Source organism: Psychrobacter sp. I-STPA6b, assembly GCF_020662265.1.
Classification (GTDB): Bacteria; Pseudomonadota; Gammaproteobacteria; order Pseudomonadales; family Moraxellaceae; genus Psychrobacter.
In genome coordinates, this window is the sequence record NZ_VEWM01000063.1 from 57,672 (window position 1) to 448,752 (window position 391,081).

326 protein-coding genes, 9 tRNA genes, 3 rRNA genes and 1 pseudogene (1 of these 339 running past the window's edge) are annotated in these 391,081 nt (G+C 39.3%); 132 read left to right on the plus strand and 207 right to left on the minus strand.

Annotated features, from left to right (window positions below; translation table 11 throughout):
* The 5 genes from betT to FHK88_RS05590 all read right to left on the minus strand — a co-directional run.
* Positions 1-1,516: the 5' portion of a choline BCCT transporter BetT gene (betT, locus tag FHK88_RS05570; protein ID WP_227429758.1), read on the minus strand. It extends 506 nt beyond the left edge of the window; the window shows 1,516 of its 2,022 coding nt (coding positions 1-1,516); it begins with the start codon at positions 1,514-1,516; its stop codon lies off the left edge, out of view.
* 282 nt (positions 1,517-1,798) lie between these two features.
* A complete protein-coding gene (gene betA / locus FHK88_RS05575; protein WP_227429759.1) occupies positions 1,799-3,499 on the minus strand; it encodes a choline dehydrogenase in 1,701 nt (566 codons plus the stop codon).
* A gap of 103 nt (positions 3,500-3,602) precedes the next feature.
* Positions 3,603-5,099 carry a betaine-aldehyde dehydrogenase gene (gene betB, locus FHK88_RS05580; protein ID WP_227429760.1) on the minus strand — a complete coding sequence of 499 codons (1,497 nt, stop codon included), beginning with the start codon at positions 5,097-5,099 and terminating at the stop codon, positions 3,603-3,605.
* 916 nt (positions 5,100-6,015) lie between these two features.
* On the minus strand, positions 6,016-6,975 hold the full coding sequence (locus tag FHK88_RS05585) for a helix-turn-helix transcriptional regulator (protein WP_227429761.1): 960 nt from the start codon (positions 6,973-6,975) through the stop codon (positions 6,016-6,018).
* 35 nt (positions 6,976-7,010) lie between these two features.
* On the minus strand, positions 7,011-7,157 hold the full coding sequence (locus FHK88_RS05590; protein ID WP_227429762.1) for a hypothetical protein: 147 nt from the start codon (positions 7,155-7,157) through the stop codon (positions 7,011-7,013).
* A gap of 123 nt (positions 7,158-7,280) precedes the next feature.
* Between FHK88_RS05590 and FHK88_RS05595 the strand changes: the two genes are divergently transcribed.
* From FHK88_RS05595 to FHK88_RS05620, 6 genes are all read left to right on the plus strand, one after another.
* Positions 7,281-9,392, plus strand: a complete 2,112-nt coding sequence (locus FHK88_RS05595; RefSeq protein WP_227429763.1) for a TonB-dependent receptor domain-containing protein — start codon at positions 7,281-7,283, stop codon at positions 9,390-9,392.
* A 235-nt stretch (positions 9,393-9,627) separates the two neighbouring features.
* A complete protein-coding gene (locus FHK88_RS05600; protein ID WP_227429764.1) occupies positions 9,628-10,692 on the plus strand; it encodes a siderophore ABC transporter substrate-binding protein in 1,065 nt (354 codons plus the stop codon).
* 2 nt (positions 10,693-10,694) lie between these two features.
* Positions 10,695-11,759 carry an ABC transporter permease gene (locus FHK88_RS05605; RefSeq protein ID WP_227429765.1) on the plus strand — a complete coding sequence of 355 codons (1,065 nt, stop codon included), beginning with the start codon at positions 10,695-10,697 and terminating at the stop codon, positions 11,757-11,759.
* 103 nt (positions 11,760-11,862) lie between these two features.
* A complete protein-coding gene (locus FHK88_RS05610) occupies positions 11,863-12,807 on the plus strand; it encodes an iron chelate uptake ABC transporter family permease subunit (RefSeq protein WP_413680459.1) in 945 nt (314 codons plus the stop codon).
* A 35-nt stretch (positions 12,808-12,842) separates the two neighbouring features.
* On the plus strand, positions 12,843-13,610 hold the full coding sequence (locus FHK88_RS05615) for an ABC transporter ATP-binding protein (protein WP_227429766.1): 768 nt from the start codon (positions 12,843-12,845) through the stop codon (positions 13,608-13,610).
* A gap of 39 nt (positions 13,611-13,649) precedes the next feature.
* On the plus strand, positions 13,650-14,252 hold the full coding sequence (locus FHK88_RS05620; protein WP_227429767.1) for a hypothetical protein: 603 nt from the start codon (positions 13,650-13,652) through the stop codon (positions 14,250-14,252).
* 144 nt (positions 14,253-14,396) lie between these two features.
* On the opposite strand, the gene FHK88_RS05625 is transcribed toward FHK88_RS05620, so the two are convergent.
* The 13 genes from FHK88_RS05625 to FHK88_RS05685 all read right to left on the minus strand — a co-directional run bounded on the left by FHK88_RS05625 (position 14,397) and on the right by FHK88_RS05685 (position 36,093).
* Positions 14,397-15,467, minus strand: coding sequence for an ornithine cyclodeaminase family protein (locus FHK88_RS05625; protein ID WP_227429768.1), 1,071 nt, complete (start codon positions 15,465-15,467; stop codon positions 14,397-14,399).
* An 8-nt stretch (positions 15,468-15,475) separates the two neighbouring features.
* Positions 15,476-16,939 carry an NAD-dependent succinate-semialdehyde dehydrogenase gene (locus tag FHK88_RS05630; protein ID WP_227429769.1) on the minus strand — a complete coding sequence of 488 codons (1,464 nt, stop codon included), beginning with the start codon at positions 16,937-16,939 and terminating at the stop codon, positions 15,476-15,478.
* Positions 16,940-17,266: 327 nt separating this feature from the next.
* Positions 17,267-18,496 (minus strand): VWA domain-containing protein, encoded by a 1,230-nt coding sequence (locus tag FHK88_RS05635; protein WP_264480622.1) that lies wholly within the window; start codon positions 18,494-18,496, stop codon positions 17,267-17,269.
* Entirely contained in the window at positions 18,496-21,099 is a 2,604-nt protein-coding gene (locus FHK88_RS05640; protein ID WP_227429770.1) for a DUF5682 family protein, read from the minus strand. The genes FHK88_RS05635 and FHK88_RS05640 overlap by 1 nt, the downstream gene beginning before the upstream one ends.
* A 55-nt stretch (positions 21,100-21,154) precedes the next feature.
* A complete protein-coding gene (locus FHK88_RS05645; protein ID WP_227429771.1) occupies positions 21,155-22,234 on the minus strand; it encodes an AAA family ATPase in 1,080 nt (359 codons plus the stop codon).
* Between the two features lie 53 nt (positions 22,235-22,287).
* Positions 22,288-23,865 (minus strand): DUF5691 domain-containing protein, encoded by a 1,578-nt coding sequence (locus tag FHK88_RS05650; protein WP_227429772.1) that lies wholly within the window; start codon positions 23,863-23,865, stop codon positions 22,288-22,290.
* The gene (locus tag FHK88_RS05655) at positions 23,859-25,655 is read right to left on the minus strand and encodes an SWIM zinc finger family protein (RefSeq protein WP_227429773.1); all 1,797 of its coding nucleotides are present in this window, start codon (positions 25,653-25,655) and stop codon (positions 23,859-23,861) included. The genes FHK88_RS05650 and FHK88_RS05655 overlap by 7 nt, the downstream gene beginning before the upstream one ends.
* A 302-nt stretch (positions 25,656-25,957) precedes the next feature.
* A complete protein-coding gene (locus FHK88_RS05660; protein WP_227429774.1) occupies positions 25,958-27,139 on the minus strand; it encodes an acyl-CoA dehydrogenase in 1,182 nt (393 codons plus the stop codon).
* A 55-nt stretch (positions 27,140-27,194) separates the two neighbouring features.
* A complete protein-coding gene (locus FHK88_RS05665) occupies positions 27,195-28,124 on the minus strand; it encodes an XdhC family protein (protein ID WP_227429775.1) in 930 nt (309 codons plus the stop codon).
* Entirely contained in the window at positions 28,124-30,712 is a 2,589-nt protein-coding gene (xdhB, locus tag FHK88_RS05670) for a xanthine dehydrogenase molybdopterin binding subunit (protein ID WP_227429776.1), read from the minus strand. Before xdhB ends, FHK88_RS05665 begins: the two co-directional genes overlap by 1 nt.
* Complete coding sequence (locus FHK88_RS05675) at positions 30,709-32,400, minus strand: xanthine dehydrogenase small subunit (protein WP_227429777.1); 1,692 nt, start codon at positions 32,398-32,400, stop codon at positions 30,709-30,711. The genes xdhB and FHK88_RS05675 overlap by 4 nt, the downstream gene beginning before the upstream one ends.
* Positions 32,401-32,785: 385 nt before the next feature.
* Complete coding sequence (locus FHK88_RS05680; protein ID WP_227429778.1) at positions 32,786-34,153, minus strand: uracil-xanthine permease family protein; 1,368 nt, start codon at positions 34,151-34,153, stop codon at positions 32,786-32,788.
* A gap of 812 nt (positions 34,154-34,965) precedes the next feature.
* Positions 34,966-36,093 carry a YeiH family protein gene (locus tag FHK88_RS05685; protein WP_227429779.1) on the minus strand — a complete coding sequence of 376 codons (1,128 nt, stop codon included), beginning with the start codon at positions 36,091-36,093 and terminating at the stop codon, positions 34,966-34,968.
* A gap of 180 nt (positions 36,094-36,273) precedes the next feature.
* Here FHK88_RS05685 and FHK88_RS05690 point away from each other — a divergent pair, with 180 nt between their 5' ends.
* From FHK88_RS05690 to FHK88_RS05730, 9 genes are all read left to right on the plus strand, one after another.
* Positions 36,274-37,260, plus strand: coding sequence for a LysR substrate-binding domain-containing protein (locus FHK88_RS05690; protein WP_227429780.1), 987 nt, complete (start codon positions 36,274-36,276; stop codon positions 37,258-37,260).
* A 46-nt stretch (positions 37,261-37,306) separates the two neighbouring features.
* Positions 37,307-37,383: transfer RNA gene (locus FHK88_RS05695), tRNA-Val, on the plus strand.
* An 878-nt stretch (positions 37,384-38,261) separates the two neighbouring features.
* Positions 38,262-39,182: a Hint domain-containing protein gene (locus FHK88_RS05700; RefSeq protein ID WP_227430071.1), complete on the plus strand. Its 921-nt coding sequence runs from the start codon at positions 38,262-38,264 to the stop codon at positions 39,180-39,182.
* Between the two features lie 6 nt (positions 39,183-39,188).
* Positions 39,189-39,614, plus strand: a complete 426-nt coding sequence (locus FHK88_RS05705; RefSeq protein WP_227429781.1) for an Imm6 family immunity protein — start codon at positions 39,189-39,191, stop codon at positions 39,612-39,614.
* A complete protein-coding gene (locus tag FHK88_RS05710; protein ID WP_227429782.1) occupies positions 39,611-40,009 on the plus strand; it encodes a hypothetical protein in 399 nt (132 codons plus the stop codon). Before FHK88_RS05705 ends, FHK88_RS05710 begins: the two co-directional genes overlap by 4 nt.
* Before the next feature lie 18 nt (positions 40,010-40,027).
* Positions 40,028-40,699, plus strand: coding sequence for a hypothetical protein (locus tag FHK88_RS05715; protein WP_227429783.1), 672 nt, complete (start codon positions 40,028-40,030; stop codon positions 40,697-40,699).
* 52 nt (positions 40,700-40,751) lie between these two features.
* Positions 40,752-41,387 (plus strand): hypothetical protein, encoded by a 636-nt coding sequence (locus tag FHK88_RS05720; protein ID WP_227429784.1) that lies wholly within the window; start codon positions 40,752-40,754, stop codon positions 41,385-41,387.
* 55 nt (positions 41,388-41,442) lie between these two features.
* The gene (locus tag FHK88_RS05725; RefSeq protein WP_227429785.1) at positions 41,443-42,096 is read left to right on the plus strand and encodes a hypothetical protein; all 654 of its coding nucleotides are present in this window, start codon (positions 41,443-41,445) and stop codon (positions 42,094-42,096) included.
* Between the two features lie 38 nt (positions 42,097-42,134).
* The gene (locus tag FHK88_RS05730; protein WP_227429786.1) at positions 42,135-43,133 is read left to right on the plus strand and encodes an SMI1/KNR4 family protein; all 999 of its coding nucleotides are present in this window, start codon (positions 42,135-42,137) and stop codon (positions 43,131-43,133) included.
* Positions 43,134-43,188: 55 nt separating this feature from the next.
* Here FHK88_RS05730 and FHK88_RS05735 read toward each other — a convergent pair whose 3' ends face one another.
* The 3 genes from FHK88_RS05735 to FHK88_RS05745 form a co-directional block, all read right to left on the minus strand.
* Positions 43,189-43,542 carry a helix-turn-helix transcriptional regulator gene (locus FHK88_RS05735; RefSeq protein WP_264480623.1) on the minus strand — a complete coding sequence of 118 codons (354 nt, stop codon included), beginning with the start codon at positions 43,540-43,542 and terminating at the stop codon, positions 43,189-43,191.
* Positions 43,543-43,657: 115 nt separating this feature from the next.
* Positions 43,658-45,034, minus strand: coding sequence for a type II toxin-antitoxin system HipA family toxin (locus tag FHK88_RS05740; protein WP_227429787.1), 1,377 nt, complete (start codon positions 45,032-45,034; stop codon positions 43,658-43,660).
* A 142-nt stretch (positions 45,035-45,176) separates the two neighbouring features.
* Positions 45,177-46,298: a Fic family protein gene (locus tag FHK88_RS05745; protein WP_227429788.1), complete on the minus strand. Its 1,122-nt coding sequence runs from the start codon at positions 46,296-46,298 to the stop codon at positions 45,177-45,179.
* 739 nt (positions 46,299-47,037) lie between these two features.
* Between FHK88_RS05745 and FHK88_RS05750 the strand changes: the two genes are divergently transcribed.
* The 3 genes from FHK88_RS05750 to FHK88_RS05760 all read left to right on the plus strand — a co-directional run bounded on the left by FHK88_RS05750 (position 47,038) and on the right by FHK88_RS05760 (position 56,381).
* Complete coding sequence (locus tag FHK88_RS05750) at positions 47,038-47,745, plus strand: hypothetical protein (RefSeq protein WP_227429789.1); 708 nt, start codon at positions 47,038-47,040, stop codon at positions 47,743-47,745.
* Between the two features lie 217 nt (positions 47,746-47,962).
* The gene (locus FHK88_RS05755; protein WP_227429790.1) at positions 47,963-49,999 is read left to right on the plus strand and encodes a hypothetical protein; all 2,037 of its coding nucleotides are present in this window, start codon (positions 47,963-47,965) and stop codon (positions 49,997-49,999) included.
* A 163-nt stretch (positions 50,000-50,162) separates the two neighbouring features.
* The gene (locus tag FHK88_RS05760; RefSeq protein WP_227429791.1) at positions 50,163-56,381 is read left to right on the plus strand and encodes a DNA repair ATPase; all 6,219 of its coding nucleotides are present in this window, start codon (positions 50,163-50,165) and stop codon (positions 56,379-56,381) included.
* A gap of 125 nt (positions 56,382-56,506) precedes the next feature.
* On the opposite strand, the gene FHK88_RS05765 is transcribed toward FHK88_RS05760, so the two are convergent.
* A complete protein-coding gene (locus FHK88_RS05765) occupies positions 56,507-57,034 on the minus strand; it encodes a PepSY domain-containing protein (RefSeq protein WP_227429792.1) in 528 nt (175 codons plus the stop codon).
* Positions 57,035-57,482: 448 nt separating this feature from the next.
* Between FHK88_RS05765 and FHK88_RS05770 the strand changes: the two genes are divergently transcribed.
* From FHK88_RS05770 to FHK88_RS05795, 6 genes are all read left to right on the plus strand, one after another.
* Positions 57,483-58,598 carry a ChuX/HutX family heme-like substrate-binding protein gene (locus FHK88_RS05770; protein ID WP_227429793.1) on the plus strand — a complete coding sequence of 372 codons (1,116 nt, stop codon included), beginning with the start codon at positions 57,483-57,485 and terminating at the stop codon, positions 58,596-58,598.
* 15 nt (positions 58,599-58,613) lie between these two features.
* Entirely contained in the window at positions 58,614-59,420 is an 807-nt protein-coding gene (locus FHK88_RS05775) for a heme/hemin ABC transporter substrate-binding protein (protein WP_227429794.1), read from the plus strand.
* Positions 59,421-59,606: 186 nt separating this feature from the next.
* A complete protein-coding gene (locus tag FHK88_RS05780; RefSeq protein ID WP_227429795.1) occupies positions 59,607-60,599 on the plus strand; it encodes a FecCD family ABC transporter permease in 993 nt (330 codons plus the stop codon).
* 298 nt (positions 60,600-60,897) lie between these two features.
* On the plus strand, positions 60,898-61,701 hold the full coding sequence (locus FHK88_RS05785) for an ABC transporter ATP-binding protein (protein WP_227429796.1): 804 nt from the start codon (positions 60,898-60,900) through the stop codon (positions 61,699-61,701).
* A 395-nt stretch (positions 61,702-62,096) separates the two neighbouring features.
* The gene (locus FHK88_RS05790) at positions 62,097-62,603 is read left to right on the plus strand and encodes an HdeD family acid-resistance protein (protein ID WP_227429797.1); all 507 of its coding nucleotides are present in this window, start codon (positions 62,097-62,099) and stop codon (positions 62,601-62,603) included.
* A 970-nt stretch (positions 62,604-63,573) separates the two neighbouring features.
* Positions 63,574-65,223, plus strand: a complete 1,650-nt coding sequence (locus FHK88_RS05795; RefSeq protein WP_227429798.1) for an NAD+ synthase — start codon at positions 63,574-63,576, stop codon at positions 65,221-65,223.
* A gap of 125 nt (positions 65,224-65,348) precedes the next feature.
* On the opposite strand, the gene FHK88_RS05800 is transcribed toward FHK88_RS05795, so the two are convergent.
* Positions 65,349-66,074, minus strand: a complete 726-nt coding sequence (locus FHK88_RS05800) for a YggS family pyridoxal phosphate-dependent enzyme (RefSeq protein WP_227429799.1) — start codon at positions 66,072-66,074, stop codon at positions 65,349-65,351.
* A 338-nt stretch (positions 66,075-66,412) separates the two neighbouring features.
* On the opposite strand from FHK88_RS05800, the gene FHK88_RS05805 reads away from it, so the two are divergent.
* Entirely contained in the window at positions 66,413-67,468 is a 1,056-nt protein-coding gene (locus FHK88_RS05805) for a type IV pilus twitching motility protein PilT (protein WP_227429800.1), read from the plus strand.
* A gap of 101 nt (positions 67,469-67,569) precedes the next feature.
* Positions 67,570-68,721, plus strand: coding sequence for a PilT/PilU family type 4a pilus ATPase (locus FHK88_RS05810; protein ID WP_227429801.1), 1,152 nt, complete (start codon positions 67,570-67,572; stop codon positions 68,719-68,721).
* A 174-nt stretch (positions 68,722-68,895) separates the two neighbouring features.
* Here FHK88_RS05810 and fur read toward each other — a convergent pair whose 3' ends face one another.
* On the minus strand, positions 68,896-69,327 hold the full coding sequence (gene fur / locus FHK88_RS05815) for a ferric iron uptake transcriptional regulator (protein WP_227429802.1): 432 nt from the start codon (positions 69,325-69,327) through the stop codon (positions 68,896-68,898).
* Positions 69,328-69,494: 167 nt separating this feature from the next.
* Between fur and FHK88_RS05820 the strand changes: the two genes are divergently transcribed.
* Positions 69,495-69,881, plus strand: a complete 387-nt coding sequence (locus tag FHK88_RS05820) for an outer membrane protein assembly factor BamE (RefSeq protein WP_413680461.1) — start codon at positions 69,495-69,497, stop codon at positions 69,879-69,881.
* A 54-nt stretch (positions 69,882-69,935) separates the two neighbouring features.
* On the opposite strand, the gene FHK88_RS05825 is transcribed toward FHK88_RS05820, so the two are convergent.
* The 4 genes from FHK88_RS05825 to FHK88_RS05840 all read right to left on the minus strand — a co-directional run bounded on the left by FHK88_RS05825 (position 69,936) and on the right by FHK88_RS05840 (position 73,227).
* Positions 69,936-70,259: an RnfH family protein gene (locus FHK88_RS05825; RefSeq protein WP_227429803.1), complete on the minus strand. Its 324-nt coding sequence runs from the start codon at positions 70,257-70,259 to the stop codon at positions 69,936-69,938.
* Positions 70,260-70,329: 70 nt separating this feature from the next.
* Complete coding sequence (locus FHK88_RS05830) at positions 70,330-71,433, minus strand: hypothetical protein (RefSeq protein ID WP_227429804.1); 1,104 nt, start codon at positions 71,431-71,433, stop codon at positions 70,330-70,332.
* Between the two features lie 369 nt (positions 71,434-71,802).
* Positions 71,803-72,468 carry a c-type cytochrome gene (locus FHK88_RS05835; RefSeq protein ID WP_227429805.1) on the minus strand — a complete coding sequence of 222 codons (666 nt, stop codon included), beginning with the start codon at positions 72,466-72,468 and terminating at the stop codon, positions 71,803-71,805.
* A 360-nt stretch (positions 72,469-72,828) separates the two neighbouring features.
* Positions 72,829-73,227, minus strand: coding sequence for a c-type cytochrome (locus tag FHK88_RS05840; RefSeq protein ID WP_264480624.1), 399 nt, complete (start codon positions 73,225-73,227; stop codon positions 72,829-72,831).
* A 399-nt stretch (positions 73,228-73,626) separates the two neighbouring features.
* On the opposite strand from FHK88_RS05840, the gene yihA reads away from it, so the two are divergent.
* Positions 73,627-74,265 (plus strand): ribosome biogenesis GTP-binding protein YihA/YsxC, encoded by a 639-nt coding sequence (gene yihA, locus FHK88_RS05845; protein WP_227429806.1) that lies wholly within the window; start codon positions 73,627-73,629, stop codon positions 74,263-74,265.
* A 46-nt stretch (positions 74,266-74,311) separates the two neighbouring features.
* Here yihA and FHK88_RS05850 read toward each other — a convergent pair whose 3' ends face one another.
* Entirely contained in the window at positions 74,312-75,001 is a 690-nt protein-coding gene (locus FHK88_RS05850) for an HAD family hydrolase (protein ID WP_227429807.1), read from the minus strand.
* A gap of 55 nt (positions 75,002-75,056) precedes the next feature.
* Positions 75,057-76,049 carry an RluA family pseudouridine synthase gene (locus tag FHK88_RS05855; protein ID WP_227429808.1) on the minus strand — a complete coding sequence of 331 codons (993 nt, stop codon included), beginning with the start codon at positions 76,047-76,049 and terminating at the stop codon, positions 75,057-75,059.
* Positions 76,050-77,238: 1,189 nt separating this feature from the next.
* Between FHK88_RS05855 and FHK88_RS05860 the strand changes: the two genes are divergently transcribed.
* Positions 77,239-81,123, plus strand: coding sequence for an Rne/Rng family ribonuclease (locus FHK88_RS05860; RefSeq protein WP_227429809.1), 3,885 nt, complete (start codon positions 77,239-77,241; stop codon positions 81,121-81,123).
* 181 nt (positions 81,124-81,304) lie between these two features.
* Here FHK88_RS05860 and FHK88_RS05865 read toward each other — a convergent pair whose 3' ends face one another.
* Entirely contained in the window at positions 81,305-82,207 is a 903-nt protein-coding gene (locus FHK88_RS05865) for a DUF808 domain-containing protein (RefSeq protein WP_227429810.1), read from the minus strand.
* A gap of 478 nt (positions 82,208-82,685) precedes the next feature.
* On the opposite strand from FHK88_RS05865, the gene FHK88_RS05870 reads away from it, so the two are divergent.
* The 5 genes from FHK88_RS05870 to FHK88_RS05890 all read left to right on the plus strand — a co-directional run bounded on the left by FHK88_RS05870 (position 82,686) and on the right by FHK88_RS05890 (position 88,698).
* Positions 82,686-83,516 carry a DsbC family protein gene (locus FHK88_RS05870; RefSeq protein WP_227429811.1) on the plus strand — a complete coding sequence of 277 codons (831 nt, stop codon included), beginning with the start codon at positions 82,686-82,688 and terminating at the stop codon, positions 83,514-83,516.
* Between the two features lie 367 nt (positions 83,517-83,883).
* Positions 83,884-85,215, plus strand: a complete 1,332-nt coding sequence (locus tag FHK88_RS05875; RefSeq protein WP_227429812.1) for a homoserine dehydrogenase — start codon at positions 83,884-83,886, stop codon at positions 85,213-85,215.
* 134 nt (positions 85,216-85,349) lie between these two features.
* Entirely contained in the window at positions 85,350-86,531 is a 1,182-nt protein-coding gene (locus FHK88_RS05880; protein WP_227429813.1) for a thiolase family protein, read from the plus strand.
* 511 nt (positions 86,532-87,042) lie between these two features.
* Positions 87,043-87,885, plus strand: coding sequence for a DUF2382 domain-containing protein (locus FHK88_RS05885; protein WP_227429814.1), 843 nt, complete (start codon positions 87,043-87,045; stop codon positions 87,883-87,885).
* A 252-nt stretch (positions 87,886-88,137) separates the two neighbouring features.
* Positions 88,138-88,698: a YsnF/AvaK domain-containing protein gene (locus FHK88_RS05890; RefSeq protein ID WP_227429815.1), complete on the plus strand. Its 561-nt coding sequence runs from the start codon at positions 88,138-88,140 to the stop codon at positions 88,696-88,698.
* Between the two features lie 235 nt (positions 88,699-88,933).
* Here FHK88_RS05890 and FHK88_RS05895 read toward each other — a convergent pair whose 3' ends face one another.
* On the minus strand, positions 88,934-89,470 hold the full coding sequence (locus FHK88_RS05895) for a hypothetical protein (RefSeq protein ID WP_227429816.1): 537 nt from the start codon (positions 89,468-89,470) through the stop codon (positions 88,934-88,936).
* Between the two features lie 260 nt (positions 89,471-89,730).
* Positions 89,731-92,577 carry a preprotein translocase subunit SecA gene (secA, locus tag FHK88_RS05900; protein ID WP_227429817.1) on the minus strand — a complete coding sequence of 949 codons (2,847 nt, stop codon included), beginning with the start codon at positions 92,575-92,577 and terminating at the stop codon, positions 89,731-89,733.
* 225 nt (positions 92,578-92,802) lie between these two features.
* Between secA and mutS the strand changes: the two genes are divergently transcribed.
* Entirely contained in the window at positions 92,803-95,682 is a 2,880-nt protein-coding gene (gene mutS / locus FHK88_RS05905; protein WP_227429818.1) for a DNA mismatch repair protein MutS, read from the plus strand.
* 76 nt (positions 95,683-95,758) lie between these two features.
* Positions 95,759-96,082 carry a ferredoxin FdxA gene (gene fdxA / locus FHK88_RS05910; RefSeq protein WP_227429819.1) on the plus strand — a complete coding sequence of 108 codons (324 nt, stop codon included), beginning with the start codon at positions 95,759-95,761 and terminating at the stop codon, positions 96,080-96,082.
* An 11-nt stretch (positions 96,083-96,093) separates the two neighbouring features.
* On the opposite strand, the gene FHK88_RS05915 is transcribed toward fdxA, so the two are convergent.
* From FHK88_RS05915 to FHK88_RS06080, 33 genes are all read right to left on the minus strand, one after another.
* Positions 96,094-97,296, minus strand: a complete 1,203-nt coding sequence (locus FHK88_RS05915; RefSeq protein ID WP_227429820.1) for a glycosyltransferase family 4 protein — start codon at positions 97,294-97,296, stop codon at positions 96,094-96,096.
* A gap of 112 nt (positions 97,297-97,408) precedes the next feature.
* A complete protein-coding gene (locus FHK88_RS05920) occupies positions 97,409-99,241 on the minus strand; it encodes a glucosamine 6-phosphate synthetase (protein WP_227429821.1) in 1,833 nt (610 codons plus the stop codon).
* An 8-nt stretch (positions 99,242-99,249) separates the two neighbouring features.
* Complete coding sequence (locus tag FHK88_RS05925) at positions 99,250-100,398, minus strand: glycosyltransferase (protein ID WP_227429822.1); 1,149 nt, start codon at positions 100,396-100,398, stop codon at positions 99,250-99,252.
* A gap of 98 nt (positions 100,399-100,496) precedes the next feature.
* Entirely contained in the window at positions 100,497-101,726 is a 1,230-nt protein-coding gene (locus FHK88_RS05930; RefSeq protein WP_227429823.1) for a glycosyltransferase, read from the minus strand.
* On the minus strand, positions 101,726-102,838 hold the full coding sequence (locus tag FHK88_RS05935) for a hypothetical protein (protein WP_227429824.1): 1,113 nt from the start codon (positions 102,836-102,838) through the stop codon (positions 101,726-101,728). Before FHK88_RS05935 ends, FHK88_RS05930 begins: the two co-directional genes overlap by 1 nt.
* Complete coding sequence (locus FHK88_RS05940) at positions 102,831-104,111, minus strand: oligosaccharide flippase family protein (RefSeq protein WP_227429825.1); 1,281 nt, start codon at positions 104,109-104,111, stop codon at positions 102,831-102,833. Before FHK88_RS05940 ends, FHK88_RS05935 begins: the two co-directional genes overlap by 8 nt.
* 14 nt (positions 104,112-104,125) lie before the next feature.
* Entirely contained in the window at positions 104,126-105,208 is a 1,083-nt protein-coding gene (locus tag FHK88_RS05945; protein ID WP_227429826.1) for a DegT/DnrJ/EryC1/StrS family aminotransferase, read from the minus strand.
* A complete protein-coding gene (locus FHK88_RS05950) occupies positions 105,205-105,798 on the minus strand; it encodes an acyltransferase (RefSeq protein WP_227429827.1) in 594 nt (197 codons plus the stop codon). The genes FHK88_RS05945 and FHK88_RS05950 overlap by 4 nt, the downstream gene beginning before the upstream one ends.
* Complete coding sequence (locus FHK88_RS05955; RefSeq protein ID WP_227429828.1) at positions 105,795-106,745, minus strand: Gfo/Idh/MocA family oxidoreductase; 951 nt, start codon at positions 106,743-106,745, stop codon at positions 105,795-105,797. Before FHK88_RS05955 ends, FHK88_RS05950 begins: the two co-directional genes overlap by 4 nt.
* Before the next feature lie 3 nt (positions 106,746-106,748).
* Positions 106,749-108,071 carry a nucleotide sugar dehydrogenase gene (locus FHK88_RS05960; protein ID WP_227429829.1) on the minus strand — a complete coding sequence of 441 codons (1,323 nt, stop codon included), beginning with the start codon at positions 108,069-108,071 and terminating at the stop codon, positions 106,749-106,751.
* Between the two features lies 1 nt (position 108,072).
* Positions 108,073-109,341 (minus strand): sugar transferase, encoded by a 1,269-nt coding sequence (locus tag FHK88_RS05965; protein ID WP_227429830.1) that lies wholly within the window; start codon positions 109,339-109,341, stop codon positions 108,073-108,075.
* Positions 109,342-109,421: 80 nt separating this feature from the next.
* Positions 109,422-111,158 carry an O-antigen ligase family protein gene (locus FHK88_RS05970; RefSeq protein WP_227429831.1) on the minus strand — a complete coding sequence of 579 codons (1,737 nt, stop codon included), beginning with the start codon at positions 111,156-111,158 and terminating at the stop codon, positions 109,422-109,424.
* A 98-nt stretch (positions 111,159-111,256) separates the two neighbouring features.
* The gene (locus FHK88_RS05975; RefSeq protein WP_227429832.1) at positions 111,257-111,685 is read right to left on the minus strand and encodes a pilin; all 429 of its coding nucleotides are present in this window, start codon (positions 111,683-111,685) and stop codon (positions 111,257-111,259) included.
* Between the two features lie 597 nt (positions 111,686-112,282).
* Positions 112,283-112,750 (minus strand): type IV pilin protein, encoded by a 468-nt coding sequence (locus tag FHK88_RS05980; protein ID WP_319800155.1) that lies wholly within the window; start codon positions 112,748-112,750, stop codon positions 112,283-112,285.
* Entirely contained in the window at positions 112,750-113,382 is a 633-nt protein-coding gene (locus tag FHK88_RS14345; RefSeq protein ID WP_319800156.1) for a prepilin-type N-terminal cleavage/methylation domain-containing protein, read from the minus strand. The genes FHK88_RS05980 and FHK88_RS14345 overlap by 1 nt, the downstream gene beginning before the upstream one ends.
* A gap of 14 nt (positions 113,383-113,396) precedes the next feature.
* A complete protein-coding gene (locus FHK88_RS05995) occupies positions 113,397-117,905 on the minus strand; it encodes a hypothetical protein (protein ID WP_227429833.1) in 4,509 nt (1,502 codons plus the stop codon).
* A gap of 236 nt (positions 117,906-118,141) precedes the next feature.
* On the minus strand, positions 118,142-118,996 hold the full coding sequence (locus FHK88_RS06000; protein WP_227429834.1) for a hypothetical protein: 855 nt from the start codon (positions 118,994-118,996) through the stop codon (positions 118,142-118,144).
* Positions 118,997-119,186: 190 nt separating this feature from the next.
* A complete protein-coding gene (locus FHK88_RS06005) occupies positions 119,187-120,068 on the minus strand; it encodes a prepilin-type N-terminal cleavage/methylation domain-containing protein (RefSeq protein WP_227429835.1) in 882 nt (293 codons plus the stop codon).
* The gene (pilV, locus tag FHK88_RS06010; RefSeq protein ID WP_227429836.1) at positions 120,068-120,574 is read right to left on the minus strand and encodes a type IV pilus modification protein PilV; all 507 of its coding nucleotides are present in this window, start codon (positions 120,572-120,574) and stop codon (positions 120,068-120,070) included. The genes FHK88_RS06005 and pilV overlap by 1 nt, the downstream gene beginning before the upstream one ends.
* Positions 120,574-121,083 carry a Tfp pilus assembly protein FimT/FimU gene (locus FHK88_RS06015; RefSeq protein WP_227429837.1) on the minus strand — a complete coding sequence of 170 codons (510 nt, stop codon included), beginning with the start codon at positions 121,081-121,083 and terminating at the stop codon, positions 120,574-120,576. Before FHK88_RS06015 ends, pilV begins: the two co-directional genes overlap by 1 nt.
* A 258-nt stretch (positions 121,084-121,341) precedes the next feature.
* Complete coding sequence (locus FHK88_RS06020) at positions 121,342-122,070, minus strand: ComF family protein (protein WP_227429838.1); 729 nt, start codon at positions 122,068-122,070, stop codon at positions 121,342-121,344.
* 53 nt (positions 122,071-122,123) lie between these two features.
* Complete coding sequence (locus tag FHK88_RS06025) at positions 122,124-123,608, minus strand: phospholipase A (RefSeq protein WP_227429839.1); 1,485 nt, start codon at positions 123,606-123,608, stop codon at positions 122,124-122,126.
* A gap of 156 nt (positions 123,609-123,764) precedes the next feature.
* Positions 123,765-124,340 (minus strand): DUF3465 domain-containing protein, encoded by a 576-nt coding sequence (locus FHK88_RS06030; RefSeq protein WP_227429840.1) that lies wholly within the window; start codon positions 124,338-124,340, stop codon positions 123,765-123,767.
* An 85-nt stretch (positions 124,341-124,425) separates the two neighbouring features.
* The gene (locus tag FHK88_RS06035; RefSeq protein ID WP_227429841.1) at positions 124,426-126,738 is read right to left on the minus strand and encodes a protein-disulfide reductase DsbD domain-containing protein; all 2,313 of its coding nucleotides are present in this window, start codon (positions 126,736-126,738) and stop codon (positions 124,426-124,428) included.
* 585 nt (positions 126,739-127,323) lie between these two features.
* The gene (gene gspG / locus FHK88_RS06040) at positions 127,324-127,788 is read right to left on the minus strand and encodes a type II secretion system major pseudopilin GspG (protein WP_319800157.1); all 465 of its coding nucleotides are present in this window, start codon (positions 127,786-127,788) and stop codon (positions 127,324-127,326) included.
* Positions 127,789-128,066: 278 nt separating this feature from the next.
* Positions 128,067-129,281 (minus strand): type II secretion system inner membrane protein GspF, encoded by a 1,215-nt coding sequence (gene gspF, locus FHK88_RS06045; RefSeq protein WP_227429842.1) that lies wholly within the window; start codon positions 129,279-129,281, stop codon positions 128,067-128,069.
* 193 nt (positions 129,282-129,474) lie between these two features.
* Positions 129,475-130,422 carry a hypothetical protein gene (locus FHK88_RS06050; protein WP_227429843.1) on the minus strand — a complete coding sequence of 316 codons (948 nt, stop codon included), beginning with the start codon at positions 130,420-130,422 and terminating at the stop codon, positions 129,475-129,477.
* A 300-nt stretch (positions 130,423-130,722) separates the two neighbouring features.
* Positions 130,723-131,700, minus strand: a complete 978-nt coding sequence (locus FHK88_RS06055) for an AraC family transcriptional regulator (RefSeq protein WP_227429844.1) — start codon at positions 131,698-131,700, stop codon at positions 130,723-130,725.
* A 1,032-nt stretch (positions 131,701-132,732) separates the two neighbouring features.
* A tRNA-His gene (locus tag FHK88_RS06060) sits at positions 132,733-132,808 on the minus strand.
* A 42-nt stretch (positions 132,809-132,850) separates the two neighbouring features.
* A tRNA-Arg gene (locus FHK88_RS06065) sits at positions 132,851-132,927 on the minus strand.
* An 84-nt stretch (positions 132,928-133,011) separates the two neighbouring features.
* Positions 133,012-133,088: transfer RNA gene (locus FHK88_RS06070), tRNA-Pro, on the minus strand.
* 179 nt (positions 133,089-133,267) lie between these two features.
* Complete coding sequence (locus tag FHK88_RS06075) at positions 133,268-134,674, minus strand: McrC family protein (RefSeq protein WP_227429845.1); 1,407 nt, start codon at positions 134,672-134,674, stop codon at positions 133,268-133,270.
* 22 nt (positions 134,675-134,696) lie between these two features.
* Positions 134,697-136,235 carry an McrB family protein gene (locus FHK88_RS06080; protein WP_227429846.1) on the minus strand — a complete coding sequence of 513 codons (1,539 nt, stop codon included), beginning with the start codon at positions 136,233-136,235 and terminating at the stop codon, positions 134,697-134,699.
* Positions 136,236-136,626: 391 nt separating this feature from the next.
* Here FHK88_RS06080 and FHK88_RS06085 point away from each other — a divergent pair, with 391 nt between their 5' ends.
* Positions 136,627-137,433, plus strand: coding sequence for a DUF4442 domain-containing protein (locus FHK88_RS06085; RefSeq protein WP_227429847.1), 807 nt, complete (start codon positions 136,627-136,629; stop codon positions 137,431-137,433).
* Positions 137,434-137,542: 109 nt separating this feature from the next.
* Here the strand turns inward: FHK88_RS06085 and FHK88_RS06090 are convergent, their stop codons facing one another.
* Together FHK88_RS06090 and dxs are read right to left on the minus strand one after the other, a co-directional pair.
* Positions 137,543-138,376: an inositol monophosphatase family protein gene (locus FHK88_RS06090; protein ID WP_227429848.1), complete on the minus strand. Its 834-nt coding sequence runs from the start codon at positions 138,374-138,376 to the stop codon at positions 137,543-137,545.
* Between the two features lie 182 nt (positions 138,377-138,558).
* Positions 138,559-140,706, minus strand: coding sequence for a 1-deoxy-D-xylulose-5-phosphate synthase (gene dxs, locus FHK88_RS06095; RefSeq protein ID WP_227429849.1), 2,148 nt, complete (start codon positions 140,704-140,706; stop codon positions 138,559-138,561).
* A 500-nt stretch (positions 140,707-141,206) separates the two neighbouring features.
* Between dxs and ribA the strand changes: the two genes are divergently transcribed.
* The 3 genes from ribA to FHK88_RS06110 all read left to right on the plus strand — a co-directional run bounded on the left by ribA (position 141,207) and on the right by FHK88_RS06110 (position 143,725).
* Complete coding sequence (gene ribA, locus FHK88_RS06100; RefSeq protein ID WP_227429850.1) at positions 141,207-141,875, plus strand: GTP cyclohydrolase II; 669 nt, start codon at positions 141,207-141,209, stop codon at positions 141,873-141,875.
* A 138-nt stretch (positions 141,876-142,013) separates the two neighbouring features.
* The gene (gene hemF / locus FHK88_RS06105) at positions 142,014-142,991 is read left to right on the plus strand and encodes an oxygen-dependent coproporphyrinogen oxidase (RefSeq protein WP_227429851.1); all 978 of its coding nucleotides are present in this window, start codon (positions 142,014-142,016) and stop codon (positions 142,989-142,991) included.
* Between the two features lie 275 nt (positions 142,992-143,266).
* Positions 143,267-143,725 (plus strand): c-type cytochrome, encoded by a 459-nt coding sequence (locus tag FHK88_RS06110; RefSeq protein WP_227429852.1) that lies wholly within the window; start codon positions 143,267-143,269, stop codon positions 143,723-143,725.
* A 115-nt stretch (positions 143,726-143,840) separates the two neighbouring features.
* Here the strand turns inward: FHK88_RS06110 and FHK88_RS06115 are convergent, their stop codons facing one another.
* The gene (locus FHK88_RS06115) at positions 143,841-144,818 is read right to left on the minus strand and encodes a mechanosensitive ion channel family protein (protein WP_227429853.1); all 978 of its coding nucleotides are present in this window, start codon (positions 144,816-144,818) and stop codon (positions 143,841-143,843) included.
* 126 nt (positions 144,819-144,944) lie between these two features.
* Entirely contained in the window at positions 144,945-145,505 is a 561-nt protein-coding gene (gene gloA, locus FHK88_RS06120; protein WP_227429854.1) for a lactoylglutathione lyase, read from the minus strand.
* Between the two features lie 468 nt (positions 145,506-145,973).
* On the opposite strand from gloA, the gene FHK88_RS06125 reads away from it, so the two are divergent.
* Together FHK88_RS06125 and ykgO are read left to right on the plus strand one after the other, a co-directional pair.
* Positions 145,974-146,477 (plus strand): hypothetical protein, encoded by a 504-nt coding sequence (locus FHK88_RS06125; RefSeq protein WP_227429855.1) that lies wholly within the window; start codon positions 145,974-145,976, stop codon positions 146,475-146,477.
* A gap of 678 nt (positions 146,478-147,155) precedes the next feature.
* Positions 147,156-147,296 (plus strand): type B 50S ribosomal protein L36, encoded by a 141-nt coding sequence (ykgO, locus tag FHK88_RS06130; protein WP_227429856.1) that lies wholly within the window; start codon positions 147,156-147,158, stop codon positions 147,294-147,296.
* A gap of 30 nt (positions 147,297-147,326) precedes the next feature.
* Here the strand turns inward: ykgO and FHK88_RS06135 are convergent, their stop codons facing one another.
* Entirely contained in the window at positions 147,327-147,998 is a 672-nt protein-coding gene (locus tag FHK88_RS06135) for a carbonic anhydrase (RefSeq protein WP_227429857.1), read from the minus strand.
* 216 nt (positions 147,999-148,214) lie between these two features.
* Positions 148,215-149,729: a type II secretion system ATPase GspE gene (gene gspE / locus FHK88_RS06140; RefSeq protein WP_227429858.1), complete on the minus strand. Its 1,515-nt coding sequence runs from the start codon at positions 149,727-149,729 to the stop codon at positions 148,215-148,217.
* 621 nt (positions 149,730-150,350) lie between these two features.
* On the opposite strand from gspE, the gene FHK88_RS06145 reads away from it, so the two are divergent.
* Together FHK88_RS06145 and FHK88_RS06150 are read left to right on the plus strand one after the other, a co-directional pair.
* Positions 150,351-151,181 carry a thiazole synthase gene (locus FHK88_RS06145; RefSeq protein ID WP_227429859.1) on the plus strand — a complete coding sequence of 277 codons (831 nt, stop codon included), beginning with the start codon at positions 150,351-150,353 and terminating at the stop codon, positions 151,179-151,181.
* Between the two features lie 229 nt (positions 151,182-151,410).
* Positions 151,411-152,796: a WS/DGAT/MGAT family O-acyltransferase gene (locus FHK88_RS06150; RefSeq protein ID WP_227429860.1), complete on the plus strand. Its 1,386-nt coding sequence runs from the start codon at positions 151,411-151,413 to the stop codon at positions 152,794-152,796.
* A 673-nt stretch (positions 152,797-153,469) separates the two neighbouring features.
* Here FHK88_RS06150 and FHK88_RS06155 read toward each other — a convergent pair.
* Positions 153,470-153,742, minus strand: coding sequence for a type B 50S ribosomal protein L31 (locus FHK88_RS06155; RefSeq protein ID WP_227429861.1), 273 nt, complete (start codon positions 153,740-153,742; stop codon positions 153,470-153,472).
* Between the two features lie 316 nt (positions 153,743-154,058).
* Between FHK88_RS06155 and FHK88_RS06160 the strand changes: the two genes are divergently transcribed.
* Entirely contained in the window at positions 154,059-155,612 is a 1,554-nt protein-coding gene (locus tag FHK88_RS06160; protein WP_227429862.1) for an FAD-dependent oxidoreductase, read from the plus strand.
* A 167-nt stretch (positions 155,613-155,779) separates the two neighbouring features.
* Here the strand turns inward: FHK88_RS06160 and FHK88_RS06165 are convergent, their stop codons facing one another.
* From FHK88_RS06165 to FHK88_RS06190, 6 genes are all read right to left on the minus strand, one after another.
* A complete protein-coding gene (locus FHK88_RS06165) occupies positions 155,780-156,460 on the minus strand; it encodes a TIGR00730 family Rossman fold protein (protein WP_227429863.1) in 681 nt (226 codons plus the stop codon).
* A 456-nt stretch (positions 156,461-156,916) separates the two neighbouring features.
* The gene (locus FHK88_RS06170; RefSeq protein WP_227429864.1) at positions 156,917-158,821 is read right to left on the minus strand and encodes a GAF domain-containing hybrid sensor histidine kinase/response regulator; all 1,905 of its coding nucleotides are present in this window, start codon (positions 158,819-158,821) and stop codon (positions 156,917-156,919) included.
* A gap of 620 nt (positions 158,822-159,441) precedes the next feature.
* Positions 159,442-160,266: a ThiF family adenylyltransferase gene (locus FHK88_RS06175; RefSeq protein WP_227430077.1), complete on the minus strand. Its 825-nt coding sequence runs from the start codon at positions 160,264-160,266 to the stop codon at positions 159,442-159,444.
* A 255-nt stretch (positions 160,267-160,521) separates the two neighbouring features.
* Positions 160,522-161,463, minus strand: a complete 942-nt coding sequence (locus tag FHK88_RS06180; RefSeq protein ID WP_227429865.1) for a TatD family hydrolase — start codon at positions 161,461-161,463, stop codon at positions 160,522-160,524.
* Positions 161,463-161,843, minus strand: coding sequence for a Spx/MgsR family RNA polymerase-binding regulatory protein (locus tag FHK88_RS06185; protein ID WP_227429866.1), 381 nt, complete (start codon positions 161,841-161,843; stop codon positions 161,463-161,465). Before FHK88_RS06185 ends, FHK88_RS06180 begins: the two co-directional genes overlap by 1 nt.
* 60 nt (positions 161,844-161,903) lie before the next feature.
* The gene (locus tag FHK88_RS06190) at positions 161,904-162,437 is read right to left on the minus strand and encodes a gamma carbonic anhydrase family protein (RefSeq protein WP_227429867.1); all 534 of its coding nucleotides are present in this window, start codon (positions 162,435-162,437) and stop codon (positions 161,904-161,906) included.
* Positions 162,438-162,789: 352 nt separating this feature from the next.
* Here FHK88_RS06190 and carA point away from each other — a divergent pair, with 352 nt between their 5' ends.
* The 5 genes from carA to FHK88_RS06215 all read left to right on the plus strand — a co-directional run bounded on the left by carA (position 162,790) and on the right by FHK88_RS06215 (position 170,290).
* A complete protein-coding gene (gene carA / locus FHK88_RS06195) occupies positions 162,790-164,013 on the plus strand; it encodes a glutamine-hydrolyzing carbamoyl-phosphate synthase small subunit (protein WP_227430078.1) in 1,224 nt (407 codons plus the stop codon).
* Between the two features lie 3 nt (positions 164,014-164,016).
* A complete protein-coding gene (locus FHK88_RS06200; RefSeq protein ID WP_227429868.1) occupies positions 164,017-164,745 on the plus strand; it encodes a hypothetical protein in 729 nt (242 codons plus the stop codon).
* Positions 164,746-164,840: 95 nt separating this feature from the next.
* Positions 164,841-168,107, plus strand: a complete 3,267-nt coding sequence (gene carB, locus FHK88_RS06205; RefSeq protein ID WP_227429869.1) for a carbamoyl-phosphate synthase large subunit — start codon at positions 164,841-164,843, stop codon at positions 168,105-168,107.
* A gap of 263 nt (positions 168,108-168,370) precedes the next feature.
* Positions 168,371-168,847 carry a transcription elongation factor GreA gene (gene greA, locus FHK88_RS06210; protein WP_227429870.1) on the plus strand — a complete coding sequence of 159 codons (477 nt, stop codon included), beginning with the start codon at positions 168,371-168,373 and terminating at the stop codon, positions 168,845-168,847.
* 294 nt (positions 168,848-169,141) lie between these two features.
* Positions 169,142-170,290: a glycosyltransferase gene (locus FHK88_RS06215; protein WP_227429871.1), complete on the plus strand. Its 1,149-nt coding sequence runs from the start codon at positions 169,142-169,144 to the stop codon at positions 170,288-170,290.
* A gap of 4 nt (positions 170,291-170,294) precedes the next feature.
* Here the strand turns inward: FHK88_RS06215 and FHK88_RS06220 are convergent, their stop codons facing one another.
* Both FHK88_RS06220 and tkt read right to left on the minus strand, forming a co-directional pair.
* Positions 170,295-171,107, minus strand: coding sequence for an MOSC domain-containing protein (locus FHK88_RS06220; RefSeq protein ID WP_227429872.1), 813 nt, complete (start codon positions 171,105-171,107; stop codon positions 170,295-170,297).
* A gap of 282 nt (positions 171,108-171,389) precedes the next feature.
* Complete coding sequence (tkt, locus tag FHK88_RS06225; protein WP_227429873.1) at positions 171,390-173,387, minus strand: transketolase; 1,998 nt, start codon at positions 173,385-173,387, stop codon at positions 171,390-171,392.
* Between the two features lie 319 nt (positions 173,388-173,706).
* Between tkt and FHK88_RS06230 the strand changes: the two genes are divergently transcribed.
* Positions 173,707-174,504 carry a TrmH family RNA methyltransferase gene (locus FHK88_RS06230; RefSeq protein WP_227429874.1) on the plus strand — a complete coding sequence of 266 codons (798 nt, stop codon included), beginning with the start codon at positions 173,707-173,709 and terminating at the stop codon, positions 174,502-174,504.
* A gap of 108 nt (positions 174,505-174,612) precedes the next feature.
* Here the strand turns inward: FHK88_RS06230 and FHK88_RS06235 are convergent, their stop codons facing one another.
* The 7 genes from FHK88_RS06235 to FHK88_RS06265 form a co-directional block, all read right to left on the minus strand.
* The gene (locus FHK88_RS06235) at positions 174,613-175,545 is read right to left on the minus strand and encodes an electron transfer flavoprotein subunit alpha/FixB family protein (RefSeq protein ID WP_227429875.1); all 933 of its coding nucleotides are present in this window, start codon (positions 175,543-175,545) and stop codon (positions 174,613-174,615) included.
* Between the two features lie 243 nt (positions 175,546-175,788).
* Complete coding sequence (locus tag FHK88_RS06240; RefSeq protein ID WP_227429876.1) at positions 175,789-176,538, minus strand: electron transfer flavoprotein subunit beta/FixA family protein; 750 nt, start codon at positions 176,536-176,538, stop codon at positions 175,789-175,791.
* A 788-nt stretch (positions 176,539-177,326) separates the two neighbouring features.
* Positions 177,327-177,539, minus strand: coding sequence for a cold-shock protein (locus FHK88_RS06245; RefSeq protein WP_227429877.1), 213 nt, complete (start codon positions 177,537-177,539; stop codon positions 177,327-177,329).
* A gap of 411 nt (positions 177,540-177,950) precedes the next feature.
* Entirely contained in the window at positions 177,951-178,379 is a 429-nt protein-coding gene (locus FHK88_RS06250; RefSeq protein ID WP_227429878.1) for a hypothetical protein, read from the minus strand.
* 199 nt (positions 178,380-178,578) lie between these two features.
* Complete coding sequence (gene ilvC / locus FHK88_RS06255; protein WP_227429879.1) at positions 178,579-179,595, minus strand: ketol-acid reductoisomerase; 1,017 nt, start codon at positions 179,593-179,595, stop codon at positions 178,579-178,581.
* A gap of 82 nt (positions 179,596-179,677) precedes the next feature.
* Positions 179,678-180,172 carry an acetolactate synthase small subunit gene (gene ilvN / locus FHK88_RS06260; RefSeq protein WP_227429880.1) on the minus strand — a complete coding sequence of 165 codons (495 nt, stop codon included), beginning with the start codon at positions 180,170-180,172 and terminating at the stop codon, positions 179,678-179,680.
* A complete protein-coding gene (locus tag FHK88_RS06265; RefSeq protein WP_264480634.1) occupies positions 180,172-181,881 on the minus strand; it encodes an acetolactate synthase 3 large subunit in 1,710 nt (569 codons plus the stop codon). Before FHK88_RS06265 ends, ilvN begins: the two co-directional genes overlap by 1 nt.
* 1,042 nt (positions 181,882-182,923) lie before the next feature.
* Here FHK88_RS06265 and FHK88_RS06270 point away from each other — a divergent pair.
* Complete coding sequence (locus tag FHK88_RS06270) at positions 182,924-183,427, plus strand: DUF4124 domain-containing protein (RefSeq protein WP_227429882.1); 504 nt, start codon at positions 182,924-182,926, stop codon at positions 183,425-183,427.
* A 220-nt stretch (positions 183,428-183,647) separates the two neighbouring features.
* Here the strand turns inward: FHK88_RS06270 and FHK88_RS06275 are convergent, their stop codons facing one another.
* Positions 183,648-185,462: an NAD(P)H-hydrate dehydratase gene (locus tag FHK88_RS06275; protein WP_227429883.1), complete on the minus strand. Its 1,815-nt coding sequence runs from the start codon at positions 185,460-185,462 to the stop codon at positions 183,648-183,650.
* A 138-nt stretch (positions 185,463-185,600) separates the two neighbouring features.
* Between FHK88_RS06275 and queG the strand changes: the two genes are divergently transcribed.
* Positions 185,601-186,752: a tRNA epoxyqueuosine(34) reductase QueG gene (gene queG / locus FHK88_RS06280; RefSeq protein WP_227429884.1), complete on the plus strand. Its 1,152-nt coding sequence runs from the start codon at positions 185,601-185,603 to the stop codon at positions 186,750-186,752.
* Between the two features lie 150 nt (positions 186,753-186,902).
* Here the strand turns inward: queG and lysM are convergent, their stop codons facing one another.
* The 6 genes from lysM to FHK88_RS06310 all read right to left on the minus strand — a co-directional run bounded on the left by lysM (position 186,903) and on the right by FHK88_RS06310 (position 191,260).
* Positions 186,903-187,412: a peptidoglycan-binding protein LysM gene (lysM, locus tag FHK88_RS06285; RefSeq protein ID WP_227429885.1), complete on the minus strand. Its 510-nt coding sequence runs from the start codon at positions 187,410-187,412 to the stop codon at positions 186,903-186,905.
* A 387-nt stretch (positions 187,413-187,799) separates the two neighbouring features.
* Positions 187,800-188,036: an acyl carrier protein gene (gene acpP, locus FHK88_RS06290; RefSeq protein WP_227429886.1), complete on the minus strand. Its 237-nt coding sequence runs from the start codon at positions 188,034-188,036 to the stop codon at positions 187,800-187,802.
* 361 nt (positions 188,037-188,397) lie between these two features.
* Positions 188,398-189,126, minus strand: coding sequence for a 3-oxoacyl-ACP reductase FabG (fabG, locus tag FHK88_RS06295; protein WP_227429887.1), 729 nt, complete (start codon positions 189,124-189,126; stop codon positions 188,398-188,400).
* Complete coding sequence (gene fabD, locus FHK88_RS06300; protein WP_227429888.1) at positions 189,123-190,100, minus strand: ACP S-malonyltransferase; 978 nt, start codon at positions 190,098-190,100, stop codon at positions 189,123-189,125. The genes fabG and fabD overlap by 4 nt, the downstream gene beginning before the upstream one ends.
* A gap of 187 nt (positions 190,101-190,287) precedes the next feature.
* On the minus strand, positions 190,288-190,470 hold the full coding sequence (gene rpmF, locus FHK88_RS06305) for a 50S ribosomal protein L32 (RefSeq protein ID WP_227429889.1): 183 nt from the start codon (positions 190,468-190,470) through the stop codon (positions 190,288-190,290).
* Between the two features lie 232 nt (positions 190,471-190,702).
* Complete coding sequence (locus tag FHK88_RS06310) at positions 190,703-191,260, minus strand: YceD family protein (protein WP_227429890.1); 558 nt, start codon at positions 191,258-191,260, stop codon at positions 190,703-190,705.
* A 214-nt stretch (positions 191,261-191,474) separates the two neighbouring features.
* Here FHK88_RS06310 and FHK88_RS06315 point away from each other — a divergent pair, with 214 nt between their 5' ends.
* Together FHK88_RS06315 and FHK88_RS06320 are read left to right on the plus strand one after the other, a co-directional pair.
* Positions 191,475-192,161, plus strand: coding sequence for an elongation factor P hydroxylase (locus tag FHK88_RS06315; protein WP_264480627.1), 687 nt, complete (start codon positions 191,475-191,477; stop codon positions 192,159-192,161).
* Between the two features lie 35 nt (positions 192,162-192,196).
* Positions 192,197-192,820, plus strand: a complete 624-nt coding sequence (locus FHK88_RS06320) for an L-threonylcarbamoyladenylate synthase (RefSeq protein WP_227429891.1) — start codon at positions 192,197-192,199, stop codon at positions 192,818-192,820.
* A gap of 148 nt (positions 192,821-192,968) precedes the next feature.
* Here the strand turns inward: FHK88_RS06320 and rplQ are convergent, their stop codons facing one another.
* The 34 genes from rplQ to FHK88_RS06490 form a co-directional block, all read right to left on the minus strand.
* A complete protein-coding gene (gene rplQ / locus FHK88_RS06325) occupies positions 192,969-193,328 on the minus strand; it encodes a 50S ribosomal protein L17 (protein WP_227429892.1) in 360 nt (119 codons plus the stop codon).
* Positions 193,329-193,347: 19 nt separating this feature from the next.
* A complete protein-coding gene (locus FHK88_RS06330; protein ID WP_227429893.1) occupies positions 193,348-194,355 on the minus strand; it encodes a DNA-directed RNA polymerase subunit alpha in 1,008 nt (335 codons plus the stop codon).
* 41 nt (positions 194,356-194,396) lie between these two features.
* Positions 194,397-195,038 (minus strand): 30S ribosomal protein S4, encoded by a 642-nt coding sequence (rpsD, locus tag FHK88_RS06335; protein WP_227429894.1) that lies wholly within the window; start codon positions 195,036-195,038, stop codon positions 194,397-194,399.
* A 43-nt stretch (positions 195,039-195,081) separates the two neighbouring features.
* A complete protein-coding gene (rpsK, locus tag FHK88_RS06340) occupies positions 195,082-195,471 on the minus strand; it encodes a 30S ribosomal protein S11 (protein WP_227429895.1) in 390 nt (129 codons plus the stop codon).
* Positions 195,472-195,491: 20 nt separating this feature from the next.
* Positions 195,492-195,848 carry a 30S ribosomal protein S13 gene (gene rpsM / locus FHK88_RS06345; RefSeq protein WP_227429896.1) on the minus strand — a complete coding sequence of 119 codons (357 nt, stop codon included), beginning with the start codon at positions 195,846-195,848 and terminating at the stop codon, positions 195,492-195,494.
* 190 nt (positions 195,849-196,038) lie between these two features.
* Positions 196,039-196,155 (minus strand): 50S ribosomal protein L36, encoded by a 117-nt coding sequence (gene rpmJ, locus FHK88_RS06350; RefSeq protein WP_227429897.1) that lies wholly within the window; start codon positions 196,153-196,155, stop codon positions 196,039-196,041.
* A 37-nt stretch (positions 196,156-196,192) separates the two neighbouring features.
* On the minus strand, positions 196,193-197,521 hold the full coding sequence (gene secY / locus FHK88_RS06355; RefSeq protein ID WP_413680462.1) for a preprotein translocase subunit SecY: 1,329 nt from the start codon (positions 197,519-197,521) through the stop codon (positions 196,193-196,195).
* A 20-nt stretch (positions 197,522-197,541) separates the two neighbouring features.
* The gene (gene rplO, locus FHK88_RS06360; RefSeq protein ID WP_227429899.1) at positions 197,542-197,991 is read right to left on the minus strand and encodes a 50S ribosomal protein L15; all 450 of its coding nucleotides are present in this window, start codon (positions 197,989-197,991) and stop codon (positions 197,542-197,544) included.
* Positions 197,991-198,170: a 50S ribosomal protein L30 gene (gene rpmD, locus FHK88_RS06365; protein WP_227429900.1), complete on the minus strand. Its 180-nt coding sequence runs from the start codon at positions 198,168-198,170 to the stop codon at positions 197,991-197,993. The genes rplO and rpmD overlap by 1 nt, the downstream gene beginning before the upstream one ends.
* Positions 198,171-198,188: 18 nt before the next feature.
* Entirely contained in the window at positions 198,189-198,686 is a 498-nt protein-coding gene (rpsE, locus tag FHK88_RS06370; RefSeq protein WP_227429901.1) for a 30S ribosomal protein S5, read from the minus strand.
* A 2-nt stretch (positions 198,687-198,688) separates the two neighbouring features.
* Positions 198,689-199,039, minus strand: coding sequence for a 50S ribosomal protein L18 (gene rplR, locus FHK88_RS06375; RefSeq protein ID WP_227429902.1), 351 nt, complete (start codon positions 199,037-199,039; stop codon positions 198,689-198,691).
* An 11-nt stretch (positions 199,040-199,050) separates the two neighbouring features.
* A complete protein-coding gene (rplF, locus tag FHK88_RS06380) occupies positions 199,051-199,584 on the minus strand; it encodes a 50S ribosomal protein L6 (protein ID WP_227429903.1) in 534 nt (177 codons plus the stop codon).
* A gap of 147 nt (positions 199,585-199,731) precedes the next feature.
* Positions 199,732-200,130 carry a 30S ribosomal protein S8 gene (gene rpsH, locus FHK88_RS06385; protein ID WP_227429904.1) on the minus strand — a complete coding sequence of 133 codons (399 nt, stop codon included), beginning with the start codon at positions 200,128-200,130 and terminating at the stop codon, positions 199,732-199,734.
* A 12-nt stretch (positions 200,131-200,142) separates the two neighbouring features.
* Entirely contained in the window at positions 200,143-200,448 is a 306-nt protein-coding gene (gene rpsN, locus FHK88_RS06390) for a 30S ribosomal protein S14 (protein WP_227429905.1), read from the minus strand.
* 20 nt (positions 200,449-200,468) lie between these two features.
* Positions 200,469-201,005: a 50S ribosomal protein L5 gene (rplE, locus tag FHK88_RS06395; RefSeq protein ID WP_227429906.1), complete on the minus strand. Its 537-nt coding sequence runs from the start codon at positions 201,003-201,005 to the stop codon at positions 200,469-200,471.
* Positions 201,006-201,026: 21 nt separating this feature from the next.
* Positions 201,027-201,344 carry a 50S ribosomal protein L24 gene (rplX, locus tag FHK88_RS06400; RefSeq protein ID WP_227429907.1) on the minus strand — a complete coding sequence of 106 codons (318 nt, stop codon included), beginning with the start codon at positions 201,342-201,344 and terminating at the stop codon, positions 201,027-201,029.
* 9 nt (positions 201,345-201,353) lie between these two features.
* Positions 201,354-201,722, minus strand: coding sequence for a 50S ribosomal protein L14 (gene rplN / locus FHK88_RS06405; RefSeq protein ID WP_227429908.1), 369 nt, complete (start codon positions 201,720-201,722; stop codon positions 201,354-201,356).
* A gap of 104 nt (positions 201,723-201,826) precedes the next feature.
* Positions 201,827-202,102 (minus strand): 30S ribosomal protein S17, encoded by a 276-nt coding sequence (gene rpsQ / locus FHK88_RS06410; RefSeq protein ID WP_227429909.1) that lies wholly within the window; start codon positions 202,100-202,102, stop codon positions 201,827-201,829.
* Positions 202,099-202,296 (minus strand): 50S ribosomal protein L29, encoded by a 198-nt coding sequence (rpmC, locus tag FHK88_RS06415; protein ID WP_227429910.1) that lies wholly within the window; start codon positions 202,294-202,296, stop codon positions 202,099-202,101. Before rpmC ends, rpsQ begins: the two co-directional genes overlap by 4 nt.
* Positions 202,296-202,709: a 50S ribosomal protein L16 gene (gene rplP, locus FHK88_RS06420; RefSeq protein ID WP_227429911.1), complete on the minus strand. Its 414-nt coding sequence runs from the start codon at positions 202,707-202,709 to the stop codon at positions 202,296-202,298. Before rplP ends, rpmC begins: the two co-directional genes overlap by 1 nt.
* A 3-nt stretch (positions 202,710-202,712) precedes the next feature.
* Entirely contained in the window at positions 202,713-203,450 is a 738-nt protein-coding gene (rpsC, locus tag FHK88_RS06425; RefSeq protein ID WP_227429912.1) for a 30S ribosomal protein S3, read from the minus strand.
* 3 nt (positions 203,451-203,453) lie between these two features.
* A complete protein-coding gene (rplV, locus tag FHK88_RS06430) occupies positions 203,454-203,783 on the minus strand; it encodes a 50S ribosomal protein L22 (protein ID WP_227429913.1) in 330 nt (109 codons plus the stop codon).
* Positions 203,784-203,793: 10 nt separating this feature from the next.
* The gene (rpsS, locus tag FHK88_RS06435; RefSeq protein WP_227429914.1) at positions 203,794-204,069 is read right to left on the minus strand and encodes a 30S ribosomal protein S19; all 276 of its coding nucleotides are present in this window, start codon (positions 204,067-204,069) and stop codon (positions 203,794-203,796) included.
* Between the two features lie 12 nt (positions 204,070-204,081).
* On the minus strand, positions 204,082-204,912 hold the full coding sequence (gene rplB, locus FHK88_RS06440) for a 50S ribosomal protein L2 (RefSeq protein ID WP_227429915.1): 831 nt from the start codon (positions 204,910-204,912) through the stop codon (positions 204,082-204,084).
* A gap of 11 nt (positions 204,913-204,923) precedes the next feature.
* A complete protein-coding gene (gene rplW / locus FHK88_RS06445) occupies positions 204,924-205,274 on the minus strand; it encodes a 50S ribosomal protein L23 (protein WP_227429916.1) in 351 nt (116 codons plus the stop codon).
* Positions 205,271-205,873: a 50S ribosomal protein L4 gene (gene rplD / locus FHK88_RS06450; protein ID WP_227429917.1), complete on the minus strand. Its 603-nt coding sequence runs from the start codon at positions 205,871-205,873 to the stop codon at positions 205,271-205,273. Before rplD ends, rplW begins: the two co-directional genes overlap by 4 nt.
* A 14-nt stretch (positions 205,874-205,887) precedes the next feature.
* Entirely contained in the window at positions 205,888-206,526 is a 639-nt protein-coding gene (rplC, locus tag FHK88_RS06455; protein WP_227429918.1) for a 50S ribosomal protein L3, read from the minus strand.
* Positions 206,527-206,581: 55 nt separating this feature from the next.
* Positions 206,582-206,893, minus strand: coding sequence for a 30S ribosomal protein S10 (gene rpsJ, locus FHK88_RS06460; RefSeq protein ID WP_003656991.1), 312 nt, complete (start codon positions 206,891-206,893; stop codon positions 206,582-206,584).
* 329 nt (positions 206,894-207,222) lie between these two features.
* Positions 207,223-207,729, minus strand: a complete 507-nt coding sequence (locus FHK88_RS06465) for a DUF4825 domain-containing protein (protein ID WP_227429919.1) — start codon at positions 207,727-207,729, stop codon at positions 207,223-207,225.
* 179 nt (positions 207,730-207,908) lie between these two features.
* The gene (locus FHK88_RS06470; protein ID WP_227429920.1) at positions 207,909-209,633 is read right to left on the minus strand and encodes an Rne/Rng family ribonuclease; all 1,725 of its coding nucleotides are present in this window, start codon (positions 209,631-209,633) and stop codon (positions 207,909-207,911) included.
* A gap of 543 nt (positions 209,634-210,176) precedes the next feature.
* Positions 210,177-210,893: a Maf family protein gene (locus FHK88_RS06475; RefSeq protein WP_227429921.1), complete on the minus strand. Its 717-nt coding sequence runs from the start codon at positions 210,891-210,893 to the stop codon at positions 210,177-210,179.
* A gap of 71 nt (positions 210,894-210,964) precedes the next feature.
* Positions 210,965-211,450, minus strand: coding sequence for a rod shape-determining protein MreD (gene mreD, locus FHK88_RS06480; RefSeq protein WP_227429922.1), 486 nt, complete (start codon positions 211,448-211,450; stop codon positions 210,965-210,967).
* A 57-nt stretch (positions 211,451-211,507) separates the two neighbouring features.
* On the minus strand, positions 211,508-212,422 hold the full coding sequence (gene mreC / locus FHK88_RS06485) for a rod shape-determining protein MreC (protein ID WP_227429923.1): 915 nt from the start codon (positions 212,420-212,422) through the stop codon (positions 211,508-211,510).
* Positions 212,423-212,515: 93 nt separating this feature from the next.
* Complete coding sequence (locus FHK88_RS06490) at positions 212,516-213,544, minus strand: rod shape-determining protein (RefSeq protein WP_227429924.1); 1,029 nt, start codon at positions 213,542-213,544, stop codon at positions 212,516-212,518.
* A gap of 860 nt (positions 213,545-214,404) precedes the next feature.
* Between FHK88_RS06490 and gatC the strand changes: the two genes are divergently transcribed.
* From gatC to FHK88_RS06535, 9 genes are all read left to right on the plus strand, one after another.
* Positions 214,405-214,722: an Asp-tRNA(Asn)/Glu-tRNA(Gln) amidotransferase subunit GatC gene (gatC, locus tag FHK88_RS06495; RefSeq protein WP_227429925.1), complete on the plus strand. Its 318-nt coding sequence runs from the start codon at positions 214,405-214,407 to the stop codon at positions 214,720-214,722.
* Between the two features lie 69 nt (positions 214,723-214,791).
* Positions 214,792-216,294: an Asp-tRNA(Asn)/Glu-tRNA(Gln) amidotransferase subunit GatA gene (gatA, locus tag FHK88_RS06500; RefSeq protein ID WP_227429926.1), complete on the plus strand. Its 1,503-nt coding sequence runs from the start codon at positions 214,792-214,794 to the stop codon at positions 216,292-216,294.
* A 215-nt stretch (positions 216,295-216,509) separates the two neighbouring features.
* Positions 216,510-216,779, plus strand: a complete 270-nt coding sequence (locus tag FHK88_RS06505) for an addiction module protein (protein WP_227429927.1) — start codon at positions 216,510-216,512, stop codon at positions 216,777-216,779.
* On the plus strand, positions 216,769-217,071 hold the full coding sequence (locus FHK88_RS06510; RefSeq protein WP_227429928.1) for a type II toxin-antitoxin system RelE/ParE family toxin: 303 nt from the start codon (positions 216,769-216,771) through the stop codon (positions 217,069-217,071). Before FHK88_RS06505 ends, FHK88_RS06510 begins: the two co-directional genes overlap by 11 nt.
* An 89-nt stretch (positions 217,072-217,160) precedes the next feature.
* Positions 217,161-217,430, plus strand: a complete 270-nt coding sequence (locus tag FHK88_RS06515; RefSeq protein WP_227429929.1) for a hypothetical protein — start codon at positions 217,161-217,163, stop codon at positions 217,428-217,430.
* A 108-nt stretch (positions 217,431-217,538) separates the two neighbouring features.
* Entirely contained in the window at positions 217,539-218,021 is a 483-nt protein-coding gene (locus FHK88_RS06520) for a hypothetical protein (RefSeq protein WP_227429930.1), read from the plus strand.
* Positions 218,021-218,818 (plus strand): hypothetical protein, encoded by a 798-nt coding sequence (locus FHK88_RS06525; RefSeq protein WP_227429931.1) that lies wholly within the window; start codon positions 218,021-218,023, stop codon positions 218,816-218,818. The genes FHK88_RS06520 and FHK88_RS06525 overlap by 1 nt, the downstream gene beginning before the upstream one ends.
* Positions 218,819-219,103: 285 nt before the next feature.
* Positions 219,104-220,609 (plus strand): Asp-tRNA(Asn)/Glu-tRNA(Gln) amidotransferase subunit GatB, encoded by a 1,506-nt coding sequence (gatB, locus tag FHK88_RS06530; protein WP_227429932.1) that lies wholly within the window; start codon positions 219,104-219,106, stop codon positions 220,607-220,609.
* 100 nt (positions 220,610-220,709) lie between these two features.
* Positions 220,710-220,786: transfer RNA gene (locus tag FHK88_RS06535), tRNA-Pro, on the plus strand.
* 76 nt (positions 220,787-220,862) lie between these two features.
* Here FHK88_RS06535 and FHK88_RS06540 read toward each other — a convergent pair.
* Both FHK88_RS06540 and FHK88_RS06545 read right to left on the minus strand, forming a co-directional pair.
* Positions 220,863-221,597 (minus strand): DUF6796 family protein, encoded by a 735-nt coding sequence (locus tag FHK88_RS06540; RefSeq protein ID WP_227429933.1) that lies wholly within the window; start codon positions 221,595-221,597, stop codon positions 220,863-220,865.
* 151 nt (positions 221,598-221,748) lie between these two features.
* The gene (locus FHK88_RS06545) at positions 221,749-222,927 is read right to left on the minus strand and encodes an AI-2E family transporter (RefSeq protein ID WP_227429934.1); all 1,179 of its coding nucleotides are present in this window, start codon (positions 222,925-222,927) and stop codon (positions 221,749-221,751) included.
* Between the two features lie 291 nt (positions 222,928-223,218).
* Between FHK88_RS06545 and FHK88_RS06550 the strand changes: the two genes are divergently transcribed.
* On the plus strand, positions 223,219-224,124 hold the full coding sequence (locus FHK88_RS06550; protein ID WP_227429935.1) for a DUF1853 family protein: 906 nt from the start codon (positions 223,219-223,221) through the stop codon (positions 224,122-224,124).
* Positions 224,125-224,174: 50 nt separating this feature from the next.
* On the opposite strand, the gene FHK88_RS06555 is transcribed toward FHK88_RS06550, so the two are convergent.
* The 15 genes from FHK88_RS06555 to FHK88_RS06625 form a co-directional block, all read right to left on the minus strand.
* Entirely contained in the window at positions 224,175-225,347 is a 1,173-nt protein-coding gene (locus FHK88_RS06555) for an outer membrane protein transport protein (RefSeq protein WP_227429936.1), read from the minus strand.
* Positions 225,348-225,478: 131 nt separating this feature from the next.
* Complete coding sequence (locus FHK88_RS06560) at positions 225,479-226,939, minus strand: hypothetical protein (RefSeq protein WP_227429937.1); 1,461 nt, start codon at positions 226,937-226,939, stop codon at positions 225,479-225,481.
* A 212-nt stretch (positions 226,940-227,151) separates the two neighbouring features.
* Positions 227,152-227,682, minus strand: a complete 531-nt coding sequence (locus tag FHK88_RS06565; RefSeq protein ID WP_227429938.1) for a DUF2726 domain-containing protein — start codon at positions 227,680-227,682, stop codon at positions 227,152-227,154.
* Between the two features lie 133 nt (positions 227,683-227,815).
* Positions 227,816-229,210, minus strand: coding sequence for an SPOR and LysM peptidoglycan-binding domain-containing protein (locus FHK88_RS06570; protein WP_227429939.1), 1,395 nt, complete (start codon positions 229,208-229,210; stop codon positions 227,816-227,818).
* Between the two features lie 750 nt (positions 229,211-229,960).
* The gene (locus tag FHK88_RS06575; protein ID WP_227429940.1) at positions 229,961-231,331 is read right to left on the minus strand and encodes a bifunctional folylpolyglutamate synthase/dihydrofolate synthase; all 1,371 of its coding nucleotides are present in this window, start codon (positions 231,329-231,331) and stop codon (positions 229,961-229,963) included.
* 47 nt (positions 231,332-231,378) lie between these two features.
* Positions 231,379-232,323, minus strand: a complete 945-nt coding sequence (gene accD / locus FHK88_RS06580; protein ID WP_227429941.1) for an acetyl-CoA carboxylase, carboxyltransferase subunit beta — start codon at positions 232,321-232,323, stop codon at positions 231,379-231,381.
* Positions 232,324-232,482: 159 nt separating this feature from the next.
* The gene (gene trpA, locus FHK88_RS06585) at positions 232,483-233,304 is read right to left on the minus strand and encodes a tryptophan synthase subunit alpha (RefSeq protein WP_227429942.1); all 822 of its coding nucleotides are present in this window, start codon (positions 233,302-233,304) and stop codon (positions 232,483-232,485) included.
* A 224-nt stretch (positions 233,305-233,528) separates the two neighbouring features.
* Entirely contained in the window at positions 233,529-234,077 is a 549-nt protein-coding gene (locus FHK88_RS06590) for an NADAR family protein (protein WP_227429943.1), read from the minus strand.
* A gap of 16 nt (positions 234,078-234,093) precedes the next feature.
* Positions 234,094-235,338 (minus strand): tryptophan synthase subunit beta, encoded by a 1,245-nt coding sequence (gene trpB, locus FHK88_RS06595; RefSeq protein ID WP_227429944.1) that lies wholly within the window; start codon positions 235,336-235,338, stop codon positions 234,094-234,096.
* Between the two features lie 48 nt (positions 235,339-235,386).
* The gene (locus tag FHK88_RS06600) at positions 235,387-236,136 is read right to left on the minus strand and encodes an SDR family oxidoreductase (protein WP_264480628.1); all 750 of its coding nucleotides are present in this window, start codon (positions 236,134-236,136) and stop codon (positions 235,387-235,389) included.
* A 147-nt stretch (positions 236,137-236,283) separates the two neighbouring features.
* Positions 236,284-236,937, minus strand: a complete 654-nt coding sequence (locus tag FHK88_RS06605) for a phosphoribosylanthranilate isomerase (protein ID WP_227429946.1) — start codon at positions 236,935-236,937, stop codon at positions 236,284-236,286.
* A 287-nt stretch (positions 236,938-237,224) separates the two neighbouring features.
* Positions 237,225-237,677, minus strand: a complete 453-nt coding sequence (locus FHK88_RS06610; protein WP_227429947.1) for a roadblock/LC7 domain-containing protein — start codon at positions 237,675-237,677, stop codon at positions 237,225-237,227.
* 198 nt (positions 237,678-237,875) lie between these two features.
* On the minus strand, positions 237,876-238,400 hold the full coding sequence (locus FHK88_RS06615) for a GTP-binding protein (RefSeq protein ID WP_227429948.1): 525 nt from the start codon (positions 238,398-238,400) through the stop codon (positions 237,876-237,878).
* Positions 238,401-238,492: 92 nt separating this feature from the next.
* A complete protein-coding gene (locus tag FHK88_RS06620) occupies positions 238,493-239,794 on the minus strand; it encodes a hypothetical protein (protein WP_227429949.1) in 1,302 nt (433 codons plus the stop codon).
* 440 nt (positions 239,795-240,234) lie between these two features.
* On the minus strand, positions 240,235-240,768 hold the full coding sequence (locus FHK88_RS06625) for a DUF4230 domain-containing protein (protein WP_319800158.1): 534 nt from the start codon (positions 240,766-240,768) through the stop codon (positions 240,235-240,237).
* A gap of 490 nt (positions 240,769-241,258) precedes the next feature.
* Here FHK88_RS06625 and FHK88_RS06630 point away from each other — a divergent pair, with 490 nt between their 5' ends.
* On the plus strand, positions 241,259-242,974 hold the full coding sequence (locus tag FHK88_RS06630; RefSeq protein ID WP_227429951.1) for a proline--tRNA ligase: 1,716 nt from the start codon (positions 241,259-241,261) through the stop codon (positions 242,972-242,974).
* 96 nt (positions 242,975-243,070) lie between these two features.
* On the opposite strand, the gene queF is transcribed toward FHK88_RS06630, so the two are convergent.
* The 5 genes from queF to FHK88_RS06655 form a co-directional block, all read right to left on the minus strand.
* Positions 243,071-243,922: an NADPH-dependent 7-cyano-7-deazaguanine reductase QueF gene (gene queF, locus FHK88_RS06635; RefSeq protein WP_227429952.1), complete on the minus strand. Its 852-nt coding sequence runs from the start codon at positions 243,920-243,922 to the stop codon at positions 243,071-243,073.
* A 62-nt stretch (positions 243,923-243,984) separates the two neighbouring features.
* On the minus strand, positions 243,985-244,758 hold the full coding sequence (locus FHK88_RS06640; RefSeq protein ID WP_227430080.1) for an ABC transporter permease: 774 nt from the start codon (positions 244,756-244,758) through the stop codon (positions 243,985-243,987).
* A gap of 11 nt (positions 244,759-244,769) precedes the next feature.
* On the minus strand, positions 244,770-245,735 hold the full coding sequence (locus FHK88_RS06645) for an ABC transporter ATP-binding protein (RefSeq protein WP_227429953.1): 966 nt from the start codon (positions 245,733-245,735) through the stop codon (positions 244,770-244,772).
* Between the two features lie 225 nt (positions 245,736-245,960).
* On the minus strand, positions 245,961-247,445 hold the full coding sequence (locus tag FHK88_RS06650) for an alanine/glycine:cation symporter family protein (protein ID WP_227429954.1): 1,485 nt from the start codon (positions 247,443-247,445) through the stop codon (positions 245,961-245,963).
* Positions 247,446-247,693: 248 nt separating this feature from the next.
* Complete coding sequence (locus FHK88_RS06655; protein WP_227429955.1) at positions 247,694-248,326, minus strand: c-type cytochrome; 633 nt, start codon at positions 248,324-248,326, stop codon at positions 247,694-247,696.
* 373 nt (positions 248,327-248,699) lie between these two features.
* Here FHK88_RS06655 and FHK88_RS06660 point away from each other — a divergent pair.
* Positions 248,700-248,776, plus strand: a tRNA-Arg gene (locus tag FHK88_RS06660).
* 240 nt (positions 248,777-249,016) lie between these two features.
* On the opposite strand, the gene FHK88_RS06665 is transcribed toward FHK88_RS06660, so the two are convergent.
* Positions 249,017-249,394, minus strand: a complete 378-nt coding sequence (locus tag FHK88_RS06665; protein ID WP_227429956.1) for a hypothetical protein — start codon at positions 249,392-249,394, stop codon at positions 249,017-249,019.
* Between the two features lie 70 nt (positions 249,395-249,464).
* Between FHK88_RS06665 and FHK88_RS06670 the strand changes: the two genes are divergently transcribed.
* Positions 249,465-250,226 carry an NAD-dependent deacylase gene (locus FHK88_RS06670; protein WP_227429957.1) on the plus strand — a complete coding sequence of 254 codons (762 nt, stop codon included), beginning with the start codon at positions 249,465-249,467 and terminating at the stop codon, positions 250,224-250,226.
* Positions 250,227-250,298: 72 nt separating this feature from the next.
* On the opposite strand, the gene FHK88_RS06675 is transcribed toward FHK88_RS06670, so the two are convergent.
* The 3 genes from FHK88_RS06675 to FHK88_RS06685 form a co-directional block, all read right to left on the minus strand.
* Complete coding sequence (locus FHK88_RS06675) at positions 250,299-250,823, minus strand: TPM domain-containing protein (RefSeq protein WP_227429958.1); 525 nt, start codon at positions 250,821-250,823, stop codon at positions 250,299-250,301.
* Between the two features lie 82 nt (positions 250,824-250,905).
* Positions 250,906-252,048, minus strand: a complete 1,143-nt coding sequence (locus FHK88_RS06680; protein ID WP_227429959.1) for a TPM domain-containing protein — start codon at positions 252,046-252,048, stop codon at positions 250,906-250,908.
* Positions 252,049-252,112: 64 nt separating this feature from the next.
* Positions 252,113-252,673 carry a LemA family protein gene (locus tag FHK88_RS06685; protein WP_227430081.1) on the minus strand — a complete coding sequence of 187 codons (561 nt, stop codon included), beginning with the start codon at positions 252,671-252,673 and terminating at the stop codon, positions 252,113-252,115.
* A gap of 802 nt (positions 252,674-253,475) precedes the next feature.
* On the opposite strand from FHK88_RS06685, the gene FHK88_RS06690 reads away from it, so the two are divergent.
* From FHK88_RS06690 to FHK88_RS06705, 4 genes are all read left to right on the plus strand, one after another.
* Positions 253,476-255,005, plus strand: a complete 1,530-nt coding sequence (locus tag FHK88_RS06690) for an alanine/glycine:cation symporter family protein (RefSeq protein WP_227429960.1) — start codon at positions 253,476-253,478, stop codon at positions 255,003-255,005.
* A 216-nt stretch (positions 255,006-255,221) separates the two neighbouring features.
* Positions 255,222-259,082, plus strand: coding sequence for a methionine synthase (gene metH / locus FHK88_RS06695; RefSeq protein WP_227429961.1), 3,861 nt, complete (start codon positions 255,222-255,224; stop codon positions 259,080-259,082).
* 107 nt (positions 259,083-259,189) lie between these two features.
* Positions 259,190-260,431 (plus strand): hypothetical protein, encoded by a 1,242-nt coding sequence (locus tag FHK88_RS06700; protein WP_227429962.1) that lies wholly within the window; start codon positions 259,190-259,192, stop codon positions 260,429-260,431.
* Between the two features lie 80 nt (positions 260,432-260,511).
* Positions 260,512-261,351 (plus strand): TIGR02452 family protein, encoded by an 840-nt coding sequence (locus tag FHK88_RS06705; RefSeq protein ID WP_227429963.1) that lies wholly within the window; start codon positions 260,512-260,514, stop codon positions 261,349-261,351.
* Between the two features lie 39 nt (positions 261,352-261,390).
* Here the strand turns inward: FHK88_RS06705 and FHK88_RS06710 are convergent, their stop codons facing one another.
* Positions 261,391-262,473, minus strand: coding sequence for a lipase secretion chaperone (locus FHK88_RS06710; RefSeq protein WP_227429964.1), 1,083 nt, complete (start codon positions 262,471-262,473; stop codon positions 261,391-261,393).
* Positions 262,474-262,589: 116 nt separating this feature from the next.
* Entirely contained in the window at positions 262,590-264,137 is a 1,548-nt protein-coding gene (ffh, locus tag FHK88_RS06715) for a signal recognition particle protein (protein ID WP_227429965.1), read from the minus strand.
* A gap of 426 nt (positions 264,138-264,563) precedes the next feature.
* Here ffh and FHK88_RS06720 point away from each other — a divergent pair, with 426 nt between their 5' ends.
* Positions 264,564-265,355, plus strand: coding sequence for an inner membrane protein YpjD (locus FHK88_RS06720; RefSeq protein WP_227429966.1), 792 nt, complete (start codon positions 264,564-264,566; stop codon positions 265,353-265,355).
* Between the two features lie 81 nt (positions 265,356-265,436).
* On the opposite strand, the gene FHK88_RS06725 is transcribed toward FHK88_RS06720, so the two are convergent.
* The 12 genes from FHK88_RS06725 to FHK88_RS06780 form a co-directional block, all read right to left on the minus strand.
* A complete protein-coding gene (locus tag FHK88_RS06725; protein WP_227429967.1) occupies positions 265,437-266,660 on the minus strand; it encodes an NAD(P)/FAD-dependent oxidoreductase in 1,224 nt (407 codons plus the stop codon).
* Positions 266,661-266,733: 73 nt separating this feature from the next.
* Entirely contained in the window at positions 266,734-267,537 is an 804-nt protein-coding gene (locus FHK88_RS06730; RefSeq protein ID WP_227429968.1) for an acetyl-CoA carboxylase carboxyltransferase subunit alpha, read from the minus strand.
* 130 nt (positions 267,538-267,667) lie between these two features.
* A complete protein-coding gene (gene ppx, locus FHK88_RS06735) occupies positions 267,668-269,188 on the minus strand; it encodes an exopolyphosphatase (protein WP_227429969.1) in 1,521 nt (506 codons plus the stop codon).
* A gap of 139 nt (positions 269,189-269,327) precedes the next feature.
* A complete protein-coding gene (gene hisC, locus FHK88_RS06740; RefSeq protein WP_227429970.1) occupies positions 269,328-270,446 on the minus strand; it encodes a histidinol-phosphate transaminase in 1,119 nt (372 codons plus the stop codon).
* A gap of 227 nt (positions 270,447-270,673) precedes the next feature.
* The gene (gene hisD / locus FHK88_RS06745) at positions 270,674-271,969 is read right to left on the minus strand and encodes a histidinol dehydrogenase (protein ID WP_227429971.1); all 1,296 of its coding nucleotides are present in this window, start codon (positions 271,967-271,969) and stop codon (positions 270,674-270,676) included.
* A gap of 217 nt (positions 271,970-272,186) precedes the next feature.
* The gene (locus FHK88_RS06750) at positions 272,187-272,633 is read right to left on the minus strand and encodes an NADAR family protein (RefSeq protein WP_227429972.1); all 447 of its coding nucleotides are present in this window, start codon (positions 272,631-272,633) and stop codon (positions 272,187-272,189) included.
* A gap of 47 nt (positions 272,634-272,680) precedes the next feature.
* On the minus strand, positions 272,681-274,381 hold the full coding sequence (locus FHK88_RS06755; protein WP_227429973.1) for a hypothetical protein: 1,701 nt from the start codon (positions 274,379-274,381) through the stop codon (positions 272,681-272,683).
* A 58-nt stretch (positions 274,382-274,439) separates the two neighbouring features.
* Complete coding sequence (gene hisG / locus FHK88_RS06760; RefSeq protein ID WP_227429974.1) at positions 274,440-275,108, minus strand: ATP phosphoribosyltransferase; 669 nt, start codon at positions 275,106-275,108, stop codon at positions 274,440-274,442.
* Between the two features lie 238 nt (positions 275,109-275,346).
* The gene (murA, locus tag FHK88_RS06765) at positions 275,347-276,612 is read right to left on the minus strand and encodes a UDP-N-acetylglucosamine 1-carboxyvinyltransferase (protein ID WP_227429975.1); all 1,266 of its coding nucleotides are present in this window, start codon (positions 276,610-276,612) and stop codon (positions 275,347-275,349) included.
* A gap of 89 nt (positions 276,613-276,701) precedes the next feature.
* Positions 276,702-276,953 carry a BolA family protein gene (locus tag FHK88_RS06770; protein WP_319800159.1) on the minus strand — a complete coding sequence of 84 codons (252 nt, stop codon included), beginning with the start codon at positions 276,951-276,953 and terminating at the stop codon, positions 276,702-276,704.
* A gap of 108 nt (positions 276,954-277,061) precedes the next feature.
* Positions 277,062-277,943, minus strand: coding sequence for a BON domain-containing protein (locus tag FHK88_RS06775; protein WP_227429976.1), 882 nt, complete (start codon positions 277,941-277,943; stop codon positions 277,062-277,064).
* 88 nt (positions 277,944-278,031) lie between these two features.
* A complete protein-coding gene (locus tag FHK88_RS06780) occupies positions 278,032-278,448 on the minus strand; it encodes a YraN family protein (RefSeq protein ID WP_227429977.1) in 417 nt (138 codons plus the stop codon).
* A 143-nt stretch (positions 278,449-278,591) separates the two neighbouring features.
* On the opposite strand from FHK88_RS06780, the gene rsmI reads away from it, so the two are divergent.
* Complete coding sequence (gene rsmI / locus FHK88_RS06785; protein WP_227429978.1) at positions 278,592-279,458, plus strand: 16S rRNA (cytidine(1402)-2'-O)-methyltransferase; 867 nt, start codon at positions 278,592-278,594, stop codon at positions 279,456-279,458.
* A gap of 17 nt (positions 279,459-279,475) precedes the next feature.
* Complete coding sequence (locus FHK88_RS06790; protein ID WP_227429979.1) at positions 279,476-280,384, plus strand: histone deacetylase; 909 nt, start codon at positions 279,476-279,478, stop codon at positions 280,382-280,384.
* A gap of 24 nt (positions 280,385-280,408) precedes the next feature.
* Here the strand turns inward: FHK88_RS06790 and FHK88_RS06795 are convergent, their stop codons facing one another.
* On the minus strand, positions 280,409-281,053 hold the full coding sequence (locus FHK88_RS06795) for a DNA-3-methyladenine glycosylase family protein (protein WP_227429980.1): 645 nt from the start codon (positions 281,051-281,053) through the stop codon (positions 280,409-280,411).
* 49 nt (positions 281,054-281,102) lie between these two features.
* Between FHK88_RS06795 and FHK88_RS06800 the strand changes: the two genes are divergently transcribed.
* Together FHK88_RS06800 and FHK88_RS06805 are read left to right on the plus strand one after the other, a co-directional pair.
* Positions 281,103-282,086 (plus strand): endonuclease/exonuclease/phosphatase family protein, encoded by a 984-nt coding sequence (locus FHK88_RS06800; RefSeq protein WP_227429981.1) that lies wholly within the window; start codon positions 281,103-281,105, stop codon positions 282,084-282,086.
* Between the two features lie 110 nt (positions 282,087-282,196).
* The gene (locus tag FHK88_RS06805; RefSeq protein ID WP_227429982.1) at positions 282,197-284,407 is read left to right on the plus strand and encodes a PhoX family protein; all 2,211 of its coding nucleotides are present in this window, start codon (positions 282,197-282,199) and stop codon (positions 284,405-284,407) included.
* Positions 284,408-284,582: 175 nt separating this feature from the next.
* Here FHK88_RS06805 and FHK88_RS06810 read toward each other — a convergent pair whose 3' ends face one another.
* Positions 284,583-286,760: a TonB-dependent receptor family protein gene (locus tag FHK88_RS06810; protein ID WP_227429983.1), complete on the minus strand. Its 2,178-nt coding sequence runs from the start codon at positions 286,758-286,760 to the stop codon at positions 284,583-284,585.
* A gap of 474 nt (positions 286,761-287,234) precedes the next feature.
* A complete protein-coding gene (gene coaBC, locus FHK88_RS06815; RefSeq protein ID WP_227429984.1) occupies positions 287,235-288,500 on the minus strand; it encodes a bifunctional phosphopantothenoylcysteine decarboxylase/phosphopantothenate--cysteine ligase CoaBC in 1,266 nt (421 codons plus the stop codon).
* Between the two features lie 140 nt (positions 288,501-288,640).
* Between coaBC and radC the strand changes: the two genes are divergently transcribed.
* The 11 genes from radC (at position 288,641) to FHK88_RS06870 (ending at position 300,823) form a co-directional block, all read left to right on the plus strand.
* Complete coding sequence (gene radC, locus FHK88_RS06820) at positions 288,641-289,324, plus strand: RadC family protein (RefSeq protein ID WP_227429985.1); 684 nt, start codon at positions 288,641-288,643, stop codon at positions 289,322-289,324.
* 314 nt (positions 289,325-289,638) lie between these two features.
* Positions 289,639-292,413, plus strand: a complete 2,775-nt coding sequence (locus FHK88_RS06825) for an acyl-CoA dehydrogenase (protein WP_227429986.1) — start codon at positions 289,639-289,641, stop codon at positions 292,411-292,413.
* A 207-nt stretch (positions 292,414-292,620) separates the two neighbouring features.
* Complete coding sequence (locus tag FHK88_RS06830) at positions 292,621-294,261, plus strand: carbon-nitrogen hydrolase family protein (RefSeq protein ID WP_227429987.1); 1,641 nt, start codon at positions 292,621-292,623, stop codon at positions 294,259-294,261.
* Positions 294,262-294,364: 103 nt separating this feature from the next.
* A complete protein-coding gene (locus tag FHK88_RS06835) occupies positions 294,365-294,895 on the plus strand; it encodes a protein disulfide oxidoreductase (RefSeq protein WP_227429988.1) in 531 nt (176 codons plus the stop codon).
* A gap of 70 nt (positions 294,896-294,965) precedes the next feature.
* Positions 294,966-295,097: a hypothetical protein gene (locus tag FHK88_RS14160; protein WP_264480629.1), complete on the plus strand. Its 132-nt coding sequence runs from the start codon at positions 294,966-294,968 to the stop codon at positions 295,095-295,097.
* A gap of 51 nt (positions 295,098-295,148) precedes the next feature.
* On the plus strand, positions 295,149-296,201 hold the full coding sequence (locus FHK88_RS14350) for an SEL1-like repeat protein (protein WP_319800160.1): 1,053 nt from the start codon (positions 295,149-295,151) through the stop codon (positions 296,199-296,201).
* Positions 296,202-296,237: 36 nt separating this feature from the next.
* Complete coding sequence (locus FHK88_RS06850) at positions 296,238-296,708, plus strand: chorismate--pyruvate lyase family protein (protein WP_227429989.1); 471 nt, start codon at positions 296,238-296,240, stop codon at positions 296,706-296,708.
* Between the two features lie 100 nt (positions 296,709-296,808).
* Complete coding sequence (locus FHK88_RS06855; protein WP_227429990.1) at positions 296,809-297,270, plus strand: SH3 domain-containing protein; 462 nt, start codon at positions 296,809-296,811, stop codon at positions 297,268-297,270.
* Between the two features lie 195 nt (positions 297,271-297,465).
* Positions 297,466-298,722 carry a serine hydroxymethyltransferase gene (gene glyA, locus FHK88_RS06860; RefSeq protein ID WP_227430084.1) on the plus strand — a complete coding sequence of 419 codons (1,257 nt, stop codon included), beginning with the start codon at positions 297,466-297,468 and terminating at the stop codon, positions 298,720-298,722.
* A 133-nt stretch (positions 298,723-298,855) separates the two neighbouring features.
* Positions 298,856-300,025 carry a hypothetical protein gene (locus FHK88_RS06865; protein ID WP_227429991.1) on the plus strand — a complete coding sequence of 390 codons (1,170 nt, stop codon included), beginning with the start codon at positions 298,856-298,858 and terminating at the stop codon, positions 300,023-300,025.
* Between the two features lie 15 nt (positions 300,026-300,040).
* Positions 300,041-300,823 carry a type 1 glutamine amidotransferase gene (locus FHK88_RS06870; protein WP_227429992.1) on the plus strand — a complete coding sequence of 261 codons (783 nt, stop codon included), beginning with the start codon at positions 300,041-300,043 and terminating at the stop codon, positions 300,821-300,823.
* A 120-nt stretch (positions 300,824-300,943) separates the two neighbouring features.
* On the opposite strand, the gene FHK88_RS06875 is transcribed toward FHK88_RS06870, so the two are convergent.
* Positions 300,944-301,744 (minus strand): hypothetical protein, encoded by an 801-nt coding sequence (locus FHK88_RS06875; RefSeq protein ID WP_227429993.1) that lies wholly within the window; start codon positions 301,742-301,744, stop codon positions 300,944-300,946.
* A gap of 497 nt (positions 301,745-302,241) precedes the next feature.
* On the opposite strand from FHK88_RS06875, the gene FHK88_RS06880 reads away from it, so the two are divergent.
* Positions 302,242-303,336: a PTS transporter subunit IIC gene (locus FHK88_RS06880; protein WP_227429994.1), complete on the plus strand. Its 1,095-nt coding sequence runs from the start codon at positions 302,242-302,244 to the stop codon at positions 303,334-303,336.
* Positions 303,337-303,487: 151 nt separating this feature from the next.
* Here FHK88_RS06880 and FHK88_RS06885 read toward each other — a convergent pair whose 3' ends face one another.
* The 7 genes from FHK88_RS06885 to rpsB form a co-directional block, all read right to left on the minus strand.
* On the minus strand, positions 303,488-304,255 hold the full coding sequence (locus FHK88_RS06885) for a sulfite exporter TauE/SafE family protein (RefSeq protein ID WP_227429995.1): 768 nt from the start codon (positions 304,253-304,255) through the stop codon (positions 303,488-303,490).
* A gap of 172 nt (positions 304,256-304,427) precedes the next feature.
* Positions 304,428-305,051, minus strand: coding sequence for a methylated-DNA--[protein]-cysteine S-methyltransferase (locus FHK88_RS06890; RefSeq protein ID WP_227429996.1), 624 nt, complete (start codon positions 305,049-305,051; stop codon positions 304,428-304,430).
* Between the two features lie 121 nt (positions 305,052-305,172).
* On the minus strand, positions 305,173-305,631 hold the full coding sequence (locus FHK88_RS06895) for a DMT family transporter (RefSeq protein ID WP_227429997.1): 459 nt from the start codon (positions 305,629-305,631) through the stop codon (positions 305,173-305,175).
* A gap of 214 nt (positions 305,632-305,845) precedes the next feature.
* Positions 305,846-306,466, minus strand: coding sequence for a pseudouridine synthase (locus tag FHK88_RS06900; RefSeq protein ID WP_227429998.1), 621 nt, complete (start codon positions 306,464-306,466; stop codon positions 305,846-305,848).
* 111 nt (positions 306,467-306,577) lie between these two features.
* Positions 306,578-308,797, minus strand: coding sequence for an NADP-dependent isocitrate dehydrogenase (locus tag FHK88_RS06905; RefSeq protein WP_227429999.1), 2,220 nt, complete (start codon positions 308,795-308,797; stop codon positions 306,578-306,580).
* 621 nt (positions 308,798-309,418) lie between these two features.
* Positions 309,419-310,297, minus strand: coding sequence for a translation elongation factor Ts (gene tsf / locus FHK88_RS06910; protein WP_227430000.1), 879 nt, complete (start codon positions 310,295-310,297; stop codon positions 309,419-309,421).
* Between the two features lie 299 nt (positions 310,298-310,596).
* A complete protein-coding gene (gene rpsB, locus FHK88_RS06915; protein ID WP_227430001.1) occupies positions 310,597-311,376 on the minus strand; it encodes a 30S ribosomal protein S2 in 780 nt (259 codons plus the stop codon).
* A gap of 809 nt (positions 311,377-312,185) precedes the next feature.
* Between rpsB and FHK88_RS06920 the strand changes: the two genes are divergently transcribed.
* The 9 genes from FHK88_RS06920 to FHK88_RS06960 all read left to right on the plus strand — a co-directional run bounded on the left by FHK88_RS06920 (position 312,186) and on the right by FHK88_RS06960 (position 320,175).
* Positions 312,186-313,376 carry a 5-(carboxyamino)imidazole ribonucleotide synthase gene (locus FHK88_RS06920; protein ID WP_227430002.1) on the plus strand — a complete coding sequence of 397 codons (1,191 nt, stop codon included), beginning with the start codon at positions 312,186-312,188 and terminating at the stop codon, positions 313,374-313,376.
* Positions 313,377-313,393: 17 nt separating this feature from the next.
* Positions 313,394-313,843, plus strand: a complete 450-nt coding sequence (locus tag FHK88_RS06925; protein WP_227430003.1) for a YaiI/YqxD family protein — start codon at positions 313,394-313,396, stop codon at positions 313,841-313,843.
* Positions 313,844-315,412 (plus strand): phosphoethanolamine transferase, encoded by a 1,569-nt coding sequence (locus FHK88_RS06930; RefSeq protein ID WP_227430004.1) that lies wholly within the window; start codon positions 313,844-313,846, stop codon positions 315,410-315,412. It abuts the gene before it with no gap.
* Positions 315,413-315,853: 441 nt separating this feature from the next.
* On the plus strand, positions 315,854-316,147 hold the full coding sequence (locus FHK88_RS06935; protein ID WP_227430005.1) for a hypothetical protein: 294 nt from the start codon (positions 315,854-315,856) through the stop codon (positions 316,145-316,147).
* A gap of 264 nt (positions 316,148-316,411) precedes the next feature.
* The gene (locus FHK88_RS06940) at positions 316,412-316,654 is read left to right on the plus strand and encodes a hypothetical protein (protein WP_227430006.1); all 243 of its coding nucleotides are present in this window, start codon (positions 316,412-316,414) and stop codon (positions 316,652-316,654) included.
* Between the two features lie 180 nt (positions 316,655-316,834).
* Positions 316,835-317,797, plus strand: coding sequence for a DUF692 domain-containing protein (locus tag FHK88_RS06945; protein ID WP_227430007.1), 963 nt, complete (start codon positions 316,835-316,837; stop codon positions 317,795-317,797).
* A complete protein-coding gene (locus FHK88_RS06950; protein ID WP_227430008.1) occupies positions 317,784-318,677 on the plus strand; it encodes a DUF2063 domain-containing protein in 894 nt (297 codons plus the stop codon). Before FHK88_RS06945 ends, FHK88_RS06950 begins: the two co-directional genes overlap by 14 nt.
* Before the next feature lie 141 nt (positions 318,678-318,818).
* Positions 318,819-319,481: a DoxX family protein gene (locus FHK88_RS06955; RefSeq protein ID WP_227430009.1), complete on the plus strand. Its 663-nt coding sequence runs from the start codon at positions 318,819-318,821 to the stop codon at positions 319,479-319,481.
* 64 nt (positions 319,482-319,545) lie between these two features.
* Positions 319,546-320,175: a sigma-70 family RNA polymerase sigma factor gene (locus FHK88_RS06960; RefSeq protein WP_227430010.1), complete on the plus strand. Its 630-nt coding sequence runs from the start codon at positions 319,546-319,548 to the stop codon at positions 320,173-320,175.
* Positions 320,176-320,370: 195 nt separating this feature from the next.
* On the opposite strand, the gene FHK88_RS06965 is transcribed toward FHK88_RS06960, so the two are convergent.
* Both FHK88_RS06965 and FHK88_RS06970 read right to left on the minus strand, forming a co-directional pair.
* Positions 320,371-321,069 (minus strand): HAD family hydrolase, encoded by a 699-nt coding sequence (locus tag FHK88_RS06965; protein ID WP_227430011.1) that lies wholly within the window; start codon positions 321,067-321,069, stop codon positions 320,371-320,373.
* A 428-nt stretch (positions 321,070-321,497) separates the two neighbouring features.
* Positions 321,498-322,601, minus strand: a complete 1,104-nt coding sequence (locus tag FHK88_RS06970; protein WP_227430012.1) for an endonuclease/exonuclease/phosphatase family protein — start codon at positions 322,599-322,601, stop codon at positions 321,498-321,500.
* Between the two features lie 572 nt (positions 322,602-323,173).
* Between FHK88_RS06970 and FHK88_RS06975 the strand changes: the two genes are divergently transcribed.
* From FHK88_RS06975 to infA, 7 genes are all read left to right on the plus strand, one after another.
* Positions 323,174-323,992: an MBL fold metallo-hydrolase gene (locus FHK88_RS06975; protein ID WP_227430013.1), complete on the plus strand. Its 819-nt coding sequence runs from the start codon at positions 323,174-323,176 to the stop codon at positions 323,990-323,992.
* A 104-nt stretch (positions 323,993-324,096) separates the two neighbouring features.
* Positions 324,097-325,278 (plus strand): aspartate-semialdehyde dehydrogenase, encoded by a 1,182-nt coding sequence (asd, locus tag FHK88_RS06980; protein ID WP_227430014.1) that lies wholly within the window; start codon positions 324,097-324,099, stop codon positions 325,276-325,278.
* 783 nt (positions 325,279-326,061) lie between these two features.
* Positions 326,062-327,624 (plus strand): hypothetical protein, encoded by a 1,563-nt coding sequence (locus FHK88_RS06985; protein WP_227430015.1) that lies wholly within the window; start codon positions 326,062-326,064, stop codon positions 327,622-327,624.
* Between the two features lie 72 nt (positions 327,625-327,696).
* Entirely contained in the window at positions 327,697-329,742 is a 2,046-nt protein-coding gene (locus FHK88_RS06990; protein ID WP_227430016.1) for a FimV/HubP family polar landmark protein, read from the plus strand.
* Between the two features lie 160 nt (positions 329,743-329,902).
* Positions 329,903-330,982, plus strand: a complete 1,080-nt coding sequence (locus tag FHK88_RS06995) for an asparaginase (RefSeq protein WP_227430017.1) — start codon at positions 329,903-329,905, stop codon at positions 330,980-330,982.
* 30 nt (positions 330,983-331,012) lie between these two features.
* Positions 331,013-331,852 (plus strand): tRNA pseudouridine(38-40) synthase TruA, encoded by an 840-nt coding sequence (truA, locus tag FHK88_RS07000; protein WP_227430018.1) that lies wholly within the window; start codon positions 331,013-331,015, stop codon positions 331,850-331,852.
* A 188-nt stretch (positions 331,853-332,040) separates the two neighbouring features.
* Positions 332,041-332,265, plus strand: coding sequence for a translation initiation factor IF-1 (gene infA / locus FHK88_RS07005; protein ID WP_011961149.1), 225 nt, complete (start codon positions 332,041-332,043; stop codon positions 332,263-332,265).
* Between the two features lie 108 nt (positions 332,266-332,373).
* Here infA and FHK88_RS07010 read toward each other — a convergent pair whose 3' ends face one another.
* The 5 genes from FHK88_RS07010 to leuC all read right to left on the minus strand — a co-directional run bounded on the left by FHK88_RS07010 (position 332,374) and on the right by leuC (position 337,285).
* On the minus strand, positions 332,374-333,447 hold the full coding sequence (locus FHK88_RS07010; RefSeq protein ID WP_227430019.1) for a L,D-transpeptidase family protein: 1,074 nt from the start codon (positions 333,445-333,447) through the stop codon (positions 332,374-332,376).
* A gap of 119 nt (positions 333,448-333,566) precedes the next feature.
* The gene (gene leuB, locus FHK88_RS07015; RefSeq protein ID WP_227430020.1) at positions 333,567-334,673 is read right to left on the minus strand and encodes a 3-isopropylmalate dehydrogenase; all 1,107 of its coding nucleotides are present in this window, start codon (positions 334,671-334,673) and stop codon (positions 333,567-333,569) included.
* A 169-nt stretch (positions 334,674-334,842) separates the two neighbouring features.
* Entirely contained in the window at positions 334,843-335,490 is a 648-nt protein-coding gene (gene leuD / locus FHK88_RS07020) for a 3-isopropylmalate dehydratase small subunit (protein WP_227430021.1), read from the minus strand.
* A 59-nt stretch (positions 335,491-335,549) separates the two neighbouring features.
* Positions 335,550-335,813: a hypothetical protein gene (locus tag FHK88_RS07025; RefSeq protein ID WP_227430022.1), complete on the minus strand. Its 264-nt coding sequence runs from the start codon at positions 335,811-335,813 to the stop codon at positions 335,550-335,552.
* A 53-nt stretch (positions 335,814-335,866) separates the two neighbouring features.
* Positions 335,867-337,285, minus strand: a complete 1,419-nt coding sequence (gene leuC / locus FHK88_RS07030; RefSeq protein WP_227430023.1) for a 3-isopropylmalate dehydratase large subunit — start codon at positions 337,283-337,285, stop codon at positions 335,867-335,869.
* Between the two features lie 471 nt (positions 337,286-337,756).
* Between leuC and FHK88_RS07035 the strand changes: the two genes are divergently transcribed.
* Together FHK88_RS07035 and putP are read left to right on the plus strand one after the other, a co-directional pair.
* Complete coding sequence (locus FHK88_RS07035; RefSeq protein ID WP_227430024.1) at positions 337,757-338,629, plus strand: LysR family transcriptional regulator; 873 nt, start codon at positions 337,757-337,759, stop codon at positions 338,627-338,629.
* A gap of 533 nt (positions 338,630-339,162) precedes the next feature.
* The gene (gene putP, locus FHK88_RS07040; protein ID WP_227430025.1) at positions 339,163-340,665 is read left to right on the plus strand and encodes a sodium/proline symporter PutP; all 1,503 of its coding nucleotides are present in this window, start codon (positions 339,163-339,165) and stop codon (positions 340,663-340,665) included.
* A gap of 268 nt (positions 340,666-340,933) precedes the next feature.
* On the opposite strand, the pseudogene FHK88_RS07045 reads toward putP, so the two are convergent.
* The 8 genes and pseudogenes from FHK88_RS07045 to FHK88_RS07080 form a co-directional block, all read right to left on the minus strand.
* Positions 340,934-341,978, minus strand: a pseudogene (locus tag FHK88_RS07045) (IS3 family transposase).
* A complete protein-coding gene (locus tag FHK88_RS14355; protein WP_227430026.1) occupies positions 341,979-342,212 on the minus strand; it encodes a hypothetical protein in 234 nt (77 codons plus the stop codon). It abuts the pseudogene before it with no gap.
* A gap of 474 nt (positions 342,213-342,686) precedes the next feature.
* On the minus strand, positions 342,687-344,591 hold the full coding sequence (locus FHK88_RS07055; protein WP_227430027.1) for a polysialyltransferase family glycosyltransferase: 1,905 nt from the start codon (positions 344,589-344,591) through the stop codon (positions 342,687-342,689).
* Between the two features lie 244 nt (positions 344,592-344,835).
* Positions 344,836-346,557, minus strand: coding sequence for an RNA repair transcriptional activator RtcR (rtcR, locus tag FHK88_RS07060; protein WP_227430028.1), 1,722 nt, complete (start codon positions 346,555-346,557; stop codon positions 344,836-344,838).
* 57 nt (positions 346,558-346,614) lie between these two features.
* The gene (locus tag FHK88_RS07065; protein WP_227430029.1) at positions 346,615-348,165 is read right to left on the minus strand and encodes a WG repeat-containing protein; all 1,551 of its coding nucleotides are present in this window, start codon (positions 348,163-348,165) and stop codon (positions 346,615-346,617) included.
* A 15-nt stretch (positions 348,166-348,180) separates the two neighbouring features.
* On the minus strand, positions 348,181-348,648 hold the full coding sequence (locus tag FHK88_RS07070; RefSeq protein WP_227430030.1) for a hypothetical protein: 468 nt from the start codon (positions 348,646-348,648) through the stop codon (positions 348,181-348,183).
* A gap of 21 nt (positions 348,649-348,669) precedes the next feature.
* Positions 348,670-349,506 (minus strand): hypothetical protein, encoded by an 837-nt coding sequence (locus FHK88_RS07075; RefSeq protein ID WP_227430031.1) that lies wholly within the window; start codon positions 349,504-349,506, stop codon positions 348,670-348,672.
* Entirely contained in the window at positions 349,496-350,350 is an 855-nt protein-coding gene (locus FHK88_RS07080; protein WP_227430032.1) for a hypothetical protein, read from the minus strand. Before FHK88_RS07080 ends, FHK88_RS07075 begins: the two co-directional genes overlap by 11 nt.
* 413 nt (positions 350,351-350,763) lie before the next feature.
* Here FHK88_RS07080 and FHK88_RS07085 point away from each other — a divergent pair, with 413 nt between their 5' ends.
* The 11 genes from FHK88_RS07085 (at position 350,764) to queC (ending at position 362,900) form a co-directional block, all read left to right on the plus strand.
* Positions 350,764-352,476, plus strand: coding sequence for a TROVE domain-containing protein (locus tag FHK88_RS07085; RefSeq protein WP_227430033.1), 1,713 nt, complete (start codon positions 350,764-350,766; stop codon positions 352,474-352,476).
* A gap of 1,342 nt (positions 352,477-353,818) precedes the next feature.
* On the plus strand, positions 353,819-354,850 hold the full coding sequence (locus tag FHK88_RS07090) for a hypothetical protein (RefSeq protein ID WP_227430034.1): 1,032 nt from the start codon (positions 353,819-353,821) through the stop codon (positions 354,848-354,850).
* A 543-nt stretch (positions 354,851-355,393) separates the two neighbouring features.
* Positions 355,394-356,626 (plus strand): RtcB family protein, encoded by a 1,233-nt coding sequence (locus FHK88_RS07095; RefSeq protein ID WP_227430035.1) that lies wholly within the window; start codon positions 355,394-355,396, stop codon positions 356,624-356,626.
* A gap of 257 nt (positions 356,627-356,883) precedes the next feature.
* Entirely contained in the window at positions 356,884-357,093 is a 210-nt protein-coding gene (locus tag FHK88_RS07100) for a hypothetical protein (RefSeq protein ID WP_227430036.1), read from the plus strand.
* A 305-nt stretch (positions 357,094-357,398) separates the two neighbouring features.
* Positions 357,399-357,761 carry a hypothetical protein gene (locus tag FHK88_RS07105; RefSeq protein ID WP_227430037.1) on the plus strand — a complete coding sequence of 121 codons (363 nt, stop codon included), beginning with the start codon at positions 357,399-357,401 and terminating at the stop codon, positions 357,759-357,761.
* A complete protein-coding gene (locus FHK88_RS07110) occupies positions 357,739-358,530 on the plus strand; it encodes a hypothetical protein (RefSeq protein WP_227430038.1) in 792 nt (263 codons plus the stop codon). The genes FHK88_RS07105 and FHK88_RS07110 overlap by 23 nt, the downstream gene beginning before the upstream one ends.
* A gap of 46 nt (positions 358,531-358,576) precedes the next feature.
* Positions 358,577-359,023 (plus strand): hypothetical protein, encoded by a 447-nt coding sequence (locus FHK88_RS07115; RefSeq protein WP_227430039.1) that lies wholly within the window; start codon positions 358,577-358,579, stop codon positions 359,021-359,023.
* Between the two features lie 61 nt (positions 359,024-359,084).
* The gene (locus tag FHK88_RS07120; RefSeq protein ID WP_227430040.1) at positions 359,085-359,543 is read left to right on the plus strand and encodes a DIP1984 family protein; all 459 of its coding nucleotides are present in this window, start codon (positions 359,085-359,087) and stop codon (positions 359,541-359,543) included.
* Positions 359,544-359,899: 356 nt separating this feature from the next.
* Positions 359,900-361,045, plus strand: a complete 1,146-nt coding sequence (locus FHK88_RS07125; protein WP_227430041.1) for an AAA family ATPase — start codon at positions 359,900-359,902, stop codon at positions 361,043-361,045.
* Positions 361,032-362,084 (plus strand): RNA 3'-terminal phosphate cyclase, encoded by a 1,053-nt coding sequence (gene rtcA / locus FHK88_RS07130; RefSeq protein WP_227430042.1) that lies wholly within the window; start codon positions 361,032-361,034, stop codon positions 362,082-362,084. Before FHK88_RS07125 ends, rtcA begins: the two co-directional genes overlap by 14 nt.
* A 75-nt stretch (positions 362,085-362,159) precedes the next feature.
* The gene (gene queC / locus FHK88_RS07135; RefSeq protein ID WP_227430043.1) at positions 362,160-362,900 is read left to right on the plus strand and encodes a 7-cyano-7-deazaguanine synthase QueC; all 741 of its coding nucleotides are present in this window, start codon (positions 362,160-362,162) and stop codon (positions 362,898-362,900) included.
* Positions 362,901-362,992: 92 nt separating this feature from the next.
* Here the strand turns inward: queC and ureC are convergent, their stop codons facing one another.
* From ureC to FHK88_RS07155, 4 genes are all read right to left on the minus strand, one after another.
* On the minus strand, positions 362,993-365,197 hold the full coding sequence (gene ureC, locus FHK88_RS07140; RefSeq protein WP_227430085.1) for an urease subunit alpha: 2,205 nt from the start codon (positions 365,195-365,197) through the stop codon (positions 362,993-362,995).
* Between the two features lie 155 nt (positions 365,198-365,352).
* A complete protein-coding gene (locus FHK88_RS07145) occupies positions 365,353-365,754 on the minus strand; it encodes a DUF6559 family protein (RefSeq protein ID WP_227430044.1) in 402 nt (133 codons plus the stop codon).
* Positions 365,755-365,796: 42 nt separating this feature from the next.
* Positions 365,797-366,099 carry an urease subunit gamma gene (gene ureA / locus FHK88_RS07150; protein ID WP_227430045.1) on the minus strand — a complete coding sequence of 101 codons (303 nt, stop codon included), beginning with the start codon at positions 366,097-366,099 and terminating at the stop codon, positions 365,797-365,799.
* 233 nt (positions 366,100-366,332) lie between these two features.
* Positions 366,333-367,289 carry an urease accessory protein UreD gene (locus FHK88_RS07155; RefSeq protein WP_227430046.1) on the minus strand — a complete coding sequence of 319 codons (957 nt, stop codon included), beginning with the start codon at positions 367,287-367,289 and terminating at the stop codon, positions 366,333-366,335.
* Between the two features lie 254 nt (positions 367,290-367,543).
* On the opposite strand from FHK88_RS07155, the gene ureE reads away from it, so the two are divergent.
* The 13 genes from ureE to FHK88_RS07220 all read left to right on the plus strand — a co-directional run bounded on the left by ureE (position 367,544) and on the right by FHK88_RS07220 (position 382,502).
* A complete protein-coding gene (gene ureE, locus FHK88_RS07160) occupies positions 367,544-368,092 on the plus strand; it encodes an urease accessory protein UreE (RefSeq protein WP_227430047.1) in 549 nt (182 codons plus the stop codon).
* A gap of 14 nt (positions 368,093-368,106) precedes the next feature.
* Complete coding sequence (locus FHK88_RS07165) at positions 368,107-368,928, plus strand: urease accessory protein UreF (protein WP_227430048.1); 822 nt, start codon at positions 368,107-368,109, stop codon at positions 368,926-368,928.
* Between the two features lie 67 nt (positions 368,929-368,995).
* A complete protein-coding gene (ureG, locus tag FHK88_RS07170; RefSeq protein WP_227430049.1) occupies positions 368,996-369,658 on the plus strand; it encodes an urease accessory protein UreG in 663 nt (220 codons plus the stop codon).
* Positions 369,659-369,922: 264 nt separating this feature from the next.
* Positions 369,923-370,264: a hypothetical protein gene (locus FHK88_RS07175; protein WP_227430050.1), complete on the plus strand. Its 342-nt coding sequence runs from the start codon at positions 369,923-369,925 to the stop codon at positions 370,262-370,264.
* A gap of 106 nt (positions 370,265-370,370) precedes the next feature.
* Positions 370,371-370,871 (plus strand): peroxiredoxin, encoded by a 501-nt coding sequence (locus tag FHK88_RS07180; protein WP_227430051.1) that lies wholly within the window; start codon positions 370,371-370,373, stop codon positions 370,869-370,871.
* A 111-nt stretch (positions 370,872-370,982) separates the two neighbouring features.
* Positions 370,983-372,464: a dihydrolipoyl dehydrogenase gene (locus FHK88_RS07185; RefSeq protein WP_227430052.1), complete on the plus strand. Its 1,482-nt coding sequence runs from the start codon at positions 370,983-370,985 to the stop codon at positions 372,462-372,464.
* Positions 372,465-372,520: 56 nt separating this feature from the next.
* Positions 372,521-373,690, plus strand: coding sequence for a mechanosensitive ion channel family protein (locus FHK88_RS07190; protein ID WP_227430053.1), 1,170 nt, complete (start codon positions 372,521-372,523; stop codon positions 373,688-373,690).
* A gap of 166 nt (positions 373,691-373,856) precedes the next feature.
* Positions 373,857-376,742 (plus strand): leucine--tRNA ligase, encoded by a 2,886-nt coding sequence (gene leuS / locus FHK88_RS07195; protein ID WP_227430054.1) that lies wholly within the window; start codon positions 373,857-373,859, stop codon positions 376,740-376,742.
* A 3-nt stretch (positions 376,743-376,745) separates the two neighbouring features.
* Complete coding sequence (locus FHK88_RS07200) at positions 376,746-377,399, plus strand: hypothetical protein (RefSeq protein ID WP_227430055.1); 654 nt, start codon at positions 376,746-376,748, stop codon at positions 377,397-377,399.
* A 1-nt stretch (position 377,400) separates the two neighbouring features.
* Positions 377,401-378,459, plus strand: coding sequence for a DNA polymerase III subunit delta (gene holA, locus FHK88_RS07205; protein WP_227430056.1), 1,059 nt, complete (start codon positions 377,401-377,403; stop codon positions 378,457-378,459).
* A gap of 356 nt (positions 378,460-378,815) precedes the next feature.
* The gene (locus FHK88_RS07210) at positions 378,816-380,090 is read left to right on the plus strand and encodes an efflux RND transporter periplasmic adaptor subunit (RefSeq protein ID WP_227430057.1); all 1,275 of its coding nucleotides are present in this window, start codon (positions 378,816-378,818) and stop codon (positions 380,088-380,090) included.
* A 192-nt stretch (positions 380,091-380,282) separates the two neighbouring features.
* Positions 380,283-382,238 carry a MacB family efflux pump subunit gene (locus FHK88_RS07215; RefSeq protein WP_264480635.1) on the plus strand — a complete coding sequence of 652 codons (1,956 nt, stop codon included), beginning with the start codon at positions 380,283-380,285 and terminating at the stop codon, positions 382,236-382,238.
* Positions 382,239-382,426: 188 nt separating this feature from the next.
* A tRNA-Lys gene (locus FHK88_RS07220) sits at positions 382,427-382,502 on the plus strand.
* A 285-nt stretch (positions 382,503-382,787) separates the two neighbouring features.
* Here FHK88_RS07220 and FHK88_RS07225 read toward each other — a convergent pair.
* Positions 382,788-383,216, minus strand: a complete 429-nt coding sequence (locus FHK88_RS07225) for a hypothetical protein (RefSeq protein ID WP_227430059.1) — start codon at positions 383,214-383,216, stop codon at positions 382,788-382,790.
* Positions 383,217-383,594: 378 nt separating this feature from the next.
* Between FHK88_RS07225 and FHK88_RS07230 the strand changes: the two genes are divergently transcribed.
* On the plus strand, positions 383,595-384,287 hold the full coding sequence (locus tag FHK88_RS07230; RefSeq protein ID WP_227430060.1) for an NBR1-Ig-like domain-containing protein: 693 nt from the start codon (positions 383,595-383,597) through the stop codon (positions 384,285-384,287).
* A 23-nt stretch (positions 384,288-384,310) separates the two neighbouring features.
* Here the strand turns inward: FHK88_RS07230 and FHK88_RS07235 are convergent, their stop codons facing one another.
* The 7 genes from FHK88_RS07235 to FHK88_RS07265 all read right to left on the minus strand — a co-directional run bounded on the left by FHK88_RS07235 (position 384,311) and on the right by FHK88_RS07265 (position 390,563).
* Positions 384,311-384,784, minus strand: a complete 474-nt coding sequence (locus FHK88_RS07235; RefSeq protein WP_227430061.1) for a flavodoxin family protein — start codon at positions 384,782-384,784, stop codon at positions 384,311-384,313.
* A complete protein-coding gene (locus tag FHK88_RS07240) occupies positions 384,774-385,181 on the minus strand; it encodes an OsmC family protein (RefSeq protein WP_227430062.1) in 408 nt (135 codons plus the stop codon). The genes FHK88_RS07235 and FHK88_RS07240 overlap by 11 nt, the downstream gene beginning before the upstream one ends.
* A 240-nt stretch (positions 385,182-385,421) precedes the next feature.
* Positions 385,422-385,535: ribosomal RNA gene (rrf, locus tag FHK88_RS07245) — 5S ribosomal RNA — on the minus strand.
* A gap of 119 nt (positions 385,536-385,654) precedes the next feature.
* Positions 385,655-388,508, minus strand: a 23S ribosomal RNA gene (locus tag FHK88_RS07250).
* 298 nt (positions 388,509-388,806) lie between these two features.
* Positions 388,807-388,882: transfer RNA gene (locus FHK88_RS07255), tRNA-Ala, on the minus strand.
* Positions 388,883-388,891: 9 nt separating this feature from the next.
* Positions 388,892-388,968 (minus strand) — tRNA-Ile (locus FHK88_RS07260).
* A 61-nt stretch (positions 388,969-389,029) separates the two neighbouring features.
* Positions 389,030-390,563 (minus strand): 16S ribosomal RNA (locus tag FHK88_RS07265).
* Together the 16S, 23S and 5S rRNA genes with 2 tRNA genes alongside form the textbook arrangement of a ribosomal RNA operon.
* Positions 390,564-391,081: the final 518 nt, after the last annotated feature.

Here is a 391,081-nt window from a genome sequence, read left to right on the forward strand (position 1 = left end):
GTGACTTCCACATGGATATCATATATAGCACAAGTACAAGTGAAAATGGCAACCCTGCAATCACAGAGACAGACTGTAATGAGCTAAAACCACCAGCAAATAATAGACCTAAGGTAATAAGCCCTGTAGCAGCAGCCCAAAATAGACGTAACCAAACTGGTGCATCTGCATCATTGGTTAAGCCACGGCTACTGAGGTTGGCAAGTACCAATGCACCAGAGTCAGCAGAGGTAACAAAAAATATCAAACCAATGACCACCCCTGCAAAGGATAGAACACCACTGTAAGGATAATATTCAAACAGCGCAAACATACCCATAGCAGCATTATTAATCGCTGTTTCACCCAAATCAGTTGCACCATTTGCCACCAGTTCTATTGCTGAGTTCCCAAAAATAGAGAACCATGCAAAGATAAAGCCAAGTGGAATAAACATCACCCCAAATACAAACTCACGTAAGGTACGTCCACGGCTAATACGGGCAATAAATAAACCCACAAATGGTGCCCATGCTACCCACCACGCCCAGAAAAATACTGTCCACCAAGACTTCCACTCAGCACCTGTTTCACCATCAAAAGCATACACTTCAAAGCTTTTGTATACTATGTTTTCAAAATAGTAGCCAATATTTTCGGTAAATGCGTTCAGCAAATAGATGGTATTACCCATCAATAAAATAGCAATCAGCAGTAAGGTCGCTGTTAGCATGTTAAATTCAGACAGGCGACGTACCCCTTTTTCCACCCCAGTCATCGCTGAGATGGCAGCAGCAATCACGACGGTGACAATAATGATGGTCTGCACCATTTTGCTTGACTCAATACCAAACACATGCGTTAAGCCTGCATTGGCTTGTAAAACACCAATACCTAGACTGGTGGCAATACCCATCAGTGTACACACAACACCAAAGGTATCCACACTATCACCCAGCCAGCCTTTGACCAGCTTTTCACCAAAAATAGGAGTTAGCGCAGAGCGTAGAGCCAAAGGCATGTTTTTACGATAGGCAAAATATGCCAATGCCATACCAATCAGCGCATAAATCCCCCAACCATGAATACCCCAATGTAAAAAGGCTTGGGGTACAGCATCACGCATTGCAGCAGCACTGGCAGGGTCAATACCCGGATGTGGGGTTAAATAGTGCATTAAGGGTTCAGATGCACCAAAGAATAATAGATCAATACCAATCCCTGCCGAAAATAACATGGCCGCCCATGCTAAAAAGGGAAATTGGGCTTTTTCATGGTCTTGTCCTAGCTTGATATTGCCATAACGAGAAAATCCAACAAATAAGGCAAAGATACTGTAAGCGGCAACAACCAGCATATAGTACCAACCAAAGTTATTAGATACCCAAGTCATGGCTGACCCGAGTAATCCTTCACTATAGGTAGGGAATATAATTGTCCAAATAATTAATAAGATAGAGATGATGGCGGCGCCTAAAAACACTGTCTTATTAAGCGTCAGTGTTTTAGTCGCCCCACCAGAGCTTGGGCTATGCATAATATTATCCTCAAACAATAGAGAAGATGCACCATGGCACCTGTTACATACGCCACTCGCAACTTTCCTAATGCCCATTCATATACAATAAATATCTATATCAAGCCCTAGACACCTTTTTGTAAAAGAGCAGACAAGTACTTAAGGTGTATTTAATTATTAAAACACCCTAAATGAACTAAATATCTTTACCACATAAAAAGTTGAGAGTGAGGTATTATGAAAATGGCATACAGCATCCATTTGGACACTGTATGTAACGCTTGATTGACTATGTACTGCTTAACTCGGCTGATATTCACGCATCGGCTTACCACGTAGTGGCGCACCATTGGCAACATAATAGTCAGCATTTGACTCAGGCAGTTGTATACCCTTCATTTTATCGGCGATTTTCTCTGCCATCATAATGGTGGTTGCATTTAAGTTCCCACTGATGATATTTGGCATGATAGAAGCATCGACTACACGTAGTCCATCAATACCATGTACCAGACCTTCACCATTGACCACCGCTTGGCTATGTTCACCCATCGCACAGGTACATGAGGGGTGATAGGCAGTCTCGCCATGCTCACGCACATAGTCGTCTAACTGCTGATCTGTTACTAGGTCTTCAGTCGGTGAGATGGCACGTCCACGATAGGGGTCAAGTGCTGGCTGATGAATGATCTCACGGGTGATGCGCATCGCCGCCCGAAACTCCCGCCAGTCCTGCTCATGCGACATATAGTTAAATAAAATACTTGGATGGGCTTTGGGGTCACGAGACTTGAGCTTAACCCGTCCACGACTTGGTGAGCGCAATGAGCCAACATGTGCCTGAAAACTGTGCGCATCACTGGCATTGCGCCCATCGTAGCGTACTGCCAATGGCAAAAAGTGATACTGCACATTAGGATGAGTAAACTCTTCATGTGTACGAATAAAGCCACCACCCTCAAAGTGATTGGTCGCACCCAGCCCTGTTCCCTTAAACAACCATTCAATACCAATGGGTGGCTTGTTCCACCATTTATTGGCGGGAGCAATGGATACAGGCTGTGTACACTCATACTGCATATACAGCTCAAGATGGTCTTGCAAGTTATTGCCAACGCCTTGTAAGTCTAAGACTTCAGGCACACCCAGCTCTTTTAACCACTGCCCCGGTCCAATGCCAGAGCGTTGCAGTAGCTGTGGTGATGCAATTGCCCCTGAAGAAACGATGACCTCACGGGCAGCATAAAACTGCTTTGTTTGACCGCCATGCTCAACTTTGACTCCAACAGCACGTTTACCATCAAACAAAATCACATCAGTCAATGCACCTGTTAAAATAGTCAAATTGTTACGAGGTTTAGCACGGTCAAGGTAGCCTCGTGCTGTCGATGCACGGCGACCATGAGGTGTAACAAAACGATCCATAGGACCAAAGCCTTCTTGTTGATAGCCATTTAAGTCCTCTGTACGAGGATAGCCTGCCTGTACCCCTGCCTCTATCATTGCCTCAAACAATGGATTGACATTTGGTTTTGCTGTTGTCATCTCAACAGGTCCACCCACACCATGATAGTCATTTTCACCTGCATCACGGTTTTCTGCTTTTTTAAAATAGGGCAAACAACGCAAATAGTTCCAATCTTCTAAACCTTCAATTTTTGCCCAATCATCAAAGTCCAGCGCATTACCACGAATGTAGCACATCCCATTAATCAGTGATGAACCACCTAGTCCTTTACCACGTCCACAGTCCATCACACGGTTGTTCATAAATGGCTCAGGGTCAGTTTTATAGCCCCAGTTATAAGTCGTACCTTGCAATGGCATAGCAAGTGCTGCTGGCATCTGCGTCCGAAAGTCTAAGCGATAGTCTGGACGACCTGCTTCTAACAATAAAACTTTAACACTGCTGTCTTCTGTCAAACGAGTTGCCAATACATTACCTGCTGAGCCTGCACCGACGATGATATAGTCATATTCTGGGATAGAAGTAGTAGACATCGGATTTCTCCTAATATTAAAACGATTAAATTAGTCTTTAAATCACTAAGTACTGGATGCTTGGTGCCTGCACACAAGCCCTAAGCATTTTTCTCAATACCATCTAAAACACTGACTCAAATGCACCCAGCTCAACTTGTATTGACTTAGTCTGTGTATAATGTTTTAAAGTTTGAATACCATTTTCACGACCCACACCTGAATGTTTATAACCACCAACAGGCATTGGTGCTGCTGACTCACCCCATGTATTTAACCAGCAAATCCCCGCTTCTATCTGCGCAATCACTCGATGCGCCCGTTGTAAATCATGGCTCACTACCCCTGCTGCCAGTCCATACTCTGTATCATTAGCACGAGCAATCACTTCTTCTTCTGTCTCATAAGTCAGAATTGACATGACAGGACCAAAAATCTCTTCACGAACAATACGCATCTCATCATGACAATCTGTAAATACGGTCGGTTGAACATACGCACCATCTGCCAATTTACCTTCATCAGCTACTGAGCCTCCACATAACACCCGTGCGCCTTCTTTTTTTCCTTGCTCAATATATTCCAGCACCTTTTGACGATGCTCAAAGCTGACTAAAGGCCCCATATTGACTGCCTCATCCATCGGGTCACCGAGCTTGATACGTGCCACACGCTCACTAATGGCTTGCTCAAACTTCTCCTGCCATGACTTCGGAATAAATACCCGTGTCCCATTGGTACAGACTTGTCCAGTGCTATAGAAGTTTGCCATCATGGCAATATCAGCAGCAGTACCCATATCGGCATCATCAAAAATAATCAATGGTGACTTACCACCCAGCTCCATGGTCACATCTTTTAGAGATGAACTGGCGGCTGTTGCCATCACTTTTTTACCCGTTGCAACGCCTCCTGTAAAAGATACTTTAGCAATCTCAGGATGTTCAGTCAGCGCACTGCCAACTTCATGATTACCCTGTACCACATTAAATACACCATCAGGAAAGCCTGCTTCTGTAAATATCTCAGCCAATTTTAATGCTGATAAAGGCGTCACTTCTGAAGGCTTGAATATCATCGCATTACCAGCAGCCAATGCAGGTGCAGCTTTCCACATTGCGATTTGGATTGGATAGTTCCATGCACCAATTCCCGCAACCACACCCAGTGGCTCTTCACGTGTATACACAAAACTTGACTCACGCAGTGGAATTTGTCGCCCTTCAATGGCAGGGGCAAGTCCTGCATAATACTCAATCACATCTGCACCCGTGACAATATCCACGTACTTAGTTTCAGATAACCCTTTTCCTGTATCTTGTGTTTCCAATACTGCCAGCTCATCATTACGCGCACGCAATATGTCGACTGCTTTGAGCAAGATACGACTACGCTCCACTGGAGTCATTGCCGCCCAGACTTTTTGACCTTGTTGTGCTGTGCGCACCGCTTCATCAATTTGCTCAGCGCTGGTCTGCTGAATGGTCGCCAACACCTCCCCTGTTGCAGGATTGATGCTTTTAAAGGTCGGCAATGTGTCATCTACTGGCAAATAAGCGCCATTAATATACGCTGTTTGGGTTTGAGAAAAATCAAAAGTCGTATTTTGTGTCTCTGACATAACAATTCCTTAATAAAAAAAATATTAAAACTTAATGGATAACAAAACGTTCTGTGAATAAGCGCAAGAATCACAACCACCCTATCTGCCCGTAATAACTTATTTTTTTAGGGCATAGGTAAAGCATTACCACTATCTATACATAGATAATCGTCATCCTTGGCTTAACATACAGTTGCTGTATTAACTACAGTTGTTAGCAATAAAAATACAATAAAATTTCAATCGCCTAGAGCTGGCTTTATCGTCGATTCAAGGTAATGATTTATGAGACATTACCTCAACAAAACCAAGAGAAAAAACAAGAGAAACTATGACCATTCTATAAAATTAGGATTTATAAAAGACAAGCCATATCAAGTATCCATCATAGTATCAATAAAGTTGTGTCAGTCGTTGTTATATATTTATGCTATATATTTATGTTGGATATTCAGCTAACCAACTGAATACATGCAACAACAGAACAACAATAGGCTGACTATCAACTAAATGCAATGACAATGAAGTCTTACTTATTCTGGGTACGTTATCTTATTTGTTATCTTGATTCGACCATATACACATATTTGAGTGGATATGTGCTTAATACTAAGAGCATAAACTGGCAATATCACCCCACCAACATGTTGATTTGTCGATGGATTCATCTCGCTGGTCTATTAAACAGGAAGGATAAAAAGCAGAATATAACATAATCTACATTTATATGAGTTTGGTTGGTTAGTTTTATTAAACAAATCAAAATCAGGCAGGGATTATAACAAATATATATTTAGATAGGAAATACCAGCGAAAACTGATGAGGCAATAACCACTTTATAGCGCTTTATTTGTTGTCTTTAACACAGCATCTGTTTTTACCAAGATAAAAGCGCCATTGGTTATTAACTGCTTCTTAATTGGCTCTTACTTTTTAACACGTTATCTTTAAATCTTGGCGATATTCTTTGGGTGATACGCCATACTTTTTATAAAATAACTGACTAAAATGGCTGGGGTGATAACCACACATCCCTGCAACATCTTTGATATTCATATCCTGATGGTTTCTAAGTAACTGACATGCTTGCGTCAGTCGATACTGAGTCAAATACTCATGAATACTCATGTCCATCACTTGCTTAAAATATTGCTTAAGATAGCACTCATTTGTTCCCACTCGTCCTGCCAACTCTGCAATGGTCAAGGATTGATTAAACTCACTATGAATGATGTCACAAGCCCCATGCACATATTTTTTAGCAACATTTTTTTGACGGCTTGGTGTGTCAGCAATGACAAGGGTTGGCTGTTCTGCCATTTCAAGAATCATTGCTAACCAGTCGATGGCTTTGGACTCCACCCTAAGCGCATCACTAAAACGACTGATTTTTGGTAAACAGCAAATCTGCCATGCCAACTGACGCAGTGCAGGGGGTACTGCAATACGGTCAATCAACTGCTTATCATGATTTTCAACAATCTGACTAAGCCAGCTTGGTAGGCGCTGTTGCTGTTGTAACTGGCTAATATAGCTATGGCTAAACTGCAAGCTGGCATAATACAATGTTCTATCTAGTACTTTTAGCGTATTACCAGCAAATTCATAGCCATTCGTAATATTCATATCTGTATGATGCAAGTGCGCAAATGCCAGATTTTTTGGGTCAATATCTTTGTCACTAAAAGTAAAACAAACTCCAATATAATCCAAGTCATCAAATGCAGGATAACGGATAGGTGTCTGAGTTTGTAGTTGTCGTCGCACCAAACGAAACCCTGAGTGAAACTCATGAGTTTCCCGATAAGCACAGACTTCGTCATTAGCACTGGTAATCTTAACATGACCCAGCTCATGACTTTGCCAAGACATTTTATCGTAGTCTATCATCATTACCTCCACATAATTATTCTTTGCAATTACGCTTCCTAGCTTGCTTGGATTAGGGCAGTTAAAAATTCAGCCAGATACGCATTGATAACAGCGACCACATAATATTGGCTGTATTTAAATAACATAAGGAATGCAAACTTTAATTCACTATTGTTTTGATAACGCTCATAATTTTTTCCCATTTTCTATATATCTTTTTCCTCATTATTACACATAACTTTTCTTATTTGTAGATAATAACCATTCTCAAATCTACAATAATTTAGTTTTTCAATTATGCTTTATAGCTACCCATAGGAAGAATCATGCGTCAAAATTATCTTTCTTTAAGCTTACAATTATTACTATCCACCATGGCACTTGGTGCTACACATGTAGCATTGGCTGAGGTGACAACTTCCACAGCACCAATAACCAATTCCGCTTCAACAAACCAATATAACAGCCAATACAACAACCAAAATGCAACAAATGTTACTCTTGATGCACAAGGACAGCCCACAACGGTTTTAGACCCTATTGTGATTACAACCAGTTCAGGTGGTATCACCCCCACTGTCAATCAACAAACCATCGAAAAGAGCAATATTATCGATATGAAAGATGTGCTAAAAGATCAGCCCAGCTTGTCGGTAAGCGGTGGTAATGGCTTAGCACAACAGCTTTATATTCGTAATTTTGGTGAAAATGAGCTGACCTTTAGTGTCGATAACACAGCGCCAAACTCTCAGTTATTTCACCATCAATCACGCTTTATGTTTGACCCAGCTTTGCTTAAATCAATGAATATTGAGAAAGGCACAGGGCAAGCAAACTCTGGTATCGGGGTGACCGCAGGGGCTATCCGTATGACCACAGTGGATGCCAATGATATGTTACGAGATGGGCAGAATGTTGGTGCAATGGTGGGTGCAGGGTACAACTCTAATAAGGGCTACCGTGGCGTAGGCGCAGTATATGGACGCAGTGACGATCATCGCTTTGATGGTATTGTCATGGGTAACTACGTCAAACATGAAGATTATAAAGATGGTAATGGTGATGTGGTCACAGGTTCAACCTTAAACCAAGAAGCCTATATGGCAAAATTGGGCTGGAACGTCGATACAAACAACCGCCTTGAGTTAAGTCATCGCCGTGAGCAACAAAGTGGCGACTTACCATTGCGAGCCAATGTCATTGTCAAAAACCAACCCATTATGGACTCCACCACAACCCAAGATACCACCAATCTTGCTTATGAAGGCTACAACTTAGCAGGACGTGAAGGTGTCGATGTAACAGCAAACGCTTACTATAGCCAACTTGCCGAAAAACGTAAGCAAATCAGAAATATCAGTACCAATCGTGTGCCTGTTAATTTAGATATTGACGCCACTACCAAAGGTGCTAATGCCTCTGTCACCTTCCCTATCATCAACAATCATCGTCTTGAAACAGGGCTGAATTATCGTGACAGTCAGACTCATGCCAATAATCAATTCGTTGGTACGGGTCATGAAACTAAAACTGAAACAGGGGCATATGCCCAGATGAATTGGGACTTTAATCCTGTGACCCTTAGCACTGGTGTGCGTTATGACCATTATGATATTACTACTAACCAAAATAAAAACATCAAAGATGGCATGACCAGCCCCAGTGTGTCGGCAAGATGGCAAGTCAATGATAACTTTGCGGTTAATGGTAGCTGGTCACAGGCGATACAAGCGCCACGTGTTTATGAATCTTTGATACTGGGTTTATCCAACGGGTTACAACATGACTTTGCGGATGGTTTAAAACCTGGTAAAGCCCAAACTACTGAAGTAGGCATTGAGTGGCAAGGTAACAATGGCTTTATGGCAGATGCCAGCATCTTTGACCAACGCATCAAAGACTATATCAAAGTTGAGCGCATTAAAGATATTTCTACCCAAGTTAATGGTGGTGAGCTAAAAAATACAGGCTATGAAGTCAATGTAGGCTACCGTAAAGATGCTATTAAAGCTTTCTTAGGAATGTCGCACACTGATTCAGACCTTAATGGCGACTATCTTGGCTATGCCTTAGATATCATGCCAACAGGAACAAAATATAATGCCAGTGTCTCTTATCGCTTTGACCAACCACGTTTAGAAATTGGTGTTAAAAACCATTATGTCAGCGACTACAGCTACCAAACAGAAGTAGAAGATAGAAAAACCAAACAGGTATCGACCGTCCATCAAGATGTACCAAGCTACTTTGTGACTGATGTTTTTGCAAATTGGCAACCATTAGCAACGGATAGACTCTCTATCAATGCTGGTATTAATAATATTGCTAATAAGCAATACTATAACCAAAGTAATAACCGCCGTACACCGATTAACTACGACAGTATCAAACCTGAAAAAGGTCGTGAGTTCCGTGTGGGGGTGAACTATAAATTTTAATAGCTCAGTTGTCGTTGTATAACATTAATTTACTCTACTCTCTCTCCTCTGGCTACTTTACGATTCATGGCGCAAAGTAGCCATTTTTTATGATAAATTTTTATATGGTCGATTCAAGATAATTTTGTTATAAGACAATCAAGTGAAAGTAACTTGACAGTTAATGCAACAAAGATGATAAAAAAGATGACAAAGTAACTATTTTTTTATTGAGTCAACTAAATAGGATATTAAGATGAAATTATCAACATACTTTCGTAATTTTAATCAATTTATACCAAGCCAAGCTGTATCTGTCGCATTATTAACTGTATGTAGTGCCAGTCTGGTTGCCTGTTCATCGCCAGATTCAAACACAGACTCACCATCGCAGACAGAGCAAACCAGCCAAACGCAAGCTGATACAAATACGCTCACCAATGATGGCGATTTACCCACCGCTACCGTTAATGATGGTCAAGTGACTTTAGATACTGTGCGTGGTGAGATGACAGTGCCACTAAATCCACACCCTGTCGCTGTTTATAGTATGACCTTAATGCAAGATTTGGCAGCGATGGACGTACCTGTAGAGGGTCTGCCAGAAGGTTTACTCTTAGATAATTTCAAAGCCAAAGACAGCCCAGAATCAGCGCCAATCGGTACAATCTTTGAGCCAAATTTAGAGGCATTAAATGCCCTACAACCCAAAGCCATCTTAATTAGTAATCGTACCGCCAAAAAATACGATGAGCTAAACAGCGTTGCTCCAACTTTGGATTTAAGCCTATCGTTTGACGACTTGTATGCCACCAGTAAGCAACGCTTGGCACAGCTTGGTGTTTTGTTTGATAAGCAAGCCAAAGCCCAAGAGTTACAGCAAAATATTGATAAAGCCATTGCCGATACTCAAGCAGTTACTAAAGGTCGGGGTAATGGTTTGGTAATTTCTGTACAAGGCAATAAGTTATCAGCGTTTGGGGAAGATTCACGTTTTGGTTATATTCATAAGCAGTTTGGTATTCCTATTGCTGACCCTAATATCGGTGATGCCAAACATGGTGAACCTATTTCCTTTGAATATATCCAAAAAATCAACCCAGATTGGCTGTTGGTACTAGACCACGATTCCGCCACAGGTGAAACGGGTAAAAATGCCCAAGCGGTACTGGATAATTCGCTTATTCATCAAACCCAAGCATGGCAAAAGCAACAAGTGGTATATCTTAGCCCAGATTCTTATCTAGCATTTGGAGGTTATTATCACTGGTTAAATGATGCCAAACTTATCCAAGATGCCTATAACAAAACGGCTCAATAAACATGGGCAATGTGTCTAAAGTTGTGTCTAAAGTTGTTCCTGATTTTGTGCAAGGTCATATTAAGCTGACCAATGCCATTGGTATTGTGGCATTGTTGATACTCTCTGCCATTAGTTTGTCAGTGGGGGTGGCAGATTTTAGCTGGCAAGGAGTCTGGCAAAGTCTGCTACACTTTGGCTTACAAGTTGGCTCGCAGGATAACGGTTCGGGTTCATCACAAGATGCCATGCTACTGCTGATTAGCCGTCTGCCTCGCACCTTAGCGATTATCTTAACGGGTATGACCTTGTCGGTGTCTGGGCTGATATTGCAAGTGGTGTTAAAAAACCGCTTTGTCGAGCCGTCGATGGTAGGTGCGACCCAAAGTGCCACATTAGGACTGTTATTGGTCAGCTTGTTTGCCCCGCAGTGGTCACCGATTGCCAAGATGAGCATTTCCTCATTAACCGCATTGCTGGGTATGGGGCTATTTGTGCTGTTAATCCGCCGTTTGCCCAGTCGAGATTATTTGCTTATTCCGTTGGTGGGTATTGTCTATGGGGGAATTATCACAGGGATTGCCACCTTTATTGGTTATCAAACGGAGATGTTACAAACCCTCGCGGTGTGGTTTTATGGGGATTTTTCGGCGGTGCTGGCAGGTCGCTATGAGCTGTTATGGCTGACGGGTGGTTTGACAGTGCTGGCGTATTTATTGGCGGACAAACTTAATATTGTCGGGCTTGGCGATACCATTGCCATGAATTTGGGGGTTAATCAACGCACACTGATTTGGCTAAGTATGACGATGGTGGCGATGATGAGTGCGATGGTGGTGGTTACGGTCGGGGCAATTCCATTTGTGGGTTTGGTAGTGCCAAATGTGGTCAGCCGTTTATATGGTGACCATATGCGTCAAAGCCTGCCAACGGTGGCATTACTCGGGGCTTGTGCGGTGCTATTTTGCGACATTCTTGGACGTATTATGCGTTATCCATTTGAAATCCCTGTGGCGACTATTTTTGGGGTATTAGGGGCGGTGGTGTTTTTGTGGTTGATGCTTAAGCCTGTACGGCAAACGGCATAGAAAATAGGACTGACTAGTTATGCAACATATGCAACAACAATCCACTTTTACCACACCAAACACACTTTTTATCACCATAAAAAACTGGCTAAGCCGTCATGTCATGGCAGTCACCTTGTTGCTGTTTATCATCAGTTGTGTGCTATTTATGACGATGGGGGCAAATGGGCATTGGGATTTTGTATTGCCATTTCGGGGCAAAAAATTATTAACCTTAATGCTGGTCGGTTATGCCATTGGGGTGGCAACACTACTACTTCAGACCCTTACCCATAATCCTATTTTAACCCCTGCACTGCTGGGTTATGATGCGGTGTATGTGCTTATCCAAAGCCTATTGGTATTTATATTGGGCGGTTTGGGTTATGCCAATCTGCCTTTATTGCCTAAATATGCCATTGAAGTGCTGATTATGGTGGCATTTTCGATTGTGCTGTTTCGTTTACTGTTTAATAAAGTGCGTCAAGATTTAACACAAATGATATTGGTCGGGGTGATTTTTGGTATCTTATGTCGCAGTTTGGCAACCTTAATTGCCCGTTTGATTAATCCCAGTGATTTTGCAGTGATACAGACGGTCAGCTATGCTCAGTTTAATAGCGTGAATGTGCCATTGATGAGTATCAGTGCGGTGATAGTTTTGCTATCTATGGGGCTAGTGTGGCGGTGGCGTCATCGCTGTGATGTGCTGATGTTGGGGCGTGCCTCAGCGATAAATTTGGGCATTGATTATCATCGTTTTGGTTTTAAATTATTGGCGATGATTGCTGTATTGGTGGCAGTTTCCACTGCATTGGTCGGTCCTGTATCGTTTTTTGGTTTGCTGGTGTGTGCCTTAACCAACCGTATCAGCCCCAATATGTATCATGGCACACGTCTTGTGATGGTTAGCCTATTAGCGATGATTTGCTTGGTATTGGGGCAAACGATTTTTGAGCAAGTCTTGGGTATGGCAGGGGTACTGGCAGTGGTGATTGAAGTTGGCGGTGGGGTGGTGTTTTTATTATTGATTGCCAGTCATTATCGCATTGGCAAATCGGTTAAATAGCCAGCAAAATAAGATAATCAAGGATAACAAGACATATGATAAAAATTGAAAACCTACACTATCATATCGGCAATACCCCCATTTTAAAGGATATTAATCTTGAGCTAGCCGATAACCAGCTTATCGCCTTAATTGGGGCAAATGGGGCAGGTAAATCGACCTTGTTTGCCATGATGGCTCGGCTACTGCCTTTTGAGCAAGGGGAGATTCATATTGGCGGGCATGACATTCGCCATGAGCGGGGCAAAACCCTTGCGAAAGTGGTCTCTATGCTTAGCCAAGACAACCATTTACAAGGACGACTAAGGGTCAAAGAGCTACTCACCTTTGGGCGTTATCCATACCATCAAGGGCGACCGAGTAATGAGGACATGGCGATTATTGATAAGGTGATGGCAGACTTTGAGCTGACCGACTTGGCTCAGCGATTTTTATCGACTTTATCAGGGGGGCAACGGCAACGGGCATTAATTGCGATGGTGGTCTGCCAAGACACCCCTTATATCTTGCTGGACGAACCGCTAAATAATCTGGATATGTACCACACCTCGCAGATGATGAGGCAGTTTCGCCGATTGGTCGATGACCAAGGAAAAACCTTAGTGGTGGTACTACATGACATCAATCATGCCACCCAATATGCCGATAATATTGTGATGATGAAATCAGGGCAGGTCTATGCCACTGGCACTCCCAGTGAGCTAATTACCGTAGAGCATATCAAGCAGTTGTATGGTGTTGATGTTGCTATTTTGCACCATGCAGGTAGACCGATTATTGTTGATGATGTATCGGCTGGGTAAAATACCCACTTAAGGGCTACTGTATAGAGAAATATTGCCATGAAAGTAAATATAGAAATCATTCAATTAAAAACAGATTATGAGATTGAGCCATTTGATTGGGTTCAGCCAGAAAACATTGATGGTTATCATCCTGCTATGGTTAGAAGTTATAATATAGACTCTTTTGGTGATGGCAATATAACAAAATGTAATAAAGAGGAACAAGCAGATCAGATTATTGCAGATTATTACCTAGAATGCTTTTATCATGATGGCGATTATCATTTGTTGATAGAATATGGATTGTGGTTGATAAAATCCTTATATTGTAGTTACGTTGCTTATATTTATCCTTGCTCTATAAAAGAAAAACTACCAAAAAATGAAACTAAGATAAATCAACTATTTGACATTCTTTATAATGAGTTTGAAGGTGCTTGTCAGATTAAAGAGTATCATTGTGCCAAACTTATCAGAGTTTTTATGTTTGAATTATTACAATATGGTGCAGAATGGGGTATGTTTTTGCATAAAAATAATAATATAAATGAGGCTAAGGAATTTGATTATTTATATGCTTATTTATCTGAGGGTAACCTTGCTAAATTAGTAGATATTGAAAAGTTTAATAAAGGCAATATTCCTAATTATAAATACTAAGAACTTGTATATATAGAATTTTTATTTATAAAAGAATATACAAGATGTATTGCCAAGCAATCATGATTTTTTATTATCTTATTTTTATTTGCTTGGCAAATAGCCATCGTCAGCAACTTGGTAAATAATGAATTTTAATGAGTCTTAAAATTCAATGTTTTGCCCAATGTTTTGCTGTTGTGCCAGTTGAGCCACTTTAATAGCCACCACTGCGTCAAATCGTCCTGCCCCTACTGATTTAAATAGAGTAATGCCTTTGTTTGTATCATTATCTTGATTGTTGGGCTTGTGTTGGTTACCCAAAACCAACGCTGATAAATCCCCTGTTAAATTATCCCAATGCCATGAGCAATCCTTATCATCATGAGCTTGGATTAAGTCGCCTGCCTCATGCGGACAGCCGTCCAAATCATCAACAAATATCTGCGAGCAAGCCTCAATCACTTCATTACTAACCTCTTTCATGGTTGGTAAATAAGCCCCCACCGCATTGATATGTACATGTGGCAAAATGGCGTCACACCTAAACAAGCCCTGTTCAGAGCGGGTTGCCAAATTGATGATATCGGCATTGGCGATGGCTTTATTTTTACCTGTTTCACTACTGTCAAAGACCTGTATGTCGATTTTTCGCTCTGAGTAGTGGGGGTTAAGATAGTTTTGTATAAACTGTTGTTTAAAGGTTTCAGCCCCTTTTGCGGTTCTATTCCATAGGTTGATTTGCTTAATATTTGGGCAGACGGTGAGTACCGCATTAAGCTGTTCGTATGCCATACCGCCACACCCCAGCACCGCCACCACTTGACTGTCAGGGTGAGCCAGATATTTTGTGGCAATGCCTGATAGCCCTGCGGTACGCACTTGCGTGATATAGACACCGTCCATAAATGCCAAAATCTCTCCAGTGTCATTATCGGATACGGTAACAACAGCAGTGGTGGTCGGCAGTCCACGACTGGGGTTATCAGGGCAGATGGTGACCAGTTTGACTGCTGTATATTCTTTGTCGCCATCATACAGCACCGCAGGCATGGATAAATGCGAGCCACTGGATTTATTATCAACCCCTGCAAAGGTAGGAATCACCAAGCGTTCAGGACAGTTAACCCAGTCGGGGTGCTGTGATTGACGCTGTAATAACTGCTCAATGGCATCAATGGTCATTGTCATGGTTAGGTGTTGTTGCACCAGTGCTTTATTTAGTAGTTGCATCATATCTCTCCTTAACCTATTTGCTGACACCAGTATTTGGTAACTACATATTCTTCGATACCATATTTAGAGCCTTCTCGACCAAAGCCTGATTGCTTCACACCACCAAATGGTGCAACCTCAGTAGATATTAGCCCTGTATTCTGCCCAACCATGCCATACTCTAAACCTTCACAAACTCGCCACGAGCGCGCCAAATCTTCAGAATAGAAATAGGCAGCCAAACCATAGATGGTGTCGTTGGCTTTTTGAATCACCTCTTCTTCTTCGGTGAAGGTAAATACAGAAGTAATTGGACCAAATATCTCTTCACTGGCAATATCCATATCCTCAGTAATATCAGCAATCACTGTTGGATTAAATGTCAGTTTGGATGCTTTATTTTCATCACCACCCAGTAGCAATGACGCACCTTTATCTAATGCATCTTGCAACAGACCTTTGACCTTTTTAAGTGCATCTTCATTAATAAGAGGTCCAATATCTGTTCCTTCTTGCATGCCATTACCAACCTTGAGCGATTTGACCTTATTAATATAAATCTTTAAAAATTCATCTTTGACGCTTTCTTGTACATAGATGCGGTTGGCACAGATACAAGTCTGCCCTGCATTGCGATATTTTGCAGCAATCAAGCCATCAGCCGCCTTTTCAAGATTGGCATCATCAAAGACAATAAATGGCGCATTACCACCCAGCTCCAGCGATAACTTTTTGATGGTATCGGCACATTGCCCCATCAAAATTCGACCCACTTCGGTTGAGCCAGTAAATGACAGTTTATGGATACGCCCATCTTGGGTTAGCACCTCACCCACCACGGACGATTTACCTGTCACGATTTGCAACACGCCTTTGGGAATACCTGCCTGCAACGCCAACTCACCTAATGCCAGTGCAGACAATGGTGTTTCTGAGGCAGGTCTGACAATCATGGTACAACCTGCTGCTAAAGCTGGTGCAACTTTGCGAGTAATCATCGCTGAGGGGAAATTCCAAGGGGTAATGGCAGCACACACACCCACAGGCTGTTTTAAAACCACGATACGCTGAGATGCTTTGGTGGCGGGGATTACATCGCCATATATGCGCTTGCCCTCTTCGGCAAACCAGCGAATAAAACTATTGCCATAACCAATCTCACCCCGAGATTCTGTTAATGGCTTGCCTTGTTCAGCGGTCATCAAAATCGCTAAGTCTTCTTTGTTTTCATCAATTAAATCTGCCCATTTAATTAATAGCTCACTACGCTCAGTGGCGGTTTTTGCTGCCCATTCTGGCTGTACTTTGTGGGCGGTGGCAACGGCTTGCTGTACTTGCTGTTTTGATAAACTAGGCACACTACCAATGACCTCACCATTAAAAGGATTGGTCACCTCAATACTTTGCTCATCATCAGCACTGACCCAACCATTACCATTTTCACCAACCAAACACTGAGATTTTAGTAAAGTAGAATTTTTTAGTGTAATCATCTTTATTTTCCTTATCAGTCATCTTGTTTGTGATTTAGACTTTATTCAATGCCATGCTAAACACTTAACCAAGCACCCAAGTAAAATCAACCAATCAAATAAATTATTTAAAATTATTTATAACCACATGAATTTACTTATTATTTATAGAGCAATTTGCACAAATTACAATTAACAATCTGTAGTCTTTATATATCTAGCCTGCATCACAAATATTTTTTATTCAATAAATGACTAGACTATATCCCTCTGCTGGCTTCTTAGATATTTTTTTATTTTTAAGTATAAGATTTTGTACATATAGTCACTAAATTAATATGGTTGTTCTTAATCACCGCGCACCGTTTTAATGTCTTGATTGGCTGCCCATGCCAATACGTCCTCACGTTTGAGTGCCGTTGCCATTAAGTCAGGAAACTGGTCGGGGGTACAAGCAAACACAGGTGAACCAATATTGGCAAATTTTTGTGCCATATTATCATCATAGCTGGGTCTGCCATCATCACTTAATGCCAATAGACTAATGACATTCACCCCTTGACGTATCAGCTGACTGACACGAGCAACAAGCTGTTTTTCATCACCGCCTTCATATAAGTCTGAGATTAAAATCAGATGGGTTTTGCTGGGTTGTTCGATTTTCTTTTCACAATAAGCAATGGCTTGGTTAATGTCTGTACCACCGCCAAGCTGTACGCCAAATAGCACCTGCACAGGGTCAGCAAGCTCATCGGTCAAATCAATGATGGCGGTATCAAAACAAACCAACTTGGTTTTGATGCTGGGAATACTTGCCATCACTGCCGCAAAGATAGAGCTATACACCACCGAGCTTGCCATTGAGCCTGACTGGTCAACACACAAAATCACTTCATCAAGGTCGGTAAGCCTACGTTGTTGGCGCAGATAGCCAACCAGCTTTTCAGGGACAATGGTGTTAAAATCAGCTTGGTAATGGCGCAAATTGGCATGAATGGTTTTATGCCAGTCAATATCATTGAAACGGGGGCGATGGGTGCGTTTGCCTTTGTTAATTGAGCCACGTATCGCCTCTTGGGTGCGTTTTTCTAATCGCCGCATCAACTCATCGACCACTTTTTGTACCACTTGCCGAGCGGTGCTGATGGTTTTTTCGGGCATCACTGAGCGTAGGCTAATCAAATCTGCCACCAGATGCACGTCTGCTTGCATGGCGTTTAAAAACTCAGGCTCCATTAGCATTTGCTTAAGTCCCAACCGCTCAAAGGCATCTTTTTGTATCACTTGCACCACCGAGCTTGGGAAAAACTGGCGAATGTCACCCAGCCATTTACTCACTTTTGGGGCTGAGCGTCCCAGTCCTGCCTGCCGACCTTCACCACTTGTACCACAGTCATATAAGGCGTTTAGGGCATCGGCAAGACGTTGGTCTTGTCTGGATAAGGCAATGGCATCGTCCGAGTCATCTTTGCCCAATATCAGTTGCCAACGGCGTGATTTTTCTTGTGGGTCAATGGGATTATTCTCTATATCCATACCACTTAGCGTATTTCTTGTTGGTGTTGTGGTAGCTGTCATTATTTTAGTTCCTCTACTGCGTCTTGCTCCATCAGCTCAGATTCTGGCTCTACGATTGCTTGCCCCATAAGTAGGCTAGCCAATGCTTGTTGTTGCTGTTGCCATAACGGCAGTAGGTCAACATGGCTATGATATAAAATACTGGCTTGATATTGCTTACCCAAGATTTTTTGTAATAAATACTGACGCTCAGTGCGGTCAAGGTCGGCAAACACCCGTTTAAATAATGGCAAATACTGCACAAATGCGTCATCAGCCAATGACATTAACCATTGTTCAAGGGTGGTCAGTAAGTCAGTATCATATTGTAGCTGTTGCACCGCTTCGCTAAAAAAGCCATCGAAATACGCCGCTGCATCACTACTGGCAATGGCAGGCGATAAAGTTCGTTTTAGACGGCGTTGCAATTCATCACGCTCAAGCTGTTCGGCTTGATACAGCAGGCGGGTAGACAGTCCTGATAATAAGGGGCTGGTTTCTGTGCTGTGGCTGATTTGCTCTAAGGCTTGCCACCACATCTCCATTAAATCCTCAGATAACTGTGCCAATAATATACTGCTGTGGGTGGCTTTGAGTCGCTCCCGAAAATGATTGGCTTCGTTCTCATTTAGATTGCGACAAGCATAAGGCAAGGCAAGGGCAGCTTGGGTGACAAGCTGAGTGATAAGTTGCCCAACTTGTGCAAAGTCGATATGACGTGCCGTACCATAACGGCTGATTTGCACCAATGGCACAATCGCCCCAAGTAGACTTAAGGCATCGCTATTATGTGCCGCTTGCTGGTTTAGGCGTTTGAGTCCCATCTGCACAGCATCATCAAGCTGAGCAGTTAAGCTAAGTTGTACTTGGGTGGCAAGTTTATCAAGTGGTAAGTCACCACCCATCACTTCAATCAGCTTGTTATTACTGGCTTGCTCAATGCTGTTGCCATAAACTAAATTTTCGACCAGTTGCACTGCATATTCAGGTTGCCATTGCAGTTGCCAGTTTTCCCGAAACGTTCCTCGAGAACTGCCCGAGCTAAGCAATGTACCCCACGACACGTTTAAAATCTGCAAACGGTGCAGTAACACCGAGCGTTTATTACCTGACTCACTACGCAAATCAAGGCTTAAGGTATCACCTAAGGCTTCAGGCTTAAGCTTGGTGAGTTTTTGTTGCCGCTGTAAATCCTCTAACAATGGTGCAAGCGGCATGTTATCAGGAATCTGCCCTACCCGATTGCCTTGCAATACTGTGGTGGCAATTTGTTGCCAAGTCAGTGGCTCACCAAAGCACAAACACGAAACCGTGGCATCAATGATTTCCTCAAAGCCCACCGCAGGTCGCCCACGCACACTCGCTAGGCTATGGCTTAAACGCACTGTTTCTATCACCGAAGCGGTAGAGATGATTTGCCCCTGCTCTCTTAGGCTGTGGGCAATGTGGCGTATCCAATAGGTAAGCTGGTCAGGGTGGTGACGATAATCCCATAAATGTTGATACCACATGGGGGAAGCCACCCCTGCTCCATAGCCTGAGGCTTTGCTAAGACGGGCAGATGTCCACGGTATCCAAGTGGTTTTTACTTTACTGGCGGTCAGCTTTTTGGGTAAGTCTTTTAGCATCTGCTTATCTGCTTTTTGGGTGCTGTCTGCTTGCAATGCAGGCACATGCCATGCACCGCAAACTACCGCAATCACAGGGGGTTTTGTATTTTTATTATTAGTATTGTCAGAACTGTTCGTCTGCTTGATAAGTTGTTTGCTATAGTCGGCAACTTGCAAACGCATATAGGCTTCACGTATGTCATCTCGTGATTCTATATCAACAGCCTCCCCATCAGCATCTACCCCTTCAACAATCAGCTTATCATTTTGACTACTGGCTCGTAGTACCGCCATCACTTCAGCAATACTGGCAAATAATGCTTGGCTGTCCTCTGATTCATGATGATTTTGTTCTATAAAGTCGTTCCACCACGATTCCCCATCTTGATAGCCTGCCAGTTTTGCTAATACACCAATGGGGTCATTACTGATGCGTTTGCCACTAATATTAATTGCTTCCGTGCTGTCTACATTGTCTAAACTGTCTGTATTATCTGCACCATTGCTGTGGTCTGTTTCATCGGTTAAATCGCTATCATCTGCCGATTGCTCTACTGGATCTTCTTCTAGTTGTGCATCTTCTAGTAGTAACTCTGCATTTACCGTTTTACTGTCCTCACTTTGCCCATCTGCTTCAAGCTTTGCCATTGCTTCTTCAAGTTGCTGTTGCCGTTGCAAACGGGCAGCCAATTGAATGTTAATCGGTAAGTCAATAAATGCTAAGGTGGCTTGCTGTTTCACTGCCCATAAACAGGCTTGATATTCAGGCGAATACTCAGTAAATGGATAATATAAATGCTGCTCTGGGCTATCAGCGGCATACGCTAACAATGCCACCGGCGGACGCATTTGTTTGTCTGCCAATAATGGCAACAATTCACTACAATCACTAGGACCTTCGATAAGTACACAATCAGGCTGTAGCTCATTTAAGGCTTTAAGCAGGCGACTGGTAGAACCCGGTCCATGATGACGGATACCCAAATAATGAATGTCTGGTGTTTGTATTGCCATAACTGACTCTTATAAATGCGTGATTTTTATTGTTGTTAATATGCTTGTTAACGTCTTAAAGCTGTTCATTTAAACCATGATAGTACTGCTGATAGCCTTTGCGTTTTTTTAGTACCGTTTCCAGATATTCTTCTAGCACCAATTTATCCTGCACAGGGTCTTTAACAATGGCACCAATTAAGTTGCTGCTGACATCTTCGACACTGAGTTTGCCTTGATTAAACCAGTTGGCTTGGCTTAAACTACCCACCATTACCGCAATGGCTTCGGCAGTAGACAGATTACCTGTGGGGGCTTTAAGGGCAGTTTGTCCGTCTAAGGTTTCCCCGCCACGCAGCTCGCGAAAAATGGTAATCACTTTTTGGATTTCCTCAAGGGTGTTTTTAGGTACAGGTAAGCCCAATTTATCACCCATCTCACTGACTCGGCGACTGACGATTTGCACTTCCTCGTCCATGTCATCAGGCAGAGGCAACACCACCACATTAAAACGGCGTTTTAATGCTGAGGACAGCTCATTGACCCCTTTGTCTTTATTATTAGCAGTAGCAATGACATTAAAGCCTGCTTTGGCATAGACGGCATCGTTTAGCTCAGCAATGGGCATCATTTTTTCAGACAATACTGTAATCAGGGTATCCTGCACATCTGAGCCCATACGAGTTAATTCCTCAAGACGACACAATGTACCGTCTTGCATCGCTCGAAACAATGGTGTTGGCACGATGGCATCAGTGCTTGGACCATGTGCTAGTAACTGCGCATAGTTCCAACCGTAGCGAATTTGGTTTTCGTCTGTACCTGCGGTACATTGGATAATGCGGGTGCTGTCACCACTGATGGCAGCGGTTAGATGCTCAGATACCCAAGATTTTGCCGTCCCTGGTACACCAAGTAACAGTAAAGCTCGGTCAGTTGCCAGTGTTGCCACTGCCGTTTCTATCAAGCGCCGATTGCCGATATATTTACTGCTAATCTCTACACCATCACGGGTTTTTCCACCCATTAAATAGGTGACGACTGCTTGGGGGGACAGTTGCCATTGCACAGGCTTGGCTTTGTCATCACAAGCTTTTAGGGCGGCTAGTTCATCTTGATAGGTGACTTCAACGGGTTGTCTTAATAAATTACTCATGGTGGTATTATTTCCATTTTGGTGTGTTGGTAATGATTGTTTTATTTAATTGATTAAGTCGTTTGTGCCAACTTTGCCAATTCGATATTTAATAAAAAACTGCTAAATATAGGGTCAATGCGCATACGCTCTGTACGCTCAGCTAAATCATCTAAAGCAGGCTGTGCCACACAGGCAGGTAATACCAAGCCCAACAGCAAGCAGTGATGCTCAAAACAATTACTGTCTTCTTTCATTTGCTCTTGCCAAAAATGACTGCGTTTTAATTGCGCCCAGCTTAGTAGCTCTTTGGGTAAAGGGGCTTGGACATAGTTTAAAATTGACAGCGGATAATGATTGGATAATGTCTTAATGGCAGTTACCAAATATTGTTGCTGTTGCTCGATAGACAAACGCTGCCATAACTGCTCGTTTAGCCATAACATTTGCTCATCAACGTCAAGGTTATCTATAAACTGACAAATCGCTGGTGTATAGTTATCTGGCAGATTGGCAAGATGCTTGGCAAACACTATCCCATGTTCATAACTTTTAGCATCAAAGCCTTCTATCACCTGCTCAATGGTTAATGATAAGGCGTTGGCAAGATTAATAATGTCAAACTGCTCTAATAACTTGATATAGCGTTCACGCTGGGTACTATTTTTAAAAGTTTTGGGGGCAATGTGATACTCAGGTAGGTGTTTTTTGCCTATGGCTTTGGTAAGGGTGTCTTTAATTGTCGATTTTGGCGTGACCTTCAGCATGGCGACCAATTCTCGCAATTCCTCATCAGCCATGTCTGTTTGACCATAACCCAAACGCTGTAACAGTCGATTTGCCAATTGCACCACTTTTTTGGAGCGGTCTTGCTTAAGGCTTTGCAAAAATTCAACATCATTGTCAGACAAGTTGATTTGTAGTATTTCAATGATTTTTAGGCGTTTATCAGCAGATTCTTGCTCGATACATTCGGCGATTAACTCGCGACAGCCATCAGCATCACTGTGACGCAAATCCTCTAGTAACAACAGTCGCTGAGCAGGGGCAAAATCTACCCATGTTTTGGCAGTGAGTGCATCTGCTACATCAGCATCAACTTGACCCAAATTTGCCTGCGCTAAGTGCTGTTTACGTTGTTCATTCCAGTATTGCCACTTACCATAAACGCTGCGATAAAAATCAGGCGTTTGCTGTCTTGCTTGTGTGCTAGCTGCCTGATATTGCAACCACAACTCAGGGGGTAAACTGTAACCATATTGTGCTAATAATGCAGTTAACAGATAAAAACAATGTACTTGCTCGGCTAAAATATATCGCACATGTTTTTGCAGGCGTTCAGGCAAAATTGGATAATCCAGCGTGGGCATATCAGGTAATATTGCCAATGGCTGGGCGACTTGGGCAGGTTGCATCAAGGCTTGATATTGGCTTAGCATCGCCAGTGCTGCTAATGATAGCGACTGTGTATCTTGCTGTGTCTGCTGGGCTAGCGTGTCCTGCCACAAACTTGGGCAGTCTTGCAAGCTAAAAGGGGCATCATTACCCAAAGTCCAACGGGTTAATAACTGCTCAATCTCGTTATCTATTTGCTGCATATCGTTTGCATTGATATTAGCTATATTGCTGCTGGCAGTAACTGTATTTACCATGAGAGTTGTCCCCAGTGTTGATGATAACCACTACCAAAGGTGGCATAAACCCCGTCCCATAAAATAAAGCTATGTGTCAGCGGACAGGCTAAAACATAATCCAAACTGCGCTGATTTTGGGATTGATTGGGTCGCAGGGGCAGTTGCCATTGTGGTGATTGTAGTGATTGCTGTTGGGCTGGCTTGCTATTTTCATGGGGATTGATGACGTTATTTTGTAAACCATCATCGGCTTGCCACCACAACCTATTCTGCTGATTTTTTTGTCCTTTGCTGGTTGACTGATTTATCACAGAGCTAAGCATTGGGCGAATATGTCCACAAGGCAATAAACACGGCATTGCTTCAAGCCACGGCATCACCGCTAGGGCTTGCTGATAACCTCGATAAAACTCAAATACTGATTGTGGCAGATGGCTATCTTGCTGATAAGGATAAAATTTAAAAGGGTTTTGCCCATTATTAATATTTATGCCAGTGTCTGTTAATGTGCTTATGACCGAGGCTAACTGTTCATCAACATGTTGCTGTGATGCAATCACCGCACGCAATGGATAACGACTTGGATAATAGCGAATATCAGCAATTAAATAACCGCCCAAACTGGCACTGGTGCTACGCCGTCCAGTGGACGCAGGATAATAGTCTTGCAACAAAGCAAAAGGAATAACAGGAACAATAGGCATGGGCTGGCTTTGGGCGTTTGCAGCTTGAGTAAGCTGGCTATGCTCTTGAGAAAGTGATTGCAATGCCTCTGCTGATAGCGTATCTAGACTAGCTAAATTGTCCAAATCACCCAAACAACCCACACTACCTAAGTAGCGTAACCATGTCGCATGACTGATTAAACCATCACGGCGGTTTTCTACCTGCTCGGCAACCACTTGCCAAATGCCTTGCTGACTGATGCTATCCGTATTTTCTAGGACACTGTCACGGCTTTCGGCACTGCTAATGGCGCGGCGTACATCTTTGTCATCACAGTTTGCTTGCCATGCTTTTACTAGACAGACAATTTTTCCTAGCTCATTGGTCGCCACTCGCAATTGATTTTCTTTGGGAATTTGCATGAGTTTGGCAGGTAACTCGTCCAAACGTGCGGCTAAATTGGTGGCTTTGGCATCAACCAAGCGCGCGCTAATGTTTCGGCAACGCTCGGTGGCATGGTCTAAAAAATTGATGAGTCCTGTACGCAATTGGTCAGCCAACCACTGTTCAAACTCTTTTAGCCCTGCACTGATGGCTTTATCGGTAGCTGCTTTGAGTTTTGCTGCTCTTTTAGCAGTTGCGGTTTGTTTTTTAGCCTCCGCTTCTGGGTCTTGTTTTGCAACAGCAGATGCTTGATTGTCCATACCAGTTTTAGCAATACTGGCGGTTATCTTGTTAGTAATGGTATCTTTATCTGTATTATCCGTATTGCTTGCATCTTCTGTTGTTATCCCCACACTGGTAGATTTATTTCGCCGCCGTCCCAGCCAGTCTGTCACCCACTGCGGCACATCTGCCACTGCAAAACTGCTGTCATCATCAGCGTATTGCCACATCAACGCCAATACGTGTTTGCAAGGAAACTTGCGCGAAGGGCAAGTGCATTTATAGCCATGATTGCTGGTATCTATCACAGTGTAATAGGGATTTGCCCCTGAGCCTTGACAATGCCCCCATGCCAGCTCTTTGCTATCAATTTGCTGTTTGACAGGCCATTTGGCAGGCTTGAGTAGTTTTTTGGCAGCATTCAGTGATGCTTGGTCAGGGGCAAGGTTTTGAACAATTTCTAAAGTGATGGTCATAGTTGGCAATCCATAGCCACATTAAATATGTGGGTGTTTTATTTTTTATAAATGGTTAAGTGATTGACAAGTTTGATTATAGGGAGCAGTTATCTATCACACAAGCGATGAATACAGTAAAAACGAATTAATGCGTCATTTAGTGTCGTGCAATACAAATACAATGCGTTACATATCTTTTATCTAATAAATTTCTAGCTAATTTAGGTTCAAATTTAGGTTCAAGCTTGGATTCAAATAAAAAATGCAGATAATCTTATGATTACCTGCATTTTTACTCGTTGGGTTTATCTAGTAGTGAGTCACATAAAGGCTTGTATCCCCGTCTGTGCCCGTCCTAATATTAGTGCATGGATATCGTGTGTTCCTTCATAAGTGTTGACCGCCTCTAAATTCATCATATGGCGAATCACATGATATTCATCACTGACTCCATTGCCCCCGTGCATGTCCCGAGCAACTCGAGCAATATGCAGTGCCTTACCGCTGTTATTACGCTTAATCAATGAAATCATCTCTGGTGTTGCCATGCCTTTATCCAACAAACGTCCCACTCGTAATGCAGCTTGTAAACCTAAGCTTACTTCAGTTTGCATATCTGCTAGCTTGAGTTGTACAAGCTGTGTCGCCGCCAGTGGTTTGTTAAACTGCTTACGCTCTAAGGTATATTGTCGGGCAGCTTGCCAACAAAACTCAGCTGCACCCATTGCGCCCCAAGCAATCCCATAACGTGCCTGATTGAGACAGCCGAACGGGCCTTTTAAGCCTTTGATATCAGCAAATACATTATCACTTGGCACAAATACATCTTCCATCACAATCTCACCGGTAATGGAAGCCCGTAGTGAAAATTTACCCTCAATCTTAGGTGCAGATAGCCCTTTCATGCCTTTGTCCAATACAAAACCACGAATATCACCCGCCTCATCTTTTGCCCAAATGATAAACACATCGGCAATGGGACTATTGGTAATCCATGTTTTTTTACCAGTTAATAGATAACCACCATCGACTGACTTTGCTTTAGACTGCATGGCATTGGGGTCTGAGCCAGCTTCTGGCTCTGTCAATCCAAAACAACCAATATACTCACCTGTGACAAGCTTTGGCAGATATTTTTGTTTTTGCGCCTCTGTACCATATGCCCAGATAGGATACATCACCAAGCTTGACTGCACACTCATCGCTGAGCGGTAACCCGAATCTACCGCTTCAACCTCACGCGCAACTAACCCATACGCCACATGCGACATACCCGCACAGCCATAACCCTCTAAAGTTACCCCCAAAAGTCCCTGCTCTCCCAATCCTAACATCACATCACGGTCAAACACTTCGTTACGATTGGCTGTAATAATATGAGGCATCAATTCAGTTTGACAAAATTTATGGGCTTTTGCCTGTATTGCTTGCTCAGCATCACTGAGCTGCTCTTGTAATAAAAACGGGTCATTCCAGATAAATTGTGGTTTTTTAGATGACATAACAGCTTCCTTTCTATTTTAATAACAGTTGAATTGATATGAGTATACTCTATAACTACTTATTATAACCCGCCAAAACCTGCGCCATGATAGAGACTGCCACCGCCATTGGCTGTTTACCGCCAATATCAAGCCCTATTGGCATAATCAAGCGATTAATAGTTTGCTCATCATAGCCACGCTGACGCAAACGCGCTTGAAAGCGAGCCGCTTTGGTTTTTGAGCCAATACAGCCAATATAAGGTATGGCGAATTTTTTAGCATCAGTATCAACATCAGTATCAACATCAGTATTAACATCATTATTACCAAAATCTAAGGCATGGCGTACCAACTCAAAGTCCAACGCATGATCATGGGTCATGATAATCACATAACGTCCCTGTGCGTGTGTGGCAATAAACTCAGTAGGGTCATCACTGACATGGCTACGAATATGTGCAGGCAGTTGTAAGCCATCAAAAACATCAGGGCGACCATCCACCCAGTCAACCTGACACGATAACTGCGCACATATCGTCATCATCGCCTGCGCCACATGCCCTGCGCCAAATACCAATAAAGACAATACAGGTGTTTGATAAAAACACTCAAACATCACTGTCACACTACCACCACAGCACTGCCCCAGCTTTGCCCCCAATGGATAATGCTTGGTCAGCACCGCACTACGTCGCCCTACTTTGGGTTTGCCTGACTTTCCAGACTTGGCTATCTGGGCGTCAGTTGTCTTATCATCCTCTGGCTCTGCACTTGGAAACTCCCCATTGATAAGCTGACGCGCATGGGCAATCACATCAAACTCTAGCCCGCCCCCACCGAGCGTATCACTACACGCATCTTCAGTTATCACCATTTTCGCTTGTAGCTCTCTGGGGGCAGAACCATTCACCGCCACGATGGTTGCCAACACATGCGCCCGCCCTTGCTGCTGACACAAGGTTAACGCTTCATACCATCTTGACGGCAACTCTTTATTTAACATTATTTCACATCATCACTGCTAGAGTTTTCACTATGGGCAGGCGCACGAGTACCATCGACTTTTGGCTGCGTGATATGCTCTACTTCATCATCATGCTTCTTACCCTCACACATTGGTGTATCCACCTGTTTGGCATGGCGTACTTGCTCTGGCATGGTTAAGGTGTCCCCCTCTTCTTTATGTTGCACCTGCATACGCTGCACCTGCTTCTGATTTGGGGTATCTGCGCTCTCCCATGCTTTGTCTTGAATACCCATCACCGCTTTAAGCACCGCTTCGGGTGTTGCAGGCATGGTCAGTTCAGGATTTTTGCGATAGTCTGCAAGGCTGGCAATGGCATTATTAATGGCACACCACACACTGGCGGCAAGCATAAACGGTGGCTCACCCACTGCTTTAGAATTATAAATGGTCTGCTCACTATTTTTACGGTCAAACAACTCAACATGCCACTGTTCAGGCAAATCATGGGCGGTTGGAATTTTATAATTGGCAGGGCTGTTCGATGCCAATTGCCCTTTGTCATTCCATATCAACTCCTCGGTGGTGAGCCAGCCCATACCTTGCACAAATCCCCCTTCAATTTGTCCAATATCAATGGCAGGGTTAATTGATTGCCCCACATCATGCAAAATATCACAGCGTACGACTTTATATTCCCCTGTTAAGGTATCAATCTCAACCTCACTGCATGCCGCCCCGAGAGCAAAATAGAAAAATGGTCGTCCCCACGCTTGATTGCGGTCATAAAATATTTTTGGTGTACGGTAATAACCTGTTGAAGATAAACTAATACGGTTTTGATAAGCTAACTGCACAAACTGAGCAAAACTCAGCACCTCTTTATCAGCAATATGCACATGATTACGCTCAAATACAATCTCTTCTGAGCTAACTTGGAAATGCTCACTGGCAAAGTCTAATAGACGTTTTTTGATTTTAATACACGCATCTTGTGCCGCTTTCCCATTAATATCTGTACCCGATGAGGCTGCAGTCGGTGAAGTATTGGGCACTTTATCGGTACGTGTAGCAGAGACTTGCACCGTTTCTACATCCACGTCAAACTCATTGGCAACAATTTGGGCAATCTTAATAAACAACCCCTGCCCCATCTCCGTACCGCCATGATTGAGATGAATACTGCCATCAGTATAAATATGCACCAAAGCACCAGCTTGGTTTAGCGTCTGTACGGTAAATGAAATACCAAAACGTACTGGGGTTAGCGCAATACCTCTACGTTTATAATCTCCGTCTTGTTGGGCTTGCTGATTGTCCTTGATAATGGCTTGGCGACGCTGGTTATAATCACAATCATCACGTAACTTGGTTATTAATTCTGCCAAATCAAAATGCTCAATCGGCTGACCATAATGGGTACATTGTCCATTTTGATACAGATTATCAAGGCGTACTTGCAGTGGGTCACGCCCGAGCGTATAGGCAATGTGGTCCATCATATATTCAGCGGTCATCAACCCTTGCGGTCCACCAAAGCCACGATAAGCAGTATTAGATACCGTATGTGTTTTACAGCGGTGTCCCACCACATGTGCATTAGGATAATAGTAGCCATTGTCACAATGAAACATCGCTCTATCGACAATCGCATCAGACAAATCAGGGGCATAACCACACAATCCTGCCAGTTGCATATCTACGCCCAACACCCTTCCTGTCTCATCAATACCAACCTCATACTGATTGGCAAACTCATGGCGTTTACCCGTCACCACCATGTCATCTTGGCGGTCAAGACGCATACTCACTGGCACATTATGACGCTTGGCAACGATGGCACACAGACACGCCCATGCTGCCGCCTGTGTCTCTTTACCACCAAAACCGCCACCCATACGCCGTACTTCAGTCATCACTGCATGAAAAGGTAAATCGGTGACTTCAGCGACCAGTTGCTGCACCTCACTGGGGTGCTGCGACGAGGTGTAAACTTGCAAGCCCCCATCATCACAAGGCACCACATAGGACACCTGACCCTCAAGGTAGAAATGCTCTTGACCCCGCATATGGATATGCCCTTGCAAACGCAGTGGCGCATCTTGTAATGCCTTGGCTGCATCGCCTCGCTGCATATGATGGCTGGGACGCACAAAATATTGCTGTTTTAACGCCGCATCAATACTCAGCACCGCAGGCAATGGCTCATATTCTACAATGGCTTTTAACGTCGCTTGTTTAGCAGCACGGTGACTGGTTGCCACCACCACAAATAGAGTCTGTCCCACATACTCGGTTAAGCCATCTACCATCAATGGCTCACCCTCAAATACTGCACCAATGTCTGTTTGTGCTGGTAAATCAGCAAAGGTCAAAACATCCACTACCCCTGCCGATGCCTTTACCGCACTCAAGTCCATATTTAAAATACGTGCATGTGCATGCTGACTTTTGCCCACCGCCAAATGTAATGTCTGATTGGGTTTACTAATATCATCAACATAAACAGCCGTCCCCATCACATGACTGATGGCACTGTCATGCTTTGCCGAGCCGCCTATCTTTTGCTTCGGTGGACGTGTACGACGAATTTGATAATTATCAAATAAAGATGTTTCATGGCTCATCGTACCACCTCCTGACTATTCATCATTTGTTGCAACTGCAAACCACATTTTAGCAATAAGCCTTTGACCACATGCAGGCGATAATGACGGCTGGCACGTACATCGGTCATTGGGGTTACATCCTCTCCAATCAGTGATGCCGCCTGAATAAAGCTATCTTGGTGTATTGGTGTATCAATAAGTGCCTGCTGACACTGTCTTGCCAATGTTGGAATGGCAGCCATACCCCCCAAGCCAATACGAGCATCCACAATACGATGACCCTCTTTATCAATATCAATACGCATCGCCAGCAAACAGGCAGAAATATCATCTTCATAACGTTTACTGATTTTATGGATAAACAAATACTGATGTTCTGTGGGAATGGGAATATGAATGGCAACAATATAACTGCCCGCGCGCAATCTGGTCTTTTTATACTCTAAAAAGAACTGAGATAACGCAATGATTTCATCTTCAACCTCTGTGGTTATCGCACCCTCTTCTGTAGCACAATGGCGCAAATGAATCTTGGCATCTAATGCCAATAGCACTGGTGGCATATCACCAATGGGTGAGGCATTGGCAATATTACCGCCAATCGTTCCCATATTGCGAATCTGTGGTGAGGCAATGCGTGGCAATAATTTGGCAAACTCAGGAATATATTGCTGTAACACAGGTAATAATTGCTGATAAGTCATTCCCGCACCGACCACCAGCATCTGCTGAGTGTCCGCATCTTCTTTATCTATCTGTGTTAACGAATACTGCTTTAATTCAGCCAATTTTGATAATTGAATAATCACCTGATGCTCAATCAAATGCTGAGTGATACTCAAGCCCAAATCCGTACCCCCAGCCCATAATGTCGCCTCAGGATAACGCTGTAATAACCACTCAAGCTCTGCCAAAGACTGTGGCATAAATAAATGATGCCCTGATTGACTCAATACTGGACAAATATCGCCCCTATCATTATCACCATCTTGATAAGACTGTGCTTGTAAAGAAGCTTGCTTAGACATATCTGCCATTTGCACTGACTGCACTGCATTGGCTAATCGCTGTTGCAAAGATGGTGCTGTGTTTTGCGAGTTATCCTGACCAATCTGCTGCATACGCAAACCTGCCTCAATAATCGGGCGATACCCCGTACAACGACACAGATTACCCGAAATGGACGTTACCACCTCATCCCGAGATAGTTGATTTTTATCGTCATGATTTTTATTGATATTGTTTTTACAGGCATGGTTTTCATAAACACTGGCAAGCGACATCACAAAGCCGGGGGTACAAAAGCCACACTGTGAGCCATGACACTCGACCATTGCCTGTTGGGCTGGGTGTAACTGTGCTTTTTTAGGATGATTAAAAGGATTATCTGCCAGATAGGATGCCGTCATTAAATGATGACCATCTAATAACGATAACAAGGTAATACAAGCATTAACTGTAAAAAATGGACGCTCTATATCTGCCTCTTGTTGCTCATTTTGTCGCTCATTTTGAGTAGCATCATTTTTGATATGAATATTTGGTAGAGCTTGAGCCATCACTGTACAAGCCCCACAGTCACCACTGGCACAGCCTTCTTTAGTATCGGTCATGCCTTGGTGTAACCGCAAAAAATCTAATACTGTGGTATTGGGGTTTAAATCAGTGACTTGATGGTACTGACCATTTAAAAAAAAGGTAATCATGGCAAAACTCAGCTATTTTAGATGTGGATAACAGAACAGTCAGTCATTATCCAAAAGAGAACAAAACTTAGAAATTTGAAAGCATCACAGATAATATGACACAAAATCACTTTAAAGACAGCAAACAAAGAAAATAATAGTGCTTCCAATATCACCACACACTATTAAATGTTAAACACTCATTCCTTGAGCCTAGGGTTTGTTGAACTTTCACCCCATTAGGCTAATATCTATGCGGAATGAGGAATACAGCAACTTTTTACTTTCATATAAAAATTGGCTAAATTTGCTTGTATAGTCGATTCAATACACACTGGTATAAAATCGACTATAGCAATAAATATTGGCTTTATAAACAGTTTACTACATAAGTATAAAATACATCTTACTCGACTTCTACAGTTGCACTATGGTCTTCTGGCAAAAACAGACTTAATAATATGGCAGTAATCGCACCAATAGCAACAGGTGAAATAAAGATATTACGCATGAGTTCAGGCAACTGTGACAAGATATCAGGCACCATAGAAACACCGATACCCATACCAATAGAAATGGAAATAATCATCATATCACGGCGGTCTAGCTTAGCACTGGCAAGCACTCGAATACCCGCAACTGCAACTGTACCAAACATCACTAATGTCGCTCCACCCAATACAGGCTTTGGCATGGTTTGAAGCACTGCTCCAAAAATAGGGAAAAGCCCCATTAGCACCAAAATCGCAGCAATATACATCCCCACATAACGGCTAGCAACACCAGTTAATGCAATCACACCATTATTTTGGCTGAAGGTAGTTGATGGCATACTATTAAGAGTAGCAGCAAGGATAGAATTCACACCATCAGCCAATACCCCTCCACGAATACGATTCAAATATACAGGACCTGTTACTGGCTCTTTCGAGATAGTCGAATTTGCAGTCAAATCCCCTGTGGTCTCTAATGCAGAAACGCAAAATAAAATAACCAGTGGAATAAATGCCGCCATATCAAAGTTAAACCCATACTTAAATGGTATCGGTACACTGATAATGCCAACATGAGACAAAGAAGAAAAGTCTAAACGCCCCATAAAAAAAGCGGCCAACATACCCAAAGTCAATGCAATAACAATGGATGACAAACGCAGTACTGGATTTTTTGAGCGATTAAGAATAATCACGGATACCAATACAATCCCACCAAGCAATAGATTTTGTAGACTACCAAAATTCTCAGCACCAAATCCGCCGCCAATATCCGTCACTGCTACCTTAATCAACGGAATACCAATTAGCACAATAATTGTACCCGTTACTACGGGGGTAAAAATACGTTGTAATTTATGCACAAAACGGCTTAAAAACACCTCCACAAAGGCTGCACAAAAACTCACCCCAAAAATAGTCGATAAAATCTCTTCAGGAGAACCGCCACGCGCTTTGACAATCATACCAGCCGACAAAATCGCTGTTAAAAACGCAAAACTTGTGCCTTGTAAACACAACATGCCTGCCCCTATAGGACCTATTTTTTTACTTTGAATAAATGTTCCTATCCCCGAAGCAATTAAAGCACAGCTAATCAAATAGGGAATGTACTCACCCAGCCCTAGCGTCCCTGCAACAATCAAAGTTGGGGTCACTACACCAACAATACTTGCCAACACATGTTGCAATGCCGCAAACGATGCTGGCCAAAAACTAGGCTTATCATCCAAATGATAAATCAGCTCAGCGTTGACATGCTTATCTGGTATATCGCTCATAAATTATCTTCCTTATATATAAATACCATCATTTATTTCTACCAGAAATATATAAGTAAAACTCATCATCAGGAGCTAAAACCTAAAAAGGTGATTGCAATAAAATCTTCTCCAAACATACATAAGTCTTACCCATCCTTGTCAAAATCCTTGTCGAACCAACTCTGCTCACTTATTTATCAATATTGACAACACAATATGTATAGTCAAATTATAAAGACAAAACACAAAGAGACGATATTCATAAAACTCTCATGCCACTAAGGTCTTATCTAAACGTAGTTAATACAACTAATGACAAAGTTTTAACAAATGTTCAACATGCCTTAACTATGCCAGTAAGGTTTAGCCTCTGTCAATTGTATACTGATATAAATTTTTTCATTTTCTCTGCTAAATATAGATACATACTTGACTTAACATAGTATTTACACTATTACACTTTTATATAATATTACTTATTTAATTAATAATAATATTAAAACAATACTCATAAAAAAAAGAATAGGTATCTATAGACGCCTATTCTATTAAATCCTGTATTAACAATATGTTACTAACATAGTATTTCAATATAACGCCAGTATATTGATACTAAAACGCCCTTTCTCCCATCACCAAAATCAACTAAAGCAATATCCAAGATATTGAAAAAACATACAAAAAACTAGCAAATTTTCTTCTTGATTATCACTAAATAATAGACGCATAAGTTTTCATAAAATCTATCTGACTTCGTAGTAACATTCATTGTAAATAATTCATTTAATATCGTTTTAGTACAAAATAGCATAGTACAGACTAGCTGTTATTCACCCAACTACTAACTGAATGAATCCACCGCCAACGACTAACCACATCATCACAATTGCTCCCAAAATCATCGGTTTGATGCCTGCCCGCTTGATAGCACTGATATGTGTGGTTAAGCCTAACGCCACCATTGCCATGGTCAATAGCCATTGGTCAAGTGTTAATAGCCCTTGTACGACAGTTTGTGGAATGATATTTAGTGAATTAACCGCCACCATTACGATAAAGAGAATAGCAAACCATGGAATGGTGATTTTATTGGCAAGTTTTTTTGTATTTTCTGAATGCTCTAAACTGTTTGTTGCATCTGTTGTATTGATAGCATTTGTATTATTGGTAACTTCAGCCATTTGCTGTTTGGTGGCTTGACGGCTGACAAAAATAGAAACCAATATCAAAAATGGTGCTAACATCATCACTCGTATCATTTTTGCTGTAACTGCAATATTTTCTACTTCATCATTGATTGCATGACCTGCCGCATAGACCTGTGCTACTTCATGCACACTTGAGCCGATATAAATGCCCCACTGTTTATCGACAAAATCCCACAGCCCCCAATGATACATGGCAGGATATAAAAATATTGCCAACGTACCAAAAATCACCACCACCGCAATGGCTACCGCTACTTTATCTGAGTCTGCTTTTAGTACTGGTTCAGTCGCAAGCACTGCTGCTGCCCCACAAATACTACAGCCCGCCCCCATTAAAATAGCGGTGTGTTGGTCAATGGCAAATACCTTGCAAGCCAATATATATGTTAACGCAAAAGTTGAGGTCAAAATCAAAGCATCAGCGACAATACTGGCAACTCCAACTTGACCAATTTGGCTTAATGTTAAATGAAATCCATATAAAATGATGCCTAGCTTTAATAGCTTTCCCTTACTAAATAGCACACCTGCATGACATTTATTTTCCCAGCGGGGATACAAGGTATTACCAACCAACATTCCTAATGCAATTGCTAAGGTTAAGGTGCTAAAACCCAAACTACTTAACCATGACACCTTACCTAATAGCATACACAACAAACTAATCGCCAAAACCAATATCAAGCCAATAATAAAGCTTTGACGATTATTTGGGTGATTTTGCTCTTTATTTATATTAATCGCAGTCATGGCATATCCTTTTTATATGAATTCGTTTATATGGATTTGTTATTAACGTTAGATTTAATCGAACAAATTGGAATAACATCATCATAACCTATTTTTTTATGACGAAAAAATAGATAATAGAAGTAATATCTATCGGTAAAAGTGATATACAATGAGTGAAGAACTCCGAGGAAGAATAATATGAGCTTACGCCTTACCTTGCGCCAATTAGAGATTTTTTGTGCCATTGTGCAAGCAGGCAGTACCAGTGGGGCAGGCAAAATGTTGGCATTATCACAATCTGCGGTCAGTAGTGGACTAAAAGACCTTGAAAATCAGCTTGGTATTTTGCTATTTGAACGGGTGGGAAAACGCTTGGTAAGTAATGAGCAAGGGCGATTGTTATATATCAAAGCAGTTGCCATGCTAGAGCAAGCCCAAGAAATACAAGGGCTGTTTGCAGGGGATGCAGGAGAGATTCACGTTAGTGCCAGTACGACCATTGGCAATTATTTACTGCCCCCTATTTTGGCGACACTGCGTCAACAATATCCCAAACTAACAGTACGGCTAACCGTTGCAAATAGTAATGATGTCATTGAGCAAGTGGCTCAGCTTGAGTGCGATATTGGCTTGATTGAAGGGCAATGTCAGCACCCAGATATTGCTACCCAGATTTGGCAATATGATGAGTTGGTGTGGTTTTGTGCCAGTGAATCGCAGTGGCTAGATGGTGACTTTCAATATCTACCCAGTCAATATTTACCTCAACATTCATCTAATCAGAACTCCCAGATTTCAGCTAACTCAGCAATTAGCTTGGCTGAATTGTTACAACTACCATTAATCATGCGTGAGGCAGGGTCAGGCACTCGTGGTTTGATGGAAATGAGCTTGGCGCAATATGGTTTGCATTTAACCACCAATCACCCAAAAAATTTAATGGAGCTGGGCAATTCAGAGGCGATTAAGCATTCGGTGATGTATGATTTGGGCATTGGCTGTCTGTCACAACATGTGCTACAAGATGTCTGGCAAACGGGGAAGCTACATGCCATTTGTACCCAAGAGCCAACGATAAAACGTCCACTCTTGTTGCTACAGCATCGGCAAAAGCATGACAGTTATGTACTAAGCTTGTTTAAACAGCAATTATTCACCTACTCTGATGCAAATATTTTTGCGTAAAATACTTGCTTTCACTAAAAAACCTGCTAGAATATGCAACCTCTACAGGCGTATAGCTCAGTTGGTTAGAGCGCCACCTTGACATGGTGGAGGTCGCTAGTTCGAATCTAGTTACGCCTACCAAGATTTTAAAAGCCCCAATCTTTTGATTGGGGCTTTTTTTGTATAAATTTCAAGGAATTAGGGGGATTATTTTTCTACTACATTTAATCACTTTTTATCTCTCATAAACTCTCAGGATATCCTTGGGGAGAATAGCAATGAAATTTTATAAAAAAGGAAATGAATATATCATATTGAATATGACTGGACATAAAAACAACTATCTTTCTACTGTATTCTCTGATGAAGAAAAGGAACATGATTTTATAGATATAGAAAGTAATAATAAATAAATATAAATAATAAAGAAATTAAGGTTTGGATAGAAAAATCCATTCAGAAAATAAATTTGAAGTTTGGTAAGATTTTTTTGTAAAAACTATCAATTATATATCATCTACTATCAAATAGTACATAAGCTAATTAAGAAAATCATAAATAATGGAGATATTGAAAGTTTATAAAGTTTCGCTTCCTTATTTCACCTAATAAAACAAGTATAGGCTAAGCATTTTGTCTAGCTAAATTGCAAATGTAATGTCATCACCAACCTATTACAAGGGCTATGGCTTAGCGACCCCATACCCATAGAAAACTACAGCCAGCAAGAAAAACAACTACAAGCACTAATCAACGACCAAACCGCCACCGCAGTCGCTACTTACTCGCCCCCCAACCAAACACAACAATGGGCAAGTATCGACCATTATCAAATCACCCCCTATACATGGAAAATACTTGACCTAGAGCTGACCGAAGCCAATGGCAAAACCTTTGATATCAGTATACTACGCCCCAACTGGTGGATACAGCAAGTTGGTGCACAAGCCATAGGTAACAAGTTTTATCTAGACATACCAGAAGTAGAACAAGGCTGGGCAATTGTCAAAGACATACGAATCAATCAGCTAGATACCAGAGTATGGGACGAACAGCGTACAGGCGACTTTGTCTATAGACCAGTGACCGCCACCTTTGAGCATGACAGTGACCAAGTCCTGCAACTATATTTTAATAACAATGAGCAACCATTAGAGGTGACACCAGAGCATCCGATATGGTCGGTTGATAAAAATGATTATGTGCCTGCTGGCAACCTAACGGTAGGCGAAACGGTAAAAACCCGTCAAGGCGTTACCACCCTACAGGGACGTCATAGACTTGCAGGTACGCATCGTGTTTATAACATTGAGGTGTATCGTGACCATAATTATATGGTGTCGCTGGATAGTATTCTGGTGCATAATAGTAAGATTCAAAGTGATACTACAACTAACTCTAATTTATCAATTGATAATGAATTATTACCAAGTAATTTAAGTGATATTAACATTGAGAATTTAAGGAGAAGATTAAATCTTTCTGATAAAGATACAGTTGCTGTAGCTAATACAGATATTGATGGATTGAGTACATTAGATGTATATGGTATTTCACCATCTGTTAGAAAAGAGGCTAACCTGCCTTCTTTAGATGAGCTATATGGTACAGAGAGACCTATAAAATCTCCCCGAACAAATGCTTTATTTACAAGACATGCTGAAGAAGATATCCTAAACTCTCTAGCAAATAGAATAGATAGCTTAAATCTTCCAGAACAAGATTTAGAAGGTAAAACCATAAATATACATATATCAAATCAAACAGGCATATGTACTGCTTGTTATCAAGGTTTAACGAATTCTAATGTTCCTGCAGGAGTTATTAAGCAGTTTAGTGAGCGTTATCCTACTCTTACAATAAATATTAGTGCAGAAGGTGGGAATGCACGTCCTAATCGTAATATTCTTTCAATTCGTAATGGCAAAATACTGGAATAATTTACTATGCTGTATAATGATTTTATTTTATTAAATGATATAAATAAAGCAGAAGCACTTTTATATATATCTAATATAGCTTGTAAGGAGTTAGAAAACAATACCCCCATTTACTCTCAAGCAAAAACTGCATTATTTTTATCAGAGAAATTTATCAAAGAAAATTTTCAAAATGTAGATGCTATTGAACTTTCAAGTTATTTAAATAATCCTGATGAAAAAAAAGATTTAGGTATGTTGATTTGTAGTGCAAAAAATAAAAAAGAACAATTAGCTCTTGATGTAATAATTTATACAGTTGGATTTATTTCTAAAATAGCACATGAAAAAACAAAAACTACAGAAAAGATGCCTGAACCTGTAGTAGAGGCAAGTGCTGACGTGGTTTATAACGCATTTAAATCATATTCTGAGATGAAGAGGATAGTGTGAAATATAAAAGAATAATGCTTTATAAAGAAAAAATATATGAAAATCGTGACGAAACGAAACCAAGTATAGAGGATAACCTAAATGCTCTTAGTAAAGAACAGGCTGAAAAAGTAGCAATATATTTAGAATCAGGACATATATTATTAAGTTTTGTCAGTCCAACAATTGATCCCTTTGATCAGAAAACCCGCCTACCTGTCGTTATATATACAGATGGTGTATACATATGGGATTCTATTATTATTCATTGGGTTAAGAGCTATAGAGTAAAACTACCTGAAGAATTTCTTGCTCATGTATCAAAACATCAAACAGTTCCAAATATTGACCTAAAGGCATTAGGTGGAATAACAGTGATGGGAAAAAATTTAGAGTATTTATGGCTTGAAAGTTGATATTAATAGTAGTTACAAATGAATATATACCCTTATACTAAAATGAATCCAAATAAATCATCATTAATCAAAAAGATGAACGAGCTTATATTGGCATATGCTGATGATATTGTACCAGTAAATCGAAATATCATTGTTAATTTTTTTAAAGAGAGGAACATACCCTGTCGAAAAGATTATATCGACTTTTTAGCAAGATTTGGTGGTAATTACTCTTATTTTCTTAAAAAATATAATTTTGATTGTACATTTCAAGAGATAAGTGAAATATATATAGAAGAGCCAGCAGAAGAAATGCCAAGCAATGACTATGCACTAATATCCAACCATACTTTTGCTGATTTTTATTTTATTGAATATAGCACAGGTCATATTTATAGACCATCTATTGATATAGAAGGAAACTATATATTTAAATATTACGCGTATAAAGACATTGATTCGTTTTTATGGTGTCAACTGTATTACACCTATTATAAGGAGTTTACAACCCAAGTCATACATCACCTAACGGATGCAGAATTAAATAAATTTTTTATTGACTATCATGATTATTTATTAGTGGGCTTTCCTGATAGCACTGCTGGAAGCTATTTTAAAGATAACAAAATATATGCTCACACATCTAATACCAATATTATTGAAGAGCATATCTTATCTGATGATTTTGTCCGTAAGCTTTATAAATAAAGACTTTTAAGGCTGTTTGCTAAGTTTTATTTTTTATCAGATAGTAAAAGCTATGAATCCAAATAAATCATCATTAATCAAAAAGATGAATCAGCTTATGCTTGAATATGCTGATGATATCGTCCCTGTTGAGCGTAATAGGGTTGTTAATTTTTTTAAAGAGAGGAACATACCCTGTCGAAAAGATTATATCGACTTTTTAGCAAGATTTGGTGGTAATTACTCTTATTTTCTTAAAAAATATAATTTTGATTGTACATTTCAAGAGATAAAGGAGATTTATCTTGAAAATGCAGTATATGACCCTGTGCCACCAGATGGTTATTGTATTATAGGTAACCAATTAATAGTAGATTGGTTTGTTATAGAAAATAGTACTGGAAGAATATTTAACGACTATCCTACCAAGGATGACCCTATTATAGGTAAAGCAGACTTTGAAAATATTGATATTTTTCTTTGGTGGTTTTTATATGGTACTTATTCTGATAATTTTATTGCCAACTTTTCCCTACATGAAAATATAGTAAATTTAGATAAGTATTTGACCTCGAATAGAATAGAGCTAATATTTTATGGTACAAAATACTTTATTGATGAAGGTAAGGTATATATCTATTATGAAAATAGTCATAAACTTTATATACATATCCTTACTGATGACTTTGTAAAACGGCTTTATGAGTAACTGTTTTAAACAGCTTTCTATCTATGAGATAACACTTAACTATAAAAGATGAATCATGCACCCAAATAAATCATTATTACTCAAAAAGATGAATGAGCTTATATTGGCATATGCTGATGACGTTGTACCAGTGGATCGCAATATCATTGTTAATTTTTTTAAAGAGAGGAACATACCCTGTCGAAAAGATTATATCGACTTTTTAGCAAGATTTGGTGGTAATTACTCTTATTTTTTTAGATCAGAAGGCAGTGGTTATGACTGTACTTTTCAAGAGATAAGTGAAATATATCTTGAAGAGCCACCAGAAGAAATGCCAAGCAATGACTATGCACTAATATCCAACCATACTTTTGCTGATTTTTATTTTATTGAATATAGTACAGGTCATATTTGCCAACCCTATTCTGATAACGAAGGAAATTGGACATATGAATATTATTCATATAAAGATATTGATTCGTTTTTATGGTGTCAACTGTATTACACCTATTATAAAAACTTTACTACTGAAATCATTCATCATCTCACTGATGCAGAATTAAATAAATTTTTTATTGACTATCATGATTATTTATTAGTGGGCTTTCCTGATTGCACTGCTGGAAACTATTTTAAAGATAACAGGATATATGGACATAGTTCAAATACTAATATAATTAGGGAATATATTCTATCGGATGAGTTTCTTCGTAAGCTTTATAAGTGATTAAAAATCTATTAATCAAATAGAGAATAAATAAAACAATGAGTTATATAGAAGAAGTTGCCCAAGGTAGATGGTATCAACCTGAGTTGGTAAAAGGCTATAGTGAAGATGAAATCAAACAAATAGAAGCACTTTATAGTATTTGTATTCAAGGGGAGTTTAAACAGTTTATGCGCTGTATGGGACGTTCTTCGGGAGGGCTATTAGCAGAAAGAACTATGATGCTATATAACTTACAGCCCAGATCACATATGATACGCTATAAGGCTTATAATGATGAGCTTTTACATTATAGTGGTTATGACTTTTCCTATAAAAACTCTTTTTTCTTTGCTTGTATTTGGGAAACTAATCTATATTTTTTAAAAACAACTTCTAATAATCCAGATAGAGTCTATCATTATTCAGAAGGTTCAGAAGATATATCAGATACAGGTCAAAATTTTACTGAATTTTTAAAAGGTGTGGTACTTGATTTTGGTTATGATACCCCACAAGACTTGCAATACCGTTATACTGGAGAGTTATTACCACAATCAACCCATATTGGTGCAGAATATGTGGACGATTATCTAAATAAACAACAGGCTTATATTAATGAATTAATCAAAATTCATCCTAACCGCCACTATGATATCACCCAAATCAAAGGTTATAGCTTAAGTGAAATATCAGCATTTGAACATGTTTATGAAATTCAGATTACTGGACAGCTTAAAGACTTTATGCACTATATGGGGCGGTCATCTGGTGGGTTACTAAGTGATGATTTTATTTTTTATAATAAAATGAGTTTAATAGAAAAAGTATATTATATTGACAGCGTTTTAGAAAATAAATGGAGAGACCCAGATAATTATAGCCAAGACGATAGATGTTTTATATTTATGACTTATAAACGAGATAATCATTTCTTTTTAGTGACCAATCGTAAAGATGCAGATATGGTGCATCATTATAATAGCTATGACCAAATTTTAGCCAAAACAGGTAAAACCTTTTTAGAGTTTATCAAAGAAGTGATTAAATATAGCTAAATGATAGGACTGGCTTATAAAGAGGTATTAAAAAAGGCGGATAGCTCAAACTATTTTATAGATACACCAAACCAAGCTTAAGTCGAAATGGGCGAAATATTTGGTTTAGTGTATCAACGCTATAATTGCCCTTGTCATTTTCTACATCAGATAATGTTTTGCGTGATACCTTAACCAACTTAGCAAACCTATCTTGCTTAACCCCCAATACTTGTATTCTTAAGACTTTTAACGCTTCTCCTTGTGTTATTTCTCCTGCGTGCAGACGTTCAATAACTTTATCTATCGCTTGGGTACGCGCTTGAATATCTATAGTAGGCATGCCATCAGAGGCACGTTGCCTACTGCCATCTATCAAGTTATCTAAATCATCGCCATTAGTTTGCGTGTTGTGTTGATTGGGTTGCATAAATCTCTCTAAATTAGCTGTGCTAAATAACTGCTTGTTCTAAATAATTACTTGTACCAAATAACTGTTTGTTTCAATTTAGTTACTTCTAGCTATTCCTAGTTATTAAAAGCCATCAGAGTAATCGCCATTTTTTTAATTTATCTGGCAGTGCCTCAAAGCCGAGACTAGGAAAGTCTAAAATACGCTTGGCAACACCGCGAGCTTGCAAACGCTGTTTTAAATCCACCAGTTGCTCTGCGGTTGTTTTTAACTCTGCTAATAATTTATCTGGGTCAATAAGATCAGCTAACGTTTGTGCAATTAAATCAAAGCGATATTCACCACCAGATTCTAACTGCTTGGGGGTCATATTCTGGGCAGTAAATGTGTGGTTGTCATGTTGCCATTTTATGGTTCGTACAATACCTTCAGGGTCTGCCTTCATAGGGGCAAAGTCATATATCGGTGCAAGCCAAATGGCATGTTCATCACGCATAAACGCTGTATTTCGACCATGATTATCAGAGTTGCCAAAAGCAATATTTAGCAGGTCACGGCGTACCCATTCCATCACAAATGCTTGTCTATCAAAAATAAAACCATCTTTAACCAGTTGTGAGTCTTCAATTATCTTAATTAACTGACGAATTACTTGCTCATGGTTTAAATATGACCCAGTGCCTTTTTTTAGCATGCTATAGACAGACTCCATTGCAACCCTTTGGGTATTACCTGCGTCATCAATCTTAATATCAAATCTTGGCAACCATAATGAGGGGTATCGTTCTCCTTCAATCAATCGCATATCTTGAGTGGCAATCGTATTTATCCCCATTGCCGTTAATTCATGATAAAAATGATATTCTGCTCTTAAAATATCACAATCTATCGCCTGACGAATACCACGCGGATATTTAACTAAATAATACTTATCGACACTATCTGCCAACTGGTGATTATCAATCCAAATCGCCTCATCACTTTGCCAACGCAATAATAATTTGGGGGCTTCACCACCTGCACCAGTTGCGCCTCCTGCCATTGCTCCATGTTCACTGGCATATTGCAAAAAATTAACATCTCTATTTTTTATATCAGTTAGGTGAAATTTTTTTGGCTCATGGTTATCAATATCTGTGATGGACTCTTTAATACGTAAATGTCCAACAGGTGCAATGGTGGCTCTTTTTAACAGCTCATAATCTTGTTCTGCCTTAGACAAACGAGATAAATCAAGGCGTTGCATCCAATAACGTCTGCTTGCCCCTGCTGGAATAATATCATCTAAAAAAGGTAACCAATGCCCCTCATACACAACAGGATAGGCAACCAGTTCAACAGGATAATTAATAGAGGTGGCAAAATGATTATCCGCTAAGAAATGTTCAAATGAATATTCTTGCAGATAAACAAAGGACTGAATTTGTTTACCATCATCAAATTCAATAATAGCAATATCTTGCCAATGTTGATTAATAAAGGCTTGTAGAGTGAGAGGTTGTGTTGCCATAATGACACCAAATTTAAGCGTATTATATTACTCATTATAGAGCATAAGTTATATATTATGATAGTTATATCACGCATAAACCTCATTAAACTTAAATAGTGAGTGATTTATTACTCATAAAATAAATTAATAACCGCTCACCTTAATAACAAACCTCATAACTGGTACTACGCCCAGATGCCTCAGATTTTTTTAGCATACCTTTTTCTATCAAATCATTGATATCACGTAAAGCCGTATCAGGAGAACACTTCATCATGGTTGCCCATTTTTTGGTGGTTAATTTGCCATAAAAATGGGTTAATAAAATATTAAGCATTTTCACTTGACGTTCATTAAGCGCATGGTGGCGATGAGTCTGCCAAAACTGTGCTTTAGCAATGATTTTATCTGTTGTTTGATGTGCTTCAATTAGTGCAAGCTCTAAAGTCTTAACAAACCAAACCAGCCAATTTGTAATGTCCATATCCCCTTTTTGCGTCCGCTCTAATATCTGATAATAGTCATTGCGTTGGTTTAAAATCTGGGCTGACATACTATAAAATCTCTGTGTACTATTATCGCTTTGGGCTAAGATACGCTCAGTAATTGCCCGAGTCAGACGACCATTGCCATCATCAAATGGATGTATGGTAACAAACCATAAGTGAGCAATCCCAGCTTTAAGCACCAAATCCAAATTGCCCTGAGAGTGACTATCTGTATTTAACCAAAGTAAAAATTTATCAACCTCATCAGCTAATCTATCGGCACTGGGGGCGACGAAATGTACTTTTTCTCGACCATAACCACCAGACACGACCTGCATCATCCCCTTACTATCATCACGAAATCGAGCAACATTAATCTGATAAAGACCACTTCTACCATCAGGAAATAATGCATAATGCCAAGTATATAACTGCTCTAAGGTTAACGGTTGATTAAAATCACTGGTAGCTTGTAGCATCATTTCTACTATGGCATCAATTTTACGAGTGGGTGCTGGCAGACCCGTCATATCGACACCCAAATGATGTGCGACTGAGAATCTGACTTGCTCAGAGTTTAACATCTCGCCCTCAATCTCTGAGGTTTTAACCACCTCTAATGTCACCGCATCTAATTGTGCTTCAGCATTTAAATCAAAGCCTAACGTAGATAGTTTTCCCAATAAACTACCTTGTAATAGCCGTACTCGACTAACTAGTGGCAATAATGTCGAATCTGACCATTGCCATTGTGTCCAATCCTCCCGTTGATGAAGATAAGTGATATGTCTCATTGATACCTACTATATGGCTACTTAATTATGCATAGATTAATTAATATAATCACCGCATATTATGCAGAGATAAATCAAAGTATTCAACGCATTTTATTATTAGACAAGATAGGATTGAGAGAAAAAATTCTAAACTAGGCAAGATTAGCAAATAATCTTAGCTAGAAAATGGGGATTACCAGCGGATAAAATTAGGTTTTTATAAGCCAAAAAGTTATTGTTAGCACGAACAGAAAAGAGGGAAGTGGTGGTCAAAACTATTGTTAAGGACGGTCAATTGACAGTACCTAAATACGAGTTAAATTTTATTACATATTAAACTATGAATGAGATATACTCAGATTTGTTCAGCTATAAACCTTAAAATACAAGGGCTGTAGTATAATATCATTTTAAGTGGTTTGCTGGATTGACCTTGACATGGTGGAGGCGTTAATAGTCAACATCCATTATAGTCAACTTTTGCTTAACCTCTTGCCAAGACTGGTAACTAAAACTATTATATTACCAATATATTATTTATATTTTATAATAATTTATAAAAACTAAACAATAATAGCTTTCATAAATGATTTTGCTTTAAAAAAGTAAATAATTTTAGTTTACATGATAGCGACTGTGTTAATCTTAGAATACAGTCGTATTTTATCAGTCTATGTTATATAACATATAGAATGACTAAATCGTTATCATGGTCTAATAACATCATATTTGGGTGGTAACAAGGAGAAAATGTACGATGTCAGAAGCTTTTACAATATTCATTACAAGAATAAGCTCGTACCCCACCATTGTTTTTACAGGGCTAGTGATGTTTGTCACGCTATATTGGCTTGTTTCGTTGATTGGCTTAGCAGATATGGATACTGTAGATATTGGTGACTTTAATGCAGATTTAGGTGCAGACGTTGGTGGTGATGTTTCTAATGTCGGCCACCAAACTTCAGTAGGTGGCTTTACAGGGATATTACTCAAATTTGGGCTATATGGTGTGCCCTTAATCGTTATTTTATCTTCAATCAGCTTGATTGGCTGGCTACTTAGCTATTTATATACCAGCTTTCTGCATCAATGGATGAGCTCTGGTATTTTATACTATGCATTTGGCACGGGTGCGCTAATATTGGTATTGGTCATTTCTATGTGGCTAACTGGCATTATTATTTCCCCTATCCGTAAAAATATTGCTAAAATTCCTAAGCGTAATGCTTCCAGTAATATTGGAAAAGTTGCAACTGTACGTACGTTAACGGTTACTGACAAGCATGGCGAGGCTGAGTTAAATGATGGCGGTGCAGGGTTGATTCTAAAAATTCGTCAGCTTGATGAGCTTCAGCACCCATTAAAACAAGGTGATAAAGTTGTATTGGTCGAATATATTCAAGAGCTTAATGCTTATCGAGTTATACCAAACCAAGATTCACAGGATAATAAACCTTCGATATAAGTTAAATAACTTAGGACGTTGATAACCAGTACACACGATATAATCAATAAATTAATATTAATAAAACACACTTAAACTGATTAAATTGAACAAAAAACGGTCAGAAATGACCAAAGAAACAATGTATCCACCATATAAATAGTCACTGACTCCTTTATAAACCACATTGTTTTGCCTTCTTATGTTCGATTTTAAGGTTTTAGCCAAAGGAGTAACAATGCATACACTTTTCATCGTTGGCGCAATAGTTGTGCTGATATTTATTATCATGATGGTCATGCTATTAATGCTTAAAGCCTTTTATTTTAAGGTTGAGCAAGGTACAGCACTGATTATTAATGGTGTTAATAAAATAGCAGTACGCTTTGATGGGGGCTTTGTTTGGCCAGTTATCAATAAAAAGGAATTGATGAGAATCTCGCTAATCACCCTAGAGGTTGATAGACGAGGAAAAGAGGGCTTAATTTGTGCTGATAATATGCGTGCTGATATTACAGTCGCCTTTTATTTACGGGTTAATGAAACGGAAGAAGACGTTTTAAAAGTTGCAAAATCGGTTGGGGTCGATAGAGCCTCAGATAAAGTAGCTGTTAATGAGCTATTTAATGCCAAGTTTTCTGAAGCCTTAAAAACTGTTGGTAAGCAAATTGATTTTGTCAAACTGTTTGAAAACCGCAGTGAGTTCCGTGACAAAATCGTCCAAGAAATTGGTAATGACCTAAACGGTTATGTACTTGAAGATGTTGCCATTGACTATTTAGAGCAAACGCCAAAATCATCTCTCGACTCTAGCAATATCTTAGATGCTGAGGGTATCAAAAAAATCACCCAGCTAACTGCTTCTCAAAACGTCATCACCAATGAGCTAGAGCGTGATGAAGAGCTGGCAGTGAAAAAGAAAAATGTTGAAACGGCTGAAGCCATGCTTGAGCTAGAGCGTCAGCAAGCTGATGCCGAAGCCAAACAAAAGCGTGAAATTGCCTCAGTCATTGCCCGTGAGACAGCAGAAACTCGCAAAATCGAAGAAGAAGAGCGCAAAAGATCTGAAACAGCCGTTATTATGGTTGAGCAAGATTTGGCAGTGCAACGTGAAAACCAACAGCGTGAAATTGAAGTTGCAGAGCAAAACCGCCTACGTGCTGTTGTCATTGAGCAAGAAAAAGTTACCCGCGCCCGTGATTTAGAAATTGTTTCTCGTGAGCGTGAAGTCGACTTACAGCGCATCGAAGCAGAAAGAGCCATTGAGCTTGAGAAAAAAGAGATTGCCAATGCCATTCGTGAGCGCATTGCGGTTGATAAAACCGTTGCTCAGGAAGAAGAGCGCATCAAAGAAGTGCGCGAAGTCAGTGAAGCTGACCGTGCCAAACAGACTCGAGTACTTGCTGCCGAAGCGGAAGCTGAAGAAGCCAAAGTTAGACAGGTCAAAAAGGCGGAAGCTGAAGAGTTGGCTTCAAAACATAAAGCATTGGAAATCACTACTCTGGCAACAGCAAACTTAGAAGCGGCTGCTAAAGAGGCTGAAGCGAAAATTAAGCTGGCAGAAGGTATCAAAGCAGAAGAGTCTGCACATGGATTTGCCGAAGCGGCCATTCAAGAAGCCAAAGCTGGCTCACTGGAAAAAGAAGGTCTGGCTAAAGCTAATGTCATTAAAGCCACTGGTCAAGCGCAAGCGCAATCAGAGCGTGAAATTGGCTTGGCAGATGCTGAAGTTATCGCTGCTCGTGGAGAATCAAAAGCCAGAGCTGAGCGTGAAATTGGTCTGGCAGATGCTGAAATCATCGCTGCTCGTGGTGCATCGACAGCACAAGCAGAGCGTGAAGTTGGTCTTGCCAAAGCAGAAGTCACTCGTGAGCACTTCAAAGCTGAAGCTGATGGTCTGGTCGAGAAGTTCAATGCGATGGGTAGCATGAGTAAAGATGCCCGTGAGCATGAAGAGTTCCGTATGGGCTTAGAGACTGCCCTACAAGAAGCGATGGCTTCTATTGAGGCAGGTAAAGAAATTGCTAAAGAAAATGCTGAAGTATTGGCAACTGCCCTATCTAAAGCGAAAATTGATATTGTCGGTGGTGAAGAGCATTTCTTTGATAACTTTGCTAAGTCGTTATCTATTGGTAAAGCCATTGATGGTCTGGCAGGCAAGTCAGATACTCTAGGTGGTATCATCAATAGTGTGATGGCAAACCAAGTGGCAAATCGACTAAAAGCCAATGAGAAAGTCGATGATAAAGCGACTAACAATAATGACCAGCAATAATCCATAATCTGTCATTTGTATGACGGATTATTATGAGTCAATATATTAATAAATCAATAAATAGGGCGTGTTTAGCACGCCCTAAGCCGATTAAAACCTAACAACCCACATTGATTTTCCCATAGCCAATTCTCTTATTAATGCCAACAATGGACGAATAACAATGGCAGATACGCAAAACTCAAATAACATAGAAAACTCAGAAAACCTAAACCCAGAAGACAGCGCCAGTCAAGCCGTTGCTTCAGGTAATGCTTATGAGCTGATAAAAAGACGTCTGATTGAGCAAGGTAGCCGTTTAGAGACACTGACTGCAAAGCTAAATAATGCCCGTTTATCTGAGTTTGGCAGTACCCAGATGCAGGTCATCGCTCGTACTCGTATTCGCACTGAGCATAACTGTGTGGCACAAGATATGGTACAAGTCGGCGATTATTTGTTGTTTGGCTACAATGTATTTATGGGGCTAAAGCGTGTCACCAACATCAAAGATGTACTGTCATTATATCGACTGGTTGAGCCTGCCAATAGCAACGATGCCGATGCAGAATATCAGTTAGAAGAAGTTGACCAGTCAGAGACTTTTTTAAACCAGCCTGCCTTTGTGCAAGACTTTAATGAGCTGTATCGCTATTATAAACAGACCCGTCTAATTCAGCTCACAGTCAAAGACAGCAAGTTATTGCTAGCCTTTCAGATTGGTGAGCGTATCAGTGATATTCGAGTTTTTCGCTTTGCCTTAGACTTTAGTGACAGTGTCTCTAAATCAGAACAAATTTCGTATATTGATAATCGAGGTGAACGTGATATTGAGCTTCCACCTGCCTATGATTTTGACTGGGTAGAGACCACTCGAGACCAGATGGTCAATGGTAAGCACCCACATATGAATATCCTTGATACGCTGTTTGTGGAAACGCTTGGTGGCGATTTGACCATTAAGATTGAGGATAATACAGAGTCAGGGCTAGGCATCTATAGTGAGCCTGTCAATGACCGTACTCAATCTCTAACAGATGCTGAGATTGCTTATGCCAAAGTTGGCAGTCTGATTTTACTAAAAATCTTACCCTATCGTGAAGAAAAGCATCGTTATTTTGTTTATAACACTTTAACCGAGACAGTATTACGCTTAGACGCCATTGGTCAGTCGTGCGTACAATTACCAGAAGACCACGGCATTATATTCCCCGGTGGCTACTATCTACAAACTGGGGAATACAAACTATTTGATAAACAACAAAATACAGATGCTAAAAACTTAAAATTCAAACGGAAAATCATCTCACCCAATGGTGAAGATGTACTGTTTTTATTCTATGATGTGGCGATGGGTGTGACAGGATTATTTGCTTATAACCTCATCAAAAAGCAACTGACAAACCCCATCTATTGTAATGGTATGGCACTGGCAGATAATGGGCGCTTAGTACTGTTTAATGCCCAAAGTGAGCCAACTCGTATCCATCCAATGCAAATCTGGCATACTCCCTATGCCTCACCCGAATATGTGAGCGAACTGCCTGAAAGCACCAGCTTTTATGGCAAGATTGGTAACAAAGAGCTGGTGCGAGGTATTTCAGACCTCTACAGCATTACTCGTTTGATTGATAATCAAAGTGTATCTCAAAAGCTATATGAAGAGCTTGCTGATAATACCAGCAAACTTTTTGATAGTTATTATTGGCTATCAGAGCCTGAGCTAACTGAGATTGCAGATAGCATTCGTGAAGTCACAGCAACCGCAGAGCTGGTTATTGATGAATTTGCCAAAGTGCAAAGCATTCAAAAGCAAACACAAACTGCATTAGCCAAAGCCGAAGCTGAGCAAAATGAGATTCTTAGACAAATTCGAGTCACTACTTTTGAGTCAGCAAGTGACTATGTTGACCAGTTGTCGGCATTAAGACGACAAAAAGGTCACTTAATTAGCTTAGAAAACTTACGCTATTTAGATAAAGAAAAGCTAGAAACACTACAAGCACAGATTGAAGACAGCGAAAGTGAGCTGGCAGAAAAAACCGTGACTTATTTAAGCGGTGATGATGCCCTATCTAGTTATGATGCCATTTTAAAAGATGTCAATGAGCGTCTTAACACTGCTGAAACCAATGCTGAGCTGACACCAGTGCTGGAGCTTATTGACGAAACGGCGCAGGGACTAGACTTGCTGACCGAGCTTTTAGGCACACTAGATGTTGCTGATGCCACTGTACGCACACAAATTATTGATGATATTTCTAGCATTTATTCTCAGCTTAACCAAAACAAAGCCAAACTTAATCATAAACGCAAAAACTTAGGCTCAGCCGAGGCAGTGGCACAGTTTGGCGCACAATTTAAACTGTTTAGCCAGTCAATTGCCAATGCCTTATCCATTGCCAATACTCCTGAAAAATCAGATGAGCAAATGGCAAAACTGCTGGTGCAATTAGAAGAGCTAGAAAGTCAGTTTGTTGACCCTGAAACCAATATGGGTGAGCAGTTTTTAGCCGATATCATCAGCAAACGTGAAGAAATTTACGAAACCTTTGAAAACCATAAGCAACAATTGCTTGATGCCCGTAACCGCAAAGCGCAAAACCTAGGTGATGGTGCGCTTAGAATGTTAGAGAGTATCAAAAAACGTACTCAAAGCACTGGTGTCACTGGCTTTAAAGATGAAGACAGCCTAAACACCTATTTTGCCTCAGATGGCTTAGTACAAAAAGTACGAAACATCGCCAAAGAGCTACAGCAAATGGGCTTTAGCGTCAAAGCGGATGATATTGATGCACGCCTAAAAGCCATTCAAATTGAAAGCTATAAAAGCCTTAAGGATAAATCCGATTTATTTGAGGACGGCGGACAAGTTATCAAACTGGGTAAACACCGTTTTTCGGTCAATACTCAACCATTGGACTTAACGCTATTAAGCCGTCAACAGTCTGATGGCAAGCAGGTACTCAACCTACATCTTACTGGAACAGATTACTACGAAACACTGGATAATCCTGCTCTAAATGCCCTACGCCCTTACTGGAATATGAATATCGCTTCTGAATCTGATACGGTTTATCGTGCAGAATACTTGGCTTATAGCATCATTGAAAGTGCTAAAAATGGTCAAGATGGTTTGAATGAAGCCCGTCTCTATCAAGCCTATGATGAAAGCCTTATCAGTATGGATAGCACTGGCAAAATTGATGAAGATAGCCCTTTATCTAAGTTGGTTAAAAACTATGCCACCCCCCGTTATCAGCTTGGTTATGAAAAAGGCATTCATGACCATGATGCCACCTTGTTACTAATGCAAATCTTACCCACTTTGCGAGAAGCAGGATTGCTGATTTATACGCCACAAGTTCGGGCTTTAGCACAGGTATTTTATTGGCAACTGCACCTAGTACAAACCTTAATAACGCAAGGGCTATCTTTCAGTGACTTACAGCAGTTTGGCTACGACTCATGGCTCAATGATGCTGTATTGACCCGTATTAATAACTGGTCTGACCGTGCCATCACTGCTGAACAGCTACGCAGTACATTGGGTAGCGATACAGCCAAAGCCTTACTGGTCGATGATATCAGCAAAGTCATGATAGATTTTGTGAATGCTTATCGTGATAACAATCATCACAGCGACAACCGTGACAATAGCAGTAATAGCGATAATAGCAATAATCTATCAACTAACGAATCAGATACCCACTCAGACTCAAAGCATAATCAAGCGCATGCCCTGATGGAAAGCAGTATTTTTAACACCCATCACGTTCAGCTTGCCAGCGAATACTTAGTCAGTGTGATGGGACAAGCTGATGCACCAAACGCCCCCTTGCACTGGCAAACCAGTCAAAAAGCTCAGCAACTCTATGAACAGCTACAACAAATCTTAAATAACTCTTTGACGACCTCAGTACAAAGTGGACGCAAAGCCAGTATTGACCAGCTACAGGCATCCATTGCCAAGCTAAGCTTTCAACCCAAATCTGCCTATGAGCTACTGGCAACATGGTTTTATGCCCTACTGGATAAAACCTATGCAGATAACAACCCTTTAAATACTCAGACTGACAATACAGACACAGATACAATAGACACTGAGGCACTGAGTGCAGAGCAACTGGCAGAGCAACAGGAAAAACTTGCCCTACAACAGCAACAGCGAGAAATTGGTCGCCATTATGTTCCTGAAGCGATTGCTATTTTACTGACACAGTTAAATGAGCAACAACGAGAAGAACTGGCACAACGTCTTATCAGCTCTGGTGTACGCTTTAATAAACGTACCACTGGCTCACAGTCAACCCTAGCGCCTTCTTCTTTAACCAGTATCAACAATCCACTAAATCAACTACATAGCTTTGAGCGTAGTACAGGAAAAATTTCCCTAGAAATCGAAGTAGATAATCTATTGGGTGAACATCAGAACATTCATCAGCAACGGCTGACTTTTGCAGTTGATGACTTTTTAAACCGTCTGCATCAGCATCATACCCAAGTTATTCCTGCATATAAGCACTACCTTGCTTTACGCTCTGAAATTTTGCGAACTGCCAAAGAGACTCTTAGACTGGCAGAATTTATGCCTCGCCCGTTATCCTCATTTGTGCGTAACCGCTTGATTAATGAAAGCTATTTACCACTTATTGGTGATAATCTTGCCAAACAGATGGGGACGGTTGGTGATGATAAGCGCAGTGACCTCATGGGCATCTTGATGATGATATCACCACCGGGTTATGGTAAAACCACACTGATGGAATATGTGGCAAACCGTCTGGGGCTGATTTTTATGAAGATTAATTGCCCTTCATTAGGGCATGAGGTCACCTCACTAGACCCAGAAAAAGCACCCAATGCCACAGCACAAGAAGAGTTAAAGAAAATCAACCTTGCCTTTGAAATGGGCAATAATGTCATGCTCTATCTAGATGACATACAGCATACCCATGCTGAATTTTTGCAAAAATTTATCTCACTAGGTGATGGTACACGCCGTATTGATGGCGTATGGCAAGGCAAAACCAAAACCTACGACATGCGAGGTAAAAAGTTTTGCGTGGTCATGGCAGGAAACCCCTATACCGAAAGTGGCGAAGCATTCAAAGTCCCAGACATGCTTGCCAACCGTGCCGATATCTACAACTTAGGCGACATCATGAGTGGTATGGAAGAAGTATTTGCCCTAAGTTATATTGAAAATGCCTTAACCTCTAATGCGATACTCGCTCCCCTTGCCAACCGTGATATGGCAGATGTTTACCACCTTATCAGAATGGCAAAATCTGATAATGCCAATAACATACAAGCTCAAAGCAGTGAGCTGTCCTATCCTTACAGCACCTCAGAGATTAATGAAATTCTTGCCATCTTACGGCATATGTTTGCTATCCAAGAAGTCATTCTTGATGTCAACCAAGCCTATATCGCCTCTGCCTCGCAAGATGATAAATATCGGGTCGAACCAATATTTAAACTGCAAGGCAGTTACCGCAATATGAACAAGATGACTGAAAAACTCTCAGCCGTAATGAATAAGGACGAGCTTAACCAGCTTATTGATGACCACTATTTAGGTGAATCACAACTACTCACCTCTGGCGCTGAAAGCAACCTGCTAAAACTGAGTGAAATGCGCGGTGTCATGACCGAAAGTGACGCCCAACGCTGGGCGCAGATAAAAGCAGACTTCTTGCGCAATAAAGCCATGGGTGGTGATGATGCAGACGTCGGAGGGCGCATTGTTGCTCAGCTTGTGGATATGGCAAATGGATTTAGTGCCATCAATACCCAGTTTGATAAATATCTTAGCCAAAATGACCCTGAGCAAATGGCTGAACAACAACAAACCCGCCAGCAGACCCAATTTGAAGCCCAAAAACAACTGCTAGAGGGATTTGCAAATCACCTAACAACGCAACTAAGCAGTAATGCCCAAACTGTGAGTGGTGACATTGCCAGCAGTATTGATAATGGCTTTGAAAAAAGTATGAATCAACTATTACAAATCTATCAGCATGACCATAAAACCGAAAGTGACTACCTAAAACAAACGCAACAAGCACAAAGACAACTGATGATAAAGCTGGTCACGGCTGTTGAGCAGTTGGCGCAAAAGATGGCAGAAAGCCTATCAACCACACTGCTTGAAAACAGTACCAATAGTACCAATACAGCAGAAAACTCAGCAGACATGGCATCTACGCATCAAATCAGTGAATCAGACATCAATCAGCAAAGCACCATTATGGCAAACGCATTTCAACAGGCCTTACAGCCCCTTATCAACCGACTGGATGAAAAGCTACTGATTGATAACAGCACTGACCAATCAGGAAAACTTATTGTCAACTGCTTAACTCGGCTTAATCAGATTATTGATGAATATGAAGAGTAGAGCCTAGAGCCTAAGCGCTATAGTCAGCGGAGTTATACCAAGTAAACCATAAACAATAAAAAACCCACAGCACAATGATAATAGATACTGTGGGTTTAGTCAGTGTGGTTAATCAATAACTCTGATTAGTTGCGAATAAACTGTCCTGTCATGGTATTGATAACAACTTTACGTTTTTGTTGCCCTTGCAGAACCTCAATCTCATAAACTGCCTGACCATTTTCGATATCAAACTCTGCTTCAATAACATGCCCTCTTTGCTTAGCACGCTTTATGGCATCAGATAAGCTAATAGTAGATTGTTTTAGACGGTCATATTTTACTTTATCATCTCTATCTAATCTCTCTTGCTTATGCTCTAATACATTACCTGTATTTGCATCAACTTTTAACTCCATTTTAGTTGTCGTAGAGACAAGCTTAATCTCATACACACCTTTACGGGTTGTATCATCATAATCAAACTCAATACTTGACAGCTCACCATTAAAATTTTGCTGAGCAACTGCAATCGCTTGCTCTATTGTCACCGTACTTTGTACCACTGCTGTCACTTTATTAGCATCAGCACTCTTAGCAGAAGCAACTGTGCCAACACCTGACAAGCCAAATGCAAGGATAACTGAAGTAACCAAAGTTGATAACTTTTTCATAAAAACTTTCCTTATGCTGATAAAAAAGTATATTACTGACCCCTGACAATTAGGGAAATCCCTTTAAAGCATCAAGGAAGCACATCATACAACATTAACAGCAAAAAAAACCAATCAACTTTTTAATTTTTACAACTTAAATAAAATTATCACAGTTAAATAATGAATGGAGACAAAAAATATGGCAAATATACAAATAAATTGTTGACTGTCTATGACAACACAATCTAGCTTTACTTAAAAAATCAAAGAACAGTCTTTAACAAATATGACTACATAATACAGCTAAACAATACAAGTAAATATACATAAAAAGTGATAACTATTATCATTTGCTTTTGGTGTACGCCTAAGTATAATGACAACATCAATTTCATTCCAAACTTAATATTCAACCAAACACAACCAACTAAACTCAACAACGTGATTTTCAATAAGGTCATTTATCATGAGTCAAAAAATATCTCTACAAGAAAAAAATACCCCTCTTTGGCAAAACTACCAAGACAAAAAAGGCAATGACCGTATGTTATTCCCCACAGAAGGTGCAAATCTTCTGGGTGTGAGTGAACTTGAACTGCTACTTGCCTCTCCCAATAGCCAATATATGGGAACAGACTGTAAAGCAGTGCTCTTGCAATTAGAAGAATTTGGTGTGGTTGAAAGCATCGTCAGAAATGCACTGGCAGTCCATGAAAAATCTGGACTGTACCACAATCTAAAGCTGGGAGAGAAAATGGGACTGGCACTCAATGTTGGCGGGCTAGACTTACGATTTTTTATGTGGCAATGGAAACATATGATAGCCATGACAGATACCAGCAATGCTGAACGTCCTTCCTATAGTGTGCAGTTTTTTGACGGCAGTGGTCATGCAATTGATAAAGTCTTTTTGCGGGAACTTAGTGCAGAAAATATCAATAAATGGCAACAAATGATTGCTGAACAATGTCAAGAAGTGCAGAGCCTAGACAGTATCGAGCTAGAGCCTAAGACCAAACCAACAGCATGGCAATATAAAGCCCTAGAAGATGAAAAGCGCCAAGAACTGCAAAGCCAATGGCAACAAATGACCGATGTGCATCAGTTCCATTTTTTACTCAAAAAACTAGAGATTGACCGTGCCAGTAGCTACTATCAAGCACCAGAAGGCATGGCAACACCCCTAAAAAAAGAAGCCTTTGCCTCGCTATTTGAGCAGGCACGTGATGCGCAGTGCTCTATCATGATTTTTGTTGGTAATACAGGCATGGTACAAATACAAACAGGGCAAGTGCATCAATTAAAACGCATCGGTGACTGGTATAACATCTTAGATAAAAAAGACACTCAGTTTACCCTACATCTAAAAGACCAAGACCTAGCACAAGTCTGGTGTGTTAAACGCCCCACTAAAGATGGTATTGTCACCTGTATCGAAGGTTTTGACCAATATGGCACCAGTATTTTAACCGTCTTTGGAGAGCGTATTGAAGGTGAACCTGAGCAAGCCATCTGGCAAGAAATCACTCAATCGTTAGTCTCACAATTTCAACTATCAGACAACAGCCAAAATGTGCAATAAAAATAGGATACAAACATGGTTATAAACAAGCTTATCAATACCAAAACCGTAAAATCCAGCCTTTTAGCCATCACACTAGGACTCTCTAGCATGGTTGCCAATGCCTACGACCGTATAGTCGCCATGAGTCCTGATGTTGCTGATATCTTAGTTGCTCTTGGTAGTACCAATAAAATTGTAGGTAAAGATACCACCAATACAAACCCAGCACTGCGCAATGTTCCATCGGTTGGTATACACCGCCACATCACCGCTGAATCAGTCATTGCTGTCCGACCCGACCTTGTATTGGGTAGCTATATGGTACAACCACAAAGTATCTATCAACGCCTAAATGGTCTAAATGTAAAAGCGGTTAATGTCTCCCCAAGAGAAGATGTCAGTAGCTTTGCCAATAGTATTAAGCAAGTCGGACAACTGGTTGGTAAAGCACCACAAGCCAACCGTCTTTCAGCAAAGTGGGTACAAGATATGACTGCCCTACCCCGCACTGGTAAACGCTATATCCTCAGTTATGATGGACGCATTGTTGCTGGTCGCGGTACAGTTGGAGATGAGCTAATTCGTCGAGCAGGCGGCGTCAATGCTGCTGCCAATGTCTCTGGACTCAAACCTCTGACGCGTGAAGGCTGGTTGGCAGCAAAACCAGATATTATTATTATTGCCTCTCACCACCGTCAAGACATTAACAATCGCCCTGAAGTTCTTGCTACCCCTGCTGGTCGCAACAACAATATTAAATACTGGTCAGCCAATGACTTTCTCCGTTTTGGGCTAGATTCTCCACAAACCGTCAGAAGATTGCATAACCTAGCAAGGTAACCTAAAGCACTGATAGCTAACCTCAACCATCAATAGCTATCAGGCAATGGCAATTTACTCGCTTTCACCTTGTATCGCACCAGTCTCTAACATAACAGACACCATAGTGTGACAAGATTGGACGATACAAGGTCATGATAACGTGCATTATTTCTTTTTAACTGACCATTTATAGACCCATTGTCCATGACTCAATCCACACCACAACGCACCAAAGCATCTTCACCAACATCACTAAGCAAAAAAGTGATGCTTTATATCATTGCTACTATACTATCAGTGTTAACAATATGGATTAGTCTAGGGATTGGCTTTGGCGAATGGAACAATCCATTACACCTAGAAGATATTATCTGGGAGTTGCGCTATCCTCGAGTCGTCACTGCATTACTGGTTGGCATGGCGCTATCTGTCAGTGGTGCTGCTCTACAAGCACTTTTTGAAAACCCTTTAGCCGACCCCAGTTTGATAGGAACATCTGGAGGCGCTGCTCTTGGCGTAGTGATTGTGCTGTCTCTTAATATCACAGGAATCGGCGTTCCCCTTGCTGCCTTTATTGGTAGCGTTAGCGTATGTTTATTTATCCTAGCCTGTCATCGTCTGCTTGGAGGTGGGCAGATGGGACTACTAATTTTAGGTTTTGTCATCAGTGCTTTTTGTGCTGCGGTGGTCAGCCTGATGTTATTTTTATCTGATGATATTGTTTTACGCAGTGCGACCAACTGGCTATCGGGTAGCATGGCAGAGGCTGGTTTAGTGCCTTTACGTTATGCCATTGCTTCTATTGTACTAGGGCTACTAATTATCTTGCCACTAGGTCGGCAACTAGACGGATTGATGTTAGGCGAAACCAGCGCACGCTCATTGGGTATCAAGGTTGGTGTTGTGCGGACTTTTGTGGTCATTGCCTCTGCCCTGCTGACTGGTGCGGCGGTATCCTTAGCAGGGGTGATTGGCTTTATTGGTATGATGGTACCAAACTTACTGGCACTATTATTTGGTGGTGGACGAATGCGCCTAATGATATGGTCAGGGTGGCTAGGGGCTATTTTGCTATTAATTGTCGATAGTGCTGCCCGTCATGTTGCCTATCCTGTTGATATTCCTGTTGGTATTGTTTTAGCGATGCTTGGTGGTCCATTCTTTATTTGGTTATTTATCCAAAGTACCCGCCGATAGCAGCAGCTAATATAAACACCTTAGATTGAGATAATATAAAAATTAGGGTCTGTTGAACATTCATCTTTGTAGAAAAAATTGAGGGAAATTTGCCTTAGTCAAGGCAATGAACGCAGGTAATATCGGGATATTAACCAGTTCATTAACGCAGAATAAGGCAAATTTAGCCAATTTTTACACAAAAGTAAAAAAACAACTGTATCCCTTGAAAATACTAGATTAACGGGGTGAATGTTCAACAGACCCTAATAGACCTGAGATTTTCATAACCTTACTAAATCATAGTAGAGGATGCCTAATGGAACAAATAACCCACCCAAACAGCACACAAACTCAAAATGACACTTGGCTAGTGCTAAAAAATATCCATATTGCCCATCGGGATAAAGTTCTATTAGACATTGAGCATCTGCAACTGCCAAAAAATAAATTGATTGCCTTTATCGGTCCTAACGGTGCGGGTAAAAGTACCTTACTACACAGCATCCTAGACCAACATACAGGCAGTTTAACCACTCAAGGTAACATCAGTGCAAATGGCGAACCAATACAAACACTGGTCAAACAAGGAAAAATTGGCTGGGTTGGGCAACATGAGCGTTTTGAACTACCACTGACTGTCTTAGACTATGCCCTACTTGGCACATCTCCCATGCTAGCATGGTATCAACGTCCAAAAGCCAATCATGTGCAGCAAGCACAGCAACTTTTACATGACTTTGAATTGACACACCTGACAACTTCCCGTATTCAAACACTATCAGGTGGTGAAAAACAACGTCTTGCCGTTGTACGAGCATTAATGCAAAACACAAATATATTAATGTTTGATGAGCCTTGTAACCACTTAGATATTCGACATCAACGTTTTCTATTAAACTACCTACACCAACTCGTACATCAGCAAAACAAAAGCATCATTGTTGTCTTACATGACTTAACTCAAGCTCATCGTTATACAGATGAAGTGGTGTTACTCAATCAAGGCAAAGTAGTCGCACAAGGAGCACCCGAAACCATCATGACCAGCTCACAGCTTAGTACCGTCTATCATGTTGACATTAAAGTCCACCAGACAGAGGATGGTGTCGTATTTGTCTAGTAACTACACATATCAGACCTATCATCTGTCTAGATAAACACTTAACCTAATCCTAAAACTAATACATATACGATAAATGTCTAAAAATATCACTGTATTTCTATAAATAAATATTGTAATCTATTAACATATAATCATTATATTAACTAAAAAACAAAACTAAGAGCATATAAGCTCATAAACAATAATCCACAAACTTTGTCTCACTAAACATCTGTATTAATAGTCTATAGTGATGATTTTTTATTAGAATAAATACACATACTACTGCATTAAATTTTGGTTCAAATAGAATAACTATTTTTCCCTAAGTTTGCCTTGTATTACACTATTTTGACTTAAAATCCCTGAATTATAGATAACAAATACAGATTCACATAAAACAAGGAATAACTATGAATCGTACATTATGGGTAATTATTGGTATTATTAGTATCCTTGGTGGTACATTTGCACTCTTTAACCCTCTCAGTGCCTCATTAGCAGCCGAGCAAATTGCTGGCTGGATTTTTCTATTTGTCGGTATTTTACAACTTTTCACAATTTTTCAAGTCAGTAGCACCAGTGCACGCATCTTTACTGGACTTGGTGGTGCTGTCAGTACATTGATTGGATTGGAGCTATTACAAGAACCATTAAAAGGCATCTTAGCTCTCACGTTAGTTATTGCTTTCTTATTTATCCTAACAGGTAGTATCAAGAGCTTTGTGGCATTTAGCTTGCGTAACACACCAGCATTTGCCCCAATGTTATTTTCTGGCATCATCTCTATCATATTAGCAGTGATGATATTTACTAATTTTCCCCAGTCAGCTACCTTTATTTTAGGTATTCTGCTCGCTGTTGAGCTTATCTCAAATGGTCTCACTCTTCTAATGTTCTCACGCAATCAGACAGCCTAATACATAATCTACAACCATTAAAAAACGCACCTTGAGTGCGTTTTGTTGATGGGTCTATTGAACAGTCATTTTTGAAGTAAAAATTAACGCACTGTTTAGGGTCTGTTGAACATTCATCTTTGTAGAAAAAATTGAGGGAAATTTGCCTTAGTCAAGGCAATGAACGCAGGTAATATCGGGATATTAACCAGTTCATTAACGTAGAATAAGGCAAATTTAGCCAATTTTTACACAAAAGTAAAAAAATAACTGTATCCCTTGAAAATACTAGATTAACGGGGTGAATGTTCAACAGACCCTATTACCATCAGAAGGAAAATTTAGTTAATTTTTACACAAAGGTAAAATATCACTATACTCCTTCTAAATACTGACTAAACGGAGTGAGTATTCAACAGAGCCTACTAGAATCTTAGATATATTATTTACATCTAAGCTTAATAAAACATAACTCATGTCAAATTCATACCATTTATCATGCAGATTTATCACATTATCCTGCCTTTATAACAAATTATCAGCAAATTAATAGTTTTAGTACAGAATATATGCTAAAAAATGTTATGGTATTGGTAACATTATCGTTATCTAGTACAGACACATCTAATACAAATTTTGATGTTATACTATGTTTCTTCTCATTCTTATAACTTAGATATTTATGAGTAAAATATAATATGCAACCTGCTATCTTACCTATCTAAAGTAACAACTTCTTATTTAAAATAACTTAGATAACAGGTAACGATATAAAGAGAAATTTTCACTAGCTTGCATTAAGTTGTATGATTTTTATACAGAATCTATATTCTATATGTTTATATACATATAGAGATGTTTATTAATTTTATAGTAAACAATTGATTTTACTATATATTTCACCTTATCACTAATATCATTGTAGTTTGCTTAAATCTAGCCAGTCATCAGTCAAACAAGCTATTATGTAAAAAACCATAGGAAAGTTATAATGTCTCATGATAATAATGACCAAGCTAAGCTAAAACTTGCGCTTGCTCAATCCAACTACTTAGTTGGAGATATTGCAGGTAATGTTAAAAAAATGCACTCTTTGGCAACTCAAGCACGAGATGCGGGGGCAGACATTGTCTTATTCCCAGAGTTAGCACTTCTTGGCTACCCACCTGAAGACTTATTGCTACGCCCTAACTTAGCAGAACGTGTTAAGTCGGCTCTTAGCAAACTTAGTGACATCAAAGATATCGTTATCATTGTGGGCTATCCCCATGTTGACTATCATGGCACTTTTAACTCTGCAGCCATCTTGCATAATGGGCAACAAAAAGGGTTCTACCATAAGCAATATTTACCAAACTACGGTGTCTTTGATGAGCGTCGCTACTTTGATAAAGGTCGTAACCAAGTCTTATTCGATTACCAAGGTATCACGATTGGATTACTAATATGTGAAGACTTATGGCAACCAGAGCCAGTCAAAGCCCTTAAAGAGCAAGGGGCAGATTTAATCCTTACCATAAACTCTTCACCATTTGAACTGGGTAAACAAGAGATTAGAAAAGCCATATTAAAAGAGCGTGCCACCACTAATAATACTCCCATTGTTTATGTAAACAGTGTTGGTGGACAAGACGATTTAGTCTTTGATGGTGGCTCACTGGTTATACAAGCGAATGGTGACATCGCACATGAAGCCCCACGCTTTTTAAATCACCTAATGATGGCAACATTTGATATCAAAACTGCACAGTTTGATACTCAACCCAAGCCCCCCCTATCACTTAGTCCAGAGTCAGAAATGTACCAAGCACTGGTTGTTGGCTTGCGTGACTATGTCAATAATTCTGGATTTGAGGGCGTTATTATTGGTCTATCAGGTGGCATTGACTCAGCCCTATCACTATGTATTGCTGTTGATGCCCTCGGCTCAGATAAAGTCTATGCTGTCATGATGCCTTATGAGTACACCTCACAAATCAGCTTGGAAGACGCTCAAGCTCAAGCACGTCGACTCAATGTATCCTATACAGTCTGCCCTATTCATGATGCCGTCGATGGTATGCGTATGACTCTAGCACCATTATTTAGTAAGTCAAAAGCAGATACCACCGAAGAGAATATCCAAGCACGGGCACGTGGTATGGTACTGATGGCACTGTCTAATAAGTTTGGACATTTAGTCATTACCACAGGTAATAAATCAGAAATGGCAGTTGGCTATGCCACTTTATATGGTGATATGGCCGGTGGCTTTGATGTGCTAAAAGATGTTTATAAAACCCAAGTATATGCACTAGCAAACTACCGTAACCGTCTTGAAGACACAGATGTAATTCCAGAGCGTGTTATTACACGTCCACCATCTGCTGAGCTACGTCCTGACCAAAAAGACCAAGACAGTCTACCTGACTATGATACTTTAGACACTCTATTAAAACACTACATTGATGAAGACTTAGGTTTCAATGAGATTGTTGCCAAAGGATTCCCTGAGGCACTCGTTGCGAAAGTTATTACGATGGTGGATAACAGTGAATACAAACGCCGTCAAGCTGCCATAGGTACAAAAATCAGCCATAAAGCCTTTGGTCGTGAGCGCCGTTATCCATTGGTTAATAAATGGTCAATTCAAGATAACTAAACGCTTACACCACACTTTATATGTAACATACAACAATGCCTATGATGGTTAACCATCATAGGCATTGTAATTTATAAACCGCTTTATCCTCATATTATCAAGTAGTACGCACTCACACCTACTTTCTAGTTTCTAGCACCAAAAATGGCTGTCCCTACCCGCACCATGGTTGAACCATGAGTAATCGCATCTACCATATCACCACTCATTCCCATACTTAATGTATCCCATGCTGTTAGCTCTGGATATTTACTTTTTATTGTATTAAATAATGCCTGTGTTCTGGCAAATGCCTGTGTATCCTCTTTTGCAGGAATAATCATTAATCCACGTAAACACAGCTTTGGATAATCTTTAATCGCACATACCAGTGCCTCTACATCTTCTGGTAAACAGCCTGATTTACTCTCTTCTAGGTCAATATTCACTTGTATTAACACATTTAACGCAGGTAAATTTTCAGGACGTTGATTATTTAAACGTTTAGCAATAATCTCTCGCTCAATGGTATGCACCCACGCAAAGTTTTCAGCAATATCACGGGTTTTATTACGCTGGATATGTCCAATATAGTGCCAAATGATAGACGGTTGCTGAGATTTTAGCACTTGGATTTTATCTAATGCTTCTTGCAAATAATTTTCACCAAAATCAACCTGTCCTGCCTCAGCCAATGCTTGAACCATTGAGGCTGGTTTGGTTTTAGATACTGCCAATAGAGTCACTTGTTGAGATTGACCTTTAGCAGCCCGACTCACCTGCTCTAATACTGCCTGCCAGCGTTGTTGCAACGCCTGTTGTTCTACTAAAGTTAGCTTTTCTTGTACTAGTGATTGTGATGACTGTAACATGGTGACACTTTACCTTCTATTGACACTATTATAAGAGGTTACGGTTAATATGATTCTATCATTATAAGCTATGCTAAAATAATAGGACTCATTATAATGATAACAATGCTAGACTATGTATCAAAGTCTATAACAGTTAGAAAAATAGAGTATTTTTTATTCAAAATAAAAAGCTAAGTTTATATTAAACTGATATTACGACTAGTGAACAGAATAACCTGACGTATATCAGTTGCTTCCATACTCAGCATAATAGATATATGGCACAATAAACCATAACAAATTTTGAATAAAAATATTGATAATTGACTTAATTCACCTTTTACTAGGAAAAAAATATGTCTGCTAAAAGCAATCTAAGCATTGAAGACTTACTACGTTTTGCCCATAAACATAAAGCATCAGATTTACATATCTCTGCTGGCATGCCTGCTGTAATCCGTGTCGATGGTGAGATGATTAAGGTGAATATGCCTGTTATGGATCACCAAACCGTTCATGGGCTCATTTATGACATCATGAATGATAAACAACGTGCTGACTTTGAGGAATTTTTAGAAACTGACTTTTCATTTGAAATTCCACAATTAGCACGCTTTCGTGTAAACGCCTTTAACCAAAACCGTGGTGCTGGTGCTGTTTTCCGAACCATTCCATCAAAAGTATTAAGCATGGAAGATCTTGGTATGGGGGATGTATTTAGAAAAATCTCCAGCTTTAAGCGTGGTGTGGTACTGGTTACTGGACCAACAGGTTCGGGTAAATCCACCTCACTAGCTGCCATGATTGACTATATTAATGATACCCGTAAAGAACATATCCTAACCATTGAAGACCCGATTGAGTTTGTACATCAGTCCAAGAACAGCTTAATTAACCAGCGCGAAGTACATCGAGATACACTCAGCTTCGATGCTGCACTACGCTCTGCACTCCGTGAAGACCCTGACGTTATTCTTGTAGGTGAGCTACGTGACTTGGAGACGATTCGTCTGGCACTAACAGCCGCAGAGACAGGGCACTTAGTTTTTGGTACGCTACACACCAGCTCAGCTGCAAAAACCATTGACCGTGTGATTGATGTTTTCCCAGCAGCAGAAAAAGATATGATTCGTGCGATGTTATCAGAGTCTTTACAGGCCGTTGTCTCACAAACCCTGCTAAAACGTAAGGCTGGTGGACGTGTTGCCGCTCATGAAATTATGTTGGGCACACCAGCAATTCGCAACCTTATTCGTGAAAATAAAATTGCACAGATGTACTCAGCCATTCAAACCAGTGCTGGAGAAGGTATGATTACACTGGATCAAACTTTAAAAAACCTAGTTGCTAATGGCACAATTACCAAAGAAGTCGCTCGTCCTTATGCAAAACAACCCGAAGCCTTCTTCTAAGATTAGATAACTTAATAACTATCTGAATAAATAAAAGCAAAACCAAAAGATTCTTAACTTGACATATAACTGATATATCACTCATAACAGCGAATAACCTTATGGAATTTGATAAATTATTACAACTGATGGTCAAGCAAAATGGCTCTGACCTTTTTATTACAGCAGATGTCCCTCCTTCAATCAAAGTGAATGGGCAAATTCATCCCATCGGTAAGACACCATTGACTGGTAAACAATGTATGGCACTGGTCACCAGTATCATGACTGAAAGTCAAAAACAAGAATTTGCTGAAACAAATGAGTGTCAGTTTGCCATCTCTGATAAAAACAAAACGGCACGCTTTCGGGTCAGTGCCTTTATCCAACGAGATCAAGCTGGCATGGTATTGCGTAAAATTGAAACAAATATTCCAACTGCTGATCAATTAAGACTGCCTCCAATCCTAACCGAACTTGCAATGAAAAAACGTGGCATTATTTTGCTGGTCGGTGCAACTGGTACAGGTAAATCTACGACCCTTGCAGCTATGATTGGTCACCGCAATGCCAACTCACGTGGACATATCATTACCATTGAAGACCCCATTGAATATGTCCATGAGCATCGAGGTTGTATTATTACTCAGCGAGAAGTCGGTATTGATACTCTATCGTTTGAAGCTGGCTTAAAAAACACCTTACGTCAAGCGCCTGATGTGATATTGATTGGTGAGATTCGTAACCGTGAAGTAATGAGCTATGCTATCCAGTATGCTGAAACAGGTCACTTAGTCTTTGCCACACTACATGCGAACAATGCTAACCAAGCCATTGACCGTATCATTCACTTCTTTGAATCAGACCGTCATAGTCAACTATTTATGGACTTATCGCTAAACCTGCGTGCCATCATTGCTCAGCAGCTGATTCCAACGCCTGACGGTAAAGGTCGTCGCGCAGCTATTGAGATTTTGTTAAACACACAGTTAATTGGTGACTATATTCGCAAGGGTGAGATACACGAAATCAAGCCTGTAATGACCCGTTCTCGCGATATTGGTATGCAAACATTTGATCAGGCATTATTTGACTTGTATGAAGCTGGAGAGATTACTTATCAAGATGCCATCAAACATGCCGACTCACCCAATGACCTGCGATTACAAATTAAACTACATGGTAAAAATGCTGGTAAAAATATGGATGATGACATTGCTGGATTATCATTAGACATCCAACCTGAGGAAAATCAAGGTAACCGCTTAAGATAACATAACAAAGATACAGAAATAATCACCCCGTCTCTATATCTCTATTTGACACTGTAACTCATAATAGAAAATAAAGACGGGGTGACACCATATCAATAACAGTCTGAATCAAAACCAGCGAATACACCAGTTAATTCATCTATAAATAATGCAAATACGGGGGAGTATTTACTTTTATTGAACCGTATCCTGACACTCTTTATCATCACACACTCCATACAACACTAAAGAGTGACCGGACAGCTTAAAGCCATAATCAGCAGCAACTTTCTTTTGTTCCGCCTCAATAACCTCATTGTGAAACTCAACAATCTTACCACAGACATCACAAACTAAATGATCATGATGTTGCTCTTGCATAATCTCAAAAACTGACAAATTGTTTTCAAAGTTATGACGCTCTACAATACCTGCCTGCTCAAACTGAGTTAGCACACGATATACAGTCGCTAGACCAACATCTTCACCTTGCTCTATCAGTGCCTTATATACCTCTTCGGCGCTCATATGATGATTCTCAGCATTTTCTAACAACTCTAAAATTTTGATACGTGGCAATGTGACTTTCAAGCCTGCTTTGCGTAAATCTTGATTAGTAAAACCCATAATCGTCCTTCTCGTCTATCAATGAATAAATTGTTATTGCTACAAATATTTTTAGTAAATAATGTCGTAAGTGGTAGGCAATTGCAAGTAAATAACGTATCATTTAGTGATTGAAATTTTCTATTATCAAGTTGATGAGTGAATATATGAATACTTCTACACACCATATGACCAAAAAAACTTCTCTCATTACTGGTCGTCGATTATTATCTGCCGCCTCATTAACATCCGTTTTGTTATTATCGGGCTGTTCAATGTTTGGTGTATATAAAATTGACTTACCACAAGGAACACCAATCACCCAACCTCAAGCACAAAAAGTGCAAATTGGTATGAGTCAAGATCAAGTATTATATCTACTAGGTAGTCCTGCTATGCGTGATACCCTAGCACCAAACCGCTGGGACTATTTGTATGACTACACACCTGGTACTTATGGCAAGCGTGAAGGCAAAAAAGCCATTCAGGGTGCATCACAACATCTTAGCATCTTCTTTGATAACACAGGTCGTGTAATTCAAATTCAGGGACTTGAAAGTCTACCTAGTCACTAAGTATATCAGAGCAAAAGGGCACTTTTACTGTAAAATTCTTAACTCTATAGATATTTATACAGAAGTTGCCCTTTTTTTGCGTTTACGCATTGGATCAACACTTAAAGGACGATACACCTCTAAACGATCATCAGCATCCAACTGATAATCTAAGGGTTGCTTCTGTGAGCAAACACCTACTCGCCAGTCTTTATGAATAATAGGTTGACCATAGTTCTGCTGACACCATACAGATAGTGCCTCGTCCTTATCCAACCACCCTGCCATCTGCAACGCACTATAAACTGTTGTTCCTTGTGGCACTTGCATTTCATGATACCACTGCTCACTGGCAGATGGTGCATACGCCATACTTATGGCAATCATAGCACTACCCATATCCACCATCCTTTTCATACAAAATAGCTTACCATAATATAACCATAGTCACGGCTATATGACTCCTCACCTAACGCAAAAACCAACCCACAAAGCCTAATATCACCAATAATGGAACAACCAAACGTATGGCTACTCGCCATAGGTTATATGTAGCCTCTGAAGAGAAGTTTAATGACTTGCGCATATGACTGATTTTCATCTGCCAACCAGAGAATATCGCCAAAATTAATACCGCTATAAAGCTACTAATGACCAATAGCGTCAGTAACAAAGACTGGGGACCTACTGCCACCATAATACTGGTAATAATAAAGCTGATCAGCAAACCAATCCAACGTCCAAACTTCACTGCCAACTGTGAACTGGCATAGTGGATAACATATCCTGAAAGTATCACTACCCCAATACCATAAATAAATAAGGCAATAGGAGGCAATACCACATTACTCATTATCAAAGCAAAGATACCAATGATTAGCTGAGTTACCCATATCGGAAATACTGCTTTACTGGCGATATACTGTATGCTGTTTTTAGTATCTTGAGCCACTGACAACTCTTGCTCACGACCTTTAGAGAACCAATACAGACCAGTACCTGCACCCACACTCACCAGTGCCATCATCACTGCACTTGCCCACTCATTTAAGTTCGTTTCTGTCATTGTAAAAGGTGGGATTAGACCATCTGTACCAGTGCTAATGCCCGCCCATAGTAAAGCAGCAATAATACAAACCAGTCCTAGTAATAATAATTGCTCAGCTAACAAACTTAATAGCGTTACAATTACAACAAGACCCACTGCCAATGCAAAAGCAGGCACATTAATCTGTAACCCCATCAGCTCAGTGCTGGCCAACAAATCTTGACTTAAAGAGACGATACTTAATGAGGCAATCAATACTGACAACCAAACAGATAACCAAGAAAATCCACGCCACATCGGGCTAGCATCTGCCTCACGCGTTAACTTCTGCATCCCAGAAAAAGGAGACTGATGACTACGATATGCCAGCCCAACTTCTGCAAATATTACAGGTAGACCAACCACTACCATTGCAAGTAGCCATAATATCCAAAAATCAATCTGTCCAGATGGACTGGGGACAAACCAATGAAATAGTAATAATGGCAAAATAGCAGCAACTAATAGGGGAGCAAATGTTCGCATAGAGATATCCAAATAGCGATTAGGCAAAATTTATTTTATATATTCCTATATATAAAATTATATTGAATGGTAGATAAAATATATCCCATTATAATGGCATAAATAACTATCAAGAAAAAAGTAGATAACGACAAAAAACCCCGAAAACGGGGTTCTTGTCATTAATATCATTATATTATAAATATATTAACAGTCAGCATTATAGATATAACAGCTTATATGACCCATATCACATCCATACACAGTAAAAAGTGTCTCTCACTCAAATACTGGCAATTTATTAAACTTCACTATTATCAATATAAACGAACTATATATTGCTTATACTTGATACAAAAGATGCTAAGTCATACAAAACCATATGCTCTATTAATGCACAGCACTTAAATATTCAGATAGTATCTTGATATCATTATCTGATAGTTTCGATGCAACTGTCTGCATCATACCTTTTTGACCTTCTTTTTCAGAATCATTGGTACGAGTCTGGTCTTTTGTGACATCATCCTCACGACCTGCAGCACGGAACATTTTTAGCTGAATACCAATATATTCAGCATGTTGTCCACCCAAACGTGGGAAAGCAGCATAAGCATTACCACCTGCTTTTGGTCCATGACAACCAGAACAAGGGATGACACCTCGTGTACTGTCTCCACCCAAGAACAGCTTGGTTGCTGCTTGTGTGGTTGCGGGGTTACCATATGTCACACCCCAAGGTGCTTGTTCAGAATAATATCCAGCCACATTTGCAATGTCTTGTTGAGACAGTCCGGCTACCTGAGCTTCCATGATACCGTTATGACGACGACCCGTTCTAAAGTCCATAAGCTGTTTATATAGATATCGGACATTTTGTCCACCTAAATTTGGCTGAGTAGGGACTACGCTTACGCCGTTGAGACCATGACAGGCTGCACAGACTTGCTCGGCTGTTGCCTGACCGGCATTAACGTCATATTCAGGGACAATGATGACCGCATGGGCGCTGAAACTGGCAATAAACAAGCTGGTGGCAGCGAGCAACTTTTTCATCGATACGAATCCTACTAACGAGAGGTAGGTACTTATCCACTATAAACAAGCGCAATAACACACGGATATGACAAACTAATGCAAGGTCATACTACGATAAACCACCTTGTTATATAACAAGCTAAATAACAAAATGACTGTTTATCATCTTTGGTGCTGCCACTTGAGAGTGAAGTACCTACTATGAATGAGGTTTTATTTAACCGTTATTATAGCAACAGTTGGGTAAAAATAGCTACTCATCTATTTACCGATGCGTTCTCTATCTGATGTAATTTTTACCATTTACTAGAAAAACCCTGTAAACAGCAGGGTTTTCAGTAATTTTTAAAATTGTGACTCAGTTGTCTATTCAGTTACCTATTGTGCTTTCGGTTTCATCATATATTCAATCAGTTGTTGATACTGCTGGTCTGAACAATCACTACATAGCCCACCTGCTGGCATCTGAGTCATACCATTTTTCACTGAATTTACCAGTCCTGCCATACCTTTTTTGTCTTCAAGACGCTTCCAGACAGCAACATCACCTGTTTTTGGTGCATTAAGCGCACCTGTGTCATGGCATGTCGCACAGCTATCTGCATAAATAGTGGCAATATCATTTGCTGCTTGACTATTACCAACCATACCTATGGTTAATAATAAAAATATACTCAAAGTGGCTAGTGGTTTTGGCTTCATCATTGTCATTTTGGAAGAAGTTGCCTGAGCCATCTTCTGCCATAATGTACAGTGACGCAATGAGTTGGTCATCATAGTAGGTATTCCTTATCTTTATCCGGCTTTATCATCACACAAGTTACAATAAGCACTATTGCTACCTTGTGGTATAAACCCACTTTTTTACAACCTGACTATGTATTAATCATTTAGAGTATTAATAAGTTAGATTGTAAGTTAGTGTACGGATATTCACCTAACTCTATTATGATGTATATTTAAAAAATTTCAATGAAATATCTGTATAAGTTTTACTTAACTACACTACAACCCCACTAACTCACTCACCTTATAAACTTTATAAGAAGTCAACTACGATTACATCTTCATAATTTAGTCAAAAGCAAACCCAAAAGATTGTTATAATAGAATTTGTTGCTAATAAACAACATCCACCATTAAAACAGTAAAACCCTTTATCTACTGAGACACCTCATGACTGAACAACTCTCTGCTTCTAATACCTCACTGTCAGCACGCCAGCGCTTGCAACAAACGGAATTTATGCTCTCTGCACCAACTTTTCGTTTATGCCCTGACGATGCTGGTTATGAAGTGGCCTTTGCAGGGCGCTCAAATGCAGGGAAGTCTTCTGCTATCAATGCACTAACCAATCAGCGTCAACTTGCACGGTCTTCAAAAACACCTGGGCGCACACAAATGATTAACTTTTTTCGTATTGGTGCTGATGATACCCGCTTGGTTGATTTACCCGGTTATGGTTATGCTGCTGTTCCTTTAGAGATGAAAAAAGAATGGCAAGTTGAGCTAGAGGAATACCTAGTCTCTCGGCAAAGCCTGACTGGATTGGTACTGCTAACAGATATTCGCCATCCACTCAAATTTTTTGATGAGCAGATGCTACACTGGGCAAAAGATGGAGAGTTACCCGTACATGTGTTACTGACAAAGGCAGATAAACTTAAATATGGTGCTGCCAAAAATACATTGCTCAAAACAAAAAAACAATTAGATAAATTACAGCTTCCTTGCAGTATCCAATTATTTTCTGCATTGAAAAAAGAAGGCATTGATGAATTGGCAGAAGTCATGGGTGGCTGGTTAGAGTTTTAACCAGCTAGCTAACTTATATAAACCATAAACAGTAATGATACATAAGTTATGATTGTGACGGCTGTAACAATAACTGCGCTAACTGCTCAGGTGTATCGACTTGGTAGGTTGGATGTTCTTGTGTCAATACTTGCGCCTGCCCTGCACCATAATTGACAGCAATGGCAGTCATGCCTAAAGCATTCGCCATTTGTAAATCATGTACACTATCACCAATAAATACCGCATCACTAACTTCATGTCCTGTTGTTGCTAAAATATCTTTCAACATTTGTGGGTCAGGTTTAGAGCCAGACTCGTCTGCACAGCGTGTCATCACAAAATAATGCTCACTACCACTATCATCTAATACGCGCTGTAGCCCTACCCGTTTTTTCCCTGTTGCCACTGCAAGCTGTTTACCTTGAGCTTTTAGTTGTGCCAACATATCTTCAATTCCTGTAAAAAATGGACTGCTGGCACTGTTAGCAATGTAGTAATCTGCATAACTTTGGACAATCTTTTGATGCTCTTCACTATTGGCTTGTGGATACAAAATCTCAATACCTTTAATCAGACTCAAGCCAATGATGTCTTTTATCGCTTCATCACTGCTACTAAAGCCATTGGCTTCACCAGCAATGTGCATTGATTTAACAATTAAACCAATAGAATCCATTAGCGTACCGTCCCAATCAAAAATGATTAGCGACTTCTGGCTTAAATCATGTGTTTGTTCAGTCGAAGTTTTTATCATTATGGCATCACACTCTATTTTCTATGGTCAATTCAAAACGATATTGGTACGCTGTTTATTCTGCATCATCTGGCAACAATGCTTGTATATCTTCTGGTAACTCTGCTTTAATCACTGGATAATCAGGGATTTGTAGTTGCCATGCGTGCAAACATAAACGCCTAACAGTAGATTTATCATGTGGATTATATTTATCATCACCCAAGATTGGATGTCCAATATGTGCTAAATGCACACGTATCTGATGGGTTCGCCCTGTTAATGGTGAAGCCTGTATTAGACTTACAGATTGACCAGCTAAGCTAAACCGTTGTAAGACCTCAATATTTGTCTGACTGGGTTTGGCTTGCTCATCACGCTCATCAACTTTTACTCGCCGTTCCCCATTTGCCAGTGTATAACGAAGCAACGGTGCATCAATTTGCTGACTATTTAACACAGGCTGTCCTTGACTGAGACAAAGATATGATTTTTGGATGGTTTTATCCCGCAAATGCTGTTGCAAAACCTTTAGAGTTGAGCGCTTTTTGGCTATCATCAATAAGCCTGAAGTATCTTTATCAATGCGATGTACCAGCTCCAGATATTTTTTACCTGTACTTTCACGCATTGCCTCTATCACGCCAAAATCTACCCCACTACCACCATGCACAGCCATACCCGATGGCTTATCAATGACCAATAGTCCCTCATCTTCATATACGATTCGTTGAAGCAAACTTTGTGCAAACGCATCACTAATAATAGGCTTTTCTCGAGTTGCCAAAGTAATAGGGGCAATCCGTACAACATCACCACGAGATAGCTTATCGTGAGGCTTACAACGTTTATTGTTAATCCTTACCTCATCAGAGCGGATAAGCTTATAAACATGAGATTTTGGTAGTCCTTTTAGACGCGCTAAGAGGAAATTATCAATACGCTGATCATGTTGGTTGCGCGTCACCTGCAAATAGTTCACTTGTTGAAAATTTGCAATATCATCATCAGCGCTTTGTGGACGGTGCTTTGAAGAAGTCTTTATGGGCTTTATTTCTGCATTTGTCATATTTAATTAGGTGTTTGGCAAAAGATTTGCTATAGTTTACCACGTTGAGGTACCTATCATGAGAGTAGATACACTCATATTATGCCTTTTGCATAATATCTCTCTACTTATGTTAGCTCAACCCATAAACTTTTTTATTTACTACCATAAACCCTTATCAAGCTTACAACTATGATGAGATATTATGGTATGAATTACTTAACTCAACGCACGACCATCAGTATTTTATTAGACAGGACTCAGCAACTTACTGCCCGATACTTACTTACAATAAGTATTTATGGCAACTTTTGAGTCAGTCATAAAAGAAAAAGCATGAATATGTTTTGGTTAGCAGATGTTGAGCAAGTCACATGACTGTATCCATAAGATAATGAATGGCGGTCAAACGAATTTATCTTGACGACATTGACAAAATATACCTTATTCACAACTTACTGAATATTTATTCGTTTGCCAAGTACGCCCCGCCACTGCACACACTGCTTTTATTGTGCAACACTATCTTGATGACTATCATGATTTGACACTAATTTGTGATGTCAGTTTTGCTTGGGTCATTACCCATCAAACTAACACATTTAAAAATATTGCATTGTTTCTATCATCTTATTTAGGCATTTAAATACTTTAAGCACCATTATGAGTACATAGAAACATTCCAACATATAAAAGTCTGGCAGATATTTGTCCAAACGATGATTTGAGCAAACCGCTCACAGCAATACAATACGCCCATACTTTTATTATGTAGACAGCAAGGTTTATAAATGACAAAAAATAGAATGAATGTTGTCCATCGACAAGTACATCAATACAAACAAAACTCACAACTGCCACTGGCAACATTGAGTGACCCTGTAATGATACCGTCGATAGATAAAACATAACTGCTCCAATATTGTAAAAGTGGATACATTTATCAAAATCCTTTATCAATATCAGACATGACACTTGATAGACAAACTTTTACAAGATAGGGTGTGTTACATTCATTTGCATATGCACTAATATGCCGTCATATCACATAACTTAATGTAAAAACACGTTATACTTTTGACAGCCTCTATTTAGACTTAGCATACATCACAACTTTGTGCTTCCAATACTTGCTACTGCCCATCTATTCAATATAGCGATATCTTTGCATCATACTATGGCGTGTGCTCTAAAATAGACAGGACACACCATGAAACGTATTCTTATCAACGCTACCCACAACGAAGAAATTCGTGTTGCCTTGTGCAAAGGCAATCATCTATACGATTTTGACCTAGAAAACCGTACCCGTGAGCAGAAAAAAGCAAACATCTATAAAGGACATGTCACCCGTGTCGAGCCATCTCTTGAGGCTGTCTTTGTAGAATATGGCTCACAACGTCAAGGCTTTTTACCCATTCGTGAAATTGCCAATGAATATCTCTCTGGTAATCCTCGTGATGAAAATATCAAGAAACTCATCAAAGAAGGTGATGAGCTGATTGTCCAAGTCGAAAAAGAAGAGCGAGGCAACAAAGGTGCGGCACTATCAACCTATGTTTCACTGGCTGGTCGCTACTTGGTTCTGATGCCAAACAACCCTCGTGGCGGTGGTATCTCTCGCCAAATCTCTGGTAAATTACGTGAAGATATGAAACGTATGCTCAGTAACCTTGACCTACCCAAGGGCATGAGTGTCATAATCCGTACAGCAGGTATTGGCAAGACTCAAGAGGAACTACAACATGACCTCAACCATCTGTTGAACATCTGGAGTGCCATTCAGGAACAGAATAAAAAATACCCTTCACCACGCCTTGTCCATCAAGAAGCAGGTGTGGTTACGCGTGCTGTACGTGACTACCTGCGTGATGATATTGGTGAAATCTGGATTGATAATGAAAATGCCTATACTGAGGCAGCCAATTTTATCAAAGCGGTCATGCCTAGACAGATAGATAAACTGCGCAAATATACAGATTATGAGCCAATGTTTGCAAACTTTGGCATCGAAAAACAAATCGAAACCGCCTATCAGCGTGAAGTACGCCTACCCTCTGGTGGCTCTATTGTGATTGACCAAACGGAAGCCTTGGTATCCATTGATATCAACTCTGCCAAATCAACCAAAGGCTCAGATGTCGCCGAGACAGCCTATCATACCAACCTTGAAGCTGCTGATGAGATTGCCCGTCAGCTTCGTCTACGTGATATGGGTGGTCTGATTGTTATTGACTTTATTGACATGAATGATAGCAAGCATCAGCGAGATGTTGAAAAACGTCTGGTTGAAGCAACTAAATATGACCGTGCGCGTGTCCAGTTTGGTACAATTTCTAAATTTGGCTTGATGGAAATGAGCCGTCAGCGCTTACGCCCATCGTTAGAAGAATCAACAGGCTACATTTGCCCTCGCTGTCATGGTAACGGCATGATTCGTGACCTACGCTCGCTTTCTTTATCTATCATGCGTCAAATTGAGCAAATTGCTTTAAAAGAACGCCAAGGGGAAGTACAAGCAGAAGTACCAACCGATATCGCTGCCTTTTTACTAAATGAAAAACGTGACAGCCTAGTCTATCTAGAGCAAGATAGCGGTACTCGTATTACCATCTTGCCACATGCACATTTAGAATCACCACAATTTAAACTGCTCTTTAACCGCGATGGCTTTGCGCCTTCTAGTTATGAGCGTATCAGCGATGCTCAGCAACAAGAAACCAGTGACCTAGGTTATGATGTCAACTGGCAAACCGCCGAAACAGAACGCCCCGAGCAACAACCTGTCAGACAACCTCATGCCAGCCTTGCCAATACTCCCAAATCACAGACAACTGTAAAAACAACAGGTGTCACAACACCAAGCATGGCAAGTACAAACAATGCAGTTACTGAAACAAAACCTGCTGCTGTTGCATGGCTATCTAACCTTTTTGCACCTTCTCCAGAAGCAAAACCAACAGACCATATCAGTAGTCAAGATGCTGCTCAAGCAATTGAATCTATTGTTAATACTGGGGCAAAAAGTCGCGGTATCTTTGGGCAAGTGGCAGAAGCGCCTATTGCATCACAAACCCAACCTGCTTACAGTGGCGCACAAGTAGAGCCTGAAACGACACAGCAACCAAAAGAAAAAGATGAAACAAATAAGCGTCAACGTAAATCTCGTCATAATGTAAAATCAAAACACAGCAAAACAAAATCAAGAGGCTCTCGCAGAGATGAGCGTACTGATGGTGCTAATACAAAAGACAACCGTCAAGATAATAAACGCACTGAGACACAAGATAAAGATAATGGTCATCAGGTCTCAACTGAGCAAAACGACTTGCCAAAACGCAGCTCACATAGCAGACGTGAGTCACGAGGTGCAATTGAACGCTCAGAGACTTTAACTGCAAGTAATCACAAGCAACCACAGCACAAAGCAGATGCTCACTCCAACAAACCTGAGCAAAAGGCAGCAAATACATCTGTAGAAAATATAGAAAAAAATGCCTTAAACCCAAATGAAATCAATCTAAGGGTTAGCGCATCGCCTCTATCACTAAAAGAACCTGAAGTTGTGCATTTATCATTAGATGAAACGGCAAACAAAGCGAAAAAGACTGAGCAAAAAGCGCAGGCTCATACAACTGCAATAGAAGAAGTAGAGCAAAAGGCCAGCTCTGAATCAGCTCATACCAATGATACGACTGATAAATTAAAAAATACTGCTTCAGATATCAGTAGTGTTAATACAGACAGTAATGACTCAAGCACTATTGAAGATGCACCTAACGTAAGCAAACAGAATGATGCTTCTACATCTGATGATATGGCTGCAACAATAGAACCAAAAACTGAGCTATCTCATCCAGAAGAAGATACTGACCATACATCATACTATGATGTTGAGCAGCTATTTGCAGAGCGCTATGCAGCCGCCAAACAATATGGCAAAGCCAGTAATGACCCTCGTGTCGTCAGAGCGCAACAACAAAAACAAGTGGTTGTTGCATCTACCAGTAGCAGCCTAGCGGCCATCTCAGGCAGTGTTGGTGAGTTTATCCACACCTACCTACCTCAGGCACAACAGCTATTAGCAGAGCAAGGCGTGATTGCTTGCTTCTTATCTGCATTACAACAGCGACAAACAGCAAGTCAAAACCCAGCTGATAACGCAAATGATGTAGAGCAAAGCTTTAGCAACTATGGCTATCAACCACTGGCTGACGACTATTTAAGCCAGTTTGAAAAAATGACAGCCGCAGTCGCACAGTTTGCTACAGCACAAGGCAAGACTGAAGCACAGCCCTCTGTTATTGGTCAAAGAGCCAGTAATGACCCTCGTGGTCAGCATCCTGACTATGTCGCAACAACACCTGCTCATGAGGTTCAGCCGACACAGCCCAGTTCAAATGAGTCTAGCCACACAAATGCACAAGCAGACTTTTTACCAGCAGAAACTGTTGGAAAATATATCTTGCGTATCCTAGCTCAGCATGGTGAAACACTGCTTGAAGCTGGAAAAACTGAAACTGCATTTTTACAGGCTCTACAACAACACAGTAACAGAGCAGATGTAGAAAAGCACTTTGCTAATGCACTGGCATCAGAATCTCAGGCTCAAGCCGTCGAAAAGGAAAGTGAGCAAATGCTACATCATGCTGATATATCATCAGTACAGAATGAAGTGACCGCCTCAGATATTTCTGATATTGATAACAACTCAGATAAAGCTGAAGCTTCTACAGAGGTAGTACAAGAGAAAATATCAGAAATATCTCATACTGAGTCTGAAGTGGAAGACGATAGTCCAGCAGAGAATAATGCAAACAGCGACGCTCAAAATGAAGCCAAAGCAGAAGCTGGCAAAACCAGTGTTGAAAGCTACAAAAGCATGATTGAGACTGTTTCAGAGCAACTGCTATCACAAACAGGACTATTTAACTTAACACCTGCAAAAGTCACACCCAAAGCAGGCAGTAAAGTACCAAAGTCTCGGACACGTAAGCCGAAAACCGAGCATAAAAAGCCAACTCAAGCTGAGCGACAAAAAAGCAAAGCAGAAGACAAAAAGACTGAGGATAAAAAGATAGAGGACAAAAAATAGTCTGATATCTGATGGTATCTACTATCGTTGCCTCAAGATAAAACCACTATCAGAGCATAAGGAAAAAGTGTGGACTTTCTACATCTGTAGTGGCTTTATTTAAGATTAATCATATCAATCAAAAAGCCCCTTTCTATATATAGAAAGGGGCTTTTATTGATTATCAATAATCAACAAAACATTAAGCACGTGCTTTTTGTATCATGGTTATAATAAATAGTAACACCGCACCAACCACAAAACCAATCACACCATTTAACACAGCCGTTGATACACCTGAAAAAACACCCGTTAAATGTGCAATATCTTCTACAGCATGATGTAAATAACCAATACCATGAACCAAAATACCACCACCAACTAAGAACATGGCAACAGTACCTGCAATGGATAAAAACTTCATCAGCTTTGGTGCTGCCGCTAACAAAAACTTACCAATTTTTTGTTTTCCAGCGTCAGGTTTTTGCAACAAATGTAATCCTACATCATCAATTTTGACAATACCAGCAACCAAACCATAAACACCAATGGTAATTGCAACAGCAACAATACTCAACACCAATGCTTTGGTTAATAACGTTGCCCCAACAGTTGCACCAAGAGTAATCACAATAATTTCTGCAGATAAAATAAAATCAGTACGAATCGCACCTTTAATTTTCTGCTTTTCATAAGCAACCAAATCTATATTTTCATCCATATTTGCTTCCCGCCGAGCTTCATGCTCTGCATCATGAGGCAACAAATGAGGCCAGAACTTATGAATAACTTTCTCTGCCCCTTCATAGCAGAGATACAAGCCACCTATCATCAGTAGTGGTGTGACTAACCGTGGCTCAATACTACTAATAAGCAAAGCCACAGGCACTAAAATTAACTTATTAACAAACGACCCTTTTGCCACTGCCCAGACTACTGGCAACTCACGATTAGGTTTTACTCCCGTTACCTGCTCAGCATTAAGTGCTAAATCATCACCCAGCACGCCAGCCGTTTTTTTGGCAGCCACCTTGGTCATAACAGAGACATCATCCAAAATTAGACTAATATCATCAAGTAATGCTAATAGGCTAACACCTGCCATAAGACCTCCTCAGGTCAATCATAAAAAAATATGAACAATATATTAATATAGTCACTTCCAAGATAATACAAATATCTGAAACTAAAAAATAATATACATCATAGGATAATTAAGGTCCGCCTGCTTATCCATGATAGGTAGGATTATTAATCAATGACCTTTATCATATACTTAAATCAGAATCTTTAGTATTGCTCACACCATGAAAAATTAAATAACATTAAAATAAGCAATCAGATTATCAAGTCTTGTATGATATATAGCATGGTTATGGTTAGGCTCAATAAATTAAGACCACTTATCACATATCTTTTGATGTCACACTCTAAAAAGACTTTTGACTCAACGTGGTATTATGGAATAATGGTATCTTTTTTCATAACAATGATACTTTATACCCTGATGGTACAAAACCAACCTGATATTAACAGCAGACAAACCTTTGCTCATAACCTCACTTTTACTGAAGGATTTATTCATGTCACCTATTAACACTACTTTATACAAACGTTCATCTTACCTTGCAGTATTGATTAGTGTCCTACTTTTTGGTTGTGCTAATAATGAAAATGCTCAAGCGGAGCAAAACACCACTACAAACAATACACCTACCACCAATACTAACCAAGTTAATACCAGCACTTCGACAGAGTCAGATGCCTCTGTGGTTGATGCTTTACAAAAAAATCTTGCTGCTTCAGGCATTGAGACTACCATTATTTCTGCTACTCCAACAGAGATGCCAGATATGTACTGGGTAACGGCTGAAGGTCTACCCTCATTTTTTGCAGATAAGACAGGTCAACACATCATTCAAGGGCAAATTATACGTATCGGTGATGCAGAGCCAGTTGATATTGCTACGCCACTTCAGACACAAGCTGCCCAGCAAAAACTTGCTGCTGTTGCGAAGGAAGATATGGTTATTTTCCCAGCAAACGGAGAAACCAAAGGTGTGATTTATGCCTTTACAGATGCTGATTGTGGCTATTGCCGAAAGTTGCATAGTGAAATGCAAGAAATTAATGATAAAGGTATTGAAGTACGCTATCTAGCATGGCCTCGTAGCCAGCAGACTGTCCCCAAAATGGAAGCTATCTGGTGTAGTGAAGATCGCAATGCTGCCATGAATACAGCAAAATCTGGTGGTGAAGTTGCACCTTCAAGTTGCGAAAATCCAGTAGCAGAACAAGTTGAGTTAGGTCTTGGTCTCGGTGTTCGTGGAACACCAGCAATATTTACGGAATCTGGTGAACAAATTGGTGGCTATTTACCTGCTGAGCAAATTGCTCAAGCACTCGGTATTTAATACCCAAAATTGCCTTTGTCCTACCCATCTTAACAAATTGATAAACATGAAATAATTGGTGCATCATCCACATATACATAGTATATTGGTAGCAATAATGGTGATTATCCTCTGTGTATAATCACCATTAATCATGTGCTACTGGCATATGATTTAATGTTTATCAGTGCTTACAATTATTGTAAAACTTTACCAACTCACTTTTTGATAGTTGAAGAAGACTAAAACAGATGCAAAACAACTGAGTACAGATAGTTTGGTTGTACAGCAAACAAGGGCAACACCTTAACTGTTTAGTAGCACTTTGATTATAGTGAGCATCTTATTATTAACATTTCATAATAACCATCAAGTATTTGAGGATAATGTGAGTAAAACAATCAAACTTGCAATACTAGGATTAGGTACAGTAGGTACAGGTGTACTTAACTTACTAAATGATAACCTTCAAGAGCTAAAACGCCGTAGTGGTCACGATATTGTAGTGACACATGTTGGTACTCGGCGACATCGAGATGATATTGACCCCAGTATTCAGCAAGACAGTGATCTTATGGCAATTGTCACCAATAAAGATGTCGATATTGTCATCGAAGTCATCGGTGGGCAAACGGTTGCAAAAGAAGTCATCTTAGCAGCGATTCAAAATGGCAAACATGTCGTTACTGCCAATAAAGCATTATTAGCCGAACATGGTAATGAAATTTTTGCACTGGCAGAAAAACATCACGTCCATGTAGCCTATGAAGCGGCTGTGGCAGGTGGAATACCAATTATTAAGGTCATGCGTGAAGCACTGGCAGCTAATAAGATTGACTGGCTTGCAGGTATTATTAATGGTACAGGCAACTTTATCATGACAGAAATGCGTGATAAAGGTCGTGATTTTGATGATGTTTTGGCAGAAGCACAAGCATTAGGATATGCAGAAGCAGACCCAACATTTGATGTTGAAGGTATTGATGCCGCTCATAAATTAGCACTACTTGCCTCTATTGCCTTTGGTATTCCATTACAGTTTGACAAAGTCTACTGTGAAGGCATTACTAACATCACTCTACAAGATGTCACTTACGCTGAAGAGCTGGGATATCGTATTAAACATTTGGGAATTGCTGCCAGACGATATGATGACGATACACAGACGCCTTCTGGTATCGAGCTGCGTGTGCATCCAACACTGATTCCTGAAGATAAGCTCTTAGCCAATGTCAATGGCGTTAAAAATGCCGTCTTAGTCAATGCCCATCCACTTGGACAAACCTTATACTATGGTGATGGTGCTGGTGCTGGTGCAACTGCCTCTGCTGTTATGGCAGATGTTATGGATCTTATCCGAGTATTGACTGTAGAAAATCATGGACATCATGTGCCTCATCTTGCCTTTATCCCAGAGTCACTTTCAGATACGCCTGTATTACCTGCTGAAAAAATGAGAACGGGCTACTATTTACGCTTACAAGCAAAAGACATGTTAGGTGTATTGGCAGATGTCACCCGCATTCTTAGTGATGCTGGTATTAACATTGATGCTATTTTACAAAAACCTGCTCATAAACAAGGACAAGTCCCTGTGATTATCTTAACCCTACCCGTGATAGAAGAGCAGATAAATAGTGCCATTGAGAAAATAGAGCAATTAGATGCCATCACAGCAAAAGTTGTACGTATTCGCCTAGATGAATTGTCTTCTTCGTGATATCTTTAAGATACCTATCTGTACAGGAGTTTAATGATAAGTGATTTTACTCATTAATTGACAAAACAGCATAGGTAAACATAGTGTCATAACACATAATAGCTTTGTAATATCAATACAAATAAGGAAATACCATGTCAAATGATTCAATCGTAATTGTAAATGGAGCAAGGACAGCCATGGGTAGCTTTCAAGGTGCGCTATCCGGAGCAACTGCACCACAACTTGGTGCAACTGCCATCAAAGCTGCTGTCGAACGGTCTAATGTCGCTATCGATGATATCGACGAAGTCATTATGGGCTGTATTTTAACCGCAGGACTAGGACAAGGACCTGCTAGACAAGCCATGCGTCAAGCAGGCTTATCTGATGCCATCGGCGCCGTAACCATTAATAAACTTTGTGGCTCTGGACTAAAAGCCGTGATGCAAGCACATGATGCCATTAAGGCTGGTAGTGCGGATGTTATCGTAGCTGGTGGTATGGAATCGATGACCAACGCACCCTACATACTACCACAGTCTCGTGCTGGCTATCGTATGGGGCATAAAGAAGTCAAAGACCATATGTTCCTAGATGGGCTAGAAGATGCCGAAACAGGTAAACTTATGGGACAATTTGCCCAAGAAGTTGCCGATGAAAAAGGCTATACTCGAGAGCAAATGGATGACTTTGCTATTGAGTCACTCAATCGTGCTAAAACAGCCATTGAAGAAGGTCACTTTACCGACGAAATCGTTCCAATGACTATCAAGACTCGTAAAGGGGAAGTCACAGTCGAAGTGGACGAAGAGCCAGGCAATGCTAACATTGACCGTATTCCTAAGTTACGTCCTGCATTTGCCAAAGAAGGTACCATTACCGCAGCCAATGCCAGCTCAATTTCAGATGGTGCTGCTGCTGTGGTTGTTACTAGACAAAGCCTTGCTGAAGAAAAAGGACTAACACCACAGGCACGCATTGTTGCAACTGCGACATTCTCACGCCATCCCAGCGAGTTTACACTAGCACCTATTGGCTCAATTGAGCGTGTGCTTGATAAAGCAGGCTGGACTGTAGAAGATGTTGACTTATGGGAAATTAATGAAGCCTTTGCCATGGTAACGATGTTGGCAATTGATGAGCTAAATATTCCTCATGAAAAAGTAAATGTAGAAGGTGGTGCATGCGCACTTGGACATCCAGTTGGATGTTCTGGCGCACGTATCTTAGTCACCCTTATCAACTCATTGAAGCGTACTGGTGGTAAGAAAGGTGTTGCCTCATTATGTATTGGTGGCGGTGAAGCGGTTGCTGTTGCAATTGAGCTTATCTAGCATTACTGAATAACTCGGTCAAATAGTCCACCTATTATCATATATCATTATTACATTCGTTAATGAGTTGCATGAGTTAATAGTTATTTGACTGAAATAACCATCATAATCAAAACAACCAGTTGCTCTACAGTGGCTGGTTGTTTTTTGTTGCACCTGAACCACTTAAAATGTGCCTATCGTTTAAAAAACTTTTTATATCGCCATTCACAAGTAAATAGCTGTAACAGTCCTCAAGTAACATGTTATATCACTTACAGCCCCTTACAACTCATTACGCCTAGTTCACATAATGAAACTGGAAACCTATAGGATAAACTCTGTTAGATTGCTAAACTGATAGTCAAGTTGTTAGCTTAATAGTTTACACAGTGACAACTCTGCAATGTCTCTAGCAATTTATTGTTAGTTAATTGCCAGTATAAAATAACTGCAAGTAATAAAAGTTAAGAAGTACAGTAGTAAATAACACAATCCAACTAACTCGTTTTTAACTATAAGGAATACAATAATGAGTCAATTATTACGTTTAAAAGATATTCAAGCCACTCATCGTGATTTAATTGGCGATGACTACTATGACCCAACCGGCAAAACTGCTTATGGGGCACATGAAGATAAAATTGGTAAAATTGAAGGGGCTTTAGTAGAAGATACAACTGGACGTATTCGTTATCTTATCGTTGATGTAGGAGGCTGGTTTAGCTCAAAAGAAGTACTTGTGCCTGCTGGTCTAGCACGTATCGTCGGTGATGATGTCTTTTTTGATAGCTTAACCAAAAAACAAGTTGAAGCCATGGAGCAGTATGACCATGATTATCAATATAGCTATAAAGAACAGTTTGAAAAAGACCGTCAAGCCTTTGTTGCAGATACAGTCCCTGTAGAAGAGCAGGTAGAAATTGCAGAAACAGACTATCAAGCGCCAAACACTCTTGAGCTATTAGAAGAGCGTCTAACTGTTAATAAAGACCGTATCGTTGCTGGTCTAGTTAAAGTAGGCAAACATATTGTGACAGAAGATCGTCAAATTGATGTCGACCTTGAAGAAGAGCATGCCCATATTGAGCGTAAAAATGTCGACCGCCCAACAGACCGTCGTATCGGTGAAGATACAAACTCTGTAGAGGTACAACTAGAAGCTGAACGTGCGCATGTTAACAAAGAGACTTACGTAACAGAAGAAGTTAGTGTTGGCAAAACTGTTGAAAGCCATACAGAGACATTATATGAAACCATCCAGCGTGAAGAGCTAGACGTTGATGGTGATGATAATATCATTGACCGTGATGGTAATATCGTTAATCGTGATGACATCACAGCAGCAGATGTACGTGCTGCTCGTGGTAAATAGCCTACTCTAAGCTTTTGTCCTTAGTGTTATTTTAGTATTGTAAAGCTTGTTCTAAGAAGGCCAGAGTATATCTCTGGCTTTTTCCTATTTAGTTATTTCTTGCTATACTGCAACATATATGAGTTCGTTCTCTCAATCATGTAGTGCATAGTAATAAGAGCAACAACATAGCTATTTAGTCATTTTTTAATTATCTTAGTAAATAATATATCAATCGCCTTTGCTTAACCTTACTTGTATGGAAAACTTCTTATGGATACTCAAAAATCAAATTCTCAAGAAAAAATAGCGCCACATACCACTGTTAACACAGTATCAGAAGACAGTACAACATCTCCTAATAATCGTACAACAGTAGGACGTTTGGAGCTTTTAGAAGAACGTGCCGTTGTCAATAAAGAGCGTCTGGATGTTGGTAAAGTTATTGCCACAAAGCATGTACGTAAAAAAACGGTTAATGTTCCTATTGAGTTGGTTGAAGAAGTCCTTACAGTAACCACAACCTATCAAGATGTCGACTCACAAGCAATGTTAGAAGGCAGCTATGATGATAAAGAGGTTATTCGTCATGTTGAGCCAACGTTAGATAGCATTCCTAGTGTTACCATCAATGGTCATAAAGTACAACTTGGTGATGAACCCATTGAAATTGTACTATCTCGTCAAGTGGCTGTCGTTACTAAAGAAACTTATGTTGTTCAAGAAATAGATATTGAAAAATCAGTTCATACACATAAAGATACGATTTCTGTGGAATTACAACGAGAAGAACTGGACGTACAAGAAGAAGGGTTCCTAAATCACGATAGATAAAAATCATGATAGATAAATGAGCTATTTCTATAGTTGAAGAAGTCTCAAACAGATACAAGGCAAACGTACATAGTACCGTTGCACAGCAAACGATGGTAGCATCATAGCTGTATAGCTGTTCAGTGATTCTTTGACCATAACATGATTTAGATCATCATACTTTAGAAAATAAAAAAGCCAGCAAATGCTGGCTTTTTTGATATTGCTTATTTCCTATTATAAAAGTCATGGTCAACTATGAAGCTGATTTACAATCGTAGGTCTCAATGGCATCACCTGATTGACTGAGTCGTAATACGGCAGACTCAATGCTACTTGTGCTGACACGCCACTGAATCAAGCCTTCACCATCTGTCAAGACACTTTGATTGGCTTCAAAGATAATAGGATTGTCACCTGAATTGGTATTATTCAACACCATACTATTGCCATCAATTTCTAATGCCACACTTTCATTATCTGGTGCATAAGAGGCATTGACTTCTAGTGCAGGTGTACAAGCATAGTCAATATGACTCGTATCAATGACACCTGCATTAGCAACGGTTTGCTCATCGACGCTTTGGGTATCTGCTGTTTCTGTATCATTATCCAAAATTAATGGCTCTTCGGTTTCAGCAGGTTCAGCAGACATTGGTACAACCTGTTCAGCATTCTCATCTGACACTGTGTCGGTTGTCTCTTCTTTCTTTTGACAGCCACTCAGCCCCAAAGATAGTATCAACGCACCTGAAATTGCTATAAAACCAAACTTGCTATCACGTCCTATCATATAAACCTCTTAATTAGATAAAAATATTATTTTCTCATTATCCCCAAGACACGCCATTTACTCAACTAATATTCTAATACAAAATATTGCTGATTTTGTTACTTATCCTGTCCAGAGTACCGACAATCAATGTCAACACTCCCACACATGATTAGTTATCTTATAAAGATACTTTGATATAAAAACATAATAAAACCAGTAAGAGTTACTGTTGTCTATTTTCACTACAAGTATCAATCACTTAATACTGTCAATAGATGCTAAATCTTGCCATGACACTGTTTATATTTCAAACCAGAACCACAAGGACAAGGTGAGTTACGACTAATATTCAAGTCTTTGTAACTCTCTTCTGTATTACCTGTTTCTGTAGCACTTGCTGGTGCATTTCCTGTTGACGCTCCAGCCACACTTGCAGTCGTATTAAAGTTAATTCGCATTTGGCTGCGCCCTTGTGTACGCTGCTCTTCTGCTCGGTTACGTGCTGCTACTTCAGGATCTGGATGCGTCTCTCCTGTCAGACTATCTATCTCATTATGCTCAAAGTGCATCTGCATTCTTTGTGCTTCAACACGACGCTGTTCAGCCATTGCTTCCAGCTCTTCTTTTGTTGGGATATGTACGCGTGATAAATCTTGTACCGTATCCGACTTAATAGCACCAAGCATCATGGTAAATAAGTCAAACGACTCACGCTTATATTCCTGCTCTGGATTTTTTTGTGCATATCCACGTAAATGAATCCCCTTACGAAGCTGATCCATCTGCGTAAGATGCTCTTTCCAATGACGGTCTAAACTTTGGAGCATCAAATGTCGCTCTAATCTGGCGGCTTGCTCCTCACCCATCTGTTCACGACGCTCATGATAACGGTCAATAGCTGCCTGCGTAATCTTTCTACGTAGACCTTCTTCATCCAAACGGCGGTCTTCATCTAGCCAATCATTGATGGGCATAAAGTATTTAAACTCACTTTCTAGCTCATCTTCTAAACCATCAATATTCCATTGATCATCAATCGACCCTGGTAAAACAAACTGACTGATAAGGGCATCATATACTTCCCGATGCATTGACTCGATGGTTTCTTTTAAATCTGCTTCTGCCAATAAATCATCACGTTGTGAATAAATGACTTTACGTTGCTCATTAGCAACATCATCATACTTCAACAAGTTTTTACGGGCATCAAAATCACGGCTTTCTACTTTACTTTGAGCATTTTCAATCGACTTTGAAACCATCTTATGCTCAATGGCTTCATCTTCTTTTAGACCCATGGCACGCATCATATTCACCACACGGTCTCCAGCAAAGATACGCATCAAATCATCTTCTAATGATAAGAAGAATCTTGACTGGCCAGGGTCACCTTGTCGCCCTGCCCGCCCACGTAGCTGGTTATCAATACGGCGTGACTCATGACGCTCAGAGCCAATAATATGCAAACCACCAGCCGCTAGCACTTCATCATGACGCTTCTGCCATTGCTCTTTGAGCTTTTGCATCTGTGCTTCATCGACATTTTCTGGGTCAACAATCTGTGCTTGCCAGTTACCACCAAGAATGATATCTGTACCCCGACCTGCCATATTTGTTGCAATGGTAACCGAACGAGGACTACCTGCCTGTGCAATAATTTCTGCTTCACGCTCGTGTTGTTTAGCATTTAGCACATTATGCTTAATACCTTCTTGGTCTAATAAATAAGACAGCTCTTCACTTGCCTCAATGGTAGCTGTACCGACCAATACAGGCGCGCCCTTCGCTTGAATTTCCTTAATCTCTCGAATGATGCCTTTATACTTACCCAATTTGGTCAAGAAAATCTGGTCATCTAAATCTTTACGGGCAATTGGCTTATGTGTTGGAATAACAACGACATCAAGGTCATAGGTTGATTTAAACTCAGCCGCTTCAGTATCTGCTGTCCCTGTCATACCCGACAGCTTATCGTACAAACGGAAATAGTTTTGGAAGGTAGTGGTTGCCAGTGTTTGGTTTTCTGCCTGAATTTCGACGTTTTCTTTAGCTTCTACTGCTTGGTGTAGCCCTTCTGACCAACGACGACCAGGCATGGTACGCCCTGTATTTTCATCAACGATAATGACCTCACCATCATCAACAATGTAATGCACATTTTTAACAAAAATATGATGTGCACGAATAGCAGCTTGCACATGTGCTAATAAAGGCAAACGAGTTGGGCTATATAAACTTTCATTTTCACCCAGCTCACCCACTTCTATTAGGAAGTTTTCAATTTTTTCGTAGCCTTTTTCGCTAATTTCAATTTGACGATTTTTTTCATCAATCCAAAAATCACCTTCTTCATTATTTTTATTTGCTTCTTCATCTTTTGAGCGTTGCAGGCGAGGGATAATGGTATTAATAAGTGCATAAGTACGTGAAGAATCTTCCGCCTGCCCTGAAATAATCAATGGTGTCCGTGCTTCATCAATCAAAATTGAATCAATTTCATCAATGATACAATAGTTTAAAGGGCGTTGCTTTTTCTCTTCTAGGCTAAATACCATATTGTCACGCAAGTAATCAAAACCATATTCGTTGTTTGTACCATACGTGATATCTGCTTGATAAGCTTCTACTTTTTCTTGTGGAGGCTGTTGTGAATAAATCACCCCCACACTTAATCCTAAAAAGTTAAATAATGGACGGTTTAACTCAGCATCACGAGTAGCCAAGTAATCATTAACCGTCACAACATGCACACCTTTACCACTTAAAGCATTCAGATAAATGGCAAGTGTTGCCATCAATGTTTTACCTTCCCCTGTACGCATCTCTGCAATACTACCTTGATGCAAAGTAATACCACCGATAAGCTGCACATCAAAGTGACGCATACCCAAAGTACGTTTTGATGCTTCCCGACATACGGCAAATGCCTCTGGCAACATGGCATCAAGACTTTCACCTTTATCATAACGTTGCTTAAATTCTAGCGTTTTTTCTCGTAATTGCTCATCAGATAAAGACTGAATACTTTCCTCTTGTGCATTGATTTTCTTAACAATTTGACGCATGCGCTTTAGCTCACGGTCATTTTTTGTTCCAATTACACTGCCGACTATTTTTGATAACATAATTATATAAACCTGTGGAAATCTTTGGTGATACATACTCAAGAGTCAACCTAAGCCTATATCTCCCTCCAAATAAAATTACTCTTATTATATATGGTTACGTTTTAGATAGATACAAGTGCAATCATTAAGCCTATTTCAATAAAAACACTCTATCACTATCAGTAAACAATTCACATCATGATAAAATAAACCGTTTTACTCACCAATAAGCCGTTTTGTATTATGCCAAACTCAATCCAACACTCACCAGCACAAGCCAATCATAATAATACTTTAACTATTGCGGGGGAGGTTTATCACCTTGATGACCATACCCCTATGATGGTGCAGTATCTTACCTTAAAGGCACAATATCCTAATGCTTTATTACTGTACCGCATGGGAGACTTTTACGAACTATTTTTTACTGATGCCCAACGTGCTGCTGATATTTTGGACATTACTCTCACCAGACGTGGTAAAGATAAATCTGGTAATACCATTGCTATGGCAGGTGTTCCTTATCATGCCGCAGACAGCTATATGGCACGTCTGATTGCTGCTGGTGAGACCGTCGTTATCTGCGAACAAGTAGAGGAAGATGATACCAGCAATAATCAAGCCAAAAATAAAAAAGGCATTATGAATCGTGAAGTGGTAAAAACACTCACAGCAGGGACACTCACAGACGATGCCCTAATTGCCCCAAATCACACCCCTAGTGTGGTCGCAATCGACATTCAAACAGCCCCTAAAAACAAAGCCAACACATCCGCACAATATCATGCTGGTATCAGCCAGCTAGATATCAATGCTGGTACTATTCGTACCCAAGCCATTGCCAGTCATGATGAACAAACACTGACTCAACAGCTATTGAACGTACTGGTACGCTTCGACCCCAGCGAAGTCATCATTTCAGAAAACCTCGATAATCAATGGCAACAATGGCTACACAAAGAGCTGACCTGCCCCCTGATTCATGTTGCTGCCAGTGACTTTCATCAAGCACATGCAACCCAAACATTATGTACCCAATTTCAAGTACAAATGCTAGAAGGATTAGGCATTGCAAACAATCCGTTAATGCAAACTAGCTGTGCTGCTCTAATTCACTATGCTCAACAAACTCAACAACGCCATGTACCACAAGTAAATGAACTGGTGGTTGAAAATACCCAAGATTACTTAATTATTGACCACATCAGCCAAAAAAATCTGGAATTATTTGATAGTGTCAGCAACACAGGCACAAGCCTAATTTCAGTTATCAATCACTGCCAAACCGCCATGGGCAAACGTTTGCTGGTAAATCAACTTAAAAGACCATTGCGTCTATCTCCACATGCCAAAAATACGCCTCTTGATACCTTGCAACAACGACTAGATGCCGTTGAATGGCTACATAACCTCAGCACTACTCATCTCACACAATTAGCAGATATACTTTCTGATATTGCCGATATCGAGCGCATCAGCTCTCGTATTGCTCTTGGCAGTGCTAAACCTAAAGACTTACGCCGTTTACTTGATGCTATTATCTCAGCACAACACCTAACAGATGCCTTTATCACAGCAGAGCTTAACCCTCAAGCATCTGGACTATTGCCTCTACTCATACAACAACTACCACCCAACCATCAAACTTGTGACCATATCGCACAGCTTATTGATAGTGCCATTATTGAAAACCCTCCAGCGCATATCCGTGATGGTGGCATGATTGCACAGGGGTTTGATACAGAGTTTGACCGTTTAACTCATTTACATCACAACATCCAAGATACGCTAGATACTCTCGTAGAATCAGAACGGCAAAAAACGGGACTAACCAGCCTAAAAGTTGGCTACAATAAAGTTAGTGGCTTTTACTTTGAGCTTCCTAAAGGTCAAGCAAAACAAGCCCCGCAACACTTTATCCGTCAGCAAACACTAAAAAATAGTGAGCGCTTTATGACAGAAGCACTCAAAACATTAGAAACAGACTATCTCAATGCACAAACTGATGCACTTGCCCGTGAAAAAGCACTCTATCAAAAGCTGTTACACACCCTAAACGAACATATTAATTCACTCCAACGTCTTACCTCTGCACTGGCACAAATTGACGTTTTGGTAAACTGGGGAACACTGGCAAAAAATAATCACTGGCGCCGTCCAACACTGGCACCCAATCAAACAGGTATCGCTATAGAAGCTGGCAGACATCTGGTTGTAGAGTCTCGTCTTAACAAACCTAATAACAACTCAACCACCAGCACACATCAATTTATTGCTAATGATTGTTATATTGGTGACACAACACACCCAGAGCGTCTTCTTATTATTACAGGACCAAACATGGGTGGAAAATCGACTTATATGCGCCAGACTGCTCTAATTATTCTACTTGCATGCTGTGGTAGCTTTGTACCTGCTGACCGTGCAGTCATTGGAGATATTGACCGTATTTTTACCCGTATTGGCTCTGCCGATGACCTCGCTGGTGGTAAATCTACATTTATGGTCGAAATGATAGAAACTGCACAAATTCTTAACCTAGCAACAGATAAATCACTGGTGCTGATGGATGAGGTAGGACGTGGTACATCTACCACAGATGGGCTTGCCATCGCTCATGCCTGTGTCGAAAAGCTCTGCCAAATAAAGAGCTTAACATTGTTTGCAACACACTACTTTGAACTGACAGAGCTGGCAAAACAACCCGAGTTCCAAGATAAAGTTCGGAATGTTCATGTGGCTGCCAGTGAAGTAGAAGGACAGTTATTACTACTGCATAAAATCAACCAAGGAGCTGCTAACTCCAGCTTTGGGCTTCATGTTGCTAAAATGGCAGGCATACCAAATAGTGTCCTAAAGCAAGCTCAAAACTATCTAAATAACAACAGCATACAACCTAAAGCCAGCTATGCTAAAAGTGACAAAGCTTATCCCCAAGCTGAAAACACCCAACCACAAATGATAGAAACGTTACCAGAACACTTTGCTTTTCTGGAGCATAAAACACCAGAGCAAATACAGCAAGCCCTTGCAGTTATCGAAAAGTTGCAAAATCTTGACCCAGATAACTTAACACCAAAAGCTGCTTTAGAATGGATTTATAGTCTAAAAAATAATGACTGATGGTAATTTGTGAAAATACGCAGAAGAGAGTAAAATACGCCATTAATTCTGAGACTAATAGAAGGTAGCCGTCGCTATGGCCTTTGTTGTTACTGATAATTGCATCCGCTGTAAATATACTGATTGCGTAGAAGTCTGCCCTGTAGACTGCTTTTATGAAGGACCCAACTTTTTAGTCATCAACCCTGATGAGTGTATTGACTGTGCACTGTGTGAACCAGAATGCCCTGCCAATGCAATTTTCTCAGAAGATGAAGTGCCTGCTGGTCAAGAGGCCTTTATTGAGCTAAATGCTGAGCTTGCCGAAGAGTGGCCAAATATTACCGAAATGAAAGATGCCCTACCCGACCACAAAGAGTGGGATGGCGTTGAAGGGAAGTTGCAGTATTTGGAGCGTTGAGGAGAACTATATTATTTCATACAGATATCTGCCAGCTTCTTTGCAAGCTGGCTATATTCATAATATTCTAAAGCTAACTTCTTACCATTCCTCCCTAATTGTTCCCGCTCCATACTACTTAAATGATAAAGTTTGATAATGGCTTCTGTTATTGCGATAGGATTTTCTGGCTCAACTTCATAACCAGCATTAACTTCTGAAATTGGTCTATACTTTCCTGAATCAATCGCATATATGATTGGTTTCGCAGAATACAGATAATCAAATAACTTATTTAATGAAACACCAAAACCATATAATGGATCTTTTTTCACACCAAGATAGCAAACATCAAATTCAGATAACATAGATTGTATCTGATTTTTTGGAATTGTATCAATAAAATAAACATTATTAACTTTGTTTTGTTTACAGTAATTAATTAGACTTTCTTTCTTTTTACCATCACCTACTACTACAAAAGCAATATTATTATAGCTTTGTAATTTTTTAGCAGCTTTAATAAAAAAGTCCATTGCATTTGCTAAGCCTAAAGTGCCAGTATAACCCACGATGAACTTATCTTTAGGTAACTGCGTAATAGTCTCCTTATCTAATGGCTGTTTATTAGTTACTTCTTGCAAAGAAAATCCATTGGAAATCCAATAAAATTTTCTTACATTTAAACCATGCTGTTGCATATGTTCAACTGCATATTTTAGATTAGAGACCACAATATCAGCTTTTTTATAGGCTCTACTCTCTATCCACTGAAGAAATAGTATAAAAGGATGATATTTGCTATAACCACCCAAATGTCTTAAAGTTAATGGCCATATATCTCTCACTTCAAAAACCAATTTACACTTTAATTTTGTTGCCAAATATTCCGCACCCAAATATCCAACTAAAGTTGGGGATGAGTATAAAATAGTATCTGGTTTTTGAGAAATAACTTTAGTTAGCTGAGTAAGTTTCCAACAAAAATAAAACCAGTTCAGTATTCGTTTTTTACTATGTGCATGTTGGTAAGTTGATGTACGCACCCATACCATATTAAAACCATAAGATGAGTCAATCAAAAATTCCTTATCAATCTCAATCGGGTTCCGCAGTAAATGTGTAAAAGAAGCAGATATTAAATATACCTTATATCCTAATTTAGCTAATTCTTCAGCAAGATAAAAATGTCTACCACCAAACCCTGTATCAGGTGTAGAGGCATATTGATTCATAATCCAGATCGTTTTTGTCTGCATATCTAATTTACTCTCACATTTAACAATGAAGTACAAAACATACTAACACCTGAATCTAAACTTTAACCTATGCTGTCAAATTCGTAAATTAATTCATTTCATATATTTTTGGTATTTGATTTATAGTATTAATTGTACTTCTAAAATCCATTCCAATCACATCTAAATACCATCTAATATTTTGATATCTTGGCTGATTCTCCTCCAATACAAGACTCAAAGCTTTCTCACGGCTAATTTGCCCTTCCCGAATTTGATTACTTCTAAAAGTATCATGCTCTGTAAAACCAGCCACTGTATAATAAATATAGTTATAAAATCCTGATGTACCATCACCAATACGCCAAGTCGTACTGGTATCCACCGCAGTTTCCCAATCATATTCATTAATTAAAAGATCATCTATGAGACTTTCATCCCAACGCCAATAATCAAAAATATGATAATAATCTTTTTTCTTAGTAAAACTACGATAATATTCGCCTGTTAATGTATCTAGTAATGAATCATTAAAATACCCAATACTTTTTGTCATAGCTAAAAAACGTAGTTTTTGATATTCAACTTGTTTTTGCCAACCATGCATATATACTCGTTTTTCATCAAAGTCTGGTGGAACACCCAAAAAACCTGCTTTAAAATGTGTAACTTCTAGTGGATTAATACCCCATAAATTTAAAGACACATTAGTTTGTTTTTTTACTGTTTCAATATGTCTAAAAAAATGTTTATCACCAGCAGTAAGTATACTAACCATACCCAGATTAGGTGCTTTAAGCCATGCAGCTAAATTTCTGGCTATATTTTTTCGCTTTTTCGCTATATTAGCTGCTACAACAATATTTTCTACTCCAAGTTGAGCACACATACGACTAATATTTCGACGACCTAAGTCTGTAACCATCCCCCAATCATACGTATAAGCTATTGGTTTTAAATTTAGCTCCTTAACTACTAGGTGTAATCCATAACAGCTATCTCTTCCTCCAGAAAAAGGAACAATGCACTCTGCTCCTTCTGTCCTTCGATAAGATTGTAGTAGGGTCAAAAGCTGATTTTTTGGTTTTGGCTCATTACGAATTTTATAATTTGTACAATAATTACAGACACCTTGCTCATTAAAAGTTATATAAGGCATAGTTTCTGGTAATATACATTTAGTACACCTCTTCAAATTAGGGATATTATACTCTAATAACTTTTGTTCTTGACTATCTAAATGAATATAGGTTGGCACCAGATTCTTTTTATTTTTATCTAATATATCCAAATCAATACTTATTTTTTCTGTAATAGGTATATCTAATATTACTTCTCTATTAATTACTTGTTCTATATTAGCAAATCCGAGCTTTTCTAATACATATTTTTCTGAAGCGAAGCAAAATTTTTGTTTATTTTTAGCAATGTAGAGACTACCATTATTAGAAAACAATACTAACTTTCCAAGCTTAGGCATCATTACAGCACAAGCGACTACCCCTTTACACTTTGATAATACACTTTCAGAGAGACCTACTATTGTGCCATTCTTATGGTAATATTGTTCAGCTATTACAGCAATTACTTCTGTATCTATTTGTAAATTTTTAGGTTCTAAAGTTTCTTTCCATATTTCTTCATCATTAACAATAATTCCATTATGTATTACAATAAAATCATTTCTAATAATAGGTTGGTTATTAATCATACTATTAGTTACTAATCTACTATGTCCTAACACAATACTAGAAGAACTATAATCAACTTTTCCCAGTAGTCTCATAATATTAAAATCTGCTCGATTAATATTATACTGCTGTGACTTAAAAGTTATCAAACCACTTGAATCTCGACCTCTCTGCTGAGAATGTTTAGCTAATAGCATTAAGTCTCTCTTAGAAACTCCTCTTTTATCTAAAACCCCAAATATCCCACACATAAAAAAACCTATATTCCCAGTAAATTATTATACAACTTAATCAATTTCTTTTCTTGAGCTATCCAAGATAATGATTCAAGATCTTTCATCTTAAGATTTTTGAATTCTTTATTATCTTTCAAACTTATAATTGCAGACTTAATGCTTTCTTTATTAACTGCACAATAACTGCCCAAGTTATGTCTATCGATAACTTCAACAATATCTGGAAAATCTGATGCTAATACAGGAATACCTGAAAAGGCATACTCAAAAAGTTTATTTGGCAGACAATAATAATCACTTAGAGAAACATTCTCGATTAAGCATAATCCAACATCTGCACTCTGAGAAATAAATACAACGTCCTCATGAGGTACAGATTCATGATAATGAATATTATTATGATGTTTCTCAGCTTTTTTAACTTGACTAACCATATCACCATAACCCATAAAAACTACATGAAAACCATCATTATCATTAAATTCTTTAAAAACATCTAGAATTAAATCAATAGCTCTGCCTTTGCATATTGCTCCTAAATATAGGAATATTAAAGAAGTTTCTTTTATACCAAATTTTTGAGAGAAATAATGATGACCATCCTTTTTAGTCTCATCAATCAAAATTGGACTATTAAGTATTACTACAGTATCTTTTACTCCAATATATTTGCAATACCATTTTTTAATTGAAGGACTAACCACTATAAGGCTATCTACAAATTTCCATAGGAATTTTTCTACTAAAAAAGTCGCTTTACTTAGGAACTTGCTCAAACCATTGCGATTAGACTCTAGTTCGTGAGCATCATAGACGAGCTTAGCTCCAAATATGAATTTTAATAGAACACCAAGTGGCAATACTAAGGTATCATGACAATGTATTAATTGAGGTTTATATTTCCTAGTTTTAAATAACATTTTCATAGTAAGTTCCACCATAGAAAAAGAATGTCTAATAAACTTGGGAAATAAAGTGAGCTTTCTTGAAAGCAAGTTAATACTGACTATATTAATACCTTCCACTAATTTAGATTGGCTTGATTTATCTCGAGTTACTACACCAACACCATAAATGCTAAAAGATGGATTAAGTCTTGCAATCGACTGCATCTCTTTTAGAATACGAGAATCAGATCGAATATCTGTATGTGAAAGATGTAAAATCCTCATATATTTAAACCTGTATTTTTTCTATATACGATAAAAATAGCTAAAAAATTAAGTTTATAGTTAAAAAACATAATAAAATAATTAACTTAATTCAACACCTATAAATCAAATAGCTTTTCAATAAAATTAATGTAATTCTTATCTGCATCAAATTTTTCCTTATACTTTTGATAAGAAAAATTTCTAGTCTTTTTATCTTTAAAAAAATTGATCTTAGACAAAGCTAAAGTAATTTCTTCGACTGTACATCCCTCAGATAGCAACACTCCATTTTTACCATCTTCGACCATGTCTTTTATCCCTCCTATATCTGGAGCTATGATAGGTATAGAACAACTCATAGCCTCCATTATTGATACTGGAACACCTTCAGACTCACTAACATTTATAAATACATCAAATCTATGATTTTGATATAACTCATAAACTTGCTTGTTCTCTAGCATACCTAAAAATTGATAGCTTATATTATCTAACTTATCTAAATTAAGTTCAGCTAAAGATAATAATTCACTCATTAAAGGTCCATCACCAATATGAAACCAAGAAATTTCTATATATGGATATTTTTTAGATAGTATGAATAAAGCCTTTATTATTTTATCTACTCGCTTAACAGGTAATAAGTAAGAACAAGAAACTATACGATATTCTATAGCCTCACTAGGTTGACACTTTATACATTTATCTATAACACCCAACCTTGATAAATATAATTTATCAATAGAGAAGCCATAAGTCTCAGTTAAATATTCAATTGCCGACTGTGTAATAACAAATACTCTATCAATATTTTCAACAAACTGTCTCTTAAGTGGCATATAATTTAATGGAGATCTATTCTCATATAAATCAGCTCTATGTATACGGCTAATTAGTTTAAAATGGTACTTATTCTTCAAACTCTGCAATGCATAGTTTGCTTCTGTATTCCAATAAGTATAAACCAAATCTTTTTCAGAAATCTTATATTTCACCCCAAATAAATATCGAAATAGTCTCTTATAATAAATAAAGCTACAAACTGAAGATATTATAGATTTAGCTATTTTGAAGTTAAAAAAACCACTCTTAATATTCAACAACTCTTTATAAAAAGCTTTATTTATTAATAGACATGCAATATACTTTTTAATGTTTTTTCTTTTATTACAAATATGATTATCTAAGACTACACCTTGTGGATAAAATCTAATTTTTTTAGCATTATTCAATGGCAATATAATTAAATCTATATTATAAAACTGGCTATAATATAAAACTTCTGTTTCAATAAACTGCTCTCCACCATCGTAAGGATATTTCTCAGTTATTAAAAAAACTCTCATTACACCAAAATACTCCTCATCTGATTTAAAAAAACACTATGCTCTATATCATATGGGACTTCAACTATATAACACTTAATATTTTTAAAAACACTAAGATAATTAGCACTCATATTATTTATAATATCCTGATACTTTAATATAGGATTAAATCCCATTAGTATACAATTATATTCATGCCATTTGATATGCTTAAAAACCTCTTGATATTCATTCTCAATAACATTTAAAGATAAATTCATAGCCATTTCAGATGATATTTGCCTAAATTTTATTTCTTTAACTTTATTTGTTTTATGAATAATATAATAAGCATCTATCTGTTTCTTTTCCGAAGTAACATCGCCATATAATCTGACAGGAGAACATGACCTTCTTACCCTTTGCTTACCCTTCCATGTACTCAATGCATACCACTGAACTTTACTCATAATACTACTATTAGATAAAATAATTTCTTTTAAATTTTTATTCCCTTCAATATTATAGGCATATATTTTAGGGTAAGAAAAGTTAGGATAAACATTAGAGTCTTTATCTATTATGGCAATATCATCAGCTATAAAAGACCAGTCACATGATATACAAAGCATCAATTCCAAAGAGGTCTTCCCAACTCCTCCTGTTCCACCTATCAACACTGTTCTATTACTTTGTATTGAGTACATTGATGAAGCATGTAATATAGCTATATCTTTAAAGAAAAAACTAGAAGGCACTATTGCTAACTCATGTAAAATTGTTGCTGAATGCTCCAGGTTATCTCTATATCCCATATTCATAAACTTTCTACGGTAGCTTTTACTAGGGTCTATATTTAAAGTAATCTTGATAGTATCTTCTTTACTAAAATTTATAGTATTATCCCCAAACATAGCTATAAACCCATTCTCATATGTAATATGGGATTTAGGAGAGATGCTATAAAAATTTTTTTTAAGAATCTCTGTTAGTTTATTTTTTCTTGATTCTCCTATTTCTAAATACACCTCTTCTTTGACTTCTGAATTTGGTACATTTTTGTATAAATCAATATTACCTTCAATATATTCTTTGAGATTATTACTAGATATCTTAATTTTAAAATTCTTGTCATAGATATATTTATTCACAATCCATCTCCATAAATCTTTCTGTAATAGAAACATACCAAAACAATCTAAACACTGTAGTTAAACAACTTACTAATGAATAAAAAAACAAAGTTAGTATTATATTATTCATAATTACTGTACCAAGAATTAATACACTAACACGTAAAGTTATTGAATACAACTCAATAATAAAAGACTTTTTTTCTTCACCAAATACTAAAGTGCTCATAGATACTACAGATCCAACCAACCTAAAATAAAACATAGGTATAAGAAACTTAGCATAAAGCCCTGCTACAGCCCATTCTAAACCAAAGACTATAGAAAAGATATCTTCTGAATAAATAAAAATAAAAATAAAAAAGGGCAGTGAAATAAATAATATTTTAAATATTGTATTTTTAACTAAATAAACTCTTTCAACCTTATCATCCCTTACATCATTCAATCTTTTAAAGAATACTTGAGCATATGCAGATGAAAATATATTTGCAGGCATCATTAATAATTTATTTGCAAAAGAATAATATCCAACTTTATCAGAAGTATAATATTTAGAAAATAATAATACAGGTATATTAGAAGATAAAATATTAAAAAAAGACTGTGGCATATTAAATATTAGTATATGATTATAGGTATAAAAAACCTTGTAAAAATCAATATTTGATACATTATATCGTACTAATTTTACAACCTCTTTTGAGTGTGAAAAAATATAAAGAACGCTAAACAATAAACCTAAAATACTCCCTATTATTAGACCAAAACTATATATTTTACTATATCCAATAGCTATATTGAATGTTGCAACTGTAGCACTCTGGATTACCTTTGATATAGATAAGTATTTAAAATTTGAATAACGTATGTTCCAATTATTTAAAATTTGATATATACCATTAAATAAGATAGCAACTGGGATAATATAAAACCAGAAGGAACTTGCTTCTATATTAAATATATTGAACAAGTATGGCTGAAATATTATTATTATAACAGTCACTAAAATGCATATAAAAATTAAAAGTATCAATGCCATGAGCAAAATTGATAGCGCATCAAGTTCATCTTTTGGTAACGGAATAGCTATCTCAAATCTTCCAGTGGAAATAACATAAATGACAGAAACAATACTAGTAAATAGTGAAAAAACACCAAACTCTTCAGGAGTATAAAGACGTGTCAATATCGGACTAACTAATACTGGTATAGCTTGAGCAATGGTTGTCCCTGTCATTAAAGTCAAGACATTTTTAGCAAACTCACTTCTAATAAATGGAATTTTCACTATTATTCTTCAAGTTATAGGCTGAACACTGATGATAATATATTATATTCGATTTCTTCAATTTTTAGATAAGGATACATAGGTAAACTCAACACTTCTGAAACTATATTTTCTGCAATAGGCAAATTAATATTTGACTTAACTGCTGGCTGTTTATTTAATGGAATCGGATAGTGTATCGCTGTTGGTATCCTCGCTTCTTGTAAATGTTGGCGGACTAAATCACGATTTTTAACTCGAACTGTATACTGAGCCCATGCACTTATATTATGTGGCTCAATATAAGGGGTATTTATCATATCTAGATTAGCTAACAGATCGTTATATTTATTGGCTACTTGCTGTCTAAGCTCTATCTCTTCATCTAATATTGCTAATTTTGGTAAAAGTATGGCTGCCTGAATGGTATCTAAACGACTATTTATACCAATTCGAATATGATGATAACGCCTATCTTGTCCATGCCGTGCTATCTGCCTCATTGCTGTAGCTAAATCATCATTATTAGTAAATATAGCACCACCATCACCATAACAGCTCAAAGGCTTTGTTGGAAAAAAGCTAGTACATGCTATTGTTGTATGGTTACATGATTTTTTTCCTTTATAACTAGCACCAAAACTTTGTGCAGCATCTTCAATTACTGGTAAGTTATATTTTTGAGCGATGGCATTAATCTCATCAAAATCAGGGCATTGCCCATACAGTGAAACTACCATAATGGCTTTTGTTTTATCAGTAATAGCTGCTTCTATTTTTGTTGGGTCAATATTATAAGTACGCTCATCAACATCTACATAAATAGGCTTTGCTTTTAATAAGGCTACTGTTTCTGCTGTGGCAATATAAGTAAAACCCGGCATAATGACTTCATCACCAATTTGAATACCCAAAGCCATTAATGCTATCTGTAATGCATCTGTACCATTACCACAACTAATACAATACTTAGCTCCACAATAAGCTGATAATTTTTCTTCTAGCTCAGCTACCTCAGGGCCTAAAATATACTGACCATGTGATAGTACTTTTTGAATATTATCGTCAATTTGTTTTTTTATTCTTTTTTGCTGTGCACCTAAATCAATAAATTTCATAACTTACTCGTTTCACATCTTTTTAGTATACTACTAGCTAAAATATACTTTGTACCTGTATGAGGGCAAACTACTTCCCCTGAGCCTTCAAGTGGCAATTCCAATCTTTCACCAAACTCACTTATCCAGCCTATTTGCTTAGCAGGTACACCAACCATAAGAGCATAGTCTGGCACATCCTTATTAACCACAGCACCTGCACCAATCATTGCAAACTGTCCAATAGTAATACCACAAATAATAGTGCAGTTTGCTCCTAATGTAGCACCTTTTTTTATTAGTGTATTTCGATATTCACTTTTACGTTCAATCATTGCACGTGGATTATACACATTGGTAAAAACCATACTTGGTCCACAAAAAACACCATCCTCTAAAGTAACATTATCATACACAGACACATTATTTTGGATTTTACAGTCATTACCAATAATTACTTGATTACCAATAAAAACATTCTGACCTAAAGAACAGTTTTTACCAATCTTAGCACCCGAACAAACATGCACAAAGTGCCAAACTCGAGAACCCTCACCAATATCAGCCCCCGTATCTACTACTGCTGTATTATGTATATTGACATTTTTCATATTAACAACTGCTTCATAATAGGATGAACCTCATCGAGATGAGCCATGACGACTTCATTATTACGTATCGCCTCCACTGTTTGAATACAACAACAGGCATCTTCAATGCCAAAGCCATTACCCGCCAATATTTGTTGATAGCTAGTAGTGTGTAAATCTGTAAAACCCCCTGAAAATTCTACCTCTTGTCCATCATACGTAATGGACCTATATGTTGTTGCCTTTCCTTTGACTGTATCTGGCAGGTCATCAGCATCAATTGACAAAAACCAACGTACTCTTGCTTTCTCATATTCTAAATAGCCTGCCGCTTTTTTCTCATTTGCAAAATGCAAATCGTTTCTTTCAAGCTTACCGAAAACATAGTGCAACATATCAAAAAAATGAATGCCTATATTTGTCACTACACCAAATGATTTTTGAGTATTACCCTTCCAGCTTTTTAGGTACCATTTTCCGCGAGAAGTAATATAAGTTAATGTAACATCATATTTACTATGTTTCTGTTCAGTCTCAATTTTATGCTTTAAATCAATAATTGCCTGATGATGTCGTAGTTGCAATATGTTATATAGTTTTTTACCTGTCTCTTGCTCTATTAAAGCTAATTTATCAAGTGAAGCATTGTCTGGAACTAATGGCTTTTCACAAATCACATCACAACCCAAACGCAAGCCTGCTGCTATATGTGCATAATGCAAATAATTAGGGGAACAGATGGATACAAAGTCCAATTGTTTCTCTTGTGTATTTTTTAAAGTGTAACAATACTCAAGAAAGCTCTCAAAATCTGTAAAAAATTCACTTTCTGGTGCAATACTATCAATAATACCAACTGAATCATTAATATCATAAGCAACACTAAGAATATTTCCTGTCTCTGTGATAGCTCTCATATGACGAGGTGCTATATATCCAGCCGCACCAATTAATGCAAAATTTTTCATATCTTATGCCTTAATAACTTTTCTTGTATTTGTACCTTTTTGATCTTCACGATACTTTCCACGAGTATCAATAATCATTTTTGCATGCTCATAAATTAATTGGTAATCAAACTTATCATGATCTGTAGTTAATAAAACAGCATCAAATTTTTTTAAGTTCTCTGCTGTTATTTCTTGACTGGATAAATCAAAATGATGTTCACGCATCTTTGGAAAATGTGCTACATGTGGGTCACTATAAGATACCATCGCACCTTTCTCTCGTAATATTTCCATAATCTCTACTGCAGGAGACTCTCGCATATCATCAACATTTTTTTTGTAAGCAATACCTAAAACTAAAATACTAGCACCTTTTAGTGATTTTTGTATTTCATTTAAACCGTCCATCACCTTTGCAACGACAAACTCTGGCATAGAACGATTAACTTCACCAGCAAGCTCAATAAATCGAGTATGAACACCATACTCTCGTGCTTTCCAAGTTAGATAAAAAGGATCAATAGGAATACAATGACCACCTAGCCCAGGTCCCGGATAATAAGGTGTAAAACCAAATGGTTTGGTCGCTGCCGCATCAATCACTTCAAATATATCAATACCCATTCGGTCAGCTACTATTTTCATTTCATTGACCAAGCCAATATTTACCGCTCGATGTATATTTTCTAACAGTTTAGTCATCTCTGCGACACGCGTTGAACTAACTGGAACTATATTATCGATTGCCTGACCATAAAAAATGACTCCTACCTCTACACAAGAAGGTGTACATCCACCAACAACTTTAGGAATTGTTCTAGTCTCAAAGTTTATATTACCAGGATCTTCTCTTTCTGGAGAATAAACAAGAAAGATATCCTTACCAACAACCAGGCTGGAATGTTCTAATCTAGGCACTAACTCCTCTTCTGTTGTACCTGGATAAGTGGTACTTTCCAAAGAAATTAACTGCCCTGCACGTATATAAGGTTTGATAGTCTTTGTAGTATCTATAACAAAACTAATATCTGGCTCACGATGCTTATTCAATGGTGTTGGAACACATAAGATTATGACATCACACTCTGTAATCCTAGAGAAATCTATTGTGGCATTAAATAACTTATTATTAACGACTCTTTCTATAACATTTGCTTCAATATGTTCAATATAGCTTTTGCCACTATTTAATAAATCAACTTTATTTTTATCTATATCAAACCCTAATACTTGATAACCAACTTCTGTGTATCTAAGCATTAGAGGTAATCCAACATAACCCAATCCAATAATACCAACGACTGCTTTTTTACTTTTTATCTTTTCAATCAACTGTGTTTGCATACTACCTTGCCCCAAAGCCTGTAATCATCGTCTGAATAGTCTTAATAACTATCAGTAAATCCAAAGTCAAAGAAAAATTCTTAATATAAAAAAAATCATGCTCAAGTTTTACTTTAGTTTCATCTTCATCACTGGCATAACCATGCATAACTTGTGCCCATCCTGATATACCTGGTTTTACAATGTGACGATAAGAATAAAAAGGAATGGTTTCATTAAATTGTTTTACAAAACTTGGTTGTTCTGGTCTAGGTCCTATTAAACTCATTTCACCTTTTAATACATTAATAAATTGTGGCAATTCATCTAACCGAGTTTTTCGAATAAAATGACCAAATTTAGTAATACGCATATCGTTTGTTGATGCCATTCTTGCACCACTTTTCTCTGATGTAGGAACCATACTACGAAATTTATACATAGTGAATAACTTACCACCTTGTCCAACACGCTGTTGCGTAAATAGCACTGATCCACCTGTATGTCTACTATCCCACTTTATGCCCAATATCACAAATAAAGCAAGAACTAACACAATGGGTAATGTGATAATTATAATTAACGTATCCATAATACGCTTGATTAATAAGTAAGATTGGGAAGGAAGTAATGAACCTAAGTTATTTTCATATAAATGCTTGATAGGTAAACGGCCTGTTAATGACTCTCGTACTTGCAATACATTGTAGACCGGAATACCTTGTAAAGTAGCTTCTGCCAAAAATCGTTGCCAGTCATCAGTCAAGCTTGAGTCAGCAAGATCGGCCACAACAGCATTCAACATAATAAATTGCTTTTGATTAGATATAATATCTCTACTCAGTCTTATCCAACTTACATCTTCAATTGTTAGTAAGTCATGACAACGACCTAGAGGAATATAACCAATGATAGGTTTTGTCACTGTTCGTAATATAATCTGTGATACAAAGCAAAATATCACACCAATAAACGCACTTAATGACAAATAATAAACAGAGTAAGGTAAACGAAATATTAACAATATGGTACCTACCAATAATGCTACACTGAGCAAAACTGGCAGGACTGTAATCATCGATTTTTGACCTGGAAACTGAGTGAGTCTATCTAACCCTATAACAGATAAAACAATTGCAATACTACTAACTACTAAGCTATTTAACTGAGTTAGTTGCCAGTTATTATCAATGACATAAGGCCAAAATAAGATTATTGCTGGTAAACAAGCAACAACTAACCAACCCATTAAAATTCTTATACTTAAATACTGCCATGGATGTTGGTGCATAATATATCAATTACTTTCATTATCTACTTAATATAATACATATTAAAATAATTTATTTTTATAAATACAGGGATATATTACTATCGATTAGTTGAAGGATCAAAACCAACATACCATTGATTAAACCGATCATAAATTAACCCATAGACATCTGGCTCACTTTCCATGAGCTTTCTTAATTCTTCTTCAACTTTAGGACAATTTCCTTGCCAATCTAATGCACAAGAAGCTTTAAACATAGCTATTGACTTCTCATATTGATGATTAATTGCAAGTAGCTTTCCATACCTAAATAAATTTATTTTATTTACTTCTGTACTAACAGTTCGCTCTGCAAGCTTCAACTTTTCATCAATATCATCTTGATCTAACACAATATAATAAAAAAGAATATGTTCTTTAAAAATTGTCAAACCAAAAGTATTAGGTATTTGATGATATAGATCTGCTATTTTCTCATTACTTAAATCTTCAGTTTGAAGCTTTGTAATAACATTATACAGTTTTAAATAGGACGACATAAGTAAGATAATAAATACTGTACTGATAATACTTAGCAACCCTAAGTACTTTGCAAACTTAGAATTAACCTCCAGATACTTAAAATCAACTAATGTAATAAACAAGGAAAAAATTACTAGGTATTTAATATACCATAATGGATATTCACTACATGAATACAATATAATAATGACAATAGAAGAAAAACATACAGAGTTAAAAGCACTCATTCTAAAATTAATCTTTCTGATTAAAAAAAAGCAAATAGGTAGCAAACAAAGTAAGCCTACCAATCCTAGCTCACTGGCTATTTGGGATATGAAAAAATGAGAATGCGCACTAAATGAAAACCAACCCAGTTCTGTGGCATGTTCTATTGAACCTTTTGCAAAATTTCCCCATCCATAACCTGTCAATGGGTTTTCTTGAAAAATCAACAGTGCTTGCTTCTGTAAAGAAACTCGTAGATAAGCTGATCCTTCATTAAATCTATCAATAACATTTCCTGAGTAATTATTAGTTTCATTTAAAGAAATTATACTCTGGTAAAAAATAGTAGCAATGTAATAACTCAGAAGATAGATTGATAACTGAATCCCAATATTTTTTAATTTTACTTTATAACTTCTATCAAGCAGAATATTAAATAATATAATAGTAGAGGCCCCTAATATTAATCCAGCACGGCTTAGAGTAAAAGCTATACCACATGTAAGTATACAAAAAAGGACTAACCATATTTTCTTATGTAAGTGATTGTAAAAATATAAGCTTGATAATACAGATAAAGACAGCATGAAAGCTGCTTGGTTCGGTTGTAATAGATTAGCATATAGTCTCCCATTACTCTCAGCTGTAATGATGATATCTCCAAAGCTAATATGATGCCCAAAGAGTTGTAAAAGTTGAATGCCAACACTGATTAGCATAAAAATCAGTAAACTGAGCAAATATTTATCTAAAAACCACTGCTTATTATTAACACCTGCAATAGCAATTGAAAATAGAATGGTTAAAAATAAAGTCCCTACAGGAAATATGAGATAGTCTGGATAAGAAATGTCATTAATATAGGGTTGAATAATAATACATATTAACAATAATATCCAAGTAAGCACCGAAGAAGGAATACGAAGTGTTTTTTTATAATTTAAAAATGAAGCGACTAATCCTAATGTTACAATTAATGCTACCACAAGATTGTGATATATATCAAAACCTGGATATAAATGATAAGGATTGAAAACAGTGGCAATTAACCCTAATACACTGGTAATTAATATGAATACATCATATCTACAGATTTTTGTATACAAAACGATTTCCCATTATATATAAATATATAAACTAAAGAAACCTAGGCAAAAGCCTAGGTTTCCTTATTCAACTTCAATAAAAAAGCTCAGTAACTTATTTATAGAACAGATTTCGGTAGGTATTTATCTTCAATAGCATCTGATTGACCACCGTCACCAGCAACTTTCGATAGACTACCATTGTTAACATCCATCTCTAATGTTACACCATGATCTTTAACTAAATTCGATACATCACCAGTCATTACTACATTAAGTTTACATGCACTTGATCCAGTACCTGTAGCAGAAGATGATGCAATCGTAACTGTTGCATATTTACCAGTGGCAGTTGCTGAACCACAACTTCCATTTTGTAAATTATCTGTTATATCTGTTTTCATACCTCCAGCAAGAGCAATACCCTCAGAAACTTGAGTACGAGCGATGTAGTCTTGATAAGCTGGGATAGCAAATGCAGCTAAGATACCGATGATAGCGATAACGATCATTAATTCGATTAGGGTAAAACCTTTTTGAGCGTTCATAGCGAACTCCTTTAGTTATAGTAAAGCCGATAGTTATTATGGCTTTAATTAAGTTATCTGTTTTAGATTTGCCTTGCGGCTTCATTTATATAGTTGCAGGTAGCATGCCAAGTATTTTATATCGTTAAAAGATAAGCTCGTATTTTTTATATCTAGTCAGCAAATCCAGATAATTGGTATATATTTCCATATTAAGACTTTTATATTTAGCTAATTTCATGCTATCCATTAAATATGACAGGCCATCAATAGCTATTGACAGATCTTTTGTTGACGCTATTTGTCAGTGTAGATATTTTGTCACCAGACTTTGTCAGAGTATGTCTTATATGTATATACTGACATAATTTGTCATTCTCTTTCTATCTAAGATAGTCGAAAAAAACCAAAAAACAGGTACAAGATGACTGAGTGAAGATAGTATGGTTGTACAGCAAACGAAGTTACCGTCGTAGCGCAACTGTTTGGTAGCTCTTTGACGATAACATCGCCATCATATTACAAGCTTGCCAATACAACATGTGTATGTATAAAAAAACCAGCTCTTTCTAAAAGCTGGTTTTTTATTATCATGATAGTACAATTATTCTCACTAAATTAATCTTTCCACTCATTACCCATACCACAGCTTGTACCGCGACATTTTCTACCCATGTAGTCTAATGTTAAGCTACCATCACTAGCTTGACTACCTGATGAAGTAGGGCTAGCTTCTATCTTCCAACTGCTATCTGATAGCTGAGTCTTTGTTGTATTAATAGGAGTGATTTCCACATCATATAGATAGTTATTTGTACTTGGATATTTAGCTTTACCAGTACTTGAATTATAAGTTCCATTTGTCACTTTTGCTATATCAACTTTCTTATAGCTACCTTGCGCTAACTTTTGACTTTCTATCTGCTTGGCAATATTTTGCATCTCACTCATCATTTCTGCACGCTTAGTTCTAATAACGTAGTCTTGGTAGCTAGGATAAGCAAAAGCTGCTAAAATACCAATCACCACAACAACTACCATCATTTCAATTAGTGTGAAACCTTGTCCTGATCTAAGTATTTTCATTACCATGCCTCCGAGCTACTACCACAATTATCACTAACTATTGTGATACTGTCATCATTAGTCTGACACTTTATACCTGTACTGGTCAGCATGATATTATCTCCTAATGAAGCAGGACCACTTGCATTTGGTACAGCTAACATTTTCCAGCTACGCCCCACTTCAGCACTAACACTAGTATTATTTAATGACTGGGTATCTGAGAGAGAAGTATACTTACCATCAATCAATCCAATAGCATAACGATGAGTATTAGCTGTACTACCCCGAGGTACATATATAATGCGTGCACCACTACCAAACTTTGCATCGTAGTTACTATCTGTCACATATCCATATTCAGGATTATTTAAAGAATCAATCCCTTTTTGTGGAATGAAACCCTTATAACTCAGTGCAGTCGCTCGCCAGCGCTCTAACCTCAACTGTGTTTGTTGCATCTGTGACTTAGCTTCATCCTCAGCATTTTTTACCACATAACGACGATAACTAGGCACTGCTATCGCAGCTAATATGGCAATAATGACGACCACGACCATCATTTCAATCAGGGTAAAACCAGTTTGTAGTTTAGTTCTATGCCTACTACCCACGATAGAATCAAATACAAAAATGGATGAATTCGTGTTCATTTTATTCTCCATCATTACTCTGACGAGCTATCACTTGATGAACTACCATCTTCTGATGATGTCGTCGTTGATGCTGCTGGTTCAGGGAAACGCTCATACCATGCACGAGGTAACAGCTTATATAAACTGGTAAAGATATCTGGTTCTTTCACTAAGCTACTGGTAGGGTCAACGCTTGTTGTGTCATCTGTATCAGATTCATTCTCCGTATCTGAAGATGTATCTTGATTTTGTTCTATTGAGATAAGAGTAGTATCTCTAGAGCCATCACCAGTAGTACCAAATGTTGCATTTGCAATACCAGCACCTGTTATGGTTGTACTACCTCGACCATCGCTACATTTACCAAATGGTAAGCAATATTCTTGTGCTTCAGTGACACCAGTCGGTACAGGAGTACAAGCATTATCTGTTCGAATATATGCTTGTTGGTTAAAGACATTAATAAATAGACGACTAGCACGCATGATTGGCTGACCCAATGAGCGTAAATAATTAATATTACTACCAATAATGTCATTTCTATTTCCAGTAGTAGACTGTATTCTAAGACCTACTGGCTTCTTCTTAGGGTCATCATCAGGAAGTTCTGCATTTGTAGCATTTTGTTGAGCGATATTGCGATCTTCTGAGTTACCACCATTAAAGTATGTCAAATCATCATACCAACCTTTTTTATCACCATTAAATAAGGCCAGCTTATCGGTATCAGACATATCGCTACCCGACCCATCTGGATTCCAACTCAACTTAATCAAATCACTTAATTGTACTGTGCCATCACCATTGGTATCTTTTTGTATCTTATCAACATTCCAGACAGTGATTAGTTTATTTGGATTGGCATTATACTGACGCTCAGAAAGTTTAGTAATCGGGCTATTACGATCTCCAGAGGCAATAGAAGCAACCATCACTGTTCTACCACCTTGCTCTATTGATGATACTTTGTCATCGGTCTCTTCGAGACGATAGGCACTGATAACTGGACGTTCATAGAAACGCAATGGCACTTTATAACTTGCATTAGAAGTATCTAATATACGCTCTACTGTTGTTCCTGTATCTTTAAAATCAGCTCTAAATAGCTGTCCACCCAAGTCTGCAAAATAAATGGAATCAACCAAACCATCTAAATTTGTATCAATAACACTTACTTCAGCAGGTATACTATGAGTGATATTAGTATGTTGTGTATATGTACTAGAGCCACTGTTACTAGATTCTGAAGATGTTGACCACAATAAATCACCATTATCAGCATCTATCATATAGATAGCATTACCTTGCGCCTGTGCTTTGGTTGCTGTTTTGGCAGTATTTAGACACTGAGCAGCAAGATTTGGATCTTTTTTGAGTTTCTCTACTAGTGTCGTATCATTACTATTAACTGTAAACTCAGGAATATCATAACAAAGGTCATAACCACCTGATAAGAATAGGACATCTTTAGTAGTTGTAGCTCCTTCTGTACTTGATATTTTCACCTTGGCTGGCTGTGGCTGAGACCATGTGTGCCCTAATCTAGAGAATCCTGATGAGCTTGGTGTCTTCTTAAAAATAATACTTGGTTTTGAGGTAGTCGAGTCACCTAATGTAGTATCATCCACACCATTATTCTGTGCCGTAATTGACAAATCGGTTATGTCAAGTGCATAAAAACCAACGCCACCACGACCTAACCCACCATAAGCTTTAACGTAAGCATCATTGGCAGTAGGAGTGCTTGGCTGTGTTGTAATTGTTACACTCAGACCATCTTCTGCATAATTACGACGATATTTTGTACGCACATACCACGGAGCATCAACACCAAAAGCAACATTACCTACAGGATTTGTTTTTCCATTAGGTAACTTTTGTACCTCATCTAAGCCTAGCTTTTTAAATGCTGCTACTTGGTCACTATTGACAATGACATTAGGAATAAAAGCAAATACTTCTTTACCTCCCTGTCCTGCTTCGGTACCATCTGTCACTAAGTGGAGAGCACCATCCATAGAGCCATAAAGGACACGCTTGACTTCTGTCTTACTGGTAGTACCCTTTTTACGATCATAGTTTAGCTTATATTCATACAGTATTTCTTGAGGCTTATTATTATGCACTCCACTAAGTATTTTAATGGCATCTGTAGGAATAAAAGTTGATATATCAGTTAACGGATCCGGCGTAAGCTTCTTGTTTGCATCTGAGGTTGTATAGTCTTCATCAACAATAGGTTTATTATCATTTTTTTCATTAAATACAGGCACATTATAACCTAAGAAATTTAGTAGATAATGTTTACGTTGACGATCATAACCTATATCATTAAGACCTGTAGGAGCTGTTCCATTAATACCTATTTTTACAACATCAGCTGAACTTGCTTTCTCTACAAATACATTACGAATATTAGTTTGAGTTGTACTTGCTGGGGCTCTTAGCTTAGCATAGACTCCCCCTTGATGGATTTGTGACCCATCTGCTGAAGCTGATGTGCTACTCCAGTAGCCTTTTACATTATCTCTAAGCTGTCCACCGATATTTGAAAAGATATGTTTATTATCTTGATCAAATAGTGAGCCATTTTTGACACGGTATTTTTTAAGGTTACCTTGCCAAAGTAAGTTTGATGTTGCAGGCTGAGGCTGTAACAAAGGCAGATAAGCAAAATCACTGGTTTTAGTTGAGTCAGTTAAATTAGTAGAGACAGATGCGCCTTCACCGGGCTGGGGTTGGTAGGGTTTGGATATTAGACTATTGGCAAACTCAACAAAACTATTAGCAATAGCCTGAGAACTATCAACATAAGTAAAGCCACCCTGTCCATAGTTATACTGACTACTTCCCCACTTACAGGTATTGCTAACAATTGTCCTTTCTGCTCCATGTATATCTCTACTAGTCACACTACAATCGTCATTTACACTTTTAAATGAATCACCAAATCCAACTACTGCCGTAAGAATAGGATCTATAGATATATTCTTACCTGTTGCATCTTTAACAGTTAGCTTTTTTGTACTATCTGTTTTATCGAAATTTAAGGCTTGAGCATAATTTCCTATACAACTCCAACCTCCTTTTCCACGTGGACCAATGGCATCTTCAAGACCTGCTATACAATTATTACTAATAGCATTATTTTCCAAGGCACCTCCCTGATCACTAAAACTATTGTTCATGGGTATAATGGGTGAAGTACCATTATCACTTGTCGAGTCTGCTAGTCCATCTGTTAAGAAGAATATACCACTTGCTCCTCCACACTGTGCAGCTTCTGTTAGTGGAGACTGATATGTTGTTTTATTGCCTTTTTTCGTTGCACTCTCTGATTCAGGAAAGCCACTATAGTCTGTATCTGCCCATTGAGTCTGCTTTTTTAAATAGATTGTTGTCAGTTTTTGTCCAAAAATACTTTTTGTGTATTGTGACTTAATACCACTATTCAAGCTAGTAGCTTCAAAATCAGCATCTCCTTTAGCATCTGCTTCAGTATATCTATTACCGTTTTCATTATATGAATACCGATCCACTAATGGACTACTCCAGCCTGAACAATATTCAACAACTTTATTTACACCATTTATAGGTACTGTCGCAAATCCACTTTTTTCCGTACAAGAATGATAAAAATACTTTCCTTTAGTATAAAACTCACCTCCTACAATACGATAACGCTCTCCCGTAGTAATATTTGCTGGAGCTGTTCCTAACATATAAGCTCCAACTTCGGAATAAGCATGAGCTGAAGGCGTACCACCAAAAGCTTTTAGGCTAACTAGTTTAGAAATTAAATCATATCTATGTGAGGGGGTAAGAGGAGCAGCAGGAACTAACATACTGCCTACCTCTCCAGAACTATTTAAAGTTGGGAAATGTCCCAATCCAATTCTAAAGCCTCCTTGTCTAAGAGCTTCTGAAACAACATTTGCACTCTCATCATCAGATATAATTTGATCTGCTAATAAACTTGTTAAAGCTATCTTCAACCGCCCTAATCTTGTATAGTAATATTTTCCATTGACTTGACAACCTTCAATTTTAAAATTGATATCATCTTGTCCTGTTATTTTAGCTGTAAAATTAAAAAGCTCATGTAGTCCAGAAGCTATCTCAGCATTAGGACCACCTTGAAGCTCACATCCTAATCCATAGTCCTGCTCAATACTATTAAGACCTTTACCTTGCCAAGTTCTAGAGTTAGGTTTACCATTCTCTTCAAAAATCCTTATCCCCGTCCCCACAGCAGCAGGCATAGTATAGCCAGTTGTTCCTTGTAACTCCTCATTCAAGAATGGAGGTTGTATCCCTCCACCTATTGAAAAAGTGAGAGGTCCCCCCATACTTGCTGAAGTATCCAGCATCATAGTAATTACAGGTCCATTACTTATAGGTGCTGCCCCTTCTGCTGTATAAATATCCAAATCCGTTGCTAATGCTAACTGACTAGCACTGACTAAAGGAAGAGCTAGTGCACTTACCCATACTAACTGGCGAATGGTAGTGACTAATGGTTTTAATACTGGTTGTGACATATTTATTCCCCCATGCGGGTGCTTTTTTTGACTATAAGATCTCTTGTTAGATACACCATCTACTAGACTATGCTTGTCGTTACGGCTTTGTTTTCTAGTTTTATATATCGTCATGATGCCTCCTAGAAGGTATATTTATGTGATGCTGTACTAACTGTAGATACGATCTACTTATCACTAATTAAAATCTTTACTTAAATGAACTTAAACATATTTTCTGATGTTACTGATAGTAATTAGGAGCCATTGCCACCAGCTTGATTGCCACCAGCTTGATTGCCACTATCTTCATTACCACCAGCTTCTGTATCAGTGCTTGCACCTGTTCCACTAGAGCCTTTAATTTTATCTTGATATGCAGCAATATAAGTCTGTGATACAGCTTTATTAGGCACACCATTATTAGATAGGCAACTAATGGCAACATCTATGTTACCTCGCTCTGAGGCGTTACTACCTTTAAAACAATTATTAATACTAGAGTCACTTGCTGAAGAATAAGATGGCAAGGCAGACATATTATCCACCGTTATTGCAAAGCTTTTTGCATTTTGTATTCCCAAAGGTACACCTACTGGTAAGCTTGATGCAGCCGCACTTCCTCCTGATATTTTCATCTGTGTCATGGTTGTGTTGCGTGCACTGATATAGTCTTTATTTTGACCGACATTACAAAATGGACGATCATCATTTTTATCTAACTTCCCACCTGCTTCATTATAAATAGCACTTTTAAAGATTGAAAATTGGGTTGTATCTTTGGGACGGTAACAAAATATCAGTTTATGATTTGTATTAGATTCACCTAAATCTCCAGCAAAGTAGCCAATCATACCTTGAGTAGAGTCCATGATATTACTAGCTGGGTCTTGTACTTCTTGCTCTAGCATGGCATTAGGCTGTTCCGCTGAGGTAAATAGCAGAGAGTCAATCTGACTTGCTGTTGCTAATCGCAAATCTGTCGTACTACTACGCACTGCGATAGCTCCTGCTAATATAATCAATAACAGTACTATCAATACCACAATTAGCGTCGCCCCTTGTTGATGATAATAGGGTGAATATACGCTTTTTACTTGAGGCTGAGGCATAATACAACTCCACACATGCAAACAATAATATGACTATAAAATAATTACTATTAGCAACTGGTTTATTTTCAATAAAATCTTATATGATAAATAATTTTTATTAATTATATGATGAGATAAGATTTATAAATAGATTATATAAATATTCACCATACCTGAATTTATGATTACTTGATACTGAAGCTTACTACTAATCTATACGAGCGTTTCGTAATAAAATCGTTGGCTCATATACACGACGGACTGGCTGAGCACCTGTGGCAGATGCCAAGGTGATATTGTCGCCCAAAAGATTAAAGCTGGTTGCCCCCGATGCTTCCAATACTGAGTTATCACCTGCTAATACAAGTCCTAACTTAATACCGTAGATAGGCTTCGTGCCACTGGTCTTATAAGTCTCAATATCCCGATAGCCCTCTTCTGTCATTAATAAGGCTCGGAACTGGTCTACATTAGGTATGACAATCTGACCATTATCACCAAAGCCTGATGCAATGTTTGCCGCTGTTCTACTATTGTTGCTATCACATGCCAGCCCTAACTTACTTGTGGTAGTATCACTTCGTAAAAAATAGCGTTCAATAATCAATTGTCCTTTTTTAACTACTGTCTGCTCACAGTCATACATTGTTTGTGGTGCTTTATACTGAATGGTCAACTGATCTGACTTTTGGCTACCGCCAAAGCTACTATCATGCGCACGACCCTTACTCAGTAAGTCACTATTAGTAATCAGTGCAGTTGCTGTGTCTGGTGTATCTGGGATAGAGTTAGTGGTAGTCAATAAGACACCAGCCTGTTTGGTATCGTTTTTTAAGATACGATTGGCAGCGCCATAGTGTGCTAACCTAATATCTTGCTCTAATCGCTGTAGCCCAAATACTGCACTATCTTGCACACCTGACGCACTACTTTGTGTTGTGGCTGTGCGTTGACTGATATAAAAGACTTGAACTGCTGCAGCAGCCACCAGTAACCCCAGTACTAGAGCAATCATTAATTCAATGAGAGTAAAACCCTGTTGAGATTGTAATGAGTTGGCAGCTTGCTTGGTGATACGAGTGTTTTTCATTAGTACATCTCCAACACTAAGCATGATGATCCTCTTCTGTAGACACCTTGTGCTGTTGCACAGTCATTATCATCATCCCCAAAAACTGCATTGGTATCATCCCATGCAATGATGGCACAGTTAATTGGCTGACCTGAGCTTGTACCTGGACACGTTGCCATTGCGATATTTAAACCTTCTGCAGCAATATTAGACTTAACACGACTGGCATCATATTTTGCCATTTCTTCTGCACTACATGCGACAGATGTACAGTCTTTCGAAAACTCTTCTCCATTAATCACTGCTTTAATCTCATCCAGATATTCGATATGCTCTCGCATAGTCTCTGATAAGGCATTACCAATAGAGGTAGATCTTGAACGTGATAACCCTTCATCAGTCGCTCCGACTGCCTGTAGCTGTAATGCAGAAAACCCTAATACCGCTACTGCTAATAAAAGTAGTGATACCATGACCTCAATCATGCCGACACCTTGCTGATGATGTTTATTAACCTTAATCATTAGCAACTCCCTGCTTGTTTTTGAGTAATATCTGCACCCACACTAATAGTCACTTGGTAGGGACTTTCACTTGTCACACCATTGTCACAGATTTGATAAGTTACATTATCATTTGCTCTTTGTATTGAAGATATGATTAGTGTGGTTCCTGTCGCTGGTATTATTGTTACTGCACTATTGCTATTAATCTGATATTCAGAGATTTGAGTTTTATTGCTACCTGTCCCTTCACTAACAACTATTTTTCTATCAGTACTATTATATTCGATATATTCGACCGTCATATCTCTCTTTCTAATACGACTTTCAGCTTTGGCTTCATTTAACGCAGAGGCAATAGTGGCACTTGTTGATTTTACCCGCTGATTAGCTAAAGCTTGACTCATATTCGGTACGGCTATAGCCACAATAATTGCCAATACTACAATCGTGACCATTAGCTCTACCAATGTAAAGCCAGATATCGCTTTTGGACTGTTGCTCATTGAGACTTTTGATGGGCGATTCACTGATATAATCCTATTTTTGAAGAGATAACCTGCATAAACACGATTATTATTTTCCAAATTTTTTAATATTCTATTTAGGGTGTTTGAACAATATATGTGTTCTTTGTCATTAAAATAAGCAAGATTTATTCCACTTGTTATATTTGTACTACTATATTAAAGAAAAATAACAAATATGATATTGTATTATTATGATGAAACATAGTTGAAAGCTAGAAGATAGTTATCAGTATACCCTGATAACTCATCAGTTGGTATTTATCTTTGACTATTACCATGAGCAATGGTATAAGCGGATAAATCTATGTGATGGTCTGCGTCTAATAATGACTCTGCCAATGCTCGTAGAGATGCACCTGTGGTAGCAACGTCATCAAACAAGATGATTCTTTGGACAGGCGGTACTTTTGTCAGTGTAAAAGCGTTATTAATATTAACCAAACGCTCTTCTCGACTCAGACCACGCTGACTGTGAACATCATCTGTACGAATAACACCATCCCAAAGTGGAATTTTCCAATGTTTTGATAGATAGTGAGCCAATATTAATACAGGATAAAACCCTCGTTTTTTGAGTCTTTTAGTTGTTGTGGGCATTGGTAGAATAACGCTATTACCTGCATTGCATCCTGCTGGCTTTGCTAGTTGCCTAAGTGCGTAAACTAAGGTGGGTAATGCTGAGAGATTCTCATTATATTTAAAAGCAACCATTGCCTCTGCAATGCTATTTTCATAAGTGGAGATAGGTTGCACAGTTAGTTTAACATCTAACGCCCAACACTTTGAGATATCCAACTGAATGGTAAGTGGCGAAGGAAACCATGATATGTCATTATGACAAGGTGTACAAACTATCCCTTCACTATTATGAAATCTATCAGCCGCTCTAGCGATGCTATCACCACAGATAGAACAAGTGGATTTTATATATTGAGCCACCCATATACCCAGCTGATAGGGTGCTAGACGCTCAATACATGCCATCATTATATCTACTGTCAATAAGTAAGCTAGTGGGATTATACGTATTCATTCACGATTTATAGACCTTTCCAACCATTAAGACTTACACCCAAGCCAACTGCTGTGGTGGATTTGTTATAGTCAATAATGGACTCCCCATAGCCATGAAAGATCTGAACAAACCCTTGAATCTCATCTGTCAATGGATGTATATAGTCTAGCTGTAGCGCACCTTTTTGTTTTGCAAAGTTATAGCGTCCAGTAGCTCCGAGAGAATGCCCCTGACCAAAGTCATATAATACTTTTAAGTCACCATATCCATAATAGTCTGTAATGTCTGGATTATCACTTGGCTTATTACTATCACTGGCTTTGACATGTGTCCACACTCGTGGAATGACCGATAGGTTACCCCACTCCATACCACCCATTAAATATAGCCGGTTCCATGAACGAGATAGTGGATCTGACTGACCATTAGAATGGTGGATTGCACCTGCTCCAAGCATACGCAACCGTCCATTAAATGGTAGGTTTGCTGTTACTGGCTGGGTCAAGAAAAATTCTGGTTCATAGTCAGTCGCGCGGAATGGGCGAGAGTTGTTTTCATTATAGACCTGCCAGTGCATTTGCTGCGTATAACCAAACCACAAGTCAGCATTTGTATCAAATAGGTCTTCCATTACTTTCGTTTTAAAAGACAGCTGAGCCTTTAACTCCAGATTACGCTGCTGATCTTCGTCATAATATACAGTCTCTTGAGTAGGTGTTCCCGGTGAGCGATTGGGGTTAAAACCATAAAAAACGGGTAATATATACATGGGATTATATGGTCGAGCAGACCATAATCCTAACTCACTATTTTTATCCAAGTCATAAGACAAACTAAGTGGTGTATAACGACCAATATCTGAAGGTGTAACACCAACTTTGGCAAGTATCTGAGCTTCACTATCTGTCATTGTGGGCGCTGATACTAATGCGTCTGTTGCTGATACTGTCTGGGTATGTGTGCTAGTTAATGTATTTACATTTGTATCTGTCGTAGACAATCGCTCATTATCATGAGCGGTGTCTTCATCATCAGAAGCAAGAACCAGCTGCGGACTTAATGTCTGCCAGCTTGCTTGTACGGTTTTTGTTATATTAAGTGGCTTTTTAGTGCTGGGAATCGCTACGGTACCTGCATTTGCGACTTTATCATAACAAGCAAGGCGCGCAGCATCTACTTGTAAACTGGCACATTGTGCAAATAGATCTACAGCATCGGCAGGTAAAGTTTTTATTATTACATTGCTATTTGCAACTACTGTATTAACATTATTATCATATTCTCCAGAAGATTGGGTTATGGCTGTATCATAGCTCATATTCTGACTATCTGAATTTGTAATAGTAGTGTCTGTTGGAGGCAACTGCACCACTGATACTGGCGGATGTGCAGTAGATAAGTCATCTACTGTTGTAGATGGCATCTGAGCAGCTTGGCTGGTAGTAGTTGTTGTCATTAATGCTACTGTAAGGCAGCTTAAAGAAAAAGGGTGGAAATGAGGAAGTGCCATACCTGTTCCATAAATAGAGTTGTAATAATTTGCAATAAATTATAATACAATTAAGGAGAATCTGGGTAAATACTGACTCGTAAGTATTCATCGCAAACTTTAAATAGAAACCGATAAGATAACGCCTGACAACACAGCTCTATATTGTTTGGATGGCTACTGATAGCGTCGACTATTAAACTCAATCCAGCCGCACTGATGATGATTATTAGGGTCATGGTGGGTTTTATAGATAATCCCACCTTGCATATTATACTTATATATGCCATACACCATCACAGTATCACCAATGCTGAGATTATCTAATCTTGGTGCTAGCTCTATATTATGTGTAATCAGGACATGATGCTTAGGAGCAACACCATCTAGCTCTATAATAAAACGCTGATGATGATTGCCATGATTCTCATCTGCTAAAAGCTCAATAACTTTACCACAGACTTTAACCTTTTTATCTGAGTCCGCCTGTGCAAAGTAGGTGACAATATCGTGATTATGGCAAGATACAGGCTCAATTTTATGCTCACTATTATTATTGCTCAGCACTTTTTTAATAACTGAGTGATTAGCTTTCTCTTCTTGTACTTGACTATCTATCGCAATAGACTCGACAACCTCATCGGAGGTAAATTCGAAAATATCCATATTCATCGATTGCTCTTCACAACCAATACTACTACTTAAAAAGAAGGCAAAGATAATGAATAGGCTTGTTGCTTGCTTCTTATTCATAAGTCTATTCATTACCTTTCATTGATAAAATATGGAGCACAATCAAAGTAGTTGAGCTTTTAATATCACCTAAATCCTTATCATATTATAGTGTTTGTAAAGTTTGTTCAAATTTATCTCTTTTAATCTCTCCTACTTGGCGTACTTTTAACACACCATCGACATAATATAATAAGGCTGGCGGTCCAAATAACTGATAATGTTCAAACACTGCTTTCGAGTCATCTGTTGTCTCAGTCACATCAAGCTTTACTACTTGCCAATCTGCTAACTCTGCTGGTGGTGTCGTAAATAAGGTCTTTTCCATAATACGACATTCAATACACCAGTCTGCAGTCACATCAACAAGAACTTTATCATGATTACTTAATATACCATCCAGTTCAGATAAGCTAGTCATAGTGACTGTATTATTCACTTCCTTTTTTGCGACTATCGAGCCAGAAGTAGTAGTCGCAACAGCAGCGCTATTAGATGCTATCAATCTATTAAGTGGTTGCCAGCTATCATCACTACCCAATGCTGCACCAATGACTAAGCACCCCGCCCAAATACCCGCAATAACACCTAAGGCACGAGTAAACATCAGTCCACGCCCACGCCATGTCCACGCCCACATGGCAACAACCATAAACCATGCACCCCAAGCAATCAGCATCAATGCAGAAGCGAACACTCGCTCAATTAGTAATAGTGCCACTGCAAATAGTAATAGTGCAAAGCCTTGCTTCACCCAAACCATCCACACACCAGCTTTGGGCATAAAGTTGCCCTGAGTAACTCCTAAAAGTAATAATGGCGAAGATAATCCCAGTCCCAACATAAACAAAGCTGCAAATCCTAAGACAGGACTGCCGATGGTCGACACCGCTGTCAATGCACCAAATAGTGGTGCTGAGACACAAGGTGAAATAACCAACGCTGATAAAGCTCCTGCTAAAAAGCTACCACTAAAACTACCTAATTTACTATCTGCCGACTGGCTAATGGCATTTAGTTTATTACTAATCATATGTGGTAAGCGGATAGTAAAGGCTTCTAGCATATATAAGGCAAGCAGGATAAAGATTGCCGCAAAGGTCAATAAAATCACAGGGTTTTGTAACCAACCAATAATACCTAACTGCGTGCCAAATATTGCGATTATTGCACCTAAAACCCCATAGGCAACTGCCACACCCAGTGCATATCCGCCTGTCAGCAACAACCCCTTAAGGGCTGTTGGCTTATGTTGATGAGCAACAATATTTGCTACAATTGGTATCATCGGATATACACAGGCAGTAAACGCCAACCCTAAGCCTGCCAAAAACAAAAAGCCTAACGCAAGCCAAGGATGCTCCGATAAGCCAAAAGGATCTGTATTCCCCAGTGTATTTTCTAGTTCAGATGTGCCGGCTTCTGGTTCTGCTGTCACAATATCTTGTGTATTGGCCGGCGTAGCCTCTTGCTCTTGTACTAAGATATCATCTCCTAGCTCAGGCTGTACTATCACCGCCTCTTCTTGTTCATTCCCGTCTAAGGTATTAGGCTGAGTTAGAGATGTTGCATCTTCACTATTATTGGTTGCTGGTATGGAAGACAACCCATTGATAGGCGTATCTGTATTTTGACTTTGGCTATTACGCTCTCCACCACTCTGGCTCGCACTTGAATTTGCTGCTGTCTTTGATTGAACAGGTGATGGTACTGCTGAGGCTTGTACCTTTGCTGTTTCTGTAGACGCACTATTTACTTTAGCAGGTGGGATTTTTTGAGTAGAATTTTGTGGCGTAGAAGTAGGTGAAGTATTATTTGTTGCTTTATTATTAGTGCTGGTATTAGCACTGGCTTTATTATCATTCGCCTGTGTGCTACTTTCTGTACGTTTATTGTCCGTAGCTGGCAATGAGAAGGTCACAGGTTGTTTTTGTGGTGGATAACACAGACCTGCTTTAGCACATCCCTGCCAGCCGACAGACAAAGATGCACCATTGAGCGCTTGTGCTGTACTATTAGTCAGACTTGCTGTCGCTGTGACTTGTGGCTGATCAAAAACTGCTACTCGACCAAAATCAGGATCGTTAACAAAATGTGAGGACTGATTAAACTTCAACTCACTTGCTGTTACCCCCTCTGGTAAAGAAAGCTTAACCTTATCACGATAAATATAATGCCCTGGCGTAATATTCATCCGTATTGTCAGCTGATTACCTTGTACAGATGGCGTTACTGTAAATGCCTGATCTACAGATAAAAACTTACCTTGACTACTATTTGTAGTAGCTGTATCAAATAATGCGCCTAGCCCTTCAGCCTGCGCACCCGAAACCATACCAACACTCATCAAACTCATCAGCATGATTGCACATGCTTTATGAGTTTGAGACTTTTTGAATACAGAAAATAGAGGCATCATAAATATATACACACTCAAAATATCGTGAAAATCGTTAAGAAATGGCTACTAGCCTAAACGATCCTCAGATCACTATAAAAAAGAAGTTACTAGAATAGGGGTATTCGCTCATAACTAAAGTCTATTGAACCATCACTTTATAAAAAACTGACTAATTTTGATAACCATTTCATTAATATAAAGCACACAAACTCAGTCAGTCTTATACAAGCAGAAAAGCAAAAAATAAAACTATAGCTAGAACTCTAAAAGTATTAGAAATGCTAGATTGGACAAGATAGCCTTAAACATATCCTACTTTTCATCTTCTTTCAGCTCAAAAACTAAAGACATAATACCCAATGATGAATAATAGTAAGATAGGATAAAGCTTAGATAAAATTAATAAACTTCAAAACTAGAATTAGTTTATTTAACATATGATTAAGTCAGAGTATACATATCAAAATATCTTCAATACTGCTATACAATATAACATTGTATTTAGGCATGACCATAATAATTTATAGCCCATGCTATTTATAATCATGACAAGCCATACAACATCAGACAGATGGGCATTATATTGACGCGCTTCTAGCATCCCTAAGGAGTAGCATATATATCAGCATCTAGCCCTTCACCGCCTTGTTTGCCATCAGCACCTAATGAAAAAAGGTCATATGGACGACCTTCACTTCCAGGAGATACATACTGCAACTCATTATCCCAACCATCTGTCGGATAGCCCCCCTTGATATAGCCACCTTCTGGATAATTCTTCGCATCTGCTGGTGGTGTAATCAGTGCATCTAAACCCTGAGCTGTCGTAGGATAGCGAGCATTATCAATACGATAAGAATCTAAAGAATTAGACACCGCAACTAAAACCGTTTCGGTTGTTTTAACACGTGCTTTATCACTTTGTCCAACGACTCGTGGCACAACCAAACCTGCCAAAATTGCCAAAATCACAATCACAACCATAATCTCAATCAGTGTAAAACCTGATTGCATCTTTGCGGTTATGGCTAGTGGTGTAAAAGCTACGTTATTATTTTGTTCCATCATAATAAATCATCTATTTTGTATAAAAGCGTAAAAAGCATTTAGTTCCAGAACATACTTTATATATAAAATATGTCAATCTTATAATCCAAGCATGATAAAGTGCTGATGATATATCATTCCACCAACAATATCACTGTCAAAATCTTATCACAGATTTTTCTGTGATAGGCAAGAAGATACTACCCATACGGATGAATCAACAAAACCCAACCTTGAGGAAAAACATGTGTAACCATTTACGTTTATGGCACATATTTAAGTAAGATAATACATCCTACTTATCCTGCTAAATCATTCATATTCACAATTGGCAACATCACTGCCATTACGATAATCATCACCACAACACCCATCAATACCAACATCAATGGCTCAAGTAATGATAATAAAGTACTGATAAAGTTAGTTGCTTCAGCCTCTTGCATATCTGCAGCTCGGCTAAGCATATTATCTAGCTCTCCAGAGTTTTCACCACTTTTTATCATCTGTACCATCATAGGTGGAAAATAACTAGAGGACTCTAGCTGGCTAGACAAACTAGCACCTTCTGTTACCTTATCTGCCGCATGCAAAATAGTTTGCTTAATATGTACATTCGTTGTTACTGCCGCACCAATCTGTAGCGCCTCAATTAATGGTACACCTGAGCGTACAAGAATCGACAAAGTACTAGCAAAACGTGCTGCATTTAGACTTTTTGATAATCTGGCTAATATTGGTAAACGTAAAATCCATCTATCTATCTGACTTGTTCCCACTTCAGTTTTTGCAAACCGATAGCCTAGTATCACCACAACAGCGATAATAATTAATAACAGCCACCACCACTGTGTAATCAGGTTTGATAAAGCTAAAACTACCTGAGTAATCCATGGTAACGCTTGGTCTGACTGCTCAAAAACCTTGACAATCTTTGGTACTACAAAGCTCATTAGACCAATCACGACTGAGACAGCCATTACCATCAATACAATCGGATAGACCATTGCTCCCTGAATCTTCTTTTGTAAGGCAAAGCGATTTTCCGTGTAATCTGCCAGCTGATTTAAAATTAAATCCAAGTGACCAGACTTTTCACCTGCAGCTATGGTAGCAACATATAGCGTTGGAAAGTTGGTTGCTTTTTTTAGCGCATTCGCAAAGCTATAACCTTCTAATACTAACGACCGCACTGCTAGCATGGTAGATTTTATGTGTGGCTTTTGTGCCTGCTTCGCAACCGATGCCAACGCTTCTTCTAAGGGAATAGCGGCCGCTAATAACACTGAAAGTTGACGCGTCACCAAAGCCAAATCATAAGCAGAAATACCCTTTTGGGCAAACCGTCCCTTTCTACCATCAGCTCCTGAATTATCTTGCACCACTTGTACATCAACTGGTAACAAAGATTTTTCTCGTAGTTGCTGGCGTATCTGACGTGCAGAATCTCCTTGTAGCACACCTTTCTGCATGCTTCCTGACGGATCTAATGCTTTATAATGATAAGCAGGCATTCATTTTTATCCAGTATTTTCTAATATCCAATATTTTCTCAAACCATGACATTACTACTAACTCAACTAGCAAAGAGATCATAGCCGTCATCTCAATCACTGACAGATAATAACGGATTTACACGCAGATTACGATATAGTTGTTTTAATATTATTTATTACCACTTATTTTATACATAAGCAATCCAGTATCTTAATCCAGCGCATCAGGCATTAACCCATGCTCTAACAACGTATCTAAATGCTGTTGCTGTTGTTTCTTATCAAAGCCATTCACCTCTGCAATCAACATCTTTTCAATACGTTTATCTGTCCGATAATCACTCAAACGAGCACAAACAACTGCCAGCTGATAAATACGTTTCTTACAGCTTTCATCAATCGCCTGTAGCAATCGTACCATCTGAGGCGTATCCAATGTGGCATAATCATAACCAACTACATGACCTCTATGTAATGGGGTCACACCATAAGGAATAGATAAATGTGCCAAGTAATAACAGCAAAATAAGTAACCCAAACAGTGTCCAATAAAAAAAGCTCGATCATTGGTATAACTCATCACACCAAAATGACCCAGAACATAGCTATTAAGACTGCCTTGATCTGCAATGGCTTGCTGAATACGCTGTCGACCTACTGTCGGTAAACGTAAATAATTATATCCCCCTGAACTAATCTGCCAACCTGTCGGGCGTTGTGCTGGCATTCTCTGAACAATCTGGGTAATCAAATCATCCACAATATGTAACTGATTCCACAATAAATCCAGATGACTCGTGTCTACCACACCTCTTTGGTCCAAACGCTTTGACATCAAAAAACGTTGATACTCCAAAAACTGCTGACGCAATACTGGAATCAAATAAGTAGGACGTATCATTTCTGGTGCAAGATATAAACTGGCTGTACGCTCTCTTTGTTGTTGATATAGAGCCAAGCGCTGCTCCTGAACCTGTTCTAAACTACTCTTATCTGTAGCATTAATAATTGGTAAAGGCATCTTTTCAAATAAAGCAATCAATGTCGCCTTACTGATCATCTGCTCATCAGAGACTTCTTTATTATCTACTTCTTCATTGACTACCAACATAGTCTCTGCTATCTCCTGATTACTGTTGGCACTTTTACTACTACTCATAACTAGCCTCACCGTCATCGTACACTGGCTCAATGTCTTATCTATAAAGTCACATCAAACACCATCTTAAACTGACTACCACTGACAATAATTATCATTTATCACTATAAATGCTAAATTAGATAAATACCACCATAAATACCTATAACAACAAGCATAAAAAAAAGAGTAAAGCATAAGCCTTACTCTTTTTGGGAAATCATCACCCTATCATACTAAATATTCACCATCAAAAGTGACATCCTACGTCTGATGAATAGATACAGTTGACATATTTTGTCACCAAACCCATCTCATCAACTATTCATCATCTGAGGTATTAGCATCGTTATATTCACCTATAAAATGTCCTTCCTCAATCATTTTTTGACGATAACTTCGAGGTGAAATTCCATAAACACGCTTAAAAGCTTGACTAAACGTAGAGTCTGAAGAATAACCGACCAGCTCACTAATACGACTAATACTGTTTTGCTGTAACCGCAAATATCGCGCTGCCAAACGCATACGATAATCTATTAAATATGTCAATGGAGGCATACCCACTACTTGCTTAAAACGCTCTGCAAAACTAGAACGTGACATCCCCACAATCTCAGCCAGCTGATTAATCGTCCAGCTTTGCTCAGGAGAGTTATGCATTACTGCCAATGCCTTTGCTAAATAGGGATCTTTGAGCGCCCGTAGCCAACTATCTGTCGCATCAGGTAAACTCTCAATATATGCACGCAAGCACTCTATCATCAATAGACTTGCCAAACGGTTAATCATTGCTGACTTACCCAAACGCTCTTCTCTTGACTCAATGGACAAAAACTCCATACCCATATCTAGTACCTTCCGCCCAGTTTTTGATTGATGCCCATGCTCTGGTAACATATCAGGTAATGCTGATAATAAAGGTCGTGTCACTTCTTTATCATACGAACACTCAACCAAAACCAAATCAGCATTACACATACCCTGAGTGTCATTAATCTGTACTGGCTTATTATCACTTTGTGTCAATAAATCATCAATTGCCTTAGCGCATTTCCCATGATGCTCCATAGCATAGCTTACATGATACTTAGCATGTGGAATCATAATAATATCACCAGTACTAGCCTGTCGCTGAATACCGTCAATCTCTATACAAAATCCACCTTTGAGAACCAAATAAAAAATAATAGTATCTTTGCGCGCTAGCGAATATGACCATTTGTCGTTTCCCTTTAAACAGTAATATTTTGTCTCATACAAATGCACATTCTTTAATAACATGCTTAATGCGTCCATTAATACCTTCCTTTACCACTTATATAAAACTCATCTCAGTAAAATATTCTCAACCTATTATTTATCAATACCATTATATTTATGCTTTGGCGTTTTATATTCTCACCGAATATTGAGCATTCCTTTTGGGCTATGTTACAAACTAATAGATAGCTTTACTGTTATCACTATTGCACGATCAAACCGTACACAGGACGCACATGATAAACCTCCACATTATCAAATAATACTTATCAATAGCATTAATACAGCCCACACACCTATACTTAAATATAATTTTAATCGGCATATAGATTAAGAATTAAAATGCGAAAATAACCAACCCATGCAATGAACACAAGTTAAACTTATCACTATGGACTGCGATTAAAAATAAAAAGACGATTGCCACGAAAAGAATCATGAAAGTATTCACAAAAACAGATAGTAGTCAGCTATCTGTAATAATTGGAATAAGTACCGCAAGAATAAAAACAAACAAAAGTCTATTTTTTGTTATAAAAATATAAACTAAAATTTAACAACTCTTTTTATCAAAATAGCAACTTCATAGCCAATTCTGACACCGCCATAGGAGCCTTTTATTTAAAATAATTATTGACTGCTACCCTCTCAGATACACTGCTATATCCGGATTTTATTTAATACTGTTTTTATAAAATAACTGCTAGCCGATCTCATAGACTCCCTCATAGTAGCCCAAGAACTTCTTTTGGTATACATATACTTATTATAAAGTAAGGTAACGATTTTAATTAGTCTTTATGATATTTAGCACAATATAATGAACTTTTGTTATGAAATATTGTCATATTTCTGTCATAAATAATTCTATACTGTCATATAGAAAGTCATTATTAAGAAAAATTATTGTATGGAAAACAAACAAAGGAATGTTATGTTTAATAAATAGATAAAAATAATTAAAAATATTTAAAATAAAAGAGTAGCAATAGATAGCATAAAATGAACATCTGAAACAAATAAATGTCAGATACTAATAAGGAGAGGTGATGAAATTAGATAGGAAATTGGGGCGACTGATGGGACTTGAACCCACGACAACCGAGATCACAACCCGGGGCTCTACCAACTGAGCTACAGCCGCCATAAGATATTGTCAAAGAGGTGACAAGACTTGCAGGCAAAATGGTGCGCCTGGCAGGATTCGAACCTGCGACCACCTGCTTAGAAGGCAGATGCTCTATCCAACTGAGCTACAGGCGCTCAAGGCTTACTATTTATCCAAATATGAATAGATTCTACTGGAATAAATACATAAAAAAAAGCCTGTAAGGCTCTTGAAATAGATGGTCGGAGTGGAGGGATTCGAACCCCCGACCCTCTGGTCCCAAACCAGATGCGCTACCAAACTGCGCTACACTCCGATATTTCTATTGTAGATAGTGATGAAGTTTTTAAGTAAAATTAACACCTTATGTTGTGTTAATCATCATCGCTATCGAGGTGCATATAATAATGACTATCTGATATCCTGTCAACACCTTTTTTCATTTTTTTTATAATTTATCCAATTTTTTATGGATGAGGTAGATTTTACCTGTACTTATATCAAAAAATCAATCAATAACTTTTCTTGTTGCACACAAAAAGGCACAATCATCATGGTTTGTGTCATATTTTGTCTTCGCCGTGATGGTGATAGCTGGTGTAACAAAATCGGTGTTTGAAATTGTGCATTGGCAGGATATACCAACCAAGCCTGTGAAGCGTGAAGATGGTGCTGATACGCTTGAAGCTGGTATAAATCTGATGCTTCTATCTGTCTGCTATGAGATAGTGATTTATATTTAACATCAATAACATGAGTAATCTGAGCATTTTGAGCTTCTGTCTCAATATTTCTTTGTTCAGTATCTTTTTGCCTTATAAGACAAATATCAGGCTGTATCCGTCGGCAATTTTTTTGTGATTTTATTCCTCCCATGTTTTCTTCCATTACTAGCCAATCATAACTTGGCTGTGCCTGTAGCTTGTAGGGAGATTTAGCAGTCTGTAATTGATATCGCAAACTTTCAGTTACCCACAGCTCAAAGGCATAAGGCATATTAAGCATAAATGCAGGTTGTGGTAGATAACCTTGTGTGTCTGCTGAGGCTATACGAGGTTGCAGAAACCACCATGCCCATTCAATGGCTCGATAAATAAACTGTCTTTGCTCTGTATTGCATTGATTCTGCCAGCCAGCTTGTTGCTGTTGTAAGGCTTGATACGCTGACTGATACTGTGTCACTGCTAATAGATGATGGTTTGTTATGTCAAAAAGTGATGACATTTCAGTGTTATACAGGCGTTGATATTGGTTTGCCATCACATCTGGTATGTCTGCATATAAACAAGTTTTTGCACAATGCCAACCTGTTAATAAAAATTGCCACAATAATTCATTGTCTTGTAACTGCTCACGCTCAGAGATGATATAGTGTGGACGATGTAGATTATGCTTTATCTGTTGTTTAAAGTTAATTTTGCCCTGTATTTGTGTGGCATTTTGTCTTTGTGTTTGATAGTGTCGAGGTAAACATTGGCTCACCTTAATTATCAAATTTGTAAAGTCATGATATAACTGAACATACCAAGGTGGCAGGGTCTCTGTCAGCTCTTTTTGTGCTAATCGTGAATAGTCACCTGTCACTTGCAATGGTTGCATAGATAAACGCCCTGCGATACGCTTTAACATCCTTGCTATCCAAAAACGTGCACTCTGCTCTAAGGCTAAGCGCTTATGTTGTTGTATATCTTGTAAGGTGATTTTAGGCAAAATTTCAAGGTATTGACCACTTGGTAACCGCAATATTGCTAGATAGTGACGAACCAGAAGTTGTGGCATACCTTTATAAAAACGTAAGGTAAAACAGGGCAGGTCTTGCGACAATAAATACTCAAAATCTTGCTGATGGGCAAAATCTTTCTGCTCTAGTATTTGATGCTCCAGACAAATCATCTTTTCCATTGCTTTATCATCATTTCCATATTTAGCCGATTTGATAAATTTGCTGATAAGGCTCTGCGCTTAGGTAGGGGTTATTCGCATCTTGCGTATCTATAGTAAGCTCACTAACAGTACTTACATTAATTGCTTGCAATAATTCTGGTGCTATTTTGGGTGGTTGTGATTGTAGTTGTGGTGATGAATGATGGCTCATACTCCAGCTAGAAATAGAGTCTTGATGATTAGAAAAATGATGATTTTGTACGCTCTGCTCCTGAATATTTGCACTTATCAGTAAAGGAAAACGAACCTGCGTCATATCAATATCACCATATAAAATTTGATATAACACTTGTATAGGTGGTGCTGTCATCATAGTTTGAGTCAAATGAATCAGTTGCGGTAAAATTTTCCTTGCCATCACCAAAGCTAAATCTTGCATGCTCTGCACACCATATAAAAAAGCATGCCCTAGTAGTGCCTCTGCACCTATCAATACTTGAATGCGCTGATTTATTGCCTCTAAAATTTGTGCCAAGTCTACTGTTTCTCCTAATGTATCTGTAATCACTGCCAATACAGCTCCCGTTGGCAGTAGTTCAACAAACTCAAAACGACGACGAAACGCCATATCTAAAGCAACCAAAGAGCGATCATACCCATTCATGGTGGCATAGATATCAACATTACTTGGCACACTAAACTGCCGACCTGAATACGCCAGATGTATCGACATGGCATTTTTCTGCCCTGCCCGTTTGTCAGGCTCGATAGCACTCATCAACTCACCAAAAACTTGTGCCACATTGGCACGGTTTAGCTCATCAATTAACATGGCATAACGATGCTCAGGATCAGACAATGCACGTTGACATAATGTTAAAAATGCACCAGATACAATACGATATTGCATCTGCCCTGTCTGTGTATCTAACTGTGGACGGATACCTTCTACAAACTCATCATAACCATAAGCCTGATGAAAGCTAACCAACATACTGCGAGAAATTGTGTGTGTGGCGGTGGAGGTAGACATGACTGACTCCGCTGACTGTAGTGACTTAGCAACCGCTAATATCTCTGCTAAAGACTGAGCCACATGGCTTTTCATATCGTCTAGCAAATACCATGATTTATCACTACTTTGTGCAAAATAATTGACACTGGCTTGTGTGCCATATGTACCATATTTGTCAGCACTATCACTGTTTGTCTTTGTATGAGTCTCTTTCTCTAATACTTTGCCGTATGTTTGCAATACACTCCATACCGTTTGTGACAGACTATCTGTGCGCTTGTTTGCTCGTGCTTTTGCTTGAAATAAAGCATGATCCACAATTTCTCGTACTTTCATCGTTCTATCTTCCAGAAGCAATACTGCACACACCACCTCACGCCAGCTAACCTCTGCTAATATTTGCTGAGTCACCTTTGCCGTTTCTACTGGTAATGCCTGATCATAAAGCTTCTGAATCTGTAATAAATGGTGTGTTTTACCAGTCCCTGCCACCCCTGTTAAAATTAAGTTGGTTGGCTGACTTGGTAACTTTGTAAGAAAACTTGTTGCAAAGGAAGAAGACATAGACAAAATCACAATAATAAAAAAAGAATGCTAGGATGTGTTGAACTTTTATCTTTGTAGGAAAAATTGAGGGCAATTTGGCTTAATTAGGCAATGAATACAGTTAATATTGAGGTATGAACCAGTTCATTAACGCCGAGTAAGAAAAATTTAACCAATTTTTACACCAAAGTAAGTAGCTACATACCTTACAAATATTATCCTAATGGATTAAATGTTCAACAGAGCCTAATATAAATTCACTGCAAAAAATGTTGAAATAACATCTAATTATGACTTAATTACAATCAAGCGCTCTGACCCCATAGTACAGTAAAGCAACTGGCTGAATACCACCTAGCACGTTAAAATGCGCAAGGCATGCACAGCATCACTCATTAGGAAGATGAACATGACTTCATTATTTAGTAAGTTAACCAACCGCAACCAAGATAATAACAACATGTCTAATATAGAAAGCCCTAACACTCAAAGCGACACCTCAGAATCTACTGGTCTAAAGCCTGTCAACAATCAATTTAGTAAAATATTAGCCATTACCAAATATCTACCTAACAGTGTACGTGCAAAAGTTTTGACCACCGCATTTGGTAAAATTGTACCATTTGTAGGGACAACAGGTGTGTATTATGAATCTGTCTCACACAACAAGATTGTCGTCAGTCTTGATAACGAAAAAAATGTGCAGAATCATATTGGCACTGTCCATGCTGTCGCTGTCACCCTGCTTGCTGAAACAGCTACTGGCTTTATCTTAGGGCTAAATCTGCCCTCTGACCGAGTGCTATTGGTAAAATCCTATCAAGTAAACTTTTATCGTCCGCTCAAAAAAGGACAAGTTGCCGCCATCGCCACACTTTCTGACGAACAGCGTCTGCATATCCTTAACACACCAAAAGGTGAAATGGTCATACCCTGTGTGATAGAAGACCGTAGCACTGATACCAACAAACGCGACCCCATCACCGTTGAAATGACTTGGGCATGGATACCAAAATCAGAGCTAAAACAACGTCAACTCGGCAACAAGCAAAATAACCAAGAATCAAAAGCATTAGAATCATCAGAGTCTACTACCAACAGTGATTCTCTTGCCAATGACCAAGATAACTCTAAACCTTCTGAGATAGACAGTGCGCCTACTGACAGCTCCATATCCTCAAAAAATAGTCCTGAGAATGATACGAGTGAGAAGTAAAATAGAGTAAGTAGAACAGATAGAACACTTTACAAACAGCATTACTGATACTAAAAAACCAAAAGCCAGCTATATCTAGCTGGCTTTGTTTGATATTAATATCTACTCACTAGCCTCGCACAGCATCGCCCCATACAGGCACAACCATCTGCATCAATGGCTTTAACAGCTTAACATTACACGCAAATATAGAGCCTGTCTCCATTGCATTGGGTGCGCCTTTATGGTCGACCACAATACCACGTGCTTCATTGACGATAAGCTCACCTGCTGCGATATCCCAAGGCTTTAATGACATCTCAAAATAACCATCTAATCGACCAGATGCTACATATGCCAAGTCTAGCGCTGCTGAGCCCAAACGACGCACCTGACCGCCTTCTTCACAGATTCTTTGCAATGTCTCAAAATGTGCCTTGGCATAAGAGATGACTTCGTTACCAACTTTACGCTCTAATGGATGTCCTGTTGAAAATAATCCTTTGGCAATGGTTTTTTGGTCAGTGACATTCAAACGGCGCTGATTTAAGCGTGCGCCCTTACCACGACTGGCAGTAAAGACCTCATCACGCACTGGGTCATAAATCACACCATGTTCGGTCACACCTTTATGCTGAACTGCAATTGACACACAAAAATGTGGCACACCATGCACAAAGTTATGTGTACCATCTAGTGGGTCTATCACCCAGCACCAATCAGCATCATTCCCCTGACCTTCTTGCAACCCAAACTCTTCTCCTAAAAAAGAGTGATTAGGATAATTAAATTTAAGCGTTTCAATGGTGAGCTCTTCGCTGAATCTATCAATACGGGTAACCAAACCATCTAAACCCTTTGACTGAATATCCAGCTCGATTTTATGACGATTTTGGTGAGCTTTTAAAATTTCTGCACCGACTTTTTGAGCAGCACGTACTGCTATCACGACCATAGGTTCCATAAGGTATCCACTATCTTGTTAATGAAAAAGTTATAAAATAATTTTGATTGATTAGGCATCATTACTAGGGCTAGGATTTATTGATAATCATATAAACCCTAGACAATACCCAGTTTAATGCACCATAGTTTAGCAAATATACATTGGATAAATCACAGTCAAACTGCCATCCAAAGCAGTGGTTATAACCACTGAGTCAATCTTGCTAATATACCAGCGCTATCTAACTGGCAATCTGCCAACTGTTGCTCATGGCTACCATGCGCAATAAAACGGTCAGGAATACCAATATTTAATAAATGAGGCACATTCGTCATGACTGATTGTGTGGCAGATTGATTAATAAAATACTCATTAACCGCACTACCTGCACCACCCATCACCGCATGCTCTTCAAGTGTCACCATATGTGTCACACCTTGAGCCACAAGCTGATGCAACATATCTGTATCTAACGGTTTTACCCAACGCATATTCACTACAGTAACGGATAAAGCCTGTTGATTTGCTAAAATTTGTGCCACTTCATTTGCTGTCGCCACCATTGTTCCAAATGCCAACAAAGCAACTTTTTTAGATGGGTTGCCTTTGATATCGTCTGTTTGCTTAACCTTGCTATCTGTTCTTACAGCATCATAGACAGCTTCGATAACCGCACGTCCGACCTCAAAACACTGTGCAGGTTTTTGAATCACTGCTCCAACACCCAGACCTCTAGGATAGCGCACAGCAGAAGGACCTTGATACTCATAACAAGTATTAAGCAACTGATAGCATTCATTTTCATCTTTTGGTGTAGCTATCACCATATTAGGAACACAGCGCATAAATGCCAAATCAAATACACCAGCATGCGTCGCACCATCTTCACCAACCAAGCCTGCCCTATCAATAGCAAATAGTACATCTAAATTCTGTAGGGCAATATCATGAATAAGCTGGTCATAGCCACGTTGCAAAAAAGTCGAATAAATTGCCACAATGGGCTTCACACCTTGCGTTGCCATACCACCAGCTAACGTAACAGCATGTTGCTCAGCAATAGCAACATCAAAAAAACGCTCTGGAAACTGATGGGCAAACTCTGTCATACCCGACCCTTCTTCCATTGCTGGTGTGATTGCCATCAAGTCAGTATCACTGACAGCTTTATCACAAATAAACTCACCAAAAACTTGCGAATATTTTTTGCGATGCTGACTGACCTCACTCTCACTACAATTGCCTTGTTTACTATCCTCTGATGCCTGCTCTTCTGTTGGTAACTTACCAATGGCATGATAGCCGACAGGGTCTTGCTCTGCTGGCAGAAAACCTTTGCCTTTAGTGGTATAAATATGAATCAAAACAGGACCTGACAACTGCTTTGCACGCTGAATCACACGCATAAGCTCAGGCAGATTATGCCCATCAAAAGGTCCAAAATAAGTAAAGCCAATCGCCCGAATTAAGTTATCCGCTACTTGAGGAATTTTGCGACTCTCACCATGTCTAGCACGGCGATCATCAAAGTTCATATCTGGACGTAGCTTGAGCTTTGGCTTGCCTGAGGCACTGATATCCACTTGATAACCAGCCTGCCAAAGCATCGCTAAATGACGTGAAAAACCACCAATGGCACAGGAAATAGACATATCATTGTCATTGAGGATGACCAATAAATCGGCATTTTGTTGTACTGCATCATTCATTGCTTCAAATGCCATACCACCTGTCATAGCACCATCACCAACAACACACACAACTTTATCAGACTTTTTTTGATGACGCAGAGCCAAGCTCATGCCAAGACCTGCTGAAATGGCTGTCGAAGAATGACCGACTCCAAAACAGTCATATTCTGATTCATGACGCTCAGGAAACGCTGTCAATCCATCTTTGGCACGAATACTGAGTAGTTTTTCTCGTCGTCCAGTCAAAACTTTATGCGCATAAGCTTGATGTCCCACATCCCATACTAGCTTATCATTTGGAGTATCAAATAAATAATGTAAGGCGATGGTTAACTCAATAACACCCAAATTTGCCCCAAAATGACCACCACTAACCCCTGCACAATATAGCAGGTACTCTCGCAGCTCGTCTGCCAATGTGATTAACTGCGCTTCGCTCAATTTGGATAAGTCTTGTGGTGAATCAATCTTGTCTAATAAAGGTGTCTGCGGACGCACGCTTGGTATCGCATCAAATACTCTTTGTAATGATGGTAGGTTTGGCAATTCAGATGATACTGGCGTCTCATGTGCTGATGAAGTGGTAACATCGTCACTATCAAGACGATTGTCACTAACATCAAACGACGACTGTGAAGAATGTTGCGATTGCTGCATAAAGCGTTATGTACCTAACCAAACTAAAGAAACAAAAACTAAACTAAAGGACGCAAATAAAGTCAAAACTGACCATGCTCATTATGCTGTCTAAACGACCTATCTAAATCAATACCTCATCATAGTATCGCTTTGCTAAATGAAAATCCAAAGGATTTATCATGAATTCGACAAAACCTAACCCAAACTCTGATGCTAAAAGGAGTCCCTAGCAGTTTGCGTAAATTCTACCACCTCATTAATAAACCACTATAATAAGATAGCCTTATCAATTTAGGCGTATGATACGATGTATGAATAGTCAAAATAAAATAGTGTGGCATGATAGCATCTTTTTTGATATATCGCCTTATCCGTTTTTATCTATTATGCTGATTGTTGCCATAATCAATGGCTATGTTACGTCCAAAGCGTGTTGAGTCGATGGTAGGTTTTATTCGCAATTGACGATATAATAACAGATTATTTAAAAGCGCTTAGGAGCGACAGAGGAGCAAAAGTTGTCCTATCAATTTATTACCCAAGCCAAGCTACCGACCCGCTATGGTGACTTTGACATTCATGTATTTGAAAATGAAGATGGTCAGGAGCATGTCATGCTAACGGTGGGACTGCCCCTTAGTAAAACTCAACAAAGTGACGCTCAAAAGCATGATGCACCAGAATGCAACCATTCACAGCCCATTCCACTGGTACGTATCCATTCTGAATGTTTAACTGGTGATGCCCTAGGCTCACTAAAATGCGACTGTGGCCCTCAGCTTAATGCCACCATGCAACTTATCCAAGAATCAGGCTGTGGCGCATTATTATACCTACGTCAAGAAGGTCGTGGTATTGGTCTTACCAATAAAATCCGTGCCTATGCTCTACAAGACCAAGGGCATGATACGCTTGAAGCCAACTTAATGTTGGGCTTACCCGCAGATGCACGTACCTATGATATGTGCTACCCCATGCTGGCACATCTGGGTATCAGCAAAGTACGTTTAATGACCAATAACCCAGCAAAAATGGACTATCTCACTGAATTAGGAATAGAAGTTGTTGAACGAGTACCCTTAGTTGTGGGTGTTAATCCTCATAATAATGCTTATCTCAATACCAAACGAGATAAGATGGGACATATATTAGACCCCAATTTAACCTTTCAACCAGTAGAAAACTAGCCGTAGAAAATAGCGCTTATTTCACATTTAATGTCTTATCAGTCATATTAGCTGTATTTATTTAACCATACACACATGACAGTGATGACTCAATAATAAATATGACATATTCATGACTTCCAGATATGGAGTACACAAATGACATCAACAAAAAATATGCACAATAACCATCCTACAGATGCTCATATTGCACAAGTTCGACAGTTCCTACTTGATTTACAAGCAAAAATCTGTGCCTCTCTAGAGGCATCAGAAGGTGGCACTGCCAAGTTTATTGCTGATGAATGGACCCGTGAAGAAGGTGGTGGTGGGCGCTCTTGTGTCTTAGCTGATGGCAAAGTGATTGAAAAAGGTGGGGTGATGTTTAGTCATATTCACGTCAAAAACCTACCCGCATCAGCCACTGCGCGCCACCCTGATATTGCAGGACGCGAAGCTCAAGCACTGGGAGTATCTTTGGTGATTCACCCTAAAAATCCCCATGTACCAACCAGCCATGCCAATGTTCGTCTTTTTGTGGCTACCAAAGAGGGAGAAGCACCAATTTGGTGGTTTGGCGGTGGGTTTGACCTGACACCTTTTTATCCTGTTATTGAAGACTGTCAGCACTGGCATCAAGTCTGTCATGACCTATGTGCACCATTTGGTGAAACGGTCTATGCTGACTTTAAACAGTGGTGTGATGAATATTTTTATCTACGTCACCGAGATGAGCAAAGAGGCATTGGTGGACTATTTTATGATGATGTAAATACAGAAAGTATGGGCTGGGACTTTGACACCTGTTTTCGTTTTATGCAAGCCGTTGGACAAGGCTATCTTGATGGCATCTTACCCATCTTTGAAAAACGCAAAACCACACCTTATACCGAGGCACAACGCCAATTTCAGCTCTATCGTCGTGGACGCTATGTAGAATACAACCTTGTCTATGACCGTGGCACACTTTTTGGACTACAAAGTAACGGACGCATTGAGTCCATCCTTGTCAGCTTGCCACCTTTAACCAGTTGGCACTATCGCTATGAGCCAGAAGTCGGTACTCCAGAAGAGCAATTGACCACCTATTTTCTCAAACCACGTGACTGGTTAAATATCCATAATAAAGACGTATAGCTTACCTAAAACACCCCTACCATAGACATATTCTAACAAAAGCTTAACAATAATTTCTTGCGAATTATCAAATAGATAACATAGAATAAGAACCTGTTAAGCTTTTATTCCATCATGGAATAGTAACACAATCGTCCAAATGTAAGGATACTCAACACTTTAAAAACAACGTTTTAAAACCGCTTTAAAAGCATTGTGTATCAGTGTCTAAAATAACACTGACTTCTAGCACTAATCATCTTATACCCGTCTAATATTAGCCAACAGGAGATTTTATGAAGATAAAACCTACCCTATTAGCCACCGTACTATTACCTCTCAGTCTTATGCTCAGTGCCTGTAGTAATACTGGTTCAGGCTCAAATGAGAGTGTTAAAGCACGTCAAGATATCATGTCAAACTGGGGCGATGCCATGCAAGTTATGGGTGGTATGGTAAAAAACCCTGATACATTTGATGCACAAAAATTCCAAGAAGAAGCTGCTTTTATGGCTGAAGATGCCTCTAAGCCTTGGCAGCATTTCCAAGATGAAAATGCTAAAGGTGGCTCTACTGATGCTGTCTGGTCAGACCGTACTGGCTTTGAAGCAGAAGCACAAAAGTTTGAGCAAGCAACCGCACAGCTAAATGCTGATGCCCAAAATGCAACCAGCGTCGCTGATATTGAGTCTGCCTTTAAAGAAGTGGGGGCTTCTTGTAAATCGTGCCATACAACATATAAGCAACCTAACTAAGCTACCAAATACTTAATATTTAATACTGAACTTAATTAAAAGAATAGCGGCTAAACAATAGCCGCTATTTTTATTTACTTCAATATATAAAGACAGATATCCATCATGACTGCCATTATTCAGGCGCTTTATGTTCAGATGATGGTGACTGTGCTTGTGTTGTCATTTGTTGCTTAGTCAGTTTATCAACAATGGCATTAACCGAGGCATCACCCATATCCAAAGTACGGATGGGGAAAGGAATATTGACACCAGCATTATCAAGGGCATCTTTAATCGACACAATCACCTCATGGATAGAAGCTACTTTATTGGCTTGTGTACCATTATCAATAAACCAGCGCACGGTCAAATCAATACTTGAATCACCAAAAGCAGTGGCAATTACTGAAGGTTCAGCACGGCGAGATACTGTCTCAGCACTGTCTAACGCCTGTAATATCGCTGCTTTCGCTGTACGGATATCATCATCATAGCCAATACCAACATCAACTTGTAATCGGCGCTGCTTATAGGCAGTATTCACCGTTAGTGCAGCCGTATATAAGTCCGAATTGGGAATCACAACTTGACGACCATCGTAAGTTTTAATCGTCGTCGCACGTACCTTGATATCCTCTACTGTACCTTCATAATCACCTGAAACAATCTGATCTCCGATACGGAATGGCTCTGATAGTAATAATAAAATCCCTGACAATAGGTTTTGAAAAATATCCTTAAATGCAAAACCAATCGCCACAGAGCCAATACCCAATGCACCAATCAGCTTAGCAGGTGTAAACCCTGGAATAGCAATCACCATAGCGACCATAAAGCCGATAAACAAAATCAATGCACCGCCAACACGCTGAAAGACCTTAATCAAATTGCGATGAGATTTATTACTGCTAAGCGCCTTGATGATTATTTTTTTAAACAGTGCTGATGCTGCCCAAAAAATCAAAAAGACAGTAAAAGCAACGATAAAATAAGGCACTCGCTCCATAAAGTCAGCAAACATATCATGAGCTGCAGAAGCAATGGTCTGATATTCGCTGACCTTTTCAACGACATTTTGTTTAACATTTTGAGTCATGCTTGGAGTGGGCATAATAAGATATATTCCTTATATATAAATCCGAAAATAGAGTCAGTCGAACACAGTCTGATTCAAATATTGAGTCAATCACACACAATATAAGCCATCAACACTGCGACGACTCAACCATAAAGCACATTAAACCATTAAATCTGCCTGTACAATTTCTATCCAATAACCATCAACATCCTTAATAAACGCAATATTTTTCATACTACCGTCTTCTGGACGCTTCTTAAAGACCACATCATTGGCATCAAACCAAGCCACTGCGGCCTCTAAATCTGGCACGCTGAAGCAAATATGCCCAAACCCCTGAGGCTCAGCATTACCATCATGATAACTAAAATCAGCCTGATTCTCTGTTCCATAATTATGGGTTAACTCTAAAATACCACGCTGGCGAAACGCATGGATAGCCAAGTCATCTCCCTCTGGAAGATTTTGACGCTCTTCTTCTGATAACTGCGCCAAAAAGTACAAATCAAATGACATCTCTGGAAACTTTTTAACACATAACAGTGTCATACCCATAACACCTGTATAAAATGCCAAAGACTTCTTTGGGTCTTTAACTCGAAGCATGGTATGGTTAAATGTAAACCCTTGAGTTTGAGCAGCAATGGGCTGAACACCATCTATCTGTACACTATTAGAAGGCTGAGGTTGTACAGAAGTAGTTATAACACTCTTACTCATAGTAAACTCCTTACATAGTCAATTTTTTCTAAATAAATCAAAGTCTAACTTACCAAATGATGCTATAAAATCCTAACACTTGCTATAAAATTACTAAATGTTACAATAGATTAAGACTCGAAAGTCCAAAATTTCTAAAGAATCATCCAAATTTATGGGAAAGCAGATATTATAAGTCAACTAAGTATCATAGTTCATCTGTTAGGCTCTAAAATAGGCAGAATACTAGCTATCATACCATGAACTAAAATTGTACTGTTTAACCAAACTAACAAAGCATTTGTATATATTTAATCACTACTAAGTCAAGTTAAATCAAAAAATACTGATACAATACACATACTAAATAAATTTTACTTGCATTTAAATGTTTAAGTATTATCCTATTAAAGTATGACTACAGTGTGCTTTTAGGTTAGGATGATGAATTAAAATACTGTAATGTTCAAAACGAAAAAGGATAATTCTATGGCCATTGCTATTCAACATTTTACTTGCACTGCTCTTGCAAAGCAAAATCTCTTATCTTCAGATATAGATTTAACAGATAATGAAAAAGCTGTATTAGAGATGGTTGCACACTACGATACTAGCGATAATGAGCTGAAATCAGAAATTGAAGATTTGTTTGCAGAGCTATATGAACATGTGAACCTCACACGTTTAGTCGCGCTAAACTTACTTAAATATCATGTTGATAAACCTGTGCGCCAATCTTCTTATTCTATTCCATTATTTGACGAGTTATTTGGATTAACTGACAATCATCCTGTACAAAATACCAATAAGGCAGAAATGCAAAGTTACTCAAACAAGCATTCAGCCTTAAATGACTCACAATCAACATCAAGTGATTTAAGTCAAGGATATACTCCGTCTCAACCACTACCACACCAAGCCAATAACAGTGTTAATAGTAAAGATGTGAATCCTGCCCTACATGTAGCTATGGGGCTATTTGATAAGAGCTAAAACCTAACAACTATCCAAACCCTACCCCATAGCCAATACACATATCAATAAAATATATAGGCAAGGGGCTGTATATATAATAGCCCCTATTTACTGTACTAAGATCCCAACCAAACATAATTTTTTAACTTCCTACAGCATTTATATAGTTGAAACAGTCTAGGATCTGTTGAACTGTCATCCCGTTAGGCTAATATCTACAGAGAATAGCGCTTTTTTTACTTTCATGTAGAAATTGGCTAAATTTGCATGATGAAGCATCAATGAACTGGTTAATATCCCATCTAGATGAATCAGCTACCTGCGTGCTTTGCCTTGACTAAAACACTATTTATTAAAAGTATCTCAATTTTCCCTATAAAGATGAATGTTCAGCAGACCCTAAAGCAAATACAGACTCAACCAAGTGCCGTAGTAAGTTATACAATAAATAATAGCAACACCATCGCTGTTCAGTGGTTCTTGAAGCACAGCTTTTCTCCAACTATATTACATTGTTACATATAACTATTGATAATTATTCTCATATCATCTATGATAATCAATTGTTATGTTATAACATTTCAATTATATTAGGTATTTTAAAGTATTAAATGACGCTATCCTTTTCACTACAGTTAGCGTTCTTTTTAAAATTTACCAACTACTCAATTTTCATTACAGACAATGGAGAGAGCCATGCAAGTATTAAGCTCATTAAAGAGTGCTAAACTACGCCACCCTGACTGCCAAGTTGTTCGCAGACGTGGACGGGTATTTGTTATTAATAAAACAGACGGACGCTATAAAGCAGTACAGGGGCGCAGTAAAAAACGCTAAAACTTATCACTGACTAACCAAGCACATATATTAAGTGGGCAGAAAATGTACCTGACCTGTTTTTAGGTCATACTCTGCCCCAACTATCAACAGCTTACCAGCACTAACCATATCTTCTAACGTCCGAGAACCATGCTTTAACTGACTAACGGACATGCGCACATTTGCACGTATAGAGCGGTCTATTAGAATGTCTTTATCTACATCTGCACCCGTTGCTGATGCCAACTCATGCAAGTTGTAAACACTGGGGCGAATACGATCAACAATAGACTGCAAGTTTGGTGAGTAGTTTTGCTCAGGATTCAGTAGTGTCTCCACACAAGCCGTTACTGCACCACAATGTGAATGCCCAAGTACAACAACCAACTGTGTCCCAAACTTTTCAACGGCAAACTCAACTGAGCCAATCTGTGATGGTGCAACCACATTGCCCGCAACACGAATGACAAATAAATCACCAAGCCCTTGATCAAAAACAATCTCTACAGGTACGCGTGCATCTGAACAGCCCAAGATAATGGCAAATGGATCTTGCTCATGAATCAATGCAGGGCGCTTTTGCATCATTGGATTGGCATCATTGAGACTATGTACATAGCGCTCATTGCCCTCTTTTAATAACTGTAATGCCTGACTACCTGTCGTTGGGCGCTGTAGCGATTTTGTTGTATATACTGCTGATTTTGGGTTGGAATCCATACTGCCTGCCTCAAATTATTCTCGGCAATATTGTAACAAAATGTTTAATAAGAAAATAGATGGCTCATAAATAAAAGCCGTCACCAAAAGACTAAAAAACCTGCAACACCCTGATTGGTAGCGCAGGTTTTATTGATTTATGACTTTGTAAGTAACCTATGAAGTGCTATCAAGCAAACTCACTGTCAACTTTCTCAATCTATATCAAATTCAATGCTATACAGGGTTTTCAGCACTGCTTTCTTTAGTCACCCGTAAGACTTCCTCTAACGTTGTTTTGCCTGCCAGCACCTTTTTTAAACCATCAGCCCGAATCGAAGCTGTTTTTTGGCGAGCATAATTCTCCAGCTCATACTCTGCTGAATTACGATGAATCATCTGCCGTAAGTTATCATCAATCGGCACAACTTCATAAATAGCAGTTCGTCCCTTAAAGCCAGACTGGTTACATTTATCACAGCCAACTGGTTTGGGTAGCTGTATCACTGCATCACTTACCATATTCAGCTCAGCAAATAGCTCTGTCTGTACCGCATCTGCCGTATGCCAAGTATGGCAGTGCTGACATAGCGTACGCACCAAACGCTGAGCCACGACACCAATCAATGATGATGATAATAAAAACGGCTCAACGCCCATGTCTTGTAAACGAGTAACCGCACCAATAGCCGTATTGGTATGTAGTGTTGATAATACCAAATGCCCTGTTAATGACGCTTGAACGGCAATCTCAGCCGTTTCCAAATCACGAATCTCCCCTACCATCACCACATCAGGGTCTTGACGTAGCATAGCACGCAAACTTCTGGCAAAGGTCATATCCACCTTATTATTGACCTGAGTTTGTCCAATACCATCAAGCTGGAACTCAATCGGATCTTCAGCAGTTAAAATATTGCGAGTTTGGTCATTTAAATCTGTCAGTGCTGCATACAGAGTGGTTGTCTTCCCTGACCCTGTCGGACCTGTCACCAAAATAATTCCATGAGGGCGATGAATCAAATATTTTAGCTCTTTGTAATCATGGTCAGATAAACCAAGATAGGTCATATTTAAACGCCCTGCTTGCTTATCTAGTAGACGCATCACCACCCGCTCACCAAAGTTTGACGGTAGCGTTGAAACACGTACGTCCACTTCTCGTCCTGCCAGTCGCAAACTAATACGTCCATCTTGTGGCACACGCTTTTCTGCAATATCTAGCTTTGCCATGACTTTAATCCGCGAAACAAGCAATGGTGATAGCTGGCGTTTTGGACTGACAATCTCTTTTAGCTCACCATCAACTCGAAAACGCACCACCAACCGCTTTTCAAATGTCTCAATATGTATATCTGAGGCATTCAAACGGATTGCCTCAGACAATAAAGCATTAATCAGCCGAATAATTGGCGCATCATCTTGCTGATCCATCAAGTCTTCTGTCTCAGGCACACTGTCTGCCAAACTCACCAAGTCAGGATGGTCTTCTAACCCTGCAGCAATGTGTTGCGACTCACCTGTATTCCCTGCATAGGCAACGGATAAACGTTTCTCAAACTCTTCTTCATCAACCGTTTCATACTGTGGTGCTTGTGACTGCCCATGTGTCAATGTATAGCGCACCGCTTCATTGATGGCCGGTAATGGTGTTTGTGATGTGAGTACAATGGTTGGTGGTAATGAAGTATCCAGTGAAGGTAAAACTAAAATTTGATGGCGCTTGGCAAAGCTATAAGGTAGAAAAGACATGGTTGGCACACATTTAGTGGTTAATTATGGTAACAATATAGTAAAACTCATAAAAAGTTTTTATATACTATAACGTAAAGACTGACAATATTACCGATTAGCTACTTATAAGATATGTATTTTAGCGGATTAATATCGTTGAATATCGCCTGTATATCGCAATGATTTGATATAATAGCGCGTTATAGTTGATTAAATATCATTTTATGATGACAAAATAGCGACTAGAAGCACAAATTGCACCTTTAGTCAGTGCTTACAATTTAACAGATTATTGATAAATAAATCATATTATCAACCATACATTTGCTGATTCTATCATGCTATATGATAGTGTATCTTAGAGGTTATATAAAATATATAGGCTGTGTAAAAACACAATAGATAAAATGATTTTTTATCAATGACTGAAACATAGATAACTTAGCAGCACTTATTAAAAATACTTAGGGTCTGTTGAGCTTCTTCCTCACTAGAAAATTGAGCTACTGACTGGAAACAAGCTGTCTCAAGCAAGGCAATCCTTATCTTATATGGACTCTAACAGCCTTATCATAAGCTTTTGTGACTCCCGTCAGCATATCATGAGTTGACGATAACAAACCAAACGGATAAAACACCATGTCAGATACAGTTAAAAACACAGCAACCCAAGCCCCAGCCAACGAAGCAAATGATCCCCTTATTATCGGTCAACGCACTTTCCAATCTCGCCTGCTCGTTGGTACAGGTAAATATAAAGATCTTGAGCAAACCGAACAAGCCATTAGCACTTCTGCAGCAGAAATCGTGACCGTCGCCATTCGACGTACAAACATTGGACAAAATGCAGATGAACCCAACCTGCTTGATGTCATTCCTCCTTCTCGCTACACCATACTACCCAATACCGCAGGCTGTTTCGATGCCCAGTCTGCCATTAGAACCTGTCAGCTAGCGCGTGAGTTACTAGATGGACACAATCTGGTCAAACTTGAAGTGCTGGGTGACAAAGACAGCTTATACCCCAATGTCACAGAAACGCTCAAAGCCGCACAAACCCTCATTGATGATGGTTTTGATGTTATGGTCTATACCTCCGATGACCCTATCGTTGCTAAAGAGCTAGAACAAATGGGCTGTGTTGCCATTATGCCATTAGGTAGTCTGATTGGCTCAGGTCTTGGCTTGCTAAATCGCCACACCCTAAGCCTTATCATTGAAAATGCCACTGTTCCTGTATTGGTAGATGCTGGCGTTGGTACAGCTTCTGACGCTGCTATTGCTATGGAGCTAGGCTGTGATGGTGTCTTGATGAACTCTGCCATCGCCTATGCCAAAAATCCAGTATTGATGGCATCTGCAATGAAACATGCCGTTATCGCAGGGCGGGAAGCCTACTTAGCAGGACGTATGCCCATGCGCCGTCAAGCACTTGCCAGCTCACCACAAACTGGCTATTTTTTCCAATAAGCGAGAATAAACTGTCTTTGCTGGCTAGTTAGTAATTAGTTTAGTTATTTATAAAAACTAAGTTACTCATATTCAACCTTACAAGTATTCTGTCTGGTTTGCCAGTAAAGCTCAGCTTCTCTAATCACTCAAGTTTACTCTCCTTGTGTGCTACTTTAGCCATCTCTATTTTATCTTGATGAGCAAAAGAGGATACAAGGTGAGATTGTTTTTTAGTTAAGGACATTTCATGCGCTTACTCACTGCCGTAGACCAGTTATTTCTAATACTAGAGTCACGTAGTCAGCCGATGCATGTGGGAGGTTTATTTTTATTTGAACTGCCCGTCGATGCCGATAAAGATTTTGTGTATCAACTAGTACATCAGATGCAGACTTCTACTGTACTACCAACCTTTCCATTCAACCAAGTCTTAGACAAACTTGCTTTTTGGAAAAATGATAAAGACTTTGATGTTGACCATCATTTCCGTCATCTCGCACTACCAAAGCCTGCACGTATGCGAGAACTACTCGTCTATATCTCTCAAGAACACGGACGCTTACTTGACCGTGCTAAGCCGTTATGGGAGTGTCATATTATCGAAGGTATTGAGCCTGAGAGCACAGGTAAACCAGAGCGTTTTGCCCTATACTTTAAAATCCATCATTCACTGGTTGATGGTATCGCGGCGATGCGACTGATTCAAAAATCACTATCACAATCACCCAACGAAATCATGAGTCTGCCAGTATGGTCACTGATGACCCGTCATCGTAATCAAGTCGATGCCTTACTGCCCATTCATAAACCTTTTCTACAATTGCTTAAAGAACAAATTGGCACAATAAAACCCGTCTATCGTGAGCTAAAAAAAAGCTTTCTTGAGCGTAATAATCCTGACTATATCAGCACCACCCAAGCACCTGCCAGCATCTTAAATCAACGCATTTCTGGTTCAAGACGACTTGTGGCTCAATCATACTCACTCAAACGCTTTATACGCATTGCTAGAATACTCAAAGTTAGCCTCAATGATGTGGTTTTGGCAGTTTGTGCGGGTGCATTGCGCCAATATTTACTAGGACTCAATGCCCTACCCAAAAAGCCTTTGATTGCTTTTGTCCCCATCTCGTTACGCCAAGATGATAGTATTCATGGTAATCAAGTCTCTTTTATTCTAGCCAATTTAGGTACCAACCTTGAAGAACCATTGGCTAGAATCAAAACCATTCACCGTAGTATGAATAATGGTAAACAAAGATTTGGACGTATGAATCAGGCACAAGTCATCAACTATAGTGGCATTGTCTATTCATGGGCAGGTCTAAACCTTCTTACTAAGGCTTTTCCCCAAAAACAAGCCTTTAATATCATCATATCCAATGTTCCCGGCTCAACAAAACCTTTGTACTGGAATGGTGCGCCACTAAAAGCCCTCTATCCTGCTTCCATTGTCTTAAATGGGCAAGCAATGAATATCACTCTCTCGAGCTACCTTAACAAAATTGAATTTGGTATCACTGCTTGTAGCCAAATCTTGCCTGATGTTGAAAACATGCTCACTTTACTAACGAAAGAGCTAGAAACTTTAGAAGTTATCTGTGATGAAAAAGCCATGGGCTGGCGTGAATGAGTAAATAAGTGAATGAGTCAGCAAGCATAATTTAGCCTATATTTGAGCTATTTTACTCTTTATTTTTTTACCTCTTGGCATTGAGCATAACTTTGCCCAATGTCAAGGTAAATTTTAGTTATCCACAGAAAAAACTTCCTTATCACTCCCTTAACGTGAAACATATTCTCTGCCAAAAAAATTTCATTTTTTTTTCAATTTTTTTATTCAACCAGAAACACTTATTGTAAGTTATTGATTTTATTGTATAAAAAAACTGTTCAAAAAATGAACAATTTTATCCCAGCCTAGATATTATCAGGGCATGCCCTTGTCAAGTATCAAGTTATCCACAAAGTTATCCACAGGTAATGGGGAAAACTTTTCTAACGTTGTTATAACAAGCGTTACAGCATTTTTTACTTTGGTTTTAGTAGACAAATCTGCAGTAAAAATTTACCTTTAAAGCACTTTGAACTGGTGAGTTCTCTTATCTGTTTGGTCATAGTAGGCAAGTGTTTCACAGATTTTTTAACAGCTTATATATTCACAATAGTCAAAAAGGACTAAAATAGACAAACATCACCTTTCACTACTATTAAAGGTGATAAAAAGGATAAAAAATATAAGCACAAAAAAACCGCTATTAGAAATAGCGGTTTTTTGTCATTAACTGACAGGCAATAGATAAAGCTTATTCAGAAGCTTTTTTCTTGCTACGACCAGCAAATGCGCCAAAGCGTTTGTTAAAGCTAGCAACACGACCTTCGTTAGAAGTTTTACGTTGCTCACCAGTATAGAAAGGGTGTGATGCACTTGAAATATCAAGTGGGTAGTAAGGATACTCTTTACCTTCATATTCACGAGTTGCTTTTGTAGCAACTGTTGAACGAGTTAAAAAGTAAACATCCGCATTGGTGTCATGAAATAAAACTTCGTGATATTCTGGGTGGATATCTTTACGCATAATAACTTCTCTCTATGTCCGATATGCAGTCATACTGCACGTAACTGAGGCACTAAGCGCATCTTAATCATCAGCCATTACATCACTGGCTTATTCCAGCATATAATACCAAAGATTTGCTCTCTTAGCCCTTCCCCAGTGGGAAAATTAAACGGCGATTTTAACGGATTTTGAGCCATGTCGCAAGCTTATGCACTTTTATTTTTCTTATTAAACTGATACCAAAATTGACCAGCAAATCATTCTACCTTCGATATATAATCAACATATTACCTTATTGATAATTTTTATCATCTACTATCAACAACATACCGCCATGACCACAATAAATAATGTAACAACATCTTCCCCTCGCCTTAAAGTTGGTATCATTGGTGGAGGCATTGCTGGCTCTACCATTGCCCTTCGTTTAGCATCACTTGGTATCCGTACATATCTCTTTGAGCGTAATGCCAGCTTGGTAAGTGCTCCTCCAATGTGCCACCTACACGCAGGGGGAAACCTATACCGAGAGATACCTGATAAAGATTGCCTAACCTTGTTACAACAAGCGATTGATATGATTCGCCTGTATCCACATAGCATCGACGTACGCCCTACAGTCATTGCTATTCCAAAGCGAGACAGTGGCTCACCTTTGGCGCTACTCCCACGACTACAATTGCTGACGCAAAGATATCAACAACTGGTCGACCTTGACCCGAGCAATCAAGTATTGGGTAAACCTGAGCAGTATTATCAGTTATTTGAACGAGCAGAGTTAGAAGCATTGGCACGCCAACCAGCCATCGCTAAACCTAAAACTCTTGAGCAATGGATAGCGAATGCCAGTCGCTATCTGGATTTAGACACACTAAAGTTTCCAATCATCGCTGTCCAAGAATACGGCTGGAATATCTTTCGTTTATCAGCATCTACTCAGCTTGCGTTGTCATCTGAACAAAGCGTCACTGTTTTAACCAATACGGTCGTGACAACGGTTAAACCCATTCAGCCCATTACTTCAGATAATCGTGCTTCTATGAAGCAATGGGAAATTCACTACCAAACCCAACAACAAAAAGAGACTGCTCCCAATCAAAACACTCACAGTATGTCTGTCAATGTTGACTACTTGATAAATGCTTGTGGTTTTCAGACAGGGGAAATAGATGATATGGTCGGTATCCATACCGAGCGAATGGTAGAGTTTAAAGCATCATATATTGCTCAATGGCAAGAAGCTGATGGCGCATTACCCGAGATTATCATTCATGGTCAGCGAGGCACACCACAAGGTATGGCACAGTTAACCCCTTATCCTAATGGATATTATCAAATTCATGCAATGAGTGATGACATCACTTTATTTGCTGATGGGCTAGTAAAATCCACTATAAATAGCGCCCAGCCCCAACTGAATCCAACCTATCTACACTACATCCAACACGGCTGGGATAAACAAGCCTTACTCAATCGTAGCCAAAAAGCCATCCAGTTTGTCAGTGAGTTTGTGCCTAAGTTTGCTCAGGCATTACCTGCCAATCATGCTCTGTATGGTGGTCAGCAAATCCCTGGAGAAGATGATACCCTACGAGTAGCAGACATTCGCTCATATCGAAACCAACACTACATACGTGCCGAAAATGTCAAAGCATCGTCAACTTTAACTGTCGCAGATGAGGTTATTAAAGAGTTGCAAGCGTTAGGTTTACTCAACATAGACCGTTTAGACGATACAATCCGTCAGCACCATCAATGGCGTTATCTACAGCACCATAACAAAGCAGATATTGATATATTAGCAACAGTGGTGGCAAAACAAAGAAAGTTTCCCGAAGCGATGGCTCAAGTTATTACCCCTATTCACACCACCACTCATAACTTATAGTGTCAGTAGCGACTGGATAAAAAGAAATAAGCGTAAAGTTGAGTAAGGAAAAACAGAAATTGTAAGAAGACAGCCCTCCCCTTATCACTATCCCTTATATCTTAGGTTAAGAGGAAGGCGTCAGAATGGCTAAACAGCACGGTAACACGCTGTAATAAGTAGCATCACTATAGCTTATGAGTCGCAATACGGTCTGAAATAGAGACCACAGAAGTCAACATTTTGACGGCTGACTCGACATCATGACAGACAACCAATCGAGTCAAGTCTTCTACCTTCATAAAGCCTTGCTGAGCAGTGTACTGTAAATGCTCGATAAGACGGTCATAATAACCGTTGATATTCAAGATAATCATCGGCTTTTCATGTTGGAATAACTGTCGCCATGTGGCAATTTCCATAATTTCTTCTAATGTGCCTAAACCACCGGGAAGTGTTATAAACGCATCAGCATAAACCGCCATTAATGTTTTTCGGGTGTGCATGGTGTCCGTCAAATGCAAATGGGTCAATCCTGAATGTGCTATTTCATGCTCTAGCATAAAGGTCGGAATAACACCAACGGCTTGTGCGCCTGCTTCTATGACACTGTCTGCCACCGCACCCATCAGCCCAATACTTGCACCACCATAAACCAGACCCAGTCCATTTTCTGCTAATGTTGTCCCGAGCTGGCGTGCAGACTGCTCATATACTGGGTCATTACCCACTCGAGAGCCACAATATACCGCAACCAAAGGCTGAGTGATATTGCTACTATCAACAATGTGTTGTAAGTCATTTATTTGTTTACTGGTAATAACTTGTTGTGTATTGTCAATCTGTGATGGGGTTGTCTGTTTACTCATTTATTGTTCCTAAACTTAACCGTTACTTTGCCCATACCATAGCATATTTATTACCTTTATCGCACCGGCAAATTCCGAACTATAGGGGATTTGAAATAAAACCACTTCAAGATTAACAAGAATAAACATACCTGTATCACCTCACAACCCCCAACCTAACTTTAAAGATAACTAAAACAAATATAAGGTAACCGAGCGTAGGTAGTACAAGGAGATAGCAAAGAGGGTAACACCGTAGCTATTTTGTAGCTCTGAAGCTATCGTGCATGCTATACAGTCAACTATAATGACGTGAATGACAGTGTTAGATTGAGGTCTGTCGAACATTCATCTTTATAGGAAAAATTGAGATGCTGATGTTAATAAATAGAGTCTAGTCAAGGCAGTGAACGCAGGTAGCTTATTTATCAAGGCGCGATATGAACCTAACGGAGTAAAAGTTCAACAGTTCCTAGGCTAGCCTTGCTTATTTCTATGCTGTTTAACCCAATAGCCGACCAGTTGATTTAACTGCTCACGTTTAAAAGGTTTGGTGCAATAATCTTGCATACCAGCTTGTAAATATTTTTCCCGTTCACCTTGCATGGCATTCGCTGTTAATGCAATGATTGGGGGCAATGGAATGTCCATCTGCTGGAGCTTCTGAGTTGCCTCCACCCCATCTAAGATTGGCATATGGTGATCCATCAATACCACATCAAAATACCCAATATCTTGTAATATGGCATCAATCGCATCTTGTCCATTAGTGACATAAGTAACACAATATCCGCCTTTCTCAAGGCTCTTTTTCGCAATCATTGCATTAACCGCATCATCTTCAACCAATAGCACATGACCACAAATCGTGATGTCATCACAACTTTGATGCATCGATTGAGGAGATATAGATGCTTGCGAGGAAGTTACCCCTGAGGACACAACGGATGCTCTATCTGTTCCTTTAGCTTTACGCTGGATAGCATCATGATTCTCAATAATACTGGTCTTATTATAAGTTGATACTTTTTCTTTATAATATGCAGAGTCTACAGGTGAGCAAACTTCTTGAAACTCTGCTTGATCTATCACAGGCAATGGCAAATAGATAGTAAATGTCGTTCCCACACCAACCACACTATCAGCACTGATTAAGCCTTTCATACTCTCAACTAAAGACTTACAAACAGACAAACCAAGTCCTGTTCCGCCATATAGTCGATGCGTTGACTTATCTGCCTGACTATAGGCATCAAAAATCACTTCCAAACTTTCTGTTTCAATACCAATACCTGTATCAGATACTTCAAAACAGATGGTACTATCTGAGGGGATTTTTTTAACAATATCACAGCCATCCTGTGCTTTATTATTTTCTTGATTACGTTTGGTTTGTGTAGATAATGCGCGAATACTGACATTACCTCCTGCTGGCGTAAATTTGATGGCATTATTAACCAAGTTGGATAATATCTGTTTTAGACGAACAGGATCTCCCATCACATAAGGAGATAAAGCCTTATCATATGACACATTAATAGTCACTTGCTTTTGCTTTGCACGAGGGGCAAATAACGCACTCACCTCTTGTACCAAATCAGATAAATTTATAGCAATAGAATCAATACTCATCTGTCCTGATTCTACTTTGGATAAATCTAAAATATCATTGATAATCGCCATTAAATGCTCTGTCGAAATTTTCATATTATCGACATATTGCTGCTGCTCACCATTTAATGGTGTTTCGTGTAACAAGTCTACCATTCCCATAAGCCCATTCATTGGCGTACGGATTTCATGGCTCATATTAGCCAAAAATTCAGACTTTTTTCGGTTTGCCATTTTTGCCAAACGTTGATTTTTTCGCAACGTTAACGCATCCGATGCCATACTAGCAAACTGTACTAGTCGATGACGTTGCTTGGCATCAAACTCATCATGAGGATTGGTATCTAATAGACACAGTGCACCCAGACGGTAATGATAACCATCTTCTTCTAATATAATAGGCGCACCAGCATAAAAACGTAAATGAGGTGGTTTGACCACCAAGTTATGATTGATAAAGCGCTTATCTGCCATTAGGTCTTTGACAACAAACACTTGATCAGAGAGTATCGTATAATTACAAATTGCATCATTACGTGGTGTTTCACACATATCCCCTGGACCCATCGGAGACTTTAGATACTGGGTATTCTCATCCATAAAAGTAATGGCAACCATATCTACATCAAAAAATGATTTTGCCAGCTCATTGATACGCCCAAATGCTGGCTCATCTTCATGATTTAGCACATGGTATTCTTGCAGTTTTTTTATACGACGAGCATCATCTTTTGCAATCGGTGCAATAGGTATAGAAGGAACTTGTGACAATCAATTAACTCCTTATAGATGAAAGCACATAAAGTAAAAAGAAAGTTTTAAAGAAAGTATAAAATCATACAAATGCCTACTACCACACAAACAAATAGTGTATAAAAACTAAATGATTAATATGTTTTAAGTTAGCGTCATGTTTGATTTGGTTGGTGATGCTTGTTTGGTACGACGACGTTGTGCCATATATTACATAAGGGCTCTCAAAATACTCATGACTTACCACAGTTAATTTCACTCACTTATGCTTAGCTTTACTACGTTCGTATTCCTTGTACCATACTGGCATTTTTCTCTTATTATATATTTAAAGCTATGTCTTAAACAGTCGTAAAAATCCGATAATATGCTAGTTAGAAATAAATATTAATCTAAAAAGCATATAATACAATCTGTCAATGCAAGACATATTTATAAATATACCGTCCATCTAAAAAAATATCTAAATCACACAAATTATGCCCTAGATTTTACCGGATTAAAATGAAATATCCAAATCTATTTTTAATAAATAGTCCAGAAAAATTTAGTTAAGGTCTCATATTTATAAAACTTATACCAGCGCAAACCTTATTATTACCGATACGCATATAAAACCATGTATCAACCAAATAGAATCATAGAGAGGCAATCATCATTAAAGCTTCGCTCACCATCACCATGCCCACAGTAGCTGTAACTGCAACTGCTGAGCCATAGCCACCACAATGTAAACCTCCAAGCTGACAATGAGCATCCTGTGGGTTACTAGAAGTCTGGCTGTTTTTATGACTCACTTGCTCTGTTATTGGTGGCTGAGTAGAATAAACACAGCGAATACCAAACTTTTCTTTCATCTGGGTATTAATATTCTTTTCATGACGTAGTTTACTGCGTAAACGCGCCAGTAATGGATCTTGATAGCTGTCTTTTAAATCACTCACCGTCACTTGCAAAGGGTCTGTTTTACCCCCTGCACCCCCTGCACAAATTAGCTTTAACTTATTAAAACGACAGTGCAAAGCGATTGCCATTTTTGCAGACATATCATCCGTACAATCCAAAATAATAATACTTCGTTGTTCCTGACGTGCTTGTGTCATTTGTTCACGACTTGGTAGGAGTGTTGCCACATTTTCCGCAGTCAAAAAATCATCTACTAAGTGTATCTGAACTTGAGGATTAATCTGTTTAATACGCTCAGCCATTACCTCAATTTTACTGCATCCAAAAGTGCTATCTAAGGCAGGTAATTGCCGATTGACATTTGATGCGACTAGAACGTCCAAATCCACCAATGTCAATTCACCAACACCTGTTCGTGCTAGCCCTTCGGCAACCCATGTACCTACACCACCAACACCTATCACATATACATGGGCACGCTCAAAGTTTTGAAATGATGATTGCCCATATAATTTCTGTGTACCCGCAAAACGACGGTGATATTGAGAGTCTGTTATTTGGGCATTGTCTGTGCTAGACGATAAAAGCTCAGGTAAAGGGCTAGGATCAAAGTTAGAATCTGACATGGTAGAAATGATATTAACGGCTAATGAATGTTGATTAGAATCTGTCATAAAGATATATCGTACATCGTATGTTTATGGCATATGCCTGTATATATGAATCTGATAAAGATAACGGATAGTATAGCAGCTAATATAATGCTAGTTTTACTGCAAAAAATATGCCACTATAAAGAGTAAGAAAGTACATTAAGATATCAACGGTGGATACTGCCACTGTATTTTGAATGCTTCACAGCTATTTTTCCAAAGCTGATGTGCCAAAGTTTGTCTATCCACAGAAAACATTTCACTTAATTGTGCAAAAACATAAGCTAAATTGGCAGGAACATTTGGTTGCTGTGTATCAAGACTGGGCTGATAGCAACTATATGGCAACATGTCTGGACAATCAGTTTCTAACACCAAACAATCCAATCCATATTTCTCAACAGCACAAGTGATGGCTCGTCGTAGTTTTTTAGCATTGGGGTTGGTAATCTGTCCTGTGACGCCAAGCTTAAAGCCAAGCTCTACAAACGCCTTCGCCTCCTGCTCACCACCACTAAAGCTATGTGCAATACCACCAAGCTGCTGTGCATCATACTGATGTTCTTTGAGTATTTTGAGACACTGGGCATGCGCTTTACGAATATGCAAAATGACAGGAAGTTTTTCAGACACTGCCAAATCTAGCTGTGCAATAAAAAATTGCCGTTGCTTAGCTAAGGCAGAATCCGTTTTAAGAGTGTCCTCATACGTATCCATTCCAATCTCACCGATAGCAATGGGTTGATGTGTTTTCACAAACTCTGCCAATAATGGCAAGTCTGTCTGTTGATGCTCATGAATATAAGCAGGATGTAACCCTGCCGCCACATAGACTTGTGGAATAGGCAAGTTTAGATTATCTGTCGCAGCAGCGAATAACTCTGCCTTTGTCTGTTGCATACGCATAAAATGGCGCTGAACATAACCCACTAATACAAGATGTCGTACGCCACTTTGCCATGCCTGCGTTGCCAAAGTCACTCTATCATTGGCAAATACAGGCATATCAAAATGGGTATGTGTATCTATTATAGGAATCTCTGAAGATGAATCTATAAAAGTAGGACTTAAAGAGGGAGCTAAAGTAGCAACGGTAACCATTATCTGCTCGACTGGTTAGAAAAAATCTGTGTCCATTCTGCCTCATCATAGCCACATAACAATAATTCTTCTTCCTGCCAAGTACCCTCAACAATCGGACGCTTAATCATACTGCTATTTTCTACCAAAAGTTGCATGGCAAAGTTTTCATCATCATCTGCTTGCTGTTTTTGTTCGTCGCTCAGTTTACGCCACGTCGTACCACGCTTGTTTAACACCTTATCAATGCCCAGTTGCTCACACCAATGGCGCACTTTTTCTATGGTGATAGCCTGCTTTTTATAATCATAAAACGCATAGTCAACGTCTAACTCATCAAGTTTCGTCAATGCTTTTTTTATCGTACTACACGATTTAATACCATAAATGGTTATGCTCATAGAATCTCCTATTAAAAAAATTTCGCTAATCATAATTACTATCAATATATAACATATCTTTTAAGGCATCGGTATCTCAGTCAACCCACTACGAAACTTCTGGCAACGCTCAGCATAATGAATGGCAGAGAGTTTAAGTTTGGCAACTTGCTCATCAGTTAAAGTTTTGACCACTTTGGCAGGCGACCCCATCACCAATGAGTTATCAGGAATTACTTTTCCTTCTGTCACCAAAGACTTAGCACCAATTAAACAGTTTTTACCAATTTTTGCCCGATTTAATACCACTGCGCCGATACCAATCAAACTATTATCACCAACTTCACAACCATGTAACATTGCCAAATGTCCAATGGTCACATAATCACCAATATGTACCTGAATACCTGCATCGGTATGAATGACAGCATTTTCCTGCACATTGCTATAATCACCAATATGAATGTGGTCATTATCACCACGGATCACTGCCCCAAACCATACACTGGCTTGATGACCCAAATATACATCGCCAATGACTTGGGCAGAATCAGCCACCCAGCCTTGATAAGGGCTGGCAAAAGCTGGCGTCTTATCTAAATATTGAAAAATCACTACTGACTCCTTGAGTTACACTAACTTAAATCATGGGGCATAGCATGCCCTAATAGCTACATAACAAGCACATATTACCTATATTATATGACGGTTTGATACCTTTTATTTTATACAGACTGTTGAGCAGATGAAACATGCACACAAAGCTAGCCCAAATTTTAAATTTCTTGTATACTACACAAAATCTATGCCTGAGCGAGCAGACATGATGCGATTACGATTCCAGACCTTCACGTTTAGTGAGTCCCGTAACTCTCATCTTTGATGTCTTCTCGCTTTTTTATGGGTTATTTTTAGCAAAAAGCACCATTCACAATAGCGGAGGCAAACCTTGAATACAGTGGCATCAATGGCAGAAGAAACAGCAGCAATTTTAGCATTGGCAGATGGTACTATTTTTCGAGGTATCAGCATTGGAGCAATAGGTCACCGTGTTGGTGAAGTGGTGTTTAACACTGCCATGACCGGTTATCAAGAAATCCTCACCGACCCAAGCTACGCCAAACAACTTGTTACCCTAACCTATCCACATATTGGCAATACAGGCACCAATACTGAGGACAGCGAGTCAGGCAATATCATAGAAAAACATCAAGTCTGGGCAGAAGGTTTGATTATCCGTGATGCCACCTTAGCCACTTCAAATTTTCGTCATAGCGAATCACTCACCGACTATCTAAAACACCATAATACCGTTGCCATTGCAGACATTGACACGCGTAAATTGACCCGAATCTTACGTGAAAAAGGCGCTCAACACGGCTGTATCTACACTGCAAAAGAGGGGCAAACCCTGACTGCAGAAGACGAGCAAAAAGCCATCGAGTTGGCACAAGGCTTTGCAGGGCTAACAGGTATGGACTTGGCGAAAGAATGTTGCCACACTAAAGGCTTTGAGTGGACAGCAGGTACTTGGGAGCTTGCCGACCGTGGCGTACATGGCAAAGTAGATAGCCAAACTGGTGGCTATTTTAAACAGCTTGGTGAGCATATCGAAGAAAAATACAATGTGGTCGCTTATGACTTTGGCACAAAAACCAATATCTTGCGTATGCTCGTTGATAGAGGCTGTAAAGTGACCGTTGTCCCTGCACAGACACCAATTGCCGATGTACTGGCAATGAATCCAGATGGTATTTTCTTATCCAATGGTCCTGGTGACCCAGCCGCCTGTGACTATGCCATCGACAACGTACGTCATATCATTGAGCAAACCAACATCCCAACCTTTGGTATCTGTTTAGGACATCAGTTAGTTGGTCTGGCCAGTGGTGCAAACACCATTAAAATGAAGTTTGGTCATCATGGGGCAAACCATCCTGTGCAAGATGTGGACGCAGGTACAGTGATGATTACCAGCCAAAATCATGGCTTTGCTGTCGATGAAGATACTCTGCCTGAGAATGTCAAAGTGACCCATCGCTCATTATTTGATGGTTCAAACCAAGGTATTGAGCTAACCAATAAACCTGTATTTAGCTTCCAAGGTCACCCAGAAGCAAGCCCCGGTCCGCATGATTGTGCCCCATTGTTTGATAAGTTTGTGGCGTTGATGGCAGAGGCTAAGGGTTAAACAATGAAGAAATTAACATTAGCCATATTACAAGTATCTACCATCAGTGCGTTGCTATTAGCAACGTCTGTACAGGCAGCAGAAAACACTTCTGCTAGACTGGCACAGCAAGAAGCTGAGGCTGCTAGACTAGCACAGCAAGAGGCTGAAGCTAAGGCTGCTGAACCAGCCAGATTAACTAGACAAAATAATCATACAGCTAACGTAACATCAATCTATGATAGCTTAGCCATCAATGATGATATTGTACTCACTGATACACAAAAACAAGCCGTGGAATATTTAACAGATGCTTCTGTACAAATAATAGATATTGGTCAAATCGTAAAAACACAAAGTGGTATAAAACTTTCTTTTCAGAAGCCATCCCAACAAAGCTGTTTAACCGACAAGTTTATGACCAGTGAGGGATATCAACAATATCAGCATGATAGAGCTGTTAAGTATGTTGTCTCTAAAACGCCACAACAAATTCAACAAGACATAAAGCTACTGACCCCACAGTTAGTTTCTGCTTTTCATTCACTTATTGCTAATGGCAATAGGGAAGCTCTAAATGACCCCGCTATCTTATCATTAGCAAGTAACCTAATATATAGCAGCAACTATCAAGACTTACGAGAATACATTAATTTTAAGCCAGATTTTAGTAAAAATGATGTAGTCAAATATTTTTTATGGTCTATGACTCAATGTGATGTTAGTTTGGATGATTTAAATAAGTCAGAATAATTACTGGCTAAATAAGTTATTGCCAAATTTAACTAGATATTTAATAAGCAAAATTTAAGCTTTAAAAACTTGAAATCCAAAATTAAGAGTTAATTATGCCAAAACGTACCGACATTCAAAGTATTTTAATCATTGGTGCAGGTCCTATCGTTATCGGACAAGCCTGTGAGTTTGACTATTCAGGTGCACAAGCCTGTAAAGCCTTAAAAGAAGAAGGTTACCGAGTTATCCTCGTCAACTCAAACCCTGCCACCATCATGACCGACCCTGTGATGGCAGATGCCACCTATATTGAGCCAATCACTTGGCAAACCGTCGAGCAAATCATCGCCAAAGAAAAACCTGATGCCATTTTGCCAACCATGGGTGGACAGACGGCACTTAACTGTGCCTTAGATTTGGATAAACATGGTATCTTAGAAAAATATGGCTGTGAGCTTATCGGGGCAACCAAAGATGCCATCGAGATGGCAGAAGACCGTGATTTATTTGACCAAGCGATGAAGCGTATTGGGCTTGAGTGTCCGCGTGCCGAAGTTGCCGAAACAATGGACGAAGCCTTTGCCATTCAAGAAACACTGGGTTTCCCCTGTATCATTCGTCCTTCATTTACCATGGGTGGCTCTGGCGGTGGTATCGCTTATAACCGTGACGAGTTTATCGAGATTTGCGAGCGTGGTTTTGATTTATCACCCACCCATCAGTTATTGATTGACGAGTCTTTGATTGGCTGGAAAGAGTATGAGATGGAGGTGGTACGGGACAAAAATGATAACTGTATCATCATCTGTTCGATAGAAAACGTTGACCCAATGGGTGTGCATACGGGCGACTCCATCACCGTTGCCCCTGCTCAAACGCTGACTGATAAAGAATACCAAATCATGCGTAACGCCTCATTGGCGGTACTTCGTGAAATTGGCGTTGAAACAGGCGGTTCAAACGTGCAGTTTGGGGTTAATCCTGAAACAGGTCGCATGGTAGTGATTGAGATGAACCCACGGGTAAGCCGTTCATCTGCTTTAGCGTCCAAAGCCACAGGTTTTCCAATTGCTAAAATCGCTGCCAAATTGGCGGTTGGCTATACCTTAGATGAGTTGCAAAATGACATCACTGGTGGCAAAACACCTGCCAGCTTTGAGCCTTCCATTGATTATGTGGTCACCAAAATCCCACGCTTTAACTTTGAAAAATTCCCACAAGCTGAAAATATTTTATCAACACAGATGAAATCAGTCGGTGAGGTGATGGCAATCGGGCGTAACTTCCAAGAGTCAATGCAAAAAGCCTTGCGTGGTATGGAAACTGGAGCAAATGGCTTTGATGAGCAAATCGACTTTACCGCCATTAAAGAAGGCAAACTCTCTATTGATAAAGCCCGTGCCGAAATTAAAAACCGCTTAACCGTCCCTACGCCTGAGCGTATTTTTTACCTTGCCGATGCGTTTCGTTTGGGTATGAGCATGGAAGAAGTGTTCGAATTTACCAAAATTGACCCATGGTTTTTGGTACAGATTCAAGATATTGTTAATACCGAAGCTCAAGTTAAATCTTTAGGCTTTGGTGGCTTAACCGCAGAAAATCTACGCAAATTTAAACGCAAAGGTTTATCAGATTTACGTTTGGCAACCTTACTGGGTATTTCGCAAAAACAATTACGCAAAAAGCGTTGGGACTTAGGCGTCTATCCGATTTACAAACGGGTAGATACCTGTGCTGCTGAGTTTGCCACTTCGACTGCTTATATGTATTCCAGCTATGATGAAGAGTGTGAAGCAAACCCAAGCGATAAAAAGAAAATCATGGTTATCGGTGGTGGTCCAAACCGTATCGGACAAGGCATTGAGTTTGATTATTGCTGTGTTCACGCTGCCCTTGCCATGCGTGCTGATGGCTATGAGACCATCATGGTCAACTGTAACCCAGAAACTGTTTCTACCGATTATGACACCTCAGACCGCCTGTATTTTGAGCCAATCACGCTTGAGGACGTGCTAGAGATTGTCCGTATCGAACAGCCTGATGGGGTGATTGTGCAGTATGGCGGACAAACGCCACTGAAACTGGCACGTGCATTAGAGTCTGCAGGGGTCAATATCATCGGTACAAGCCCAGATGCCATTGACCGTGCCGAAGACCGTGAGCGTTTTCAGCACATGATTCATCAGCTCAACCTAAAACAGCCACCCAATGAGCTGGCAACCAGTATGGAAGATGGCTTGGTTAAAGCCAAAGATGTTGGCTATCCATTGGTGGTACGTCCCTCTTATGTATTGGGTGGTCGAGCGATGGAAATCGTCTATAACGAAGACGAGTTAAAACACTACTTGCGCACTGCGGTGCAAGCCTCAAACGAAGCACCAGTGCTACTTGACCGCTTTTTAGATGATGCCATTGAAGTCGATGTGGATTGTGTTAGTGATGGCAACGAGGTGGTGATTGGCGGTATCATGCAGCACATTGAGCAAGCAGGGGTTCACTCTGGTGACTCAGCATGTTCACTCCCCCCCTACTCGTTATCTGATGAGATTTGTAACACCATGCGTGAGCAAACCATCGCCATGGCAAAAGAGCTGGGCGTGGTTGGCTTAATGAACGTACAGTTTGCAGTCAAAGACAATACCGTTTATATCTTAGAGGTCAACCCTAGAGCCTCACGTACCATCCCTTATGTGTCTAAGTGTATTGGTACTTCATTGGCACAAGTAGCCGCCCGTTGTATGGCTGGCAAGAGCTTGGCTGAGCAAAACTTTACCCAAGAAGTTAAACCGACATTTTATGCGGTTAAAGAAGCGGTATTCCCATTTGCCAAATTCCCCGGTGTTGACCCTATTTTAAGCCCAGAAATGAAATCAACAGGTGAAGTGATGGGTGTAGGTAAAACCTTTGGTGAAGCCTATTATAAGGCCATTATTGGTAGTGGTGAACGCTTGCCAGGTTTACCCGTTGAAGGTGAAACTAAAAAAGTGTTTATCTCAGTACGTGACAGTGATAAAACCAATATCGTACCGATTGCTAAGCAGCTTGCCGATTATGGTTTTAAATTGGTTGCTACCACAGGTACACAAAAGGTGATTAGTGACGCTGGTATCGACTGTACACGTATTAATAAAGTCACCGAAGGGCGACCACATATCGTAGATGCCTTGAAAAATGGTGAAATTGCCCTTATTATCAACACCACTGAAGGTAAACAGGCACAAGAGGATTCATTCTCTATTCGCCGTAATGCCTTACAAAGCAAGGTCTTTTATGTGACAACGCTTGGTGCAGCCGATGCGGTGTGTAAATCTTATGCGATTAAACTGCCGTTTGCGGTTTATAAATTGCAAGATTTACATGCACAAGCCCAAAAAGGCTAAGAGATTAACATATTCAAAATGGACATTCCCCTACCTAACTTCTATTATGATAAAAGATGGAGCAATAGAGGTTAGGTAGAAAGTCACAAAATGCTTATGAAACTATGGCTAAAAGTAGTAGTTATCAATCAGTTACCTGATTTTGATGACAACTCAAATAAATAACCATAGCTAATTTACATATAGTTTTATCATCCTATTCTCATAGTACACCCCAACTTTTTTTGGGGTGTTTTATTATTTATTGTTTAAGGAAAATTGCTATGCAACGCTATCCAATGACACCTCAAGGACACGCTGCTTTAGAAGCTGAGTTAAAGGAACTAAAAACCGTCGACCGCCCACGTATTACAGCTTCAATTGCTGAAGCTCGTGAACATGGCGATCTAAAAGAAAATGCTGAATATCACGCCGCCCGTGAACAACAAGGCTTTTGTGAAGCCCGTATCCGTGATATTGAAGCAAAGCTTGCTGGTGCACAAGTGATTGACCCTACTACCCTGCCAAAAGAAGGACGTGTGGTCTTCGGAGTCACTGTGGTTATTGAAAATATGGATACTGAAGAAGAGAAACGCTATAAAATCGTTGGTGATGATGAAGCCGATTTTAAAGCAGGTAAAATCTCAGTGAACTCGCCGATTGCTCGTGGCTTGATTGGCAAGTCAGAAGGTGATGAAGCCCGTATCGAAACACCAAGTGGTGTGGTCGAATATGAAATTATGGAAGTTATTTATGATTAAGCATAAATGAGTCTATATTTGACATATAAGGCTATCCTAGATAAGTAAAATTATTTAGGATAGCCTTAGCTTTTTATATCATCCCCAAATATATACTATGGTCAAAGAGCTACTAGACAGCTATGGTGTTGACCTCGTTTGCTATACAGCAGTAGGGTCTGTTTTAGTCTTCTTTAACTATATTAGAATAACATCAAATTATTTGTCACCTATTTTATAACACGCAACGGTTGAGTTTTATCCCATTTTATCTGACAATAGCTACCTCTGTAGGCTTTACAAGACCTATCTACTATGAAAGTCATGCGTTTACTGTCGTCTCTTAAACATGATGAGTCCGAACGGGGTATCTTCCATCTGGGTCGTGCCTTGGTGAAACAAGGTAATCAATCTATCATCGTTGCCAGTGCAGATAATGACCATGACCTCGTCAAGCGCCTAGAAAAAGAAGGCAGCATTTATCATCAGCTAGAGATGAAAAAGAAATCTTGGCTGTCTTTAATGCAGGTTATTCCGCTACGCCGTCTGATTGAAAAATATAATCCTGATATCATCCATGTTCACTCACGCACGCCAGCATGGGTATTGCATTGGGCGCTTAAAGGTGCACACCTACAGACTTTTCCAAAAATTGTCGCGACCATGTATGGCTTTTATCCATTAAATAGCTATGTTCGTGCTTTATTGGATGTTGACTGTGTTATTACCGTCTCAGATAGCGTATTAGAATATTTGCAAAGCTCTTTGCACAGGACTAATAGTCAACCCAAAAATATCATACGTATCTATCGTGGTGTAGACACTCGCTCATATCCCTATCGTCATAACCCTTCTGTATTTTGGCTACGCCGTACCTTTGCAGAATATCCAGAGTTAGAGCATAAAAAGTGGCTACTTTTCCCCTCTATTATTGGGGCAGAATATGGTCAAGAATGGCTGATTGATATTTTGGGAAATTTGCATGAACAATATCCCAATATTCACGTTATTATCATGGATGATGATAATCGTACAGGGGATGTTATTTATGAAGAATTTTGTCAACGCTTATGGGCATTAGATCTCACAGATCGAGTCACTTTTATTGGTAGTCGGCGTAATGACATGCGAGAGTGGCTAGCGGCGGCCAATATCGTTTTGGCACTCGCTAATGAGCCAGAATCTATCGGTATCAATGCCCTACAAGCCATCCACCTTGGTACCCCTGTGATTGGTTGGGATAAAGCTGCTTACCGTGAAATACTCCGCCCCTTATATCCACAAGGTCTGGTTAAAGAATATAAGGCACTGGCATTATGCCGAGTGGTAAAAAACCAACTAGAGAATGTCAGTCGTCCTGCCATTACTGACGAATTTACCATGCGTAAAATGATTGATGAAACACTGCAAGTTTACCAACAACTATGTCAGCCTGAGCCTGTATTAAACTCTAAGCCAAAATAATAGCTTAGTGGCCCTTTGAGACATCAACCCTACTACCCTGCCTAATTGTACCACCATGTTTAGCAATCAAATGAATACCAAAAATAGTATCTCCATTGCTATCCACAAGCTGTCGTTGCAGATGTTGTAGTGTCTTAAAAGGTTGATGTGTCACTGACTTTTCCCCTGTTTTTGGGTCAATATTAATCATTACACAACGAGTACAGCATTTTAGAAACTCAAAATGCACCTCACCAATGCGAATATCACGCCACTGCTGTTCTATCCATGGCTCAAAATCACCATCAATGACTAAGTTAGGACGAAAATGTGTCATGCTCACAGGACTTTCTAAATGTTGATTCAATGCATTTAATGATGCTGTCGTGGTCAGCAAATAAGGAGCGCTATCAGCAAATGACAAGGCTGTATTATAATCTTTTAATAAACGATGGCTCTTTTCACCCAAATAATGTAGTAAGCAAGGTGTATCAAGATGCTTACTTAACCACTGATTGACTTCATCAGAAGCTGTATAGGCTATAAAAGTATCTTTCCATACCGTCACTTCAAAATTTTGGCGACATGCCTGTACAGAAATAGACTGACTATCACCATTTGGGGCAGTTAATGTTAAATTGTGCTGAGTATCCATACTTGCTTGCCAAAGCAACATCCGTGGATAACGACGTGCAGTGAGAAATTTACCGTTTAAATCAGTAATCAGCCAACGACGATCGTTTACCATACCTTCTGAACAAATCTGTGCCTGCTGAATACGGTTTCCACCTAAAGATTTAACTGGATAATGATAAATACCATGCAAAGTTGCTATCATTTGCTATCCCTATAAGATTGAATAAGACATATCATAGTAGCTATGATTAAAATACCCCCTTTAAAAAGTAACAGTGTACAAACCATTACCTAATAAAGAGGGCTAAAATCTTAAAAATAATTTTGACTAAGGTGTGTTGAACTTGGATACTCTAAGCCTTATTACATAAGGGCTAAGAAAGAATTTTGACAAAATCAACCAATAGCACTCTATCCCTTATAAATAAATAACTTAAATCATCAACGTTCAACAAACCCTATAAAACAATCGATTAGTTAATAACTAAACCAACTCTTTCACCGCCTCAACTACGGCATCGCTAGTAATACCAAAATGCTTAAACAAATCTTTGGCAGGGGCAGATTCGCCATAAGTGGTCATACCGATGACTTTGCCATCTAAACCAACAAATTTATACCAATAATCTACGTGCGATGCCTCAACAGCCACTCTTGCCCGTACTGCACTTGGCAATACCGATTCACGATAATCGCTATCTTGAGCCATAAACACTTCACAACATGGCATAGACACCACACGCACACCAACGCCTTGCCCGCTTAATGTTTCATAGGCTTGCATGGCAAGTCCCACTTCTGAACCTGTGGCAATGATAATCGCTTGTAGCTCACCTTGCTCTTTTGCTAACACATAACCACCTTTAGCAATATTAGCAACTTGCTCATTATCACGAGCTTGATGAGGCAAACCTTGACGACTAAAAATCAATGCCGATGGTGTATGAGCCGATTTAATCGCCTCAACCCAAGCCGTTGCCGACTCAACAGTATCACATGGTCGCCATGTGTGTAGATTTGGTGTGGTGCGTAGGCTGGTTAATTGCTCAACGGGCTGATGCGTTGGTCCATCTTCACCCAAGCCAATCGAATCATGGGTATAAACATGAATCACTCTCTGTTTCATCAATGCTCCCATACGCACGGCATTGCGAGCATATTCCATAAACATTAAGAAAGTCGCCACATAAGGGATAAAGCCACCATGCAAGGCAATACCATTGGCGATGGCAGTCATACCAAACTCACGTACCCCATAGAATATATAGTTACCTGAGGCATCATTTTGAATGCCTTTAGCGTCTTTAAATAAGGTCAAATTTGACCCTGCCAAATCCGCTGAACCGCCCATTAATTCTGGCAATAATGGCTGTAGCGTATTGATGGCATTTTGACTGGCTTTACGACTGGCAACATCTGCCCCTTCTGCTTGGCATTGCTCAATATAGGCTTGAGCTTTTTGCTCAAAGTCGCTTGGCAATTCACCATTTAGACGACGCAACAACTCTTTGGCAAGCTCTGGGTGGGCTTTTTGATATGCATCAAAATCTGCTTGCCAATTTTTTTGTAACACGTCCCCTTTTACTTTACCGTCCCACGCCTCATAAATATCTTGTGGAATTTCAAAGGGTTCATATTCCCACTCGAGCACTTTACGAGTTAGGGCAATTTCATCTGTTCCCAATGGAGCTCCATGAGAGCTTTCTGTACCTTGTTTGTTCGGGCTACCTGCTCCAATGATGGTTTTACAAATAATCAAACTGGGCTTGGCTGTCTCAGCGATGGCATTTTGGGTCGCTTGAACGATTGCCTCACTGTCATGCCCATCAATGCTTTGTACTTGCCAGCCGTAGCTTTCAAAACGCTGTTTGGTATCATCAGTAAACCAACCTTCTACCTCACCATCAATGGAAATACCATTGTCATCATAATAAAAAATCAGTTTGCCAAGTCCAAGTGTACCAGCCAATGAGCAAACCTCATGGCTAATACCTTCCATCAAACAACCATCACCCAAAAATGCATAAGTATGATGGTCAATGATGTTATGCCCTTCTCGGTTAAATTGAGCAGACAGTGTTTTTTCGGCAATGGCAAAGCCCACGGCATTAGCAATACCTTGCCCCAATGGTCCAGTGGTGGTTTCAATACCTGCGGTATAGCCGTATTCTGGGTGTCCGGGCGTTTTGGAATGCAACTGACGGAAGTTTTTTAAATCCTCAATACTGACATCATAACCTGTCAAATGCAGTAATGAGTAAATCAGCATTGAGCCATGACCATTTGATAATACAAAGCGGTCACGATTATGCCAGTTTGGGTCGGCAGGATTGTGCTTTAAAAACTTACGCCAGACAACTTCGGCAATGTCTGCCATACCCATTGGGGCTCCAGGGTGTCCTGAATTGGCTTGTTGTACCGCGTCAAATGATAGTACACGAATGGCATTGGCTAATCTACGTTGGCTAATTGGGGTTGACATGAGATATCCTATTATATGAGTTATAAAGTTAACAAGTAAGCATGCTTTATATATTTACAATCACAGACCAGACGTTAAATTCATATTGCAGACCCTATACATACAAAATGGTCAGATAAATTCCATCATATCCGCTAAAATATATATCACAAAATTTATGGCTAATAGTACCATAATTGTCTTTCTGTGGCAGAGGCATCGCTTTGACTTCAACATATTTTTTCATATAGTCACACATATGCAAGTATGCTAAATAAAAATACGAACCACACCCTATCTCTTCACTGTATCATATGGATACTAAAGGAAAATAGCATTTATGGAACTCATTACCTCAGATAAAAATCCAACTGTTAAGCTGGCTTCTGCATTATTATCACAATCTCGACAACGTAAAAAATCTGGACAAACCGTCCTAGAAGGCACACATCTGATTGATGCCGTGCTACGCACCCAAATACCTATCACACACATTTTATTATCAGAGTCGGCACACAGTCACACGGAAGTTCAACACTTACTTACGCGACTACCACATCAACCACCCATTTATACTCTAAGCAACCGACTTTACCAAAGTATTCGTACACTTGGCACAGGTATTGATATGATGGCTATCATTGACATACCTTCTCCCATACTCACACCATCACAAACAATCAATAAAGACTGCCTTATTTTAAATGACATACAGGATAACGGTAATGTTGGTACACTGCTCAGAACAGCAGCCGCCATTGGCATTGATACCATCTTATGCACCACTGGCACTGCTCAAGTATGGTCACCAAAAACCCTACGTGCCGGTATGGGCGCGCAGTTTAGCCTAACCATCTATGAAGGGCTACAAATTAGCGATATTCTTAATCATGTCAAAACACCACTATTTGCCACCAGCTCACATACAGATAACTTAATATATAAACAAGACTTAACTGCACCCATCGCATGGGTATTAGGGCATGAAGGACAAGGCGTGTGTGATGAACTTATGCAATGTGCCACCCCCATTGCACTACCACAGCCCAACGGGCAAGAGAGCCTTAATGTTGCCATTGCAGGTGCACTGTGTCTCTATGAAACTCTACGCCAGCGTAAATATGCCTCCAACTCATAAGAAGTATCAACAAAGCACTAAAAAAGCCCTCAGCACATAGACTGAGGGCTTTTTAACGCATCACTCACACTTTAAGAAGATAAGTGATGCAATTGTCTTAGCATACAATTACAGCTTACTGGTTAACTCTGGTACAGCATCAAACAAATCTGCTTCCAAGAAATAGTCAGCAACACTAGCAATCGGCGCTTCTGGGTCATTATTGATTGCAACAATCACTTTAGAGTCTTTCATACCTGCTAAGTGTTGAATCGCACCTGAAATACCCGCAGCAATGTACAATTGTGGTGCGACGATTTTACCAGTCTGACCAACCTGCATATCATTTGGTACATAACCAGCATCCACAGCAGCACGTGATGCACCAACAGCAGCACCCAGCTTATCTGCTAATGGCTCAATGTATTTTGTAAAGTTTTCACCACTTGCTAGAGCACGACCACCAGACACAACGATTTCTGCTGAGGTTAATTCTGGACGGTCAGATTTTGCTAACTCTTCACCAACAAATTTTGACTTACCAGCATCTTGAGCATTGTCCACAGCTTCAACTGTAGCACTGCCACCTTCAGCAGGCGCTGCATCAAATGCCGTTGTACGCACAGTTACGATGACTTTTGATTCGGTTGTTTTAACTGTAGCGGTCGCATTACCAGCATAAATTGGACGCTCAAATGTATTGGCATCAACAACTTTTGTAATATCTGAAACCATGCTTAAATCTAGTAAAGCGGCAACACGTGGCATAAAGTTTTTGCCTGTTGTTGTTGCAGCAGCAACGATATGGTCATAACCATCAGCCAAATCTTTTACTAATAGTGCCACATTTTCTGCTAACTGATGCTCATAAGCAGCATTATCTGCCAATAGAACCTTACTGACACCATCAACTTTTGCTGCTTCATCAGCAACTGCCTGACAACCAGAACCAGCAACCAATACGTGAACATCACCACCCATTTCTTTAGCAGCAGTGACTGTGCTTAAAGTCGCTTTTTTCAAGCTTGTATTATCATGCTCTGCATATACTAAAATTGCCATTGTTTTATCCTTTAAAATTTTATCATTGAGCGAATGATAAAGGGTATCTTATAAACACATCATATCTGGACTAATCTGTCTTTCTTTTACAATGATGTTGGTACCACCCTAAAATGTATCATCTTGCTCAAAATTAATTTAATGAGTAAATTACCAAACTTACAATATATAACCTATATATAACTTGCCATGCTATACGTATATTGGCTTAACTCGTTTATATACACTTAAAACTATAAAAGTTTAAATAACTTTTGCCTCATTTTTAAGCTTATCAATTAGCTCATCAACTGACGCAACTTTCACACCTGCAGAACGCTGTGCTGGTGGCTCAACTTTCAAAATCTCTTGTTTTGAAGTCATATCTACACCAAAGTCAGCTGGTGTTTTCTCATCTAATGGCTTTTTCTTTGCCTTCATAATATTAGGTAGCTTAGCAAAGCGTGGCTCATTTAGACGCAAGTCAGTCGTAATCACTGCAGGTAGACTTAACTCAACCGTTTGTAAACCACCATCAATTTCACGAGTTACTTGAACTTTATCACCTTCAACTTTGACTTCAGACGCAAATGTTGCTTGACCAACACCCATCAGAGCCGCCAACATCTGACCTGTTTGGTTGTTATCATCATCAATCGCTTGCTTACCTAACAAGATAACTTCTGTACCTTCCTGCTCAGCAATACCTTTTAGAATTTTTGCAACTTGTAATGGATAAGCTTTTTCATCTGTTTGCACCAACACACCACGGTCAGCACCTAATGCTAACGCGGCACGAATCTGCTCTTGTGCTTCTTTAGGACCAATAGATGCCACGATAATTTCATCAATCACGCCAGCTTCTTTTAAACGCACCGCTTCTTCAACAGCAATCTCACAAAATGGGTTGATTGACATTTTGGTATTGCTCAAATCCACACCTGAATTATCCGCTTTTACACGAACCTTTACGTTATAATCAATCACGCGCTTGACAGCAACTAATGCTTTCATACAGTCCTCTTTATTTTTTATAAATGGGTTAAGCCAAGTCTACATAGCGACTCATGTCTATACTCTAAATCATAAGATGAACAAACCATTTTTAGATTCATGTTATCTCATGACAGTCTATATACTATGAGTACAAGTAGCCTTCGCCAGTAACAACGAAATATATCTAATAATCCTATAATAGCAGTCTCTTGCCTTATATAAGTTACCAAATATGTAAAGATATTATAAATTTTTGCAGAATTATATTGATGTAGTGTCGTCTTGAGGTCAAGGCACAGCTGTGAATGAAGGGTCATAGATTTTAGAAGATAGATAGTTGATTCAAGATAATCCCGATACCAGTCAGCCAAATAAAAGTACAACCATCTTGACAAAAATACGTACTTTTGGTGGGAGTAGCAAAGTAAGCGCTTCTTATGGTATTGACTATATCTTGACTCTTGTTATCTTATTACCCATAGTCATAGGCAAAAACAAAATAGCTAAACAGTAATGACAACATAACCCTTTTATTTTAAACAGACTATAGCCATACATATATTATTCCATTTTTTCTTACTTATTAGTAATAGATTCATTTCTAGTTAAGCCATACATTATTAAAATATATTTTTTATTTAATAATACATGTTTTTTAATATCCCTTATAAAGAAAAAGCAACCTAATTAGATAGGTTGCTTTTCTTATTATACTTATAATATTTTTCTAGTTTGTTAATATATTAGCAAGAATTTTAATAAAAAGACCTGATAAAATAAAAATAACTATAAAGTCTTAGTTCAAATTATACTGGCTCGATTTGCTCAGCTTGTGGGCCTTTTTGACCTTGACCTAGAACAAATGAAACTTTTTGACCTTCAGCTAGGGTTTTAAAACCACTACCTTGAATTGCACTGTAATGAGCAAATACATCTTGTCCACCATCGTCTTGTGCGATGAAACCAAAACCTTTTGCTTCGTTGAACCACTTAACAGTGCCTTGAACACGTTCTGACATAACTTATCCTACAATACTAATTTGGGGGTTAAAAAATTTGGTCATTGTGATAAAGGTAAAAACCTTTAAAGGTAATCCCAAACTTCTTAGTGAAGTATAACAGCTTTCTGATAAATATCCCACAGTAATTGCAGGTATTTTGTAACTAATCGCCTTTTTTTCACCGTTCATAGCCATTTTTTAGTGTTTTTTGTAAAAATTTTATCAAAAAAACGTTTATCTCTTAATAACAACTTAAAAAGCTCTAAATATATGATAAAAAAGATAAAAAGCATCTTCATCCATCTTCTAATATCTTTTACATATAGTAAACCAATACTAGTACACAGCATTGGTTTAGTACAAATGTTAAGATTAGCTTCATAGTGACAAGTTTTTATGACTTCTCATTGCCAGTTGTCAGATAAGCCATCATAAGCCTGATATGGGCAACCAAGGTGTAGCTAGAACTAACAAACATAACAATAAAAAAATAAGGGAAAATGACTGACTATAAGCCACATAGCGCATGGGAATAACGAGATCTTCAGGAGAGTCTGGTACACCTTTTTTCCGGATTAACTTTGTACCATATATCCAACCAAAAATAGTATAGATGCTATAAGCCACTGGCACAGCAAGTGCTAATGATTGTAAGTTAAAGGCATAAAGCACCCACAATGAAACAAAAAACCAAACTGTATCTAGTATTGAACTAATATGAAAAAATGTTGATTTGGGCAGTTTGCCTGCTGTTTTTTTTAGCATCATGGACTCTGTCCATATCAACATAGCTATAACAGCACTTAAGAATATATAGGCAAACTCTGGAGTTAGCCAGTCTAAAGAAGTCAATGACAAAATATAATACCTTTTTCCAAACAATTTAAATAATAAAAACAGTAATAAAATGAGAGATATGCATAGCTATGTTGGGCTTTTTGATACAGTTTCAAGTTATTATGAAGCACCATCATTAAAAAACCCCAAGACTTGCGCCTTGAGGTTAGTAATACTTATCTAACAAAGATAGATTAATATATCTATCTCATAAGAACCATTAGTTCTTTTCTTTATCAATGATTTTATTACCACCAATCCATGGCATCATCGCACGTAATTTTTCACCTGTGGTTTCAATTTGATGCGCTGCATTATTACGACGACGTGCAGTCATTGAAGGATAGTTGCTCATACCTTCAGCAATAAACATTTTCGCATATTCACCAGATTGGATACGTTTTAATGCATGACGCATCGCTTTACGTGACTCTTCATTGATAACTTCTGGACCTGTGACATACTCGCCATACTCAGCATTGTTACTGATTGAGTAGTTCATATCAGCAATACCACCTTGATACATGAGGTCTACGATAAGTTTTAGCTCATGCAAACACTCAAAGTATGCCATTTCTGGTGCATAACCTGCTTCAACAAGTGTCTCAAAACCCATTTTCACCAATTCTACTGCACCACCACACAATACCGCTTGTTCACCAAATAGGTCAGTTTCAGTTTCATCTTTAAATGTGGTTTCGATGATACCAGAACGTCCACCACCCACACCAGCAGCATAAGATAGTGCAACTTGTTTTGCTTGACCTGAAGCATCTTGATAAACAGCGATCAAATCAGGGATACCACCACCTTTGGTAAACTCAGAGCGTACAGTATGTCCTGGTGCTTTTGGTGCAACCATAATAACGTCTAGGTCACTACGCGGAACAACTTGATTGTAATGAATCGCAAAACCATGAGCAAATGCTAGCGTCGCACCTTCTTTGATGTTTGGCTCAATCACATCTTCATACAATGCTTTTTGAAACTCATCTGGTGTCAAAATCATGACAACGTCTGCTGACTGTACAGCCTCTTCTACTTTGGCAACATTTAGTCCAGCATTTTCAGCTTTCTTCCATGAGCCAGAGCCTTCACGTAAACCAACAATAACATCTACACCAGAGTCTTTTAGGTTCAGTGCATGAGCATGACCTTGTGAGCCATAGCCAATAATGGCTACTTTTTTACCTTGAATGATTGATAGGTCACAGTCTTTATCATAATAAACATTCATTGTTTATATCCTTTTGTGTGAAAAAAAATAATATATTCAGTTTAATTTTAAGCTGCCATCTTATAAACCACAGCTTCGTTTACTATATGCTTAATGTGCGCTCACCACGTAAAATACCAATGACACCAGAACGTACCACTTCTAACACGCGGTCTTGTCCAATGACATCAATAAAACCATCTAGTTTTTCAGTATTCCCAATAATCTGAATGGTATACAAATTGGCTGTCACATCAACAATCTGCGCACGAAAAATATCAGCACTACGTTTGATTTCTTCACGTACATTTCCTGTAGCACGCACCTTGATAAGCATCAATTCACGCTCTACATGTGGGTTGTCCGTCAGGTTTATCACCTTAACGACTTCGATAAGCTTATGTAACTGCTTAGTAATCTGCTCAATTTTATCTGCTGAAGTATTGGTTGTTAAAGTCAGCCGTGAAATGGTGTTATCTTCAGTTGGCGCAACATTCAATGTTTCAATGTTATATCCGCGCTGAGAGAATAACCCAACTACCCGAGATAAAGAGCCAGACTCATTTTCTAAAAGAACAGAAATAAGATGTTGTTGCATTAGGTACGCTCCCCCTTGGCTAACCACATATCACGCATAGACTGACCAGCCACTTGCATCGGATAAACATGCTCATTACGGTCTACATAAACGTCAATAAAGACTAATTTATCTTTCATTGCCAGTGCTTCTGCCATTTGCTCTTCTAATTTATCAGGGTCAGTAATCTTCACACCCTTATGACCATAACTTTCAGCAAGTTTAACAAAGTCTGGCAAAGAGTTCATATAAGAATGCGCATGTCGTCCTTCATAAAGCATATCTTGCCACTGTTTTACCATACCAAGCTGAGCATTATTTAAGTTTAAAATTTTGACAGGCAAGTCATACTGGAAACAAGTTGATAGCTCTTGAATATTCATCTGAATAGAGCCTTCACCTGTGATACAAACAACATCACGCTGAGGGTTTACCAACTTGGCAGCCATGGCATATGGAAGACCAACACCCATCGTTCCTAAACCACCTGAATTCAACCATTGGCGTGGCTCATCATATTTATAATATAGCGCAGCAAACATCTGGTGCTGACCCACATCACTGGTGATGATTGCTTTACCATTGGTCAGTTTATATAAAGTCTCAATCACATGCTGTGGCTTCATACCATGCTCGGTACTGGTGTCATAACGTAGTCCATGACGCTTACGCCACTCATTAATCTGTGACCACCAGTCTAACAGTGCTGGTTGGTCTAATTCTTTATCACCAATTGCTTCTAGCATATCAGACAAGACGGATTTCACATCACCAACAATAGGCACATGAGAAGTCACAATCTTTGAAATTGTAGCAGGATCAATGTCAATATGAACGATGGTCGCATTTGGACAGAACTTCTTAACATTATTGGTCACTCGGTCATCAAAGCGTGCGCCAATAGCGATAATCACATCTGCATGGTGCATGGTCATGTTCGCTTCATAAGTACCATGCATACCTAACATACCAATAAACTGTCTATCTGAGCCTGGGAATCCACCCAACCCCATCAAAGTATTTGTTACTGGTAAATTCAAACGATGTGCAAACTCAGTCAGCTCTTTGCTGGCATTACTTAAAATAACGCCACCACCTGCATATAAAACAGGGCGTTTTGCACCCAAGATAGTATCCACTGCTTTTTTAATCTGTCCACCATGACCTTTTACTGATGGCTGATATGAACGAATATTAATCGCTTCAGGATACTGGTAGGGGAATTTTTCATGTGGCGCTGTGGTATCTTTTGGAATATCTATCACAACAGGACCGGGACGACCTGATTGTGCAATGTAAAATGCCTTTTTTATAATTGTTGGAATATCACTGGCATGACGCACTTGGAAGCTATGTTTTACAATGGGGCGAGAAACACCAACCATATCCGTTTCTTGGAAAGCATCATCACCAATCAAGTTGCTCGGTACCTGACCAGAAATCACAACCATCGGGATGGAGTCCATAAATGCCGTAGCAATCGCCGTGACGGTATTGGTCGCACCAGGACCTGATGTAGCCAGTACCACACCAGTTTTACCTGTTGTCCGAGAGTAGGCATCTGCCATATGACCAGCAGCTTGCTCATGTCGGACTAGGATATGCTCAATATCATCCTGCTTAAATAGTGCATCATAAATATGCAGTACTGCACCACCTGGATATCCAAAAATGTAGTCGACCCCCTCATCAATGAGCGACTGCACTAACATCTCTGCTCCAGAGAGCATAACGACATTATCTTGATTTTCCAAATCTGCACGCTTTTTCTCAAAATTGGCAGCAGCATCCGCAGTCTGCGTATGCCCTGTCATATTTGGGCTTTGGGTTGTTTGTGTCACTATCATCACCTATATAACGGTTGCACAAATATTAAGTTTTTATGGATTGCTAATGGTTTCTATCATTTTTCAGTCACAGCATATCCATAAGAAAATACCTAATATTAAGCAACTAAAAAAATTAAGATAGCTAAAATCATCTGAAAAACTACAGATAACTTTATCAGAATCATATTAATAGATAAAATCTACTAGTAATGATACCACTATCTGGTTGATGGTGGATTATTTTGAAAGGAAAGTGTGGGCTTATTTAAGAAACAATGCTTGGAATATGTCAATATTTCCAGAAGACCCCTATGAAAATAGAAGTAAGTAGGAAGATGATGCCTAACTTTTGTATGTAAGCTTATTATTAAAGTTACATCTTAATATTAAAATTATAGTTGTAACAAACAGCCTAAAACACACGTTATACTACGACAAAATGGTTTCAATAATAAGTATAAAAGCCATATATCATATTAGCTAGATTCTAAGTCATTGTAGACTGATAAGTCCAAACACCAAAAAATCTCATAGACTCCATAGGTGCTATCACAAAGAAATGTTATGCAAACAATTGTAGGTAAACAAAAGATGCGAACCAACATTTCAAGTTAATTTTACTACGATAAGCAAAATTAACTGACCAATCAATTCCCTTTATATTCAACGCTTTCTATTCTATTGTCAAGAAAAAAAACCATTTGGAATAGATAACTATATTTTATTAATACCCCAATCAGATAAACCAAACCTCATACTAGACTTCATATTCTTATATTTTATCCTTAATCTACAAAAAACAGGCTGATAAAAACCATATACAACTGATTTTTATACATCTATTACTCAAGTAAGTTTTTATCTAAGTTGACTATACCCAATAGTTTTATAAATATGCTACTATTCAACCATAATATCTAAAAAGTCAAATAGGTCTATATTCATGAAAATGAAAACTACACTCTCTAATATTTCTCATCGCATTATCGCACTGTCCATCTTTGCTTTAATAGGCAGTAGTATCTTTCCTGCACAAGCAGTCACCATTTACAAATCTGTGGGCGCCCATGGTGAAATCACTTACTCACAGTTCCCACCCAAAAGTGGTACAAATGTAACAGTTTTGGAGCTACGTGAAGATGGACGCACAGTTGACCAAGGTCAAATGGCTGGAAAAACCAGTATGGATGAAGACACAACCCAGCCCACAGCTGCTGAACAGCGCAATGCTGAGCTAGAAGCACAGTTAAAAGACCAAAAAGACAAAGAATTAGCAATGCGCTGTCAGAACCTTCGTAATAATTTGACCAACCTCAATGTTGGTGGTCGTATCTACGAGATGGATGAAAATAACGAGCGCAAATATTTAGATAGTCGTGAAATTGAAATCCGCCGTGAGCGAGTACAACAGGCTATCCAACAATATTGTAGTGGTCAAGCTACCTAGGCTCTATTGAACTTTCATTTCATCAGGCTAATATCTATAAGGAATACAACTAATTTTTACTTTCATGTAAAAACTGGCTAAATTTTTCCTATAAAGATAAATGTTCAACAGAGACTAAAACAAGTAACTTTGTATACGCTACTTAATACCAATACTCCCTTTCTATATTTACCTAATTTATAATTAGACGAAAGGGAGTAAGATGTTTTTCTTAATTTTTTTATCTACTTTTAGTAGTCAGTGTTTGCATCGTTTGGGCAATAGCATCTGGCATATCTTGCGCCTGTAACCCCCACTGCCCTCGATGACGTGCTACTGTATCACCAGCATAAGCATGAATCAGTACCGCTTGTAACAAACTTTTTTGCTCCACAGCTAAATCTGACTGCGCTAATAACCCTACTGCCAAGCCAGATAATACATCTCCCATACCTGCTGTTGCCATGCCTGCGTTGCCCCCCAAACACACATAACATTGAGCATCTGACCAAACTAATGAGCCAGCTCCTTTTAATAACCAGCTACCTCCTCCACACTTGGCTAAGGTTTGTATGGCTTTGATACGATTTTCTTCAACCTCCGACGTTGCCACTGCTAGTAACCTTGATGCCTCACCACTATGCGGTGTGTAATACACAGCATGAGTCTGTGCATGTGCATATAGCTTTGCCACAATAGCATGATTTTGTTGCCATAGTGACGCTAAGTGATACAGAGCATCAGCATCAATCAATATTGATTTTTTTGCCTCTATCATGGCATCAAGATAGTGCAAAAACAGCTCCGCACTCTGCTCATCTCTACCTAGCCCCATACCAATTGCAACTGCATCAACCTCAGCAATCATGCTCTTCACACCTGTCATATCACACAGATTCAAGCTCATTGCATTAGGTACACTAGCAATCAATGCCCCGTGAAACTGTGGATGGCACGCCACCGTGACTTTACCCACACCTACCGACAAAGCACTACTGGCTGATAAAATAACCGCACCACCCATACCTTGTGAGCCTTGAATACAGTTTCCCCCTATCATCAATACATGACCATAACTGCCCTTATGGCTGTCATGCTTTCGAGATAAAAGCTGTTTTGGAGCTGTATGTAGCCAGATAGCATCTGATAAATGATGTGTATATGGAACTAATGGAATATCAACAACTCTACCAGCATAATCCAACCCTGACTTAATATATAGTCCAACTTTGCGAGCTAACATACAGAGTGTCACATCAGCATGCACCGCAATCGACTCAAAAACTTGACCTGTACTTGCCAGTAACCCACTAGGAATATCAACGGCAATAACTGTATTATCTGCTGTCTTCTGTGTTAAATGATTTAACACCTCAATGGCTGTACGATAAGCATATTTAGGGATACGAGTCAAACCAATACCAAACATGGCATCAATATGCACACATGCTGTGCACTGTATCTGCTGGAACATCACATAAAGCATAGACAGTAGCTCAGTAAAGCTAACCTCTTGCTGTAGGCTCATCACCCCTACCTCATGCTGATAATGACCATGCTTCCATTGTAAGTCAGACTGTAAGTTAGAATCCTGACAGCTTGGCTGAGTACATTGCTGTTTTGAAGGCCGTTTTGACACTTGCACTTGACCTGCAAATCCTGCTAAATATCGTTGTTTCGCTTGTTGGGCAATTTCTGTATTTGCTTGAGCAACCTCAATAACCCGTACTTGCCAGCCAAAACATCTCAAATAATGAGCTATCAACCAACCATCACCACCATTATTTCCCGCCCCAACCCAGACAATAGCATACCTATTAACATCACTTCGCAACTGCTGATAATTTTGTTCAATCCAATATGCCCCTTGCCATGAAGCCTGTTTCATTAATGCAAATGGCTCATTACCCTGTGCAAACCACTGCTTTTCCATTTCATATATCTGCTCACTAGAAAATAAAGGAACCGGTTTCATTGGCTGAATAAACTCATGATTAACCGTCTTATATCTATTATCTGCTAAAGAATTTGAGTGATTCATCATTTTTATAGTCATAGTAAATATCCTACACAATATTGTTATATCAAAAACATCAGCCACAAAATGACAACCCTTTATCATTGGTATTTTGCCAAAACTAGCATATCATAGCGCTCACATAAACTTGAACTTAGACGTAATACCAAACACCTCATGCCAGACGCTTCAAATACTGCTAACACCCTAAATATCAACCCTTTTCAAAACATCAGTGATGTCACAGCTTGGATTCATGAGCAAGCTTTAGAGCTTGGCTTTGGTGACTGTGGCTTTATCAGTGTCCATAATCCAATTTTTGCCAAACAAATGCAGGGACTAAAAGCATGGTTAGAAAAAGGCTATCATGGACAAATGCAGTTTTTAGAAAATAATCATGATAAACGTGCCAACCCAGCCTTACTTGTTGAAGGTGCGCGTAGTATCATCAGTGTGCGTATGGATTATCTACAAGTTCCGCCTAAACCACGAAGTATCACCGATAATGACCGTCCTAACCATGCCATTATTGCCCGTTATGCACGAGGACGTGACTATCACAAAGTCATGCGTACCCGCTTAAAGCAACTTGCCAAACGTATCGAAGCCATGTTACCACAATGGCAACATCTACAAATTAATGCAGATAAGCCCTTTGTCTTCCGACCTTTTAGCGACTCAGCCCCTATCTTTGAACGCCCTCTAGCAGACTCAGCAGGTCTGGGCTGGACAGGCAAACACACACTATTAATCAACCGAAAAGCTGGCTCATTTTTTGTATTAGGTGAGCTGTTTTTAAGTTTAGAGCTACCAGAAGGCACACCCACCACAGCGCACTGTGGTAGTTGCCAGGCCTGTATAAATATATGTCCCACACAAGCCATCGTTGAGCCCTATCGCCTGAATGCCACAGCATGTATTTCTTACCTAACCATCGAATTAGATGGTAGTATTCCTGAGCAATATCGCCGACCTATTGGTAACCGTATCTTTGGCTGTGATGACTGCCAGTTAATTTGCCCTTGGAACCGCTATGCCAAAACAGCCACCATCTCTGATTTTGAACCAAGACATGGCTTAGATACAGCCACTTTGATAGAGCTCTGGCAATGGGATGAAGCACAGTTTTTACATGCAACCGAAGGCAGTCCCTTACGACGCACTGGCTATATAAACTTTATGCGAAATATTGCCATTGCTTTGGGTAATGCCCCTGCACAAACGCAATACATTGAAGCCTTAAAACAAAAAATAGGCATTCATAATGACATGTTAGATGAACATATTATCTGGGCGATTAATGAGCAAAAAGCCAAGCTAGCCCCATAAAAAATTAATCTAATCAAAATATTAACCGTATACTCTCCAATAAAATCACCCAATAAAAAAAGCATGATTTTGCAATCATGCTTTTTGCTCTATTGAATTTCACAATATTAAATGCTTTGCATGCAACAAAGCATCAATTAAGTAAAAATCTTAAGGCTTTGGAATACGCAATACTTGACCAGGATAGATTTTATTTGGGTCTGATAGCATTGGCTTATTGGCTTCAAAAATCTTCATATACTCATTTGCTGAGCCATATACTTCAGCAGAGATTTTTGACAATGTATCACCTGATTTAACTGTATACATAGTTGATTCAGGAGCATCATGCTCAATTTCAATATTATCAATTACCTTTGCAACATGCTGGACATTACCAATAGCAATAATGGCTTTTTCACGGTCTGCTTGAGTACTTGCTTTACCACTAATTTCAGCAGTATCTGTTGAACCATTATATTTTACTTTTAACTCTTTGATATCTAAGTTTTGTTGCTGAATACGCTTTAATAACAGGTTAGCAACAGATTGTGCAGAAGGCTCAGAAGCTTCGGGTGTCGTATTTGCAGAAGCATTAGTTTCTACATTTGCTTGATGTTTTTCATCATCTCTATTAAAAATCTTGTCACCGATATCTTTGGCAAAGCTAAAAATTCCCATAAATAATTCCTTAAAATTTAAAATTTGATATAGTTTGTGTGTTGAATGATAATCACTCACCAGCATACTAACATATAACTTTAGAAAAGTTAAAACTGTATTCTTAATTCTTATGCTGATATATTGAGTAATACTAAGACCGTCTCTAATATAACAGTGAATAGGTTGCAATTATATGAATTTCATAAGCAGTTTTGTTAACTTTATATAATAATATTATCAATATTATAAAGTATGTTAAGTTATACCTATCAACTACCCAAATAAATAAACATAAAAAAACCTGTAATCATATTGGAAAGACTTCCAACATCATTACAGGTATAAAGATATTTCAAGGTTAAACCACAAAGTGACTTAGTAATTCAACAGCCTAAAAATTTTGACTTATAGCTTATCTTTTACATAATCGATTGCTTTTTGCACAGTGGTAATTTCTGCTGAATCTTCATCTGGAATAGTAATACCAAAGTCATTTTCAAAAGACATGACCAACTCAACCAGATCCAAAGAATCTGCACCTAAGTCTTCCATAAAAGAAGCATCATTTTTAATGTCTTCTACATTAATATCCAACTGCTCAGCAACGGCAGATTTTACTTTCAACTCAATATCATTACTCATTTCTTTTCTCCATGTCAAAATGATGAAATATGTCTAACCATTTTATAAACTAATAGCTCTATAAACCAATAGTATACTGGCAGTTAAACTTTATTATCAAAAGTAGATTCATAGCTTACAAAATTATTGCTTTGCAAATCTACCCTTGGTGAAAAATATTACATTTCTGGTGATTATATCACCAAACCTGTAATTTAAAAACACGGTTTACACTTGTTCACATAACAACTATGAATATTATCATCCATAGATGATGGGTTCAATATAATTCTTTACTAAGTTAATCAAAGCCTATATATAAATAGCGATATACAACAGTCAACCATTCTCTACTCTCTATTGATTCGCTACTTCCCATCGACTACATATACATACCACCATTTACAGGAATAACTGCACCTGTCACATAGCTGGCTTCATCACTTGCTAGATAAGCAACCGCTGCCGCTACATCTTCAGGTTGACCTAAACGTCCTACAGGCACAGCATCTAGCATAGAGTTTAATAAACGTTCATCCAGCTCATCTGTCATATCTGTCTCAATTAGCCCTGGTGCCACACAGTTAATAGTGACCTGCCTAGAGCCAATTTCTCTTGCTAATGTACGACTAAATCCTTCTACACCTGCCTTTGTAGCAGCATAGTTAGCCTGACCTGCATTACCCATCTGTGCTACAACAGAAGTAATATTGATAATACGACCATGACGCGCTTTCATCATACCGCGCACTGCGCGCTTACTCATACGATAAATCGAAGTCAAGTTAGTATCAATTACCTGCTCCCATGTCTCATCTTTCATTCGCATTAATAAACTATCTTGTGTAATACCAGCATTATTTACCAATACCTGCACACTGCCATACACACTTTCTATCTCTTCAAATAGCTTATCAATCTGTGCCTGATCAGTCACATCCAGCTTACGACCAATACCACCTGCTTCGTGCAAATAATCATCAATGGCTTGAGCACCCTCTTCTGTGGTTGCTGTACCAATCACAAAATGACCTTCTTTTGCAAAGCGCTTTGCAATTGCTTTACCAATACCACGGCTAGCACCTGTAACTAACGTAATTGTACGGCTCATGACAATACCTCCATTAATTTTTCAAGGCGGGCAAGTTTATCTGTTGGATAACTGGTAATCGGTGTTTGTTGACGTTTGGATAAATTGCTAAGAACATTCCCTGCGCCACACTCTACTAACATGTTGACATGCTTTTGTGCCAGAGCCTCCATTGTTTGACGCCATTGCACTGGCTCACTTACTTGCTCAATCAACGCAGCTTTAATCTCTTGGCTCGTTTTATAGACTTTTGCACCATAGTTTTGAATCACAGGTATTTTAGGAAAATTAAATTCCACCTCTTTTAAAGACTCTGCCAATGCTGCACCCGCAGGTTTCATTAAAACACAATGTGAAGGGACACTAACTTTTAATGGAACAACCTTTTTACCCATACCTTGAACCTGCTCGATTAGGGCATCAACACCCACCACATTCCCTGCAACAACAACCTGACCTGGGCTATTAAAATTAGCGGCGCTTACAATTGCATCATCATTAGCACTCATGACCTGCTCACACACCACAGAAACTTGATTGTCTTCTAGCCCTAAAACAGCCGCCATCTTTGTTTCAATACCTTCAACAGCTGACTGCATAAACTGTCCACGCTGATAAACCAACATGACAGCATCTTCTAGGCTTAATGTACCAGCAGCACACAATGCACTATATTCCCCAAGAGAATGACCTGCCAATAACATTGGCTCAATCTGAGTATGATTTTCTAAAATCCGCCATATTGCCATACTTGCTGTTAGCAAAGCTGGCTGTGTATATTGTGTCATTGACAACCGTGACTCATCTTGGCAAATGTCCCATAAATCAAAGCCTAAACGCTCACTTGCCTGTCGAAAAGTCTGTTCAACTTCAGAGTAAACAGGCAACATATCAGATAACATAGAAACGGTCTGAGAACCTTGACCAGGGAAAACAACAGCAACTCGTTGTTTTTGTGTAGACACAGAAGAAGATTTCGCTTGCTTAATTGACATTGCCCCATTTCCTTATGTCTTGTATTGTAAATACAATATTGACTGACGTTATCAAAATCTATTTGGTTAGACGACAAACTCGACTATCACTAAATATATAAAATAAAAAAGCCAAGAATTGTATCTTAATCAAACTCTTTAAGACACATACTCTTGGCTTTACTTATCTGACCATGTTTAGATAAACTTAGTCGTCTTGGCTCACTTTAAACAACTGACGACCACGATAAAAACCATCTTTAGTCATATGATGACGGCGATGTTTTTCACCTGTTGTTGAATCTACGCTAAGCTCCGCTACAGTCATGTGGTGATGTGAGCGACGCATGTCACGACGTGAACGGCTCTTACGGTTTTGTTGAACTGCCATGATAAAGCTCCTATGCTTTGATAATGCTTTTATATTGATACTTCACACAAAGCTGTCCTATTAAGCTATCAGCATCGAGTAGCAAGATAAACTAACTTTGTCATCAGTATAATGATAAGTATTGCTAGCAGGCGCAAAACTTATCAACTAGAATCAATCTAAGTCAAGTAAACTTGCCATTATACGCATATTATTCACATTAATAAAGCCCACTGACCCATTCTTCTATGCTTTACCCTTTATTTTTTAACTCATCTTTCAATACTGCCAAAGCAGCAAATGGATTATCCGCTTCTTCCTCCTCAATCTCACCTACTTGCTCCACCACCATATCACAGTCATCATGCTTTGCAGATAAAGGCACATTCAACAACAGCTCATCTTCTATCAAATCAGACAGTGGTAACACTCTCTGATGATGCTTCGTTACCAGCACCTCATCTAACAGCACATAGTCTACCTCTTCATCTAACAAGCTACTTTGTGTTTCATCATATAACAATGCTAACCTTGTATCATAAGTAACATCAATCATCAATGGCTGTAAACAACGCTGACAACACACCCAAAGCTCACCAACAAAAGACATTTTCAGCCAGTTAACATTATCTTCTTTAACTAACTCACAAGTTAACTGAATAACCACCTGCTGATGTTCAGCATCAACCAACTCAACTAAACGAGGAAAGATGGCTGGCACAATATCACCTGACCATGAAAACCCAGACTCCTCCCACTTATCCAAAACAATACTTTTAGGCAAAGACTTAGCAACTGCTTGAGACGTCATATAAAATCCTAATATTTTAAATTAACAGCAAATTCACACTAACAACATACATCGCATCATCTTAATATCAGCATAGAAAGAAAGATAGAGACATAAAACGAAGCACACAAAAAATTAATAAATCAAGTAATAACAACATTTGCTTTAAATAGATAGCATATTACCCTAAATTTACTATAATACTGCTAAAACTTGATAACTCATCCCTTACTCTATGATAACACCTCTAGCTGATATGGACTTTAATACACTTAATATTCCCTACTTAATCCCAACACATTCTCAAAAAAGTGCCTATATCGAACAACACTACCCAGCACAAAAATACCAACAACAATGGCAAGCAGAATGGCAAAAGATTCATCACCCTGATACATACAATATATCCACTATCGAAGCAAAAGAAACATTATGGTTAATCAATGTATTTAACCAATTATTCCACTTTCAAAACGTCTGTTTAATCAAAGGCAATGATGAACCAGAATATTTTCCTGCAACCTCTACAAAACCAGCACAAATTGTCTTTGCCCATGGCTACTTCTCTAGTGCCTTACATGAAATCAGTCATTGGTGTGTTGCAGGAAAAAGACGACGCACTCTAACAGACTTTGGTTATTGGTATGCACCAGATGGACGCAATGAACAACAACAACGACAATTTGAACAAGTAGAAATCAAACCACAAGCCATAGAATGCTTATTAACCCGAGCTTGCCAACGCAAATTTAACACCTCGAAAGATAACCTTAATGCTGACTTTGACACCAGCCAAAGTACATTTGACCAAGATGTCTGGCATCAGGTCCATCATTACTTAAAATATCCTGAAGAACTACCAAAAGATGCTATATTACTAATTAATGTGTTACAACAAATTTGCCAAAGCAACGAAGCCTGATTTTTCTATATTTTTTCTACTTGGAGTCTAGCCACATGCATATTCTTTACACCCATCCAGATAATCCACAGCCACGACTTATCAAACAAGCTGTCGAAGCACTAGAGCAAGACAAACTTATTATTTACCCCACAGATACTAGCTACGCTTTTGGTTGCAAAATCGGTGCAAAAAATGCACTCAATAAACTCAAACAAATCCGCGAATTGGATGATAACCATCAATTTACTCTACTATGCCGTGACCTTAGTGAAATAGCCACATATGCTAGTGTCGACAATCAACAGTTTAAACTGCTTAAATCTCTAACACCAGCACCTATTACCTTTATTCTAAATGCAACCAAAGACGTACCCAAAAAGCTGGCCCATCCTAAAAAAAGAAGCATTGGTATCCGTATACCTAGCAATCCTATTGCTCAACATATACTAGAAAATATCAGCACTCCTATCCTTACCAGCTCATTAATATTACCTAACACCAATAACCAACAAGTACTTGATGACCCCTATGACATTGAAGAAAAACTTGGCAACTTAATTGATATTTTTGTCAATGTAGGTATTCAAACTACCAAGCTATCTACTGTCATTGATATGACTACAGATACAGCAACTGTCATCCGACAAGGTGCTGCAGATGTCAGTCAATTCTTATAAACGCATACTTATACGCTACTGTCTTAACCTAACTCTCAATAAAAAACCCCAGCCAAATTGGTTGGGGTTCTTTAGAACTATAGTATTTAGTCCAGAGCCATATAATTAACATCATATTGTTAATTATAAGCATCTAATCTAAATTACACTAGTCACGGTCAACAAGCTCTACATAGGCCATCGGTGCATTATCGCCATCACGATGTCCACACTTGATAATACGTAAGTATCCACCTGGACGCTCTTGGTAACGAGGACCTAGAGTACCAAATAATTTTCCTACCATATCTTTATTACGCATACGGCTAAATGCCAAACGGCGATTTGCCACAGTGTCTTCTTTTGCCAATGTAATCAATGGCTCGGCAACACGGCGTAGTTCTTTTGCTTTAGGTAATGTTGTTTTAATCAGTTCATGTTCAAACAAAGAGTTTGTCATGTTCTGGAACATTGCCTTACGATGGCTACTGGTACGACCCAGCTTTACTCCACTCTTACGATGTCGCATGGTCAAATATCCTTAAAATTTAACGGCTACGATAAGAGAAACGATCATCAACACGCAAGTCTGCTGGTGGCCAGTTTTCTAGGCGCATATCCAACTCTAAATCTTTTGACGCTAGTACGTCTTTGATTTCGGTTAATGACTTCTTACCAAGATTTGGGGTTTTAAGCAATTCTGTCTCAGAACGCTGTACCAAATCGCCGATATAGTAAATGTTTTCAGCTTTCAAACAGTTAGCTGAGCGAACCGTTAGCTCAAGGTCATCAACTGGGCGTAGTAGCACAGGATCAACCTCTTCTTTTTCTTTCACCGGTTCAGGTGCTTCTTCTGCTTCTAAATCTACAAAAATAGAGATTTGTTGCTGTAGAATTGTGGCTGCTTTACGAATAGCTTCTTCTGGATCAATCGTACCATTTGTTTCAAGCTCAATGATAAGACGATCTAGATCAGTGCGTTGCTCAACACGAGCATTTTCGACTTGATATGCTACTCTAGATACAGGGCTAAAGCTTGCATCTAATTTTAAACGACCAATAGCTTTGGTATCGCCATCTTCACGACGCTGGTTCGCTGGCTCATAGCCACGCCCCATTACCACACGAAGACGCATTTTTAGATGACCACGATCACCCAATGTACCCAAAACTAAATCAGGATTAATAATTTCAACATTATGTGGCAGATTAATATCTGCAGCAGTAATGACTCCTGGGCCTTGCTTATCTAAAGTCAAAAATACTTCATTTTGATCATGCAATGTAATTGCCAGACCTTTTAGATTTAACAATAAATCTAAAACATCTTCTTGCAACCCTTCAAGAGTAGAATATTCATGGTCTACTCCTTCAATCTCAGCTTCAATAACAGCTGCACCAGGTAAAGAAGATAAAAGAATACGGCGAAGGGCATTACCTAATGTATGCCCAAAGCCGCGCTCTAACGGCTCGAGCGTGACCTTAGCATTGGTTTCGTTAACCGTGTCCACGTTAATGGCATTCGGCGTTAGAAACTCTGTTGCATTCAGCATCATGATGTCACCTCGATTTATTAAACTAATTATATTAACGTCGTTTACTTAGAATACAACTCGACGATTAAGCTCTCATTAATCTCAGCTGGTAGATCAATGCGATCAGGTGCTTGTTTAAAAGTACCTTCCAGTTTTTTGTGATCAACTTCTAACCACTCTGGAATACCACGTTGACTAGCAAGCTCAATCGCATTTTTAATACGAAGTTGCTCACGAGCTTTTTCATGGACTGCAATGATATCACCATCTTGTAGCTGAATTGATGGAATGTTTACACGAACAAACTCATCACGACCAGCTTTCTTTACCATAATAGCACGATGGCTAACCAACTGACGAGCTTCTGCACGAGTTGAGCCAAAGCCCATACGATAAACAACATTATCTAGGCGACGTTCTAACATTTCTAGTAAATTTTCACCAGTTGCACCACGTTTACGTGCTGCTTCTTTATAGTAATTCGCAAACTGACGTTCTAAAACACCATACATACGTTTTACTTTTTGTTTTTCACGTAATTGGCTAGCATATTCAGAAGTTTTGCTGCGACTATTACCGTGTTGACCTGGCGCACGACCTGCTTTTTGTGTCTTAACGTCAAAAGGTTTTACACCAGACTTTAAATGTAAATCGGTACCTTCACGACGTGACAACTTTAATTTTGGACCAATATAACGGGCCATTGTTGTGTCTCCTTCGCTTGTATATTAAGCTTCGTCTTTAATTTTAGACGCGGCGCTTCTTCGGCGCGCGGCAACCATTGTGTGGAATCGGGGTTACATCAGAAATGCTGTTAATTTTATAACCCAATGCACCTAAGGCTCTTACCGCAGACTCACGACCCGGTCCTGGTCCTTTGACCAAAACATCGACATTCTTCACACCATATTCTTGAGCAGCTTTACCAGCTACTTCAGCTGCAACCTGAGCTGCAAATGGTGTCGATTTACGTGAACCACGGAAGCCTTGTCCACCAGCGGTGGCCCAAGCCAATGCATTACCTTGGCGATCGGTAATCGTTACAATGGTGTTATTAAAAGACGCATGAATATGGGCTACGCCCTCTGATACCGAACGACGTGCCGCTTTTTTACGACCACGGGTGTCTTTTGCCATCTTTTAGCTTCCTAAGTTAGTTATTTTTTCAATGCGCGACGAGGACCCTTACGAGTACGCGCATTCGTTTTAGTACGCTGTCCATTGACTGGTAAATTACGACGATGGCGGATGCCACGGTAACAACCCAAGTCAACCAAACGCTTAATATTCATTGAAACTTCACGACGAAGGTCACCTTCTGTCATATAGTTTCCGACTTCAGCACGGATAGCATCTAACTGTGAATCATCCAATTGACTAATTTTAGTCGTAGGCTCAACATTCACTGCTTGCAAAATTTGCTTTGCAGTGGTGCGACCAATACCAAAAATATAAGTCAATGAAATCACAGCGTGCTTGTTATCCGGAATATTTACACCGGCAATACGAGCCATTGATTTCTCTCCAATTACGAAAAATTAGTATTTCCTACAGTAAGTAGACGTCCTAATTGTTCAGATTGATTGCTGTCTATAATAAGAATCTTCATTTAAGAAATAATTCATCTCACTACAAACGACGGCAAGTAGCGGATAATATATTATCCGCTACTAAATTTCAAGGATTAATTAATATAGTTCAAAATTAACCTTGGCGTTGCTTATGACGTGGTTCAGACTTACAAATAACATGAACCTTGCCTTTACGGCGTATAACTTTACAACTACCGCAAATCTTTTTTACAGATGCTTGAACTTTCATTTTAAACTCCTATATGCAAGCCTATTATACTTACATGTTAACGCGGATAAGAAGGGGATTGAATAAGTGTTTGATCATGATACTGATGTGTCATCAAGTGTGCTTGTAGTTGAGAGATGAAGTCCATCACAACAACAACCATAATCAACAATGAAGTTCCTCCAAGATGGAAGGGAATTCCAAATGATGATTGCAACAACATTGGCATCAAACAAATCACAGTCATATAAATAGCACCAATGAATGTCAATCTATTTAATACATGATCTAAATAACGCTGTGTTTGTAATCCTGGACGAATTCCTGGTATATAAGCCCCACTACGTTTCAAGTTTTCTGCTACTTCTCTAGGACTAAAAACCAGTGCTGTATAGAAGTAACAAAAGAATATAATCATCGCACCAAATAACACTAAGTACAATGGCTGTCCAGGTGCTAAAACCAATGACATATTTTGCAAGAATCTTTGAAATAGGCTAGGATCAGCAGAGTCACCAACCCACTGGCCTAAACTTGCAGGAAATAGCAACAATGAACTAGCAAAAATTGCTGGAATCACACCCGCCATATTAATTTTTAATGGTAGATGTGATTGTTGCTGAGCATACACCTTACGTCCTTGCTGTTGCTTTTGTGCATAATTAACAGGAATACGGCGTTGAGCCCTTTCAATATATACAATGCCCGCTGTTACAGCAATACCAAGGATAGAAAAAATTAATAAAACAATTAAGTTCATCTGTCCTTGATTGACTTGTTCAATTGATTGACTAATCATTCCCGGAACACCAGCAACAATACTGGCAAAAATTAGCATTGATATACCATTACCAATACCACGCTCAGTAATTTGCTCACCTAGCCACATTAAGAACATAGCACCAGCAACTAAAGACGTCACTGCTGGTATATAAAATGTGAGTCCAGTCGATAAAGTGAGGTTTTGACTAATCAACCCTGCACACATAAATATTGACTGCACTAATGCTAAAAATAATGTTCCTTGGCGGGTATATTTATTTAATTTACGCCGTCCAGCTTCACCTTCTTTTTTTAAAGCTTCTAACGAAGGCATAACAGCAGACATCATCTGCACAATAATAGATGCAGAAATATATGGCATAATACCCAAAGCCATAATTGACATACGCTCCAAAGCACCACCTGAGAACATATTAAACATACTCAAGATAGTATTTTGATTTCGAGAAAATAAATCAGCAAGACTAACAGGGTTAATACCTGGAACAGGGATATGTGAACCTAAGCGATAAACAACCAATGCCCCAATTAAAAAAAGTAAACGATTCCACAGTTCATCATATTTGCGAATAAACGCAATAGGATTCATTGGAATTGCAGACATTGATTGCTTAGCCATTTAGATTACTCCTCGGTGTCCTCAACTTGACCACCAGCAGCTTCTACAGCTTGCTTAGCACCTTTTGTCAGTTTTACACCTTTAAAAGTATAAGCTTTATCAATCTCACCTGACAAAATGATACGTGCACGTTTCATGTCACCACGAATAATGTTAGCTGCTTTTAAAGTTTCAACACTAACAACATCACCTTCAATTTTCTTCAGCTCAGACAAACGTACTTCAGCAGTTGTCATAGCCAGTTTACTAGTGAAGCCGTATTTAGGTAGACGACGATATAATGGCATTTGTCCACCTTCAAAGCCAGCACGGATACTAGATCCAGTACGTGACTTTTGACCTTTTACACCACGACCACCAGTTTTTCCTAAACCAGAGCCAATACCACGTCCACGACGCTGTGCAGTTTTTTTAGCACCAGCAGCAGGGGCTAATTCATTTAATTTAAGTCCCATTACGCTTCCTCCACTTTTACCATGTAGTTGATGCGATTCACCATACCACGGGTAGAAGGAGTATCTTCAACTTCTACAGTATGACCAATACGGCGTAAACCCAAACCTTTCAAGCATGCTTTATGACTTTTTAGGCGATGGGCACCTGATTTTACTTGAGTAACTTTCATTTTTTTCATCGTAACTCACCTACTCCATTAGCCCAAAATTTCGTCAACAGATTTACCACGTTTTGCAGCAGTTTTCTCTGGAGATGACATATCACGCAAGCCATTAAATGTTGCTTGTACAACATTCGCTGCATTGGTTGAGCCGTAGCATTTTGCCAATACGTCTTGAACACCTGCGACTTCTAAAACAGCACGCATCGCACCACCAGCAATAACACCAGTACCTTCTGATGCAGGCTGCATATATACTTTACTAGCACCATGTCGTGCATTAATTGGATGCTGCAATGTTGCACCATCAAGATCAACTGTAATCATATTGCGTTTAGCAGCTTCTAATGCTTTTTGAATAGCCGCAGGTACTTCACGAGCTTTACCACGACCAAATCCAACGCGACCGTTACCGTCACCAACTACTGTCAAAGCAGTAAAAGAGAATATACGTCCACCTTTAACAACTTTTGATACACGATCAACAGATACTAACTTTTCAACTAAACCGTCTGTTTGTTCAACTTTAGCCATGATTAAAACTCCAATCCATTTTCACGTGCAGCATCTGCTAATGCTTTGATACGACCATGATATTTAAAACCACTACGATCAAATGCTACTTTTGTAATACCAGCAGTCTGAGCACGCTCAGCGATTAATTTACCAACAGCCTTAGCAGCTTCAACATTACCAGTTGTACCTGAACGAAGTGTTTCATCTAAGGTAGAGGCCTGCGTAATTACTTCACCACCTGTTGGAGAAATAATCTGTGCATAGATATGACGTGGTGTACGATTTACAGTTAAGCGATGTACACCTAAGTGCCGAATATGAGCACGTGTTTTCTTTGCTCGACGTAAACGAGCAGCTTTTTTATCAAACATCTTAATTCACCTTATTTTTTCTTAGCTTCTTTACGAACCACATGCTCATCGCTATACATAATACCTTTACCTTTATATGGCTCTGGTGGACGATAGCTACGAATATTAGCCGCTGCTTGACCTAGTTTTTGCTTATCATTTGATTTCAAAACTATTTCAGTTTGGCTTGGCGTTTCTGCTGAAACACCCTCAGGCAATGTGTATTCGATAGGATGAGAATAACCAACGTTTAATGTTACTTTGTTACCTGCTGCTTGCGCACGATAACCAACACCTTTCAATAGAAGGCGTCTTTCAAAACCGTTAGTCACACCTTCTACCATATTGTTCAATAAAGAACGAACGGTTCCAGTATGCATCCAAGCTTCTTTTGATTCAGTTTTTGGTGATAAGATGATTTGTCCATCTTCTTGATTTAGCTCGACCAAATCATGCAGGCGTAAAGACATTGTACCATTTTTGCCTTTAACTTCGACCTGCCGATCGTTCAAAGTAACACTTGCACCATCTGGCAAGGCTACAGGGGCTTTAGCCACACGAGACATAGGAATATTCCTTAAAAATTTACGGTTGTTTTACGAAAACTAACAGGCCTAGGCCTGTTAGTTAATCATATTAAGTTAGCTATTTTATAGGTAATATGAATTTTTTACCAGTGAAATACTTAACTTAATAATATATATAATTTAAATTTAGGCAACAAAGGCAATGACTTCACCACCAATGCCAGCAGCACGTGCAGCACGATCACTCATAATGCCTTGACTGGTTGAAACAATAGCAACACCTAAACCTTGACGTACACTAGGTAAATCATCTTTACCACGATACTGACGAAGTCCTGGACGTGAATAACGCTTTAGTGTTTCAATAACTGGCTTACCTTCAAAGTATTTTAATTCAATGGTTAAGTTAGCTTTACCATTGCCTTCTTCAGTTACTTCAGCTGATCCAATGTAACCTTCTTCTACTAATAAATCTGCGATAGACTTACGTAGTTTAGAGCTTGGCATTTCAACAGAAACTTTTTTTGCCATCTGTGCGTTACGGATACGGGTTAGCATATCGGCAACTGTATCTTGCATACTCATATTATTACTCCCTTACCAACTAGCTTTACGAACGCCAGGTACGTCACCTTGCATTACACGCTCACGAAGCATGTTGCGTGACAAACCAAACTTACGGAAGTAACCATGAGGACGTCCTGTTAGACCACAGCGATTGCGAAGACGTACAGGAGAAGAGTTACGAGGTAAAGACTGCAATTCTAACATTGCATCTAAACGCTCTTCATCACTTGCATTTGAATCACTAATGATATCTTTTAGCTTCGCACGCTTTTCAGCATACTTAGCAACCATTTTCTCGCGTTTTAATTCGCGATTAATCATGCTCTTTTTCGCCATAATGTATTTGTCCTTTAGACTTATTTAAATGGGAAGCCGAATGCTTTTAGTAACGCACGACCCTGCTCATCAGTAGTCGCTGTCGTCGTGATAGTTACATCAAGACCACGAATTCGATCAATTTTATCAAAGTCTACTTCAGGAAAAACAATCTGTTCTTTAATGCCTAGTGAGTAGTTACCTCGACCATCGAACGCTTTTGGTGAAAAACCACGGAAGTCACGGATACGAGGAATTGCAATAGCAATGAGACGATCCAAGAATTCGTACATCTGTTCACCGCGTAGTGTTACTTTACAGCCGATAGGCCATTCTTCACGGATTTTAAACCCAGCAACTGACTTGCGTGCTTTTGTAACTACTGGTTTTTGACCAGCAATTGCTGTCATATCAGCTAACGCACCTTCAAGAATTTTTTTATCTTGAGCGGCACCGCCAACACCCATGTTTAGTGTGATTTTAGTGATTTTAGGCACTTGCATCACATTGTCTAAACCAAGCTCATCTTTGATTTGTTGCTTTAATTGGTCATTGTATTGAGATTTTAATCTTGCCATTACTATTACACCCTTAGTGTCTTACGCAGTCGCCACTTCTTCACCATTTGAGCGATAAACACGTTTTTTTGTGCCATCATCACCAATCTGGTAAGAAATACGATCTGCTTTTTGGGTTTGCGCATTATAAATTGCGACATTTGATATATGTAAAAAAGCTTCTTGTTTAACGATACCACCTTCAGCACCAGTTGCCTGATTTGGCTTTTGGTGTTTGGTTACGATGTTAATACCTTCTACTTTTACACGGTCTTGTTTGACAGATATGATGGTGCCTTGCTTGCCTTTATCTTTGCCAGCAATCACAATCACCGTATCGCCTTTACGTAATTTTGCCATGGGTTACCTCTACAGTACTTCAGGTGCAAGTGATACAATTTTCATAAACTGATCACCACGTAGTTCACGAGTTACCGGTCCAAAAATACGAGTTGCAATCGGCGCTTTATTTTGGTTAAGCAAAACAGCAGCATTATCATCAAAACGCAGTACAGAACCATCTGGGCGACGTACACCTTTTTTAGTACGTACTACCACTGCATTCATCACGTCGCCTTTTTTGACACGACCACGAGGAATAGCTTCTTTTACTGTGACTTTAATAATATCACCAACCGATGCATAACGACGATGAGAGCCGCCCAGCACCTTGATGCACTGAACTCGCCTTGCACCGCTATTGTCTGCAACTTCCAGCATTGTTTCAGTCTGAATCATCGCGTTACTCCATTGATAAGCATTCAAAATTGATGGCTGCAAATATTTATAACCCACCAAAAAGTGGAGTATTATAACAGCAATCAACCTTTTAATGCAATTTCTTAAATTTTTTCCACACTTTCTACAACATCTACCAAAGTCCACGCCTTAGTCTTAGAGATAGGACGAGTTTCTTTGATACGTACGATATCACCTTGCTGGCAGATATTGTTTTCATCATGGGCTTTTATTTTTGTCGAACGACGGATTTGTTTGCCATACATAGGATGACGAATCTGACGTTCTACCAATACCGTAATAGACTTATCCATTTTGTTACTGACAACTTTACCAGTAACCACGCCTACGCTTTGGTTTTGTTCGTTGCTTTCACTCATGAGGCGCCTCTTTGCTTCTCGTTAATCAAAGTCTTAATCTGAGCAATCGTACGACGATTGCCTTTGATTTCATGGGTGTTACCTAACTGACCAGTGGCTTTTGCCATGCGAAGACGAAAAGCTTCAAGCTGCTTTTCATCTAGTAACTGGGTCAGTTCTTCTACTGATTTATCACGTAATTCACTGATCTTCATTACATTATCGTCCGCTTAACAATGGTGGTTTTGAAAGGTAGCTTAGCAGCAGCAAGTGTTAATGCTTCACGAGCAAGCTCTTCTGAGACCCCTTCAATTTCATATAGCATTTTACCAGGCTTAATTTCACAGACCCAGTATTCTACAGGTCCTTTACCTTTACCCATACGAACTTCAAGCGGTTTTTCTGTGATTGGCTTATCAGGAAATACACGAATCCAGATTTTCCCACCACGCTTAATGCGGCGGGTAATGGTACGACGAGCTGCTTCAATTTGACGAGCAGTCATACGACCACGACCGATAGATTTTAAACCAATCTGTCCAAAAGCGACGGTGCTTCCACGATGGGCAAGGCCCGTGTTACGCCCCTTATGCATTTTGCGAAACTTGGTACGTTTTGGTTGTAACATAGTTTACCCTCTGTCTGCGTTTGCTCTGTCCGAATTACGACGATTTCCACGACCACGGCGTTTTGGTGCACGTGGTTTTTCTTCTTTGACAGGATTATAAACACTGTTCATACCGTCAAGAATCTCACCACGGAAGATCCAAACTTTTACTCCAATCGTACCATAAGTGGTTTCGGCACGTACTGATGCATAGTCAATGTCAGCACGTAATGTGTGTAAAGGCACACGACCTTCACGATACCACTCAGTACGAGCGATTTCAGCACCACCTAAACGACCTGATAGCTCAACTTTGATACCTTGAGCACCAGCACGCATACTATTTTGTACAGCACGCTTCATCGCACGACGGAACATGACTCGACGCTCAAGCTGACTAGCAATACCGTCAGCAACCAGACGAGCATCTAAATCTGGTGATGTGATTTCTTCAATATTTACTTGAGCAGGTACGCCCATCATTTTGGTAAGGTGTTTTTGAAGTTTTTCAATATCTTCACCTTTTTTACCAATCACAATACCTGGACGTGCTGTCGAGATGGTGATTTTAGCAGCCCCAGTTGGGCGCTCAATCATGATATTACTCACCATGGCGTTATCTAGTTCTTTACGAAGATATTCGCGCACTTGTAAGTCATTGATTAAGTATTCAGAATACTGCTTTGGACTGGCATACCAGTTAGCATTATGTTTTTTGATAACACCAAGACGAATTCCGATTGGATGTACTTTTTGTCCCATGAGTTATTCTCCTACCTTAACAGTGATGTGACAGGTGCGTTTGCTGATACGATCAGCACGGCCTTTGGCACGTGGTAGGATACGTTTTAGCGTAATGCCTTCATCAACATAGATGGTTGATACTTTTAAGTTATCAATATCTAAGCCATGATTATGTTCGGCATTGGCAATCGCAGAGTCTAAACATTTTTTAACAAAGACTGCGCCTTTTTTATTGCTAAACGCAAGAATATCCAAAGCACGCTCGATAGACTTACCACGTACTTCGTCAGCGACAAGTCGTACTTTCTGTGCCGAAATGGCGGCACCGCGTAGTTTTGCAGTTACTTCCATAATAAGCACCTTATCTCTTAGCTTTCTTGTCAATGCCATGACCACGATATGTACGAGTCGGGGCAAATTCACCTAGTTTATGACCAACCATCTGTTCGCTAATGATAACAGGTACATGAGTACGACCATTATGCACAGAGATAGTGAGGCCAACCATTTGTGGCAGAATCATCGAACGGCGCGACCATGTCTTGATAGGTTTGCGTGAGTTTGTTTCTAAAGCATTCTCAACTTTGGCAAACAAATGCGCATCGATGAATGGACCTTTTTTCAATGAACGAGGCATGAAATTTTTCCTTTATTTCTTCTTGGCGCGACGGCGACGGATGATCATATTGTCAGTACGCTTGTTATGACGCGTTTTAAGACCTTTAGTCTTCTGACCCCAAGGACTGGTTGGGTGCTTACCATTATTACGGCCTTCACCACCACCATGCGGGTGATCTACTGGGTTCATCGCTGTACCACGTACAGTTGGACGAACACCGCGCCAGCGTGATGCACCAGCTTTACCAAGTGATTTTAGGTTATTTTCTGTATTAGAAACTTCACCAATGACTGCTCGGCAATCGACGTGTATACGACGAGTTTCACCTGAACGTAGACGAACGATAGCATATGTTCCATCACGTCCTAATAGTTGAACTGCAGCACCAGCAGAGCGTGCCATTTGTGCACCTTTGCCGATTTTTAGTTCAATATTGTGAATAACAGTACCGACAGGAATGTTTTTAAGTGGTAAACAGTTTCCTGGACGGATTGGTGAGCCTTCACCTGATTGTACAGTATCACCAACGCTTAGTTTTTTAGGAGCAATAATATAGCGACGTTCACCATCTGCATATTTTAGTAGTGCAATATGCGCTGTACGGTTTGGATCATATTCGATACGCTCAACCGTTGCTGGGATGCTATCTTTATTACGCTTAAAATCGATAATACGATAGTGTTGTTTATGACCACCACCAATGTGACGTGTTGTGATACGTCCATTGTTGTTACGACCACCTGATTTGCCTTTTGATTCAACAAGTGGGGCATATGGACGACCTTTGTAAAGGTGTGGATGCACCACTTTTTCAACAAAACGACGACCTGGTGATGTAGGCTTTGCTTTTACGATAGGCATGAGTTGAATCCTTATTCGTTGTTCGCTGTTTCACTAGTAGAGTTTGCAGCATCTGCTACTTCCTCACCAGCATCAGCCATTTGTACATCTTGACCAGCTTTTAGGGTCACATAGGCTTTTTTGTAGTCATTACGACGACCTATTGTGCGACCAAAACGCTTTGTCTTACCTTTAACATTTAAGGTGTTCACTTTGGTGACTTCAACACCTTCAAACATTAACTCGACTGCTTTCTTGATTTCACGCTTAGTGGCATTCGTATCTACTTTAAATACTTGAACACCAAGAGAGTCACCTAACAGCTGAGATTTTTCTGAGAACACAGGCCCTTTTAAGACCTGATAAAGTCTTGCGTTATTCATGCTAGTGCTTCCTCAAATTGTTTCGCTGCGTCTACAGACATGATGACTTTGTCAAACGCAATCAAGCTAACAGGATCTACTTCATTGGCACTAAGTACATTCACATGTGGAATGTTACGAGCGGCCAAGTATAAGTTTTCGTCAACTTCATTGGTCACGATAAGTGCTTTTGGTGCATCTAGTTCAGCTAACTTAGCAACAAGTTCTTTAGTTTTAGGAGCAGAAACAGTAAGTTCTTCTACTAATACTAAACGCTCTTGACGTACTAGTTCAGCTAAAATGCACTGCATAGCACCACGATACATTTTACGGTTCACTTTTTGTGACCAGTCTTGTGGTTTGGCAGCAAATGCACGACCACCGCTACGCCAGATAGGGCTACGGATAGAACCTGCACGAGCACGCCCTGTACCTTTTTGACGCCATGGCTTTTTACCGCCACCAGAGACTTCTGCACGCGTTTTCTGGGCACGCGTACCTTGACGTGCGCCTGCCAAATAGGCAGTAACGACTTGGTGTACTAGGGCTTCGTTGAATTCACGACCAAATGCCGTGTCAGATAGCTCAATCGCCGCACCTGTAACAGTTTTTAAATTCACGTTAATCCCCTTGCTTAGGCTTTGATTGACGGACGTACGATGACATCACCACCATTGGCACCTGGAATGGCACCTTTAATGACGAGTAGACCTTTTTCAGCATCTACTGAAATGACTTCCAATCCTTGCACAGTTACACGCTTGTTACCCATTTGACCTGGCATTTTTTTACCTTTAAAAACACGACCAGGAGTCTGGTTTTGACCAGTAGAACCTAGAACACGATGTGAAACTGAGTTACCATGGGTAGCATCTTGCATGCTAAAGTTATGACGTTTTACGCCACCTTGGAAGCCTTTACCTTTACTCTGACCTGTAACGTCAACTAATTGACCAGTCTCAAATAAGTCAGCTAAGATTTCGCCACCAACTTCACGACCTTCTAAGTCTTTATCTTCTACACGAAATTCCCAAACACCACGTCCTGCTTTAACACCAGCTTTGGCAAAGTGTCCTTTTTGAGCAGCAGTAACACGGCTGTCACGACGCTCACCGGTGGTAACTTGGATTGCTTGGTAGCCGTCTGTGTCTGTCGTTTTTACTTGAGTAATGCGGTTTGCATCGACCTCGACTACTGTTACAGGAATAGATACACCTGCTTCAGTGAAGACTCGGGTCATGCCGCATTTTTTACCGACTAAACCGATCGCCATTTTAAACCTCTTTATATCTTCTATTAATGGATTAGGTATTGAGTACGAATCTGCATTAACCTAATGCGATCTGTACATCAACCCCTGCCGCTAAGTCTAACTTCATCAACGCATCCACGGTTTTGTCGGTTGGTTGCACAATATCAATCATACGCTTATGAGTACGGATTTCGTACTGATCACGGGCATCTTTGTTGACATGTGGCGATGTTAGGACGTTGAAACGCTCGATGCGAGTAGGCAACGGGACAGGACCGCAGACTTGCGCACCAGTGCGCTTTGCGGTATCGACAATCTCTTGTGCCGACTGATCAATTAATCGATGATCAAATGATTTTAGTCGGATACGGATTCTCTGGTTAGCCATGCCAGCAAGCTCCTAATAATTGCTTTTGTCATAAGTAAAGTTATGATGACAAATAGCCGTTTTTGTTAAACATTTACTTTCATCACTCAGTATTCTAAAGGAGATAAAAGCAAAATAAATTTATTCCTTGCCGGCCATTTCCTTATATCGGAAGGCAGCAAAGACTGATAAAATTAGTGTCAGAATCTATGCCCTGACTGTTGTTGCATGTATTTTATTTGTTTAGCTTACAAACAAGCTTTAGCCTTAAGTAGGCTCATACATGCTCACGCAATTTAGTGTCATGTATTATACACGAATATTGAGATAATGCAAGGAGTTATTCTAGATTAAGGAATTGCTAGCTGATTGAGTTTTTCACTGTCCATTAATTGTTGTTCTATCAGACTATTTAATTCATCTTCGCTACGAAATGTACTCAAGTCCTCTTTATACCAGTTTTGTAGCTGTGTTTTACTAATGGTATATCGTTGGCTTGCAAAATTGTAGGTAATCCAGTCAACATTGCGAATTAATGTGAATAAGTAAGTAGCAGTATAAACAACTATTTTCTGACGTTGTTGTAATGTTTGTGCTCCATCATAATTCAATATAATGCCATAAGGTGCTTGCTGAGTTTCTAACTCAAAATTTTTAGAATATCCTGTAACCGAAAGGTTATTTAGGATATGACTCACAGCACTATTATTACCTACATAAGTGCCCTTATATTGAAATAAACCTGTGGTTAAGTTTGGTGTTGTTTCTTTTTCATATACACCTTTATAAACACCGATGATAACCAAAGTAACAAACAATACACCAAAAAGCGTTACTATTAATGGTTTCTGTCTCATTGAAAGCCACCTAGAAAATATGCTTAAACAGCACTGGAAGTCTAGAAATATTGCATTTTAAATATCTCATTAATATAAGAGACTTAGGCGGTCATTTCAGTATATGCAGTGTATGCTATCTACTATTTATGTAAATAACTGTTTTTAAATATATTTGCTATAAATCCAATAGCCCAGGACTAATCTAAAACAATATCATACTGCTCTTGTGTATATAAGTTTTCAACTTCAAAGGTAATTACTCGTCCCACCAGATACTCTAAGTCTGCAACAGTATCTGCTTCACTGGATAATAATAAGTCAATCACGGCTGCATGGGCAACGACTGTAAACTTTCTGGGTGCATTATAGGTGCGAGCACAACGCATGATTTCACGGAAAATTTCAAAACAAACAGTTTCTGCTGTTTTAACAAATCCCCTACCCTGACAAGTTTTACATGGCTCACACAGTTGTTGCTCTAGAGACTCTCGGGTACGTTTACGAGTCATTTCTACCAAACCCAGCTCACTTACTTGGGTGATATTAGTTTTAGCATAGTCTTGTGCCAACTGTTGCTGTAGATTGGCAAGCACATCATCTCTATGCTCTTGCTCTAGCATATCAATAAAGTCAAGGATAATGATACCGCCTAAGTTACGTAGACGTAACTGCCGTGCGATAGCATGCGTCGCTTCTAGATTGGTTTTATAAACGGTATCTTCTAAAGAACGTCCACCAACAAATGAGCCTGTATTCACATCAATGGTAGTCATGGCTTCAGTTTGGTCAATAATTAAATAACCACCTGATTTTAAATCTACACGACGTTTTAATGCATCCTTTAGATCTTCCTCAACTCGATGAATATCAAATATTGGCTGTTCAGATGAATGATAGACAATACGAGGATGAATAAAGGGTACAAATTCTTTAGCAAAATTCACCACTTGTGCATAAGTAATTTCATTATCAACGATGACTTTTTCGGTCTCTGGATGCACTAAATCACGTATGGAACGTAATGGTAATGACAGCTCTTGATAAATCAATACAGAAGTTTGTTGGGTATTTGCTTCATTTTTACGGGCTTGTATGGTACGCCATAGCTGTACCAGATAATAGATATCTTCTTCTAATTTATTGACAGGTACACGTTCAGCTGCGGTTCTAGCAATCAAGCCACCTTGCAAATTCACTGTCTGCATCAACTGTCCCAGCTCTTCTTTTAAGCGGGTACGCTCTTCTTCATTATCAATACGTTGTGAAATACCAATATGTTCGCTAGAAGGAAGATAGACCAGATAGCGCGAAGGCAACGAAATATTTGTTGTCAGTCTAGCACCTTTAGTACCTAGCTGATCCTTTGTTACTTGCACTAAAATTCTTTGCCCTTCTTGTAGCCGATGTTGAATGAGCTCATGTTTCGAAGGTTCTGGGATTGGTCTGCTAGGACGCTTAGTCACTGGACTAAATGTATGCTGTGTTGACTGAGTGATGGCATTACCAACAAGGCTCAATGTATTATTACTCAGACTTTCATTTAATCGGTCATCTTCTAAAGACTGTACAGCTTGTTTTTCTCCAATACTTTCTGTATGTGTAGAAGATTGTTCATCTATTAATGATTCATCTGCTAAGGTAGCATCCGTCATTTGAACATCTGGCAGCTCAGTCAGGGTAGGCGCTGGTCTAGGGATACGACGCATATCATTAACATGTAAAAAAGCCGTTCGAGACTGCCCAATATCAATAAAAGCTGCCTGCATACCCGGTAATACACGTACAACTGTTCCTAGGTAGATATTCCCCACCAAACCCAGCTTATTATGACGCTCAATATATATCTCACCAAGTACGCCGTTGTCTAATACAGCAACTCGCGACTCCATTGGACTGACATTAATGAGCAGCTCTTCTGACATAAAATACCTTAATGATATATTGTATTAATATTATAATAAAAATGACCCTAATATAGAACATTTTGAATAACAACTGATGACTTTATTCCCTATAATAAGAAGCATCAACTATCGACCTGTCATCTAACTATTCACAGTAGTTCAGACTACGAAGCATGGTTTTATAATCATAGCAATAATGGATATATAAACTGTCACCCCATTATAAGCCTAATTTGAGTAACGTATAACACCATGCAACCATCACATAAATACTGGCTATTTTTCATTGCGTTGAAGCAATAGCTCATAGTGTAACAAATGATTTCACCCATTGGCTAGTAAAGCTAGAGTACCCCTTTACATATATAAAAAATATATTCATAACTTGTAGAGAGCAAGAAAAACACTATGCTCTCTTGGACCTTCATCCCATTAGGATAATAACCACAAAAGATACAGCTACTTTTTACTTTCATATAAAATTAGCTAAACTTGCACAAGAAAGCATTAATGAAGGTGTTAATATCTCACTTTTATGAGCTCAACAGCCCCTAATAGCACCTATATAAAATGAGTTTGGATTTTTTCTATCGCTTGCAATACCTGTGCTAATGGTAGACCAACAACATTGGTATAACTGCCATTAATAGATTTCACCCACGCTGCACCACGTCCTTGTATCGCATACCCACCTGCTTTATCACAAGGCTCTCCTGTCTGCCAATAGTCCTGCATCATTTGTTCAGTCAAAGCAATAAAGTTAACTTCTGTTTTTTCTAAAATTAAATCTTTCATCACTATATTAGAGGGATATTGTTGCCTTTTTTCCATAGCAATATTAGCAAGCGACTCTAAAGCATACTTAGACTCGTTATTTTGTTGTTCTATATTTTTTATATTATCACAACCAGTAATCACACTCAGACAAACTGCTGTCCATACCTCATGAGTATTGTCTGACATCTGCTCCCACATTACAAAAGCGTCTTGCTTGTTCTTAGGTTTTACTAATACTGTTTTACCATCTGGTAACACACCAATAGTATCCGCAGTCATGACTAAACAAGGTTGTTTTATCACATTAGCATCAGCACAACACAATTGTGTAACTGCATGGACCATCTTTTGGTGTACCATACGCACTATATAGTCTTGGGGCAATTCATTTGTATAAATACTTTCATCAATCTCCACTGCTAATGTTGAAAATGACACTCCTGCCATATTTAACAGTGACTGTCGGCGAGGAGAGCTAGAAGCCAAAAAGATGGGGAGCATAAAGGATGCCTATAAAAAATAGCAGATCATTATAATGAGAATAAATACTTAGATAGCTCAAAATATGGTATTTATCGAATAAAGCGCTGTAATGATAAATACACAACTGGCCATGTAATCATACTGACTAACATAGATACTGCACTACTACTGGCAAAAATATTTTGTCCAATATACTGTAAAAGCCATAGTACCAATTGAAATATAAATAGACCAAAACAAGCCAACAACCAAGCCATTGTTAAGCTCAATTGTCTTAAGTAAATACTGCTGAGCTTAATGACTAAAGCGACTATAACTGCAGAAAAAGCTTGTTGCCCTAGACGAGTATCTAACAGCAAGTCTGCACTTAGACCAATAATAAAAGCAACAAATACACCAACATATCGAGGCTGGAATATTAGCCAAAATATCAGCACCATAATCAGTGCCATAGGGCGCATACTGACCGTAGAAGTGCTAAAGGGATAAACATTAATGGCTGAGGCAATAATAAAACTAACAACAATTGCCAATATGGTGGATACGGAAGAAGGTGCTAAAGATGATTTGCCCATGACTTCTCCGTATAAATTGTGACTAAACTATTAATGAATAACTAAAGAAGATTTTGGTTAAAAATTAGAATACAAGGCGGGGGTAGATAGTTGGTTAATATCTGTTCCAGATGTATCTATAATTGTCTGCTCAGAGGAGGTATCATTCATTTTATCTTGTAAAATCAACACAAAAGAACTATCCACAAAATTCGCGGCCGGTTTTACACGAATATTCATAAAATTATCATTTTGTTGTGGATCTATATAGGACACTCTACCTACCCTATATCCAGGTGGTACTCTACCTCCAAGACCAGAAGAGACTAGCTCATCTCCTACTCGAACATCAGCCGTCTTAAAAATATAATCCAACTTTAAGGTATCTGGCGTGCCTTGACCTGTTACCACAGCCCGTTGTCCTGTACGCTTCACTGTTACAGCCACAGACTGCTGTTCATCCGAAATTAATAACAAACGACTGGTATTAGGATAAACATTAATAATCTGCCCCAAAACACCATGCTCATCAATTGCGGTTTGCCCTACTCTGACACCATCTCTACTACCTTTATTTAGAACAACAATCTGTTTTAAAGGGTTCGTATCTGTACCAATGACTTGTGCCAAATTTAGTGTATATTGGTCTGGCTTTGTGGTAGACAAAATGCCTTGCAGACGCGCATTTTGCGCTAAAATATAGTCTTGTTGTTGTAATTTTGCCTGTGCATGCATCAACTGCGTCTGTAACTGTACATTTTCTCGACGTAATGACTCTTTACTACTCAAAACACCTTTTTGCCAGTGATTTACAAAGTTTGGTATGGCAGAAAACTGATAAATCGGCTGCATCGCCGCATGGCTAGTACTTCTAATTGGCTCAAACCAATCTGGATTTTTACTATCTAATAACATAAAAACAACTGCTACTAATAATGCAGCTGCGGTTTTGCGTAGAGAAAGAGGCTGGCGTGCAAAAAGGCTAAAAGACATAGTTCGTCCGTAGTGCATGTGTGAACTTTACAATCATATTCACGGATGGTAATCGCAATATCACCATTACCATCCGACTAACTCTTAATAGAACTATACAAAAATCATATTTAGACTTTTATTATTGATAAATGACAACGCCTTACCGCCACCGCGACTAACACAAGTTAATGGATCTTCTGCAACAAATACTGGCAACCCTGTTTCTTTAGATAATAAAACATCTAAGTTGCGCAACAAGGCTCCACCACCAGTTAATACAATACCACGCTCCGCAATATCAGAAGATAGCTCTGGTGGCGTCTGTTCTAACGCAGCTTTAACAGCACTAACAATACCACTTAACGGATCACTAAGTGCTTTCTGTATCTCTTCTGAAGTCACAGTTAGTGTCTTTGGCACACCCTCAGCCATGCTGCGCCCACGCACCTCTACTTCAAGTTTTGCATTTTCATCTATTGCCGATCCAACTTCTTGTTTAATACGCTCAGCAGTTGTTTCTCCAATCACACAACCATGTGTACGACGGACATGAGTAATGATGGCTTCATCAAATAAGTCACCACCAATACGAATAGAGTCAGCATAAACACAGCCTGACAAAGAAATAACGGCAATTTCAGTTGTACCACCACCAATATCAACTACCATTGAACCACTGGCTTCATGTACTGGCATATCTGCACCAATAGCAGCAGCCATTGGTTCTTCTAATAGTAAGACCTTATTTGCCCCAGCAGAAGTCACAGCTTCACGTATTGCTCGGCGCTCTACCAATGTAGATTTACAAGGTACACATACCACAACATTGGGTTGTGCAAAAATACGCTTAGCTTTTACTTTTTCAATAAAGTGCTTCAGCATCTTTTGCGTTACTTCAAAATCTGCAATCACACCATCTTTTAAAGGACGAATGGCAGTAATGTTATCCGGTGTCCGTCCCAACATTTGCTTGGCATCAATACCTACAGCAGCAACCGTTGGGTTTTGGGTACGATTACTTCGCAATGCAACCACCGTTGGCTCATCGAGAACCACACCTTTTCCAGGTGTAAAAATTAAGGTATTTGCAGTACCAAGATCAATGGCAATATTATTTGATAAAAATCCAAACAGGTTCATGAATCATCTTTCCAGCATCTTTCAAGTGGTGAGGGCAAGGAGTTTTTTAACTTCTAACTAAGACATCTCAAATTTCATAGCTATATCAGCAATATACATTCAATAAAATGTGTCGAATGCTTACAGCTTATCACAATAATGTAAATACATAAGCCTATCAATATAATACTTACCATGAGATTTGTCTGACCATATCTTAACTGCTATGATTAAAAAATCAATCAAATAAAACTAATAATCATCTCTATATAACAGTCAAACCTAATAATATAAGGCTTTGGCAACCATTTCATATAATAAACAGTATGTGATAAGCGATACCAATCATCTCCTAAAGAAATTTTTTAAGATAATCAGCTCTGATGATACAGCCAAACTCAAGTGAAGTTGTGACAGTTTATAAGACTTTTCTTACTTAAATCATACAATCAACTTAATTTGACCATAAAACAAATGTACACTTTATCCAAAGTCATCTGTATTAACCAGTCAAATTTTTCTAGTTTTGAGATAGAATCAGAAATTGCGCCAAATTATAGCGAGAAATGAGATAAAAATCATATAAAATTCATAGATATTTTGATGAATAGACATAGATATGGTACTAATTTGCAACATCATATTTCTAAGTGAGTGTTATTACTTAGTTTTATAACAGGATGGTTGAAATAAAATGATAATGATTCTTATTAAAATATAGATGCAGTACCAACTATAAACATCATTTTGTTACACTATCTATTAGAATATTAAGAGCCATATTCACATTTCTTTGAGCTGGTCCTTGGTTTGACGCCAAAGTCATAGCATAATAGACAGCTTTAACAATTCAAATAAGTCATTTTTATAGCGAGTAAGGTATGAGTACCCAAAACCAAGAAAGTAATCTTGATTCTGTCAACACTGATGATATTTTAAACGTCGCTAAACTATCACGTTTGGGCATTGATGAAACCACTGCCAGCAATTATGCCAAAGATATTGATAAAATACTTGGTATGATGAAAACCATTAGTAATGTAAATACCGATGATTTAGCACCACTTGCCAATGTGCATGAGGCTTGCCAAGAGTTGCGAGCCGATGTAGCAAATGCAGATATTGACCGTGAGCTTAATCAGTCGGTCGCCCCTGCGGTTGAGCAAGGCTTATATTTAGTGCCACAAGTGATTGAGTAAGAGTTAGCCAAAAGAATTTATATTAGCAACATATTTTATCCTTAATAAAAAATAATGGATTGTACCCCTATGTCAGATTTACACACCCTTTCAGTTGCCAAACTTATCGAAGGTTTGCAAAGTAAGCAGTTTAGCAGTGTTGAATTAACCAATCACTTTTTGCAACGTATTGACACCTTTGATAAGCAAATTAATAGCTTTATCACCGTTACTAAAGAGCAGGCATTAGAGCAAGCCAAATCTGCTGATAAACAGCTTGCCGAAGGTGATAAGCGTCCGTTACTTGGCGTACCGATGGCTCATAAAGATATTTTTTGTACCCAAGGGGTGCTGACCACTTGTGGCTCAAAAATGTTGCATAATTTTGTTGCCCCTTATGATGCCACCATTGTAAAAAATATTAATGAGGCAGGTGCGGTGTGTCTAGGCAAACTGAATATGGACGAGTTTGCGATGGGTTCAGATAATGAAAGCTCCCATTATGGGGCGGTGCATAATCCTTGGGATTTACATCGTGTCCCTGGTGGTTCATCTGGTGGCTCTGCGTCGGCGGTATCGGCAGGGTTTGTACCATTTGCGACAGGAAGTGATACAGGTGGTTCAATCCGTCAGCCTGCGTCATTTTGTGGTTTGACAGGGATTAAGCCGACTTATGGACGGGTGTCTCGCTTTGGTATGATTGCTTATGCCTCAAGTCTTGACCAAGCCGGTACGTTTGGGCGTTCGGCAGAAGATTGTGCTTATTTGTTGCAACCAATGGCAGGACATGACCCTCGTGATGCGACTTCGATTAACAAAGAAGTGCCTGATTATGTGCAAGCGTTGCAACAGGCAGGACAGCAAGCCAGTGGCAATGATAAACCATTAGCAGGATTGCGAATTGGCATTGCAAAAGAGTATTTTGGGGCTGGGCTAAATGCCGATGTAGAAAAACAGGTGAAATCTGCCCTAAAACAATATGAGGATTTGGGGGCAACGATTGTTGAGGTGCATATTACTGACCCTGAAATCACGTTAGCAACTTATTATATGCTTGCCCCTGCTGAGGCATCATCGAATTTATCGCGTTTTGATGGGGTGCGGTTTGGTTATCGCTGTGAAAACCCTAAAGATTTGCATGACCTTTATACCCGCTCACGCTCAGAAGGTTTTGGTGATGAGGTGCAACGCCGTATTTTGATGGGGACATATGCGTTATCAGCAGGTTATTTTGATGCCTATTATGTGAAAGCTCAAAAGGTACGCCGTTTGATTGTCAATGATTTTAATAAGGCATTTGAGCAGTGTGATGTGATAGCCAGCCCCACTGCCCCAACTACCGCTTATCCGCTGAATACGGCGGTTGACCCAATTACCATGTATTTGGGTGATGTTTATACGATTGCAGTTAATTTGGCGGGCTTACCTGCGATTAGTATGCCAGCAGGGCTTAGCGATGAGGGCTTGCCTGTGGGTTTACAGTTGATTGGTAAACATTGGGACGAAGAAAAGCTGTTATCAACGGCTCATATTTTCCAACAGCATACGGATTACCATACGTTGTTATCAGGGATTGCTAAGCAAGAGGCTTGATAGTGGCAAATCGTTTGCATAAGACAGTCCAAATAATGGTTAATAAGCATAAGGCACACCAACGCTTTAAAACCAGAGCTAGGCAAGGTGATGTTGAGCGTGGTTTGGCATTGTTGCAAAAGGCAATGAGTAAATAAAAATATGTGTAGGTTAATTTTTGCTAGTTTGCCCTATTTACCACTTGACTAGAAGTCACAATAATCATGAGGGATATTATGGAAATTGCTCTTGAAAAACTACCAATAGAAGAACGTGTATCTCTTGTTTGGGATATTTGGGATAGCATTGCAGATGACCCGAACAATGCCCATAATTTACCCTTAGATGATAATCAAAAACAAACCTTAGATAAGCGTTTGGCAGATATCGAACAACAAGGGTTTCAAGGTAGAGATTATCAGGACGCTCTGACTAAATTGCGAGAAGGCTTATCAAACTCAGTAGCTAATTCGGTAACCAGCTCGGTAACTAATAATGAGTGTTAAACTGTTAGTCAGTGAGCAAGCAGAACAAGATATGATAGAGCTTGCTCACTGGTATGAAAATCAACAAGTTGGATTAGGCAACCGTTTTATTGATGAGCTTGAAAATACTTTTAAAATTATTCAGAACACACCACAAATATATGTGGTTGTTTATCGCGATGTGCGACGAGGATTATTGAGAAAATTCCCTGTAATGGTGCTTTATTTAATAGACAATCATACAATTCAAGTGATTGCAATTATGCATGCAAGCCGTAATCCTCTACGTTGGCAAGCTAGAGTTGATTTATAGCCCATATTTTATAGCTAGTAAGTTTTGGAAAGGTTACGCTATTGCTAACCTTGCCCTACGGTTTCTACTTATTTTAAGAGAAATAAGCGATGACACAACAAATTACGATAGAGCTTGATGACAAGGTATATCAATCATTAAGCCAACAAGTCGGGCAGGATAATTTAGCTACTTTCTTTAAAGAGATAGCTGAACGATATTCTATGGCGAACTCAACTACAAAAGTCACAGATTTTAAAAATCCACTTCATCAAGACTCTAATATAAGTGGGGTATTTGATGAGTTTTTTGGGGTATTAACTAGCGATAAGTCTGTGTCATTGGCTGATATGGATAAGGCTATTGCTCAACGTTGTTAATTACAAAGGAAATTATACAATAGCAACTTTAGCCTCGTTTGATATCGATCTAGTGCCTGCATACTAGTGAAACTGATGATATAAATTAAATATTAGATGAGTAGTTAAATGAAAGAAACAAATTTTTTTGAAATAAGTGATTCCACACTTACATTTGATAATATCGTTAGTGATGCCTCACCTGATGTGATCAATAATCTCAAACAAAAAGATATAGTTATACTCCCTTCTCATGGTACAGAAGATTTATACTATGTGGGTTCTATAGATATCTTAGATTATTTCAAAAATAATAATATAGATATAGATATTTACGCCACAGATGAGGAGTATCAAGAAATAGCTCTCCACAGTGCTGAAATATGGCTTGGAACATTTCTATTAAAAAATATCATTATTCCTACCTTTATAGGTTTATTGAGCAACTACATATATAACAAGTTAAAAGCTAAGCCTGACGATAATATATCAGTTACATTTATTGCAGAGAAAAAAAATGGAAATACTAAAAAGATAGAATATAGAGGAGAAGTAAGAAATCTCAATAAAGCTATAAATAGCTTAAAAAAAATCGATCGCGAGGATACATAATGAAAATACCCTCACGAAACTGGACTGAACTTGACAACTTAATTAATAAAATCAATACATTAAAAGATAAGTCAAGTATAAGTGGTAATGAAGATAAAGCTAACCATTATTGGAGGTTACGAGAAACATTTAGTGTATATAAGCTTTACATTCAATCATTTGACTACTTAAAAGATAGAAACTATAGAAAAGCATGGTATATATTAGAAGAATGTGAATTGATGTGTGAGAATATTTCCAGTAACTCTAATCATCAATTTTTAATAAACTCTGGAATTGTATTAATTCAACGCTTAGTAAATCAATGGCAAGCCTTATATCCATATATTCTGTTCATAAGTCCTGAATACAAAATCAAACGAACGCTATGTAGTATTTGCGGTGGTGTTATTAAACCTAGAACTAAATGCTCACATAAAAAAGGCATACTATATAATGGAGAACTATGCTTTCATATAATTGATGATTTTGAAATTTTAAATTATTCTATAGTAACTAAACCTGTTCAGAAATATTCAGTTATACACGATGATGACAGACTAAACTTTAACCATATAAATTATTTAATAGATTTACTTGATCACCCTTTTGAAAATTGGAGTTTTGAAAGAAAAACAATGAGTTACCCAATTCATAGATTCAATAGTTTAAGTCAAGAGGATAGGTGTCCTTGTCATAGTAAGGCTTCTTTTAAAAACTGCTGTATAAATAAGAGTGAAATAAGCATTCCCCATATTGACTATATATTTGATAAACAATTACCTTCTGAGAAGTATCAGGTATTATTTCCTTATTGAGCTTTTTAGTTGTAGCTTAGTGAGGATTTTTAGCCCTGACAGTAGCGGTATCCTGATGCAGTCGATGGCGATACGGACTGTGGCTGGCAGGGGTCGCTCGGTTAGATGGAACACTGTCAGACACATTAGTCCGTACGCCATCGACAAGGCAGATACAAGCGTATGGCAGGATTAGCTCCAAGAAATTAATTGATTTGATGGGTAGTTTTATAAGTTTGGTTTAGGTCGATTTTTACGATATTTTTGGTTTTTTATTTTTATTAATTGTTAATGATAGTAGGTTTTATGATGGATATGACTGAGTTTGCGGTACGTGAGGATTTGTTGGTCGATGGCTATGAGGTGGTTATCGGGCTTGAGATTCATTGCCAGTTAAATACGGATAGTAAGATTTTTTCAAGTTCTCCAACTGAGTTTGGGCAAGAGCCGAATACGCAGGCAAATATTGTGGATTTGGGTTTGCCCGGTGTGTTGCCTGTGTTAAATGAGGGCGTGGTTGAGCGGGCGTTAAAGTTTGGGCTTGGGGTGAATGCTGAGCTTGGGCTTTATAATACGTTTGACCGTAAGAATTATTTTTATCCTGATTTGCCAAAGGGTTATCAGATTACGCAGATGGCTAATCCGATTGTGGGGCGTGGCTATATTGATGTGGTGGTCAATGAGGGTGAGGATAATGAGTATTCAAAGCGGATTGGGATTACACGTGGGCATTTAGAGGAAGATGCGGGTAAGTCGGTGCATGATGCGGTGGCAGGTATGACGGGGGTGGATTTGAACCGTGCGGGCACGCCACTGATTGAGATTGTGTCTGAGCCTGATATGCGTTCGACGGCTGAGGCGATTGCTTATGTGAAGGCGATTCATCAGTTGGTGACTTGGCTTGGGATTTCTGATGCGATTATGGCGGAAGGGTCGTTCCGTTGTGATTGTAATGTGTCGGTACGTAAGCCAAATGCTCCTCTTGGTACTCGTTGTGAGCTGAAAAATTTGAATTCGTTTCGCTTCATTGAGCGGGCGATTAATCGAGAGATTGAGCGTCAGATTGATGTGATTGAGTCAGGCGGTAAGGTAATTCAGGCGACTCGTTTGTATGACCCTGATGCTGATGAGACTCGCTCAATGCGAACTAAAGAGGAGGCAAACGATTATCGCTATTTCCCTGACCCTGATTTGTTGCCTGTGCGTATTGAGCAAGAGACGGTGGATAAGATTAAGGCGGATATGCCTGAGTTGCCTGTGGCAAGACGTGAGCGGTTTGAGCGTGAGCTTGGGTTGTCGGAATATGATGCACGTATTTTGACGGCAAGTCGTGAGCTTGCGGATTATTTTGAGGCAGTATTGACCCATTCTGATACAAAACACGCTAAGCTTGCGACCAATTGGATTATGGGTGAGCTGATGGGGGCGTTAAATAAGGAAGATAAAACGATTACTGATTCTCCTATTTCTGCTGAGCAGTTGGCTGGTTTGCTAAAACGTTTAGATGATAATACGCTGTCAGGAAAGCTTGGCAAGAAGGTGTTTGCGTCGCTTTATGAGGGTGAAGGTGGCGATTCAGCCGATGCGGTGGATAAAATCATTGAGGCAAAAGGCTTAAAGCAGGAAACCGATACTGGAGCGATTAAGGCGATGGTTGAGGAGGTGATTGCGAATAATCAGGCGATGGTCGATGAGTATAAAGGCGGTAAGGAAAAGGCGTTTAATGGTCTGGTCGGTCAGGTAATGAAGGCTAGCCGTGGTAAGGCAAATCCGCAACAGGTGAATCAGATTTTGAAGGAGTTGTTGGGGTAGGTTGTCTTAATAAGTAGATGATTAACTATTGACTTTAATCATCTGCTTTTGAGTCAATAGCTTGCAAACCATTTAAAAATCGGTATAATATCCAGTCCATCGGGGCGTAGCGCAGTCTGGTAGCGCACCACACTGGGGGTGTGGTGGTCGCAGGTTCAAATCCTGCCGTTCCGACCAAATATTTAAGAAAGTCAGTGACTTAGGTTGCTGGCTTTTTTGTTTTAGGTGTCATTACCATTTCAATAATTCTCTTTTACGAATAATCAATAAAATCTATCCGTTGCCGACGCACATACACATATAAAAACAACCAAAAGATAAGATTGGCTTCATTAAATGTTGCAGCCCCTACCCAGCTCTGTAGTGGCTGAGGTAATAACTTAGCCATTAGTATAATCAGTATGGAAAATAATACAGGATTTATCCATACTGCCCAACGAGGCAATAAAGTCTGACGACGATAAACCAGCACTGCCCAAAAAATATAGACAATCGCTAATGTAGCCATTGCCATCATCCAGTTAATCATCAATATCTGCTCGAAGCCTTTTGCAGTCTCAAGTAAGGTGGCATGTGCACTGCTATCAGTCGCTAATATGGCTTTGTATATTTCACCCACATAATAAAATCCAGCGTGCCCAATTGGGTGGAAACAGAGCGATACTATCCATAACAGAATCAGGGCAACCCCATACTTTTTGGCGGTTGGCTTGATGAGTTGCCACACAGCAAATAGGGCATAGGCATAAAATGGCAAACTAGCAACAGCAAGCATTGCGCCCCATTGTAGACGCTGTGTTGAGCCAGTGAGCATATAGGTAGCAAGCTCAACATCAACTTGGCTCGCATAAGTCTCAGCAAATAATGGATAGTCATTGGGATTGACAGCAAATCCCACCAATAGCATATCCCCAATACACCAACAGATAGCAGCAAAGATGCCTGATAATAACGACCAACGGACATATTGATTTGTACGATATAGCATATCTATCCCCTTGATATCAAACAACCAATTAAATGATAATAACACTCATTATCATTTAATTGTAAGACTAGCTATATCATTGTCAAGGATGTTTAGCTACCCTGTGAGATGCTGTTTAGCCCTGATTGTCACGCTTATCCTTGCTTACTCACTAGGTTGCTGTTTTATCATCTGATGTTTTAGTAGTGTTATCATCTTGGTATACACTTTCTTTATCCATTTTACTGGGTTTTGCATAGTCATCTTCTAGCATATCCTGCTTACTTTGCCCAAGTACACGAATTGTATAATCACCCAAAGTAAATTTGATATACAGCACTTGTACCCAAACAATCATCATCACAATCAAAGGGGTTGCTAAAGCAATACCTAAAAACCCTGTTAATGAGCCCATAATCACTTGAGAGACCAATAATGCGACAGGGGGCAAGTTAACAAGCTTTTGCTGTACCAATGGCGCAAGTACATAGCTTTCTAGTTGCTGTACAATCACCATCATCACAATGACCCACAATACCATATCTGGGGTAAATAGCATGGCGATAAGAATAATAGGAATCGCCGCAAGCCATGGTCCAATAACAGGAATAAAATCCAATAAGAAGGAAATAAATCCCATAGCCAACGCAAAAGGTATGTCCATCAACCATAGTGCAACTGTTGTACACACTCCCACAAAAGACATCACCACAAACTGTCCTAACAACCACTGTTTTAAGGCTTGGTAAGACCGAGATAACAAATAGCGCCCTTTCTCACGTTGATGAATAGGAATCAGGGCAATTAGACTACTGGTATAAACCTTTGGAGAAATCGCTAAAAAGACCCCCAGCAATACAATAATCATAAAGTTAGTCAGCCCACTCATAATCCCTGCAAAAACGCTAGGCATAAAGGTAACTGCTTTACTTAATACCTCTTTAATCGGAGGATAACTATCATTTTGTGCCATCCACTGGCTAATCTGGGTCAGGTATGGAGATTGCTCTAGATACTCTTCTAGCTGAGTAATAGCCATCGGTAGTGCAGTCTTCATTTCTTCTAACTGCTCTATCAGCTCTTGACCAAATAATGTTCCAAAGGTTGCAAAAACTGAAATTATTAGCAGTAATACCAACGCAACCATAAGCCCATGTGGTGCATGTTTTAGCCACTTACCAATAATAGGTAAACTTCGCAATCCTGAAACTAAACTCAGGATAAAAACAGCCATTAAAATAGAAGCAAATACCAATAACCAAACACGTATCAATAGCCAAAGACTGAACATAAAAGTAATGACCAATACGACCATAAAGATAAAAGATTTTTGTGCTTGTAGTTGGTGCATATCATTACTCCGCTAGCAGATGAGCCATTTTCTTTTTTAGGTAATTACTTTGGGGATAACGTGCTTTAAGGGATAAAAACAATGCGAAAAAAAGCAAATAATGATACATTCTTTTATGATATATAAACCAGTCTGGCTAGCGAAAATCACTCAATAACACTAACAAATATAACAATTCTTCTGCTTGTGAATTTTTCTTTTATTATTACAATGACTATTTCAATAAACTCTAGTTAATAATAGATATATTAGGGGCTATTAAACAAACCATAAAATAACATTGAGAGCATCATGACAAGCACTCCCCTTTGGCAAACATTTAATCACCCTTTTGTTAAAGATTTAGCCTTTTCCCTCGCCTGCCCAACAGTGCTAAACCACTGGCACAATATAGACCCTTATCAAATATCACCAAGCATTACTGTTCATCAAATACAATTTTGGCAACAGCAGTTTTATCATTATCAACCACGTTTATATGAGCTAGATACCACAACACAATATCAACGCTTAACTCGCTTTTTAATGTCTCGCCCTAGCCCTCATCGTTTGGGATTTCATTTTGAAGGTCTGTTGCATTTTTGGCTGGTCGATGGCTTTGAGCAAGGGTTACATCAGTTGCAGTTATTGGCACACAATATCCAGCTATATAGAGATAAACAAACAGTGGGTGAATTGGACTTTATTATTCATAATCATCAAACAGGCAATATTGAGCATTGGGAATTAGCGGTTAAGTTTTTTTTAGGCTCACCGCCTTATGATTATGCTAACTGGGTGGGGATTAATTCAAAAGATACACTTCATCGTAAGATGCTTCATATGCAACAAAAGCCGTTTCATTCGGTATGGGTCAACGTGAATTTAGATGGTAATGAGCAAAAATTACGCATTGATAAACGTTTAGCAGTGATTAAAGGCAGATTTTTTGTGCCAAATCATACTACCTCTTTTAAAAGACCTGACTGGCTATCACCGAGTTTTCCACTGCATAGCTGGTATGATGGACATGATAAACAACAGTTAGCAGGGCTAGATTTTCAGCAAATCCGCCCTGCTCATTATGTAGAATGGTTTACTAAGCGTGATTTTTATGATGATAGAACACTCAAAATAACCATGCCAAAATCTGACTGTAGTCTGGCGAATGGTTTGTATTTTTGGCAAGATAAACCATTAGTTATTTATACAAAATAATAAGATAACATCAGATAATAGAGCAAAAAAACAAACATCTAATATTAGTGTTACCAATGATATCGACCATATAGGCTAATCTCTGCCCTTTTGGCACTATGACTATTTAAACTATCTGCCAAAAACTTTACACCTCCATAAGCACTGTCTACCTCAACACCAAATGCTTGTGTTTGTGGCTCAACAATCCCTGTCACCACTACAGGCGTGCTATCAAGTTGAAAAGGATATCCTGCTGATAGCTGGTACAAAGTGCTATATTCATTAGACTGAGTTTGTAGCCCTAACTGCCATTGATTATCTAACTGATGAGTAAGGCTGGCTTCCACCTGCCACGGCAAATGTTGTCTGACGTCTTTGGTTAACAGCTTTCCTTCTATTGTATATACAGGACGACGATTTACTCCATACTCCAAATCATAGTTTGTACTGGCAATATCTTTCCAATACATATGCCCCAATACATCATAAGCTTGGATGTTTAATTGTGTGTTATCAGTCAACTGCCCTTGTAAAGAAATATCAAAAGAATAACCGTAGCCCTGTGGTGTCGCAGGATGCCAATTTAGGTTTTCTTCACCCAAAGCAGGCTTATCATAGTAATAATCCAAACGAGCAACTGCCTTATCAACACTATCTTTTGATGAAGCAGACGGTTGGTTGGTTGGTACTCTGCTCAATAGCTGTCCATATATTTGACCATCAATACTATGCAATCCTTTCCAAAGGTGTGCCTTTGTATCTAGTGTCCAATCGTCAAACAATGTGGCTTGTGTACCAATATGAATACCCAGACGTTCATTATGTTGTACTTGCAAAGACAATGGATACACCTGACTATGCGTAGATATCTGTTTGTTTTTATACTGATGATAAACCTGTGCTGTTGACTCAGAAAACTTCATTAAATAGTCATACCGCCAGTCAAGTCCATAACTAAACATACTTTGTGCTGGCATAATTTCCACACCTGCCCGACCTTGTGCATACGCATAATCGCCACTCTCCAGAGGGGCATCCCAGTCGTCTACAAAAGAGTGAATTGACTGTGTTGGACTGTATGCATTAGCAGTTATAGACCACTGTACTTGTGTTGCATCATGATAAAGTGGCGCAAATATATTGGTTAATGGTGCAACTTCTATGTCTGTGACTTTATCTTCAGCAAACGCAGAGCATACTGGAAGCGTCACTAACAGATATACTGATAATCTAGATTTCATACTGTTCCTAATTGAAGTATGGTTTAGGTGTAGATAGATATTATTAGACACATCAAATAAAAAAAGACAGCCTGACACTGTCTTTTTTCACAATACATTATAATGACTAAGTATACTTATACTGATAACAACTATAAGACTATTGTTGTATCATCTGTAAACCGTGCAGTTACCATGCCTTTACTCTTAAATAGCTCACCATAACGCTTACCATTAACAGTAATATCACCCAACTTATTATTAGCATCTGTAACAAACTCACCATTTTTGTCTACTTTTAAAATAACTTGAGCATCATTTTGTTTAACTGTATATTCTTGAGCCACTACACCATAGTCACTATTAAGTGTCGCACTTCCCTCAATAAATAACGTTTTCTTGTCAACTTTAGCAGTTAACCCCTGAAGCTCAAATTTATCACGCGCAGTACGTTTAATATGTGCCTGAAAATCTAATGGAATTGGTTGGCTTGCCCCTTTTTTGCTAACTGTTCCCTGTACTGATAATGTGGTTGTTAAAGGAAGAAACTTACCTTCACCTTCAATGACCTTTTCATTTTCATTAAAAGTAAGAACATTTTTAACATCATCTTTATTAGCCACTGTACTTAGTGACAACGAGACATTGGTTGATGGCTCTTCTTTTAGCAACTGCCCTGTTAAAGCAAACTGATAAGGAATACTACGAACCGCCTCTTGACCATTATTTAGCTTTTTAGTGATATCCAGCATAGAAAAGCTCAAATCTTTAGCCGTGACAATATTACCATTTGCTATTAAAGTGACATTGTTTAACGCAACATCTAGCTGATTGAGTCGTACTCCATTTTTATGCTCATCACCTAGATCAAAGTCATCATTAACAACAACTGCTTTATTAAGAATTGCATTACCTTTTAGGCTATCTTTAGATGACTTCACTACCAATTCTTCATCACCTGAACCAATGGTCATACTTTCAAAGCCCACAGTCAGCTTTGGTGTGGCAGTGCTAACTGTATTAGTAAATAACGTTTGCTCATAGCCTTGATATCTTACAGAGAATGTATCTGCCTGACTACTTTGTTCTTCATATCTACCCGTTTGAGGATTATAAACATAGTCAATATTCTTTTGTAAGGTCAGCTCAGATGAACCAGAAAGTTCAAACTTACCTTGTGGATCAAGTGTCGCCTTAAAGTCATCAGCAGGGACAAGGTTATCAAGACCTTTTAAGTAAAAATCATCCGTTTTTATTAACTGCTTAATCTTTTGTGCATCTAATACCGATAGCTTATTTTTTTGCATATATTCTGCCAAACTCTCTGGCATACTAAATGACTCTTCCCATCTCTTCATTTGTTGCTTGGTTACGATATCTCCTGCACTTTCATAAGCATCTGCAATTGCCTTATTATCACTGATAAACAGCTTGGCTGTATTGACCATTTCTTTGGCTTGATCAATAGGCTTTAAGCTATTATCTGTTTCTGGTTTAGTAGGAATACCGCCAGTATTTCCAGTGTTATTGGTTGTTGAATCTCCACTACCACCACATCCAGCTAATAACAAACTACTGGCAAGTGCTAAAGCGGTTATTTTAAATGCTTTCATTTTGTATCCTCTTTTATTTATTGCTTAACATACTTTAAAGGTCAATATAAGTTGCTATTATTACAAAACTTTTTAACTAATCACCATCAACTATAGATATAGAATTGTTACTCATAATATCAACACCTAAATTTTATCTAGATAGTAACACAACCTCAATTCAGATTTGAACTAGCTTTATAATACTTCTGATAAAAGCTACAATAATCCTACTAAACAGATGGTGAATACTCATCAATCACTTCTAATATCTGTTGACGCAATATTTCTACGTTTGGCATTCTCTCAGCATGAAATCGTAAAATTGGTATACCAGCACTGGCAAGTGCTTTATCTTTTTTAGCATCTGCTTTTTGCCGAGATTTACTTTCATGTGTCCAATCATCTAACTCTATAGCAAGTAAGGTAGTTTGTGCATCAGAGGCAACCAATACATAATCCACACTTTGACGGCAAATGCGATTAAACCAAAACTGACGGTCTCTACCAACATCCTCATTTGGCTCAATAATTCGTGAAAGTTGTACCTGACTAAAAATATGACACTCTGGAATGGCTTGCTGAAGCTTTTTAAAAAATATTACTTCACTATCTGTCATTATTGGCATTGGGTCAAATGGCCAAATAGGTAGTTCATCACCACGAACTGGGGCTGGCTTTGTTTGTTTTTTTGCTGAACGTGAAAAAACTAACAACCCTAAAAATATCAACCCTACTGCCATAAATAAAAAGGTCAATGACAAAGCAACTCCTTATCATACTAGCAAAAAAAGGAATTATCTCTGATGAATCATCCAGATACAACCTTTATAAAAAAAGACACGCCAACCAATGACGTGTCTTTTGAATGATATTCATGATTTTTTAAAACATTTATTAACGCCAGTACAATACCCACGCATTATGTACACCAGTATTTGGGTCTGCATTAATTTTATCTTTGAGTGCTAGTGCGGCTGGCTTTCCTGTTTCAGGACCAACAATGACCCGAACTCCTCGGCTGGTTGCACTGGTGGTCACAGAGTAGCCCGCTGCTTTCATCTTCTGCGCAACCTCATCAGCTTTCGCTTGATTATCTGCCAATGCAACTTGCACACCAAACTTACCTCTTGCTTCTCCTTGTGCTGCAGCACGGCGGGCAACGGCTAAACGTTGCTCTGCTGTTTGTGCTGCTTCGGCTCGCCTTTGCGCTTGAGCGGCTTCTCTTTGCAAACGAGTCACTTGCGCACGTGAAGGAATGGTTAATGTCTGTCCCACACGTAAGTTAGCAGAGGTAGATAAACCATTTGCTTGTGCCAAAGCATCAACAGGAACATTATATTCTCTTGACAGTTTAATCAGCCCATCACCACGTTGTACTTTATAATCTAATGCTCTAGTAGGGGCTGTAGTTGTCCGTTGTTGCTCTGCCTGCTCAGGCTTAGACTGTGGTGATGCAGTATTTGTGTTAGATCTATCATTTTTATTATCAGTTGCTGTGTTTTGAGCTACTCGTTGCAATCGCTGTACCTGTTGAGCAGATGGTATTTTCAGCGTCTGCCCCAGTCGTAACTCCGTATTTGTAGACAAATTATTTGCACTCGCTAGCACTTCTACAGGCATATTATATTGCCGTGCAATTTTAATCAATCCATCACCACGGCGTACTCTATATTCTTCTGGACGCTGTGGCGACGTTTTTGCTGGTTGTTCTGTGTTTGTTTCACTCGTTCGATTTGTATTACGGTTAGTTGGTTGCTTCTCATCTGCTTGTCGGCTGTTTGCCTGATCGGCAGATGATGCACGTGTATTATGCTGTACAGTTTCTTCGGGCTGCCTAGTAACAATAGGAGCTTGACGTGGCTGTACCACAGGTGTGACAACCTGTACTTGACTACGTGCTGTACTAGACTCGGCAGCTTCTTCTGTCTGGATTGGTTCAAGAGTATTATTGCGATATTGCTCACTTTCTAATCGTGCTTTTTTGAGTGCCAGCTCTTCTGCATGGGCTTGCTCTTCTAAAAACGCCTGAGCTCGACGCTCTTGCTCGGCCACACGGGCAGCTCTTTCTTTTTGTTTTTGCGCCAAAATACGCTGCTCAGTTTCAATATCAGCAGTTAGAGCAGAAGAGCCATCTTTATTTTCTGAATCTGTTGCGACTTCTATGGCATTGGATTGTGCTGTATCAGTTACCGATGGACTCCGCTCAATCTGCTGTACCATAGCAAAGAGCATTAAGCTACCCCCTAAAAAAACACCTAACCCCAATAGTGTTTGTCGTGACAAATTCATGAGCATGTACCTTTATTATTTTCATTCCTAAAGATATAGTCTATTCATAAGATGACTACAGTCAAACTAAACAACAGTATACAATATAATGCTGTCATTATAGCCACAATAGCTGATTTAATATCAAACTATTACTGTGTCATCTTTGCTCGCAGTATTGGATATACATCTTCCACTTGGTTTTCTTATAAGAGCATTATGAATCAACCATAGCATGGCCGTTTATTACATTAACTAGCATCAAATAAACCAAATTATCCTGATGATATCTATAGTACAATCTCTAAAATAATCAAGAGTATACAGATACACTCTGATTATAGATGAAACTGTCCTGCCTGTCTGCCTTTCTCTTTCAATCCTTTTTATTTTAATATTTCACTTTTATAAAATATAGGTTTTACTAAAATTTTATTTGCACTCAAAAAACAACCTCTGAATCAAGATAATAATAAGGTCTGCTAAACCTTCACCCTACTAGGCTTGTGTTTACAAGGGATACAGCTACTTTTGACTTTTATGTAAAAGTTGGCTAAATTTGCTTTACTTCTATTCTGTGTTAATGAATTTGGTAATATCCCTGTTTTTATGAACAAAAACTACCTACATTCATTGCCTTGAATAAGTCACTGCTTGTTAACATCAGTATCTAAACTTTTCCTAAGCAGATGAATATTTAACACAACCTAGTATGTATTAGTCCATCTATAGATAAAATGATGCCTTAAACATCTGATGAAATATGAATATCTATAAACCAGAGATTGACTCTGATAAAGACACCATCACTTCTGCAATGGTATGAAATGACCCACAAACCAAAATCATATCTTCACTAGCACTTGCCTCAATCACCCCTTTAGTAGCTTGAGCCAATGAATCATAATAATATGGTTGGTGATACGTTTGGCTATTATCCATTGATTGCTTAGATAATTCATCAGCCAGCTTTTCAGCTAATTGAGCTTGGCTGGCTGCCCGAAAGTGGTCAATAGCTGCCACATGCCAGCTTGCTATCGGTAAGTCACTATTGACCAACAGTTCAATAACCTCACTAATGGGCTTATCAGCAAGCATAGAAAATACTAAATGCAGTTTTGCTTGTGGGTATTGGCTAACATGTGCCTGCCAAAATGGGATAAATTGGGCTAATAAAAACGCCATACCTTGACCATTATGAGCCACATCAAATAGCCAGTGGCGATTGGCAATGTTCTGATAATCAAAGCGTCCTGCCAGCCGTACTTGCTCTAAGGCTTGGGTAATGTGCTCTTGGCTCACCTGTAATGGACTTGCCAATACCGCAGAGATGGCATTGGTGGTATTAGTAAGCGACAATGAAGGCTTAGGCAGCTGCAAAGTCACACTGGCATTGCTGTATTGCCATTGTTCTGCCATATCCGCTACATCAAAAAATGCAAAATCGTTTCCTACTTGATAACAGGTGACATTGAGTTCATCAATTTTTTGCTGCACTGTTACTGGCATTTGTAAATCCCCATAAATGAGCGTGCCATTTTCTCGCAAAACACCTGCTTTTTCATAGCCGATTTGCTCTAGGGTATTTCCCAACCAATCCACATGGTCAATGCCAATATTGGTAATCACCGCCATATCTGCATCAATAATATTGACCACATCAAGACGACCACCCAAGCCCACTTCTAGCACCCAAACGTCACAATCTGCCTCAGCAAATATCAACATTGCCGCCAGCGTGGTCATCTCAAAAAATGATAAGGTCAACTCACAGGCAATACGGGCTTGCTCAACTTTTGCAAAGGCTTGGATTAGCTTTTCATCACCCACCGCTTGTCCATTAATACGCACTCGCTCATTAAAATCAATCAAATGCGGTGATTGATAAAGTGCTGTTTTATAACCTGCCTGCTGACAGATTTGAGCAATGGTAGCAGTAGTTGAACCTTTACCATTAGTGCCTGCCACCATAAACACATAGGCATCATCTTTTGCTGACTGCACCACGCCCAAATATTCAGCAACAGGCAATACTCGGGATAAGCCCATATCAATCGCTGAAACGTGGATTTGCTGCATATAAACCAGCCAGTCCGATAATGAACTGGCTGTCGTTGGTTGCATAGGAGGATTAATGGACATTTAGCACCTTAAAGAATAGAACACACAATGGACTTATTATCACTAACTTAATTCACATAATACATCAGCTTTGATAACAACCGATATACCGTATCTCGCAACTGCTGACGATGAACCACTTGGTCAATGACCCCATGCTCAAGCAAAAACTCTGCCCGTTGAAACGGCTCTTCTAACGTCTCTCGTACTGTCTGCTCAATGACCCGTTTGCCTGCAAAACCAATCATTGCTTTGGGTTCTGCCAAATGAATATCACCAAGCATCGCCAATGACGCAGTTACCCCACCATAAACAGGATTGGTCAATACCACCAAATACGGCACACCTGCCAACCGCAGTCGCTCAATTGCAGCCCCTGTACGAGCCATCTGCATTAACGATAGCAACCCTTCTTGCATTCTTGCCCCACCAGAGGCGGCAAAACATACCAACGGCATTTTCTGTTCCAATGCCCGCTCCGCCGCCTGCACAAAACGGTCACCCACCACTGACCCCATCGAGCCACCCATAAAACGAAAATCAAACGCACACGCCACCAACAGCAAATCCTGCAAACTGCCTTGCATAACCACCAATGCTTCCGTTTCCCCTGTCTTTTCTTGAGCCTCGCTCATACGCTTGGGGTATGGCTTACTATCCACAAACTGCAACGGGTCACCTGCGACAAACTCTTGTCCAAGCTCCTCTTGCACTTGGTCAAAAAACCACTGCAACCGCTCACGAGCTGACATTGCCAAATGAAAATCACAATGTGGACAGACATAACAATTAAAAATTAACGCCGTATTGGTGGTAAGTGAATGACACTGTGGGCATTGGGTTGAAGGCTCTGTTTCCACTGCTGATAACGGAGCAGTGGTCTGGCGTTTAATTGTCGGTATCGGTCGAGTCAGCCAAGTTTCTGCTTGATTAGACTGGCTTAGATGGGGGTTATTTTGCTGACCATCACCAGCTTTTGGGTTGGTTTTTGGGGCTTGTACTGTTGCAGACATAAAAGTTACCTTATTATTTAAAATTAAGTTAGCTTGGGCTAGGTTAAAATTAACCTTTTCACATTTATAGGATAAAAATAGTTTACACTTGTAAACCTATTATAAAGTACCCCATCAGCAAAATACAGCACCCTTTATTTCTTAACTTAACGCCTTAACTTAACGCTCTAAACTATCCAACGCCAAACGCAACTCGTCCATTTTTGCCAATAAACTGGCTTTGGCTTGTTCAATTTTGCCGTTATCATCGCCCACATTAGCAAAATTTTTCACCAACTCACTACCCACAATCACCCCATCCGCATACTGTCCAATCGCTTTGGCTGATGCCCCATCACGAATACCAAAACCCACACATACTGGCAATGCTGTATCCGCTTTAATCGCCTGTACCTGCTTGCCAACCTCATTGGTATCAAGACTTGCCGACCCTGTTACCCCTTTGAGTGATACATAATAAATATAACCACCACAACTTTTTAGCACTTGTTGACGGCGTTCGGGCAACGTTGTTGGTGATAATAAAAATATCTCATTTATCTGTTTATCTGCCAACTGCTTGGTAAAATTACCCGCTTCTGCAGCGGGCAAATCCACCATTAATAACCCATCAACGCCAGCGTCTGTACATAACGTAATAAAGTTATCATAGCCAATGATTTCTACAGGGTTTAGATAACCCATCAGAATAATAGGTGTGTCTTGGTCATTTTTACGAAATTTAGCAACCATCTCAATGGCTTGGCGGGTACTTGTACCACCTGCCAATGCCCGCTCACCTGCTAATGCAATGGTTTCACCATCTGCCATTGGGTCAGAAAATGGCAAACCCAATTCAATCATATCTGCCCCATGCTTTACCAAATCATGCAACAAATCAACGGTTACTGAGGGCTTCGGGTCACCTGCCATCACATAAGGAATCAGGGCTTTTTTGCCATTGGCTTGTAGAGTGGCAAATGTGGTTTCAATTCTGGTCATAACATCATCTCTTTTTTAAGTTTAAATATTTATCTAATAAAAACTATCAAGGGTTAATACAAGTTTTGCAAAGCTCCCTAAGTAACGGCTTATTCAATCTCTTTTTCTTGAACTATTTCAACACCATCTTTTGGCAAACATTTAACCAAATCTATTAAATGGTCTTAAACTTTTAAGGTAATGGTTTGCATAACTCCCCCTTAACATTTACATTGACTGGCTATTTACTGACCTTGCAACCTATCCCGTACTTCCATCAATGCAAAACCCAATAGATTTAATCCTTTCCATTGTAACGGATTGGTGATACGTTCATCATCTTTTGCCAAGCCAACACCCCAGATTTTATCCACTGGACTGGCTTCCACCAATACTCGTTGACCTGTACCCAGCAAGTAATTTTGCAATTCTTGATGTTGTGCAAATTTTGCCAAATTACCTGCCACCACAATATCAAAACGGTGTTTATTCCATACTTTTTCATCAAATCCCAGCACTTTTCTGCCTAAATCTTTGGCTTGCTTGGGGTGAGAACTGGCAATAATTTTGGCAAAGCTGTCCTCATCGGCAAAAAGTTTGGCTTTTTGAGCCATCATATAGTGTTCAGCAGTTGGGTAAGTAATGCCATCAACCACAAATGGGGCTGTCCACCATTGGCTAAAACAGCTATGGGTTAATTGACCATCAGCACGTTTGCTATGTCCCCAAAAATAGACATATTTTAACTTCTGTTTACTTTGATATTGCTGGATAAGCCAATCTAAATCATACATTACAGCTACCTGTACTTTACAACTCTATCCCATCGTATTTCATCACTGTATGCAAATCTTTATCACCACGCCCTGACATATTAATAATGATGGATTGCTCTGGACTCATGGTTTTTGCCAGTTTTAGCCCATATGCCAGTGCGTGAGAGGACTCTAAAGCAGGAATAATACCCTCTTTTAAAGTCGCCTCTTTAAAGCCCCACATCGCCTCATCATCGGTACAGCCAACATATTGTACCCGTTTAACATCTTTTAAAAAGCTATGCTCAGGGCCAACACCGGGATAATCCAAACCTGCAGAAATCGAATGAGTTTCCAAAATTTGTCCATCATCATCTGCCATCAAATAGGTACGATTGCCATGCAATACCCCTACCCGACCTGCTGCCAATGGCGCAGAATGGCGACCTGTTTCAATACCATCACCTGTCGCCTCAACACCATATAACGCCACTTCACTGTCATTTAAAAAGTCGAAAAACAGCCCAATCGCATTTGAGCCACCACCAACACACGCTACTAAGGCATCAGGTAATCTACCCGTTTTTTCTAAGTGCTGAATGCGTGCCTCTTTACCAATAATCGCTTGAAAATCTCGCACCAATAGCGGATATGGGTGCGGCCCTGCTACCGTACCGATGACATAATACGTGCTATCTACATTGGTTACCCAATCTCGCATTGCTTCATTCATCGCATCTTTGAGGGTACGTGAACCAGAGGTGACCGGAACGACCGTCGCTCCAAGCAGACGCATACGATAGACATTCATTTTTTGCCGTTCGACATCGTCCGCCCCCATATACACCACACACTCTAGCCCCAAACGAGCGGCGATGGTCGCTGTCGCTACGCCATGTTGCCCTGCCCCTGTTTCGGCGATGATGCGCTGTTTACCTGACATCTTAGCGAGCAATGCTTGACCAATGGTATTATTAACCTTATGTGCGCCAGTATGGTTTAAATCCTCACGTTTAAAATAAATCTGCGCACCACCAATCTCATCACTCAATCGCTTGGCATGATATAAAGGTGTGGGACGACCCACATAATTAATCAAATCCTCATGATACTGTTGCCAAAATTCTGGGTCGGCTTTTACTTTGGTGTATAACGTTTCCAATTGCTCAATGGCTGCCATCAAAGTTTCAGAGACAAAGCGTCCACCATGAATGCCAAAATGTCCTGCTTGGTCAGGATATTGGTTAAAATCCTCAATTTTTTTATTATCACTATCATTACTAAAATTCTGGCTACTCATATCACTATCCCATTAATTAATATTTATCACAAAGTTAAATTTTACGGCTTATATATCACGGCTAACATGTAATGGTGCAAATGACTGTGCAACTGGCATCACCTCTATTGAATTAATATTGACATGGCTTGGCTGTTCACAAAGCCATAATACAATATTTGCAATATCATCAGGTGTCACAAAGTCGACATTTTCATACAGCTTGCTTGCCTTTTCATCATCACCTTTAAAACGCACATTAGAGAACTCAGTATCTCCACACAACCCTGGTTCAACATTAGAAACCCGAACCCGAGTTCCTTTTAAATCAGCCCGTAGATTTAAACTAAACTGTTTTACAAATGCCTTGGTCGCACCATATACATTGCCACCTGGATAAGGGTATGTACCAGCAATTGAACCAATATTAATAATCAAACCTGAGTTTCGTTGAACCATAGATGGCAATATCAAATTGGTCATGGTACATAATCCCATGACGTTGGTATCAATCATCTGTTGCCAGTCATCTAGATTTGCTTCATAAGCTGGCTCAAGTCCTAATGCCAGCCCTGCATTATTCACCAATACATCAATTTGACTCAGCGATTCTGGTAGGCTTGCCAGTGCATCTTGTACTTGCTGACGGGAACTGATATCAAAACATAAAGGTATAAAGCTATCGCCCAACTCATTTTGTAGCTTCTGTAGCTTTTCCTGACGACGACCTGTGCCAATCACTTGATGTCCCTTTGCCACCAATAAACGGGCGATTGCCTCTCCAAAACCTGCTGTTGCACCTGTTACCAATATTTTCATAACCATACTCCACTATTTTATTGTTTATATTCCACAAATATATTCATACTCTCACTAATATCATCCCATTTTGATGAATTAACCCATCAAAAAACATGATATATCTATTGTCTGCAAAACACTGTATTAATAATGATGACTAGCATACTAGGGGCTATCTTGCTGGCTACTGACAGCCTGTATAAATGCCTGCATTTTTTCAGCATCTTTAATACCTTTGCTGGCTTCAATCCCACCACTCACATCAACAGCGATAATTGGCAAGTCCAGTGTTTGCCCAACATTTTCAGGGGTTAATCCTCCTGCCAAGATAATCGGCAATGGACTATTATTAGGTATCAATGACCAATCGAAACGCTCACCCATACCACCATAAGCATTTTTATGATACGCATCAAGTAGAATACTACTTGCACCTGCTTGTGCAAATTCTGTAATTTGTTGCAAAATAGAGTCTACGCTATCTTTTTGAGCATTAATTCTTAATGCTTTTATCCAGCGTTTATTAACTAATTTAGCTAATTCTTGGCAATCCTTAGCACTCTCATCACCATGAAACTGAATCACATCAAAGGCGACTTGCTGTGCTAGATTTTGTAATTCATCGGCGGACATATTAACAACCAATGCCACCACTGTCACAAATGCAGGAATGTTATTCACCAGCTCAACTGCTTGCTCAATACTGACAGCTCGTGGACTGGGTGGATAAAACACCAAACCAATGGCATCGACTCCTAGGCTGACTGCCTTCTTAATGTCTTGTCTAGCGGTTAAGCCACAAAACTTTACCTGTATCATAGTAACCAACTTTTATGATAAAAAATAAATACCTATAAGCCACATAGTATATAACATTAACCCATGCCTTTTTATTTATCCTAGCATACTTTCTATACGGTAAGACTTATCAACCGCCTGAAAAACAGAGTGTCTGCAAAAAGACACCGTTCTACCAGCAGGAATACCTAACCAGATAGCAATAAAAAACGCCAGTACCCAGTAAGGTATTGGCGACTTTTATCATATGACCATACAACTACACTTAGATAGTCTTAGGTACTAAATAGTTGATTCAACACATCATCTTATATGGTGTTTTGCTTAGTATGATACTGTTTATCTAAAGCAATTAAACTATGAATTGCCTTATTCATACCATGCATAATCTGACCTAATAATACTTGCTGTTTGGTCACAACAATAACAATCATTGGCTGATTTTCATTCGGCACAGCACTGATCATAATCTTACCATCTTCAGCATCCAAAATCACTGAGCGACACCCAGTCAACTGTGCTTCATTTGTCAAAGCTTGTACCAGTGCTAAAATAGAACTACCAACTGCCGATAGTTTACCACCATCATAGTTTTTTTGAAAAATTGAACTAACTTCAAAACCATCAGTAGTTGCTAGTAGAACCCCATCAATACCACTGGTAGAATGCACCAGATTATATAAGGTCTCTTTTGAAGATGTTATAAATTCAGGTGCAGGCTTTATTCTCTTACTATCAGATTGAAACAACTTATTGTTCATAACTACTCATTCCGTTTCTTATATGTCAAAAGATAATGTTAAATAATGCTATAGATATTGCTGTAATAATGCCTCGAAAACGTAGGCATCAATTAGAATACTGATGCCCTTAAAATTATGAATTCGTTTTTTATGACTTTATTAATTATGGTGCTGCCAATTAATCACGGTATTATAAAAAATATAAGAATGATATGGCTACTCTTGTTCCAATGATGCAATAATACTTTCAACAAGTAATAGAACATCATCTTTCTCACGCATATCTACAGGAAATAATGGCAAGTTTAATTTCCGTTCTGTCAAAAAGTCTCTATATATTGCCACATCACGCTCAGGACTTTTATCAATCTGACTAACCCCAATCACAATACGTCCATTATACATCCCACTGAACGTATCTAGATAATGACCTAAATCCGCGACAGGGTCTTTTGCAGAGTGGTCAATCAAAACGACCACACCTAAAGCACCCTGTACTAAAATTGGCCAAATGAAGTTAAAGCGTTCCTGACCTGGTGTACCATACAGACCAATACCAGTACCATCTTCTAGTGTTAATTCACCATAATCCATACCAACTGTCGTCAGTGCCTTGGTATGTGCATCTAAATCTGTATTTATCGCTTCAGTAGATACCACTGGAATATCCGATAAACTGGCAATCGCTTGAGTTTTTCCTGCACCCATTGGGCCACTAAAGACTATTTTTAAACGTTGCATGTATTAAACTCACCTATATTTATAATTTATTTGCTTACTAGCATGAATAGCTAAATGAAAAAAGTCAATCCATAACTATAAATCTTGCTTCACTACAAACCCAGCTTACGACGCAGTCTTGCCAAGAATCCTAATTTTTCTGTCTTAGCAGACTGGGCGACTTCCTCAGTGACTGGTTCATCTGAAACCGATTCATCTAAGATTGGCTCAGGTTTCTTATTCGCTACTGATAAGTCTATAGTAGAAGACAACTCTCTTTTTTCACCAGCTGCACGACGCGCTAGCATTTGTTCTAATGGTGATAATTTAGGCTGGACAGATGCTGTTTTGGCATTATCACTAGAAGATGATACAGAGGTATCATTACTTTGAATCGATGTTCCATTTTTAATTTGCTCATAGCTATCAGGCTGCAATCCACCCGATAACATCAATCCAGCAACTGCTTTTTTTGCAGCATTTACGGATGTTCCTGCTTTTTTTGCAACCTCTTGTATTGTTGAAGGCTTGCTCTCCAGTGCGGTAAATAATCTTAATAACTCACTGCGACCACTATTCAAACGAGGCTTTGGCCAGTAACGCAATTGATATTGTTGATTATCAGCAACGATAGATAACATCTCATCGGGTGTGTGCCATACTTGCTCCCATATCCACTGGAACAAGTCTTGACTTTCTGTGATATCTGGCATGCTTGTTTCAGTTGTCAGCTGTAATTGCCATAATCCATCAACAACCACATCATTCCCAACAGGCCATATACGTTGATGCATTAAATCAACCAACGCTACTCTACCTTTGCTCGTATGCAAATCATAAATACCTTGATCTCGAGATTGTACCTTTTCTACAAAGTCGATCAAATTGGTAATTTTTAATTTCCCACCATTTAGTGCAGATGGTTTTGGTTCACTGGTAGATTGAACGGTTGGTAAAGGCTTATTTTCAGGGGTATTTTGGGTTTGAGTAGCTGACTGTGGTTTGACTTCTGTTTCTTCGGGAATCACTTTACGATGTTTTGCACCACTATTTAAGAAGGGTAAGTGCAATAACAACCATTCATGAAATTCTCGTAGTTGCTTGAGTGGCAAGAGGAGTAAGTCGCCAGATAGCATGCCTTCATTATGCTCACTACGACGCACATACAGCACTGTCTTATCTGCTCGAGTTTCCAACAGCTTAGTAATGCTGGGTGCTGTTCGAAACTCATCATTAATGATAAATAAGTCAACATTCGGATGAGTTGCTGGTACCCACTCTAAATCTGCCTCTAAACGTAGTAATACTCGTAAATACCCTTTTAGCATTACCTGATCAGCAGGTTGTAAGCCAACCAGTGCGGTACGCATAACTTGTTTGACATCTCTGCTTGCAACAGAATTAGATATACTCATTACACCCTTCCAACCACTTAATAAATAGATAAATATAAGCAAATTGACATTGATAGTATATGGAACATTGGTACTAATTATTTTTTTGCACTCTAAAAGTTTGAGCTTTTTTGTTTATATGTTCATATCATGAATTAATTATCATGTCATTATTGCCGACTCAATTATGCTAGCATGACTTGCTTGCTGATTATTATAAGAAACAGCTAATATTTAATAAAAAATGAAATGTGTGATGACAAATATTTTTCTACTATAAATAACAGTTGTTCACTCATATAAATTATTTGCACATAAGTGTAAAGGATTAACCAGCATCTTGCCATACCTACTATGATACTGTTTTCACCTTTAGTACATTTAAGGTCAATATTTTTCTAAAAAATCCAAACTATCGTTATGTCTTATTCTTTATAGCTTATTATAAACTATGATTTTGATTAACTTTGACTAACAATACTACAATTACCAACTCCTTGATTATGTACTATCACTGTTGCACCAGTTAAGCTAAATAAGCTTTGAATTTGTTTTTGCGCATTATCCAGTGCCATTGTCATCATATGACCTTCGCAAGCCGTTTTTAACACTTGCTGTTTACCTGATATTTGTGCTTGACGGAAAATATCTGGATCAGCTTTTACCAGACCAAATAATCCTGTATCCAAATCATATACTTCTATATCATCTAAATAGACAGAAAAAACTTCAGCTTTTGGAATGGTAATCTCAATCTGTGTGCCATTATCAGTTTCAGAAACCTGAACCTGCTCTGCTGTTAGCTTGTTTAAATCGACACCAGCAATCACTCGTCCATGTGCTACAAACAACCCTTTTTGCTCATCTTGCCAAAGCCTATACCAGTTACCTTGTCGTTGGCTGGTAATAATTGTATCCACACTAAAAGCAATGGTCTGTAAACGATTTAAAGACTGTATCTGGGTAATCACGCCATCTCGCGTAATTGTTTCCACCGCCTCATCATTTGAGCGTGTACTAAAAAATATAGATAACAATACCAATATTACCAATAGTAGTAATAGCAGCCACAGTTTAAATGAGACTGCTCTTTTTGGAGCTTTTTTTGTAGAGGATGGTGGACTCTGTATTGAATTTATCATAATTCTAACAATTTTTTAACCATTAATGAATATATAGTGATATTTTACTAATGAAGTTAAGTGTATTGGATATTCAATAGAAAAAAACCATTGCGTCTTCTGACTACTTTACCTAACATAGGTAGATTAATATAGAGTTGTTTTGTCTAATCATATATTTTTGTTGTTTTGACTTGTTTCACTCTGTAATAACAATGTCGTCAACATCATAAGCCAACGATTCATAAAACCGTTCAAAAATATTTACAACGATTATTTATGTAATATAAATAATTTTTTATTATGAATCTATAGCTGTTGTCGTCACTATTCCTTTACATTTTTTATTTAAATCAGGTTATTTATGAAAGCCAGTCAGTTTTTATTTGCTACGTTAAAAGAAACACCCAGTGATGCCGATATTGTATCTAGCCAATTAATGCTACGCGCGGGGCTGATTCGTAAGCTTGCTTCTGGTCTGTATGTATGGCTACCAATGGGGTTGCGAGTTTTACAAAAGGTAGAGCGTATCGTGCGTGAAGAGATGCTTCGTATCAATGCACAAGAGATACTGATGCCAATGACTCAGCCTGCTGAACTGTGGCAAGAGTCTGGACGCTTTGATGATTATGGTCCTGAGTTGCTACGTTTTAAAGACCGTCATGAGCGTGATTTTGTACTTGGACCAACGCATGAAGAAGTCATCACCAATTTGGCACGTAATGAGTTGCGTAGTTATAAACAACTACCCATGACATTTTTCCAAATCCAAAGTAAATTCCGTGATGAGATACGTCCACGCTTTGGGATTATGCGTGCGCGTGAGTTTACGATGAAAGATGCGTATTCCTTTCATATTGATCAAGCTTCATTAGCACAGACTTATCAAGATATGTATGAAGCATATAGCCGTATTTTTACTCGTTTAGGCTTAGATTTCCGTGCAGTACAAGCAGATACTGGCTCTATTGGTGGTTTTGCTTCACATGAGTTTCAGGTACTAGCAGACAGTGGTGAAGACAGTATTGTATTTTCTGATAGCTCTGAATTTGCTGCCAATATTGAGCTTGCAGAGGCAATCTGTACCGCCGAGCGTCAAGCACCTAGCCAGCCTCGTAACAATGTTGAGACCGTGGATATGCCAACATGCGAGCAGGTAGCTGAGTATTTAGATATTCCATTATCACAGATGGCAAAAACTTTGATTGTTAATGGTCATGATAGTGAAGGTAATGCACAATTAGTTGCACTGGTATTACGTGGAGACCATACTCTCAATACCATTAAAGCTGAAAAAATTGAAGAAGTGAATGTGCCATTTACGATGGCAACCGAAGAAGAAATACGTGATGCAGGACTACATAAAGGCTATATCAGTGTTGATTTAGATATGCCTGTATTTGTTGACCGTGCAGCAGCAGCATTATCTGACTTTGTTAGTGGTGCAAATATTCCTAACCATCACACAACAGGTATGAACTGGGAGCGTGATGCGACAATTACTCGTGTGGTTGATATTCGTGATGTTGTCGAAGGCGACCCATCTCCTGATGGTAAAGGTACACTACAAATCAAACGTGGTATTGAGGTTGGGCATATCTTCCAGTTGGGTGATAAGTACTCTCAAGCACTTGGCTGTGCTGTCTCTGGCGAGCAAGGTAAGCCTGTAACACTCATGATGGGCTGTTATGGTATTGGTGTGAGTCGTATTATTGCTGCTGCCATTGAGCAAAGCCATGATGATAATGGCATTATCTGGACACAAACCCCTGACCCTGCTGACTCTATCGCACCATTTGATATCGCCATTGTACCAATGAAATCCAAAGAAGATACGGTGCTGGATACCGCAACTGCACTGTATGAAGAGTTAAAAGCACAGGGGCTAAATGTGTTGCTTGATGACCGTAATGAACGCCCTGGTGTGAAGTTTGCTGACCTTGAGTTAATTGGTATTCCACATCGTATTGTCGTTTCTGACCGCAATCTGGCAGAAGGTAAGTTTGAATATGTCAATCGCCGTGATGGAGAAAAGCAGTTACTCAGTCGTGAAGAGGTAATGGCTAAAGTACGTACCTAATCTAAAGTATGTGTTATGATTCTATCATAAAAAAAGAACCTCAATTGAGGTTCTTTTTTATTTTGTCATAAACTCTAAAGTTAAATGACTTCCTTTTTACTGACGTATAAGACGACTTGGCTTAGGCAATAGTGCCAAATCACTAACCCGACATGGATTAATATCAATACCACCACGGCGAGTATACCATGCCCGCACCATCAATGATTCAGGATTAAAATGCTGAGTTAAATCAGCAAATATCTGCTCTACACACTGCTCATGAAAGCCATTATGTTGGCGGAAACTTAGAATATATTTGAGCAAATTCGCCTCATTCACTGCAACTGAGCTACGCATCTGTATTGCCAATGTTCCCCAGTCAGGCTGATTGGTCACAGGACAGTTACTACGTAGCAAGTCTGAATAAAGCTGATACTCAACCACCGCCTCTGTGCTGATTTTTTCCCCTAACTGACTGGCATCTGGATGCTCAGTTAAGACAACTTTTTCTTTACTTTGTGCCAATGCTTGGTCAATACATTGTCCTTGTGGCTTATCAATCAACAGTCCCGAATGGCTATTCACATCCGCTAACTTAAAAAGTTGCACATTAACAGATGTACCTACTGCATTGGACAAATCCTTGCTAATCGTCTCTTGTACAGACTGCCAATCAGCAAACTGGGTAAAATTCAAACTGTTTAGATATAGTTTTAAAGACTTTGATTCAACAATATTGGCAGAGGTTGCAGGAATACTAAATCGCGCCAAAGCTACTTGTGAAATACCTTGTGCATCTAACCATGACACTTCAAAAGCATGCCACCAATCGACACCCACACACAATTTATTGGCATCATAATTGATATGCCCACGTCCAAGTGCTCTACTAATAGGATATAGCACCTCAGGGGAATAAGTTTTGGGATAGCTAGTAGACTCACCCAATACACCATGTATACTCATAAAAAGACCTTTTTACTATCTGTTTTTTAATATCTGTTTTTAATTATATAGGAGCTTAGCATCTACAGCCGAATACGTGAGCCATCTTGCAGAAATTTATAGGCAATGCCATAGAACAACACACAAAATACCAACATCGCCAGCATCGAATACCACACGTTAACATCAGAGTAGCCCAAAATACCATAACGGAACGCATTCACCATATAAACAATAGGATTAAGCAAAGAGACATTTTGCCAAAATGGTGACAAATTCTCCATAGAATAAAATACCCCACCCAAATAAGTCAGAGGTGTCAATATAAAACTGGGTACAATCGAAATGTCATCAAAGGAACGGGCAAACATAGCATTGATAAAGCCTCCCAATGAAAATAATATTGATGTCCCCAATACTGTAAATAACGTCACAAAAATATGTACCACACTAAGCTGAGTAAAAAACAACGCAACAATAGATACAATCAAGGCTATCCCTAAACCACGAAACACACCACCACCAATGTAACCAAGTAAAATGGCATGCTTTGATACAGGCGACACCAACAGCTCTTCGATACTGGCATGAAATTTGGCACTAAAAAAACTAGACACCACATTAGAATAGCTGTTGGTAATTACCGCCATCATAATGAGACCCGGTACAATAAACTGCATATAAGGCACACCGCCCATATCCCCGACTCTTGAGCCTATCATCTTACCAAAGATAATAAAATATAAAGTCATGGTAATCACAGGAGGTAAGAGTGTCTGTGGCCAAATACGCACAATTCGACGCACTTCTTTGAACAATATGGTGCGAAAAGCAATCCATTTTTTTGCCCAAGTCATACCTGTACTACTCATAGCCCTGCCTCACTCATGCTCTTTGTGGTTGCATCACCTTTATCTACCAGTCGCATAAACAGCTCTTCTAAACGATTGGCTTTATTACGCATACTTAACACCGTAATATTAGATGCAGAAAGCTGTGCAAACACCGCATTTAACGACTCATTCTCACTTAATGTCACCTCAAGGGTTAGTGCATCTGGTTGCACGACTTCTGTGACGCCTTGCAACGATGGTATAGAAGATAATGGTTGTGCTAAATCAAATACAAAGGTTTCAACAGATAACTGAGTCAATAAATCTTTCATATTGGTGTTAATACGAATTTCACCATGATCCAGAATGGCAATATGCCGACACAATTGCTCCGCCTCTTCCAAATAATGGGTAGTTAGAATAATGGTGGTATTTTCTTCTTGATTTATCTGCTCCATAAACGCCCACATAGAACGGCGTAACTCAATATCCACACCTGCGGTTGGCTCATCTAATATCAATAATTTAGGCTTATGAATCAATGCTCGAGCAATCATCAAACGTCGCTTCATCCCACCAGATAACTCACGGGCTTTATTATCACGTTTGTCCCATAATCCCAGTGCAGTCAGTAACTTTTTGGCACGAGGTTGCGCTTCTTTGGCTGAAATACCAAAGTAGCCTGCCTGCGTAATCAAAATGTCTTGTACTTTTTCAAACTGATTAAAATTAAATTCCTGTGGTACAACCCCCAAATATTGCTTTGCCACTGAAGGATTTTGCAATAAATCTGTCCCAAAAATATGCACACTACCAGAAGTTGGTCGGAACAACGAACTAATAATGCCAATCATCGTTGACTTCCCCGCACCATTTGGCCCTAATAATGCAAAAAATCCCCCTTGAGGAACAGTTAAGGACACATCTTTGAGTGCGGAAAAACCATTGGCATACGTTTTTGATAAATGTTCGATTTGTAAAGCAGGAGTAGCATCAGTCATAAGGTAATGGTCTGTGAATTAATCGGAATGAAATTAAGATGTTGGGGTCATATCTTATCGGTTCAAGGTTAAAAAACTGTATACCATAAAATAGATACGGGCATATTAAACACTCAAGTTATTGAATATTTAATACACCCGATTTTAGATGTCAGTTAGATTATATCAACAGCTAATAATTACAAATCCATATCAGCCAGTCAATAACCACTAATCATCTAACAATTAATCATCCCAAGCCTCACGGTTTGCTTCACTTTTAAGTTTAATAAATTTATCTGGATCAAAAGTAATTTGCTCAGGTGATTTGCCTGCTTTTACTTGATTTTCATAGTCACGTAAAATTCGCAATGCCACTGGTGATAGCCATAAAATCGCAATTAAGTTAATAATCGCCATTAACCCCATAGATAAGTCAGCAAAGTTCCAAACGGCTGGTAAACTTGCCATAGAGCCAACAAATACCATCGCTAATAAGGCAACACGTAGTAACATCACTGCCCATTTGGCATTTTTATCACCTGCGATAAATTCAATATTCGACTCACCATAGCTATAATTGGCAATAATAGATGTAAATGAGAAGAAGAAAATCGCAATTGCCACAAAGTATACACCCATGTCACCCACATATTGTGATAGTGCAAACTGAGTTAGCTGAATACCTTCTTGCTCCACATCTGGATTAACCACACCTGATAAAATGATAATCGAAGCCGTTGCTGTACAGATAACCAATGTATCCATAAACACACCTAACATCTGCATAAAACCTTGCGTTGCAGGATGGTTAGGGCTCGTTTTTGCTGCGGCTGCCGCATTAGGTGCAGAACCCATACCAGCTTCGTTTGAAAACAAACCACGCTTGATACCATTAATCATTGCCTGAGCGATACCATAACCCAGCACACCACCAGCAGCTTGCTCTAGACCAAATGCAGATTTAAAGATATGTGCAATGGCAGCAGGAAACTGGCTAAAGTTAGTAACAATAATAAATAATGCCAACAAAATATATAGAATTGCCATCAGAGGTACAACTTTACCAGCAACTCGGGCAACTGAGCGCATACCACCAAAAACAATGGGGGCAACCAGTGCTACTAACACCAGTCCCGTTATCCACTCTGGCACATTAAATGCCTCTCTAGTCGCCTGTGCAATGGTATTCGCCTGCACACCATTGAATGCCAAACCAAACGCCATCAATAAGCAAAGGGCAAACAATATTGCCAGCCAGCGCATTTTAAGCCCTTCTTGGATATAGTACGCAGGACCACCACGATAAACATTATCAGTATGTGGAATCTTGTAAGCCTGTGCTAAAGATGACTCAATAAAACTGGTTGACATTCCCAAAATTGCAGTCATCCACATCCAAAAGACTGCACCGGGGCCACCTAGATAGATAGCAATCGCTACCCCTGCCAAGTTACCTGTACCCACACGGGCTGCCAATGAGGTCATTAATGCTTCAAATGAGCTAATACCACCATCTTTCCGACCTTGACCTGATGATTTGAGCAGTCCCCACATATGAAAAAAGTGGCGAAACTGAATAAATCGTGTTACTACGGTAAAATACAAACCCGCACCAATCAATAAAAACACCAATAATCCATACCATGGATTATTCATAATTAGCCAATCATTGTTACCCCAAATAAGGCTAACACCAGCATTGACTAGGTTATTAAACCATTCAAACATACCCTACTCCATTATACTTTGGCATTACATAATAAATACAATACCAGAAAAGCGCCTATTGTACGCCGAAGAGCTATCAATGACGATAAAAAACTCCATTATATGTAAATAATTTTCATTATCAATTAATAAAATAGTTTATTTATCCACGCAAATACAATGAATAATAAAAAACGCCTACCTCCAATAAGGTAAGCGTTTTTTTAGCTTAATCAGTAAATATTGAACTAGAAAAAGCCTAACAACTCTTAACTAGCAGCTTCGACCATGTAGTTTACAGCATTTTCCACTTCTTCATCTGGAATATCAGCACCACCTTTTGCAGGCATTGCTCCAATACCATGAATCGCATGGTCATATAAAGTGGCTTTGCCTTGAGCAATACGTGGTCCCCATGCACCAGCATCACCATACTTCGGCGCACCCAATAGCCCTGCTGCGTGACAAGTATGACAAATAGCATCATACACTGCTTTACCATCACGAGGCTTACCATCTGCTGATGGTCCTGTTGCTGTTACAGTAACATCACAGTCCTCGCCTTGGAAACAAACTTTACCATAAGGTTCAATACGGGATACCAACTGTGGATAAAGTGCTATTAGCTTTTGTACTTGGGGGCTATCTACTGGAGCAGATTCTGCTTCATCTATTTGAGCTGTCTCAACTTGCTCTTCTGAGCCGTCTGCATCAACTGGTTCTTCTTCAGAGGCACTGGCATCATCTGTTGATTCAGCATCTGTCGTTGCTTCATCTGCTGATGCTTCGCTAACTTCTGTGGTAGATGCCGCAGCATCATTTGTGACTTCTTCAGCCTGACTAACGGCAATACTGGATATACCTAGGATGGCGGCAGCTGATAATATAAGCACTTTTTTCATTCGTCACGTTCTCTTATTGCATGTTCGAGCGAGCATAATGGTTAACCTTATTGTCATATCATATTGCATGATAGTAGGTTCTTAGGTACCATGGCTGGCTGGTGAATGATAAACGTCGATAATAAACTATGTTCTCCATGATATTATAAGGGAAAAGTAAGGTAGATTGCTATGCCTGATTTATGACTTAGTGGATTATTGTTTTATCATCAGTACAATTGATACAGCCCATTGGCTTTTTTAGTGAATTTTGCTAGACTAAGCGGTCTTGTAAACAGGATAAAACCAACTACTTAAATTATCTTTATATCTATCCTGATATAAAAGATAAAGTTACTTAGAATTTTTACCACTGTTTGCCACCACAAAATATGCGCTCGTAGCTCAGTTGGATAGAGTATCGGTTTCCGAAGCCGAGGGTCGTGGGTTCGATTCCCGCCGAGCGCACCATTTCTATTCTATAGCTACCTTAGTTAGTCAAATAGCTAGGCTCTGTTGAACTTTCACCCCGTTAGACTAATATCTGCAAGGAATACAGCTACTTTTTACTTTCATGTAAAAATTGGCTAAATTTGCCTTATTCTGCGTTCATTGTCTTGACTAAGACACTGCTTATTAAAATCAGTATCTCTATTTTCCTATGAAGATGAAGGTTCAACAGCCCCTAGTCAAAAATAATTGCACTCAACTTTAACGCAGCAACTCTGCTAACTGTACTTTATTTGGTATCCGATGTAAGTTAATAACCTTTACTCCGCCAAGCTCCCGACTACCCACCTCTATTTTTGTATCCATTGTCAACATCGCCACTTTTCTACCTTGCTGTGTTAGCAGTAGATGATGTGCGCGTGTCGCTACGTCATATTCTGGAAAATTGCTTTGTATAAACTTTCTGAGTTTTAGTAAATTTTTTGGTATGCTGGTATTGTTAAGCGTTGCGTGCTTATCTTTGGCGTTTTGAGCATGTGTGTGCTGTGGTGAGCGCTTTAACGCCATCAATGCTAGACCACCTGTTACTAGCACAATAATTATGAGCCACCAAATACCATCTAATGTTCCAAGTGTCATATTTTACTCGCCACAATTCATCAATATTAAATTAGACCCTATATTTACAACCTATCATGATGGAATAACCATGTTATCACCTCAACAACAGCAATATATTAGTCAAGCAAGTGACTATATCCGCCAGCACAACCATATCTGCATTTTAACAGGTGCTGGTATTTCAGCAGAAAGTGGTATCCCAACTTTCCGAGATAAACAAACAGGACTTTGGGAAAACTATCGTGCCGAAGACTTGGCAAATATTGGTGCATTTGAACGTAACCCTAGTTTGGTATGGTCATGGTATCAATGGCGACGTCATTTGGTCAAAGATAAAAAACCCAATCCTGCCCATCAAGCCTTGGCACGTTGGCAAAAACAGCTCTCAGGGATGACCTTAATCACCCAAAATGTGGATGATTTACATGAACAAGCAGGCAGTACAGTAACCCATTTACATGGTCATCTTTGGAAAAATCGTTGTAGTCGTTGTGATTTACCTTATGATTTGCCTGTTGATTATGAAAACTCAGCACTGCTTCATTGCCAGCATTGCTCAGGTTATATTCGTCCAGATATTGTATGGTTTGGTGAAATTTTGCCACAACAAGAATGGCGTGATGCACAAATGGCTGTAACACGTTGTGAGGTGTTTATTGCTATTGGTACTTCAAGTATCGTCTATCCTGCTGCAGGATTGGCAGAATTGGCAAAATACAACCCACAACGGGCAAAAATTATTGAGATTAACCCCAATCCTACAGACAATCCAATGGTTGATATTCAAATTCAGGCAAAAGCAGGGGATGCACTGCCTGTCTTAGTAGAACAACTACTTGAGTTAGAATAACTTTTTTAAAATCTATATTTGGAATTTTCTAGGGTCTGTTTCATAGACCCTAGTGATGGAATTTACTTAGCTCTACAAAACCACTACCCCATCAGGTAACTCATTACCAGCAGGATCATTTCCTAGATAATAGTATTGTCGTAATAATTGACCAATTTCTTCTAACAGCTCTGATAGACTTTCCTCTACTTTATCTTGCGCCATACCAGCCAGAGCTTTATCACACATCGCTTGCCAAACCGTTGGGCTAACGTGTGAGCTAATCCCTCTATCAGCGACAATTTCTAGATCATGCTCGCAGATATTAACATACACCAACACACCTGTATTTTCCTCAGTATCCCAAACACGGTATTGGCTAAATAAATCTACAGCACGATGGCGACAATCTTGATGGTAAGCAGACTGGATAGGCAAGTGATGCTCAATAATTAAAAACACTTCACCTCTATGTCCTTGCTCAGCTTGTGTTACTTTATTGGTCAAGCGCTGTTGCATCTCCTCAGTGAGCCACTTACTATGAAGCATGGGGACATACAATACTTGTCGCCACCATCTGGCAAAGCTAGGTTGTGTCTCAGCTTGTTCTTGTTGCATATTTTTATTCCAGATTCTATGTTCACTTACCTAAAATATATGTCTGATTGATAGGTTTGATAAGGCTATGACTCCAGACGTGCTACCATGAGCCACCGGCACCACCGCCACCAAATCCACCACCACCTCCGCCAGTGAATCCACCACCGCCAAAGCCACCGCCTCCACCAGAGAAGCCGCCACCTCCAAAACCGCCTCCGCTTGGGAAGAAAACAACACCACCGCCACCACCACGGCCACCTCGACCCGAACCACCGCCACTGCCTCCTGAGCCACGAGCGGTCAAGAAGAACCATAAAAATATCGCCATAATTAAGCTAAATATAAAGCCAGTTCCTGTCATCCATGCAATAAAGAAAAACCCACCCGAAGTGACAGTTGCACCCAAAACACGTCCCAACAAATTGGTTAAGAACATACCAAAGATAAATGCCATAATTAATAATGCAATCGGGGACACATCCTCTTGAGCGCTGTCTGTAGATACTTTTTTTGCCTGTGCATCTGCTTGTGCTAATACCTCAGGGTCTGTGGTTAAACGTTCCTCAATACGGTTAATACCTGCTATTAAACCACCAGCATAATCACTTTGCTTAAAATAAGGAGTAATGTCATTACGGATAATGCGTTTTAGTACCACATCTGGTAGCACACCTTCTCGTCCGTATCCTGTAACGATATACATATCTCTATCATTAACAGCAACAACGATTAAAACGCCATCATCATTTTTAGCATCCCCAATACCAAAACCATGTGCCTTTTCAACGGCATAATCAACAATTGGTCTACCATTAGTGGTAGGCACTGTCAAAACAGCAATCTGCCCCAGTCCTTGATGATATAAAGTATTTAATTTTTGCGATAGTCTTTGCTTTTCATCTGAGCTTAAAATTTGTGCCTCATCCATGACATAGTCATAAAACTGACTGTCATCGAAGTTTTGAACATTTGAGCGTCTAGGCGTTGTATTATCTTTAGAACTACTGGCTGTAACAGTATCATTAGTCTCCGTGTTTGACCCAACAAAGTCACCAATCACTGTATCTTGTGCTTCAGCAATGGCGTCATTATGTTGCCCTGCTTGCGCAATGGCGACCATATCGTCCACACTGTTATTGGTAAGATTTTGATTTTGTTGAGTATTTGGCTCAGCCCAGCCCGCGATTGGCAACACCAAACTCAAACTTAATAGTAATGGGGCTAGGGCTGTCCTTTTTTCCATAATCAATCTGACTCTATTAATATAGTTAAATAAATTAAAAACAACGCAAAACTAAGTACGCATTTTAATCACCAAAGTTAACCTCTGGTGCTGTTGAGATAGCTTGTTCATTTTCGACACTAAAGTTTGGCTTGGTATCCATTCCAAAAACTTTTGCCGTGATATTGGTTGGAAACTGACGCACTGTGGTGTTATAGCTCTGTACCTCATCAATATAACGCTTACGCTCTACTGCAATACGGTTTTCTGTACCTTCTAATTGCGCCTGCAAATCTTGGAATAACGCATCAGCTTTTAACTCAGGATAACGCTCAGAGACTGCCATTAGACGAGATAATGCACTACCCATTTGTGCTTGAGCCTGCTCATATTGCTGCATTGCCTGAGGGTCGTTTAGAACTTCAGGAGTTACTTGGATACTACCTGCTTGTGAGCGTGCTTGCGCCACTTCGGTAAATACTGCCTCTTCATGGTCAGCATATTGCTTCACGACTTTAACCAAGTTTGGCACAAGATCAGCACGGCGTTGATATTGGTTCACCACTTGCGACCATGCAGCATTAACCTGCTCATCTTGGGCTTGCAGTTTATTATAGCCACAGCCAGTCAAACTGGCAGAAGACATAACTAAAACCGCACTCAATGCCAATGGTTTTATTACTGTGTGAATTTTTGCAGCACTTAATTTTGTCGCACTCAATACAGATGTCAATTTCATATATGCTAAGCCTCTAAGATTTAAAACAATAAATAGATAAATACACGTCAACTTTATAAAATGGCTTTATAACATAGTATATTTAACCATTCAGCTTCTATTAGATAATGATAGCACGAAACCTCTATTGCAATTTCTAGTTACGAAAAAACAACCCCTATATAATTTAAAAAAATCTTTTCGATTACTTATCAAGTCTTACGATGACTTGCCATAAATCGGCTTTTATGACACACAAAGTTACTACAAAAATAACAACATATAAAAAATACGCTGGTAATTATGTGTGTTTTATGGCAAATTGCAGTTACTTAGGCATACTTACAGTTACATTTAGTTAATTATTTTAACAAAGTGTACAAGTGTAATATGTCTATTTCATTGACCTATCTGCTGACATCTCAATGCCTTATTTATGCTTAGATTTGTCCAGTTTAAATTCAGTACAAAAAAACCAGCACACAGTAAGCATATTTTTTATTTCTCTCACTGTGTTCATATATGGTTCAGAACGTAATGATTTTAAAATAGATCAATCTTATGAAGAAGTTATTGATAATGTGACTCTAAATAAGACTGACTTAGTTATAGACACATTAAAGATGTACACAGATAATCACAATTAACTAAACACCTATCTTCAGCAGTATCTTTTGTATTCATTATCAAAATATATTTGCTTTGAAGGTAATTTAGGAAGTCGGAAAATATGGAAGCACTAGTTAGTGGTTTAAATAATATTATCTGGAGTAATGCACTCATCTACCTGTGCTTGGGTGCAGGTTTGTTTTACTCCATCTTAACGCGCTTTGTACAGGTGCGTCTGTTTGGTGAAATGATCCGCCTATTATTTGGTGGTAAATCTAGTAAAGATGGGATTTCTTCCTTTCAGGCACTAGCAGTCTCACTCTCTGGGCGTGTCGGTATGGGAAATATTGCAGGGGTAGCGGCTGCCATTGGTTTTGGTGGTCCGGGTGCAGTATTTTGGATGTGGATAGTCGCTTTCTTAGGCGCATCTACTGCCTATGCCGAATCTACGCTTGCACAGATTTATAAAGAAAAAGATGAAATCACAGGTGAATATCGTGGTGGCCCCGCTTATTACTTTGAAAAAGCATTGGGTCAAAAATGGTATGGTATTTTATTTGCCATCTCCGCCATTATTGCTTGTGGTATCTTCTTACCCGGTGTACAAGCCAACGGTGTGGTCAATGCGGTCACACAGGTAATGGGTGATGGTGCAATGATGAATGTCCTAGGCATGGAAGTTGGTACATATCGCTTAGGTGCATTGATTGTGGTATTAGTTGTTTTAGGTATCATCATCTTTGGTGGTATCAAACGTATCGCAACCTTTACCGAATACGTCGTGCCATTTATGGCAGTGGGTTATATTATTTTAGCTCTTATTATCATGTTTAGTAACATCAGCATGGTGCCACAAGTATTCAGTCAAATTATTGGTGATGCTTTCACTGCACAAGCTGGTTTTGGTGCTGCCATCGGTTGGGGTGTCAAACGTGGTATCTACTCTAATGAGGCAGGTCAAGGTACAGGCCCTCATGCGGCGGCGGCGGCCGAAGTTGAACATCCTGCGCAACAAGGTTTGGTACAAGCATTTTCAGTCTATGTAGATACACTACTGGTCTGTTCAGCGACTGCCTTTATGATTTTATCTACTGGTATGTACAATATCCAAGGTACCCTACCTGATGGTCAGTTCTTAGTACAAAATATCGCTGCCACTACGGAGATTAACTCACCTGCCTTTACCCAAATGGCAATGAATGCAGTCTATGGTAACTATGGTGATAACTTTATCGCTATTGCGGTATTCTTCTTTGCCTTTACCACCATCTTGGCATACTACTATATTGCCGAAGTTAACGTAACTTACTTAACCCGCTTTATTGGTCGTGGTGCGCACAAAACTGGTATCTTTATTGTCAAAGTCCTTATTATGTTGATGGTTGCTTATGGCGGTCTAAACAGTGCTGGCTATATCTGGGGCTTAGGTGACGTTGGTGTTGGCTTAATGGCATGGTTAAACATCGTTGGTATCTTAGTGATTTTCTTTGTTGCCAAACCGGCAATGGACATTCTCAAAGACTACGAAGCACAGCTGAAAGCTGGCGTAGAACACTTTACTTTCGACCCAGCTAAGTTTGGTATCAAAAATGCCCCTTATTGGGAAGAGCGTAATCGTAAAGCAGAAGCGTTAAAGAATAAAGACGTTTAATTGTTAACAATTTCTTAATCTTAATTTGATAGTTATAAAAACCCCCAATATGCGATATATTGGGGGTTTTTATATTAATTCTATTATTTATAGATAATCAAAACATTAAAGACATTTTCAAACATATTTTCACCCCATCTTTTTTAAAATTAAACTGCCCCCTTCCCGTAACAACCGCTATAATATCGCCACACTTTGAAAATAATTCAACTTATTATGAGCCACGATAAACATAGCCATACGCATAGCCATGCCCCTTCAACCAATGCACCAACCCAGCATGCACCGCATGACCCAAGCCAGTTTAAGCTAACCCCGCCTGAGGTTTTTCCGTATAAAGAGCAACAGCTAACGGTACGCCAACGAATTACTGAGCAGTTAGCCAAACGGATTTTGATGCTTGATGGAGCAATGGGAACACAAATCCAAACTTATGGCTTGCAAGAGGCGGACTATCGTGGAGAGCGATTTGCGGATATTAGCCAAGATGTCAAAGGTAATAATGATTTGTTGGTATTGACGCAACCACAGATGATACAAGAGATTCATCGTGACCATCTAAATGCTGGGGCGGATATTATTGAGACCAATAGCTTTAATGGTACTCGCATTTCGATGGCAGATTATGACATGCAACCGCTTGTGCCAGAGATTAACCGAGAATCCGCTCGTCTTGCTCGTGAGGTTGCCGATGAGTTTACGCATGCCAACCCTGATAAGCCTCGCTTTGTTGCAGGGGTGTTAGGGCCGACCTCTCGCACTTGTTCGATTTCTCCTGATGTCAATGACCCTGCTTACCGCAATGTCACTTTTGATGAACTGGCGGATAATTATCGTGAGGCAACGCTGGCGTTAATTGAAGGTGGTGTCGATTTAATTTTGATTGAAACCATCTTTGATACCCTCAATGCTAAGTCAGCAATATTTGCCGTTACTGGGGTATTTGCTGATATTGGTTTTGAATTACCAATTATGATTTCAGGAACGATTACCGATGCCTCAGGGCGAACGTTATCAGGGCAAACGGCGGAAGCATTTTATAATTCAATACGCCATGCCAAGCCTTTATCGGTGGGCTTTAACTGTGCATTGGGGGCGGACGCTTTAAAACCTCATATTCAGACATTATCAAACATTGCCAATACCTTTGTCTCTGCTCACCCCAATGCCGGCTTGCCCAATGAGTTTGGTGAATACGATGAAACAGCAGAGGAAACCGCAGGGCTGTTGGAGGAATTTGCCAAAGCAAATATTTTAAATATTGTGGGTGGTTGCTGTGGTACAACCCCTGCTCATATCAAAGCAATTGCTGATATGGTGGCAAATTATCCACCAAGAGAAGTGCCAAACATTGCCCCTGCCTGCCGTTTATCAGGGCTTGAACCCTTTAACATTGATAAAAATAGCTTATTTGTCAATGTTGGTGAGCGTACCAATGTCACTGGCTCACGCAAATTTTTACGTCTAATTAAAGAGGAAAAGTTTGCCGAAGCATTAGATGTGGCTCGTGACCAAGTCGAAGGTGGGGGTCAAATCGTCGATATTAATATGGACGAGGGTATGCTTGATTCTAAACAGGCAATGATTCACTTTTTAAATTTGGTTGCCAGCGAGCCTGATATTAGCCGAGTACCATTAATGATTGATTCCTCAAAATGGGACATCATTGAGGAGGGGCTAAAACGCACACAGGGCAAGCCAATTGTCAATTCCATTTCACTAAAAGAAGGCTATAACGAGTTTGTCGAAAGGGCAAAACTATGTATGCGTTACGGCTCAGCAGTGATTGTGATGGCATTTGATGAGGATGGGCAAGCCGATACAGAAGCTCGTAAAATTGAGATTTGTAAACGCAGTTATGACATTTTAGTCGATGAAATTGGCTTTCCTTCAGAGGATATTATCTTTGACCCCAATATTTTTGCGGTAGCAACGGGCATTATTGAGCATAATAATTACGGTGTCGATTTTATCAATGCGACCCAATGGATAACCGACAACCTGCCCAATGCAATGGTGTCAGGCGGTGTATCCAACGTGTCGTTTAGCTTTCGGGGCAACCCCATTCGTGAGGCGATAAACGCAGTATTTTTATATCATGCCATCAAAGCGGGCATGACCATGGGCATTGTAAACCCTGCAATGCTCGAAGTTTATGATGAAATCCCCAAAGATGCCCGAGATGCCATTGAGGACGTGATGCTTAATCGCAATCAAGGCGAATCAGGGCAAGATGCGACCGAACGGCTAATGACCATTGCTGAAAGCTACCAAGCTGGGGGCAAAAAGAACGATGGTAAGGTCGATTTGTCATGGCGTGAGCAGTCAGTAGAAAAACGCATTGAACACGCCTTAGTCAAAGGTATCACTACCTATATTGAGCAAGACACTGAGGAAGCTCGACAAAAATATGCCAAACCGCTTGATGTTATTGAAGGGCCTTTGATGGACGGCATGAATGTGGTTGGTGATTTGTTTGGGGCAGGTAAAATGTTTTTGCCACAAGTGGTAAAATCAGCTCGAGTAATGAAACAATCGGTGGCATGGCTCAACCCCTATATTGAGGCAGAAAAAGTCGAAGGGGAAACCAAAGGTCGGGTGCTGATGGCAACGGTCAAAGGCGATGTGCATGATATCGGCAAAAATATCGTTGGGGTGGTGCTGGGCTGTAATGGCTATGATGTGGTGGATTTGGGGGTCATGGTGCCTTGCGAAACCATTTTGGATACCGCCATCAAAGAAAATATCGACATCATCGGGCTATCAGGGCTAATTACCCCAAGCCTAGATGAAATGGTCTATGTCGCCAAACAAATGCAAGAACGGGGTATGAACTTGCCGTTAATGATTGGCGGAGCGACCACCTCCAAAGCCCATACCGCAGTAAAAATCGAACCACAATACCAAAATGATGTGGTGATTTATGTTGCTGATGCCTCACGAGCAGTGGGTGTGGTGACAAAACTGTTATCCGCTGAGCATCGTATTGAGCTGATTGCCGATGCCCGAGCAGAATATGCCAAAGTACGAGAACGGCTGGCAAACCGTAAACCAAAATCAGCAAAATTAAGCTATGCAGAATCCATTGAACAAGGCTTTCAATTCGATTGGCAAAACTACACACCACCGACACCAAAGCAGTTGGGGCAAGTGGTGTTTGATGATTATCCCTTAGAAAAATTGTTGCCCTATATTGACTGGACACCGTTTTTTATCTCATGGGGATTGGTGGGTAAATACCCTAAAATCCTAACTGATGAGGTGGTCGGCGAGGAGGCAAATGACTTATATAACAATGCCCAAGCCATGCTACAGGACTTTATTAATGATAAATTGGTAACGGCAAAAGCGGTCTTTAAAATCATGCCTGCACAACGTACCGCCCCCGATACAGTGACGGTGTATGATAAACCGCCTAGTGAGGGTGGACAGCCGACGCATCAATTTGAACATCTGCGTCAGCAATCGGACAAAGCCAGTGGTAAGCCCAATTATAGTTTGGCGGATTTTATTATGCCTACCCCCCACCTAACCTCCCCCCTTGAAAATAAAGATAGGGGGGAGGAACTAATCACCGACTATTTAGGTGGTTTTACCGTTTCCATTGTTGGGGCAGAGCCGATGGCAGAGGACTATAAAGCCAAAGCTGATGATTATAATGCCATTATGGTACAAGCCTTATGCGACCGCCTTGCTGAGGCATTTGCCGAGCATTTGCATGAGCGTATCCGTAAAGAGTTCTGGGGTTATCAACCTGACGAACAGCTTAGTAATGAGGAATTAATCAAAGAAAAATATATCGGTATCCGCCCTGCCCCCGGCTATCCTGCTTGCCCTGAACATACCGAAAAAGGCAAATTGTTTGATTGGCTAGATACGGAAAATAGCATTGGTACGACATTGACCGAAAGCTATGCGATGTGGCCTGCGTCATCGGTGAGTGGCTTTTATTATTCGCACCCTGAAAGTGTGTATTTTAATGTCGGTAAAATCAGCACTGACCAGTTAGAGGATTATGCCAAACGTAAGGGCTGGGATATGAAAACGGCGGAGAAGTGGTTAAATCCGAATTTGTGATGGGATAAAAAATACACGACATTTGTTGTCGTATATTTTGGTTTATGCATTGATTTAGTAATATTAAACTACTAATATTTCTTCAAACAATTTTTTGGAGAAATATTATGCAGGGAAATCAGGAAACTCTACCAAACACTACTAGAAACGAACCATTAAATGAAAGTTGGAAAATAGCACTAACAAAAGAAATTATTTCTAACCTTTTACTAACCATATTTAGTGGTTCAGTAATTGCCTACTTTCTATCTCGACTATTTATCAAAAGCTATCTAAGTGGTATAGGTTTTAATAGTGAAACCTACCTATCTTTTATTAACACCAATACAATAAGTGCCTTCTTTTTAGGTATTGCTTTTATTTTTCTTTCTTATATTTTCACACTCTCAATCCCAAGCATAATCTTGCGATATATTTACAATGAAAATTTAGATTTGTTTCAATATTTTCATAATTCTTTTCATAAAAAAATACAGGCGTTTATCACATTATCTCTATTTCTCACCCCATTATTATTACTGATAGTTAGTCCTGAATGGATATTCCATATATTATTCTTAACTACAACCCTACTTTCAATCTTCTCATATACAATTATTATTACTTACTCAACAAGAACATTTTATATCTCTAATAAAAAACCTAAAAACAACTTTAACGAGTTATATAAGTTATACAACTTAAAAATACTTGGTGCTATTTCATTTTTCTTCTCGATATTTATTATATCCTTTATGCCATTTTATCATTTAGTTCTTGCCATTCAAAATATTAACAAGCCAAACACCATATCTATTATATTACTAGTTATTATATGGCTTATTTATAGTATTTTTTATGGTATAAGAATTACCTGCAATCAAAAAATACATTATTTTTTAGACATCATACTGTCATTATTTATATTTAACATGATTATGTTGTATAGCACTACTACTATCAAAACCCCTATCGCAGAATTTGTTGGCATTAAGGATCAAACAGCTAATATCTATAAAATATCGGCTGATAATTTCACCGAGATAAACGATAATATTAAAACTTTTTGGAGACAAAACACCACATTAGAATTATTACCTAATAATAAATCCAAAATTACAGATAATTATTACTTAGCATCTGCAAAAAATAAATACAATGGTGACATTTATTTATTGGCTCAGGTTATATTCCGTGATGGAGAAAATATTATTCTTTGCCCTCCATTTTATGAGATTAATAAAAATAAGGATAGAGTACAATGTTTTATGACAAAAGCAGAGTACTTATCATCAACACCGTTAACTTCACCTATGTTAGATAAAAACCCTAACTTTATTGATAAAACTTGGATACCTTTACCAAAATAAGATATATTAACAATCATATTCAACACACCTATTTTCTTATAATTAGTTAGATTTATTGATTTTATAATTAAGGAAACCCCATGTCTCTTAAAGGTATCGCCAAACAAACACTTGAGATTAGCCAAACTAGAAAATTACCTTGTACTGATGGCTCATTGATTGATTTTTCAGTTGAGCAACAATTTGCCGAAACACACACCGAATTGTTTCGTCCTGATGAGCTACAAGCTCTATTAAACCAAGATAATGCCCTGTCCACCACCCCAACTACAACTAAGATTGAAGTCACAACAGAATCCACACAACAAGCCACTTATCGGCTGGTGGTCGATGAAAAGATAGATGATGTGGTGCTATTAAACTTTGCCTCAGCTCGCAATGCAGGTGGTGGTTTTTTAAATGGGGCAAAAGCACAAGAAGAAGACTTGTGCCGTTGTTCAGGGCTGTATTTGTGTCAGCTTACTCAGCCTGATTATTATGAGATTAATCGCAAACAAAGCTCATTGCTCTATACCGACCATATTATTTATTCACCCAAAGTGCCGTTTTTTCGGCTCAATATACGTGAGTTACTACCCAATTATTTTTTGGCGTCAGTGATTACTGCCCCAGCTCCCAATGCAGGACAACATTTAAGGCGATACCCTAATGATTGGGCAAATATTGAGCAGACGCTACGCCAACGTGCAGGCTATGTATTAGCAGTAGCAAAAGCCAGAGGGCATAAAACGCTCATATTAGGGGCATGGGGTTGTGGCGTCTTTCGTAATGACCCTAAGATGGTGGCAGAGGTATTTGCTGATTGGTTAGCACAACCACAATTTGCCAGTGTCTTTAATAGGGTGGTATTTGCCATTTATGATAGAGGTCAAAGCCAAGCGACTTATCAAGCCTTTGCAAGGCAGTTTGATGATTGCTGATACTCTTGATATTTTGTGTCTTTAATTCAATGCAGATGGCTACTGCTGAGCCTCTTTTAGCATCGCATATCCTGTCAACCGTTTACGCTCATTGCTATCAAACAGCTGAGCTTCTAGCATATCAATCTGCGACTGTGCTTGCTGCTGACTGCCATACTGAGCGATCAGTGCCTTTTTTCCTTGCTGATACTGAGTAAACCTCTTATCAAAATCTGCTTCTTCAGCATCCAATGCTGCCAATCGCTGGGCAGCTTCCACACCGACTACTTGACTACGCATCGCAAATAGTTCTTCAGCAGTTGCCCCTTTCGCCTTCATTTCATCTGTGCGACGTATCAATGCCGTAAAGTCATTACTTTGTTGTATACGTTGTTTTATAGCACCATCAGGTAAACGACTGACATACTCTTGTTTAGCAGCTTCTTTTTGCTCATCATTTAGAGACGTATCATTAGCAATATCAACCATTGCCACTGTATAATCATTGAGCTGATCTTCTTGCTGAAAAAAAGCCTGAATGGTCTCGTTGCTAAAGTGTTGTTTACGAATACGTGCAATATCTTGAGTCCGTTGTGCGATAAGAGAACGGTCAAGACTCCCTTCTTGTGTTGCTTGCATTTGTAGATGACCGTAGCGCTTTTCAAGCGAACTCAAAGCTTTCAGATAAGCCACATATTGATGAAAAATCGTAATGGCTTGACTGGCAGCAGGCTCTGGGGTACGAGAATTAATATAGGCTTCTACACGTGCTTGAATGGTACTTTCGTCTTCTTCACCCAGTGCAGATAAAAAATAATCAAATAAACGACGTAACCCCTCTGTCACTACCAACTGCTGATTCTGGTTGATAATGATATCACCATCAACATCTGTACCTTGTAGTGAGCGGGGCAATGCCTCTAAGCCTGTATGAAATGACTGAACTTGTTGACTCGGACTCGTAGTATGACTAGGTGATTGATGATTTACTTTCCCCTCAGCACTACTGTCCTCCCTAGTAACACCCTGTATGACAGTTTCCTGCTCTATTGATTTGGGAGAAGCAGATGGACACATCCACCATAACACTCCAGCAACCAATATAACTAGCAATCCTATCAAAAGTATTAAAGACTTTTTCATACAATACGTCCCTGTCTGTTCCCTTTGTAGACAATAGATAAAAGCAGTGATTTGGTTAAATCACTGCTTTTATACAATCAAATATACAATCAAACTGATGTCACACTCAATATGTACTAGAAGCGAGTTTTAAAGCTTGGCGGTAGCTTCTGCTCTACATCTTTTAGTTGACGTTCAATCTCTTCTTTACTTGGCATATTATTAGGATCTAGGCCCATGTTTTTTGCCATTTCCATGGGATTGGTCGCACCTTGTCCACCTGCTTGGTCATTTTTGTTACCACCAAATAGAGGCCCTGCACCACCGGACATACCACCAGCTAAGCCTTGTACTGCTTTCATCATTTTACTGATACCTTCAGGCTTTGAAAGCATCTTCATCATTTTTGCCATCTGTTTATGTTGTTTTAGCAGACGGTTAACATCCTGAATCTGCTTACCTGACCCTGCAGCAATACGGCGCTTACGACTGGGATTAATCTTATCAGGATTCTGACGTTCAAAGGGTGTCATTGAGTTAATCAAGGCTTCCATTTCTTTCACTTTTTCTTCAGGTTTGGCTTCCTCGACTGCCTTTTGAATACCTGCACCACTCATACCAGGCATTTTATCTAAAAATCCTGACATACCACCCATATTCTTCATTTGCTGGAACTGGGTTAATAAATCCTCAAGGTCAAACTCACCACCTTTTTGGATTTTCTTTGCCATTTTTTCGGCTTTGTCACGGTCAATTTTTTGCTCAACCTGCTCAACCAAACTTAATACATCACCCATACCCAAGATACGCTGGGCAATACGGTCTGGATGGAATGGCTCTAGTGCATCAAGTTTTTCACCTCGACCCAAGAATTTAATGGGTTTTTCAGTAATCGCACGTACAGACAAGGCAGCACCACCTCGTGCATCACCATCCGTTTTGGTCAAGATAACACCCGTTAATGGCAATGCATCATTAAAGGCTTTGGCAGTATTAGCTGCATCTTGCCCCGTCATCGAGTCAACCACAAACAATGTCTCTGATGGATTCACTGCAGCCGTTAGTGCCTTGATTTCATCCATCATGGCATCGTCAATGTGTAAGCGACCAGCGGTATCAATAATTAAGATATCTTGATACTGTACCTTAGCTTGCTCTATGGCACGAGTAGCAATAGCAATAGGATCTTCATCAGCACTAGAAGAAACAAACTGCGCATTTACCTGACTGGCGACCTGCTCTAGCTGTTTAATTGCCGCAGGACGGTAAACGTCCGCTGAAACTAACATCACTTTCTTTTTATGACGATCTTGTAGATATTTTGCTAATTTACCTGCAGTAGTGGTTTTACCAGCCCCTTGCAGACCTGCTAATAAATAAACAATGGGAGGCTTACCTGTCATTTCTAGTTGTTGGTTAGCACTACCCATCATCTCTGTCAGCTCGTCATAAACGATTTTAACAAATGCTTGACCAGGTGCTAGCTCTTTAAGTACTTCTTGTCCCAGTGCCTTTTCTTTAACACGTTTGACAAAGTCACGAGTAATAGGCAGTGCCACATCTGCTTCAAGCAGTGCCATACGCACTTCTCGTAGCGTGTCTTTAATGTTATCTTCTGTAAGCTGTCCTGTACCCGCAATATTGCGAAGACTGGTGGATAAACGTTCGGTTAACGTATCAAACATAATAATATCTCGTTATTCAATAAATTTAATTCACAATTAAAAAACTATTCGGAAGTTTCACAGGCTGTCACATATGGGTAAATATTCCACTTATTTTTACAATATAAAGCACTTAACCATCATCAGTTTGCACAATATTGACCATTCTATGATAAATTAACACAATATTCTAACGCTTTACTAGAATATGAGTATAAAACCTATCTCTCACCTAAGCTAATTTCTATTGCATAATTGATTCCATATTATCAAGTCAACTCATATTAATTAGCTTCTGATTGATTGATGACAGTTTATTTGGGTAATACGATGCTAGAATGTTATTTTATCTGATTCTCTTAGAGGATGTATAGAATTGAACATCTGTTGTTTAGATGCTTATTGCCATGTTTTTCTTGCAATTATGGGTTTTAAAGGACTGCGACTGTGTTAATCGCTTATCTTCTTGCCACATTCTGCTATGCCAGTATCAGTATCCATTTATACTGGGCGCTCTTACAAAAGCGTCCCATAGCAAAAGGCTTTACCTTAACTACGCTCAGCATTGGCGTGATTGCCCATGCGATGGTGCTATATCCAAATATTGTCACCAATTATGGATTAAACTTTAATCTATTTAATACCCTCAGTCTGACCAGCCTTTTCTTTATTCTATTTTATGGCTTATTTTGCTTATATCGCCCTATTCTCAGTTTAGGAACACTGGCTGCACCAACCGCATTAATAGGTGTAACGCTGGGTTATTTTGGCGTTGCACCATACCAACCACTGGCTAACATCAGCCATGGACTAGAAGCTCATATTTTATTATCCTTTGCTGCCTATTGTGTGTTGTTGATGGCGGCTGTGCAAGCTGTGATTATGCGCTTTCAGATACGAGAGCTAAAGCATAAAACCGTTCATCGTTTTTGGGTCAATAAACTGCCATCACTACAAAGTATGGAGGGGCTTTTATTTGATATGATTTTGGTCGGCTTTGTGCTACTAAGCATTGCATTAGCACTAGGGTTACTCTATGTTAAAGATATTGTAAATCAGCATATCGCCCATAAGACAGCATTTAGTGTGCTGTCATGGCTGATTTTTGGTGGTATGATTATTGGACACTGGCGAGCAGGTTGGCGTGGGCGTAGAGCTGCTGACCTCACTATTTTTGCCTTTATCTTATTGGCATTGGGCTTTATTGGGAGCAAATTTGTATTAGAGCTACTACTTTAAATAAGTATATAACCACAACACTAACCAGCAATACCAAACAAAAGTCACTGTTATGAATAAGATAGTGTTAATCTAGTGGCTTTACGCCTGAATATTGGGGGCTTTAATGGTCACCGTTGCGGTCACTTCTTCTTGAGCATCTACTTGATTCAGTATCAACTCTGCCTCTGTCTCATTTGATACTTGCCAGCTTTTAGAAGCACGTGGCTCACCTGTAACGACAACAGAAATGGCTTTATTTTTTAGCCGTATCATTGGTGATTTATGCTCATAACTTGCATCAGTATCACCTAAAATTTGACCAGCTATCGTTGCAGCCTGCGCACGTAAAGGGGCAACAAAACGACAAGGCACACCTGCAATTGACATACAGTCACCAATGGCATAAATATCAGCCACACTGGTCTGTAGTGTTGCTGGGTTAACGGCAATACCTGTACGTCTATCAAACTCAATGCCCGCTTGAGTTGGCAAATGTATATCTACCAGTAGCCCTGTACTAGCAATGACCTGATGTACCAGCAATGTGCCTGTAGTTTGTGACTGTTTATACTGTATCTGATAGTTATAATTATCTTCTGCACTCTCTTCTACTGAGAGCACTTGGCAATTTCCTAAAAACTGAATCCCTTGAGACTCAATAGCTTGGCGGATACGTTGTATCGCTTGAGCAGGTAGCATCTGTGCCAATGGCGCATCATTAAGGTCAATTAAGGTAACTTGATGCCCTGCTTTTAATAAATCTTCAGCAATCTCTGTCCCTACCATACCAGCACCGACAATCGCTACATGCTGGCTACCTTGGCTCAATGCTGCTTGCAACTGACTAAAGCGCTCAATATGATTGACATGCCACACTTTATCTTGAGGTAAACTGCTTGGAAAGATAGGATGCGCACCCATTGCCAAAACCAAATGCTCATAGCCCAGTTGTTTGGTACTGTCTGAACTTAAAACATCACCATTTGAATTCTGAGAATTGGAATTGTGACAAATAGTAACTTGCTTTGTCTGAGCATCAATATCTGTCACTGTTGTTTGTGCTAATAATGTGATATTTGCTGCTTGAGCAGCTTCTGCACCTGTCGCTCGTATTAGGTCGCTTGCCTGCTTATTTTGACTAATCGCCATCGTTAGCATCGGCTTATGATAACGGTCGCCATTATCAGAGGTAATTAAAGTAATGGGTATCTGTGCATCTTTGCTTCGGATGGCATCAATAACGCCCCAACCAGCCAAACCAGCACCAATAACGATGACACCCTGATTTGATGGTTCTAATGCTTGAGCTTGCTGAGTCGCCATATTTTACCTCTTTATTATACTAAGTTCCTTGATATACTTATTACTAATAAGTGATATCACTTTGCTAAAATTATCAAGATGCCAGTGATAGGGTCGAATCAAAACCTTTGAGACGCTGATAACGCTGATCTAACAACGTATCCATATCCAATGCTTTTAATTCACGTAATTGCTCACATAGCAATGCCTTTAATGCCATCATTACAGGTTTTGGCTCAGCATGCGCTCCCATCCCTTCAGCAATCACTGCATCAATGAGACCCATTTGATAAAGGTTGTCGGCATTGAGCTTTAGCGCCTCACTGGCATCACTGGCTTTTTCAGCAGTTTTCCATAAGATAGACGCACAGCCTTCTGGTGAAATCACTGAATAAATACTATTTTCCAGCATATTTACTCTATCACCAACTCCGATTGCCAATGCACCACCAGAGCCACCCTCACCAATAATCGTAGCAATAATTGGTGTACGCAAACTAGAAAATACAGCAATACTCTCTGCAATCGCTTGTGCTTGCCCACGCTCTTCTGCACCAACACCCGGATAAGCACCTTGAGTATCAATAAAGGTTAATACTGGCAGACGGAAGCGTTCAGCCATTTTGACCAAACGAATCACTTTACGATAACCTTCAGGATTCGCCATACCAAAATTATGCGCGATACGCTCACGAGTACTACGCCCACGATGCTGACCAACAATCAGGACAGGCTCGCCATCAAGACGAGCCAGACCACCCATAATGGCACGGTCATCTGCAAATGCACGATCTCCGTGCAACTCATCAAACTCAGTAAATATACTGTTTGCATAATCCATAAATAATGGACGCTTGGCATGCCTTGCTAACTGTACGCTATCCCAAACTGCTCCCATCTTGCACTCCTTACAGATGTAAAAAACTGATTCATATAAATATTGATAAATACAAATAATGATGCCTAATGAAGCAACATCTTAATACTCACAATTCGAAACTTTAATACTCATAATGTCATTCTGGTTATCAATCATCAATATCTGTGACAACCTCTAACTGTATGCCCCATTTTGCAAACTGCTCAATATCATCTGCCAAATCTGACAATAATAACGGACTATCATCAAAATCTGTTGTCACTGCTATTTGCCATGTATGATTATCGACTACGGTTAAAGTCATAGCAGGAATGCCCGAATCACTACGACTATGATGCGCCAATACTGCCAAACGTAATAACAAACATAAATATACCAGACGCTCGCCACCAATCATTTTTGCCTGTTCATAAGCATCTGATTTTAGTTTACGACGATGATTCAGTACCAATTGTGACATACGTAACTGATCAACCTGAGAAAACCCCGGTACATCTGAGTGCTCTAGTAGATACGCACTATGACGATGATAACCACTATGACTGATTGCCAGCCCTATTTCATGCAAAAATGCAGCCCGCCGTAGCAAATCAGCATCTTCACTACTTAGACGTAAACGATGCTGTACCTGTAAAAATAAATCCTGACAGGTATTCACCACCCGTTTGGCTTGCTTTTTATCTACAGAATAGCGCTGAATCAGTGCCTGAACACTACGGTCTCGCACATCTTCACTAGCAAAGCGTCCTAGCATATCGTACATCACACCTTCACGCAGCGCACCATCTGAGTACGATATCTTCTCGATTCCTAATACTTTCATGATTGCCAATAAAACCGCAACACCAGCAGGAAAAACGGCTTTGCGATGCTCTTTGACACCATCTATCTCTATATCAGACACATTGCCTAGCTTAATCAACTGTTGCTGTATCCGTTTGACACCCTCGTAGGTAATGTTTTCTTGGTCATCTGCCATGCCTTGTGAGACCAAGACATTACGTACAGCTTTAATTGTACCACTTGAACCAACAACACTGCTCCAGCCTGTTTTTTGATAAGTACTGCTAATCGCTAAAATCTCTTTACGGGCAGCAGCAATGGCTTTTTCAAAGGCTTTTTCACTGATATGCCCATCTTCAAAATAGCTTTTGGTAAATGCCACACAGCCCATTTGTAGACTTTCTGTCAATATTGGCTCAAACTCCTGCCCAATAATAAACTCTGTCGAGCCACCGCCAATATCAATCACCAAGCGCTTATCACTACTGGCATTTGTATGAGAGACACCCAGATAAATTAAGCGCGCCTCTTCACGACCAGCAATGATTTCAATTGGCTTAGGCAATATCTCATTGGCACGGCGGATAAACTCATCTGCATTTTTTGCTTGACGCAGTGCATTGGTAGCAACAATACGCAGACGCTCTGGAGATACCGACTCCAAGCGTCCAACAAAACGTGTTAAACAATCCAATCCTCGTTGCTGAGCATTTTCACTTAGAAAGTTTTCCTCATCCAAACCAGCAGCAAGCTGGACTTTTTCTGACATTGAGGCAACTTTGCGTACCTCTCCGTGGTCAAGCCGTGCAATTGCTAAATGAAAGCTATTTGAGCCAATATCAATGGCTGCCAAAAGTTCGTTATTTGCTAGAAAATTGGTGGGCATAAAAAATACGCTACTCGCTATAGATAAAATGAAAGGTGCAAAAACTCATACTTCACATAGACAAGCCATTATTCTTAGCCAATGGCTACAGCTGTATCATTAAATCACTTCTTATCCAAAGTCACAAGATATAACTACACTAGGACGCTGATAACAGCCCTGTCAATGCCTCAATCAATCGTCCATTTTGTGCCGTTGTTCCAACTGTAATTCGCAAATACTCATCAATACGAGGCTGGCTAAAATAGCGCACAATAATACCTTGCTCACGCAATTGCTGTGCTATCTGCTCTGCATTACCTTCAGGTGGACGTGCAAAAATAAAATTCGCTTGGGATGGTAAAACTGAAAAGCCTAGCTCAGCTAAATGCTGTGATAATACATTACGAAGCTCAATAATCTTAGTACATGCTTTATTAAAATAAGCATCATCTTGCAAACTAGCGATTGCCCCAGCTTGCGCTAATTTATCCAATGGGTAGCTATTAAAGCTATTTTTCATGCGGGTTAATGCTTCAATCAATGAAGGATTAGCAAAAGCCATCCCCACCCGCAAACCTGCTAATGAACGAGATTTTGAGAAAGTTTGCGTTACCACAATATTATCAAACTCATCAATCAAACTGACCGCAGAAACTGACTCTGGCTCACCTATCTGTTGAGGCTCTGCAAAGTCAATATACGCCTCATCAATCACAACCACCGCATTAGGATGCTCACTAGCAAGCTTACGAATATCTGATAAAGACATCAATAGACCTGTAGGGGCATTAGGATTAGCAATAATAATGCCACCACAAGGTTGGCGATAATCATCAGGATTGATACTAAAATCATCTTGCAGAGGAATTTTTACCAAATCTACACCAAAAGTTTCTGCATAAACTGGATAAAAACTATAACTAATATCAGGGGATAAAAGTGGACGCTCCTTCATAAAAAAGCAAGCAAAAACCAATGCTAAGACTTCATCTGAACCATTACCAACGAATATCTGATTTGGCTGAACTTGATATGTCTTTGCCAACTGTTGCTTCAAGGTACTAGACTCTGGCTCTGGGTATAAACGTAGTCCATACGCTTGTTTATTTAATTGCTCAGCAATCGCTTGTGCTACCTTTGGTGAAGGTGGGAAAGGATTTTCATTGGTATTTAACTTACATAAATTCGCCTGCTTTGGTTGCTCTCCAGGAATATATGGAGAAAGGTGGCGGGCTTTACTAGACCATAATCTAGTATCAATTTTTTGCTCACTCATAGGTTGCTCAGTCATTTTATTTAATATTGCAGTTACTAGGATGTCATATTCTTCTGGAGAATGGAACGCTTCTAGATTCTACCATGACAAAAAAATACTGGCGACAATCTCTCCATAAAAATATATATTGAAACCATCTTATACGTCAATGAATGACGTGCAAGATAGTAAAGTACTAATAATAAATATTAACCTTACAGGATACATACTCAACAAGCCCTATAGACTCATTGATAACGATAACGAGCAGAACGGGCGTGTGCGTCTAAGTTTTCTTGTTGAGCCAAAATATCCGCCGTTTGTGCCAACGGTTTACTACCCGATTCACTACAATAAATCAATGAGGATTTTTTCTGAAAATCATACACACCAAGTGGAGAAGAAAAACGAGCAGTGCCTGAGGTTGGTAATACGTGGTTTGGCCCTGCACAATAATCACCGATCGCCTCTGGGGTATGGCGACCCATAAATATTGCCCCTGCATGGCGAATATCAGCAATCAATTCATCAGGATTATCCACCGATAACTCTAAGTGCTCAGGGGCGATACGGTTAATCATTGCCAAGCCCTCTGCTCTATCCTTGACCAAGATTAACGCCCCACGATTGCGAATTGACTCGCCTGCAATGTCTGCTTTGGGTAAAATCTCCAATGCTTTATCAATCTCTTTGGCAACATTATCAAGCAAGGATTGACTGGTAGTCACAAAAATCGCTTGGGCAACGGTATCATGCTCGGCTTGTGATAATAAATCCATCGCCAACCAATCAGCTCTGTCATTCTCTTGACCTTCGGCATATACCAGCACTTCAGAAGGCCCTGCAATCATATCAATGCCCACTTGCCCAAATACCGCTCGCTTAGCAGCTGCCACATATTTGTTGCCCGGCCCTGTGATTTTATCTACCTGCGGAATGCTGTCTGTGCCATAGGCTAATGCTGCCACTGCTTGAGCACCACCAATGGTAAACACTCTATCAACTTCTGCCAAATGAGCCGCTGCCAATACCAATGGATTTAATTCACCTTTGGGGGCAGGCACGACCATAATTACCTCTTGCACGCCTGCAACTTTGGCAGGAACGGCATTCATCAATACCGATGAGGGATAAGAGGCAAGCCCACCGGGAACATAAATACCGACTCTGTCTAGTGGCGTGACTTTTTGCCCCAAGCGATTGCCTAGCTCATCGGTATATTGCCATGAGTCTTGTTTTTGCTTTTGATGGAAACTTTTGACTCGGCTGGCTGCCAGTTTGAGTGCTTCTTTGATGTCATCAGCCAACTTATCAAAGGCTTGTTTTAGCTCGGTTTGGCTAAGTTCAAGCTCTGCCATTGTGGTCGCTGGGTGCTGGTCAAACTTTTGCGTTAGCTCTAATACGGTTTTATCACCATGCTTTCGTACTTGGTTGATAATGTCATCAACGGTAGCTAGTAACTGCGGGTCATTGACGGTTTCAAAGGCGAGCAGGTTATCAAGCTGGCTTTGAAACTCAGGGTCTTGGGTATTTAGGGTGCGCATTTTTTATCCTTGTAAAATTGCAATTTTAGTAACAATTCTAGTTAACTTAACTGACTGCTAAATAGCGCAATCATTTGAGTATTTAATCTATAAAACCAGTGTATCACGTCAGAGTTAAACTGATAGCAACGCACTGGTTTAAATTATTGATAATTGGGTTTTACTGGAATAACACTGTCAAAAAGTCTTATCAATTTGATAACTCTTATTGGGACAGTTATTCTGTGGATAGCTCTTCTCTAACTTTCATCAACAATTTACCTAGCCGATTTTTTCCTGAGCCATCACCACCATCGCCCCAATAACTATCATTTTCGGTATGCTCGACTAAAATTTTATCACTTGTACTCAATAATAACTCTTTTAACTCAGGGTGTTGGCTAAACTTTGCCCTTAAAGCCTCTAACATCACATTATCTTTGATGTTATCCCAATTACGTCTCATCTTAACTTTTCGAGTACGCCCCATTTCTGCCGCCTTCATTGGTGAGACAGCCTTTTGGATTTGGCTTTCGTAGGCTGTCCCTGCAAACTTTTGAGCTTGAAAATAATGCTCAACGGTTGCCCATGTTTTCCCCTTTAATTGAATGGCAAATCGAGCAAAGTTTGAAAGCTCCCCATAATCACCAGTTTCAGAATAAAACTCTATTTTATCTTCATTCATTTATATTCCTGCAACAAAGCTCATCTTATTTCCTTGATTGATTGATTTTATTCATGCACCCATAGCCCTTTTACCCCTACATAATAAGTATGGTTATTAGCAACTTCGAGATTATATACAGGGCGAGTAAAAGGTATATATTGACCTTTTTCATTGGTTAGATAGTTGATACACTTACTACCAATAAACTTACTTACACTCTTAGTCTCATACTGAGTGACATCATAGACATAGCCAATTTTATTAAACTCTTGTTCACTAAGTAACCCTTCAAAATCATAGTCACCTTGCACATAGTCATCATCATAATCTTCATAATAATGCTCTTGATACCAGTATAAATCTGGATTTGGTTCAGACTCACCTTTTGCTAGATATTGATAAACTGGCTGAGCCCGTTCAATACGGTACATGACACCATCAGGGTTAATAACCACTTCGTAACGCTGTAGTTCATCCACCCGTTTCCACTGTGGCTGTTCATAGAATTCAATATCAGCATCTGGATGTTCATAACAGCCAATCACCCAAACGGGATGATTGGGCGTTACAAGTACCTCAATGTTACGTCCTGCTGAGCTATAACGTTGATAATCGAGCATATCATCGTTTTTATCAAACATTTCAGTAGTTTTTTCAGCTTTTAATAGCCATATTGCTTTATCTTTATGGATAAAGGTTTGTACCACTGGTTGATAACTGACAATATTTTCTCCTGTTTCAGGACGAGAAAGTACGCTATCTCCTACTGTGATGTTATCAATATTCTTAATTCTATCTTCGTTATCAACTGAAATAATCGTACCACCAACAAAACATCCAACGCTGTCCTGCTCCAGACATTGACTGACCATTGGCCCAATCGCACTGTTTTTGCCTTTATTTGGTTTATAAGAACTAAAGCCTTGAGCGACTTTTTTACCCAGTAGGATTTCTCGGGCTGTTTCTTCGCAGTCGGTATTGTGTACCCAAACCTTATTCCGACTTACAAAATATGTATGATTATCTGCAACTTCTATATTGTATACATTCATTGTAAAAGGAATATAATCCCCATGCTTATCTATAAGAGAATTGGTAAATATTATATTTTGACGGTCATCTAGAACATACCCACCTATAATAGAACCTTTATTTATATAATTATTTATATCATAGGCTTTGCCATCTGCCTTAAACTCGGCTTCTGTTTGCCAATAATCTGGATCAATCTCTCCATACCAATAGTCCTCAAATGACTGATGGTACCTCTCTTGAACCCAGAAAAAATCATTATTATTTTCAATAGAGGGATTATTAAATTTGTAAATAGGTTGAGCATTGACTACTTGTAGTAAGTTACCATCTGCGTTTGTAATTAGTTCTCCATAGATAAGTTCATCAACACGTTTCCAAAATGGATTTGGATAAAATATTTTTTGATATCTACTATCAACATATCCTACGACCCAAATAGGATGATTTGAGGTTACCAACATTTCTGAATCAACATATATCTCATTATGTTTTTCATAATTTACTTTATGACCTAGCTTTTCATAAGCTTTCAAAACTGGCTTAATAGGCTGTTTTGCTCTAACAAGCCAAATTTCTTTATCCTCATGCATAAAAGTTTTAACCACAGATTTATACACTGGCTCACCAATACCATCTTCTGGCTTGGATAATACTAAGTCCCCAACCTTTAAATCTTGAATAGGCACTAAGCCTTGTTCTGTATTAATCAATGTTCCTGAAACAAAGCTCATCCTATTTCTCTTAATAAATAATGGTTCTCTTAATAATTTTTGATAAATTGAGCTTAGCTTACCCCACACTCTGCTTAAAACTCTCTAATATCGGTTCAAGCAAGGCAAATTTACGTTTATAGCTCACCTGATTAACGATTAAACGTGAGGACACATCACAAATATGCTCTAATGGCTCAAGTCCATTGGCTCGCAAAGTGTTGCCCGTATCGACCACATCGACAATCAAGTCACCCAAACCAACCAGCGGTGCAAGCTCCATTGAGCCGTATAGTTTAATGACATCAACTTGCTGACCTTGACTGGCAAAATAAGCACGGGCAACATTGACGTATTTGGTGGCAACACGCAAACGACGCTTTGGCAATGTTGCACCTTTTATCCCTGCGGTCATCAGTTTGCATTGGGCAATTTTTAAATCCAACAGTTCATAAACATGACTTGCCCCATGCTCTAACAGTACATCTTTACCTGCCACGCCAAAATCCGCCGCCCCATGCTCTACATAGGTGGGTACATCACTAGCACGTAATATCAGTACTCGTACATTGTCATTGGTAGTAGCAAAAATCAATTTGCGTGATTTTTCAGGGTCTTCTAACAGCTCAATCCCTGCTGATTTTAATAATGGCAAGGTTTCTTTTAATATCCGCCCTTTAGATAACGCAAGGGTTAAACCATCAAAGTCAGTATCGGCTTGATTGAGGATTTCTGTATTATCAGTCATGGTGTACTCTGTCTATTTACAATTAGTTTATGATTGGTATTGATGACTTACCCCACACACTCCAAGTCAGCAAGCCTATGTTACTTTATCTTTTCTAGCCTTTATGCTGTACCAATAATGTTTTATAAGTAAGCAGGTTTTATGGGCAAGCCATTAACAACAATACTCCCTTCCAGTTATGAAAGAGAGTCAATCGGATCATTTATATAGAGAAGTATTGAAAACTTATATATTCGCTTTATGCTTTAATTCTTTCGATATTGACGCCAAGCCCACGCAGTTTGTTTTCAACATCTTCATAGCCTCTATCAATATGATAAATGCGGTCAATCAGACTTTCACCTTCGGCGGCTGCTGCTGCTGCCATTACCAATGACATAGAGGCACGCAAATCAGTTGCCATCACAGGGGCAGCAGTAAATTTTTCTACACCCTTAACAATGGCAGTATGCCCATCAACTTTGATGTTTGCACCCAAGCGTTTTAATTCAGGAACGTGCATATAACGGTTTTCAAAAATATTTTCAATAATGGTGCTTGTACCATCAGCAAGGCAACAAATTGCCATGAGCTGTGCCTGCATATCAGTGGGAAAGCCTGGGTGTGGCTGCGTACGAATATCAACTGGCTGTGGGCGTTTATCTATTTTTGCACGTATCCAATCTTCACCACTACTAATGGTAGCCCCCATCGCCTCAAACTTTTTCAATACAGGATGCAATAATTGAGGTGACGTATTTTTAGTCAATACATCACCACATGTCATCAATGCACCAGCCAGATATGAGCCAGTCTCGATGCGGTCTGCAACAACGGAATACTCACAGCCATACAGCTCATCGACCCCTTCAATGGTCATATTTGCTGTACCAATACCGCTAATTTTTGCGCCCATTGCTACCAACATATTAGCCAAATCCACTACTTCAGGCTCTCTGGCACAGTTTTCTAGTCGAGTTGTGCCTTTTGCTAGTGCCGCCGCCATAATGACATTTTCTGTACCACCGACTGTGACCATATCAAAGGTAAAATCACAACCGATTAAACGCCCACCTTTTGGTGCTTGTGCTTTGACATAGCCATTTTCAACCTTAATGGTCGCACCCATCGCCTCAAATGCTTTGAGGTGTTGGTCAACTGGGCGTGAACCAATGGCACAACCACCGGGTAATGAAACCTCTGCTTCACCAAAACGTGCCAACAGTGGTCCTAATACCAAAATTGATGCGCGCATGGTACGCACCAACTCATAAGGTGCATAGTAGCTGTCTATGGTTTTTGTATTACAAGTAACGGTAGCGCCCTCACGTTGAATGACGATACCCATACCAGAGATAAGCTTGATGAGCGTCCGCACATCTTGTAATAGTGGCACATTGTGAAGCGTCGTTGGCGTTTTTGCCAAAATCATCGCTGCCAATAATGGCAGAGCTGCATTTTTTGCACCTGAGATTGTCACTTCACCAGCGATACGGCTACTGCCTTTGATTAAAAATTGATCCATGCGTGATACCCATCATAACAAAATATAAAATCCGTCACGCCAATACTCACTAGCGCAACCTCAATAAAAATATAGCTGAACTTGCTGATTTAGCCTGCTTGTTGTGCTTCCCATTCACTTGGTGTCAAGGCTTGAATGTTTAAGGCATGAATATCGCCAGCAGCGATTTTTTCATTCACCAAAGCATAAATAGCCTGCTGACGTTGCACAATGCGTTTGCCTTCAAAGCTAGCATCAACAACACGTAGGTCAAACTTATTGCCTTGGTTTGCTGCTTGAATCAGTGCTTCAGGAAAGTGTGGTTGTAAAAATTCTATCAAATCGTCAGCATTCATGCTCATGGGGATTACCTGTGTTATCAAAAAGAAAATTGAACTGACATTATAACAAGAGTTGTCAACTATAGATAATACGTCATCATAGCAATACCATGATGACGTAGGTTTTCTCTACCAACCAGCAACCTGATTTTTATATAATTCAATATAAGGACTAGATGATGTCTGTGACGTAACTGGATAACGGACACCTGATGGTTGCTGTGTTGCAGGATAGCTGGAGTTATTAGGATAGGTTTGGCTAGAATCAGGATAACCTTGAGACACTTGAGCTTGAGAGGTTTGAGGAGAGTAAACTTGTGGAGGATAGCTATTGACCTGTGGGAAAGATGGCTTATATGGCTGTGGTACTGACTGTGCAGGTAAAATTTCACCATCAATCGTTGAGGTTAATATCACAAAGTCTTTAATACCAACGGTACTACTCATCATATCTCGTAGATGTTCTTGCTGACTTGGTGTCAACCGACCTAATACATACACCACACCATCATCAGTCACAACTTTTACTTGAGAATAGCCAATATAAGGGTCAGCCAAAATTTTTGCATTTAGCTTTGAGGTAATATAGCGGTCATGCACTGTATAACTTAACCCTTTATTTCGTCTTATTTCAATATAGTTATTAATCCTTTTCACATCCGGCATGGAAGAGACAATCTCATTAATCGCATCATACACTTGCTGATTGGGAACTTCTCCAGTTAATAACACGTCACTATAAAAACTATTAACAGACAGGCGACTGTTACTTTTTAGATGTGGGTCTAACGCATAAATATTTACTAAAGCCGTACGTTCAATGCCTTGATCCAAAAGACGTTGCGCTAATGTTCGCTCCGTAATAGGAACACCATAACGATTGTCTGGTGTAGCAGTATTTAAAGGTGCACTGGCACAGCTCATTAAAATAGCGCTCAAGCTCACCACTAGTAGACTGGCTTTATGCTTACGCAGGCTGGCAAACACGCGTGCTTTAACAGATATTCTCATCTGTTTCGACTTTTTCATGTGTGTTTTTATGGTTATCATAAATATTGTATCCTGTTACACAACCATCTCACTGGTTAGTTAATATGTCTTACCAAGCTTGAGCGACAAATGCACCAACTACCCACTGGGGCATGTTGTTACCATCATCATACTCACCATCATAAGCCACAATATCAAAACGACATTCACAATCAGCATAATCTGGATAAGCCTGCAAAAAATACTGGGCAGTTTTAATCAACTTACGTTGCTTAACTTTAGTAACACTAGCAATAGCATCTCCATAATCAGAACGATATCGTTGCCGCACCTCGACAAAGACCAGCACATTCCAGTACTGTCCTGATTGCATCATTACTAAATCAAGCTCCCCAACCTTCGGTTGACACCAGTTTTGTGTGACCAATGTCAGCCCTTGCGCCTGTAAATAATTCAAGGCTTTACGCTCAAACTGACTACCTTGTCGCTGTTTAAGTGACGTCAAAGACAGGGATTTATTATTCATTTTTATTATCCAACCCCTGTCCAAAATACCATATTTGATTAAACTATACTGTCTCCTATCTTAACACAACATGATACACTAACAAGATACCCAGACTATATGTCACTTTTTTTAATTTTTTGCATCTTTTTGATGAGGTTTTCATGTCTGCTACAGCTCAGTCATCCCTGCCAGCTTCTCTATATATCGTCGCCACCCCTATTGGCAATCTTGATGACATGACCCCACGTGCCATTAATACCTTAAAAGCTGTTGATATCATTGCCTGCGAAGATACCCGAACCTCAGGAAAACTATTAAATCATTTTAATATTGATAGCAAAACATGGGCATACCATGAGCATAACAGTGAGATACAAACACCAAAAATCATCGAGATGATACAACAAGGGCATCCTGTTGCACTCATTAGCGATGCTGGGACACCACTCATTAGTGACCCCGGATTTCAGCTGGTACAAGCAGCACACAATGCTGGTGTTAAAGTTGTGCCAATAGCAGGTGTTTCCGCGGTGATTACTGCCTTATCTGTCGCTGGATTGCCCTCTGATAAATTCAGCTTTTTAGGATTTTTACCCGCAAAAACGCATGGCAGACAAAAACAGCTACAAACCTACAAAGAGCGTAGTGAGACGTTGATTTTTTATGAAGCCCCACACCGTATTCTAGCTTGCCTTGAAGATATGGCAGTTGTCTTTGGCAATGAGCGACCCATCACCTATTGTCGAGAGCTGACAAAAACCTTTGAAACTGTGGTTAAAACTACCGTCGGTGACCTGCTTGCGTTTGTAAAAAATGACAACAATCAGCAAAAAGGAGAAATTGTATTGGTGGTTGGTGGTGATACGCATCAAGAGCAAAGTGATGACCTGACCGCACATGACGATTTATTATTGCGTCTATTACAAGACTTATCGGTCAAAAAGGCAGCAGCATTGGCATCTGATATCACAGGGGTGAAAAAAAATGCCCTGTATCAACGCTTATTACAATTACAACAAGCAGATTAAACGTAGAAAGCAATCGTATGTTAAAAATCGCCTATTCTGATATTTTTGTTTATCCTGTACCTGATAAACACCGCTTTCCGATGCAAAAATACACCCTCATTCCGCAAAGGTTACTTGCTGAAGGGACAGTAACCACTGATAACTTCTTTGTCCCACAAATGCTTAGTGAAGATGAGATATTAACCACGCACACCAGCGATTATTGGTACAAACTGAAAACCCAAACCTTACCTCGCAAAGAGGCTCGCCCTATTGGTTTTGAAATGACCCCACAGCTTGTCGAGCGTGGGCGTTATATTGCTCATGCCACTTATGAATGTGCCTTATTTGCCAAACAGTATGGCATAGCGATGAATGTGGCAGGTGGTACACATCATGCTTTTGCTGACCACGGTGAAGGCTTTTGTGTGTTTAATGATGTGTGCGTTGCCAGCAATCTGCTGTTAGAGCGAGGGCAAGCTCAAAAGATTTTGATTGTTGATTTGGACGTGCATCAAGGCAATGGTAATGCCAGTATCATGCAAAATGAAGATAGGGTATTTGTATTTAGTATGCATGGGGCAAAAAATTACCCATTTCGCAAACAGCAATCAGATTTGGATATTGAGCTAGATAATGACACAGGCGATGAGCAGTATTTGGCAATTTTGTATGATACCTTGCCTCGTCTTATTGAACAGGTCAATCCTGATATGATTTTTTATCAGTCCGCCGTTGATGTGCTAGAAACAGATAAGCTGGGCAAACTGGCATTAAGCCGTAAAGGTTGCTATCAACGTGATGAGTTTGTATTACGCCAAGCCCATGATAATCAAATCCCCATTGCTGTGGTGATGGGTGGTGGTTATTCAGAAGACATTGACGATGTGGTTGAGGCGCATTGCAATACCTATCGCTTGGCACAAAAGATATTTTTTGCTGATTAATGTTGTCTTACTAACCCTTTAAAACTAAACAGGCAAACCTTCTCTATCTTTTAGCCAACCATAATATGCCCATAATAATAGGCTGCCTGCACTACGATACGGTGACCAACTTTGGGTTAACTCTTTTAACTGCTTTGGGGTAGGACGATTTTCCAGCTCAAAGAGTGCCATCGCCCCCACCTTAATTGCCAAATCATCAACCGCTAATACATCACTACGTCCTAACGAGAATAGCAAATACATCTCTGCTGTCCAGCGTCCAATTCCAGTCACTGCTGTTAACGTCTCTATTACCTTATCGTCAGGTAAAATTGCCAATGTATCAAAATCAATATCATGCTCCACCAACGAGCGAATATAACGGATTTTTTGCTTGGATAGACCTTGCTGACGCAAGCTGTCATCATCGGTAGATTTGATGTTTTTAGGTGTCGTTAATCCTGCGTCTTCAAGCCGTTGCCAAATACTTGCCGCTGCTGCCACAGATAATTGCTGACCAACCATCGCTCGTAGTAATGACTCAAACCCTTGTGGCTTACGGCGTAAATCAGGCACACCCACTTGTGCATAGATATCAGCAAATCGTGGCTCTATGATGATAAGCTGTTTAATATGTGTCTCAAGCTCTTTAGCTGTATCAATGGTGGTAAGGGGTGCAGATTTTGACATAAAATTCTCAGGTTCTTAAAGCATAAGACAGGTAAAAAGGCAGGTAAACTTGAAGGTATTATACCGTTTTTTAAGTCAGCGTTTGTTTTGGCTGGCATGGCTTGCTTTGGTGGCTTTAATATTCAGCCAATTATTAGGACGACACTATTGGCAGTTAGAGCTTTTTAGCCATTATCTGCCCCATGTTGCCACTTTATTATTGTTGGCAAGTTGTTTTTATCCAGTCCATCAAATTGGCTTATTATCTCAACATATGCGATTAGCCATTCGATTAGGCTTTGGTGTGGTTGGTGCGGTTTTATTACTGCTAAGTTTACAGCCCATATCCACATTAACACAACGTTTTAATGCTGATTCTAATCTTGCAACCACCACCATTGCACCACTTACAATTGCTTATCAAAATGTCAATATTAGCAATCAACAAGCCAAGCAAACGTTGGCACAGCTAACCCAGTTTGAGCCAGACATACTGATTTTACTTGAGGCGGGTGGGGAGCGTTGGCAACAACCATTAAATGCACTGACCACTCAAAACTATTATCCTGTGCATTGTCAACATGATGAAGACAGTCCGTTTGCCATGCAGGTTTTTATCAAGCAAGCTGATGCCCGTTGTGAGGTAATGATGTTTGCTGATTTTCCAGCGATTAAATTTACCTTATCCAATCAGCGCACCATTTATGCCATTCACCCACCACCACCGATAAACGCAGAGTTGGCACGTGCCAGAAACCAGTATTTACAAGCGCTAAAACAGTATATTTCAACCTTGTCAACACAAGCTGATTTTTTAATCATTGGTGATTTTAATTTATCTGCGTTTTCTCCTATTTATCGAGATTTTATCGCTGATAGCAATTTACAAAGAACCACGCCACGAGGATTGCCCACTTGGTTGCCTTTTGCCATTTCCATTGACCAAATATTAATTAACAATAATCAAAGCGTGACAAACTCTAATAGCATTGAGATTCAAACGTTAGATTGGCTGGGCTCTGACCATCGAGGGTTTCTCATAATGTGGTATTGATAGATATAAAGCCATCACCAAACTGTCATCATTTAGTCAATTTTTTGTCACCTTCTCTTCGTATCCTTGCAAACGTTTCTTTAAAACCAACTTATGCAAGGTAGAGTGATATGACCCAGCAACTTCCAGAGTTTCATGAGCATTGTGAAGATTCAAATAAGTCAAATAACCGTGAATTTAGCGATGTTTTACAAAAAAATCTTAACCGCCGTAGTGTATTAAAAGGAGGAACAGGTCTAACTGCAGCAGCATTTTTTGGTGCTGTGCCATTGGTTGGCTGTAAAAGTGGGAGCAACTCAACACAAGGCGGTGGACAAGCTCAAGCTGACAATCAAGCTGCTGTGACTGCCAGTGGTGATTTAACCCGACCAAAACAGCTTAACTTTACTGCAGTTGCTCATTCTACCGCCAATGAAATGAGCGTTGCTGAAGGCTATCAAGCAGAGATTATTTTGCCATTAGGTACGCCTTTGGTATCAGGGATTGCTGATTGGCAAGACAACCGTAAGCAATCTGGTGAGTCATTTATATATCGTATGGGTGATAACCATGACGGTATGTGGTTTTTTGGCAAAAATAGTGATAAATATGACCCCAAAGCCTCTGACACTGGTCTATTGGTAATGAACCATGAATATGTCAATCCAGAAGAGCTTAGCCCAAATGGCTATTACACCATCAAAGACAAAAACGCAGCTCCGATTTATCAAAAAACTCGTTTAGCCAGTGACATTCGCCGTGAGGTTAATTGTCATGGCGTTGCTGTGGTTGAGCTAAAACGCCGTGCCAATGGTCAAGGCTATGAGATGGTTAAAAACTCTAAATTTAACAAACGTTACACCAGTGCCACCGAGTCTGTTTTATCAGGTCCTGTGGCAGGCTCTGATTGGGTCAAAACCAAATATGACCCAACTGGTTTTAAAACTCGTGGTATTAACAATAACTGTGGGGCAGGCTTATCACCTTGGGGAACGTATCTAACCACTGAAGAAAATTTCTATGGTGTTTTTGCACGTGGTGAGGATGCAAAAATTATTGGTGAAAGACAAGACCTATCACGTCAGCGTTATGGGATGCCAGAGGGGTTTTCAAGTACTGGTTATTTATGGCACACAGGCAAAAATAGTGACGCCAGTTTCCCTGATGAATTTGCTCGTTGGGACATCACCGCCAGTGCTACTGACGCTACTCAAGATTTTCGCAATGCCTTTAATACCTTTGGTTATATCACCGAAATTGACCCATTTAATCCGCACTCCTTAGCAGTGAAACGCACCGCACTGGGTCGCTTTGCTCATGAAAACTGTGCTTATGCTCCTGTAGAAGAAGGTAAGCCAGTGGTGTGTTATATGGGTGATGACTCACGTGGTGAATATATTTACAAATTTGTCTCTGATGCCAAGTGGTCAAATGCAGACATTGGTGGTGGTCATAAAGCAGGGGATAAATACCTTGATAAAGGTACGCTATATGTTGCCATCTTTAATGATGATGGTACAGGGGAATGGAAAGAGCTGACACACGGTAAAAATGGCTTGGATAATAGCGTAGAAAAGTTCCCATTTAATAGCCAAGCGGATGTTTTAGTCAATGCTAGACTGGCAGCAGACTTAGTGGGTGCAACTCGTATGGACAGACCAGAGTGGGTATCGGTTAGCCCCATCACTGGTGAAGTGTACGTTACTCTAACCAATAACAAATATCGTGGCAATCGTGATGACATGCCAGCCGATGCAGCCAACCCTCGCTCTTATAATAACAGAGGTAAAGCACGTGGTAATGATAACGGACATATTATCCGTTGGGCACAGAGCAACGGCGATCATACCAGTACTACGTTTGCATGGGATATTTATCTATTTGCTGCCCCACATGATTTAACAGATGAAAACTTATCAGGACTCAATGCGAATAATGACTTATCTTCACCTGATGGACTGTTTTTTGACCCACGTGGTGTGCTGTGGATACAAACTGATGATGGTGCTTATACCAAAACCACCAACTGTATGCTACTAGCTGCCTTACCGGGTCAGGTCAATGATGGTAAAGAATTGACTGCATCATCAGGCACAAAAACTCGTGTCGGTATGCAAGCAAATGATAACAACATCAAGCGTTTCTTTGTTGGTCCTTCAGGCTGTGAAGTTACTGGTATTACCATGACGGCTGACTTTAAGACCTTATTTATCAATATTCAACATCCGGGTGGCAACTGGGGTGCCGTTGCTGGTGGTGAAACCCCTCGCTCTGCAACGGTAATGATTACTCGTAAAGATGGTGACGTTATCTTGGCTGAGTCTTTGCAGAAAAAGTCTTAAATACCTAAACCTAGTAAATAAGAAGAACATAATCATAAGGGACTAACTATAAAAAACTTACAAACATAAAATAACTAACACAAAATGATACTAAAATAAAAACCCTACACCATTACAGTGTAGGGTTTCTTTTATTGCTTATATTTAATTAAAAGCTTTTTGGAACTTCTTTTAATTAAAACTCTTTAGTAAAACCAACAGTAAAGGTACGTGGCATATTTGGACGCGCACCATAAGGTGTACGGCTTACAATAGCACGTTTATCAGCGATGTTTTCTACTTTACCAAATACTGTTGCACCATTACCTAAAGGATAATGTGTTGCTACATCCATAGTAAATAGAGAGTCAGTTTTGCTACGTGGCTCATTGGTACGATCACAGCCAACTGATTCACACATACTACCAATATATTTAGCTGTTAGGTAAGTATTCCAGCCATTATCCATCTCAACACCAGTACGAACACTGGCTTGATTTTCTGGTACTAATGTCAAGCGATCACCTTTTTTATTGCTATCATAGTCAGAAGACAGCTCAGCATTGGTATGCGTAAAGGTTGCGCTTAATGGAATGGTATAGCCTTGCATTGGGAACTGTGTACCTGCTGTTAGCTCTAAACCAGCAATCACAGCAGAGTTACCCAATTTTTCACTACCAGAGGTTTTACCATTTGAACATGGATTATTTACAGAACAACCTTGGCTAATACCATCAAAGTCACTATAGAAACCAATCGCTTCGGCATAGTTGTTACCGTTGGTATATCGTGCGCCTAGCTCGTAGTTCACACTGGTTTCTGGTTTCTGGTCAGCTTTACTATCAACATCCACACCTAGAGGGATAAAGCCTTTATGCACCCCAGCCAATACTTGCAAGTTATCATCGATTTGATACGTTCCTGAAATACCGGGCAGAAGGATAGAGTCTGTATTGCTCTTCAGCTTACCAGCTTGTGGAGTTTGCTTACGTGTACCAGTATAACGGTTTTCTTCAGTTTTGATATTTTCATAACGTAATGCAAGGTTTAGCGTTAATGGGTCAGTCACTTGCCAAGTATCAGTTGCCCATAAGCTAAAGGCACGCGCATCTTCAGTGCGGTTATCACCACCACCCACATTGCCATTATTTGTGCCTTTATAGACCAAATGACCATTGACTTGGTCAAATGTATCAACTGGCTGATAACGCTCAACGGAATCTTTATGATAGCGTGCACCCACATTGATATTATGAGTACCCAAATCAGTAAACAAATCGGTATTTAGGTTGGTTTGGATACCATAGCTGTCATAATCACGGTCATTGGCTTTAACTTTGATGCCAGCCATATCTTCTTTACCATGTAGCTGGTCAGCAGTCACTTTACCAGCATAGTAATCTTTGATTTTATTACCCGCTAACTTATACCAGTTACGATGGGTTTTATTATAGTAAGCAGTGGTACGCAAATCAGCATTTTCATTAATTGCCCAGTTATGGGTCAAATTAATACCAGTATGCTCATTTTCCATTTTGTCTTTTGCAGACATTGGATAGCGCATATCTGGGTTACGAGCAAAATCTTCATCTGTTATACCCAAATATGTTTCATCACTGGTTTTTCTTGAGTGTTGCACTTTTGCAAATAAGCTATGCTCTGGTGTCACTTGATAGCGACCTTTTAACACATAGTCTTGGTTGGTGTAGTCACCAATATCACTGCCATTAATTTCTTTAAAACCTTTACCGCGTGTTTGTACAGTTTCAATAGAGCCCGCAAAGTCACCTTCACGACCACCAATATAGGCATGAACATCAACACCACCACGGTCATTGATAGAAGCTTTTACTTTACCACCATTTTGGCTTGGGATTGGTGTGGTTAGATAGTTAATCACACCACCTGTGGTTTGTGGGCCATAGCGCAATAGTGGCGCACCTTTTAGCACTTCAACGCTAGACATACGCGCTGCTGTTGGATGATAGTAAGCTGCAGGAGCGGCATAAGGTGCTGGTGCGATAGGCACACCATCTTCCATTAAGTGAACTTTACTACTACGTCCTGCCACACCAGCACGAATACTAATATTTGGACGCAATCCTAGTCCATCTTCTTCAGAGACATAAACACCAGGAATGGTCTTCATCACCTGATTGATATCAGTAATTTGTTCGTTTTCTAACTGTTTACTATCAACGTAGTAGTTTGAACCTGCCAATTTGCGAGCATTTTCTTTACTACCAATGACAACGATTTCATCCAACACAACTTCAGGGGCATCACCTGTGACTACCTCAGCCTGTGCTTGGACGGCATACATTGATAATACCAATGTTGACAATGTAAATAACGCAGAAGATTGACGAGACATAAAAAGTGCTCCAATAACCTAGGTAAGATACAAATCACTACCCGTAATTTATATCACTTGATTGTTTAAAAAACCTACAAAAACATTTAGTTGAAATACTTATGCAACCTAGTGTTACAATAAGTGTTTCGATTATAACAATAAGCATTATCATTTACAATACCTTGATAATATTAAGATTATTAAAAAGTAATTTTGTAAGCCAGTTAGAAAATATAATTATATACAACAAAAAATCCTCCCAAGAACTAATAAAAATTAATAAGTGTTTTTTATAACAATATCTTGGTAAAATCATCTAGAGCTAATGGCTGAAACAATTTAGACACAAAGAAAAAATCAAAAAAATAATATGAAGCATAAAAAAAACAATACCCAAAAAAATAAGGATATATTTCACAATAAATAATGAGATATATCCTACTTAATTATTTACATCAGTATTGTAAGGTTAGGATAATATTAAAAAAAAATTTATTTTTTTTGGCTTATTAATACCACCAGCTGTTGTGCAATCTCATTTTTACTTGCTTTACTCAGATGGACTGGCTGTTGTTGATACTTATCTGCAAAAAATACCGTCATGGCATTATTATCACTGGCAAAACCAATATCTGAGCGGGAAACGTCATTACACGCTATCATATCCAAGTTTTTAGCAACTAATTTCCCATGTGCATATTTTTCAACATCTTGCGTTTCAGCAGCAAAACCGACCATAAAAATCTCAGGATGTTGCTGCGATATGGTGGCTAAAATATCAGGGTTTTTAACCAGCTCTAAAGTCATGGCACTTTGTGTTTTTTTGATTTTTTGTGGTGCAGCTTCACGAGTGCGATAATCTGCAACAGCAGCAGTAGCAATAAAAATATCGACTGGATTTTCAGTATGATGGGTAACTTTTTGCGCAACTTCCAACATATTTTCTGCCGAAGTTACATTAATGCGATTGACCGCAAAAGGTGTGGGTAAATGAACATGCCCTGCTATTAAGGTTACGGTTGCACCTGCATCACGACAAGCACGCGCTAATGCAAAGCCCATCTTTCCTGTAGAATGATTCGACAAATAACGCACAGGATCAATCGCTTCAAGTGTTGCGCCTGCAGTAATGACAACATGTTTTCCTGCCAGTGTTTGTGGCATGCTATAGCGTTTGATGTGATATTGAATATGTGCCAATAATGCTTCAGGCTCAGGTAGTCGCCCCGCACCCACATCACCACAAGCCTGCTCACCACTATCAGGTTCAATGAGGTGATAACCATAATCCTGTAGTCGCAGTACATTAGCTTGTACTGCCTTATTCGCCCACATTTGCTGATTCATCGCTGGTGCAATCAAAATCGGTGCTGTCGTCGCCAAACAAACTGTTGTTAATAGATCATCTGCCATACCTGATGCTAAACGAGCTAACGTATTTGCCGTTGCAGGTGCAATAACAATGAAGTCAGCCCACTTTGCCAGTTCAATATGCCCCATTCCTGCTTCAGCTTGCTCATCCAATAGCTCACTATGTACCAAATTACCTGTAAGTGCTTGTAAAGTTAATGGTGTGATAAACTCCATTGCACCTTGAGTCATAATCACGCGGACATCATATCCTGACTTAATCAATAAACGAGCAAGATAAGCAGATTTATAAGCAGCGATACCACCGGTAATGGCTAAAATAATCCGACTAATATTAGGCTGACTACTATCTGTATCATGGCTAATATGTAAATTTGTATCTGGCATGAAAAAAAGCACCTTAAAAATTTGTTGCTAAAGACAAAATATGATTACAATCAAAATGGGACTTATGGTAACAATTTTGCTGGCAATTGGGTAACGTTTTCATCAGTACATTTATTTTATCTTGAACAAGAATCCTGAATATGGCAATTAAAGACTGGCATGAAGATGACCGACCACGAGAAAAACTACTCAATCTAGGCGCTGAGCATTTATCTGATGCTGAAATATTGGCAATATTTTTGCGTACAGGTACTAAGACACAGTCAGCCATTGAGCTGGCACGCTCATTAATTGCACATTTTGGCAGTTTGGCTGAGCTACTATCAGCACCTGCCCAAGATGTCTTGGCACAACATGGCATGGGCGTAGCAAAATATGCCCAAATTCTGGCCAGTTTAGAAATGGGCAAACGCTACCTTGACAGTACCTTAAAAACTGGTAGCAGCCTTAACCGCTCACAGGCAGTCAAGGACTATATTCACACGCAGCTGCGCCGTGAAAATCGAGAAGTTTTTGCGGTATTATGCTTAGATAACTCACTAAATCTCATTAACTATGAAGTATTATTTATAGGTGGTATCAGCGCTTGCTCGGTATGTATCAAACAAGTATTACGTCATGCGCTCAGCCATGCAGCCAGCCAGCTTATCATTGCCCATAATCATCCTAGAGCTGATACCACACCATCGGTAGCAGATAACCAACTCACTTCAGATTTGATGCAAGCCTGTCGTCTTGTAGATATACATTTAATTGATCATATCATCGTCAGTCGTAACGAGACACTTTCTTACGCTGAACATCATCTGCCTCCTTTTGTTTAATAGTTATTTTTTATACTTTCCATGACTTTATGCTTCCATGACTTGATGAGTAATTTGGCATTCGTTATTTTTACATTCAACAATCTAACAATATATCTTTATATCTAAGTATTCATAATTAAATGCGTTATTAATACGCATTTCTAACCATTCTTTGACATCTTGTAATATTTATTCTCTTGATTATAAACGACAGTTTGCCTACTCTATCTACATAATCATAAAATCTTTCGATATGATGTCAGGATTTATATTAATATTTGTTTTAAATTTTATCAGAAAATTTCTTATTATCTATTAAAGAGGAAGGCATTATGACCGTACCAGCACTTCTTGGATTTTTCATTCTTGCCGTTTTATTGCAACTCATTGTCCTATTACTGGTATTTTTAGTCGGTTTAGGGCAAGTATCTGGCGCACTGGTAGTCATTGTGGGCGCAGTAGTAGCTGCCTTTATTCAGCCTTGGTCGCTACTGCTTGGTCTACCCTTGATACTTGCCAGCTTGGTGGTACTTATCGCACCTTTACGTCAGGCACTGATTACCAAACCTGTGTATAACATGCTGGGCAATGCCATGCCGAGTATGAGCGATACTGAGCGTGAGGCGCTAGATGCGGGTACAAGCTGGTGGGAAAAAGAGCTGTTTATGGGAGCGCCAAACTGGAATACTTTTGCCAGCTACCCTTACCCTACGCTATCAGCAGAAGAGCAGTCATTTATTGATAATGAAGTCGAAACACTATGTGGCATGCTTGATGAATGGCAGATTCATCATCATGATAAAGACTTATCGCCCCAAGCATGGCAATATATCAAAGACAACGGATTTTTGGGGCTGATTATTCCTAAAGAATACGGTGGGCGAGACTTTAGCTCATATGCGCAAAGCCGTATTATGAGTAAAATCGCCTCACGCAGTCTAACAGCAGCCGTGACCTGTATGGTGCCAAACTCGCTCGGTCCGGGTGAGTTGCTCATGCACTATGGTACTCAAGAGCAAAAAGAGCGCTGGTTATATGGCTTAGCAAAAGGTACAGAAATCCCATGTTTTGGTTTGACTGGCCCTGAAGCTGGCTCAGATGCGGGTGCAATTCCTGACACAGGTGTTGTCTGCTATGGTGAGTATGAAGGCAAGCAGGTGCTAGGTCTGAATATGAACTTCTCTAAACGCTGGATTACCCTAGCCCCTGTGGCAACGGTTGTTGGGTTGGCATTTAAGATGTATGACCCCGAAGGTCTACTGGGTGACCCAAACAAAACAGACTACGGTATTACCTGCGCCCTTGTCCCTGCTGATTATGACGGTGTGGTTACTGGCGCACGTCACAACCCTGGCTCACCATTTATGAATGGTACTGTGGTTGGTAAAGATGTGTTTATTCCTCTCGACTTTATCATTGGTGGGGTGGAAAATGCAGGTCGTGGCTGGCGTATGCTGATGGAGTGCTTGGGTGTGGGTCGTGGTATTTCACTACCTGCATTATCAACGGCAGCAGGTGAAATGGGCTACTTAACTGTGGGTGCATTTGCCAAGTTGCGTGAGCAGTTTAAAATCTCTGTTGGTAAATTTGAAGGTGTTCAATCAGCAACCAGTGATATTGCCAGTGATGCTTATATGCTAGAAGCATTTCGCCATTTAGTCACGTGTGGACTCAATCAAGGTGGTACACCTTCGGTGATGACTGCCATGGCAAAATACTATGCTACTGAAACCATGCGCGGTGTGGTCAATCATGGTATGGATGTTGTGGGTGGTCGTGCCATTCAGCTTGGACCTCGCAACTTCTTAGCCTTACTATATCAGGCTATTCCTGTATCCATCACTGTAGAAGGCGCAAATATCCTTACTCGCTCACTGATGATATTTGGGCAAGGTGCGATGCGCTGTCATCCTTATCTATTTGATGAGCTACAACTGCTCCAAAGTGATGATAAACAACATGCCTTAGAAAAGTTTGATGACTTATTCTTTAAACACCTTGGCTATACATTTAATCGTGGTGCGAAGTCATTCGTTGCAGGTTATGTTGGTGGTAGCAGTCATGCACCAAGTTTTGCTGACAACTTTACCCGTCCTTATTACAAAACCATTAACCGTCTGAGTGCCAACTTTGCTCTAACCGCAGACATGGCATTGGGTCTATTGGCAGGGGATTTAAAACGTAAAGAGATGCTCTCTGGACGCTTGGCAGATATCCATTCGCACCTATTTATCATGAGTGCTATTTTGCAGTTCTATGCCAACGGCAGTCAGTCTGCCAGCGAGCAACTACACGCCCGCTTAGCCTTAGAAAAGTCGCAATATATCATTCAAGAAGCATTCTTTGACTTCTTTGCTAACTTCCCGAACCGTCTGGCAGCCAAGCTAGTGAAGTTTGTTACCTTCCCAACAGGTCGTATCTTTGAAAAACCAAGTGATACGCTCAAACGTCAAGTTGGTGAAGCCATCATGACTGACGGTAAAGACAACCCATTCCGTGAACATCTTAAAACATTGGTCTACTACTCAACAGAGCCCAACTGTGCGACTGGACGTGTTGAAAATGCCTACCAGACGTTACTAAAAGTTGAGCCTATCTGGCAGAAGTTTAAAAAGGCAGAATATAAAGGTAAGTTTGCGGGCTTAACCTTTGAAGACCATGTTGTCGATGCGGTAAAATCGGGGGCGTTAAGCGAAGAAGAATCCGAACAACTTATCCAATATAATGGCATCCGTTTTGATGCTTTATTGACCGATGTATTTGATGAACACTTAGAGACAGCGCAACCACGCTATAATCCGCATACACTTGAAAATGCCGTTCATAACCTTACAGACTTTGCTGACAAAGAAGCTCATAACCCTGTTACACCACCCATTGAAGAAGCGACGGGTGTTGAAAATACTGCTCATGGTTATGAAGCAGATGGTGACATCAAAACTGTAGAGGAACAACAAACCAGCACGGAAAAAGTCGACCAAGCAGACTTTGCTGAGGCTGATGATCCTCGTGCGCAAGTACTCGCCCATCGTCAACGTGATGCAGAAAGCGTACTTAATGAGCGCATGCAAAAAAATCATAAAAACATTGATGATGCTGATAAGTAGCCTTAATAGCTAAGTATCTTTTAGCCATACTTTGCAACATCAGCACAACTAAACGTTACTTGATATCTTTACGCAAATGCCCACAATAGCTGGGCATTTGCTTTATGCCACTTTGAATTTACTAGCATATTCTTTTAACATACTGTTTTAATAAGATTTTTATCCCTAAATTCATATCAATAACAGAATCAAACATAGGTCATACCCATGAAAAAACTTGATGATTTTCATCTAAAAATTCAGCAAATTAAGAAAAAAGATTATCCACAAATCAAAGCATTAATGGATAAAGTCTATGCTGACTTAGGTGGCGCTTGGTCAAAAACCACCATCAATACCTTAATCGATTCCTTCCCTGAAGGACAAATTGCCCTTTTTGACCATGAGCAACTCATTGGTATGGTGCTATCCATGCGGGTGGATTATCAACGCTTTTCTAATCCCCATACCTATGATGACCTAATTGGACAACGTGAAATCATTCAAGATAACCCTGACGGTGATACCATTTATGGTTTGGATGCTTTGATTGACCCAGACTACCGAGGCTACCGTTTGGGTCGTCGTCTATATGATGCACGTAAAGAGTTATGCCGTCAGATGAACTTTCGTGCCATCTTAGCAGGTGGACGTATTCCTAATTACTACAATCACCAAGACCTCTCACCTGGAGAGTACATTGATGCGGTAGAATCACGTGAAATCCACGACCCCGCCTTATCATTTCAACTCTCAAATGGCTTTATTGTCAAACGGATTTTGACAGGCTATCTGCCTGATGATGCACAGTCAAAAGGCTTTGCCACCCTTTTAGAATGGGCAAATATCTACTATGAGCCACAAGACTATCAGCCCAACACCCGTAAATCTGACGTGCGCATTGGTGGTATCCAGTGGCAAATGCGTGAAGTCGAGTCACCTGAAGAATTGCTTCAGCAAGTGGAGTTTTTTGTCGATGTGATGGCAGATTACAACGCTGATTTTGCCTGCCTGCCCGAGTTTTTTAATGCACCACTGATGGGATTGTGTGAATCCACTGACCAAAACGTCGCCATTCGCTTTTTAGCAGACTATACCGAGTGGTTTAAAAATGAGATTTCACATTTAGCAGTGAGTTATAACGTCAACGTTATCACTGGCTCAATGCCTCTACTGGATGAAAATGACACCTTATACAATGTCAGTTATCTGTGTCGCCGTGATGGTACGGTCGAAGAGCAACGCAAAATCCATATTACCCCACATGAGCGCAGTGCATGGGTGATTGAAGGTGGTAATAAAGTACAAGTATTTGAGACCGATGCAGGGCGTATTGGTATTTTAATTTGCTACGATGTGGAGTTCCCTGAGCTTGCCCGTCTACTGGCATTAGAAGAGATGGATATTTTATTTGTACCATTCTGGACAGATACCAAAAATGGCTATCTACGTGTCCGTCACTGCGCCCAAGCCCGTGCCATCGAAAACGAATGTTATGTGATGATTTGTGGCTCAGTGGGCAACCTACCACAGGTTGAGAGTTTGGACATTCAATATGCCCAATCTTCTGTATTCTCACCATCAGACTTTGCTTTCCCACACGACGCCATCATGGCAGAAACCACCCCAAATACCGAGATGATTTTCTTCTCGGATGTGGACTTGGACATGCTCACCCATGTGCGTAATGAAGGCTCAGTGCATAACCTAAAAGACCGCCGTGATGACTTATTCACCTTAAAATGGAAGAAAAAAGCCAAAAAACCAGTCAGCAAAAGCAGTAAAGCTGAGCTAAAAGAAAACTCACCAAGTGTACTTGAAGGTGAGCCATTACAAGGCACTGCTGGGCGAGCAAATAAGCCACACTAATTATCTATAGAGATAAAAAGTTATCACTTTTCTTTGGATAAGTAACAAGTATCCTCCTTTACAATAAGGGGGATTTTTCATTCATTATAAGTGTACAATATTTATGCAAATACAAGCCAAAAATTTCCGCTCATCAAAAGCCTACTCATGGCTAAAAACCATCCTTAGCTATTTACTGATATTTATAGTGATTTATAGCATTGTCAACTGGTGGCGACAACCTGTGATGCCAGCCAACCCACAGCTTGAGCTAACCGATTATCAAGGGCAAACAGTGGATATCAATGCACTCTCACAGCAGTCACCTGTACTGGTGTATTTTTGGGGCAGTTGGTGCGGTGTGTGTAAACATACTTCACCCACCATCAATACACTGGCAAATGACAGTAACTATCCTGTGGTGACCATTGCGGTACAGTCAGGCGATAATAATGAGCTTGGGCAATATCTGCAAAATAAAAACTTTACCTTTACCACTATTAATGATGAGGAAGGAACAATTTTTGCTGATTGGCAAGGGCAAGTTACCCCTTCGTATGTCATTTTAAAAGATGGTGAGATGAAGCAGGGCTTAACAGGAATACAACCGCTTTGGTCGTTAAAGTTACGGCTGTGGTTAAGTGGGGTGGTGTAAAATGAGATGTTGAGAAAGAAGTTCAAGTTCATTAACATCAACTTATCACCAAATTAAAAGAAAACTCTTTATGCCATCACTTTTTCAGAAAAATAGCCTTTTTAGCATCAGCTTATCATCATTGCTATTTAGTCCAGTTATTGCAGCTGAGCAAGGACTGACTGAGGCTCAACAAGCACTGGATATGATGGACAGTCCATAACAGCAAGTCCATTTACTGTTATCACTTAATCATTCATATAATGGATTGACTATGTTATCGACTAGCAACAAATCTACCTTTTTTGTCATTAATCTATTACTATCACTGAGCCTAATAACACCAAATTCTCTTTTTGCTGAGTCTTCTATTATGACTGAATCTAAAAACACAGACCTTCAAAGATTAGCTGAACAGGGCTTTTCTCCTGCTCAATATAACTTAGGATTTATGTATGAACATGGTGAAGGCATACCACAGTCATATACTGAGGCAGTAAAATGGTATCGCCTATCTGCGATGCAAGGTTATCCAGATGCACAACTGAGTCTTGGTGTCATGTATGAAAAAGGTCATGGTGTACCACAATCTGATATGGATGCAGTACATTGGTTTCAAAAAGCCGCAGAACAAGGTCATACAATTGCACAATATAATTTAGGTATTATGTATAAAAGTGGTCGAGGTATTTCTCAATCCTATACTCAAGCATTTCAATGGTTTCAAAAAGCAGCTGAGCAAGGACTGGCTATTGCACAGTTTAATTTAGGGGTAATGTATGATAATGGAGAAGGCGTATCACAATCTTATGAGCAAGCAATAAAATATTATCAAAAAGCAGCCGAACAAGGACTTGTCGATGCTCAATATAATCTAGCAAATATATATGAGAATGGCGATGGTGTACCACAATCATATACTGAAGCAATCCAATGGTATCGACAGGCGGCTGAGCAAGGTCATATTCAAGCCCAGTACAATTTAGCCTTAATATATGAATATGGTCATGGTGAAACTCAATCTGATACTGAAGCAGTTAAATGGTATCGGCAAGCAGCAGAACAAGGTGATATTCAAGCTCAATATAATTTAGCAATAATGTATGCTAATGGTCGAGGTATTCCTCAATCTGACACAGAGGCAGTAAAATGGTTTCAAAAAGCAGCTGAGTATGGATTAGCTGAAGCTCAATATGACTTAGGTGTTATGTATCTTGATGGTCGAGGTGTTACTCAATCTGACACAGAAGCTGTAAAATGGTTTCAAAAATCGGCTGATCAGGGATATAAAAAAGCTCAAAATGCATTAGAGTTTCTAGAGAACTAACTCCCACCACCCACCCCAACATATCAAACATCTCCTATGACTCAACACTCCTTCTCCCCTACTCTTTATACTTGGCTCACCGCAGATGGCTCACTGACCACCTTGTTAGAAGCCAAAGCAGGGCAATCGCTACAGGTAAAGCGGACCTTTGAAGGCTACCGCCCCTTGAGCTTGTCACAAAAAAAACAACTTGGTATGACAGGCTATCAGCTGAACCGACCATTGATGGCGTGGGTGCGTGAAGTGCAGTTATATGGCAACAGCCCAAATGCTTGGATATTGGCACAAAGCGTCTTTCCCATCACTTGCTTGCAAGGCAATGCCAAACGTCTGCAACAGCTTAAAGATACACCCATTGGCTATGTATTATTTGACCGTCAGCCCAGCTTACCCAATCAACGCAGTATTGAGCAAACCGAGCAAGGCTGGCGACGGCAAACTGTCTATGATTGGTATGGGCGAATATTTATGATTAGTGAGACGTTTTTGCCAGAGTTTTTAAAGTAACTTTCTTGTTAAATTGAACATATAATTAATAGCAAAGTGATAGACGTTAGGTTTTATAAAATGCTATAGTAATTTTGCTGAATAAAATAGGATAAATTTTATGAAAACATACATCAAGATTATCAACAAAAAATCTATAGCTATGTTGATGATAAGCACATTAACAGCTGTTTCTAGCCAAGCACAAGCAGGCTTTTTGGATAGCCTATCTTCAGTACGTGATAGCATAAGCGCCATTGGTCATACAGCAAACACGATTACTAACAGTAAAAATGCTGTAAGCAATCTCGGTCAAGAGATGGGCATTGGTAATCAGAATAATCAACAACAGGCTCAGCAAAACACGGAGGTAAGTACTCAAGTTGCAGTTGGTGCTATTTTGCAAGGTAAACTGCAAAAAACCACACTATATTCTGCTCCTAACAAGACCTCCACACCAGTTGCCATTCTTAATAAAGAAGACGTGATAGTATATATGGGGCAAGCTCAGGATGGATATTATTTGGTACAAAGTGATTTTGGTGAAGGTTGGGTATCCTCGCCGATAGTAGATGTACAATAAATAAATGATACTCTGATATCTGCTCATATCATGATACAGGCTCACGATAACGTGAGTCTTTTTTACATTCAAAGGCTTGTTTTTCATGTTAAACTTATCAGTAAGTCATCAAACACCAATACCTCATTGATGTTTTGATTTACTTATTGATTTAACTGATTTTTTCTGACTATCCCTTGACCAAAGGACACAATGATGTTTAAAAATATCACCATAAAAGAGTTTGACCCTGATTTATATGAAGCGATGACTAATGAAAGTCGCCGTCAAGAAAACCACATTGAGCTTATCGCCTCAGAAAACTACTGCTCACAAGCAGTGATGGAAGCACAAGGCTCAGATTTGACCAACAAATACGCAGAAGGCTACCCCGGCAAGCGTTATTATGGTGGTTGTGAGTACGTCGATGTGGTTGAGCAACTTGCCATTGACCGTGCCAAAGAGCTGTTTGGAGCAGAATATGCCAACGTCCAGCCACACGCAGGTAGCCAAGCCAACTCAGCGGTATTTTTAGCATTGCTTGAGCCAAACGACACTGTACTAGGTATGAGCCTTGCCGATGGTGGACACTTAACGCATGGTGCGAGCGTCAGCTTTTCTGGTAAAAACTACAACGCCGTACAATATGGCTTAAACCCTGAGACTGGCGAGATTGACTATGACGAAGTTGAACGCCTAGCTAAAGAACATAAGCCTAAAATGATTATTGCAGGCTTTTCTGCTTACTCACAAGTAGTTGATTGGCAACGTTTCCGCGACATCGCAGACAGCGTTGGTGCTTACTTTATGGTCGATATGGCACACGTAGCAGGTTTGATTGCTGCTGGCGTTTACCCAAGCCCAGTACCATTTGCCGATGTGGTTACCACTACTACGCACAAAACCTTACGTGGCCCTCGCTCAGGTCTTATCGTTTCTCGTGATGACAAACTGGCGAAAAAAATCAACTCAGCGGTCTTCCCCGGCAACCAAGGCGGTCCATTAATGCACGCCATCGCTGCCAAAGCGGTATGCTTTAAAGAAGCCTTGCAAGATGATTTTAAAACCTACCAACAGCAAGTGGTTAAAAATGCCAAAGCAATGGCAGAAGTTATCCAAGAGCGTGGTTATGATGTGGTATCAGGCGGTACAGAAAACCATCTAATGCTAATCAGCTTAATCAAGCAAGAGCTAACTGGTAAAGAAGCGGATAAATGGTTAGGTGATGCTCATATCACTGTTAACAAAAACGCTGTACCTAATGACCCTAAATCACCATTTGTGACCTCTGGTATCCGTATTGGCACACCTGCGGTGACTACACGTGGCTTTAAAGAAGAACAAGCTCGTGAATTGGCTGGCTGGATTTGTGATGTACTAGATAGTCGTGGTGATGAAAAAGTCATCGACGAAGTACGTCAAAAAGTTGAAGCTATCTGTAAAGAATTTCCTGTTTATGAGAAAAATCAGTAACATTTGATTTTATTAAAATAGTTTTATTTTAGATGATTAGAAAAACCGCCTAGCAAATGTTAGGCGATTTTTTTATGTTAAGCTTATAAAAATTATGGGATATAAAGTTGAGTATTAAAAACTGAGTATAAAAATGCCATACAAACCCAATATCAATGAGTTGTTAGAAAAATTACAACAAAATCCTACTGATGATAAATTATTAACTCAGATTGCTTTTTATTATATGCAATACCCTGACGGTAATAAAGACTTAGAATATTTTAACAAAGCATACCAAGTTGCCCCTAATATAGAAAATAGCCATAATTTAGCGAATTGGTCATACCATGAATATGGCGATAAAACAGCGTTAGAGTTACAGCAGCAAGTCTTACAAAAACAACCAAATTCATATTATCCTTACGTTGGCTATGCTCAAATGCTAACGTCTGAATTAGAACACTTTTATAGTGACTACCATTTGGATAAAAAAATAAACTCATCACAATCTATCAATTATTATCAACAAATCATTCAATGTTACCAGTTAGCAATACAAAAATTCTCTCTTGCTCCTCTTGCCCATCAACAAAGACAGTGCCACTTACCCAGTTTATTACACCACAACAGAGCATGGGCAATGGCAATATTAGATAACTATAATCAAGCCTTGATTCAACTTAATAAAAGTGAGCAATTATTAAATAATGCCGTACAACAACAATTTATGGATATGCCTAGTCAGGATATACTAGTCGATTATATGTATAAAATATCATTAAATAAAATACGACTATATATTTTACTCAGTAGGGAAAAAGTTGATAGGAAAAAAGAGGCATTACAATTAATTGAGCAGACTAAAAAACACCCTAATTGTGATGATATAGATATTGCAGATTTATATGCCCAACTTGGTGAATACGAGTTATCTTATCAGACCATGATTGATAAGGTCGACAATATAGATGAGTCATGGCAGTGGATATGGTATGCCGTTCATCGGTGTAATAAAGAGAAATGGAAACAGCTACTTAAAAAAGGTATTGATGACCATCTAGCGTATATAGAGGATTTAGAGCAACAAAGTGAACAGCTACAAATAGAAAATGATTTGGTTATGTTGGCAGATAATTTACAATCTATCAAAAACGAACAACAACAAATAGAGCAAAAGAGACATCAATTAAAATGTATGAGCCAGCCTAAACCTAGTAATGAGATAAAATACTCATTACAGCATTTATATCTAGGCTGTTTATTGTTTGGTTATCCACCACATAGCACTAATATCAATGATGATAACCAATATATTTTTTAACAGGAGCTAACCACCATGACCCTACGCATTCACGCCTTATTACACGTTGATTTTGAAGACTTGGGATTTATTGCCGAGTGGGCAGAACAACATGGCTACCCTGTCAGCTATACCCGATTTTATAATGATGACCCACTACCCAATTTTAGCAATAACGATGCTAATAGTGCTAATAGTACGGAAGGCTTTGACTGGCTTATCGTCATGGGTGGACCGATGAGCATTCATGATGAGGACGAGTTTGGCTGGCTCAAAGCAGAAAAACACTTTATTAAACAATGTATTGACGCAGGCAAAACGGTCATTGGTATTTGTCTTGGCTCACAACTTATTGCTCATGTTCTGGGGGCAGAGGTTAAGCCCTCAGGGATTAAAGAGATTGGCTGGCTACCGATACGATTAACCACAGCAGGGCAAAATCACCCACTTTTGCAAGCATTACCAAAGCAAGAATTTAGCGTCTTTCATTGGCATGGTGATGGTTTTGCCATACCACAGGGAGCGACTGCCATCGCTGAGTCAGACGCATGGGCAAATCAAGGCTTTATTTATCAAACTGCTTCTCAAAAAGCAAAAAACAACTGGATATTGGCTTGGCAATGTCATTTTGAAGTCACCAAAAGCAGCATGGATAATATGCTGACACATGGCAAGGCAGAAATTGATACCGCTAAACCGCTTTACCCTGATACCGTACAAACGGTAGATACCATCAAAGAATTAGCCGATAAATATATTGCGGATAATAATAAAATGCTTGCTGGTATGTTAGATAAAATGGCTTTGGATATCAGTTAAAATAGCTAAATATCGAGATACCTAATCTAAAGAAAAAGAATAGGAAATAGAAGCTACTAGATATTCACCCTATTAAGTCAGTATTTACCAGAACCATCCTAATATTTGACGTATTCCTATTTATGTTTTTCTTAAACAGCCACTTTGCACATAATAATTTTCTGCATCCATTGGTGTACTACGCCCTAGCATACTACCTTTAGGCAAAATATAGTGTTCTTGAATCACTTTAACTAAATCTGAGTTTGTAATATACCCAACCACTTCCGTCTGCACTTGTACTGTTTTATACAGCTGATTTAGGACAATATCCTCCAATACCTCAACGCTATTTTGTTTTATTAATTTTTTAAAATCCTGATGAATATTACTGTCTACTCGACAAAATGATAGATAATCGTATTTATGATTATTATTTTCTTGTTGACTGTCTAAGCTCTGTTGGTCGAGCAAATAATAGGCGTCATTGTTATAAACTTGCCAATCTTTTGTTTCTAGTAATAACAAATTGCTAAAGCTCTTCGCTGTTTTAATGGCAACCTTATATGTTTGATTATTTTCATCTGTTATCACAAAATCACTATTATCCCACTGACCACGTTGATAGCAATCAAAATCTACATTACTAATATTATGGGCTTTTTGGCGACTTTGGCACATTTGATAAAAAGCAATCTCACCCATTTTGCCAATAAAGGCATCTAAAAATATTTGATGCGGTTTTCTTTGCTGACTACCACCGCTACGATAGTGCCGATGTTCACCATCTGTACCATAAGTCATCTTCCAGCTAAATGACAAGCAGTCTTGGATTTCTGAAATACTGGGGGTGTATTGCCACATTCCCTGTCCAAATCCACATTTGGTAGTAGGGTAGTAACAATTTCCATGTCTACGCAACTGCTGAGGTATAAATGTCATCGATTATCAGCCTTAATTATTTTATTATCATCCTATCAGGTATTAATATCATAAAATTTATATCAAGCAAATCACCTTTTTGTATTAACCCAAATATATATACTCAACCTGCTTTATTAAGATAATATATCAATATTACCTGTGTTTATTGGCTGTTTAAGATGCTACCTGTTCAAATCAGTATTTGAACTTTTCCTACTAAGATAAATATTCAACCATCTCCAAAAATGCAAAAAATAATATAATTGCATGACAAAAAAATGCTATGCTTAACGACAGTTTTACCATAAGAAATAAAGACCGTATGCTGTGGTGCAATGCCATGAGTTTTCATACTGTCGCCAATGTGTCGGAGTGACATATTGTTTGGGTGCTAAATTGACTTATTGATAGACGATAAGACAGTTTGGTGAATATGGTACGGTCAAGTCTTCCAGACTGACTGTAAAAATGTGCAATCAGATGTGACAGTCATGATATTGCACCAAGGAGATACTATGACATCTCAAGACTCTTCAAAATTAGTCAACTTTCGCTTACAAGCATTTTTTCAAAAGTATTTTATCGATGCCTTTACAGGAATGGCATTGGGTCTGTTTGTTACCTTAATAGCAGGACTCATCATCTCCCAAATCGGCAGATGGCTGGATATTGCCTTTTTAATGGATATTGGCAAACTTGCCAGTATTCTTATGGGTGCAGGTATTGGTGTTGGCATCGCCTACTATCTCAAAGCTCCCACTTTAGTCATGCTCAGTTGCCTCGTTGCAGGGATGCTTGGTGCACATTCTGAAGCATTGATAGCTGGTACATTATTTACCCCACAGACCAATACCCCTGCGACATTTTTGGCAGTGCCGGGCAATCCCATTGGTGCATATCTGACCTCAGTTTTTGCGTACCGAGTTGCCAGTTTGCTTGCAGGTAAAACCAAGCTTGATATTTTATTATTACCCATCACTGTCTGTGTGGTTTCTTTATTGGTCTGTGCTATTTTAAATCCACCCGTCATTGCTGCGGTTAATATGATTGGTGACGGTATACAGGCAGCCACAGAGCTACAACCATTGCTAATGGGAATTATCATTTCCGTAGTGGTAGGTTTATTATTGACCATGCCAACTTCGAGTGCTGCCATTTGTATTGCGATTGGTTTAAATGGGCTAGCAGGTGGTGCGGCTGTGGTCGGCTGTGCGGCACAAATGGTTGGCTTTGCGGTTGCCAGTTATAAAGATAATGGCATCAGTGGGCTTGTGTCACAGGGATTAGGTACAAGCATGCTACAAATCCCTAATATCTTTAAAAAACCCATTATTTTATTACCTGCTGTGATTGCCAGTGCCATTACTGGTCCGATTGCAACGGTAGGCTTTGGTCTGGCATGTACAGCAACTGGCTCAGGTATGGGGACAGCAGGCTTGGTCGGTGTCTTTGGTGTGATTGAAGCATCACAACCATTGATGAGTACTAGCCAAATGTGGCTGGCGATTGTGCTACTTATGTTTGTATTACCTGCTGTGATTGCTTGGCTAGTTGCAACTTTGATGAGACGAACTGGCTGGTTAGTCGATGGAGATATGAAGCTACCTTAGTTTCGCTTAATCGCTTAGATAGAGCTGGTTACTTCTATCTTATCTTTCCTCTATATGCTTATCTAACAGGCACATATCATCTAACTAGTTAGATGATATGTTTTCTTTGTTATCATTAAGTTTGCTTCTAATTTAACTTTAAACCATGCTACTACATAATACCTGTAATACCCTGCCAGCCAACTCGCAGTCCTAACAATGCCAAAATCAGCAAAATTAACTGACGGAAACGAGCTTGGGGCAGATGATGACGTAAGCGAATACCAAGCAACAACCCCACAATAGACAATACGGTTAATAATACAATCAGTCCCCAATCACTACCAGATAATGCCATGATTGGTTCACGTAAGATAATGATTTGGGCAATTTTTCCCAAAAAATAACACATATTACCGACTTTGGTGATGGTGTGTTTGTCATCACTGGCAGACAACAAATACATCAGCAAAATTGGAGACATGGCATTGGTTGCCCCACCGATAATCCCCGCCATTAAACCAACACCTACCAATACTGGTTGTGTGTTTGGCAGACGAATAGACTTGCCTCGGATACTGGTCAACACATAAAAAGCAATGGCAACAGCAAGTAGTAATAATAAATAAGCAGAATTAACCCAAATCAACAGCTTAGCCCCGACCAAACTACCGATAAGACTCATCAATGCCAGTAGCCAATATTTTTTGCCATAATAGACTAAGTTTTGCCACACACTTTTATCACCTCCAATCAGCCATGACATGCCATTCATAATTAAGGCAGGAAATAATACTAAAATAATGGCGTAAGATAATGGATGGCTACTGGCAACGGCGGTGGTCGTGACTAAGGGAAAACCAATACCACTAATACCATGCAACAAAGCAGCTACGACAAAAATAAATAATAAAAAAATATTTTGGCTAATGAGGCTCATTGGCAATACTCGATGATTTAATGATATTTTTACCGTCACCAGATACAGGCTATATTAAGGAGGTAATATACTTAACAACACAATGCGACTATTTATAGAAATTCACTTTATTAAAATTCACTTGATAATCAAAACAACCCATTATAAATAACAGAAAGTAATGGAGAAAAAGCTACAACGCCCCTTCATGCTTTAATAGCCATGCCTTGCGTTCAATTTTGCCTGCATAGCCTGTTAAACTAACATCACTACCAATGACTCGATGACAGGGAAAAATAATCGCTAGACGGTTCATAGCATTGGCATTGGCAACGGCTCTGACGGCTTTGTCTTTTTGCATCATTCTTGCTTGCTCGGCATAGCTAATGGTACTGCCATAGGGAATGGTCAATAAACACTGCCAAACTGATTGTTGAAAATCTGTGCCTAGCGTCTTGGTGGGTAAATCAAACTGGGTTCGCTTTTTATTAAAATAGGCATTAAGCTGGGTTATGGTGTTGATAGTAATGGCATTTTTTTCAAAGACGAAATATGCGATGAGTTTTTTTATCAATTGTTGTAATTCTTTAGCGATATGTTTTCTATCGACAAATTCCACTAAAAATAAATATTCATCATCGGCTACCACACACATCATTCCTAGTGGTGAGTCATAAAAATCCATGTTTAGTTTTTTGGCTACGGCTGTGCTTTTTTGCTCAGCAGTCGGCGTTAGGTGATGAATGATTGCTAATAAATTATCAAGATTAGCTTGATTGGTGTGTTTGTCTATAAATGAAGTATGGGTGGAGGTCATTGTCCTTTGTCCTTATTTTTATCCCTATTGTTACCCCTATTCTTATCTCTATTTTTGCCTCTATCATTTATTCCTATGTATGGTTATTGCTGTCTTTTACAGCTGCTATTTAGCCTTGTTATCATTGCCGGCTTTCACCATATATCATCACCAGTCCACCTATTGTCACCAATGCTAGACCTGCGATTTTAAAGGGGTCAATGGCTTTGATTTCTAATCCAAACCAACCTGTTTGATTTAATATTAACGCAAAATACATCTGTCCTAAAAACACCCATAGTAAGGTGTTCCCAGCCCCAATTTTGGGAGCAGTAATAAACATAAATAAGATGTAAAAACTACCGAGCAAACCAGGTGTCCACATCCACCATGAGGCATTGGCTGCCATCGCAGGTTTGATACCACCACTTATCAGATAAGCCAGTAGCAAAGAGGCAAACGTACCACCCAAATACAGATAAAAAGTGGCTTGTATTTGTGAGGCATGCGTACTATCACGAAAAGCATTAACGATTGCCAACTGTAGAGGTATAATCGCACCCGCAAGCAAGCTAAGCAATACATAAGGAAGGATTTTCATGGCTCACAACTCCAAATACTAACTTTACCCACTTATTTACTGACTGACTAATCGCATCTTTTTATCACTCTAATTATAGCCTAACCTACTGAAACTGACACCAAGTCAAACTTGCTCGCAGTACTACTTGCACACCTTCTTATACACCTTCGCTCGTTTTGCTTGTAACAGTATTCTCTTGAATTGACTATATCCATCAATCCTATCGTTATTTTTAAGTTATCCCCATCTGCTTTAGTCGTGCTTTATTAAGATGAACTTTAACAAACTCCCCCACCGCCAGATTACCCAATTCAAAGCCAGCCACTGACCAACGAATCAAACGCAAACAAGGCAGACCGACATGAGCAGTCATACGCCGAACTTGGCGATTTTTACCTTCATAAATGGTCATCATCAGCCATGAGGTTGGCACACTTTTACGCTCTCGTATTGGCGGATTGCGTTGCCATAATGGCATGGGCAGATTCTCTTCACTGACGACTTGCACATGAGCAGGTAGGGTTTTTCCATCTTTGAGCATAACACCTGCTTTAAGACTGGCAATCTGCTCTGGGGTGGCAATACCTTCAACTTGTACCAGATAAGTCTTGCGTTGTTTTTTGCCATCATTAGCAGTGGGTGGATGAGTAATGGCTTTATTCACTCGTCCATCATTGGTCAGTAGCAACAACCCTTCACTGGTGGCATCGAGCCTACCTGCAATGCGTAGAGATTTGTCATTAAATGGACTTTTGTTCAGGTAATCTGCCACTGTACCATAGTCATTATTATCATCATTACGAAACTGGCTTAATACGCCGTAGGGTTTATTAAATAAGACAAGCTGGGACATGATACTTTCCTAAAGTTTATTTTTTTGTTATACAAAAACACCCCAAACCTATTAAGATTTGGGGCGTTTTGTTGATCCAAAATATGGCTATTCTTGTATTCTAATGAATACTTATAATGACGCTAACGCTTCATTAAATAGTTTACTTGGACGCATGACTTGCTCAGCAATAGTCTCATCAGCAAGGTAGTAACCTTTTAGGTCAACTGATTTGCCTTGAGCTTCGTTTAGCTCTTTAACAATTGCTTCTTCATTGTCTGCAAGCTGTTTTGCAAGTGGGGCAAACTTCTCTTTTAGCTCGCTGTCTTTATCTTGATTTGCCAGCTCTTGAGCCCAGTACATAGCTAGGTAGAAATGGCTACCACGGTTGTCTAGCTCACCAGTTTTACGAGAAGGAGATTTGCCATTTACCAATAGTTTTTCAGTGGCTTTATCTAGCGTCTCTGCCAATACTTTAGCTTTAGCATTTTTGTCATTTTCTGCTAGATGTTCTAGTGATACCGCTAGGGCTAAGAACTCACCCAATGAATCCCAACGTAAGTGGTTTTCTTCTACCAACTGCTCAACATGTTTTGGTGCAGAACCACCAGCACCTGTTTCAAACAAACCGCCACCTTTCATTAATGGTACAACAGATAGCATTTTAGCACTTGTTCCCAGCTCTAAGATTGGGAATAAGTCGGTTAGGTAGTCACGTAAAATGTTACCAGTCGCTGAGATGGTATCAAGCCCACGATAGACACGCTCTAAGGTGTAACGCATTGCACGAACTTGCGACATAATCTCAATGTGTAAGCCTTCGGTGTCGTGGTCTTTTAGATACGTTTTGACTTTCTTAATCAGCTCGTTTTCATGTGGACGGTATGGGTCTAACCAGAAGACGACTGGGGTATTTGATTCACGAGCACGACGTACTGCAAGTTTTACCCAGTCTTGGATAGGTGCATCTTTCACCTGACACATACGCCAGATGTCACCTTTTTCAATGTGTTGCTCAAGCAATACTTCACCTGTATCAACATCAACAATACGAGCCATACCTGAATCGCTAGATTCAAAGGTTTTGTCATGTGAGCCGTATTCTTCAGCTTTTTGAGCCATTAGACCAACGTTTGGTACAGTACCCATGGTGGTTGGGTCAAAGTTACCATGCCATTTACAGAAGTTAATCATTTCTTGGTAAATACGGGCAAAGGTAGATTCAGGCATCACTGCTTTACAGTCATATAATTTACCGTCTGCACCCCACATTTTACCACCGTTACGAATCATCGCAGGCATAGAAGCATCAACGATAATGTCATTTGGTGAATGGAAGTTGGTAATACCTTTTGCAGAGTCTACCATTGCTAAACGAGGACGATGCTCTTGGCAAGCATGTAGGTCACGCTCAATCTCTTCACGTTTTGAAGCAGGTAGCTTGGCGATCTTATTGTATAAGTCAGCCATACCATTATTGACATTAATACCTAACTCATCGAAAAACTCACCATGCTTTTCAAATGCATCTTTATAGTAAATTTTTACTGCATGACCAAATACGATGGGGTGAGATACTTTCATCATCGTTGCTTTGACGTGTAGTGAGAACAAGATTCCTGCTTCACGGCAGTCTTCCATTTCTTGCTCATAGAACTCAAGCAATGATTTTTTGCTCATAAACATCAAGTCGATGATTTCTTTATCCAGCAGTTTAATTTCTGGCTTTAAGACTTTAGTTTCACCATCATCAGTCACCAGCTCCATACGTACCGTACGGTCTTTATCTAATGTTAGTGATTGCTCACCACTGTAAAAATCACCTTCGTGCATGTGAGAAACGTGAGTGCTTGACCACTGTTTCCACTCACCCATTGAATGTGGATTCTTGCGAGCATAGTTTTTCACCGCTTTAGGCGCACGGCGGTCTGAGTTACCTTCACGCAAGACAGGGTTAACCGCACTACCTAAGCTTTTGCCATAACGCTGGCGAATTTCTTTTTCTTCGTCGGTTTTTGGGTCTTCTGGGAAATCTGGAATGGCATAGCCTTTGTCTTGTAGCTCTTTAATGGCAGATTTAAGCTGTTGTACAGAGGCACTGATATTTGGCAATTTGATGATGTTAGCATTAGGGTCTTGGGTTAATTTACCAAGCTCTGCCAAGTTATCAGGAACACGTTGCTCTTCAGTTAAGTATTCAGGAAATTGAGCTAAGATACGCGCCGCAACAGAGATATCACTGGTTTCTACTTCAACACCTGCCGTTTGGGCAAATGCTTTGACAACAGGTAGTAAAGATAAGGTCGCCAGTGCTGGGGCTTCGTCAGTTTTGGTATAAATAATTTTTGACATTGTCGTAATAAGTTCCTTTAGGTTGTCGTGAATAATAAGGCTTAAAGATAATCTGAAACATATAAGGCAAGTGAATTATATCATCTGCCTACTAGCAATCCATTAATATATGACAATCAGGTTACTGATACTTACTTAATATATTTTATCCAGCTAATTTGACATATGAGTGATATGACTCTAAGTATATTCATACTTTGGACATATTAGAGTTGGCAACTATAAATCTAATATAATGTCAACCCTATTTGATGACCTAAGTGAGTTATTTTCACCCATACCCTATATGTTGGAATTATATTAAGCTAGTAGAGACCTTATTCTAGCAGTTATTAGCATTGATATCATCTTTTCCAGCACAATACCATCTTTTATTTTTATTGGTTTTTGTTATGTTATTTCTCTAATAAGTAACCCTTCTTGTATCACACTGCTACCATATCCCTCTCTTTCACCCCAATTATTCATATTTTTATCCATATTTTATGGCAACTTTTTCCCTTTAGCCCTTTACACCATACAAACAATAAAAAAGGTAAGCCCTCATGAGCTTACCTTTCTTGTTTTACATTGAGATTTAATCTAGCTACTTTTAACCTAACCAGATTATATCTTATCTGCTTATTTACCAGCAGATGCTTGTGCAGCAGCAACTTCAGCAGCGAAGTCTTCTTGTTTTTTCTCAATACCTTCACCCACTTCAAAGCGAACGAACTGTTTTACAGTCACGCCATCAGCTTTTAGGATGTCGCCAACTTTTTTGTCATTATCCATAACATATGGCTGACGAACTAAAGTTACCTCATCAAGATACTTGCGTAAGCTGCCTTCAATCATTTTTTCAACGATGTTATCAGGTTTGCCAGATTCACGAGCTTTAGCTTCAGCGATTTCTTTTTCACGTGCTAATACGTCAGCAGGAACGTCAGTATCATTTACAGCTACTGGGTTAAAGGCTGCAATGTGCATGGCAAGGTTTTTACCAATATCATCTGCACCACCTTCAGTAGAAACAACAACACCGATACGGATGCCATGACGGTATGAAGATAGGTTGTCACCTTCAACGATTTGCGCACGACGTACTTGGATGTTTTCACCAATTTTTTGTACCAAAGCCACACGCGCTTCTTCAACAGTTTGTCCGTCAGCATAAGCAAGCTCAGCGATTTGCGCAGCATCAGTCACACCATTTTCTAGTGCAACTTGAGCAACTTTTTCAGCAAATGCAGTAAAGTTTTCATCTTTTGCTACGAAGTCTGTTTGGCAGTTTACTTCTAGTAGCAATGCTTTATTACCTTCTTGAGCGATGATGATTGCACCATCAGCAGCAATATTGCCTGCTTTCTTAGCAGCTTTTGCTTGACCAGATTTACGTAGGTTATCGATGGCTACTTCGATATCACCATTTGTTTCTTCTAGTGCTTTTTTACATTCCATCATGCCTAGACCAGTACGGTCACGCAACTCTTTTACCAATTTGGCAGATACTTGTGCCATTGTGTTACCTCTTATATTGTTATGGTGTGATTAATGAATAATATGAAAGTGGTGAGTTGAACATCAGCACTGGTGGTTATGCTTACCATAAGAAACCAAGCGCCATATAATAGCTTATCAACTCTACAAAAACTTTCTGATATTCTATAACTTTAGAATGACAATGGCATGACGGGATAAGCCACATCATGCCGTCATCTAAGCTTACAGTGCTAATCTCAATTAGCAAGTACTGACTTACTGTTTACTGTATAGATTTATCTTTCTATAACACCCAGTATGCCAGAGCTTAACTTTAACTATTCAGCGTCTTTTGTCTCTTCAGAAGCTTCTTCTTCAGCTACTTTCTCTGCTGCAGGTGCGCCACCAGCTTGTGTTTGAGCATACTCTTTACCAGCAATGATAGCATCAGCAACCGCAGTTACATATAAAGTCACTGCACGGATTGCGTCATCATTTGCAGGGATAACATAATCAACATTATCTGGGTTTGAGTTTGTATCAACGATACCGATAACTGGGATACCTAAGTTTTTAGCTTCTTTGATAGCGATTGCTTCATGGTCAACGTCAACCACAAAGATAGCATCTGGAAGACCGCCCATGTCTTTAATACCACCAAGTGAGCGCTCTAGTTTTTCCATTGCACGAGTACGCTCTAACGCTTCACGCTTAGTCAACTTAGCAAAAGTACCATCTTCAGCTTGCTTTTCTAGCTCTTTTAGACGGTTGATAGACTGGCGAAGAGTTTTCCAGTTAGTCAACATACCACCTAACCAGCGATGGTCAACGTAAGGCATGCCTGCACGTTGTGCTTGTTCACGGATGATGCTACTGGCAGCACGCTTTGTACCAACAAATAAGATTTTGTTGCGCTTGGCAGCTAAGCCATTGATGAAAGTCAAAGCTTCATTGAATGCTTTAACAGTATGCTCTAGGTTGATGATATGAATCTTGTTACGTGCGCCAAAGATGTACGCATTCATTTTTGGGTTCCAAAAACGAGTTTGGTGACCAAAGTGAGCGCCTGCTTGTAACAAATCACGCATAGAAACTTGAGTTGGAGATTGTGTTGCCATGATAAACTTTCCTATATATAAGTTGGGTTATGCCTCCACATTACAAAAGTTACCGATTTATCGACACGCATCTTTATTATCCATCTAATAGTACACTTGCAGATTTAATGTTATAGCGCTTAAATGCTATCAATATACTATCAAAACAAATATAAGATTAATCAAGTCGATAAACACCCAGTTACTTTTTCACGTAATGTGTGTGTCATTAGTTGATTGACATTGGTTAATTAATAAATTACTTTGATTTAAATTGCCTGTGTCCAAGCAAAATAAACGCGAATTATAACATATTGAGAGGGTGCATACTAGCTTATAATAATACGCATTCTGCAATCAAAAATCTGCCAAACATAGCCAACCGAAGCCTGTTTATTATACTGATACCTTCTCCAAAGCGTACCAATCAAGAGAAAGTGATTGATACAGTGTGGTTAGGATCTATTGAACTGTCAACTCGTTAGACTAATATTTACAAGGAATACAGCTATTTTGTACTTTCATATAAAAATTGGCTAAATTTACCTTCTGATGTTAATAAGCAGTGCGTTAATGAACTGGTTAATATCCCTGCTTTTATTAACAATAAACTACCTACGTTCACTCATTGCCTTGACGTAAGTCACTGTTTGTTAAAATCAGTATCTCAGCTTTTCCTATGAAGATGAATGTTCAACAGAGCCTAAGCTATCCTGCTATTGTGTGTTTAAATTTGCTATAATTTAAATTTGGTTAAGGTGCTGATGCACCTTTTTTATTTATATCCTTTTTTATAATATTCACACATTAGCCAACGCAACGAGACTGCCATGACCCTAGCCAATACTCACCCAAACAGTCAAACCATTCACACCATTGGTATTTTAGGAGGTGGTCAGCTTGGCATGATGTTAGCTGAGTCTGCCCTGCCCCTTGGTTATCGTTGTGTATTTTTAGAAGATACGCCCAATGCCCCTGCCAGACTTTATGGCAAGGTGTATAGCACCCAACAGTTAGAAGAGTTCATCGCTGACGCCGATGTGTTTACCTTAGAATTTGAAAATACCCCTGTCAAAACTGTTGAGTATCTCCAGCAACTCTCCAAAAAACAAGGCGTATATCCATCGCCACAAGCCTTAAAAGTCGCTCAAGACCGTCTAAAAGAAAAAAATCTGTTTAATGAGTTAAACATCAAAACTGTCCCTTTTATGGCAGTATCCTCCAAGCAAGACATTGCGCAAGCCTGTGAGCAACTAGGGCTACCTTTGGTACTTAAAACCAGCCGTGGTGGCTATGATGGCAAGGGACAGTTTATCATCAAAACTTCTGCTGATATTGATGAAGCATGGACAGAGCTAGGCGGAGCGGTAACAGGTCAAGGAGACTTAACAGCAACCCCTGCCCCACTGATTGCTGAAGGTTTTATTAACTTTAGTCGTGAAGTCTCTATCATTGCTGTGCGCTCACAAGATGGTCATATTCGCTGTTATGATTTGGTCGAAAACCACCATTACCAAGGCATTCTAGCCAAAACTCAAGCACCTGCGGTAGGGGCAAGCCATCTATTTCCTCAAGCCCAATCTGCCATCACTAGTATTATGAATCATCTAGACTATGTAGGGGTAATGACCCTTGAGCTATTTGTAAGCAAAGATAAAGATGGAAACGATATGTTACTTGCCAATGAATTTGCCCCTCGTGTGCATAACTCAGGGCATTGGAGCATTGAAGGGGCGGTGACCAGTCAATTTGAAAACCACATTCGCGCGGTAGTGGGCTTGCCACTTGGCGATACTGATAATATTAAACCATCAGTGATGGTCAATATTTTGGGACAGTATCCAAAAGTCAGTGAGGTGTTAGCGATTGATGCTAGCCATTATCACACCTATCATAAAGCTGAACGTGAAGGACGAAAAATCGGACACATTACCCTAATGCCTAGCGATGTTGCTGATTTGGATAATGCCTTATCACAATTGATTAATGTATTACCCAATAAAGTTGGCTTAGATAAATAAATTTGGATAAATAATAAATGAAAATCTGGATAGATGCAGATGCTTGTCCTGTAGTGGCAAAAGACTTGATTTGCAAAACCGCAGAACGCACGCAAACTCAAGCCGTTTTTGTCGCCAATCAACCCATCAAGGTACGTAAATCACCCTTAATTAGCATGACCGTTGTGCCGTCAGGTTTTGACAAAGCTGATGATTATATCGCTGAAAATGTCGCAGAAGGTGATTTGGTGATTACCAGTGATATCCCTTTGGCAAATGATGTACTGGATAATGGCGGACAAGTGTTAACCCCGCATGGAATTATTTATGATGCCAATAACATCAAGCAAAAACTCAATGCTCGGGACTTTATGGACACCATGCGTAGCACAGGTATGCTAGATTTAACACAAATGGGTGGACAAAAACCTTATTCAGATAAAGATAAAAAGGCATTTGCCGATGGCTTAAATAAGTTGGTGCGTTAAATGCCTGCTCTTACTTCACAATACAAACCCATTATTCGCCATCGTCGCATACTATTTTGGCTCTGCGTGCTGGCATTGGCAATATTAAATCCGTGGCTGATTCATGCTGACCCAACTGATGTTCGTATTATCAGTCTCATATTGGCGTTATATTTTGCCAATATTAGCAAAATCTCGCACTGGTTTATTGTCATTATCCTATATCTGATGTCAGCTTATGCCATTGTGGGGATGACACATGGCACATTAAATGTATCCTTTATTGCTTCGGTCATGGATACCAACACGACTGAAACACTCAGTTTTCTGCCTACCATTCCGCTACAAAACTGGTTCGTAGCCTTACTGGGTATTGCTTTAACTTATGCCTATCACAAACTTAGCCAACCCCTTGCCATTAGTAATCAAAAAATTGCCCATTGGCTACAACATAAACGCAAAGTAACCATTAGTGTTTGTGTCTTTCTATGTATCTTAGGTATTTTTACTGCTTATACTCAGCGTTTTATTAAATCTATCACTAATATTCCCTATCATTACTACGAATATAACCAAGCACTCAAACTTGCCAGCACTCAGCCAGATCACTGGCAAATCAAAGCAACTTTGCCCAATTACCAAGCTTATGATAATTATGTCGTGGTGGTGGGTGAAAGCGTGCGTCAAGATTATCTATCTGTTTATGGTTATCCACATCAGACCACACCCTTTTTAAATCATCATACTGGACAATTTTTTAGCAATATGTACTCAATGGGAGGTAATACTGTCACCTCATTAGAGCGCACACTGGCATTGACCAAAGATGCAGGCAATACACCACTACCCACTGAAAATGTCATGACCCTTGCTAATAAAGCTGACTATCAAACCTACTGGATTTCTAATCAAGGAAAGCTCAGCAAGTTTGACGCATCTACCTCGGCAGTCGCATTGCGTGCCGATACGCCTCTTTTTCTCAAAAAAGGTAAATATGATGATGTGAATTATGATGATGAAATGATGTTAGATATCTTACAACAACAATTAGATACTGAATCTAGCAATAACAACAAAAAATCTTCACGTGTCTTCTTTTTGCATATGTACGGCTCGCATCCTGATATTTGTGAGCGCTTGCATGGTTTTGAGCGACATTTTTCCCTGAATATGGGCGAGCAGATGGATTGTTATCTTGCTTCAATTGAAAAGACAGATCAATTTATCGCTCATTTATTACAAATACTGCAACAACACGGCTCATACTCAATGATTTATTTCTCTGATCATGGCTTATTTATAGATAAAGAAAATATACATCATACTTCAAATATCCAAAATACTTATCATGTGCCTTTCTTTAAAATCAGCAGTGATGATACCAAGCAACAGTTTATTAAACAGCCCATTAGCCAACGTCACTTTTTAGACTTTTTTGCCAATTGGCTAGGTGTGGTCACTGATAAAACGGACCGCCGTTATGACTTTCAAAATCCACAAGAAATTCCAGCAGATAAAGATATTACTGTCTTTAATGGGGAAAAGATGGTGCCATTATCAAGTTTAGAGACACAGCCAATATTGCAATAATTATATATAGTTACAATCAACGGCAACTAAAATATTCAATCAATTTTAAATTGATATTATCAGTTAATAAACTTGCCAATCCTAGGATTGGCATTTTTTTATTGCTGATATCCACTTATATAGTTGTCCTTTGACCATATCAATTGGCTATGCCAGTTGTTATTATAGTCTGCCTATTATGACCTCTTCTTTTCCCATAATTAGCCATAGTTTATAAAAAAAATAAAAATATTTTCTATTTAATATCAATAACTTATAAAAAATCACGCAATTAATTGCAAAAAAATCTAAAAAAGTTGTAAGAAATTACCCCTCTACTGCGTCTAAGTTATAACAGCACAATGATTTGCTTTATTAGCTAACTTAATAAAACACAGTTAGACATATAGCAAACCTGTAATAAGGACTGTTATCACTTTACTTTTAAATATGGAATTTTTTATGAATAAGAAATCAATCCTTACCAGTTTGGCACTCGGCTCATTAGTTACTCTAAGCGGTTGCGCCAACAATCCTTTTTCTGCCGAGCCAATGCAAAATGGTTATCAAAATAATAGCACTGCACCTGAAGGCAAATGCGGTGAAGCAAAGTGTGGAGCCAATGGCAACAAAGTCGTAGATGGTTCATGCAGTGCTAATAAAATGGCAGACGGCTCATGCGGTGCTAATAAAATGGCAGACGGCTCATGTGGCGCTAATAAAATGGCAGATGGTTCATGTGGTGCTAGTCACTAAAAATCCATCCTAGTCTATCCCTAGTATTTAAATATCAATGCAAAATTTTTTAGGGTCTGTTGAACATTCATCTTCATAGGAAAAAGTTCGCCAATTTTTACATAAAAGTAAAAAGTAGCTATATCCCTTGTAGATATTAGTCTAACGGGGTGAAATTTCAACAGACCCTAGTCATTTGTATCACTAACAAATGACTAGACAAACCCACTCAATACCATACTGGCTTTGAGTAACCCTTAAATCTATCACTATATGGAGTTTATTATGAACAAATCTACAATCCTTACCAGTCTTGCCCTTGGTTCTTTAGTTGCAATGGGTTCTGCTCATGCGACTGGTCACAACCCATTTTCTGCTCAACAATTAAATAACGCCTACCAAAATACCAGCAAAGCAAATGAAGGCAAATGTGGTGAAGGTAAATGCGGTGGTAGTGCAACGACTCCAGTTGTAAAAACCCCTACTGAAGGTAAATGTGGCGAAGGCAAATGTGGTGGAAGCCATTAATCACTAAGGCTCAATAACAATCTAATAGATATTATTTTCCTCTTTAATTCTGACATTAAAGAGGAACTATCCATCAAATTAACAGCGCCCTTAATCCAAAATAAATTTACCATGAGTTGATTTTGCATTAAGGATGATTGCTTCAATCTTGCTACTAAATTACTACTCTAAGGACAACCCATGACAACGGCTAATACGTTATCTACAGCACACAATAGACCCACTGGAGCAGGCTTGGGCTTTCGCCGAGAGTTATTGCCTGCCATGCGTCAAGCGGATTTGTCAGCGATAGATTTTTTTGAAGTATCGCCTGAAAACTGGCTTAACTCTTCTGGGCAAATGGGCGGGCAATATGCCAAGCAATTACGAGAGTTTAGCGAGCGTCACCCGTTTATTTGTCATGGTTTATCGCTATCCATTGGTAGCACTGCCAAATTAGATACCCAGTTATTAAAAAACGTCAAAGCCTTTATGCAGGCTCATAATATCAGCCTTTATACCGAGCATTTATCATGGTGTAGCGATGAGATGGGGCATTTATACGACCTACTGCCCATTCCTTGTACCACCGAGGCGGTGCATTGGGTGGCTGATAGAATTAAGCAGGCTCAAGATATTTTGGGTCAGCAAATTGGCTTTGAAAATGCCTCATATTATTTTAATCCACCCAACAGCGAGATGAGTGACGCAGAATTTATCACTGCGGTGGCGGAGGAAGCAGACTGTTTGTTGCATTTGGACGTCAATAATATTTATGTCAATAGTCAAAATTTTGGTTTTGACCCACATCAGTATTTACGCCAATTACCCGTTGAACGCACCTGTTATTTGCATGTGGCAGGGCATTATGTCGAGGACGATGGCTTTTTGGTAGATACACATGGCAATACGGTGATTGACCCTGTTTGGACGTTATTAACCGATGCGTATGCGTTGATTGAGCAAAAGACGGGTAAGCGGGCAAGCGATTTACCCACCTGCCTTGAGCGAGATTTTAACTTTCCTGATTTTGCAGATTTGGTCGATGAGGTGAATCACATTCGAGCTTTGCAATCTGCAAGCCAGAGCCAATCTCAACAACAAACTCAAAAAACAGTCAGTCAAAAAGACAGTATAAAGGACAATCGCCATGAGCCTAGCTGATTGTGAAACCAACCATCACCCTGCCAGCCTAGCAGAATTTCAACAGCAATTTGGGCAGTATCTACGCCATCAAAATGCTGACAATGCTAATGCTGATAACGATGAATTTGATAATAGTGAGCTTACTTATAGCAACAGCACCACTGCCATTTTACAACGGGTATCACAAGACATTCCCAGTCGCATTAGTAAACTGTATCAATCGCTAATTTTTAATAATTTGCGGGGTTTTTTAGACCAGTGCTTTCCTGTTTGTCAAAGCCTGATAGATGATGAGCATTGGCTGATGGTGTGTCAAGCATTTATGGCACAGCACCCTTGCCATAGCCCGTATTTTACTGAGATTAATCAAAGTTTTGTGGATTTTTTGGCACAGCCTGAGCAGTTAGAAGCATTAAATTTGCCTGCTTATTTTGCCGAGTTAGCTCATTATGAATGGGTAGAATTATTGGTCGATATTCACGGCGATGAGGCTAACACTGCTCTTGCTCAAAACCTAAAACCTAATGAAATTCAGTTAATCCTTAATCCCAGTTTACAAAATTTGCATTATCAATGGGCGGTACATTTAATCAGTAGCGATGAGCAACCTGATAGCCCTGAAGATAGCTTTTTTTTAGTATTTCGTAATGAGGAAGATAGGGTTGAGTTTATGCAGGTCAATGCGTTAACCCATGCCTTGATTGCGTATATTGCCGAGATTAGCAACCAAAATCCAATCATTGCAACGATAGAGGATTTAACGGCTGTATTAACCAATCTGTTACAAGACTTTGCCGAAACGCTTGGGGCTGGAAATAGTGAGGTATTAGTGGAGTTTGGTTTGCCTTTATTAAAACAGCTGATTGAAAAAAGCGTGTTACAAGGTGTGCAGAGCTAACCCCTCCCAAACCCTCCCCTTGAAATAAGGAGAGGACTTCAAAACCATTTGCTTTTGCAATAAAGGCTAGGATAACTCAATTTAACATAAGTTTTTTAACGACTTCATCACATTTTTTATTATTTTTAAAACAGGTATTTTATGACTGTCATTTCACAAATCACTCGCCCTTTTAATCGCTTAACCCAACGGGTTGAAAGTTTGGACTTTATTGCTCCCCTTGCCATTCGCTTGTATCTTGCACCAATTTTTATCAGTGCAGGTTGGAATAAAGTCACAGGATTTGAGGATATTGTCAGTTGGTTTGGTAATAGTGAGTGGGGTTTAGGTTTACCCATGCCAACTTTGATGGCAGTATTGGTCATTATTGCCGAATTGGTCGGTGGTTTTGCCTTGTTATTTGGTATTGGTAGTCGTGGCTTTTCAGTGATGTTATTGGTAACCATGTTGGTCGCTATGTTTAGCGTGCATTGGGAAAATGGCTGGTTTGCCATCACTCCCACCGACCCAGAAACCAGTATTGCCAGTGTGATGAATACCATTAATTTTTGGGGCAGTGACGCCAGCCTTGCCAATTCGTATGAGGCAAGTTTGCGACTGGACAAAGCTCGTGAGATTTTACAGACACATGGCAACTACGACTGGCTCACTGAAACAGGTAATTTTGTGATACTCAATAATGGTATTGAATTTGCTGTCACCTATGCCATCATGTTATTGGTTATTATATTTTATGGCGGTGGGCGTTATGTCAGTTTGGATTATTGGCTAAACCCTTCATCGACAAAACGTCATTATCGTTAATCATTAGTTGTTAACCCCGAATAATAAGGTGACGCCAATATCATTTTAAACCCATGGACATAACATGACCGACCAACATTCAGCCACACCAAAACCCTCTCATGAGCAAATATCGCCAGAGTTTATAGAAGCGGTACGAAAGCAGATGATTGCGTTTGCATTTAATCAATTAAATGACCATCATTTGGCTGAAGACGTGGTGCAAGATGCGTTGATTTCTGCCTTGCAACACAGTGAGCAGTTTCAGGGTAACTCGGCATTTAAAAGTTGGGTATTTGCCATTTTAAAAAATAAAATTGTCGATTGTATTCGTAAAGACAGCAAATACACCAATCTATCGAGTATGCACGACCATGAGGAAGGCAGTGAGGAAACCTTGCTCAACGCCTTATTTGATGAGGCAGGATTTTGGCAAAAAGGCAGTATGCCCAGCCAATTTGATAACAGTTGGTGTAACCCTGAGGTGCAAGTACATAGTGATGGCTTTTGGCAGGTGCTAGAAGTCTGCCTTACCAATCTACCCAGTGAGCAGGCTCGGGCGTTTTTAATGCGTGAATATATGGAATTGGATACCGATGAGATTTGCCAAGAGCTTGAGATTAATACCAGCCATTATTATGTGTTAATGCACAGGGCAAGATTAAGATTACAAACTTGCTTAACACTGCGTTGGTTTGAAGCCAAATCGGCTTAATGTTAATCACCCTTTTATTATCAATTTCAACCCTCCCCCTAGCCCCCTCCCAGTGGGAGGGGGAACAGTTCCCTCCACCTTTGGGGGAGGGTTAGGGAGGGGGTAGTATACTTTTTAGAACACCCCCTAAAAAATAACCGCTTATTTTAACAAAATTCCGTCATCTCTGTTAGGCAGTTAATTGGGCTAAATTAACTAAATCGCCCAATCTTCCACTGCCCAATGATGAGCCAATGCATGAGCGTGTAAGGTATCATCTGGGCTGATACACACTGGCACGTCCGCCCATTCTAATAAAGGTAAATCATTTTTAGAGTCCGAATAGGCATAAGTTTTGCTAAAGCTCACGCCAGCTTGCTTACGTCTGTCTAGCCACTTTTGCAAATGATATAGTTTACCTTCTTGAAAATTGGGCTTGTCAGCTAGTTTTCCAGTATAACGATTGTCTTTAACCTCCAAAGGCGTTGCCAACACATTGGCACTATCAATACCAAAACGCTGAGCAATTTCGCTGACAATAAAGTCATTAGTCGCTGAGATAATCACCACTTCATGCCCTTGTGCCAAATGCTCCCGAATGGCTTTGACAGCTTTGGGTCGCATATGTGGCTCGATTTCATATTTGATATAATCTTCACGCAATGCGTGCAATCTATCCATTGGCAAGGTGGTCAAAAAAGCACTGACAAATTCGTTATACTCCACTGGGTCAAGCGTACCTGCAATATACTGCTCATAAAAGCGTTGGTTGGCAGTGCGATATTGTGCCTCATCGACCAAACCATGTTTGACGATATATTCACCCCATAGGTAGTCACTATCGACATCAAGCAAGGTATGGTCAAGGTCAAAAAGTGCTAAGGTTGCTGTGTTAGTTGTGTTTTCGGATGTCATAGAGTTCTGCCCCAATATTTTAAGAGATATCAATTTTGCCTTATCTTATCATGTCATTATCATAACGAGTGTTTAAATACTCAACAAGCAGACAAAAAGAAAACCCAAGCCTAGGGCAAAGACTTGGGTTTTGGGCTTCAACACTTATATTGTTATTATTTCCTCATCGACCAATCCTCTGGTCTGGGTAAATTTACTGCAAGGGGTCATAGGGCAATAACCACTTGTTAGTACTTAACTTTTACCCATCAACACTGTTGTCCATATTCCTTGTGTTGATGGGGTCATTGTATGCTTGATACCTCATTATTCCTAGCCGATAAACACCTAAAATAGTGTAAGCATTTACTTACAATATGTGTAAGATGATTTTATTTGTCTCAATATAGCTTATTTTATAATGTATAAACCATCATTAATACTTAGGATTATGAGGCATTTTCTGCAGAGACTCGCTGACCTTCAATAATACCTTCTGCAATGGTTTCTTGTGTTTCAATTTTATCTTCAACACTGGCAGTTGGTGCATTCTGCTTCTGTTCCATCATCACCTCAGGTTCATATTGTAAAGTAGTCAATACTGGAAAATGGTCTGAACCAATGCTCTCTAATCGCTCAATACTTACTAAGGTAAAACTAGGACTATGGAAAATATGGTCTAATGCCCAACGTAAAAAAGGATAGTCTACATGGAAGGTATTAATAAAATGTCTACCAATACGAGGGTCAAGCAAACCTGAGATACGTTGAAACATACGTGTGGTCTTTGACCATGCAACATCATTTAAGTCACCCGCTAATATCGCTGTTTGATTGTTCTCTTTAATATGACGACCCACCAATAATAGCTCTGCATCACGAGTTGTCGATTTTTCTGCCTCCGTTGGACTCGGTGGCATGGGATGCAAACAGTATAACCATATTACCTTATCAGCACTTAGACGTAGCTGAGTATGGATGGATGGAATATCATCTACGATTAAATATTTTACCTGAGGCTCAATCAGCTCAAACTTAGAATATAAGTGCATACCATATAAATTATCTAAAGGCACTTTTACACTATAAGGATAATCTGATTCAATTTGTGTTAATGCTTGCTCCCACTTCTGATCACTTTCTAGAGTCATTAAAATATCAGGTTGTTTTTGTTGCACTTTATCAATCAGTGCCTGAGTATTATCATTGGGTGTCAATACATTAGAAACCATAATTTTTAATTGAATGGCATCGGCTTTTTGCTGAGCTGTTTTGACCTCTTTTTTCCAAAATCGTGTATATGGTAATACCATACGTAATTGGAAAATCAGCGCTAAATTTAGTGCCACAAATAATAGCCACTGCACACCTTGCCAGTGTGTTGCAAAAACCACCATACCCAACCAAGCAACCACTGCTAGGACAATAAACTGAATACGAGGAAAATCAACACCCCGCACCCACCAATGATCCAAAGGTAACCATCCCCACACTGTTACAAATACCATTAACCCTGCCAAATACTGCGCACAGTTATATAAAACAATCTCCATGGTACCTCTTTACATTTATGCCAATGCCTACAAATTAAATATAGTTGGTAGTTCAACACACCATATCCACCAATCATCCCCAGTCGTACCTAAACTCTGCTTCTTTCAAACTGCTGATTTAAAAGAATGCACAATTCATCACAAACTTTATCTTTTCTAAATATACTGGGGCGCTAGACTAACACAAACGTAATTTTCTGTCCGTGGTTAACCCTATTTATTATGCTTAATATTAATATTTTAAATACAAAATCATATTTTTAATAATAATATTTTATATATTTTGCACAGTCTAACTCTCCATACTCACAAAATAGCGAGTATAAAAGCGTCTAAACAAGGCTATTTACAAATCCCATAATTTTTTTAATGATTTATAATTACCATCTATCTAAAAAAATGTTACATTTATTCTGATAAATCTTTAGGGTTATCAATTACTTTATGATTAAATTCAACTTACTGATAACCACAACTTATTAATATACTCAAGATAGTTCAGGCTAAATAATAGACAAGAAACCTGTCAACATCATCGCCTTATATTGAGTAATACAAAGCTGGGTGACACTATGAAATCTTTTATACTATATGATGATGGTCATCATAAATGCATCGCTTTTTCTATGCTACAACAAGATGATAGCGTGCCGACCAATCAATTTTTAATCATTGATGGTGAAGATGGCGCTATCATAGACCCAGGTGGTGACTTAACCTTTACACCACTTACCGTGCAAGTCAGCAAATATATCTCTATGGATAATGTCCGATATATCATAGGTTCACATCAAGACCCAGATATAATTGCTTCTATGCCACGTTGGCTTATTCATCTAGAGCATGCCAAACTACTGACACCAAAATTGTGGGAGTATTTTCTACCACACTATAACTCTGCTTTTACTAAAGAGCGTTTAAAAAAAAGCATCTCTGAAAGACTGCTAAGCATCCCAGATGAAGGGGGTTATTACACTCTTGGTAATAGTGGTATTGTTGCCATACCTGCCCATTTTTTACACTCTGTTGGTAACTTCCAATTTTATGACCCAGTCAGCCAGATACTATTTTCAGGAGATATGGGCGCATCATTGACTGGACATTCAGGTCAAGCAGTTACTAACTTTAAAACACATATTGACCAAATGGCAGGCTTTCACAGACGCTACATGAATAGCAAAAAGGCCACTCAATTATGGGCAAATGCGGTCAAAGACCTGCCCATATCAAAAATGGTGCCGCAACATGGGCTTAGAATAGATGGGCAAGAGATGTTTCATCAATTCTTAAACTGGATCAGTCAGTTAGATTGTGGGGTTGATTTGTTAAAGGAACAAGATTATGACTTTTGGCGGTTTATACCCGAGTTTTTTCCAGACTTGACCTCATAAAATGACTCTTAATGAAAAAATCTTATTGATTTTTTGATGAAATAAAGGCATGGTAAACGGTTCGAGTAATAACGTCATTAAATACAACTGTAAGGAGTGAGATAATGGCTCAACCTGATAATGAGCAAGCAAATCAACAAAACAGACTTGTCGTCGGCTTAGTTGGCTGGCGGGGCATGGTTGGTTCAGTATTAATGCAACGTATGCTAGAAGAGCAAGACTTTGATAGCATTACCCCTATCTTTTTTTCTACCAGTAATGCAGGCGGTCAAGCACCAACTTTTACTGGTGTCACATTAGATGACAATAGCAAAATACTAAAAGATGCCCATGACATTAATGAACTTGCTAAGTGTGACGTTATTATTACCTGCCAAGGTGGTGACTACACCAAAGCTGTCCACCAGCCTTTACGTGACTCAGGATGGAATGGTTACTGGATTGATGCTGCCAGTAGTTTGCGTATGACTGAAGATAGCACCATCATTCTTGACCCTGTTAATCTTTCAGTCATTGAAACAGCGCTCAAAGAGGGCAAAAAAGACTTTATTGGTGGCAACTGTACCGTCTCTTTAATGTTAATGGCAATCGGTGAGCTATTTAATCGTGGCTGGGTAGAGTGGGTCTCTGCCATGACCTATCAAGCTGCCAGTGGCTCTGGTGCAAACAACATGCGTGAGCTAATCAATGGTATGGGGGTTTTAAGAGACTCCGTTGCTCAGCAACTAGATGACCCTGCCAGTGCTATTTTGGAGATTGATAAAATCATTGCCAATACACAGCGCAGTGATGATTTTCCAACACAATACTTTGGTGTTCCTCTCGCAGGAAGCTTGATTCCATTTATTGACAGTGAGCTGGATAATGGACAGTCTCGCGAAGAGTGGAAAGGCAGTGTGGAAACTAATAAAATTTTAGGCAATAATGATGACACCGCTATTCCAATTGATGGTATGTGTGTCCGCGTTGGCTCAATGCGTTGTCATGCACAAGGTCTGACCATCAAACTAAAAAAAGATATCCCTCTACAAGAAATCGAAGATGCCTTACGTAACAGTGGTAACCCTTGGCTAGACGTGGTCGAAAACCACAAAGAGGAAACCATCACTCGCCTAACACCTGTTGCAGTAACTGGCACACTGACCGTTGCTCTAGGGCGTTTACGCAAGCTCAATATGGGCGGCGAATACTTAGGCGCATTTACTGTTGGTGATCAATTATTATGGGGAGCTGCTGAGCCACTACGTCGTATGCTTAATATTTTACAAAAGCAACGCTCTGCCTAAAAAAGACGAAATCAAATAACACAAAAAAGACAGCTTCGGTTGTCTTTTTTGTCAACTCAAGACCATATTAAAGCTAAAAGAACTAAGAAAAAAATATCACATATTCAGTTAATAGCTATACTCAAGCATGACAAATATAAAAAATTTCCATTCACCATTCTATCGGGCTACAAATATATAGTAATATATGGTTTGTTGGTCAGAGCATCAGATCCATAATCCATGCTAACAGAGTTGCAAACTATTCAACTATCATTATCATCAAATACCATAATGAATTTTGGAACACATTGTACTTAACACCTTTAGCTTAACTAAGGCATTAGTAAGAGGATATATGATATTAACTTCGCAGCAGCGAAACTTGCTATAATAAATAATAGATAAAAACAGGATGTATAACGACACCTTATATATTATATAATAATGGATAATTAGGTAACGAATAACGACATCACAGAAGGTCCGTCATATAACTATTATTGACTCTTAGCTGACTGTACCGACACCTAATCCATGCTATCTATGTAAAATATGTAAAAGTTGAATAACTAATTTATCAAAAACTAATGTTTCAAAGATTATAGAACGTGAATCATCAAATCAAAGTACATAAATAAGTAAAGAATGATATGATATGTACCATTAGTCATTTATCATCATATACATATAACCTATGGAACGAAATAAACTGGTAATTAAATCTTTATTTTGATATAAAAGTAACAGAATTCTATCTTTATAAAATTTAGCGTCTACCATTACTGAATATAAAGGATGCACATGTCTTGGCAACTACCCCGTCACTTTAACTTGGCAAAACTGTCTGCTGTTATTTCACTATTACTGACAGGTAACACACTGTACGCTGCAAATATTGGCTCAACTCAGGTTAACTCCAATCAATACGAACCATTATCTGCCACAATAGATATTAGTGATATTGACCCAGATAACTTTTCTGTGTCTTTAGCAGATAATAGCACTTATCGAGAGCTTGGCTTAAATTCAAAATCTACAATGTCAGCACGATTTGTAAAAACTGGTGCAAACTCTGGGCGTGTCATTATTACAACCTCTACTCCCTTAGCGGATCCTTTTGCTGACGTTGTACTGACAGTCAATGATAATGGTAATCAAAAAGTTATCCCAAAGACACTTCTATTACCGTTAGATAAGACATCAAAAAGTGTTTCTGCGCCACAAGTTGCTGCCCAGCCTAAAACGACAGGAAATACAGCTCAACCAAATCTGCCTATGATTACTCCATTACCTGCCAAAACAACAGGTACTCCTTTAGTAGTGAATAAATCAGCACCACCACCATTGCAGACAGCGCCTATCTCTACGCCAAAACCAAGCACTGTAGAGACAACTGACTCTGAGATAATGGTCAAAGATAGTGCAACAAATACGACAGACTTTGCATCTAGTGCAAGTGGTACTGATGTACAATCTGATATCCTAAAAATACAGATTAACCGTACCTATCGTACACCAACTGGTGAGACGATCGCCACACAGAATACTTTAACAGACTCTGATGATGCACCTGCCACACAAACAGCCAGTCAACAAACAGAACAAGAAAGTGAAACAGTCATTGCTACAGCTACTACAGAAACAGAAACTACCAATGTAGAAGAAGGTGAACAGGTCACGGCGACAACCAACACTCAAAGTGATGATAACAATGCTAGTACTCCAAGCATTGCTGCTGGCAAGTCTACTTATACCGTACAACGCAATGACAACTTATGGACAATTGCTAGTCAAATTGCAAAAGAAAACAACTTAGATGTACCAACGGTAATGAAGCAAATTCAAGCTCATAACCAAGATGCCTTTATTAATAACGATGTTAGCCTTCTAAAAGCAAATGCAACACTAACCTTGCCAGATTATGAAGTCATTCCATCTAAACTTGGTATCAGAGCAGCTACTGAAGCACGGCAGTCACAACAAAATCAAAGTGCCAGAACTAGTAACCGTAGCAATAGACATAGTAGCAACCGACGCTCAAACCGTAATGCACGTAATAGTCACACACCAACACGCACAGCAAGAACTGCTCAAGCACTACCAAGTAAGCCACAAGTCACACTGGTTACTCCAGGTAACTCAGGCAGTGCTACGGGTAGCCAAACACGCAACAGTGCAAATGGTAGTGGGTTAAATAATGATTTAGTCAATAAACTACAAACAACCCGCCAACAAACTGCAAATAGAGCACAACAAGTGCGTAGTTTGAGTGGTCAACTATCTGAAAGTACAAGACAGATACAATTACAAAATAAACGCTTAGCTGAACTTGAGCAACGTCTAAAAAACTTACGTAATAATTAATAATTCATCATCGCTGTCATAGCATTGTCCTTATAAAAACAATTTAAAAACGGCGATGACGAAGGAGAAAATATGAATATTCTTTTATATATTATCATTGGTCTGATTGTCCTATTGACAATTATCCTTTTTTTGATGCGATCAAAAAATTCTGCTAAACAAGCTTCTACTCAGACCGTTGCTCCTGTCTCACCGAAGCTAGAGCAAGAAACAAAGACTCCTGTACCAACACCAATACCAGAAAAAGACCCGATCACCGTTGCTCAAACTTACATTGACCAGCAGCGTTATGATGATGCCTCAGAAGTCTTAACAAAAGGACTGAGTACAGAGCCAAAAAATACAGGATATATGCTCAAGTTACTTTCTGTATATGCACTGAATAATAAGCAGCAAGACTTTGAAACCTTATATCAGCGTATCCAATCAGAAGCTGACTTAAGTACCTTGCAACAAGCAAAAGAAATTAGATCTTCATTTATAGATCCAAGCCTTGAAGTTGCCTCAGAAACCATTGTCAATAGTGACTCTCCTGTTGTAGATAGCACACCAAATGACACACTCACTGATGATGAGTTGATGTTCTCACTTGATGATGATCTGGTACTTGATGCAGAAGAATCTACACAAGACAGTCTATCAACTGAAGCACCTGCCCTTGATAATACAGCACTTGATAGCACAGATTTAACTTTGGACAGCACTGAAGAAGCACTATCTTTTGATGATTTAGAAAGTCAGCTTATTGAAGATGCAAAGCCTGAGCTAACAACCAAAGCAACAACAGACTCTCAAGTGGATGATGATTTAGAGTTCTCATTTGATAATGAACTAGAACTAGATAATGCAGAAGGCTTGAATGACAATAACAATGATGCAATCAGTATAGAAACACCAACTACTGAAGATGATCTACTAGCAGACTTCAATATTGAAGAACCATTGGCAACACAACCAGAAGCCAATGCACCAGTAGTTGAAGATACAACTGATACAGACATTACCCTAACAGACGCTGATGTGTTCTCTTTAGATGCAGAAGAGTTTTCTCTAGACAGTAATAATACTCTAGATACTCATGACAGCTTAGATACGTTAGAAGTTGCAACTGATTCAGACGCAGATAGCTTCGATTTACAACTAGATGAACCCACACTCCAAGACACCGAACTAGAAGTGGGTGAAGAAGTCTCAGACATCTCCTTAGAGACATCTAATTTGGATACAATCAATACAGAGGCAACATCTGAAGTTACTGATCTTAGTGATGACTTTGAATTTGACTTTGAAGATGAGCCATCTACACCAACACAAACTGAGACTGAAGAAGCTATAACTTCTGATACTGACTTTGAGCTAATAGACGAAGATGTTTCAGAGTTGGCACCTGTTGTTGAAACAGATTCACTTGATGTTGATTCAAATGTTGACATCGAAGATACCACACCAGTAACTACTGAAGATGCTACTAGCAGTCTACTAGATGACAACTTTGCTGAACTAGACTTAGAAGATGAAAGCATCTCGACTCAAGAGAGCATTGTCAATGATACACCAGTGAATGATGCAGAGCTGGTAGAATCCATATCAGAGTTGGAAGATACAGAAACTGTAGACACTAATATTCAAGCTCTAGATATAGAGCAGAATCTAGAGCAACCAATAATCGAAGCAGATGCTGAACCTGAGCTGGTAGTACCAGAAGTAACAGAACACACACCTGCTGAGGCTGCTATCGAAGAGTCACCTATCGCTGATACAACAGATGAAATCTCTGTATTTAATCCAGATACCATCTCTCAGCTTGATGCACTAAACTTCGATATGTTTGATGCACCAGAAACAGCATCAGATATTGATCCAGCTCTAGCGCACGAGGTGTCTTCAGACGCTCCAGTAACTACTGAGACAGCAATGGTTGACGATGCTGTATTTACTGAAAACTTCAACTTTGTTAATGACTTGGATAAAAATCAAATCACACTTGATTTGGCAAAACAATATCTAGACTTAGGTGAATATGACAGTGCTAGAAGACTGATTAATGAAGTCATTTCTGCTCAAGCCAGCGCAGAGTATACAGCGCAGGCTCAGGCACTACTTGAGCGTATTCATTAATATTGCTATCCTTATCAATATATGTGATAAGAGCATCCATTATTGGATAAAACAAAACTCATCCTAAATTGGATAACCTTAAAAGACATAAAGTTTCGGCTTTATGTCTTTTTTAACTGCTTCAGTTTAACTGCTTTATATTAATAAGTGACTTCTTCTAATGTCTGCAAATACGTCTATCTTAAAAAACGCAACAAACCATAGCCCATCACCCATTCAGCTTATCTATGCGGGTGGAACATTTGGCAGTTACGGAAAGCCTCTGCAAGCGCTAGATGCAAAAACCTTTATCCCTTTATTACGCACACAAATCCAGCACCATCTAGCCACTTCTGTACAAGTATTAGCAAATGAATGTGTTAAAGATAGTAGCCAGCTAACGCCCAGTGACCTTGTCTATTTTTATCAGCTGATTTTACAAGCATATCAACAAAAGCAACGTCAGTTTGTTCTTATTACTGGCACAGATACATTAAGCTATCTGTCTGCGTTTCTAGCAGAAGCTTTTGCAGGTAGTGATATTTGTCTGATTCTTACTGCCAGTATGCGTCCATTATTTGCAGCAGATAATATCCATGAATATCAGTTAGACCCAAACAGCGACGCATGGCAAAATCTGAAAGATGCCATTGCACTAGCCAATCATGGAGAATCTGGTGTCAAAGTGACATTTTCTGGTGAAGCATGGGCTGCACAGAGTGTACAAAAAGTACATAGTCATGACCTGATGGCATTTACGGGTCATCAGCGTGTGGGCTACCCTGCCAGCAGTTATGTACAGTCCTTATCTGCTAATAAACGGATAACATGGCTAGAAAAACATCTTGCATTACTCAACATCAAAGAGACAGCAAAACAAATCAATATCCCTGTCTTATACTGTGTACCTAACCAAACAGCATGGCTAGCTACTGCGCTTGAGCAGACTTTAACCTTAGCACCAACAGGTATCATTCTCATAGGCTTTGGTGCTGGAAATATCCCTTTTGATACACAATTAGCACAGGTCATGGAGCAGGCATATAATCATGGACATATGCTGGTCTGTACCACACAATGTCCATTTGGTGGAGTCAGTGATACCTATGCAGCCGGTAGCTGGCAATATGACCACCATGTCATCTCTGGTCAGCGTCTAACCATACCTGCTATTTATGCCCGCTTACTATGGTTGAATTTAACATTAGATACACCCAGACAACGCCGTCAACGCTGGACACAAATCATCAAATTAGCATAATCATCTTTTTATTATATAAGCTATCTTATTATGAGTAACTCAAAAGTAAACAATACTGTGACGTCACTAAGCCAACGTTATGCCATCGGTATTGAGTTTATTGGCACAAACTATCGTGGCTGGCAGAGACAACAAGAAGTTGAGTGTGTACAAGAAGTACTAGAAAATGCCTTTAGCAAGGTTGCTAATGAAAATATCGAGGTCGTGGCAGCAGGACGTACCGATGCAGGCGTACATGCAGGTAATATGATAGCGCATTTTGATACCACAGCCACACGCAGTATCAATAACTGGATGCGTGGGGTTAATAGCTTACTTCCAGATGATATTGCTCTACGTTGGATTCAGCCTGTACCAACTGAGTTTCATGCCAGATTTGCAGCCATTGCTCGTCGCTATCGTTATATCACTCTCAATCAGCCTCAACGCCCTGCTCTTTTGCATCATCAAGTCACTCACATTCATGAGCCACTAGATTTCCAGCGTATGTTAACAGCAGCTGCTTATATTGAAGGAACACATGACTTCTCTAGCTTTCGAGCAGCCGCATGTCAATCCAAACAACCCGTTCGACAAGTCAGCCATGCAAGACTGTTACAACATGGGGCATTTATTATACTAGATATCCAAGCAGATGGATTTTTACACCATATGGTTCGTAACTTAATGGGGACATTATATGCTATTGGCACAGGTGAACTTTATCCAGAAGATTTTTTGACCATTCTGGCAAAAAAAGACCGCACTATTGCACCACCAACAGCATCTGCCAATGGACTATATTTTGTCAATGCCTACTATCCTGAAGCATTACAGCAAATACTACCACAAATGCCTCTCACTCCTTTATGGCTGAATCTTCCTTCATAAGTAATATAAAAAATAAGAGGCGTTAATAGGTTGCTTATTTCAGTTACTGATATTGTATAGTTACTGAATGTATACATTTATAAAGCATAGCTTGACTTTTATGTCAAGTATTGCCTGCCTTTTATGTTGCGTTTCTATAAGGGCTTGCGTATAATATCGGCTTATTTTCATTGTATAGACAACAGATTATGGCAAAAAAAGACGACATTATTGAGTTTGAAGGGGAAGTCATCGACACACTACCCAACACCCTATTTAAAGTACGTTTGGAAAATGGGCATGAAATCATTGCACATATTTCTGGAAAAATGCGTAAACATTACATTCGCATTTTAACGGGTGATAAGGTAAAAGTAGAAATGACGCCTTACGATTTGACCAAAGGTCGTATTACCTACCGTGGTAAAACCTAACGTTTCTCCAGAAGAAACGTCTATCAAAGACAGCCTTAGTGTCAAATATACAAAAAGACCACTACCAAACGTTGTGGTCTTTTTATGTTGTGAGATACACATTACTTGCTAGTCTTGAAACTCCACCACGGCATCATCATCAATCACGGCATATAGTGCCTTAGCGTCCCAGTTTGTTAAGCGAATACAGCCAGAGGATGCTTGGCGACTGATACGTTCTGGATCAGGTGAACCATGAATACCATATGTTGGTTTAGTTAATCCAATCCATATCAGTCCAACAGGATTATTCGCACCTGGTGGCAAGATTGACTTACTACCATCTGGATGGGTATAAGTATAGTTTGGCTGATAAACTTTCACTTTGACCTGATGTGTACCAGAAGGTGATGGTGTGGCACTACTACCCACAGTTGTAGGATAACTTGCAATCAAGTTATCTTCACTATCATATATATAAAGAGTTTGTATGGATTTATCTGCAACCACTCGGCTGACCGCTTTGGTATTTGGATTACCCGGATTATAAACCGTTAATACCTCACCCACCTCAAACTGCGCTTCGGGATTAAGCTTTTGTAGATACTCTTGTGTCATATGAAACTTCTCTGCCAATGCTTCTAATAAAGTTTCATAATACAAGCCTTCTAACTGCGCCTTTTCTTGAGTATCATCAGGAATACTAACTAGATCAATATTCACGTCAGCATCTGTCAAAGCGTAATTAACCAATACTGGTTGCGTCGCTAGTATTGGGTTTTCTAACAATGCTTGCCATGTCTCCTCATTCATTGTATCTGTTAGTGCTAAACCTTGAGACTGCTGAAATGCTTGCATGGCTTTGCGAGTGTTTTTTCCCCAATATCCATCTACTGCACCCACACCATGATGGTTCCAATTAAGTAATGCTTGAATTTTAGTAGTAAGATTGCGATTTAAAGGCTTATTGGGTTGCCAATTACTGGTATTCACCGCTTCGGCGGTCTGCGATAGATTGTCAACATTATAGGCAATTTCTGGTAGTACTCGTCTTAACTCTTGATAAATTTTGCCCCGACCAGTGAAGTGTTGGCTAATGTTTGGTACTTCTTCCTGTATCTCTTTTTGTATTTCTGCCGCATGTGTTATCGTTAGTGGTAGCGTACAAAAACTAACCAGCATAAGCATTTGTATTATTTTCAACGTTTAGCTCCTGATATTATAGTTATGTTAATAGAGGTTGCTCATACAATGTATAAATATACACTAATATGTATTTAGTATAAGGCAACCTCTAAACTACCACCATCAAATATTATAAACTACTGTAACTTTAATTTTGCTAAGACAGCCTCACCCATCTGCTGGCAACCTACTGCTGTCAATCCTTCTTCATTTCTATCTAAGATATCTAAGGTGCGTAGTCCATCATCCAGTACATCACTAACCGCCTGCTCAATGGCTTGTGCAGATGCTTCATGCTTAAAAGTATAACGCAGCATCATAGCAACAGATAAAATGGTTGCTAATGGATTGGCTTTGTCTTGACCCGCAATATCTGGAGCTGAACCATGACATGGCTCATACATACCTTTACCATTTTCGTCCAAACTTGCCGATGGTAACATACCAATAGAACCCGTTAACATCGCTGCTTCATCTGATAAAATATCACCAAACATATTGCCTGTGACCATCACATCAAACTGCTTTGGATTTTTGATAAGCTGCATACAAGCATTATCAGCATACATATGCGATAACTCAACATCTGGATAGTCTGCCTGCTGTATCTGATTCATGGTTTGCTTCCAAAGCTCTGTCACTTCCAACACATTCGCTTTGTCTACAGAGCATACTTTTGCGGGATTACCAGAAGCTTTTGCACGAGTCTGTGCCAAGTCAAAAGCAACTTTACCAATACGCTGTATTTCACTGGTTTTATAAACCATGGTGTTATAGCCTTGTTGCTCACCATTTTCAAGGGTACGAATACCACGTGGCTCACCAAAATAAATACCACCTGTTAATTCACGCACAATCAGTAAATCTAACCCAGAGATAATATCTGCTTTAATGCTTGAAGCATTGGCAAGCTGAGGATAGAGTTTTGCCACTCGTAAATTAGCAAATAGCCCTAATTCACTACGAATCTTTAATAATCCACGCTCAGGACGTTTGCTACGCTCAATCTGGTCCCACTTAGGACCACCAACTGCACCTAACAAGACAGCATCTGCCTGTCTGGCTTTTTGTAGCGTTTCATCGGGTAGTGGCTCACCTGTGGCATCAACCGCCACACCCCCAATCAGCCCCTCTTCAATCGTCAAATTTAACTCAAACTTTTGGTTGACTTGTTGTAATACTGCAACCGCTTGCGCCATAATCTCTGTACCGATACCATCACCGGCTAATGTTAAAACTTTCATAGCATTTCCTTTTTGTATATTTAGAGCCTTTGTTTAATGACCTTATTTTAGGTTTTAAGATTATTTAGACTGTCAGGGCTGTTAAATTTTACCTTTATAGAGAAAGCTCATAAAAACATTAAATCTATAGATAAATATTTCACAGCCCCTAATTTATAAATAACGCAATTTATACCAACTCATTAAACACCCAAGGTGTTTTTTGTTGCATCTTCTGTTCATAGGCTTTGATGGCATCACTTTGTTGTAGTGTCAAACCAATATCATCTAGTCCATTAAGCAAGCAATGCTTGCGAAACTCATCAACATCAAATGCGTATTCTGTGCCATCAGGTGTGATAACGACTTGTCGCTCAAGGTCAGTCGTTAATTCATAACCCTCATTGACAAAGACTTCTGTAAATAGTTTGTCAATAATCTCTTCAGACAGAACAATAGGTAACATACCATTTTTAAAGCAATTATTATAGAAAATATCTGCAAAACTTGGTGCAATCACGGTGCGAAAGCCATATTCTGATAATGCCCACGGCGCATGCTCACGGCTAGAGCCACAACCAAAGTTTTTGCGTGCCAGTAGAATGGTCGCACCTTGATATTGTGGTTTGTTTAATACAAAATCAGGATTTACAGGACGTTTGCTGTTATCTTGCCCCGGATAACCTTCATCAAGATAGCGCCATTCATCAAATAAGTTGACACCAAAACCAGTGCGCTTAATGGACTTTAAAAACTGCTTGGGAATGATTTGGTCAGTATCGACATTTGAGCGGTCTAGCGGGCAAACGATACCTGTTTGGGTGTTATATGCTTGCATGGGGTTTCCTTAATATTTAAATCTTTTAAAAATGAGTAATACAGCAATGAAGAAAAATATTATTTACTATGAAATCCTAAAATCACCTCAATGTCTTTGATGGTCAAATGACGCACTAGCTTTTGCTCTTCAGGTGACAAACGATTGCTATGCTCTTTAATCATCATATGTACCCCTCGCGCTACTTCACTTGTACTGGCATAGTACAAAGTCGGGTCATCATCAGATAATTTATGTAAAAACCGCTCAACAATTTTGCGAGTTTGCACGGCTTTGGTTGCTTCATTATCTTTATTGGTGTTATCAGTGTTACGAGAGGTCATAAAATACTCAATATTTAGACAATCGGTTTAGGATAGTTTGTTTGTCTTATCCACTAAAACTCACGCACATCAACAAAATGACCTGCTAACGCGGCAGCAGCAGCCATCGCTGGACTCACCAAATGCGTACGTCCACCATTACCTTGGCGACCTTCAAAATTACGATTTGACGTTGAGGCACAATGTTCTTTTGGCTGTAGCTTATCGGCATTCATTGCCAAACACATAGAGCAACCCGGCTCTCGCCATTCAAACCCTGCCTGCGTAAATATTTTATCTAAGCCTTCTTCTTCAGCTTGCTTTTTCACTTGTCCTGAGCCAGCAACCACAATCGCTTCTTTCACATTATTAGCAACCGTGCGTCCTTTAATCACAGATGCAGCAGAGCGTAAGTCTTCAATACGCGAATTGGTACATGAGCCAATAAATACACGGTCAACGGCAATCTCAGTAATTGGTTGTCCTGCACTCAATCCCATATATTCATAAGCACGCGCCCACGCTTGTTGCTGTACTTCATCTTGTGCCATGTCTGGTGTTGGGACAGCTTGTGTGACATCAACCACCATCTCAGGTGATGTTCCCCATGAGACTTGAGGGGCAATCTCACTACCATCCATCTCAATCACTGTATCAAAAACAGCATCGTCATCTGTATGCAATGTATTCCAGTAAGCAACTGCCTGCTCCCATGCTTCACCTGTTGGTGCATATGGACGACCTTTAACATACTCAATGGTTGTCTTATCAACCGCAACCATACCAACACGAGCACCTGCCTCAATCGCCATATTACAGACAGTCATTCGCCCTTCCATACTCATATCAGAAAATACATCACCAGCAAACTCAATGGCATGACCTGTACCACCTGCGGTACCAATTTTAGCAATAATGGCAAGTACCACATCTTTAGGTGTCACCCCAGTACCCAACTTACCATCGACTTTAATCAGCATATTTTTCATTTTTGACTGTACTAGACACTGAGTAGCCAAAACATGCTCAACCTCAGAAGTACCAATACCATGTGCCAAACAACCCAATGCCCCATGTGTGGCTGTGTGTGAGTCACCACAAACGACGGTCATACCGGGTAATACAAGCCCTTGCTCTGGTCCAACCACATGAACAATACCTTGACGGTCATCATTAATAGTAAACTCGGTAATATTAAATGCCGTACAATTCTCGTCAAGTGTGGCAACTTGAAGACGTGAAACTTCATCTTTAATACCAGCAACACCTTCACTGCGTTCTTTTTTCACTGTTGGTACGTTATGGTCTGGTGTCGCGACATTTGCTGATAAGCGCCAAGGCTCACGATTAGCAAGGCGCAATCCTTCAAATGCCTGTGGACTGGTGACTTCATGTAGTAAGTGACGGTCAATATAAATCAAACTTGAGCCATCATCACGCTGACTAACTAAGTGCGCGTCCCAAAGTTTGTCATAAAGAGTTTGACCTGCCATAGTAATATTCCTTCTTCAATGGTGGCGTTTATGCTGCCATAATAAATATGCGAGACAAAACATGTGAGTTTGTACCTTGTGATTATAACAGGCAAGTCATATAATAATAATTGATGATTTTTATTATTTATCAAACTTTTTTTTATTTTATAAGAATCTGACAAATTTCTAAATTTTTTGATTAGGGGTTGTTGAGCATTCATCCTACTAAGCTAATACCTACAAAGGATATAGATAATTTGTAGGTATTATATCCATGTCAAAACTGGCTAATTTTCTCCTATGAAGATAAATGTTTGACAGTCTCTAGTTTAATGCACTTTTTCAACTATAGTGAAGCAAATACAAGTCAATATAACTCCATACAAACCATATCAATACTCATTTTTAGTATTTGTTATAAGTTTGATGACAATCACATCTACTTGTCTTTGGTTCACATTAACCCAGCTAATATAAAGTGAGGCAATAGTGAACACCACCAACTTAACCACCTTCATCACCGTTATGCAGACAGGTAGTATTTCTGGTGCAGCAGAAAAACTTTTTATCACCCAACCTGCTGTGAGCAAACGCATCAAAAATTTAGAAGATGAGTTTAATGTCACCCTATTCGATACTCTAGGTCGAGGCATTGTGCCAACACAAGCTGCCAGTGAATTACTACCCCATGCAAAACGCTGGCTTGATGACTATGATAACTTTAAAATCAATATCCAAAACTCACAACAAACCGTTTCTGGTAAGCTGGTTATTGGTACAAGCCACCATATTGGCTTACATCATCTTCCACCTGTACTAAAGCAGTTTATCCAAATGTATCCTGCTGTACAGCTTGAGGTTCACTTTGTTGATTCAGAAGAAGCACATAAAGCTGTATTAGATGGTGATTTATCATTAGCATTTTTAACCCTACCACCTGTCTACGACAAGCGTCTAACCTACCATACTCTATGGTCTGACCCTTTATATTTTGTCACTGGGACGCTCTCAACTTTGGCAAAAAAATCTAATGTTACCCTAGAAGAACTGGCACACTATCCTGCTATTTTACCAGCAGCCAATACCTTTACTAGCCAGATTACTTTGGCTGAGTTTGCTAAGCAAAACCTCAAGCCCTATGCCACCATGACAACCAATCCTTTAGAATCTATCCGTATGCTAGTTTCTGTTGGTCTTGGCTGGTCAGTCCTACCGCAGACATTAATTAACCAAGACTTAGCCCGTATTGATATGGCAGAAAATTTAGAATTGCAGCGCTACTTAGGTGTGGTTATTAATCCGCATCTTACGCGTTCAGCCAGTGTTGATACACTGATGCAGTTGCTTGCACCAATAGACTAAAGTCTAAAAATATGAACTTTAAGACTCCAATCTAACATGTAGGACTAAAAGTCGCTTCTCAACCTACCAGCATCAAATAAAATATAGGGGTATGGGGTATATTGATAATAGATATGCCCCTTGACTTTATTCTATCGACAATCAAAGAATAACGTTAACCCAACGAATGTTTATCAACTGTTGTATATTAACTCTAATCCTTCCTAATATTAGCTATATGTAGCTTACTGTTAGCAATTTGTGTTTTCATCATTTATAATGGATACCTATTTTGTTAAGAATATAAATCTTTTTTTATATTACACAGGATTTACTATACCTCATATATTGACTATATAAGCTTTATTGCCAACTGTAATCAATGCTTGAGTGAAGTCATTTTACGACGATGAACATATAGCTAAAAAGCCATTATGTAGCATTTGCCATAATGGCTTTTTATTCATGTGTAATACCATTTTTAAAATGTCAAATTTGAACGTATTTTGTGCTTCCTGCTATGAATATGCTCAAATTTGACTAAGGAAGTATCTATGACTGGAGTATCTTCAGGCGTTCTAATTTCTTTAGGCGCTTATTTTGTATTAATGATCGGCATTGGTATTTATGCCTACTTTAAACAAGCCAATGACTCCGAGGGCTATATGCTCGGCGGACGAAACTTAGGCCCTGCTGTTACCGCATTATCTGCTGGTGCATCAGATATGTCAGGCTGGTTATTATTAGGTCTTCCCGGATATATGTATTCTTCGGGCATAGTCAGTATCTGGATTGCCTTAGGTCTGACCATTGGGGCATTTTTAAACTATATCATAGTTGCGCCTCGACTTCGTGTTTATACTGAAGTTGCAGACAATGCCATTACAGTTCCTGATTACTTTGCAAACCGTTTTGAGGATAAGTCGCACTTATTACGTGTGATTTCAGCAATTGTTATCATTTTATTCTTTACTGTCTATACAGCAGCCAGTCTGGTCGGTGGTGGTAAGTTATTTGTTAGCTCACTTAACTTATCTTATAGCATGGGACTATGGGTTACTGCTGGTGTTGTGGTTGCCTATACCTTATTTGGTGGCTTTTTGGCAGTATCCATGACTGACTTTGTACAGGGCGTTATCATGCTCTTTGCCATGGTCATTGTACCCATTGTTGCCTTTACAGACTTAGGTGGTGTCACACCAACTGTTAATGCCGTACGTAATATTGACCCTGAGCTATTAAATATTACCAGTGGTATGACCTTTATGGGGATTGTTTCACTAATGGCATGGGGATTGGGCTATTTTGGACAACCTCACATTATCGTCCGCTTTATGGCAATTCGCTCAGTAAAAGACATTCCAACAGCTCGTAACATTGGTATGAGCTGGATGATTATTAGTTTAGTTGGTGCATTGATGGTTGGTTTTGCAGGTCGTGCGTATGTACAAAAAACTGCCATGACCATTGAGGACCCTGAAACCATTTTCTTGGTATTTACTCAGTTCTTATTCCATCCTTTAGTTTCTGGTTTCTTACTGGCGGCAATTCTAGCTGCGATTATGAGTACCATTTCCTCACAGCTATTGGTAGTATCAAGCTCACTAACTAAAGATGTTTATAAATTATTTTTTGATAGAGATGCACCAGAAGCACGTCAGGTATTGGTCGGTCGTATATCTGTCATTATTGTTGCTATTGTTGCAATCCTACTTGCCTCTAACCCAGACAGCTCAGTACTAAACCTAGTATCTAATGCGTGGGCAGGCTTTGGTGCGGCATTTGGTCCATTGATTATCATTAGCCTACTATGGTCTCGTATGAATCGTAACGGTGCATTGGCAGGTATGGTTGTCGGTGCTGTCACAGTTATCCTTTGGATTTATGGCGGCTTTGAACTATCTGATGGTACAGCGTTAAATGACTGGCTATATGCCATCGTTCCGGGCTTTGTTTTAAGTTGTATTGCCATTGTGGTTGGTAGCTTAGCAACTGCTGAGCCAGCAGAAAAAGTGAAGAGACAGTTCAAAGAGATGGAAATGAATTTACATCAATAATTAATTGCTATCTATAATTTCGCTATATTCTTAACAAGAAATCCCCTATCACATGATGGGGGATTTTTTTATGGTTAAGCTTGTTGAACTTTCACCTCTTTCTCCTTTCTTTAGGGTAATACATACAAGAGATACAGCTATTTTTGACTTTCATGTAAAAATTGGCAAAATTTACCTTATTCTACATTAATGAACTTGTTAATATCCTGCTTTAATAAACAAGCCACTGTAAATAGCCCATTTATAACACAACCTTCTCATAGAATAATTAAGCCACCTGTCTGTACTCAACAGGTGTCATATCATTAATTGAATCATGGGGTCTTTCGTGTTATAGACCTTGATCCAATCCTCAGTCAGTTGTTTGACTTCATGTAAATTATTAAACAAGTAGCAGTCTAAAACCTCATTACAATAACTGCGATTAAAGCGTTCAATATAAGCATTCTGATAAGGACAACCATGCGCAATATAGTCAATATAAATATCATGAGCCGATGCCCAATCAGTAAAGACATGTGAGGTAAACTCACTACCGTTATCTACTCTTATTTACTTAGGATAACCATGCCACTCAGCTGATCAAGGTAGCGAATCACTCTTAATGAGGGAATACTGGTGCCAATATCAATGCCTAGTACTTCACGGTTATAATCGTCAATGACATCAAAGGTACGAAAGCGGAAGATTGTTATGTAGTTTGTCGCTCATGAAGTCCATTGACCATGTATGTCCTAATGTATCTGGTACAGTTAATGGCTGGGGATTACGTGCTGGTAGTCGTCTTTTAACCTTACGACGCAGGTTTAAGTTTAAAGCCGTATAAATACGATGTACTCTCTTGTCGTTCCATGAATAACCAAGCTTACGTATACGTTTAAAGCACTTTGGAAAACCCCAACGATTATGCTTGTCAGTGAGTTCATTTAAGATATCTATAATCTCACTGTCATCAGATAGTTTAGGCTTGTAGTAGTAAGCAGTTCGACTTATGCAGACTATCTGACAGCTAGCTGCAATACTGACTTTATACTGTACCTGTAGCTCTTGTGCCCAGACTTTGCGCTTAGCAACAGGTGCTATAGCTTTTTTATGATATCTTCCTGCATTTGTGCTTTGAGACTTAAATCAGCATACATCTGTTTGAGTCTACGGTTTTCATCTTCAAGTTCTTTTAGACGTTTGATGTCAGAAGCTTCCATTCCGCCATATTTGGAACGCCATTTATAGAAAGTCGAGCTAGCAACTCCGTATTTACGGCATAACTCTTTAGCAGATATTCCTGCTTCTGCTTCTTTTAAAATAGATACTATTTAACTTTCAGTCATTCGTTTGCTCATGTTAAAACTCCTTATTGCTATTTTATAAGAAATTCTACGTTTAAGCTGTGTTATTTTAGGGGATAGGTACAGTCTACCTGATTTGGGCTTTTGGGCTTCATGCTGTTGCATAGCTTCTTGCACTTCATAAAAGGTTGTTTTATGAATTTCTGTATAGGGTTTAAAGCTTGCTTCACTTTGGTTGAGTAGGTTATCTATATCTGGCATGTTTTCCTATCTGATAAAAGTGGGCTTGTTATTCTAAATCCCTACGCTACTTTTGCAAGAGGTCTAATTTAAATCTAGCAAAAGTATTGTTTTAGTTATGTCTATATCTGTACAAAAGTATTTTTTATTTTTAAGGTTATATATGCTTAACTTACTGTTATATTTTATATTTCTAGTATATTATACTCTTTCGATTAGTCTAAAACTCTATATTACTTTTGAAAGATACCTATTATAGAAAAGCATAAAGTGTTATGGGTTACAAGCTTCTTATAAATTTAGGTTGAAATTTTTATAACATACTTAGGCTATTAACAGATTATTTAATCACTTAAAAATCCAATTTCTAATCAAACATTTATAACAACTCTTATCTTAAAATCATATTTAAATATTTTGAACACATATTGATATTTTTCTTATCGAAATTATAGATAATACCTATATATAACCTTATACTTATAGAATAACAGTTTAAATACACCCTAGTTTATTTTCATAGAAAGTATCTGTAATATTCTCTATCAGTAATAAAGCTTGATAAGCTTCATTAAATCTTTTACATGCGACTGAGTATGAAAGATAAGTATCACTATTATTAATTTCCAATAACAAGCTCTTGGCTATTGAAAATCTTGGGATGTTAGGACTAATAACTTTCAAATAAATTAATGCAGAGGAACATAAGCTATAAACAGCATCAGGATTTAAAATACTAACTAAAAACTCTACTTTATACAATATATCAAAATCAAATATAATAATAACATCCTCCAACCCCAATTTTTTAATAAGTCTTATGACTTCATCCTTATACTCTATATTTTTAGGTGATAATTGAAATAAAATCTTCTTCCCATTACAGTTTCTTAGTAATATTTTAAATATAGATGAATAAAAATCTATATTTGGAAATCCCCATACTTGATCTATATATATAATAAAGCCATTTTTTTTATCTATTTTTAGTGATTTTTGCACTTTGAATATATCTTTTATATGTTTATCAATATAAGAAACCAATGGATTAAAATATTCAGCACTAACAAAATTATTTAACACATTAGGAAAGGTTATATATGCTCTATCAAATTTTAAAAACCCATATATAGACTCCTTCATAACTTTTGAACCAAAACAATTTATTAAAGCATATTCATGATACTCATATGGCTTCAAATGCAGGGCTGTATTATAAGTTTTTGGATTTTTAAATTTTTGAATCTGAAGATAAGTTCCTAATCCTTCTTCCAGTAAATATACTAATGAATACTTTTTGCTTAAATTACCTAATATAGCAGTTCTGTTTTCCATGCTTGTTAGTACTACTATTTCAGGATTAATAACACTTAACAAATTATTATATTTTACTTCAAAATATAGATACCCATTAAAACTGACCTTATTAGACAAAGGTATTTCAAAAAACAATATATTCATATTGTATTTTTCTCGTTGTTTCAAGAAATTCTCATATATTAATTGAGGCATATTTATATTTACAAAAGTATATTGAACTATAATAACAAACTCATCTTTTATTTTATAATCATCAATCCATGATATAGCATTAAAGTACTGACTAATATTTGTTATGACAAATAAATACTTTGTATTACTAACAGAAAACATATTAAACAAATTACTTCTAATAAAGCTATCTTTCTGTAAATTTGATATTTTACATAAAGTTTTTACTGAAGGTATATTGTTGTAAATGCATTTTTTTGCCATCTCAAAATTATAAATTCTATTTTTAGACTTGCATTGTGCGTATACAATACTATTAAAGTTTAATGATACTGAAACTGATTTTTTCATAAAATAATTCATATCATCGCTATAAAAATTAACCTGAAATATTTCTATATCATACAGATCATCAAAATAAGTTTTATTTTTGTCTTTAGATACATATACCGTGCCCCGAATAAATTTTCCAAACTTCTTTATAAAACTATTGAAGTCTATATATGGCTTTATTGCACTATAAATACTCCCAGTAATATTATTTACTTCCACCTGTTTCACAACATCAAGATATGGCTCAATACAAATAAACCTTACCGCTCCTTCCTTATTTTTATTTTTAAAAATTCTATTAAGAATCCCCGACCATAATATAGCTGCATATGCAGAATAACCTGAACCAAATACAATTATATTATTTATTTTACTTTCACTTACAATATCATATATTTTCTTGCATGTTGATCCTATATTAAATAGAAACAAAGACTTCTTATTCTCTTTAATGCATAAGCTAGATATATTTAAAATAGGCGACTTTAGGTAATTTCTGCCTATAGATAAAGTAATAATTACTGTTGAAGTATTTTTATTTTCATATTTACATTCGTACACATCAGATAGTTTCACTGCACTAGACCTCTCAAAAAAACCAATAAAATATATTATATACATGAAAATTATATATAATTATAATTCGTTACACATTAATAATACATTCAAACTAGTATACTTAAAAATAAACTCAAAACAAATCGCTTTTCAATTTAAAAATCATAGTTTTACTTACTTGTATAGGTCATGAGATTAAGCTCCTATTATAAAGCATCTCTAATGTTCATATTAGTAAAATTCAGACCACTATACTCCCCCCCTAACTCAAGTCCTCAAACTTTAAGCCAAACTTTAACAAATACTTACGCAATCTATCACTATCATTAGGATTTTTAAGTTTGTCACGAGAGTTGGCGTACAAATACCGTCCTGCCGATGCTTGTGACTTTTGCCCTTGACACACAGTAATGACATACGCCAACTGTACCGCTTCAAACGGGTCAATATCTTGGCGTACTTGTTTACTGACGTATTGCTCTAATATCTGCTCGGTGGACTGCTCTAATGACGTTGCTATTTGTTTGGGCGTTTGGCTATTTTTAGTTATATTATTTTTGTTTAATGAGCTTTTGCTTAGGCTATTTTTGGAAAAAGATAAAGAGGAAGATAGATTATCAGTCGGCAATTCCCATAAATCTATTAAGCGTCGGATTTCTGCTTTGACATCGGGCAATCGTATCACTTTGCTATCACTTAGCGTGGTCATACGAATCATACTAGCGGATAAATCCCGAAAGTTACCCTGCCATGTCGCCTCATGACTCATGGCAAATGCTTCATACAATCGTCTTGCCTCACGCTCAAAACGGTACTGCTGTTGTTGCTCACTGCCAAGCCGTGCCAACTCATAATCAATATTGGCAGGCAAATCCTCTAACCTATCTTTTAGCGACGGCAAAAAGAACGTCCATGTATTGAGCCGAGCAAACAAATCGGCACGAAACTCACCATCTGCCACCGCTTGACGCAAGTCCTTATTTGTCCCTGCCATCAGTTGAAACGACACAGATACTGGGGTATCACTGCCCACAGGATAAAATCGCTGTTCTTCTAATGCGGTAAGTAACATCGCCTGTTCATCAAGCCCAAGCTCACCAATTTCATCTAAAAATAGAACCCCACCATCAGCTGACTTTAGCAAACCATCACGACTGCTATTTGCCCCTGTAAACGCCCCTTTAACATGACCAAATAATACACTCATGGCGGTATCGCCACGCAACGTAGCACAGTTGACTTCCACAAACTGACCAAGTGAAGCCCCTGCTTGCACACCTGCTTTGTCTTTTTTTAGGGTGTAAATTTGCGTTGCCAATTGCGACTTACCTGCCCCTGTTTCACCAATCAATAAAATCGGTGCTGTTGAGCGTGTGGCAACTTTTTCAATATCACTAATCAGCTTTTGATAGGCTTCGTTTTGGGTAACCAGATTGGCTTGCAAAGTTTGCCAATGCTCGGCTTTTTCTGCCTCAAATCTTGCCCGTAGGCTGTCGTAACGGGACACATCAAGGTCAATAATTTGATAGCACCCTTGCGGGTCGGACTGCTCAGGCTTAGGACAAGGTGAGCTTTGAATCAGCTTAGCAGGAATAAACCCCGCCTCAACCAACAAAAACCAACAAATCTGTGCTACATGCGTACCTGTGGTCAGGTGCAATAAATACTGCGTATCCTCAGCAAAATCAAATCCTGTGACAAAATCATATAGCTCAGCATAGACTTGGGCAAAATCCCACGGCGATGCCAGCCTAACTTGATGCCCCACCACCTGCGTAGTGGGGCAAACTTGGGTAATATCACCCGCCACCACATCATACATACGCTGGTCTTTGGGGCTATAGAGAATATGCAGTTCATCTACCAGCATATCATCATGTAGACATAGGCTCACCGTTGGTCGCCAGCGTTGCCAACGCTTATCATTAAAGCCTTTATCTAATGTCGTACCCAAAAAGCCAATGATGGCGGTTTTTTTACTCATATTGAGCCTTTAACTTGTAAATTAGTTAATCAAATCAGTGAATGACTCTATTATAAATCATACAAATCCTGTATAACTATCTCGCTCACTATCAAAAAATCCCCACATATCATCATATATAAAGGGGATAACCGTCTCATTATTAGCATTAATCGCCCCCCATTTTTCTTGCCCTTGCTCATTGATTTGACTGACAGGACAAAGTCCTAAATGAAAAATCTCTGTTTTATGATAAAGAAAGAGAATAATAAGACTACGTGTTGCCAAATCAAAAAACCCCCATTTATAGCCATTAAAAACCGCTATGATACTATGCTTATTATCAATACTATAATATTTTACATCTTGAAATGTGGCAATTACTCGTTTTGTGGTTAAATCAATAATATCCACTTCCACACACTTTTTTTGACCTTCATTATCTTGATAATTTTGAGCAATCGCTAGATTTTCAAAATCTATAAATCTAACTTTATCATAAACAAAATCAACTATGTTATTATTATTAACATCAACCACGTCATATTTTTCATTTTTTTGAAAAATAATATGGTTATCTTCTATATCACTAATATAATCATAACTATCATCAAAGTTAGTTAATACCTCACCATGCTTATTTATTAACATCCAGTTTTTATTTTTTATGAAAAACTTATCTTCACTGGGAATACTTCCATTTTTGTTATAATAAATTATATTATAAATTACGGGTAAAACCTCTCCTCCTTTAAAATCAATCAGACCTTTTTTATTGCCTTTTTTTACCTCTATTAATCTAGAGCCATTAATAACTCGCTCAATATCATAATAATTGCCTTTATCATATTTATTTTTACTATCTTCCTCATCAATATTGTTACTAATCAGGCATATTTCTTTTCCATCTGTTGTTAGTATTCCTGCTTCTGAAATATTAGTATATACTTCAATCCCTCGGAATCTATCAAACAGAGTGCTTTTTTTACAATGATATTTTTTATAAATAAACATCTTGTTGTCGTGATTCCAAATCAAATTATCATAGTTATAATCAGTTATCTTCTCACCTAAAATATAAAACAAAGCAAGTTTATCTTGTTTTTTTCTTATTATATAAGGAGCTTGGTAAGGAAAATTCAGATAGTTAGCTTGAATTATATACCCATCTTCTTCATTAAGATTAACAATTAGATTATCAAACTCATCTCGTAGGCTATATTTATATTTTTCATCAGAGCCTATATCATCATTCTGCCTTTTATGACGCACTAAAAACCATGTCTTATCTGGGTGATAAACCCTTCGAATAAGAGCATAACCTTGTAGCCGATGGTTGCCTTGTGTATCCACCACACAAGATAATCCATCTTGGTCAATAGCAATAGCCAATCCATCTCGAAACTCATCATCAATATAACGATAGCGATGCGGTGTTATCTGCCCCTCTCCAACTTTATAAAAAGCATATAGATACTTTTTGGATAATGACACAATATTTTCTAAACAACTCCACTCATTACTATATTCTTCATAAAAATCGTCAAAATCATCAAGCTCAATAACAACTTCATTACGCTGATTGATAAAACCTATTTTATTACCTTGTCTGACTAAAGCGATAAACATAACTTTCCTTATTATTTATTTTTGCCAAAAATCTTGGTGTGCATAACGGTCGCCGACAAAGTATTCATCTTTTGACCAGACTAAATAATCTGCTTCTTTATCTTGTATCCATTGCTCTAACATACTACCCAATCTATTAATCTCAGCAACTTCTGCAATTAGATAAAAATCTAAATTATAATTAAATGGTGGGCTTCCTCTATCTATACATATAAAGTGTAATGCTGTTTTATTTGTTGATTCAAAATATTTTACAGATAACGAAAGCTCAACACCCTTAAAATGGCAGGATTCATTATATTTACCAGAAAAACTCTTTAAGCCTTTAGCAATATTTAAAATATCCTCACTATCCATCATACTAGAAAAATCTACTATCACACTATCATTAGAAACTTTTAATAAATAGCTAACTATTAATGAATGATAATAATCACTACAATCATCTATATCTTGCTTTAATATTTTTATATATCCATACATTAGCTATCTCTCAGTTTTATATCAATCCATACAATTTTCAGACCATTTTTTTATATTAAAATTATAATAATAATGACAATATGGACTATTCATTGGCTCGTTATAAGAAAGTATCGGATTATTTTCCTTATCAACATAATAACGCATACCTCTATCCTCATTGATAAAAACAGTCTCTTCATCTGGATAACTGCCATGCTGTTGCTGATAAGCCAAGACTTGTTGTAAGGTTTTATTCGCTGATTCTTGAGTTAAAGATAGCTGATAATGTGCATAGGAAAATAACATGGCATATAAAGCACAAGGAAAAATGATGCTAAATATAAAATATTTTTTATAACTTTCTGACCAGTCATCAATAAAAAATAATTGATATACCCTAACCACCAACATAGCAACTAGAAAAAATATCATAATTGCCTGCGTTGCTTGAATAGAAGCAATAAATATTAATAACCAAAGAAAAATATATTGCCAATATTTAACATTGCGTGTAAAAGAAGGTTGATACGAGCTTATCGAAAAATTGGCAATAGACTGAAATAATATCCAAACAATGCTATTGCCTAGCACAGGAAAATATAGACTAACGGTTAAGTCTTGATAATCAAGCAAACTAACCAACACAGACCCAGCAACCCAACTTACTCCAATAAAAAATCTATGGGCAAGTAATTCCACCTTAGCTGTTAATGCAACTGCACAGAAAGTCAGAAAAAAATATAGCAGTACATAAGAATGTCCATAACTCACTGACAAGCCAGCACAAACACCCAATACAAACACCACCAGCAAACGTACTGTCAATGGTAAGTGGTCAATTTTAGCTTTGTTACGTTTTAGAATATTATTTGTCATCAAAATTCCTTTTATATAAATCACAATATCTATCCCAATTTTGTGTTTTAAAATTATACAGATAACGACAATAAGGTTCAGCGGGTATAAACTCCTTATAAAGTACATAATGTATATTATCCGAACCAATATAATAATATATTTGACTACTCTCTTTATAATCAGCAAAACTATCTATAGGCGGGTACTCACCATGTTTCTTTCCATAACTAATTATCTGCTGTACTACTTTATCTGCCAGCTCACGTTGCTCTGTATTTTTATAATAGGCATAACCAAATAAAGAAAAACCTAAAATATAAGGGAATAAAAAACTAAAAATAAAACCTTTGTTTTTAATCTTAGATAAGTCATCAGAAAAATATATTTGATAGGCTCTGACTAAAAGAACATTAAACAAAGCAAAGACCATAAGATACTTAAAGGATAATGAAAAATAAAATATCAACAACCAAATAATAATATATTTCCAATAGTTAAATTCCTTTTTATTTCTTGATATAGCATACTGAACAAGACATTGAAAAAACAACCAAGCAAGAAGATTAAAGAAAAAAACAGTAAATATACTTTCTAAAATTACGAAAATAATCGGTAAAGTTCCTCCAATAGCCCAACTAAGACCTGCTAAGACTTTTTCTTTTTGTCGTTGCAAACTAGCAGTAATTAACACAGCCAGAAACAAGGGCAAACAATAGACCAATGCAGAATACAACACTGAGTATTGAGTTAGCATTAGCACACTATTGGTACAAAATCCCAATACAAACACCACCAGCAAACGCACTGTCAATGGTAAGTAGTCAATTTTAGCTTTGATATCAGTGAACGTAGACTTGCTCATAAAATAGAATATCCGTATGGGTGTTTTATAAATAATGCTAAATAATACGTCACAATCATTATAACTCTATCTAACCAGTTTTAAGCCCCTAAACTCACTTTTATTCTAACTCATGGTATTTTATTTTTATATAAATAATTATAAATTTATAGAAAAATAACTATATTTTACAGCCATATTTTTTACTACCTGAACTTGAAAAATATTTTCATAAAAAATTTAATCATTAAAAATCAATAACTTATAAAATAATTTTGCTATAAAATCTAAAATTGGCACAGGGTTCGCAATATCTTAAGTACGGTCGCACAGCAATACTTTGATAAAGCATGATTAACAAAGTATTAGTTATCAAATAAGCAGTGCGAATGTCGCAGTTAAATATAGCTAAAACGCATAAAAGGAAACATGCCATGAATACTGACCTAATTAACACTGATAAAAACAAAACCAACACCACCAACCAAGCAGGGGGCGTTGCCTATCAGCTATCGTCCAAGCAAGCGTTGGCTCAACTGGTCAATACTGGCACGCTCAATCACACCTTTTATGCCAATGCTCAAGACCACCTAAGCGAAGTGCTTGACCTTGCCAAACAGGTCGATAGTGAATTTTTGGCAAAGTTGGCAATTTATGCCCGTAAACACAGCCATATGAAAGACATGCCTGTATTGCTATTGGCGATTTTGTCCAATCGTGATGATGGTAAACGCTTGTTTGAATTGGCATTTTCGCAGGTGATTGACAATGGCAAACAGTTACGCAATTTTGTGCAAATCATGCGTTCTGGGGTGACGGGACGCAAATCGTTGGGGTCATTGCCCAAAAAAATGGTCAATGGTTGGCTTACTTCTGCCAATGATTACCGTTATGTCAGTGCCAGCATTGGCAATACGCCAACCCTAAAAGATGTGCTAAAAATGACTCACCCCAAGCCTGAGGACGCTCGCCAAGAGGCGTTGTTTAAATGGACGCTTGATAAAGAGTTTGATAACGACAATCTACCCGAATTGGTGCAACAACTGTTGGCATTTCAAGCAGATAACCGTCAGCCTTTGCCTGATGTGCCGTTTCAGCTATTGATGGCGTTACCGCTGACCGATGAGCATTGGCAACAAATCGCCTCGCAAGGTAGCTGGCAAATGCTCCGTATGAACCTAAATACCTTTGCTCGTCATGGGGTATTTAAGGTCGCAGGTATGGCGGAACGTATCGCCGAGATGCTCACCGACCCGCAAGCCATCGCCAAAAGTCGTGTGTTTCCATATCAGCTATTCACCACATGGTCGGCTTTAAATGACGATGTGCCAGAGGTGGTCAAAAACGCACTACGCACCGCCATGAATACTGCTCTTGCCAATGTGCCAAGCATTGCCGGCAATGTGGTGGTGGCTGTCGATGTGTCGTGGTCAATGTCATCGCCTGCCACTGGTCATCGACGTGGGGCGACATCAAAGCTACGTTGTGTGGACGTTGCCTCGCTGTTTGCCTCCGCCATTTATCAGGTCAATCCGCACACCCGTATTATTCCATTTAATACGCAGGTGTTAAAAGAGATTAATCAGCATACGGATAAAAAAATCAGTGTTGCAAAAAATGAGGATTCATCAAAAAGCACTGCTAAAACTAATGATAAAAGCAATGATAAAACCAACGCCATAGATGTCTTTAAAACCACTCAATATTTGTCCTCATTTTTAGGTGGTGGTACAGCGATTTCTGCCCCATTGGTAGAATTAAATAAAGAAAAGGCGGACGTTGATGTGATGATTTATTTTTCTGATAATGAATCATGGGCTGACCAGTTTACTGACCCTCGCCCTCGTTATGGTAGTACTGGACTGATGAAAGAATGGGAAAAACTAAAAAAACGTTGTCCCAATGCTAAGCTGATTTGTGTGGATATTCAGCCTTATACTTCTAGCCAAGCATTAGAGCGTAAGGATATTTTAAATATTGGTGGCTTTAGTGATACCGTTTTTCAATTAATTGACTGGTTTTGTCAGGGTAAACTTGATGGTAGCCATTGGGTTAATGAAATTGAAAAAATAGAAATTACTGATAAAGTCAGCCAAAATAATCCTGATACAAAAGGCAAAGTAGAAAGCAATAAAAAAGCGTCATAAATTTTATTACCTTTTTAAAAAATACTTGCCAAATTAAAAATATTGTATTACACTAAATTTAAATAAAACTTAGGTTTTATTTAAATAATTAAATTTTAAAAAATTAAGAGCGTGTAAAATACTAACACAATCTTAATATTGGTCAAAATGCAGGTGTGATTACATGGGGTCTAAAAACGCGGGCTTTATGTTAATTTCAGTAAAATGAACTGACATAATGCAACGCATTAGATTTAATCATACCAAACTTTGGTTTGACCGTATTTAGAGGAATAATTTAAGAAATGCAACAAGGAAAGTGAGTGCAAGTACTACGACCTGTAGGCTAAACAAGCTTGACACCGTTACATGAATTAAATTTTTCTCTAGTTGCTAACAAAATGCGGTAACAGACTACATTGGTAAAGCGAAAGCGATGAGGTTCAAATCCTCAATTATTGGCACAAACACTGCTAATAATTTGTCTGTTACGGGTTTTTATAAGCCCACTTTGGTTTGTTAGCCTCCCACTTTGGTGGGAACATTGTGATGGTAATAAATGGCAACAAATGCAGTAAATGCAAATAAAGTTATTTGCCAAACTAATACCTAATAAGGAATGCCGATAAGACTACATAGATAATTTATTGGTTGGGGGTTCGAGTCCCTCCTGTCTTTTTAGACAGTAGCTCAATTTGGTAGAGCAGTAAAAAATGTCTTATCACTTTTGGTCTTTATTCGGGTGTTAAATTAACAAATGCTTTATTACACAATATAAATGCAGGTTAAATTACATGATTGTCGGTGGTTCGACCCCACCTTAGTGAGTGGCGTCAGTCATTCATTAATAGCTCAGTTGGTAGAGCCTCAACCGTATCACCAAGCTGACTGCTAAGGCTGGCAAAGTGGTACAAATTTAACCCCCTTTTGGTTATGTTGTGATTATATTGCAGTTGCTTTTAAGTTGTTTGACTTGTTTTATTATCTGTTTGCAAATAGGGTATGCAGTAAAGAATACCGATAAGACTACATCGAATAGTACCGCACTGGTTTGAGCGCTCACTGTCTACTTTTACTTAATGTAGGCAACAGCTCAAGCAGTAAAGCAGTACAATGTCTTATCACCTTTGGTCTTTAAGGTATGCCGAGTAAGTAAATAAGATTGATAAAATAAACAACATCATTAATCATCACAACCCTTGCCCCAATACTAGCAAATGCTGATAAGAGTACATCTAACTGTAAATTAGAATCCCTAACTTAGGGACATACTCTCTTATCAATTTTGGTTGCTGGTATTGGGGTTTTTTGTGTTTAAAATTTATGGTAAAAGGGTATTAAAATAATAAAACGGACTCTCACCATGCCAAGCAACGCCTATTTTTATAATCATATCGACCCACATGGGCAATGGCAGTTTACCCAAATTGAGGTAAGTAAAGACTTTACCCCCTATTACCGCTTGCTAACTGGTGGCACAAAACAACGGTATTTACTTGCCAATGATACTTCTACTAACAACCCAAATCATGGGCATACTCTCTATTGGGGGCGAGTGTCCGCAGATTATTATGATATTTTCTTTTTGCGACACAATAAGCCTTTAGCTCGTGAATTTATGCCTGTGCGTCCGATTACCTCGAGTGATATTGAAACCTTTAAACAAGCCAACTCTGCAAATCCAAATCAATATTGGGCAGATTTTTATGCTCAAGCACTCATTGCCAGCCCTGCAACCATCTTACATCAAGGGCAATGGCGAATAACAACAGGGGTAACAGAAAAACTAGACAGATATGCCCCAATAGATTGGTGGCGAGAATGTGTTTATCAGTTTGAATATCACAATGAGCCAACAGCTTGCTTTAGGTGGGAAGACCATCACAATAACCCTTTCCCCCTAAAACCACCACCCAAAGCAGATGATGGTCGGGTTAAATGGTGGCGAAAAAAGATACGAGAAAATGCTTGTCCGCCAATATTATTATGGTGGCAACGCAATTTATTAAATCATATCGTCATTGATGGGCATAGTCGATGGCTGGCTTATCAATTAGAAAATAAAAAGCCTGAGGTGTTGGTTATCAGTGCCTTTAAAACCACCAATTATCCTTATATTGATGACCCTAAAAGACGCTTACAAGTCTTGCAAAGTTTAAAGCAATATGTGAGTAATAAAAACAATGAAAAATTCATAAACATAAAGCATATCAATGACATATTAATAAAAACCTATCACACTAATATACCCGACCATGACGCCGTTACGGTTGGCAAACCCATCAAAGATTTAGACGAGCGTTGGGAAAGGGAAGCGACAACATTATTAAGTCATATCAACCCTAATGATGGTTTTGAAAAAGGCGATTTAGAATATTTTTTGGCAGAGGATTAATTTTTTTATTAAGAACCTGTATTCATAATCCAAAATCAGGGGAGTTTTAAACTAAAATTGCGTAATACAAGGCAAATTTTGGGGCGAATAGTCACTCTATTTAACCCAAAATTTAACGCCGTAGTACGTCTATTTTAGGCAAAAAGCCACCATTATGGGTTGTGAATATAGGTTCTAAGTCACCCACTTAGCAACAAAATATTAAAATAGTCTTAAACCACGAATCATCAAACCCTAACGATAACCACCATTACGCCATTGTATTAACAGTGGCTTTTTTATTGCCTGTTATATCCAATCTGTTTTTATATAAAATATTCTATTTATATAGATAATTATATAAATTCATCATAATATCCCATATCGCTAAATCCATCACTAAAAACTTTATAAAATAAAAATAACCTTTAAAATCAATATTTTATAAAATACTTTCACTCATGTTCCTCAAGTTGGCACGCTGTTCGCATTAGTATAAATATCAAAGATAACAAGCAATATCTTTATATTGAAAATTTTAGCAAAGTAAATAAGGACAACCTCATGCAACCAGCCAACCATAATGTTATCCAACAAGGTGGAACACCAATCCGTCTATGGACGCAAGGTGTGCCAGTCGATGAAAAAGCCCATGACCAGCTTATCAAAGCCTCAAAAATGCCATTTATCTATAAATGGTTGAGCGTAATGCCTGACGTGCATGTCGGTATTGGGGCGACCATAGGTAGTGTTATCCCAACCAAAGAAGCCATTATCCCATCAGCCGTTGGCGTGGATATTGGTTGTGGCATGATGGCGGTGCAAACTACCTTAAACGCCAATGATTTGCCTGATAATTTGCATGGACTACGTTGCGAGTTGGAAAAAGCCATTCCGCATGGACGTAGCAAATCACGTGGGCGTGGTTCAAATCGTGATAAGGGTGCGTGGTCAAAACCAACTGATACCGTACTAGACGGTTGGAAAACGCTAACCGACGATTTTAACCTATTGTGCGAAAAACACCCTCGTCTAAAAAATACCAACAATCTAAATCACTTAGGAACACTGGGTACAGGTAACCACTTTGTTGAGATTTGCCTTGATGAGCATCAGCAAGTATGGATTATGCTACATTCTGGTTCTCGTGGTGTGGGTAATGCCATTGGGCGTTATTTTATTGAGTTGGCTCGTGAGGATATGCGTAAATGGTTTATCAACTTACCTGATAAGGATTTGGCGTATTTTCCTGAAGGCACACAGCATTTTGATGATTATTGGTTTGCGGTGGGTTGGGCACAACGCTTTGCCTTTAAAAACCGTGAAATAATGATGGAAAATGCCATCAAAGCACTGCGAGAAGTGATTAACAAACCTTTTGACGCTAAAGTAAAAGCGGTGAATTGTCATCATAATTATGTGGCAAAAGAGGAACATTATGGCGAAGAAGTGTTTGTCACTCGCAAAGGGGCGGTACGAGCCAAAGTCGGTGAATACGGGATTATCCCCGGTTCGATGGGGGCAAAGTCCTTTATCGTACGTGGAAAAGGCAATGAAGAGTCGTTTTGCTCTTGCTCACATGGGGCAGGTCGAGTGCTATCACGTACCGAGGCAAAAAAACGCTTTACTGTCGCTGACCAAATCGCCCAAACCGAAGGCGTGGAATGTCGTAAAGATGCGGAAGTGATTGATGAAATCCCATCGGCTTATAAAGACATTGAAGCGGTAATGCACGCCCAACGAGATTTGGTAGAAGTGGTGCATACGCTACGCCAAGTGGTGTGTGTGAAGGGGTAAAAAAACTACGGGCATGTAGGCAAACAGGGGACGCCACCACCCAAAACTTGTATGTTATTGGTGGTCTAGGTAAAACTAGGTGTAATGGGATATTTTTAATTTAATAAATTAAAAACGAAGTGGGTTTGATAGTCGGGTTAAAAGTGCTTTGCTGGCTCTGAAAACGGGTCTACCATTGCACCAGTTTTGCCAATATCATTCTCGGCTGTACGACTAAAAACGGCAGTTATTACATTGATGCGGGTTCGACTCCCGTCATGTCCACCATATTTTTGGATACAAAAATTAAGACCATGATGGATACTTTTGATATAGGCACTTTTGATATAAATATAGACAAGCTTGATAATGAAATAGAGCAACTGATTGCACAGTTTTATACCACTTTTGCAAACTATAAAATTTATGATATTACAGGTGTTGTACAAACTGTAGTTGTTGTCTATCTAAAGAAAATATCAAACTAATTAAAAGCAAGCCATTAAATAATCTTGATAACTTTATCATTCATGATTATTTAGATGCAGTTATCCATGATAAAAATCCTGCTATCGATGAAATTAAATATCTGATTCCTAGAATAATCGAGCTATTTTATCATGGTGAAAATATTATATACGAATACGAACTTATTTTTGATAAGTTTTATTTAGATACTGCTGATAAATGGTCAAACCATGAGATAGAGCTAATCAAAAAGTTTGCAAAATTAAACTTACTAAAAATAATCATAGATAATGATAAATCCAAACTTTTAGATGATCTGCTTTTTATGTGGCATTTGGCAGGGTTAGAGATTGATTATTTATTAAAAACTTGGCAACAAGCAATAAGCTATCCCAAAGCAGTCGATGATTATGCAAGTATCATTCATGGTTGGTTTGGTTATGGTCAATGTGGCTCACTTACTGATATTAGTTACAATAACTACAGTGGCATGTTTATTACCAAAGAATTTTCCCAAAAAATGGTTAATTGGGCAACATCTAGAGAAGTAATAGATATATTTTTTAAGCAGGTAAGTTTAGCCATTGAAAATATTGATACATTAAATGAATGGCAGTTAGAAACTTATGACTCTGTACTTAAGTTAAAGGAAATCAGACGCCACCATGAAAAATCTAGACCTAGATAATATTAATTATAAGATAGAGCAACTGATTGCAGAACTTTATACTACTTTTAGTCAATACAAAATACAAGAAGTTAGGGGCGTATGTACTTCTTGTTGTTTAACAGGTGATAGTCCTGAACAAATAAAAAAAGCACCTGTTAATCAGGTTAGCACCCAAGCTATTTTTGATTATTTAGATTCGGCAGAAAATAATCCCTATCATTTTTTAGAAGAAAAAGGAGAGATACCAAAAACTATGGTAATGGAAATTAAATATTTATTACCAAGAATGATTGAGTTATTTAATAAAGATGCTTATATCCGCCATAGTATTGAGCTAATATTTGATAAGTTGTATCTTGATACTCCTCAATTATGGCAAGATAAAGAGATTGAACTAATAAAATGCTTTGCTAAATTACACTTACAAAAAACAGCCATTGAAAATGATTTATCCAAATATTTTTATTTAGATGAGTTTATTTTAATGTGGTATCTAGCAGGGCTACGAGATATTGATTTTTTATTTAAAACTTGGGAAGGTATTACTGGACATCCGAAGGCAATTATTGATTATGTCAATCTTTTGCTCTACAAATTCCATAATCGGACTGGTAAATATAATAATGCCTTTAGCCCTGATGACTTCTCTATAAAAATAGAGCAATGGGCAAAGGCAGATAATACCATTCAATTATTTAAAGAGAAGGTTTATTTATCCTTAGATAGTATAGACAATCTTACTCAAGCAGAAATTTTTTATTATGAGTATTTATTAGATTTTGTTTAAATATATATCTTTAAAATATACCATATAATAAATCAAAGGAAAAGCCATGTGTTACGAATTTGTGCTAAGTACTGATGCCCCATTAGATTTAACCACTTTAAATACAGAAACAGCATTTTTTGAGCCATCAGACGATAAAAGATATATTCATAATCCACAGCATAACTATAAATATCGTATTGCTACAGGTGCACCAAATTGTTGCAGTTGTCATTTTCGTATTGTTGATTATGACTATAAAGATGAGAGTTTAGAAGATTTACAGCAATGGTACTTCGATGAGCAACCTGATGATATGTCGGTTATCAATACTCAGTGGTTACTGGGTATTATCAAAGACTTAGTCAATCAAGGGTATCAAGTGGACACTTATGTGATTCAAGGGTATATGGAATATGACCCTGCTTTGGAACAACAGGTGATAAATATCAATGATGCCAATCTGGATAATTTTACATTTATTGAATGTATTTATTATTCATATCAGCCCTAATATTGCAATAATCTCATAGCTTAAATAAAAACAAACCAAAGAAAAGACAAAGGAAACCAATATGAAACTTGCTGAAGCGTTATTAATCCGCAGTGATATGCAAAAAAAACTTGCCCAAATCAAAGGACGTATCCGTAATAATGTGAAAGTCCAAGAAGGTGATACACCAAGCGAAGACCCAAATGAGCTATTATTACAAGCCAGCCAAATTATTAGTGAACTTAATCAGTTGGTAGAGCGTATTCATCGCACCAATGCGACTGCCACCACTGAAAATGGACAGTCTATGCTGACACTATTGGTTGAGCGTGATATGTTAGAAACACGCCATAAACTGTTGCTCGATGCCATTGAAGCAACTCGACAAGAAGAAGACCGTTATAGCTATCGTGAAATTAAGTGGAACGTGATAGTATCGGTATCTGCATTGCAAAAACAAGCTGATGACCTTGCAGTGAAAATCCGCCAGTTAAATTTGCTGATTCAAGCGAGTAATTGGCAAATTGAATTGCTTGATTAAGCTTTTTAATGGTCATCATTTCATTATTCATTTTAAAAGTTTGGTTATTGTTGATAGTCAAATATTTAACTATTTAGTATCAATAATAACAACCGCTTTGGAACCGATTGGGCGAATGTCAGACCCCGTATTACCTCCACAGCAGGGGGTTGAAAATATACTGTAGTGGCTTGGCAACACGTTGTGGGCAGGCGTATTTTTTTACTTTTCATGCCTCGCACTTGTTACCCTGTACAAGGTACTTTTTAGACCTTACTACCAGACATTGACAGTCGGTTTCATTTTATTTTTTTAATACATTATACATTGCTTATTAATAGGCAAGATATTGATTAAACCATTAGGTTATTTATTTTATGAAGATTTTAGAGTCAAAATATTATCGTCCTCGTATGCTATTACAATTTGAAGAATATGGTAACACCATTCATGCTGTAGCTGATAAGGATATGTATCGCCAATCTAACAATCCTTTTGCTTATTTATTAAGTGACTTATTGCCCAAAATTTATTTGTCTGGCGAAAAGATTGTTATTAATAAAGAGCAACTACAGGATTTTACGGAATGTACAGATTTTTATACAGTAGAATACTCTGCTGAATATAATATCTGCTATCAAGAAGAGCGTTGTTTTTATCATCCTACATTGCATATTTTTATTGTGACAGAAGAAGATTTGTCCGACGAATATGGGCGGGATATGTTTAATCAAAATGTATTAAGAGTCAATAATGTTTATTACGATTCTACCAATCCTAAAAGCCTAGAATCTGTAAAATACTTCTTTGATGAGTATTTACAAAAATATGTTTCTAATGAGGCAAAAGTATCTATTTTATTAAAAGAGCGTCATGGCTTTGTGTTTAAAACTCAACGTATTAAACCACTTACCATTAACTTAGATACCATGTATAACGATGATTTTTTACCTGTTCATCAACATATTAAGTCTCAACTAACCGATAGTAAAAAAGGTTTGGTATTATTACATGGTATTGCAGGCTCAGGAAAAACTAATTATATCAAGTGGTTAACCAGCCAAGTGCCAAGCAAGCAGTTTATTTTTGTACCGACCAATATGATTGGCTATTTAACAGACCCTGAAATGATGTCTATGCTGGTAGACAATAAAAACTCTGTATTGGTGCTAGAAGATTGTGAAAATTATATTAGTGAGCGCTCTAGTGGTGATTTAAATACTGATGTGGTATCTACTATTTTAAATATCGCTGATGGTATGTTATCCGATATTTTAGAGTGTCAGTTTATTTGTACTTTTAATGCAGATATTTCACGGATTGATAGCGCATTATTACGTCAGGGACGTTTGATTGCTGAATATAAATTTAAAGAGCTGGATATTAAGAAAGCCAATGCTTATTTAAAATCACATGATATTGACAAAACGGTAGACAAACCGATGTCATTGGCAGAGTTAACCAATATTGACAATGCCAGCTATAAAGAACAGGTTAAGGAAAAGAAAATTGGATTTTTATAAGATTGACGGTGCATATGGTGAGGGTGGAGGACAGATTATCCGCTCGGCATTGTCATTATCTATGATAACGGGAACAGCGATTCATATTCAAAATATCCGTGCAAAACGCAAAAAATCAGGCTTGATGCGTCAGCATTTGGTTTGTGTGCAGGCATCTCAGCGCATCAGTAATGCTCAAGTGACTGGAGCAGAACTTGGTAGCACAGAGATTAAATTTGCTCCACAAACGGTTTGTGCTGGTGAGTATCAGTTTGATATTGGCTCTGCGGGCAGTACTAGCTTGGTACTACAGACACTATTACCTGCACTATTATTTGCTGATACAGAGCAACCTTCAAATGTGACCATTCAAGGTGGCACGCATAACCCTCTTGCTCCCACTGCTGATTTTTTAATACATGGCTTTTTACCCATATTAACCAAACTAGGCATGCAAATAGATTATGAGTTAATACAAGCCGGATTTACTCCCATCGGTGGCGGTAAAGTACGTGCCACAATCCATCCTTTTATGCGTCGTACAAGTGATAAACCCTTTTGTTTGTTTGAGCGTGGCGAATTGCAGACAATCAAGTTGGTTGCTGACTGTCTCAATTTGGATACAGAAATTGCCAAACGTGAGTTAAATAGCTGTCAGTCGAGTTTAGCAAGTCTTGTAGATGAGTCATTACTGAATAAAAAAACCCGTAAATTACGTGGTATTGGTGAGGGAAATTGTTGTTTTGCATTGGTGCAGTCCAGCCAGCATCAAGAGGTATTCACGGTACTGGGAGAAAAACGAATGTCAGCAGAAAAGGTTGGTAATCGCTTGGCAGGGCTTATCAGGCGTTACCTTTGCGCCAGTGATAGTTGTGTTGATGAATATCTGTGTGACCAATTACTCTTACCTTTAGCATTAGCTGGTGGTGGTGAATTTAGCGCACGTTTTATTAGTCAGCATAGTTATACTCAAGCATGGCTTATTGAGCAGTTTTTGGATGTTCGTATTCATTTTAAAGATATTGCAAAAGATAAAGTACACGTTCAGGTGCTGTGCTAAAGGTTTTTTGTTAGAATATACCACTGTTTTTTTCGCTATTTTCAATTTCTATTATTTGATGTAATGAGTAATGTTATGACTGATATCAATGCCCCTAGCAACACACCATTAAAACAGCAAAATGCAGTTGTCTTACTTTCTGGGGGCTTAGATTCTGTCACCTGTTTATATTGGGCAAAAGACCGTTTTGCCAATGTGACAGCAGTTAGTTTTGATTATGGTCAACGCCATAATAGCGAGTTGATATCTGCCAAAGCCATTGCTGAACATGCTGGAGTTAGCCACCGTATTATTGATATTGATATCGCCCAACTGGGTGGCTCATCACTGACAGACCATAGCATGAGTGTGCCTGATGGTGATGCCAATAAGTTCCCTTCACATACAGATGATATTGATAATGATGCCATTCCCAATACCTATGTGCCTGCCCGCAATACTATCTTTTTATCGTATGCGCTGGCTGTTGCTGAGGTGACTCAAGCCAATCATATTGTGATTGGGGTCAGCTCAGTAGACTATTCAGGTTATCCAGACTGCCGTCCTGAGTTTATTGAGGCATTTGAACGCTTAGCAAACCTAGCTACAAAAGCAGGGGTAACGGGACATCACCTCCATGTGCAAACACCTCTACAAACCCTATCAAAGGCACAAACTATCGAGTTGGGCATCTCATTAGGTGTGGACTATTCACAGACCATTTCTTGCTACAAAGCAGATGATAAAGGGCGCGCATGTGGTGTATGTGATAGCTGTACCCTACGCAAGCAAGGGTTTAAAGAAGCAGGGATTGCTGACCCAACCCGCTATCAATAATCTTTTATCGTCTTTATACAAAACAGGGCATATTTTACTATGCCCTTCCCTTCTGTCTTCTTAATCTTAAAACACCCTTCTAAAACAACCTTTTAAAACAAAAAGTATCGCTGTGCCATAGGCACAACATCAACAGGCTCGCAAGTAAGCAGTTGACCGTCGGCTCGTACTTCATAAGTTTCGGGGTTAATGTCCATTTTTGGGCAATAGTTATTAAGACGCATATCGGCTTTACGAATTTGGCGAATACCATGCACAGGCTTGATGATTTTATTAAGTCCTAGCTCTTTTGCTACGCCTTCATCGACTGCCATTTGTGACACAAAGGTGATGCAGGTATCATGTACGCCATTAGCAAAGCTGGCAAACATCGGGCGGTAATGTACGGGCTGTGGGGTGGGAATAGAGGCATTAATATCCCCCATCGGGGCGGTGGCAATCAGTCCACCTTTGATGATGCAGTCTGGTTTTACCCCAAAAAAAGCAGGTGACCACAACACCAAATCTGCCCATTTACCCACTTCTACTGAGCCGACTTCATCGCTGATACCATGAGTAATGGCAGGATTGATGGTGTATTTGGCAATGTAGCGTTTGATGCGAAAGTTATCATTATCGCTGTCTTGGTCAGCTTGAGTCAGGCAAATCTGCCCTGCTTGTGCTTGCTGATGGGCAGAGTCGTCTGGGGCAAGGTGTCCTCGTTGCATTTTCATTTTATCTGCGGTTTGCCATGTACGCATAATCACTTCACCGACTCGCCCCATCGCTTGTGAGTCGCTGCTCATCATCGAGATTGCCCCGAGGTCGTGCAAAATATCTTCAGCCGCGATGGTTTCTTGACGGATACGGCTTTCAGCAAAGGCAACATCTTCACTAATAGCTGGGCTTAGATGGTGACACACCATCAGCATATCGAGATGCTCATCAATGGTATTAATGGTAAAGGGTCGTGTGGGATTGGTTGAAGAGGGCAAAACGTGTGGCTCACCAATGGCTTTTAGAATATCAGGGGCGTGACCACCGCCTGCCCCTTCGGTATGAAAGGTATGGATACAACGCTGTTTAAATGCCCCTAAGGTACTTTGCAGATAGCCACTTTCATTAAGGGTGTCGGTATGAATGGCGACCTGCACATCATGTTTATCGGCAACGCTTAAACAGTTATCAATGGCTTGCGGGGTCGTTCCCCAGTCTTCATGCAGTTTTAGCCCGATTGCCCCTGCTTTGATTTGGCTCAGTATAGGCTCGGGCAAACTGACATTACCTTTGCCCAATAAACCAATATTCATCGGCACATCGTCTAAGGCTTTGAGCATATTTTGGATATGATATGCCCCCGGTGTGCAAGTGGTGGCAAGTGTGCCTTGTGCAGGTCCTGTACCGCCACCGAGCATGGTGGTGACCCCCGACATCAATGCGGTTTCACACTGCTGAGGGGCGATAAAATGAATATGACTGTCAATGCCCCCTGCGGTCAAAATTTTGCCTTCACCAGCGATAATCTCTGTGCCTGCCCCAATATGAATAGTGACGTCAGGCTGAATATCAGCGTTACCTGCTTTGCCAATGCCACTAATACGACCTGCTTTGATGGCAACGTCAGCTTTAATAATGCCTGTATAGTCCACAATTAACGCATTGGTAATCACCGTATCAGCGACTTTTTCATCACTAAGTTGTCCTTGCCCCATGCCATCACGAATGACTTTACCACCGCCAAATTTTACTTCTTCACCATAATGGGTAAAGTCCTTTTCCACTTTGAGCCATAAATTGGTATCAGCAAGGCGGACTTTATCGCCTACAGTTGCACCAAAATGTTCGGCATAGACCTGACGAGGGATACGTTTGTTAGAAATACCTGTTTTGCTTTTTTCGCCATTCTTATTGTGGCTATCAGCATTGTTAGAACTATCAGTCTTATCAAGGTTATCAGGACTATCAATCTTGTCAGAACTATCTGTCCTATCAGAAGAAATATCAGGCAACGCCCCCATAACATCACCACGAAAACCATAGACTTCACGCTTGCCCGCCAGTGCTACTAGCTCGACTTCTCTCGACTGCCCTGGTTCAAAACGCACAGCCGTTCCTGAGATGATATTTAGTCGAAATCCTGTCGCCAGTTTGCGGTCAAACTCAAGGGCATTATTGACCTCAGCAAAATGATAATGTGAGCCAATCTGAATCGGTCTGTCGCCTGTATTGGTGACGGTTAATGTCAGCGTTTGCCGTCCTGCATTGATGATAATATCCTCTTCAGCAAGTTGATAACCGCCAATCTTAGTGGTGTCAATCACATCAGGTTTTGGTTGCTGACTACTGACAAGTTGGGGTGTTGTGTCTGTTGTTTGTGAATTATTATTCTCTTGATTCGTATCGTGGCTCATGATTATCTTCCTTTTATAGATTGATTTTATCCATTATATTCCTTATTTCCCTGATTGATTTATCAATCACCCCCACCCCCATCACAGCCACTATCAAAGCTACACTCATCTGGCGGTCCACCAAAATATGATTCTCTAAATTCAGACCCAGCTATCGCAATAGTCGCAGGGGTAAAATGGATATTACCTTGAAAATGTTTATCAGCAACTTGATATCGTAGAGTTTCAAAGTCGTAAGTTTCACCTAATTCTTGATAGTAATCTTCAAATACAGGTTGCTCACAAAACATGGCAATGGCATAAGGCGTATAATCAGTGGATAGTTTTGAGCGCTCAATACTTTTTGCCACTTGATGAGCCGTATAATATTGTGACTTACCATAGTCTTTAGCAAGTATGCGAGGTAATTGCACCATATAAGATTTAATGGCTCTGCCTTTTTTGATATCGGCTATCAATGACATAAAACTTCCTTATATTTTTTTATATTTGCTTATCATACCTATTTATACAATGGGGTCATGTACCGTCACCAGTTTTGTTCCATCAGGGAAGGTCGCCTCAACCTGCACATCATGTATCATCTCAGGTACACCCTCCATGACCTCATCACGACTCAGATACGTATTACCCTCACTCATCAGCTCGGCAACGGTTTTGCCATCTCTTGCTCCTTCTAACAGCATCATACTGATATAGGCGACAGCTTCGGGATAATTGAGTTTTACCCCTCGATTTTTTCGGCGTTCGGCAACCATGCCAGCACTAAATAATAGCAATTTGTCTTTTTCTGTCGGAGTTAATTGCATAATTTGTCCTTAATAATTTGTTAGGTGGTGTTTCAAAAAATATAATATGACTATTTTTAATATGGTCTCTACCCTCCCCCTAGCCCCCTCCTTGTAGGAATTTCTATTTAAAGAAATTCCCTTGCGAGGCTAAAATTGCAGTGCAATTTTATAACGCCTCTCAGGGAGGGGGAACAGTTCTCTTTGCCTTTGGACGGAGGGTTTGAGCTAGTTATCTAGGACAGACCCTTAGCTTAAGTCGCCCAAATACGTGGGTTATGTTCGGCTAACTGCCACCACTGCTCACGTAATAGATGACGCAATTGGCTAAATGCCGAAAAACAACTTGCCACATCATCACCCAAATAACGAATGCAAATCGCATGTGGCGTATGGGTACAATAAACGCCTAATTCGTTAAGGTTTTCATCAATATAAGCTCTTAATTGCTTAACCATCTCTGCCAAGTCTAGCGTAGCATTTGCAGGCACTGCCCAAAATGTACCCATCACATGCTTATTATTCATCGCTAATGGCGATACAAACCAACGAGAGTCAGCCGATTGATTGACCTGTTCATAAACAATGAGCTTGCCTTCTCGATAAATCCGCAGTTGATTATGATACTGTCCTTGCACAAACTTTTCTTGATACGCCTGCCTGCCAAACACCACAATATCCCACGTTAGCAAACTGCTGTTTTCTGCCAAATCAAACTGTGTCTGTGCCTGTAAATACGCCTGATTATAAACAATGCTTTCTTGGGGCAACCATTCACAGCGGGCATGTTTATCAAGGTTTATCTGTACTTTTTGACTGGCGTAATTGCTATTGTGTTTGCTCTGATTATTAAGATTATCACTTTCTTGATTTCTGTCACTTCCTCGACCATACCATTTGCCTGCCCCTGTGGTGGTTAATAAGGCATGGGTATTGTCAGACAAATCAATATTTATCTTTAGATGGTCACCCGTAGCAATACCTGCTGGGGGATATAACACCATCACATGACAAATCCCCGTTTGTTTTGTTGATAAAGTAGAGAATTCATCATTCTGTGGTTCAGGATACTGTGGTTCGGGATACAAAGCCCGTTGTACCCGCAATGCCCCTGTATGCTGACGCTGGGTGAGTTGGGTTGTTTGCTGACGGTTGATAAACCCTAGCGTTAGCTGTGAATGCCAGTCATTTGCACGCTTATTCACAATCATGCCATTTGTCATTCATATTTTCTTGCCTTACTTCTTAATAATTTTTTAACAACTTACTAAAAATAGTTTAAATCGTAATTAATACTATAAAGTAATTTAGAATAAAAATCGAAATGAAGTTTTAATTTAAATTAAGCTTTATCATACCAAGATGGTCATAATTTTTGATACACTTATTTTTAGAGATTATAAAATAATCAATAAATCCTATTGCTTATAGACTGTTACTATCAGAAATTATAGAGAATACCCACATGCCCCAACTATCCATTTTTACCCAGCGTCTTGAGCCAACACAGCTTAATGAGCAACAACATCAGCGAATCAAGCAACAACGGCAGACTGGCGATTATCTAAGTCTGGATTATGACACTCGGCAACGCTCTCGCTTTAAAGCCATGACTCAATCAGGTAAGCAGGTCGGTATTGATTTACCACGAACCGACACCCTTAAAGATGGCAGTATTTTAAGCAATGATGAGGGGCGACTGATACAAATTGAGGCATCAAAACAAACCCTAACCCAAGTCACTGCCCCTAATGATGACTTTTTTTTGCTGATGAAAGCATCGTACCATCTAGGCAATCGCCATGTGCCATTAATGCTGACAGCAACGGCGTTATATTTTGAGCCTGATCATGTCCTCGATGATATGCTTCAACGGTTAGGCGTACAGACGGTTACGGTTGATGCTCCGTTTGAGCCAGAAACAGGGGCGTATCAACAACATAATACCCATCATCATAACAACCTTAACCATTCACACGCTCATTCACACCCTCATTCACATGCCCACACATAGCCACTGATAACACCATGACTGCATCTACGATAAAGCCAGCACAAAATAGTATCAATGACCACCAATTTACTGGAGGGCAAGATGTAAGTGGGGCAGTATTAATGCTTGCTTCAAGTAACCTACCTATCGGCAGTTATACTTATTCGCAAGGGGTAGAAACCGCCATTGAAGTGGGTCTGATTAGTGATGAGCAAACGGCTTTAGCATGGTTAGAGGATTATTTAAAGTTGGCATTACTGGGCTTTGAGCTACCGTTATTATTGGCACATTTTTTCTTATTGCAACGTGGTCATCACCAGCTTGCTGATACACTAGCTGAACATTATATGGCCAGTCGTGAAAGCCATGAGTTTTCCTTAGAAAGTAGTCAGCTTGCCCATGCCTTATCTGCATGGGTGGACGCTGTGTTACAAATGTCTGTTCCTAGCACCATACGTCAACAAGGATTTTTGCCATTATTCGTGCATACTTGTCAACATAGTGGACTAAGTATTCAGGCAACAGCGATGACATATGCGTTTGGGCAGTTAGAAAACATGGTGTTGGCAACGGTCAAAACTGTTCCTTTGGGACAAATGGCAGGGCAACGTGTGCTGTGGCAATTGCAAGTGCGCTTAGAGTCAGCAATTCATCCACTTATTACACAGGTAGAAGACAAGCTCAATGATTGGTTAAATCGTCTTGATTCATGTCCAGCATCCAATAAACCATTAAGTGAGTTAAATGCACAATGTAACGAGCTATTAAGTGAGATTTGTCCATCAGCTAATTTACCGAACCTTGCCATTTTATCGTGTCAGCATGAGCGTCAGTATAGTCGTTTATTTCGTTCATAAAGTCAGCAAACTATCAATAAGTAACCAACAAACAATCATAAAATAGTCATTAAATTAAGGAAAACTTATGAGCCAACTCACTGCCAAGCCTACTAATAGCACAAATCAAAACACTGCTACATTATCCCCTTTACGCCTTGGTATTGGTGGTCCTGTAGGCTCGGGTAAAACCGCACTGACCCTAAGACTGTGTCAAAATCTGCGTGAGCATTACAACATGGCAGTAGTGACCAATGATATTTATACCAAAGAGGATTCAGAGTTTTTAACTCGAAATAATGCCATGCCTGCCGAGCGTATCGTTGGGGTTGAGACAGGGGGATGTCCACATACGGCGATTCGTGAAGATGCGTCAATTAATCTGACCGCCATTGATGAGTTGCAAGCCAAGTTTGCTGGGCTTGAGCTGATTATTATTGAGTCAGGTGGTGATAACTTGGCGGCCACCTTTAGCCCTGAGCTGTCTGACTTGACCTTATATGTGATAGATGTTTCTGCGGGTGATAAAATTCCACGCAAAGGGGGGCCGGGTATTACTAAGTCAGATTTGCTGATTATTAATAAAACTGACCTTGCACCAATGGTGGGTGCATCGCTTGAAGTTATGGCACGAGATACCAAAAAGATGCGAGGTGATAAACCATTTGTATTTAGCAATATGAAAACGGGTGAAGGATTGGAGCAGATTATTGCCTTTATCAAGGATAGAGGGATGTTAGCAGACATATAAACAAACAAGGATAAATTGTAGAGATAAATGAACGCCAACTGACCGTCGATTGACCATTATTACCACCAGAAAAATGCCCAACCCACGCACATAAAGGTAGAAATTTACCTCAGCGTAACATTTTCTTGCATCTTTACACCATTTTATGGGTGTTCTTTTTGTGCCTGACTTGTTATCGTAGGGCTTCGTTCTAGCCATTGACAGTATTTTGTCTGATTTATATTGCAGAACAAATCAATCATTTTTTATAAAAGAGTATATATTATGCTATCTAAATTATTGAAAGTTTTACCTTTAGTTGGTGCTGGTCTTTTTTTAGTACCTCAGGCCAATGCCATGGATATCAAACAAGAGTATATCAATACCTGTGTCCAAGATGCAGTTAATACCAAAATGGCAAACAATACAGATGCCAACAAGCTATGTAGCTGTATCGTTGATGTGCATAGCAAAAAAACACTGGGGCAAATGTGGGAAGTAGAAAGCTATAAACAAAGTGGCAAAGACCCTGCTACGCTACCCTTTGTACAAAAACTCCAAAGTGATTTGCAACAATGTGAACAGGGTTTGACCATCAATCCACCACAACTCCCTGCTGGTCAATAGCTCATAGGCATACACCTAGACAAACAGAATAATCCTATCTATAAAAGGACTGGTGAAAGCCAGTCTTTTTTTATACCATAAAGGCTTTTGATTTAGGACAAATAAGATGGCAAAACCTACCGATGAGGCACTTGCGTTACCTGACTTTAATGTTGCCATGGTACGCAAACTTAATGGGCAATTTATTGAAGATAGCATCAATTTAAAAGATTTTCTTCAGCACACCCATAAAGGTGTTATATTATATTTTTACCCCAAAGATAACACTGCGGGCTGTACCACTCAAGCAACTGATTTTACTCAAATGTTAAATGAGTTTGACCAGTTAGGTTACGACATTATCGGCGTCTCCCGAGACAGTATTGATTCACATAAAAAGTTTATTGATCAACATCATTTACAAATTCGCTTGATTAGTGATACAGATGAACGTCTATGTCAGTATTTTGATGTCATTAAAGAAAAAAATATGTATGGCAAAAAAGTTTTAGGACTGGTGCGCTCTACTTTTGTTTTTGATAAACATGGAACATTAACCCATGCACAAAGAAACTTACGGGCAAAAGATTATACCCAGCGCTTATTACAAATATTATCAGAAACCTAGTTAACCTATAGCCTCATCTTAACAATAGAAAAATGACCAGATGGGTTGTTGTGATTGTATCAACCAAAAACCATCATACTAATCACTTACCATAGAAGGTATATCAAAGTTATGTCTCATTCTCCAACCCATCATATCCGTCAGGTTGACGTGGCTATTATTGGTGCAGGTACAGCCGGACAAAATGCATTCGCACAAGTCAGCCAAGTTACGGACAATCTGGTCATTATCAATGATGGCTACTGGACAACTACTTGTGCGACGGTTGGCTGTATGCCCAGCAAACTATTAATTGCAGCCGCTGAGCGTGCATATCATGCCTGCCACTCTCAGCAATTTGGTATCAATACTCCCTGCTCTACTGATACAAAAGCGCATAGCATCATTGATGGTCAGCAAGTCATGCGCCGTGTACGTGCTGAGCGAGACCGCTTTACTCACTTTATCACAGAAAAAATTGCTGGCTGGGATAATGCCCAGAAAATCTCTGGACGTGCCACAATTAATGCAGACGGCTATATAGTGGTGGGTAATCAGATTATCAATGCAACCCATATTATCGTTGCTACTGGCTCAACCCCTTATATTCCTGATGGCTGGACAGATGCGCTGGGGGCAACCATGCTCACATCAGATACTGTCTTTGAACTGCCAGATATCCCTCATTCATTAGCAGTAATTGGTGCTGGTGCAATCGGGCTAGAGCTGGCACAAGCATTTTCACGCCTTGGTAGTCAAGTAACTTTACTCAATCATGCACACCGAATTGCTGGTATCAGCGACTCACACGTGAATAAAAAAGCCATTGCTTGTTTGACTCAGGCGCTAAATATGCAGTTGGGTGTTGAGATTACCGAAGTATCACAACAAGATGGGCAAGCAGTTATTCACTACCAAGATGCGGATAATGTTTCACACTGCTGGCAAGGCGATTATGTGCTAGTAGCAACAGGACGACGCAATCATTTAGCCGAGATTGGTATTGAAAATCTTGGTGTTGTCTTAGATAAACATAACCGTCCACAGCAATTGAATGAAGTCACTGGACAGATTGCAGATAAAAACGTCTATATCATTGGTGATGCCAATGCACATTTACCACTGCTTCATGTTGCTAGCAATGAGGGCTTTCACGCAGGACAATGTGTCAAAGACACAATTATCAATGACAAGCAGACACAAACAGTACCACAACCAACCCTGCCTGCTATGGCAGTGGTATTTAGTGAGCCACAAATTGCCAATGTTGGTCTCTCATTAACACAAATAGAGGAAGCAGGTCATCGGTATGTAGTGGGTGAAGTCAGCTTTGACAACCAAGGGCGTAGTCGAGTGATGGGGGTTAACTGTGGGTTGCTACGGATTTATGCCAGTATGGATAAGCATCATCATGGCAAAATTTTAGGGGCAAGCATGGTTGCCCCTGATGCTGAATATATTGCCCATATTTTAGCAACGGCTATGAGTAACGATTTGACCATAAACGACCTGCTAAACTCACCCTTTTATCATCCAACCATTTTAGAAGGACTCAGAACGGCATTAAGAGCAACGCAAGCACAACTTGAGCAATCACAACATAAGCAACATTAACACCATATCCCAAAGCAATCCGTTGCTTTAAATACGACCATTTTTTAGGACATATCATGGCAAGCTCACAAATCACTCAGTTTTTCCAAGAGATACTTCGTGATCTGTATACCAGCTTATATCTTGCCATTGGTGGTTCATTAGAGGAAGAAACCAGAGACTGGTCATCACGAGCTGTTGAGCTTGCTAGTACAGCCATTAAAATTTTGATTTTATTGGTTATTTTAGGTTTTTTTTATTGGCTAATTATTTATTTGGTCAAGCACTACCAAGAGCGTCTACCTCTTAATAAGAAACGTATAAAAATCGTTCGAGCTGTACTGCGCTATTTTTGGGTAGTTGGTAGTCTGATAGCCGTCATGAGTCAGATTAATATCTCTCCTGATACCGTCAAAGCAACTGCTAAAGCCAGTATCTGGGCAGGAATTTATTATGTGCTGTGGGCAACTTCTGGTCATGTGATTAACCGTATTTTGCATCACTACGGTCTAAATGCCTCTATTCAACAATTACTGCGTAATATTTTCTCGGTATTGATTGTGGTTCTGGGACTTGCCAGTGTCATGGCACAGTTTGGCTTTGACATCATTTCACTGGTTGCAGGTCTTGGTATTGTTGGTTTGGCGGTTGGTTTTGCTGCTCAATCTACATTAGCAAACTTTATTGCTGGTATCACTATTTTATTAGAGCAGTCTTTTCAAGTTGGTGACTGGATTGGGATCGGTGATAAAGAAGGACGAGTGGTGCTGATTTCTTTACGTACTACCCATATTCTAACCCGTGACAACATCACCATTATCATTCCAAATTCAACCGTTGCTTCTAGTGAAGTCATCAACCTCACCTCAAAAAACTTTATTCGCTTTGATATTAATGCTCGCATTGCATTAGAAGCAGATATTGCTGATGCACGCCAGATTATCTTGCAAGTACTGGAAGATACAGACGCCATTTTAAAGCGTCCTGAGCCACTGGTCACAGTCAAAGAAATCAGCGACTTTGGGGTTGTATTTATTGTACGGTTTTGGGTCACACCCGCGACGGTCTCTCGTATTCCCGTTATAAAAGAAACCTTACATGAAAATATCAAAACGCAATTACAAATTGCTAATATTTCTATTCCCTACCCACACATGCGCATATTAATGCCCAAAGATGTCGAACAGCCCATCCCGACCAAACCCTTTGAAGTCACCACCCATAAGGCCTCTGACTCATCTGGTTAGACGACCCAACAACTGTGCCATCACCCATGATTTTAAATAAAGAGGTACAGTAAACCATTATCATGGGATGAAATGTATCACGACAACCCATCGCAATTTTAGAGAATTTAAGCTATCCTATCCCTGTATTTATTTTCCTATTTTTTATTGTAAATTTGAGCCAACTATGAGTAACCAGACAGCCAATACAACATCAACAAATCTTCACGCTTACAACCCAGAACATATTGAAGCTGAGCAACAAGCCAAGTGGCAACAACAAAAACGCTTTGAAGTCAGCAATGAGCCAAGCGACAAGCCAAGCCGTTATATGCTGTCTATGTTCCCTTACCCCAGTGGTAAACTACATATGGGACATGTGCGGAACTACACCATCTCCGATGTACTCAGTCGCTACAATCGTTTAAAAGGCTACGAAGTCATGCAACCAATGGGCTGGGATGCTTTTGGTATGCCCGCAGAAAACGCAGCCATTGCACATCAAGTTGCACCTGCCAAATGGACATTTGATAACATTGATAACATGCGTGAGCAGTTAAAAAAGTTGGGTCTATCTATCGACTGGTCACGTGAGTTTGCCACCTGTACACCTGAATACTACCGTTGGGAGCAGTGGTTTTTCTTACAGCTTCACAAAAAAGGGCTGGTCTATAAAAAACTGGCATCTGTAAACTGGGACCCTGTCGATAATACTGTACTTGCCAACGAACAAGTTGTAGATGGCAAAGGCTGGCGTAGTGGCGCACCCGTCGAAAAACGTGACATCCCCATGTATTACTTTAAAATCAGTGCTTATGCTGATGAGTTGCTTGATGACCTAGATAAGTTAGAGGGACAATGGCCAAGCGATGTCATCACCATGCAACGCAACTGGATTGGGCGTAGTGAAGGTATGGAAGTTCATTTCCCTTATACCCTTAATGACAAGCAAAGCACATTATCTGTTTTTACAACCCGTCCTGACACTTTAATGGGGGTAACTTATGTTGCCGTGGCAGCAGAGCATCCTTTAGCACGTCATGCTGCTGCACAAAATGATGCCGTTGCAGCATTTTGTGATGAATGTCGCCAAGGCTCAGTTGCTGAAGCTGATATTGCAAAAGCTGAGAAAAAAGGTATGGATACAGGGCTAACGGTTACCCATCCTTTAACTGGTGAAGATGTTCCTGTCTGGGTCGCTAATTATGTGCTTATGAGTTATGGCTCAGGTGCGGTCATGGCAGTACCTGCCCACGATACCCGTGACTATGAATTTGCCAAAAAATATGACTTACCGATTAAACAAGTTCTAGAATACCCAAACTCCATTCTAGATGATATCAAGCATCTTTCAAAATTAAAAGAAATCTCTATTCACCTAAATAGTGACTTTGACTATAACAGACTACTTGATATCACTAAAACAAATAATATTTTACTTGATGATTTTCTAGAAGCTTTCAACCATAGTACAATTGCTCAGCTCTATGACAAACTAGATAATAAAGTACAAAATGAAATTAACGATATATTAGAGTATTTCAGAACTCGACAATCACTATTTGAAAAAAGTCCACATACAAAATGTATTAACTCTGGTGAACTAGATGGGCTAAACTTTGAGCATGCTTTCAATAAAATACTAGAAAAACTAGAGCCTCAAGGTCTGGCATGCAAAAAAATTCAATACCGCCTACGTGACTGGGGGGTATCACGCCAGCGTTATTGGGGCTGTCCGATTCCAATGATTAACTGTGAGCATTGTGGTAATGTTCCTGTGCCAGAATCAGACTTACCAATTGTACTACCAACAGATGTTGTGCCTGATGGGCGAGGCAACCCATTAAAACAAATCAAAGAATTTGTTGATACTACTTGTCCTAAATGTGGTAATCCTGCTGAGCGAGAAACAGATACCTTCGATACATTTATGGAATCTAGCTGGTACTATGCCCGCTTTGTCAGCCCTAACGACACCCAGCAGATGCTTGATAAAAAAGCCGCTGATAAATGGCTACCCGTTGACCAATATGTTGGTGGTGTTGAGCATGCCGTGATGCACCTTCTATATGCCCGCTTTTTCCATAAACTAATGCGTGATGAAGGCTTAGTATCAGGTGATGAACCGTTTGCTCGTCTATTAACACAAGGTATGGTTTTAGCTGGTACTTATCTACGAGAAAATACTGATGGTAGCACCAGCTACTATTTCCCACATGAAGTTGATATTGAGTTTGATGAGCGTGGTCAACCACTCAATGCAACGCTCAAATCTGATGGAAAACCCGTCACCATTGGTAAAGTAGAAAAGATGTCAAAATCAAAAAATAATGGCGTCGACCCTCAAACTACCATTGACCAATATGGTGCAGATACAGTACGTCTATATACCTTATTTACTGCTCCTGCTGACCAAACGTTAGAATGGTCTGATGATGCCCTAAAAGGTCCTTATAACTTCTTGAAAAAAGTCTGGCGTATTGTCACCGAGCATCTACAAGGGCTAGAAACTAGCAAACTTTCTGCCAATGATGAAGCCTTGGACATCAAACAACTAGATGTCAGTACACTAAGTACCTCTGCAAAAAATCTACGCCGCAAAACACATGAAACCATCGCCAAAATTGACCATGACCTTGGTGAGCGTCTATCACTGAACACGCCTGTATCTAGCTTAATGGAGCTGACCAATGAGCTGGCAAGCTTTGATGTGAAGCCTAATGACACTCAAGCTTTGGCAGTGGCTCATGAAGCCATTGTTGCACTGCTTGACATGCTATCTGTGTATGCACCACATATTGGTGAATACTTATTAGAAATGTTGGGCTTTGACACACAAGCATTAAGCTATCCAACCTTAGATGAAAAAGCATTGGTACAAGACAGTATTACCATGGTTGTCCAAGTGAATGGTAAAGTACGCGGTAAAATAGAAGTCGCGCCAAATAGCGACCCTGAAGACATTAAAGCTCAAGCCAAACAAGTCGACAGTGTACAGAAATTTTTAACGGGAGAAATTAAAAAAGAAATCGTTGTTCCTAATAAATTAGTCAATATTGTCGTTGTGGGCTAACTTATGAAGACGATTTCTTATCTTCAAAAAAACACACAGCCAAACAAACTTGCTAAGTATCAAAACAAGCGACAAAATAAACAGCGTCAAAGATACTTAGCAAACATCTGCTTGGCTCTACTTAGTGTGATGAGTGTTGCGACTGTAACACTTGTCACAGGCTGTGGCTTCCATTTGCGTGGCTATGATGCCCCCATGAATATGGAAGTCAAACATGTTGCCATCAAACTTGATGATAGCCGAAATGCTTTTACATTAAAACAACCTCTGATACAACAGCTTGAATCTGTCGGTATCAATGTGGTTGATGATATTGAAAAGCAAATCCATCAGTCTCACCATTTAAACATAGCAAGTATTACTGTTAGTAATATCCGCTTCAAACGTTACGAGCTGGTGGGCGTTGTCACTGAAATACGCTTATTACTTGCTGCGGATGTCACCTATCAAACCCTACAAGGTGGCAAGCCCATACAAGTCAGCAACCCCATTGAAGTTGAGCGTAGCTATCAATTTAATAAAGCCTCTGTCAGTGTAGAAGACCAACAAGGTGAGCAAATCCGCGACTGGCTATATGACACATTAGCACAACGTATAACCAACCAATATGTCGCCCTGAGCTTGCCTCGTGTTGCGCCAACTGCACAAACTCCGTAATATGCAAGATACTTTTTTAAACAGCTACCCAAAGCTACTACAAGCCAATACACCCATCCTAACTGGATTATGGTTGGCACATGGTGACGAACCACTATTAACACAATGGCTCACTGATGCCATGCGTCCACACTGGCGTAACCAAAACCTTGCCATCAAGCACATTGACCTTATATCTACTAAAACATGGCAAGACGTCCTAACAGAATTAAATAGCTTATCATTATTTGATGATGCATCTGCAGTCATTATCACTGGTAACCATAAACCGGACAAAGACACCCTATTAGCTCTCACAGAATTTGCCAAGCAAGCCAATGCTCAAAATAATCAAAATTGCCTATTATGGCTAATGCCAAAACAAGACAAACGCGCCCAGAAAGCAAAGTGGTTCAGTCCTTTTAGTCAATATGGTCATGTCATTGACTGTCACTTATATGATGAAGCACAACGCCAGCACCTACTACAAATCAAAGCCCAGCAATTTGGACTGTCATTGACAGCACCAGCATGGCAACTGTTAATGGCACAAACAGAGCATCATCTTCTTAGCAGTTACCAAACCTTATGGCGTTTATCCTATTTATTTGCACCACAATTATCACAACAACATCAAACAGATAATGCCCCACCTTTGATAGAAATTGACACAGATGCCTTACAAAATGCACTGGTCAGCCACTCTCAATATAGCGTCTTTGACTTATCAGATGCCATGCTTTCTGGTGATTCCCCTCAAGTCGTGCGTATCATAGAGCAACTCAAAGCAACGGATGAACCCACACCTTTGGTTCTATGGGTTATTAGTAAAGAGATGCGCCTTATCATACAGCTTCTTGCTGGTGAAGATGCCCAACAACTTGGCATTTGGCGTAGCAAGCAAAGACTCTATCATCAAGCTTGCCACCGTCATAATAGCGATAGCACCAGCACATGGACAGACATACTCTATCGCTGTGACCAAGCCCTAAAAGGTGTCATTCGCCAGCCTGTTTGGGAGCTACTGCTACAATCTGCTCTCTTGGTTTCTGGTCATCGCTTATTTTCTCTAACCTACTAATTATTCTTAACTTTTTGCAAAGATACTCCTATATATTTTACCTAAAGAAAACATTACCATAACCACACTCATAGAATAAGGTATATTGTCTAAACTACCTATCTCTACTGTTATCAAAGAGCCACTAAACAGTTCACTAAACTGTTACCAAGCCTACCTTGCCAGTAATACTATTTATACAAGACTAGCCATATTTATACTTGCTATGTTCTTTTATACTGGATAAGGGGCCGAACACATAAGAGTTTAATATGTCTTTGGTAAGAGTTTAACAGTGGTAAATAAATATAGAGATATACTGAAAACTTTTTCTTCCTAACGTGATACCCCTATCACTTGATTACTTGGATAAACATATGCTCACTCGCAAATCTGCTTTAAAATGGATAATTATTTTTTTCGTTATTATCGCACTTGCTGGAATTGCTTATACTCAGTTTGTATCAACTGAAGAAACACCCAACTATATTACTGCTACTGCCGAAATAAAAGATATTGAAAATAATGTCATGGCATCAGGTAAAGTGAAAGCTCTCAATACCGTTGCCGTTGGCGCTCAGGTATCGGGAGAAGTGACCAAACTCTATGTCAAAGTAGGCGACGAAGTCAAAAAGGGAGATTTAATCGCTCAGATTGACCAAGTCACACAACAAAACAACCTATCCAATCAGCAAGCAACATTAGAGCAAAGCTATGCCAGCTTGCAAAGCGCTCAAGCAGAATATCAAAGCCGTATTGCCAGCCTAAATAGCGCTCAAGCAGATCTTGCCAGTCGAGAAGCCGAGTTAAGACAAGCCATTGTGAGCTTTGAGCGCCTCAAGCCACTCATCGAAATCAATGCCATCAGTCAGCAAGAGTTTGAAAATGCTCAAACTAAGGTTAATACAGCACAAGCTGCTGTCGCCAATGCCCAAGCTGCCATTGGAAATGCCCAAGCGGCCATCATTACTGCAGAGTCAAATATTGTTCGTGAACGTGCTACTTTGCAAAAAGCACAAACTGACCTGAATACTGCGAATGAAAACTTAGGATATACCACCATCCGCGCCCCTATTGATGGTACTGTAGTATCTGTGACAACTGAGCAAGGTGCAACGGTTAATTCAAATCAATCAGCACCAACTATTGTCACCTTAGCTGACCTATCAACTGTACGCATCAATGCACAAATTTCTGAAGCAGATATCTTAAATGTCAAAGCTGGTATGCCAGTCTACTTTCATACCATTGGCAATCCTGACCAGCAGTATGATGCTGTACTAACTACCATTGAGCCAGCACCTGAAAAAATCAGCACCTCTAGTGCTACAGACAGTGCTGTCTATTATATTGGCTCTGTCGAAGTCCCTAACCCAGATAGACGCTTTCGCATTGATATGACAGCACAAATATTCATCATCATTGATCAAGCCAAAAATGTTCTAACCATACCCTCGGCAGCTATTGTGCAAAGCGATACAGGAACACATGTTCGTGTCCTCTCTGCTGATGGAGAAGTCATACAAAAACCTGTCACTATTGGCATTAACAATCGAGTCAATGCACAGGTGCTATCAGGACTACAAGCCGGAGAAACAGTCATACTCAGTGAAGATAGCAAAAATCCTCCTAGCCAAGATATGTTGTACTAAAAGCTCACTCAATATGGCAGTTCTGTTATCTAAGTAACTAAGCATTTAAGCTCATATAACAAGTAACTGCCCGACAGTATCAATATTTGAATTAATAAGACTCATATCATGACCACTCAGACCTCAGCACTTACAGCCACCAATACACCAAAAACTCATACAAGTCATGCCACCACAGATGCTCAACCCATCATGCAACTCACTGGCATCACCAAATCCTTTCAAGCAGGTGAACAGCGTATCCAAATCCTGCATAATATTAACCTCAATATCTATCAAGGTGAAATGGTTGCCATCATTGGTCAATCTGGCTCTGGTAAATCAACCCTAATGAATATTCTAGGTTGTCTTGATCAGCCCAGCTCTGGCGAATACCTCATCTTTGGTGACCCTATTAAGCGTCTTGATGCTGACCAACTTGCTAAACTACGCCGAGAACATTTTGGTTTTATCTTTCAGCGTTATCATCTACTCGGTGATATTAATGCCCAAGATAACGTCGCCATTCCTGCTGTCTATGCTGGCACGGATCACAGCATACGCATGCAAAGAGCGCAACAACTACTCGCAGAGTTAGGACTGGCAGATAAAACTCATAATCGACCAAGCCAGCTATCTGGAGGGCAACAGCAACGTGTATCCATCGCCCGCGCCTTAATGAATGGTGGTGAAATTATTCTAGCAGATGAACCAACTGGCGCACTTGATAGCAAATCTGGTGAAGATGTGATGGCTATTCTGCAACGCCTTAACCGCCAAGGTCATACTGTCATTATGGTGACACATGACCCTAATATTGCAGCACAAGCCAATCGTGTCATTGAGCTGAAAGATGGACATATTGTGGCAGACTATCAAAATCCCTCTAGTAACCACAGCCATCATCAAAGTTCATCAACAGAGAAAGCCTACTCTCTACACAAAAAAAATAGCCTTAGTGCATTTATAGACCGACTCTTAGAGGCTTTTAAAATGTCATTACTGGCAATGAAAGCCCATAAAATGCGTACCCTACTGACCATGCTGGGTATCATCATTGGTATTGCCTCTGTTGTCTCCATTGTTGGCTTAGGTAAAGGCTCACAAGAACAAATTCTATCAAACATCAGCTCACTGGGAACCAATACCATCACCATTGCTGACGGCTATCCATGGGGTGACCCCAGAAGACGCTATCACAATAAAAACCTAACACCAGAAGATGCTCAAGCTGTTAGCGCACAGCCTTATATTGTCAGTGTTAGTCCTCAAATAGACGCTACTGCCACTGCCCGCTATCGTAACATCCAAGAAAGCATCAATATCAGTGGAATTGGTGAAGACTATCTAAAAGTCACTGGAGAAAAACTAGCACAAGGTCAAGGTTTTGATGCACAAAGTATTCGTCACCGTACCCAAGACATCATCATTGATAATAATGCCAAACGTACTTTTTTTGCTAATGAAGCAAATCCCATTGGTAAAGTTATTCTTATTGGTAATGTTCCTGGGCGTGTTATCGGTGTACTCGCACCCAACAAAGATGCCTTTAGTGCAAGTGACTCACCAACACTGTATATGCCCTATACGACCATGATGTCACGTATTCAAGGTAGCACTTATATTGAGCGTTTCGTTGCCTTAGTCGATAGTGGTTACGCATCCTCAGCAGCAGAAAATGCTATTAAAGAGCTATTGATTAGTCGTCATGGTGAAGAAGACTTTAGAATTCGCAACTCAGACTCCATCCGTAAGACCATCGAAGCAACCACGACCTCTATGACACTGCTTATCTCATCCATCGCTGTCATCTCATTAATTGTTGGTGGTATTGGTGTCATGAATATCATGCTGGTCTCTGTCAGTGAACGTACTAATGAAATAGGCGTCCGTATGGCAGTTGGTGCCAGACAAAGTGACATCATGCAACAGTTTTTAATTGAAGCCATCTTAGTGTGTTTACTGGGTGGTACACTTGGCGTTTTATTGGCATTTATGATTGGTGAGGGGATTAATAGCCTCGGCTCTGAAGATTTCAAAGTTCTCTACTCTCCCACATCCATCATTGCAGCCTTTGTCTGCTCTACACTGATTGGTATCCTTTTTGGCTTCTTACCTGCTCGCAGTGCTGCCAAACTAAACCCAGTCGAAGCATTATCCCGAGATTAATGGCTCTTTGACATCAATTTGCCTTTTTTTGAAAAAAAATCAAAAAAATTAAAAAAAAGGGTTGCATTATAATTTTTGATGCGTATAATATGCTCTCACGTTGAGGGGATAAAGAAACACTTCAACAGGAGGTCTTAAAAGATTTCCACTTGAAAAGCTAATTAAAGCAATGCTTTAGTAACTTATCAGGGTCGTTAGCTCAGTTGGTAGAGCAGTAGACTTTTAATCTATTGGTCCCGCGTTCGAGTCGCGGACGACCCACCATATTCTAAACCACATTAAATCAATATGATTTAATGTGGTTTTTTTATTGACTAATCTATTAATTATTAACTGTTGAAATCCTCCACATATTTTTATACAGTGTTGACCTCATTTATTGTACCGTCGCACAGTACATCTACAGTATACTCAGTCGCCCAGTATCTATTTCAGTTTTAGACTTCGTCAACTATAACACAAAGCCTGATATAGAGTGCTGATATAAGCAAAGCAGAAAAATGGCACAAAATGAAAGTAGCTATATATGAAGACCTCTTTGAATTCCCATCACTCAGACTTCATATAACTGCGTACCCGATAATAACAATAGGCTGTCTTACAACTATACATTTCAACTTCAAGATCATACAAACCATCATCTATTGCTGCAAACTTTAATTTAGCCAAATCATTGATGTGATCATCAGAATCAACTATCTCACCTTGGCTGTTATGAATGGATAAATCAATATCACTACAATCATTATCACAAACACCAACAATCAAATACTCACGTCCTTGCATTAACTCCAGACTTTTTGTACGTGAACCATACTTATCTAACTTACCGTACAAATCACCTTGCTCAATTGGATAATAATCCTTAGTTGCCAATAACTCATCAACTCGTTGTATCTGTTGTAACGTTGATGCATTAGCACAAGCAGACATTAGTAGTAAGCCCAGAATACCAACTCTATATACACCTATATTCATACTCTTTCCTTTTCAAATTTAAAATTTATGCTGACATATTCAAATAACTATTTTTCCGGATATATAACTCTACTCTTTTAAGACATCATAAAACTGTAACAGCCGTTAAACATTCATCTTCATAGGAAAAATTAAGATACTGATTTTAATAAATAGTGACTTAGTCAAAGCAATAAACGTAGGTAATATTGGATAATAAATTCATTTGTAAGCACCAAGCTCACAGAGTGAATATATAATACAACCCTAACCTACATCTTAATGACTCAACAAAGAAGTATTTTCTATCACTCCATAATATAATGAAATGTTAAAATTTTTTTTGTAAACTAAATAAAGATAAAAAGAAATCTGATAAAAGAGAAGTAGGATAATATCATGTCACTTGAGCACTTTATTACTGAATTCTGCAAAAAGCACCAAATTACAAAAGAACAACTAGCAAAAACCGCCAATATCTCTCGCAGTACACTGTATCGTATGATGGAAAAGGATAAAAGCCCGACACTAATAAACCTCACAAAAGTAGCGATTGCTATGCAAGTTCATCCACAATATCTTATCAAAATAGAATGGGAAAAATATCAGCTATCTGGCTACGATGCCACACCAATTAACCCATTAACTGAACCCATGCGCTGGTTTCAACAACAGGCTGAAGATAGCTCACACTTCATATCAGAAACAGTACCAGACGGCAGTCTCGTATGTGTCAATGAAAGATTTTGCAAAACATGGCGTATACAAAATACAGGAAACACACAATGGAGTGGACGTAAACTACAATGTCAACAAAACAATGACTTTCTACAACAGCAAGCCTCTCTACAACCATTTACCAAAGAGTATAACTTCCATATTACCCCCTTAACTAACATCATCGATATTCCAGATACAAAACCTGGTGAAACTGTAGATTTAAGCGTTGCATTCATTGCACCATCCATACCGACTACCGTCTTTTCCTATTGGAAAATGGTAGATGAAACAGGACAGCTTTGCTTTCCTAACAGTATCGGAGTATATCTTCAAGTACAGGTTGTCTCAGCAGGCTCAGCACAGTCCAACTAATGCATATATATATTGTATAGAAATCAATACATACCACATTCTAGTCCAACAGCTACTGAAAGAGCCAGCTCTTTAGCCTCTGTGACAAAGGAGTCTTGCCAACTGCCTTTTAGCACTAATGCAGGCTGTACCCACCGCCATCTAAGCCCTGTTGTAATAGTCTCTAATGCACGTACTGAACCAGTACCATCATGACCAGCACGTACATAGGCAGCAAAAGCAAGACCCTGCTTTTTTTCTAGCAAAGGATAATAACAACGATCAAAAAAATCCTTGGTCATCCCTGATAAATAGCTTAAATTCTCCAAAGTACCTAATAGCACCGCATCTGCTTCTAATACATCTTGAGGCTGAACACACTCCACACTCAGTACTTTTATCCTTATGCTAGCCTCTTTGATGCTATCCACAACTGCTTGGCATAAATATTGAGTATTTTTGGAAGGTGCATGATAAATAAAAAGTAGTAACTTACCCGACTCAACATCATTCAGCATAATGAAAATTCACAACTTGCTGTATATCTGGGTGAATACTTTTTGCTACTGGACAACTTAACGCCGCTTGCTCTAAAACTTTTTGCGTACGTTCATCAAAGGTTTGTGTCAGATAAATACTAACATGCACTTCACTCACTCGACGAGGTTCTGTTGCCATTACCTTAGTAACCTCAGCTTTAGTTCCTACAATATCCAAGTCCATACTATCAGCTTTAATTCCCATGATAGTCAACATACAACTAGCAAGACTGGTTGCTAACAAATCAGTTGGAGAAAAAGCCTCACCCTTACCATGATTGTCTGTAGGTGCATCTGTAATAATTTGATTATTTGACTGTAAATGAAGCGCTTGTGTTCGTAATTCACCTTGATAAACAACCGTTGATGTGGTCATAAAAAAATCCTTAATATATTCTTAGTTAAGTTTCTATTGTAATAATTAATCATTAGAAAGCAACCAAATTCACTCAGCTATCCCAAAACTATTGATTAATTAGGATCTTGAAATACAACAGAATAAAGGCTTATAAGCAAGCAGAAGAGTGATGAATAAAGAAGTATTGTAAGAAATCTCAAGATATAGGCAATAAAAAGCCCCCATTAACGAATGTTAAAGGGGGCTTTAGGTATAGGGAGCTGACGATGACCTACTCTCACATGGGCGAACCACACTACCATTGGCGCTAAGATGTTTCACTTCTGAGTTCGGGAAGGGATCAGGTGGTTCCATCTTGCTATTGTCGTCAGCAAAGGGGGTTAGATATGAGTCTAAAGTGTTAAATATATTAAGCTAAATCAAGCTAAGTAAAATCGGATGATATAAAATCGTTATCAAGACTTGTTTATACAAAACCAATTGGGTGTTGTATGGTCAAGCCAAACGAGCAATTAGTACAGGTTAGCTACACGTATCACTACGCTTCCACACCCTGCCTATCAACGTCCTAGTCTTGAACGGCTCTTAGGGGAAATCTAATCTTGAGGTGGGCTTCCCGCTTAGATGCTTTCAGCGGTTATCCCATCCGAACGTAGCTACCGGGCAATGCCATTGGCATGACAACCCGAACACCAGCGGTTCGTCCACTCTGGTCCTCTCGTACTAGGAGCAGATCCTCTCAAATTTCCAACGCCCACGGTAGATAGGGACCGAACTGTCTCACGACGTTCTAAACCCAGCTCGCGTACCTCTTTAAATGGCGAACAGCCATACCCTTGGGACCTGCTTCAGCCCCAGGATGAGATGAGCCGACATCGAGGTGCCAAACACCGCCGTCGATATGAACTCTTGGGCGGTATCAGCCTGTTATCCCCAGAGTACCTTTTATCCGTTGAGCGATGGCCCTTCCATACAGAACCACCGGATCACTAAGACCTACTTTCGTACCTGCTCGACTTGTGGGTCTCGCAGTTAAGCGCGCTTCTGCCTTTATACTCTTTGAACGATTTCCGACCGTTCTGAGCGCACCTTCGTACTCCTCCGTTACTCTTTAGGAGGAGACCGCCCCAGTCAAACTACCCACCATACATTGTCCTCGATACTGTTATATCTGAGTTAGAACCCCAACATGACCAGGGTGGTATTTCAAGGATGGCTCCACAAATACTGGCGTATCTGCTTCAAAGCCTCCCACCTATCCTGCACAAGTCAGGTCAAAGTTCAATGTAAAGCTGTAGTAAAGGTTCACGGGGTCTTTCCGTCTAGCCGCGGGTACACAGCATCTTCACTGCGATTTCGATTTCACTGAGCCTCTGCTGGAGACAGCGCTGCCATCATTATGCCATTCGTGCAGGTCGGAACTTACCCGACAAGGAATTTCGCTACCTTAGGACCGTTATAGTTACGGCCGCCGTTTACTGGGGCTTCGATCAAGACCTTCGCTTACGCTAAGCCCATCAATTAACCTTCCAGCACCGGGCAGGCATCACACCCTATACGTCCACTTTCGTGTTTGCAGAGTGCTGTGTTTTTAATAAACAGTTGCAGCAGCCTGGTATCTGCGACTGTCAATAGCTTACAGAGCAAGTCCTTCACCATCGACAGCGTACCTTCTCCCGAAGTTACGGTACCATTTTGCCTAGTTCCTTCAGCAGAGTTCTCTCAAGCGCCTTGGTATTCTCTACCTGACCACCTGTGTCGGTTTCGGGTACGATTCGTTTATGACTATCGCTTAGAAGCTTTTCCTGGAAGCATGGTATTTGCCACTTCGCTGTACATGTACAGCTTGCTATCAGATCTCAGTATTAAGTGACCGGATTTGCCTAATCACTCTACCTACATCCTTCCACCTGGATAACCATCACCAGGCTGGCATAACCTTCTCCGTCCCTCCATCGCATCATAAACAAGTATTGGAATATTAACCAATTTCCCATCGACTACGCCTTTCGGCCTCGCCTTAGGGGTCGACTCACCCAGCCCCGATTAACGTTGGACTGGAACCCTTGGTCTTCCGGCGTGCGAGCTTTTCACTCGCATTATCGTTACTCACGTCAGCATTCGCTCTTGTGATACCTCCAGCATGCCTTACAACACACCTTCACAGGCTTACACAACGCTCCCCTACCACTTGAAACAATTTTCAAATCCGCAGCTTCGGCTCCTAGTTTGAGCCCCGTTACATCTTCCGCGCGGGCCGACTCGACTAGTGAGCTATTACGCTTTCTTTAAAGGGTGGCTGCTTCTAAGCCAACCTCCTAGCTGTCTATGCCTTCCCACTTCGTTTCCCACTTAACTAGGAATTTGGGGCCTTAGCTGGCGGTCTGGGTTGTTTCCCTCTCCACGACGGACGTTAGCACCCGCCGTGTGTCTCCCGGATATCACTCATCGGTATTCGGAGTTTGCATCGGTTTGGTAAGTCGGTATGACCCCCTAGCCGAAACAGTGCTCTACCCCCAATGGTGTTCGTCCGAGGCGCTACCTAAATAGCTTTCGGGGAGAACCAGCTATCACCGAGTTTGATTAGCCTTTCACCCCTATCCACAAGTCATCCCCTGGCTTTTCAACGACAGTGGGTTCGGTCCTCCGATGCCTGTTACGGCACTTTCAACCTGCTCATGGATAGATCACTCGGTTTCGGGTCTATACCCTGCAACTAGACGCCCTATTAAGACTCGGTTTCCCTACGGCTCCCCTATTCGGTTAACCTCGCTACAGAATATAAGTCGCTGACCCATTATACAAAAGGTACGCGGTCACGGAACAAGTCCGCTCCCACTGCTTGTACGCACACGGTTTCAGGTTCTATTTCACTCCCCTCACAGGGGTTCTTTTCGCCTTTCCCTCACGGTACTGGTTCACTATCGGTCAGTCAGGAGTATTTAGCCTTGGAGGATGGTCCCCCCATCTTCATACAGGATTTCTCGTGTCCCGCACTACTTAATATGCTTCTTCTAATGTTTCGAATACGGGACTATCACCCACTATGGTCAGCTTTCCCACACTGTTCTTCTACATTAGAGTCCGTCGGCTCCTCCCCGTTCGCTCGCCGCTACTAGGGGAATCTCATTTGATGTCTTTTCCTCGAGTTACTGAGATGTTTCACTTCACTCGGTTCGCTTCCTAATAAATTAGGATACCTAGCTTATGCTAGGTGGGTTTCCCCATTCAGAAATCTCCGGATCGCAGGATATTGCCACCTCCCCGAAGCTTATCGCAGGCTGTCACGTCTTTCTTCGCCTCTGACTGCCAAGGCATCCACCATGTGCGCTTCATTACTTGACCATACAACCCCAATTAGTCTTAGGATTCTATGTAGTAATGATAACGATATCACCTATGTTTACGCTTGATTCAGTTCTCTTTACTTTCGATAACCAACCCTTGGGATAACAACTGATGTCATTAAAGGTTGATTATCAGGTTAAATTATATATTGTGTATATATAACTTAACCCAGACTCATATCTATGTTTTTAAATAATCATAATGCCTTCGTCAGGTCATTATCATCTGTATAAAACAGAAGAAAATAATCTATATATAAAATTACTTTGTTCTGCTTTCGCTTCACTCTATATCATGGTGGAGCCAAGGAGAGTCGAACTCCTGACCTCCTGCGTGCAAGGCAGGCGCTCTACCAACTGAGCTATGGCCCCGTAGTTATTTGGTGGGTCTGATAAGACTTGAACTTATGACCCCCGCGTTATCAACACGGTGCTCTAACCAACTGAGCTACAGACCCCGAGCTTAGCTTAAACTAAAGAACAACTTGTTGTGAATTCTTGCTGACCGAATGTCGTTTTTAAGGAGGTGATCCAGCCGCAGGTTCCCCTACGGCTACCTTGTTACGACTTCACCCCAGTCATTGACCACACCGTGGTGATCGCCCTCCTAAGTTAGGCTAACCACTTCTGGTGCAATCAACTCCCATGGTGTGACGGGCGGTGTGTACAAGGCCCGGGAACGTATTCACCGCGGCATTCTGATCCGCGATTACTAGCGATTCCGACTTCATGGAGTCGAGTTGCAGACTCCAATCTGGACTACGATAGGCTTTTTGAGATTCGCATCACATCGCTGTGTAGCTGCCCTCTGTACCTACCATTGTAGCACGTGTGTAGCCCTGGTCGTAAGGGCCATGATGACTTGACGTCGTCCCCGCCTTCCTCCAGTTTGTCACTGGCAGTATCCTTAGAGTTCCCGGCCAAACCGCTGGTAACTAAGGAAAAGGGTTGCGCTCGTTGCGGGACTTAACCCAACATCTCACGACACGAGCTGACGACAGCCATGCAGCACCTGTATCACAATTCCCGAAGGCACTCCCGTATCTCTACAGGATTCTGTGTATGTCAAGACCAGGTAAGGTTCTTCGCGTTGCATCGAATTAAACCACATGCTCCACCGCTTGTGCGGGCCCCCGTCAATTCATTTGAGTTTTAACCTTGCGGCCGTACTCCCCAGGCGGTCTACTTATTGCGTTAGCTGCGTCACTAAGAGATCAAGTCCCCCAACGACTAGTAGACATCGTTTACGGCGTGGACTACCAGGGTATCTAATCCTGTTTGCTACCCACGCTTTCGAACCTCAGTGTCAGTATGATGCCAGGAAGCTGCCTTCGCCATCGGTATTCCTTCAGATCTCTACGCATTTCACCGCTACACCTGAAATTCTACTTCCCTCTCACCTACTCTAGCTAACCAGTATCAGATGCAGTTCCCAGGTTAAGCCCAGGGATTTCACATCTGACTTAATTAGCCACCTACGCTCGCTTTACGCCCAGTAATTCCGATTAACGCTTGCACCCTCTGTATTACCGCGGCTGCTGGCACAGAGTTAGCCGGTGCTTATTCTGCAGCTAATGTCATCGCTTATGGGTATTAACCATAAGGTCTTCTTCACTGCTTAAAGTGCTTTACAACCAAAAGGCCTTCTTCACACACGCGGCATGGCTGGATCAGGGTTCCCCCCATTGTCCAATATTCCCCACTGCTGCCTCCCGTAGGAGTCCGGACCGTGTCTCAGTTCCGGTGTGGCTGATCATCCTCTCAGACCAGCTACAGATCGTCGCCTTGGTAGGCCTTTACCCCACCAACTAGCTAATCTGACTTAGGCTCATCTAATAGCGAGAGCTACAAGTAGCCCCCTTTCTCCCGTAAGACGTATGCGGTATTAATTCGAGTTTCCCCGAGCTATCCCCCACTACTAGGCAGATTCCTAAGCATTACTCACCCGTCCGCCGCTAATCCAGTCTAGCAAGCTAGACCTTCATCGCTCGACTTGCATGTGTTAAGCCTGCCGCCAGCGTTCAATCTGAGCCATGATCAAACTCTTCAGTTTAATCTTCTTGGAATCTTTTAAGATGATTCCTAATCTTGGCTCATTCTTTAATCGTATAGTCTTTCGACTACTGGCATTTTATTGCTCATTCGTATGTTCGTAATGAATTAACTTTTGAGTTTTCTTGCCTTAAAGAATGATAATCTTTTTATAGTTAGTCTTTGACCAACTTTAATTCATTAACATTCTGTGTCAGCAAAAATCCACACAAGTTGTTCTTTAGTTTGCTTTTAAATAGTTGACATACAATGTCTTCCATTGTATGTTATATCTAAACTAAGATAGCCTTCAATTTGAAGTTACTCATATTTGAGTGTTTATCTTGCTTAGTGAGCCATCCAGTATATCATGTTTTTAATATCTGTCAAGCTTTTTTTCAATTCTTTTTTTCTTCGTTTCAATCTAAACCCTTCCATTCAACAATTAATCAATTGTTTCATTAAAGTGTTTAGCTCGTCCCGATGAGGTGCGTATTATACGCTAATCTCCCTCACTGTCAAGAAGTTTTTTATCTTTAT

Coding starts and splice junctions, on each gene's coding strand:
- FHK88_RS06940 (WP_227430006.1), top strand. CDS start 316,412: ATGAACAAATCTACAATCCTTACCAGTCTTGCCCTTGGTTCTTTAGTT.
- leuC (WP_227430023.1), bottom strand. CDS start 337,285: ATGGCAGGTCAAACTCTTTATGACAAACTTTGGGACGCGCACTTAGTT.
- FHK88_RS07200 (WP_227430055.1), top strand. CDS start 376,746: ATGAAGACGATTTCTTATCTTCAAAAAAACACACAGCCAAACAAACTT.
- FHK88_RS05640 (WP_227429770.1), bottom strand. CDS start 21,099: ATGGCAATACAAACACCAGACATTCATTATTTGGGTATCCGTCATCAT.
- FHK88_RS06705 (WP_227429963.1), top strand. CDS start 260,512: ATGTCTCTTAAAGGTATCGCCAAACAAACACTTGAGATTAGCCAAACT.
- FHK88_RS06490 (WP_227429924.1), bottom strand. CDS start 213,544: ATGAACCTGTTTGGATTTTTATCAAATAATATTGCCATTGATCTTGGT.
- FHK88_RS06180 (WP_227429865.1), bottom strand. CDS start 161,463: ATGGTTACCGTTGCTACTTTAGCTCCCTCTTTAAGTCCTACTTTTATA.
- FHK88_RS05660 (WP_227429774.1), bottom strand. CDS start 27,139: ATGTCATCTAAAAAACCACAATTTATCTGGAATGACCCGTTTTTATTA.
- FHK88_RS05855 (WP_227429808.1), bottom strand. CDS start 76,049: ATGACAAATGCAGAAATAAAGCCCATAAAGACTTCTTCAAAGCACCGT.
- FHK88_RS06575 (WP_227429940.1), bottom strand. CDS start 231,331: ATGTCCATTAATCCTCCTATGCAACCAACGACAGCCAGTTCATTATCG.
- gatC (WP_227429925.1), top strand. CDS start 214,405: ATGAGTACCCAAAACCAAGAAAGTAATCTTGATTCTGTCAACACTGAT.
- FHK88_RS05785 (WP_227429796.1), top strand. CDS start 60,898: ATGGAACAAATAACCCACCCAAACAGCACACAAACTCAAAATGACACT.
- FHK88_RS06865 (WP_227429991.1), top strand. CDS start 298,856: ATGCCATACAAACCCAATATCAATGAGTTGTTAGAAAAATTACAACAA.
- FHK88_RS06670 (WP_227429957.1), top strand. CDS start 249,465: ATGTTATCACCTCAACAACAGCAATATATTAGTCAAGCAAGTGACTAT.
- rpsD (WP_227429894.1), bottom strand. CDS start 195,038: ATGGCCCGTTATATTGGTCCAAAATTAAAGTTGTCACGTCGTGAAGGT.
- queF (WP_227429952.1), bottom strand. CDS start 243,922: ATGAGTATACATGGTGTATTGGGTGAGTCTACTAGCTATCCCAAAACT.
- FHK88_RS05690 (WP_227429780.1), top strand. CDS start 36,274: ATGAGCTTACGCCTTACCTTGCGCCAATTAGAGATTTTTTGTGCCATT.
- FHK88_RS06970 (WP_227430012.1), bottom strand. CDS start 322,601: ATGGAGATTGTTTTATATAACTGTGCGCAGTATTTGGCAGGGTTAATG.
- FHK88_RS06700 (WP_227429962.1), top strand. CDS start 259,190: ATGCAGGGAAATCAGGAAACTCTACCAAACACTACTAGAAACGAACCA.
- FHK88_RS05950 (WP_227429827.1), bottom strand. CDS start 105,798: ATGAAAAATGTCAATATACATAATACAGCAGTAGTAGATACGGGGGCT.
- yihA (WP_227429806.1), top strand. CDS start 73,627: ATGACTGAACAACTCTCTGCTTCTAATACCTCACTGTCAGCACGCCAG.
- rpmC (WP_227429910.1), bottom strand. CDS start 202,296: ATGAAGATCAGTGAATTACGTGATAAATCAGTAGAAGAACTGACCCAG.
- fur (WP_227429802.1), bottom strand. CDS start 69,327: ATGGGTTTTACTAATCAAGATTTACGCAAAGCAGGCTTGAAAGTCACA.
- FHK88_RS06955 (WP_227430009.1), top strand. CDS start 318,819: ATGACTGTCATTTCACAAATCACTCGCCCTTTTAATCGCTTAACCCAA.
- FHK88_RS07225 (WP_227430059.1), bottom strand. CDS start 383,216: ATGAATATAGGTGTATATAGAGTTGGTATTCTGGGCTTACTACTAATG.
- FHK88_RS07105 (WP_227430037.1), top strand. CDS start 357,399: ATGTGGCATTTGGCAGGGTTAGAGATTGATTATTTATTAAAAACTTGG.
- FHK88_RS07190 (WP_227430053.1), top strand. CDS start 372,521: ATGGCAAGCTCACAAATCACTCAGTTTTTCCAAGAGATACTTCGTGAT.
- FHK88_RS05960 (WP_227429829.1), bottom strand. CDS start 108,071: ATGCAAACACAGTTGATTGAAAAGATAAAAAGTAAAAAAGCAGTCGTT.
- FHK88_RS05715 (WP_227429783.1), top strand. CDS start 40,028: ATGAATATATACCCTTATACTAAAATGAATCCAAATAAATCATCATTA.
- FHK88_RS06085 (WP_227429847.1), top strand. CDS start 136,627: ATGACTTCATTATTTAGTAAGTTAACCAACCGCAACCAAGATAATAAC.
- FHK88_RS06545 (WP_227429934.1), bottom strand. CDS start 222,927: ATGCACCAACTACAAGCACAAAAATCTTTTATCTTTATGGTCGTATTG.
- rtcR (WP_227430028.1), bottom strand. CDS start 346,557: ATGAGTAAAAAAACCGCCATCATTGGCTTTTTGGGTACGACATTAGAT.
- FHK88_RS06000 (WP_227429834.1), bottom strand. CDS start 118,996: ATGCCTCAGCCTCAAGTAAAAAGCGTATATTCACCCTATTATCATCAA.
- FHK88_RS05735 (WP_264480623.1), bottom strand. CDS start 43,542: ATGCAACCCAATCAACACAACACGCAAACTAATGGCGATGATTTAGAT.
- ilvC (WP_227429879.1), bottom strand. CDS start 179,595: ATGAATGTTTATTATGATAAAGACTGTGACCTATCAATCATTCAAGGT.
- rplE (WP_227429906.1), bottom strand. CDS start 201,005: ATGGCAAGATTAAAATCTCAATACAATGACCAATTAAAGCAACAAATC.
- coaBC (WP_227429984.1), bottom strand. CDS start 288,500: ATGCCAGATACAAATTTACATATTAGCCATGATACAGATAGTAGTCAG.
- fabG (WP_227429887.1), bottom strand. CDS start 189,126: ATGAGCCGTACAATTACGTTAGTTACAGGTGCTAGCCGTGGTATTGGT.
- FHK88_RS05615 (WP_227429766.1), top strand. CDS start 12,843: ATGATAAAAATTGAAAACCTACACTATCATATCGGCAATACCCCCATT.
- asd (WP_227430014.1), top strand. CDS start 324,097: ATGGCTCAACCTGATAATGAGCAAGCAAATCAACAAAACAGACTTGTC.
- FHK88_RS06605 (WP_227429946.1), bottom strand. CDS start 236,937: ATGATACAGGTAAAGTTTTGTGGCTTAACCGCTAGACAAGACATTAAG.
- rplC (WP_227429918.1), bottom strand. CDS start 206,526: ATGGCGATCGGTTTAGTCGGTAAAAAATGCGGCATGACCCGAGTCTTC.
- betA (WP_227429759.1), bottom strand. CDS start 3,499: ATGTCTACTACTTCTATCCCAGAATATGACTATATCATCGTCGGTGCA.
- ppx (WP_227429969.1), bottom strand. CDS start 269,188: ATGCCCACCAATTTTCTAGCAAATAACGAACTTTTGGCAGCCATTGAT.
- FHK88_RS05980 (WP_319800155.1), bottom strand. CDS start 112,750: ATGAAAATACTTAGATCAGGACAAGGTTTCACACTAATTGAAATGATG.
- rplO (WP_227429899.1), bottom strand. CDS start 197,991: ATGGGACTTAAATTAAATGAATTAGCCCCTGCTGCTGGTGCTAAAAAA.
- FHK88_RS06230 (WP_227429874.1), top strand. CDS start 173,707: ATGGAACTCATTACCTCAGATAAAAATCCAACTGTTAAGCTGGCTTCT.
- FHK88_RS05745 (WP_227429788.1), bottom strand. CDS start 46,298: ATGAGACATATCACTTATCTTCATCAACGGGAGGATTGGACACAATGG.
- xdhB (WP_227429776.1), bottom strand. CDS start 30,712: ATGAGCCATGAAACATCTTTATTTGATAATTATCAAATTCGTCGTACA.
- hemF (WP_227429851.1), top strand. CDS start 142,014: ATGACATCAACAAAAAATATGCACAATAACCATCCTACAGATGCTCAT.
- mreC (WP_227429923.1), bottom strand. CDS start 212,422: ATGTCTTTTAGCCTTTTTGCACGCCAGCCTCTTTCTCTACGCAAAACC.
- tsf (WP_227430000.1), bottom strand. CDS start 310,297: ATGGCACAAGTATCTGCCAAATTGGTAAAAGAGTTGCGTGACCGTACT.
- FHK88_RS06020 (WP_227429838.1), bottom strand. CDS start 122,070: ATGATGGCATGTATTGAGCGTCTAGCACCCTATCAGCTGGGTATATGG.
- FHK88_RS05705 (WP_227429781.1), top strand. CDS start 39,189: ATGCTGTATAATGATTTTATTTTATTAAATGATATAAATAAAGCAGAA.
- betB (WP_227429760.1), bottom strand. CDS start 5,099: ATGTCAGAGACACAAAATACGACTTTTGATTTTTCTCAAACCCAAACA.
- FHK88_RS14355 (WP_227430026.1), bottom strand. CDS start 342,212: ATGCCAGATATAGATAACCTACTCAACCAAAGTGAAGCAAGCTTTAAA.
- rpsJ (WP_003656991.1), bottom strand. CDS start 206,893: ATGGCTAACCAGAGAATCCGTATCCGACTAAAATCATTTGATCATCGA.
- ureA (WP_227430045.1), bottom strand. CDS start 366,099: ATGCAATTAACTCCGACAGAAAAAGACAAATTGCTATTATTTAGTGCT.
- rplQ (WP_227429892.1), bottom strand. CDS start 193,328: ATGCGACATCGTAAGAGTGGAGTAAAGCTGGGTCGTACCAGTAGCCAT.
- gatB (WP_227429932.1), top strand. CDS start 219,104: ATGATGGATATGACTGAGTTTGCGGTACGTGAGGATTTGTTGGTCGAT.
- dxs (WP_227429849.1), bottom strand. CDS start 140,706: ATGCAGCAATCGCAACATTCTTCACAGTCGTCGTTTGATGTTAGTGAC.
- FHK88_RS05630 (WP_227429769.1), bottom strand. CDS start 16,939: ATGATTACACTAAAAAATTCTACTTTACTAAAATCTCAGTGTTTGGTT.
- rpsS (WP_227429914.1), bottom strand. CDS start 204,069: ATGCCTCGTTCATTGAAAAAAGGTCCATTCATCGATGCGCATTTGTTT.
- FHK88_RS06075 (WP_227429845.1), bottom strand. CDS start 134,674: ATGGAAAAGATGATTTGTCTGGAGCATCAAATACTAGAGCAGAAAGAT.
- FHK88_RS06685 (WP_227430081.1), bottom strand. CDS start 252,673: ATGTCTTCTGCCAGTTTGACTGGCTGTGGCTATAATAAACTGCAAGCC.
- hisC (WP_227429970.1), bottom strand. CDS start 270,446: ATGAGTGAGCAAAAAATTGATACTAGATTATGGTCTAGTAAAGCCCGC.
- radC (WP_227429985.1), top strand. CDS start 288,641: ATGGCAATTAAAGACTGGCATGAAGATGACCGACCACGAGAAAAACTA.
- FHK88_RS05620 (WP_227429767.1), top strand. CDS start 13,650: ATGAAAGTAAATATAGAAATCATTCAATTAAAAACAGATTATGAGATT.
- FHK88_RS06710 (WP_227429964.1), bottom strand. CDS start 262,473: ATGAAAAAGTCTTTAATACTTTTGATAGGATTGCTAGTTATATTGGTT.
- FHK88_RS06570 (WP_227429939.1), bottom strand. CDS start 229,210: ATGAATTTGTCACGACAAACACTATTGGGGTTAGGTGTTTTTTTAGGG.
- FHK88_RS06875 (WP_227429993.1), bottom strand. CDS start 301,744: ATGACATTTATACCTCAGCAGTTGCGTAGACATGGAAATTGTTACTAC.
- FHK88_RS05850 (WP_227429807.1), bottom strand. CDS start 75,001: ATGATAAAAACTTCGACTGAACAAACACATGATTTAAGCCAGAAGTCG.
- ffh (WP_227429965.1), bottom strand. CDS start 264,137: ATGTTTGATACGTTAACCGAACGTTTATCCACCAGTCTTCGCAATATT.
- FHK88_RS06975 (WP_227430013.1), top strand. CDS start 323,174: ATGAAATCTTTTATACTATATGATGATGGTCATCATAAATGCATCGCT.
- FHK88_RS06055 (WP_227429844.1), bottom strand. CDS start 131,700: ATGGACGCATTAAGCATGTTATTAAAGAATGTGCATTTGTATGAGACA.
- FHK88_RS06590 (WP_227429943.1), bottom strand. CDS start 234,077: ATGTATGATTTAGATTGGCTTATCCAGCAATATCAAAGTAAACAGAAG.
- acpP (WP_227429886.1), bottom strand. CDS start 188,036: ATGAGTAATGATATTGAGTTGAAAGTAAAATCTGCCGTTGCTGAGCAG.
- FHK88_RS06505 (WP_227429927.1), top strand. CDS start 216,510: ATGGAAATTGCTCTTGAAAAACTACCAATAGAAGAACGTGTATCTCTT.
- FHK88_RS05730 (WP_227429786.1), top strand. CDS start 42,135: ATGAGTTATATAGAAGAAGTTGCCCAAGGTAGATGGTATCAACCTGAG.
- FHK88_RS06690 (WP_227429960.1), top strand. CDS start 253,476: ATGGAAGCACTAGTTAGTGGTTTAAATAATATTATCTGGAGTAATGCA.
- FHK88_RS06025 (WP_227429839.1), bottom strand. CDS start 123,608: ATGGCACTTCCTCATTTCCACCCTTTTTCTTTAAGCTGCCTTACAGTA.
- FHK88_RS14160 (WP_264480629.1), top strand. CDS start 294,966: ATGCCATCACTTTTTCAGAAAAATAGCCTTTTTAGCATCAGCTTATCA.
- FHK88_RS06920 (WP_227430002.1), top strand. CDS start 312,186: ATGACCCTAGCCAATACTCACCCAAACAGTCAAACCATTCACACCATT.
- FHK88_RS05860 (WP_227429809.1), top strand. CDS start 77,239: ATGAAACGTATTCTTATCAACGCTACCCACAACGAAGAAATTCGTGTT.
- FHK88_RS06315 (WP_264480627.1), top strand. CDS start 191,475: ATGATAACACCTCTAGCTGATATGGACTTTAATACACTTAATATTCCC.
- FHK88_RS06950 (WP_227430008.1), top strand. CDS start 317,784: ATGAGCCTAGCTGATTGTGAAACCAACCATCACCCTGCCAGCCTAGCA.
- FHK88_RS06645 (WP_227429953.1), bottom strand. CDS start 245,735: ATGACTGATGCTACTCCTGCTTTACAAATCGAACATTTATCAAAAACG.
- FHK88_RS06525 (WP_227429931.1), top strand. CDS start 218,021: ATGAAAATACCCTCACGAAACTGGACTGAACTTGACAACTTAATTAAT.
- FHK88_RS05585 (WP_227429761.1), bottom strand. CDS start 6,975: ATGATGATAGACTACGATAAAATGTCTTGGCAAAGTCATGAGCTGGGT.
- FHK88_RS06930 (WP_227430004.1), top strand. CDS start 313,844: ATGCCTGCTCTTACTTCACAATACAAACCCATTATTCGCCATCGTCGC.
- FHK88_RS05795 (WP_227429798.1), top strand. CDS start 63,574: ATGTCTCATGATAATAATGACCAAGCTAAGCTAAAACTTGCGCTTGCT.
- FHK88_RS06475 (WP_227429921.1), bottom strand. CDS start 210,893: ATGCTCCCCATCTTTTTGGCTTCTAGCTCTCCTCGCCGACAGTCACTG.
- FHK88_RS05790 (WP_227429797.1), top strand. CDS start 62,097: ATGAATCGTACATTATGGGTAATTATTGGTATTATTAGTATCCTTGGT.
- FHK88_RS06615 (WP_227429948.1), bottom strand. CDS start 238,400: ATGCAACGTTTAAAAATAGTCTTTAGTGGCCCAATGGGTGCAGGAAAA.
- FHK88_RS05645 (WP_227429771.1), bottom strand. CDS start 22,234: ATGAGTAATTTATTAAGACAACCCGTTGAAGTCACCTATCAAGATGAA.
- FHK88_RS05750 (WP_227429789.1), top strand. CDS start 47,038: ATGTCAGAAGCTTTTACAATATTCATTACAAGAATAAGCTCGTACCCC.
- FHK88_RS05775 (WP_227429794.1), top strand. CDS start 58,614: ATGGTTATAAACAAGCTTATCAATACCAAAACCGTAAAATCCAGCCTT.
- FHK88_RS06650 (WP_227429954.1), bottom strand. CDS start 247,445: ATGTTTGAATGGTTTAATAACCTAGTCAATGCTGGTGTTAGCCTTATT.
- FHK88_RS06780 (WP_227429977.1), bottom strand. CDS start 278,448: ATGAATAATAAATCCCTGTCTTTGACGTCACTTAAACAGCGACAAGGT.
- FHK88_RS05965 (WP_227429830.1), bottom strand. CDS start 109,341: ATGCACCAACATCCATGGCAGTATTTAAGTATAAGAATTTTAATGGGT.
- accD (WP_227429941.1), bottom strand. CDS start 232,323: ATGTCTGCAACAGTACAAGCCCCAAAAACCAACCCAAAAGCTGGTGAT.
- rpmJ (WP_227429897.1), bottom strand. CDS start 196,155: ATGAAAGTTCAAGCATCTGTAAAAAAGATTTGCGGTAGTTGTAAAGTT.
- FHK88_RS06240 (WP_227429876.1), bottom strand. CDS start 176,538: ATGAAAGCATTAGTTGCTGTCAAGCGCGTGATTGATTATAACGTAAAG.
- FHK88_RS05770 (WP_227429793.1), top strand. CDS start 57,483: ATGAGTCAAAAAATATCTCTACAAGAAAAAAATACCCCTCTTTGGCAA.
- FHK88_RS06550 (WP_227429935.1), top strand. CDS start 223,219: ATGACAAGCACTCCCCTTTGGCAAACATTTAATCACCCTTTTGTTAAA.
- FHK88_RS07075 (WP_227430031.1), bottom strand. CDS start 349,506: ATGACAAATAATATTCTAAAACGTAACAAAGCTAAAATTGACCACTTA.
- metH (WP_227429961.1), top strand. CDS start 255,222: ATGAGCCACGATAAACATAGCCATACGCATAGCCATGCCCCTTCAACC.
- FHK88_RS07175 (WP_227430050.1), top strand. CDS start 369,923: ATGCTATCTAAATTATTGAAAGTTTTACCTTTAGTTGGTGCTGGTCTT.
- FHK88_RS07115 (WP_227430039.1), top strand. CDS start 358,577: ATGTGTTACGAATTTGTGCTAAGTACTGATGCCCCATTAGATTTAACC.
- FHK88_RS05805 (WP_227429800.1), top strand. CDS start 66,413: ATGTCTGCTAAAAGCAATCTAAGCATTGAAGACTTACTACGTTTTGCC.
- FHK88_RS06620 (WP_227429949.1), bottom strand. CDS start 239,794: ATGAGTATATCTAATTCTGTTGCAAGCAGAGATGTCAAACAAGTTATG.
- FHK88_RS06275 (WP_227429883.1), bottom strand. CDS start 185,462: ATGACTATAAAAATGATGAATCACTCAAATTCTTTAGCAGATAATAGA.
- FHK88_RS06265 (WP_264480634.1), bottom strand. CDS start 181,881: ATGCTCTCTGGAGCAGAGATGTTAGTGCAGTCGCTCATTGATGAGGGG.
- FHK88_RS07210 (WP_227430057.1), top strand. CDS start 378,816: ATGCTCACTCGCAAATCTGCTTTAAAATGGATAATTATTTTTTTCGTT.
- glyA (WP_227430084.1), top strand. CDS start 297,466: ATGTTTAAAAATATCACCATAAAAGAGTTTGACCCTGATTTATATGAA.
- FHK88_RS07085 (WP_227430033.1), top strand. CDS start 350,764: ATGAATACTGACCTAATTAACACTGATAAAAACAAAACCAACACCACC.
- FHK88_RS05675 (WP_227429777.1), bottom strand. CDS start 32,400: ATGATTACCTTTTTTTTAAATGGTCAGTACCATCAAGTCACTGATTTA.
- FHK88_RS06640 (WP_227430080.1), bottom strand. CDS start 244,758: ATGACTTGGGCAAAAAAATGGATTGCTTTTCGCACCATATTGTTCAAA.
- FHK88_RS06145 (WP_227429859.1), top strand. CDS start 150,351: ATGTCAGATACAGTTAAAAACACAGCAACCCAAGCCCCAGCCAACGAA.
- truA (WP_227430018.1), top strand. CDS start 331,013: ATGAGTAACTCAAAAGTAAACAATACTGTGACGTCACTAAGCCAACGT.
- rpsH (WP_227429904.1), bottom strand. CDS start 200,130: ATGAGTATGCAAGATACAGTTGCCGATATGCTAACCCGTATCCGTAAC.
- FHK88_RS06900 (WP_227429998.1), bottom strand. CDS start 306,466: ATGTCCCAGCTTGTCTTATTTAATAAACCCTACGGCGTATTAAGCCAG.
- rplP (WP_227429911.1), bottom strand. CDS start 202,709: ATGTTACAACCAAAACGTACCAAGTTTCGCAAAATGCATAAGGGGCGT.
- rpsK (WP_227429895.1), bottom strand. CDS start 195,471: ATGGCAAAAGACACCCGTGGTCGTAAAAAAGCGGCACGTCGTTCGGTA.
- FHK88_RS05600 (WP_227429764.1), top strand. CDS start 9,628: ATGAAATTATCAACATACTTTCGTAATTTTAATCAATTTATACCAAGC.
- FHK88_RS06655 (WP_227429955.1), bottom strand. CDS start 248,326: ATGAAAAAAGTGCTTATATTATCAGCTGCCGCCATCCTAGGTATATCC.
- ureE (WP_227430047.1), top strand. CDS start 367,544: ATGCCCCAACTATCCATTTTTACCCAGCGTCTTGAGCCAACACAGCTT.
- FHK88_RS06235 (WP_227429875.1), bottom strand. CDS start 175,545: ATGGCAATTTTAGTATATGCAGAGCATGATAATACAAGCTTGAAAAAA.
- FHK88_RS07120 (WP_227430040.1), top strand. CDS start 359,085: ATGAAACTTGCTGAAGCGTTATTAATCCGCAGTGATATGCAAAAAAAA.
- FHK88_RS07155 (WP_227430046.1), bottom strand. CDS start 367,289: ATGATTGTGAATAAGCGTGCAAATGACTGGCATTCACAGCTAACGCTA.
- FHK88_RS05720 (WP_227429784.1), top strand. CDS start 40,752: ATGAATCCAAATAAATCATCATTAATCAAAAAGATGAATCAGCTTATG.
- trpB (WP_227429944.1), bottom strand. CDS start 235,338: ATGAGTAGCCAGAATTTTAGTAATGATAGTGATAATAAAAAAATTGAG.
- FHK88_RS07165 (WP_227430048.1), top strand. CDS start 368,107: ATGACTGCATCTACGATAAAGCCAGCACAAAATAGTATCAATGACCAC.
- FHK88_RS06165 (WP_227429863.1), bottom strand. CDS start 156,460: ATGAGTAAACAGACAACCCCATCACAGATTGACAATACACAACAAGTT.
- rplX (WP_227429907.1), bottom strand. CDS start 201,344: ATGGCAAAATTACGTAAAGGCGATACGGTGATTGTGATTGCTGGCAAA.
- tkt (WP_227429873.1), bottom strand. CDS start 173,387: ATGTCAACCCCAATTAGCCAACGTAGATTAGCCAATGCCATTCGTGTA.
- queG (WP_227429884.1), top strand. CDS start 185,601: ATGCCAGACGCTTCAAATACTGCTAACACCCTAAATATCAACCCTTTT.
- FHK88_RS05590 (WP_227429762.1), bottom strand. CDS start 7,157: ATGGGAAAAAATTATGAGCGTTATCAAAACAATAGTGAATTAAAGTTT.
- FHK88_RS05810 (WP_227429801.1), top strand. CDS start 67,570: ATGGAATTTGATAAATTATTACAACTGATGGTCAAGCAAAATGGCTCT.
- FHK88_RS06665 (WP_227429956.1), bottom strand. CDS start 249,394: ATGACACTTGGAACATTAGATGGTATTTGGTGGCTCATAATTATTGTG.
- hisG (WP_227429974.1), bottom strand. CDS start 275,108: ATGACTGATAATACAGAAATCCTCAATCAAGCCGATACTGACTTTGAT.
- FHK88_RS06795 (WP_227429980.1), bottom strand. CDS start 281,053: ATGTCAAAATCTGCACCCCTTACCACCATTGATACAGCTAAAGAGCTT.
- FHK88_RS07240 (WP_227430062.1), bottom strand. CDS start 385,181: ATGACCACATCAACGGTTGTTTATCAAGGTGAATTACGAACACAAGCG.
- FHK88_RS06885 (WP_227429995.1), bottom strand. CDS start 304,255: ATGAGCCTCATTAGCCAAAATATTTTTTTATTATTTATTTTTGTCGTA.
- FHK88_RS06985 (WP_227430015.1), top strand. CDS start 326,062: ATGTCTTGGCAACTACCCCGTCACTTTAACTTGGCAAAACTGTCTGCT.
- leuB (WP_227430020.1), bottom strand. CDS start 334,673: ATGAAAGTTTTAACATTAGCCGGTGATGGTATCGGTACAGAGATTATG.
- FHK88_RS06540 (WP_227429933.1), bottom strand. CDS start 221,597: ATGCTATATCGTACAAATCAATATGTCCGTTGGTCGTTATTATCAGGC.
- FHK88_RS06960 (WP_227430010.1), top strand. CDS start 319,546: ATGACCGACCAACATTCAGCCACACCAAAACCCTCTCATGAGCAAATA.
- FHK88_RS05740 (WP_227429787.1), bottom strand. CDS start 45,034: ATGGCAACACAACCTCTCACTCTACAAGCCTTTATTAATCAACATTGG.
- leuD (WP_227430021.1), bottom strand. CDS start 335,490: ATGCAAGCATATAACACCCAAACAGGTATCGTTTGCCCGCTAGACCGC.
- FHK88_RS07090 (WP_227430034.1), top strand. CDS start 353,819: ATGCCAAGCAACGCCTATTTTTATAATCATATCGACCCACATGGGCAA.
- FHK88_RS06965 (WP_227430011.1), bottom strand. CDS start 321,069: ATGACATCCGAAAACACAACTAACACAGCAACCTTAGCACTTTTTGAC.
- FHK88_RS06330 (WP_227429893.1), bottom strand. CDS start 194,355: ATGATGCTGAATGCAACAGAGTTTCTAACGCCGAATGCCATTAACGTG.
- FHK88_RS05760 (WP_227429791.1), top strand. CDS start 50,163: ATGGCAGATACGCAAAACTCAAATAACATAGAAAACTCAGAAAACCTA.
- FHK88_RS06560 (WP_227429937.1), bottom strand. CDS start 226,939: ATGAAAGCATTTAAAATAACCGCTTTAGCACTTGCCAGTAGTTTGTTA.
- FHK88_RS07065 (WP_227430029.1), bottom strand. CDS start 348,165: ATGTTTATCGCTTTAGTCAGACAAGGTAATAAAATAGGTTTTATCAAT.
- FHK88_RS06035 (WP_227429841.1), bottom strand. CDS start 126,738: ATGATGCCTCTATTTTCTGTATTCAAAAAGTCTCAAACTCATAAAGCA.
- FHK88_RS07025 (WP_227430022.1), bottom strand. CDS start 335,813: ATGACCTCTCGTAACACTGATAACACCAATAAAGATAATGAAGCAACC.
- FHK88_RS06125 (WP_227429855.1), top strand. CDS start 145,974: ATGGCCATTGCTATTCAACATTTTACTTGCACTGCTCTTGCAAAGCAA.
- rpsC (WP_227429912.1), bottom strand. CDS start 203,450: ATGGGACAAAAAGTACATCCAATCGGAATTCGTCTTGGTGTTATCAAA.
- FHK88_RS05930 (WP_227429823.1), bottom strand. CDS start 101,726: ATGAGAGTTTTTTTAATAACTGAGAAATATCCTTACGATGGTGGAGAG.
- FHK88_RS06110 (WP_227429852.1), top strand. CDS start 143,267: ATGAAGATAAAACCTACCCTATTAGCCACCGTACTATTACCTCTCAGT.
- FHK88_RS06030 (WP_227429840.1), bottom strand. CDS start 124,340: ATGAATAAGAAGCAAGCAACAAGCCTATTCATTATCTTTGCCTTCTTT.
- FHK88_RS05895 (WP_227429816.1), bottom strand. CDS start 89,470: ATGATAGGACGTGATAGCAAGTTTGGTTTTATAGCAATTTCAGGTGCG.
- gspG (WP_319800157.1), bottom strand. CDS start 127,788: ATGATGGAACAAAATAATAACGTAGCTTTTACACCACTAGCCATAACC.
- murA (WP_227429975.1), bottom strand. CDS start 276,612: ATGGATCAATTTTTAATCAAAGGCAGTAGCCGTATCGCTGGTGAAGTG.
- FHK88_RS06320 (WP_227429891.1), top strand. CDS start 192,197: ATGCATATTCTTTACACCCATCCAGATAATCCACAGCCACGACTTATC.
- trpA (WP_227429942.1), bottom strand. CDS start 233,304: ATGACCAGAATTGAAACCACATTTGCCACTCTACAAGCCAATGGCAAA.
- FHK88_RS05870 (WP_227429811.1), top strand. CDS start 82,686: ATGTCACCTATTAACACTACTTTATACAAACGTTCATCTTACCTTGCA.
- FHK88_RS05890 (WP_227429815.1), top strand. CDS start 88,138: ATGGATACTCAAAAATCAAATTCTCAAGAAAAAATAGCGCCACATACC.
- FHK88_RS06890 (WP_227429996.1), bottom strand. CDS start 305,051: ATGACCTCCACCCATACTTCATTTATAGACAAACACACCAATCAAGCT.
- FHK88_RS05880 (WP_227429813.1), top strand. CDS start 85,350: ATGTCAAATGATTCAATCGTAATTGTAAATGGAGCAAGGACAGCCATG.
- FHK88_RS06825 (WP_227429986.1), top strand. CDS start 289,639: ATGACCGTACCAGCACTTCTTGGATTTTTCATTCTTGCCGTTTTATTG.
- FHK88_RS06510 (WP_227429928.1), top strand. CDS start 216,769: ATGAGTGTTAAACTGTTAGTCAGTGAGCAAGCAGAACAAGATATGATA.
- FHK88_RS06990 (WP_227430016.1), top strand. CDS start 327,697: ATGAATATTCTTTTATATATTATCATTGGTCTGATTGTCCTATTGACA.
- FHK88_RS05800 (WP_227429799.1), bottom strand. CDS start 66,074: ATGTTACAGTCATCACAATCACTAGTACAAGAAAAGCTAACTTTAGTA.
- carB (WP_227429869.1), top strand. CDS start 164,841: ATGCCAAAACGTACCGACATTCAAAGTATTTTAATCATTGGTGCAGGT.
- FHK88_RS05945 (WP_227429826.1), bottom strand. CDS start 105,208: ATGAAATTTATTGATTTAGGTGCACAGCAAAAAAGAATAAAAAAACAA.
- FHK88_RS05865 (WP_227429810.1), bottom strand. CDS start 82,207: ATGGCAGGTGTTAGCCTATTAGCATTACTTGATGATATTAGTCTAATT.
- rplB (WP_227429915.1), bottom strand. CDS start 204,912: ATGCCTATCGTAAAAGCAAAGCCTACATCACCAGGTCGTCGTTTTGTT.
- FHK88_RS06880 (WP_227429994.1), top strand. CDS start 302,242: ATGACATCTCAAGACTCTTCAAAATTAGTCAACTTTCGCTTACAAGCA.
- FHK88_RS07180 (WP_227430051.1), top strand. CDS start 370,371: ATGGCAAAACCTACCGATGAGGCACTTGCGTTACCTGACTTTAATGTT.
- FHK88_RS05605 (WP_227429765.1), top strand. CDS start 10,695: ATGGGCAATGTGTCTAAAGTTGTGTCTAAAGTTGTTCCTGATTTTGTG.
- greA (WP_227429870.1), top strand. CDS start 168,371: ATGCAACGCTATCCAATGACACCTCAAGGACACGCTGCTTTAGAAGCT.
- FHK88_RS07070 (WP_227430030.1), bottom strand. CDS start 348,648: ATGTATGGATATATAAAAATATTAAAGCAAGATATAGATGATTGTAGT.
- FHK88_RS06245 (WP_227429877.1), bottom strand. CDS start 177,539: ATGTCAGAACGTGTTCAAGGCACTGTTAAGTGGTTCAACGAAGCAAAA.
- rpsQ (WP_227429909.1), bottom strand. CDS start 202,102: ATGAGTGAAAGCAACGAACAAAACCAAAGCGTAGGCGTGGTTACTGGT.
- gloA (WP_227429854.1), bottom strand. CDS start 145,505: ATGAGTAAGAGTGTTATAACTACTTCTGTACAACCTCAGCCTTCTAAT.
- FHK88_RS05830 (WP_227429804.1), bottom strand. CDS start 71,433: ATGCGAACATTTGCTCCCCTATTAGTTGCTGCTATTTTGCCATTATTA.
- mutS (WP_227429818.1), top strand. CDS start 92,803: ATGCCAAACTCAATCCAACACTCACCAGCACAAGCCAATCATAATAAT.
- FHK88_RS06135 (WP_227429857.1), bottom strand. CDS start 147,998: ATGGATTCCAACCCAAAATCAGCAGTATATACAACAAAATCGCTACAG.
- ykgO (WP_227429856.1), top strand. CDS start 147,156: ATGCAAGTATTAAGCTCATTAAAGAGTGCTAAACTACGCCACCCTGAC.
- FHK88_RS06790 (WP_227429979.1), top strand. CDS start 279,476: ATGTTAAAAATCGCCTATTCTGATATTTTTGTTTATCCTGTACCTGAT.
- holA (WP_227430056.1), top strand. CDS start 377,401: ATGCAAGATACTTTTTTAAACAGCTACCCAAAGCTACTACAAGCCAAT.
- FHK88_RS06600 (WP_264480628.1), bottom strand. CDS start 236,136: ATGAAAATATTGGTAACAGGTGCAACAGCAGGTTTTGGAGAGGCAATC.
- gatA (WP_227429926.1), top strand. CDS start 214,792: ATGTCAGATTTACACACCCTTTCAGTTGCCAAACTTATCGAAGGTTTG.
- FHK88_RS06050 (WP_227429843.1), bottom strand. CDS start 130,422: ATGAGTAGTAGTAAAAGTGCCAACAGTAATCAGGAGATAGCAGAGACT.
- FHK88_RS05655 (WP_227429773.1), bottom strand. CDS start 25,655: ATGACCATCACTTTAGAAATTGTTCAAAACCTTGCCCCTGACCAAGCA.
- FHK88_RS05915 (WP_227429820.1), bottom strand. CDS start 97,296: ATGAATCAATATGCCTCTACACCTGATACAGGGTTTGGTGGTAGACAT.
- infA (WP_011961149.1), top strand. CDS start 332,041: ATGGCAAAAAAAGACGACATTATTGAGTTTGAAGGGGAAGTCATCGAC.
- FHK88_RS07230 (WP_227430060.1), top strand. CDS start 383,595: ATGTCACTTGAGCACTTTATTACTGAATTCTGCAAAAAGCACCAAATT.
- secA (WP_227429817.1), bottom strand. CDS start 92,577: ATGTTATCAAAAATAGTCGGCAGTGTAATTGGAACAAAAAATGACCGT.
- FHK88_RS06995 (WP_227430017.1), top strand. CDS start 329,903: ATGTCTGCAAATACGTCTATCTTAAAAAACGCAACAAACCATAGCCCA.
- FHK88_RS06805 (WP_227429982.1), top strand. CDS start 282,197: ATGACCCAGCAACTTCCAGAGTTTCATGAGCATTGTGAAGATTCAAAT.
- FHK88_RS06750 (WP_227429972.1), bottom strand. CDS start 272,633: ATGAATGAAGATAAAATAGAGTTTTATTCTGAAACTGGTGATTATGGG.
- FHK88_RS06835 (WP_227429988.1), top strand. CDS start 294,365: ATGCAAATACAAGCCAAAAATTTCCGCTCATCAAAAGCCTACTCATGG.
- carA (WP_227430078.1), top strand. CDS start 162,790: ATGGCAGAAGAAACAGCAGCAATTTTAGCATTGGCAGATGGTACTATT.
- gspE (WP_227429858.1), bottom strand. CDS start 149,729: ATGTCTTTTCTACCTTATAGCTTTGCCAAGCGCCATCAAATTTTAGTT.
- FHK88_RS06115 (WP_227429853.1), bottom strand. CDS start 144,818: ATGCCCACTCCAAGCATGACTCAAAATGTTAAACAAAATGTCGTTGAA.
- FHK88_RS06465 (WP_227429919.1), bottom strand. CDS start 207,729: ATGAGACAGAAACCATTAATAGTAACGCTTTTTGGTGTATTGTTTGTT.
- FHK88_RS06725 (WP_227429967.1), bottom strand. CDS start 266,660: ATGGCGACTCAGCAAGCTCAAGCATTAGAACCATCAAATCAGGGTGTC.
- leuS (WP_227430054.1), top strand. CDS start 373,857: ATGAGTAACCAGACAGCCAATACAACATCAACAAATCTTCACGCTTAC.
- FHK88_RS05625 (WP_227429768.1), bottom strand. CDS start 15,467: ATGATGCAACTACTAAATAAAGCACTGGTGCAACAACACCTAACCATG.
- FHK88_RS06630 (WP_227429951.1), top strand. CDS start 241,259: ATGAAAGCCAGTCAGTTTTTATTTGCTACGTTAAAAGAAACACCCAGT.
- putP (WP_227430025.1), top strand. CDS start 339,163: ATGACTGGAGTATCTTCAGGCGTTCTAATTTCTTTAGGCGCTTATTTT.
- FHK88_RS07235 (WP_227430061.1), bottom strand. CDS start 384,784: ATGCTGAATGATGTTGAGTCGGGTAAGTTACTACTTTTTATTTATCAT.
- queC (WP_227430043.1), top strand. CDS start 362,160: ATGACTGATATCAATGCCCCTAGCAACACACCATTAAAACAGCAAAAT.
- FHK88_RS05595 (WP_227429763.1), top strand. CDS start 7,281: ATGCGTCAAAATTATCTTTCTTTAAGCTTACAATTATTACTATCCACC.
- FHK88_RS06895 (WP_227429997.1), bottom strand. CDS start 305,631: ATGAAAATCCTTCCTTATGTATTGCTTAGCTTGCTTGCGGGTGCGATT.
- FHK88_RS06005 (WP_227429835.1), bottom strand. CDS start 120,068: ATGAAAAACACTCGTATCACCAAGCAAGCTGCCAACTCATTACAATCT.
- FHK88_RS07080 (WP_227430032.1), bottom strand. CDS start 350,350: ATGAGCAAGTCTACGTTCACTGATATCAAAGCTAAAATTGACTACTTA.
- FHK88_RS05725 (WP_227429785.1), top strand. CDS start 41,443: ATGCACCCAAATAAATCATTATTACTCAAAAAGATGAATGAGCTTATA.
- rpsB (WP_227430001.1), bottom strand. CDS start 311,376: ATGGCAACACAATCTCCAACTCAAGTTTCTATGCGTGATTTGTTACAA.
- FHK88_RS05680 (WP_227429778.1), bottom strand. CDS start 34,153: ATGAGCGATATACCAGATAAGCATGTCAACGCTGAGCTGATTTATCAT.
- FHK88_RS06775 (WP_227429976.1), bottom strand. CDS start 277,943: ATGAGAATATCTGTTAAAGCACGCGTGTTTGCCAGCCTGCGTAAGCAT.
- rplW (WP_227429916.1), bottom strand. CDS start 205,274: ATGAATAACGCAAGACTTTATCAGGTCTTAAAAGGGCCTGTGTTCTCA.
- FHK88_RS06520 (WP_227429930.1), top strand. CDS start 217,539: ATGAAAGAAACAAATTTTTTTGAAATAAGTGATTCCACACTTACATTT.
- rpsE (WP_227429901.1), bottom strand. CDS start 198,686: ATGGCTAAAGTTGAACAAACAGACGGTTTAGTTGAAAAGTTAGTATCT.
- rplN (WP_227429908.1), bottom strand. CDS start 201,722: ATGATTCAGACTGAAACAATGCTGGAAGTTGCAGACAATAGCGGTGCA.
- FHK88_RS06555 (WP_227429936.1), bottom strand. CDS start 225,347: ATGAAATCTAGATTATCAGTATATCTGTTAGTGACGCTTCCAGTATGC.
- FHK88_RS05780 (WP_227429795.1), top strand. CDS start 59,607: ATGACTCAATCCACACCACAACGCACCAAAGCATCTTCACCAACATCA.
- FHK88_RS06680 (WP_227429959.1), bottom strand. CDS start 252,048: ATGGAAAAAAGGACAGCCCTAGCCCCATTACTATTAAGTTTGAGTTTG.
- FHK88_RS06810 (WP_227429983.1), bottom strand. CDS start 286,760: ATGTCTCGTCAATCTTCTGCGTTATTTACATTGTCAACATTGGTATTA.
- FHK88_RS05635 (WP_264480622.1), bottom strand. CDS start 18,496: ATGACAGCTACCACAACACCAACAAGAAATACGCTAAGTGGTATGGAT.
- FHK88_RS05650 (WP_227429772.1), bottom strand. CDS start 23,865: ATGGTAAATACAGTTACTGCCAGCAGCAATATAGCTAATATCAATGCA.
- FHK88_RS06905 (WP_227429999.1), bottom strand. CDS start 308,797: ATGTCAAAAATTATTTATACCAAAACTGACGAAGCCCCAGCACTGGCG.
- FHK88_RS06935 (WP_227430005.1), top strand. CDS start 315,854: ATGAATAAGAAATCAATCCTTACCAGTTTGGCACTCGGCTCATTAGTT.
- FHK88_RS05820 (WP_413680461.1), top strand. CDS start 69,495: ATGACCAAAAAAACTTCTCTCATTACTGGTCGTCGATTATTATCTGCC.
- FHK88_RS05755 (WP_227429790.1), top strand. CDS start 47,963: ATGCATACACTTTTCATCGTTGGCGCAATAGTTGTGCTGATATTTATT.
- FHK88_RS06470 (WP_227429920.1), bottom strand. CDS start 209,633: ATGTCAGAAGAGCTGCTCATTAATGTCAGTCCAATGGAGTCGCGAGTT.
- FHK88_RS06515 (WP_227429929.1), top strand. CDS start 217,161: ATGACACAACAAATTACGATAGAGCTTGATGACAAGGTATATCAATCA.
- rpmF (WP_227429889.1), bottom strand. CDS start 190,470: ATGGCAGTTCAACAAAACCGTAAGAGCCGTTCACGTCGTGACATGCGT.
- ureG (WP_227430049.1), top strand. CDS start 368,996: ATGAGCCAACTCACTGCCAAGCCTACTAATAGCACAAATCAAAACACT.
- FHK88_RS07095 (WP_227430035.1), top strand. CDS start 355,394: ATGCAACCAGCCAACCATAATGTTATCCAACAAGGTGGAACACCAATC.
- FHK88_RS05955 (WP_227429828.1), bottom strand. CDS start 106,745: ATGAAAAATTTTGCATTAATTGGTGCGGCTGGATATATAGCACCTCGT.
- FHK88_RS06925 (WP_227430003.1), top strand. CDS start 313,394: ATGAAAATCTGGATAGATGCAGATGCTTGTCCTGTAGTGGCAAAAGAC.
- fdxA (WP_227429819.1), top strand. CDS start 95,759: ATGGCCTTTGTTGTTACTGATAATTGCATCCGCTGTAAATATACTGAT.
- FHK88_RS05840 (WP_264480624.1), bottom strand. CDS start 73,227: ATGATGACCAACTCATTGCGTCACTGTACATTATGGCAGAAGATGGCT.
- gspF (WP_227429842.1), bottom strand. CDS start 129,281: ATGCCTGCTTATCATTATAAAGCATTAGATCCGTCAGGAAGCATGCAG.
- FHK88_RS06200 (WP_227429868.1), top strand. CDS start 164,017: ATGAAGAAATTAACATTAGCCATATTACAAGTATCTACCATCAGTGCG.
- FHK88_RS05825 (WP_227429803.1), bottom strand. CDS start 70,259: ATGGGTAGTGCTATGATTGCCATAAGTATGGCGTATGCACCATCTGCC.
- FHK88_RS06755 (WP_227429973.1), bottom strand. CDS start 274,381: ATGAGCTTTGTTTCAGGAACATTGATTAATACAGAACAAGGCTTAGTG.
- FHK88_RS06150 (WP_227429860.1), top strand. CDS start 151,411: ATGCGCTTACTCACTGCCGTAGACCAGTTATTTCTAATACTAGAGTCA.
- rpsM (WP_227429896.1), bottom strand. CDS start 195,848: ATGGCTCGTATTGCCGGTGTAAATATTCCGGATAACAAGCACGCTGTG.
- FHK88_RS06855 (WP_227429990.1), top strand. CDS start 296,809: ATGAAAACATACATCAAGATTATCAACAAAAAATCTATAGCTATGTTG.
- FHK88_RS05610 (WP_413680459.1), top strand. CDS start 11,863: ATGGCAGTCACCTTGTTGCTGTTTATCATCAGTTGTGTGCTATTTATG.
- FHK88_RS14350 (WP_319800160.1), top strand. CDS start 295,149: ATGTTATCGACTAGCAACAAATCTACCTTTTTTGTCATTAATCTATTA.
- rpmD (WP_227429900.1), bottom strand. CDS start 198,170: ATGAAAAAAATGAAAGTTACTCAAGTAAAATCAGGTGCCCATCGCCTA.
- FHK88_RS05995 (WP_227429833.1), bottom strand. CDS start 117,905: ATGTCACAACCAGTATTAAAACCATTAGTCACTACCATTCGCCAGTTA.
- FHK88_RS06160 (WP_227429862.1), top strand. CDS start 154,059: ATGACCACAATAAATAATGTAACAACATCTTCCCCTCGCCTTAAAGTT.
- FHK88_RS06185 (WP_227429866.1), bottom strand. CDS start 161,843: ATGAGCATAACCATTTATGGTATTAAATCGTGTAGTACGATAAAAAAA.
- rplF (WP_227429903.1), bottom strand. CDS start 199,584: ATGTCTCGTGTGGCTAAAGCCCCTGTAGCCTTGCCAGATGGTGCAAGT.
- FHK88_RS07215 (WP_264480635.1), top strand. CDS start 380,283: ATGCAACTCACTGGCATCACCAAATCCTTTCAAGCAGGTGAACAGCGT.
- FHK88_RS06080 (WP_227429846.1), bottom strand. CDS start 136,235: ATGTCTTCTTCCTTTGCAACAAGTTTTCTTACAAAGTTACCAAGTCAG.
- FHK88_RS06730 (WP_227429968.1), bottom strand. CDS start 267,537: ATGGGAGCAGTTTGGGATAGCGTACAGTTAGCAAGGCATGCCAAGCGT.
- hisD (WP_227429971.1), bottom strand. CDS start 271,969: ATGCGCACCCTAAATACCCAAGACCCTGAGTTTCAAAGCCAGCTTGAT.
- FHK88_RS05920 (WP_227429821.1), bottom strand. CDS start 99,241: ATGTGTGGGATATTTGGGGTTTTAGATAAAAGAGGAGTTTCTAAGAGA.
- FHK88_RS07100 (WP_227430036.1), top strand. CDS start 356,884: ATGTCCACCATATTTTTGGATACAAAAATTAAGACCATGATGGATACT.
- FHK88_RS06090 (WP_227429848.1), bottom strand. CDS start 138,376: ATGGAACCTATGGTCGTGATAGCAGTACGTGCTGCTCAAAAAGTCGGT.
- secY (WP_413680462.1), bottom strand. CDS start 197,521: ATGTCTGCAATTCCAATGAATCCTATTGCGTTTATTCGCAAATATGAT.
- FHK88_RS06310 (WP_227429890.1), bottom strand. CDS start 191,260: ATGACGTCTCAAGCAGTTGCTAAGTCTTTGCCTAAAAGTATTGTTTTG.
- rpsN (WP_227429905.1), bottom strand. CDS start 200,448: ATGGCGAAAAAGAGCATGATTAATCGCGAATTAAAACGCGAGAAAATG.
- FHK88_RS05925 (WP_227429822.1), bottom strand. CDS start 100,398: ATGAGGATTTTACATCTTTCACATACAGATATTCGATCTGATTCTCGT.
- FHK88_RS06870 (WP_227429992.1), top strand. CDS start 300,041: ATGACCCTACGCATTCACGCCTTATTACACGTTGATTTTGAAGACTTG.
- rplV (WP_227429913.1), bottom strand. CDS start 203,783: ATGGAAGTAACTGCAAAACTACGCGGTGCCGCCATTTCGGCACAGAAA.
- FHK88_RS06830 (WP_227429987.1), top strand. CDS start 292,621: ATGAAAAAACTTGATGATTTTCATCTAAAAATTCAGCAAATTAAGAAA.
- FHK88_RS14345 (WP_319800156.1), bottom strand. CDS start 113,382: ATGAACACGAATTCATCCATTTTTGTATTTGATTCTATCGTGGGTAGT.
- FHK88_RS06215 (WP_227429871.1), top strand. CDS start 169,142: ATGAAAGTCATGCGTTTACTGTCGTCTCTTAAACATGATGAGTCCGAA.
- FHK88_RS07110 (WP_227430038.1), top strand. CDS start 357,739: ATGAAAAATCTAGACCTAGATAATATTAATTATAAGATAGAGCAACTG.
- FHK88_RS05835 (WP_227429805.1), bottom strand. CDS start 72,468: ATGAAAAAGTTGCTCGCTGCCACCAGCTTGTTTATTGCCAGTTTCAGC.
- lysM (WP_227429885.1), bottom strand. CDS start 187,412: ATGGGAATTTTTAGCTTTGCCAAAGATATCGGTGACAAGATTTTTAAT.
- FHK88_RS07185 (WP_227430052.1), top strand. CDS start 370,983: ATGTCTCATTCTCCAACCCATCATATCCGTCAGGTTGACGTGGCTATT.
- FHK88_RS06850 (WP_227429989.1), top strand. CDS start 296,238: ATGACTCAACACTCCTTCTCCCCTACTCTTTATACTTGGCTCACCGCA.
- FHK88_RS06220 (WP_227429872.1), bottom strand. CDS start 171,107: ATGATAGCAACTTTGCATGGTATTTATCATTATCCAGTTAAATCTTTA.
- FHK88_RS07145 (WP_227430044.1), bottom strand. CDS start 365,754: ATGTCATTGATAGCCGATATCAAAAAAGGCAGAGCCATTAAATCTTAT.
- FHK88_RS06270 (WP_227429882.1), top strand. CDS start 182,924: ATGAAAATGAAAACTACACTCTCTAATATTTCTCATCGCATTATCGCA.
- FHK88_RS05765 (WP_227429792.1), bottom strand. CDS start 57,034: ATGAAAAAGTTATCAACTTTGGTTACTTCAGTTATCCTTGCATTTGGC.
- FHK88_RS05885 (WP_227429814.1), top strand. CDS start 87,043: ATGAGTCAATTATTACGTTTAAAAGATATTCAAGCCACTCATCGTGAT.
- mreD (WP_227429922.1), bottom strand. CDS start 211,450: ATGGGCAAATCATCTTTAGCACCTTCTTCCGTATCCACCATATTGGCA.
- ilvN (WP_227429880.1), bottom strand. CDS start 180,172: ATGCAACAACATCTTATTTCTGTTCTTTTAGAAAATGAGTCTGGCTCT.
- FHK88_RS05685 (WP_227429779.1), bottom strand. CDS start 36,093: ATGACTGCGATTAATATAAATAAAGAGCAAAATCACCCAAATAATCGT.
- FHK88_RS06770 (WP_319800159.1), bottom strand. CDS start 276,953: ATGAGCATGAATGCTGACGATTTGATAGAATTTTTACAACCACACTTT.
- FHK88_RS06675 (WP_227429958.1), bottom strand. CDS start 250,823: ATGCAACAAGAACAAGCTGAGACACAACCTAGCTTTGCCAGATGGTGG.
- FHK88_RS05665 (WP_227429775.1), bottom strand. CDS start 28,124: ATGTTAAATAAAGAGTTGCCGTCAAGATGGTATGAAGCGTTAACCTTG.
- FHK88_RS06155 (WP_227429861.1), bottom strand. CDS start 153,742: ATGCGTAAAGATATCCACCCAGAATATCACGAAGTTTTATTTCATGAC.
- pilV (WP_227429836.1), bottom strand. CDS start 120,574: ATGATTAAGGTTAATAAACATCATCAGCAAGGTGTCGGCATGATTGAG.
- FHK88_RS06610 (WP_227429947.1), bottom strand. CDS start 237,677: ATGAACAATAAGTTGTTTCAATCTGATAGTAAGAGAATAAAGCCTGCA.
- fabD (WP_227429888.1), bottom strand. CDS start 190,100: ATGTCAATTAAGCAAGCGAAATCTTCTTCTGTGTCTACACAAAAACAA.
- rsmI (WP_227429978.1), top strand. CDS start 278,592: ATGTCTGCTACAGCTCAGTCATCCCTGCCAGCTTCTCTATATATCGTC.
- rplR (WP_227429902.1), bottom strand. CDS start 199,039: ATGTTTGATAAAAAAGCTGCTCGTTTACGTCGAGCAAAGAAAACACGT.
- FHK88_RS06945 (WP_227430007.1), top strand. CDS start 316,835: ATGACAACGGCTAATACGTTATCTACAGCACACAATAGACCCACTGGA.
- FHK88_RS05975 (WP_227429832.1), bottom strand. CDS start 111,685: ATGAACGCTCAAAAAGGTTTTACCCTAATCGAATTAATGATCGTTATC.
- FHK88_RS07125 (WP_227430041.1), top strand. CDS start 359,900: ATGAAGATTTTAGAGTCAAAATATTATCGTCCTCGTATGCTATTACAA.